Annotated in this window: 386 protein-coding genes and 12 pseudogenes (2 of these 398 running past the window's edge); 241 read left to right on the forward strand and 157 right to left on the reverse strand. The window is 71.8% G+C overall.

Annotated features, from left to right (window positions below; translation table 11 throughout):
• From AC5PYY_RS09090 to AC5PYY_RS09130, 9 genes and pseudogenes are all read left to right on the forward strand, one after another.
• Positions 1-2372: the 3' portion of a CHAT domain-containing protein gene (locus AC5PYY_RS09090; RefSeq protein ID WP_493896498.1), read on the forward strand. The gene continues 226 nt to the left of window position 1, outside the view; the window shows 2372 of its 2598 coding nt (coding positions 227-2598); its start codon lies beyond the left edge, outside the window; the stop codon is at positions 2370-2372.
• 13 nt (positions 2373-2385) lie between these two features.
• On the forward strand, positions 2386-3429 hold the full coding sequence (locus AC5PYY_RS09095; protein WP_493896499.1) for a rod shape-determining protein: 1044 nt from the start codon (positions 2386-2388) through the stop codon (positions 3427-3429).
• A 5-nt stretch (positions 3430-3434) separates the two neighbouring features.
• On the forward strand, positions 3435-4241 hold the full coding sequence (mreC, locus tag AC5PYY_RS09100) for a rod shape-determining protein MreC (protein ID WP_493896500.1): 807 nt from the start codon (positions 3435-3437) through the stop codon (positions 4239-4241).
• A complete protein-coding gene (locus AC5PYY_RS09105) occupies positions 4238-4732 on the forward strand; it encodes a rod shape-determining protein MreD (protein WP_493896501.1) in 495 nt (164 codons plus the stop codon). Before mreC ends, AC5PYY_RS09105 begins: the two co-directional genes overlap by 4 nt.
• Complete coding sequence (mrdA, locus tag AC5PYY_RS09110) at positions 4729-6792, forward strand: penicillin-binding protein 2 (protein ID WP_493896502.1); 2064 nt, start codon at positions 4729-4731, stop codon at positions 6790-6792. Before AC5PYY_RS09105 ends, mrdA begins: the two co-directional genes overlap by 4 nt.
• Before the next feature lie 54 nt (positions 6793-6846).
• Positions 6847-9639 carry a phosphoenolpyruvate carboxylase gene (gene ppc / locus AC5PYY_RS09115; RefSeq protein ID WP_493896503.1) on the forward strand — a complete coding sequence of 931 codons (2793 nt, stop codon included), beginning with the start codon at positions 6847-6849 and terminating at the stop codon, positions 9637-9639.
• 56 nt (positions 9640-9695) lie between these two features.
• Positions 9696-9851: pseudogene (locus tag AC5PYY_RS09120) on the forward strand (PepSY domain-containing protein); the annotation flags it as partial.
• Positions 9852-9893: 42 nt separating this feature from the next.
• Complete coding sequence (locus AC5PYY_RS09125) at positions 9894-10730, forward strand: Fpg/Nei family DNA glycosylase (RefSeq protein WP_493896504.1); 837 nt, start codon at positions 9894-9896, stop codon at positions 10728-10730.
• A gap of 184 nt (positions 10731-10914) precedes the next feature.
• Positions 10915-11877 carry a DUF559 domain-containing protein gene (locus AC5PYY_RS09130; protein ID WP_493896505.1) on the forward strand — a complete coding sequence of 321 codons (963 nt, stop codon included), beginning with the start codon at positions 10915-10917 and terminating at the stop codon, positions 11875-11877.
• A gap of 76 nt (positions 11878-11953) precedes the next feature.
• Here AC5PYY_RS09130 and AC5PYY_RS09135 read toward each other — a convergent pair whose 3' ends face one another.
• A complete protein-coding gene (locus tag AC5PYY_RS09135; RefSeq protein WP_493896506.1) occupies positions 11954-12673 on the reverse strand; it encodes a PIG-L deacetylase family protein in 720 nt (239 codons plus the stop codon).
• Positions 12670-13665: a DNA topoisomerase IB gene (locus tag AC5PYY_RS09140; protein WP_493896507.1), complete on the reverse strand. Its 996-nt coding sequence runs from the start codon at positions 13663-13665 to the stop codon at positions 12670-12672. The genes AC5PYY_RS09135 and AC5PYY_RS09140 overlap by 4 nt, the downstream gene beginning before the upstream one ends.
• A gap of 129 nt (positions 13666-13794) precedes the next feature.
• On the opposite strand from AC5PYY_RS09140, the gene rpsO reads away from it, so the two are divergent.
• Complete coding sequence (rpsO, locus tag AC5PYY_RS09145; protein ID WP_066637271.1) at positions 13795-14064, forward strand: 30S ribosomal protein S15; 270 nt, start codon at positions 13795-13797, stop codon at positions 14062-14064.
• A 148-nt stretch (positions 14065-14212) separates the two neighbouring features.
• Complete coding sequence (locus AC5PYY_RS09150; RefSeq protein ID WP_493896508.1) at positions 14213-16705, forward strand: polyribonucleotide nucleotidyltransferase; 2493 nt, start codon at positions 14213-14215, stop codon at positions 16703-16705.
• A gap of 91 nt (positions 16706-16796) precedes the next feature.
• On the opposite strand, the gene AC5PYY_RS09155 is transcribed toward AC5PYY_RS09150, so the two are convergent.
• The 3 genes from AC5PYY_RS09155 to AC5PYY_RS09165 all read right to left on the reverse strand — a co-directional run bounded on the left by AC5PYY_RS09155 (position 16797) and on the right by AC5PYY_RS09165 (position 18916).
• On the reverse strand, positions 16797-16946 hold the full coding sequence (locus AC5PYY_RS09155; protein WP_493896509.1) for a hypothetical protein: 150 nt from the start codon (positions 16944-16946) through the stop codon (positions 16797-16799).
• 173 nt (positions 16947-17119) lie between these two features.
• Complete coding sequence (locus AC5PYY_RS09160; RefSeq protein ID WP_493896510.1) at positions 17120-18319, reverse strand: heparan-alpha-glucosaminide N-acetyltransferase domain-containing protein; 1200 nt, start codon at positions 18317-18319, stop codon at positions 17120-17122.
• Between the two features lie 18 nt (positions 18320-18337).
• Positions 18338-18916 carry a GNAT family N-acetyltransferase gene (locus AC5PYY_RS09165; protein WP_493896511.1) on the reverse strand — a complete coding sequence of 193 codons (579 nt, stop codon included), beginning with the start codon at positions 18914-18916 and terminating at the stop codon, positions 18338-18340.
• 97 nt (positions 18917-19013) lie between these two features.
• On the opposite strand from AC5PYY_RS09165, the gene paaA reads away from it, so the two are divergent.
• The 5 genes from paaA to paaE all read left to right on the forward strand — a co-directional run bounded on the left by paaA (position 19014) and on the right by paaE (position 22945).
• Positions 19014-20075, forward strand: a complete 1062-nt coding sequence (gene paaA, locus AC5PYY_RS09170) for a 1,2-phenylacetyl-CoA epoxidase subunit PaaA (RefSeq protein WP_493896512.1) — start codon at positions 19014-19016, stop codon at positions 20073-20075.
• Complete coding sequence (gene paaB / locus AC5PYY_RS09175) at positions 20072-20368, forward strand: 1,2-phenylacetyl-CoA epoxidase subunit PaaB (protein WP_493896513.1); 297 nt, start codon at positions 20072-20074, stop codon at positions 20366-20368. Before paaA ends, paaB begins: the two co-directional genes overlap by 4 nt.
• Complete coding sequence (gene paaC / locus AC5PYY_RS09180; protein WP_493896514.1) at positions 20365-21132, forward strand: 1,2-phenylacetyl-CoA epoxidase subunit PaaC; 768 nt, start codon at positions 20365-20367, stop codon at positions 21130-21132. Before paaB ends, paaC begins: the two co-directional genes overlap by 4 nt.
• On the forward strand, positions 21129-21671 hold the full coding sequence (gene paaD / locus AC5PYY_RS09185) for a 1,2-phenylacetyl-CoA epoxidase subunit PaaD (protein ID WP_493896515.1): 543 nt from the start codon (positions 21129-21131) through the stop codon (positions 21669-21671). The genes paaC and paaD overlap by 4 nt, the downstream gene beginning before the upstream one ends.
• 152 nt (positions 21672-21823) lie before the next feature.
• Positions 21824-22945, forward strand: a complete 1122-nt coding sequence (paaE, locus tag AC5PYY_RS09190; RefSeq protein WP_493896516.1) for a 1,2-phenylacetyl-CoA epoxidase subunit PaaE — start codon at positions 21824-21826, stop codon at positions 22943-22945.
• Between the two features lie 141 nt (positions 22946-23086).
• Here the strand turns inward: paaE and AC5PYY_RS09195 are convergent, their stop codons facing one another.
• Entirely contained in the window at positions 23087-24043 is a 957-nt protein-coding gene (locus AC5PYY_RS09195; RefSeq protein WP_493896517.1) for an NAD-dependent epimerase/dehydratase family protein, read from the reverse strand.
• Positions 24044-24202: 159 nt separating this feature from the next.
• On the opposite strand from AC5PYY_RS09195, the gene AC5PYY_RS09200 reads away from it, so the two are divergent.
• Positions 24203-24748: a hypothetical protein gene (locus tag AC5PYY_RS09200; protein ID WP_493896518.1), complete on the forward strand. Its 546-nt coding sequence runs from the start codon at positions 24203-24205 to the stop codon at positions 24746-24748.
• Here the strand turns inward: AC5PYY_RS09200 and AC5PYY_RS09205 are convergent.
• Positions 24738-25361, reverse strand: coding sequence for a Maf family protein (locus tag AC5PYY_RS09205; protein ID WP_493896519.1), 624 nt, complete (start codon positions 25359-25361; stop codon positions 24738-24740). The genes AC5PYY_RS09200 and AC5PYY_RS09205 overlap by 11 nt on opposite strands.
• A gap of 84 nt (positions 25362-25445) precedes the next feature.
• Here AC5PYY_RS09205 and AC5PYY_RS09210 point away from each other — a divergent pair, with 84 nt between their 5' ends.
• The gene (locus tag AC5PYY_RS09210) at positions 25446-25982 is read left to right on the forward strand and encodes a DUF1697 domain-containing protein (protein ID WP_493896520.1); all 537 of its coding nucleotides are present in this window, start codon (positions 25446-25448) and stop codon (positions 25980-25982) included.
• A 3-nt stretch (positions 25983-25985) separates the two neighbouring features.
• Here the strand turns inward: AC5PYY_RS09210 and AC5PYY_RS09215 are convergent, their stop codons facing one another.
• Positions 25986-27677 (reverse strand): DUF885 domain-containing protein, encoded by a 1692-nt coding sequence (locus AC5PYY_RS09215; protein WP_493896521.1) that lies wholly within the window; start codon positions 27675-27677, stop codon positions 25986-25988.
• 70 nt (positions 27678-27747) lie between these two features.
• The gene (locus tag AC5PYY_RS09220) at positions 27748-27885 is read right to left on the reverse strand and encodes a hypothetical protein (RefSeq protein ID WP_493896522.1); all 138 of its coding nucleotides are present in this window, start codon (positions 27883-27885) and stop codon (positions 27748-27750) included.
• Between the two features lie 70 nt (positions 27886-27955).
• Here AC5PYY_RS09220 and AC5PYY_RS09225 point away from each other — a divergent pair, with 70 nt between their 5' ends.
• From AC5PYY_RS09225 to AC5PYY_RS09235, 3 genes are all read left to right on the forward strand, one after another.
• Positions 27956-28219: a hypothetical protein gene (locus AC5PYY_RS09225; RefSeq protein ID WP_493896523.1), complete on the forward strand. Its 264-nt coding sequence runs from the start codon at positions 27956-27958 to the stop codon at positions 28217-28219.
• Between the two features lie 45 nt (positions 28220-28264).
• Positions 28265-28390, forward strand: coding sequence for a hypothetical protein (locus tag AC5PYY_RS09230; RefSeq protein ID WP_493896524.1), 126 nt, complete (start codon positions 28265-28267; stop codon positions 28388-28390).
• Positions 28391-28490: 100 nt separating this feature from the next.
• Complete coding sequence (locus tag AC5PYY_RS09235) at positions 28491-29960, forward strand: sodium/glutamate symporter (RefSeq protein WP_493896525.1); 1470 nt, start codon at positions 28491-28493, stop codon at positions 29958-29960.
• Between the two features lie 16 nt (positions 29961-29976).
• Here AC5PYY_RS09235 and AC5PYY_RS09240 read toward each other — a convergent pair whose 3' ends face one another.
• A complete protein-coding gene (locus tag AC5PYY_RS09240; protein ID WP_493896526.1) occupies positions 29977-30201 on the reverse strand; it encodes an acyl-CoA carboxylase epsilon subunit in 225 nt (74 codons plus the stop codon).
• Complete coding sequence (locus AC5PYY_RS09245; protein ID WP_493896527.1) at positions 30198-31829, reverse strand: acyl-CoA carboxylase subunit beta; 1632 nt, start codon at positions 31827-31829, stop codon at positions 30198-30200. The genes AC5PYY_RS09240 and AC5PYY_RS09245 overlap by 4 nt, the downstream gene beginning before the upstream one ends.
• A gap of 23 nt (positions 31830-31852) precedes the next feature.
• On the opposite strand from AC5PYY_RS09245, the gene AC5PYY_RS09250 reads away from it, so the two are divergent.
• From AC5PYY_RS09250 to AC5PYY_RS09265, 4 genes are read left to right on the forward strand one after another with little or no spacing between them, the layout of a single operon-like run.
• Positions 31853-32605 (forward strand): biotin--[acetyl-CoA-carboxylase] ligase, encoded by a 753-nt coding sequence (locus AC5PYY_RS09250; RefSeq protein WP_493896528.1) that lies wholly within the window; start codon positions 31853-31855, stop codon positions 32603-32605.
• A gap of 9 nt (positions 32606-32614) precedes the next feature.
• The gene (locus AC5PYY_RS09255; protein WP_493896529.1) at positions 32615-33412 is read left to right on the forward strand and encodes an enoyl-CoA hydratase-related protein; all 798 of its coding nucleotides are present in this window, start codon (positions 32615-32617) and stop codon (positions 33410-33412) included.
• Positions 33413-33458: 46 nt separating this feature from the next.
• Entirely contained in the window at positions 33459-34184 is a 726-nt protein-coding gene (locus tag AC5PYY_RS09260; protein ID WP_493896530.1) for a response regulator transcription factor, read from the forward strand.
• An 11-nt stretch (positions 34185-34195) separates the two neighbouring features.
• A complete protein-coding gene (locus AC5PYY_RS09265; RefSeq protein ID WP_493896531.1) occupies positions 34196-35260 on the forward strand; it encodes a sensor histidine kinase in 1065 nt (354 codons plus the stop codon).
• Here the strand turns inward: AC5PYY_RS09265 and AC5PYY_RS09270 are convergent.
• The gene (locus tag AC5PYY_RS09270; protein WP_493896532.1) at positions 35233-35763 is read right to left on the reverse strand and encodes a GtrA family protein; all 531 of its coding nucleotides are present in this window, start codon (positions 35761-35763) and stop codon (positions 35233-35235) included. The two genes, AC5PYY_RS09265 and AC5PYY_RS09270, sit on opposite strands and share 28 nt — an antisense overlap.
• Positions 35764-35805: 42 nt before the next feature.
• Here AC5PYY_RS09270 and AC5PYY_RS09275 point away from each other — a divergent pair, with 42 nt between their 5' ends.
• From AC5PYY_RS09275 to AC5PYY_RS09285, 3 genes are read left to right on the forward strand one after another with little or no spacing between them, the layout of a single operon-like run.
• The gene (locus tag AC5PYY_RS09275; protein WP_493896533.1) at positions 35806-37032 is read left to right on the forward strand and encodes a 5-(carboxyamino)imidazole ribonucleotide synthase; all 1227 of its coding nucleotides are present in this window, start codon (positions 35806-35808) and stop codon (positions 37030-37032) included.
• Between the two features lie 47 nt (positions 37033-37079).
• Complete coding sequence (purE, locus tag AC5PYY_RS09280; protein WP_493899353.1) at positions 37080-37568, forward strand: 5-(carboxyamino)imidazole ribonucleotide mutase; 489 nt, start codon at positions 37080-37082, stop codon at positions 37566-37568.
• Between the two features lie 34 nt (positions 37569-37602).
• Positions 37603-38763, forward strand: coding sequence for an acyl-CoA dehydrogenase family protein (locus tag AC5PYY_RS09285; RefSeq protein ID WP_493896534.1), 1161 nt, complete (start codon positions 37603-37605; stop codon positions 38761-38763).
• Between the two features lie 21 nt (positions 38764-38784).
• On the opposite strand, the gene AC5PYY_RS09290 is transcribed toward AC5PYY_RS09285, so the two are convergent.
• Both AC5PYY_RS09290 and AC5PYY_RS09295 read right to left on the reverse strand, forming a co-directional pair.
• The gene (locus tag AC5PYY_RS09290; protein ID WP_493896535.1) at positions 38785-40461 is read right to left on the reverse strand and encodes a serine/threonine-protein kinase; all 1677 of its coding nucleotides are present in this window, start codon (positions 40459-40461) and stop codon (positions 38785-38787) included.
• Between the two features lie 40 nt (positions 40462-40501).
• Positions 40502-41713, reverse strand: coding sequence for an LCP family protein (locus tag AC5PYY_RS09295; protein ID WP_493896536.1), 1212 nt, complete (start codon positions 41711-41713; stop codon positions 40502-40504).
• Between the two features lie 79 nt (positions 41714-41792).
• On the opposite strand from AC5PYY_RS09295, the gene AC5PYY_RS09300 reads away from it, so the two are divergent.
• Complete coding sequence (locus AC5PYY_RS09300; protein ID WP_493896537.1) at positions 41793-42749, forward strand: glycosyltransferase family 2 protein; 957 nt, start codon at positions 41793-41795, stop codon at positions 42747-42749.
• Between the two features lie 21 nt (positions 42750-42770).
• On the opposite strand, the gene AC5PYY_RS09305 is transcribed toward AC5PYY_RS09300, so the two are convergent.
• The 3 genes from AC5PYY_RS09305 to AC5PYY_RS09315 are packed head-to-tail and all read right to left on the reverse strand — an operon-like array spanning position 42771 to position 45018.
• Positions 42771-43445 (reverse strand): 3-oxoacid CoA-transferase subunit B, encoded by a 675-nt coding sequence (locus tag AC5PYY_RS09305; protein ID WP_493896538.1) that lies wholly within the window; start codon positions 43443-43445, stop codon positions 42771-42773.
• A gap of 3 nt (positions 43446-43448) precedes the next feature.
• On the reverse strand, positions 43449-44261 hold the full coding sequence (locus tag AC5PYY_RS09310) for a CoA transferase subunit A (RefSeq protein ID WP_493896539.1): 813 nt from the start codon (positions 44259-44261) through the stop codon (positions 43449-43451).
• 10 nt (positions 44262-44271) lie between these two features.
• Positions 44272-45018, reverse strand: coding sequence for a TIGR03089 family protein (locus tag AC5PYY_RS09315; protein ID WP_493896540.1), 747 nt, complete (start codon positions 45016-45018; stop codon positions 44272-44274).
• 60 nt (positions 45019-45078) lie between these two features.
• Here AC5PYY_RS09315 and AC5PYY_RS09320 point away from each other — a divergent pair, with 60 nt between their 5' ends.
• Positions 45079-46014 (forward strand): DNA-3-methyladenine glycosylase family protein, encoded by a 936-nt coding sequence (locus AC5PYY_RS09320; RefSeq protein WP_493896541.1) that lies wholly within the window; start codon positions 45079-45081, stop codon positions 46012-46014.
• On the opposite strand, the gene cofE is transcribed toward AC5PYY_RS09320, so the two are convergent.
• Entirely contained in the window at positions 45992-47056 is a 1065-nt protein-coding gene (cofE, locus tag AC5PYY_RS09325) for a coenzyme F420-0:L-glutamate ligase (protein WP_493896542.1), read from the reverse strand. The genes AC5PYY_RS09320 and cofE overlap by 23 nt on opposite strands.
• Positions 47053-48063 carry a 2-phospho-L-lactate transferase gene (cofD, locus tag AC5PYY_RS09330; protein ID WP_493896543.1) on the reverse strand — a complete coding sequence of 337 codons (1011 nt, stop codon included), beginning with the start codon at positions 48061-48063 and terminating at the stop codon, positions 47053-47055. The genes cofE and cofD overlap by 4 nt, the downstream gene beginning before the upstream one ends.
• Before the next feature lie 160 nt (positions 48064-48223).
• Here cofD and AC5PYY_RS09335 point away from each other — a divergent pair, with 160 nt between their 5' ends.
• The 3 genes from AC5PYY_RS09335 (at position 48224) to AC5PYY_RS09345 (ending at position 53812) form a co-directional block, all read left to right on the forward strand.
• Positions 48224-48493, forward strand: a complete 270-nt coding sequence (locus AC5PYY_RS09335; RefSeq protein WP_493896544.1) for a WhiB family transcriptional regulator — start codon at positions 48224-48226, stop codon at positions 48491-48493.
• 28 nt (positions 48494-48521) lie between these two features.
• Positions 48522-51812 carry a hypothetical protein gene (locus tag AC5PYY_RS09340; protein ID WP_493896545.1) on the forward strand — a complete coding sequence of 1097 codons (3291 nt, stop codon included), beginning with the start codon at positions 48522-48524 and terminating at the stop codon, positions 51810-51812.
• A gap of 233 nt (positions 51813-52045) precedes the next feature.
• Positions 52046-53812 (forward strand): DUF5719 family protein, encoded by a 1767-nt coding sequence (locus AC5PYY_RS09345; protein ID WP_493896546.1) that lies wholly within the window; start codon positions 52046-52048, stop codon positions 53810-53812.
• A gap of 50 nt (positions 53813-53862) precedes the next feature.
• Here AC5PYY_RS09345 and AC5PYY_RS09350 read toward each other — a convergent pair whose 3' ends face one another.
• Entirely contained in the window at positions 53863-56169 is a 2307-nt protein-coding gene (locus AC5PYY_RS09350; RefSeq protein ID WP_493896547.1) for a hypothetical protein, read from the reverse strand.
• 622 nt (positions 56170-56791) lie between these two features.
• Complete coding sequence (locus AC5PYY_RS09355) at positions 56792-57178, reverse strand: metallopeptidase family protein (RefSeq protein WP_493896548.1); 387 nt, start codon at positions 57176-57178, stop codon at positions 56792-56794.
• An 85-nt stretch (positions 57179-57263) separates the two neighbouring features.
• On the opposite strand from AC5PYY_RS09355, the gene AC5PYY_RS09360 reads away from it, so the two are divergent.
• The 14 genes from AC5PYY_RS09360 to AC5PYY_RS09425 all read left to right on the forward strand — a co-directional run bounded on the left by AC5PYY_RS09360 (position 57264) and on the right by AC5PYY_RS09425 (position 72820).
• Positions 57264-57635 (forward strand): DUF3499 domain-containing protein, encoded by a 372-nt coding sequence (locus AC5PYY_RS09360; RefSeq protein WP_493896549.1) that lies wholly within the window; start codon positions 57264-57266, stop codon positions 57633-57635.
• A gap of 16 nt (positions 57636-57651) precedes the next feature.
• Entirely contained in the window at positions 57652-59064 is a 1413-nt protein-coding gene (locus AC5PYY_RS09365; protein ID WP_493896550.1) for a phosphomannomutase/phosphoglucomutase, read from the forward strand.
• 1 nt (position 59065) lies between these two features.
• On the forward strand, positions 59066-59278 hold the full coding sequence (locus AC5PYY_RS09370; protein WP_493896551.1) for a Trm112 family protein: 213 nt from the start codon (positions 59066-59068) through the stop codon (positions 59276-59278).
• 11 nt (positions 59279-59289) lie between these two features.
• Positions 59290-60588 carry an SIS domain-containing protein gene (locus tag AC5PYY_RS09375; RefSeq protein ID WP_493896552.1) on the forward strand — a complete coding sequence of 433 codons (1299 nt, stop codon included), beginning with the start codon at positions 59290-59292 and terminating at the stop codon, positions 60586-60588.
• Positions 60589-60654: 66 nt separating this feature from the next.
• Positions 60655-61593: a tryptophan 2,3-dioxygenase gene (locus AC5PYY_RS09380; protein WP_493896553.1), complete on the forward strand. Its 939-nt coding sequence runs from the start codon at positions 60655-60657 to the stop codon at positions 61591-61593.
• Positions 61586-62839 (forward strand): kynureninase, encoded by a 1254-nt coding sequence (locus AC5PYY_RS09385; RefSeq protein ID WP_493896554.1) that lies wholly within the window; start codon positions 61586-61588, stop codon positions 62837-62839. The genes AC5PYY_RS09380 and AC5PYY_RS09385 overlap by 8 nt, the downstream gene beginning before the upstream one ends.
• Before the next feature lie 9 nt (positions 62840-62848).
• Complete coding sequence (locus AC5PYY_RS09390) at positions 62849-64288, forward strand: mycothione reductase (RefSeq protein WP_493896555.1); 1440 nt, start codon at positions 62849-62851, stop codon at positions 64286-64288.
• A 9-nt stretch (positions 64289-64297) separates the two neighbouring features.
• Complete coding sequence (gene ahcY / locus AC5PYY_RS09395; protein ID WP_493896556.1) at positions 64298-65761, forward strand: adenosylhomocysteinase; 1464 nt, start codon at positions 64298-64300, stop codon at positions 65759-65761.
• Positions 65762-65798: 37 nt separating this feature from the next.
• The gene (gene mtrA / locus AC5PYY_RS09400; protein ID WP_493896557.1) at positions 65799-66476 is read left to right on the forward strand and encodes an MtrAB system response regulator MtrA; all 678 of its coding nucleotides are present in this window, start codon (positions 65799-65801) and stop codon (positions 66474-66476) included.
• A complete protein-coding gene (gene mtrB, locus AC5PYY_RS09405) occupies positions 66445-68139 on the forward strand; it encodes an MtrAB system histidine kinase MtrB (protein WP_493896558.1) in 1695 nt (564 codons plus the stop codon). Before mtrA ends, mtrB begins: the two co-directional genes overlap by 32 nt.
• Positions 68136-69929, forward strand: a complete 1794-nt coding sequence (locus AC5PYY_RS09410; RefSeq protein ID WP_493896559.1) for an LpqB family beta-propeller domain-containing protein — start codon at positions 68136-68138, stop codon at positions 69927-69929. The genes mtrB and AC5PYY_RS09410 overlap by 4 nt, the downstream gene beginning before the upstream one ends.
• Positions 69930-69980: 51 nt before the next feature.
• On the forward strand, positions 69981-70724 hold the full coding sequence (locus AC5PYY_RS09415; RefSeq protein WP_493896560.1) for a ComF family protein: 744 nt from the start codon (positions 69981-69983) through the stop codon (positions 70722-70724).
• Positions 70725-70834: 110 nt separating this feature from the next.
• Positions 70835-71530, forward strand: coding sequence for a ribosome hibernation-promoting factor, HPF/YfiA family (gene hpf, locus AC5PYY_RS09420; RefSeq protein WP_493896561.1), 696 nt, complete (start codon positions 70835-70837; stop codon positions 71528-71530).
• Between the two features lie 72 nt (positions 71531-71602).
• Positions 71603-72820: a winged helix-turn-helix domain-containing protein gene (locus AC5PYY_RS09425; RefSeq protein ID WP_493896562.1), complete on the forward strand. Its 1218-nt coding sequence runs from the start codon at positions 71603-71605 to the stop codon at positions 72818-72820.
• A gap of 19 nt (positions 72821-72839) precedes the next feature.
• Here AC5PYY_RS09425 and AC5PYY_RS09430 read toward each other — a convergent pair whose 3' ends face one another.
• Positions 72840-74021, reverse strand: coding sequence for a GNAT family N-acetyltransferase (locus tag AC5PYY_RS09430; protein ID WP_493896563.1), 1182 nt, complete (start codon positions 74019-74021; stop codon positions 72840-72842).
• 18 nt (positions 74022-74039) lie between these two features.
• Between AC5PYY_RS09430 and secA the strand changes: the two genes are divergently transcribed.
• On the forward strand, positions 74040-76760 hold the full coding sequence (gene secA / locus AC5PYY_RS09435) for a preprotein translocase subunit SecA (protein ID WP_493896564.1): 2721 nt from the start codon (positions 74040-74042) through the stop codon (positions 76758-76760).
• Positions 76761-76806: 46 nt separating this feature from the next.
• On the opposite strand, the gene AC5PYY_RS09440 is transcribed toward secA, so the two are convergent.
• Positions 76807-77346: an Rv3235 family protein gene (locus tag AC5PYY_RS09440; protein WP_493896565.1), complete on the reverse strand. Its 540-nt coding sequence runs from the start codon at positions 77344-77346 to the stop codon at positions 76807-76809.
• The gene (locus AC5PYY_RS09445; protein WP_493896566.1) at positions 77343-78122 is read right to left on the reverse strand and encodes a LysM peptidoglycan-binding domain-containing protein; all 780 of its coding nucleotides are present in this window, start codon (positions 78120-78122) and stop codon (positions 77343-77345) included. The genes AC5PYY_RS09440 and AC5PYY_RS09445 overlap by 4 nt, the downstream gene beginning before the upstream one ends.
• A 141-nt stretch (positions 78123-78263) precedes the next feature.
• Here AC5PYY_RS09445 and AC5PYY_RS09450 point away from each other — a divergent pair, with 141 nt between their 5' ends.
• Complete coding sequence (locus AC5PYY_RS09450; protein ID WP_493896567.1) at positions 78264-78812, forward strand: hypothetical protein; 549 nt, start codon at positions 78264-78266, stop codon at positions 78810-78812.
• 49 nt (positions 78813-78861) lie between these two features.
• On the opposite strand, the gene AC5PYY_RS09455 is transcribed toward AC5PYY_RS09450, so the two are convergent.
• On the reverse strand, positions 78862-79083 hold the full coding sequence (locus AC5PYY_RS09455; RefSeq protein ID WP_493896568.1) for a helix-turn-helix domain-containing protein: 222 nt from the start codon (positions 79081-79083) through the stop codon (positions 78862-78864).
• A gap of 145 nt (positions 79084-79228) precedes the next feature.
• Here AC5PYY_RS09455 and AC5PYY_RS09460 point away from each other — a divergent pair, with 145 nt between their 5' ends.
• The 4 genes from AC5PYY_RS09460 (at position 79229) to pruA (ending at position 83763) form a co-directional block, all read left to right on the forward strand.
• Positions 79229-79924: a hypothetical protein gene (locus tag AC5PYY_RS09460; RefSeq protein WP_493896569.1), complete on the forward strand. Its 696-nt coding sequence runs from the start codon at positions 79229-79231 to the stop codon at positions 79922-79924.
• Complete coding sequence (locus AC5PYY_RS09465) at positions 79921-81441, forward strand: CpaE/TadZ family protein (protein WP_493896570.1); 1521 nt, start codon at positions 79921-79923, stop codon at positions 81439-81441. The genes AC5PYY_RS09460 and AC5PYY_RS09465 overlap by 4 nt, the downstream gene beginning before the upstream one ends.
• Positions 81442-81547: 106 nt before the next feature.
• The gene (locus AC5PYY_RS09470; RefSeq protein WP_493896571.1) at positions 81548-82078 is read left to right on the forward strand and encodes a DUF6912 family protein; all 531 of its coding nucleotides are present in this window, start codon (positions 81548-81550) and stop codon (positions 82076-82078) included.
• 56 nt (positions 82079-82134) lie between these two features.
• Positions 82135-83763 carry an L-glutamate gamma-semialdehyde dehydrogenase gene (gene pruA / locus AC5PYY_RS09475; protein ID WP_493896572.1) on the forward strand — a complete coding sequence of 543 codons (1629 nt, stop codon included), beginning with the start codon at positions 82135-82137 and terminating at the stop codon, positions 83761-83763.
• 22 nt (positions 83764-83785) lie between these two features.
• On the opposite strand, the gene AC5PYY_RS09480 is transcribed toward pruA, so the two are convergent.
• Together AC5PYY_RS09480 and AC5PYY_RS09485 are read right to left on the reverse strand one after the other, a co-directional pair.
• The gene (locus AC5PYY_RS09480; RefSeq protein ID WP_493896573.1) at positions 83786-84313 is read right to left on the reverse strand and encodes a DUF2505 domain-containing protein; all 528 of its coding nucleotides are present in this window, start codon (positions 84311-84313) and stop codon (positions 83786-83788) included.
• Positions 84314-84317: 4 nt separating this feature from the next.
• The gene (locus AC5PYY_RS09485; RefSeq protein WP_493896574.1) at positions 84318-84818 is read right to left on the reverse strand and encodes a hypothetical protein; all 501 of its coding nucleotides are present in this window, start codon (positions 84816-84818) and stop codon (positions 84318-84320) included.
• Between the two features lie 120 nt (positions 84819-84938).
• On the opposite strand from AC5PYY_RS09485, the gene AC5PYY_RS09490 reads away from it, so the two are divergent.
• Positions 84939-89756: an NAD-glutamate dehydrogenase gene (locus AC5PYY_RS09490; protein WP_493896575.1), complete on the forward strand. Its 4818-nt coding sequence runs from the start codon at positions 84939-84941 to the stop codon at positions 89754-89756.
• 20 nt (positions 89757-89776) lie between these two features.
• Positions 89777-91273: a sensor histidine kinase gene (locus AC5PYY_RS09495; protein WP_493896576.1), complete on the forward strand. Its 1497-nt coding sequence runs from the start codon at positions 89777-89779 to the stop codon at positions 91271-91273.
• Positions 91274-91285: 12 nt separating this feature from the next.
• Here AC5PYY_RS09495 and AC5PYY_RS09500 read toward each other — a convergent pair whose 3' ends face one another.
• Positions 91286-91534: a WhiB family transcriptional regulator gene (locus AC5PYY_RS09500; RefSeq protein WP_010148753.1), complete on the reverse strand. Its 249-nt coding sequence runs from the start codon at positions 91532-91534 to the stop codon at positions 91286-91288.
• A gap of 341 nt (positions 91535-91875) precedes the next feature.
• Between AC5PYY_RS09500 and AC5PYY_RS09505 the strand changes: the two genes are divergently transcribed.
• A complete protein-coding gene (locus AC5PYY_RS09505; RefSeq protein WP_493896577.1) occupies positions 91876-93090 on the forward strand; it encodes an amidohydrolase in 1215 nt (404 codons plus the stop codon).
• Positions 93091-93154: 64 nt separating this feature from the next.
• Here the strand turns inward: AC5PYY_RS09505 and AC5PYY_RS09510 are convergent, their stop codons facing one another.
• The 4 genes from AC5PYY_RS09510 to AC5PYY_RS09525 all read right to left on the reverse strand — a co-directional run bounded on the left by AC5PYY_RS09510 (position 93155) and on the right by AC5PYY_RS09525 (position 98005).
• Positions 93155-93931, reverse strand: a complete 777-nt coding sequence (locus AC5PYY_RS09510; RefSeq protein ID WP_493896578.1) for a (2Fe-2S)-binding protein — start codon at positions 93929-93931, stop codon at positions 93155-93157.
• A gap of 66 nt (positions 93932-93997) precedes the next feature.
• Positions 93998-96691: a pyruvate, phosphate dikinase gene (gene ppdK, locus AC5PYY_RS09515; RefSeq protein ID WP_493896579.1), complete on the reverse strand. Its 2694-nt coding sequence runs from the start codon at positions 96689-96691 to the stop codon at positions 93998-94000.
• A 79-nt stretch (positions 96692-96770) separates the two neighbouring features.
• Positions 96771-97610: a pyruvate, water dikinase regulatory protein gene (locus AC5PYY_RS09520; RefSeq protein WP_493896580.1), complete on the reverse strand. Its 840-nt coding sequence runs from the start codon at positions 97608-97610 to the stop codon at positions 96771-96773.
• A 53-nt stretch (positions 97611-97663) separates the two neighbouring features.
• On the reverse strand, positions 97664-98005 hold the full coding sequence (locus AC5PYY_RS09525) for a DUF4282 domain-containing protein (protein ID WP_493896581.1): 342 nt from the start codon (positions 98003-98005) through the stop codon (positions 97664-97666).
• A 74-nt stretch (positions 98006-98079) separates the two neighbouring features.
• On the opposite strand from AC5PYY_RS09525, the gene miaA reads away from it, so the two are divergent.
• Positions 98080-99033, forward strand: a complete 954-nt coding sequence (gene miaA / locus AC5PYY_RS09530; protein WP_493896582.1) for a tRNA (adenosine(37)-N6)-dimethylallyltransferase MiaA — start codon at positions 98080-98082, stop codon at positions 99031-99033.
• 10 nt (positions 99034-99043) lie between these two features.
• A complete protein-coding gene (locus tag AC5PYY_RS09535; RefSeq protein ID WP_493896583.1) occupies positions 99044-100249 on the forward strand; it encodes a cation:proton antiporter in 1206 nt (401 codons plus the stop codon).
• Here AC5PYY_RS09535 and AC5PYY_RS09540 read toward each other — a convergent pair whose 3' ends face one another.
• Complete coding sequence (locus AC5PYY_RS09540; protein WP_493896584.1) at positions 100250-100906, reverse strand: class I SAM-dependent methyltransferase; 657 nt, start codon at positions 100904-100906, stop codon at positions 100250-100252.
• A 136-nt stretch (positions 100907-101042) separates the two neighbouring features.
• On the opposite strand from AC5PYY_RS09540, the gene hflX reads away from it, so the two are divergent.
• Positions 101043-102599, forward strand: a complete 1557-nt coding sequence (gene hflX / locus AC5PYY_RS09545) for a GTPase HflX (protein ID WP_493896585.1) — start codon at positions 101043-101045, stop codon at positions 102597-102599.
• Positions 102600-102661: 62 nt separating this feature from the next.
• Here hflX and AC5PYY_RS09550 read toward each other — a convergent pair whose 3' ends face one another.
• Positions 102662-103243: a histidine phosphatase family protein gene (locus tag AC5PYY_RS09550; protein WP_493896586.1), complete on the reverse strand. Its 582-nt coding sequence runs from the start codon at positions 103241-103243 to the stop codon at positions 102662-102664.
• Between the two features lie 27 nt (positions 103244-103270).
• A complete protein-coding gene (locus AC5PYY_RS09555) occupies positions 103271-103960 on the reverse strand; it encodes an SDR family NAD(P)-dependent oxidoreductase (protein ID WP_493896587.1) in 690 nt (229 codons plus the stop codon).
• 83 nt (positions 103961-104043) lie between these two features.
• Here AC5PYY_RS09555 and AC5PYY_RS09560 point away from each other — a divergent pair, with 83 nt between their 5' ends.
• A complete protein-coding gene (locus AC5PYY_RS09560; RefSeq protein WP_493896588.1) occupies positions 104044-106722 on the forward strand; it encodes an MGH1-like glycoside hydrolase domain-containing protein in 2679 nt (892 codons plus the stop codon).
• 155 nt (positions 106723-106877) lie between these two features.
• Here AC5PYY_RS09560 and AC5PYY_RS09565 read toward each other — a convergent pair.
• A pseudogene (locus AC5PYY_RS09565) lies at positions 106878-107153 on the reverse strand (mycothiol transferase); the annotation flags it as partial.
• Positions 107154-107206: 53 nt separating this feature from the next.
• Here AC5PYY_RS09565 and fdhD point away from each other — a divergent pair.
• The 10 genes from fdhD to AC5PYY_RS09615 all read left to right on the forward strand — a co-directional run bounded on the left by fdhD (position 107207) and on the right by AC5PYY_RS09615 (position 124115).
• Complete coding sequence (gene fdhD, locus AC5PYY_RS09570) at positions 107207-108058, forward strand: formate dehydrogenase accessory sulfurtransferase FdhD (protein ID WP_493896589.1); 852 nt, start codon at positions 107207-107209, stop codon at positions 108056-108058.
• Between the two features lie 139 nt (positions 108059-108197).
• Positions 108198-110402, forward strand: coding sequence for an ATP-dependent DNA helicase (locus AC5PYY_RS09575; protein ID WP_493896590.1), 2205 nt, complete (start codon positions 108198-108200; stop codon positions 110400-110402).
• 45 nt (positions 110403-110447) lie between these two features.
• Positions 110448-111440 (forward strand): DNA polymerase III subunit delta, encoded by a 993-nt coding sequence (gene holA, locus AC5PYY_RS09580; RefSeq protein ID WP_493896591.1) that lies wholly within the window; start codon positions 110448-110450, stop codon positions 111438-111440.
• Between the two features lie 24 nt (positions 111441-111464).
• Positions 111465-112877 carry an FAD-binding oxidoreductase gene (locus AC5PYY_RS09585; protein ID WP_493896592.1) on the forward strand — a complete coding sequence of 471 codons (1413 nt, stop codon included), beginning with the start codon at positions 111465-111467 and terminating at the stop codon, positions 112875-112877.
• Positions 112874-114151, forward strand: coding sequence for a class I SAM-dependent methyltransferase (locus AC5PYY_RS09590; RefSeq protein ID WP_493896593.1), 1278 nt, complete (start codon positions 112874-112876; stop codon positions 114149-114151). Before AC5PYY_RS09585 ends, AC5PYY_RS09590 begins: the two co-directional genes overlap by 4 nt.
• Positions 114152-114368: 217 nt before the next feature.
• On the forward strand, positions 114369-114635 hold the full coding sequence (rpsT, locus tag AC5PYY_RS09595; RefSeq protein WP_493896594.1) for a 30S ribosomal protein S20: 267 nt from the start codon (positions 114369-114371) through the stop codon (positions 114633-114635).
• A 243-nt stretch (positions 114636-114878) separates the two neighbouring features.
• Positions 114879-117818: a leucine--tRNA ligase gene (gene leuS / locus AC5PYY_RS09600; RefSeq protein ID WP_493896595.1), complete on the forward strand. Its 2940-nt coding sequence runs from the start codon at positions 114879-114881 to the stop codon at positions 117816-117818.
• A 257-nt stretch (positions 117819-118075) separates the two neighbouring features.
• A complete protein-coding gene (locus tag AC5PYY_RS09605) occupies positions 118076-122152 on the forward strand; it encodes a Pls/PosA family non-ribosomal peptide synthetase (protein ID WP_493896596.1) in 4077 nt (1358 codons plus the stop codon).
• Positions 122149-123438, forward strand: a complete 1290-nt coding sequence (locus AC5PYY_RS09610; protein WP_493896597.1) for a heparan-alpha-glucosaminide N-acetyltransferase domain-containing protein — start codon at positions 122149-122151, stop codon at positions 123436-123438. The genes AC5PYY_RS09605 and AC5PYY_RS09610 overlap by 4 nt, the downstream gene beginning before the upstream one ends.
• Entirely contained in the window at positions 123435-124115 is a 681-nt protein-coding gene (locus tag AC5PYY_RS09615; RefSeq protein WP_493896598.1) for a BPL-N domain-containing protein, read from the forward strand. The genes AC5PYY_RS09610 and AC5PYY_RS09615 overlap by 4 nt, the downstream gene beginning before the upstream one ends.
• Here the strand turns inward: AC5PYY_RS09615 and AC5PYY_RS09620 are convergent.
• Positions 124112-124858: a hypothetical protein gene (locus AC5PYY_RS09620; RefSeq protein WP_493896599.1), complete on the reverse strand. Its 747-nt coding sequence runs from the start codon at positions 124856-124858 to the stop codon at positions 124112-124114. The genes AC5PYY_RS09615 and AC5PYY_RS09620 overlap by 4 nt on opposite strands.
• 154 nt (positions 124859-125012) lie before the next feature.
• Between AC5PYY_RS09620 and AC5PYY_RS09625 the strand changes: the two genes are divergently transcribed.
• The 3 genes from AC5PYY_RS09625 (at position 125013) to AC5PYY_RS09635 (ending at position 129806) form a co-directional block, all read left to right on the forward strand.
• Complete coding sequence (locus AC5PYY_RS09625; protein WP_493896600.1) at positions 125013-125894, forward strand: DegV family protein; 882 nt, start codon at positions 125013-125015, stop codon at positions 125892-125894.
• Between the two features lie 295 nt (positions 125895-126189).
• Positions 126190-127080, forward strand: coding sequence for a helix-hairpin-helix domain-containing protein (locus AC5PYY_RS09630; protein ID WP_493896601.1), 891 nt, complete (start codon positions 126190-126192; stop codon positions 127078-127080).
• 152 nt (positions 127081-127232) lie between these two features.
• Positions 127233-129806 carry a ComEC/Rec2 family competence protein gene (locus tag AC5PYY_RS09635; protein ID WP_493896602.1) on the forward strand — a complete coding sequence of 858 codons (2574 nt, stop codon included), beginning with the start codon at positions 127233-127235 and terminating at the stop codon, positions 129804-129806.
• Positions 129807-129823: 17 nt separating this feature from the next.
• Here the strand turns inward: AC5PYY_RS09635 and AC5PYY_RS09640 are convergent, their stop codons facing one another.
• On the reverse strand, positions 129824-130774 hold the full coding sequence (locus tag AC5PYY_RS09640; protein ID WP_493896603.1) for a LysR family transcriptional regulator: 951 nt from the start codon (positions 130772-130774) through the stop codon (positions 129824-129826).
• A 173-nt stretch (positions 130775-130947) separates the two neighbouring features.
• On the opposite strand from AC5PYY_RS09640, the gene AC5PYY_RS09645 reads away from it, so the two are divergent.
• From AC5PYY_RS09645 to AC5PYY_RS09665, 5 genes are all read left to right on the forward strand, one after another.
• The gene (locus tag AC5PYY_RS09645; protein ID WP_493896604.1) at positions 130948-132252 is read left to right on the forward strand and encodes a patatin-like phospholipase family protein; all 1305 of its coding nucleotides are present in this window, start codon (positions 130948-130950) and stop codon (positions 132250-132252) included.
• A 159-nt stretch (positions 132253-132411) separates the two neighbouring features.
• A complete protein-coding gene (locus AC5PYY_RS09650) occupies positions 132412-133146 on the forward strand; it encodes a response regulator transcription factor (RefSeq protein WP_493896605.1) in 735 nt (244 codons plus the stop codon).
• Between the two features lie 2 nt (positions 133147-133148).
• Complete coding sequence (locus AC5PYY_RS09655; protein ID WP_493896606.1) at positions 133149-134675, forward strand: sensor histidine kinase; 1527 nt, start codon at positions 133149-133151, stop codon at positions 134673-134675.
• A complete protein-coding gene (locus AC5PYY_RS09660) occupies positions 134672-135583 on the forward strand; it encodes a Sir2 family NAD-dependent protein deacetylase (protein WP_493896607.1) in 912 nt (303 codons plus the stop codon). The genes AC5PYY_RS09655 and AC5PYY_RS09660 overlap by 4 nt, the downstream gene beginning before the upstream one ends.
• Positions 135584-135641: 58 nt before the next feature.
• Complete coding sequence (locus tag AC5PYY_RS09665; protein WP_493896608.1) at positions 135642-135974, forward strand: PRC-barrel domain-containing protein; 333 nt, start codon at positions 135642-135644, stop codon at positions 135972-135974.
• Between the two features lie 72 nt (positions 135975-136046).
• Here the strand turns inward: AC5PYY_RS09665 and lexA are convergent, their stop codons facing one another.
• Positions 136047-136769, reverse strand: coding sequence for a transcriptional repressor LexA (gene lexA / locus AC5PYY_RS09670; RefSeq protein WP_493896609.1), 723 nt, complete (start codon positions 136767-136769; stop codon positions 136047-136049).
• Positions 136770-137041: 272 nt separating this feature from the next.
• On the opposite strand from lexA, the gene AC5PYY_RS09675 reads away from it, so the two are divergent.
• Positions 137042-137464, forward strand: coding sequence for a LysM peptidoglycan-binding domain-containing protein (locus tag AC5PYY_RS09675; RefSeq protein ID WP_493896610.1), 423 nt, complete (start codon positions 137042-137044; stop codon positions 137462-137464).
• 31 nt (positions 137465-137495) lie between these two features.
• On the opposite strand, the gene AC5PYY_RS09680 is transcribed toward AC5PYY_RS09675, so the two are convergent.
• On the reverse strand, positions 137496-138074 hold the full coding sequence (locus tag AC5PYY_RS09680; protein ID WP_493896611.1) for a hypothetical protein: 579 nt from the start codon (positions 138072-138074) through the stop codon (positions 137496-137498).
• 94 nt (positions 138075-138168) lie between these two features.
• On the opposite strand from AC5PYY_RS09680, the gene AC5PYY_RS09685 reads away from it, so the two are divergent.
• A complete protein-coding gene (locus AC5PYY_RS09685; protein WP_493896612.1) occupies positions 138169-139104 on the forward strand; it encodes an L-lactate dehydrogenase in 936 nt (311 codons plus the stop codon).
• On the opposite strand, the gene AC5PYY_RS09690 is transcribed toward AC5PYY_RS09685, so the two are convergent.
• Complete coding sequence (locus tag AC5PYY_RS09690) at positions 139051-141648, reverse strand: glycoside hydrolase family 65 protein (RefSeq protein ID WP_493896613.1); 2598 nt, start codon at positions 141646-141648, stop codon at positions 139051-139053. The genes AC5PYY_RS09685 and AC5PYY_RS09690 overlap by 54 nt on opposite strands.
• Positions 141649-141684: 36 nt before the next feature.
• Positions 141685-142398, reverse strand: coding sequence for an HAD family hydrolase (locus AC5PYY_RS09695; protein WP_493896614.1), 714 nt, complete (start codon positions 142396-142398; stop codon positions 141685-141687).
• Positions 142399-142508: 110 nt separating this feature from the next.
• Here AC5PYY_RS09695 and AC5PYY_RS09700 point away from each other — a divergent pair, with 110 nt between their 5' ends.
• A complete protein-coding gene (locus AC5PYY_RS09700) occupies positions 142509-144716 on the forward strand; it encodes a RecQ family ATP-dependent DNA helicase (RefSeq protein ID WP_493896615.1) in 2208 nt (735 codons plus the stop codon).
• Between the two features lie 93 nt (positions 144717-144809).
• Here the strand turns inward: AC5PYY_RS09700 and AC5PYY_RS09705 are convergent, their stop codons facing one another.
• From AC5PYY_RS09705 to AC5PYY_RS09715, 3 genes are all read right to left on the reverse strand, one after another.
• Positions 144810-145658, reverse strand: a complete 849-nt coding sequence (locus AC5PYY_RS09705; protein WP_493896616.1) for a CPBP family glutamic-type intramembrane protease — start codon at positions 145656-145658, stop codon at positions 144810-144812.
• Between the two features lie 141 nt (positions 145659-145799).
• Positions 145800-146852 carry an LLM class flavin-dependent oxidoreductase gene (locus AC5PYY_RS09710; RefSeq protein ID WP_493896617.1) on the reverse strand — a complete coding sequence of 351 codons (1053 nt, stop codon included), beginning with the start codon at positions 146850-146852 and terminating at the stop codon, positions 145800-145802.
• A 182-nt stretch (positions 146853-147034) separates the two neighbouring features.
• Positions 147035-148690 carry an HNH endonuclease signature motif containing protein gene (locus AC5PYY_RS09715; protein ID WP_493896618.1) on the reverse strand — a complete coding sequence of 552 codons (1656 nt, stop codon included), beginning with the start codon at positions 148688-148690 and terminating at the stop codon, positions 147035-147037.
• Positions 148691-148792: 102 nt separating this feature from the next.
• Here AC5PYY_RS09715 and AC5PYY_RS09720 point away from each other — a divergent pair, with 102 nt between their 5' ends.
• Together AC5PYY_RS09720 and AC5PYY_RS09725 are read left to right on the forward strand one after the other, a co-directional pair.
• Positions 148793-149890, forward strand: coding sequence for a sensor histidine kinase (locus AC5PYY_RS09720; protein ID WP_493896619.1), 1098 nt, complete (start codon positions 148793-148795; stop codon positions 149888-149890).
• The gene (locus AC5PYY_RS09725) at positions 149887-150492 is read left to right on the forward strand and encodes a response regulator (RefSeq protein ID WP_493896620.1); all 606 of its coding nucleotides are present in this window, start codon (positions 149887-149889) and stop codon (positions 150490-150492) included. The genes AC5PYY_RS09720 and AC5PYY_RS09725 overlap by 4 nt, the downstream gene beginning before the upstream one ends.
• 10 nt (positions 150493-150502) lie before the next feature.
• Here AC5PYY_RS09725 and AC5PYY_RS09730 read toward each other — a convergent pair whose 3' ends face one another.
• The 3 genes from AC5PYY_RS09730 to AC5PYY_RS09740 form a co-directional block, all read right to left on the reverse strand.
• On the reverse strand, positions 150503-151339 hold the full coding sequence (locus tag AC5PYY_RS09730; protein ID WP_493896621.1) for a hypothetical protein: 837 nt from the start codon (positions 151337-151339) through the stop codon (positions 150503-150505).
• Between the two features lie 65 nt (positions 151340-151404).
• Positions 151405-152004 carry a DUF6318 family protein gene (locus tag AC5PYY_RS09735; RefSeq protein ID WP_493896622.1) on the reverse strand — a complete coding sequence of 200 codons (600 nt, stop codon included), beginning with the start codon at positions 152002-152004 and terminating at the stop codon, positions 151405-151407.
• A 127-nt stretch (positions 152005-152131) separates the two neighbouring features.
• Entirely contained in the window at positions 152132-152782 is a 651-nt protein-coding gene (locus tag AC5PYY_RS09740; protein WP_493896623.1) for a hypothetical protein, read from the reverse strand.
• A gap of 164 nt (positions 152783-152946) precedes the next feature.
• Here AC5PYY_RS09740 and AC5PYY_RS09745 point away from each other — a divergent pair, with 164 nt between their 5' ends.
• From AC5PYY_RS09745 to AC5PYY_RS09765, 5 genes are all read left to right on the forward strand, one after another.
• Complete coding sequence (locus tag AC5PYY_RS09745; protein ID WP_493896624.1) at positions 152947-154119, forward strand: thermonuclease family protein; 1173 nt, start codon at positions 152947-152949, stop codon at positions 154117-154119.
• A 328-nt stretch (positions 154120-154447) separates the two neighbouring features.
• Positions 154448-154939, forward strand: coding sequence for a transcriptional regulator NrdR (nrdR, locus tag AC5PYY_RS09750; RefSeq protein ID WP_493899354.1), 492 nt, complete (start codon positions 154448-154450; stop codon positions 154937-154939).
• An 82-nt stretch (positions 154940-155021) separates the two neighbouring features.
• Entirely contained in the window at positions 155022-157910 is a 2889-nt protein-coding gene (locus AC5PYY_RS09755) for a vitamin B12-dependent ribonucleotide reductase (RefSeq protein WP_493896625.1), read from the forward strand.
• Between the two features lie 143 nt (positions 157911-158053).
• On the forward strand, positions 158054-159985 hold the full coding sequence (locus AC5PYY_RS09760) for an ATP-binding protein (RefSeq protein ID WP_493896626.1): 1932 nt from the start codon (positions 158054-158056) through the stop codon (positions 159983-159985).
• Position 159986: 1 nt separating this feature from the next.
• Complete coding sequence (locus tag AC5PYY_RS09765) at positions 159987-161156, forward strand: PP_RS20740 family protein (RefSeq protein ID WP_493896627.1); 1170 nt, start codon at positions 159987-159989, stop codon at positions 161154-161156.
• A 191-nt stretch (positions 161157-161347) separates the two neighbouring features.
• Here AC5PYY_RS09765 and AC5PYY_RS09770 read toward each other — a convergent pair.
• Positions 161348-161764 (reverse strand): annotated as a pseudogene (locus AC5PYY_RS09770) (transposase); the annotation flags it as partial.
• 152 nt (positions 161765-161916) lie between these two features.
• Between AC5PYY_RS09770 and AC5PYY_RS09775 the strand changes: the two are divergent.
• Positions 161917-163382 (forward strand): annotated as a pseudogene (locus AC5PYY_RS09775) (IS1634 family transposase).
• Here the strand turns inward: AC5PYY_RS09775 and AC5PYY_RS09780 are convergent.
• The 4 genes and pseudogenes from AC5PYY_RS09780 to AC5PYY_RS09795 form a co-directional block, all read right to left on the reverse strand.
• Complete coding sequence (locus AC5PYY_RS09780; protein WP_493899355.1) at positions 163368-164123, reverse strand: transposase; 756 nt, start codon at positions 164121-164123, stop codon at positions 163368-163370. The pseudogene AC5PYY_RS09775 and the gene AC5PYY_RS09780 sit on opposite strands and share 15 nt — an antisense overlap.
• 387 nt (positions 164124-164510) lie before the next feature.
• Positions 164511-164948: pseudogene (locus AC5PYY_RS09785) on the reverse strand (ATP-binding protein); the annotation flags it as partial.
• A 1774-nt stretch (positions 164949-166722) separates the two neighbouring features.
• Entirely contained in the window at positions 166723-167586 is an 864-nt protein-coding gene (locus AC5PYY_RS09790) for an NgoMIV family type II restriction endonuclease (protein ID WP_493896628.1), read from the reverse strand.
• A gap of 9 nt (positions 167587-167595) precedes the next feature.
• Positions 167596-168918, reverse strand: a complete 1323-nt coding sequence (locus tag AC5PYY_RS09795; RefSeq protein ID WP_493896629.1) for a DNA cytosine methyltransferase — start codon at positions 168916-168918, stop codon at positions 167596-167598.
• Positions 168919-169028: 110 nt separating this feature from the next.
• On the opposite strand from AC5PYY_RS09795, the gene AC5PYY_RS09800 reads away from it, so the two are divergent.
• Positions 169029-169340: a hypothetical protein gene (locus tag AC5PYY_RS09800; protein ID WP_493896630.1), complete on the forward strand. Its 312-nt coding sequence runs from the start codon at positions 169029-169031 to the stop codon at positions 169338-169340.
• A gap of 131 nt (positions 169341-169471) precedes the next feature.
• Here AC5PYY_RS09800 and AC5PYY_RS09805 read toward each other — a convergent pair whose 3' ends face one another.
• From AC5PYY_RS09805 to AC5PYY_RS09815, 3 genes are all read right to left on the reverse strand, one after another.
• The gene (locus AC5PYY_RS09805) at positions 169472-170662 is read right to left on the reverse strand and encodes an ROK family protein (RefSeq protein ID WP_493899356.1); all 1191 of its coding nucleotides are present in this window, start codon (positions 170660-170662) and stop codon (positions 169472-169474) included.
• Positions 170663-170701: 39 nt separating this feature from the next.
• A complete protein-coding gene (locus AC5PYY_RS09810) occupies positions 170702-172231 on the reverse strand; it encodes a plasmid pRiA4b ORF-3 family protein (RefSeq protein ID WP_493896631.1) in 1530 nt (509 codons plus the stop codon).
• 71 nt (positions 172232-172302) lie between these two features.
• Positions 172303-173811 carry a DUF5129 domain-containing protein gene (locus tag AC5PYY_RS09815; RefSeq protein ID WP_493896632.1) on the reverse strand — a complete coding sequence of 503 codons (1509 nt, stop codon included), beginning with the start codon at positions 173809-173811 and terminating at the stop codon, positions 172303-172305.
• 298 nt (positions 173812-174109) lie between these two features.
• Between AC5PYY_RS09815 and AC5PYY_RS09820 the strand changes: the two genes are divergently transcribed.
• The 3 genes from AC5PYY_RS09820 to AC5PYY_RS09830 all read left to right on the forward strand — a co-directional run bounded on the left by AC5PYY_RS09820 (position 174110) and on the right by AC5PYY_RS09830 (position 175712).
• Complete coding sequence (locus AC5PYY_RS09820) at positions 174110-174304, forward strand: hypothetical protein (RefSeq protein ID WP_493896633.1); 195 nt, start codon at positions 174110-174112, stop codon at positions 174302-174304.
• 82 nt (positions 174305-174386) lie between these two features.
• On the forward strand, positions 174387-174860 hold the full coding sequence (locus tag AC5PYY_RS09825) for a cupin domain-containing protein (RefSeq protein ID WP_493896634.1): 474 nt from the start codon (positions 174387-174389) through the stop codon (positions 174858-174860).
• 234 nt (positions 174861-175094) lie between these two features.
• On the forward strand, positions 175095-175712 hold the full coding sequence (locus tag AC5PYY_RS09830; RefSeq protein ID WP_493896635.1) for a hypothetical protein: 618 nt from the start codon (positions 175095-175097) through the stop codon (positions 175710-175712).
• 147 nt (positions 175713-175859) lie between these two features.
• On the opposite strand, the gene AC5PYY_RS09835 is transcribed toward AC5PYY_RS09830, so the two are convergent.
• A complete protein-coding gene (locus AC5PYY_RS09835; RefSeq protein ID WP_493896636.1) occupies positions 175860-177290 on the reverse strand; it encodes a M1 family metallopeptidase in 1431 nt (476 codons plus the stop codon).
• A gap of 440 nt (positions 177291-177730) precedes the next feature.
• On the opposite strand from AC5PYY_RS09835, the gene AC5PYY_RS09840 reads away from it, so the two are divergent.
• Together AC5PYY_RS09840 and AC5PYY_RS09845 are read left to right on the forward strand one after the other, a co-directional pair.
• Positions 177731-178375, forward strand: coding sequence for an excalibur calcium-binding domain-containing protein (locus tag AC5PYY_RS09840; protein ID WP_493896637.1), 645 nt, complete (start codon positions 177731-177733; stop codon positions 178373-178375).
• Positions 178376-178615: 240 nt separating this feature from the next.
• Complete coding sequence (locus AC5PYY_RS09845; protein ID WP_493896638.1) at positions 178616-178909, forward strand: hypothetical protein; 294 nt, start codon at positions 178616-178618, stop codon at positions 178907-178909.
• A gap of 316 nt (positions 178910-179225) precedes the next feature.
• Here AC5PYY_RS09845 and AC5PYY_RS09850 read toward each other — a convergent pair whose 3' ends face one another.
• On the reverse strand, positions 179226-180251 hold the full coding sequence (locus AC5PYY_RS09850; protein WP_493896639.1) for a LacI family DNA-binding transcriptional regulator: 1026 nt from the start codon (positions 180249-180251) through the stop codon (positions 179226-179228).
• Between the two features lie 158 nt (positions 180252-180409).
• Here AC5PYY_RS09850 and AC5PYY_RS09855 point away from each other — a divergent pair.
• Together AC5PYY_RS09855 and AC5PYY_RS09860 are read left to right on the forward strand one after the other, a co-directional pair.
• A pseudogene (locus AC5PYY_RS09855) lies at positions 180410-180610 on the forward strand (Gfo/Idh/MocA family protein); the annotation flags it as partial.
• A gap of 7 nt (positions 180611-180617) precedes the next feature.
• A complete protein-coding gene (locus AC5PYY_RS09860; RefSeq protein WP_493896640.1) occupies positions 180618-181424 on the forward strand; it encodes an aldehyde dehydrogenase family protein in 807 nt (268 codons plus the stop codon).
• Positions 181425-181589: 165 nt separating this feature from the next.
• Here AC5PYY_RS09860 and AC5PYY_RS09865 read toward each other — a convergent pair whose 3' ends face one another.
• From AC5PYY_RS09865 to AC5PYY_RS09935, 15 genes are all read right to left on the reverse strand, one after another.
• Positions 181590-182426, reverse strand: a complete 837-nt coding sequence (locus AC5PYY_RS09865; RefSeq protein WP_493896641.1) for a hypothetical protein — start codon at positions 182424-182426, stop codon at positions 181590-181592.
• Positions 182427-182435: 9 nt separating this feature from the next.
• On the reverse strand, positions 182436-183353 hold the full coding sequence (locus tag AC5PYY_RS09870; protein WP_493896642.1) for a hypothetical protein: 918 nt from the start codon (positions 183351-183353) through the stop codon (positions 182436-182438).
• 51 nt (positions 183354-183404) lie between these two features.
• Positions 183405-184436: an FHA domain-containing protein gene (locus tag AC5PYY_RS09875; RefSeq protein ID WP_493896643.1), complete on the reverse strand. Its 1032-nt coding sequence runs from the start codon at positions 184434-184436 to the stop codon at positions 183405-183407.
• Complete coding sequence (locus AC5PYY_RS09880) at positions 184436-185722, reverse strand: hypothetical protein (RefSeq protein ID WP_493896644.1); 1287 nt, start codon at positions 185720-185722, stop codon at positions 184436-184438. The genes AC5PYY_RS09875 and AC5PYY_RS09880 overlap by 1 nt, the downstream gene beginning before the upstream one ends.
• Positions 185715-186935 carry a PP2C family protein-serine/threonine phosphatase gene (locus tag AC5PYY_RS09885; protein ID WP_493896645.1) on the reverse strand — a complete coding sequence of 407 codons (1221 nt, stop codon included), beginning with the start codon at positions 186933-186935 and terminating at the stop codon, positions 185715-185717. The genes AC5PYY_RS09880 and AC5PYY_RS09885 overlap by 8 nt, the downstream gene beginning before the upstream one ends.
• On the reverse strand, positions 186932-189277 hold the full coding sequence (locus AC5PYY_RS09890; RefSeq protein WP_493896646.1) for a serine/threonine-protein kinase: 2346 nt from the start codon (positions 189275-189277) through the stop codon (positions 186932-186934). The genes AC5PYY_RS09885 and AC5PYY_RS09890 overlap by 4 nt, the downstream gene beginning before the upstream one ends.
• Positions 189274-190407 (reverse strand): hypothetical protein, encoded by a 1134-nt coding sequence (locus AC5PYY_RS09895; RefSeq protein WP_493896647.1) that lies wholly within the window; start codon positions 190405-190407, stop codon positions 189274-189276. Before AC5PYY_RS09895 ends, AC5PYY_RS09890 begins: the two co-directional genes overlap by 4 nt.
• Complete coding sequence (locus AC5PYY_RS09900) at positions 190404-191891, reverse strand: hypothetical protein (protein ID WP_493896648.1); 1488 nt, start codon at positions 191889-191891, stop codon at positions 190404-190406. Before AC5PYY_RS09900 ends, AC5PYY_RS09895 begins: the two co-directional genes overlap by 4 nt.
• A complete protein-coding gene (locus AC5PYY_RS09905) occupies positions 191888-193099 on the reverse strand; it encodes a hypothetical protein (protein WP_493896649.1) in 1212 nt (403 codons plus the stop codon). Before AC5PYY_RS09905 ends, AC5PYY_RS09900 begins: the two co-directional genes overlap by 4 nt.
• On the reverse strand, positions 193096-194823 hold the full coding sequence (locus tag AC5PYY_RS09910) for an AAA family ATPase (protein ID WP_493896650.1): 1728 nt from the start codon (positions 194821-194823) through the stop codon (positions 193096-193098). The genes AC5PYY_RS09905 and AC5PYY_RS09910 overlap by 4 nt, the downstream gene beginning before the upstream one ends.
• Positions 194820-195470: a hypothetical protein gene (locus AC5PYY_RS09915; RefSeq protein WP_493896651.1), complete on the reverse strand. Its 651-nt coding sequence runs from the start codon at positions 195468-195470 to the stop codon at positions 194820-194822. The genes AC5PYY_RS09910 and AC5PYY_RS09915 overlap by 4 nt, the downstream gene beginning before the upstream one ends.
• Position 195471: 1 nt before the next feature.
• Positions 195472-196713, reverse strand: coding sequence for a toxic anion resistance protein (locus tag AC5PYY_RS09920; protein WP_493896652.1), 1242 nt, complete (start codon positions 196711-196713; stop codon positions 195472-195474).
• A gap of 278 nt (positions 196714-196991) precedes the next feature.
• Positions 196992-197387 (reverse strand): DUF1905 domain-containing protein, encoded by a 396-nt coding sequence (locus AC5PYY_RS09925; protein ID WP_493896653.1) that lies wholly within the window; start codon positions 197385-197387, stop codon positions 196992-196994.
• Between the two features lie 326 nt (positions 197388-197713).
• Positions 197714-199564, reverse strand: coding sequence for an aminotransferase class V-fold PLP-dependent enzyme (locus AC5PYY_RS09930; protein ID WP_493896654.1), 1851 nt, complete (start codon positions 199562-199564; stop codon positions 197714-197716).
• Between the two features lie 124 nt (positions 199565-199688).
• The gene (locus AC5PYY_RS09935; protein ID WP_493896655.1) at positions 199689-200318 is read right to left on the reverse strand and encodes a hypothetical protein; all 630 of its coding nucleotides are present in this window, start codon (positions 200316-200318) and stop codon (positions 199689-199691) included.
• A 90-nt stretch (positions 200319-200408) separates the two neighbouring features.
• Between AC5PYY_RS09935 and AC5PYY_RS09940 the strand changes: the two genes are divergently transcribed.
• From AC5PYY_RS09940 to AC5PYY_RS09970, 7 genes are all read left to right on the forward strand, one after another.
• The gene (locus tag AC5PYY_RS09940; protein WP_493896656.1) at positions 200409-201674 is read left to right on the forward strand and encodes a DUF445 domain-containing protein; all 1266 of its coding nucleotides are present in this window, start codon (positions 200409-200411) and stop codon (positions 201672-201674) included.
• Positions 201675-201871: 197 nt separating this feature from the next.
• Positions 201872-202306, forward strand: a complete 435-nt coding sequence (locus AC5PYY_RS09945; protein ID WP_493896657.1) for a hypothetical protein — start codon at positions 201872-201874, stop codon at positions 202304-202306.
• A 45-nt stretch (positions 202307-202351) separates the two neighbouring features.
• Positions 202352-206479, forward strand: coding sequence for an ATP-dependent RNA helicase HrpA (gene hrpA / locus AC5PYY_RS09950; RefSeq protein WP_493896658.1), 4128 nt, complete (start codon positions 202352-202354; stop codon positions 206477-206479).
• A gap of 258 nt (positions 206480-206737) precedes the next feature.
• Positions 206738-207394 (forward strand): 4a-hydroxytetrahydrobiopterin dehydratase, encoded by a 657-nt coding sequence (locus AC5PYY_RS09955; RefSeq protein ID WP_493896659.1) that lies wholly within the window; start codon positions 206738-206740, stop codon positions 207392-207394.
• Entirely contained in the window at positions 207391-207696 is a 306-nt protein-coding gene (locus tag AC5PYY_RS09960) for a hypothetical protein (RefSeq protein WP_493896660.1), read from the forward strand. Before AC5PYY_RS09955 ends, AC5PYY_RS09960 begins: the two co-directional genes overlap by 4 nt.
• Complete coding sequence (gene coaE, locus AC5PYY_RS09965; RefSeq protein ID WP_493896661.1) at positions 207696-208304, forward strand: dephospho-CoA kinase; 609 nt, start codon at positions 207696-207698, stop codon at positions 208302-208304. The genes AC5PYY_RS09960 and coaE overlap by 1 nt, the downstream gene beginning before the upstream one ends.
• A gap of 74 nt (positions 208305-208378) precedes the next feature.
• Positions 208379-208522 (forward strand): hypothetical protein, encoded by a 144-nt coding sequence (locus AC5PYY_RS09970; protein WP_493896662.1) that lies wholly within the window; start codon positions 208379-208381, stop codon positions 208520-208522.
• 27 nt (positions 208523-208549) lie between these two features.
• On the opposite strand, the gene AC5PYY_RS09975 is transcribed toward AC5PYY_RS09970, so the two are convergent.
• Positions 208550-210700: a prolyl oligopeptidase family serine peptidase gene (locus AC5PYY_RS09975; protein WP_493896663.1), complete on the reverse strand. Its 2151-nt coding sequence runs from the start codon at positions 210698-210700 to the stop codon at positions 208550-208552.
• Positions 210701-210824: 124 nt separating this feature from the next.
• On the opposite strand from AC5PYY_RS09975, the gene AC5PYY_RS09980 reads away from it, so the two are divergent.
• The 5 genes from AC5PYY_RS09980 (at position 210825) to AC5PYY_RS10000 (ending at position 216165) form a co-directional block, all read left to right on the forward strand.
• The gene (locus AC5PYY_RS09980) at positions 210825-211778 is read left to right on the forward strand and encodes a PAC2 family protein (protein WP_493896664.1); all 954 of its coding nucleotides are present in this window, start codon (positions 210825-210827) and stop codon (positions 211776-211778) included.
• A 77-nt stretch (positions 211779-211855) separates the two neighbouring features.
• A complete protein-coding gene (locus tag AC5PYY_RS09985) occupies positions 211856-212554 on the forward strand; it encodes an EcsC family protein (protein ID WP_493896665.1) in 699 nt (232 codons plus the stop codon).
• A 60-nt stretch (positions 212555-212614) separates the two neighbouring features.
• Entirely contained in the window at positions 212615-213799 is a 1185-nt protein-coding gene (locus AC5PYY_RS09990; protein ID WP_493896666.1) for a DUF4192 domain-containing protein, read from the forward strand.
• A gap of 51 nt (positions 213800-213850) precedes the next feature.
• Positions 213851-214258, forward strand: a complete 408-nt coding sequence (locus AC5PYY_RS09995) for a universal stress protein (RefSeq protein WP_493896667.1) — start codon at positions 213851-213853, stop codon at positions 214256-214258.
• A 218-nt stretch (positions 214259-214476) separates the two neighbouring features.
• Positions 214477-216165 (forward strand): RNA polymerase sigma factor, encoded by a 1689-nt coding sequence (locus AC5PYY_RS10000; protein WP_493896668.1) that lies wholly within the window; start codon positions 214477-214479, stop codon positions 216163-216165.
• Between the two features lie 91 nt (positions 216166-216256).
• Here AC5PYY_RS10000 and zwf read toward each other — a convergent pair whose 3' ends face one another.
• Genes zwf through AC5PYY_RS10020 form a run of 4 tightly spaced genes read right to left on the reverse strand, consistent with a single transcriptional unit; the run spans position 216257 to position 222306 of the window.
• Complete coding sequence (gene zwf / locus AC5PYY_RS10005) at positions 216257-217690, reverse strand: glucose-6-phosphate dehydrogenase (RefSeq protein ID WP_493896669.1); 1434 nt, start codon at positions 217688-217690, stop codon at positions 216257-216259.
• 32 nt (positions 217691-217722) lie between these two features.
• On the reverse strand, positions 217723-220047 hold the full coding sequence (locus AC5PYY_RS10010; RefSeq protein ID WP_493896670.1) for a transglutaminase TgpA family protein: 2325 nt from the start codon (positions 220045-220047) through the stop codon (positions 217723-217725).
• Positions 220044-221294 (reverse strand): DUF58 domain-containing protein, encoded by a 1251-nt coding sequence (locus AC5PYY_RS10015; protein ID WP_493896671.1) that lies wholly within the window; start codon positions 221292-221294, stop codon positions 220044-220046. Before AC5PYY_RS10015 ends, AC5PYY_RS10010 begins: the two co-directional genes overlap by 4 nt.
• 34 nt (positions 221295-221328) lie before the next feature.
• The gene (locus AC5PYY_RS10020; protein WP_493896672.1) at positions 221329-222306 is read right to left on the reverse strand and encodes an AAA family ATPase; all 978 of its coding nucleotides are present in this window, start codon (positions 222304-222306) and stop codon (positions 221329-221331) included.
• Between the two features lie 393 nt (positions 222307-222699).
• On the opposite strand from AC5PYY_RS10020, the gene mraZ reads away from it, so the two are divergent.
• From mraZ to AC5PYY_RS10135, 23 genes are all read left to right on the forward strand, one after another.
• Positions 222700-223086 (forward strand): division/cell wall cluster transcriptional repressor MraZ, encoded by a 387-nt coding sequence (gene mraZ / locus AC5PYY_RS10025; protein WP_493899357.1) that lies wholly within the window; start codon positions 222700-222702, stop codon positions 223084-223086.
• A 186-nt stretch (positions 223087-223272) separates the two neighbouring features.
• Complete coding sequence (rsmH, locus tag AC5PYY_RS10030) at positions 223273-224283, forward strand: 16S rRNA (cytosine(1402)-N(4))-methyltransferase RsmH (RefSeq protein ID WP_493896673.1); 1011 nt, start codon at positions 223273-223275, stop codon at positions 224281-224283.
• On the forward strand, positions 224280-224726 hold the full coding sequence (gene ftsL / locus AC5PYY_RS10035) for a cell division protein FtsL (RefSeq protein ID WP_493896674.1): 447 nt from the start codon (positions 224280-224282) through the stop codon (positions 224724-224726). Before rsmH ends, ftsL begins: the two co-directional genes overlap by 4 nt.
• Before the next feature lie 17 nt (positions 224727-224743).
• Complete coding sequence (locus AC5PYY_RS10040; protein ID WP_493896675.1) at positions 224744-226648, forward strand: peptidoglycan D,D-transpeptidase FtsI family protein; 1905 nt, start codon at positions 224744-224746, stop codon at positions 226646-226648.
• Positions 226645-228114, forward strand: coding sequence for a UDP-N-acetylmuramoyl-tripeptide--D-alanyl-D-alanine ligase (locus tag AC5PYY_RS10045; protein WP_493896676.1), 1470 nt, complete (start codon positions 226645-226647; stop codon positions 228112-228114). Before AC5PYY_RS10040 ends, AC5PYY_RS10045 begins: the two co-directional genes overlap by 4 nt.
• Positions 228114-229229 (forward strand): phospho-N-acetylmuramoyl-pentapeptide-transferase, encoded by a 1116-nt coding sequence (gene mraY, locus AC5PYY_RS10050; RefSeq protein WP_493896677.1) that lies wholly within the window; start codon positions 228114-228116, stop codon positions 229227-229229. Before AC5PYY_RS10045 ends, mraY begins: the two co-directional genes overlap by 1 nt.
• Positions 229226-230740 carry a UDP-N-acetylmuramoyl-L-alanine--D-glutamate ligase gene (murD, locus tag AC5PYY_RS10055; RefSeq protein ID WP_493896678.1) on the forward strand — a complete coding sequence of 505 codons (1515 nt, stop codon included), beginning with the start codon at positions 229226-229228 and terminating at the stop codon, positions 230738-230740. The genes mraY and murD overlap by 4 nt, the downstream gene beginning before the upstream one ends.
• The gene (ftsW, locus tag AC5PYY_RS10060) at positions 230737-232203 is read left to right on the forward strand and encodes a putative lipid II flippase FtsW (protein ID WP_493896679.1); all 1467 of its coding nucleotides are present in this window, start codon (positions 230737-230739) and stop codon (positions 232201-232203) included. The genes murD and ftsW overlap by 4 nt, the downstream gene beginning before the upstream one ends.
• Complete coding sequence (gene murG, locus AC5PYY_RS10065) at positions 232200-233318, forward strand: undecaprenyldiphospho-muramoylpentapeptide beta-N-acetylglucosaminyltransferase (protein ID WP_493896680.1); 1119 nt, start codon at positions 232200-232202, stop codon at positions 233316-233318. Before ftsW ends, murG begins: the two co-directional genes overlap by 4 nt.
• On the forward strand, positions 233315-234817 hold the full coding sequence (murC, locus tag AC5PYY_RS10070; protein WP_493896681.1) for a UDP-N-acetylmuramate--L-alanine ligase: 1503 nt from the start codon (positions 233315-233317) through the stop codon (positions 234815-234817). The genes murG and murC overlap by 4 nt, the downstream gene beginning before the upstream one ends.
• Positions 234814-235662 carry a cell division protein FtsQ/DivIB gene (locus tag AC5PYY_RS10075; RefSeq protein WP_493896682.1) on the forward strand — a complete coding sequence of 283 codons (849 nt, stop codon included), beginning with the start codon at positions 234814-234816 and terminating at the stop codon, positions 235660-235662. Before murC ends, AC5PYY_RS10075 begins: the two co-directional genes overlap by 4 nt.
• 198 nt (positions 235663-235860) lie before the next feature.
• On the forward strand, positions 235861-237189 hold the full coding sequence (gene ftsZ, locus AC5PYY_RS10080) for a cell division protein FtsZ (RefSeq protein WP_493896683.1): 1329 nt from the start codon (positions 235861-235863) through the stop codon (positions 237187-237189).
• 85 nt (positions 237190-237274) lie between these two features.
• Positions 237275-238039: a purine nucleoside phosphorylase YfiH/LACC1 family protein gene (locus AC5PYY_RS10085; protein ID WP_493896684.1), complete on the forward strand. Its 765-nt coding sequence runs from the start codon at positions 237275-237277 to the stop codon at positions 238037-238039.
• Between the two features lies 1 nt (position 238040).
• Positions 238041-238775 (forward strand): YggS family pyridoxal phosphate-dependent enzyme, encoded by a 735-nt coding sequence (locus tag AC5PYY_RS10090; protein ID WP_493896685.1) that lies wholly within the window; start codon positions 238041-238043, stop codon positions 238773-238775.
• 61 nt (positions 238776-238836) lie between these two features.
• A complete protein-coding gene (locus AC5PYY_RS10095) occupies positions 238837-239361 on the forward strand; it encodes a cell division protein SepF (protein ID WP_493896686.1) in 525 nt (174 codons plus the stop codon).
• A 72-nt stretch (positions 239362-239433) separates the two neighbouring features.
• On the forward strand, positions 239434-239718 hold the full coding sequence (locus AC5PYY_RS10100) for a YggT family protein (protein ID WP_493896687.1): 285 nt from the start codon (positions 239434-239436) through the stop codon (positions 239716-239718).
• Between the two features lie 141 nt (positions 239719-239859).
• A complete protein-coding gene (locus tag AC5PYY_RS10105; protein ID WP_493896688.1) occupies positions 239860-241023 on the forward strand; it encodes a DivIVA domain-containing protein in 1164 nt (387 codons plus the stop codon).
• 308 nt (positions 241024-241331) lie between these two features.
• Entirely contained in the window at positions 241332-241712 is a 381-nt protein-coding gene (locus tag AC5PYY_RS10110) for a TraR/DksA family transcriptional regulator (protein ID WP_493896689.1), read from the forward strand.
• Positions 241685-242230 carry a signal peptidase II gene (gene lspA, locus AC5PYY_RS10115; RefSeq protein WP_493896690.1) on the forward strand — a complete coding sequence of 182 codons (546 nt, stop codon included), beginning with the start codon at positions 241685-241687 and terminating at the stop codon, positions 242228-242230. Before AC5PYY_RS10110 ends, lspA begins: the two co-directional genes overlap by 28 nt.
• Complete coding sequence (locus tag AC5PYY_RS10120) at positions 242227-243156, forward strand: RluA family pseudouridine synthase (protein ID WP_493896691.1); 930 nt, start codon at positions 242227-242229, stop codon at positions 243154-243156. The genes lspA and AC5PYY_RS10120 overlap by 4 nt, the downstream gene beginning before the upstream one ends.
• A 40-nt stretch (positions 243157-243196) precedes the next feature.
• Positions 243197-243868: a hypothetical protein gene (locus tag AC5PYY_RS10125; RefSeq protein WP_493896692.1), complete on the forward strand. Its 672-nt coding sequence runs from the start codon at positions 243197-243199 to the stop codon at positions 243866-243868.
• 95 nt (positions 243869-243963) lie between these two features.
• Complete coding sequence (dnaE, locus tag AC5PYY_RS10130) at positions 243964-248904, forward strand: DNA polymerase III subunit alpha (protein ID WP_493896693.1); 4941 nt, start codon at positions 243964-243966, stop codon at positions 248902-248904.
• A 68-nt stretch (positions 248905-248972) separates the two neighbouring features.
• A complete protein-coding gene (locus AC5PYY_RS10135) occupies positions 248973-251096 on the forward strand; it encodes a S9 family peptidase (RefSeq protein WP_493896694.1) in 2124 nt (707 codons plus the stop codon).
• Here the strand turns inward: AC5PYY_RS10135 and AC5PYY_RS10140 are convergent.
• On the reverse strand, positions 251086-251403 hold the full coding sequence (locus AC5PYY_RS10140; protein WP_493896695.1) for a hypothetical protein: 318 nt from the start codon (positions 251401-251403) through the stop codon (positions 251086-251088). The two genes, AC5PYY_RS10135 and AC5PYY_RS10140, sit on opposite strands and share 11 nt — an antisense overlap.
• A 202-nt stretch (positions 251404-251605) precedes the next feature.
• On the opposite strand from AC5PYY_RS10140, the gene AC5PYY_RS10145 reads away from it, so the two are divergent.
• From AC5PYY_RS10145 to AC5PYY_RS10160, 4 genes are all read left to right on the forward strand, one after another.
• On the forward strand, positions 251606-253165 hold the full coding sequence (locus tag AC5PYY_RS10145) for an aldehyde dehydrogenase family protein (protein ID WP_493896696.1): 1560 nt from the start codon (positions 251606-251608) through the stop codon (positions 253163-253165).
• A 120-nt stretch (positions 253166-253285) separates the two neighbouring features.
• Positions 253286-254659 carry an aminotransferase class III-fold pyridoxal phosphate-dependent enzyme gene (locus AC5PYY_RS10150; protein WP_493896697.1) on the forward strand — a complete coding sequence of 458 codons (1374 nt, stop codon included), beginning with the start codon at positions 253286-253288 and terminating at the stop codon, positions 254657-254659.
• 16 nt (positions 254660-254675) lie between these two features.
• Positions 254676-256010, forward strand: coding sequence for an aminotransferase family protein (locus AC5PYY_RS10155; RefSeq protein ID WP_493896698.1), 1335 nt, complete (start codon positions 254676-254678; stop codon positions 256008-256010).
• 10 nt (positions 256011-256020) lie between these two features.
• Positions 256021-256428 (forward strand): HIT family protein, encoded by a 408-nt coding sequence (locus AC5PYY_RS10160; protein ID WP_075819490.1) that lies wholly within the window; start codon positions 256021-256023, stop codon positions 256426-256428.
• A gap of 10 nt (positions 256429-256438) precedes the next feature.
• On the opposite strand, the gene AC5PYY_RS10165 is transcribed toward AC5PYY_RS10160, so the two are convergent.
• Positions 256439-257251 (reverse strand): potassium channel family protein, encoded by an 813-nt coding sequence (locus AC5PYY_RS10165; protein WP_493896699.1) that lies wholly within the window; start codon positions 257249-257251, stop codon positions 256439-256441.
• Between the two features lie 359 nt (positions 257252-257610).
• Here AC5PYY_RS10165 and AC5PYY_RS10170 point away from each other — a divergent pair.
• The 4 genes and pseudogenes from AC5PYY_RS10170 to AC5PYY_RS10185 all read left to right on the forward strand — a co-directional run.
• A pseudogene (locus AC5PYY_RS10170) lies at positions 257611-259278 on the forward strand (TM0106 family RecB-like putative nuclease); the annotation flags it as partial.
• A gap of 89 nt (positions 259279-259367) precedes the next feature.
• Complete coding sequence (locus tag AC5PYY_RS10175) at positions 259368-260054, forward strand: AAA domain-containing protein (protein WP_493899358.1); 687 nt, start codon at positions 259368-259370, stop codon at positions 260052-260054.
• Positions 260055-260117: 63 nt separating this feature from the next.
• Positions 260118-260681, forward strand: coding sequence for a class I SAM-dependent methyltransferase (locus AC5PYY_RS10180; protein WP_493896700.1), 564 nt, complete (start codon positions 260118-260120; stop codon positions 260679-260681).
• On the forward strand, positions 260674-261624 hold the full coding sequence (locus AC5PYY_RS10185) for a prenyltransferase (protein WP_493896701.1): 951 nt from the start codon (positions 260674-260676) through the stop codon (positions 261622-261624). Before AC5PYY_RS10180 ends, AC5PYY_RS10185 begins: the two co-directional genes overlap by 8 nt.
• A 669-nt stretch (positions 261625-262293) precedes the next feature.
• On the opposite strand, the pseudogene AC5PYY_RS10190 reads toward AC5PYY_RS10185, so the two are convergent.
• The 7 genes and pseudogenes from AC5PYY_RS10190 to lipB form a co-directional block, all read right to left on the reverse strand.
• Positions 262294-263267: pseudogene (locus AC5PYY_RS10190) on the reverse strand (ATP-binding cassette domain-containing protein); the annotation flags it as partial.
• Positions 263268-263325: 58 nt separating this feature from the next.
• Positions 263326-264750 carry a type I glutamate--ammonia ligase gene (glnA, locus tag AC5PYY_RS10195; RefSeq protein WP_493896702.1) on the reverse strand — a complete coding sequence of 475 codons (1425 nt, stop codon included), beginning with the start codon at positions 264748-264750 and terminating at the stop codon, positions 263326-263328.
• Between the two features lie 313 nt (positions 264751-265063).
• A complete protein-coding gene (locus AC5PYY_RS10200) occupies positions 265064-265846 on the reverse strand; it encodes a DUF4191 domain-containing protein (protein ID WP_493896703.1) in 783 nt (260 codons plus the stop codon).
• Positions 265847-265851: 5 nt separating this feature from the next.
• Complete coding sequence (gene lipA, locus AC5PYY_RS10205) at positions 265852-266898, reverse strand: lipoyl synthase (protein ID WP_493896704.1); 1047 nt, start codon at positions 266896-266898, stop codon at positions 265852-265854.
• Positions 266899-267027: 129 nt separating this feature from the next.
• The gene (locus AC5PYY_RS10210; protein ID WP_493896705.1) at positions 267028-268008 is read right to left on the reverse strand and encodes a hypothetical protein; all 981 of its coding nucleotides are present in this window, start codon (positions 268006-268008) and stop codon (positions 267028-267030) included.
• Positions 268005-269033: an ABC transporter ATP-binding protein gene (locus tag AC5PYY_RS10215; protein ID WP_493896706.1), complete on the reverse strand. Its 1029-nt coding sequence runs from the start codon at positions 269031-269033 to the stop codon at positions 268005-268007. Before AC5PYY_RS10215 ends, AC5PYY_RS10210 begins: the two co-directional genes overlap by 4 nt.
• Positions 269034-269156: 123 nt before the next feature.
• Complete coding sequence (gene lipB / locus AC5PYY_RS10220; protein WP_493896707.1) at positions 269157-269801, reverse strand: lipoyl(octanoyl) transferase LipB; 645 nt, start codon at positions 269799-269801, stop codon at positions 269157-269159.
• 80 nt (positions 269802-269881) lie between these two features.
• Between lipB and AC5PYY_RS10225 the strand changes: the two genes are divergently transcribed.
• Entirely contained in the window at positions 269882-271573 is a 1692-nt protein-coding gene (locus AC5PYY_RS10225) for a serine/threonine-protein kinase (RefSeq protein ID WP_493896708.1), read from the forward strand.
• A gap of 95 nt (positions 271574-271668) precedes the next feature.
• Here AC5PYY_RS10225 and AC5PYY_RS10230 read toward each other — a convergent pair whose 3' ends face one another.
• Positions 271669-272622, reverse strand: a complete 954-nt coding sequence (locus tag AC5PYY_RS10230; RefSeq protein ID WP_493896709.1) for a TIGR01777 family oxidoreductase — start codon at positions 272620-272622, stop codon at positions 271669-271671.
• A 5-nt stretch (positions 272623-272627) separates the two neighbouring features.
• Positions 272628-274592: a 2-oxoglutarate dehydrogenase, E2 component, dihydrolipoamide succinyltransferase gene (sucB, locus tag AC5PYY_RS10235; RefSeq protein WP_493896710.1), complete on the reverse strand. Its 1965-nt coding sequence runs from the start codon at positions 274590-274592 to the stop codon at positions 272628-272630.
• Positions 274593-274824: 232 nt separating this feature from the next.
• Here sucB and AC5PYY_RS10240 point away from each other — a divergent pair, with 232 nt between their 5' ends.
• A complete protein-coding gene (locus tag AC5PYY_RS10240) occupies positions 274825-275001 on the forward strand; it encodes a DUF5302 domain-containing protein (protein ID WP_493896711.1) in 177 nt (58 codons plus the stop codon).
• A gap of 75 nt (positions 275002-275076) precedes the next feature.
• On the opposite strand, the gene AC5PYY_RS10245 is transcribed toward AC5PYY_RS10240, so the two are convergent.
• Positions 275077-276594, reverse strand: a complete 1518-nt coding sequence (locus AC5PYY_RS10245) for a leucyl aminopeptidase (protein WP_493896712.1) — start codon at positions 276592-276594, stop codon at positions 275077-275079.
• An 80-nt stretch (positions 276595-276674) separates the two neighbouring features.
• Between AC5PYY_RS10245 and gcvT the strand changes: the two genes are divergently transcribed.
• The gene (gene gcvT / locus AC5PYY_RS10250; RefSeq protein WP_493896713.1) at positions 276675-277781 is read left to right on the forward strand and encodes a glycine cleavage system aminomethyltransferase GcvT; all 1107 of its coding nucleotides are present in this window, start codon (positions 276675-276677) and stop codon (positions 277779-277781) included.
• Here the strand turns inward: gcvT and AC5PYY_RS10255 are convergent, their stop codons facing one another.
• From AC5PYY_RS10255 to AC5PYY_RS10265, 3 genes are all read right to left on the reverse strand, one after another.
• A complete protein-coding gene (locus tag AC5PYY_RS10255; RefSeq protein WP_493896714.1) occupies positions 277782-278336 on the reverse strand; it encodes a bifunctional adenosylcobinamide kinase/adenosylcobinamide-phosphate guanylyltransferase in 555 nt (184 codons plus the stop codon). It abuts the gene before it with no gap.
• Between the two features lie 162 nt (positions 278337-278498).
• A complete protein-coding gene (locus tag AC5PYY_RS10260; protein WP_493896715.1) occupies positions 278499-279179 on the reverse strand; it encodes a DUF937 domain-containing protein in 681 nt (226 codons plus the stop codon).
• A 79-nt stretch (positions 279180-279258) separates the two neighbouring features.
• Entirely contained in the window at positions 279259-279855 is a 597-nt protein-coding gene (locus AC5PYY_RS10265; protein ID WP_493896716.1) for a DUF3043 domain-containing protein, read from the reverse strand.
• Between the two features lie 62 nt (positions 279856-279917).
• On the opposite strand from AC5PYY_RS10265, the gene AC5PYY_RS10270 reads away from it, so the two are divergent.
• Both AC5PYY_RS10270 and AC5PYY_RS10275 read left to right on the forward strand, forming a co-directional pair.
• On the forward strand, positions 279918-281267 hold the full coding sequence (locus tag AC5PYY_RS10270; protein ID WP_493896717.1) for a dipeptidase: 1350 nt from the start codon (positions 279918-279920) through the stop codon (positions 281265-281267).
• A gap of 15 nt (positions 281268-281282) precedes the next feature.
• Entirely contained in the window at positions 281283-282254 is a 972-nt protein-coding gene (locus tag AC5PYY_RS10275) for a glutathione S-transferase family protein (protein WP_493896718.1), read from the forward strand.
• 64 nt (positions 282255-282318) lie between these two features.
• Here AC5PYY_RS10275 and AC5PYY_RS10280 read toward each other — a convergent pair whose 3' ends face one another.
• Positions 282319-282858: a hypothetical protein gene (locus AC5PYY_RS10280; protein ID WP_493896719.1), complete on the reverse strand. Its 540-nt coding sequence runs from the start codon at positions 282856-282858 to the stop codon at positions 282319-282321.
• A gap of 282 nt (positions 282859-283140) precedes the next feature.
• Here AC5PYY_RS10280 and trpS point away from each other — a divergent pair, with 282 nt between their 5' ends.
• From trpS to AC5PYY_RS10315, 7 genes are all read left to right on the forward strand, one after another.
• Positions 283141-284184: a tryptophan--tRNA ligase gene (gene trpS, locus AC5PYY_RS10285; protein WP_493899359.1), complete on the forward strand. Its 1044-nt coding sequence runs from the start codon at positions 283141-283143 to the stop codon at positions 284182-284184.
• 20 nt (positions 284185-284204) lie between these two features.
• Positions 284205-285365: a glycerate kinase gene (locus tag AC5PYY_RS10290; RefSeq protein ID WP_493896720.1), complete on the forward strand. Its 1161-nt coding sequence runs from the start codon at positions 284205-284207 to the stop codon at positions 285363-285365.
• A gap of 102 nt (positions 285366-285467) precedes the next feature.
• Positions 285468-285818 (forward strand): HesB/IscA family protein, encoded by a 351-nt coding sequence (locus AC5PYY_RS10295; protein WP_493896721.1) that lies wholly within the window; start codon positions 285468-285470, stop codon positions 285816-285818.
• A 145-nt stretch (positions 285819-285963) separates the two neighbouring features.
• A complete protein-coding gene (gene aat, locus AC5PYY_RS10300; protein ID WP_493896722.1) occupies positions 285964-286713 on the forward strand; it encodes a leucyl/phenylalanyl-tRNA--protein transferase in 750 nt (249 codons plus the stop codon).
• 87 nt (positions 286714-286800) lie between these two features.
• The gene (gene ctaC, locus AC5PYY_RS10305) at positions 286801-287619 is read left to right on the forward strand and encodes an aa3-type cytochrome oxidase subunit II (RefSeq protein ID WP_493896723.1); all 819 of its coding nucleotides are present in this window, start codon (positions 286801-286803) and stop codon (positions 287617-287619) included.
• Entirely contained in the window at positions 287619-289397 is a 1779-nt protein-coding gene (ctaD, locus tag AC5PYY_RS10310) for an aa3-type cytochrome oxidase subunit I (RefSeq protein WP_493896724.1), read from the forward strand. Before ctaC ends, ctaD begins: the two co-directional genes overlap by 1 nt.
• Positions 289397-289798, forward strand: a complete 402-nt coding sequence (locus AC5PYY_RS10315) for a cytochrome c oxidase subunit 4 (RefSeq protein ID WP_493896725.1) — start codon at positions 289397-289399, stop codon at positions 289796-289798. Before ctaD ends, AC5PYY_RS10315 begins: the two co-directional genes overlap by 1 nt.
• A gap of 112 nt (positions 289799-289910) precedes the next feature.
• On the opposite strand, the gene AC5PYY_RS10320 is transcribed toward AC5PYY_RS10315, so the two are convergent.
• The 3 genes from AC5PYY_RS10320 to AC5PYY_RS10330 are packed head-to-tail and all read right to left on the reverse strand — an operon-like array spanning position 289911 to position 292445.
• Positions 289911-290882 carry a quinone oxidoreductase family protein gene (locus AC5PYY_RS10320; RefSeq protein WP_493896726.1) on the reverse strand — a complete coding sequence of 324 codons (972 nt, stop codon included), beginning with the start codon at positions 290880-290882 and terminating at the stop codon, positions 289911-289913.
• 25 nt (positions 290883-290907) lie between these two features.
• A complete protein-coding gene (gene trpD / locus AC5PYY_RS10325; RefSeq protein WP_493899360.1) occupies positions 290908-291960 on the reverse strand; it encodes an anthranilate phosphoribosyltransferase in 1053 nt (350 codons plus the stop codon).
• A gap of 50 nt (positions 291961-292010) precedes the next feature.
• Positions 292011-292445, reverse strand: coding sequence for a response regulator transcription factor (locus tag AC5PYY_RS10330; RefSeq protein WP_493896727.1), 435 nt, complete (start codon positions 292443-292445; stop codon positions 292011-292013).
• 110 nt (positions 292446-292555) lie between these two features.
• Here AC5PYY_RS10330 and ctaE point away from each other — a divergent pair, with 110 nt between their 5' ends.
• From ctaE to AC5PYY_RS10360, 6 genes are all read left to right on the forward strand, one after another.
• Positions 292556-293233, forward strand: a complete 678-nt coding sequence (ctaE, locus tag AC5PYY_RS10335) for an aa3-type cytochrome oxidase subunit III (protein ID WP_493896728.1) — start codon at positions 292556-292558, stop codon at positions 293231-293233.
• A 65-nt stretch (positions 293234-293298) separates the two neighbouring features.
• A complete protein-coding gene (qcrC, locus tag AC5PYY_RS10340; protein ID WP_493896729.1) occupies positions 293299-294102 on the forward strand; it encodes a cytochrome bc1 complex diheme cytochrome c subunit in 804 nt (267 codons plus the stop codon).
• 1 nt (position 294103) lies between these two features.
• Positions 294104-295222 carry a cytochrome bc1 complex Rieske iron-sulfur subunit gene (qcrA, locus tag AC5PYY_RS10345; RefSeq protein ID WP_493896730.1) on the forward strand — a complete coding sequence of 373 codons (1119 nt, stop codon included), beginning with the start codon at positions 294104-294106 and terminating at the stop codon, positions 295220-295222.
• Positions 295219-297048 (forward strand): cytochrome bc1 complex cytochrome b subunit, encoded by a 1830-nt coding sequence (gene qcrB / locus AC5PYY_RS10350; protein ID WP_493896731.1) that lies wholly within the window; start codon positions 295219-295221, stop codon positions 297046-297048. The genes qcrA and qcrB overlap by 4 nt, the downstream gene beginning before the upstream one ends.
• A gap of 124 nt (positions 297049-297172) precedes the next feature.
• Positions 297173-297526: a metallopeptidase family protein gene (locus AC5PYY_RS10355; protein WP_493899361.1), complete on the forward strand. Its 354-nt coding sequence runs from the start codon at positions 297173-297175 to the stop codon at positions 297524-297526.
• Positions 297527-297585: 59 nt separating this feature from the next.
• On the forward strand, positions 297586-297867 hold the full coding sequence (locus tag AC5PYY_RS10360; protein ID WP_493896732.1) for an Lrp/AsnC family transcriptional regulator: 282 nt from the start codon (positions 297586-297588) through the stop codon (positions 297865-297867).
• A gap of 184 nt (positions 297868-298051) precedes the next feature.
• Here the strand turns inward: AC5PYY_RS10360 and AC5PYY_RS10365 are convergent, their stop codons facing one another.
• Positions 298052-299830 carry a DEDD exonuclease domain-containing protein gene (locus AC5PYY_RS10365; RefSeq protein ID WP_493896733.1) on the reverse strand — a complete coding sequence of 593 codons (1779 nt, stop codon included), beginning with the start codon at positions 299828-299830 and terminating at the stop codon, positions 298052-298054.
• Between the two features lie 269 nt (positions 299831-300099).
• Between AC5PYY_RS10365 and AC5PYY_RS10370 the strand changes: the two genes are divergently transcribed.
• On the forward strand, positions 300100-300435 hold the full coding sequence (locus AC5PYY_RS10370) for a hypothetical protein (RefSeq protein ID WP_493896734.1): 336 nt from the start codon (positions 300100-300102) through the stop codon (positions 300433-300435).
• Positions 300436-300445: 10 nt separating this feature from the next.
• On the opposite strand, the gene AC5PYY_RS10375 is transcribed toward AC5PYY_RS10370, so the two are convergent.
• Positions 300446-302236, reverse strand: a complete 1791-nt coding sequence (locus AC5PYY_RS10375; protein ID WP_493896735.1) for an AMP-dependent synthetase/ligase — start codon at positions 302234-302236, stop codon at positions 300446-300448.
• A gap of 83 nt (positions 302237-302319) precedes the next feature.
• On the opposite strand from AC5PYY_RS10375, the gene AC5PYY_RS10380 reads away from it, so the two are divergent.
• Together AC5PYY_RS10380 and AC5PYY_RS10385 are read left to right on the forward strand one after the other, a co-directional pair.
• Positions 302320-303279, forward strand: a complete 960-nt coding sequence (locus AC5PYY_RS10380) for an ROK family glucokinase (RefSeq protein ID WP_493896736.1) — start codon at positions 302320-302322, stop codon at positions 303277-303279.
• On the forward strand, positions 303276-304289 hold the full coding sequence (locus tag AC5PYY_RS10385) for an ROK family glucokinase (RefSeq protein ID WP_493896737.1): 1014 nt from the start codon (positions 303276-303278) through the stop codon (positions 304287-304289). Before AC5PYY_RS10380 ends, AC5PYY_RS10385 begins: the two co-directional genes overlap by 4 nt.
• Here AC5PYY_RS10385 and AC5PYY_RS10390 read toward each other — a convergent pair.
• Positions 304271-305664: pseudogene (locus AC5PYY_RS10390) on the reverse strand (amidase family protein); the annotation flags it as partial. The gene AC5PYY_RS10385 and the pseudogene AC5PYY_RS10390 sit on opposite strands and share 19 nt — an antisense overlap.
• Between AC5PYY_RS10390 and AC5PYY_RS10395 the strand changes: the two are divergent.
• Positions 305656-306342 (forward strand): endonuclease/exonuclease/phosphatase family protein, encoded by a 687-nt coding sequence (locus tag AC5PYY_RS10395; protein WP_493896738.1) that lies wholly within the window; start codon positions 305656-305658, stop codon positions 306340-306342. The pseudogene AC5PYY_RS10390 and the gene AC5PYY_RS10395 sit on opposite strands and share 9 nt — an antisense overlap.
• A gap of 63 nt (positions 306343-306405) precedes the next feature.
• On the opposite strand, the gene AC5PYY_RS10400 is transcribed toward AC5PYY_RS10395, so the two are convergent.
• Complete coding sequence (locus AC5PYY_RS10400; RefSeq protein ID WP_493896739.1) at positions 306406-306918, reverse strand: hypothetical protein; 513 nt, start codon at positions 306916-306918, stop codon at positions 306406-306408.
• A 181-nt stretch (positions 306919-307099) separates the two neighbouring features.
• Here AC5PYY_RS10400 and AC5PYY_RS10405 point away from each other — a divergent pair, with 181 nt between their 5' ends.
• The 4 genes from AC5PYY_RS10405 to AC5PYY_RS10420 are packed head-to-tail and all read left to right on the forward strand — an operon-like array spanning position 307100 to position 311118.
• Complete coding sequence (locus AC5PYY_RS10405) at positions 307100-307996, forward strand: 1-acyl-sn-glycerol-3-phosphate acyltransferase (protein ID WP_493896740.1); 897 nt, start codon at positions 307100-307102, stop codon at positions 307994-307996.
• Between the two features lie 38 nt (positions 307997-308034).
• Positions 308035-309411, forward strand: coding sequence for a class II 3-deoxy-7-phosphoheptulonate synthase (locus AC5PYY_RS10410; protein ID WP_493896741.1), 1377 nt, complete (start codon positions 308035-308037; stop codon positions 309409-309411).
• A gap of 40 nt (positions 309412-309451) precedes the next feature.
• On the forward strand, positions 309452-310528 hold the full coding sequence (locus tag AC5PYY_RS10415) for a threonine aldolase family protein (protein WP_493896742.1): 1077 nt from the start codon (positions 309452-309454) through the stop codon (positions 310526-310528).
• Positions 310525-311118, forward strand: coding sequence for a molybdopterin-dependent oxidoreductase (locus AC5PYY_RS10420; protein WP_493896743.1), 594 nt, complete (start codon positions 310525-310527; stop codon positions 311116-311118). Before AC5PYY_RS10415 ends, AC5PYY_RS10420 begins: the two co-directional genes overlap by 4 nt.
• A gap of 66 nt (positions 311119-311184) precedes the next feature.
• Here AC5PYY_RS10420 and pknB read toward each other — a convergent pair whose 3' ends face one another.
• Together pknB and AC5PYY_RS10430 are read right to left on the reverse strand one after the other, a co-directional pair.
• Positions 311185-313155: a Stk1 family PASTA domain-containing Ser/Thr kinase gene (pknB, locus tag AC5PYY_RS10425; RefSeq protein WP_493896744.1), complete on the reverse strand. Its 1971-nt coding sequence runs from the start codon at positions 313153-313155 to the stop codon at positions 311185-311187.
• A gap of 62 nt (positions 313156-313217) precedes the next feature.
• A complete protein-coding gene (locus AC5PYY_RS10430) occupies positions 313218-314489 on the reverse strand; it encodes a lytic transglycosylase (protein WP_493896745.1) in 1272 nt (423 codons plus the stop codon).
• Between the two features lie 189 nt (positions 314490-314678).
• Between AC5PYY_RS10430 and AC5PYY_RS10435 the strand changes: the two genes are divergently transcribed.
• Positions 314679-315017 carry an Rv2175c family DNA-binding protein gene (locus tag AC5PYY_RS10435; protein WP_493896746.1) on the forward strand — a complete coding sequence of 113 codons (339 nt, stop codon included), beginning with the start codon at positions 314679-314681 and terminating at the stop codon, positions 315015-315017.
• A 67-nt stretch (positions 315018-315084) separates the two neighbouring features.
• Here AC5PYY_RS10435 and AC5PYY_RS10440 read toward each other — a convergent pair whose 3' ends face one another.
• Positions 315085-316170, reverse strand: coding sequence for a polyprenyl synthetase family protein (locus AC5PYY_RS10440; protein WP_493896747.1), 1086 nt, complete (start codon positions 316168-316170; stop codon positions 315085-315087).
• Between the two features lie 365 nt (positions 316171-316535).
• Here AC5PYY_RS10440 and AC5PYY_RS10445 point away from each other — a divergent pair, with 365 nt between their 5' ends.
• The 7 genes from AC5PYY_RS10445 (at position 316536) to AC5PYY_RS10475 (ending at position 324831) form a co-directional block, all read left to right on the forward strand.
• Positions 316536-317000: a DUF6504 family protein gene (locus AC5PYY_RS10445; RefSeq protein ID WP_493896748.1), complete on the forward strand. Its 465-nt coding sequence runs from the start codon at positions 316536-316538 to the stop codon at positions 316998-317000.
• A 135-nt stretch (positions 317001-317135) separates the two neighbouring features.
• Positions 317136-317603, forward strand: coding sequence for an SAV_6107 family HEPN domain-containing protein (locus AC5PYY_RS10450; protein WP_493896749.1), 468 nt, complete (start codon positions 317136-317138; stop codon positions 317601-317603).
• Between the two features lie 5 nt (positions 317604-317608).
• A complete protein-coding gene (locus tag AC5PYY_RS10455; protein ID WP_493896750.1) occupies positions 317609-321673 on the forward strand; it encodes a DNA polymerase III subunit alpha in 4065 nt (1354 codons plus the stop codon).
• Positions 321667-322890, forward strand: a complete 1224-nt coding sequence (dinB, locus tag AC5PYY_RS10460; RefSeq protein WP_493896751.1) for a DNA polymerase IV — start codon at positions 321667-321669, stop codon at positions 322888-322890. The genes AC5PYY_RS10455 and dinB overlap by 7 nt, the downstream gene beginning before the upstream one ends.
• A gap of 159 nt (positions 322891-323049) precedes the next feature.
• Positions 323050-323472, forward strand: coding sequence for an SCO2097 family morphological protein (locus AC5PYY_RS10465; protein ID WP_493896752.1), 423 nt, complete (start codon positions 323050-323052; stop codon positions 323470-323472).
• On the forward strand, positions 323442-324083 hold the full coding sequence (gene sigK / locus AC5PYY_RS10470) for an ECF RNA polymerase sigma factor SigK (RefSeq protein ID WP_493896753.1): 642 nt from the start codon (positions 323442-323444) through the stop codon (positions 324081-324083). Before AC5PYY_RS10465 ends, sigK begins: the two co-directional genes overlap by 31 nt.
• Entirely contained in the window at positions 324076-324831 is a 756-nt protein-coding gene (locus AC5PYY_RS10475; RefSeq protein WP_493896754.1) for an anti-sigma factor, read from the forward strand. Before sigK ends, AC5PYY_RS10475 begins: the two co-directional genes overlap by 8 nt.
• Before the next feature lie 148 nt (positions 324832-324979).
• Here AC5PYY_RS10475 and AC5PYY_RS10480 read toward each other — a convergent pair whose 3' ends face one another.
• The 4 genes from AC5PYY_RS10480 to AC5PYY_RS10495 all read right to left on the reverse strand — a co-directional run bounded on the left by AC5PYY_RS10480 (position 324980) and on the right by AC5PYY_RS10495 (position 327456).
• Positions 324980-325780 (reverse strand): class F sortase, encoded by an 801-nt coding sequence (locus AC5PYY_RS10480; protein ID WP_493896755.1) that lies wholly within the window; start codon positions 325778-325780, stop codon positions 324980-324982.
• Between the two features lies 1 nt (position 325781).
• Positions 325782-326540 (reverse strand): CHRD domain-containing protein, encoded by a 759-nt coding sequence (locus AC5PYY_RS10485; RefSeq protein ID WP_493896756.1) that lies wholly within the window; start codon positions 326538-326540, stop codon positions 325782-325784.
• A gap of 119 nt (positions 326541-326659) precedes the next feature.
• The gene (locus AC5PYY_RS10490; protein ID WP_493896757.1) at positions 326660-327148 is read right to left on the reverse strand and encodes a DUF456 domain-containing protein; all 489 of its coding nucleotides are present in this window, start codon (positions 327146-327148) and stop codon (positions 326660-326662) included.
• Between the two features lie 92 nt (positions 327149-327240).
• Positions 327241-327456 carry a DUF7455 domain-containing protein gene (locus AC5PYY_RS10495; RefSeq protein WP_493896758.1) on the reverse strand — a complete coding sequence of 72 codons (216 nt, stop codon included), beginning with the start codon at positions 327454-327456 and terminating at the stop codon, positions 327241-327243.
• 192 nt (positions 327457-327648) lie between these two features.
• On the opposite strand from AC5PYY_RS10495, the gene AC5PYY_RS10500 reads away from it, so the two are divergent.
• The 3 genes from AC5PYY_RS10500 (at position 327649) to AC5PYY_RS10510 (ending at position 333909) form a co-directional block, all read left to right on the forward strand.
• On the forward strand, positions 327649-329763 hold the full coding sequence (locus AC5PYY_RS10500) for a DNA gyrase/topoisomerase IV subunit B (RefSeq protein WP_493896759.1): 2115 nt from the start codon (positions 327649-327651) through the stop codon (positions 329761-329763).
• A 176-nt stretch (positions 329764-329939) separates the two neighbouring features.
• Positions 329940-332330, forward strand: coding sequence for a DEAD/DEAH box helicase (locus AC5PYY_RS10505; protein ID WP_493896760.1), 2391 nt, complete (start codon positions 329940-329942; stop codon positions 332328-332330).
• A 22-nt stretch (positions 332331-332352) separates the two neighbouring features.
• Positions 332353-333909 (forward strand): phytoene desaturase family protein, encoded by a 1557-nt coding sequence (locus AC5PYY_RS10510; RefSeq protein WP_493896761.1) that lies wholly within the window; start codon positions 332353-332355, stop codon positions 333907-333909.
• A 470-nt stretch (positions 333910-334379) separates the two neighbouring features.
• Here the strand turns inward: AC5PYY_RS10510 and AC5PYY_RS10515 are convergent, their stop codons facing one another.
• The 3 genes from AC5PYY_RS10515 to aroQ are packed head-to-tail and all read right to left on the reverse strand — an operon-like array spanning position 334380 to position 336561.
• A complete protein-coding gene (locus AC5PYY_RS10515; RefSeq protein ID WP_493896762.1) occupies positions 334380-334535 on the reverse strand; it encodes a methionine/alanine import family NSS transporter small subunit in 156 nt (51 codons plus the stop codon).
• Positions 334532-336076 carry a sodium-dependent transporter gene (locus AC5PYY_RS10520; RefSeq protein ID WP_493896763.1) on the reverse strand — a complete coding sequence of 515 codons (1545 nt, stop codon included), beginning with the start codon at positions 336074-336076 and terminating at the stop codon, positions 334532-334534. Before AC5PYY_RS10520 ends, AC5PYY_RS10515 begins: the two co-directional genes overlap by 4 nt.
• A gap of 41 nt (positions 336077-336117) precedes the next feature.
• On the reverse strand, positions 336118-336561 hold the full coding sequence (aroQ, locus tag AC5PYY_RS10525) for a type II 3-dehydroquinate dehydratase (RefSeq protein WP_493896764.1): 444 nt from the start codon (positions 336559-336561) through the stop codon (positions 336118-336120).
• A gap of 56 nt (positions 336562-336617) precedes the next feature.
• Between aroQ and AC5PYY_RS10530 the strand changes: the two genes are divergently transcribed.
• From AC5PYY_RS10530 to AC5PYY_RS10560, 7 genes are all read left to right on the forward strand, one after another.
• On the forward strand, positions 336618-337316 hold the full coding sequence (locus AC5PYY_RS10530; RefSeq protein ID WP_493896765.1) for a DUF429 domain-containing protein: 699 nt from the start codon (positions 336618-336620) through the stop codon (positions 337314-337316).
• A 160-nt stretch (positions 337317-337476) separates the two neighbouring features.
• The gene (locus AC5PYY_RS10535) at positions 337477-338775 is read left to right on the forward strand and encodes an extracellular solute-binding protein (protein WP_493896766.1); all 1299 of its coding nucleotides are present in this window, start codon (positions 337477-337479) and stop codon (positions 338773-338775) included.
• A 2-nt stretch (positions 338776-338777) separates the two neighbouring features.
• On the forward strand, positions 338778-339755 hold the full coding sequence (locus AC5PYY_RS10540) for a carbohydrate ABC transporter permease (RefSeq protein WP_493896767.1): 978 nt from the start codon (positions 338778-338780) through the stop codon (positions 339753-339755).
• Positions 339752-340669, forward strand: a complete 918-nt coding sequence (locus AC5PYY_RS10545; protein WP_493896768.1) for a carbohydrate ABC transporter permease — start codon at positions 339752-339754, stop codon at positions 340667-340669. Before AC5PYY_RS10540 ends, AC5PYY_RS10545 begins: the two co-directional genes overlap by 4 nt.
• The gene (locus tag AC5PYY_RS10550) at positions 340666-342078 is read left to right on the forward strand and encodes a GH1 family beta-glucosidase (protein WP_493896769.1); all 1413 of its coding nucleotides are present in this window, start codon (positions 340666-340668) and stop codon (positions 342076-342078) included. Before AC5PYY_RS10545 ends, AC5PYY_RS10550 begins: the two co-directional genes overlap by 4 nt.
• 45 nt (positions 342079-342123) lie before the next feature.
• A complete protein-coding gene (locus AC5PYY_RS10555) occupies positions 342124-343131 on the forward strand; it encodes a LacI family DNA-binding transcriptional regulator (protein WP_493896770.1) in 1008 nt (335 codons plus the stop codon).
• 36 nt (positions 343132-343167) lie between these two features.
• Entirely contained in the window at positions 343168-344706 is a 1539-nt protein-coding gene (locus AC5PYY_RS10560) for an HNH endonuclease signature motif containing protein (RefSeq protein ID WP_493896771.1), read from the forward strand.
• Positions 344707-344776: 70 nt separating this feature from the next.
• On the opposite strand, the gene AC5PYY_RS10565 is transcribed toward AC5PYY_RS10560, so the two are convergent.
• Genes AC5PYY_RS10565 through AC5PYY_RS10575 form a run of 3 tightly spaced genes read right to left on the reverse strand, consistent with a single transcriptional unit; the run spans position 344777 to position 347890 of the window.
• Positions 344777-345607, reverse strand: a complete 831-nt coding sequence (locus AC5PYY_RS10565) for a helical backbone metal receptor (RefSeq protein ID WP_493896772.1) — start codon at positions 345605-345607, stop codon at positions 344777-344779.
• Entirely contained in the window at positions 345604-346986 is a 1383-nt protein-coding gene (locus AC5PYY_RS10570) for a UTP--glucose-1-phosphate uridylyltransferase (RefSeq protein ID WP_493896773.1), read from the reverse strand. Before AC5PYY_RS10570 ends, AC5PYY_RS10565 begins: the two co-directional genes overlap by 4 nt.
• A gap of 37 nt (positions 346987-347023) precedes the next feature.
• Positions 347024-347890: a DUF1295 domain-containing protein gene (locus AC5PYY_RS10575; protein ID WP_493896774.1), complete on the reverse strand. Its 867-nt coding sequence runs from the start codon at positions 347888-347890 to the stop codon at positions 347024-347026.
• Positions 347891-348019: 129 nt separating this feature from the next.
• Here AC5PYY_RS10575 and icmF point away from each other — a divergent pair, with 129 nt between their 5' ends.
• Entirely contained in the window at positions 348020-351376 is a 3357-nt protein-coding gene (icmF, locus tag AC5PYY_RS10580) for a fused isobutyryl-CoA mutase/GTPase IcmF (RefSeq protein ID WP_493896775.1), read from the forward strand.
• 133 nt (positions 351377-351509) lie between these two features.
• Here the strand turns inward: icmF and AC5PYY_RS10585 are convergent, their stop codons facing one another.
• On the reverse strand, positions 351510-353042 hold the full coding sequence (locus AC5PYY_RS10585) for a DEAD/DEAH box helicase (protein WP_493896776.1): 1533 nt from the start codon (positions 353040-353042) through the stop codon (positions 351510-351512).
• Between the two features lie 239 nt (positions 353043-353281).
• Between AC5PYY_RS10585 and AC5PYY_RS10590 the strand changes: the two genes are divergently transcribed.
• The 6 genes from AC5PYY_RS10590 to AC5PYY_RS10615 are packed head-to-tail and all read left to right on the forward strand — an operon-like array spanning position 353282 to position 363549.
• On the forward strand, positions 353282-354820 hold the full coding sequence (locus AC5PYY_RS10590; RefSeq protein WP_493896777.1) for an aldehyde dehydrogenase family protein: 1539 nt from the start codon (positions 353282-353284) through the stop codon (positions 354818-354820).
• On the forward strand, positions 354817-356580 hold the full coding sequence (betA, locus tag AC5PYY_RS10595) for a choline dehydrogenase (RefSeq protein WP_493896778.1): 1764 nt from the start codon (positions 354817-354819) through the stop codon (positions 356578-356580). Before AC5PYY_RS10590 ends, betA begins: the two co-directional genes overlap by 4 nt.
• Positions 356577-358610 carry a choline BCCT transporter BetT gene (gene betT / locus AC5PYY_RS10600; RefSeq protein WP_493896779.1) on the forward strand — a complete coding sequence of 678 codons (2034 nt, stop codon included), beginning with the start codon at positions 356577-356579 and terminating at the stop codon, positions 358608-358610. Before betA ends, betT begins: the two co-directional genes overlap by 4 nt.
• Positions 358607-359452: an alpha/beta fold hydrolase gene (locus AC5PYY_RS10605; protein WP_493896780.1), complete on the forward strand. Its 846-nt coding sequence runs from the start codon at positions 358607-358609 to the stop codon at positions 359450-359452. Before betT ends, AC5PYY_RS10605 begins: the two co-directional genes overlap by 4 nt.
• A gap of 60 nt (positions 359453-359512) precedes the next feature.
• Positions 359513-362824: a DEAD/DEAH box helicase gene (locus tag AC5PYY_RS10610; protein WP_493896781.1), complete on the forward strand. Its 3312-nt coding sequence runs from the start codon at positions 359513-359515 to the stop codon at positions 362822-362824.
• 5 nt (positions 362825-362829) lie between these two features.
• Complete coding sequence (locus tag AC5PYY_RS10615; protein ID WP_493896782.1) at positions 362830-363549, forward strand: VOC family protein; 720 nt, start codon at positions 362830-362832, stop codon at positions 363547-363549.
• Here the strand turns inward: AC5PYY_RS10615 and AC5PYY_RS10620 are convergent.
• The 3 genes from AC5PYY_RS10620 to AC5PYY_RS10630 are packed head-to-tail and all read right to left on the reverse strand — an operon-like array spanning position 363546 to position 366599.
• Entirely contained in the window at positions 363546-364379 is an 834-nt protein-coding gene (locus AC5PYY_RS10620) for a carbohydrate ABC transporter permease (protein WP_493896783.1), read from the reverse strand. The genes AC5PYY_RS10615 and AC5PYY_RS10620 overlap by 4 nt on opposite strands.
• A 1-nt stretch (position 364380) precedes the next feature.
• Positions 364381-365301: a carbohydrate ABC transporter permease gene (locus AC5PYY_RS10625; RefSeq protein WP_493896784.1), complete on the reverse strand. Its 921-nt coding sequence runs from the start codon at positions 365299-365301 to the stop codon at positions 364381-364383.
• Positions 365301-366599: an ABC transporter substrate-binding protein gene (locus AC5PYY_RS10630; RefSeq protein ID WP_493896785.1), complete on the reverse strand. Its 1299-nt coding sequence runs from the start codon at positions 366597-366599 to the stop codon at positions 365301-365303. The genes AC5PYY_RS10625 and AC5PYY_RS10630 overlap by 1 nt, the downstream gene beginning before the upstream one ends.
• Before the next feature lie 183 nt (positions 366600-366782).
• On the opposite strand from AC5PYY_RS10630, the gene AC5PYY_RS10635 reads away from it, so the two are divergent.
• The 3 genes from AC5PYY_RS10635 to AC5PYY_RS10645 are packed head-to-tail and all read left to right on the forward strand — an operon-like array spanning position 366783 to position 370686.
• Positions 366783-367655: a L,D-transpeptidase family protein gene (locus tag AC5PYY_RS10635; RefSeq protein ID WP_493896786.1), complete on the forward strand. Its 873-nt coding sequence runs from the start codon at positions 366783-366785 to the stop codon at positions 367653-367655.
• 13 nt (positions 367656-367668) lie between these two features.
• Positions 367669-368388 (forward strand): TMEM164-related integral membrane acyltransferase, encoded by a 720-nt coding sequence (locus tag AC5PYY_RS10640; protein WP_493896787.1) that lies wholly within the window; start codon positions 367669-367671, stop codon positions 368386-368388.
• A 9-nt stretch (positions 368389-368397) separates the two neighbouring features.
• Positions 368398-370686 carry an acyltransferase family protein gene (locus tag AC5PYY_RS10645; protein ID WP_493896788.1) on the forward strand — a complete coding sequence of 763 codons (2289 nt, stop codon included), beginning with the start codon at positions 368398-368400 and terminating at the stop codon, positions 370684-370686.
• Here the strand turns inward: AC5PYY_RS10645 and AC5PYY_RS10650 are convergent.
• Positions 370677-371864: an acyl-CoA dehydrogenase family protein gene (locus AC5PYY_RS10650; RefSeq protein ID WP_493896789.1), complete on the reverse strand. Its 1188-nt coding sequence runs from the start codon at positions 371862-371864 to the stop codon at positions 370677-370679. The genes AC5PYY_RS10645 and AC5PYY_RS10650 overlap by 10 nt on opposite strands.
• 52 nt (positions 371865-371916) lie before the next feature.
• Between AC5PYY_RS10650 and AC5PYY_RS10655 the strand changes: the two genes are divergently transcribed.
• Positions 371917-374334 (forward strand): xanthine dehydrogenase family protein molybdopterin-binding subunit, encoded by a 2418-nt coding sequence (locus tag AC5PYY_RS10655; protein ID WP_493896790.1) that lies wholly within the window; start codon positions 371917-371919, stop codon positions 374332-374334.
• A 6-nt stretch (positions 374335-374340) separates the two neighbouring features.
• Here the strand turns inward: AC5PYY_RS10655 and AC5PYY_RS10660 are convergent, their stop codons facing one another.
• The 3 genes and pseudogenes from AC5PYY_RS10660 to AC5PYY_RS10670 form a co-directional block, all read right to left on the reverse strand.
• Positions 374341-374565, reverse strand: a complete 225-nt coding sequence (locus AC5PYY_RS10660) for an amidohydrolase family protein (protein WP_493896791.1) — start codon at positions 374563-374565, stop codon at positions 374341-374343.
• Between the two features lie 31 nt (positions 374566-374596).
• Positions 374597-374845 carry an aldo/keto reductase gene (locus tag AC5PYY_RS10665; RefSeq protein WP_493896792.1) on the reverse strand — a complete coding sequence of 83 codons (249 nt, stop codon included), beginning with the start codon at positions 374843-374845 and terminating at the stop codon, positions 374597-374599.
• Between the two features lie 73 nt (positions 374846-374918).
• Positions 374919-375572 (reverse strand): annotated as a pseudogene (locus AC5PYY_RS10670) (aldo/keto reductase); the annotation flags it as partial.
• A gap of 93 nt (positions 375573-375665) precedes the next feature.
• Here AC5PYY_RS10670 and AC5PYY_RS10675 point away from each other — a divergent pair.
• From AC5PYY_RS10675 to AC5PYY_RS10685, 3 genes are read left to right on the forward strand one after another with little or no spacing between them, the layout of a single operon-like run.
• Positions 375666-376532, forward strand: a complete 867-nt coding sequence (locus tag AC5PYY_RS10675; protein ID WP_493896793.1) for an oxygenase MpaB family protein — start codon at positions 375666-375668, stop codon at positions 376530-376532.
• Positions 376529-377062 (forward strand): 2'-5' RNA ligase family protein, encoded by a 534-nt coding sequence (locus AC5PYY_RS10680; RefSeq protein ID WP_493896794.1) that lies wholly within the window; start codon positions 376529-376531, stop codon positions 377060-377062. Before AC5PYY_RS10675 ends, AC5PYY_RS10680 begins: the two co-directional genes overlap by 4 nt.
• Positions 377059-378540: a cryptochrome/photolyase family protein gene (locus AC5PYY_RS10685; RefSeq protein ID WP_493896795.1), complete on the forward strand. Its 1482-nt coding sequence runs from the start codon at positions 377059-377061 to the stop codon at positions 378538-378540. The genes AC5PYY_RS10680 and AC5PYY_RS10685 overlap by 4 nt, the downstream gene beginning before the upstream one ends.
• Before the next feature lie 136 nt (positions 378541-378676).
• On the opposite strand, the pseudogene AC5PYY_RS10690 reads toward AC5PYY_RS10685, so the two are convergent.
• Together AC5PYY_RS10690 and AC5PYY_RS10695 are read right to left on the reverse strand one after the other, a co-directional pair.
• Positions 378677-379144: pseudogene (locus AC5PYY_RS10690) on the reverse strand (PPOX class F420-dependent oxidoreductase).
• A gap of 42 nt (positions 379145-379186) precedes the next feature.
• Positions 379187-380350, reverse strand: coding sequence for a M20 family metallopeptidase (locus tag AC5PYY_RS10695; protein WP_493896796.1), 1164 nt, complete (start codon positions 380348-380350; stop codon positions 379187-379189).
• Positions 380351-380884: 534 nt separating this feature from the next.
• Between AC5PYY_RS10695 and AC5PYY_RS10700 the strand changes: the two genes are divergently transcribed.
• Entirely contained in the window at positions 380885-382114 is a 1230-nt protein-coding gene (locus AC5PYY_RS10700) for an amidohydrolase (RefSeq protein ID WP_493896797.1), read from the forward strand.
• A 3-nt stretch (positions 382115-382117) separates the two neighbouring features.
• Here the strand turns inward: AC5PYY_RS10700 and AC5PYY_RS10705 are convergent, their stop codons facing one another.
• Both AC5PYY_RS10705 and AC5PYY_RS10710 read right to left on the reverse strand, forming a co-directional pair.
• Positions 382118-383884, reverse strand: coding sequence for a DUF5671 domain-containing protein (locus tag AC5PYY_RS10705; RefSeq protein ID WP_493896798.1), 1767 nt, complete (start codon positions 383882-383884; stop codon positions 382118-382120).
• The gene (locus AC5PYY_RS10710; protein ID WP_493896799.1) at positions 383881-384333 is read right to left on the reverse strand and encodes a hypothetical protein; all 453 of its coding nucleotides are present in this window, start codon (positions 384331-384333) and stop codon (positions 383881-383883) included. Before AC5PYY_RS10710 ends, AC5PYY_RS10705 begins: the two co-directional genes overlap by 4 nt.
• Before the next feature lie 89 nt (positions 384334-384422).
• Here AC5PYY_RS10710 and AC5PYY_RS10715 point away from each other — a divergent pair, with 89 nt between their 5' ends.
• Entirely contained in the window at positions 384423-384572 is a 150-nt protein-coding gene (locus AC5PYY_RS10715; protein WP_493896800.1) for a hypothetical protein, read from the forward strand.
• A gap of 233 nt (positions 384573-384805) precedes the next feature.
• A complete protein-coding gene (locus AC5PYY_RS10720; RefSeq protein WP_493896801.1) occupies positions 384806-386023 on the forward strand; it encodes a saccharopine dehydrogenase family protein in 1218 nt (405 codons plus the stop codon).
• A gap of 87 nt (positions 386024-386110) precedes the next feature.
• Here AC5PYY_RS10720 and AC5PYY_RS10725 read toward each other — a convergent pair whose 3' ends face one another.
• Entirely contained in the window at positions 386111-386812 is a 702-nt protein-coding gene (locus AC5PYY_RS10725) for an enoyl-CoA hydratase/isomerase family protein (protein ID WP_493896802.1), read from the reverse strand.
• Between the two features lie 543 nt (positions 386813-387355).
• Here AC5PYY_RS10725 and AC5PYY_RS10730 point away from each other — a divergent pair.
• Positions 387356-388054, forward strand: coding sequence for a hypothetical protein (locus AC5PYY_RS10730; RefSeq protein WP_493896803.1), 699 nt, complete (start codon positions 387356-387358; stop codon positions 388052-388054).
• A 27-nt stretch (positions 388055-388081) separates the two neighbouring features.
• Here AC5PYY_RS10730 and AC5PYY_RS10735 read toward each other — a convergent pair whose 3' ends face one another.
• Positions 388082-389980 (reverse strand): FAD-binding monooxygenase, encoded by a 1899-nt coding sequence (locus tag AC5PYY_RS10735; protein ID WP_493896804.1) that lies wholly within the window; start codon positions 389978-389980, stop codon positions 388082-388084.
• A 97-nt stretch (positions 389981-390077) separates the two neighbouring features.
• On the opposite strand from AC5PYY_RS10735, the gene AC5PYY_RS10740 reads away from it, so the two are divergent.
• The 7 genes from AC5PYY_RS10740 to AC5PYY_RS10770 all read left to right on the forward strand — a co-directional run bounded on the left by AC5PYY_RS10740 (position 390078) and on the right by AC5PYY_RS10770 (position 398401).
• The gene (locus AC5PYY_RS10740) at positions 390078-391595 is read left to right on the forward strand and encodes a fumarylacetoacetate hydrolase family protein (RefSeq protein WP_493896805.1); all 1518 of its coding nucleotides are present in this window, start codon (positions 390078-390080) and stop codon (positions 391593-391595) included.
• On the forward strand, positions 391592-392326 hold the full coding sequence (locus AC5PYY_RS10745) for a GntR family transcriptional regulator (protein WP_493899362.1): 735 nt from the start codon (positions 391592-391594) through the stop codon (positions 392324-392326). The genes AC5PYY_RS10740 and AC5PYY_RS10745 overlap by 4 nt, the downstream gene beginning before the upstream one ends.
• On the forward strand, positions 392323-393846 hold the full coding sequence (gene hpaE, locus AC5PYY_RS10750) for a 5-carboxymethyl-2-hydroxymuconate semialdehyde dehydrogenase (protein WP_493896806.1): 1524 nt from the start codon (positions 392323-392325) through the stop codon (positions 393844-393846). The genes AC5PYY_RS10745 and hpaE overlap by 4 nt, the downstream gene beginning before the upstream one ends.
• Complete coding sequence (hpaD, locus tag AC5PYY_RS10755; protein ID WP_493896807.1) at positions 393843-395018, forward strand: 3,4-dihydroxyphenylacetate 2,3-dioxygenase; 1176 nt, start codon at positions 393843-393845, stop codon at positions 395016-395018. The genes hpaE and hpaD overlap by 4 nt, the downstream gene beginning before the upstream one ends.
• 16 nt (positions 395019-395034) lie before the next feature.
• A complete protein-coding gene (locus AC5PYY_RS10760) occupies positions 395035-395820 on the forward strand; it encodes a 2-keto-4-pentenoate hydratase (RefSeq protein ID WP_493896808.1) in 786 nt (261 codons plus the stop codon).
• The gene (locus AC5PYY_RS10765; RefSeq protein ID WP_493896809.1) at positions 395805-396605 is read left to right on the forward strand and encodes an aldolase/citrate lyase family protein; all 801 of its coding nucleotides are present in this window, start codon (positions 395805-395807) and stop codon (positions 396603-396605) included. The genes AC5PYY_RS10760 and AC5PYY_RS10765 overlap by 16 nt, the downstream gene beginning before the upstream one ends.
• Before the next feature lie 143 nt (positions 396606-396748).
• Complete coding sequence (locus AC5PYY_RS10770; protein WP_493896810.1) at positions 396749-398401, forward strand: thiamine pyrophosphate-binding protein; 1653 nt, start codon at positions 396749-396751, stop codon at positions 398399-398401.
• Between the two features lie 15 nt (positions 398402-398416).
• Here AC5PYY_RS10770 and AC5PYY_RS10775 read toward each other — a convergent pair whose 3' ends face one another.
• The 7 genes from AC5PYY_RS10775 to AC5PYY_RS10805 form a co-directional block, all read right to left on the reverse strand.
• Positions 398417-401278, reverse strand: a complete 2862-nt coding sequence (locus tag AC5PYY_RS10775; protein WP_493896811.1) for an FAD-binding and (Fe-S)-binding domain-containing protein — start codon at positions 401276-401278, stop codon at positions 398417-398419.
• Position 401279: 1 nt separating this feature from the next.
• Positions 401280-401420 (reverse strand): hypothetical protein, encoded by a 141-nt coding sequence (locus tag AC5PYY_RS10780; RefSeq protein WP_493896812.1) that lies wholly within the window; start codon positions 401418-401420, stop codon positions 401280-401282.
• A gap of 160 nt (positions 401421-401580) precedes the next feature.
• Positions 401581-402090: a DUF421 domain-containing protein gene (locus AC5PYY_RS10785; RefSeq protein ID WP_493896813.1), complete on the reverse strand. Its 510-nt coding sequence runs from the start codon at positions 402088-402090 to the stop codon at positions 401581-401583.
• A 78-nt stretch (positions 402091-402168) separates the two neighbouring features.
• Entirely contained in the window at positions 402169-403557 is a 1389-nt protein-coding gene (locus AC5PYY_RS10790) for an AI-2E family transporter (RefSeq protein ID WP_493896814.1), read from the reverse strand.
• A gap of 115 nt (positions 403558-403672) precedes the next feature.
• A complete protein-coding gene (locus tag AC5PYY_RS10795) occupies positions 403673-404620 on the reverse strand; it encodes an Lsr2 family DNA-binding protein (protein ID WP_493896815.1) in 948 nt (315 codons plus the stop codon).
• A 19-nt stretch (positions 404621-404639) separates the two neighbouring features.
• Positions 404640-405026, reverse strand: coding sequence for a type II toxin-antitoxin system VapC family toxin (locus tag AC5PYY_RS10800; protein WP_493896816.1), 387 nt, complete (start codon positions 405024-405026; stop codon positions 404640-404642).
• On the reverse strand, positions 405023-405280 hold the full coding sequence (locus AC5PYY_RS10805) for a hypothetical protein (protein WP_493896817.1): 258 nt from the start codon (positions 405278-405280) through the stop codon (positions 405023-405025). The genes AC5PYY_RS10800 and AC5PYY_RS10805 overlap by 4 nt, the downstream gene beginning before the upstream one ends.
• Before the next feature lie 366 nt (positions 405281-405646).
• Between AC5PYY_RS10805 and AC5PYY_RS10810 the strand changes: the two genes are divergently transcribed.
• Together AC5PYY_RS10810 and AC5PYY_RS10815 are read left to right on the forward strand one after the other, a co-directional pair.
• A complete protein-coding gene (locus AC5PYY_RS10810; protein WP_493896818.1) occupies positions 405647-406033 on the forward strand; it encodes a TY-Chap domain-containing protein in 387 nt (128 codons plus the stop codon).
• 142 nt (positions 406034-406175) lie between these two features.
• Positions 406176-407357, forward strand: a complete 1182-nt coding sequence (locus AC5PYY_RS10815; protein WP_493896819.1) for a zinc-dependent alcohol dehydrogenase — start codon at positions 406176-406178, stop codon at positions 407355-407357.
• On the opposite strand, the gene AC5PYY_RS10820 is transcribed toward AC5PYY_RS10815, so the two are convergent.
• The 6 genes and pseudogenes from AC5PYY_RS10820 to AC5PYY_RS10845 all read right to left on the reverse strand — a co-directional run bounded on the left by AC5PYY_RS10820 (position 407347) and on the right by AC5PYY_RS10845 (position 411510).
• Entirely contained in the window at positions 407347-408348 is a 1002-nt protein-coding gene (locus AC5PYY_RS10820) for an SDR family NAD(P)-dependent oxidoreductase (RefSeq protein WP_493896820.1), read from the reverse strand. The genes AC5PYY_RS10815 and AC5PYY_RS10820 overlap by 11 nt on opposite strands.
• Before the next feature lie 97 nt (positions 408349-408445).
• Positions 408446-408748 carry a hypothetical protein gene (locus AC5PYY_RS10825; protein ID WP_493896821.1) on the reverse strand — a complete coding sequence of 101 codons (303 nt, stop codon included), beginning with the start codon at positions 408746-408748 and terminating at the stop codon, positions 408446-408448.
• Between the two features lie 201 nt (positions 408749-408949).
• Positions 408950-409015 (reverse strand): annotated as a pseudogene (locus AC5PYY_RS10830) (hypothetical protein); the annotation flags it as partial.
• Between the two features lie 157 nt (positions 409016-409172).
• Positions 409173-410150 (reverse strand): IS5 family transposase, encoded by a 978-nt coding sequence (locus AC5PYY_RS10835; RefSeq protein WP_493896822.1) that lies wholly within the window; start codon positions 410148-410150, stop codon positions 409173-409175.
• Positions 410151-410224: 74 nt separating this feature from the next.
• Entirely contained in the window at positions 410225-410764 is a 540-nt protein-coding gene (locus AC5PYY_RS10840) for an ERCC4 domain-containing protein (RefSeq protein WP_493896823.1), read from the reverse strand.
• 422 nt (positions 410765-411186) lie between these two features.
• Complete coding sequence (locus AC5PYY_RS10845) at positions 411187-411510, reverse strand: HNH endonuclease signature motif containing protein (protein ID WP_493896824.1); 324 nt, start codon at positions 411508-411510, stop codon at positions 411187-411189.
• A 143-nt stretch (positions 411511-411653) separates the two neighbouring features.
• On the opposite strand from AC5PYY_RS10845, the gene AC5PYY_RS10850 reads away from it, so the two are divergent.
• On the forward strand, positions 411654-413060 hold the full coding sequence (locus AC5PYY_RS10850) for an IS1380 family transposase (protein WP_493896825.1): 1407 nt from the start codon (positions 411654-411656) through the stop codon (positions 413058-413060).
• Positions 413061-413184: 124 nt separating this feature from the next.
• Here the strand turns inward: AC5PYY_RS10850 and AC5PYY_RS10855 are convergent, their stop codons facing one another.
• Positions 413185-413517 (reverse strand): hypothetical protein, encoded by a 333-nt coding sequence (locus tag AC5PYY_RS10855; protein ID WP_493896826.1) that lies wholly within the window; start codon positions 413515-413517, stop codon positions 413185-413187.
• A gap of 276 nt (positions 413518-413793) precedes the next feature.
• Here AC5PYY_RS10855 and AC5PYY_RS10860 point away from each other — a divergent pair, with 276 nt between their 5' ends.
• The 12 genes from AC5PYY_RS10860 to AC5PYY_RS10915 all read left to right on the forward strand — a co-directional run bounded on the left by AC5PYY_RS10860 (position 413794) and on the right by AC5PYY_RS10915 (position 435753).
• Positions 413794-415083 carry a hypothetical protein gene (locus AC5PYY_RS10860; RefSeq protein WP_493896827.1) on the forward strand — a complete coding sequence of 430 codons (1290 nt, stop codon included), beginning with the start codon at positions 413794-413796 and terminating at the stop codon, positions 415081-415083.
• 128 nt (positions 415084-415211) lie between these two features.
• Positions 415212-420377: a DEAD/DEAH box helicase gene (locus AC5PYY_RS10865; protein ID WP_493896828.1), complete on the forward strand. Its 5166-nt coding sequence runs from the start codon at positions 415212-415214 to the stop codon at positions 420375-420377.
• Positions 420374-423241: a DUF8741 domain-containing protein gene (locus AC5PYY_RS10870; protein WP_493896829.1), complete on the forward strand. Its 2868-nt coding sequence runs from the start codon at positions 420374-420376 to the stop codon at positions 423239-423241. The genes AC5PYY_RS10865 and AC5PYY_RS10870 overlap by 4 nt, the downstream gene beginning before the upstream one ends.
• A complete protein-coding gene (locus AC5PYY_RS10875; protein ID WP_493896830.1) occupies positions 423238-426393 on the forward strand; it encodes an Eco57I restriction-modification methylase domain-containing protein in 3156 nt (1051 codons plus the stop codon). Before AC5PYY_RS10870 ends, AC5PYY_RS10875 begins: the two co-directional genes overlap by 4 nt.
• A 5-nt stretch (positions 426394-426398) precedes the next feature.
• Positions 426399-427157, forward strand: a complete 759-nt coding sequence (locus AC5PYY_RS10880) for a hypothetical protein (RefSeq protein ID WP_493896831.1) — start codon at positions 426399-426401, stop codon at positions 427155-427157.
• Positions 427158-427168: 11 nt separating this feature from the next.
• Entirely contained in the window at positions 427169-428029 is an 861-nt protein-coding gene (locus AC5PYY_RS10885) for a hypothetical protein (protein ID WP_493896832.1), read from the forward strand.
• Complete coding sequence (locus tag AC5PYY_RS10890; RefSeq protein WP_493896833.1) at positions 428026-430926, forward strand: AAA family ATPase; 2901 nt, start codon at positions 428026-428028, stop codon at positions 430924-430926. Before AC5PYY_RS10885 ends, AC5PYY_RS10890 begins: the two co-directional genes overlap by 4 nt.
• Entirely contained in the window at positions 430923-432146 is a 1224-nt protein-coding gene (locus AC5PYY_RS10895; protein WP_493896834.1) for an McrC family protein, read from the forward strand. The genes AC5PYY_RS10890 and AC5PYY_RS10895 overlap by 4 nt, the downstream gene beginning before the upstream one ends.
• A complete protein-coding gene (locus AC5PYY_RS10900; RefSeq protein ID WP_493896835.1) occupies positions 432143-432310 on the forward strand; it encodes a hypothetical protein in 168 nt (55 codons plus the stop codon). The genes AC5PYY_RS10895 and AC5PYY_RS10900 overlap by 4 nt, the downstream gene beginning before the upstream one ends.
• A 66-nt stretch (positions 432311-432376) precedes the next feature.
• On the forward strand, positions 432377-433663 hold the full coding sequence (locus AC5PYY_RS10905; protein WP_493896836.1) for an ISL3 family transposase: 1287 nt from the start codon (positions 432377-432379) through the stop codon (positions 433661-433663).
• A gap of 22 nt (positions 433664-433685) precedes the next feature.
• Positions 433686-434489, forward strand: a complete 804-nt coding sequence (locus AC5PYY_RS10910) for a restriction endonuclease (RefSeq protein WP_493896837.1) — start codon at positions 433686-433688, stop codon at positions 434487-434489.
• A 34-nt stretch (positions 434490-434523) separates the two neighbouring features.
• On the forward strand, positions 434524-435753 hold the full coding sequence (locus tag AC5PYY_RS10915) for a hypothetical protein (protein ID WP_493896838.1): 1230 nt from the start codon (positions 434524-434526) through the stop codon (positions 435751-435753).
• A gap of 606 nt (positions 435754-436359) precedes the next feature.
• Here AC5PYY_RS10915 and AC5PYY_RS10920 read toward each other — a convergent pair.
• The 5 genes from AC5PYY_RS10920 to AC5PYY_RS10940 all read right to left on the reverse strand — a co-directional run bounded on the left by AC5PYY_RS10920 (position 436360) and on the right by AC5PYY_RS10940 (position 438562).
• Positions 436360-436521 (reverse strand): hypothetical protein, encoded by a 162-nt coding sequence (locus AC5PYY_RS10920; RefSeq protein ID WP_493896839.1) that lies wholly within the window; start codon positions 436519-436521, stop codon positions 436360-436362.
• 148 nt (positions 436522-436669) lie between these two features.
• Positions 436670-437089, reverse strand: coding sequence for a type II toxin-antitoxin system VapC family toxin (locus AC5PYY_RS10925; RefSeq protein WP_493896840.1), 420 nt, complete (start codon positions 437087-437089; stop codon positions 436670-436672).
• A complete protein-coding gene (locus tag AC5PYY_RS10930; protein ID WP_493896841.1) occupies positions 437086-437319 on the reverse strand; it encodes a FitA-like ribbon-helix-helix domain-containing protein in 234 nt (77 codons plus the stop codon). Before AC5PYY_RS10930 ends, AC5PYY_RS10925 begins: the two co-directional genes overlap by 4 nt.
• 177 nt (positions 437320-437496) lie before the next feature.
• Positions 437497-437625, reverse strand: a complete 129-nt coding sequence (locus tag AC5PYY_RS10935) for a hypothetical protein (protein ID WP_493896842.1) — start codon at positions 437623-437625, stop codon at positions 437497-437499.
• Between the two features lie 160 nt (positions 437626-437785).
• Positions 437786-438562 (reverse strand): DUF4352 domain-containing protein, encoded by a 777-nt coding sequence (locus tag AC5PYY_RS10940; RefSeq protein WP_493896843.1) that lies wholly within the window; start codon positions 438560-438562, stop codon positions 437786-437788.
• A 170-nt stretch (positions 438563-438732) separates the two neighbouring features.
• Between AC5PYY_RS10940 and AC5PYY_RS10945 the strand changes: the two genes are divergently transcribed.
• The 5 genes from AC5PYY_RS10945 (at position 438733) to AC5PYY_RS10965 (ending at position 443188) form a co-directional block, all read left to right on the forward strand.
• Positions 438733-440073 carry a sensor histidine kinase gene (locus AC5PYY_RS10945; protein ID WP_493896844.1) on the forward strand — a complete coding sequence of 447 codons (1341 nt, stop codon included), beginning with the start codon at positions 438733-438735 and terminating at the stop codon, positions 440071-440073.
• Positions 440070-440765 carry a response regulator transcription factor gene (locus AC5PYY_RS10950; protein ID WP_493896845.1) on the forward strand — a complete coding sequence of 232 codons (696 nt, stop codon included), beginning with the start codon at positions 440070-440072 and terminating at the stop codon, positions 440763-440765. The genes AC5PYY_RS10945 and AC5PYY_RS10950 overlap by 4 nt, the downstream gene beginning before the upstream one ends.
• A gap of 203 nt (positions 440766-440968) precedes the next feature.
• Positions 440969-441610: a hypothetical protein gene (locus tag AC5PYY_RS10955; protein WP_493896846.1), complete on the forward strand. Its 642-nt coding sequence runs from the start codon at positions 440969-440971 to the stop codon at positions 441608-441610.
• Between the two features lie 27 nt (positions 441611-441637).
• The gene (locus AC5PYY_RS10960) at positions 441638-442690 is read left to right on the forward strand and encodes a helix-turn-helix domain-containing protein (RefSeq protein ID WP_493896847.1); all 1053 of its coding nucleotides are present in this window, start codon (positions 441638-441640) and stop codon (positions 442688-442690) included.
• Between the two features lie 282 nt (positions 442691-442972).
• Positions 442973-443188 (forward strand): hypothetical protein, encoded by a 216-nt coding sequence (locus AC5PYY_RS10965; protein WP_493896848.1) that lies wholly within the window; start codon positions 442973-442975, stop codon positions 443186-443188.
• 2 nt (positions 443189-443190) lie between these two features.
• On the opposite strand, the gene AC5PYY_RS10970 is transcribed toward AC5PYY_RS10965, so the two are convergent.
• On the reverse strand, positions 443191-443616 hold the full coding sequence (locus tag AC5PYY_RS10970; RefSeq protein WP_493896849.1) for an organic hydroperoxide resistance protein: 426 nt from the start codon (positions 443614-443616) through the stop codon (positions 443191-443193).
• Between AC5PYY_RS10970 and AC5PYY_RS10975 the strand changes: the two genes are divergently transcribed.
• Positions 443590-443922, forward strand: coding sequence for a MarR family winged helix-turn-helix transcriptional regulator (locus tag AC5PYY_RS10975; RefSeq protein ID WP_493896850.1), 333 nt, complete (start codon positions 443590-443592; stop codon positions 443920-443922). The two genes, AC5PYY_RS10970 and AC5PYY_RS10975, sit on opposite strands and share 27 nt — an antisense overlap.
• On the opposite strand, the gene AC5PYY_RS10980 is transcribed toward AC5PYY_RS10975, so the two are convergent.
• Positions 443879-445060, reverse strand: a complete 1182-nt coding sequence (locus AC5PYY_RS10980) for an NAD(P)/FAD-dependent oxidoreductase (protein WP_493896851.1) — start codon at positions 445058-445060, stop codon at positions 443879-443881. The genes AC5PYY_RS10975 and AC5PYY_RS10980 overlap by 44 nt on opposite strands.
• Before the next feature lie 39 nt (positions 445061-445099).
• Here AC5PYY_RS10980 and AC5PYY_RS10985 point away from each other — a divergent pair, with 39 nt between their 5' ends.
• On the forward strand, positions 445100-445237 hold the full coding sequence (locus AC5PYY_RS10985; RefSeq protein WP_493896852.1) for a hypothetical protein: 138 nt from the start codon (positions 445100-445102) through the stop codon (positions 445235-445237).
• An 11-nt stretch (positions 445238-445248) separates the two neighbouring features.
• Positions 445249-445590, forward strand: a complete 342-nt coding sequence (locus tag AC5PYY_RS10990) for a DUF2200 domain-containing protein (RefSeq protein WP_493896853.1) — start codon at positions 445249-445251, stop codon at positions 445588-445590.
• Here the strand turns inward: AC5PYY_RS10990 and AC5PYY_RS10995 are convergent.
• Positions 445587-446165 carry a DUF2231 domain-containing protein gene (locus AC5PYY_RS10995; RefSeq protein ID WP_493896854.1) on the reverse strand — a complete coding sequence of 193 codons (579 nt, stop codon included), beginning with the start codon at positions 446163-446165 and terminating at the stop codon, positions 445587-445589. The two genes, AC5PYY_RS10990 and AC5PYY_RS10995, sit on opposite strands and share 4 nt — an antisense overlap.
• Before the next feature lie 131 nt (positions 446166-446296).
• Between AC5PYY_RS10995 and AC5PYY_RS11000 the strand changes: the two genes are divergently transcribed.
• The 3 genes from AC5PYY_RS11000 to AC5PYY_RS11010 all read left to right on the forward strand — a co-directional run bounded on the left by AC5PYY_RS11000 (position 446297) and on the right by AC5PYY_RS11010 (position 451175).
• Positions 446297-447043: a haloacid dehalogenase type II gene (locus AC5PYY_RS11000; RefSeq protein WP_493896855.1), complete on the forward strand. Its 747-nt coding sequence runs from the start codon at positions 446297-446299 to the stop codon at positions 447041-447043.
• On the forward strand, positions 447040-449691 hold the full coding sequence (locus tag AC5PYY_RS11005) for a DEAD/DEAH box helicase (protein WP_493896856.1): 2652 nt from the start codon (positions 447040-447042) through the stop codon (positions 449689-449691). Before AC5PYY_RS11000 ends, AC5PYY_RS11005 begins: the two co-directional genes overlap by 4 nt.
• Positions 449692-449759: 68 nt before the next feature.
• Positions 449760-451175: a vWA domain-containing protein gene (locus tag AC5PYY_RS11010; RefSeq protein ID WP_493896857.1), complete on the forward strand. Its 1416-nt coding sequence runs from the start codon at positions 449760-449762 to the stop codon at positions 451173-451175.
• A 31-nt stretch (positions 451176-451206) separates the two neighbouring features.
• On the opposite strand, the gene AC5PYY_RS11015 is transcribed toward AC5PYY_RS11010, so the two are convergent.
• A complete protein-coding gene (locus tag AC5PYY_RS11015; protein ID WP_493896858.1) occupies positions 451207-451593 on the reverse strand; it encodes a thiol-disulfide oxidoreductase DCC family protein in 387 nt (128 codons plus the stop codon).
• Positions 451594-451630: 37 nt separating this feature from the next.
• Positions 451631-452026, reverse strand: a complete 396-nt coding sequence (locus tag AC5PYY_RS11020) for an SRPBCC family protein (protein ID WP_493896859.1) — start codon at positions 452024-452026, stop codon at positions 451631-451633.
• An 89-nt stretch (positions 452027-452115) separates the two neighbouring features.
• Between AC5PYY_RS11020 and AC5PYY_RS11025 the strand changes: the two genes are divergently transcribed.
• Complete coding sequence (locus AC5PYY_RS11025; RefSeq protein WP_493896860.1) at positions 452116-452580, forward strand: hypothetical protein; 465 nt, start codon at positions 452116-452118, stop codon at positions 452578-452580.
• Here AC5PYY_RS11025 and AC5PYY_RS11030 read toward each other — a convergent pair.
• Both AC5PYY_RS11030 and AC5PYY_RS11035 read right to left on the reverse strand, forming a co-directional pair.
• Positions 452508-453479 carry a DMT family transporter gene (locus tag AC5PYY_RS11030; RefSeq protein ID WP_493896861.1) on the reverse strand — a complete coding sequence of 324 codons (972 nt, stop codon included), beginning with the start codon at positions 453477-453479 and terminating at the stop codon, positions 452508-452510. The genes AC5PYY_RS11025 and AC5PYY_RS11030 overlap by 73 nt on opposite strands.
• Positions 453476-454060 carry a TetR/AcrR family transcriptional regulator gene (locus tag AC5PYY_RS11035; protein ID WP_493896862.1) on the reverse strand — a complete coding sequence of 195 codons (585 nt, stop codon included), beginning with the start codon at positions 454058-454060 and terminating at the stop codon, positions 453476-453478. Before AC5PYY_RS11035 ends, AC5PYY_RS11030 begins: the two co-directional genes overlap by 4 nt.
• A gap of 405 nt (positions 454061-454465) precedes the next feature.
• Here AC5PYY_RS11035 and AC5PYY_RS11040 point away from each other — a divergent pair, with 405 nt between their 5' ends.
• Positions 454466-455038, forward strand: a complete 573-nt coding sequence (locus AC5PYY_RS11040; RefSeq protein ID WP_493896863.1) for a hypothetical protein — start codon at positions 454466-454468, stop codon at positions 455036-455038.
• On the opposite strand, the gene ctlX is transcribed toward AC5PYY_RS11040, so the two are convergent.
• Positions 454998-456044: a citrulline utilization hydrolase CtlX gene (gene ctlX / locus AC5PYY_RS11045; RefSeq protein WP_493896864.1), complete on the reverse strand. Its 1047-nt coding sequence runs from the start codon at positions 456042-456044 to the stop codon at positions 454998-455000. The two genes, AC5PYY_RS11040 and ctlX, sit on opposite strands and share 41 nt — an antisense overlap.
• Positions 456045-456211: 167 nt before the next feature.
• Between ctlX and AC5PYY_RS11050 the strand changes: the two genes are divergently transcribed.
• The 4 genes from AC5PYY_RS11050 to AC5PYY_RS11065 all read left to right on the forward strand — a co-directional run bounded on the left by AC5PYY_RS11050 (position 456212) and on the right by AC5PYY_RS11065 (position 459550).
• Positions 456212-456565, forward strand: a complete 354-nt coding sequence (locus AC5PYY_RS11050; protein WP_493896865.1) for a YciI family protein — start codon at positions 456212-456214, stop codon at positions 456563-456565.
• Between the two features lie 29 nt (positions 456566-456594).
• Complete coding sequence (locus AC5PYY_RS11055) at positions 456595-457818, forward strand: RNA polymerase sigma factor (protein ID WP_493896866.1); 1224 nt, start codon at positions 456595-456597, stop codon at positions 457816-457818.
• A gap of 20 nt (positions 457819-457838) precedes the next feature.
• Positions 457839-459209 carry an L-serine ammonia-lyase gene (locus AC5PYY_RS11060; RefSeq protein ID WP_493896867.1) on the forward strand — a complete coding sequence of 457 codons (1371 nt, stop codon included), beginning with the start codon at positions 457839-457841 and terminating at the stop codon, positions 459207-459209.
• A gap of 215 nt (positions 459210-459424) precedes the next feature.
• Positions 459425-459550 (forward strand): hypothetical protein, encoded by a 126-nt coding sequence (locus AC5PYY_RS11065; RefSeq protein ID WP_493896868.1) that lies wholly within the window; start codon positions 459425-459427, stop codon positions 459548-459550.
• 57 nt (positions 459551-459607) lie between these two features.
• On the opposite strand, the gene AC5PYY_RS11070 is transcribed toward AC5PYY_RS11065, so the two are convergent.
• The gene (locus tag AC5PYY_RS11070) at positions 459608-460921 is read right to left on the reverse strand and encodes an anaerobic C4-dicarboxylate transporter (protein ID WP_493896869.1); all 1314 of its coding nucleotides are present in this window, start codon (positions 460919-460921) and stop codon (positions 459608-459610) included.
• Positions 460918-461373, reverse strand: partial view of an aspartate ammonia-lyase gene (aspA, locus tag AC5PYY_RS11075; protein ID WP_493896870.1) — the end only. Its footprint extends 978 nt past the window's final position; 456 of the gene's 1434 nt are visible here — the last part of the coding sequence; its start codon lies beyond the right edge, outside the window; its stop codon occupies positions 460918-460920. Before aspA ends, AC5PYY_RS11070 begins: the two co-directional genes overlap by 4 nt.

The raw sequence follows: 461373 nt of genomic DNA on the forward strand, positions 1-461373 counted from the left end.
CGCTGAGCACGGCCCTGGTGCAGCGGCGGGGTGCCGAGCCCGCGGTGGCGACGGCCGAACGCGCCCTCGCGCTGGCCCAGGACGGCGTGGTGCAGGACCCCGAGGTGCGGGCCGAGCTCGTCGCGAAGTGCCGGCTGCAACGCGCGATGATCGCCGGTCGCACGGGTCATCTCGAGGAGGCGCTGCGGCAGCTGGACCTCGCGCTGGACGCGGTCGACCACCTGGGGCCGCTGGACCGCTACCAGCTGCTGCTCTCGCGCGGTGCCGTCCGCAGCGACGGCGCCGACCCGGCCGCGGCGGAGGAGGACTTCACCCGAGCCGCCGAGCTGGCGCGCGAGCACGGGCTCACCCAGCACGAGTTCATGGCGCGGCACAACATCGCCCAGGTCGCGTTGCTGCGCGGCGACCTGCCGCGCGCCCTACGCCTGCACCGTGAGCTGGAACGGCTCGGCGTCGACGCCTCCGTGGCCGTCGCCCAGCACGGGCGAGCTATCGCGCTGCTGCGGGCTGGTCTCCTGGAGGAGGCGCTGGAGCTGCTCGGTCAGGCCGCCGCCGCAGCCACCACGAGCGGGGAGTGGCTGCTGGCCGGGGATATCCAGGTCGACATGGCCGGGGCCTACCTCGTCCTCGACCGGTCCGAGGAGGCGGCCGAGGTCGCGCGGCGGGCGCGGCGCGTGCTGGTGCGCCGCGAGGCGCCGGGGCTCTACCGGCGCGCCGAGCTGCGCGTCCTCGAGGCCCGGCTGCAGCGGGGCCACCGCCTCGCGGAGGTGGCGCGGCGGGCGCGCCGGCTCGCCGAGGGATTCTCCCTCGACGGCGACCAGGTCGCCACCGACCTGGCGCACCTGCTCGCCGCCGAGGTCGAGCTCGCCCGTGGGCAGCCGGACGCGGCGCTGGAGCAGCTGCGCCAGCTGTCCAAGCTGACCCGGGTCGGATCGCTCAGCACCCGCATGCGTGCCCGCCGCGTCCTCGCCGAGGTCGCGCGCGCCCACGGCGACGTCACCAGCGCGCGCCGGCACCTGCGGGCTGCGCTCCTCGACCTCGTCGAGACGGTCACCGCGAGCGCGAGCCTGGAGGTCCGGGCCGCCACCCACCTCTACGCCCGAGATCTCGCGGAGCTCGACCTCGACCTCGCCGCCGGCGCCCCGCGCGGCACCCTGCTGGCGCTGGAGCGGTGGCGGGAGGCGGCCAGCCGCACCCCGGCGGTGCGCCCGCCGGAGGATCCCGAGCTGGCCCGCCGTGTCACGGTGCTGCGACACCTGCACCAGCAGATCGGCGACGATCCGGGTCGCGCCACGGCGCTGCGCGGCCGGGTGCGCGAGCTGGAGCGGTCCGTCGCGGCGCTGTCCTGGTCGGCTCCCGGCAGCACGGGCGTCCGCGAGGCGGTGACCCGGCGCGGGCTGGCGCGGGCCCTCACAATGGTCGCGGCGCAGGAGGCCAGCCTCGTCTATCTCACCGAGCGCCGGGGTGCCCTGGCGGCGGTGGTGGCGCGGGAGGGCCGCTGCCAGCTCGTCGAGCTCGGGCCTACCGGCCCGATCCACGAGGCGGCGCAGCGCCTGGTCGTGGACCTGCAGACCTGCGCCCGGGCCTATGGAGGGCCGATGGAGGACCGGCTCCGGGCCTCGCTCGCCCGGTCGCTGTGGTCGCTGGACGCCCTGGTGCTCGCCCCGCTGGCGGTCGAGGGCCGCGTGCTCGTGGTGCCCACCGCAGAGCTGGTCCCGATGCCCTGGGGCGCGCTGCCGAGCAGACGCGGCCACCCCACCCCGGCCGCGGCCAGCCTGACCTCGTGGTCGGAGCGCGCCGTCGCGGTCACCCGGCCCACCGTCCGCGCTCTGTCCGGCCCGGGCCTGACCCGTGCCGACGGCGAGATCCGCGCCGTGGCGGACGTCTGGTCCGACGGCGGGAGCACGGCGTGCGCGCGAGGCGACGACCTGGCCGAGGCACTGCATACCTCGGACCTCGTGCACGTGGCCGCGCACGGGCGGCACCGCGACGACAGCCCGCTCTTCTCCTCGCTCGACCTCGCGGACGGCCCGTCCTTCCTCGCCGACCTCGAACGCTCGTCGATCCGCGCCACCCAGGTGGTGCTGTCGGCCTGCGACTCCGGCCGGGCGCGGCACCGCGGCGGCGCGGCGGCGCTCGGTCTCGCCGCCGGGTTGCTGGCGCTCGGGGTGAGCAGCGTCGTGGCGGCGCCCTGCCGCATCCCGGACGAGGTCGCGGCGGATCACATGCCGCGCTACCACCGGTTGCTGGCGGGTGGTGTGCCCGCCGACGAGGCGCTGGCCCTGGCAGCCCTCGACGCCCATCCGCTGGCCGGGGCGTTCACCGCGTGGGGCGCCCCCTGGCGCGCCGGAGGGAGCGGTCGCACCGGCTGACTACGATGCCGGGGTGAGCACCTCGCGCGCCCCGGGCGGACCCTCGCTGCTCGGCCGCGACCTCGCCATCGACCTCGGCACCGCCACCACGCAGGTGCACGTCCGTGGCCGGGGGATCGTCCTCGACGAGCCGACGCTGGTGGCCGTCGACACCGGGACCGGCCGGATGGTGGCGGCGGGCGCGGCCGCCTACGAGATGCTCGGTCGCACCCCGGAGCGGGTGCTGACGATGCGCCCGCTCGCCGACGGTGTCATCACCGATGCGGAGGTCACCGAGCAGCTGCTGCGCCACTTCGTCGAGCGGGTGCGGCCGACCCGGCTGGTGCGGCCGCGCACGGTCGTCTGCGTGCCGAGCGGCATCACCGCCGTCGAGCGCCGGGCCTTGGAGGACGCGGCGATGCGGTGCGGGTCGCGACGGGTCTACGTCGTCGAGGAGGCAATGGCGGCCGCCATCGGGGCCGGGGTGCCGGTCTCCTCGGCCACGGCGAGCCTGGTCGTCGACATCGGTGGCGGGACGACGGACGTCGCCGTGCTGTGCCTGGGCGGCGTGGTCAACGCGCGCAGCCTGCGGGTCGGGGGCGACGAGGCGGCCGAGGCGGTGGTCGAGGGGGTGACCTCGACCCACGACCTGCTGCTGGGGGAGCGCTCAGCCGAGCAGATCATCCGGCAGGTCGGGTCGGTCTGGCCGCTGGCGGAGGAGCTCATCACCCGGGTCCGCGGACGCGACCTCGCCACCGGGCTCCCGCGCACGGTCGAGCTCGGCAGCGAGGAGGTGCGCCGGATGCTCGAGCCGGTCACCGCCCAGGTCGTCGAGGTGGTCCGCTCGGTGCTCGACGTGTGCCCGCCCGAGCTGGCGGGCGACCTGCTCGACTCCGGGGTCACGCTCACCGGCGGTGGGGCGCTGCTGCGCGGCTGGGCCGAGCGGCTGCGGCACGAGCTCGGCGTGCCCGTGCGACTGGCCGACGACCCGGAGCACGCGGTCATCCGCGGGGCCGGGACGTGCGTGGACGACATGGCGGCGCTGCGGCAGGTGCTCGCGGGCGCGCCCCGGCGGTGAGCGGTATGCCGCGCCCGCTCACCGTGATCGCCGCCGGGCTCACCGCAGCCACGGCCGCGGTGCTGGTCCTCGACCTGGCCCGGCCGGCGCTCGCCGAGCCGGTCCGGGAGGGCGTGGCGACCGTCGTGGCCCCGGCCCAGCGGGTCGTGGCCGGCTGGAGCGACGGCGACCTGGCCGCCCTCACCGCCGAGCGCAACGCGCTCGCCGCGGAGGTGACGCGGCTCGAGGAGCAGCTGCGCGACACCGAGGAGCTCGGGCGGCTGGAGCGGTCGACGACCGCGGCCCGGGTGGAGCAGCGGATGCTGCCGGCGCGCGTCGTGGCCTTCTCCGCGACCACCACGCCGGTCGGTGGCCGCACGGTGACCCTCGACGTCGGGCGCGAGGACGGGGTCCGGGAGGACCTCACCGTCGTGAGCGTCGACGGGCTGGTCGGCCGCGTGCTGCGGGTCGCCCCCCGGAGCGCGGACGTCCTGCTGCTCGGCGACGCGGGTGTCGTCGTGGGGGTCCGCCACGGCCCCGAGGGAGCGCTCGGGAGCGTCTCGGCCCGACCCCAGCCCGGCCTTCCGGCGCGCGGTCACGGCGAGCTCACCCTCTCCGTGCTGGGCGACAGCGCGGTCGAGGTCGGTGACGAGGTCACGACGCTCGGGAGCCCCGACGACATCCCCTACGCCCCCGGCATCCCGCTGGGGACGGTCACGTCGGTCGACCCGGACCGCGGTCAGCTCTCGGCGACCGCCGTCGTCACGCCGCACGTGGACGCCGACACGCTGGACCTCGTCGCCGTCGTGGTGGCCGAGGGGGAGGGACCGTGAGGGGGATCGGCACGCTCCTCGGCGTGCTGGTCCGTGGCCTGCTCCTCGTGGCCGCGGTGCTCCTGCCCAGCGCGTGGCCGCCGGGACTGGCCCGCCCCGACCTCGTGCTGCTCGTCGTCGCCGCGGCCGCGCTGCTGCACCGCCCGCAGACCGGGCTCCTGGTCGGACTGGCCGGTGGGTGGCTGATCGACCTGGTCCCGCCCGGGGCCTCGCCGCTGGGTGCCAGTGCCCTCACGTATGCCGCGGTCGGCCTCGGGCTCGGGCTGGTCCGCCGCGCGTTGGTGCTCTCACCGGTGCTGCCCTGGGTCGCGACCGCCGTGGCCGCCGCCGTCGTCCTCGGCGTGCGCGGCGTCACCGCGGCGGCGGGGGTCGGGCAGGCGCTCCTCGTCGACCTGGCCTGGTCGTGGGGCATGACGCTGCTCGTCGCCGTGCTGCTCCTGCCGGTGCTCATGGGGCTCGAGCGCCGGCTCACCACTCGAGGCTGGGCATGAGCCGCGTCCGGCGGGGGCGTGGCGGCCAGGTCCGGGTGCCGAGACCGGGTCTCACCCCGCCCCGCGTCCGTCGTCGTCGCTCCACCCGCCCGTGGTGGGCCGTCGTCGCCGCGGTGCTCGTGCTCGGGGGACTGCTCGTGGGCCGGCTGGGTCAGGTGCAGCTGGGGCGGCACGACGAGCTGGCCACCGAGGCGGCGCAGGTCAGCACGCGGGAGATCACGACGCCAGCGCTGCGCGGGAGGATCCTCGCGGCGGACGGCATACCCCTGGTCACCAACGCGGCCACCTCGGTGGTCACGCTGCCGCCCGAGCTGCTCCTCGAGGACGAGGAGCAGACTCGGGAGCTGGTCGGCGCGGTGGCGCGGACCCTGCGGCTGCCCGAGGACGAGCTCCTCGGGCGCACCCGGCTGTGCGGGATCGAGGGCGCCCCGCCGGTGCCGTGGTGCTTCTCCGGCTCCCCCTACCAACCGGTCCCGATCGCCTACGACGTCGACCCGGTCACCGCCCTCGCCCTGCTCGAGCGGCCCGAGGACTTCCCCGGCGTCGAGGTGCAGACGCTCGCGGTGCGCGACTACCCCGCGCCGGAGGGGGTCAACGCCGCGCAGCTGCTCGGCTATCTCGGTCGGCCGACCCAGGCGGAGGTCGACGCCTCCGACGGCGGCGTCGACGGGCAGGCCTGGCTGGGGCGCGCGGGGCTGGAGGCGGTCTACGACGACCGGATCCGCGGCATACCCGGCCGGACGACGGTGACCGTCGACCCGCGCGGCGTCGTCACCGGGCAGCTCGGCCGCACCGATCCGCAGCAGGGGGCGGACCTGCGCACCCACCTCGACGTCGAGGTCCAGGCCGCCACCGAGACCGCGCTGGTCGAGGCGGTGCGCGCGGCCCGGCGGGCGGGTGCCCCCGCGACCAGCGGCGCGGCGGTGGTGCTGCGGCCCGACACCGGAGCGGTCCTGGCGGCGGCGAGCTTCCCGACCTACGACCCAGCGATCTGGACGCGCGGGGTGAGCGCCGCGGAGTACGAACGGTTGCTCGACGCCGATCGGGGCGCACCCCTGGTGAACCGGCTGCTGGGCGAGACGTTCCCGCCCGCGTCGACCTACAAGGTGGTCTCGCTGCCCGCGGCGCTGCAGACGGGTATCGACCCCGTGGCCGACTACGCCTGCCCGGGCGCGGTGAGCATCGCCGGGCAGCGGTTCACCAACTACGAGTCCGAGAGCTACGGACAGCTGAGCCTCGAGGAGGTCCTCGAGGTCTCCTGCGACACCACCTTCTACCGCTGGGCCTACGACCACTGGCGCGAGCAGGGCGGGCTCGCGCAGGAGTCCGACGCCGCCGACCGCTTCATCGCCGTGGCGCGCGGCTTCGGCCTGGGGCGGCAGACCGGGGTGGACCTCCCCGGTGAGGAGGCGGGCACCGTGCCCTCGCGCGCGTGGAAGCGGGACTACTGGGAGGCGACCCGCGAGGAGTCCTGCCGCCGGGCCGAGGCGGGCTATCCCGAGGAGGAGGACGAGGAGCGCCGTGACTTCCTTGAGCAGCTGGCGCAGGAGAACTGCGTCGACGGGTGGCAGTGGCGACCCGGCGACGCCGCCAACGTCGCGATCGGCCAGGGCGACGTCGCGGCGACACCGCTCCAGATGGCGGTCGTGTATGCCGCGATCGCCAACGGCGGCCGGCTGGTGACGCCGCAGGTCGCCGATGCCCTGGTCCGGCCCGACGGCACCGTCGTCGAGGAGCTGACGGCGGGCGACCAGGGGAGCGTGTCGCTGGACGCGCAGACCCTGGTGATCGTCCGGGACGGGCTGGAGCGCGTCACGACGGACGGGACCGCGGCCGCAGCCTTCGCCGGGTGGCCGCACGTCGACTACCCCGTCGCCGGCAAGACCGGCTCGGCCGAGTCCTTCGGCCAGGAGGCGACGTCGTGGTTCGCGTCCTACGGCCCCGTTGACGACCCGGAGTATGTTGTCGTCGTGGTGGTGGAGCAGGGCGGGCTCGGCGCCGACGCGGCCGCGCCGGCGGTGCGGCAGATCTGGGAGACGCTGCGCGCCGAGGCTCCCTGAGCCGTCACGAGCGCGGTTGGGAGGGGTGCGGCGGGTTGCCGTAGGGTCGACGTCGTGAGCGAGTCGACCTCTCCCGACCCCATCAGCCCTGAGCTCCGCGCCGATGTGCGCCGGGTGTCCACCATGCTGGGCCAGTCCCTCGTGCGGCACCACGGCCAGGGTCTGCTCGACGCCGTCGAGCGGGTCAGGCTCACGACGAAGTCGAGCAAGGAGGGCGACGACGGCGCGGCCGAGGAGGTGCGGCAGGTGCTGGCCGAGCTCCCGCTGGACCAGGCCACCGAGCTGGTGCGGGCGTTTTCCTCCTACTTCCACCTGGCCAACGCCGCCGAGCAGGTCCACCGGGTGCGGACCCACGCCGCGCGGGCCGAGGAGGACGGCTGGCTCACCTCGGCGGTGCGCGACGTCGTGGACGCCGGCGGCCCCGAGCTGCTGGCCAGCACCGTCGCCGAGCTCGACATGCGCCCGGTCTTCACAGCGCACCCGACCGAGGCCTCGCGGCGCAGCATCCTCACCAAGATCCGGCACCTGTCGGACCTGCTGGCCGCGCCCACCAAGCCGGAGAGCCTGGCCCGGCGTCGCCAGGACCGCGCGCTCGCCGAGCTGGTCGACCTCATCTGGCAGACCGACGAGCTGCGGCAGAACCGGCCGACGCCGCTCGACGAGGCCCGCAACGCGATGTACTACCTCGACGAGGTCCTCACCACGACGATGCCGGCCCTGCTCGGCCACCTGGGTGACCTCCTCGCCGAGCACGATGTGCGCATGGACGACGCGCGCCCCCCGCTGCGCTTCGGCAGCTGGATCGGCGGCGACCGCGACGGCAACCCCTTCGTCACCCCCGCCGTGACCCGCGACGTGCTGCGGCTGCAGGGCGGGCACGCGATCGGCGTGGCCCTGGCGCTCGTGGACGTGCTCATCTCGCAGATCTCCTCCTCGACGATCGTCGTCGAGGTGGAGGCCGAGCTCGAGGAGTCGCTGCGTCAGGACCTCGCCCACCTGCCCGGCCTGGACAAGCGGGTGCTGGAGCTCAACGCCCAGGAGCCCTACCGGCTCAAGCTCACCTGCGTGCGGGCCAAGCTGCTCAACACCCGCAAGCGCTTCGACCAGGGGACCCCGCACGAGGAGGGGCGCGACTACTCCTGCGTCGACGAGATCGTCGCCGACCTGCAGGTGGTGGCCGACTCGCTGCGGCGGCACGGGGGCGGGCTGGTCGCCGACGGCCGGCTCGCGCAGGCGACGCAGACGATCGCGGCCACCGGGCTGCACCTGGCCACCCTCGACGTGCGCGAGCACTCGGAGAAGCATCACGAGGCGCTCGCCCCGATGCTGGACGCGGCGGGGGCGACGGGTGAGGAGGGCTACGACGCCCTCGACCGCGACGCCCGGCTGGAGCTGCTCGGCGAGGAGCTCGGCTCCCGACGTCCGCTGCTGACCCGGGCGGCACCCCGGGAGCAGACCCTCGCGGTCTTCGACGAGATCCGGCAGGCGGTCGCGACCTACGGGCCGGATGTCGTCGAGACCTACATCATCTCGATGACGCAGGGCCCCGACGACGTGCTGGCGGCCGCCGTGCTCGCGCGGGAGGCGGGTCTGATCGACCTGCACGGCGACGCCAGCGGCGAGGGGGCCTTCGCCCGCGTCGGCTTCGCGCCCCTGCTGGAGACGATCGACGAGCTGCGGGGGGCTGCGGCCCTCGTCGACGCCATGCTCTCGACGCCCGCCTACCGCGAGCTGGTGCGGCTGCGCGGTGACCTGCAGGAGGTCATGCTCGGCTACTCCGACTCCAACAAGCAGGCCGGGGTGCTCACCAGCCAGTGGGGCATCCACCAGGCGCAGCGGGCCCTGCGCGACGTCGCGGCCAAGCACGGGGTGCGGCTGCGGCTCTTCCACGGGCGCGGTGGCTCCGTCGGCCGCGGTGGCGGCCCGACCTACGACGCGATCCTGGCGCAGCCCAGCGGCGTGCTCGAGGGCGAGATCAAGTTCACCGAGCAGGGCGAGGTCATCTCCGACAAGTACTCCCTGCCGGCCCTGGCCCAGGAGAACCTCGAGCTCTCGCTCGCGGCCGTCCTGCGCGCCAGCGCGCTGCACCGGGACCCGCGCACCACCGCCGAGGAGCGCGAGCGCTACGGCGCGGTGATGGACACGGCCAGCGATGCCGCCTTCGCGGCATACCGTGAGCTCATCGAGGACGAGGACCTGCCGGCCTACTTCGTCGCCGCCACCCCGGTGGACCAGCTGGGTGCGCTCAACATCGGCTCCCGGCCCAGCAAGCGGCCAGACACCGGAAAGGGGCTGGAGGGGCTGCGCGCCATCCCGTGGGTCTTCGGCTGGACCCAGACCCGGCAGATCATCCCGGGCTGGTTCGGGGTCGGCTCCGGGCTCAAGGCCGCGCGGGAGGCGGGCCACGGGGACACGCTGCGGGAGATGCTGGACCACTGGCACTTCTTCCGGTCGGTGATCTCCAACGTCGAGATGACGGTCGCCAAGACCGACCTGTCGATCGCCGCCTACTACGTCGACACCCTCGTGCCCGAGGAGCTGCGGCACATCTTCGCGACCATCCGCGAGGAGTTCGAGCTCACCCTCAGCGAGCTCAAGGCGCTCACCGGTGAGGAGCACCTGCTCGACGACCAGCCGGTGCTCAAGCGCACCCTGGCGGTTCGTGACAACTACCTCGACCCGATCTCCTACCTGCAGGTCGAGCTGCTGCGCCGGCTGCGCGAGCGCGCCGAGGGGCAGGACGGCTCGGCGACGACCGACGCTGCCGGCGACGAGGTCGACGAGCTGCAGCGGGCGCTGCTGGTGACGGTCAACGGCGTCGCGGCGGGTCTGCGCAACACCGGCTGAGCACCTGGCCGCAGATGAGAGTCGTCTCGTAAGAAGGGCCCGACACCGCTGAGGGCGAGGCGGGCGGCGCCGCGATCGAGATCGACGACAGCGACGACGACGACGGCACCTGGGAGGTCGAGGTCAGCCTCGACGCGACCGACGCGGGGGACGACGACGTGGACGTGCTGGTCGATGCGGTCAGTGGCGCGGTGCTGCAGACCGAACGCTGAGGCCGGACCAGCCGTGCGCCGGGCGCGTGAGAGCATCGGCCCATGCCTGAGGGACACACGCTGCACCGCCTGGCCCGAGCGCTCGACCGGGCCTACGGCGGCACGATTCCGCAGGTCAGCAGTCCGCAGGGGCGATTCGCCGCGGAGGCTGCGGAGCTGGACGGCAGCACCCTCGAGCGCTCCTGGGCGCACGGCAAGCTGCTCTTCGTCGACTTCGCGCAGGGGCGCACGGTCTATGTCCACCTCGGGCTGATCGGGAAGTGGTTCGTGCTTCCGGTGGAGCCGCCGGGCAGCGAGCCCGCGGCGACCGGGCAGGTGCGGCTGCGGCTGCTCTCCGAGACTCACGTCGCCGACCTGCGCGGCCCGATGGCCTGCCAGGTGGTCGACGAGGCCGAGGTCGACCGCCTGGTGCGCCGCCAGGGACCGGACCCGCTGCAGCCGGTGACGGAGGTCAACGACCCGGACGAGGCATACCGCACGATCTCGCGCTCGGGCAAGACCGTCGCCGAGCTGCTCATGGACCAGACGGTGCTCGCCGGCGTCGGCAACATCTATCGGTGCGAGCTGCTCTGGCGGCACCGGCTGCACCCGCTCAAGCCCGGGCGCTCGCTCAAGCGGTCGTCCTGGCAGCTCATCTGGGACGATCTGGTGCGGCTCATGCCCTACGGCGTCCGCACCGGCACGATCATCACCCTCGACGACGTGCTCGAGGACACCGCAGCGGCGCTCGGGCGGGGCGAGGTGCCCGACGTCCCGCGCGAGTTCGCGGTCTACCAGCGCACCGGCCTGCCCTGCCTGCGCTGCGGCGCGACCGTCCGGCACAAGACCATCGCGGGCCGCAACCTCTTCTGGTGCGGCGGCTGCCAGCGCCGCACGTAGGGCACAGGTCATCCCCACCCATACCTCGGCCTCAACGCCAGCCTGCACATGAGCAGTCGAAAGTGCCTCGCGCAGGGGTTCTGGCTCACGCTTGAGGCATCTTCGACTGCTCATGCGCCGCGCCGCTGCGGGGCCTGTGGATAAGGTCGGCGGCCGGACCACGCCTCCGGCCACACTGGCGCGCATGGATGCCACGACGAGGGAGCGGGTCGTCCGGCGGCTGCTGGACGCGCACGGGTCGGTGCTGGCGGCGTCGGCTCTGCGGCGCGCGGGGTTGAGCTCCAAGGACGTGCGTGCGGTGGTCGCGGAAGGGCTGCTCATCCGGCTGCGCCGAGACGTGCTGGTGGAGCAGCAGACCTGGGAGGCCAGTGCGCCCTGGGAGCGACACGCTCTCCGTGCCCGAGCCTGGGCAGGGGCGATGCCGACAGCGGACCTGCAGCCCGGGGGCGTAGCGCTCAGCCACCAGAGCACCTTGGCGCTGCATGACGTCGCCGTGTTCGCCGTCGACGACCTCGTCCACGCCAGCCGACTGCAGCACGGGCGGGGCCACCGGAGCGACGGGTTGTGGGTGCACTCCCCGGTGCCGTTGGAGCACGCGACGCTGCTCGACGGTATGCCGGTGGTGCCTCCGGCGCTCGCGTGCCTGCAGGTGGCGGCGCAGCACGGGGTGGAGTCGGGCCTGGTCGCGGCGGATTGCGCCGTCCGGACCGGCCAGGCCACCGTCGGTGCGATGAAGGCGCTGCTCCCGCTGGCCTGCCTCAAGCCCGGGCGGCCGCAGGCGCGTCGCGTCGTGGAGCTGGTCGATGGGCGGCGGGAGAGCGCGGGTGAGTCCCGAACGGCCTGGCTGCTGCACTGCCTCGATCTCCCGCGAGCGATCCCGCAGGTCGAGGTGCGAGACCCGAGCGGGGTGCTGGTGGCGCGGGCCGACTTCGTCCTCGACGGCACCAGGGTCGTGGTCGAGTTCGACGGGCGGCTGAAGTATCACGACCACGCCGCCCTGGTCGCCGAGAAGCTCCGGGAGGACCGGCTACGGGAACTCGGCTACGAGGTGGTCCGGCTCACCTGGGAGGACCTGGATCACCCGGGCCGGGTGCGGGCCAAGATCCTGGCAGCTCTGGCCCGGTCACAGACCCGGCCGGCCAGCTGAGCGTCATGAGCAGCGCAAGGTGCCTCATGCACGGGATCGGGCCCACGCACGAGGACTCTTCGACTGCTCAGGCGCCTTATCGCTCCCAGACCTGGGCGCGCCAGACGTAGCGGGGAGGACTGGCGTCGCCGTCGCGCAGGATCATCGTCAGCAGGTCGCGCGGGGAGGGGTAGTCCGCACCCAGGGCCGCGAGGTACTCCCGGTGGGCCTCCAGCGAGGCGACCCCGCGGTCGAAGCTGTCGGTGACGTCCAACTCGTGCGTCGGGGTGTGCCCCGCGGAGGAGGCGATCCAGCGCACGCCGTCCCACGGCTCGTGCTCCTGCTCCACGAGCTCGGGGAAGATCCACCGGTTGCCGGCGGCGGCCACCGCGTCGATGACGCTCAGCCCCACGGCCCGGTGGTCGGCCTGGTTGAGCCCGCCGTTCGGGAAGGTCTCGGCGTGCGAGATCGTGGTCACCACCTCGGGCCGCACGTCGCGGATGACCCGCGCCAGCTCGCGGCGCAGCCGCAGATCGGCCTCCACGACGCCGTCGGAGAAGCCCTCGAGGAAGCGCACGTCCTCCACGCCCACCTCCCGGGCCCCGTCGCGCTCCTCCTGCTCACGCAGCGGGCCCGCCTGCTCCGGCGACATCGTGCTGATGCCAGCCTCGCCGCGGGTCACGAGCAGGTAGGTCACCTCCTTGCCCTCGTCGGTCCAGCGAGCGACGGCCGCCGCCGTGCCGTACTCCAGGTCGTCGGGGTGCGCCACGATGGCCAGCGCACGATGCCAGTCGGTCGGGAAGGTCTCCAGGCTCATGCCAGCATCTCTAGCACGGCTGCCTCCAGGTCGCGCGTGCGCGCCGCGGGCGAGCGGTGCCGCTTGCGGGCCACCTCGCCGATCGTCGTGCCGTCCTCGTAGAGATCGATGACCCGGGGGTCGATGTAGGAGCCCTTGGCAATGGTCGGGGTGTTGCCGAGGTATGCCGCCACCTCCTCGACCGCCGCCTTCACCGCCCTCTTCCGGGAGGCCTTGGTGTCGCCCGCCTCCGCGGTCAGCGCCAGCGAGGTCGCCGCCAGGACCGTCGCGTGCCAGGTCCGGAAGTCCTTGGCGGTGAGCTCACCACCCAGCAGGTCGTGGAGGTAGAGGTTGACCGCCGCCGCGTCCAGGTCAACCCACCGCCGGCCCTCCTGGTAGGCGAGCAGCCGGTCGCCGGAGCGCCGGCGCCGCATCCGGTCCAGCGCGGCGATGACGTCGGCGTCGTCGATCTCGATGGTGTGCTCCACGCCGGACTTGCCGACGAAGCGGAAGACGAGCACCGGCCCCCGGGCCCGCACGTGCCGACGCTCCAGCGTCGTCAGCCCGAAGCTGCCGTTCGCGTCGGTGTAGGCGTCGCTGCCGATCCGGAAGTAGCCCAGGTCCAGCAGCCGCACCGCGACCGCCTCGGCGCGCTCGAGCGGCATACCCTCCTGCTCCAGGTCGTGGGCGACCCGGCGCCGGGCGGTCGGGAGCTGCGCCGCCGCGGCCAGCACGCGGTCGAACTTCGCGCGGTCCCGTTGTTCGCGCCACCGGGGGTGGTAGAGGTACTGCCGACGTCCGGCGGCGTCGGTCCCGACCGCCTGAATGTGCCCGCGGGGATGCGGGCAGATCCAGACGTCCTGCCAGGCGGGTGGGATGGCCAGCGCCTTGATCCGCCCCACCTCCTCGTCCGGCAGGCGCTCCCCGGCGGCGTCGAGGTAGGTGAAACCGCGCCCGGCCCGGCGCCGGGTCCAGCCGGGGGAGGAGGGGGAGACGGTGCGCAGCCGCGGCATGGCCCAAGATTAGGGCGGATGTCGCGGCGCTGATACTCTGAACGACGCCGTCAGAACGGCCGCGGATCGAGAGTGCCCCGGTGAACAGGCCCGGGTTGGCGCCGCGCAACGCATACGAAGGAGTCGCCCATGGCGATCGACACTGCCGCCAAGCAGGACATCATCAAGGAATACGCCACGACCGAGGGCGACACCGGTTCGCCCGAGGTCCAGGTCGCGCTGCTGACCGCCCGCATCAAGGAGCTCACCGAGCACGCCCGCGAGCACAAGCACGACCACCACAGCCGCCGCGGCCTGCTGCTGCTGGTCGGCAAGCGCAAGCGTCTGCTGCGCTACCTCGAGGAGATCGACATCGAGCGCTACCGGTCGCTGATCAAGCGACTCGGCCTGCGCCGCTGACACTTCGCAGGGGAGCGGTTCCCGTCACGGGAACCGCTCCTTTGCGTATGAGGTGGGGGGCCGACGCGCGTCCCTCACCTGCAGGACCGGCCGGGCACAACGATGATGCCCCGCGCCGTGAGCAGAGTTGAGCAGAAAAGGAGGGCCCATGGAGGGTCCAGAGATCACCTTCGCCGAAGCCGCCATCGACAACGGCTCCTTCGGCACCCGCACCGTCCGGTTCGAGACCGGGCGCCTGGCCAAGCAGGCCGGCGGCTCCGTCACCGCCTACCTCGACGACGACACCATGCTGCTGTCGACCACCACCGCCAGCAAGCACCCCAAGGACCACTTCGACTTCTTCCCGCTGACGGTGGACGTCGAGGAGAAGATGTATGCCCTCGGCAAGATCCCGGGCAGCTTCTTCCGCCGGGAGGGTCGCCCGTCCACAGACGCGATCCTCACCTGCCGGCTGATCGACCGCCCGCTGCGCCCGACCTTCGCCAAGGGCCTGCGCAACGAGGTCCAGGTCGTCATCACCGTGTTGTCCCTCAACCCCGAGCACCAGTACGACGTGCTCGCGATCAACGCGGCCTCCGCGTCCACCCAGATCTCCGGCCTGCCCTTCAGCGGCCCGATCGGCGCGACGCGGATCTCCCTCATCGACGGGCAGTGGGTGGCCTTCCCGAACTTCTCCGACGCCGAGCGCTCGACCTTCGACATGGTCGTCGCCGGTCGCGTGGTCGAGGGCGGTGACGTCGCGATCATGATGGTCGAGGCCGAGTCCACCGAGGCCACCTGGGACCTGGTCAACTCCGAGGGCAAGCAGGCCCCGACCGAGGCGGTCGTGGCCCAGGGCCTCGAGGAGTCCAAGAAGTTCATCAAGGTCCTGTGCGAGGCGCAGGCCGAGCTCGCGGCCAACTCCGCGAAGGAGGTCCAGGAGTTCCCGCGCTTCCTCGACTACGAGGACGACGCCTACTCCGCCGTCGAGGAGGCCGTCTCCAGCGACCTGGCGCAGGCGCTGCAGATCGCCGGCAAGGCCGAGCGCGAGGCCCGCCTCGACGAGATCAAGATCGCGATGAAGAGCAAGCTCCTCGGGCTGCACTGGGACGCCGCCGGCGACTCCGACACCTCAGAGGACGCGCCGTTCCACGGCCGCGACAAGGAGCTCGACGCGGCCTACCGCGCGGTGCAGAAGAAGCTCATCCGCGAGCGCATCCTGCGCGACGAGGTGCGCATCGACGGCCGTGGCCTCAAGGACATCCGCGCGCTGTCCGCCGAGGTCGAGGTCATCCCGCGGGCCCACGGCTCGGCGATCTTCGAGCGTGGCGAGACCCAGATCATGGGCGTGACCACGCTCAACATGCTGCGCATGGAGCAGCAGCTGGACACGCTGTCGCCGGTCTCGCGCAAGCGCTACATGCACAACTACAACTTCCCGCCCTACTCGACCGGTGAGACCGGTCGGGTCGGCTCGCCCAAGCGTCGCGAGATCGGCCACGGCGCGCTCGCCGAGCGGGCGCTCATGCCGGTGCTGCCGACGCGCGAGGAGTTCCCCTACGCGATCCGTCAGGTGTCCGAGGCGCTGGGCTCCAACGGCTCGACCTCGATGGGCTCGGTCTGCGCGTCCACGATGTCACTGCTCAACGCGGGTGTGCCGCTGCGCGCGCCGGTCGCGGGCATCGCGATGGGTCTGGTGTCGGCGGAGGTCGACGGTTCCACGCAGTATGCCGCGCTGACCGACATCCTCGGCGCCGAAGACGCCTTCGGTGACATGGACTTCAAGGTGGCCGGCACGACCGAGTTCGTCACCGCGATCCAGCTGGACACCAAGCTCGACGGCATCCCCGCCGACGTGCTGGCCGGTGCCCTGACCCAGGCCCGTGACGCGCGCCTGCACATCCTGGACGTCATGAACGAGGCGATCGACGCCCCGGACGAGATGAGCCCCTACGCCCCGCGCGTCATCTCGGTGCGGGTCCCGGTCGACAAGATCGGCGAGGTCATCGGCCCGAAGGGCAAGATGATCAACCAGATCCAGGAGGACACCGGCGCCGACATCTCCATCGAGGACGACGGTACGGTCTACATCGGCGCGACCGACGGCCCCTCGGCCGAGGCGGCGCGGGCCGCGGTCAACGCGATCGCCAACCCGCAGATGCCGGAGATCGGTGAGCGCTTCCTGGGCACCGTGGTCAAGGCCACGACCTTCGGCGCGTTCATCTCGCTGCTCCCGGGCAAGGACGGGCTGCTGCACATCTCCGAGATCCGCAGGCTCGTCGGTGGCAAGCGCATCGACGCGGTCGAGGACGTGCTCTCGGTGGGCCAGAAGGTCCAGGTCGAGCTCAAGGAGATCGACCCCCGCGGCAAGCTCTCGCTGGCCGCGGTCGTCGACGGTGAGCAGGCGGCCGCCGAGGCCCCGAGCCAGGGCGGCGACGCTCCGGCGGCGGAGCCGCAGGAGGCCCCCGCGAGCAGCCGGGCCGACGAGGCCGAGGCCCCCGCCGAGCCGGTGGCCGCGCAGGGCAGCGACGCCGACTCCGAGGAGGGCTCCCGCGAGGAGGGTGACCGTCCGCGGCGGCAGCGTCGTCGGCGCGGTGGCCGTGGCCGTGGTGGCAACGGCGGCGACCAGGGTGGTCAGCAGGACGGCTCCGACGAGGGCTGAGCCGTTGGTCAGACACTGACCCGCACAGCACGAGGGCGGGCCCGGATGATCCGGGCCCGCCCTCGGCGTGTCTGCGGTGTCGGCGTGGAGGTCAGGCGGCCGCCTTGCGGCGGATGCGGGGTGCCGGGGTGCCGACGTGCCAGCGCATCTCCATCTGGGTATGCCCCGTCGCATCGGTCACGGGGACCCAGGTGAGGATTCGGGTGGGGCGCTTCTGCGGCAGCGAGCGGACTGTGGTCATGGGGGCCACCTCCCTGGTGGAGTCAAGTTGTTAACTTTCTGTTCACCTAAGGTACACGAATCCGCCGCCTTGCGGTAGTGAAGCGGAGGTGCGGCGTGTCATGTCGGTGCAGGTCTGCGGGCCGCAGCGGTGGGGAGATGAACGAAAGGTGAACGCCACGGGGCGTGGCGGCGTCAGCGAGGGGGGTGGGTGGTGCCCTGAGGTTCGGTGCTGCTCGACGCCGGGGGACCGGCCGTCCGCGCGAGCGCCGAGAGGCCCGACTCCAGCGGGCCCCGGAGTCCGAGGGCGCTCACCAGTGCGCCGAGTGTCACGGTGAGCCCCGCCTGCAGCGGGAAGCCGGTGGCGGTGTCACGCGCCAGCAACCCCTCGTCGCCCAGCGGGCTCGCCATGAGCAGGACGTGCGCGGTGTAGAAGGTGAGCGTCATCCGTCCGGCACCGGAGAGGATCGCCCAGGGCACGGTGGGGATGAGTCGGACCGCGGCCAGGCAGAACCCCAGGGTGAGCACAGCGGTGCCGGTGGTGTGGGCCAGGTCCACGATGCTCCCGGTATGCGGGCTCCAGACCCCCAGCCACCACCACGAGTCCGCGGGGTGGGTGCCGTGCAGCCCCTCGCGCAACTCCCGCGCGAGCGCCGACCAGGAGCCCAGCGGCATACCGGTCAGCAGCGCCTCCCGGACGCCGGGCGCACGGGTTACGAGCGCGGACACGGCGAGCGCGACCGTGGCCAACCAGGCGCCGACGAGCAGCAGGGTGCGGATGAGGCGCCACCGGGTGCCCTGCGACTGCAGGGCCCGCCCCACGGCGAGGCCGGCGAAGAGGTAGGTCGCCCAGGTGAGGACGGGGTAGTAGCCGGTCACGAGCAGCTCGGTGGCCGTCTCCACCGGCGCGAGCAGCAGCGTGGCGAAGGACGGCACCGCGAGGGTGGGCTCCGGAAGCCACCCGCGCAGCAGGAGACTGACGATCGGGCTGAGCAGTCCCCACCCGATCGCGAGCCAGGTCAGGCGCCGCGCACCCCAGCCGAGCACGGGCAGCGCGCAGCAGAAGAGGACGCCGTAGTAGACCAGGATCACCGCGATGCCGGAGCTGAACATGCCCAGGAACAGGCCGATGAAGGCGACGCCCGCGGCTCTCAGGAGGAGGTGGCGTCGGAACGGCCCCGGGTCGCGCCGGGTCGCCGCCAGCGGGCTGACGAAGGCGAGGCTGACTCCCGCCAGCACGGCGAACAGTGCCGAGGACCGGCCGGCCACGAGCTGGAAGAGCGCGTCGACGTCACCGGGCCCGGGGCCGTTCTCGTCCACCAGGTGCGCGGCGAACATCCCGAGGAGCGCGAGCAGGCGAGCCAGGTCGACCCCGATCACCCGCGCGCTCGGCATACCCACCCCACTATTGGCTCACGAGGAGGTGTCGGCCACCAGCCGGACCTCTCTGGCGGTGCGACCGTCCTCGGCCACGACCCGCTCGCGCCAGGCGCCGTCCGGCTCGAAGCCGGCGGCACGGAGGAAGCCCCGCGTGCCCTCGGCGTCGGCCAGCACCCAGGTCGCGACCGCCTCGAGCCCGACGCGCGGCTGGGCGGCGCGCAGGGTGTCGACCGCGGCGTTGAGCAGCCGGGAGCCGTGCCCGGCCCCCCGGGCCTCGGGGTGGACTCCGCCGTCGAGGATGACGCCGGCGGAGTCACCGTCCAGGCCCGGCTCGTCCTCCGCCGGGCCGACCGCAACATACCCGGTGACCTGCGGTCCTGCGCACGCGACGAGGAGGCGGTGGCGGGGAGAGGGGGGATGCTCCAGCGACTGGCGCCAGACCGTCGCGAAGCGCGGGCCGGTCAGCTGCTCCAGGACGTCGGGGTCGAGGATCGCGGCGTACTCCTCCTGCCAGACGAAGGCCTGCACGAGGCCGACGGCCGGGGCGTCGTTGGGGCGCGCCGTCCGGACGCTCGCGTCGGCCTGGGGCGGCTGCTCGTGCGGGTGGCTCACCGCGCCAGTCTCGCATCCTGGGCATCTGTGACACTTCATACGTCGAATGACGCATCCAGCGTTATACAACGGAGCGCATCTCTGGCACACTGGTGTCATGTACGGCAACGACTTCGCGCAGGGAGACGATGCGGACACGGCGGCCTCGGCACAGGTGCCGACGCCGCTGAACGCCGCCGAGACCGAGGACTACACCGAGGCGCTCGCCGAACACCTCGCGTACTTCGACCGCCTGGTGCAGGACGATCAACGGATCGAGCCTCGAGACGCCATGCCCGAGGCCTACCGCGCGACCCTCATCCGGCAGATCGCGCAGCACGCGCACTCCGAGATCATCGGGATGCAGCCTGAGGGCAACTGGATCAGCCGGGCGCCGAGCCTGCGCCGCAAGGCCATCCTCATGGCCAAGGTCCAGGACGAGGCCGGGCACGGGCTCTACCTCTACTCCGCCGCGGAGACCCTCGGGGTGGACCGTTCCGAGTTGCTGGACAAGCTGCACGCGGGGAAGCAGAAGTACTCCTCGATCTTCAACTACCCCACGCTGACCTGGGCGGACGTGGGCGCGATCGGCTGGCTCGTCGACGGCGCCGCGATCATGAACCAGGTGCCGCTGTGCCGCTGCTCCTACGGCCCCTACGCCCGCGCGATGATCCGCGTGTGCAAGGAGGAGTCCTTCCACCAGCGGCAGGGCTTCGAGATCCTGTGGGTCCTCGCCCGGGGCACCGAGGAGCAGAAGGCGATGGCGCAGGACGCGGCGGACCGCTGGTGGTGGCCGGCGCTGATGATGTTCGGCCCACCGGACTCGGGCGAGGCCGCCAGCAACGGGCATACCGCGCAGAGCATGGCGTGGGGCATCAAGCGCTTCTCCAACGACGACCTGCGGCAGAAGTTCATCGACATGACCGTGCCCCAGGCCCAGAAGCTCGGGCTCACCCTGCCGGACCCGGACCTGCGGTGGAACGAGGAGCGCGGCCACTGGGACTTCGGCGCGATCGACTGGGACGAGTTCTGGCGCGTGCTCAAGGGCGACGGGCCCTGCAACGAGCAGCGGATCCGCACCCGGGTCGCCGCGCACGAGGAGGGCGCGTGGGTGCGCGAGGCCGCCGCCGCGTATGCCGCGAAGCACGCCGCCGGCACCGGCGCCGAGGAGGTCGCGTGAGCGGGGAGAACGCGCAGGGCTGGCCGCTCTGGGAGGTCTTCGTCCGGGCCAAGCGCGGGTTGGCGCACGTGCACGCCGGCTCGCTGCACGCCCCGGACGAGGAGATGGCGCTGCGTAACGCGCGCGACCTCTACACCCGGCGGCAGGAGGGCGTCTCGCTCTGGGTCGTCGCCTCCGAGGCCATCACCGCGTCCAGCCCGGACGAGCGGGACAGCTTCTTCGACCCGGCCGCGGACAAGGTCTACCGCCACCCGACCTTCTACGACGTGCCGGAGGACGTGGAGTACCTGTGAGCGAGCATCATGCCCACTACCTGCTCGGCCTCGGTGACGATGCGCTCATCTACGCCCAGCGGCTGGGGGAGTGGCTGACCCACGCCCCGCAGATCGAGGAGGACATGGCCCTCGGCAACGTCGGCCTCGACCTCATCGGTCAGGCGCGTGCGCTGCTCACCCACGCCGGCGAGGTGGAGGGTGCGACGCCGGTGCGCGACGAGGACGACCTCGCGATGCTGCGCGACGAGCGCGAGTTCCGCAACGTCCAGCTGGTCGAGCAGCCGCGCGGCGACTTCGCGCACGAGATGGCGCGGCTGCTGTGGTTCTCCAGCTATCAGTGCGAGCTGTATGCGCGTCTGGTGCGCCTGCCCTCGGCGGACGACACCCTCCTCGCCGTCGCGCAGAAGGCCGTCAAGGAGGTCGACTACCACCGTGACCACGCGACCCAGTGGGTGCTACGGCTCGGTGACGGCACCGAGGAGAGCCACGCCCGGATGCAGGCCGCGCTGGAGGCGGTGCACCCCTATGTCGCCGAGCTGGGCGAGGACCACGACGCCGCCCGCTGGGCCAGCGAGCAGGGGATCGGCGTGCTGCCCTCCAGCCTCACCGGGGCCGTCAACGACCACGTCGCGGGCGTGCTCGCCCAGGCGACGCTGACGATGCCCGACCCGCCCCGCTGGCACGCGCGCGGCGGGCGTGAGGGCCTCCACTCCGAGACGATGGGCTACCTGCTCGCCGAGATGCAGCACATCCACCGCAGCCACCCGGGCGCGACGTGGTGAGCGCCTCGCTGACCGGCGCCGATCTGGTCAGCCGGGAGGAGCGCGTCGAGCGCGCCGTGCGGGAGGTCCCCGACCCCGAGATCCCGGTCATCACGATCGACGACCTGGGCGTGATCCGGGAGACCGAGTGGGTCGATCGCGCTGACGGGCGGTCAGGACGCCACCTCCGGGTGACGATCACGCCGACCTACTCGGGGTGCCCGGCGATGCACGCCATGGCCGAGGGCGTCGTCGAGGCCGGGCGGCGCCACGGCATACCCGTGGAGGTCGTGACCCAGCTCTCCCCGGCCTGGACCACGGACTGGATGAGCGAGGCGGGCCGCGACAAGCTGCGCCGCTTCGGGATCGCCCCGCCGACCGGCGAGCGGGCGCATACCTCTGGTCCGGTCGGGCTGACCCTGCAGCAGCGCGTGGTGGCCTGCCCGCAGTGCGGCTCCGACGACACCGAGGAGGTCGCGCGCTTCGGCTCCACCGCGTGCAAGGCGCTGCGCCGCTGCCGGTCCTGCCGCGAGCCGTTCGACGAGTTCAAGACGATCTGATCGCCCGGGGGCTCCGCCCCCGGGTCCCCCCGCAGCTGGGGCTCCGCCCCAGACCCCGACCGACCCGACCACCTGTTCCCCGTGGCTGGGGCTCCGCCCCCATCCACCCCCGCAGCTGGGGCTCCGCCCCAGACCCCGACAGGAGCGATTCGTTGAGCCTGATTCAGCAGCCGACCCGCCGCCGGGCGACCTTCCACGACCTCACCGTGAGCCGGGTGGACCGGTTGACCGACGAGGCGGTCGCCATCAGCTTCGCCGTGCCGGAGGAGCTGCGCGAGGAGTTCCGGTTCGAGCCGGGCCAGCACCTCACGTTGCGGGCGACCATCGACGGTGAGGACGCCCGCCGGTCCTACTCGTGCTGCATCTCCCGCGGGCAGTCGCAGGAGTCCGGCGAGGTCCGGGTCGCCTCGGCGCACGTGCCCGGAGGCGTGATGTCGAGCTGGCTGCAGGAGCACGTCAGTGCCGGCGACACCCTGCAGGTCATGACCCCGATGGGCTCCTTCACCTGCCCCACCGACCCCACCGCCACGAAGCACCACGTCGGGGTCGCCGCCGGGTCCGGCATCACGCCGGTGCTCTCGCTGCTGACGACCGTCCTGGAGGAGGAGCCGGGCTCCCGGGTGACGTTGGTCTTCGGCAACCGCCGGACCGACAGCATCATGTTTCTCGAGGAGCTGATGGACCTCAAGAACCGCTTCCCCGGTCGGTTCACCCTCCTCAACGTGCTCTCGCGCGAGGCGCAGGACGCCGCGCTGCTCACCGGCCGCATCGACCGGGACAAGTTCGAGGAGCTGCTCGCGACCTTCATCCCGGAGGACGAGGTCGACGAGTGGTACCTATGCGGTCCGCTGGGCCTGGTCGAGACTGCCCAGCAGGTGCTCGCCGAGCGCGGAGCCGACCCGGAGCACGTGCACCACGAGGTCTTCCACGTCGACGACGCCGGCGCACCGGTCGCCGACTCCGACGCCGCGCCTCGCGACCCCGGTGCGCCACCAGAGGCAGTCGCGACCGTGACCCTCGACGGCCGGACGACGACGGTGCCGATGCCGACCCGGGCCGAGACGATCCTCGCGGCCACCCTGCGTGAGCGCCCCGATGCGCCCTTCTCCTGCACCGGCGGCGTGTGCGGCACCTGCCGCGCCAAGGTCGTCGACGGTGAGGTCCGGATGGAGCGCAACTACGCGCTCGAGCCGGACGAGGTCGAGCGCGGCTACCGGCTCATGTGCCAGTCGCACCCGGTGAGCGAGCAGGTCACCATCGACTACGACGCCTGAGGGACGAGCGACGCCACCCGGCGTGTCGTGCACAGGGCAGAGGTGCTCTGCGGCGTGTCGCACGCCCAGACGTGCAGCGCGCAGCACGTATCAGGCAGCACGCATTCAGTATCACGAAGCGACACCGAGCACACCTCGGTCTCAGGCCCGGCCGCGCTGGCGCAGCACCCACTCGACCTCCATCCACGCCGTCTCGGCGAAGGTGGGCAGCGCGACGCCCAGGTCGAACACGGCGGCCGTGTCCAGGACCATCGGCACCCGCCAGGGCAGGGCGACAGACTGCCGCAGCGAGGATGAGCCCGCCGTGCCCGAGGGTGCCGCCACCACACGGGGGACGGGAGAGACGCCGGCGGCACGCCATACCTCCTGGGCCAGCTCGCCCGCTGGACGCGGGCCGGCGTCGGCGACGTTGAGGACCCGCTGGCCCGGCGCGGTGGCGCAGGCGAGCACGGTCCGGGCCAGCACCTCCGCCGAGGTCGTGGACTCGAGGATCTCGGGCCGGTCGACCACGACCTCCTTCGGTGGCGGGCCCGGCGCGACGAGGTCGAGCACCGGTGGCGTCCGGAGCTGTCGGACCCAGGGCCCGTGGATCTTGCTGGGGCGGAGCACGCTCACCCGCTCGCCGCGCTCGAGCAGGACACGCTCGGACTCCGCCTTGCCCGCGCCGTAGCCCGCGGCCGAGCGCACCCCCTGGCCGGACCAGCCCATCGTGGGGGTGGACTCCGGGACCGGTCCGGGGAGGTCGATGCCCGCGGGAGAGTTGAGGTGGTGGCCCCGGGCGTCGACATAGACCGCCTTGGCCGAGAGGTATGCCGTGCCGCCGCACCGGCGGGACAGCTCGGCCAGTCCACGGGCCTGGTGGGGGCGGTAACCCTGGCCGTCCACCAGCAGGTCGACACCGTCTCTCACCAACCGCGCGGTCGCGGCTGCGTCGTCCCGGTCGACGGCGGCGAACCGGATGCCGAACTCCGCTGCGCTCGGGGGCAGGTGGGCCGGGTCCCGTCCGGTCACGGTCACCGACCACCCGGTGCGGGCCAGGTGCAGGGCGGCGAGCCACAGGCTCCCGGTGCCACCGAGGACGAGGGCGTGGGCGGGCATGGGGGCACGCTAGGCCATCGCCCACGCGGGAGCAGCGGCCCACCTGTGGACGACGGTCGTGGCCGCCTCCGGGCGCCTAGGCTCGGTGTCGCGGCACCGACCCGCCCCGGGTGGACGGCAGCGCTGCCGCAGACGGGAGCGCGCGAGGGAGGGGAGCGGATGACGAGGGCGTACGGCGGGCGCAGGATCGCGGACGTGGTGAGCTGGCCGGTGGGCAGGGTCGGGCTGTGGCGTCGGCTCACGGCGCTGTCGGAGCTCGCCTGGGACGTCGACTCCGGGCTCGACGGCGTGTGGATGCCGGGAGACTGGTGGGGGCTGGCGCGGCTGCGCGTGCCGCGCCGACCCGGCGCCCGGATGACCGTGCCTCCGGCGGTCCTGACGACCCTGGAGGAGGACGACTCCTGGGACGTGCTGACTTTCGCGGACCGGCTGGAGCTGGTGCCCGGTCGCAGCCTGCGGGAGCAGCTGGGCGGAGCCCCGGCCGGCCCCTCCGTGCCAGGCGCGGTCCTGGCGCAGTGGCGGGTCGTCGACGCACGCAGAGGCGGGCCGCTGCCGGGTCGCAGGCGGAGCAGGGATCCGCTGGCGCGCTGGTCGCTGGAGCTGCAGGGCCCACCCGGCCAGCCGAGTCTCCGGCTGCAGGGCCGGTGGGTGACCCTGGCGTGGATCGGCCACCTGTGCGGCTGGCCGGACCCGGTCAGTCGGTGAGGTCGTGCCAGTGCAGGTCGAGCTGGCCGAGCAGGTTTCGCAGCAGCGGCAGGCTGAGGCCGACGACCGCGTGGTAGTCGCCCTCGATGCCCGTCACGTAGGGACCGCCGAGGCCGTCGACGGTGAAGGCCCCGGCGACGTGCAGCGGCTCTCCGGTCGCGACGTAGTGCGCGATCTCGGCGTCGGAGAGGTCGGCGAAGTGGACCACCGTCGAGGCGGTCGCCCCGAGGGTGGCGGCGCTGCCGCTCACCCGGTCGTCGATGAGCCAGTGACCGGTATGCAGCGTGCCGCTGCGCCCGCGCATGCGCTGCCACCGCTCGATGGCGGTCTGGGAGCAGTGCGGCTTGCCGTGGATCTCGCCGTCCAGCTCGAGGACGGAGTCGCACCCGAGCACCAGGGCGTCGAGGTCGTGGTCGCGGCTGACCTGCTCCGCCTTGGCCCGGGCCAGGGTGAGCGCGACATCGGCGGCGTCGAGCTCGCCGTGCTGCTCCTGGGCCGCGTCGATGACGGCGTCCTCGTCGACCCCGGAGACGAGCACCTCGGGATGCACGCCGGCCCTGGTCAGCGTCGTGTGGCGGGCCGGGGACGCGGAGGCGAGGACCAGAGGGATCACGGGGCTCAGCCTAGTGGCCCGGGATCGGCGGTGCCCGGGCGCAGACCGTGCGGCCGGTCGGCGTGAGGTGGCAGGATCGGGCGGGTGACGGCATACCTCGCCTTCCTCCGCGCGATCAACCTCGGCGCCCGGCGGAAGTTCGGCAAGGACGACATCGTGCGGGTGACCACCGCGGCCGGCTGCACCGACGTCGCCACGCACATCAACACCGGCAACGTGCGCCTGCAGACGCGCCTGCGCTCGCGGCGGCGCCTCGAGGGGGTGCTCGAGTCCGCCTACCTCGCCGACCGGGGTTTCGCGGTGCCGACGATCACGTATGCCGTCCCGGAGTTCCTGGATCTCGTGGCCGACGTCGACGAGCTCGGCGCGGGGCACTCCGGCCAGCACCACGTCTGCCTGCTCAAGACCGAGGTGTCGGCGCAGCAGCGGGCCGATGCCGAGCGCCTCGGCGACGGCGGAGAGCGTCTGGTCATCCGTGGTCGCGCGGCCCACCTGCTCATCGGCGACACCTTTCACGGCGCGTCGCTGAGCAACGATGCGGTCGAGAAGGTCCTGGGGGGCACCGTGGCCACGACGCGCAACGCCCGGGTGATCCGGGCGATCGCGCAGCAGTGGTGCTGAGGCTCAGAGCTCGCCCAGCACCGCCGCCCGGAGCGTGTCCAGCCCGACGCCCCCGATGTCCAGCGCCCGCCGGTGGAAGGCGGTGAGGTCGAAGTCCTCACCCTCCCGGCGGCGGCACTCCTCGCGCAGCTCCAGCCACAGGCGCTCGCCGATCTTGTAGCTCGGCGCCTGCCCCGGCCAGCCGAGGTAGCGGTCCAGTTCGAAGCGCAGCGACTCCTCGTTCTCGTGCGCGTGGGTGGTGAGGAACTGCCACGCCTTGTCGTAGGTCCACATCCCTCCACCGACCTCGGCCGGCGCCTCGAAACCGCAGTGCACGCCGATGTCGATGACCACGCGGGCCGCCCGCAGCGACTGGCCGCCGAGCAGGCCCATCCGGTTGCCCGGGTCGTCCATGTAGCCCAGGTCCGCCATGAGCCACTCGGCATACAGCGCCCATCCCTCGCCGTGCCCGGAGGTCCACGACGCCAGCCGCCGCCAGCGGTTGAGCAGCTCGGAGCGGTAGACCGTCTGTCCGATCTGCAGGTGGTGCCCGGGCACGCCCTCGTGGTAGACCGTCGTCAGCTCCCGCCAGGTGGAGAAGCGCGTGACGCCCTTGGGCACCGACCACCACATCCGGCCCGGGCGGGAGAAGTCCTCGCTCGGTCCGGTGTAGTAGATGCCCCCGGTCTGGCTCGGCGCGATCATGCACTCGATCCGCCGGACCGGCTCCGGCACGTCGAACTGCGTGTCGGTCAGCTCCGCGACCGCGGCGTCGGCCCGCTCCTGCATCCACTCGCGGAGCGCGTCGGTGCCCTCCAGCACATAGCGCGGATCCTCGTCGAGGATCGCGACGGCCTCCTTGACGCTGGCACCCGGCCGGATCTGCTCGGCCGTCTGTTCCATCATCGCGGTGATCCGCGCCAGCTCCTCCTGGCCCCAGCGGTAGGTCTCCTCCAGGTCGATGTCGGCGCCGAGGAAGCTGCGCGAGTGCAGCCGGTAACGCTCCTGGCCGCAGGCGTCCGACTCCGGCGCCTGTGGCGCGAGCTCGTCGGTCAGGTATGCCGCGAGCGCACCGAAGGCGCGCTTGGCACCGTCCACGGCGCTCGCGAGGTGGGTGCGGATCGGCTCCGGCTGACCGGCGCTCTCGTCGGTCAGCGCATCGAAGCTGCTCGCCTCCTCCCCGGACTGGTCACGGCACTGCTCGGCGACCGCGCGGACCTGGCGCAGCGGCGCCACCTGGCCCTGGCCGGCGGACCAGCGCAGCGCGGAGAGGTACTGCTCGATCGCCGTCGGCACGGCCTCCAGCCGCGCGATGAGGGTCTCCCAGTGCGCCTCGGTGTCCTTGGCCATGAGGTCGAAGATGTCGCGGACCGCCTGCGGCGCCGAGGCGATGACGTTGAGCTCCACCGGTGCCTCCCCGGCGAGCACGAGATCGAGCGACTCCACCTCGAGCCCGAGCCGCTCGCGCAGCGCCGCCGCGGTGACCCGGTCGGTGTCGTCGACCGGCGAGGCCCCGTCCAGCAGCTGGAGTGTCTCTGCGGCCAGGTCACGACTCGCCCGCAGCCCCTCGATGGACAGGTCGTCGATGGCGTGGTCCTGCCCGGCGACGCCGAGGTAGGTCGCCTCCAGCGGGCTCAGGGCCACCGCGGCGTCCAGATGCGCCTCGGCGATGCGGTCGATGTCGGTCAGGTCACGGCTGCTCGCGCTGGTGGTCACCAGAGCAACGTACCGAACGCTTCGGGGATGGTGGCGGCATGACCGCCGCCGACACCTGGGACCCCGCGCACTACACCCGGTATGCCGCGGAGCGGGACCGCCGGAGGCGGACGCCGAGGTCACCGATCTCGTCGCATGGGCCCGGGACGACGACGATCCAGTCGACCTCGGCGTCACCACGGCCACGCTCCAGTGGGTGGCGGGGCACCTGACGCTGCTGGCGGATCTCGTCGCCCGCATCAGGCCCGGTGGCGTGCTCGCGATGACCGTGCCCGGGAATGTCGACGAGCCGAGCCACACGCTGCGGCGCGAGCCGGCGGGTCGCGCCCCCTACGCCGCCCATCTCGAAGGGATCGCCAGCCCAGCCTCGCACGACCCGGCCGGCGCTCCAGGCGCTGCCGGACGACCTGCGGCAAGACTTCGCCGAGGAGTTCCGGGCGGCGCTGCGCGCGGCCTACCCCCGCACCGACGCCGGCGTGGTGCTCCCCTTCCGCCGGGTCTTCGCGGTGGCGCTTCGGCATACCGGGACACTGGGGTCATGACCGCCCACGATCGCGCTGGATCCCGCCCCGGGGCACGGGGTCACCATGCGGACCGCGTTCGCCGCCGCGATGGGCGACATGGCCGCCGCGGAGCAGGTGGTCGCGGCCCGGTGCCTTCCGGCGCGCTTCCACGACCCCCTGGCCCGGCGGCTGGAGCGGCAGCGCGCCTGAGCCACGCGGCGCCAGGGACAGGAGCCCAGGAACGCTGCCATGGCGCCCGCTGCCCCTGTGTGCCAGGGTGTGCGGATCACGTCGCGTGGGGAGGCATCTGATGTCACCGGACCAGATCGGGTTCGCACTCATCATCCTGGGACTGTTCCTGCTGCTGGGCAAGGTCATCCGGGTCAAGGTCGGGTGGGTGCAGAAGCTCTTCCTCCCGAGCTCGATCATCGGCGGCTTCCTGCTGCTCCTGCTCGGGCCGCAGGTGCTCGGCCGGATCGGCGCGGTCCCGGAGAACGGCCTGTTCACGGGATCGATGCTCGAGGTCTGGGGAGCCCTGCCCGGCCTGCTCATCAGCGTCGTCTTCGCCACGATGTTCCTGGGCCAGGACCTCCCGACACCGAAACGGGCCGGCAAGCTCGTCGGGCCGCAGCTGGCCCTCGGCGTGGCGATGGGCTCCGGGCAGTATGTCGTGGGACTGCTCCTCGCGGCGCTGGTGCTCGTGCCCCTCTTCGCCGCCGAGCCGATGGCGGGGGCGCTCATCGAGATGGGCTTCGAGGGTGGCCACGGCACCGCGGCCGGCATGCGGCCGGTGCTGGAGGAGATCGGCTACGAGGAGGGCGCCGACCTGGCGGTGGGCATCGCCACGATCGGGATCGTGGCCGGCATCGTCATTGGCATCGCCCTCATCAACTGGGGGGTCCGCACCGGACGCACCGAGATCCTCACCGGTGACGTCAAGGCGTCGGTCGAGGAGCAGAAGGGCCTGTTCCGCAAGGACGAGCACTACCCGGCCGGCACGATGACCAGCCGCCCCTCCTCGGTGGAGCCGCTCTCGCTGCACATGGCCCTGGTGTCGGTCGCGATCCTGCTGGGCTGGTGCGTGCTGGAGGGCCTACGCTGGATCGAGGCGCAGACCTACGGCACCATCCTGCTCAACGACGAGACGCCGCTGGAGATCTTCGCCTACGTGCCGCTCTTCCCGTTGGCGCTGCTCGGCGGTGTGCTCATCCAGGCCGTGGCGGCCCGGGCCGGGGTGGACCACCTCATCGACCACCAGATCATGCTGCGGATCCAGGGATGGGCGCTGGACTTCCTCATCGTCGCGGCCATCGCCACCCTCTCGCTGGAGGCCATCGGCGCCAACATCTGGTCCTTCCTGCTGCTGGCGGTCTGCGGCATCGCGCTCAACGTCGGGCTGTTCCTCTGGTTCGCCCCCCGCATCATCGGCCGCTACTGGTTCGAGCGCGGCATCGGCGACTTCGGGCAGTCGATGGGGGTCACGGCGACCGGTCTCATCCTCATGCGGATCACCGACCCGGACGCCGAGAGCCCCGCCTTCGAGGCGTTCGGCTACAAGCAGCTGGTCTTCGAGCCGTTCTTCGGCGGCGGGCTGGTCACCGCCCTGGCGGTGCCGATCATCTTCCTCTCCGGCCCCTGGCCGTTCTTCTCCGTCATGCTCGTGCTCTTCCTCGTCGCCCTCGCCGCCGGGTGGTTCATCTTCCGGCCGCGCGCGACCGCCGAGCGCGAAGAGCTGCGCCGCCAGGGTGAGGAGGGCGCGGACGCCGTCACCACCGGCTGACGCCGGCGCGGCTGCGTCAGCGCGGCAGCGCGGAGGCGCGCCAGCCGTCCGGCCCCACGGCCGGCCGGGGCCGGGCGAAGCGGGCCCGGGCGGTCCACAGGGTGCTGGGGCGCCGCGCGCCGTCACCGGACGCGGCCGCCTCACCGTCCGAGGCCGCGGCCAGCACAGCGGTGAGGGCCGCCACCTGCTCGGGCGTGGGGTTGCCGCGCACCACGCGCACCACCGGCTGGTCGCCGCTCACAGCGGGATGTTCCCGTGCTTGCGCGGAGCCCGGTTGGACCGCTTCGAGCGCAGGTGCCGCAGTGCCCGCGCCACCTCGACCCGGGTGTGCGAGGGCTCGATCACCGCATCCACGTAGCCACGCTCGGCGGCGATGTAGGGGTTGGCGAGCGTGTCTTCATACTCCTGGATCCGCTTCGCGCGCTCGGCCTCGACGTCGCCTCCGGCGTTCGCGACCTCCTGCAGCTGCTTGCGGTAGAGGATGTTGGCCGCGCCCTGCGCGCCCATGACGGCGATCTGCGCGGTGGGCCAGGCCAGGTTGATGTCGGCCCCGAGGTGCTTGGACCCCATGACGTCGTAGGCGCCGCCGTAGGCCTTGCGGGTGATGACCGTGACCAGCGGCACGGTGGCCTCGGCGTAGGCGTAGAGCAGCTTGGCGCCACGGCGGATGATGCCGCCGAACTCCTGGTCCGTGCCCGGCAGGAAGCCCGGGACGTCGACGAAGGTGAGGATCGGGATGTTGAAGGCGTCGCAGGTGCGCACGAAGCGCGCGGCCTTCTCGGAGGCGTCGATGTCGAGCGTGCCCGCCAGCTGCATCGGCTGGTTGGCCACCACGCCGACCGAGCGCCCCTCGACCCGGCCGAAGCCGACGCAGATGTTGGGGGCGAAGAGCTCCTGCACCTCGAGGAACTCGCCGTCGTCGAGCACGGTCGTGATCGCGGTCTTGATGTCGTAGGGCACCCCTGCGGAGTCCGGGACCAGCGTGCTGAGCTTCTCGTCGTCGGCGCCGACCTCCTCGTCCGGCTCCTCGTCGTAGGCGGGCGCGTCCTCGAGGTTGTTCTGCGGCAGGTAGCCCAGGAGCTCCTTGACGTAGTCGATCGCGTCGTCCTCGTCGCTGCCCATGTAGTGCGCCACGCCAGAGGTGGAGTTGTGGGTGCGCGCCCCGCCGAGCTCCTCGAAGGTCACGTCCTCGCCGGTCACCGTCTTGATGACGTCCGGGCCGGTGATGAACATGTGCGAGGTCTGGTCGACCATGACGACGAAGTCAGTGATCGCGGGGGAGTAGACCGCACCACCCGCGCACGGGCCGAGGACCAGGGAGATCTGCGGGATGACGCCGGAGGCGTGCACGTTGCGCTTGAAGATCTCGGCGTAGAGACCGAGCGCGACCACGCCCTCCTGGATCCGCGCACCGCCGGAGTCGTTGATGCCGACCACCGGGCAGCCGATCTTCATCGCCAGATCCATGACCTTGACGATCTTCTCGCCGAAGACCTCGCCGAGCGAGCCGCCGAAGACGGTGAAGTCCTGGGCGAAGACCGCGATCGGGCGACCGTCGACGGTGCCGTAGCCGGTGACGACCCCGTCGCCGTAGGGCCGGTTCTTCTCCTGGCCGAAGGCGGTGGACCGGTGCCTCGCGAAGGCGTCGAGCTCGGTGAAGCTCCCCTCGTCGAGCAGGGCCTCGATCCGCTCCCGGGCGGTCATCTTGCCCTTGGCGTGCTGCTTCTCGACGGCCTTGGCCGAGCCGGCGTGGACGGCGTCGTCCACCCGGGCGCGGTAGTCCTCGAGCCGCCCCGACGTGGTGCGCAGGTCGGGCCCGGGCGCGTCGTGATCGTCGGCGCCGGCGCTGACGGTGTCGCTGTCGGTCATGCACACAACTTAGCCTTGACGGCATGCGACGTCAGCCCTGGGCCACGCCGGAGTGGCACGACAGCCTCGGCTCGACCAACACCGAGGCGCTGGCCGATCCGCGCCCGGGTCGGGTGGTCGTCGCCGAGCACCAGTCGGCCGGGCTCGGGCGTCGTGGCCGGGTCTGGGAGTCCCCTCCCGGCACCGGTATGGCGATCAGCGCGGTCCTCCCGCCCGTCCCGTCGGTCGTGGCCGGCTGGGTCCCGCTCGCCGCGGGCCTGGCGGTCCGGTCGGCGCTCGCCGACAGCCGCTGGCCGGTCAGCGCCGTGCTCAAGTGGCCCAACGACGTGCTGCTGGAGTCCGGTCCGCGCCCCGGCAAGATCTGCGGCATCCTCACCCAGGTCGCCGCCACGGGGGCGGTGGTCGTCGGTGCCGGGGTCAACGTCGACCACGAGGCCGACCAGCTTCCGGTGCCCACGGCGACCTCGTGGCGGCTGGCGCGCGGGGGCGCGGTGCTGCCCGACGGCGCGCGTGAGGCCTTCCTCGAGGACTACCTGCGCCACCTCGCGACCTGGCACGCCGGTCTCGAGCAGGAGGACCGCGAACCGGTGCGGACGGCATACCTCGACGCCTGCAGCACGCTGGGGCGGCGCGTCGCCGTGCTCCGCCCGGACGGCGGCCGCACCGAGGGGCGGGCGGTGTCGGTCGACGAGGACGGCGCCCTCGTGGTCGAGGGATCCCAGGGTGGACGTGGCGTCCACCATGCGGGCGACGTCGAGCACGTGCGCCCCCAGTAGCCTGCCCTCATGGACGCACGGACGATGCTGCAGCTGACCCGTCACCCCGGCGCCGAGGGGCACGTGGTGGAGCTGACCCTGGACCGGCCGGCGGCGATGAACGCCGTCTCCACGGCCTTCGCCGAGGAGATCACCGCCGCGACCGCCGAGCTGGCGGCCGACGCCACCGTCCGCGCGGTGGTGCTCACGAGCAGCCACGAGCGGGCCTTCTGCGTCGGCGCCGACCTCAAGGAGCGCAACGGTTTCACCGACGCCCAGATGATGGACCACCGGCTTATCTCCAAGCTCGCCTACCGCGGCGTCCTGGACCTGCCGGTCCCCGCGATCGCCGCCGTCGAGGGCTTCGCCCTCGGGGGAGGTATGGAGCTCGCCCTGTCCTGCGACCTGGTGGTCGCGGGCGAGGGGGCGACGTTCGCGCTGCCCGAGGTCGGCGTCGGCGTCATCCCCGGCGGTGGGGGCACCCAGCTGCTGACCCGGCGGGTCGGCTGGTCCCGGGCGGCGTCGATGATCTTCACCGCCCGGCGGCTCGCGGCCCCGGAGGCCCACGACCTGGGGGTCGTCGACGAGCTGGTCGGGCCCGGCACAGCGCGCGAGCGGGCTCTGGAGCTCGCCGCGACCATCGCCGGCAACAGCCCGGTCGCGGTGCGCAACGCCAAGCGCGCGATGCGGATGGGCATGGGCACCGACCTGGCCGCCGGCCTGGAGATCGAGGACGGCGCCTGGCGGGCGACGGCCTTCAGCGGCGACCGCGCGGAAGGAGTCGCCGCCTTCGCCGAGAAGCGCGCACCGCAGTGGCCGGGGCGTTGACACACGCCGCATACTGGCCACCCCGGGTGCGGGAGGAGGAGACGCCGTGACCAGAGTCCTGCTCGCCGAGGACGACCCCACGATCTCGGAGCCGCTCGCCCGCGCCCTGCGCAGGGAGGGCTACGAGGTGACCCTGGCCCCCGACGGGCGTGCCGCGCTGTCGGAGGCGGTCGGGGAGCCCGGCCACGACCTGCTCGTCCTCGACCTGGGGCTGCCCCTGCTCGACGGCGTGGAGGTCTGCCGGTCGCTGCGCGACGCGGGCGTGCGCATGCCGGTGCTCATGCTCACCGCGCGCACCGAGGAGGTGGACACCGTCGTGGGCCTGGACGCCGGCGCGGACGACTACGTCACCAAGCCCTTCCGGCTCGGGGAGCTGCTGGCGCGGGTCCGCGCTCTCCTGCGCCGCGGCCCCGGCGCGGCCCCGAGGCCGTCCGGCGCCTCGCTGCGAATGGACATCCAGGCGCGTCGGGTCTTCGTCCACGACCGCGAGGTCCGGCTCACCACCAAGGAGTTCGACCTGCTGCGGGTGCTCATGCGCGAGGAGGGCCGCGTCGTCTCCCGCGAGGTCCTCATGCGGGAGGTCTGGGACACGTGGTTCGGCTCCACCAAGACGCTGGACATGCACGTCTCGGTGCTGCGCCGCAAGATCGGTGACGACGCGCACAACCCGCGCCACATCGTCACCGTCCGGGGCGTCGGCTTCCGCTTCCAGAACGACCCCGGGAGCGACGACGACCGTGAGGGTCCCGACGACGCCTCCACCGAGGCCTAGGGACGCGCGCCATGCGGTCCGTGCTCCGCGAGCTGTCGGTGCGCATCGTGCTCACCCTGGCGGGCCTGGCCCTGCTCCTCGGCGGTCTGGCCGCCTGGGTGCTGCGGGAGGTGCAGGCCGCCCGCTGGGACGCCGGCGGTGGCGCGCTGCCCGACTGGGTGCTGCTGCTCGTGCTGCTCGTCACCGCGGCGCTCGTGGCGCTCATCGGGGTGCCCACGGCGCGGTCCCTGGCCGACCGGGCCTCGGAGCGGGTCGCCGGGCCGCTGCGGCTGCTCGCGCACCGGACCGACGAGCTCGCCTCCGGCGGTTTCGCGCTCGACCCCGAGGCGCGACCGGGGCGCCTGGTCGAGCCCGAGCCGTGGAAGGCCGGGATCGCCGAGATCGACGCGGTCGCCCGCGAGGTCGACCGGCACCACAGCACCTTCGCCCGGGCGCTGGTCTTCGAGCGGTCCTTCGCCGCGGACGCCTCGCACCAGCTGAGGACCCCGCTCGCGGCGCTGCTGCTGCGGCTGGAGGAGATCGCCCAGTCCGACGACGCCGCCGTGGCCCGCACGGAGGCCGAGATCGCCATCGGCCAGGTCGAGCGGCTCACCGGGGTGGTCGACGAGCTGCTGCAGCGCACCCGCGCCGGGCACGCCTCGGGCGGGGCCGTCAGCGCGGCGGACGCGGTGCTCGCCGGGCTGGACGAGGAGTGGACGCCGGCCTTCGAGGAGGCCGCCCGGTCGATCGAGCTGACCTGCGAGCGCGGCGTCATCGTCGAGGCCAGCGCCTCGGCGCTGTCGCAGGTGCTCAACACCTTGGTCGAGAACGCCCTGGTGCACGGGCACGGGCGGGTGCGGGTCCACGTCGCCCGCTCCGGCCCGTCCGCCGTCTTCACGGTGGGCGACGAGGGCCCGGGTATCCCGCGCGACCTGGCGCGCACCATCTTCGACCGCGGTCAGACGACGGGGCAGGGCACCGGGCTGGGGCTGGCCGTCGCCCGGGAGACGGCCGAGTCGCTCGGCGGTCGGCTGGAGCTGGTGGAGTCCACGCCCCCGGTCTTCGCCTGCTACCTGCCCCTCGCGACGACGCCGTGACCGCGCCGCGGCCGGCCGTCCAGCTCCAGCTCGCCGCGGAAGACGAAGCGGCGGTAGGCCCAGAACCGGAAGAGCGTGCCGAGGACCAGGCCGACGCCGTTGCCGGCGATGTTGTCGGCGAGCTGGCTCTCCAGCCCGAGGACGTAGCGGGAGAAGCCGAGACAGGCGAGCGCGATGCCCAGCCCGATGACGTTGAAGACGACGAAGAGGCCGAACTCGTGGGCCACCGGCTCGCTGCGCCGGTGGCGGAAGGTCCACAGCCGGTTGCCGAGCCAGGAGAAGATGGTGGCCCCCGAGGTCGCGACGGTCTTGCCCCACAGCGGCGAGCCGTCCATCGGTCCCTCGAGCAGGCCCGGGACGCCGAAGACGAGGATGTTGTAGAGCGCCGTGTCGAGGACGAAGGCCAGGGCACCCACGGTGCCGAACTTCGCGAGCTCGGCCACGAGGACCTGGTAGGTCGCCCGGGCACGGGCGATCAGACCGGCGCTCGGAGGGGTTCCCACAGGGCGGCAGTCTAGGCCGCGCCCCTGGGTAGGCTTGCGCGGGTGACCGCAGCGATCCCCTCCACCCCGACCCGCGCCGAAGGAGGCTTCCCCGTCGTCGGCATCGTCGGCGGCGGCCAGCTCGCCCGGATGTGCCAGCCGCCTGCGGTGGGCCTGGCGATCACGCTCTCGGTCCTCTCGGAGTCGGAGACGGCCAGCGCAGCGCTCGTCGTTCCGCACAGCCCGGTGGGCGAGCACACCGACCTGGCGGCGGTGCGGGAGTTCGCCGCCGCCTGTGACGTCGTCACCTTCGACCACGAGCACGTCCCGCAGGAGGTGCTGCTGGCGCTGCAGGAGGAGGGTGTGCAGCTCCACCCGAGCCCCCAGGCCCTGGTCTTCGCGCAGGACAAGCTCGCCATGCGCCGCCGCCTCACCGAGCTCGGCCTGCCCTGCCCGCGCTGGGCGCAGGCGCGCACCGCGGCGGACGTGGAGGCCTTCGCGGAGCAGGTGGGGTGGCCCCTGGTCGCCAAGGCTCCCCGCGGCGGCTACGACGGCAAGGGAGTCCTGGTATGCCGCTCGCTCGCCGACGTGCAGCCGTGGCTGACCGAGGTCGGCACCGGTGGTCTCGCCGACGGCGTGCTGCTGGAGGAGGCCGTGGACTTCTCCCGTGAGCTGTCGATCATGGTGGGCCGCAGCCCGTCGGGGCAGGCGGCGACCTGGCCGGTCGTGGAGACCGTGCAGGCCGGCGGGATCAACACCGAGGTCCTCGCCCCGGCCCCCGGCCTGGACGACGACCTGGCCGCCGCGCTCGCGGAGGGCGCCCTGCGCATCGCCGGTGAGCTGGGCGTGACCGGGGTCATGGCGGTCGAGGTCTTCGAGGTGACGGATCCGACGACGGGTGCTGCTGCATACCTCGTCAACGAGCTCGCGATGCGCCCGCACAACAGCGGCCACTGGAGCATCGACGGCGCGGTGACCAGCCAGTTCGAGCAGCACCTGCGGGCCGTGCTCGACCTGCCGCTCGGCGACCCCTCGGCCCGGGCCCGGTGGACCGCCTCGGCCAACGTGCTCGGTGGCGACTTCCCCGAGCTCTACGGCACCTACAAGCACCTCATGGCCCGCGACCCCGGGCTGAAGATCCACCTCTACGGCAAGGGCGTGCGCCCGGGCCGCAAGCTCGGGCACGTCACCGTGTGCAGCACAGATGACGCGGGCGACGACCAGTTGGCCGCTCTGCGCGAGCGCGCGACCCATGCCGCCGACTACCTCCAAGGAGTGGTGACCGAGTGAGCACGCAGCCGCAGCAGGGTGCCGACCGGCCGCTCGTCGGCCTGGTCATGGGCAGCGACAGCGACTGGCCGGTCATGGAGGCGGCCGCGCTCGCGCTGGAGGAGTTCGGCGTGCCCTACGAGGCCGACGTCGTCTCGGCGCACCGGATGCCGACCGAGATGATCGACTACGGCCGCTCCGCCGCCGACCGCGGACTGCGGGTCGTCATCGCCGGCGCCGGGGGAGCGGCGCACCTGCCGGGCATGCTCGCCTCGGTGACCGTGCTGCCGGTCATCGGCGTCCCCGTGCCGCTGAAGCACCTGGACGGCATGGACTCGCTGCTCTCGATCGTGCAGATGCCCGCGGGCATCCCGGTGGCCACGGTCTCGGTGGCGGGGGCCCGCAACGCCGGGCTGCTCGCGGTGCGGATGCTCGCCGCGGGGGAGGGTGACCGGGCCGCCCGGTGGCGCGAGCAGCTGGCGACCTTCGCCGACGACCTGCGCGAGCAGGCCCACGCCAAGGGCGAGAAGCTGCGGGAGCGCCGGGCGACGGACTGACCCCTCCGGTTGACGCGCGCGTTAGGCTTCCGCCATGAGCGAGTTCGACCTGTTCCGGATCAACGAGGACCACGAGGCCCTGCGCGAGGCCGTCCGTGAGGTGGCCGACGAGCAGATCGCGCCGCACGCCGCGGCGGTCGACGAGGAGAGCCGCTTCCCGGACGAGGCGTTGAAGGCCCTCGTCGCGACCGACTTCCACGCCCCCCACATCGCCGAGGACTACGACGGCGTCGGCGCCGACGCGCTCGCGACCTGCATCGTCATCGAGGAGGTCGCGCGGGCCTGCGCCAGCAGCTCGCTCATCCCGGCGGTCAACAAGCTCGGCACCATGCCGCTCATCCTCGCCGCGAGCGAGGAGGTCAAGTCCCGCTACCTGCCCGCGGTGGCCCGGGGCGAGGCGATGTTCTCCTACGGCCTCTCCGAGGCGGGGGCGGGCTCGGACACCGCCGGGATGTCGTGCAAGGCCGAGGAGCAGGGCGACGGGTCGTTCGTCCTCAACGGGCAGAAGTCGTGGATCACCAACGCCGGCGTGAGCGAGTTCTACACCGTCATGGCCGTCACCGACCTGGATGGCCCGCGGGGGCGCAACGTCACCGCCTTCGTGGTCGAGAAGGAGGACGAGGGCTTCACGTTCGGCGCGCCGGAGAAGAAGCTCGGCATCAAGGGCAGCCCCACCCGCGAGCTGCACTTCGACCACTGCACCATCCCCGGTGACCGCATGGTCGGTGGCCGAGGGGAGGGCCTGAAGATCGCCCTGCGCACCCTCGACCACACCCGCGTGACGATCGGCGCCCAGGCCGTGGGCATCGCCCAGGGGGCGCTGGACTTCGCCCTCGGCTACGTCAAGGAGCGGCAGCAGTTCGGCAAGGCGATCGCCGACTTCCAGGGCGTGCAGTTCATGCTCGCCGACATGGGGATGAAGCTCGAGGCCGCCCGGCAGATGGTCTACGTCGCCGCGGCCAAGTCCGAGCGCGGCGACGCCGACCTGCCGTTCTTCGGCGCGGCCGCCAAATGCTTCGCCTCGGACGTGGCGATGGAGGTCACCACCGACGCGGTCCAGCTGCTCGGCGGCTACGGCTACACCAAGGACTTCCCGGTCGAGCGCATGATGCGCGACGCCAAGATCACCCAGATCTACGAGGGCACCAACCAGATCCAGCGCCTCGTCATGGGCCGGCAGCTGCTCCAGGGCTGACCCGGCCGTCGCCGGGCCGGCTCAGCCGTCCTCGGAGGCGGCGTCGTCGTCACCCTGGTCGTCGCCGTCGTCACCGCTGTCGTCGGTCCCGCCCTCCCGGGGGATCGCCTCGCGGCTGACGATGAGCAGGCCGCCGTCCTCGGCGCGGGCGACACCCAGTGTCTCGTCCTGGGTGATGACCGAGCCGTAGGCGTAGCTCACGACCGCGCTCACCTGCGCGGTGCCGTCGCCCGACTCGGTGGCCTGCACCTCGCTGACGCTCACGTCGCCCAGGCCCTCGGCGATGTCGCTCGCGAGCCAGGCGTCCGCGCTCATGCTCTCCCGGGCGGCGGCATACCCGTCGCTCTCGAGGGTGGCGTAGAAGTCCTCGACGAATTGCTCCGCCTCGGCGGCGCCCACCGGGCTGGTGTCGACCTGCCCGCTGTCCTGGCTCGCGTCGTCGCCTCCGCCGAGGCCGGGGCCCGAGCCGGTCGCGATCGTCCACACGAGCCAGCCGAGCAGGGCGAGCAGCGGGATCGCCGCGAGCCACCCGAGCCAGGTCCCGCGGCGCGGTGCCGCACGACGCGGCCGGTCGGTGGCGGCGTAGGAGCGGCGCGACGGTGCCTCGCCCGCCGGCCTCGCCCCTGCGGGCGACGCGCCCGGCGGCGGCGCCGCAGGTGGCGGCTGGGCGCTTCCCCGAGTGCGCGCGAAGGTGCGGGTGGGGTCGGCCTGCGGCACCTGCTCGGTATGCGCCTCGGCCCCGCTCGCCACGCCTCCGGCCACGGCGGTGGGCCCGCCGCCGCGCGGTGCGGCAGCGGTGTCGCTGTCGCCACCCCGCGCGACCGAGTCCAGTTCGCGGGCCGCGTGGGCGGCGTCCCAGCGGGCCCGGGGGTCCGGATCCATCATGCCGGCGAGCACGGGCTCCAGGGCCCCGGCGTGCTGGGGCGGGCGGACCTGCCCGCCCGCGATGGTGTGCAGCTGGGCGACGGCGTTGGGGCGCTCGGGGAAGGGGCGTTCGCCCTCGACCGCGGCATAGAGGGTCGCGCCCAGGGCCCACACGTCGGAGGCGGTGCTCGGGTCCTCACCGCGCGCGAGCTCGGGGGAGAAGTAGACCGCGGTGCCGGAGACGAAGCCGGTGCGGGTGAGCTGCGGGTCCTCGTCGGCGCGGGCGATGCCGAAATCCGTGAGCTTGGCGTCGCGACCCGACTCACCGGCGAGCAGCACGTTGGCCGGCTTGACGTCGCGGTGCAGGATGCCGGCCCGGTGCGCGGCGGCCAGGGCGGTGGCGAGCTGCGCGCCGATCGAGGCGACCTGCGCCACGGGGAGCCGCGCGCCGTCCGCGATGAGCTCGGCGAGGGAGTGCCCGTCGACGTACTCCATGACGATCCACGGCGACCCCTCGTGCTCGAAGGCGTCGTAGACCCGGACGACGTGCTGGTGCGCCAGCGTCGCGCTGGTGCGTGCCTCGCGAAACCCGCGGTTGAGCAGGACCTCGGCGTCGGTCTCACCCGCGACCCGCTTGAGCGCGACCTGGCGGCCGAGGTTCTCGTCGGTCGCGAGCCAGACCTGACCCCCGCCACCACGACCCAGCGTGCGCACGATGCGATAGCGCCCGGCGACCAGCGTGGGGTCCTCACCCACGGGCGTCTCCCGCGTGGTCTCGGGCTCTCCGGGGGAGCCGGAGTCCCGGCGGGTCTCGTCGCTGTGGCTGTCGGGCATGGTCACCTCCGTGGGCACAGGGTAGTCGGCGGGCGGCCGACTACGGCTCGACCGTGATGGCCTGACCCTGGCGCAACGCCGTGAAGAGCTGGGTGGCGCCCTGCTCGTCCCACAGCACCGCGCTGCCCACCCCGGTCTGGTAGTTGGCGTCGGCCACCGGGACGGTCACCGAGTTGCCGGAGCCGGAGGCCACGGCCCGCATCGCCCAGGCCAGCCGCCCGGCCTCGACCATCGAGGTGTCCTCGCCCAGGCGGATCGCACCCCCGGTGGCCGTGCCTACGTCGTAGAGCCGCCACGGCACGAAGACCGTCTGCGGCGTGGCCATGCGGTCCACGAGGGCGGAGAGGAACTCGCGCTGGCGCTCGACCCGCCCGATGTCGCCCCGCGGGTCGCTGTAGCGCATCCGCACGTAGCCCAGGGCCTCCTCGCCGCCGAGCTCCTGGCACCCGGCGGGGAGGTCGATGTGCGCCCGGTCGTCCTGGATCGCCTCGTCCAGGCACATCTCTACCCCGCCCACGCCGTCGACCACGTCGACGAAGCCGCCGAAGCCGATCTCCATGTAGCCGTCGATCGGGAGCCCGGTGGCCCGCTCCACGGTGTCGACGAGGAGCTCGGGCCCGCCGGAGGAGTGCGCGGAGTTGAGCTTGTCCCAGCCCTGGTCACGGATCTCGACGTAGCTGTCGCGCGGGAGGCTCACGAGCGTCGGGTCGCCGAGGGTGGGGACGTTGAGCAGCATGACGGTGTCGGCCCGATGGCCCTCGGTGAAGCCGGTGCCGAAGTCGCTCTGCTGCTGCTCGGTCAACTCCTCGCGGCTGTCCGTCCCGACGAGGAGGTAGGTGTCGCCGCTGGCCGCGGAGGGGCGGTCGGAGGCGTCCGGGGTGGCGTCGACGCGGTTGATGCTGCCCCACACCAGTGCGACGACGACGATCATCGACACGAGGTAGGCCACGACGAGGAAGGCGAGGAAGGCGACGACGCGGCGGATGCCGTAGCGCGGTCGGCGAGGTCGGGGCGGGCGACCCCGCCCCCCGCCACGCGGCGCGGGCCGGTAGTCGCCGCGATCGTCATACCCGCCGCTGTCGCCATAGCCCCGCTCGTCGTCGTACCCGCCGCGGACGTCGTAGCCCTGCTCGTCGGCATACCTGCGCCCGCCCTGCGGGACGTGCTGGGTCGGCTCGCTGCCCGACCCGCGACCCTCGCGCGGGGTGCGGGGCAGGGGGCGGGTCCAGTCGTCCTCGGGGTGGTTCGGCACGATCAGACAGCCTACGGCCTCGACCTTGCCGAGCCCTGGGAGGCTCGTCGGGGTGCCGCGGGCGGGTAGCCTCGCCCGGGTGGACTACCCGCCCGTCTCCGTGATCATGCCGATCCTCAACGAGGAGCAGCACCTGGAGGGGGCGGTGCGCTCGGTGCTCGCCCAGACCTACCCCGGCGGCCTCGAGGTGGTGCTCGCGGTCGGACCGAGCCGCGACCGGACCCGCGAGGTCGCCGACCGGCTGGCCGCGGCGGACCCGCGCGTCGTCGTCGTCGACAACCCGACCGGCCGCACCCCCGACGGGCTCAACGCCGCGATCGCCGCGAGCGCGCACGACGTCGTCGTCCGGATGGACGGGCACGGCGAGCTGAGCGAGGGCTACATCCGGCGCGCGGTCGAGCTGCTGGAGGAGACCGGTGCCGCCAACGTCGGCGGCATCATGCTCGCCGAGGGGACCGGCGACATGCAGGAGGCGGTGGCCCTCGCCATGCGCTCGCCGCTGGGCATGGGCAGCGAGCGGTTCCACACCGGCGGCGAGGCCGGACCGGCCGACACCGTCTTCCTCGGGGTCTTCCGCCGCGACTGGCTGGAGCGGGTCGGCGGCTACGACCCGGCCTACACCCGGGCCCAGGACTGGGAGATGAACCACCGCATCCGGGCGGCCGGAGGCACGGTCTGGTTCACCCCGGAGCTCACGGTGAGCTATCGGCCGCGCTCGACCTTCCGCGACCTGGCGCGCCAGTTCTACGGCAGCGGGCAGTGGCGCCGTCAGGTGGTGCGGGCGCACCCGGAGTCGGTCAACGCGCGCTATCTCGCGCCGCCGGTCGCCGTGGCGCTCATCGCGGCAGGGGCCGTGGGCGGGCTCGCCTGGCGGCCGCTGTGGGTGCTGCCGCTGGGGTATGCCGCCGCCGTCACCGTCGGCGGCGCCTGGGTCGCCCGCGGCCGGGCTGCGGGTGTCGTGGCGCGGATGCCCGCGGTGCTCGCGACCATGCACCTGACCTGGGGTGTGGGTTTTCTGCGCGGGCCGTCCCGCTGAGCGCGCGGGGGAGCGGCCGGCTCAGCCCTCGGTGGGGGCCTGGGGCTCGGGAGTGGGCTCGTCGACGGCGACCGTCAGCGGCGGCTGCGTCTTCTCGACGACCTCCTCGACGCTGACGCCCGGGGCCACCTCCCGGAGCACCAGGCCCTCCGGCGTGATGTCGATGACCGCCAGGTCGGTGATGATGCGCTGCACGACCTGGAGGCCGGTGATCGGCAGGTCGCACTCGTCGACGATCTTGAAGGAGCCGTCCTTGGCGACGTGGTCCATGAGGACCACGACCTTCTTGGCGCCCATGACGAGGTCCATGGCGCCGCCCATGCCCTTGACCATCTTGCCGGGGATCATCCAGTTGGCGATGTCGCCCGCGGCGGACACCTGCATGGCCCCGAGGATGGCAGCGTCGACCTTGCCGCCGCGGATCATGCCGAAGCTGGTGGCCGAGTCGAAGAAGCTCGCGCCGGGCCGGACCGTCACGGTCTCCTTGCCGGCGTTGATGAGGTCGGCCTCCTCCTCGCCGTCGAAGGGGTAGGGGCCGACGCCGAGGATGCCGTTCTCGGACTGCAGGACCAGCTCGACGTCGTCCGGGACGTAGTTCGGCACGAGCGTGGGCATCCCGATGCCCAGGTTGACGTAGTCGCCGTCGTGCAGTTCCGCGGCGGCGCGCGCCGCCATCTCCTCACGGGTCAGTGCCATGGCTCAGGCCTCCTGGGTGGCGTCGGCTGCGGGCTGTCCGGCGGGCCGAGCCCCCCGGGTGGTGCGCTTCTCGATGTCCTTGGCGGCGGCCTGCTCCGGGCTGAGCGCCAGGACCCGCTGGACGTAGATGCCGGGCAGGTGCACCTCGTCGGGGTCGATCTCGCCGGGCTCGACCAGCTCCTCGACCTCGGCGACCGCGACGCCCGCGCTCATCGCGCAGAGCGGGTTGAAGTTGCGGGCGGACTGGTTGAAGACGAGGTTGCCGTGCCGGTCGCCCTTCGCGGCGCGGACGAGGCCGAAGTCGGCGAAGATCGAGTGCTCAAGCACGTAGTCGCGGGTCTGGTCCCGGACGGTGAACTCGCGCGTCTCCTTCGCCGGCGACTCCTTCACCACCGCGCCCTCGCTGTCGTAGCGCCACGGCATACCCCCCTCGGACACCTGGGAACCGACGCCGGTGGGGGTGAAGAAGGCCGGGATGCCCGCGCCACCGGCGCGCATCTTCTCCGCGAGGGTGCCCTGCGGGGTGAGCTCGACCTCGAGCTCGCCGGAGAGGTACTGCCGGGCGAACTCCTTGTTCTCCCCGACGTAGGAGGCGATGACCCGGCGGATGCGCCCGGCGCCGAGCAGCAGGCCCAGCCCGGCGCCGTCCACGCCGCAGTTGTTGGAGACGACCTCGAGCTCGGCGGTGCCCTTCTCCAGGACCTGCTCGATGAGGACCGTGGGGATACCGGCGAGCCCGAACCCGCCCACGGTGACGGTCATGCCGTCGGTAAGCCCCTCGAGCGCCTCGGCTGCGGAAGTGACGACCTTGTCCATGCCGGTGAGGTTACCGGCCTGCGGTGGAGGCCTCCCCTGCGGCCCCCGGGCGGTGGTCGACCCCCTCGGCGACCAGCCGCGAGTCGTCCGTCGCCGGAGCTGGTCCCCGCACGAGGACCGCGGAACCGCCGGTGGCCAGCACCTGGAGGACCTGGCGTACGAAGAGGCCCGGGTCGGTGCTGGTGAGCAGCGTGCGGGCTCCCTCCGGCAGGGGGGCGAGGCCGTCGAGCAGGGCCTCGTAGTCCACGCGGTCGCCCTGGGTCACGAGGGCCACGTCGGCGCCCTCGACCTCGTCCCAGGCGGTGAAGTCGTCGGCGAAGCTGGACAGCTCGGCGGCCTCGTCCATGACCCCTGAGCGCAGCTCGCCCTCGAAGACCCGGGCCAGACCCGGGAGCGCCACGGCGACGACCTCGTCGCAGTCGTCGGCGATCTCGCTGTCGGGGTCGGCGGTGACGAGCACGTCCGCGCCCTCGTGGGCGTCGACGGTGAGGGTCGCCCCGACGGACCAGACGGCCAACGCCCAGTAGGCCAGCCGCCAGTGCGGCGCGGGCAGGTCGACGAGCACCACCGATCCGGGCTGGACGTCCAGCCCCTCCTGGAGCGCGTTGGCGGCCTTGGCGGTCCAGGTCCGGAGCACCTTGCGGGAGATCTCGATGCGCTCCCCGGCGGACCCGGAGGTGTCGTCGTAGTAGGTCAGGGCCGGTCGCGTCGGGTCGGCGGCGACGGCCGCGACCAGGACCTCGGAGGGGAGCTGCACGGACCCACGCTAACGGGTCGTGTTGCGGCCGGAGCAGTGACCGGGGCAGGCTGGGCTGCCGTGGGAGTGCTCCAGCGTCGCGTATGGCGACCGGGCTACCCGGTGGACGTGGGGGCGACCTGGGGGACCCTGCGCCGGGGTGCCGGCGACCCCTGCTGGTCGGTCGTGGCGGGGGCGCTGTGGCGGGGGTTGCGGACCCCCGCAGGCGAGGCGACCCTGCGGCTGCCGCGTCGTCCCGCGGACGACGCCGTCGTCGCCGAGGCCTGGGGACCCGGGGCGGAGTGGGCGCTGGAGCGGCTGCCGGTCATGCTGGGCGCCGACGACGACCCCTCCGGCTTCGTGCCCCGGCACCCGCGGGTGGCCGAGGCGTGGCGCCGCCACCCCGGGTGGCGCGTGCCCCGCACCGGGCTGGTGCTGGAGGCACTGGTCCCCGCGGTCGTGGAGCAGAAGGTCACCGGCCAGGAGGCCTTCTCGGGGTGGCGTCGGGTCGTGCGGCGGTACGGCACCGAGGCGCCCGGACCCGGCGGGGCGCTGGGGCTGCGGGTGCCTCCGTCGCCGGAGGTGCTGCGCGGCATACCGTCCTGGGAGTGGTTGCGGGCCGGGGTCAGCCCGCAGCGCGCCGACACGGTCGCGCGCGTGGTCCGCGTCGCCCACCGGATGGAGGAGGCGTCGGGTATGCCCCCTGCCGCCGCCCGCGCGCGCCTCACGAGCATCGCCGGGGTCGGGGTCTGGACCGCGGCGGAGACGGCGCAGCGTGCGCTCGGCGACCCCGATGCGGTGAGCTTCGGCGACTACCACGTCGCCGCCAACATCGGCTGGGCGCTCACGGGGGAGCCCGTCGACGACCACGGGCTGGTCGAGCTGCTGGCGCCCTACCGCGGGCACCGCTACCGCGTGCAGCGGCTGCTGGAGCTCTCCGGTGCGATGCGCCCGCGGCGGGGCCCGCGTATGGCTCCGCGGGCGCACCTGCCGATCAGCCGATTCGGTGGTCGCTGACCGGGCTCTCGACCTCGGGTATGCGGTCGCCCACCTCGACCTCGCAGACGAGGTCCTCGCCCGCGAGCGCGATCTCCAGCCGGGCGGCGACCCGACCGGCGAGCACCGGGTCGGGGGCGTGGACGATGAAGCCCGTGTCGGGCGACCCGGTCAGGGCGGCGTCCTCGTGCCCCAGGAGCGCCAGCCGGAGCGCGCGGCCCGCGCGGTCCGCCACGGCGTCGGGGCCGACGGGGGCGATGCCGACCCGGTCCGCGGCATCGCTGCCAGGAGGGGCACCCAGGGCGGCCCGCACCGCCTCCCGGTGGCCGAGCGCGAACCAGTCTCCGGGGCCGGTGCGCACCAACGACGCCGCGCCGAAGAGGTCCTGCGGATCGTCGAGGTCCAGGCCGCGCAGGAGGGCGGCCCCGATCCCGGTGGACTTGCCCTTGACCAGATCCGCGGCAGCGGCGATCTCGTCCGCGACCGCCCGGGCCGTGACCGCCAGCGGACGCCCGTCGGCGTCGGTCCCGCCGCGGAGGTCGTCGAGGGCGCGGACGCCGTGGGCGCCGAGCGCGAAATCGGTCTGCCCTTGGCGCCACGGCCGGCCAGCGGTGTCGCTCAGCACCACCCCGAAGCGTGCCGAGGAGCGTGCCTGCAGGGCCTCGTGCACCGACCGGGCGGCCGCGTCGGGGTCGTCCGGCAGCAGCAGCACCCCGCCGGCATCCCCGGTGTTGGAGGCGTCGACGCCCGCGGCGGCCAGGACCGGTCCGGCGACGGACTCCACGATCTGAGTGAGCCCCCCGGGGCTGCGCCGTTCGGCGACCACGCGGACGGTCTGGTCGCGGACGGCCCGCTCACGCAGAGACTGATCGGGGAGCTCTGGATCGAGCCCGGCCCGGCGCAGCCCGTGCGCCTTGGAGACGAGCTTGCTCGACACCACGACCACGTCGCCGTCCTGCAGCCCCCCGTGCTCGGTCAGGGCGTCCAGGAGCAGCGCGGCGAGGTCGGCACCGGCCGTGATCTCCGGAAGCCCGGTGAGCGGCCACACGTGCAGGCCGCTCACCGGGCGTGCCCGTCCCCCGCGCCGAGCTCGGCAGCGAGGTCGAGAGCGGCGGCGGCGATGCGCGCCGCGCCCGTCTCGTCGCGCATGAGCAGGTCGAGGGAGCGCAGCCGCAGGCGGGAGGGGTAGCCAGCGCGGGCCCCGTCCGGGGCGTCGGCGTCGTCCACGAGCCACCCGTCGAGCAGGTCGGCGTAGAGCCCGGCGACACCGGCGGCGCTGACCTCGACCCCGAGGGGGGCGAGGCAGGCTTCGGCGTGGCCGCGCACCGGGCGACCGGACAGGATGGGGCTCACCCCGACCACCGGCGCGCGGGTGCCGCGGACCGCCTCGCGGAGCCCGGGCACGCCGAGGATGATCCCGATGGAGACGACGGGGTTGCTCGGGGGGAGCAGCACGACATCCGCCGCGCGGATCGCGTCGAGAACGCCCGGGGCCGGAGCGGCCGCCGCCAGGCCGGCGACCGTGAACCGGTGCGCCGGCAGACGGGCACCGTGGCGCACCCACCACTCCTGGAAGTGGATGGCGCGCTCACCGTCCCCGCCGTCCCCGTCGGCCACGACGACGTGGGTCTCGATCGGGTCGTCGGTGGCGGGCAGCAGCCGGACGCCGCGCTCGGGGAGCCCCCACCGAGCCGCGATCCGGGAGGTGACCTCGGAGAGCGGCACCCCTCTGGAGAGCCACTGGGTCCGGGCCAGGTGCGTCCCGAGGTCGCGGTCGCCCAGCCCGAACCATCCCGGACCCACCTCCAGCGCCGCCAGCTCTCCCATGACGGCGTGCGTGTCGCTCTCGCGCCCCCAGCCCTGGCCCTCGTCGACCCCACCGCCGAGCGTGTAGACGACGGTGTCGAGGTCGGGGCAGACGCGGAGCCCGAAGAGCGTGATGTCGTCGCCGGTGTTGCCTACCACGGTCACGGTCGAGTCGGCGAGGGCGGGGTCCGCCCGAAGGTGGTGCACGAGTCCACGGGTGAACCGGGCGCCCCCGACACCCCCGGCCAGAACGGTGATCTGCATGGCCCCCATTGTGGGTGCTGGGGGGCGTCTAGCAGATCTGGGGTTGACTATGGCGGATGACACGCGTGTAATTCAGGTGTTGTGACCTTGCGTCGAGGGCAGTCGGGCGGTCGGGTCGCAGCCGGCGAGACACGTGTAGGCGAGAGGTCGAGGAGGAGCCATGCACGAGCTGGAGCTGATGTCGTTGATGCACGGGATCGACGAGGTCGAGGAGATGTCCTGGCAGGAGCGCGCCCTGTGCGCGCAGACCGATCCGGAGGCGTTCTTCCCGGAGAAGGGTGGATCGACCCGCGAGGCCAAGAAGGTCTGCGTCGGGTGCGAGGTGCGCGCCGAATGCCTGGAGTATGCCCTGGGCAACGACGAGCGCTTCGGCATCTGGGGCGGTCTGTCCGAGCGCGAGCGACGCAAGCTGAAGAAGCGCGCTGTCTGAGCGGGCGCCGCACCACGCGCCTGCATCCATGACGACGCCCGGACCTGAGAGCTCAGGCGCCGGCGCCGCCCCTTCCGGGCGCGCCGCCGTCGACGACGTCACCGCCGTCATCCTCCTCCCTGCGGTCGACGACGCCGACCCGCCCGACGCTGCACCGTGCAGCACGACGACCGAGCTCACGGAGTCGGTGGAGGCCCTGCTCGCGGCGCTCGCTGGCCAGGCCCGGCGGCCGCAGCGTGTCGTGGTGGTCGGCCCCGACCCGGAGGGTGCCCTCGGGAGCCACCGCGGCGATCGGAGTGCCTCCGAGGCAGCGGTCCCCGTGGTGGCCCGGGAGTGCGGGCGCTCACGCCGCGAGCAGGTGGAGGCCGCTCGCGAGGCGGCACCGCGGCACGACGGACACTGGTTCTGGTTCCTCGCTCCCGATTCGCGGCCGGATGCCGGCGCCCTGGCAGCGCTGGTCGCAGCTGTCCGACGCAGCAGCCGCGTCGGTGTCGTCGGGCCCAAGCTCGTGCGCGCCGACGAGCCCCGCCTGCTGCGCTCGCTCGGGCACCACCTCACGCCAGCCGGCCGGATCGCCGATCCGACCGGGGCGGCCCTCGTCGACCAGGGGCAGCTCGACCTGCGCCAGGACGTGCTGGGCGTCCCCCTGCCGGGCGCGCTGGTGGGCGGCGCGACGCTCGAGCACATAGAGGGTCTCGACCAGGCCTTCGAGGCTGACGGGGTGGAGGGGCTGGACCTCAGCTGGCGCACCCACCTCGCCGGGCGGCGCGTCGTCGTCGCGCCCGACGCGGTCGTGCGTCAGGGGGAGGAGGGCCTGGGCGTCGTCGACCCGACGCGCACCCGCGTGCGGGTCCGGCAGCTCGCGCTCGCCCGCTGCTCGGCCTGGGCCGCGCCCTGGCGTGCGCTCGGGGTCGCGGTGACCAGCCTGCTCGCCGCCGCGCTCCTCCTGTTGGTGAAGCGCCCGCGGGAGGCGGCTCAGGAGTGGGCCGACGTCCGGGCCGTCCTGAGCCCGGCCCGGGGCTGGGGCGCCCGCCGACGCTTCGCGCGTCGGCGAGAGGTGAACCCGCGTGACCTCGTGGGCCTGCATGCTCCGGCGGCCACCGGGTGGCGGGACACGCTCGACGCGGTGGGGGAGGCGCTGGACCCGCGCGCGCGGCGTACCAGCCAGGAGCCGGGACGGCCGCGCGGTGGCCTTCGCGGCGGCCTGGAGAGCGGCCCCGTTTCGGACGAGTTCGCGCAGCTCGACGGTGAGACGTCCCGCCGGCGCCGGTGGAGCTGGCCTCTCGCGCTGGCCGTGCTCTCGGCCGCACTCCTGACCGGCTGGCTCGGGCGGGACCTGTGGGGAGGGTTGCGGCCCTCCGGGCTCGGGGTCGTCGGGCCCGAGCTGGGCCCGGCCACGACCGACGCCGCCGGCCTGTGGGCGTCCGCCACCCAGGGCTGGCGTGGGGGTGGTCTGGGCGAGAGCTCGGTCCCCGAGAGCTGGCTGGCGCCCGCCGCGGCGCTCACGGCCGTGCTCGGTCTGCTGCCTGGTTCCGCCGCGACGGCGGCCGGCCCGACCCTGACCTGGATGCTCGGGCTCGCGGCTCCGCTGAGCGTCGTGACGGCATACCTCGCCCTCCGCCGGAGCACCCACCGCCGCTGGCTGCGCGCGGGTCTCGCCCTGGGGTGGGGCGCCGCCGCCCCGCTCTCGGTCGCGGTCGGCCAGGGACGCGTCGGCCCGGCGGTGGTCCACGTCCTCGCCCCGCTGCTGCTGGCCGGGCTCGTGGTGCTGGCCGGGCGACAGGGAGGCGTGCGCCGCACGGCCGCGACCTTCGCCACCGTGCTGGGGGTGGCGATCGCCGCGCAGTGGGTCCCGGGGGTGCTCGTCGTGGCGAGCCTGGCGGGGCTGGCCCTGATGCTGCTCGGCCGGGGCGGCGCGCGGTGGCGGGGCGTGGTGCTGGCCACGCTGCCGTGGGCAATGCTGCTCCCGTGGCTCCCGGCGCTGGCCGACCCGCTGCGCCTGCTCGGCGGTGCGGGCGCCACCTCCGCGACCGCGCTCCTGCCGTCGGTGGCCCAGCCCTGGCAGCTGATGCTGCTGCATCCTGGAGGCGGCCTGGACGCGACGACCTGGGCGGCCACCCCGCTCTGGCTGACGGTGCCGCTGTGGCTGGCGGCGCTCGGTGCCCTGCTCCTGCCCGGCCCGGCCGGACGCCGTGCCGGGGTGCTGCTGGCTGCCGCCCTCGTCTGCCTCGGCGGCGCGCAGCTGCTCGTGCGCACCTCGCTGGGGGTGCTTCCCGAGGATCATCCCGAGGCTGGCCTGTCCGTCGTGGCCTGGCCGGGCACGCTGCTGTCCCTAGCCGGTGCGGCACTGCTCCTGGCCGCGGCCCTGACGCTGGACCACCTGGTGCAGCGTGCCGATCGCGGGCCGCACACTCGCGCGCAGGGCGACACTCCCACCGAGGGGGGCCAGGAGCCCACGGCACCGCGGCGGCGACTCCTGCCGGTCGCCCTGGCTGTCGCGGTCGTGCTCCCGTGGCTCCTCACCGCCGCATGGCTCCTGGCTCCCGCGGCCGACGACCACGCGCTGCAGCCGGCCACCAACCCACTCCCGGCCGTGGCGGCCGAGCAGGCGCGTGGACCGGGGGCGCTGCGCACCGTGACTCTGGACGCGACCGCGGACGGCAGTGGTGTGCTCGTCGATCTGCAGGGCGCCGAGCCGGAGCCCGCGCGCATCCTGCGCGACCGCACCATCGAGCTGGTCGGCACCTCTGCGGAGACGGGGCCCGTGGAGGAGGCGGTGTCGGAGCTGGTCGCCGGTGCCGGTCCCGATGAGGTCAGTCGTGCGCTGGTCGACCTGGGCGTGGGCTACGTCGAGCTGCGGGCCGGCGAGGACCACCCGGTCGCCTCTGATCTGGATCGTGTCTCCGGACTGACCCGGGTCTCCAGCCCGGCAGGATCGGTGCTCTGGCGGATGGCCGAGGGTGACCCGGCGCGGACCCGGGTGGTCGGTCCGGACGGTGCGACGATCGACCGGATCGACGCGACCGGCCCGCACGGCGCGGCCCAGGCGGACCTCACCGGGCTGCCGGAGGGGTCGCGGCTCGCGGTGGCCGAGGGGGAGGGGTGGGCCGCCGAGGCGGTGGTCCGGATCGACGGCGACGAGGTCGCTCTCGAGGGGACGAGGGACACCACGCTCCCCGCCGGTGAGCACGAGATCACCGTCGACGTGCGGAGCCGATGGCTGCCCTGGCACCTGGTCGCGCTCGCCGTCGCGGCGGTGACGGGCTTCCTGGCCCTGCCCTTCGGGCGGGCGGAGACCGACCCCGAGGAGGAGCCATGAGTGGCGGGCGACCGGAGCCTGGCCCTGTCGAGCGGCCCGAGGAGGAGGTGCCCGGCGATCTGGATGGTGCGGACGCGAGCGGGGTCGCCCCCGCGACCGGTGAGACGGAGGGTCCGCCTGCCGAGACAGCTGGTGCTTCCGTCGCGCCCGCAGCGGCTTCTTCGGTCGGCCCTCGGGCTCGTCGCGAGGGTGCCCCCTCGCGGGCGGCGCTCGTTCGGCTGGGCCTTGCTGCGGTGGCCGCGGCTGGGCTGATCTGGTGGAGCACGACGGGCTCGGCCTGGGGTCCCTTTCCCGACGACAGCACGTCGTCGGAGGGCCAGGACGGGATCGCGGAGGCAGCCGACCGGGACGCTTTGGTCCGGAGTGCGGCCCTGGCCTGCCCGGGCAAGCCCGACGGTCCTGCCGCGCAGGTCGAGGCGCGCGCCGCCGTGACACCCGGTGTGCTCGTCGAGGGACTGGCCGAGGGCTCCGAGGGCTCCGACGACGGGTCGACCGCGATCCTGCGCGTCCGCGCGGATGGCTCGGCGACCGGGGACGGCAGCGTGGCCCGCGATGACGGCGTCCGGGACCTGGAGCTGGTCTCCGGCGAGGGGGTCGTGCTCGTGGCCGGTGCGACGACGGCGCCGGGCCTCACGGCGTCCCAGGTGGCTGTCGGGACGGAGCCAGGCGGACGCGGCGCCGCGCTCACGAGCTGCGCGGAGCCACAGGACTCCCAGTGGCTGCTCGCCGGGGGCTCGGGGGGTGGACGGGCCGAGGAACTCGTCCTCACCAACCCGGGCTCCGACCCGGTGCAGGTCGACCTCGACGTGCGCGGCGTCGACGGGCCGGTCGACCTCACCGGCGGCGCCGGGATCGTCGTGCCTCCGCAGGCCCAGGTCGTCCAGCTCCTGGATGCCCTGGCCCCGGGAGTGGAGGCACCCGCCGTCCAGGTCACGTCCACCGGAGGCCCCGTCGCGGCGCACCTCACAGATCGCTACCGGGACGGGACCACGGACCTCGGTCTCGATGTCACGAGTGCCGCGGCCAGGCCGGCCCGCGACCTCATCGTGCCGGGGCTTCCCCGCAGCGAGGCCGGAGGTGAGCACCGCCGGACGCTCCGGGTCGTGGCCCCGGAGGCGGAGGCCCTGGTCGAGCTGCGCGCCCTGACCACCACGGGGGCCGTCGTGCCTCCGACCCCCGCCTTGCGGGTGCCGTCGGGTGCCACGGTGGAGCTCTCGCTCGACGACCTTCCGGACGAGGCGGTGGCCCTACGGCTACGTTCCGACCAGCCGGTCACGGCGGCCGCATCGCTGGCGGTGCTTCCGTCCGGCGACGAACCGATCGTGAGCGACGATGCCTCCGCCACCACCGCACCTCCCAGGAGCACCGAGGACGCTGGAGCCACGAGCACCCCCGACAGTGATGGCTCGACCGCCGCGCCGGGCGACGGCGACTCCGGTGGCTCGACCGCAGCGCCCGGCGACGACGCTGCCAGCACTGGTGGCACCGGCGATCCGACCGCCACCACCCAGGGGGCGGGTGAGGACACGTCCAGTGGCGGCACAGACGCCGCATCAGAGCCGTTGGTGCGTCCCGCAGGTGACCTCGCCTGGGTCCCTGCGGTCCAGCTGGGGAGCGCTCCGATCGCCCTTCCCTTCCCCGACCCCGACGCGGTCCCCGACGCCGACGCGGTCCCCGACGCCGACGCGGTCCCTGGTGGGCGGCGCTCCCTCGTGGTGTCCGCCGTGGACGCCACGACTGCCCAGCTCATCTGGCTGGATCAGGCTGGGGGGACCGACGTCGAGGACCTCGAGCTGGAGAACGACACGAGTCGTCAGGTGGAGGTTCCCGCAGGTGCCGTCGCCGTGTGGCTGCGGCCGCTCGATCCGGAGGACCCGGGTGTCGTCGCAGCGGCGCATCTCACGGGAGCGGACTCCCTGGGGCCGTACGTCTCGGCCACCTCCCTGCCGACGGTTCCGTGGACCCGTGCGATCACCGGGATCGTCCCCGTCCGGCCGTAGCCACTGATCGACGTGATGGGTCGCCGCCAAGGTCGCGACCTCGCTGACGGTCAGAAGGGGGGTGTGTCGTCGGTGCGGTTCTGCCAGGGCGGCGTCGGTCGCTGGTCGGGCTGGGTGGTGCCCTGTGAGTGTGAAGGTGTGGTGTCCGTGGTCGCGTCGGGGTTGATCGGTGCTTCGGTGTCAGGACCAGCGGTCGCAGCTGGATGGTCGGGGGTGGGGAAGCCGAGGAGGCGTGCGACGGAGGCGTGGTGTTCGGGTGGGCCGTGCTGGCGTTGCCCGGTGGTGGAGCGGTGGGTGAGGGTGATCCAGCCGTGCAGGCGTGGGTGGTGTTCAGTGGCGCCGTGTTCGTCGTCGTGGTCGAGCAGGGCGGTGCCGGGGTCGCGGTGGGCGAGGGCGGCGTAGAGGGCGCGGCAGGCGAGGTCGAGCTCGTCGTCCGGGTCGGGGTAGGTGACCGGGTCGGGCGTGTGGTCGTGGTGCCCTGCTGCGTGGTCGGGACCGTCGGCTGCGGAGTCGGGAATGCTGAGGCTGTCGGGCGCCAGGTGTTCGGTGGTGACGGCGCGTCGCAGGTATTGCCGGTAGTCGTGGCAGCGGGTGGTTTCGGTCTGGCCGAGGAGGGTTTCCCAGCGGACGTCGCGGTTGGGGGCGAGGGCGCTGTGCCACCAGGCGGCGGTCTTGAGTTGGTGGCGGGCGATGTCTTTGAGGTCGAGGTTGGTCTCGGTGGTGGTCCCGTCGCCGGGGTGGGTCCAGGGGGTTTCGTGGTCGATCTCGCAGGAGGTGGCGGGGGTGCGGGAGCCGGGGGAGCGGGAGGTGAGGTCGGCGGCGACGATCTGGCGGCGCATCGCCGCGTCGGGTCGGTAGGTGGTGATGCTGCGTTCGATGAGGCGCCCGTCGGCGGGGTCGATCAGGAGCCGGGACAGGGTGGTGCCCGGGGTCAGGGCGAGCTCGCGGGCCTGCCCGGGGGTCAGGAACGCGGGGTGCCGCCCGAGGATCTCCGCGGCCCACTGGCGCGGTGGTCCCGACGCTGGCCCGTGCACTGGTGCCCCGGGTGGACGGGGCGATCCGGGTGCGTGGGATCCGGGTGGGGGTGCGGGGTCTGGGTCAGGTCGCGGGGTGGAGGCAGCGTGCTGCGCGCCTTGGGGTTCTCGGCAGGAGCAGGCTGGTGCCCCGGTCAGGGCGTCCCAGGGCACGACGACCTGGAGGTGGACGGCTGGTCGGGCGGTGATGATCTGCGCGATCCGGTCCGCGTCCTGCGGTGTGAGGAGGGGGTCTGGCCCCGGATCGTCCGGCCCAGACCGGTCACGTCCACGGTCAGCCTCTCCCGAGTCGTCTGGCCCAGACGGGTCCTGGCCACGGTCGGCCTGTCCCGAGTCGTCTGGCCCGGACTGGTCCTGGCCACGGTCGGCCTGTCCCGAGTCGTCTGGCCCGGACTGGTCCTGTCCGGAGTCGTCTGGCCCGGACTGGTCCTGTCCGGAGTCGTCTGGCCCGGACTGGTCCTGTTCCGGGTCGTCCTGCATCGGGTTGTCCTGCTGTGCGGTGTGTGGGTTGGCGGGGCCGGGGCTGGGTGAGGCCTCGGCCGTCTCGAGGGTGTGGGGCAGGTGGGGTATGCCGTGCAGGAGGAGGGTTTGGGCGATGTCGCTGCGGAGTTGGGCCAGGGTGCGTGCGTCGCCGCTCTTGCGCAGGGTGCGGGCGGAGCCGTCAAGGCGTTGGCTGATCGCGACCAGAGTGGTGAGGGGTCCGTTGATGAACAGGGTGGCGGTGGAGTCGTCGTCCACGCGGAGCCGGATGTGTCGTTTGTCCCGGGCGGTGCGTCGGCGTTGCCGTTCGTCATCGACGTCCTGCCCTTCGACGCGGACGGCTTCGCGTTCCAGGGCGGCCCAGTATTCCGCGGCGTGCCAGGGCCGGTCCAGCAGGGTCCCGTCCGGGGCGAGACGCTCGGTCACGGCGGTGTCGGAGTCTTGCCCGAACAGGCCGTGCGCGACCTGGGTCGCGTCGTCGGCGGCCAGGGAGCCGCACCGTTGCCAGTATCCGCGGACCATGGACCAGGTGACGATCCCGGCCCTCAGGCCCTGCTCGACTGCGTCGGCTCCCGGGGCGCACGCGACGCCGACGAGGTGTCGGGATTCCATGACGCCGACGCCGAGCTTCACGCGGAGCTCTTCGCAGGTCAGTCGTTTGGTCTCGGCGCGCCACTGGCGCCGTTGCCCGGCGGACAGGTCGTCCACCGCGGTGAAGCCCTTGTCCGCCAGCAGTGCCCGGCCCACGTGCGCGGCGAGGTCACGAGTCGCGACCAACAGCTCAGCCTCCAGCCCTGCCCGCCGAGCCGCGACCTGCGCCACCCGCACCAACGGATCAGCCACCTCAGGCCCCTCGCCCGGGCAGGGGGGACCGGCCGAATCGGCCGGGTCATGCTTGTCGGCGGGGGCGGGGGCCACGTCGCCCCCGTTGGTTACGTCGCGCCCATTGGCTACGTCGGGGCCGCTGGCCACGTCGCCGCCGCCTGGCGCGGCCGAGGCTGGGGCGGCGGGGAGGTCGATCCAGATCGGTCGGGGCGGCAACGGCAGGATCGTGACCGGTGATCGCGGCGCCAGCAGGGCACGGGCCATCACCCTCTCGGCCGGCGACTGCTCCCACCGGGCCCGCAGCCGCCCAGGCCCCAGATGCCGCGCCCCCAGGCACTGGCCCTCGAGACGTGCTCCCCCCATCCGCCGTGGTCCGACGTGTCGTGTCTTCATGACTGCTGCCCCCTCCCCAGGTGTCCGTCTGCCCACCACTATAGAACACATGTTCGAACAACGCAATCCTCTCCATCCCCCGGGTCGCGACCTCCCCCTGGGCGAGCACGCGGCATACCGAAGAACGCGGGCTCCTCGCTGGCCCGGCGATGCCGCGCAGAGATCGTGCGCGGCTCGACGTGACCACGTCCCGACACGACGAGGTGATCTCGTCCGGCAGACAGAGGCGCGCCTGCCTCGGAGTCAGTCAGAGCAGGTCGTCCGGGTCCTTGCCCAGCATCCGGGCGACCTGCTCGGTCACGACCTCGGAGACGAGTGCGGCCAGTTCGTCGTCGTCGGCGGCGCGGTGGACGAGCGGTCGGCGATAGACCACCAGCCGCGCGCTCACGCCACGTTCGGCCGGGAAGAGCCTCCCGAGTGCGACGCCGTGCTCCCACGGCGCCGGGTCGGACGGGGGCACCTCCTCCACGGCCAGCTCCAGCCCCAGCGGCTTGCCCAGGCGCTCCTCGAGGCGTTCGGCGGCCTCGAGGACGAGGTCGTCGAATCGCTCCTGACGGCTCGTCATGACCGGCACGGCGGGCCACGCCAGCGGGCCCCGGAGCCCCCTGCCGCGACGGTCCCTGCGCGTGCTCATGGAGGGGACCCTAGACGACGGCCGAGTCCCCGTCCGGCGGGGTGGCACCCACGGATCGTCGGTGTGGGCGCCTACAGTGTCCGGTGTGACCCTGACTCGCCAGTGCTCGAAGACGGCGTGCGTCCGCCCCGCCACGTCGACGCTCACCTACGTCTACGCGGAGCAGACCGCCGTGCTGGGGCCACTGGCGACGTATGCCGAGCCACACAGTTACGACCTGTGCGAGGAGCACGCCACCCGGCTCACCGCGCCTCGCGGCTGGGACGTCGTGCGACTCGAGCTCCCCGAGGGAGAGCCCCGGCCCCCCGTGGACGACCTCGCCGCCCTCGCCGACGCCGTCCGCGAGCATCGCGGCACGATGGTGCGCGTCGAGCCGTCGCGCTCGGGCGAGCCGGAGGGCGCCACGGTGACCGAGATCGCGCGCCGCGGACACCTGCGCGTGCTGCGTGACCGCTGAGCCGTCCGGAGGAGCCGTGCGACTCGCTGACGTCGTGAAGGCCTACGACATCCGGGGTCTGGTCCCCGAGCAGCTCGACCCGACCGTCGCGTGGGCCCTCGGTTCGGCCTTCGCCCAGGTCGTCGCCGGTCCCGAGGGGGAGGACGGTGTGGTGATCGGATGGGACATGCGCGACTCCTCGCCCGACCTCGCACGGGCCTTCGGCGACGGTGTCCGCCAGCACGGCATCGACGTCACGCTCATCGGGCTGTGCTCCACCGACGGGCTCTACTACGCGAGCGGGGCGCGGCAGCAGGCCGGTGCCATGGTCACCGCCAGCCACAACCCGGCCGGCTACAACGGCATCAAGCTCTGCCGACGCGGTGCGCGACCCGTCGGCCAGGACTCCGGCCTGCCCGAGATCCGGGACCTCGCTCAGTGGCTCCTCGACCGCGGCTCGATGCACGACCTGCCCACGGCGGCGGAGCCCGGGGCCGTGGCGGAGACCGATCTCCTCGCGGACTATGCCGCGCACCTGCACTCCCTCGTCAACCTGGAGGGGATTCGACCCCTGCGCATCGTCATCGACGCGGGCAACGGCATGGCCGGGCATACCGCGCCCGCCGTCCTGGGTCTGGAGGGCCTCCCGCTCGACGTGCGCCCGCTCTACTTCGAGCTGGACGGCACCTTCCCGCACCACGAGGCCAACCCGCTCGACCCGGCGAACCTGCGCGACCTGCAGCAGACGGTGGTCGACCAGGGGGCTGACCTGGGCCTGGCCTTCGACGGTGACGCCGACCGGGTCTTCGTCGTCGACGAGCGCGGTCGCGCCGTGCCCGCCGGCGCGATCACCTCCCTCATCGCCGAGCGCGAGATCGCCCGCGAGCTCGCCTCCGGGAGAGCCGCGCAGGACGTCGCCGTGGTGCACGGCTCCATCACCTCGCGCAGCGTCATCGACACGATCATCCGCCTCGGGGCGCGCCCGGTTCGCTCGCGCGTCGGTCACTCCTTCGTCAAGGCGGTCATGGCCGAGCACGAGGCGGTCTTCGGCGGTGAGCACTCGGCCCACTACTACTTCCGTGACTTCTGGTATGCCGACACGGGCATGCTCGCGGCGCTGCACGTCCTCGCGGCGCTGGGGGAGCAGCAGGCGCCGTTGTCGGCGCTCGTCGCCGAGCACGACCGGTACGTCTCGTCGGGGGAGCTGAACTCCCGGGTGCAGGACGTCGCGGCCACGACGGACCGCGTCCGCGCCTGGGGTGCCGAACGTGGTGCCGTCCCAGACGATTTCGACGGCCTCATCCTCGTGCACGAGGCAGCGGGCTGGTGGCTCTCGCTGCGACCGAGCAACACCGAGCCGCTGCTGCGGCTCACCGTCGAGGCGGACGACACTGAGACCATGGAGCAGGTCCGGGACGACGTCCTGGGCCTGGTGAGGCAGGAGGCCTGAGATGGCGCGACCCGACTACGACCCCTGGGTGCGGGAGATCCTGCGCTGCCCCGTCGGGCTGCACCCGCTCGTCGACGGCGAGGACGAGGACGGCGCGGCCTACCTCGAGTGCGCCGAGGACTGCGGCGCTCCTGGTCAGCGGCGCCGCTATCCCGTCCGTGACGGCATACCCGTCCTGCTCGCCGACGACGCCGTCGTCGTCCCCTCCGCCTGAGCGAGCCTGCGATGCCCTACATCGACGAGGCCCTGCTGGACGACGAGGGAGAGCTCGCCCGCAAGGACTCCCAGGACACCCTCCGCGCGCTGGCCTCCGCCGGAGCGCAGGTGCGCGAGGCCATCACCCTGGCCGAGGAGGCGGGGATCCACCGGCTGGCCGACCTCGAGCGGCCTCGCTCCGTGCTCGTCGCGGCGGTGGGTGGCTCTTCGATCGTGGCCGACGTGCTCGAGCTGCTGGCCGAGCCGGGCTCGCCGGTGCCGGTCCAGGCCCGTCGCAACCTCCCGCTGCCGGGCTGGGTCGGGCCCCTCGACCTGGTCGTCGCGGTCTCCCTGTCGGGCCGGGCTCCCGGGCCGCTCGCCGTGGCCGCCGAGGCCGCGCGCCGGGGCGCCATGCTGCTCACCGTCGGCGCGGACGACTCACCCCTCGCCGAGGTATGCCGTCGCGCCCGCGGCGTGCACGTCGGCGCCGGCATGGGGCGGGCGAGCTCGCGCACCGCGCTGTGGACCCTCCTCGCTCCGGTGCTGCAGGGGGCCGACCGGCTGGGGCTGCTCGAGGCCCCCGACGCGGTGCTGCACGCCGTCGCCGACCGCCTCGACACCCGGGCCGAGCAGATGCGGCCCTCCTCGGACGCCTTCGTCAACCCGGCCAAGGTGCTGGCCGTGCAGCTGGCCGAGACCGTGCCGGTGGTGCTCGGCGACGGGCCGCTCGGTGGCGTCGCCGCCGCCCGCGCCGCCTCGATGCTCGCGCGCACCGCGCGGATCCCTGCGACCTTCGGCGAGCTGCCGGATGCCGCCAGCGGCATCGTGGCCTGCTTCGACGGTCCCTACACCCCGATCGGCGGCCGGCGCCCCGGCACCTACGACGACGCCCGCATCCGGCTGGGTGACATCGACACCTCCGACTGGGAGCCGCACCACTTCTCCGAGCCCGAGGGCGACCTCATGGAGCGGCGGTCCGGCCCCGAGGGCCGGTCCAGGCCGCAGGACGACGTCTTCGCCGACCCCTACCTCGACGGTCCGGCCCCACCCCGGCTCGGGCTGCTCATGCTGCGCGACGCGCCCCCGGAGCCGGGCGGCGTCGACGAGGAGGCCGCCCGGGCGGAGGCGCTGACCGATGCGGTGCTCACGACGGCCCGCGAGGCCGGGGTGCGCGTCATCGAGGTGCGCGCCGAGGCGGGCGAGCCGATCGTCCGGCTCGCCGACCACGTGGCGGCCGTCGACTTCGCCGCCACCTATCTCGCGATCGGTCTCGGCCTGGACCCGTCGGTCTCCCCGCACGTCGCCGACCTGCGCGACCGCACGCGGTAGGACCCCGCGGGGCGGCGTCGGACCGCATACCCCTCCGACCTCCGAGGGACGTGGCACACTCGGCGCGTGAGCAGCGAGGCCCCAGCGCACGACCCGGACCCGATCGAACGGCATACCCGATCGCGCCGGGAGCGAGACCTGGAGGCGGGGATCGAGCGGGACTTCGGGCAGAACCTGTCCTACGGCGACTACCTCGACCTGCCGACCCTGCTGTCGGCCCAGCACCCCCTTGCGAAGCCACCGCAGCACGACGAGCTGCTCTTCATCATCCAGCACCAGACGACCGAGCTGTGGCTGCGCCTGGTCATCCACGAGCTGACCAGCGCGCGGGCCCTGCTCGCCGCCGACGACCACCGCCAGGCGCTCAAGCGGATCGCCCGGGTCAAGCACATCCAGGCCTCGATGACCGAGCAGTGGTCCGTGCTGGCGACGCTCACCCCGAGTGAGTACGCCACCTTCCGCGCCTTCCTCGCCACCGGCTCGGGGTTCCAGAGCTGGCAGTACCGCGCGGTGGAGTTCATGCTCGGCAACAAGAACGCCTCGATGCTCCAGGTCTTCGCGCACGACGAGAGCCAGCACACGGAGCTGGAGCGGCTGCTGCACGAGCCGAGCCTCTACGACGAGGTGCTCGCCTGGCTGGACCGGCGCGGGCACGGCATACCTCAGGAGGTGCTGGAGCGCGACGTCTCGCAGCCCTACCAGGCCCACCCGGGCGTGGTCGACGCGTTGAGCCGGATCTACGCCGACCCGCAGCAGCACTGGGCGGAGTACGAGACCGCGGAGGAGCTGGTCGACCTGGAGGACAACTTCCAGGTATGGCGTTTCCGGCACCTGAAGACGGTGGAGCGGGTCATCGGCAGCAAGCGTGGGACCGGCGGCTCCAGCGGCACGCCCTTCCTGCGACGCGCGCTCGACCTGACCTTCTTCCCCGAGCTGTATGACGTGCGCTCGGCCATCCAGGACCTCACCCCTGAGGGGTACCACGGGGGTGACGGTCGTGGCTGACCCGATCCCGGCCCCCACCCGCGCCGGCGCCCTCGCGCTGGACGAGCAGGACCCGCTCGCGTCCTACGCGGCACGCTTCGAGCCCGCCGACGGCGTCGTCGCCTACTTCGACGGCAACTCGCTGGGTCGACCGGTGGCCGGTGCCCCCGAGGCGATGGCGGCCTTCGTGCGGGGGGAGTGGGGCAGCCGTCTCATCCGCTCCTGGGACGAGGGCTGGATGACCTGGCCCGAGCAGGTGGGCGACCTGGTCGGGTCCGCGGCCCTGGGTGCCGCCCCGGGGCAGACCGTCGTCGCCGACTCCACGACGGTGCTGCTCTACAAGACGCTCCGCGCCCTGGTCGACCATCAGCTCACGCTCGACCCTGGACGCACCGAGCTGGTCCTCGACACCGACAACTTCCCGACCGACCGCTACGTCGCCGAGGGCATCGCCGCCGAGCGCGGCCTGACCCTGCGCTGGATCGAGGTGGACACCGCGACCGGGGTGCACCCCGAGCAGGTGGCGGAGGTCGTGGGCGAGCACACCGGGGTGGTCCTGGTCTCCCACGTGGCCTACCGCTCCGGTTTCGTCGCCGAGGCGGAGCAGATCACGCGGATCGTCCACGACGCCGGCGCCCTCGTGCTGTGGGACACCTGCCACTCGGCCGGGTCGGTGCCGGTGCTCGCCGACGCCTGGGGCTGGGACGCCGCGGTCGGGTGCAACTACAAGTACCTCAATGGTGGACCGGGCGCTCCCGCGCACGTCTACCTCGCGCGCCGGCACCACGACCTGCCCTCGTTGCGGCAACCCGTGCAGGGCTGGATGGGGCGCCGGGACCCGTTCCTCATGGAGCAGGGCTATCAGCCGGCGGCCGGGATCCGCTCCTTCGTCAGCGGCACCCCGCCCATCGTCGGGATGCTGCCGGTGCGCCTCGGGGCCGAGCTGCTCGCCGCGGCCGGGATCGAGCAGGTGCGCGGGAAGTCGCTGCGGCTCACCGACTTCGCCTGGGAAGTCGTCGCCTCCTGGCCCGACGACCTCGGCGTGGTCGTCGCCAGCCCCCGCGAGCACGCGCGTCGGGGCGGGCACCTCACCCTGCGGCACCCTGCCTTCGAGCAGATCTACCCCCGCCTCTGGGAGGCGGGCGTCATCCCCGACTTCCGGTCGCCGGACGGGCTGCGGCTCGGCCTCTCGCCACTGTCGACCCGGTATGCCGAGGTGTGGGACGGGCTGGAGGCCGTCCGCGCCGAGCTGGAGGCGGCCACCTAGGCTGAGTGGGTGAGCGACAGCACCCACTACGACCTGATCGTCATCGGCAGCGGTTCGGGCAACTTCCTGGTCACCGAGCACTTCGAGGGCCGGCGCACCGCCGTCGTGGAGGACCGCTTCTTCGGCGGCACCTGCCTCAACGTCGGCTGCATCCCCACCAAGATGTTCGTGTATGCCGCCGAGGTCGCCACCACGATCCGGGACGCCGGCCGGTTCGGCATCGACGCCACCCTGGACCAGGTCCGGTGGACCGACATCCGGGATCGGATCTTCGGCCGGATCGACCCGATCGCGCAGGCGGGGCAGGACTACCGCGTCGAGGCGGAGCACACCGAGGCCTACCTGGGCCGGGCGCGCTTCGTGGGGGAGCGCGAGCTGGAGGTCGACATCACCCGCGAGGGCGGGCACCACCCGGTCGGCTCGACGCAGCGGATCACCGGAGACCAGGTCGTCATCGCCACCGGCGCCCACCCGGTCGTGCCGGACATCGTGCGCGACTCCGGAGTCGAGTTCCTCACGTCCGACACGATCATGCGGATCGAGCAGCTGCCCGCGAGCCTGGTGATCCTGGGCGGCGGGGTCATCGCCTCGGAGTTCGCGCACGTCTTCTCCGCGCTGGGGGTCGAGGTGAGCGTGGTGACCCGGGGGGAGCGGTTGCTGCGGGCCCTGGACCGGGAGGTCTCCGCGGTCTTCACGGACCTGGCGCGGGCGCAGTGGGACGTGCGCACCGGGGTAGAGGTGACCACCGTGCGGGGCACGGAGTCGGGCGTGCAGCTCGGACTGTCGGACGGCACCGTCGCCGGCGGCGAGGTGCTCCTCGTCGCGACCGGGCGGCACCCGAACACCGAGGACCTCGGGTTGGATCTCACGGGCGTCCGGACCCACGACGACGGAAGGGTCGTGGTCGACGAGCACGGTCGCACGACCTGTCCCGGCGTGTGGTCGCTGGGTGACGCCAGCTCGCCGCACCAGCTCAAGCACGTGGCCAACCAGGAGGCCCGGGTGGTGGCGCACAACCTGGTCCACCCCGACGACCCGTGGTCCTTCGACCACGAGGCGGTGCCGGCCGCGGTCTTCACCCATCCGCAGGTCGCGACGGTCGGCCTGACCGAGGACGAGGCGCGAGAGGCCGGGCGCGAGGTGAGCACGAAGGTCCAGCGCTACGGCGACACCGCCTACGGCTGGGCGATGGAGGACTCGACCGGGCTGCTCAAGGTGGTCGGCGACGCCGCGACCGGCGAGCTGCTGGGCGCCCACGTCCTCGGACCCCACGCCAGCACCCTCATCCAGCCCGCGATCCAGGCGTTGGCGCTCGGGCCACAGGTGAGCGCGCACGAGCTGGCGCGGGGGCAGTACTGGATCCACCCGGCCCTGTCCGAGGTGCTGGAGAACGCACTGCTGGGACTGGAGGTGCCGCAGGCGCGCGAGGACGCACGGGACGCGACGTAGCATGAGGTCATGCCCGACACGACCACCGTGACGACGACGTCGGCCGACCACCAGGTCGCCGACCTCAGCCTGGCCGAGCAGGGCCGGCACCAGATCCGCCTCGCCGAGCACGAGATGCCCGGCCTCATGGCGCTGCGGGAGCGCTTCGCCTCCGAGCAGCCGCTCGCCGGGGCCCGCATCGCGGGGTCGCTGCACATGACGGTGCAGACGGCCGTCCTCATCGAGACGCTGGTCGCCCTCGGCGCCGACGTGCGCTGGGCCTCGTGCAACATCTTCTCGACCCAGGACGAGGCCGCGGCCGCCGTGGTCGTGGGCCCCGACGGCAGCGCGGACGACCCGCGGGGTGTCCCGGTCTTCGCCTGGAAGGGCGAGACCCTCGAGGACTACTGGTGGTGCACCACCCAGATCATGCTCTGGCCGGGGGAGACCGGGCCCAACCTCATCCTCGACGACGGGGGAGACGCGACCCTGCTCGTCCTCAAGGGCCGGGAGTGGGAGCGGCAGGGAGCGGTGCCGAGCCCGGAGGAGGAGGACCCCGAGGAGTGGCGGGTCATCCTCGAGACGGTGCGCTCCGGCCTCGCGGAGCACCCGGACCGCTGGACCCGGATCGCCGACGGCGTGCGCGGGGTCTCCGAGGAGACCACCACCGGGGTGCACCGGCTCTACCAGCTGCACGAGGCCGGGGAGCTGATCTTTCCGGCGATCAACGTCAACGACTCGGTGACCAAGAGCAAGTTCGACAACACCTACGGCTGCCGCCACAGCCTCATCGACGGCATCAACCGGGCCACCGACGTGCTCATCGGCGGCAAGGTCGCGGTCGTGTGCGGATACGGCGACGTCGGCAAGGGCTGCGCCGAGGCCCTGCGCGGCCAGGGGGCCCGCGTGATCGTCACCGAGATCGACCCGATCTGCGCGCTCCAGGCGGCCATGGACGGCTTCCAGGTGGCCCGGCTGGACGACGTCATCGGCACCGCCGACTTCGTCGTCACGGCGACCGGGTGCAAGGACGTCGTGACCGTCGAGCACATGCAGGCGATGAAGGACAAGGCGATCCTGGGCAACATCGGTCACTTCGACAACGAGATCGACATGGCCGGCCTGGCGCGGGTGCCCGACGTGCGGCGCACCGAGATCAAGCCGCAGGTCCACGAGTGGACGTTCGGCGACGGGTCCTCCATCATCGTGCTGTCGGAGGGTCGGCTGCTCAACCTGGGCAACGCCACCGGTCATCCGAGTTTCGTGATGTCGACCAGCTTCGCCAACCAGGTGCTGGCCCAGATCGAGCTGCACACCCGTCCCGCTGCCTATCCGCTGGGGGTCCACACCCTGCGCAAGGAGCTGGACGAGGAGGTGGCGCGGCTGCACCTGGGCTCGGTCGGTGCCGACCTCACCGAGCTGAGCAAGGAGCAGGCGAGCTATCTCGGGGTCGACGTGGCCGGCCCCTACAAGTCCGAGCACTACCGCTACTGAGCCGGGACGGACACCGGCGGATGAGCAGGAGGAACCCGTGACCGCGCGCGTACTCGTCGTCGACGACGATCAGGCCCTGGCCGAGATGCTGGGCATCGTGCTGCGCAAGGAGGGCTACGAGGTCGCCACCTGCGGTGACGGGGGCCGCGCGATGCCGATGTTCCGCGAGTTCCGACCCGACCTGGTGCTGCTCGACGTCATGCTTCCGTCCAAGGACGGCATCGAGGTATGCCGTGAGCTGCGGGCGGAGTCCGGCGTGCCGGTGGTGATGCTCACCGCCCGCACCGACACCAAGGACGTCGTCGCCGGGCTCGAGGCCGGTGCCGACGACTACGTCGTCAAGCCGTTCAAGCCGCAGGAGCTCCTCGCCCGCATCCGGGCCCGGCTGCGCCGCACCGACTCCGGGGACGACGCGCGGCTGCAGGTCGGCGACGTCCTCATCGACGTCGCCGGTCACGAGGTGACCCGGGAGGGCGAGCAGATCCCGCTCACCCCGCTGGAGTTCGACCTGCTCGTGGCGCTCGCCAGCAAGCCGACCCAGGTCTTCGACCGTGAGTCGCTGCTGGAGCAGGTGTGGGGCTACCGGCACGCCGGCGACACGCGGCTGGTCAACGTCCACGTCCAGCGGCTCCGGAGCAAGATCGAGAAGGACCCGGAGAACCCCCAGATCGTGGTGACCGTGCGTGGCGTGGGATACAAGGCCGGCCATCCCTGAGGCTGACGGCCAGGGGTCGCGCCTGCTGCGGTGGTGGCGCGGGTCGCTGCGCGTCCGCGTCATCACCTCGACCGTCCTCCTGGGCACCCTGCTGGCCCTGCTGCTCGGCAGCGCGATCTACCAGCAGGTGGCCGCCGGGCTCGTCGAGCAGGCCGTCGACTCGGCCGAGCGGGACGCCTCGCAGCAGGTCGCCCGGGCCCAGCAGGCCTTCGACTCCACCGACCGGCGCGACGACAGCGGGCTGCGGGAGCTGGCCTACGAGCAGACCGTGACGACGGCCGGCCCGGATCAGGACGACGGCCGGTGGGTGCTGCTCACCCCGGCCCTGCTCAACGAGGGTGACGCCATCGTGGAGTCGATGGCCACACCAGGGCTCGACGCGGGGGACATCCCTCGGTCGGTCACGGAGGCGATCGACGCCGACCCGGAGAACCAGCAGGTCATGGTCGTCCCGGTGGGCCTGGGAGAGGGGCAGGAGCCGCAGACCTCGGTCGTGGTCGGCTCCCGGGTCTCCCTGCTGCGGGCCGGGGCCTACGACCTCGTCCTCGTCTATCCGCTCATCCGCGAGCAGGAGACGCTCGACCTGGTCCGCCAGCTCTTCCTCCTCGGCGGCCTGGGGCTGGTCGGCCTCGTGGCCGGGCTCGCGTTCCTCGCGACCCGGATGGTGACCCAGCCCGTGGAGACGGTGGCGCAGGCCTCGCACGAGCTGGCGCTGGGACACCTCGACGAGCGGCTCCCCGTCGTCGGCACGGACGAGATCGCGCAGCTGGCGACGTCCTTCAACACGATGGCCGACTCCATCCAGCACCAGATCCGCGAGCTGCGCTCGCTCTCCCAGCTGCAGCAGCGCTTCGTCTCCGACGTCTCGCACGAGCTGCGCACGCCGCTCACCACGATGCGGATGGCGGGCGATGTGCTCCACGCCTCCCGGGAGGACTTCAGCGCGCCGGTGGCCCGCTCCGCCGAGCTCCTGGACCAGGAGCTCAACCGCTTCGAGGACCTGCTCGCCGAGCTGCTGGAGATCAGCCGGTTCGACTCCGGGGCCGCGACGGTCGAGCGGCACGAGGAGGACATCGTCCCCCTCGTCCGGGCCGCCGTGGACGGGGTCGAGGCGCTGGCGGCCCGCCTGGGCTCGAGCGTCGTCGTCACGGCCCCCCCGCAGCGGGTCGAGGTCTGCATGGACGGGCGCCGCATCTCACGCGTGCTGCGCAACCTGCTCACCAATGCCCTGGAGCACGGCGAGGGTCGGCCGGTCGAGGTGACGGTCGCGGCCTCGGCGGAGGTCGCGTCCGTCTCCGTCCGCGACCACGGCATCGGGCTGACCGAGGACCAGCAGCGTCAGGTCTTCGACCGCTTCTGGCGGGCCGATCCGGCGCGGACCCGGACGACGGGAGGGACCGGGCTGGGCCTGGCCATCGCGCTGGAGGACGCCCGCGTCCACGGCGGCTGGCTCCAGGTCGGGAGCAAGCCCGGGCAGGGGGCCTGCTTCCGGCTCGTGCTCCCGCGGTCGCACACCCACGTCATCGCCGAGCAGCCCGGGCCGGTGCCCAGCCCGGGCGCACCGGCCGACGCGCCCTCGGGCGATGGGGAGGCGCGGACCGGCCGGGACCGCGCCGTCCCGCCCGTCGTGCTCGCGCTCGCCACCAGGGAGGACCCCGCATGACGATCCGTCTCCGACGCACGACTGCCGCCGCCGCGGGCGCGCTGCTGGTGGTCACGGGGTGCTCCGGCGAGCTCCCCACGACCCAGACCCCCCGCGCCGGCCTGCCCGTGTCGGTGCAGACCGAGCAGGACGTCGACCGCTTCCTCGTCCCCGCACGGGAGGACGCCGAGGTCGACGAGATCGTCGAGGGCTTCCTGCGGGCCAACGTCGGCTTCGACGGGGAGAACGTCGGCACCGATGGGGAGAACGACGTCGCCCGCACCTTCCTCACCTCCGACCTCGCCAGCCGGTGGGTGCCGACCGCCAGTGTCCTCGTCTTCGAGGGGTCTCCCCAGGTGCAGGCGACCGCTGTCGACGAGGCGACGGTGGAGGTCGAGGTCGTCGGGCGCATCGATGCCGAGGGACGCCTGACCGAGCAGGCCGCCCGGACGAGGACCGAGACCTTCCGGCTCAGCATGGTCGGCGGCGAGTGGCGGATCAGCGAGTTCCCGGAGGGCTTCGGCCTGTGGCTCTCGCGCACCGAGCTTGAGCGCGCCTTCCAGCCGAGCACCGTGTCCTACCTCAACCCGCAGCGCGGCTATTTCGTGCCCGAGGTGCGCTGGCTGGCGGACGGCGTCGGTCTGCCGACGGCGCTCGCCCGGGCCCAGCTGGCGCCGCTTCCCGAGCACCTCGAGGGTGCGGTCCGCACCGCGGTGACGGACGGGCTGCGCCTCGCCAGCCCCTCGGTGCCTGTGGACGACGCGCGCGTCGCGACGGTCAACCTCCGGGGGGCGACCATCGCCCAGGAGGAGTCGGTGGCCGAGGACCTGCAGAGCCAGCTCGCCCACTCCCTGCTCACCCTCCCCGCCGTGAGCGGCGTCCAGGTGGAGATCGCGGGCCAGCCGCTGCCGCTGCCCGATGCCGAGGGCCCGGTGACCGCGACCACCGAGCTGCCCTACAGCGAGCTGCAGCGCGACGTCGACCGGGCCCTGCTGCGGGTGGGGGAGGAGCTGATCCTGGTCGACCCGACGCAGTTCCGGCTGAGCAACCTCGCGGCGGAGGAGTCCGAGGGCCTGGATCTCCCCGAGGTGGGGCTCTCGTGGACCGGGCTGGCCGTGTCCGACGACCTCGGCGACGTCGCTGCGGTCAACCTCGACGGGTCGGCGCTGCGCCGGTGGCGCGGCGGTGAGACCCACACCAACGAGGGCATCGGCGACGGCCTGACAGCGCCGGCGGTGGACGCGCAGGGGGCCTTCTGGCTCGCCGGAGTCCACCGCAGCAGCGAGACCCCCCGGGTGTGGGTCGTCGACAGCGAGGAGCTGGACTCCGTCGCCCGCCCGGTGGAGGCCGACTGGCTCCGCGACGACGACCGCGTGCACTCGCTGTCCGTCTCACCGGACGGCAGCCGGATGCTGGTGGTCCTGGGCGAGACGGAGGACACCGACCACCGGGTGCTGCTGACCGGGATCATTCGCGACGCCAGCGGCGAGCCACTGGGCCTGACCTCTCCCACCGACGTCGCGCCGAGCCTGGTCGACGTGACCGTCGCCCGGTGGGCGTCCATGGGCGAGATCGTCCTCGTCGGTCAGCGGCCCGGCGACGCCCAGCCACGCGCCTTCAGCCTGCGCCTCGGCGAGTGGCTGCAACCCCTGGGTGAGCTGCCGGGGCTGGTGGACGTCCTGCCGCTGCCGCGGTCGCTCGGGGCCCGGGTCATCGCGCGGACCGAGGACGGCGGGATCTTCTACCCCGAGGGGCAGCGCGGGTGGTTCCCCGCCCGCAACGGCGACGCCCTGGTGGTGCCGGGCGGCTGAGCCAGCCTGTGGACGTCCGTCCGCAGGTGAGCGGACGTGCCAGGCTCAGGTATGCCGTGGCGCCCCCTCGCCGATCTGCGTTCCCTGCTGGAGCTGGCCGCCCCGAGCGGATGCGGCGGGTGCGGCGTCTCCGGCACCCGCTGGTGCGACGCCTGCGCCACGACCCTGAGCGACACCCCTCCCCGGAGGTGGCGTCCGACGCCCTGCCCGCCGGGCATGCCACCCACGTGGGCCGGGCCGGCCTACGACGGCGTCGTCCGCGCCGCGGTCGTGGCGTGGAAGGAGCAGGACAGGGTGGACCTCGGACGGCCGCTCGCGGCGGCCCTGCTCCGCTCGGTCGAGGCCGCGCTGGGCGGCTCGCCCGCGCACCTGGCGGCCCTCGGGGCCGGGGAGCCCGTGGCAGTGCTGCCGGCGCCGTCGGCCCGGCGCAGCACCCGGGCGAGGGGTCGGGCCCCCGTCCTGGAGCTCGCGGTCGACGCCGTCGGGCGTGAGGCGGTGGTGGACCTGCTGCACCTCACCCGCACGGTGCGCGACCAGGCGGGGCTCGGCGCGGCCGCCCGTGCGGCCAATCTCGCCGGCGCGGTACGCCTCCGACCCGGCGCCGAGGGCCGGATCCGGCACCTGCCCTGCGTCGTGGTCGACGACGTCGTGACCACGGGAGCCACCCTCGCCGAGTGCGCGCGGGCGCTGCACACGGCCGGCGCGGGGCCCGTCGTCGCGGCCACGGTGGCGGCCACGGCCCGCCGGGCGACGCGCCGGTCGACCCCTCTACCGCCGGCGGAGGGGGCCGACTAGTGTGTGTCCATGGAGCACCTCGCGAGCACCGGCGGGGGGTGAGGCCGCACGGCACCAGGCGCCAGTGACGCCATACCCGACCCACCCCACGTCCCGCCATGGAGGACTTGATGGAACTGACCGTGACCGGCCGCAAGAAGGACGTCCCCGAACGTTTCCGCCGCCACATCGAGGACAAGCTCGACAAGATCCCGCAACTCGCGCCGAAGGTGCGCCGCGCCGAGGTCGTGCTCACCCACGAGGCGAACCCGCGCCAGGCCAAGGAGGCCGAGCGCTGCGAGATCACCTGCTACGTGCACCGCACCGTGGTGCGCGCCGAGGCCGCCGCTGACGACGAGTACGCCGCGCTCGACCTCGCCATGGGCAAGCTGACCGAGCGGCTGCGCCGCATCGGCGACAAGAAGCGGGTCAGCCACACCGGCAAGCACCGCCTGCCCTCGGTTGCGGAGGCCACCTTCGGCCTGCCCACCGAGCCGTTGGCCGGGGAGTCTGCCGAGGCCCCCGAGGAGTCCAAGAGCCCTGAGGAGAAGGTCGACGAGGCGCTGCAGACGCAGGGCAACAGCCCCATCGAGGTGCGTGAGAAGGTGCACGCCTCGGCGCCGATGACCGTGGGCGAGGCGCTGTCGCAGATGGAGCTGGTCGGGCACGAGTTCTTCCTGTTCCACGACAGCGAGGCCGACCGGCCCAGCGTCGTCTACCGCCGCCGCGGCTGGTCCTACGGCGTGCTGCGCCTCGACCTCGACGACACCGAGGGTGAGGGCGCCACGGCTGGCGAGCAGCCGGCGGCCGAGCCCGCCGCCTCCTGACCTGACCACCCCCGGCACCCCGGACCGCCGCTCAGGCGCCGGGGTGTCGGTGCGTCGTGGCAGGGTGTGCCCGTGACCACGTTGACGCAGGCCCAGGCCGTCCGGATCGCCCTCGCCGCCCAGGGTTTCGGTCGTCCCGGACGGGCGTCCACGAGCCCTGGCACCCGTGCCCTGCAGTCGGTCGTCGAGCGGCTCCGGGTGATCCAGATCGACAGCGTCAACGTGCTGACCCGCAGCCACTACCTGCCCTTCTTCTCCCGCCTCGGTCCCTACGACCGGGCGCTGCTGGACCGGCTCCGCGACGGCGCCGGAGTCCGCGGCGGGGCGCGCGCCGGGCGCGTCCTGGTCGAGCAGTGGGCGCACGAGGCCTCCCTCATCCCGCTCCAGACGTGGCCGCTGCTCGGGTTCCGGATGTCGCGACCGCGCACCCTCGCGTGGCGTGCGTCCCTGGAGGAGCAGCACCCCGGGCTGCTGGAGGCTGTCGCCGACGTCGTCGCCGGGCACGGGCCGCTCACGGCCCGTGAGGTCGAGGCTCACCTGCCGCACGGTGCGGGTCGCCGCCGCGACCATTGGGGGTGGAACTGGTCCGCGGTCAAGACCTCGCTGGAGTGCCTCTTCGAGACCGGGGAGCTCACCTCGGCCGCGCGGACGCAGCAGTTCGAGCGCCTGTATGCCGTGCCCGAGCGGGTGCTGCCGCCCAAGGTGCTGGCGCGGGGCCCGGGTCGGCCCGACGCCCCGGGAGAGCTGGAGTCGGTGACCGAGCTGCTGCGCCAGGCCGTCCGGGCGCACGGGATCGGGAGCCAGCGCTGCCTCGCCGACTACTTCCGCGTCCGCGGGCCCGTCGTCGGTGAGGCCCTGGCCCGGTTGGAGGCCGCCGGTGAGGTCGAGCAGGTGAGCGTCGCGGGCTGGAACCGCCCGGTCTACCTGGATCCCGCGGCCCGGCGGCCCCGACGGATCGAGGGCGCGGCCCTGCTCAGCCCGTTCGACTCCCTCGTGTGGCAGCGCGAGCGGGTCGAGCAGCTCTGGGACTTCCACTACCGCCTGGAGATCTACGTGCCGGCGCAGCGTAGGGTCCACGGCTACTACGTGCTGCCCTTCCTCCTCGACGAGCGTCTCGTCGGGCGGGTCGACCTCAAGGCCGCCCGCGAGGCCGGGGTGCTGCGGGCGCATGCCGTGCACTGGGAGCAGGGCGTCGACGTCGCCGCCGCCGGGCCGAGGCTGCTGGACGAGCTGGAGCAGATGGCCGGGTGGCTGGGCCTCGGGCGGGTCGATCTGCCCACCCGCGGCTGAGGGGCGGTCCCGCGGCGCCTCAGCCGCCGCCCCGCACCTCGGCAGCGGAGAGGAGCTCGAAGAGGACCGTGTCGTGGCGCGGGCCACCCGCCTCGTAGACGCAGGACTGCGCCTCGGTCCCCACGCGGCGGAAGCCGGCGCGCAGCAGGGCCCGCCTTGAGGCGGTGTTGCGCGCGTCGGTGGCCGCGCTCACCCGGTGGAGGCCCAGCGCCGTGAAGGCGTGGTCCGTCGCGAGCCGCAGCGCCGCCGTGACCGCACCCCGGCCACGGCCCCACGGCAGCAGCCAGTAGCCGACCTCAGCGCACCCGCGGGCGAAGGGATCGAGCAGGTCGAAGACGGAGATGAACCCGAGCGGGGCGTCGTCGCGGGCGTCGGCGATGCACCACGACACGCTCCGTCCGATCGCCATGCCGTGCCGCCGCTCCGTCACCCAGGCGGCGATCTGCTCCGGGTCCTGGGACGGCAGGACCGGTCCGACATAGGTCCGGGCCACCTCGTCGGTTCTGGCCAGCGCGGCGGCGTCCCGGGCGTCGTCACGCCACGGACGGAGCCGGATCTCGCCGTCCGTGAGCTCGGTCGCCTCCAGCCAGGGATGCGCCGGACGTCGCGGATCCTGCGGCGCGAGCGCCGAGATCCAGCCGTCCCGGGGGCCCTGGGCGCCATCCCGCCCCGGCAGCAGGCCGCGCACCGTCTGCGGCGCGGGAAAGCCGACGCGCCACGCCGTGCGCCGCGAGGCCCAGTTGCCGACCTCGGCGCGCCACCGCACCAGCTCCAGTCCGTCGAGCTCGAAGGCGTGGTCCAGCGCGAGCCGCAGCGCGGCGGTCGCGAGGCCGCGTGCGCGGAAGGCGGGGTGCACGGCATACCCCACCTCTCCGCCGCCGTGGCCGTCGCGACGGCACTCCATGAGGCCGGCGGCGGTCCAGGTGGCGCCCTCCGTGGCCGCGTCGCGTACCTCGACGACCCACTGGCGCGGGCTCGAGTCGGACGGGACACGCCAGCGGCGACCGGCGACGACGGCCCACGCCCGGGCGGCGGCATCGGTGTCGGTGTCGGTCCCCTCGCCCCAGCGGCGGTAGGCCGGATCCCGGCCCAGCTGGACGAGCATGGGGACGTGCTCGGTCGTCGGCGGGACCAGCCGGACCCCCTGACCGGTCCGGACCGGACTCTCGCAGCCGCCCTGCCCGGAGCCGTCGGTGGACATGACCGTTAGCCTAGATGGGTGCCGAATCTGTTCGAGAGAGTCCTGCGCGCCGGCGAGAAGTCCGCCCTGCGCCGGCTGGAAACCATCGCCAAGCAGGTCAACGCCCTGGAGGAGGACTTCGCCGGGCTGTCCGACGCGGAGCTGCGCGAGGAGACCGAGAAGTTCAAGGCCCGGCTCGCCGACGGCCAGACCCTCGACCAGTTGCTGCCGGAGGCGTTCGCCGCGGTCCGTGAGGCGAGCAAGCGCACCATCGGCAAGCGGCACTTCGACGTCCAGCTCATGGGCGGGGCCGCGATGCACCAGGGCAACGTCGCCGAGATGCGCACCGGTGAGGGCAAGACCCTGGTGGCGACGCTGCCGTCCTATCTCAACGCGCTCACCGGCCGGGGTGTGCACGTCATCACGACCAACGACTACCTGGCGCAGTACCAGTCCGAGCTCATGGGGCGCGTCCACCGTGCCCTCGGGCTGGAGACCGGCTGCATCCTGTCGTCGATGACGCCGGCCCAGCGGCGCGAGCAGTACGCCATGGACATCACCTACGGCACCAACAACGAGTTCGGCTTCGACTACCTGCGCGACAACATGGCGAGCAACCTCAAGGACCTCGTCCAGCGCGACCACTCCTTCGCGATCGTCGACGAGGTCGACTCCATCCTCATCGACGAGGCCCGCACGCCGCTCATCATCTCCGGCCCCGCGGACCAGGCGACCAAGTGGTACACCGAGTTCTCCAAGGTCGTGCGCCGGCTGGAGCGCGGTGAGGCCGGCGACCCGCTGCGCGGGATCGAGCCGAAGGGCGACTACGAGGTCGACGAGAAGAAGAAGACCGTCGGCGTGCTCGAGCGCGGGATCGAGAAGGTCGAGGACTACCTCGGCATCGACAACCTCTACGAGTCCGCCAACACCCCGCTCATCGGCTACCTCAACAACGCGATCAAGGCCAAGGAGCTCTTCACCCGCGACAAGGACTACGTCGTCATCGACGGGCAGGTCAACATCGTCGACGAGCACACCGGACGCATGCTGCCCGGACGCCGCTACAACGAGGGCATGCACCAGGCGATCGAGGCCAAGGAGGGGGTCGACATCAAGAACGAGAACCAGACCCTGGCCACCGTGACCCTGCAGAACTACTTCCGCATGTACGACAAGCTGGCCGGCATGACGGGGACCGCCCAGACCGAGGCGGCCGAGCTGCACCAGATCTACAAGGTCGGCGTGCTCTCGATCCCCACGAACCGGCCGATGATCCGGCAGGACATGGCCGACCTGGTCTACCGCACCGAGGAGGCCAAGTTCGACGCCGTCGTCGATGACATCGTGGGTCGTCACGAGGTGGGCCAGCCCGTCCTCGTCGGCACCACCTCGGTCGCCAAGTCCGAGTACCTCTCCGAGCAGCTGCGTCGGCGCGGGATCCCGCACGAGGTGCTCAACGCCAAGCACCACGAGCGGGAGGCCGCGATCATCGCCGAGGCGGGGCGCAAGGGCGCCGTGACCGTCTCGACCAACATGGCCGGGCGAGGCACCGACATCATGCTCGGCGGCAACCCCGAGTTCCGGGCGGTGGCGACGATGCACGCCCGGGGCCTCGACCCGCACGAGACCCCGGAGGAGTATGAAGCGGCCTGGGACGGCACGCTGGCGGAGGCCGAGTCCTCGGTCCAGGCCGAGCACGACGAGGTCACCGAGATCGGCGGGCTCTACGTCCTGGGCACCGAGCGGCACGAGTCGCGCCGGATCGACAACCAGCTGCGCGGACGTGCCGGGCGCCAGGGCGACCCGGGCGAGTCGCGCTTCTACCTGTCCCTGCAGGACGACCTCATGCGGATGTTCAACGCCCCCATGGTGGACCGGGTCATGGCCACCTCGGGGATGAAGGACGACGTGCCGATCGAGTCCAAGATGGTCTCCCGGTCCATCGCCAGCGCCCAGTCGCAGGTGGAGGCCCAGCACTTCGAGACCCGGAAGAACGTCCTGAAGTACGACGACGTCATGAACCGCCAGCGTGAGGTGATCTACGCCGAGCGGCGCCGCGTGCTGGAGGGGGAGGACCTGCAGGAGCAGGTGCGCCACTTCATCAACGACGTGGTCGCCGAGTACGTCCTCAGCGCGGGGGGTGCCGGTCTGGCCGACGGCATCGACCTGGAGGCGCTGTGGCTGGACCTGCGCACGGTCTACCCCGTCGGCGTGGCCATCGAGGAGGTCGTGCAGCAGGCCGGCAACCGGGCCGCCGTGACGACCCAGATGCTGGTCGAGCAGCTCACCAGTGACGCGCAGCACGCCTACGACGAGCGTGAGGCCGAGCTCGGCGAGCAGACCATGCGCGACGTGGAGCGGCGCATCGTGCTGCAGGTCCTCGACCGCAAGTGGCGCGAGCACCTCTACGAGATGGACTACCTCAAGGAGGGCATCGGCCTGCGCGCGATGGCCCAGCGGGAGCCGCTCGTGGAGTACCAGCGCGAGGGCTACCAGCTCTTCCAGGCGGTGATGGAGTCGATCAAGGAGGAGTCGGTCCGCTACCTCTTCCACGCCGAGGTCACGCCGGCCGAGCAGCCGGCGGAGCAGACCCCGAAGCAGCAGCTCACCTTCGTCGCCCCCGGCGAGGGGGGCGAGGCGCAGGCCCGCCGGGTCCGCGCCGACGGCAGCCACCCCGAGGGGGCCTCGGGTGCGGCTCCGGCGGCCGCGTCGGGGGGCAACCGGGCAGAGCGCCGCAAGGCGCGCCGCTCCCGCGCCTGAGGGCGCCCCTCCGGACCGGAGGGTGGCGCTCCGGACCGAGCGAGGTTCAGCCCAGGTCGAGGGCCGTGACGAGCCAGCGGCCGTCGACCCCGCTCATCCGCAGCGCGAGGGCCCGGATCCGCCCCTGGGCGCGCACGACGGCGGAGATCTCGCAGACCCCGTCGTCCGGATGACACACCAGCAGCGCCCGCACCAGCGGCGGCGGGTGCCGGCGGCCGCCCCGTCGCCGGGCCAGCTGTCCCCGTCGCGCCACCCGCTCGTGGACCTCGGGCGCCAACCAGCGACCGAGCTGCTCCGCGGGGCGGCTGCCGTCGCAGGCCTCCAGCATGGCCAGGATCATCCGGCGCGCCCAGGCCTGCGCCTCCGGGAGGTCGGCGGTCGTCGTAGCCTGTGGGCCGAAGTAGCTGTCGTAGGCCTCGCGCCTGAAGTCGACGGCCAGCGACCCCTGGACGTAGTCGCTGTCCGAGGCGTCGGCGTCTCCGGGTCGGTCCTGCCAGTCAGGTCCCACGGCGACGGGGTCGGTCGGTCGGGCCGGGGAGAGTCGCAGGACCCTGGGCGCGGGGCCGCCACGACCGTCGACGCTCATCGCTCGCCCTCGGCGAGCCGTGGCACGACGAGCTCCTGACCGGGGCGGATGAGATCGGGATCCGTCCCGATGAGGTCGCGGTTGGCGGCATACCACCGGGGCCACTCCTGCGCGATGTCGACATCCGTGGCCCCCGGGCCGAGGTGCCGCGCGGCGATCTCCCACAAGGTGTCGCCGCGGTGCACGACCACGGGCTCGGAGCTGGCCGATCCGTCACTGCCACCGCTGCTCACCAGGTCGACCGCGCCCGGGCTCGCGGGCACGGTCGCCGATGCGCCACGGGTGGGGGTCCACCCCGGGGTGGGTATGCCCTCGTGCCCCTCGTCCGGCGTCGCCCCGGCGGAGGTGTGGTCGTCGGCGGGTGCGAGCTGGGGCTCCAGCGGTGCGGAGACCGCGGGAGATGCCGCGGGGGATGGCGCGGCCGTCGCGGCCATCGGCACGCCGGCGCCCGCCAGGGCGATGAGTGCAGCACTGACGAGGCGCACCGGGCGGGTCGTGACCCGGGCACGAGCCCGCGCCCGCGGCGCGACCTCGAGGGTGGCGGCCGCCAGCACGGCCGTCGCCCACGCCGCGAGCAGCGTCGCGGGCGGCAGCAGGGCGGCCAGGAGGGCCTCGTCGGGAGCGACCCGGCCCAGTCCGGGCCAGGCCTGCACCGTGGCACGGGCCAGGCCGAGCGTCGTCGCGCCCAGGAACAGCGTCCCGGCGGCGCCGAGCCCTGCGGGTCGCCAGCGCCGCCACCGGCCCGGTCCACCTCTACGGACGATCCCCACGGTCATCGATCTCCCCACCTATGTGTCTGTTTACGTCTGTTTGCGTTCGTTTGACGCGATGATGGAGACGTTACGTCGGTCGCGACGACGTCGTCAAGCGGCTGTGGAACTGCGCACCGGCCCCTGCGCTCCTGGCACGATGGCGGGATGCGATGGCAGCAGCTGTTTGACGACCTGGCGGCCCAGCAGGAGGCGTGGGAGCGGGCCGAACAGGCCACCGAGATCGCCGAGCACACCCGGGCCGAACGCGGGCAGGTGGAGCTCGCCGACCGCCTCGCGGCAGCCGCGGGAGGGGTCGTGCGAGTGCGCGTCCGCGGGACGGGCTGGCTGGAGGGCGCTGTCGGGGACGTGGGTCAGAACTGGGTCCTGCTCGAGGGCGGCGCCGAGGTGGTGACCGGACGTGAGGTGCTGCTTGTGCTGACGGCCGTCCTCGCGGTGGACGGGCTCACGGTCCGTGCCGACCGTCGGCCGCGACGTCTCGACCTGCGGCATGCGCTGCGTGGCGTGAGCCGGGACCGCGCCAGGGTGCGGGTGCACCTCGACGACGGTGACCACCTCAGTGGCACCGTCGACCGGGTCCTTGCCGATCACCTCGACCTGACGCGCCACGCCGATGACGAGCCGCGCCGCGCCGGCGCGGTGCGCGGGGTGGTGTCCGTGCCCTATCACGCACTCGCGGTGATCCGTCGCCTGTGACGAGAAGAGGGCTGTGCGCGGGTAGGGGAGACGATGCCGCGGCGACGACCTACGTCAGGTCGCTGCTGCCCTGCTGGATGGATTCGCGGGTCTGGGCGTACATCCGCTGGATGTAGGCCTCGAGCTCGGAGTTCTCGACCCGCCACACGCCGCGGCCGCCCAGCTTGACCCCGGCCAGCTCGCCGGACCGCACCAGGGCCTTGACCTGGGACAGCGAGACGTTGAGCGTCTCCGCGACGTCGGTCAGCGTCAGGAAGCGTGGTCCGCTCACGGGCACATCCTTTCTTCGCCCACGTGGTGACCACGATGGTACGGAATCACGGGGGCCGCGATGAGCAGGTTGTGGACAGGATGCGCGCAGACGTGCCCGCGAGGGATACCGTGCCGTGGGAAAGAACGATCCGGGAGGGGACCACATGGGTGACACGACGTCGGCTGCGCCGGGTGAGGAGCCCCGCCGCGCGGTGCGCCGACTGGAGCGACCCGGCTGGCGGGACCTGCGCCTCGTGATCGGGGTGCTGCTCGTGCTCCTGTCGGTGGCGGGCGGGGCTCGGCTCGTCGCGGGCCTGGACGACTCCACACCGGTCTACGCGGCGGCCCACGACCTGCTGCCCGGCCAGCCGGTCGAGGAGGCGGACGTCGTGGTGGTCACCGTGCCCACCCGGATGGGCGAGTCGCTCACGCACTACGTCGACGCGTCGCAACCGCTCAGCGAGGACACCTACCTCGTCCGGACGATCAGGGCCGGAGAGCTCGTGCCCGCCTCGGCCCTCGGCACCGAGCGCCAGGCGTTGGACAAGACGGTGACCGTGCCGGTCGACGCGTCGGCGCTGGGCGGGTTGTCCAGCGGCTCGGTGGTCGACCTGTGGGTCAGCCAGCGCGACGACGACGCGGTCGGCGAGGCCTACCTCGACCCGGAGCTCCTGCTCGCGGGAGCGGTCGTCGACGACGTGCCGGAGCAGGGAGGCGCCCTGGGCACCTCCCTGGGCCGCGCCTCGGTGGCCGTCGTCGTGCCGGCCGACCGGGTGGGCGAGGTCATCGCAGCGGTGGACCAGGGCGCGCGCATCACCCTGGTGCCGGCGCCCCGGTCCGCGGAGGGGTCCGGTCGGTGACCCGCTCGCTCGCCACCGCCGTGGCACCGCGGTGGGAGGGGGCTGCCGCCACCCTGGTGGCGGGCTCGACCCAAGCCCACCTGGTGCGGCGCTGCGCCGACGTCGCCGAGCTGGTCGGGGTGGTCCGGGCCGGGCTTGCCGACCTGGTCCTCGTGTCCTCGGATCTGCGCGGGCTGGAGCGCGACGTCGTCGATGCCGTGCGTGAGGCAGGGGCCAGCGTGCTGGCCCTGCACCCCGCCGCGGACGGCGACCCGGACCGGGCGCGGGCGTTGCGCCGCTGGGGCGTGCGGACCGTCCTGGACACCGACGCCACGCCGGCGGACCTGGACCAGGCTGTCGCCGGGCTGTCGCTCGACCAGGACGCGGACGGCGGTCACGTCCGCCACGACGACGTCCCCGGGCGCGGCGGCCACGAGGGAGACGAGAGGGACTCGTCGGCCCCGCCGTCCGACGTGCTGCCCGGCGGGTCACCGGGCCGGCGACCGCTCATGGCGGTCGTCGGGACGCGGGCCGATGCGGAGTCCGGCGCCCTCCGCAGGGACGCCGACGGTGGGGACGACACCGACACCTCCGAGAGCGCCGACCTCCCCGACGGGGACTCTGTCGGCGACGGCGGCGTCGGCGACGGAGTCCCGGAGGACCCGCAGCGTCCGCCAGGCGTCGCGGAGGCCACGGTCGTGGTGGTGTGGGGTCCCTACGGCAGCCCGGGGCGCACGACGGTGGCGGTGAACCTGGCGGCCGAGCTGGCGACGCCGCTGCAGCCCACGATCCTCGTCGACGCCGACACCTACGGCGCGTCCGTGGCACAGTCGCTCGCCGTGCTGGACGAGGCCCCCGGGATCGCGGCGGCCGCGCGGGCCGCGGACCAGGACGCCCTGGACGACGAGGCGGTGCAGCGCCTCGCCCCGGAGCTGCGCCCCGGGCTCCGGGTCCTCACCGGGCTGCCCCGGCCGGACCGGTGGCCGGAGCTGCGGGACGCCTCGCTCGCCGACGTCCTCGACCGCTGCCGCCGCACAGCACGCTGGGTCGTCGTCGACGTCGCACCCCTGGTGGAGCAGGACGAGGAGCTGTCCTTCGACACCGCGGCACCGCGCCGCAACGGCGCGACGCTCACCGCGCTCGACGCGGCAGACGTCGTGCTCGTGGTCGGGGCCGGCGACCCCGTCGGGTTGCAGCGGCTGGTCCGGGCGCTGGACCGGCTGCCCGAGCTCACGGCCGCGCGCCGCGAGGTCGTCGTGACCCGGGTCCGCCCCGGCCCGGTGGGCCCGGAGCCGAAGCGCCGGATCCGCGAGACGCTCGACCGGTTCGCGGGGATCCGCCGCGTCCACGTCGTCCCGGACGACCGGGACGGTCTGGACGCCGCGATCCTGCATGGTCGGCTGCTGTCCGAGGTCCGCCCCGGCAGTGCGGCGCGCAGCGCGCTGGTCGACCTGGCCGAGGAGCTCGGTGGTGACGGGGGCTCCCGGACCTCTCGCCGGGCCCGCCGGGTGCGCTGGCGAGAGCGTGCCCGACGCTGACCCTGCCCGCCCACCCTGCCGCCCGAGCAGTCCCGCGCCACCCCGCCCGGCCCTCGGCGCCCGGGTCTGCGACCATGACCGGTATGCCCGGAGCGGACGAGTCGACATGGAGGTCCTGGTGACGACGGTGCGCTGCTACCTGCCGCTGGCCCCCGGGCAGCTGGCGCTGCTCCGCGACGACCGCCGGCTCCCCGGCCCGCTGCCAGCGACGGCGGTGACCGAGGAGCTGCGGTCGCTGGATCCGGGGGCGGACCAGGAGGAGGGGGAGTATGCCGCGGCCCAGGAGGCCGCCGGACGGTTGCGCGACGGGGGGTCGCCGGTGATCGTGGCCGCCGTGGATCTCGACGGCGCCGACGTGGCCACCCGGTCCGGCGCCTGGGTCGACGTCGCGGGGGTGGACCTGCCCCGGGTCGCCGCGCTCCACGTCGGCGACGACGTCGTCACCGGCGACCCCACGGCGCTGCCGGCTGCGGGGGAGGAGCTCGAGCTGTCGTGGTTCGACACCACGGAGCTGGCGCACGTCATCGACCTCGTGGAGGCGGTCCCGGCGCGCGACGACGGTCGCGGCCACGACCGGCACGACCGCCGCGAGACCGGAGCATCCGACGATCCGGACGATCACGAGCATGAGGCCTGACCCCGAGCCCCGGACCCACCCCTGACCGACGCCCCGCGACACGGAAGCGAGCTGACATGGACGCCATCGTCGACGTACCCACCCCCCTCAACGAGCCGGTGCTGGACTACGCGCCCGGCAGCCCGGAGCGCGGCGCCCTGGAGGCTGCGCTCGCCGAGATCGCCGCGACGCCGGTCGACCTCCCTCACGTCATCGGCGGCCAGGAGGTCATCGGCGACGGCAAGGCCATCGACGTCGTGCAGCCGCATGCGCACGCCGAGGTGCTGGGCACGTTGCGCGACGGCACCACGAAGGACGCGGCCGCCGCCGTCGACGCCGCGCTCGCCGCCGGGGCCGCGTGGCGCGCGATGCCCTTCGACGAGCGGGCCTCGATCTTCCTCAAGGCGGCCGACCTGCTGACCGGCCCGTGGCGGGCGCGGATGAACGCCGCGACCATGCTCGGTCAGAGCAAGACGCCACTCCAGGCGGAGATCGAGGCGGCCTGCGAGCTCGCCGACTTCTGGCGCTTCAACGTGCACTTCGGCCGGCAGCTGCTCACCGAGCAGCCGTTGCGCAACCCGCGGGGCTCCTGGAACCGGATCGACCAGCGGCCGCTCGAAGGCTTCGTCTACGCCGTCACGCCGTTCAACTTCACCGCCATCGCCGGCAACCTGCCCACCGCTCCGGCGCTCATGGGCGGTACCGTGGTGTGGAAGCCCGCGACCACCCAGCAACGCGCCGCGAGCCTCATCATGGAGCTGCTGGGCGAGGCCGGGCTCCCGGACGGCGTGGTCAACATGGTGACCGGCACCGGGCCGGCGATCTCCGAGGTCACGCTGGCTCACCCGGATCTGGCCGGCGTCCACTTCACCGGCTCGACGGCCGTCTTCAACTCCTTCTGGCACCAGATCGGGAGCAACCTGTCGACCTACCGCTCCTACCCGCGGATCGTGGGTGAGACCGGCGGCAAGGACTTCATCGTGGCGCACCCGAGCGCCGACGTCGACGTGCTGCGCACCGCCATGGTCCGCGGTGCCTTCGAGTTCCAGGGCCAGAAGTGCTCGGCCGCCTCCCGCGCCTACGTCCCGGCCTCCGTGTGGTCCCGGCTGCGCGACGACCTGGTGCAGACCACCGAGGGCATCCCGATGGGCGACGTGCGGGACCTGTCGGTCTTCATGGGCGCCGTCATCGACGACAAGGCGTTCGCCAAGCACAAGGACGTGATCGACCGGGCGCACGCCGACGACGGCATAGAGGTCATCGCGGGAGGTTCCTACGACGACTCCGTGGGCTACTTCGTGCGGCCGACGATCGCGGTCGTGGACGACCCGACCCACGAGATGATGACGACCGAGTACTTCGGTCCTATCCTCGCCGTCCACGTCTATCCCGACGACCAGTGGGACGCGATGCTCGACCAGATGGAGTCGGCGACGCCGTACGCGCTCACCGGCGCCGTCATCGCCCAGGACCGGGCAGCGGTGGGCGAGGCGGTCAGCCGGCTGCGCTTCGCCGCCGGCAACTTCTACATCAACGACAAGCCCACCGGGGCCGTCGTGGGCCAGCAGCCCTTCGGCGGGGCCAGGGCCTCCGGCACCAACGACAAGGCCGGGTCGGCGGCGAACCTGCAGCGCTGGGTCAACACCCGGGTCATCAAGGAGACCTTCGTCCCGCCGACCGACTACCGCTACCCGCACATGGGCTGATCGGGGCGTGCCCGGCTCCGGCTCAGTGACCGGGGCCGGGGCGCTGCTCCTGCAGCCACTCGGTGCCCACCTGCTCCTCGAGGCGCACGATCTCGCTGATCTGGACCGCGACGAGCTCCTCGATCCGGCGGCCGAGGAAGGGGATGGACGCCTCCAGGTCGCCGTCCACGACGTGGTCGGTGACGCCTTGGGGGTCGGTGGCGCCGCGACGCAGGTGCACGCCGCCGGTGAAGGTGACCGGCAGGCCGGGGAGCTCCAGGCTCATCGCGCCCTCGCGCTCACCGTCGGCGTCGGGGGATCCCCAGCGGACCGTCTCGACGACGAGTAGCTGCGGCCCGACGACGGCGCGGGCGATGTCGGGGACGCCGTCGCTGGGCAGGTGGCGTTGGGTGGTGACGGTGGTGCTGCCGTCCTGACCCCGGTCCACCGTGATGGTCTGGTCCAGTGCCCCGGAGCGCTGGCAGCGCAGCTCCTGGTAGCCGGCATCGGTCAGCATCTCGAAGGTGCGCTGCGGGTCGGCGGGGTGCGAGACCGTCTCGGTGATCCTCATGGGATCACGGTACGGCCCCCGGCACCTGCCTCGCCCGCAGGGCGCGCTGCATCGCGTGCAGGCGCCGCAGCACGACCCCCTTGTCGCTGGCCCTGATCCGATCCCGCCGGGTCCGGTCGGCGACCTGGTCGAGGAGGTCGCCGAGCTGCACCATCGTCTCGCCCGCCTGGCGTTCCCACTCGGTATGCCGTGCCGTGAGCAGCGGCGCCGTCGCGCGGAGCCGGGCGGCGACGGCGCGGCAGGAGGCGTGGTCCGGGGTGTGATCGGCACCGCCGATCGCGCCGACGACGAGGGGGAGCTCGGTCGGCTGCTCCTGGCCCGACGCCGCGTCGGCGAGGCGGTGGGCGAGCTGGTCCAGGAGGGCCTCGACGACCGTGGTGGCCTCGCCCCAGCCGAGGTCTGGGGTGAGGCCCGCGACCTCGTCGACAGCCTGCAGCAGCCGTGCTGTCGCGGCCGGCGCACCCTGCGCGGGCAGGGCGTCGACGTGCCGCGGCGGCCGGGTCATGGCCCCACTCTAGGCCGGACGAGGTCCGCCCGTCCGCGTCGTCCCCAGGCGGGTACGCTGGCTCGTGGCGCACGCCGTGGTGCGCCCGCGCCGGATCGACCCGAGGAGTGCATGTCCGTCATGTCGTCCACCGACACGCTGAACGACCGCTTCTACCAGCACCTGGCTCCGGCCGAGTTGAGCGGTCGCGATCCTGACCAGCGCACGGCGATCTCGCGCTCGGTCGCCGACCTCTCGGCGGCCCGTCCCTCCGGCGAGGCGGCCGTGCAGGTCGTCAACCCCACCGTCGACGACCAGGGCTGGACCAGTCGGCAGACGGTCGTCCAGGTGGTCACCGACGACATGCCCTTCCTCGTCGACTCCGTGCTCGGCGAGGTGTCCCGGCACGGTCTGGGCGTCCACCAGCTGCTGCACCCCCAGCTCGTGGTCGACACGTCCACCGGCGAGGTCGTGGACGCGGCCCCGCAGGACGCCGGTGCGGGTCAGCGCGTCGAGTCGTGGATCCACGTCGAGATCGACCGGGTGCCCGAGCAGGAGGACCGCGACGCCTTGCTGGCGGGACTGGAGCGGGTGCTCGCCGATGTCCGCCGGGCCTTCGAGGACTGGGGCAAGATGCGCCAGCGCGCCCGCGCGATCATCGCCGAGCTGGAGATCGGTCCTCCCCGGACGGTCGACCAGGAGACCATCAAGCCCACCGTCGACTTCCTCACCTGGATCGACGACCACCACTTCACCTACCTGGGTTACCGCGCCTACGACCTCGTGGAGAGCGACGACGGCGCCGCCCTCCAGGCGGTCGAGGGCAGCGGCCTGGGCATCCTGCGTGCGACCACGGACAAGAAGATGCCCCTGAGCGAGCTGCGCCCCGAGGCCGCCCGGACCGCTCGGGAGCCCCGGCTGCTCACGGTCACCAAGGCCAACACCCGGGCCACCGTGCACCGCTCGGTCCCGCTCGACTACATCGGGGTGCGCCGCTTCGACGACCAGGGCACGGTCATCGGTGAGCACCGGTTCCTCGGACTGTTCACGCAGAGCGCCTACGCCGAGTCCACGACCCGGCTGCCGATCGTGGGCGCCAAGGTCCAGAAGGTGCTGGAGGAGTCCGGCTTCGCCGCGGACAGCCACTCGGGCAAGGACCTGCTCAGCGTGCTGGAGGCCTATCCGCGCGACGAGCTCTTCCAGGCGCCGGTGGACCAGCTGGCACGGACGGCGGGCGACGTGGTCCGGCTGCTCGAGCGCCCGACGGCCAAGGCCTACGTCCGGCAGGACGAGTTCGGGCGCTTCGTCAGTGCCCTGGTCTACCTCCCGCGCGACCGCTACAACACGACCAACCGCAAGCGGGTCCAGGCCCTGCTCGAAGAGCTCTACGACGGCGAGCTCGCCGACTACGCCACCCGCGTCGGTGACGGCCCGCTGGCGCAGCTGCACTTCGTCATCCGCCTGCCCCAAGGCACGCAGGTCCCCCAGGTCGACGAGGAGGAGCTGCAGGAGCGGCTCTCCGCGGCGACCCGGACCTGGGTGGAGGGGCTCACCGACGCCGTGGCCGAGCACGTCGACGACGAGGGTGCCGCCGGAGACCTCGTCGCGCGCTACGCCGACGCCTTCCCCGAGGCCTACAAGGAGGACTTCGACGGGCGGACGGCATACCTCGACCTGCAGCGCCTCGGGCAGCTGCAGGAGGCCGGGGGGACGGTGCGCCCGCTCGTCTACCGCGCCGAGGGTGACGCGCCGCAGGAGCGCCGGCTCAAGGTCTATCGTCGCGAGGAGATGTCGTTGACCGACGTCCTGCCCGTCTTCGCCCACCTCGGGCTCGAGGTGACGGTGCAGCGACCCTACGAACTGCAGAGCGCCGGCTCGACCGCACACATCTACGACTTCGGCCTGCGCGCGCGGGACGCCTCCGTGTGGGAGGGGGACGAGCACCGGACCGAGGAGGAGGTCGCCGCGGCCTTCGAGGACGCCTTCACCGCGATCTGGGGCGGCGCCGCCGAGTCGGACTCGCTCAACTCGCTGGTCCTCACCGCGGGCCTCGACTGGCGCCGCGTGGTCATCCTCCGGACGCTGGTGCGCTACCTGCGCCAGGTGGGGACCTTCAGCCTCGACTACCTCGAGGAGGCGCTGGTCGCCAACCCGGGCATCGCCTGGCAGCTCATCGAGCTCTTCCAGGCGCGCTTCGACCCGGACGAGGAGTCGGGCGACGACGAGGAGGCCCGTGCCGCGCAGGAGGCCGACGTCGCCGACGACCTGGCGCGCTCCCTCGACGAGGTGGCGAGCCTGGACCAGGACCGCATCCTGCGCGGCCTGGGCGAGGTGGTGCAGGCGACGCTGCGCACCAACTTCTACCAGCGGGACGAGGACGGCGAGCCCAAGGCGTGGGTCAGCCTCAAGCTGCTGCCGCGCAAGCTCGAGCTGCTCCCGGAGCCGCGACCCGCCTTCGAGATCTGGGTCTACGCCCCGCGCGTGGAGGGGAGCCACCTGCGCTTCGGCTCGGTCGCCCGCGGCGGGCTGCGCTGGAGCGACCGGCGCGAGGACTTCCGCACCGAGGTGCTGGGCCTGGTCAAGGCGCAGATGGTCAAGAACGCCGTCATCGTCCCCACCGGGTCGAAGGGGGCCTTCTTCCCCAAGCAGCTGCCCGACCCGGCGCAGGACCGTGAGGCCTGGGTGGAGGAGGGCACCGCCGCCTACCGCACCTTCATCAGCGGCATGCTGGACGTGACCGACAACCGGGTGGGCGGGGAGATCGTCCCGCCGGAGCGGGTGGTGCGCCACGACGAGGACGACCCCTACCTGGTCGTCGCCGCCGACAAGGGCACGGCGACCTTCTCCGACATCGCCAACGCTGTGGCCCGCGACTACGGCTTCTGGCTGGACGACGCCTTCGCCTCGGGCGGCTCGGCCGGCTACGACCACAAGGGCATGGGCATCACGGCCCGCGGCGCCTGGGAGTCGGTGAAGCGGCACTTCCGCGAGCTCGGGCTAGACACCCAGAGCGAGGAGTTCACCGTCGTCGGCGTCGGTGACATGAGCGGCGACGTCTTCGGCAACGGCATGCTGCTCTCCGAGCACATCCGGCTGGTGGGTGCCTTCGACCACCGGCACATCTTCCTCGACCCCGACCCCGACGCCGCGACGTCGTATGCCGAGCGGCAGCGGCTCTTCGAGCTGCCCCGGTCCAGCTGGGCGGACTACGACACCTCGCTCATCAGCGAGGGCGGCGGGGTCTACCCGCGGAGCCAGAAGTCGATCCCGATCACCCCGCAGGTGCGCGAGCGGCTCGGCCTCGACGACGACGTCGAGTCGATGACCCCGCACCAGCTGCTCCGGGCCATCCTGCTGGCGCCGGTCGACCTGCTCTGGAACGGCGGCATCGGGACCTACGTCAAGGCCTCCACCGAGACGGACCTGCAGATCGGGGACCGCGCCAACGACCCCATCCGGGTCGACGGTGCCGACCTGCGCGTCCGGGTCGTCGGTGAGGGCGGCAACCTGGGGCTCTCCCAGCGTGGGCGGATCGAGGCGGCCCGGCACGGCGTGCACGTCAACACCGACGCGATCGACAACTCGGCCGGAGTGGACACCTCCGACCACGAGGTCAACATCAAGATCGCCCTCACCCCGCTGGTCCAGGACGAGGAGCTCTCGCTGGAGGACCGCGACGAGCTGCTGGCCTCGATGACCGAGGAGGTCGCGCAAAAGGTGCTGCGGCACAACTACGACCAGAACGTCCTCATCGGCAACGGCCGCCACCAGCGCGGCGTCATGGCGACCGTGCACCAGCGCCTCATCCGGTACCTCGGCGAGCACGCCGGGCTGGACCCCGAGCTGGAGTTCCTGCCCGACGAGTCCGAGTGGGCCCGCCGGGACGAGGAGGGCACCGGGCTGACCAGCCCCGAGTTCTCGGTCCTCGTCGCCTACGCCAAGCTCGGCCTCAAGGCCGAGCTCATCGAGACCGAGCTGCCGGACGACCCGGCCCTGCTCGACTCGCTGATCACCTATTTCCCCGAGCCGCTGCGCGAGCGGGCGCGCGAGCAGATCCTCGAGCACCCGCTGCGGCGCCAGATCGTCGTCAACGAGATCGCCAACGCCATGGTCAACCGGGGCGGGGTGTCCTTCGCCTTCCGCGCCGAGGAGGAGACGGGCGCGACGCCGGCGCAGATCGCCCGCGCCTTCCACGTGGTGCGCTCGGTCTTCGGGCTCGGGGAGTTCACCGCCGCGGTCGAGGCGCTCGACAACCAGGTGCCGACCGATGTCCAGACCGAGCTCTACCTCGAGGTGCGGCGCCTGCTCGACCGCGCGTCCCGGTGGTTCCTCTCCAACCGGTCGCTGTCCACCGGCATGGACGAGGAGATCGAGCGCTTCGCGGAGCCGGTGCAGGAGCTGGTGCCGCAGCTCGGCACGCTGATGCAGGGCGAGGAGCGCGAGCGCTGGGCCGAGCGTGTCGCCTGGGCGACCGAGCGGGGCATACCGGACGAGCTGGCGCAGGCGTATGCCTCGCTGCTGGACAGCTACTCCCTGCTCGACGTCGTCGAGCTCGCGCGGGAGCTGGAGCGCGAGGTCACCGAGGTCGCGCAGGTCTACTTCGGTGTCTCGGAGGCCTTCAAGATCGACGACCTGCTCACCCACGTCTCGCACCTGCCCCGCGAGGACCGGTGGTCCTCGCTGGCGCGGGGCGCGCTGCGCGACGACCTCTACGGCGTCATGCGCGGCCTCACCCGCACGGTCGTGGACCGGACGGACTCCTCCGACAGCACCGAGGACGTCGATGCCGAGGAGTCCCTGGGCCGCGTCCTCGACTGGATGACCGAGAACAGGGAGGCGCTGGTCCGCACCAGCCAGGTGCTGCGGACCGTCAGCGAGATGAAGCAGCCGGGGCTCGCGCCCCTGTCGGTCGCCCTGCGGACCCTCCGCGGACTGGTGCGGCAGGGCTCCGCAGACTGAGCCCTGCGACAATCGTCCGCGTGGCTTTTCTGCGGGAGACCTTGTCGCGCTCGTCGATGTCCGGTGCGGACGTGGACTGGGTGCACCGTCTGGTCGGCGACTGGCAGATGCTGGCCGACCTGTCCTTCGCCGACCTCACGCTCTGGCTGCCGGTGCAGCGCGACGACGACGTCGACCCGCACGTGTCGTCGTGGTTCCTCGCGGCGCACGCGCGACCCTCGACCGGGCCGAACTTCTACCACGACGACGTCATCGGGCAGACCCCCAGCCCGGAGCGCGAGCGCTGGCTCACCGAGGTGATGCGGACCGGGCGCGCCGTGACGCCGGAGGAGGTGGGGTTCGTCCGCGAGCAGTACGTCCCGGTCGTGCGGACCGGCCGCCCGATCGCGGTGCTGGTGCGGCATACCGATCTGCAGAACATGCGCCAGCAGGGGGGACTGGAGGTCAACTACCTCCAGATCAGCCAGCAGCTGTTCGGCATGATCGCCGAGGGCGCCTTCCCCATGGACCACGTGGCCACGGGCGTCGGTCGCGGGACGCCACGGGTCGGGGACGGCGTGGTGCGGCTCACGGCGGACGGGATCATCGACTACGCCAGCCCCAACGCGGTGTCCGCGCTGCGGCGGCTCGGACACACCGACCACGTCAACGGTGCCGACCTCTCCGAGATCGTCACCGACCGGCTGGTCGACGGCACCAGTGTCGACGAGACGGTGCCGCTCGTCCTCACCGGGCGCGCTCCCTGGGGCACCGAGATCGAGACGGGTGTCATCAACCTCACCCTGCGCTCGGTGCCGCTGACCCGGGCCGGAGCCCGCGTCGGGGCGCTGCTGCTGCTGCGCGACGTCAGTGAGATCCGTCGCCGGGAGCGCGAGCTGCTGAGCAAGGAAGCGACGATCCGGGAGATCCACCACCGGGTCAAGAACAACCTCCAGACCGTGGCCGCCCTGCTCCGACTGCAGTCGCGCCGGCTGGACGACCCGAAGGCGCAGGAGGCGCTCGCCGAGGCCGGGCGCCGCCTCGCCACCGTGGCGCTGGTGCACGACACCTTGAGCCAGGGCTTCTCCGAGCGGGTCGACTTCGACGACGTGGCGCGCAGCATCCTGCGGGCGACGGTCGAGGTCGCCTCGACCCAGGTCGTCGTCGGGACGACGCTGGAGGGGACCTTCGGGTGGCTGCGCCCCGAGGACGCCACGCACCTGGCGATGATCCTCGCTGAGCTGGTGCACAACGCCGTCGAGCACGGTTTCGAGGAGGGGGAGGCCGCCGAGGAGCCGGCCCGGCTGGTCGTGACGGCACGGCGCGACCGGCAGCACGGCCAGGAGCAGCTGCAGGTCACCGTGGCCGACAACGGTCGCGGCTACTCGCCGTCCCAGACCGGGCGCGCCGGCCTCGGGACGCAGATCGTCGAGGCGCTCATCACCGACCTGCGGGGACGCATCGGCTGGGAGACGACGCAGCCGCACGGGACCGTCGTGCGGTTCACCGTGCGGCTGCGGGGGTCGGGTTCCGGCTAGGCGCCGGAGGGGTCAGCTCGCGCGTCGGGCGCGGGCCTTGCGTCGCTTGAGGGCGCGGCGCTCGTCCTCGGAGAGGCCGCCCCAGACGCCGGCGTCCTGGCCGGTCTCGAGCGCCCACTTGAGGCAGGTGTCGATGACCGGGCAGGTGCGGCAGACGGCCTTGGCCTCCTCGATCTGCTGCAGCGCCGGACCGGTGTTGCCGATCGGGAAGAAGAGCTCGGGGTCTTCCTCCAGGCACGCCGCGCGGTTGCGCCAGTCCATCAGATGTTGCTCCTTGGTCTCGGCCCCGGGGGGGCGATGTTCGGTTCTCGTCCGCCGACGGCTACGCTGAAGTCACGTCGTGCGACGAGCCTCGTTGTCTTCGTCTGCTGCGAAAGATGCCCCGACAGGGAGGTCGGCACCGTCGTCTACTGCCTGTGCCAACGCCACGGCCAAGCGCAGTGTTCCCATCCTCCCATCGCGACACGCCGTAGCACAAGGGTGTCCCTCGCCGGACTTCGCCTAAGTGGGTGAGGCATCAGTCACAGTGACGCGACGTGATGCGTAGGGTGGTCGGGTCCGTCCAGCCCAGATCCCCACCCTCCCCACACACAGGAGTCGGTATGCCGCGTCCCACCCCGTCCTCGTCGTTCGCCGTCGTCGGTGCCCGCGTCGTCCCGATCGACGGTGACCCGGTCGACGACGGCGTCGTGCTGGTGCGTGAGGGCCGCATCGCCGCCGTGGGGGTGCGCGCCGAGGTCGAGGTGCCGGACGACGTCGAGGTCGTCGACGGCGCCGGCCGCTGGGTGCTGCCGGGCCTCGTCGACGCGCACGTCCACCTCGGCGTCTGGGAGGAGGGCGAGGGCTGGGCCGGCCTGGACGGCAACGAGACGACCGACCCGGTCATGGCTGCGGCGCGGGCGGTCGACGCGATCAACCCGCGGGAGCAGGGGTTCGACGACGCGATCGGCGCGGGCATCACGACCGTCAACGTCAACCCCGGGTCGGCGAACCCCATCGGCGGTCAGGCGGTCGCCCTCAAGACCTACGGAGGCGTCGTGGACGAGATGGTGCTGCGCAACCCCTCCGGCATCAAGGCGGCGCTCGGTGAGAACCCGAAGCGGGTCTACGGCGAGCAGAAGAAGACCCCGGCGACCCGCCTGGGTGTGGCGCTGGTGATCCGGAAGGCCTTCGCCGCCGCCCGGTCCTACCAGAGCAAGGTCGCCGCCGCGGGTGAGGACCCGGTCGAGGTCGACCTCGTGAGCGAGGCCCTGGCTCGCGTGCTGGACCGGGAGATCCCGTGGCGGCAGCACTGCCACCGGGCCGACGACATCGCCACGGCCATCCGGCTGGCCGACGAGTTCGGCTACCGGCTCGTGCTCGACCACGGCACCGAGTCCTACCTCGTCGCCGACCTGGTGGCGGAGAAGCAGATCCCGGTCCTCTACGGCCCCATGATCGTGAGCCGCTCCAAGGTGGAGGTGCGGCACCGCAGCCCCAAGGCGCCGGGCATCCTGGACCGGGCGGGCGTCGAGGTGTCGATCATCACCGACCATCCGGTCGTGCCCATCGAGTTCCTCATCACCCAGGCCGCACTCGCCGTGCGCGAGGGCATGGACCGGGACGCCGCGCTGCGGGCGGTGACGCTCCACCCGGCGCGCGTGCTCGGGCTGGAGGACCGGGTGGGGTCGCTCACCGTGGGCAAGGACGCCGACCTGGCGCTGTGGTCCGGCGACCCGCTCGATGTCCAGTCGCGCGTGCTGCGCACCTGGATCGACGGTGAGCAGGTCTACGCCTACGACGAGCAGACCCGCTCCGGCCAGGTCCGCCCCCGCTGACCAGCGCCACCGGGCGTCGCGAATGGTTGCTACGTGACCCACCGGGCGTCGCGCATGGTTGCTCTCAGTGTCCCGGAGTGACCAGGTGCGGCTGTCTCTCGGCCCGCACGCAGTCCGGGCACAGCCCGTGTCCGGGTATGCGGTCGAACAGGCAGCAGCCGATCCGCATGAAGGCCTCGCGCGGCTCTTCCATGGCGCCCCCGACCCCGTCCGGCAGCTCGGCGCGCGCCCGACGGCGGCCGCCGGTGCGCAGGGCCGGGTCCTCCAGGAGGGTGCGGGCGAGCTCCCAGGCCGCCGGGCCTGACCGCGGACGGGCGCGCGCGAGCACCCTCGCCGCCCCGACCAGGCTCGACGCAGAGTTGCTGCGCAGCACCTGCGGCGAGACCCGGCCGACCCGCGCACAGGCGGCGTCGAGATCGGCGAGGCTGCCGCGGACGACGACCTCCACCAGCCGGGCGGCGGCACCCGAGACGTCGGGGACGGCATACCCGCGCTCCCCGTCTGCCAGAGCCAACGGCACGGTGCCGCGGTGGACCGGTGAGCCGAGCAGGTTCGCCGACCCCAGGTCCGGCACCCAGGAGTGGAACATCGCGCTGGCGACGCCGACCGACCACAGCCGCGAGGCGAGCCCGATCTGCAGTGCCGACATGGCGACCTTGGGGTCGACGGCGTCTGTGGCCTGTCCGGTGCTCGAGGCCAGCGCCGCGCGCACCTGTGCCAGCCGCAGGCTGAGCGGCTCCTCGGACAGCATCTCGGCCCAGGGGACCGCGTCGGTGCCCCCGGGATCGGCCAGGGCGAAGAAGCCACCCAGCTCGCCGAGCTCGCCCAGCCGGTCAGTCATGGGTGCGCTCGCTCCTCAAGGAGGCGTGCAGACCAGGCTGCCGGAGCGTGCAGACCAGGCTGCCGGTCAGGAGGAGGCACCACCTTCGGCGGCGGCGTCGCGCCGGGCCAGGACGGCCCGGGCGGCGGCGAAGCGCGCGATGGGGACGCGGTAGGGGGAGCAGGAGACGTAGGTCAGGCCCAGCTCCTCGAAGAGCGCGATCGAGGCGGGATCACCGCCGTGCTCGCCGCAGACACCCAGCTTGAGGTCAGGCTTGGTGCTGCGACCGCGCTCGGCTCCGATGCCGACCAGCCCCCCGACGCCGTCGCGGTCGATCGACTCGAACGGATTGCTGGGGATGACCTCGTCGGCGACGTAGGCCGACAGGAAGCCGCCCTCGGCGTCGTCCCGCGAGATCCCCACCCCCGTCTGGGTGAGGTCGTTGGTGCCGAAGGAGAAGAAGTCGGCGTGCTCGGCGATCTGGTCGGCCACGATCGCCGCCCGGGGGAGCTCGATCATGGTGCCGACGGTGACGTCCAGACGCTCACCGGCAGACTCCAGCTCCCCGGCGACGGTCCGCTCGACGACCTCGCGCTGCGCCTTGAGCTCGGAGGCGTAGGCCACCAGCGGGATCATGATCTCCACGCCCGACGTCTCACCCTCGCGCTCGCGCACGGCCAGCGCCGCCCTGATGATGGCCCGGGTCTGCATCTCCGGGATCTCGGGGTAGAGCATCGCCAGGCGGCAGCCGCGGGTGCCGAGCATGGGGTTCTGCTCGTGCAGCCGCTTGACCTGGCTGAGCAGCGCACGGGCGGACGAGAGCTCCTCGGCGTCGCCGCCGGTCAGCTCCAGCCGCTGCACCAGCAACGACTGCTCCACCAGGTCGGGGAGGAACTCGTGCAGCGGGGGGTCGAGCAGGCGCACCGTGACCGGCAGGCCCTTCATCGCGGCAAAGATGCCTTCGAAGTCCTGCTGCTGCATCGGCAGGATCTGCTCCAACGCGGCGGCGCGGTCCTCCTCGGTCTCGGCAAGGATCATCTGGCGCACGGCGGGGAGCCGGTCGGGCGCCATGAACATGTGCTCGGTCCGGCACAACCCGATGCCCTCGGCGCCCAGCTCGCGCGCCTTGGCGGCGTCGTCGCCGGTGTCGGCGTTGGCGCGCACCCCCAGGCGGCGCACGTCGTCGGCCCAGTCGACGATCGCCTGGAAGTCCTCGTTGATCTGCGGCGGGACCAGATCCAGCGCGCCGGCGTAGACCTCACCGGTGGAGCCGTCGAGGGTGATCTGGTCACCCTCGGAGAAGACGGTGTCGCCGACGGTGAGGGTCCGCTCGGCCGTGTTGATGCGGATGCCGCTCGCTCCCGCGACGCACGGCTTGCCCATGCCGCGCGCGACGACCGCCGCGTGTGACGTCATACCTCCATGGGCGGTGAGCACCCCCTGGGCGACGATGACGCCGTGGATGTCGTCCGGCGTCGTCTCGTAGCGCACGAGGACCACCGGCTCGCCGGCCCCTCCATTATCGGCGGCGGTGTCGGCGTCGAAGACCACCTCGCCCACGGCGGCGCCGGGGGAGGCGGGCAGGCCCTTGGCGACCGGCGTCTTGCCGTGGTCGGGGTCGATCGCGGGGTGCAGCAACTGGTCCAGCTGGCCCGGGGCGACGCGCTGCAGCGCCTCCTCGCGGGAGAGGACACCCTCCTCGACCATGTCGCGGGCGACCCTGAGCGCGGCGGCTGCGGTGCGCTTGCCGTCCCGGGTCTGGAGCAGGTAGAGCGTGCCGTCCTCGACGGTGAACTCGATGTCCTGCATGTCCTTGTAGTGGGCCTCGAGGTCCGCCATGGTCTGCAGCAGCTGACGGTAGGCGTCGGGCAGGACCTCCTCCATCTCGCCGAGCGTCTTCGGGGTCCGGATGCCGGCGACGACGTCCTCACCCTGGGCGTTGACGAGGAACTCGCCGTAGAGCTCCTTGGCGCCGGTCGAGGGGTTGCGGGTGAAGCACACGCCGGTCGCGGAGGTGTCGCCGCGGTTGCCGAAGACCATCTGCATCACGTTGACGGCCGTCCCGAGGTCGTCGGAGATGTCGTTGGCGCGGCGGTAGACGCGGGCGCGGGGGGTGTCCCAGGAGTCGAAGACCGCGCCGACGGCCCGCTTGAGCTGCTCCCGCGGATCGGTGGGCAGGTCGCGGCCGAGCTCGCGGCGGGAGACGTCCTTGAAGGTGCGCACCAGCTCCTGCAGGTCCTCGGTGGTCAGGTCCGTGTCCTGCTCCACGCCGCGGCGGGCCTTGAGCGCGGTGAGCTCGTCCTCGTAGGCGTGGGGTGCGACGCCCTCGACCACCTCGCCGTACATCTGCAGGAAGCGCCGGTAGGAGTCCCAGGCGAAGCGAGGGTTGTCGGACTCGGCGCCCAGGGCGTCGACCGTGTCGTCGCCGACTCCGAGGTTGAGGATGGTGTCCATCATGCCGGGCATGGAGACCACGGCTCCGGAGCGCACGGACAGCAGCAGGGGGTTCTTCCCCTCGGCGTCGCCACCCAGGGTGCGGCCGGTGCGCTCCTCCAACCGCTGCAGCGAGGCCAGGATGTCGTCCCACAGCGACGAGGGCCACTCACCGCCCGCCTCCATGGTCGCGATGCAGGCCGCGGTGCTCACGGTGAAGCCGTCCGGGACGGGGATCCCGAGGCGCTTCATCTCGGCGAGGTTCGCCCCTTTGCCCCCCAACTGTGGGCGCATCGAGGCGTCGCCCTCGGCCATGTCGTACAGATAACGGGCGGACTCCACAGACATCGTGACTGCGCTCCTCGCGTGGTTCGCGGGGCGCCGCTGCCCCGCACGGTGATGGTGCCTCGAGCCTACCGCTGCCCGGTCACCTGCCCTGCGCCGCCTCCCACCGCTTCTGGACCAGCTCGATGACCCGCCCCGCGGCCTCCTCCAGGGCCAGGTCGGTCGTGTCGATGACGGGGCATCCGAGGCTGCGCTGGATGCGCGAGACCTCGTCGAGCTCGTCGAAGATCCGCACCAGCTCGGTGTAGCCGTCGCGGTGCACCCCCGCGCTGCCCATCGCGCGCACCCGACGTCCGCGGATCTGCTGCAGCCGCTCCGGGTCGAGGGTCAGACCGACGATCTTCCACCGGTGCACCTCCCGCAGCTCCGGCGGCGGGTCGATCCCCGGGACGAGCGGGACGTTGGCGGTCTTGTAGCCCAGATAGCCGAGGTACATCGACAGCGGCGTCTTCCCGGTGCGGCTCACCCCGATGAGGACGATGTCGGCCTCCCGCAGGTGGTTGGACAGGTTGCCGTCGTCGTTGGCGATGGCGAACTCCATCGCGGAGACCCGCTTGAAGTAGTCGTCCCCCACCCCCACGGGGCGCACCACCCGCTCCGGGGCCTGCCCGGTGACCGCGCTGAGCGCCGTCACCGCCGGCTCGAGCAGGTCGGCGTGCGCCAGGCCACGCTCGGTGCACAGCTGGTCCACCCGCTGCCGCAGCTCCTCGTCGACGACGGTCGAGAAGACGACGGTACGCACTCGGTCCGGGTGCATGCGGGAGAACGAGTCGTCCAGGCCCTCCAGGCTGGACTGCCGTGGGTGCCGCATGATGCGGACGTCGTGGTCGGCATACTGCGCTGCGGCCGCCCGGGCCACGCGCGCGGCGGTGTCGCCGGTCGAGTCGGCGATGATGTGGACCTCGATCGGTGGGCGCGCCATGGACCTGAGGGTATGCCGGTCGGCCGGCTCGGTGCAGGCCGCTCAGCGAGGCGTCAGAGCCGTCCGCGTCCGTGGACGTCCTCGGAGAGCCGGATGACGGCGTAGTAGAGCTCCAGGCTCATGCGGACGAAGGCGAGGTAGACCAGGCCGATGATCGGGGAGGCGATGATGAGCAGGAGGCCGAGCAGGGCCGCCCCGCCGCCCTCAAACATGGTCGTGAGTCCCGAGATCGCGATGCCGATGGTCATCAGGCCCACGAGCACGGTCGCGATGACGTAGACGATCTTGACGATGCTCGGCGTGACGAAGGTGTCGAAGTTGAAGTCGAAGAGCGCCATGAGGCCGCCCTGCTTCGGGCGGGGGGCACTCTGGTCTCCGGGCTGCTGTGTGGTCATGGAGACCACGCTAGTGGGTCAGGGTCGCGCGAGCGCTGACCCCGGGCCCGGCTCGTGCGTGCCACACTGCCCGGGTGCCTGATCCCACGCCACCGGAAGCCCCCGTCGTCGCGGTGGTCGGCCCGACGGCGACCGGCAAGTCCGAGCTGGGTGTCCGCCTCGCCCAGGCGCTCGCGGGAGAGGTGGTGGGGGCCGACGCCTCCCAGTTCTACCGGGGTATGGACATCGGAACCGCCAAGCTCAGTCCCGCTGCGCGACAAGGGATCCCGCACCATCAGCTGGATGTCCTGGACGTGCGCGACGAGGCGAGCGTGGCGGCATACCAGCAGGCAGCGCGCGCCGACCTCGCCGCGATCCGGACGCGCGGGAGGGTGCCGGTGGTGGTGGGCGGCTCCGGGCTCTACGTCCGGGCGCTGCTGGACCGGCTCGAGATCCCGCCGACCGACCCGGCCGTGCGGGACCGCTGGGAGGTGGAGCTGGGACGGGTGGGTGCCGAGGCGCTGCACGACCTGCTGCGCGAGCGCGATCCTGTGGCGGCTGACCGCATCGAGCGGCGCAACGGGCGCCGCGTGGTGCGCGCCCTGGAGGTGATCGAGTTGACCGGTCGCCCGTTCAGCGCGACCCTGCCCACCCGCGACCTGGTCGAGCCGACGGTGCTGCTGGGGCTGCGCGCCGACCGGGAGGTCCTGGACGCCAGGATCGACCGGCGCGCGGCGCGGATGTGGGAGCAGGGACTGCTCGACGAGGTGCGAGGGCTGGAGGCGCTCGGGATGCGCGAGGGGCGCACCGCCTCCCGCGCCGTGGGGTATGCGCAGGCGCTGCGCCAGCTGGACGGCGAGCTGAGCGAGCGCGAAGCGGTGGAGGACACGGCCGCGGCGACGCGGCGCCTGGCCCGCAGGCAGCAGTCGTGGTTCGGGCCTGACCCGCGCATCCGGTGGCTCGAGCACGACGCGCCCGACCTGCTGGAGCAGGCGCTGGCGGCCGTGGCCGCCGGCCCACGTGGCGACGGCGCGGACGCGCGCGGGTGAGACTGGGGGCGTGGACCTCGCCTCGCTGATCCGCGCCGCCTCCTCCGAGGAGCTGGACGCAGCTCTGCTCTGGCTCTTCTGGATCGCGAGCGCGCTCGTCGTCTCGCCCGTGGTCGTGCGGGCCACCCGAGGTCTGGTACCGGACGTCGTCGTGCTGCTCGTCCTGGGGTGCCTCATCGGCCCCAGCGTGCTCGCGGTCGCCGAGGTCGGCGCCGGGGTCGAGCTGGTCCGCGAGCTCGGGCTGGGCCTGCTCTTCCTGCTCGCCGGCACCGAGATCGACCCGGCGACGCTGCGTGCCCGCCAGGGCCGCCAGGCGATCCTCACCTGGCTGCTCTGCCTGGGGCTCGCGCTCGCGGTGGCGTGGGCGTTCATCCCGGACGCCACCTTCTCTGCGGCGGCGGTGCTCGCCATCGCGGTGACCTCGACCGCGCTGGGAGCGCTGCTGCCGATCCTCAAGGAGCGGGGCCAGCTGGAGACGCCGCTGGGCACGGCCGTGCTCACCCACGGGGCCGTGGGGGAGCTCATGCCGATCATGGCCATGGCCTTGCTGCTCTCCACCCGCAGCACCTGGGTGTCGGCGGGCGTGCTGCTCGCCTTCTTCGCGCTCGCCGTCGCCGTCGCGGTGGTGCCGCGACGACTCGTCATGCGGGTCCCCGGCATCCGGGCGGCACTGGTCGAGGGCGTCGACACGACCGCGCAGACCGCGATGCGGGTCATCTTCTGGCTGCTGCTGACGCTCATGGCCGCGGCGAGCGTCTTCGAGCTCGACGTGGTGCTCGGTGCCTTCGCCGCGGGATTCATCCTGCGGGCGGTGCGCCCGGAGGGCTTCCACGCGCTCGAGGAACGGCTGGAGGCCACCGCCTACGGGTTCTTCATCCCGGTCTTCTTCGTCACCTCGGGCATGAACGTCGACGTGGCCTCGGTGGCGCAGGCTCCGGTCCTGCTGCTGTCGTTCATCGTCATGATCCTGGTCCTGCGCGGTGGGGTGGTGTGGCTGCGCGAACGCGTCTCCCGCACCGGGTCCGGGCTCACCGACCCCGGCGACCGGCGCCGGCTCGCGCTCTATGCCGCGACCGGGCTGCCGATCATCGTCGCCGTCACCGAGCTGGGGGTCTCGCGCGAGCTCATGCCCGAGGACATCGCCGGCGTCCTCGTCGCCGCCGGCGCGCTCACGGTGCTCATCTTCCCGTTCCTGGCGCGGCCTCCGCGGGCCTGATCAGGCGCGGGTGATCCGCAGCACCCGGAAGCCCTTGCTGCTGGCCTCGCGGGTCACCCGGACCGGCCCCATGTGCCCGGGCAGGGTCTCCCCGAGCCAGCGCTGCAACGAGTCGGCGCCGAGGTTCTTGGACGCGACGAGGTATGCCGCCGCCTCACCATGGTCCGCGAGGCGTGGCAGCCACGTCAGCAGGAGCTCGTGCAGCGCGGCCTTGCCGACCCGGATCGGGGGGTTGGACCAGATGAGGTCGAAGCGCGTGTCGGCGGGGACGTCGTCGGGGCGGCTGACCCGGACACCGGTGCAGCCGAGCTGCTCGGCGTTGCGGCGGGTGAGGTCGAGGGCGCGCTCGTTGGCGTCGACGGCATAGACCGTGGCCGCCGGGGACTCCAGGGCCTGGGTGAGCGCCAGCGGGCCCCAGCCGCACCCGAGATCCAGGAAGGTGCCGCGCGGCGGCGGGGGAGGCGTCTGCTGCAGCAGGATCCTCGTGCCCTTGTCGATGCCGTCGGGGGAGAAGATCCCGGCCGCCGTCGTGACCTCGACCGACCGGCCGGCGAGGCGCACGCTCATCGGCCGCAGCGTGTCCGCCGACGCCGGCTGGGCCGAGAAGTAGTGATCGGCCGGTGGCGTCGGGTCGGGGGCCGGGGGGTGCTCGCTCATCGCCTTTAGTCTCGCACCTGGATCTCCTCCCGGCGGCGTCCGCCGGGCATGAAACCGGTGGCCCCAGGCGTTGAGGTGGTGAGAGGCTGGCGAGAGCCAGCGCACGGCATACCTCGTGCCGAACCCGAAGGAGACCATGGCTGCACCACGCTCACACACCCCGGACCCGACCGGCACCGACGGCGGGCGCGTGCTCGACCGCCGCGCCGCGTCGCTCATCGACGACGACGCCATCGACCTGCGCGAGTCCGACTGGGGCTCCTGGGGCGAGGGCGACCAGGACGCCCGCGAGGGGGCACCCGAGCGCACGCGCGACGGCGACCAGCTGGACCGCGAGGAGCGCGCGGCGCTGCGCCGCGTGGCGGGTCTGTCCACCGAGCTCGAGGACGTCACCGAGGTCGAGTACCGCCAGCTGCGGCTGGAGCGCGTCGTGCTCGCCTCGGTCTGGGAGGACAACGGCCAGACGACGCTCGAGGACGCCGAGAACTCCCTGCGCGAGCTGGCCGCGCTCGCCGAGACCGCTGGATCCACGGTGCTCGACGGCGTGATCCAGCGCCGCCAGAAGCCGGACCCGGCGACCTACCTGGGGTCGGGCAAGGCCGCCGAGCTGCGCGAGATCGTGGCCGCGGAGGGCGCCGACACCGTTGTCTGCGACAACGAGCTGGGCCCGTCGCAGCGTCGCGCCCTGGAGGACATCGTCAAGGTCAAGGTCATCGACCGGACCGCGCTCATCCTTGACATCTTCGCCCAGCACGCCAAGAGCAAGGAGGGTCGCGCCCAGGTCGAGCTGGCCCAGCTGCAGTACCTCCTGCCACGGCTGCGCGGCTGGGGCGAGTCGATGTCTCGCCAGGCCGGTGGCCGGGTTGCCGGCGGTGAGGGCATCGGCTCGCGCGGCCCCGGTGAGACCAAGATCGAGCTGGACCGCCGGCGGATCAACACCCGCATCGCCCGGCTGCGTCGCGAGATCGCCGGCATGAAGACCATGCGCGACACCAAGCGCTCGTCCCGCCGGGACCAGCGGGTGCCGAGCGTGGCGATCGTCGGCTACACCAATGCCGGCAAGTCCTCGCTGCTCAACCGGCTGACCGGCGCCGGCGTGCTCGTGCAGAACCAGCTCTTCGCCACCCTCGACCCGACGGTGCGGCGCACCGAGAGCGAGGAGGGGCGCACCTATACCCTCTCCGACACGGTCGGCTTCGTGAAGCGGCTCCCGCACCAGCTGGTCGAGGCCTTCCGCTCCACGCTCGAGGAGGCGGCCGAGGCCGACGTGCTGCTCCACGTCGTCGACGGGTCGCACCCCGATCCCGAGGGACAGGTGGACGCGGTGCACGCGGTGCTGGCGGAGATCGACGACGGCGTGGCGCTGAAGCTGCCTGAGGTCATCGCGGTCAACAAGGCCGACCTCGCCGACGCCGAGGTGCTGGACCGGCTGCGCGCGGCCTACCCGCGCGTCGTCATCTGCTCGGCGAAGACCGGCGAGGGCGTCCAGGAACTGCTGGAGACGGTCGAGGACGCGCTCCCGCGGCCGGAGATCCTCGTGGACGTGCTGCTGCCCTACGACCGGGGTGATCTCGTCGCGCGGCTGCACGACGAGGCGGAGATCCTGCGCGAGGAGCACACCGGCGCCGGCACCCGGCTGGAGGCCAAGGTCAACCCCGACCTGCACGGCCAGCTGGGTGCCTACGCCGTCTGACCGACACATTCGACCACCGGTTGTCGTGCCATGGTGCGAGGACCGGTGGTCGAATTCTGCGGTCAGGCGGGTCCGGTATGCCGCCAGCCGTCGCCGTCGCGCTCCAGGATCACCCCGGCGCAGGGCTCGAGGTCGGTGGCGAGGTCGGGCCGGCCCCAGGTCGCGAGGGTGGCCAGCAGCGCCCCGCCGTGGCTCACCACGACGACAGTCTCGCCGCGGTGCTGGTCGGCGAGGTCGTCGAGCACCGCACCGACCCGGCTGGCGATCTGCCGGGCGCTCTCGCCGCCCTCCCACGAGGCGTCCAGGTCGCCCCTGGCCCAGGCCCGCATGGTGGGTCCGGCCCAGCCCGAGTCGTGCCGGCTCCCACGGTGAATCCCCGGGTCGAACTCCTGGAGCCCCTCACGAGCGGTCGCGTCGACGCCCAACCGCGCGGCGATCACTTCCGCCGTCTGCACGGCGCGGGCGAGCATGGAGGCGTAGCCGTGGGCGACCCGCTCGTGGGCCAGTCGGTCGGCCGCGGCCCGGGCCTGCTGACGACCCTGGTGCGTCAGCGTGCCGCCCGAGCCGGTCGTGACCTCGGCCTCGTAGGTCGCCTCGCCGTGCCGGAGCAGCACGATCCGGGCGGGGCACTGCAGGTCGCTCACCGAGCCATCCTCGGGCCGACCCGCGCCTCAGTCGCCGAAGGAGTCCGACGCGAGCTCGGACTCCCCGTCGGCGATCGCGGTCACGATCCGGGCCGCGACGTCGTCGGGGTCCAGCCCGGTCGGCAGGCGCGGGGCGTCGCCGTGGACCGGGCGGTCGGCGAGGCCGGTCTCGGTATGCGGCGGCCGGACGTCCAGGACGCTCACCCGGGCGCGGCGCAGCTCCGTGCGCAGGGCGGCGTCGAGCGCCGTCAGGGCGGCCTTGCTCGCCGAGTAGGCGCCCATGCCGGGCATCGGCCGCTCAGCGAGGACGGCGCTCAGCTGGACCACGAAGCCCTCGGCCTCGGTCAGCAGCGGCAGGACCCGACGCAGCAGGAAGGCGGGGCCGACGACGTTGGTCGTGAAGACCTCCTCGATCACCTCGTCCGGGGTCTCGCTCAGTGGCCCGAACGCGGCGATCCCGGCCGCGTTGATGAGGCCGTCGAGCCCGCCGAACTCGGTGCGGGCGGTCTCGGCGAGCCGGTCGCCGGTCGTCGCGTCACCGAGGTCGCCCACGACGACCGGAGCCTCCAGGCCCAGGTCACGCAGCCGCTGCTCGTCCCGCCCGACGAGCACCAGCCTCACCCCCTGCTCGGCGAGGCGACGGGCGATGCGCGACCCGAGGGCGCCACTGGCACCCACGACGGCGACGCGCTGGTCGGACAGCTCTCGGTGCGGCATACCGCTACGCTAGACGCCGCGAGCGACGGCGTCCTGCCGGAGGGCGACGCGGTGGGCACCGGCGGTGTGACACCCTGACCGCCGTGACCACCGCAGAGCACGAGCGCCTCGCCGACTCCGACGACTCGCGCGCCGCCTGGCGCCACTGGGGGCCCTACGTCTCCGCCCGACAGTGGGGGACGGTCCGGGAGGACTACTCCGCAGACGGCAACGCCTGGGCCTCCTTCCCCTTCGACCACGCCCACCTGCGCGCCTACCGCTGGGGCGAGGACGGTCTGGCCGGCCTCTGCGACCTGGACGGCTACCTCAACCTCGGGCTCGCGGTCTGGAACGGTCGCGACGACCGGCTCAAGGAGCGGCTCTTCGGGCTGACCAACCCTCAGGGCAACCACGGAGAGGACGTGAAGGAGTACTGGTGGGCCCTCGAGGGCACCCCCACGCACTCGTACGCCTCCTGGCTCTACCGCTACCCCCAGGCGGCCTTCCCCTACGAGGAGCTGCTGCGGGTCAACGGCGAGCGCGGTGTCGGGGACGAGGAGTACGAGCTCGCGGACACCGGGGTGCTCGACGGGGACCGCTTCTTCGACGTCCAGGTCACGCACGCCAAGGCCAGCCCCAGCGACCTGTGCGTCGAGATCACGGCGACCAACCACGGGCCGGATCCCGCTGCGCTGCACCTGGTCCCGCAGCTGTGGTTCCGCAACACGTGGAGCTGGGGGCTCGACGAACGTCGTCCGCGGCTGTGGGCCGGCGACCCGCGCGAGGGGTATGACGTCGCGATCGTCGGCGAGCACCACGAGCTGGGTCGGGTGCGGCTCTCGGGGTCGGCGGGCCCGGGCGCCGAGGGTGCGCAGGCCCGACTTCTCTTCTGCGACAACGAGACCAACGTCGCCGCGCTCTACGGCGAGGGCGCCGTCCGGGAGGGGACGACGGCCTACCCCAAGGACGCGATCAACCGGGCCGTCGTCCACGGGCAGGCCGACGCCGCCAACCCGGACCAGGAGGGCACCAAGGCGGCCCTGTGGTGGGCTTTCGAGCAGGTCGCGCCGGGTGCGAGCGTGACGGTCCGGCTGCGGCTGACCGATCTGGACGGGGAGCCTTCTCCCGCAGCGGGATTCGAGGACGTCCTCGCCGCTCGCCGCCGGGAGTGCGACGCGTTCTACGCCGCGGTGATCCCCGCCGGCACGAGCGAGGAAGACACCCTGATCGCGCGCAGAGCGTTCGCGGGGCTGCAGTGGTGCAAGCAGCTCTACCTCTACGACCTGCGGCGCTGGATCGAGGGAGACCCGGCGCAACCGCCGCCCCCACCGCAGCGGCATACCCGACAGTTGGGCCGCAACACCCGCTGGCGGCACGTCAACCTCGCCGAGGTCATCTCGATGCCCGACGAGTGGGAGTACCCCTGGTTCGCCACCTGGGACCTCGCCTTCCACTGCGTCGCCCTCGCCCACGTCGACCCGTTCTTCGCCAAGTGGCAGCTGCTGCTCATGTGCCGCGAGTGGGTGATGCACCCCAACGGTCAGCTGGCGGCCTACGAGTGGAACTTTGCCGACGTGAACCCGCCCGTGCACCCCTGGGCCGCGTGGCAGGTCTACAGCATCGACGGCGGGCGCGACCGCGACTTTCTGCAGCGGATCGTGCTCAAGATGCTGCTCAACTTCCCGTGGTGGGTGAACCGCAAGGACTCCGAGGGCTCCAACGTCTTCGAGGGCGGCTTCCTCGGCATGGACAACGTCGGGCTGTTCGACCGCAGCGAGGCGCTGCCGGGCGGGCAGCGGCTGGAGCAGGCCGACGCCACGGCCTGGATGGGGATGTTCTGCCTCAAGATGCTGCGGATGTCGGCCGAGTTGGCGCGCGAGGACGACGCGTGGGACGAGGTGTCCACCAAGTTCCTCGTCCACTTCCTCGCGATCGCCGAGGCGCTGGACGACTTCGGGACGCACCACACCTCGCTGTGGGACGCCGAGGACGAGTTCTTCCACGACGTGCTCGTCGCTGACGACGGCACCGCGCACCGGATGCCAGTGCGGTCGATGGTCGGGCTGCTCCCGCTCACCGGCATCTCGATCGTGCCGGACTGGGTGGCGACCGAGCTGCCGGACCTCACCGACTTCTTCCAGGGGTGGACCGAGCGGCGCCCCGAGCTCGCCGACGCCCTCATCCACACCAACCACCAGGGGTATGCCCTGCGCACCCTCTCCCTCATCTCCCGCGACCAGTGGCAGGCGCTGCTGCGGCCGCTGCTCGACGAGGGGGAGTTCCTTGCACCGCACGGGATCCGGTCGCTCTCGGCGGCGCACCGGGACGGCGTGCAGGTCACCGTCGACGGTGCCCACCTGTCGCTGCGCTACATCCCCGGCGAGTCCGACTCGGGGATGTTCGGCGGCAACTCCAACTGGCGGGGGCCGATCTGGCTGCCGGTCAACGCGCTGCTGCTGGACGCGCTGCGGATCTACGGCCGGGGTGCCGGGGCCGGGGTGCAGGTGGAGTATCCCACCGGCTCGGGACGGCTGCTGGGGATGCCCGAGGTGGCGCACGAGGTCGAGGAGCGGCTGATCTCGCTCTTCCGCACGGGGCCCGACGGGCGGCGGCCGAGCACGCCCAGGCACCATCCGTCGGGGCCGCTGTGGGATGTCCACCCCACCTTCAGCGAGTACTTCCACGGCGACGACGGGACCGGGCTGGGCGCGTCGCACCAGACCGGCTGGACCGCGCTGGTGGCGCACTTCATCTGCGCGCCGGACGGCATACCGAACCGGTAGGGGGGCCAGAGGGGCACTGACAGGGACTTCCTGACCGCGCTCCGCCCCTCCTAGCGTGGGGTCCATGCACACACGAACGCTGGGGCAGGGTCTGCAGGTGTCCGCGATCGGCCTGGGGGCCACGGGGATGTCGATGAGATAAGGCCCCAACCCCGGGAGTCGGGCTCGGGGAAGGGGCGGTCGAAGCACGCGCCGAAGTAGCCGACATCGACCCAGGCCAGGTGGGTGACGATCCCGAGCATGCTGGTGCCGGTGGAGGTCAGCGGGCGCCGCGCGTCGTGCTCGCTCAGCCCCTCGACCTTCCAGAGCACCGCGTCCCGCCCGACCTGCAGGTAGCGGTGCAGGGTCTGCTTGCCGTCGTCCATGGGTCCGAACCTAGCGGTCGGCGCGAGCGGCTGACCGCGGAATTCGACCACGCCCTTGCGCGCCATGGCAGCAGAAGCCGTGGTCGAGATCGGGGTGATGCCGGGATAGCGTGCCCGGTATGGCGAGAGTCACCCAGCGCGCGCGGGTCACCCGGCTCCGGGCCGACGGGTCGGTGCGCGAACGGGCCGACGTGCTCGCGGGGGAGGAGCCGCTGGAGATCCGGGTGAACGGCCGGTCCTTCTCGGTCACCATGCGGACTCCGGGCGACGACTTCGACCTCGCGGTCGGCTTCCTGCACGGCGAAGGGATCGTCAGCTCCTGGGCCGACGTCGCCCAGATCGACTACCGCTCCGGCATCGGCGCCGACGGGATGCGCGACTACAACGTCCTCGACGTCCGGCTGGCCGAGGGCGTCGCGCCGCCGGACCCCTCGCTGCAGCGGTACGTCTACACCTCGTCCTCGTGCGGGGTGTGCGGCACCGCCTCGATCGACGCGGTGCGCCGGTCCGGCGCGCACGACCTGCGGGCCGACCGAACGGCATACCTGCTGGCAGAGGTGTTGGCGCTGCCCGACCGGTTGCGCGCTGCGCAGGCGCTCTTCGACCGGACCGGCGGCGTCCACGCGGCTGGGCTCTTCGTGCCGGGCGACACCGGGGAGGGCCTGGTGCTGGAGTGCCTGCGCGAGGACGTCGGGCGGCACAACGCGGTGGACAAGGTCGTCGGCTGGGCGCTGCGGGAACGGGGTATGCCGCTGCACGGCTCCGTGCTGCAGGTGTCCGGTCGAGCGTCCTTCGAGCTCGTGCAGAAGGCGGCGCTCGCAGGGATCCCGGTGCTCTCGGCCGTGTCGGCCCCGTCGTCGCTGGCGGTGGAGCTGGCCGAGCAGGTCGGCCTGACCCTGGTCGGCTTCAACCGGGGGGAGAGCCTCAACGTCTACACCGGCGGCGACCGGATCCAGTCGGGCTCTGCCTGAGCAGACGAGGCTGCCGGAGCGAGCAGGCGAGGCTGCTGGAGCGGACACACGGGGCTCTCGGAGTGAGCAGGCGAGGCTGCTGGTCGGTGGTTGTGGACGGCGTCGGCGGACGCGGGCGACACGGCATACCCTGAGGTCCATGCCCGCCGATGCCGCTCTCGACGACCTGCTGGCCGCCGCTGTCGGGGGAGTGGGCGGGGTCGACCGCCCCGGCCAGGCGCAGATGGCCCGGGCCGTCGAGCGCGCGGTGGAGCGGGAGGAGCACCTGCTGGTCCAGGCCGGCACCGGCACCGGCAAGTCCCTCGCCTATCTCGTGCCCGCGATCGCGCACGCGGTGCGCACCGGCAAGCCGGCCGTCATCGCCACCGCCACCCTGGCCCTGCAGGCGCAGATCGTCGACCGCGACCTGCCGCGGATCGCCGACGCGCTGGCGCCGCTGCTCGGCCGCCGCCCCACGTTCGCGCTGGTCAAGGGGCGGTCCAACTACCTCTGCGAGCACAAGCTCGTCGGCGGCTTCCCCGACGAGGACGAAGACGCGCTGCTCGCGATGGGGCAGGTCGACCGGGAGCGCTCGCGGCTGGGCGACGAGGTCACCCGGCTGCGCGCGTGGGCCGAGATCACCGAGTCCGGCGACCGGGACGAGCTCGTGCCGGGCGTGAGCAACCGGGCCTGGCGCCAGGTCTCCGTCACGTCGCACGAGTGCCTGGGCAGCCGCTGCCCGGTCGTCGGCGACTGCTACGTCGAGCGCTCTCGTGCGGCCGCGACCGAGGTGGACGTCATCGTCACCAACCACAGCTTCATGGCCATCGACGCCTTCGAGGGCCGCTTCATGCTGCCCGAGCACGACCTGCTCGTCATCGACGAGGCACACGAGCTCACCGACCGGGTGACCTCGACGATCACCGATGAGCTGACCGGGAGCACCGTGTCGGTCGCCGCCCGCCGAGCCGGCAAGGGCGAGGAGGCGCAGCGCCTGGCCGAGACGACCGACCTGCTCACCGAGACGCTCGAGGCGCTGCCCGAGGGCAAGGTCACCTCGCTGCCCGAGCGCCTCGTGAGCACCTTGCAGCTGGTCCGTGACGCCGCCCGCGCCACGCTGTCGGAGATCAAGCCGGACAAGGGCGCCGAGCCCGACGGCGGCACCCAGGTGGCTATCGCCGCCGTGCAGGACGTCTTCGACACCAGCGAGCGGGTGCTCAAGGAGGACGAGCTCGACGTCGTCTGGATCACGCACGAGCAGCGGCGCGGCAGCGTGCTGCGGGTGGCGCCCATGAGCGTGGCGATGCTCGTGCGCGACAAGATCTTCGACGAGCGCACCGTGGTGCTCACCTCGGCCACCCTCGAGCTCGGCGGCACCTTCGACGCCGTCGCGGGGACCCTCGGACTGCGTGGCGCAGGGTCCCCCGCCTGGGAGGGGCTCGACGTCGGCAGCCCGTTCGACTACCCGCAGCAGGCGATCGCGTATGTCGCAGCGCAGCTCCCGCCTCCCGGCCGGGACGGCGCGGGCACGGTCGTCTTCGACGAGATCGAGGAGCTGGTGCGGGCAGCCGGGGGCCGGACCCTCGGGCTCTTCAGCTCCCGGCGGGCTGCCGAGGCGGCGGCGGAGGAGATGCGGGCGCGGCTCGCCGACACCGGCATCACGGTGCGCTGCCAGGGGGAGGACCAGATGCCGACGCTGGTGCGTGAGTTCGCCTCCGACGCGACGACCTGCCTGTTCGGCACACTCTCGCTGTGGCAGGGCGTCGACGTGCCCGGGTCCGCGTGCCAGCTGGTCATCATCGACCGGATCCCCTTCCCGCGGCCGGACGACCCGCTCACCTCCGCCCGCACCGAGGCCATCGGGCGGATGGGCGGCAACGGCTTCATGGCCGTGTCCGCCACGCACGCCGCGCTGCGGCTGGCGCAGGGGGCGGGCCGGCTCATCCGGCGCGGCGACGACCGGGGCGTCGTCGCCTTCCTGGACTCGCGGATGATGTCGGCGCGCTACGCCGGCTTCCTGCAGCGCTCGCTGCCGCCCTTCTGGCCGACCTCGGACCGTGACCTCGTGCTCGGTGCGCTGCGGCGTCTCGACGAGACCGCGCCGGACCCGTTGCCCGTCGCCCACCCCGGGGCGCGCGGGATCGGTGGCGCGCCGCTGCCGACGACGGGTGAGCCCGTGCCGGTCGCCCGGTCGCCGCGCACCGCGGTGACCGGTGGCCACGCCTGGACCGATGAGCAGGACGATGAGCTGCGCGACGGCGTGCAGTCGGGGATCGACCTCGTCCAGCTCGCCGAGCATCTCGACCTGGCGCCCGACCTGGTCACCGCGCGCCTGGGGCAGCTCGGCCTGGAGCTGCCGGCATGAGGCGCGTGGCAGGCTGGACAGCCCGCGCCACCCGAAGGAGCACCTGTGAGCCCTGATCCCAGCGGGTCGGCCGTGCCCACCCTGGCGCTGGTCTCCGGGCCCGAACAGCTGCTCGCCGAGCGCGCCGTCGACTCCCTCGTGCAGCTGGTGCGGGCCGGTGAGCCGGACGCCGAGACCGTCCAGGTGCACGCAAGCAGCTACCAGGCAGGTGAGCTGCTGCTCCACGCGAGCCCGAGCCTCTTCGGCGGGTGGACCATCATCGTGGTCCACGACCTCGACGAGGCCGACGACGCCCTGGTGGAGGACCTGACGAGCTATCTGGAGCAGCCCGCCGACGCGGTCACCCTCGTGGTCCGGCACAAGACCGGCAACCGCGGCAAGAGAGTCCTGGACCGGCTCAAGAAGGACGGTGCCCGGGTCCTGGACGCCAAGGCGGTCAAGACCGAGCGCGACAAGCACGACTTCGTCACCGGAGAGTTCCGGAGCGCCCGGCGCAAGATCGCCCCGGAGGCCGTCGCGGCGCTGGTGCTGGCCGTCGGCAAGGACCTGCGCGAGCTGGCCTCGGCCTGCGAGCAGCTCATCCGCGACGTCGAGGGCCTGGTCGAGACCGAGGACGTCACCACCTACTACGGCGAGAAGGTCGAGACGACCGGCTTCCGCGTGGCCGAGGCGGCGCTCGTCGGCGACCAGGCCCGGGCGATGAGCCTGTTGCGGCACGCCATGCTGGGCGGCCTCGACCCGGTCCCGATTGTCGCGGTGCTCGCCATGCAGCTGCGACAGGTCGGCAAGGTCGCCTCCGCCGGCCGGGGTGGCTCCGCCCAGCTCGCGCGTGATCTCGGCATGGCCCCCTGGCAGGTCGACGCCGCCCGCCGAGTGAGTCAGAACTGGGACGGCGATCGCCTCGGCGCGGCGATCCAGGTGGTCGCCCGGGCCGACGTCGACGTCAAGGGCGGCATCCGCACCGCGGCGGCCGTCCGCAGCCCGGAGCACGCGGTGGAGCGTGCGGTGCTCGAGGTGTGTCGCCTGGCCCAGGGCTGAGGTCTGCGTGCAGGATGGGGTGGCATGGAGCGGCCACCGGGGTACCTCGCCGCCGTCGGACAGGCGCAGGAGCGGTATGCCGCGCTGCCCGCCGACCGGCCGGTGCGCCTGGCCAAGCGCACCAGCAACCTCTTCCGCCGGCGGACCGGTGAGGCGTCCCGGCTGGACCTGGGCGCCTTCACCGGCGTCCTCACGCGCCGAGCAGGGTCGCCCTCCGAGCCCGCCGCGGCCCTCGTCGGGGGCCTGACGACCTACGAGCAGCTCACCGCCGAGCTCCTCGGCGACCCGGCCATGCCTGCCATCCCCCTCGTCGTCCCGCAGCTGCGCACCATCACCCTCGGCGGAGCCGTGGTGGGTCTCGGCATCGAGTCCACCTCCTTCCGCTCCGGTCTGCCGCACGAGTCCGTGCTCGAGGCCGACATCCTCACCGGCGCCGGCGAGGTCGTCACCGCGCGGCCGGACGGCGAGCACGCCGACCTGTTCCGCGCCCTGGCCAACTCCTACGGCACCCTCGGCTACTGCCTCGGCCTCGTGGTCGAGCTCGAGCCGGCGCGGCCGTTCGTCGCCCTGCGTCACGAGCGCTTCACCGACCTCGACACGGCGATGGACGCGGTGCGCGAGATCATGTCCACCGGCACGCGCGCGGGGGAGCGGGTGGACTTCCTCGACGGGATCGTCTTCTCGGGCATGGAGAGCTATCTCACGCTGGGGCGCTGGGTGGACGCCGAGGAGGCGCGCGCCGCCGGTCTGGGCAGCCCCAGCGACTACACCAGCCAGCAGATCTACTACCGCTCGGTGCAGCACCGCCGCGAGGACCTGCTCACCGCCGCCGACTACCTGTGGCGGTGGGACACCGACTGGTTCTGGTGCTCCCGGGCCTTCGGCGCGCAGCACCCCGCGGTCCGTCGCGTCTGGCCGGCCCGCTGGCGGCGCAGCGACGTCTACTGGCGCCTCATCGGCCTGGAGCAGCGGTATGCCCCGCAGGCCCGGCTCCGGCGGGTGCGCGGGCTGCCGGCTCAGGAGCGGGTGGTGCAGGACGTCGAGATCCCGCTGGAGCGCACCGCGGAGTTCCTGCGCTGGTTCCTCGAGACCGTGCCCATCGAGCCGCTCTGGCTCTGCCCGGTCCGCCTCCGCGACACCTCGGCGGCGCGCCCGTGGCCGCTCTACCCGATGGAGGCCGGCCGCGACTACGTCAACGTCGGCTTCTGGTCGGCCGTCGACATCGCCCCCGGCGGGCGGGACGGCGACGTCAACCGGGCCATCGAGGCGAAGGTCACCGAGCTCGGCGGGCACAAGGGCCTCTACTCCACGGCGACCTACGACCGGGAGACCTTCGACGAGCTCTACGGCGGCCCGACCCACGCCGAGGTCAAGGCGCACTACGACCCCGACGGCCGGCTCCCGACTCTCTACGACAAGGCGGTGGGATCACGATGAGCACCCTCTCCGGCGCCCAGATCTTCGAGGCGCTCGTCGGGCCGGTCGCCGGCCTGGCGGTGGCGGCCTGGGACGGCTCGCGCGGCGGTGACCCCGAGGGCCGGGTGCTCCACCTGGACTCGCCCCGGGCGCTGGAGCACCTCGTCACCTCGCCCAGCAGCGAGCTCGGCCTGGCCCGCGCCTACCTCACCGGAGACCTGCGCATCGAAGGGATGGTCGAGGGCGACCCCTACCCCGAGATGGTGCTGCTGCGCGACCTGGTCACGACCAAGCGGCGCTCCGTGCGTGACCTGCCGCACGTCGCCCGCGCCCTCGGGCAGCTGCGGCCCCGCCCACCCGCGCTGCCCCCGGAGGAGACACCCACCCGGGCCCGCCGCCTCGCGGACGGGCTCCGGCACGGCCGTCGCCGCGACGCCGTCGCCATCGCGCACCACTACGACGTCTCCAACCGGTTCTACGAGCTGGTGCTCGGCCCGTCGATGACCTACACGTGCGCGGCATACCCCGGTGACGACGCGACCCTCGAGGAGGCGCAGGCGCACAAGCACGACCTGGTCTGCCGCAAGCTGGGGCTGGCGCCGGGCATGCGCCTGCTCGACGTCGGCTGCGGCTGGGGCCAGATGGTGCGGCACGCGGTGGAGCACTACGGCGTCACGGCGCTGGGTGTCACCCTGTCGCGGCAGCAGGCCGCCTGGGGCCAGCAGATGCTGGAGCGGCGCGGGTTCGCCGGCCGGGCAGAGATCCGGCACAGCGACTACCGCGACGTGACCGAGCGGGGCTTCGACGCGGTCTCCTCGATCGGGCTCACCGAGCACATCGGGGTGCGGCGCTACCCCGCCTACTTCGCCTTCCTGCGTGACCGGCTGCGCGACGAGGGCCGGCTGCTCAACCACTGCATCACCTGGGCCGACAACCAGCGGGCGCCGATGGCGCGGCAGGCCTTCGTCGAGCGCTACGTCTTCCCCGACGGCGAGCTCGCCGGATCCGGCACCATCGTGTCGCGCATCGAGGACGTCGGCCTCGAGGTGCGCCATCAGGAGAACCTGCGCGAGCACTACGCCCGCACCTGCGGCGCCTGGTGCGCGAACCTCGCCGCGCACTGGGACGAGTGCGTCGCCGAGGCCGGGCTCGGGCGGGCGCGGGTTTGGGGGCTCTACCTCGCCGGGTCGCGGATGAACTTCGAGCGCCGCGGTATGGAGCTGCACCAGGTGCTCGCGGTCCGCACCTCCGATGCCGGTCGCTCCGGGATAGGGCTGGGCCGGGTGCAGGTCTGACCCGGGACACCGGCGTCACGAGCGCAGACCACGACTTGGGCGAGTCGCCGCGGCGCTGCTACCGTTGCTCTTTGCGTGCGCGCTCGGTCGTGCGCGCATGCGCAGCAGCACCCCGCGCGTCGGAACTCGCCAGGGCATCCCCACGCCTCGTTCGTCCGGCCGCGCGGTCGTCGCCCTCAACGACACCAGAACCAACGACTGAAGCAGGAAGAGCTACGTGGCAAACATCAAGAGCCAGATCAAGCGCGTCAAGACCAACGCCGCGCGCACCGAGCGCAACCGCGCCTACAAGTCGGAGCTGCGGACCTTCATCCGCAAGTTCCGCGAGGCCGCGGACAGCGGCGAGCGCGGTAAGGCCGAGTCGGCCCTGCAGGCCGCCTCGCGCAAGCTGGACAAGGCCGTCACCAAGGGCGTGATCCACAAGAACCAGGCCGCCAACAAGAAGTCGGCGATGGCCAAGCGGTTCAACTCGATCGGCGCCTGAGGCCGCGCGATCGACCACGGCCCCTCTCCCGCTCCGCCGGGTGAGGGGCCGTCGTCGTTCGTGGCGCTGCGCTACCATGGGCGCACCATGGCGACCCGTCCCGAGCTTCTTCTTACCAGGCCGCGCTAGCAGAACGCATACCTGCGAGCGCGGCCAGCCCCTCCCACGTGAGGGGCTTTTGTGTGCACGCTGCACGACGACCTGGAACCGGCGGACCGCGACGAGAACGGACGAGAGCGACAGATGAGCGAGCGAACCCCCCAGCACCGCTACACCGCCGAGCTGGCGAACCAGATCGAGCGGCGCTGGCAGGACCGGTGGGAGGAGCAGGACACCTTCTCCTCCGCCAACCCGGCCGGGCCGTGGGCGGCCCCCGACGACCCTCGCCTCGCCCCCGACCGGGAGCACCGCGTCGTCATGGACATGTTCCCCTACCCCTCGGGCGCCGGGATGCACGTCGGGCACCCGCTGGGCTACGTCGCCACCGACGTCTACACCCGCTTCCTGCGCACCACCGGCACCAACGTCATGTATGCCATGGGGTTCGACGCCTTCGGCCTGCCCGCCGAGCACTACGCCGTGCAGACCGGGCAGCACCCGCGGGTGACGACCGAGGAGGCGATGGCGACCTACCGGCGGCAGATGCGGATGATCGGGCTGTCGCACGAGCCGCGGCGCACCTTCGCCACGATCGACCCCGACTACGTCCGCTGGACGCAGTGGATCTTCCAGCGCATCTACGACGCGTGGTACGACCCCGAGGCCGCCCCACGGGAGGGCTCCGGTCAGCGTGGTCCGGGCCGCGCGCGGCCGATCGCCGAGCTGGTGGAGGAGTTCGCCTCGGGCCGGCGTCCGACTCCGGGCGGGACTCCCTGGGCGCAGCTGTCCGGGCCCGAGCGGGCGCAGCTGCTCGATCACTTCCGGCTGGCCTACGTCTCCTCCGCCCCGGTCAACTGGTGCCCCGGTCTGGGCACGGTGCTGGCCAACGAGGAGGTCATCGACGGCAGGTCCGAGCGCGGGGACTTCCCGGTCTTCAAGCGCAACCTGTCGCAGTGGATGATGCGGATCACGGCGTATGCCGATCGCCTCACCGACGACCTGGACCGCCTGGACTGGCCGGAGAAGGTCCGGCTCATGCAGCGGCACTGGATCGGGCGCTCGACGGGCGCGGAGGTCGACTTCGCCGCGCCCACGACCGACGGAGGGACGGCGTGGCTCACCGTCTTCACGACCCGGCCGGACACCGTCTTCGGCACGACCTTCATGGTGCTGGCTCCCGAGCACCCGCTGGTCGATCGCCTCGTGCCGGAGTCCTGGCCCGAGGGCACCGCCGAGGCCTGGACGGGGTCACCCACCGGCGCAGCGACGCCGGGGGAGGCGGTGACGGCCTACCAGCGACACGCCTTGAGCAAGAGCGACGTGGAGCGGCAGACCGAGGGGAAGACCAAGACGGGTGTCTTCACCGGGGCGTTCGCGACCAACCCTGCGACCGGGGCGGCGATCCCCGTCTTCGTCGCCGACTACGTGCTCATGGGCTACGGCACGGGCGCGGTGATGGGCGTGCCGGGGCAGGACCAGCGCGACTGGGACTTCGCGACCACCTTCGGGCTGCCGATCGTCCGGACCGTGCAGCCGACACCGGACCACCCCGAGGACGAGGCCTACGGCGGCGACGGTCCGGCGATCAACTCGGCCAACGACCAGATCAGCCTTGACGGGATGGGGGTCGAGGAGGCCACGGCGGCGATCATCGCGTGGCTGGAGGAGCAGGGCAGCGGCCGGGCCACCGTGACCTACCGGCTGCGCGACTGGTTGTTCAGCCGGCAGCGCTACTGGGGTGAGCCGTTCCCCGTCGTCTGGGACGCCGACGGCGTGGCTCACCTGGTGCCCGACGACCAGCTGCCCGTGACGCTGCCGGAGGTGCCGGACTACACGCCGCGGACCTTCGCGCCGGACGACGCCGACAGCCAGCCGGAGGCGCCGCTGGCGCGCGCCGGTGACTGGGTGCACACGACGATGGACCTCGGCGACGGACGAGGCCCGGTGCCGGTGCGCCGCGAGACCAACACGATGCCCAACTGGGCGGGGTCGTGCTGGTACTACTTGCGCTACCTCGACCCCGCCAACACCGAGCTGCCGGTCGACCCGGAGGTGGAGGACTACTGGATCGGGCCGCGCGAGCATCCGGTGGCGGGCGCTCCGGAGGGCGCGGTCGACCCCGGTGGCGTCGACCTCTACGTGGGTGGTGTCGAGCACGCCGTGCTGCACCTGCTCTACGCCCGTTTCTGGCACAAGGTGCTCTTCGACCTGGGCTTCGTCAACTCGGAGGAGCCGTTCCGGCGGCTCATCAACCAGGGCATGATCGAGGCCTCCGTCTATCGCGACGCCCGCGGTTTCCCCGTGCCGGCGGCGGAGGTGGAAGAGCACGTTGAGCACGGGTCGGCGGCCCCGACCTACACGTGGAACGGCCAGCCGGTCACGCAGGAGCACGGCAAGATGGGCAAGTCGCTCAAGAACGTCGTGACCCCGGACGAGATGGTCGCCGACTACGGCGCCGACACCTTCCGCGTCTACGAGATGTCGATGGGCCCCCTGGAGCAGTACCGCCCCTGGGAGACCCGGGCGGTCGTGGGCAGCCAGCGGTTTCTGCAGCGGCTCTGGCGCAACATCATCGACGAGGAGACCGGCGAGGTCACCGTGACCGACGACGGTGACGCCCTCACCCCCGAGCTGGAGAGGGCGCTGCACCGGACCATCGACACCGTCCGCTCGGACTACGCCGCGCTGCGGACCAACACCGCGATCGCCCGGATGATCGAGCTCAACAACCTGCTGACCAAGCAGGACCGGGTGCCGCGGGCTGCCGTGGAGCCGCTGGTGCAGCTGGTCGGCCCGGTCGCTCCGCACGTCGCGTCCGAGCTCTGGGAGCGGCTGGGGCACGAGGACCTGGACTACACGCCCTTCCCGGAGGCCGACCCGGCGCTGCTGGTCGACGACACCGTCACTGCGGTCGTCCAGGTCAAGGGCAAGGTCCGCGACCGCCTGGAGGTGCCGGCCGACATCGATGCGGCCGACCTGGAGGCGCGCGCGCTCGCGAGCGAGCGGGTGCAGGGCTTCCTCGACGGCGCCACCGTGCGCAAGGTCATCGTGCGTGCCCCGACGCTGATCAACATCGTCGTCTGATCCGAGGTATGGCGCTCGCGCCTCACCCCCATGGGTGAGGCCGAGGCGGTTCCTGTGGATTCCCTGGGCCGGAGCGGCTACGCTGGGTCGGATACGTGACGCGAATGCGCCGCTGGCCTGAGGTAGACGGGTCAGTTGCGGTTCGGGGTGCAGCACCGGCAGTGGGAGCCGATGCGCACCTCGCTAATAGAACACCGGCACTTGCAGGGGTGCCGTCTGGGTGCTGTCCGTGCAGCACCGCAGGGGAAGGACAGGGTGTGACGACCCATCTCGAGGCCGCCGCGCCTGCCGTCGACGTCGATCCGACCGGACACGTCCATGGCGAGGCGCAGTCGTTGTCGCCGACCGCTCAGCTCACCCTGAGCGGCATCCGCCCCGAGCTTCAGGAGCGGATGCACCACTACTTCGAGGCCAGCTGCGACCGTACCCCGTGGGCGCGCGCCCTGGAGTGGGAGGGCGGGGCCCTCACCTACGCGGAGCTGGACCGGAGAGCCAACGCGATGGCCCACCACCTCATCGCTCTCGGTGCCCGCCGGGGCGGTCGCATCGGTCTGCTGCTGCCGCGGTGCACCGAGCTCTACGTCGCCCTGCTCGGCATCATGAAGGCCGGATCGGCCTTCGTGCCGATCGACCCCTCGTCCCCGGCCGACCGGGTCGCCTTCGTCGCCGGCGACAGCGAGCTCGACCTCGTGGTGTCTTGCGTGGAGCTCGAGGACTCCCTGCGCGAGATCACCGTGCCGACGGTGCTGGCCGACTCCCAGGACACCCGGGTGGCGCTGGCCCGGCGTCCGGGCGACCGACCGGCACCGGAGGAGCCCGGCGACGACCCGACCGCCTACGTCATCTACACCTCCGGCTCCAGCGGCCGGCCCAAGGGCGTCGACGTCGCGCAGCACAGCATCTGCAACTTCATCCACGTCATCAGCGAGGTCTACGACGTCCGCGCCGAGGACCGCGTCTACCAGGGCATGACCATCGCCTTCGACTTCGCGATCGAGGAGGTGTGGCCGACCTGGGCGATGGGCGCCACCCTCGTGGTGGGTCCCACCGACAGCCGCCGGGTGGGCCCTGGGCTCACCGAGTTCCTGGAGCAGCACCGGATCACCCTGCTCTACTGCGTGCCGACCGTGCTGTCCACGGTCACCCGCACGATCGACTCGATCCGGGCGGTCATGGTGGGCGGCGAGGCCTGCCCCGCCGAGCTGGTCGAGCGCTGGGCGCCCGGGCGCCGCATGCTCAACACCTACGGCCCCACCGAGGCGACCGTGACCTGCGTGTGGAGCGTCCTGCTCCCGAACCGGCCGGTGACGATCGGGATCCCGGTGCCCAGCTACACGGCATACATCCTGGACGAGCAGCGCCGCCCGGTCCCCGCGGGCGAGGTCGGCGAGCTGTGCATCGGTGGTCCCGGCGTGGCCCGGGGATACCTCGGCCGCCCGGACCTCACGGAGGACCGCTTCATCCAGCACCCGCACGACCCGGGCCAGGGGCGCATCTACCGGACCGGTGACCTGGCGCGGGTCCAGGCCGACGGCGAGATCGTCTATCTCGGACGAGCCGACGCCGAGGTCAAGGTCCGCGGGCACCGCGTCGACCTCGGGGAGATCGAGAGCGTCATGATGCGCGACCCGCGCGTCCCGACCGCCGCGGTCACCCAGCTGCCGGGGGACTCCGGCGGTGATCTGGCCGCCTACGTCACCACCGCCACCGCCGTGGCACCGGAGGACGAGCGCGCCTTCGTGCGCGAGCTGTGGAACGACATGCGCACCACGCTGCCGGGCTACATGATCCCCTCGTTCGTCGAGGTGGTCGACGAGATCCCGATGCTGCCGAGCGGCAAGGTCGACCGCAACCGGCTGCCCGCCCCGATCAGCACCCGTCTCATCGGCGGCAGTGGCGACCATGTCGCGGCCGAGGGTGAGATCGAGGAGTGGATGGTCGGCGTCTGGGCGCAGGCGCTCGAGGTCACCCCGGACCAGGTGTCCGTCACCGCCGACTTCTTCGACGACCTCGGCGGGCACTCGCTCTTCGCCGCGACGCTCGTCTCGGCGCTGCGCAGCGACCCGCGCGGCGCCTCGCTGTCGGTCATGGACCTGTATGCCGCGCCTACCGTCCGGCAGCTCGCCGCCCGGGCGGAGGAGCTGGGCGCCGGCGTCGTGCCGGAGGCGGGTGCGGTGGACCGACCCGCTCCCGCGTCGATGGTGCGGATCTGGGGCTTCGGGGTGGCGCAGATCGTGGCGATCCTCGGCACCGTGACCGTCGGTCTGAGCCCCATCGCGCTGGCGTACTGGTGGTTCGCGGGCGTGCCCACGGCGCAGACGCTGCAGCTGCTGGTCTTCCTCTTCCCGCTGTCCTACCTGCTGGAGCGCTGGGTCGGACCGCTGATCGTGGCCCGGCTCTTCGGGCACCGGCTGGCACCGGGGGAATACCCCCTCTACGGCTGGACCCACCTGCGGGTCTGGCTCGTGGGCAAGGCGATGAGCTTCTCGCCGCTGACGACGCTGGCTGGGTCGGCCTACGCCGCGCCCTACCTGCGATGGGCCGGCGCCGACGTACACGACGAGGCCCACCTGGGGACCGCCCACGTCAACCTGCCCTCGCTGCTGCACCTGGGCCCAGGTGCCACCGTCGGCTACGGCACCCACCTGGAGGGCTGGTCGATCGCGGACGGGCGCCTGCGGATCGGTGAGGTACGGCTGCACAAGGACGCCACCGTCGCCGCCAACTGCGTGCTCACCGGCCCCTGCTCGGTGGGTGAGGAGACCATCCTGCAGGAGCAGTCGTCGTTGGCGCCGGGGACGCACCTGGGCGCCCGCGAGCTCTGGCGCGGTGCCCCGGCGCGGCCGCTGGAGCGGCTGGAGGACCCGATCTTCGCCCTCATGGCGCGCTGCCGCCAGGCCCCCACCACGTGGGCGCCGGCGCAGCGGGCCAACTTCCTCGTCGGCATCCTGGCCCTGGAGCTGCTGCCCCTCGCGGCGCTGCTGCCGGTCGTGGCCCTGGTCTGGTGGGTGCTGCTGGCCAGCGGCGTCGGCTGGGCGCTGGCGGCGACGACCTTCACCGGTCCGGTCTTCGTCGTGACCTGCTGCGCCCTCATCCTGCTCATGCGCTCGTTCGGGCTGCCGCGCACCCCGGTCGGGGTGCACCACCTGCGCTCGCAGCTCGGGGTGGAGAAGTGGTTCGCCGACAAGCTGCTGGACTCCAGCCTGTCCCTGACCAACAGCCTCTACTCGACCCTCTACACGCCGCACTGGCTCCGCCTGCTCGGGGCCCGCGTGGGAGCCCGCGCCGAGGTGTCGACGATCTCCAACATCGACCCCGACCTGCTGACCCTGGGGGCCGAGTCGTTCGTCGCCGACATGGCCTCGGTGGGCAGCGCGACCTACTGCCACCACCACGTGGCCTTCCGCCCGACCCGGGTGGAGGAGCGCGCCTTCGTCGGCAACGCGTCCTACCTGCCCTCCGGGGCACGGCTGGGCCGCGACAGCCTGCTGGGGGTCGCCTCGACACCGCAGACCGGGCAGGTGCCGGACGGCACCTCCTGGCTCGGCTCGCCCGCCTTCTTCCTGCCGCGCCGGGAGATCTACGAGGGCTTCGGCGAGGAGCAGACCTTCGCGCCACCGCGCTCCGCCGTCGTCGCGCGCTACGTCATGGAGTTCTTCCGCATCGTGGTGCCGGCCTCCCTCCTCGCCATCTCCACCTTCGCGACCCTGCAGGGCGCGTCGTGGATGGCCCGCGCGGGCCTGTCGTGGTGGGTCATGCTGCTCGGTCTGCCCGTGATCGCCCTGGCCTGCGCGCTGGGTGTGGTGCTCCTCGTGGCGCTCCTGAAGTGGGTCCTCATGGGCCGCTACCGGCCGCGGGTGGAGCCGCTGTGGAGCAGCTTCGTCCGGCGCAGCGAGCTGGTCACCGGCATCTACGAGGCGGCGGCCGTGCCGGTGCTCCTGGACCCCCTGCGCGGCACCCCCTGGCTCGGGCCGCTGCTGCGGCTCTTCGGCGTCCGGGTGGGCCGGCGGGCCCTGGTGGAGACGACCTACGTGACCGAGTTCGACCTGGTCCGCATCGGGCCGGGCAGCCACGTCGGGCCGGCCGTATCGCTGCAGACCCATCTCTTCGAGGACCGGGTGATGAAGATGGATCACGTCACCGTCCGGCAGCATGTGTCGCTCGGCACGCGCAGCGTCGTGCTCTACGGCAGCGACGTGGCCGACGACGTGCACCTCGAGCCGCTCTCGCTCGTGATGAAGGGCGAGAGCATCCCGGCTGCCACCCGCTGGGCAGGCATCCCGGCCCAGCCGGCACACGAGGCCGGTCTCGCGCACGAGGAGGTCGCCGTATGAGCACCGTCACCACCGGCCCCGACCGCGAGGCCGAGCTCGTCCTCCAGCGGGGCGAGGAGCTCACCGACATCCCCCACGCCTGCGAGCCCGAGGAAGGCGACGAGGGCGCGGACGAGCTGGGCGGTGCCCGGCGTCAGCGGCTCATCGGCATCGACGCGGCGCGAGGGCTGGCGCTGCTCGGCATGGTTGCGGTCCACGTCTACACCGCCGACGCCGGCAACGGGTCGGTGAGTGTCCCCTGGCTCATCAGCTCCGGCGCCTCGTCGGCGACCTTCGCGGTGCTGGGCGGCATCGGCCTGGCTTTCATGAGCGGGCGCACGTCCCCGGAGCGTGCCCCCGTGCGCATCAGCGCGATCCGCATCGCCGTCCGGGCGGCCCTCATCCTCGCGATCGGGCTGCTGCTCGGTCTGGTCGTCCCCGTCGACACCGCGGGCGTGATCCTGCCCTACCTGGGGCTGCTCTTCCTCATGGCCGTGCCGGTCATCCGGTTGCGCCCGCGCACGCTCTTCCTGCTCGCCGCGGGCTGGCTCCTGCTCTCTCCGGTGCTGAGCCACCTGCTCCGGCAGAGCACGCCTGCCTTCGAGCGGCTCAACCTGTCGCCGGGGGACCTGGTCACGGACCCCGCCGGCTCCGTGCTCGCCCTCGCCGTCACGGGGCTCTACCCCGCCCTCACGTGGTTCACCTACATCCTGCTGGGACTGGGCCTGGGCCGGCTGGCGCTCGACGCCCGACGGTATGCCGTGGTGTTCGCGGTCGCCGGCGGCGCCCTCTCGCTCGGCGCGGTCCTCCTCTCCACACTGCTCCTCGGGCCGGTCGGCGGGCTCGACCGGCTGGCGCGCGGGGTCGAGGGCACGATGACGCTCGATGAGTTCACCTCCCTGCTCACCTGGGGCAGCGACGGGACCCTCCCGGCGACCTCCTGGTGGTGGATGGCCTCCGACGCACCGCATACCGGCACACCGCTCGACCTGCTGCGCACCTGCGGCATCGCGCTGCTGGTCCTCGGGGTCTGCCTCATGGCCGCCTCCGCGCTGCCGCGTGGGCTGCGGCTGCTCGCCGCACCAGGCAGCATGACCCTGACGCTGTACTCGGGCCATCTGCTGCTCCTGCTGCTCCCGCTCGGCGGGCTGCCCGAGCACCTGCAGTTCCTCTTCCACGTCGCGGTCCTCACCTCCTTCGGGGTCGTGTGGCAACGCCACCGCAGCCGCGGCCCGCTGGAGGCCTTCGTCGCCTCCGCGTGCCGCCGCGCCGCACCGACACCGGGTCGGCACCGCATCCCGCGGTGACCGGCCTGCTCCGGCGCCGCCGTCCCTGGGCCGCGATCTACCGCGGGTCCGCGGCCGTGCCGGGATGCGCCGAGGTATGGCGCCCGCTGCTGCGCGAGCAGGGGCTCCGGACCACCTGGGTCGGCCCGGGCGAGCGGCGGCAGCTCGGGGCGGCGCTGCGGGAGGGGCCCGCCCTGCTGGTCCATCCCGGCGGCGGGAGCCTGGAGGCGGAGTGGGAGCGGGTCGCGACCGATGCCGAGGCGGTGCGCGCCTACGTCCGAGGAGGGGGCCGCTACCTGGGCATCTGCCTCGGCGGCTATCTCGCCGGCTCCGACCCCGGCTACGCCCTGCTCCCGGGTGAGGTGGACCGCTGGGACCAGTCGGGTCAGGGCGTCGCGCTGCGCAGCGCGGTGGAGGACGTCGCCTGGCGTGAGGAGCGGCGGCAGATCTACGTCGAGGACCCGCCGGCCTTCGCCGTGACGAGCCGGGCCCGGGGCGACGTCGACGTCGTGGCGCGCTATCCGGACGGGGCGGTCGCCGCGCTCGCCGCGCCGCACGGTGACGGCCGGGTGGTCGTGTGCGGTCCGCACCCGGAGGCGGGGGCCGACTGGTTCGTCGACGACAGGTTGCCGGTCCCGGCTCCGACACAGGACCTGGCGCGCGAGCTGGTGGGTCTGGCCCTGCCCCGACCTGACTAGCGCCCGGTGGAGGTCGCGCTGTCGTCGACCACGGCGGGTGGGTCGCCGACGAGCGTGCGGGTGCGCAGCGAACCGCTGAAGGTCGAGATCAGCCAGCGGTCACCCTCGGGCGTGAGGGTGAAGGTGAGGGGCCGCACGACGATCACCTCGTAGGGCACGCGGTCCTCCTCCAGCCGGATCCGCGCCCGGTGCACGAGCGACACCTGCAACGGGGGGGTGGGCCCAGACGTGGCGGTCGCGCCGTCCGTCGCCGTCGCCGCATCGGTGTCCGTGGCCTGGTCGGCGAGGGACACCTCACCGCCGGAGACGCTCTGCTCGGCCACCACCTCGCCGGTGCGCGGCCGGGTGGCGTCGGTCGTGTCGAGGTCGTAGAAGCGCAGCAGGTTGACTACCTCCACGGCCTCGGCGTCGCCCGCAAGGGCGTCATCGACGTCGCTGCGCCACTCCGTGGCCGCGGTCTCGGTCATGGCCTCGACCAGCCCGGTCGTGAGGTCGTCCGCACCCGGGGGAGCCGCCTCGGGGTCGAGCAGGATCTCCGGGGTGGAGTACTCCAGCAGCAGGTCGCTCACCTGCTCGTAGGCGGCCTCGGCCCGATCGCCGTAGAGATCGCGCGCCTCGTCGGACACCACGGGTGGGTCGGCGAAGAGCTCGGGTCGCACGTCGTCCTGGAAGAGCGTGGTGCAGCCCGAGACGAGGGTGAGCAGCGCGGCCACGACGACGTGACCGCAGCGGATGTGGACCACGGGAAGTCTCCCTTCTCCGTCTGCGTGCGCCGACCCCCTGCATGAGCCAGCCACCTCACGATAGTTGAAACGGAGCGCAAGAGCAGGCCGACGTCCGGCAGCGGGCCGGACGCCGAGTGGAGATCACGGGTCCTGCCGGGGCATCGTGGGGGCCATGGATGTCGCCCTGGTCACCGACAGCTCCGCCTGCCTGCCACCCGAGACGGCGGCGCAGCACGGGGTGAGGGTGCTGCCCCTGCATGTGTTCGTCGGTGACCGGGGCGCAGCAGGGACGCGCGAGGAGACCACGCCCGAGGAGATCGTGGACCTGCTGCGGCACGGGCGCGAGCGGGTGTCCACCAGCCGCGTCTCTCCGGGCGAGCTGGAGACGGCATACCTCGGGCTGCGGCGGACGACGGGGTGCCGCGGCATCGTGTCGACGCACCTCTCGGCGGGCGTAAGCGGCACCGTCGAGGCGGCACGGCTGGCGGCCGAGGCGGTCCGTGACGAGGTCGAGGTGACGGTGATCGACTCGCGCTCGGTGGGTATGGCGCTGGGCTGGGCGGTGCTGGACGGCGCCGCGCGGGCCGCCGACGGCGGGGACCTGCGGTCGGTGGCGGATCTGGTGCGGGAGCGGCTGGCCGCGACGCGGGCGTGGTTCTACGTCGACTCCCTGGAGCACCTGCGGCGCGGTGGGCGGCTGGGGCGCGCCCAGGCGCTGCTGGGTTCGGCGCTGTCGATCAAGCCTCTGCTCACCATCGAGGGCGGGCAGGTCGCGGCGGCCGAGAAGGTCCGGACCCGCGCCAAGGCGCTGGCGCGGCTCGTCGACCTTGCCGCCGAGGAGTGCGCCCGGGTGGCGGACGGGGGCAGGGCGCCCCGGCTGGCGGTGCACGAGCTGGACGCGGCCGCGGCGGCGCAGGAGCTGGCGGACGTCCTGCGGGAGCGGACGGGGCTCGACGTCGAGGTCGTCGCGCTGGACCTCAGCGTCGGGGTGCACACCGGCCCTGGGACCCTCGGTGTCATCGTCGGGGCGCGGGGCCCGGACGGCGAGGGGTAGGCCGCGCGGACGGGAGACCTGAGGCTGCCGGCGTCCCTGTCCACATCCCTGGACCACACCCTCGCCTCGTCCACAGATGGGGAGGCGGGTCTGGAAGCCGCCCGAGAGGGTGCCTAGCGTCGCCTCTATGGGGATCGAGGGGGAGTCCGGCGCTCGGCACGAGGGAAGGCATCGCCCCGGACGCGTTCGTTCGGAGGCGCGGGAGCCTGAGCCCGGGCCAGAGGTCGAGTCGACCGGGTTCGGGTCCACGCTCGGGTCCACGTCCGGGCCCGAGCCCCACACCGTGGCAGGGCCCATGCCCAGCCCCGGGCCTAGCTCGGAACCCGTCCGGCTGGTCACCGTCCCGGACCGGATCCGCTCGGCCGACCTGGCGGTCGGGGTGCGGCCGGTCCGGGGCGTGCTCGTCCTGCTCGCGCTCGCGGCCTGTGTCCTCGGGGCGCGGTGGTGGTGGGTCGAGCAGGAGGCAGCCGCCGTCCCGGTGGGCGAGGCGGCGGTGGAGCACGCGGTGTCCGACCCGGGCCAGGGCGGGGGCGCCGACGGGTCGACACCGGCGACCGAGGCAGGAGACGGAGGAGAGGGTGTCGCCGAGGGCGGCGGGGGCGCGACCGATGGGCAGGGCGCGACGGGGCAGGGCGCGACGGGGCCGGGCGTGACGGGACAGGCCGGCGGGCAGACGGACGGGCAGGTCGACGGCGAACCCGGCACGGCGGTCTGGGTGCACGTCGTGGGCCAGGTCCGTGAGCCGGGGGTGGTCGAGCTACCGGCCGGGGCGCGGGTGGTCGATGCGGTCGAGGCGGCCGGAGGGTTCACCGACGAGGCCGAGGTCGGGTCGGTCAACCTCGCCCGCCCCGTGGTGGACGGTGAGCAGATCTGGGTGGCTGCGCCGGGCGAGGAGCCACCGCCAGGGCTGGCTGCCGGGACCGGAGGTGCCGTCGGAGGGCCCGCCGCCCAGGACGCCGCAGTTCCGGGTGCTCCTGCCTCAGGATCGGCTCCCCTGGACCTGAACTCCGCGACCCAGCAGGAGCTCGAGACACTCCCCGGGATCGGGCCGGTCACGGCGGGCAAGATCCTCACCTGGCGGGAGGAGCACGGGCGGTTCTCGGCGGTGAGCGAGCTGCTGGAGGTGAGCGGTATCGGCGAGCGGACCCTGGAGGAGCTCGAGCCGTGGGTGCAGGTCAGGGGGTGAGGAGGCCGCGGGACGGAGATGTCCGTGAGTGGCCTGCGCCGGCGGAGGGGCGACTCACACGGCTGCGGGCAGAGGGGGCTCGACAGGGCCAGGGAGGGGGCGAGCACGACCGGGTCGACGCCGACGGAGCGGGCCTGGACCTTCGCCTGCTGGTGCCCGCGCTCGCGGCCTGGGGCGTGTCCGTGGCGGTGCTGCCCCGCGGCGCGGGCACGGCGGCGGTCGTCGCAGGCCTCGCCGGGGCTCTCGCGCTGAGCGTGCTGGTGCAGGCGGCTCGACGGCAGGGCGGCGCGGAGGACGCCCGGCGACCCGGCGGTTCGGGGAAGGCCCGGCGACGCGGCGCAACGGAGGGCGCCCCGGGACCCGGCGGCCTGGGGATGGCAGGTGTTGCCGGGGTGGTCCGGGGTCAGCTCGCGCTCTGCGGTGCCGCAGTGGCTCTGGTCACCGGCACCGCGTCCCTGCACCTGGCGACGGCGAGCGCGGGGCCGGTCGCCGGCTGGGCGGCCGAGCGGGCGGTCACCGAGGTGCGGCTGGTCGTGACCACGGAGCCTCGGGTCGTGGAGCGCACGGAGGGGCGGCCCTCGCTGGTGGTCCTGGAGGGCCGGGTCGTCGAGGCGACCTCCCGGGGCGTGACGACCCGCCCCCGGACTCCTGTCGTGGTGCTCGCCACCTCGGGTCAGGGTTGGGAGGACGTGGCCTGGCGCAGCGAGGTCGAGGCGACGGGGAGGTGGGGCCTGCCGGACCAGGCGGGCCGACCGGTCGCGGTCCTCACCCCGCGAGGCCGGCCGGTCGACGTCCGCGCGCCGCCCTCGCTGCTGCGGGGCGTGGACCACGTGCGGGAGCGCTTCCGGCAGGCGGTGCAACCGGTGCCCGCGGACCCCCGAGGGCTGGTGCCGGGGCTGGTCATCGGCGACACCTCGCTCACCCCGCCCGACCTCAACCAGGCCATGCGCGACACCGGCATGACCCATCTCAGCGCGGTCAGTGGGAGCAACGTCGCGATCGTCGTCGGCGGGATCGCGCTGCTGGCCTCCCGATGCGGGCTGCCCCGTCGGTGGCGACTCCCGGTCGTCCTGCTCGGGCTGGCGGGGTTCGTGCTGCTGTGCCGGCCCGAGCCCTCCGTGCTGCGGGCGGGGGTGATGGGGGTGGTGGGCCTGCTCGCGCTCACTGGCGGTCGCCGACGTGCCAGCCTGCCGGCTCTGGCGGTCGCCGTGCTGGGGCTGCTGTGTCTCGACCCGTGGCTCGCCCGGTCCTACGGCTTCGCCCTCTCCACCCTCGCCACCCTGGGGCTGGTCCTCTTCGCCCGGCCGTGGGGGATGGCGATGGCCGGTCGCCTGCCCCGGTGGGCCGAGCTGCCGGCCCGGGCCGCGGCCGTCCCGTTGGCCGCGCAGGTCGTCTGTGCGCCGGTCATCGTGCTGCTGCAGGGGAGCATCACGACAGTGGCGGTGCTGGCCAACCTGCTCGCCGCACCACTCGTCGCGCCCACGACCATCCTGGGGGTGGTGGCCGCGCTCGTGGCCCCGCTGTGGCTGCCGGGCGCGAGCACGGTGGCCTGGCTGGCCGCGCTCCCGGCGTGGCTCATCGCCCGCGTCGCCCGGGTCTGTGCGCGGCTGCCGCTGGGGACGGTCGACTGGATGGACGGCCCGGCCGGTGCCTGGACCCTGGCGGGGCTGACGGTAGCCCTGTTGCTCACCGGACGCTGGTGGTGGGCCCAGCTCGTGCGTCGGCCACTGCGGTCCTGGGCCGTGATCGGGGCCGTGATCTGGACCGCGGCCCTGGTGTGGGTGCCCCTGCCGGGCCTGCGCTCGTGGCCACCGCCCGGGTGGGTGGTCGTCGGTTGCGACGTCGGGCAGGGCGATGCCTTCGTCCTCCGCAGCGGGGCGTCGTCAGCGGTCGTCGTCGACACAGGGCCAGACCCCGAGGCGGTCAGCACGTGCCTTCGCGCGCTCGGCGTGCAGCGGGTGCCGCTGCTCGTGCTCACCCACTTCCACGCCGACCACATCGACGGGCTCGAGGGCGTGCTGCGCGCCGCCCGGGTCGACGAGGCGCTCGTGAGCCCCGTGCGGCAGCCCGCCGACGGCGCCGCCGAGGCGATCAGCCTGCTGGAGCAGGCCGGGGTCCCGGTGACGGTGGCCCAGCCGGGCGACCTCGGCGCGGTCGGGGAGGCCCAGGTCCGCGTCCTCGGCCCGTCCGGCAGGCTCGCCACCCCCGACGCGACAGAACCGCAGGATGACCACCTCCCCGGGAAGGGGACTCACGGCGGGGAGGAGGGAGGGGCCGCCAACGACGCGAGCGTCGTCGTCCACGTCACGGTGCGCGAAACGCGGGTGCTGCTGGTGGGAGACGTGGAGTCGGCGGGTGCCCGTGCGCTGCGCGTGGCGCTCGACCAGCGCGCGGGGCCGGCCCAGCCCACGGCGTCCGGTGCCGGTGGTGGAGCCGCAGGCACCGGCGGCATGGAGGCCGGCCCGGGTGTCGGCGAGGTGGACGTGCTCAAGGTGGCCCATCACGGCTCGGCCGACCAGGACGAGGCGCTGTTGCACCTGCTCGACCCCGAGGTGGCGCTCATCGGCGTCGGGGCGGACAACACCTTCGGGCACCCGGCGCCCTCGACGCTCGGCCTGCTGGCGCAGGTGGGGGCGGTGGTGCTGCGCACCGACCTGCACGGTGACGTGGCCGTGGTGCGGGACGAGCGCGGGCGGCTGGCCACGGTGACCCGCGACGGTCGCTGAGCCGTGGGACGTGGGTGCTATCCCGCACCCGTCGCGACCGGGTGCGTGCAGGGGTCGCCGCCGAGCTCGCGGGCGCTCTCGCAGAGCGCGTCGAGGGTCGCGGCCACGGCAGGCACCCGCTGCAGGTCGGGGGTCGTCACCACCTGCACCATCCGACGTGACGGCGGCGACACCGGGCGGATCACGACATCAGGGTGGGAGACCGTGGTCAGGATCAGCTGGGGCACGAGGGCGACGCCCAGCCCGGCGGCCACGAGGCCGAGCACGGCCACGTAGTCCTCGGTTTCGAAGGTCACGTCCGGGTCGAAGCCGGCGCCGTGCGCCAGGGTGAGCAGGTGGCCCCGGCAGCGTGGGCAGCCCGCGATCCACCGGTCGGCCGAGAGGTCGGCCAGGTCGACCTCGTCCTGCGCGGCCAGCTCGTGGCCGCGGGGCAGCACCAGCATGACGGGGTCGTCCAGGACGTCCATGACGACGAGGCCGGCGAGGTCGTCCTCGCCGCGGCCGGCGTCCGTGCCCTCGTAGGAGAAGGCCACCGCCAGGTCCACCGCACCGGCGCGCACCGCCGCCAACGACTCCGGCGGCTCGGCCTCGCTGAACTGCACGGTCACCGCCGGGTGGCTCTGCCGCAGCCGGGCCAGCGCCCGGGGCACCAGGGTGGCCGACGACGACGGGAACGCCATGAGGCGCACCCGACCCGCCTGCAGACCCGCGATCGCGACCACCTCGGCCTCGGCCTCGTCGATCCGGTCCAGGATCTCCCGGGCCCGCACGGCGAGCAGCTGCCCCGCCTCCGTCAGCCGGACGCTGCGCCCGATCCGCTCCACCAGGGCGGTGCCGGCGCGCTGCTCCAGCCGGCGCACCATCTGTGACACCGCGGGTTGGGTGTAGCCCAGCGAGTTCGCGGCCGCAGTGAAGGAGCCCTCCTCCGCGATGGCACGCATGACCCGCAACCCTGCCGCGTCGAACATGCCCCAGAGCATACGGGGGCGGCCGCCTGCCGTCGCCGGTCCCTGCCCGCCTCGGCGACCTGTTCGTCACGTCCCCGCCCCCGACACCCGGGACGACGTTCACGTCGTCGTCACCTGCGGGGGCTGGAGTCGGAGGCGTGCTCCAGTCGCACCACGTCCCTCCGCCGCACGGTGTGACCGGCGACCCCGCCCTCGCCCAGCTCGAGGCCGCGCGGGCGACCGCCCACCACGGGCCCTCCGCCCGACGACCACGCCACGGTGCTGCGCTGTGCCTGTCCGGCGGGGGCTTCCGGGCGGCGCTCTTCCACCTCGGTGCGGTCCGCCGGCTCAACGAGCTGGGGGCGCTGGGCCGGCTGCGCACCATCAGCGCCGTCTCCGGCGGCGCGATCGTCGCCTCCCTCCTCATGCATCCCGACCTGGAGTGGCCCGAAGCGCAGGGGGATCCGGCTCCGGTCGGGGGGCTGGACGAGCTGGTGGCCGAGCCGCTGGCCCGGCTGTGCGGCCGCAACCTGCGCACCCCCGCGCTGCTGTCCCGCCTCCGGCCCAGCGGCTGGGCCCGCGCCGACGCCAGCGTCGGCGTGCTCGCCGACGAGCTGGAGCGCGTCGTCCCCTGGTGGGGCACCGACCTGCGCGAGCACCGCCGCGGCGGTCCGGCGATCCTCACCGGTGCCACCGAGATCGGGTATGGCGTGTCCTGGCTCTTCGCCGATCCCCGCTCGGTCGGTCCGCGGGGGCGGGTGGGCGACCACCGCCTCGGCTACGCGGCGCCGCCACCCGGGCTGCGCATCGTCGACGCCGTCGCCGCCTCCTGCGCCTACCCACCGTTCTTCGCGCCGCTGGAGCTCGACGGCGCCACGCTGGGCCTGGTGGGCGGCGTGCCCGACCCGGACGAGCCGGAGCCGGTCCAGGCCTCGCTCGGCCGGCGCATCCAGCTCGCTGACGGCGGCGTCTACGACAACCTCGGACTGGAGCCCGTCTGGTCCGACCACCAGACGGTGCTCGTGAGCGACGGTGGCGCCGTCTTCCGCAGCCGACCGGCCGGATCGGTGCTGGGCCGGCTGGGGCACCTGCTGGCCATCGCCTCCAGCGGCGGCCAGACGGCCCGGCTGCGCTGGTTGCGGGCCAGCTTCGCCGGGGGGCTGCTGGACGGGGCGACCTGGTCGTTGGAGGCGCCGGGGGCGGTGTCCCGGGTGCCGGGCCACGGGCCGGGTGGAGAGGTCCGCGGGGGTTACTCCGCCGACGTGGTCTCCACCATCAACCGGGTGCGCACCGACCTGGACGCCTTCAGCCGCGGCGAGCAGATGGTCCTTGAGCGTCACGGTTATCTCGTCGCGGACGACTCCGTGCACCGACACAGCCCGGCGACCGTCGCGCTGCAGGCCCCGCTCGACCCGCCCCACCCGGAGGTAGCCGGTCCGAAGGAGGCCGTGGCGATGCTGCGTGGCTCGGCCCGGATCACCGCGCTCGGGCGTCGCTGAGACCCGTCCGCGCCCCTTCCGACCGAGAGCCTCGTCTGATCACTCCGGCAGCCTGATCTGTCCGGTTCGGCAGCCTGGTCGATCCTCCGGGCGGGCACGCACAGGAAGCGCACAGCAGACGCACACGGACCGCACGGGGTGGCAGGATGGACTACACCCATGACGCCGACGACCTCTCCCCAGCTCACCCGCCTCGACGGCAGCCCCGTCCGCGTGCTCGTGGTCGACGACGAGCCGCAGCTCACCGAGCTGCTGTCGATGGCGCTGCGCTACGAGGGGTGGCAGGTCCAGACTGCCGGGACCGGGATGGACGCCGTGCGCGCGGCCCGCGAGTTCGCCCCCGACGCGGTGGTCCTCGACATGATGCTCCCGGACGTCGACGGCATGGAGGTGCTGCGCCGGATGCGGGCGCACGAGCCGGACGTGCCCGTGCTCTTCCTCACCGCGAAGGATGCCGTCGAGGACCGCGTCGCCGGCCTCACCGCCGGAGGAGACGACTACGTCACCAAGCCGTTCAGCCTGGAGGAGGTCGTCGCCCGGGTCCGTGCCCTCATGCGCCGCACCGTCGTCGTCGCCGAGGAGTCGAGCTCGGTCCTCGTCGTCGGTGACCTCACGCTCGACGAGGACAGCCACGAGGTGTCCCGCGCCGGCGTCGAGATCTCCCTGACCGCGACCGAGTTCGAGCTGCTGCGCTTCCTCATGCGCAACCCGCGCCGGGTGCTCTCCAAGGCCCAGATCCTGGACCGCGTCTGGCACTACGACTTCGGCGGCCAGGCCAACATCGTCGAGCTCTACATCTCCTACCTGCGCAAGAAGATCGAGCAGGGCCACGACCCGATGATCCACACCATGCGCGGCGCGGGCTACGTCCTCAAGCCTGCCGCGGGTTCCTGACCTTGGCGGCGACCCGTCGGGCCCGCTCGCTGCGGGCCAAGATCGTGACCTCGGTCGTCGCGATCTTCGCCTGCGTCCTGCTCCTGTCCGGCCTGGTCACGACCGTGGCGCTACGCCAGCAGCTCGTGGGCCAGCTCGACGACGACCTGCGGCTGTCGGCCGAGCGGACCAGCGGCGGGTTCGGCGACGGCGGTCCGCCTGCGGACCGTGACGACGAGGAGCCGGGCGGTATGCCGCAGCTCGGCCCTCGTCCTCCGGGCGGCGGCGACCGGTCGCTCACGGTGGTCGTCGAGGACGTGAGCAGCGATGTCCCCACCGTCTCGGTCAACTCGGTCGTGACGACGGACAACGAGTTCGCCGCCCTCGACGAGGAGCAGCTCGACGTCCTCGTCGCCGCCGTGGAGGACGAGCAGGGCGACGCGGGCCAGGAGGGTGACGTCGGCCCCTTCTCGGTGGACCTCGGCGCCGCGGTCGGCGACTACCGCATCCTGGCGACGCGCTCGGAGGGAGCAGGGGACTCCTTGGTCGTGACCGGGCTCCCGCTCGCCGGGGTGAGCGGCACCGTCCAGCGGGCCGTCATCATCCTGCTGCCGATGGCGCTGCTGTCGCTGCTCGCCGCCGGCGCGGGATCGGCATACCTGGTGCGGCGCAACCTCGCCCCCCTGGACCGGGTCGCCGCCACCGCTCGGTCCGTGTCCGAGCAACGCCTGGAGCGTGGCGCGGTCGTCGTGAGCGACCGCGTGCCTCAGGGCGCCACCGACCCGGACACCGAGGTCGGCCAGGTCGGGCAGGCGCTCAACGACCTGCTCGACACGATGGAGTCGGCGCTCTCGGTCCGGCACGACAGCGAGCAGCGGGTCCGGCAGTTCGTCGCCGACGCCTCGCACGAGCTGCGCACCCCGCTCGCATCGATCCGGGGGTATGCCGAGCTGTCCCGCCGCGAGACCGAGCCGGTGCCCGTCTCGGTCCAGCACGCGCTGCGCCGGGTCGAGTCCGAGTCGCTGCGCATGCAGGGGCTGGTGGAGGACCTGCTGCTGCTGGCCCGGCTCGACGCCGGCCGACCGCTCGAACGCGAGCCGGTCGACCTCACCCTCGTCTGCCTCGACGCCGTCAGCGACGCCCAGGTAGCCGGGCCCGACCACGCGTGGGCGCTGGACCTGCCGCAGGAGCCGGTCGAGCTGGTCGGCGACGAGGGGCGGCTCCGGCAGGTCCTGACCAACCTGCTCGCCAACGCCCGCACCCACACGCCGCCCGGGACCACCGTGACGACCCGGCTGCGGGTGCGCGGCGACCTCGTGGAGGTCGTCGTGGCCGACGACGGCCCCGGCATCCCCGAGGCGCTGCAGTCGACCATCTTCGAGCGCTTCACCCGGGGTGACGACTCGCGCTCGCGGGCCGCCGGGAGCACCGGCCTGGGGCTGTCGATCGTGGCGGCGGTCGCGCGGGCCCACGGTGGGCAGGTGCGCCTGGAGTCGGAGCCTGGGCGGACCGAGTTCGTGGTCAGCCTGCCGGTAGGTGAGCGCCCGTGACGCAGGCCTCGACCGACGCCAGTCCACCCGACCCCGCGCAGACCGTGCCCCCGGCGCGGCTCGTCGAGGAGTCCGGGTATGCCGAACTGCGGCGACTCGTCGGTGCCGGTGGCGTCGTGGCGCTCACCGGCGCGGGCATGTCCACCGCCAGCGGCATCCCCGACTACCGAGGACCGGACGGCACCCGTCGGGTGCAACCGATGCAGCACGGGGAGTTCGTGACCTCCGCGGAGGCCCGGCAGCGCTACTGGGCGCGGGCCTACGCCGGCTGGCAGCGGTTCGCCGCCGCGGCACCGAACCCGGCGCACGAGGCGGTCGCCGACCTCGAGCGCAGGGGTCTGCTGGACCAGGTGATCACCCAGAACGTCGACGGGCTCCATCAGCGGGCGGGCAGCCGGCGGGTGCTGGAGCTGCACGGCACGCTGGCGCGCGTCGAGTGCCTCGACTGTGGCGAGCCGGTGGTGCGCGAGCAGGTGCAGCGCTGGCTCGGCGAGGCGAACCCGGGCTTCCTCGACCACGTGCGCACCGACGGGCGGGTGCGGCCCGACGGCGACATCGCGCTGCCGGAGGAGCTGGTGGGTGGGTTCCGGGCCCCACGCTGCCTCGTATGCGGTGGCGACCGGCTCAAGCCGGACGTCGTCTTCTTCGGCGGGTCCGTCGCCAAGGAAGTGGTGGCACAGGCCTTCGACCACGTCGGGCGGGCGCGCACGCTGCTCGTGCTCGGCTCCTCGCTGCGGGTGATGAGCGGCTACCGGTTCGTGCGGAGGGCGGCGCGCGACGACATACCGGTGGCGGTGCTCACGCGAGGGGAGACGCGGGGCGACGCGGAGGCGACGCTGCGGGTGGATGCGCTCGTCGGTGACGTGCTGCCCCGCCTGGTGCGGGATCTGTCGGGCGGGCCGTCATAGTCTGGTCGTAGTCTGGTCGCAGCGGTCCGGCCCGGGCCGAGAAGGAGGTCAGGTCACGGTGATCACCTACGAGAAGCTGGGTGAGATGTACGACGCGGAGGTCGTCGACCAGGACGGCCACAAGGTCGGCGGGCTCGATCAGGTCTATCTCGACAACAGCACCGGCAACCCGGCCTGGATCTCGGTGCGGACCGGCTGGTGGGGCGGACGGCGGATCTTCTGCCCGGTGTCCAACGCGGTGGTCGACGGCGGCCACATCCGCGTGCCCTACTCGGTCGCCATGATCAAGGAGGCCCCGGAGATCCCCTGCGACGGGCACCTGACCGAGGACGAGGAGGAGCAGCTCTACGACTACTACGCCGTCGACCAAGGCCCGGCACCCTCGGCCTGAGGGTGCGGCGCCTGCCCCCGGTGAGGATGGAGGGGGCCGGGGGAGGCGCCGCGGTCGGTGGGGGTGACGCAGTCAGATGCGGCGCAGGACGGCGGTCACCTTGCCGAGGATGACGGCGTGGTCGCCGTCGATCGGCTCGTAGGACGGGTTGTGCGGGATGAGCCACACCTTGCCGTCGCGGTTGCGGTAGGTCTTGACCGTCGCCTCGTTGTCGAGCATGGCGGCCACGATCTCGCCGTTGACCGCCGTAGGCTGGCGGCGGACCACGACCCAGTCGCCGTCGCAGATCGCGGCGTCGACCATGGAGTCGCCGACCACCTTGAGCAGGAAGAGCTCTCCGTCGCCGACGATCTGCCGGGGGAGGGGGAAGACGTCCTCGACGGCCTCCTCGGCCAGGATCGGCCCGCCCGCAGCGATGCGGCCCACGAGCGGCACGTAGGAGGGGCGCGGGTGGGCGTCGTTGATCCCCGTCTCGTCGATCGTCTCGCTGGAGACCGGCCCGGGATCGGTGTCGCCACGCCGGTAGCCGGGCCCCTCGTCGCCGGGGTGGACCACCTCGATGGCGCGGGGCCGGTTGGGGTCGCGGCGCAGGTAGCCCTTGCGCTCGAGCGTCTTGAGCTGGTGGGCCACCGAGCTCGGTGACGTGAGCCCGACGGCGTCACCGATCTCGCGCAGGCTCGGCGGGTAGCCCCGGTGGTCGACCGAGTCGCGGATGACGTCGAGCACGCGGCGCTGCCGGTTGGTCAGCTCCGCCGCGCCGCCGTCGCGGTCCGGCATCTCGTGGATCGTGGCCATGGTCTCCATCCCCTCATCCGGGCCCCACCCTCTGCGCTCGCCGCCCGGCTGCGGCGCCGGGAGTGCATCATGCCTGGTCAGAAGGTATGTCAGTGGTGGGTGGTTGAGTTCCTGACATGAGCACAGCGTACGCCGGTAGCACGCCGCGGGCAAACATGTGTTCGGTCAGCGTGTCGACATCGTCGCACGCGTGTGCTATCAATAGGACAGACGTGCTATCGGAGATGTGTCCGAAGAGCACCTCGAGAAGGAACACGAGGAAGGTGATCCGCATGAGCACGGCCATCGCGCATGACATCTCGATCCCGCTGCCCGCTCCCAGGCGTCGGAGGGTCGCCCCGGGGCGACGTGGTCACCTGCGCCTCGTCGGTGCCGGGGAGCCAGCCCTGCCTCAGGCGCAGCGCGCGTCGACCCGGCCGACGACGCTGCGGCTGACGCGTCGCGGTCGGCTGGCGCTCACGACGACCGCCGCGCTGGTCGTGGCGCTCGTCGCGGTGTCGATGATCGGCCTGCTCGGACCCGCGGGGGCGACCACGTCGGTCGTCGTCGAGCCGGGAAGCACCCTGTCGCAGATCGCGGCGGAGCAGCTGCCGGACATGCCGCTGAGCCAGGCCATCACGGACATCCAGCGGGCCAACCGGCTGAGCACCACTTCGGTGGCGGCCGGTCAGGAGTTGATCATCCCCGGTCGCTGACCGTGCGGGAGCGAAGCGCCCTGGTTCTGGGTCAGGACGCCCGGCGCAGGGCGTCCCACACCACGGGCATCTGCTCGCAGGGGATGAAGTACCCGATGAGATGCGGGTCGAACATCAGCCCGGTCACGTCGGCCGACTGGTAGGCCTCGGCGGCGTCCACGACCTCCTCCGGGGGCAGAGCTATAGCGCGCAGGTCCTCGTCGGGGGCGACCATGCCGTTCTGGACGGCGAAGTGGCGGGCCCGCTCGGCGCTGGTGAAGGTGAGCAGCATCAACTGGCCCTCGATCTGGGCCGCGGCGGGGGATTCCGCGCCGGGGTCGCCGACCGCGATGAACCACCAGTGCGGCAGGTCCATCGTGGCGCGCCAGAGCGCGGTCATGCCCTCGTGGTCCTCGGGGCCGCTGACGCGGGCCGCCAGCCGGTCGGTCTCGGTCTCCTCCGGCTCGGCCAGCTGCCCGAGATCGGTGGTGCCGCGGCCGGGACCAGTGGCCGCTGGGGGCTGGTCGGGGGACGCGGGGGAGACTGGTCGCTGACCCTCGTGGACGGAGTCCGCCGCCACGTCGTCGGCCGAGGAATCCTCCTGGAACGGCATGTGGGTCGGGTCACTCATATCCTCTATCCGACCACAGGGAGCCGCCGGGGCCAAGCCGGGAGCGGCAGGGGGAGTGTGCGCGCGGGGCCGGCGGTCGCGCCATGATGGACCCATGACAGCCACCAGAGGAGTCAGCAGGGTCGCCGTCGTCGGAGCCGGGTCGGTCGGCGCCACCCTCGCCTACGCCATGCTCATGCGCGGGTCGGCGCGGTCCGTGGTGCTCCACGACGTCGACGCCGCCAAGGTCCGTGCCCAGACGCTCGACCTGCGACAGGGCCTGCAGTTCATGCCGGAGGCGCGGGTCGAGGGGTCCGACGACGTCGCCGTGTGTGCCGGGGCCGACGTCATCGCCGTGACCGCGGGCGCCAAGCAGCAGCCCGGACAGTCCCGGCTGGACCTCGCGGCCTCCACGGCCCGGCTGATGCAGACCCTCATGCCGCGCCTGGCCGAGGTCGCGCCGGACGCGGTCTACGTCATGGTTACCAACCCGGTCGACGTCGTCACCTACGTCGCGCAGCAGGTCACCGGCCTCCCGCAGGCGCGGCTGTTCGGGTCCGGCACGGTGCTCGACTCCGCCCGGCTGCGAGCCCTGGTCGCCCAGCACTGCGGGGTGGCGGTGCAGAACGTCCATGCCTACGTCATCGGGGAGCACGGGGACAGCGAGATCCCGCTGTGGAGCACGGCGACGGTCGGCGCGGTGCCCGTCACCAGGCTCACGACGCGCGAGGAGCGGGACCGGATGGCGCACGACGTCGTCCACGCCGCCTACGAGATCATCCAGGGCAAGGGCGCCACGAACTTCGCCATCGGTGCCTCCGCGAGCCGGATCGTGGAGGCCGTGCTGCGCGACGAGGGCCAGGTGCTGCCCGTGTCCACCCGGGTCGACGGCTACGCCGGCCTCGAGGACGTCTGCCTCTCCGTGCCGACCGTCGTCGGTGCCGGCGGCGCGGAGCGCCAGCTCGCGCCCACGCTCGACGACACCGAGACCGAGGGGCTACGCGCCAGCGCTGCCTCCATCCGTTCGGCGGCGCGCTCGCTCGGCTTCTGAGGCCGAGACCACGGCCACCGGACCCGTCGTGTCGTCCAGGTCGATGCTGTGCGGCACCACGCCACCCGGGCGCGCCGGCTGGCCGTCGCGCCGGTCCGTGGGGGTGCTCGCCGCCGAGGCCTGCGAGGTGGGCGCGCCGCGCAGGCGGGGACCCTGACCGTCGAGGGGGACGACGACCTCGTCGGCGCCGACGTCGACCGGCTCGCCGCGCACCACGAGGGTGACCCGGTCACCGACCTCGACCGCCAGCCGGACGGACTCCTGCTCCACGGTGATCCGCACCCGGGAGCCGTGCCACCGCATACGCCACGTGATCCTGGCCCACCCCTCCGGCAGGCGCGGGTCCAGCGTCAGCTCACCGCCGTGGTCGCGCATCCCGCCGAAGCCCGCGACGAGCGCGCTCCACACACCGCCGGTCGAGGCGACGTGCACCCCGTCCGCGGCATTGCCGTGCCGGTCGTCGAGATCGACGAAGAGCCCGGCGTAGAAGTAGCGCAGCGCGAGGTCGTGGTAGCCGACCTCGGCCGCGACGATCGACTGGACCACGGCCGACAGCGTCGAGTCCCCGGTGGTGATCGGGTCGTAGTAGTCGAAGTCGGCGAGCTTCTCCTCCGGCGTGAAGGCGTCCCCGGCGAGGTAGAGCGCCAGCACCACGTCCGCCTGCTTGAGCACCTGGTAGCGGTAGATGACGAGCGGGTGGTAATGGAGCAGCAGCGGCCGCTTGTCCTCGGGCGTCGCGTCCAGGTCCCAGACCTCGCGCTCCAAGAAGTGGCTGTCCTGCGGGTGCACCTGCGCCTGCGGCTCGAAGGGGATGTACATCCCCTCCGCCGCGCGCTCCCACTCCTCGACCTCGGCGTCCACGAGTGCCAGCCGCCGGCGGGCCCGGGCGAACTGCGCCGGGTCGGTCTCGCGCAGCTCGCGGACCGCCTCCACGGCCGACCGCAGGTTGAGCTGGGCCATGACGTTGGTGAAGAGGTTGTCGTTGACGATGGTGGTGTATTCGTCCGGTCCGGTCACCGCGTGGATGTGGAACTGCTCGGTGCCGTTGGACTGCCAGAAGCCGAGGTCGGCCCACAGCCGCGCCGTCTCGACCAGGATGTCGACGCCCTGGTCGAGCAAGAACTGCCGGTCGCCGGTGGCGCGGGCGTACTTCATGAGGGCGTAGGCCACGTCCGCGTTGATGTGGTACTGCGCCGTGCCGGCCGCGAAGTAGGCCGAGGCCTCCTCGCCGTTGATGGTGCGCCACGGGAAGAGGGCGCCGTACTGCGCCATCTCGGCGGCCCGCTGACGAGCGGCCTCGAGCATCCCGTGCCGGAAGCGCAGCGCGTTGCGCGCCGCCTGCGGGTGGGTGTAGACGAGGAAGGGCAGGACGTAGCACTCGGTGTCCCAGAAGTAGTGCCCGCCGTAGCCCGAGCCGGTGAGCCCCTTCGCCGGGATGCCGTGCGACCCGGCGCGCAGCGAGGCCTGACCCAGCTGGAAGAGGTTCCACCGCACGGCCTGCTGCAGGTGCGGCTGGTCCGGGATCTCGACGTCGGACTCGAGCCAGAAGCGTTCCCAGGTCTGCGCCTGCTCGCGCAGCAGCTCGGGGACCCCGCGCACGACGGCGCGATCGAGGGTGCGGGCGCAGCGGTCGGCGAGCTCATGCGGCGGCACACCCCGGGAGGTATGCACCGCGATCAGCTTGTCGATCCGCACCGGGCGTCCCTCGCGCGCCTCGACCCGGAAGACGTGCTTGGCCAGGTCCGGGTCGACGTAGGTCCGCTCGGTCCAGACGTTGTCGGTGTCGATGTGGTGCTGGGCCATCGTCGCGATGGTCATGCCCGAGTTGTGGCAGCGGTAGCCCAGCAGCAGCCGCTCGTCGCGGACCTCGTGGAGCACTGGGTCGAGCACCCTGTGCTCGAAGGACTCGGCCTTGCGCGGGTCCACGCCCTCACCCATCGCGGCGCTGCGCACGTGATACTCGTCCGAGCCGTCCTGACGGTTGAGGATCTGGCTGGAGATGTCGAGCGCGGCGTTGCCGTCGAGCATCTCGACCTCGAAGGTCATGACCGCCAGGTGCCGCTCGACCACGCCGGCCATCCGGGTCGTGGTGATCCTCACCCGCTTCCCGGCGCTGGTGCGCCAGACCAGAGACCGCCGGAGCAGCCCCGCGCGGAAGTCGAGCTCGCGCTCGTAGTGGTCCAGGTCGGCCGTCGAGAGCAGCAGCGGCTCGTCGTCGACGTAGAGCTTGATGGTCTTCGGGTCCGGGACGTTGACGATCGTCTGTCCGACGCGCGCCAGCCCGAAGGCCTCTTCCGCGTGCCGGATCGGCCAGGTCTCGTGAAAGCCGTTGACGAAGGTGCCGTGCGCGTGGGTGTCGCGGCCCTCCTCGACGTTGCCGCGCAGCCCGAGGTAGCCGTTGGAGACCGCGAAGAGGGTCTCGGTCACGCCGAGGTCGGCGGTCTCGTAGGCCGTCTCGACCAGGCGCCACGGCTCCAGCGGGAAGCGGGTGCGGTCCAGCGGGTCGACCGGGGCGGGCGGGCGGTGGTGGGAGGTGGCGGCCACGGTGCTCCTTGGTCGGACGTCGTCGAACGAGTCAGGTCAGATGAGATCGGCCAGATCGGCCACGACCTCGTCCGCGCCGGCCTCCATCAGTGTCGCGCGACCGGCGCCGCGGTCGACACCGATGACCCGGGCGAAGCCCCCGGCCGCCCCGGCCTCGACGCCGGACACCGCGTCCTCGACGACGACGCAGCTGGCGGGTTCTTGGCCGAGCTGCTCGGCGGCATACCAGAAGGTGTCGGGGCGCGGCTTCCCGGCGAGCAGCTCGTGCGCGGCGACGGTCCCGTCGACGACGACCGGGAAGCGATCGGCGAGGCCCGCGGTGCGCAGCACCGACGGGGCGTTCTTGGAGGAGGAGACCACGGCCATGGCGATCCCGCGGCGCTGCAGCGCGTCGAGCAGGGCCACCGAGCCGGGATAGGCGCGGATGCCCTCGGCCTGCAGCACCTCGTTGAAGAGCTCGTTCTTGCGGTTGCCGAGGCCGCACACCGTCTGCAGCTCGGGCGGGTCGGTGGGCGTGCCGGGGGGCAGGTCGATGCCGCGCGCGTCGAGGAAGGACTGCACGCCCTCGTAGCGCGGCTTGCCGTCGATGTAGGCGTAGTAGTCGGCGTCGGTGTAGGGCGCCATCGAGGTGGGTTGCTGGTCGAGCACGCGGGTGAACATCACCTCCCAGGCGCGCATGTGGACGTCGGCTGTGGGGGTCAGCACACCGTCGAGGTCGAAGAGGACAGCTGTCACGGAGTCCCAGTTCACGCAGGCCAGCCTAGGGGACGGGGTAGGTCGGGGCGTCAGCGATGGCGTGTGCCGGGCGAGCCTGTGGACGGCCGGGTGGGCTGTCGGGGGTGGCGGTTACGGTCGGGGGTATGCAGCAGGTGGAGCAGCAGCAGGTGGATCGCCAGGAGCTGGCCGGGGCGGCGCGCGCGGCGTTGCGGCGGTTGGTCGGCCGGGACGACGCGGACTTCCGGGATGGGCAGCTGGAGGCGGTGCGTGCGCTGGTGGAGGAGCGCGCGCGGGTGCTCGTGGTGCAGCGGACCGGGTGGGGCAAGTCGGCGGTCTACTTCGTGGCCACGTCGCTGCGGCGCGCCGAGGGGGCCGGGCCGACGATCATCGTCTCGCCGCTGCTGGCGCTGATGCGTGACCAGATCGCTGCCGCGGCGCGGGCGGGGGTGCGCGCGGTGACGATGAACTCCGCCAACGCCGCCGAGTGGGACGAGGTGCGCGCCGCCCTCGCCGCCGACGAGGTGGACGTGCTGCTCGTGAGCCCGGAGCGGCTCAACAACCCGCGCTTCCGGGAGGAGCAGCTGCCCGACCTCGCGGCCCGGTGCGGCCTGCTCGTCGTCGACGAGGCGCACTGCATCAGCGACTGGGGGCACGACTTCCGGCCCGACTACCGACGGATCCGGACCCTGCTGGACGGGCTGCCCGACGGCACCCCGGTGCTGGCGACGACGGCGACGGCCAACGAGCGTGTCGTCGGAGACGTGGTCGAGCAGCTGGGTGTGGGTGGGCGCGAGGTCCGCACCATCCGCGGGCCGCTGGCGCGAGCCTCGCTGCGGCTGGGGGTGCTGCCGCGGCTGAGCGCCGAGCAGCGGCTGGGCTGGTTGCTGGCGCACCTGGGCTCGCTGCCCGGCAGCGGCATCATCTACTGCCTCACCGTGTCGGCGGCCGAGGACGTCGCGGAGGCGTTGCGCGGAGCCGGGCACGAGGTGGCCTCCTACACGGGGCGCACCGACCCGGAGGACCGCGAGCGGCTGGAGGGGGCGCTGCGGGACAACCAGGTCAAGGTGCTGGTGGCCACGAGTGCGCTCGGGATGGGCTTCGACAAGCCGGATCTGGGGTTCGTGGTGCACCTGGGGGCGCCGAGCTCGCCGGTCGCCTACTACCAGCAGGTCGGGCGCGCCGGGCGCGCGACGGAGCGCGCCGACGTGCTGCTGCTGCCGGGCTCGGAGGATCGCGACATCTGGAACTACTTCGCCACGGTCTCGATGCCGCGTCAGGACCAGGCCGACGCCGTGCTCACGGCGCTGGCGGAGGCGCAGCGGCCACTGTCGACGCCGGCGCTGGAGACGATCGTGGACGTGCGGCGGACCCGCCTGGAGCTGCTGCTCAAGGTCCTGGACGTGGACGGGGCGGTGGAGAAGGTCCAGGGCGGCTGGGTCGCGACAGGGGAGCCGTGGGTCTACGACCGTGAGCGCTACACGCGGGTGGCCGAGGCTCGGGTGCGCGAGGCCGAGCTCATGCTCGCCTATCAGCAGACCGACGGCTGCCGGATGGCCTTCCTGCAGGAGTGCCTCGACGACGCGAGCGCGGCGCCCTGCGGGCGGTGTGACCGGTGCGCGGGGCCGTGGTTCCCCAGCGACGTCCCCGAGGGGGCCGTGGGCTCCGCGCGAGAGCGGCTGGGTGGCGTGGGCGTGCCGGTCGCGCCGCGGTCGCAGTGGCCCTCGGGGATGCCGCGGCTCGGCGTCGAGGTGAAGGGCAAGATCCCGCCGGCGGAGCAGGCGCTGGAAGGGCGTGCCCTGGCCAGGCTGTCGGACCTGGGGTGGGGGCAACGGCTGCGGGCGGTGCTCGAGCGCGGGCGCTCGGTCGCGGCCGAACCAGAGGGGCCCGAGGATCCCGATGAGCCCGTCGAGACCCGCGGGGCACCTGCGCCGGGGGAGCCGGTGCCCGAGTCGGTGACCCGCGCCGTGGTGGAGGTGCTCGCGGGCTGGGACTGGGCGCAGCGGCCGGTCGGCGTGGTGGCCATGCCCTCGCGCGGGCGGCCCGCCGTCGTCGGATCGCTGGCCGAGCAGATCAGCCAGATCGGGAGGCTGCCGCTGCTCGGGACGCTCGATCTGGCCCACGGCGGTCCGGTCGGAGAGTCGGGCGGCAACAGCGCCTTCCGGCTGGCGAACGTGTGGGACCGGATCGTCGTGGGTGCCGAGCTGCGGGAGACGCTGGCGGGCGTGCGTGGTCCGGTGCTCCTGGTGGACGACGTCGTGGACTCGCGATGGACCCTCACCGTCGCCGCCCGTGCCCTGCGGCTCGCGGGGGCGGACGGCGTGCTGCCGCTGGTGCTGGCGATCGAGGGATGAGGTCGGGAGGACCAGAGCTCGGCAGCGGTGAGGCCGACGGGTGCTCTGGCCACGCGCCGGGCCGGCTCTCAGCGGGGGTGGTGGGCCTGACGATCAGTAGAGGAAGAAGGGGAAGATGCTCGGGTCGTGGGCGTGCACGATCGCGAGGAAGACGACCGCGTCGAAGAGCAGGTGGATGAGCACGACATACGTGAGCGACTTCGTGCGGGTGAAGATATAGCCCTGCAGCAGCGCGAAGGGGATGGTGAGCAGCGGCCCCCAGGAGCGGTAGCCGAGCTCCCACAGGAAGGACACGAAGATCGTGGCCTGCAGGATGTTGGCGGTCCACAGCGGGAAGTGCCGCCGCAGCAGCGCGAAACAGATGCAGATGAAGAAGAGCTCGTCCCACAGGCCGACCGCGTTGACGCCGACGAAGAATCGCCCGAACTCGCTCGCCGTCTGGATGGGCGGCCAGTTCTGATAGCTGCCCGAGCGGATGAAGTAGACCGGCAGGATGAGGTAGCCGAGGACCGGGACGGCGATCACGTAGGCCCACTGGAGGCGTGTCCAGCGGCGGCCGGTGATCCAGGGGAACCTGATGGCCTGTCGCTGGTAGATCAGGCGGTCGACGAGGACGGGCGTGGCCACGGCAGCCGTCAGGACGAAGCCCAGCAGGAAGAACATGTCCCAGCTGATGTCGGCCTCCACCGAGGTGGTGGAGACGATCGCGATGCCCAGTGCGATGAGCAGCAGGTCGCGGAAGAGCTCCCGGTGCAGCAGGAAGGCCGCCACGAGGCTGGCGACGAGCAGCGCATAGCCGGCCCAGGGCAGGTGGATGCCGAAGAGCAGCAACGCGGACAGCGACACGCCGGCGGCGGGCAGGAGCGTGCGCAGACCCGGCACGGCGTCGGCGTCGGCGGGCGCGGCCTGGTCGGCGGTGCGGTCGGCGTCGGCGGAGGTCACGCACCCATTGTGACGGTGCGGCTCAGCCGTCCGCGCGGGGAGCAGGAGTCACGCTGGATCGCGTTGTCGTCCCCGACGGTCAGGTCAGCTCGATGGCCTTACCCCACCGACGGCGAGCGGCGGTCCCGTGGGGCTTCGGCGTCAGGAACTGACCGCGATCAGGGTGGAAGACGGCTTACCAGACGGCGCCTCCAGGCCCCACGCCTCGGCGAGCATGCGATAGCTCCGGCGCCGCATCTCGGGATCGAAGGTGTAGGTCGTGACGATGAGCTCGTCGAGCTTGTGCTGTGCGGCGAAGCTCTCGAGCTTGTCGACGACCACGTCGGGGGTGCCGACCATGCGGACCGACTGGTGCGCGTTGGCGAGCGGCAGCAGCTCGGCCGGGACCACGGCGGCGAGGCTCTCGACCGGCGGATCGAGCGGTGCCGGCTGGCCGGAGCGGATCCGGATGGCCATGAGCTGGGCGGTGGTGAAGAGATGCTCGGCCTCCTCCTGCGTCGGTGCCACGAGCACGTTGACCCCGGCCATCGTCGTGGGTCGGTCCACCTCGGCGGTGTCGGCGTCGGCCCGGAAGCGGTCGCGGTAGAGGCTCAGCGCCTCCCGCAGCTGGTCCGGCGCGAAGTGGGACGCGAAGGAGAAGGGCAGGCCAAGGGCGGCGGCGACCTGCGCGCCCCCCGTGGACGAGCCGAGCATCCACAGCGGGACCTTGGTGCCCTCGCCGGGGAGCGACCGGACGCGGGCACCGGGCCGCGGATCGCCGAGATAGCCCTGCAGGTCACGGACCTCAGCGGCGAAGTCGGGGAGATGCCCGCTGGAGCGGGAGAGCGCGGCGGCGGTCATCGGGTCGGTGCCAGGCGCGCGCCCGAGCCCGAGGTCGAAGCGGTCGCCGTGGATCGTGGCGAGGGTGCCGTAGTACTCCGCCACCATGAGCGGGGAGTGGTTGGGCAGCATGACGCCGCCGGAGCCGAGGCGGATGCGCTCGGTGGCATGAGCGACGTGGCCCAGGAGCAGAGAGGTGGCTGAGGACATGAAGGCCTCGGAGCCGTGGTGCTCGGCCATCCAGAAGCGGTGGTAGCCGAGCTGGTCGACCTCTCGGGCCAGGGCCACGGACTCCTCGATCGCGGTCGCCGGCGTCATGCCCTGCGAACGGGGCACGAGGTCGAGCACGGACAGCGGGACGCGCGGTGATGACATGTCTGGGTCAACGCGAACGGATGGCCAGGTATGCCGTGCCGGCGTCACCGGTGGGCCTGCCAGCGACCGGACGCGAGGTATGCGGTGCCGGCGTCACCTTCGCGCACAGGTATGCCGTGGCGGCGTCACCTTCGGGCAGGCCTACGAGCCGGCCCGTGCGGGCCGGCGTCGGGGCGGGGTGGTCAGAGGTGCCAGGTGACGGTGCCGCCGTGGAGGGTGGCGGTGAGGTCGTGGTGGTGGACGTGAGTGTGGTGCCGCCCGCAGAGCAGGGCGAGGTTGGTGGTGTCGGTGGGCCCGCCGCGGGCCCAGTGGGTGAGGTGGTGGGAGTCGCACCACTGGGGTGGCGCCGAGCACCCGGGGTAGGTGCACCCGCCATCCCGGACGGCGAGGGCCTTCCACTGGGCCGGACTGGCGAACCGTGCGGTGCGGCCGAGGGTGAGGGGTTCCCCGTCGGGGTTGACCCAGACGGGTGTCACATCGGCGGTGCAGGCGGCCTGGGCGGCGGCGGCCGGGGACACGTAGTCCCCGGTGGCCGTGGTCGCCGGCCCGGTTTGGGTGCCGGTGGCGGGGTCGACCGGGATGGTGAGGATGACCGCGGCGCGTGCGGTGGAGGGTGGCGCGCCGGGGTGGCCCAGGCCACGGTTGACGACGGTCATGAGGGCGTCGAAGCGGCGTTGGGTTGGGGTCCGGTCATCGGTGCTGGTGACGTGCCCGCGGGAGTCTTTGGTCGGGGCGGGCGCGGCGAGGGCGGAGGTGAGGATCCCGGTGATCGCGGCGGCGGCCCCGTCGGGGGCGTCGATCGTGAACCGGGTCAACCCGCGCCCGACCTTGCGGGTCGTGACCGACCGCAGTGCGTGCGCGGCACGCTCCCGCTCTTTCGGCATTTTCTCGTTCAGGAGTTGCTCGATCAGGGCGTGGCACACCTTCGCGAGCTCGGGGTCGGTCAGGTCTTTCCGGGCGGCGGCGTTGGTCGCGATGGTGGCGTAGGCCTCCTGCTCGTCGGGGTACAACGAGGAGGCGAGGCGTTTCATGGTGCGGGCGACGAGCGCGGCTCGGTGCAGCGGGATCTGCCCGGCTGCGACACCGTCGGCTAGTTGCGCCGTCGCGGGCGATTGGGAGGCGGTCACGACGTCTTTGATGTGGGCGGCGTCCGTGACCGACAGGAAGGGGCAGCGGACTCGGAGCCAGTCCACCAACGACAGGGCCGAGGCGGTGTGCAGGCCTCTGGCTGCGGCTTCTCGGGCCAGGGTGAACCCGAACGCGCCGAGCTGGGTGTGCAACGTGCCGAACGCGTCGATCGCGGTGGTCAGGTCGCTGTCCTGGACGGTGACCGTGTCCTCGGCGGTCAGGGTGGCCCGGGCCAGGCCGCGGCGGGCGCCGTCCACGCCTCGGGACAGCTCTTCGGTCGGGAACCAGTGCGGCCCACCGTCCAGGGCCAGGGCGACCTCGTCCATCAACGCGGTATAGGCGGACGGGTCCAGGTCATCGGTCGTGACGACCGCGTTGAACGCCGCGTCCTCCTCGGACCAGTCGACCTCCGAGACCCCGCCACCAGCGCCGCCGTGATCGCCCGAGCCGCTGTCGTGACCCGAGGCACGGTCGCGGCCCGAGCCACAGCCGCAGCCGTGTCCCGAGCCGCAGCCGCAGCCGTGGCCTGAGGCGCAGTCGTGGTCCGTGGCTGGCCGCGGGTCCCGGCCAGCGACCTCGGTGACATAGGCCCGGATGTCGGCCTCCACCTCCAGGGGCGCGGCATCCCACGCCGAACCACCCCAGGAAGCCCGCCCCGACGGCGCCCACACGTCCGCCCCCGGCTGGCTCCCTCCCCCTGATTGCTGCATACCCACACTCAAACACCCACCACTGACAAACCCCCTGACGTGCAACGATGCCGGTGACACCTGTCATCGCTCGGCGGTCGCGAGGGGTGGCAGAGTGGAGGCATGGGAAAGACGAGCCAGCGTGACGCCGCCTGGGCACGCTGGGGCTGGCTCTTCGGCGCGATCTGGTTGGGCTTCTTCGCCTTCCCGCTGCTGTTCATCTGGGGTGGCGACCGCGCTCTCCTCTGGCAGCTCGGGTCAACGGCGGTAATCGCCGGGTTCATCGTCGGCTACGTCGTCACGGTGCGGCGGACCACGCACCAGGTGGTGGACGGGGACTTCGCGGCGGCGCAGCGCGACGGGCTGATCGGTCTGGCTGCGTTGCTGCTGCTCGCGGTGGTGCTCGCGCTGCTCGTCGGCCCCAACGCGCTCACGGCGCTGCCCTTCGTCGTGAGCATCTCGGTGTTCTTCCTGCCGTGGCGCCTCATCTGGTTCACCTCCATCCCGATCTTCGTCGTCGGCCTCGTGGCGAGCGCCCTGACGTGGGGAGTCTGGCCGTCGGGGATGTACTGGGGCATCTCTCTGCTCGTGCTCGCCATCTCGGTGCTGAGCCGCTATCTGGAGGAGCAGCAGGAGGCCGCGACCGAGACCGAGGGTCAGCTCGCGCTCACGGCGGAGCGTGAGCGCGTCGCGCGCGACGTCCACGACGTCCTCGGGCACTCGCTCACCGTGGTGACGATCAAGACCGAGCTCGCCCGCCGCCTCGTCGACGCCGACCCGGAGCGCGCCAAGGAGGAGCTCGCGCAGATCCAGGACCTCACCCGCCAGGCGCTGGCCGAGATCCGCGCGACGGTCGGCGGGCTGCGGGTCGTGCGGCTGGCCGAGGAGGTCGACTCCGCGCGGATGGCGCTCGAGGACGCCGGGATCGACGCCGAGCTGCCGGTCAACCTCACCGTCGTCGACCCGCGGCACCGCATCACGCTCGCCTGGGTGCTGCGCGAGGCGGTCACCAACGTCATCCGGCACAGCCAGGCCGGGGTATGCGCGGTCGAGCTGGGGGAGAGCACCCTCCAGGTGCGGGATGACGGGCGTGGCGTTGGGGGCCAGGGTGAGGGGAACGGCATACGCGGGCTGAGGGAGCGGGTCGAGCAGGCCGGCGGCAGGTTGGAGATCGGACCGGGGCCCGACGGTGTCGGGACCCTGCTGGAGGTGAAGCTGTGATCAAGCTGCTGCTCGCGGACGACCAGGCGCTCGTGCGGGGCGCGCTGGCCGCGCTGCTCGATCTCGAGCGCGACATGGAGGTCGTCGCGCAGGTCGGGAGCGGCGACCGGGTGGTCGACGCGGTGCGCGACGCCGCGCCCGACGTCTGCCTGCTCGACATCGAGATGCCCGGCGCCGACGGGATCGCCGTGGTCGAGGCGCTGCGCGAGGCAGGTATGCAGACGCGGTGCCTCATGGTGACGACGTTCGGCAGACCGGGGTATCTGCGTCGGGCGATGGATGCCGGGGCGAGCGGTTTCGTCGTCAAGGACACTCCGGCGCCGGAGCTGGCCGAGGCGGTGCGGCGCGTGCACGCCGGGTTGCGGGTGGTCGACCCGACGCTGGCGACCGAGTCGCTCATCGGCGGGCCGAACCCGCTGACCGAGCGCGAGCGAGAGGTGCTGCGCGAGGCGCTGGACGGCGCGCCGGTGGCGACGATCGCGACCCGGCTCTACCTGTCGCCCGGCACGGTGCGCAACTATCTGTCGTCGGCGATCGGCAAGACCGGCTCCGCGACGAGGGTCGAGGCGGCGAAGTTCGCGGAGGACCGGGGCTGGTTGTAGCGCCGGTGCGTCAGTTGTCGTAGAGGCGGTTACGGGAGGTGAGGACCTCCAGCGGTGCGGCGGGCCCATCGATGACGGCGCTGCTCGGGATGGTGTTCCAGTCGCCGCCGTCGACGCTGACCTCGCCGCCGTACTCCACCGAGATGTAGGGCGCAACGTCCGCCGCGTCGGCGTATTCGTGCGTGATGTCGCCGTCGGGATAGGGGCCGCCCAGGCTCTTGGTCGGGCCGATGCTCGTGCCGTCGCCGGTCAGGTATGTCGCACCGATGAGGGTCGGGCGGATGCGCACCTCGTGGCCCACGATCGTCGTGGTGTCGATCTCGGAAGGCTCGAACCCGTCCTCCGGCCAGGCGAGTTGGAAGTAGACGGGCAGGTTGACCAGGGTTCGGCCGTCCGGAGGCTCGAGAATCGCCTGGGGGAGCGCGAAATCGGTGCGGTGGAACTGCTCGACGATCATCGCCTCGGTGAGCTCCTGGGCGGGCTCGCCGGAGCGGGCCGGCACGGCGTCAGTGAAGCAGGTGGGCGCCACCTCCTCCCAGCCGCCGGTCGGGCCGGAGGCATCGGCGGTGCGGCGATAGATCCAGGACCGCGGACCGGAGGACTCGGGGACGTTGTCCTCGCAGAAGGAGACCGCGAAGCCGCAGATCTCGAGACGGGGCTGCTCGGGGCTGTTCGGTGGCCGGCAGTCGATGACGGCGACGTAGTCGTACCAGGAGGTGGGGTTCTCAGAGTTACTCCCCGACGGCCACTCATCGGCCTTGTAGGCGACCTCTTCCCGCGTCAGGCCAATCTCTGCGCCGCCCCCAGTATTCTCGCATTCGAAGCCTCCGCAAGGAGGGTCGTCCACGGGAGAGGCAGGCATCAGTGCCGCCGCCAGGACGGAGCCGATCTGTAGGGCTTGGGCAGCGGCGGTCATTGCTCGATGGTTATCTCATCTATCAGCCAGCCGTCCTGCCATGACGTTCGAAAAATGAGGGTCGCGGCTTCGCTCTCCAATTCTCGGTCTGTGGGTTCGCCATCGCGGAGGTAAGGCTGCGCAATCTGCTCTAGCTCGATCGCTACTCGGGCCGAGTCCTCCATAAACATCGACTCGATCGGTCCAACAATGAAGGTGTCCTGAGCGAGGGACTGATTATTCTCTACGCCGTAAGTGACCGATTGCTCACGGTTGGCGCATGACTGGCAGCTGTCGGAGGCGAACTTCTCCAAGAGCCCGGCTTGGGGCTGCCGTCCTGTGAAGTTGACGAGCTCGATGTAGTGCTCGACGAACGCCTCCGCCCCTTCCTCCGTCTGCTCCATCGCCTCTGCTGGCATCTCGGGCGGCCCGGCGGCGGGGGCCTCGGTGCTCGCCTTCGCCTCAGTCGTCGCAGCCTCCTCCTCGGCCGGCGCCTGCGTCGCGGTCGTCAGCGCTTCCTCGGACGTGGGCGGTGGCGCCGGTTCGGCCGACCCGTCGCACCCGGCGACGACGACACCCGCCAGCATGACGGCAGCAACGATCACGGTGCGTCTCACGACATACCCCTCCTGAATCAGCCGGCCACGGGTCGACCGCGGCCGTCGGACCCTGCCAGTCTGCAACATGATCGAGAGCCTGCACCGTTGTCCACAGTAAAAGTTCGGTAAGGATCCACCCGGCGACTCACTCGACGAAGCCGACCTCCTGGACCAGCCACACGCCGTCCCATCGCAGCGTGAGGGCCATCTCCGCGGGCGCGCCGTCGTCCGCCAGTCGCTCGACGGACGCGTCGACCTGTGCCGTTGCGCCGGTGACCGCCGCCGAGATATCCGTCGTCCGGACGAAGCCCTCCGGCCGCCCCATCGCCCGCGCGGCGTCCTCGAGCCCGGCGCAGGTCCAGCAATCGTCGGTGCGCAGGCTGGCGGCGTAGGGGACGTAGCTGGTCTGGAACGCCCAACCCAGAGCGTCGAGGTAGTGCTCGGCGAACGCCGCGGCACCGGCTTCGGTCTGCTGCACCGCGACGTCGTGCATCTCGGGCGGCTCGCCGACCGGAAGGGGTATGTCGTCTGCTTCCTCAGTCGCGAGCGCCAGGTCTCCCGTTGCCGCCGCGGTCGTCGCGGTCTCCGGCGCCTGCGTCGCCGCCGCAGCTTCCGTCGCCCCCGCCTCCGTCGTGGCCGCGACCTCCGTCGTCGCGACGCCCTCCTCGATCGCGGCATCTCCCGTCCCGAGCGCGGCCTCCGACCCGGGCGGCGCGGCCGGGCGAGGGGAGTCGTCGCACCCCATCAGCGCAGCCGACCCCACGACGGCAGCGGCGACCCACGCGACTCTCCTCACGGCATACCCTCCCCGGACCGATCCCCGACGGACCGGGCCAGTCTGCACCATCCCCTCCGGTCGGCCGCGACGACGCCACCCCGGGGAGCCCTGGCACTGACCCACCAGTAAGGTCCTCCCGGGCGACCGTGACCCGCCCAGCCGCACTCCCGTGAGGATCCCTGATGCCCTCAGCCAGCTCCATCGTCGCCACGACTATCGCCGCGACGGTCCTCGTCGCCGGCACCGGCGTCGCCTACTCCGCCTTCGGCGGCGACACCCCGACCCGAGGTCAGGTCATCCGCGTCATCGATGGCGACACGGTCGACGTCCGCTACGGCGGCGACGACCACCGCATCCGCCTGCTCAACGTCGACGCCCCCGAGACGAAGCACCCGGACGAGGTCGTCGAGTGCCTCGGGCCGGAGGCCACGGACTTCCTCACCGAGCGCCTGCAACCGGGTGACGAGGTGCGGCTCGAGTTCGACGAGGAGCTGCTCGATCGCTACGGCCGCGAGCTCGCCGGCGTCTTCGAGGGCGGGGATCTGATCAACGCCGAAGTCGCGCGTGCCGGGCTCGGGGTGCCCGTGCTCTTCGAGCCGAACGAACGGTTCTACGACGAGGTCGTCGCGGCCTTCGAGGAGGCGCGGGAGAGCGAGGTCGGGATGTTCTCTCCGGACGCCGCGTGCACGCTGGAGGCTCGCGCCGAGCGGTATGCCGACTCTGTCACCTCGCTGGAGGGTCAGGCGGGGGAGCCGACTCCTGAGAACGTGGACGCGGCCGCTGCGGCCGCCGACGAGGGCACCGAGCTGCTCGCCCTCATCGACGCCGCCGAGCCGGGGTCGTTGGCCGCAGCCGGTATGCCGCGCGACAGCGTTTCCGAGCTGCGCTCGCGGGTGGCCGAGCTCCGCGACCGTGCCGCTGCGGTGGTCGAGGAGCGTCAGGCTGAGGTCGCCCGGATCGCCGAGGAGGCGCGTGAGAAGGCGGCTGCGAAGAAGGCGCGTGAAGAGGCGGAGGCCGAGCGCAAGGCTGAGGAGAAGGCTCGTAAGGAGGAGCAGGCCCGGCGGGCGGCAGAGCAGGCGGCGGCAGAGCAGGCCGCTGCCGAGGCAGCAGCCGCGGAGGAGGCCCGGCGCGCGGAGGCAGCGCCGCAGCAGCAGCCGGCACCCCAGCAGCCAGCGGCCCCCAACCCCGCTCCGGCGCCCGACCCGCAGCCGGCCCCGAGCCCGGAGCCGCCCGCGGCCCGCCCGGGTGCCGGCTACACCGGCTGCCGCGCTTACGTCGGCGGCCCCTACATCGACGACCAGGGCCGCGCCTACACCCCGATCGACTGCGAGACGAAGCAGCCGATCAACCCCTGATGGGTCGCGGGCCGGGGTGGCCCGCGCTGGCCGGTCCGACCCCGAAATCCGCGTCGTTCCGCGGCCGCTGAAGACGACCCGCGGCGGCGACACGCCACCCCTTGCATCTAGTAGCCCCCTCGCCTACGATCACCATATCTAGTAGTTACAAGCCTGTGGTTCGTCCACATCTTGTGCACAACCGGAGGGCGTGAAACCACACGTCATCCACAGACCGTCCCCAGATCCACCCACAGGGCGCCTGCCACGCAGGGGCTCGCACCGCGCTGCTGTCGGCACCACCGAGGGCAGCCACGACCGGCCGGTGACCGACCGAGAGGAGCGTGACATGCACTGCCCGTTCTGCCGTCACACCGACTCCAAGGTCGTCGACAGCCGCGTCCAGGAGGAGGGCACGGTCATCCGCCGGCGCCGGCAGTGCCCCGAGTGCGGGCGCCGCTTCGGCACCGTCGAGACGGCGACCCTCTCGGTCATCAAGCGCTCCGGCGCGACCGAGCCGTTCAGCCGCGACAAGGTCATCTCCGGCGCCCGCAAGGCCTGCCAGGGCCGCCCGGTCACCGATGCCCAGCTGCAGCTGCTCGCGCAGCAGGTCGAGGAGTCGATCCGCCAGCTCGGGCAGGCCGAGGTCGACGCGCACGAGGTCGGCCTGGCCATCCTCACGCCGCTCAAGGACCTCGACGAGGTCGCGTTCCTCCGGTTCGCGTCGGTCTACCAGGCCTTCGACAACCTCGACGACTTCGAGTCGGCGATCACGTTGCTGCGCGCCGAGCGCGACGCGACCTCAGACACACACCCCGCCTCACCAGCACAAACCACCTAACAAGCCAGGTATGTCAGTGCCGGGTGCTGCACTGCATACAGGACATGAATCCACCGCACGTCCCCACCAAGGAGAGCTAGTCATGACCGAGACGACCGGGTCGAAGACGCGCACGCGCAAGAGCGGCAAGGGCCTGACGATCGAGCGCATCTTCACCACGCCGGGTGTCCACCCCTACGACCAGGTCACCTGGGAGAAGCGAGACGTCGTCCAGACCAACTGGAAGACCGGCGACACCATCTTCGAGCAGCGCGGCGTGGAGTTTCCGGACTTCTGGTCGGCCAACGCCTCCACCATCGTCACGACAAAGTACTTCCGCGGCGCCGTGGGCACCGAGGCCCGCGAGACCGGCCTCAAGCAGCTGGTCGACCGCGTCGTGCTCACCTACACCCAGGCGGGCAAGGAGCACGGCTACTTCGCGACCGACGAGGACGCCGAGATCTTCGAGCATGAGCTGACGTATGCGCTCGTGCACCAGATCTTCTCCTTCAACTCTCCCGTGTGGTTCAACGTCGGCACCGCCAGCCCGCAGCAGGTCAGCGCCTGCTTCATCCTGTCGGTGGACGACTCGATGGACTCGATCCTCAACTGGTACAAGGAGGAGGGCTTCATCTTCAAGGGCGGCTCTGGTGCCGGCCTCAACCTCTCCCGCATCCGCTCCTCCAAGGAGTTGCTGTCTTCCGGCGGCACCGCCTCCGGCCCGGTCTCCTTCATGCGCGGTGCGGACGCCTCCGCGGGCACCATCAAGTCCGGTGGCGCGACCCGCCGCGCGGCCAAGATGGTCGTGCTCGACGTCGACCACCCCGACATCGAGGAGTTCATCGACACGAAGGCACGCGAGGAGGACAAGATCCGTGCGCTTCGCGACGCCGGCTTCGACATGGACCTCGGCGGCAACGACATCGTCTCGGTGCAGTATCAGAACGCCAACAACTCGGTGCGCGTCTCCGACGAGTTCATGCGCGCCGTGGAGGAGGGCACGGAGTTCGGCCTGACCTCCCGCAAGGACGGCTCGGTCATCTCCACCGTCGACGCCCAGGAGCTCTTCACCAAGATGGCGCAGGCGGCGTGGGAGTGCGCCGACCCGGGCATCCAGTACGACGGCACGATCAACGACTGGCACACCAATCCCGAGACCGGCCGGATCACCGCGTCCAACCCCTGCTCGGAATACATGTCGCTCGACAACTCCAGCTGCAACCTCGCCTCGCTCAACCTGCTGAAGTTCCTACGCGACGACGACACCTTCGACGTCGAGACCTACCAGAAGGTGGCCGAGCTGGTCATCACCGCGATGGACATCTCCATCTGCTTCGCGGACTTCCCGACCGACCCGATCGGTGAGACGACGCGCAACTACCGGCAGCTCGGCATCGGATACGCCAACCTCGGCGCGCTGCTCATGGCCACCGGCCACGGCTACGACTCCGAGGGCGGCCGCGCCCTCGCCGCGGCGCTCACCTCGCTGCTCACCGGCGCCGCCTACAAGCGCTCCGCCGAGCTCGCCGGTGTCGTCGGCGCCTACAACGGGTATGCCCGCAACGCCGACGCGCACAAGCGCGTCATGCGCAAGCACCAGGCGGCGAACGACGAGATCCGCACGCTGCACTCCATGGATGCCGCCGTGCACAAGGCTGCGACCAAGGCCTGGGACGCCGTCGTCAAGACGGGGGAGAAGCACGGCTACCGCAACGCGCAGGCCTCGGTGCTCGCCCCCACCGGCACCATCGGCTTCATGATGGACTGCGACACCACCGGCATCGAGCCCGACTTCTCGCTCGTGAAGTTCAAGAAGCTCGTCGGTGGCGGCTCGATGCAGATCGTCAACCAGACGATCCCTCGCGCCCTGAACCGCCTGGGGTATGCCGAGGAGACCATCGAGGCGATCGTCGAGTTCATCGCCGAGAACGGTCACGTCATCGACGCCCCCGGTCTCAAGCCCGAGCACTATGAGGTCTTCGACTGCGCCATGGGCGCGCGTGCGATCGCGCCGATGGGCCACGTGCGGATGATGGCGGCGACGCAGCCGTTCCTCTCCGGCGCGATCTCCAAGACGGTCAACCTGCCCGAGTCGGCCACCGTCGAGGAGATCGCCGAGGTCTACCTGCAGGGCTGGAAGCTCGGGCTCAAGGCGCTCGCGGTCTACCGCGACAACTGCAAGGTCGGCCAGCCGCTGTCCGACGGCAAGAAGGACAAGGACAAGAAGGCGGACGAGGTCGAGGCGCCGGTGGAGAAGGTGGTCGAGTACCGCCCCGTTCGCAAGCGGCTGCCGAAGCGCCGGACCAGCCAGACCACGAGCTTCGCCGTGGGCGGAGCGGAGGGCTACCTCACCGCCGGCACCTACGAGAGCGGTGACCTGGGCGAGCTGTTCCTCAAGTTCGGCAAGCAGGGCTCGACCCTCGCCGGCGTCATGGACGCCTTCTCGATCGCCGTCTCGATCGGGCTGCAGTATGGCGTGCCCCTGGAGACCTTCGTCGAGAAGTTCACCAACCTGCGCTTCGAGCCGGCAGGTATGACGGACGACCCGGACGTGCGTATGGCGCAGTCGATCATGGACTACGTCTTCCGCCGCCTGGCGCTGGACTACCTGGACTTCGAGACCCGGTCGTTCATGGGCATCCACACCGCGGAGGAGCGGGCCCGCCAGCTCGAGACCGGCTCCTACGCTCCGCTCGAGCCGTCGAACGACGACGACGACTACGAAGACGAGCTGGAGAACTACAGCCAGACCGCCGCCACCACGCCGGCCAAGAAGGCCGACAAGGTGGAGAAGGTCGCCGACCAGTCAGGTGCCGGCGCCGCTGACGCCCGCAAGGTCGACGCGGAGATCCACTCCTCGGCCGAGCTGCTCGAGCAGTTCCAGGGCAAGGTCGCCGACGCGCCGATCTGCATGACGTGTGGCACCAAGATGCGTCCGGCTGGGTCGTGCTACGTGTGTGAGGGTTGCGGGAGCACCAGCGGCTGCAGCTGAACAGCAGCCGTCGGCGGCCCGGGTCTGGTGGGACAGCCCGGGCCGTTGCCCGCTGGAAATCTCGATCGCCGAAACCAGCCATTCTTGAACGGGCTCCATGCGCGATCGGCTACGCTGAGCCGGAATCGAGACTCAGGGGTGCCATGAGTGGGACACAGAACACGCAGCGGTTGCAGCAGCAGCAAGTAGACAGGCTTCGAGCGAGCTCCGGCGCTACGCAGCACGTTGAAGACGTGTTGCGTACTAGTGACAAGGTCATTGCTAGGGTCACGGACGGAATATATCGGCAACCGGGATCCGCACTGCGCGAACTAATTGCCAACTCTTATGATGCGGATGCTACCTGGGTTCAGGTGCGTACCGATGCACCGCAATTCGATCGTGTGTCGGTGGAAGACAACGGGAATGGCATGACTCCCGAGGTTCTGATTGACGTCCTCCACAACATTGGAGGAAGCTCTAAACGAACGGAGCGAGGAAAGGCGTTAGGGGTATCCTCGTCAGTAAACGCTGACTACAGCCCCGGCGGGCGAAGGCTTATTGGCAAGCTTGGAATTGGGATATTTAGCGTATCCCAACTCTCCAGCAGTTTTCAAATCATCACAAAGACTGCTGGTGAAACGCATCAGACGGTTGCTAGAATTCAATTGCACCAGTACTCAGACACACGAATGGTTGAGGGAGAGGAACAAATAGAGGCCGGTCGTTTTCGAATCTGGCGCGAGCCAAGCTCCGATGCGGAAATCCATGGCACCACAATTTCCCTAACATCAATTCGGCCCCAGGCTCGCGAGACTCTGTCGTCGCGGTCAGTGTGGGCGGCAGTTGACGCGCCACCGGACCCAGATGCACCCAGAGCTGCAGTGAAAGCCCCCAAGTATCACATAGGTCGACTTGTTGGTGAGGGGCTCTACCATGGGCAGAAAGAGGCCGATCGATCATTGCCTTGGAGTGGGGAGGAGCTTAGGGACGGTCGGGCCATGATGTCGATGGTTCAAGGCTTAATGGACGAGGGTCGGAGCACATCGAATGTCCGTCTCTCGGAGATGTTTGACACATACCTTCAAACAATATGGAACCTTGGCCTGGCCCTGCCCCTCGAATACGTTGGTGGCTCACTGTACGACAAGACCGTGGGCGACTGGGGGCAATTCTTCCATTTGTCCAATAGTCGGCTTGGGACTGCCGAGCCGTTTAGTGAGATTACTTACGGAAAGACTCTCCGAGAGGTCGATCAGGTCCCCGATGTGGGGGGAGGTGACGAATTTCGAGTCACGTTTGACGGCGTCAGGATCGAACGACCGATCATCTTCCAGGGGATGCCCCGCACTCAGCATGTACTGCAGCAGCCTCTGATTTTTACTGGGCGAATGCGCGAAGAATTCATCGGTTTTGCGCATGAAGTAAGCGCTGGGCCACTAGAGTTCCACGCCTATCTGTGCTGGCATCCAAGGGTAGTCCCAGCGGATCACCAGGGGGCCCTCATCCGAATCTACGGCGCGAGCGGAACGCTGTTCGACTCAAGTTTTATGTCCTACAAGGTCGCTGAATTGACTCGACTAAGGCAGATATCTTGTGAGATATTTGTTACAGAAGGATTGGAGGGTGCCCTAAATATCGATCGGGAAAGCTTCAATAATGCTCACCCTCATACAATCGTCTTGACGCGGTGGCTACACAGCGCCTTGCGTCAGGTGGCCACTACCCAAAAGCGTCTAGCCGCGGAAGCACGCAGAATGCGAAAGGCAACAGACCTCGGCGCACAGCAAGATGCCTACGACAAAGTTATGCGACGAGCTGCGGAAATGGCTTCAGGTGGCGCCGCGGAGTGGTCTCGGGTTCAGCTTCGCAGCGAGTCGGAGGCGCCAGGCCAAGCTAGTGACGGAGTAGAAGTGATGTCGTACTCGCCACAGGCAGCCGTTGTCGAGGACGCGGGGACGCCTTCTGCTCGATCGCTGGCTCGTGCAGAGAGAGTGGTTTCGGTTCTTGAAGTGTACGGCGTTCTCGACGGCATGGGGTCGGCGCAACGTTCCGCCTTGTTTGGATCGCTGGTCGCCATTCTGGAGGAAATCTGAGATGACGCCTCTGGATGGTCCTTCGCAATCTGAAGAACTTCAAAGCCTTATCGGCTTAGGTCCAGCTGATATGGCTGTCCCCATAGACAGGCAATTCGCGCCTTGGCACCGTCCTCGCAAGCAGTACGTGCGAAGCGTGCAATGGGAGCGCGAGATCCGAGACTTTGTTAGGAACAATGTTAACCAGGGTTCAACGCTACATTATCTGGGATTACCAGGACCTGACTACATGGATTTGCATCACCTCTCGCAAGGGCTTGGCGAAGAGTATGGACTGACGATCCGTTATTTTGGTGTGTCAACGGAAGCCAATCCTAGGGCCTCGAATTACGCGCAGCTGAGTTCCACTGAGTTCACCCTGAAGCGACACCATCGGATCTCAAATGATTCCATGACGCATGGAGGGGACCTGCGCGACATTTATCACCTGAAGTCCGAACTGTCTGTGAAACTGAAGGACTGGGGCACATTCCATGTCGTCAATCTTGACCTATGTACGGCATTGAGCTCAACTTTCAATGGGGTCAATTACTTTAACGCGATTCAGTCGATAGTTGATCATCAATTGCAGGCCGACCATAGCCAGGTCTTTTTCGTGACCGCCCGCTTCGATGAAGATGCTGTGTCTGGAGAAGTGGCAGATAAGTTTGTCGAGCTTTCAGCGGAAAAGATCGGCCTGGAGGGAGGAGCGCTGCTTTCACAAGATGAACTAGTGAGTGAAATTGACGGCCGTTCCCAGATCCATGTTGCAGGCTTTCTTTCCTGGCTGGAGAATCGAGCCATCGAGCGCGGCTTCCAGGTGGCTTTAAGGCCAATATTCTGTTTTCGAACGGGCTCGGATTGGGGGAAGGCGGACATGTATTCAATAGCTGTCAAACTGAAACGTGTTGCTCGTGGGGTTTCGGACCCTGACGGATTGTCAAATATGGTCGTCCGAGAGAACACGGTTATCTCGACGGAAGCGTTCGCGGCGCGTATGGCAGGCGTGGAGAACGTTGATTGCCGAATGGCGGCGTCACTAGCTAGCATCAAGCGCAACGTAGACGACTCGGTTGCGCTTCTGTCAATGTTGGGGTACGACGTAAGTTCCTACACTGATTGGCTGCTTCGGGAGCATGTGAAATACCCCCTGGTTTGGAGCGGGTTTGACACGCGTGAGAAGAGCAATTGACTGTGGTGGTTGTCCATCCGTGGGGTGGACAAGCTGGTCACGGCGTTGAGCGGCTCTTCCCAGTTGTGCTGGGTGTCATAGGTTGATTCCCCCGCCGATGAGGTGCATTCGCAATGTGTAGTTGGACCGGTTCTGAGCCCCGGGCGAGTAGGCGGTGCAGTTCGATGAGGCCGTTGAATTTCCTATGTTTGTCAAGCAGCTTGTTCGGTGGCCGCAAGTGTCGACGGCGCGGCGTTCAGGTGTCGGTAGATCTGGCGGGCGAGGTAGCGCTTGAGCGATCGGCGGATCTCGCGGGTGGTGCGTCCCTGGGCGGTGCGCTTCTCGACGTATGCGCGGGTCTCGGGGTCCATCCGCATGCGGGTCACGACGGCCATGTGCAGCGCGCGGTTGAGCCGGCGGTCGCCGCCGCGGTTGATGCGGTGACGCACGGTGTTGCCGGATGAGGCGGGGATGGGGTTGACGCCGGCGAGGCTCGCGAACGCTGCCTCGGAACGGACGCGGCCTGGGTGTGACCACGCGGCGTAGGCGATGGCAGCGGTGACGGGCCCGATGCCGGGTTGATCGACCAGGGCCGCGGCCGGACTCGCTTCGATGAGCGAGGTCATCTGGCCTGACTTCGGCCACGTTGCGGAGCTTGCGAGGCCGCCAGGTCCGTGACGTGCAGGTTCAGGGCGTGGCAGCGTGGAAGTTGTGCACTAAGCAGGGTCACTAGAGTGTCGCGGTGGCCTACGTCCGGACGGTGAAGACGGCTTCCGGCAAGATGGCGGTCCAGATTGTGTGGTCGTCGACGAAGGGCTCGAGGCAGATCGAGCACTTGGGCTCGGCAGCCACGGACGCGGAGGTCGAGCTGCTCAAGGCTGCGGGCCGGCAGAAGCTGCTCGCGGGGCAGGGCGAGCTGGACCTGGGGATCCAGCCGCCGCCGGAGGCCGGTGGGCCGTTGCACATCACGGCGTCGCGGATGGGCCACCTGTGGGACTCGCTATCGATGGCTTACGACGCGCTCGGGTTCGACGCCGCGGTCGGCGATGAGGTCTTCCGGCAGCTAGTGCTCGCTCGGATCATCGAGCCCACCTCCAAGGCGGATGCTCCGCGTGTGATCGCCGAGGCCGGCATCGTCCCGGCTTCGGACCGCACGATCACCCGCCGGTTGCGGCTGTACTCGGCGATCGGGTTCCGTGAGCAGCTCGCCGAGGCGTGTGCCGCGCAGGTCAACCTGGGTCCGGCGACGCTGGTGCTGTACGACGTCACCACGCTGTACTTCGAGACCGATGAGGGCGACGGGTTCCGCGAACCGGGGTTCAGCAAGGAACGGCGCCTGGACCCACAGATCACCGTCGGCCTGCTGTCCGATGCCAACGGATTCCCGTTATGGTGCACGCCTTCGAGGGCAACAAGGCCGAAACGAAGACGATGCTCCCCACGTTGCGGGCGTTCATGGAGACCCACGGCCTGCACGACGTGGTGATCGTCGCCGACGCCGGGATGGTCTCCGAGGCGAACATGGACGCGATCGAGGCTGCGGGGTTGTCCTACATTCTGGGCGCGAAGATGCCCCGCGTCCCGTATGTGATCGACCAGTGGCGCAAGGACCACCCCGGGAAGGAGGTGCCCGACGGGCTCACGCTGACCGCCCGCTGGCCGGGCGGGCCGTCCACCAAGGGTCGGGACGTGACGACGTTCTACTCCTACGCCCACGACCGGGGCCGGCGCACGATCAAGGGCATCGAGACCCAGGTCGCCAAGGCCGAGGCAGCCGTGGCCGGCAAGGCGTCGGTGAAGCGCAACCGATTCGTCCAGCTCTCCGGTGGGACCCGCTCGGTGAACCGGGAGCTGGAGGAGAAGGCCAAGTCGTTAGCCGGTTGGAAGGCCTACGTGACCAACCTGCCCGACCCCGACGCCGACATGGTCATCGGGTCCTACCGGCGGCTGTTCCAGATCGAGCGGTCCTTCCGGATGGCCAAGTCCGACCTGCGCGCCCGCCCGATCTACCACCGCAAGCAGGACTCGATCGAGGCCCACCTGACCATCGTCTTCGCCGCCATGACCGTCGCTCACTGGATTGAGCAGACGACCAGCTGGTCCATCAAGCGCTTCGTCAAGACCGCCCGTCGATACCGAACAGTCAGCATCGCCGCGGGCGAGCACACGATCACCGCCGTCGACCCCGTCCCCGAGGATCTCGCCGAGGCCCTCGACGCCATCAAGGACCAGTCAAGCACGCACTAAATTGGCCGAACTCAGGACGTATGCGCGGGTCTCGGGGTCCATCCGCATGCGGGTCACGACGGCCATGTGCAGCGCGCGGTTGAGCCGGCGGTCGCCGCCGCGGTTGATGCGGTGACGCACGGTGTTGCCGGATGAGGCGGGGATGGGGTTGACGCCGGCGAGGCTCGCGAACGCTGCCTCGGAACGGACGCGGCCTGGGTGTGACCACGCGGCGTAGGCGATGGCAGCGGTGACGGGCCCGATGCCGGGTTGATCGACCAGGGCCCCGGCCGGACTCGCTTCGATGAGCGAGGTCATCTGGCGTGTGAGCTCGCCCAGTTCCTTGTCGGCCGCGCGGACACGCTTGGCGAGTCGGACGGCCTCGGCGCGTGCCACGCGGATCGAGACTTCCTCGGCACGGGCGCGCCACGCGGTGATCTCGCTGACCTGAGTGGTGCTGAGGGTGCCGCGGGCGTCGATGCCGAGGTCGACGATCCTCAGCAGCGCGAGCAGCGCGTTGATGGATGCGGTGCGCTCGTTGGTGATGTGCTCGCGCGCGGCGATGAGGATCCGCAACGCGGCCCGTTCGCCCTCGTCGTGGCGCGGCAGACGCAGTTGAGTGTCGTTCAACGGCACGGCCGCTTGGGCGATGCGACGTGCGTCAAGGGTGTCGGACTTACCGATTCCCCGGTTGGCGCGGGCGCTCATCCGCGGCGCCTCGACCACGGTGTAACCGGCCTGGGCCGCGCTGGAGCAGGTCAGGCACCTGTTCGGTGAACGTCGGTACCGGGCAGCCGTCCTCGCGGCACCGGCAGCGGCGCTTGCGGCACCGCAGCACGACCGGGGTGTCGAAGTAGGGCGCGTCGACCAGGCGGACCGCGATGGCTGTTCGCTTCAGCCACCGTCCCGCAGCCCGGAACCCTGTCGCGACTGGGACTCACTCGATGGTCACGGTGACTAGCACGATTTCATGCCGGACGGCGGTGACATGCAGGCCTCTCGAGTCCGACGAGAAGGTCGCAGTTGTGGCAGTACGCGCCTTTGGTGCCCAGGGCACGGCAGCGCGACGTAGGCTCAGACACGTCGAAGTCCTTGGTGCCGACGGCGCTCGAAAACTGGACGGTTTCGGCGGTCGAAGAGTGGACGGTCTCAGTCTAGGGATTCTTGTTCGGCCTTGATGCTGGGCAGGGTCTCGACGCCGCGGTCGCGTAGCCGGTAGGAGGCGCCTTTAAGGGCGATGACGTCGGCGTGGTGGACGATGCGGTCGATCATCGCGGCCGCGACGACCTGGTCACCGAAGACGCCTGCCCAGGAGCTGAATGGCAGGTTCGACGTCAGGATCAGGGAGGCGTGCTCGTAGCGGGATGAGACGAGTTGGAAGAAGAGGTTCGCGGCGTCCTGTTCGCAGGGTAGGTAGCCGACCTCGTCGATGATGATTTGCCCGTAGCGGCGTAGCCGGGTCAGCTCGGCGGTGAGGCGGCCGCGGTCGTGGGCCTCGGTCAGGCGGGTGACCCAGTCGGTGGCGGTCGCGAACAAGACCCGGTGCCGTTGCCGGGCGGCGGCGACACCGAGGGCGGTGGCCAGGATGCTTCTATGTCTGTCAAGCGGCGCGAGAGAACTCCCGTCCGACCGCCACTTGGGACTCGAGATGCCCAACCTCCTGGCGATCCTGGCCTTCGGCACACCGTCGGCGGCCAGCCTCCTGATCAGCGCCCAGTCCTCCATGGTGATCACACTCCAATCGTTGGCGGAGTGTCCACTTTTCGAGCGCCGCTACTGTCTATTTTTCAAGCGCCGCCGGCACTTGGCGATCGGGAGAAGGAGAAGTCCCCTGATCATTGACGACCTCGACCCCGTCCCCGCCCAGCGCATCGGCGCCGCGCCCTCACCCCACCCTCGAACACGAAGAGCCTGCATAGGCAAGACATTCGCGCTGTTGCACCTTTCTCGACAACGATCACTCTCTCCATTGCGTCGCAGCGCGGAAAAGTCGAAGAGCTCTACTGAGTCAACAGAGAACTCTAGGACGACGCCTCGACCGCGAGCCCGTGCCCTCGCGACGTCTGCGAGAAGATTGTTAGTACCCTGGTCCCACAGAATCAATTTGACATGAAGCCAAATCTCGGTATCTGTGGCCGAGGCGTGAGAACGAATGCTGAAGTTCTCGATAGCCCTCATCGATGGAAGGCGGCGGGAAAATTCCGTAAGCGCTCAGGGGAGTACTGGATCCGAGCCAAGACAGAGCCACGTCAAGAGGGATCCGGAATGCTAGGTAGTGCAACCTCTCGGCATCGTATTCCTGGGCGCGAATCAGGAGTCCATGTTGCATGTGGGGGCGGATATATTGAGATGGAACGCACTTCCGAAGGTCTATGAGTAGCCCATTCTTGTAGGTTCTGAGGCCTCTCAACTCCGTCCCGTTCTCTAAGACGTTGTTGCCATTTCCGCGAAGACCAACCGCGATTACGTAAACGTAATCATGATCGTTCCGAATTGGCCCGTGGTCGGGCATTCTGCCTAGGTCAGCCCTAACGCAGTGGAAGAACCGCTTGCTCCAGCGTAGATCATGACAGGCGAACCAAAGGGCAACCCATATGTTATCCACAACGTCAATCCACGTTGTGGCCCAACCGTAATGCTGGAGCAGAGGTTCCGCAGCGTAGCGCGGCACCCCCTTTGGCAATAATCTCTCCGAATGTCGTCGCGAGACACTAGGCGATCTGCCGACCTTGCCCGGATGTGGTGCCCATTCTCCTGCAGCTGAAACATGCTTCGCCACAGTTTCGGGGCGAAGTCCTGCTGGCTGACCAGGTCTTGGGCGAAAGGCAGCCGCCGGAATGCTCGTGCCGTACAGCTCAGACTGTCCACGTAGGAAAAAGTCGAACGGGTCCCGATCGGAATCGGAGTAGATGGCCTTCAGGTAGCCAACGCATCGGGTTAGCCACGCGATGTCGCGGACCTCTATGACTTCGACGCGGTCTCCGCCCCGGAACCTTACATATTCTGAACGAAGCTCAGTCGCGCTCGCAGTGGACTGATTCCTGGCAGCCTGTAGAACGGTTTGAATGGAGGTGGATGATATCCAAGTCATGTCTCAGCGTACCCCATCCTCGCCGACTTCATCCTCGGGACGTATCCGGCCCGATTTCCCGCTCCTAACTGCTATGTGAAGAATTCTAGGCGAGGCCGAGGCGAGTGCCATACCTCAAACGTTCTGCCACGACGAAGCCTAGCCCTTTCCCGAAACCAGTACGCGATTCCTCGGCAACCGCACCTGTCTGGTGACGGTCATGCTGGGACGCCGGTCGGGTGGAGGTTGGCAGAGCGACTCTCGTGTAGCGCCCTGGTGGGCGCGGAAACGCTAAACAGTAAGATCAAGTGGCAAATCGGAGATGTCGCGTAGCCGATTACCGCTGACCAAAGTCTCGAGCATGGTGATTGCCTCATCATTGCCACTGAATAATACAGCTTCTTCAAGTTCGGGGAGTGCAAAGTGATACACCATGTCGACGTCGCCAGTGCCCAAGGCGAGAGAGGCCAAGCGCGAAGGGGTCGGTTCTCCTGTGACGACCGAGATATGCGGGGTCCGTCCCTTGCGGTTCCTGATCATGTTCAGCGCTTCGCTGCGTGCGTTCTGGGCACGATCCGAGCGGAGGGTCCACTTGCATGAGACCACGGCGTGGATGATGCCAAAGCTCTGATTGGCATCGCGGATGATGGTCCGTCGGGCGCTCACTTCGTCGACGAGGCGCCGTTCCGCGTTGATGTGGTTATCCGGCTCTGGTTGTCGGACGACAAGCACGTCGGGGGAGATCTCATAACTATTGCCCAGCACTGAAGCCAACTCCCGCTGACGCTGCACCGCCGCTGCGAGGTCGTCCAGGTGCCGATATGGCTCGTACTGGGCTATGTGGTTGATGGCACGCTGGTTGCCCACCTGCTCAACTGACCACACGCCGGGACGGAGCATAGGAAAATCGCGAATTGTTGAGTCCAGGAAGGAGCGGACTGCCTGCTCAAACTGGGTTCCTGCCCTTTGTCCATCAAGCTTCTTGGCGACCGTTGGCGCGTCGAGCGCAGCGGCGATGTGGGCTGCAATGAATCGGCTGGTTGCTTGGGAGCCGTCGGCGTTGGAGGCGACTCCTGCCTCGTTGAGGCACAACGTATGTCGCTCAGTGAGCACTCGATGGAAGGCATTGCGGGTTTCCGTTAAATAAGCGGTCACGTCCGAAACCTAGCTGACGCGCGAGCGCGCCGAGGGGTCAGTGAAGGCGGCATGCCGATCGTGCGTAGCCTGACCAACGAATGCACGAAATCCGTTAAGCCTGTAGGCCGGACCTTCTGGTAGTTGAACGACATCCATCTCAAAATCTGACGATAGATGGTCGAGGCTCCGCTGGATGTCTCGGGCCGAGGCATTCGCTCCTATCAGGTCTACCAAGTCACTCACCGAGAGGGGGCGGTCACTGTCCCGCAAGGCTCGATAGATCGGATCCTGGACGGATACCAATGTTGGCCCCTGAGACACGGAGGTGGTGTGCCGGAGCGCGTGCAAGATGGACTGGCCGAGACGCTGGGCTAGCGGCGGAGGAAATGCGTTGCCGATCTGACGGTATTGAGCAGTCTTGCGCCCCGCGAAGCCCCACTTGTCCTGCGCTTCCCATCCCTGCAGGCGGGACACCATCGTTGTGGTTAGGCGGGGAGGCTGCGCGCGAAAGTGGGGAGCCGACGTCGAGGGTGCCTCGTCTGCGACTCCGCGACCGTCTACGTGAAGGAGACTCCAAGCCTTGCGTGCTCGTGTGGGGCCTAGGTCCGCGCCACCGTGCTTCTTGCTGCCTCCGACAATGGTCGGTCCAACGCCGTTGGCGGCCTCGGCCCATTCATGGGCGTGCGCCCAACCGTTTTCGCCCATGAGTTCGCGGAGGGTGTCACCAACTGTCGCCTGACAGTCGGTAGGCACAGGCCAATGGAAGTACGCGGAGTCCTCGGGCTTCAGGGCAACCAAGATGAAGCGCGGACGGAGCTGCGGAAGACCGAAATCGGAAGCTTGGAGCAGTCGCCAATCGGCGACGTAACCGAGCTCAGCAAGTCGATCGAGGACGGCCTGTCGGTACGCGGCGAAGCGAGGTAGGGATAGGCCTCGGACATTCTCGAGCATGAGAGCGCGTGGTCTCATCTCGGCGGCCAGCTCGACGGCCCAGGCGAAGAGATCGCGCTCGTCCCCAGTTCCTAGCTGCTTGCCAGCGACTGAGAAGGGCGGGCATGGCACTCCGCCCGCGAGAAGGTCCATCCCATGGAAGTCCGACGGGTTCCATACCGACCTGTCGGCAACGTCGCCCTGTCGAACGTCCCAGTGTGGCCGGTTGCTGCGGAGTGTCTGCGTGGGCCAGTGATCAAGTTCCACAGCGAGCTTGTGCTCGAAGCCGGCCTTTTCGAAACCGAGCGCCTGGCCGCCCGCACCCGCGCAGATTTCGACAACCGTCTCGCTCACGTTGCTCCTGCTCACTGGTCCTGCTGGCTCGATGCCTGGAAGGGTCTCCCCCTGATTGTGCCGCATGTTTCCTCCCTCATGATGCTGCCACACCGTGACAAGGTGTCGCACGTGTGTTCGATTACGCGAGCCAAGCGCAGTGCTCTGACACACCTCTGCGTGACAGGCTGGGGAGCATGGCGGACCATCTCAGCGCCGTGGGCAGGTCGCGGAACATGGCAGCCATCCGCGGTCGTGACACCAAGCCCGAGCTGGAGATGCGGCGACTTCTTCGCGCCGCCGGGGCGACGGGGTATCGGCTGCATCGCAAGGACTTGCCTGGTCGGCCCGACCTTGCGTTTCTCCGTTGGCGAGTGGCTGTCTTCGTCGATGGTGCCTATCGGCACGGTCATCCGGATGTGTGGCCGAAGGAGCGCGTGGCGAGCGATACTGGACGGAGAAGATCGCCCGCAACCGGCGCCGGGATGAGCGTGCGACTTCGGACTTAGAGGCGGGTGGCTGGGCAGTCGTGCGGGTCTGGGACCTCGACTTGCGGGCTGATCCCGATGGCTCGGTTGCGCGAGTCACCGAGGCCCTGCGTCGACGCGGATGGCAACCGCAGAGCGGTTAGCCTGTTTCGTCAAGCCACGCCGAGGCTGGCTGCCTCGATCGCCTCGGGGGAGAGCACGTGCTCGGCTGCCATGGTGGCAGCGCCCAGCACGCCAGCCTGCGCCCCCGCTTTGGAGGCTACGATCCGCAGGTGCTCGGTCGCCAACGGCAAGGACCGCTGGTAGACGACTTCCCGGATCCCCGCGAGCAGGTGCTCGCCGGCATCCGCCAGGCGTCCGCCGATCACCACGGCAGAGGGGTTCATGAGGTTGACCATGGTGGCGAGCACCTCGCCGATGTCACGCCCGGCCCGCCGCACCTCGTGCACGGCCGCGGCGTTCCCTGCGCGCACCAGCTCGACCACCCCTGCCGTCGAGTCGACCCCCACGCCTCCCGCCGCCAGGGCAGCAGCCAGCGCCGGCCCAGCCGCGATGGCCTCGAGGCACCCCTCGTTGCCACACCGGCACATGACGCTCTTGCCGCTGCTGACCCGCACGTGCCCCAGGTCCCCCGCCGTGCCCTGCGCGCCCCGCTGCAGCCGTGAGCCTGAAATGATCCCGGCGTCGATGCCGGTCGCGACCTTGACGAAGATCAGGTCGTCCACGTCCGGCAGGTAGGCGCCCCGCTCGTCCAGCGCCATGACGGTGACGTCGTTGTCGACGAGCACGGGCACGGCATACGTCCGCTGCAGGTGAGCGGGCACGTCATACCTGTCCCACCCCGGCATGATCGGCGGGTTGATCGGCCGACCGGAGGAGTGCTCGACCGGGCCGGGCAGCCCGATGCCGACCGCCGCCAGGTCGCAGACCGGGCGCCGCGCCTCCTCCAGCAGCTCACCGATCACCGTCGTCACCCAGCCGAGCACGACCTCCGGCCCCTCAGCCACGTCCAGGGTGGCCCGCCGCTCGCCGAGCACCTTCCCGCCCAGGTCGGTCAGCGCCGCCACGGCGTGCGTCGCGCCGACGTCGACCCCCGCCACGACGCGCGCCGCCGGGATCAGCGCGATGAGCGCCGGCGGCCGCCCGCCGGTCGACCGCGCCCCGCCCACCGGCGCCACCAGCCCCATCCGCAGCAGCACGTCGACGCGCGCCGCGATCGTCAACCGGGCCATCCCGGTCTCCTCCGCGAGCTGGGCGGGGGCTGAAGTGCGCCGGCCCCCATCCCCTGATCCGCTCTGGCGCCCCGAGTCGGATCGAACGCCTCTCGCCGAGGTCGCGCTCAGGGACGTCCTCCGAGCCAGTCGAGGTGCAGCGCAGGGGCTTCAGCCCTCTCCCTCACTCCACAACGCGAGTCTCGCCAGGCCAGCCACCCGACGCTGGCTCTGCTCATCGGGCGCATCGCGGAGCCGCCGAAGCCCGGAGGCGTCCGACAGCGCGCGCCACACCGGGCGGCACCACTCGAGCGCGTGATCTGGGTCGACCCCTAGTGGAGTTGTGCGCAGCCCGCAACGCGTCATGAGATCCGCCACTGGCACCTGGTGGTCATAGCTGGCTTCACCGTCCCGCGCACTCACGAGCGCGAAGAGCGCCCGGGCAGCCGTCACCAGGTCGTTCTTGTCCTGGAGGAGGCGTCCGGCGACGTGGCGCGCCACTTCCTCGTCGCTGCGCAGCCGACGCGCAGCAGCGGTGCGAAGCAACCGACCCTTGTGCTTACGCAGCAGCCCGACCTGCTGACAGCGTTCCCGAAGGTCCGCGACGGGCGGCGTCAGGTCCTCGCGGTTGCCCTTGCCGATCCAGTCGTTCGCGAACCCGAGGCCGCAAAAAATCTGCTCCACGGCAGCGGGCTTCATCCACCCCGCCTGAGTCAGAGGTATGCCGTCATCGCCAGCCAGCTCGATCAGGTAGCGGTAGGGCCGGGCAAGGGCGGCGAAGTCCTCGGCGGTGAGCTCGCCGTGCAGGGTCGCGTCCTGCGCGGAGCGGCACAGCGTCGCCAGCTCGCTCAGCACATCAGGCAGCGCTAGGTCTAGCAAGGGCTCCAAGGCGACTGGCCACTCGACCCTCTCGTCTCCCGACTCCAGTTCCGCCATCAGCTCGGCTTGCGTCATCCCCACGAGCCGGAGCCGCTCGTTGACCGACGCGGGGTCCTCATCGAACGGGTCCCAGCCCGGCGGCACCCACTCCCGCAGGTCGGGGTCCAGGGCCGCGAGCCCTCCGGCGCGGAAGGCATCCACCAACTCCTGGTGGCCGGGTGGGCCGCCGCAATCTTCGAGCGGCCCCGCCATCCGCGCCGCTGTGCAGACGGCGCTCGGTGCGTCGTCGTCCGTGTCCAGCGGCTGGACCTGTTCCACCTTGAGGGTGCAGGTCCAGTCGTCACCGAAGTCGTAGGTGTAGAACAGCCGGTCCCCGGGCGTCCGGAGGAGCTGATCGAGACGGACCTCGTCCTCGGGTTGCATCCCCTCGTCGTCCGGCTCGATCTCGTCCATCGGCGTCGTGAAGAACGGTCCGGTCCAGACCTGCTTGGCCGGGCCCGGCCAGAAGCGGTGCAGGTGCCCATCCAGCCAACCGAAGGCTGCCTGCAGGATCTCGTGCACCTCGTCCAACATGAGGTCGCCGCGCAGCTCGAGGCGACGCCATACCGGAGGCTTGACGTCGTCCACATCAACTCTCACGGTGATGACGGTGTCGATCTCGGGTGGTGCCGGAAGCGTCACCGGCTCCACTCTCGGTCGGGAGAAGAGACCGCCTCCCAGAGCCCCACCCGCGCCGACGACTCCGGCGAGCAGCCGCTGTAGCTCCCCCGGGGTCATCGAGGCGACGGCTCGCCGCATGTCGTCCGGCAGGTGGTCACTCACACTCGCTCCTCACGCTCGGTCACCCGGAGCCTACGGGAGCCGGACCACCGTCACGGATCTGCGGCCACACCTCAGAAGCTGGACGAACTCCCCGCGCCGCTGAATCCACCGCTGCTGTAACTCGCCGACCCACCGCTGCTGGCCTGCGTGATCTCGGTGGTGCCGTTCGACATACCGCTGCCGAAGGCAACCACGGGATAGAAGCCCCACGCCGGATAGGCCGTGCCGATGATCGAGGGCGCGGCCCGATAACCGGCACGCTCCTTGGACATCGCCGCGCGCAGCGTCTGGCGCTCGTCGTCGCTGCTCCCGACGGTCTCCACGACCCGGTCCGCCAGCGTCTCGAGGTGCTCGGTCAGCTCGTCCCGCGTGGCGCGTAGCCCGTCGAGGCCGTCGTCCGGCGAGAGCTGCGCGCTGCCCAACCGAACGCCGATCTCGTCCAGCCGGGCCAGCGCCGTCGCGGCGAACTCCCGCAAGGCATACGCCTCCGGCAGCTCGCGCACCTCGTCCTGCGCCTCCTCGGTCAGCAGCGGCTCAACCTTCTCCAGGTCCTCCCGCAGCGGCGAGACCTGACGCTCCCACGCGTCCGGCCACGACGTTTCCCGGTTGAGCAGGATCGCCGTGTCGGCGATCGCATCGTCCAGGTGGTCCAGCTCCCGCGCCTTGTCACGGTATGCCGTGAGCTGAGTCAGGACGTCCCTCCGGTTGTGCTTCGCCGGAGGCACCGCCTCGGCCTCGGCCCCGAGCTGGTCCAGCTCGCGCACCCCGCGCCGGTAGTCGTCCAGCCGACGGAGCACCTGGAAGCCGTAGCGCGACTCCTCGGGGATGCCAAAGGCATACCGCTCCGTCGCCGCCGCCTCCGCGTCGATGCTGGCCCGCCGCTCGCGCGCCTCGTCCATCATGGCGCGGCTCTTCCGCGACCGGTTGGCGCCGACGCCCCACCAGGTGCCGAAGCCGGCCAGCGCGGCGAGACCCGCCATGACCGGCAGCACGATGCCGCCCGCGGTGCGCATGAAGGGGGCGTTCATCCGCCCGGCCGCCTCCTCGACACCCGCGATGGCGCCTTCGCTCCACTCACCGGCGCGCAGGTCGTCCTTGGTCGCCTCCTGGATGTCTTCCTGGCTTCCCTCGCCCACCTCGCGGTTCTCGCCGAAGTAGGTGCCGACCAGCCGGCCCTCGGGGTCCACGGCGAAGAGGTAGAGGTCGTCGGCCCAGGTCTGACCGTCAGCGCTGAGCCACTCGGGCCGCGTCTCGCGGGCATGCGCCAGCGCTGCGTCGTTGAGCGCGTTCTCGTTGTTGTCGTCGGCATCACCGGCCACCGTCAGCACGGCCACGTCGGTCGGCTCGTAGAAGTCCACGTCCTCGACCGATGCCTCCACGGCAGCGACGTCGAGGATCCCCGCCTCGTCGTCGATCGTGATCGAGGTCGGTGCCAGCTCGGCCGGCTGCGAGGCGGTGTAGAGCGCCACGCTGCCACCCGCCACGGCGAGCAGTGCAACGCCTCCGATCGCTGCCCGCACGGCGTTGGGCACGCCACGGGAGGACGCGGTGGTCGTCGTGGCCTCTGGTGTGAACGTCATACCTCCACTGTGCCGAGAGGTGCGGGGACGCGCATCGGCCAGGCGAGGGATCTGGGTCCGTCGCGTGGCCGAGATCGTGGTGCACTGCCCCGACCGAGGCTCGCCGACGCGGGTTTGGTGCCCGCCACGACGGTGCCTACAGTGTCGCTCATGAGTGAGACCGGGGGAACACCTCAACCTGATGCGCCTCGTGAGCCGGCGAACCCGTGGGGGCCACCGCCCGAAGCTGCGCCGCGTCAGCCGCAGCGGCAGCCGGTCTACCCGGGCCAGGCGCCGGCGCCCTCGGGCGGAGGGTGTCGTGGGGCCGCAAGGGTGGTCGCTGGTGGTCCTCGGCGGGCTGTTCGTGGTGTTTGCGCTGATCCGGCTCGTGGCCGTGTTCGCGACGCCCGGGGGCGACATGGGCTACCGCATCGGGTATGCCTTCGGTCCCGCGCTGCTGGGTGCCGTTCCCCTCGTGGTGGGGTGGCTTCTGCTGCGCCGGCCCCGACGCTGAGCCGATCGCCCGTCCGGGTGCCGTCGCCCGGCCCACGACCTAGGTTGGGAGCGCACGGCATACCCGGATGAAAGGACGACGCATGGTCACCGACAACGGCCCCGAGCCGAACGCCTTCGACATCGAGACCGAGACGAGGGACAACTCCGCCTACCGCTCCGTGGCGTGGACGGGGAAGTACCTCCAGGTCACGCTCATGTCGATCCCGCCCGGCCAGTCCATCGGCCTCGAGGCACACCCGGAGACCGACCAGTTCCTGCGGCTCGACGCGGGGCAGGGCCGCTGCGTCATGGGCCCGGCCGAGGACGACCTGAGCTTCGAGCAGGACGTCTCGGACGGCTGGTCGATCCAGGTCCCCGCCGGCACGTGGCACGACGTCATCAACACCGGGGACGACGACATGCGTCTGTATGCCGTCTACGCGCCGACGCACCACGCCAAGGGTCTCGTGCAGGAGACCTTCGAGGACGCCGAGCGCGATGAGGAGTCCGGCAAGGACGTCCCGCCGGAGTGGACGGTGCAGCCCGGGTCGGGCGAGGAGGACCAGAAGGCCTGAGCCCGCTCGCGAGGGGCGTGGTAACTGTGTGTGGTCGTGGTAAGGCCGTGTCGCTATGACGGCACAGACTTACCACGACCTCACAGGGTTACCACGCCCTCGGGTGTGATCGGGAGCGGTCACCTGTCAGGGCGGGGTGGACCGTGCCGAGCGGGGTCGTGCGCCCGGACGATGTATCTGCAGCAGCCGGGGGGCCTCTCACTCCCGACCCGTGACCCTACCCTGGAGGCCCTCATGTCCTCGACCACGCCATACCGCCCGATCCGCCGACTCCACCTCGCGCGCGTCCTGGCGGCGTCAGCGCTGGTGGCCCTCAGCGCGTGCGGCGGCGAGTCCGCAGACTCCGGCACGTCGGACCCGGCCGCTGACGCCACCACCCCCGAGGCCGTCGAGACCGCCATGGAGGCCGTGGCCACCGCGACCTCTGACGAGGAGGTCGCCGCTGCCGCGGATGAGATGGCCGAGGAGATGGCGGCCGACCTCGAGGAGGCCCAGGAGGCCCGCGGCGGGGGCGGGGCGACCCTCACCGTCGGCGACGAGAGCTGGACCTTCGACTCCGTCCTGTGCGCGCTCGGCGAGGAGGAGACCGGGCAGGAGGGTGCGGAGTTCGTGCTCACGGGGATCCAGGACGGCGTGCAGCTCTACGTCACGATCGACGACTGGGGGCACTCGATCACGCTGGACGACATCGAGAACTTCGAGGAACCGACGGTCGCGCTGCGCTCGGCCGACGAGGGGGAGTTCCTCCAGCTGGACGGCACGCAGGTCAGCGCCGAGATGGCCATGATCGACTCCGAGTCCTTCGACCCGGCCGATGCCGTCGACGGCACGCTGGAGGGCAGCTGTCCTTGACCTCTGCCGCCGCGGCAGACCGTTGACCTGCAGCTCAGAGCCGCACTAGCCTCGGAGTGATCGTGCCTGACGCCCCGCGCGGGACCGCGGGGTGAGGGGAAGGGGAACGGCCGACCCCCGCACCGTGACGCGGGGGCCGGCCATCCCTCACCAGGTGGTCGGCTTCTCCGGCGTGTCAAGCCAGACCTCGAAGAAGGTGTCGAGGTCCTGGCCGGAGATGTCCGCGGCGAGCTGGCGATACTCCTGCGTCGAGATGTCTTCACCCGCGTAGTCGTCGATCACGGTGCGGGTCAGCTCCCAGAACGCCTCGTCGCCGATCTCGGCACGCAGCGCGTGCAGCATGGCCGCGGAGCGGCTGTAGATCGCCGGGTGGAAGAGGTTGAGCGGGCCGGGGTCGCTGAGCTGGAGGTCCCAGAACGAGCTGCCGGCCGGGGTCGACATGACGCCGTCAAAGCGCTGCTGCGCGGTGCGGCCGCCCTGCTCCTCCTCCCAGAGCCAGCTGCCGTAGGTCGCCCACCCCTCGTTGTGCCAGATGTCGGCCCAGCGGTTGACCGACACGTCGTCGCCGATCCACTGGTGCACGAGCTCGTGGGCCACCGTGGACTCGTTGGCACGGCGGGAGAAGAACGAGCGGGTCTGCGTCTCGAGGGCATACCCGACCGTGTCGTCGTCGACGATCGCGCCGTAGGCGACGAACGGGTAGTCGCCGAAGAGTCCCTCGAAGAAGGTCATCATCTCGCCGGTGAGCGCGAGGTTCTCCGAGGCCGACGGCGCCAGGTCGGCGTCGACGGCGTCGATGATCCGCACCCGGCTGGGCGTGCGGTACTCGTTGAGCACGTAGTTGCCGACCGACGCCGTCGCGAGGTAGGCCGCCATCGGGTCCGGCGCCTTCCAGGTCCAGGTGGTCCAGCCGTCCTTCGTGCGGTCGCGCACGAGCCGTCCGTTCGCGACCGCGACCAGGCCCTCGGGCACCGTGATGTCGAAGTCGTAGGTCGCCTTGTCGGTCGGGTGGTCGCTGGTCGGGAACCACGTCGCCGCGCCGTCCGGCTGGCTCACGACCATGGCGCCGTCCCGGGTGGTGACCCAGCCGTAGAGCGCGCCCTCGAGGTCGGTCGGCCGGCCGGTCGTGCCGCCGTACTCGACGATGACGCGCACCGAGCGGTTCTCGCGCAGGCCCGCGGCCGGCCGGATGGTGAGCTCGTTGCCGCCGTCCTGGGAGAAGTCCGCCTCTCGCCCCGCCACCTCGACGCGGGTCGCGGTGAGGCCGCGCAGGTCGAGGTTGAAGGTCTTGAGGTCCTGGGTCGCCTCCAGGAAGATCGTCGCCGTGCCCTCCAGCTCACCCGCCAGGGGTGCCGGAGCCGGCCCGGGCGGTTGGTAGCGCAGCTCCAGGTCGTAGTGCCTGATGTCGATGCCCCCGTTGCCCGCCTGCGGGAGATAGGGGTCACCCGCGCCGTCGGCACCCTCGACGAAGCCGGGATCAGCCTGGCGGTCGGGGGCTGCGGTAGCGGCGCTCGTCGCCAGGGGCGTGGCGAGCAGGGCGCTCGCGGCCAGGGCGGAGGTCAGCGTGCGGCGATGCATAGGGGCTCCTCAGACTCGGGAGGGCCAGCCTTCCCCGTCGCCGGGGCTGCGTCAAGAGGTCTTTCCTCGGTATGCCGCCCGCTCACCTCAGGCGCTGGCCGCCGGGTTGCGCGCTGGCTCGCGGGGGTGGCATGTCAGCCCTGGCCCCACGGTTGCCTGCCGCCCCACGGTCCAGGCGAAGTCCCCACTGTTTGAGCAGTGGTGGAAGCCAGCAACCGTGGGGCGAGCCGATCCCCGTGGGGCCATCTCAGCTCGGTACACCCGCCTGCGCGACTGCTGAGTCCCCACGGTTGCCTGCTAGCCCCACTGTTGCGCGGAGTCCCTACTGCTGGAGCCGTGGGGGCGCCGAGGAAGCGTGGGGTCCCTGGCGAACCGGAGGGACAGGAGCACAGGCATACCTCAGGATGAAGGTCCCGCGCCGACTCGTCCCCGGAGGCCCCATGAGGTTCAACCCACCGCCCACCTGGCCCGCGCCACCAGAGGGCTGGTTGCCCGACCGGTCCTGGTCTCCCGACCCCGAGTGGGGCCCAGCGCCTGAGGGCTGGTCCTTCTGGGTCGGCGACGACGGCTACCCGACGACCGGCCCGGCCGGCCACTACGGCGCCCCGGGCCGCAGGATCAAGCGCAAGGTCATCGGGGGAGCGGCCGCCGCCTTCATCGCCGGCCTGGTCCTGGCACCCGGCGGCACAACCGCCACCGACGCCGCGAGCACCGTCACCAGCACGGTCACCGCCACCGGCACCACCGAGACGGTGACGATCGAGCCTGAGCCTGCCGCCCCCACCACGGTCACGATCACCGAGCAGGCGGCCGCCGAGACCGTCGTCGAGACGGAGACGGCCACGGAGACGGTGGAGGTCACGCATACCGAGACGGTCGTGGAGTATGTCGAGGCCGAGGGAGGTGCCGGGGGCAGCGTCGGCTTCTACGACAGCGGCAATGGGAGTGGTGACAGTGGTGGCAGCGTCTACTACCAGAACTGCGATGCCGCCCGGGCCGCAGGTGCCGCGCCCGTGCGCGTCGGTGATCCCGGATATGGCAGCCACCTCGACCGCGATGGCGACGGGGTCGGCTGCGAGTGGTGATGCGGTCTCGGCCCCACGGTTCGGCTGAGTCCCCACGGTTCCGCTGAGTCCCCCCGGGGAGGTGCTGGCCCCACAGTTCAGCTGACTCCCCACTGCTACAACCGTGGGGGGCGGCCACCAACCGTGGGGCGCGCTGAGTTCCGTGGGGCACATAGCCCCTGTCCTAGCGTCTGCCCCTCCCCGTGATCGGTGAACCCTGTGCTGGCCGGGAGGGAGCGCCGGTGGCCGTAGGGTGCCGCCATGACCAGTCCCGAGGGCCCTCGCCCCCACAACGAGCGCGCGGCTGAGGACGCACGTCCCCGCCGTGGCGTGGCCCGGACGATCGGCGGCTGGCTCATGGTGGTCGTGGGCGCCCTGGTCATCGGCCAGGCGGTGCTGCAGGTGATGTCCGCGATCGTGGGCGGGGGAGAGGGCTTCGGCGGCCGGCTGGCCCTCGCGCTGGGACCGGCGATGTTCGGGATCATCTTCCTCGGCTTCGGGCTGGTGCTGCTGCGCCGGCCGACGCGGCGCCGGCCCGCCCCCACTGCGGAGTGACCTCGGTCTAGCACGACCTTCATCGGGAAAGACGCCGATGCAGGTCGTGCTATCCCGTGGTCACTCCCAGAGGAGGGGCCCGAGGGTGCCGAGGAGGACATGGAGGGCGAGGAGCCTCGCACCAGGTGTCCTGCGTCAGTGCCCGTGTGAACGATGACGGCGGTGGTATGAGCGCTCAGAGGGACAACGCTATCCGATGCGGTGCCCCGTGGGTATGCCGTCACGCGCGTCGCGTCGTCCAGGTTGCGGGAGTGGACGGGCGAGGCTGCTGGAGTGGGCAGGCGAGGCTGCTGGAGTGGACGGACGAGGCTGCTGGTCAGCGGGGTGGGGTGCTCTCGCGGAGCTCGACGACGCCCTCGACCCGGTGCACGCGGGGGGTGTCGGCCGGCTCCTCGACAGCCATCGCCATCGCGGCCCGGCCGATCTCCTCCAGCGGCAGCCGCACCGTGGTGAGCGCGGGGCTGACGTCGCGCAGCGTCGGGATGTCGTCGAAGCCGCAGATCGCCATGTCGTCCGGCAGGGTCAACCCGCCGTCCCGGCAGGCGGCCATCGCCCCCATAGCCATGACGTCGTTGACCGCGAAGACGCATTCCGGTCGGTCTCCGCCGGCGAGCACCTCCTGCATCGCGGCATAGCCGCCGTCCCGGGTGAAGGCGCCGTGGACGGTCCGGGGCTCCGCGCCACCGGCCGCGACGAAACCGCTCGCGAAGCCCTCCGTGCGGTCGACCGCGGTGAGCAGGCCCTCCGGCCCCGCGAGGACCGCCGCCTGCCGATAACCCTGCCCGGCCACCGCGGTCGCCAGCGCCTGGGCGCCGCCCCGGTTGTCGAGCACGACCGTGTCGACCTCGAGCCCCTCCTGGGTGATGCCCACGACCCGGGCACCGCTGTCGACGGTGCGGGCGATCTCGGTCTCCAGCTGGTCCTGATCCGGGCCGCCCTGCGACCGGCTGCCGGCGAGGATCACGGCCCGGGCCCGCTGCCCGCGCAGCACGGTGAGGAAGTCGATCTCCCGCTCGGGGTCGCGCCCGCTGGCGCACAGCGAGACGAGCAGCCGGTGGGCATCCGCCTCGGTCGCCACTCCCGCGGCGATGCTGGAGAAGTAGGGGTCGGAGATGTCGGAGACGACCAACCCGACCACGTCGGTGCGCCCCCGCGCCATCGCCTGCGCCTGGGCGTTGGGGGAGTAGTTGAGTCGCGCCGCCGCCTCGCGGACGGCCTGGGCCAGGTCGGGGCGCACGGTGCGGGTGCTGCCGTTGAGCGCACGGCTGGCGGTGGCGATCGACACCCCGGCCTCGGCGGCGACATCGACCAGCGTCGGTCCACGCTGCTTGCGAGCGCGCATGGGCGGGTCCTTCCAGGCGGTCACGGGCGTCCTGCGCAGTCTACGTCGCGCCGCCGCGCGCGGCGGCGGTCGACGGCATACCGACCCCCAGAGTGTTCCCTCGAAAGCCCCGTGCGGTAGGCGGCGAAAAACGGTTACCGACTCGAAGGAGAGAAACCATGGCGACGCGCACCCTGCGGATCGCGATGAATGGCGTGACGGGCCGGATGGGCTACCGTCAGCACCTCGTCCGGTCCATCCTGCCCATCCGTGACCAGGGCGGGGTCGTCCTCCCGGGCGGTGAGCGCGTCACCGTCGAGCCGGTGCTCGTCGGCCGCAACGAGGACAAGCTGCGCGCCCTGGCCGAGCAGCACGACGTACGCGGAGATGAGCTCGGTCAACCCCGTCGTCGTGCTCGCGGGAGCGCTCGCGGGTGAGGGCGACCCGGAGACCCTCGCCACGGCATACCTCGCCTCCGCGACCGGGTCGGCCGGTCAGCTGTGCACCGCCCCAGGCCTGCTCTTCCTGCCCGAGGGCGACGCCGGCGATGCCTTCGTCACGGCCCTCGCGGAGCAGGCGGGGGAGGCGGAGGGACAGCCGATGCTCACCGAGGGTATCGCCGGTGCGTGCAGCTCTGGCGCCACCGCCCTGGCGCAGCATCCCGGGGTGGTCGAGCTGGGCTCCGGGACGCCCGGCGACGGCGCGAACGCCCCGGCTCCCGCGTTCTACGCCACCGATCTCGCGACCTTCTCCCGCCGTGAGGAGCTCGGCGCGGAGGTCTTCGGCCCGGTCTCCCTCGTCGTGCGGTATGCCGACACCGCGGCGCTCGAAGACACCCTCGCCGGGCTCGAGGGTCAGCTCACCGCGACCCCGCACCTGGACGAGACCGCGGAGGAGGACCTGGGCGCGGCCCGCCAGCTGTCCCCGTGCTGGAGGAGTGGGCTCGTCGGCGGGTGGCCGACCGGTGTGGACGTAGGTCACACCACGATGCACGGCGGGCCGTTCCCGGCGACCTCGGACCCGGCAACGACCTCGGTGGGCACGCTCGCCATCGATGGCTTCCTGCGCCCGGTCGCCTACCAGAACCTGCCCGACGCGCTGCTGCCCGAGCCGGTGCGCGACGACAACCCGTGGGGCCTCACCCGGCTCGTCGACGGACGCCTCGAGCCGGGTGCGGCGCACACCAGGCACTGAGCCGCTGGGCGTGTCTACCTCACGGGCGTCCACCCAGCACCGGACGTGCGTTCGCCACCGACCCGATGAGCAGCGTCACGAACGCGCGTCCGGTGCGTCACGAACGGGCGTCCGGTGCGGGACGAACGCGCGTCCGGTGCAGAAGAGGAAGGGAGAGGGGCTGGCTCAGCCGCGCTCGTCGTCGCGCCGCGGGGGCGGCGGGGCGGAGTAGGGCTGGTCGGGGTCACCCTGCGGCTGCCCGTAGCCTTGGCCCTGGCCCTGGCCGTAGCCCTGGCCCTGGCTCTGTGACCCCGGCGGCGGGGGAGCGGAGCCGCCGCCCCAGCCCTGCTGCGGCGCGTCCTCGGGTGCTCGGCCGTACTCCTGGTCCGGCTGGCCGTAACCCTGCTGCGGCTGGCCGTAACCCTGCTGCGGGTAGGCGTGGTCGGTGCCGTAACCGTAGCCCCCGGCCGGAGCGGCCGCCGCGCGGTTGTCGCGACCGCGCCCGACGAGCCAGAGGATGAGGCCGATGATGGTCAGCAGGCCCAGCGGGAAGAGGCCGAGGATGGCGATGGCCCCGACGCCGGCGCCGATCATGGCGCTGAAGTCGAGGTTGGGTGTCAGGGCCGGGGAACCCCCGTCACAGCTGAAGGTGTGGTCGCCGGACGTGGTGGCCTGATAGGTCCCCACGATCGTCACGCCCTCGGTGCCACCCTCCAGGGACGAGTCGGCGGCCAGCTGACCCTGGCTCCCGTCGGGCAGCGTCACGGTGCACGTCGTGCTCGACCCGCCCGTCTCGTCGAGGACCAGGCGCAGGTCCCCCTCCTCCATCGGCACCGTGGCCTCGCCTCCCTGCAGGCTGGTCGCGTCGCTGCTGAAGTCGTCGACCATCCCCGCCGCGCGGCTGAACCCCCAGATCGCCACCCCTGCGGTGATGATCGAGAGCACCAGACCGACGATGAACATCCACTTGCCCGCGGTGGTCATCCCGCTGCGCCGTTTCACCGGCTGATTCCCATAGCTCATGGCCCGAGCCTAGCCTCCGGGACGCCCCGAGGCGTCGATCTCGTCCTGGTCCTGTCCATCCGGCTCGCCGTCGACCCACACCAGATCGCCGGACCGGACCAACTCGTCGATCTGCTCGGGGGTCAGTGAGGCGAGCTCCTCGTCGGTGAGCTCGATGTAGTCGCTGTCCGCCGGCGGTTGCCCTTCGTCGTGGTCGGGCGACCCAGATCCGGTCAGCTCGCCTTCCGCGCCGTCGTCACCGTCGCGGGCCTCGTCCTCCCACCACTCGTCGGCGCCCTCGGCCGGCGGTGCCGCGTCGTCGAGGGCGGCGTCGTCGAACTCCTCGTCACCACCGCCGCGCACGACGAGCAGCAGCACTCCGCCGATGAGGAGCATCGAGAGCCCCACGAAGGATCCGAGGGTGCCCAGCACGAGTCCACCGAGCCGCAGCAGGGCGTTGGCCGGCCCGACCTCAGGGGCGACGACGACGCCGCGCCCGGCGCACTCGATGTCGTGCTCACCGCTCTGTGCCGCCTGGAACGAGCCGACGACCTGGAAGCGCGCCAGCGCTGTGTCGAGGCCCACGCGGCGGCCCTGGTCTGCGAGCGACTCGAAGGGCAGCTCGCCGCCGGGACCGGTGATGGTGCAGGTGATCTGCTCGACCGGGGTGGGGGCGATGTCGCCCGGTGCGATGAGGCCGCCGGTGACGTAGAGGGTGCGGTCGTCGCCCTCGCTGAGCGAGACCGTGGCAACGCCGTCGAGCAGCTCGGCCGAGTTGCTCTGCAGGTGGTCCAGCAGCGAGCGGGTCGCCCACCCTCCGAGGAGGGTGACGACCAGCGAGACCACGGCCAGCAGCCCGCCCAGGCGCACCAGGTGGCGCCCCGAGCGCCGCAGCCGGGCTCGGCTGCGGCTGGGACGGTCCGGTGCATCGGGGGCGTCGGGGGACATGGGGAGAACTCTAGGCGGCACGGTCGACCTGACGTCGGGTACGGCGCGCCGTCAGCCCTGGCCGCGCTGCTCGGACTCCGTCGCCTGGCGCAGCACCAACCGGGTCCACGCCCCGACGTAGATCCGGTCGTCGCGGTCGATCTCGACGCGCTGGCCGGGCGAGAGCGGCGTGGTCGGCACCGGCTCTCCCACGACCCCGACGAAGGTGCCGTTGCTGCTGCCGAGATCCTCGATCCACCACCGCCGCCCGTCGCTGGTCAGCTGCGCGTGCCGGCGCGAGACGGCGCTGTCGGCGCCGGCGTCGACGTCCGGCCGGGCCCCGAGGCTGCTGGACGGGCGCCCGATGAGCGCGACTGAGCGCCGCACGACGACGACGTCGGGCACGCCGGCGCTCGGGCACGCCTCCTCGGTCTGCTGCACGGCATACCAGTCCGGGTCGATCCACACCTCCACCACCCAGGTGTCGGCCAGGTCGCGCGAGGGAGGGGTATGCCGTGGCCGCGCGTGCGACGCCGTCGGTGCCGGGTCGGGGGCCTGCTGCTCGAGGCCCTCCGGCCGGTCCTCCGGCTCAGGGGCGGGCGCCGGCTCGAGCTCTGGCTCGGGCTGGGGCTCCTTCTCGGCAGCAGGCTCGGGGGCCGCATCAGGTGTGGCCTCGGTCTCCGCCTCCTCCTCGCGCTCGAGCCCCGGCTCGGCCTCGGGCTCGGGCGCTGTGACAGGCTCGTGCTCCGTCACGGTCTCCCGCACAGGCGCCGGGTCGACGACGGGCTCCGGCTCGGTCTCCGGCTCGGCGTCCAGGGGCAGCGCGCCGGTGGTGAAGTCGTAGCCACAGCTCTCGCAGAACAGCGCGTCGGCGACGTTGAGGGCACCGCAGTGCGGGCAGGTCTGTGTCGGGGCGGTGGCCGGCGGCCCCAGGTCGAGCACCGAGCCCGCCGCGCCGTCACCGTCGGCTCCGGACATCTCACCCGGCACCGGCGGGGCCGTGGCCGGCGTGGCGGCCCGCAGCGGCGCCGCGCCGATGGGCGTCCCGCAGACGTCGCAGTAGTCGGTGGCCTCGGTGTCATGGCCCTCGGGGCAGACGACCATCAGCCGGGCCGGACGCGCGTCGTCTTGGTCGAGGCCGTGTCGAGCTCCATCTCGTCGAGCCGGTCCACGTGCCGCCGCAGCCGCACCCGGCCGGTGGCGGCGTCCTCGATGTCCACGACCCGGGACAGCCGCGAGGTGGCCGCCTCGTCACCGGTCTGCCGGGCCAGCTGCACCGCCCGCCCGAGCCGCGAGGTAGCAGTGACGTCGTCGCCCATGGCCTTGGCCTTGAGGCCGTCCTGGATCGCCGAGGCGAGCTCGGTCTGGCCGGTGTAGTGCGCGACCTCGGGGCTGATCTGGGCGGTGAGGACGTCGTCGGCGGACCACGCGGCCTTGACCAGACCCTGGGCCCGGACCTCACCGCCCACCACGAGCTGCACGCGGGAGGCCAGCTGCTCCTGCCCGACCGCCTTGGGCGCCAACCGGACCGCCACGTGGTAGTCACGCGTCTCGTCGCCCCAGGCACCGGTGTCGTAGCCGCCGGTCAGCGCGTTGACCTCCGTGCGTCGACCGGAGAGATCCTCCAGCGTGGGGCTCACCTGCTTGACGAAGAGCACCTCCGCCCCCTGCGGCGCCCAGACCCGCAGCTCGGCATCGCTGATGCCCTTGCCCATCGAGCTGGCCATGAGCGTCGCGAAGTCGTCGCTCAGCCCGTCCCAGGTGCGGATGAGCTCGACCCCACCCATGAGGGCCTCCGCGATGCGCCGGACCTCCGCGACCTGCCAGGCCGCCCCCAGGCCACGGCAGTCCGCCTGGAACCGGCCCCGGACCTGCTCCAGCGCCCAGCTCAGCTCCTGCGGGGTCTCGTGCTGGTTGGCGCCGTCGGTCAGCAGGATCGCGTGCTTCTTGGACAGCGCGGGCACGGTGCCGAAGAGCTGGGCCGCCGCGAGCAGCCAGCGCCCCATCGCCGTCCCTCCGCCGGGCTGCAGCCGCTGCAGCGACCGCTTGGCCTCGAGCCGGGTGAGATCCGACATCCGCGCCATCGCCGCGGACGTGCCGTTGGGATAGCACAGGGCCGCCTCGTGGTTGCCCGCCACGATGGCGAACCACACGCCGTCGACGATCTGGTCCAGGGCGGCGGACGCGGCATACGCCGCCGCCTGGACACCCTGGACGTCCATCGAGCCGGACACGTCGACGATGATGATCTCCCCGGCCTCGCCGGAGGAGCTGCTCATCGGCGCCACTGTCCCGGCGCCGCTGCACGTCACCGACACGATGGCGTGCACGTCGGTCCCGCCGTCGGGCAGGAACTCGTTCTGGTGCACGGTCGAGGTGAACTCAGCCATGGGCACCATCCTGCCTGTCGCCCTCACGGCGGGCGAGGGCGACCGTCACGTTGTCCGCACCACCGCGACCGTTGGCCCAGCCGACCAGCGCCTCCGCCAGCGCCAGCGGGTCGTCAGCCCGCTGCGCCTCGGCCCGCACGACGGCGGCCAGGTCTGCCGGCTCCGACGCGTAGTTCCACAACCCGTCGCTGCACAGGAGCACCCAGCCGGGCGCCGAGACGTCCTGCGTCGCGAGTCGGGGCCGGTGGTCGGGGGAGTCCGGCCCGAGCCAGCGGGTGATCGTGTGCCCGAGCGGCCCGGCCTCCGCCTCGGCGCGGTCCATCCCCGCCTGGATCTGCTCCTCGGCCATGGAGTCGTCGGTCGTGAGCCGCACCGGCTCTCCGTCGTCCGGGATCCAGTAGGCGCGGCTGTCGCCGACCGATCCCACGGTGAGCTCGGCGCCCTCGACGACTCCCGCCACGAAGGTGCACGAGGGTCCGCCGTCGGGAAGGTCGGTCGCGCCGGCCACCTCGGCCACGGCGGCCGCGGCAGCGTCTGTCGCACGCACCAGGCGCTCGCTGGCCGAGCCTTCCGCCTCCGTGAGCGCCGCCAGGGCGGCGTCTGCAGCAGCCAGGCTCGCCTCGTCGGAGCGGGGCGCGCTGGAGACGCCGTCGCAGACCACCAGAGCGGCGCGATCAGGTCGGCCGGGCGCACCGGTCTCGGCCCACACGGCCATGGCGTCCTCGTTGGAGGTATGCCGTAGGCCTCGGTCGCACACCGCCGCCACGCGAGAGCTCGGGGCCGCGCTGAAGTGGTGCCGTGGGTCGGGGCGCCGCTCGCCGCACTGAGTGCACCAGCCGTCGGCGTCGTAGGCGCCGCCGCAGGCCGCGCAGGTGCCGTGATCCTCGGGCTCCGGCGCCGGTGTCGGAGCCGGATCCGGGGGCAGATCACCACCGAGCACGAGCATCGGCTCGGGCAGCGGCGGCGGTCCCTCGCTGAACGGCTCGGGCTCCGGCACGTCTCCATCTGGGTGGGGGCCGTCCGGTGCGACGGGCTCCTCGGGCGCGACCGGGTCCGGCGGGTCGAGCGGGCGCACCTCTGGCTCGGCCGACCCCGGTGCGGCCTCTCCGGCCTCCGGCGTGCGGCCCGGGGCCGGGAGCGGCATCGTCGGGTCGTCGGGGAGCGCCTGCCCGGCCCCGTCGTCGGTCGCTCCGGATCGCTGCTGCTCGGTCATGTCCAGCTCCAGGGCCGGACCGCGTTGGCGCGGTCGATGAGCCCGGCCCGCTCCTGCGGGTCGGGGGTGTAGTCGGCGAGCACGTGGTACTCCTTCTCCAGCGCGCGCTGGAGCGCGTCCCGGGTCACGGGCACGTCCCCGAGGCGCCAGTCCGGCTTCTCGCCGTGCTGCGTGACCTCGGCGAGCGCCTGCTCGAAGATGGTGGCGTTGAACTGCGCCCGCTGCCGCGGGTCGAGGGTGAGGCGGCGCACCGACAGCATCGACTCGCGCAGGTCGGCCAGGCTGCCGCGGTGGCGCAGCAGCTCGGCCCGCAGCCATCGCGCCCGGGGGTGGGCGCGGCTGCTGGCCGGCACCGAGTCCAGCGCCTCGATCGCCCCGGGCACGTCGTCGCGGCCGAGTCGGACCCGGTGCAGACCGAAGGCGGCGGGAGCGACATACCCCGCGTCTGTCCGCCAGGCGCGCTGGTAGTCGAGCTCGGCCGCCTTGCTGTAGCCCCCGAGCTCGGTCGCCAGGGCGAGGGCGAGGCGCGGCGCGATCTCGCCCGGGAGGGCGTCGCGGACCGCCGCGAAGTGCCCGGCGGCCTCCTGGGCGCGGGCGGCGGCGTCCTCGCCCTCGGCCTGCGAGACGCCCCACAGACCCTGGACCCACGAGGCTCGCCAGTCCCAGGGATCCTCGGCGAGCAGCCCGCGCACCGCGTCGTCCACCCAGGTCCGCTGCCCCATCCGCACCCCGGCCCGGGCCCGGGCGAGGAAGACCTCGGGCGTCTCCTCGGGGGCGCGGCTCAGCGCCTCGTAGGACGCCATCGGGTCGCTGGTGGACTGGCCGGAGATCCAGTCCAGCATCGGGTCCGTGTCGTCCCGCTTGAGCTCGGGCAGCTCCCACCAGGCCAGCTGCTCCCCGGTCGAGACGGGCGGCTCGAAGGCCGGGCTGTGCGCCGAGAGCGTCGCCGGGCGGCCCTCGCCCTGGGCGGAGACGACCTGGCGCAGCACCCCGATCATCTGGGTCCGCAGCTCCTCCACCGTGAGGAAGCGGTCGTTCGGGTCGGGGGCGCAGCAGCGGGCGACGAGGCGGTAGAACGCGTCGTGCTCGGTGAACGCCGGCACCTGCGACATCGGGGGGAGGGAGTCGACGTAGTCGCCCTGGTAGCCGCGGAACTCGAAGGTCAGCACGCACAGCGTGCGGCCGATCGTGTAGATGTCGGAGGCGACCGACGGTCCCACCTCGGCGACCTCGGGTGCCTGGTAGCCGACCGTGCCGTAGATCGGGGACTCCAGGTCGTCCTGGCGGCGCACCCCGCCGAGGTCGATGAGCTTGATCCCGTCGCCCTCGTGGATGAGGTTGTCCGGCTTGAAGTCGCAGTAGAGCAGGCCCAGGTCGTGCAGGTGGGTGAAGGCCGGCAGCGCTTCGATGACGTAGGCGAGCGCCTGGTCGACGGGGAACGGCGTGTAGCGCCCGGCCTCGCGCATCCGGTCCTGCAGCAGCTGCTTGAGCGAGCGCCCGCCGACGAGCTCCATCACCGTGTAGGCGTCGCCCTCGTGCTGGACGGTGTTGTAGATCTCGACGATGAGCGGATGCTTGACCTGGGCGAGGAACTGCTGCTCGGCCACCGCCGCGTCGAGCGCGTCGTCGTCGCCGGTGTTGAGCAGCCCCTTGAGCACCACCCACCGGTCCGAGACGTTCTTGTCGCGGCCGAGGTAGATCCAGCCCATGCCGCCGTGCGCCAAGGCCCCGACCACCTCGTACTGCCCCGCCACCAGGTCGCCGGGGGAGAGCTTGGGGGTGAAGGAGTAGGGGGCGCGGCACTGCGGGCAGAAGCCCTGCTGCCGCCCCTGGGCCTCCCCGGCGCCGCGGCCCACGTCGGCACCGCAGACCGGGCAGACGCGTCGGTCCTCGGGCACCTGCGGGTCGTCCATGACCTTCTCGGTCGGGTCGGTCACCGGCACGTCGGGAACGTCGGTGAGGCCGAGCCCGAGGCGCGAGCGGCGCACCGCCGCGGTGGCGCGCTGCCGCCGGACCCGGGCGGCCCGCACCGCCTGCCGGGTCTGGCCGGGGGCGGGGGTCGCCGCGCCCTGCGCGGAGTCGGCCGTCGGGTCGGCCGCGCCGCCGGCCGCGTCACCGGCGTCACCGGTCGGCGCGCCCGTGCCCTCCTCGCCGTCCCTGTCCTGGGCCGCGCCGGAGCCCGGTGCCGGGGTGGGTCCCGGCTCGCCGGATGCCGAGGTGGACGCCGCACCGGCGACGGGCGTGGCCGCGACCGGGGTATGCGTGGGCTCCGGCGAGCCGCAGACGTTGCACCAGCCGTCCTCGTAGGAACCGGGGCACCCGGGTTCGAGACAGGGGTTCACAGCCGCACTCCCATCGTCCGCGCGAAGGCTTCCTGAGCCTGCACCAGCGCCTCGAGCCGGGTCAGGTCGGTGGGCCGGTCGGCGAGCAGTGCCGCGGACTGCTCGGCCAGGCTGCCGATGGCGGTCGCCGCCGCCTCGTCACCCGCCAGCGCCGCCCGCACCGCCGCCGCGCGCTCGGCGAGGTCGTCACGGCGACCCAGCGCAGCGGCATACTCCGACTGCGCCATGGTCAGGGCGCGCTCGACGCGCTCGAGCCGGCCGAGGTATGCCGTGAGCTCGGTCGGGTCCCCCGGCACCGGTCCGAGGGCGCTCGCGTCGGGGATGCCGAGGGTGGGCGCGGGCGCGACCGACTGTCGGGCGCGCCCGGCAAGGGCCCGGACGGCCTGCCCCCGGGCGGTGAGCTCGGCGACCTCACGGGTCGCCTGGGCGTGGTCGGCCTTGGCGTGGGCGCGGGCGGAGGCCGCGACGATGAGGTCGCGCTCCACGGTCGCGGCCTGTGACTCCAGCGGCCCGAGCAGACCGCCGACGTCGGCGCCGCGGCGCGCCCGCTCGGTGATGTCGTCGAGCCGGTCGTCGAGGCCGCGATAGGCCTCCTCCGCGGACTGACGGCGTGATCCGGGGATGAGGCGCACCTGGTCGGCGATCCGCTCGAGCTGCTGGCGCAGCCCGCGCAGCCGACCGGTGAGGTCGGGGTCGGAGCCGTCGAGCCGCAGCCGGGAGCGCAGCGAGGAGGCGAGCGAGTCGGATAGGCGGCACGCCTCGGGCAGCGAGACGGCCAGCGCCTGGGTGCCGCGGGAGCCCGGCTGCTCAAGGGTGCCCCAGACGAGGGTGGTGATCCGGCGCCGCTCGCTCTCGCCGACGCGGCCGCTGTCCCAGGTCGCCTGGATGAGCGCCAGCCGGTCGGCGACCGCCTGCCAGAGGGTCATCGACAGCGTGACGTCCGGGGTCACCCGCACCCGGTCGCCGGGGTCGTCGAGGTCGAGGGCGGCCTCATCCAGGGCCGCGAGCTCGGTGCGGCGCTGGTCCTTCCAGCGCAGCATCGCGTCGAGATAGGCCAGCAGCTCCCGGTCCGCGACGTCGGCCCCGAGCGAGCCCGGAGCGACCGGTGCGACGGCATACTGGCCGCTCATGCCGCACCCTCCCGGCGACGACGCAGGACCTCCAGACCGACCCCAGCGAGGGGGACGAGCCCCGCCAGGGAGAGCGCAACCCAGGTGCCGCCCGAGGCGTCGCGCGCACTGGCGGCCACGACCGCGTCGCGCGCCTGCAGCACCGACACCAGGGCATCGGCGTGGACGGCCTCCGTCTCATCCACCAGGCGCAGCGCCACCTCGGTGACCTCCTCCGGCGCGCCTGAATCCATCGCCTCCCCGAGCGCGGTGCGTGTCTGCACGAGAGCCACCTCCGGTGGCGCGTCGCCGAGCGGGCTCCACTCCGGGGACCAGTACCTTCCGTCCTCGAGCTCCCAGGCGTCGAGCGCATCGATGCCGAGCACCACCTCCAGGTCCCGGCCGGTGCTGTCGACCACCTCGTCGCGGCGATCCTGCGCCTCGTCGTGGCGTGCCGAGGCGTCGGCGAGGGTGCGGTCCACGGGGGGTGCCATGACGGCCACCAGCACGGCCGGGATGAGCGCTACCGCACTCACCGTCGCGGCCAGGCGGGCGCCCCGGCGGGCCAGCACGAGGGCGACTCCGCCGAGCAGCAGCACGCCGCCGACGAGCAGCACCGTGCTCCACGTGCTCGAGGTGTCCAGCGCCTCGCGGGCCCGTTCCACGTCGGTGCCGGAGACGGCATACCCCAGCCCTTGACGGGTCTCCTCCCAGCTGGTGGCCAGCTGGACCGGTCCGGCGTCGGGGTTCTCCAGCACCTGCGACGCCGTCTGCTCCACGTCGTCGAGCACGTAGCCGGGGAAGGCGTCGGCGAGCTCGGCCGCCTGCCGCGTCAGGCTGAGGCTGACGAGCTCACCACCGTCGCCGCGCGGCAGCTCCCGGTCTGCCTCGTGCAGGAGCACCTCGCGGTCCAGGGCGATGACCGCGTCGGCGGTGAGGACGTGGGCCCGGTCCTCGGAGGTGAAGGCCCGGACCGCGCTCGCGGGTGCCTCGCGCTCGGCCACGGCGCTGCCCGCGGCGAGACTGCCGGTGGCCAGGGCGAGCAGGGTCAGGGCCGTGCCGAGCGCCGGCACCCGCCGGCTGTTGATCTCGCGCGCCCCGGAGAGCAGGCGGCTGCGGCTCGACCGGGATGGCGTGGTCGAGCCGACGGACACCCGCTCCACCGTGCCGCCCTGACCGAGCTGGCTGGCACGACGGCGCAGCCGTCGCTCGGTCCGGACCAGCTCCCGCTCCGCGTCGTCGATCTGCCGCTGCCGCTGGGCGAGCTCCTCCTCGGCACGGCGGCGTTCCTGCGCGAGGCGCTCCTGGGCCCGCTGCTGCTCCCGCCGGGTGTCTTCGCGCAGCCGCGCCCGCGACTGCTCCAGCCCGGCCTTGAGCCGGGCCAGCTCCTCGGGGGTGGTGTCCTCGACGTCGGGGTGGTCCTCGCCCAGCACGAGCATCGGGGGCAGGTCGGGTGCTCCGCCGTCGCGCCCCGCGTCGTCGTCGTGGCGGGTGGGCCCGCTCATCGATAGTCCTGCAGCCGCCGGGAGATGCCGGTCCAGGCCAGCACCGAGGCCACGAGCCCGAGCAGCAACGCCGCTCCGGCGGTCACCAGCGCAGGCGCCCCGACCTCGGAGGAGACCGCGGACAGCTGCGTGTCGAGCTGCTCCTCCAGGGCGCCGGTGAGCTGCTCGAAGTCGGCCTCGCTCTCGGTCAGACCCGTGGAGTCCGCGCTCGCCGACGCGACAGATTCCCAACGCTCCGCGAGCACGGGGTCGCCGACGGCCCCCAGCGCCTCGCCCGCCTCCGCGGCCTCGGACTGCCAGGCGCTGTCGGTGCCGAGTGACTCGGCATACTGCGCGGCCCGGGCGTCGTGGATCTCCTGCAGCGCGGTCGCGGTGGCACCGGTCTCCTGCAGCTGCTCGTCGTAGCTGAGCGGGAGGGCCGCCGGGTTGGCCGACACGTAGGTCAGCCCTGCCGTGATGAGGGTGGCGACCAGGAGGGGGACGTTGACGATGCGCCTCGTGCGCAGCGCGAGGACCGCCATGATCGCGACGAGGACCACGGTGGACGCCGTGCCGACGGTCGTGGTGAGCATCGAGCCCGACCCCGCGCCGAGGTCGTCGACGTGGCGCTGAGCCGTCTGGGAGACGTCGTCGCGCACCGCGTCGGCTCCCGTGGACGCGGCCAGGTAGTCCTGCGCAGCGCTGCTGGCGCCGGTGCCCGCGCCGGTCGCGGCGCGCTCCGCCTCGACGACGAAGGTGGACCAGGCCTCACCTGCGATGCTCGCGTCCTCGCCCAGGGAGCCGAGATCCCGCCCGGCGGCGGCGACGGCCTCGTCGAAAGCGTCGCGGGCCTCCTCGGGGTCGGCGTCCGCCACCCGGGCCGCGCCGAGCTGCTCGGCCTCGGCGACCAGCACCACGGCGCGCTCGGCCGACACCCAGTCGCCCACGACCACGTTGGGCGCGGCCTCGACCCCGTCGGTCGAGAAGCTGCCGGTGGCGACCAGGCCCGTGAGCAGCGCCGCGGCCGCGGCCGCCGCCCGGGCGAAGCGCAGCAGCCGGGGCGTGGTCGACTGCAGCCGCTGGTCCCCGGCCGCACGCTGCGCGACCACCGGCCTGGCCGCGGCGGCCTGCTGCTGCGGTGCGCCCGCCTGCGGCGACGAAGGTGCGCCGGTCTGCGCGGCCGGTCGACCGGCCGTGCTGCCGGGCTGCTGGGTGGGCTGTCCGGTCACGGATCCTCCCGCTCGCCGCGTTCGGCGTCCTGACCGTCCGGCGCGTCCGGCTCGGTCGGCTCCCCGGCCCCCTCGCTGTCACCGGTGGCGCCCTCGACCGAGAGATCCACGGCGTCCCGGTCGTCCATGTCCTCCACCGTCAGGGTGCGGAGCATCGCCAGGTCGATCTCGGCCTCGTCCTCGCTGTCGCCGAGGTCGCGCAGCCGCCACGCGTGCCGGCCGATCGCGGCCTCGAGCAGGTTGCGGGCGAAGCGTCCGTTGCCGAAGCTGGGCCCGCGCGGGGTCGCGGCCAGGATCTCCCGGAAGCGCTCCAGCGCAGCGTCGTCCAGCTCGTAGTCCATCCCGCCGGCGAGGTGCTCGAGGATGGCGGTGAGCTCGTCGTCGCTGTAGTCGTCGAACTCGATGATCGTGCGGAAGCGGCTCTCCAACCCGGGGTTGGTCGCGATGAACTCCGCCATCGGCTCCGGGTAGCCGGCCACGATGACGACGAGGTCCTCGCGGTGGTCCTCCATCTCCTTGACGAGGGTGTCGACGGCCTCCTTGCCGTACTGGTCACCGCCCAGGCTGTAGGCCTCGTCGATGAAGAGCACGCCCCCGAGCGCGCTCGCGGCGACCTCGGAGGTCTTGACCGCGGTCTGCCCGAGGTAGCCGGCCACGAGCTCGCTGCGGTCGACCTCGACCAGCTGGCCGGTCGACAGCAGGCCCAGGGCGCGATAGATCCCGCCCACCAGCCGGGCGACGGTGGTCTTGCCGGTGCCGGGGTTGCCGACGAAGACGAGGTGCCGGGTCAGGGTGGCGACCTTGAGCCCGGCCTGCTGCCGCCGCGCGTCCATCTTGAGCAGCGCCACCTGGCGGTGGATCTCGCGCTTGACGGTGTCGAGGCCGATGAGCTCGTCCAGCTCGGCGAGCAGCTCCTCGACCGAGCGCTCCGGCTCGCCTCCCTCGTCGTCACCGGGCGTCGCGTGTGGTTGCTCAGGCACCCCACCGGGCGTCGCCTGCGGTTGCTCAGGCACCCCACCGGGCGTCGCGTGTGGTTGCTCAGGCACCCCACCGGGCGTCGCGTGTGGTTGCTCCGGAAGGGCCCCGGTCGCTCCGGGGGGCGCCGGCGGGACGGCCGGGTCCGGATGGAAGGTCTGGCTGCCCGCCGAGAGGTTCGTGAGCATGTCGCGCACCTGCTGCGACTGCTGCTGCGCCCGACGCAACAGATCCGCGCTCCAGGTATGCAGTGCGCCGGGGTCGGACGACATACCTGAGTTCGGCTGCGGCGCAGGGGGATCCGTGCTCGGTGGGGTGAGTCCGGCGGTCGGCGATCCCGGCGCGTGCGCGGGGGCCACCCCGGCGGCGGCGAGCTGAGGTCGGGCGTGCGAGAGCGCGCTCCCCACCGCGGTGGACCCGACGCCCGGCAGCGAGGCCGCCGCGGTCGCGACGTCCGCCAGCGCCTGGGCGTAGCCCGCCGCGCGCGGGCTGCGCTCGGCGACGAGCGTGGAGAGCAGCGGGGTCGGGATCGAGGCATACCGGCGGCCCTTGGGCACCGCCCCGAAGAAGTCGCTCGGGGGAAGGTCGAAGGCCTCGGCCCAGACCCGGTGGTTGGCGTTGGCCTCGCTGCTGTTCTCCAGCACGGCCGCGGCGAGGTAGCGGCCCTCGGTGCGGACCGCCTGCTCGTCCAGCCCGGCCTCGCGGCCGACCCGGGCGAGCAGGTCGACGGCGTCGGTCAGCTCACTCATCCGTGCCCTCCCTGCGGTGGTGCCAGCGGGTCGATGCCCGCCTCGTCTGTCTCGTCGGCCTGATCGGCGCCGTCGGCGTCCTCGGCACGCCCGTCCGCCGGTGGCTGCGGCACCGGGGCGTGGTCCTCCTCGGTCACCCGCAGCGCACCGCCCGCCCCGGGGGAGCCGAACTTCTCGGCGATGAACCGGCCCTGCGCCACCAGCTCCTGGGCATCCTGGCGATAGACCGCGTCGAAGACCCGGTCCATCGTCAGCCCCAGGAGGTCGAGCTGGTCGACCAGCACCATGAGCGAGGTCTTGGCGCCGTCCACGGGGCGGGTGTCGGCATACCGGCGGGGGAGGCGCTGGTAGGACCCGATGGCCTCGGGCAGGTAGTCGGTGGCGGTCGCGACGACGGTGTAGCCCAGGTCGCTGCCGCTGACCTTCTCCAACCGGGGCACGGTGTCGCGGACGGTGTCGATCACCCGCGCACCGCGGGCGACGACCACCGACGGCAGCGCCGCGGAGGAGAGCAGCTCCTCGGTCTGGTCGAGCGCGGCATACACGTCCTGCGCCGTGGGTGGCGGGGGCAGCGTGAGCCGGTCCGCCTCGCCCGCGCTGCTGGGTGCCCGACCCAGCATGCGGTCGAGCAGGTCGGAGAAGCCCACGTCAGCGGCCCTGGTTCAGTCCGCTGCCGCCGTCGAGATCCAGCTGGCCGCCGGCGAGCCGGGCGTCCGTGCGGCGGGCACGGTCGAGGTAGGTCCGCGACTTCTCCACCTCGCCCTCCAGCACGCCGATGGTCTGCGACATGCCGTCCAGCGCCTGCACGCGGAACTCGTCGATCGCGTCCATGGTCGCGTAGATGTTGGTGAAGGCCGCCTGCAGCTGGTCCAGCCCCAGGGTCGAGGAGGCGGCCTGCTCCTGGATCGCGACGGAGTTGTCGCGCAGCAGCTCGCTGGTGCTCTGGATCATCTGGGAAGTGGTCTGGTTGAGCGCGGTGATCTGGTCGAGCACCAGCTTCTGGTTGTTGAGCGCCTGCGCGACGAGGACGGCGGTGCGCAGCGCCGACACGGTCGTGGTGGAGGCGCGGTCGACGCCCTTGATGAGCTCGATGTTGTTCTTCATCACGATGTCGATGGCCAGGTAGTTCTGGATCGACACGGCGAGCTGGGTGAGCAGGTCCTGGTGCTTCTGCCGGACGTAGAACAGGACGTCCTCCCGGAGCGCCTTGGCGCGCTCGGGGTCGCTGCTGTCCATCTCGGCGATGGTGGCGGCGACCTTGGCGTCCAGCTGCTCGGCGATGTAGACGTACTGGTTGAGTCGGCCCATGGAGTCCCAGAGCTGCTGCTTCTCCATGTTCAGCGCCGCGTTGTCCTTGGACAGCTCGTCCTGGCCGCTGCGCAGGGCGTGCAGGATCGCGTCGAGGTGCTTCTCGGCGGACTCGTACTTCTGGAAGTACTTCGTCAGCCGGTCGGAGAAGGGCAGTCGCTCGAACCACTTCTTGACGCCGGTCGCCTGCGCCGGGTCGAGGTCCTCGACGGTATGCCGCAGCTCGGTCAGCGTCTGCGCGACCTTCGACTCCTTGGAGACGCCGCCCTGCTGGATGGCGCGGACCGGCGACTTGAGCAGCCGGTTGGACGTCTCGGCGGCGGCGCGGATGTCGGCGTCGCCCATGGTGCGGACGTCCGCGGCACGCTGCGCGAACTCCGGGCTCTTGGTCTCGGTCTGGGTCAGGCCCTGCAGGAACGTGTCGACCTTGGCATCCAGCGCGGGCATCGCCTCGGGGTCGACCTGGGGCGCCATCTTCGGCGCCGAGGTCTCGGCCACCGGCTCGGTGGCGGCCGGGGCGGTGAGCACCAACGGCTCTGCCGTGGGCTCCGGGGCGGCGAGCGGCTGCGGCTGGTCGGTCATCGTCTCTCCTCGAGGGCGCTGGGCGCGGGTCTGTCGTCGGCACCGGCCACGTCCCCCTGCAGGTCGTGCGGCACGCGAAGCCACGGTGTGACGCGCCCATTGTGTCGTGGGTTCCAGCCTCGCACATGGGGGCTACCTCCCGGCGTGGCATCTGTCACCCACCGGGCGTCGCGAAAGGTTGCTGTCGACCCCACCGGGCGTCGCGAAAGGTTGCTGCCGACCCGACCGGGCGTCGCGAGTGGTTGCTGCCGACCCGGCCGGGCGTCGCGAGTGGTTGCTCAGCTGGTCCGGATCGTGAGCGAGACGGTCACGGAGTCGCCGAGCTCGATGCGACCGGCCTGCCGCACCGCGTCCTTGAGCGGCACGTAGAAGGAGCCTTTCTGCGGCCAGAGCCAGGTCGTGAACGCCGTCTGGCCGACGCGTCCGGTCACCGGCACCATGCCCCAGCCGTAGGTCACCGCGCGCATCACCTGGGTCAGCCAGACGGACTCCTCCTCAGGCACGACGAGGAAGTGGAAGGGCGCCGGGCCGCGCCATTCGATCACCTCGCCGGTGAAGCGCAGGTCGACCGGACGCTCGTCGGCCTCGTCCCGCGCGTCCGGCTCGTGCGTGAGGTCGCCGTCGAGCCTGCCCTCCGGGGTATGCGCACCGCCGGCAGGTCGTCGTCGTCCCACTCGAAATCCGGCCGGGTGCGGTGGTCCGTCATGAGCGGCAGGCTAGCGCCGGCGCGGGACAGATGGTGTCCGCGCCAGGACGCCCAGGTGAAGACCCGTCGGTGGGGGAGGGCAGGTCGAGGACGCTAAGCCCCACGCTCGGAGGGTGGCCTCACGCTTGGAGGGTGGCCCCACGGTGAGGCGAGGCCCCCACTGCTGCGACCGTAGGGCGACCCAGGACGTGTGGGGGTCGCCACGAACCGTGGGGCGGGCCAGGAACTCATGGGGCCGCCCGCCCGGGAAGTGTGGGGCTATCCGACAACCGTGGGGCCACCCCACCCCGTTGCTCAGGCCCGAGGGTCGACCCTGACCGACGCCGGCAGGTCGAACCACCGCAGCGCCTCGACGTCCTCGCTGAGTCCCGGGTGCTCGCCAGCCCCAGGGCCCTCAGCACCCTCGACAGCACCAGACGCACCCCCGGCGCCACCTGACTCCACGTCATACCGTGCGACGCCTGCACCACCAGCACCAGCGTCACCATCACCAGCCTCACGCCCGGCACCTGCTGCGGCGAGGATCTGCCGCGCCTGGTCCAGGTGCTGCGCCAGCAACTCCTCCCCACCCGTCGGCCCGGGCTCCGGCAGGGTCACCGACCCGTCCGCGCCGAAGGCGATGTCGGGCAGCCGCACCGGGGGCTCGACGACCCCGTCACGGTGCCGCCACAGACCGGTGTCGGGGTCGAAGCCGTAGTCGTCGAGCAACCGCCAGCCGTCGCGGGCCACCATCCGCACGGCCTCGATGACGTAGTCGGCCACCGCATCGGAGATGAAGTAGTTGAAGTTGACCCGCACCCACCCCGGCTTGATCCCCTCGCAGCCGCCGCTGATCTCCCGCTCGAAGGCGTGCGAGCGCTCCAGGTCGATGCCGAGCAGCCGGTGGCCGTAGGGCCCGGCGCACGAGCACCCGCCGCGCGCCTGGATCCCGAAGAGGTCGTTGAGCACGGCGACGACGAAGTTGTGGTGCAGGTAGGACCGGTCCCGCCCGCGCACCACGAAGGACAAGATGGACAGGCGCTCGGCGTCGAGGTTGCCGAGGATCTCCAGCCCGGGTTCGGCCTGCCAGGCCGCCACCGCCCGCCGCAGGAACTCGTCCTCCCGCGCGCGGATCGTGTCCACCCCCACCGCCTCCTTGAGCCGGAAGACGAGCCCGGCCCGCACCGCCTCCACGATGGCGGGCGTGCCGCCCTCCTCACGCTGCGCCGGGTCGGCGAGGTAGGAATGCTCGGCCGGGTTGACGTAGGCCACGGTCCCGCCGCCGGGCACGTCGGGCACGCGGTTGGTGAAGAGCTCTCGTCGCGCCGCCAGCACCCCGGGCGTCGAGGGGCCGCCGATAAACTTGTGCGGGGAGAGGAAGACCGCGTCCTTGTATGCCGTGGGCCGGCCCGGAGGGTTCATCTCGACGTCCACGTAGGGTCCGGCGGCGGCGAAGTCCCAGAAGGCCAGCGCCCCGTGCTCGTGCAGGAGCTCGGTGATCGCGTGCGTGTCCGAGATGATGCCCGTGACGTTGGACGCGGCGGAGAACGACCCGATGACGAGGGGACGGTCGGCATACCGCTCGAGCTGGGACCGCAGGTCCTCGACGCAGACGTGTCCGTCGGCGTTCATCGCCACCTCGACGACGTCGGCGATGCTCTCCCGCCACGGGATCTCGTTGCTGTGGTGCTCGAAGGGGCCGATGAGCACGACCGGGCGCTGCTTCGCCGGGATGTGTCGGGACAGCTGGTGCGCGTCCTCGAGCGCCGAGGGGATGCGCAGGCCCAGGACACCGACGACCTTGGCGATGGCTCCGGTGCACCCCGAGCCGGTGAAGATGACGACGGTGTCGTCGTCACCGCCGACCGCGTGGTGGATCGCGGCGCGGGCGTCCTCGCGCAGCCGGGTGGTCTGCAGCCCGGTGCCGCTGGACTCGGTATGCGTGTTGGCGTAGCTCGGCAGCACGACGTCACGGATCGCGTCCTCGATGAAGGTGAGGGCGCGTCCGGACGCGGTGTAGTCGGCATACGTGACGCGGCGCCGTCCGTAAGGGGTGGTCATGACGTGGTCCTCGCCGATGACCGACTCCCGGATGCGGCGCAGGAGCGGGTGGTCGCCCGCGCTGCGGCCCGGTGCAGCGGAGGGCTGGCTTGACGTCTGCGTCATGCATCCCAGCGTGGCGGATCAGTCGCCGGGGCACAACGGGCTCATGGCCGCGTGATGCATAACGGCGCGCAATACCCCCAGGTCAGAGACCGCCCAGGCAGTGCCGGCGGCGCGGCGCCGGCCCTCAGCGATCGTCTCCTGGGGGTCGGAACGTGAGTCCCCGGACACGTGGCCGCTCGGTGCCCGGCGCGGGAGGGATCACGTCGCTGCCCCGGTGGTGGGTTGTCGCCCCCGGCCCCGGCCCGGTGGACGACGACTCCTCGCGTCGGCGCGACACCAGCCCGACGCCGATGAGGGCGACTCCGGCGGCGGCGCCCCCGCCGAACCACCACGCTGCCACCTCGTGCGCGGGATGCGGCTCGACCGATCCGGTCGTCAGCGCCAGGTAGGCATCGTCAGGAGTGCAGTCGACCGTCGTGGACCCGATCCACGGGGGCACGTCATAGCGTCCGATGCGACGCAACTCCTCTTCCCGGAGGCTCAGCACCGGGCCAGGCTCCAGGTCGCCGCGCAGGGTGCCTCCGGCGTCGTCGGTGACGGTGCAGCTGACGTCGAGATCGAGATCCGCCCCCGAGCCGGAGACTTGCCAGACGAGCAGCTCGCCGTCCGAGGACGGGCCGACGGTCGTCCCCTCGGCCTCGACCTCGACCGCCGAGGCCAGGGCCCGGGATGGACTCGTGGCCGCGGTCGTCGCGGCCACGGAGACCGGCAGGCAGGCCGCGACCAGCACCACCCCCAGCCGGACCCATCTCATCCTGCGACCCTACTCGGAATAGGGTGACGGGGCCGGGAGGTTTCATGTCGTGGGTGGCCCGCGCCACCGGCATACCCGCAGGAGGGATCCGTGGAAGGCACCGTGACGAAGGAGCGCACCGCGATGCGTCTGGACGACGCGAGCCGGCGCGCCGGGCTGCAACGGATGCGGATGGTCGCGACGGGCCTGCTGGTGCTCATGGCGGTGATCTACGTCCTCACCCACGACAGGGACGGGTTCTGGGGCTATGTCAACGCCGGCTCCGAGGCAGGCATGATCGGGGCGATCGCCGACTGGTTCGCGGTGACGGCGCTCTTCCGGCACCCGCTGGGCCTGCCGATCCCGCACACCGCTCTCGTGCCGCGCCGCAAGGACGACCTCGGCACCAGCCTGGAGCAGTTCGTCACCGACAACTTCCTCACGCCGGCGGTGCTGCGGGAGAAGATCCTCGACGCCCAGGTCGTACGGCGCCTCGGGGAGTGGCTGGTCGAGCCCGAGCACGCCGAGCGCGTGGTGTCGGAGGCGGCACCCTTCCTGCGACGGGCGGTCGAGCGGCTCGACGAGGAGGAGATCCGGGCCTTCGTCGACGACGTCATCCTGCCGCGGGTGCGGAGCGAGCCGCTCTCGCCGGTGGCAGGACACCTGCTGCAGAAGGTCGTCGAGGACGGCTCCCACCACGGGCTGGTCGACCTCGTGGCCCGCGAGCTGCACGCCTGGCTCGCCCTGCACCAGGATGAGGTGGAGTCGATCGTCCGGTCCCGTGCCCCCGTCTGGGCACCTACCTGGGTCAACGACCAGGTGACCCGTCGCGTCTACACCGAGGTGCTGCGGTGGGCCCGTGACGTCAAGGACGACCCGGACCACACCGTGCGGCACGCCGTCGACTCCTACCTCGCGGACCTCGGCCGGGACCTGCAGGAGGACGAACGCACCCGGGCGCGCTTCGAGACGCTCAAGGAACGGATGCTGGACCACCCACAGGTCAGTGCTACCGGTGTCGCGCTCGGGGAGACGTTGCGCACCTCGGTGCTCGACGCCCTCGACGACCCGCAGGGTCCGCTACGCACCCGCATGGCGGACGGCCTCGAGACCCTGGGTCGCCAGCTCGTGCGGGACGAGCGGCTGCGGGCGCGCCTCGACGCGTGGACCGCGGACACGGTGGTCAGCCTCGTGGAGAGGTACGGCCCGGAGATCACGTCGGTCATCTCGGGCACGATCCAGCGTTGGGACGCCCGGGAGGCGTCGGAGAAGATCGAGCTGCACGTCGGGCGGGACCTGCAGTTCATCCGGCTCAACGGCACCATCGTCGGCGCGCTCGTCGGGCTGGTCATCCACGCGGTCTCGCAGCTGCTCTGAGCCGTCACCGGCGCCGGGCGGCAACCACGCGCGACGCTTGGTGGGGTGCTGAACAACCATTTGCGACGCTTGGTGGGGTGCGGGGCAACCCTTCCCGAAGCCCGGTGGGGCGCAGAGCAACCACGCGCGACGCCCGGTGGAGAAGGGGTTGTGGATAACTTCTGCGCGGCGGGAGCGATGCTTGGCAGGCTCGGGGCATGAGCTTCGAAGACCTACCTTCTAACTGGCCGATCCGGCCGCTGCGCGATCCCGAGCTGGGCGCCGACGTCGTCGATCTCGTCGTCCGCGACGCCGACCGAGCCGAGGGGGCGATCGCCTTCCTGCTGTGCCGGGCCGACGGCACCCTGGCCCAGCCTCTCGTCGTCGGGGACCTCGAGGGGGAGGACCCGGCCCAGGTCGTGATCCACATGATGACGGTGCTGGCGCACCTTCCCGACACCACCGGATTCGTCCTGGCGCTCGCCCGGCCCCACGGCCTGGTCTCGGACGCCGATCGGCGGCTGCACCAGCTGACCTTGGAGCTGTGCGACGAGCACGGGCTGGTGCTCGTCGGCACCTACCTCGCCACGCACGCCGGCGTCACCCACCTCCCGGTGGCGGGCGGGCTGCAGGTGCGGCACGGGGCCGCCTGACGCACGGGCGATATTCGGTGGGCCCCGCTGGTTACAGTGGAAGGCGTGCCCGAGCCAGACCGACGTCGCGGGCGACCGCGCCGTCAGGGCGCCTCCGGTCGCCGCCGCGAGCACCCGCATACCACCCCGTCCAGCGAGCAGCGGGCGCGGGAGCCGAGGCAGCGCGACCCGCAGCGGCGTGCGCAGCAGCACCGCGCCCGCGAGGCCGCCGTCGCGGCCCGCCGGGCCGCCCTCCCGGCACCCGAGGCCCTGCACTACCCGCCGGAGCTGCCCGTCAGCGAGCGGCGGGCCGAGATCCGGGACGCGATCCGCGACCACCAGGTCGTGGTCGTAGCAGGGGAGACCGGCTCGGGCAAGACCACGCAGCTGCCGAAGATCTGCCTCGAGCTCGGCCGGGGCGTCGAGGGGATGATCGGGCACACCCAGCCTCGCCGGATCGCCGCCCGGTCGGTGGCCGAGCGGGTCAGCGAGGAGCTCGGGGTCGAGCTCGGCAGCCTCGTGGGCTATCAGGTGCGCTTCACCGACCGGTCCCGCCAGGACACCCTGCTCAAGGTCATGACCGACGGCATCCTGCTCTCCGAGCTGCAGCGCGACCGGCAGCTGCGCCGCTACGACACCCTCATCATCGACGAGGCGCACGAGCGCAGCCTCAACATCGACTTCATCCTCGGCTACCTCAGGCAGCTCCTGCCGCAGCGCCCCGACCTCAAGGTGATCATCACCTCGGCCACGATCGACGTGGATCGCTTCGCCGCGTTCTTCGCCGATGCCCAGGGCCGCCCCGCGCCGGTGGTCGAGGTCTCAGGACGTACCTACCCCGTCGAGATCCGTTACCGTCCGCTGACCCGGGAGGTCCCGGGCTCCGGATCGGACGGGGCCCCCACCGAGGTCGAGGTCGACCAGGTCACCGGCGTCGTCGAGGCCGTCGAGGAGCTGTGGACCGAGGCCTCCGGCCGGGACGGCAAGGGCGAGGACGTCCTGGTCTTCTGCTCCGGTGAGCGGGAGATCCGGGACGTCGTCGACGCGCTCGAGGGGCTGGACCTGCCGAGCACCGAGGTGCTGCCGCTCTACGGCCGGCTCTCCGCAGCCGAGCAGCACCGGGTCTTCGCCCGGCACGGAGGGCGGCGGATCGTCGTGTCCACCAACGTCGCCGAGACCTCGCTCACGGTGCCGGGGATCCGGTATGTCGTGGACACCGGCACCGCGCGCATCAGTCGCTACAGCCAGCGACTCAAGGTCCAGCGGCTGCCGATCGAGCCGATCAGCCAGGCGTCGGCCAACCAGCGGGCCGGCCGGTGCGGTCGCCTCGCCGACGGGATCGCGATCCGCCTCTACTCCGAGGAGGACTTCGAGGACCGCCCGGAGTTCACCGACCCCGAGATCCTGCGGACCAACCTGGCCAGCGTCATCCTCCAGATGACCAGTCTGGGGCTGGGCGACATCGAGAAGTTCGGCTTCCTGGAGCCGCCGGACTCCCGCCAGGTCGCAGACGGCGTCCGGCTGCTCACCGAGCTGCAGGCGATCGACCCGACCGCTCCCGCGCACCTGCCTCGCAAACGGCTGACCCCCTACGGTCGCGCCATCGTCGGCCTGCCCGTCGATCCCCGGCTGGCCCGCATGCTCATCGAGGCCGAGCGGCAGGGAGCCCTCAAGGAGGTGCTCGTCATCGTCGCGGCGCTGTCGATCCAGGACGTGCGCGAGCGGCCCGCCGACCACCAGCAGCAGGCCGACCAGGCGCACGCCCGCTTCCGGCGCGCCGGGGGTGTCGCATCGCAGGACGGCCAGGGCGACACGAACCGCGAGGGCGGCCAGGGCAGCAAGGGCGGCAAGGACGCCAAGGACGCCAAGGACGTCGTCGACAGCGACTTCCTCGTCGTCCTCAACCTGTGGCGCTACCTGCAGCAGCAGCAGAAGCAGCTCTCCAACAGCGCCTTCCGGCGCCGCTGCAAGGCCGAGTTCCTGCACTACCTGCGGGTCCGCGAGTGGCAGGACCTGCACACCCAGCTGCGGCGGGCGGTGAAGCAGCTCGGGATGGAGCTCAACCAGCACCCGGCGAACGCCACCCAGGTGCACGAGTCCCTCCTCACCGGGCTGCTTTCCAACGTGGGGATGTGGGAGCGCGAGGCCCGCGCCTACCTGGGTGCCCGCAACGCCCGCTTCGTGCTCCAGCCCGGCTCGGTCCTGCACCGCACCAACCCTGACTGGGTCATGAGCGCCGAGCTGGTCGAGACCACCCGCCTCTGGGCCCGCACCAACGCGGTCATCGACCCCGCCTGGGTGGAGCGTGCTGCGGCGCACCTGGTCAAGCGTTCCTACAGCGAGCCGCGCTGGTCCCGCTCGGCCGGCTCCGCGGTGGCGGACGAGCGGGTGACGCTCTACGGCATACCCCTCGTCGCGGGGCGCACCGTGCCACTCGCGCGCACCGACCCCGAGACCGCCCGCGACCTGTTCATCCGGCAGGGCCTGGTCGAGGAGGACTGGGAGACGCGCCACGAGTTCTTCCACGCCAACCGCCGGCTGGTGCGTGAGCTCGGTCAGCTCGAGGCCCGCGCCCGGCGCCGCGACATCCTCGTCGACGACGAGACGCTGGTGGAGTTCTACGACGCGCGCATCCCCGCGGAGGTGGTCTCCGGCGCGCACTTCGACACGTGGTGGAAGACCGCGCGTCGGCAGGACCCGCAGCTGCTCACCTTCACCGAGGAGCTGCTCGTCGGGGACGCGGGCGAGCACGTCAGCCAGGACGACTTCCCGACGCAGTGGCGTCAGGACGAGCTGACGTTCGGGTTGACCTACCAGTTCGAGCCGGGTGCCGACGCCGACGGCGTCACCGTGCACCTGCCGGTCGAGGTGCTCAACCAGATGAGCGGGGAGGGTCTGGACTGGCTCGTCCCCGGCATGCACGAGGAGCTGGTGACGGCGCTGGTCAAGGCGCTGCCCAAAGACCTGCGGCGCAACTTCGTCCCCGCCCCCGACCATGCGCGGGCGGCGCTGCGCGGTATGCAGGAGGCCGGCGTGGTGGGGACGGTGCCGGTGCGGGAGGCGGTCGCCGCGGAGCTCACTCGGCGGGGCCTGGCGCGGGTGAGGCCTGAGGACATGGCCTGGGAGCGCGTGCCGGACCACCTGCGGATGACCTTCCGCGTCGAGCGCGCGGTGCGGCCCTCGGGGCAGAAAGGACGCAACCGTCGGCGGGGCCGGGTGGAGGTGCTCGGCGAGGGCAAGGACCTCGCCGACCTGCAGGAGCAGCTCGCCGGTCAGGTGCGCACGACCATGGCGGCCGCCGCCTCTGGGGTCGAGCGCTCGGGGCTGACGGGGTGGCCGGCTGACCTCGACCCCCTGCCGGAGACCTTCAGCAGACAGGTCGGACCGCGGGAGGTGCAGGGCTACCCGGCGCTGGTCGACACCGGCGAGGCGGTGGACGTCCGGGTGCTCGCGACGCGCTCGGAGGCCGAGCGCGAGACCCGCCGGGGTGTGCGCCGGCTGCTGCTGCTCGGCACGACGCCGCCGTGGAAGCGGCTGCTCGCCCTGCTGTCCAACAGTCAGAAGCTCAGCCTCGGCCACAACCCGCACGGCTCGGTGCCCGCCCTGCTCGAGGACGCGCTGGCCGCGGCCGTCGACTCGGTCGTCGCCGAGCAGCCCGGCGCCACCGTGCGGACCCCGGAGCAGTTCGAGGCGGCGCTGGTCGGCGTGCGCCAGCAGACCGTGCCCCGGGTGCTGGAGATCGTCGAGTCGTTGGTGCCGATCCTCGACACGGCGCGCGAGGTGTCGCTGCGCCTGCAGCGGCTGGACGCCCCCGCCGCGGCGGACCTGGCGACCGATCTACGGCGGCAGCTGGATGCCTTGGTGAAGCCTGGCTTCGTGGCCGAGGTCGGCCACGCACGGCTGCCCCGGATGGTGGTCTGGCTGCGGGCGATGGCCGAACGTCTCGACAAGGGCGTGCAGGACCTGACCCGCGACCGCGAACGGATGGAGGACGTGCAGATCGTGCAGGAGGAGATCGACTCCTTCCTCGCCGGACTGCCGCCGCACCGCCGCCAGGACCCCGACGTCCTCGACATCGTCTGGTCCCTGCAGGAGCTCCGGGTCTCGCTCTTCGCACAGCGCCTGGGCACCCCGGCCCCGGTCTCGCCGAAGCGGATCTACGCCGCCATGGACCGCGCCGAGGCCGCCGGCTGACCGCACACCCCCGACTGGCCGCGCGATCTGTTGTGACTGGCCGCGCAATTTGTTGTGACTGGCCGCGCGATGTGTTGTGACTGGGCGCGCGGTGTGCTGTGACTGGCCGCGCGGTATGCGTCCGGTGCGTGCGGAACGTGCGTCCGGTGCGTGCCGAACGTGCGTCCGGTGCGTGTGGAACGTGCGTCCGGTGCGTGCCGAACGTGCGTCCGGTGTATGCAGTGCGTGCGGCTGGTCCGGATCTGGCAGAGTCGAGGTATGGCCTTCGAGACGCTGACCGCCCAGGTGCTGTCCGACGACCCCGAGCTCGCCGACTGGCGGGTCATGCTGGGGCGGCTGCACACGCGCTACCGCACTCCCGACTTCTCGGCGGGGGCGCGCTTCGTCTCGCGGATCGCCGAAGCCGCCGACGAGCTCGACCACCATCCCGACCTCGACCTGCGCTACCCGCACGTGACGATCTCCACGGTCAGCCACGACGTCGGCGAGCTCACCACACGGGATCGGGCCCTCGCGTCGGCGGTGAGCGCCATCGCGCGGGACTTGGAGCTGACGGCGGTCCCGGAGGAGGTCTCCGTGCTGGAGATCGCTCTGGATGTCATGGATGCGCCGTCGGTGGAGCCGTTCTGGGCCGCCGTGCTCGGTCACGACGAGACCGGTGAGCACCAGCTCGAGGATGGGGCCGGGCGCCTCGCGCCGATGTGGTTCCAGCAGATGGAGCAGGCACGCACCGAGCGAGGGCGCTTCCACCTCGACGTCAACGTCCCCCACGACCAGGCCGAGGCGCGGATCTCCGCGGCGCTCGCCGCCGGCGGGCGGCTGGTCACCGATGAGTTCGCTCCCTCCTGGTGGGTCCTCGCCGACGCCGAGGGCAACGAGGCCTGCGTCTGCACCCGGCAGGGCCGCGACGGATGAGGCTGCGGCGCTCCCAGGTGCTCGCGCTCGTGGCGGCGCTCATGGCGATCCTGACCTCGCTCGTCTTCGCCCTCACCACCAGCCTCGATCGGCTGTCCTTCCTCTGGTTGTGCGCCCTCATGGCCTGCCCACTCGTCGTCGCGGCACGACCCGTGCTGTCGGTGGCGATCACCGCGCTGATCGTGATGGTCGCCCTGGCCCTGCTGTCGATCGCCAGCGTGGGGTTCTTCTTCGTGCCGGCCGTGCTGTGCCTCGGGCTCGCGCTGTCCGTGGTGCGACGCGAGCAGCTGGATTTCGCCTGATGACTCGGGTGGGGCTGACCGGAGGCATCGGCTCCGGCAAGTCGACCGTCGCGGCCCGACTGGGGGTCCTCGGCGCGGTGGTGGTGGACGCCGACGCGGTGGCGCGCGAGGTCGTGGCTCCGGGCACCCCCGGTCTGGCCGAGATCGGGGCGCGTTTCGGACCGGACGTGATCGCGGCGGACGGGTCGCTGGACCGGGCGGGGTTGGCCGCCGTGGTCTTCGACGACGCTCAGGCGCGGCGCGACCTCGAGGCGATCACCCACCCGCGCATCCGGGCTCGCTCGGCCGAGCTCATGGCGTCCGCACCCCCGGGATCCGTGGTCGTGCACGACATCCCGCTACTCGTCGAGATGGGGCTGGCGCCCGACTACGACCTCGTAGTCGTGGTGGACGTGCCTGCTGCCGAACGCGTCCGTCGTCTCGTGGAGCTACGGGGAATGTCGGAGGAGGCCGCCCGTGCCAGGGTCGCGGCCCAGGCGACCGATGCCCAGCGGGCGAAGGTCGCCGACGTGCTGCTGGACAACTCGGGCACTCTCGCTGAACTGCACCGTGCGGTCGACCACCTCTGGGAGCAGTGGCTCCGCCCTGCCGCCCAGGGCACCTCCTGAGGGGGCCACCTCGCGACCCACTACACCTGCTGCTCGCGAACAACGGGCTGGTCGTCGACCAGCTTGAGGGGCAGATGCGTCAGCTGTCGCCCCGCTCCACCGCCGGCGAGATCCCGCCCGTGCTGCTGTGGTGGATGAAGGGCAGCATCGTCGCCTCGCACGTCGGCTGGTGGACCGCGGTGGTGGTCGGGATGGTGACGATGCTGCAGCGGCGCTGAGCGCGGCCGCTGCCCCCTACTTCGGAGTCAGTCGTCCGACGGAGCGGCGAGACCCAGGTGCGCCGCCGCCGCGGGCGGCTCCTGGCCCAGCACGTGCTCGGCGAGGAAGCCGCTGACGACGGCATACCAGACCTGGGCGTGCTGCGGCGCGAGGATCCAGTGGTTCTCGTGAGGGAAGTAGAGGAAGCGGTGCACGGTGGAGCCGTCCTCGGCAGCCGGTGCCCCGGAGCGTGAGAGCAGCTCGTACCACAGCCGGAGCCCCTCGCCGATCGGGACGCGGTAGTCCTTGTCGCCGTGGATGACGAGCATCGGCGTCACGATGCGGTCGACGAACTGGTGCGGCGAGTGCGCCTCGCTCATCTCCGGAGTCATCTCGCGCTGCCAGTAGAACGCGGCGTCCGTCGTGGGGCCGAAGCCCTCCAGCGCCCAGAGGGACGCGTGGGTGACGATGGCGCGGAACCGATCGGTATGCCCCGCCACCCAGTTGGCCATGTACCCGCCGAAGGAGCCGCCCATGGCGGCGGTGCGCGCCTCGTCGATGTCGTCGCGGCGCGCGATGGTGTCGGTGATCGCCATGAGGTCGGTGTAAGGCGCGTCGCCCCACGCTCCCCAGCCGCGCTGGATGAAGTCCTGGCCGTAGCCGGTGGAGAGGGCCGGATCGGGCAGCAGCACGGCATACCCCTGCGCGGTCATCAGCCAGGGGTTCCACCGCCAGGTCCAGGCGTTCCACGAGCCGAGCGGGCCGCCGTGGATCCACAGCAGCAGCGGGTGTCCGGACTCCGGGGCAGCGTCCTCGGGCAGGGCCAACCAGGCACGGACCCGGGTGCCGTCATCGGTGGTCGTCTCGACCTCCTCCAGGCGTCCCGGGATGCGGGGGCGCTCCGTGGGGCCGGGCAGCGGGGTCACCTCGCCGGTCGTGAGGTCGAGGCGCGCCACCTCGGGCGGGAAGAGGTAGGAGCTGCGCACGCCGTAGGCCACCTCGCCGTCCGGGGCCACGACGAGTTCGCTCCACGCGGCGTCGTCGTGCGTGAGCTGGGTGACCGCACCGGAGTCCACGTCGATGCGGAAGACCGGGCGCCGACCGTCGCTGTCGGCGAGCACGAGCACCGCCAGACCGTCCGGGGTCCACGCGACGGGTTCGCCCCAGTGGTCCCACTCGTGCGCCAGCGGGGTGGTGCGGCCGGTGGCCGTGTCGAGCAGGTGCAGCCGCGGGCGTGGAGGATCGGAGGGCGTGGTGACCCGGTCGATGACGATCACGGCACGGGCGCCGTCCGGGCTCACCGGGCCGGCGTACGCCTCGTGCCCCTCGAGGTCGACGAGCGGTCGGAGCTCGCCGCTCTCGAGGTCGATCCGCGCGATCCCTTCGCGCAGCTCGGCACGCGGGCCCGGCAGCGTCATCCCCACGAGCGCGAACGAGCCGTCCGGGGCCACCACGGGGCTGGGCTCGTGCAGCGGAGCCCGCAGGTCGCCGGTGAGCAGCCGCAGGTGCCGGTCCGGTGCCTGGTCGACCGTGCCGGGACGAAGAGCGGCCGCGGCGTCCTCGTCGGCGCCGCCGCCGCGGTCGGGGCGCGGCTCCTCGGGTGCGCCCTGCGGGTCCGGGCCCTGCTCGAGGGCGAAGACCTGCGGCTGCTCCGGGCCGAGGTCGTGGTCCCAGTAGCGGACGGGGTAGGACGAGTGCAGGATCGCGTCGACCCCGGCGTCCTTGCGGGCACGCGCCAGCCTCGCGTGCTCCCGCTCCGACCGGGCGCCCGGCAGGCGACCCGCGACCAGGAGCACCCGATCGGCCCCGCGCGCGCAGGTCACGCCGCCCACGCCGCCGGGGCGCCGCAACACCACACGGGCCTCCCCGCCGTGGGCGGGCAGGTGCCAGAGCGCCGTCTCGGGCTCGTCGTCGTCACTGTCGGGATCGGGGCGTGCCGAGGTGAAGTAGAGGTCGCCGGCGACGCCGAAGGCGGCTCCGGCCTCGCCCTTGGCGCTGCGGGTCAGTCGGTGCGCCGGACGCTCACCTGCGGGGTCGATCTGCCAGAGCGCCGTGGCATAGCCGGTGCCCTTCCGGTTGAGCGTGGCGACCGTGGTGACGAGTCGGCTGCCGTTGGGGCTCAGCGCGAGCCCCGAGACCCGGGGGAGGGCCACGTAGTGCGCGAGGTCGTGGAACGCTGAGGTAGGCGCCGTCGTCATACCCCTGTCCTATCACCCGGCACCGACTGACCACGGTCCGGACGCGCCCTCGCAGGTATGTCGTCGGTCGGCGGAATCCTGGGCGTCACCGCGACGTTGTAGCAGCAGACCGAGAGGAGACCACGTGACGACGCATTCGCCACTGTTCCGGCTGGAGGCCGACGCCGCCCGCCAGCCCCAACCCGCCCCGCTGCTGCTCGTCTCGTTGGACGGCTTCCTCGACGCAGGCCAGGTGCGCTCGAGCGTCGCGGACCACCTGCTCGACACGCTCGAGCACGAGGTGGTGGCGACCTTCGACACCGACGAGCTGGTGGACTACCGCTCGCGCCGTCCGCTCATGACCTTCGACAGCGATCACTACGCGGACTACGACGACCCCTCGCTCGTGCTCTACCGCATGATCGACGCGGCCGGGGAGCCGTTCCTGCTGCTGCACGGCGTGGAGCCGGACTACCGCTGGGAGGGCTTCGTCGAGGCGGTACGTCAGCTCAGCCTCGCCTTCGGGGTGCGCCGGATGCTCAGCGCCCACGGCATCCCGATGGCGGTGCCGCACACGCGGCCGGTGGGGTCCACGCGCTTCGCCAGCGACCCGTCCGTCCTCGGTGACTACACGCCGATCTTCGGTCAGGTCCGGGTCCCCTCAAGCGCCGACTCCCTGCTGCACCTGCGGCTCGCGGAGGCTGGCCTGCTCACCATGGGCGTGGCAGTGCACGTGCCGCACTACCTCGCCGAGACGCAGTTCGGGGACGCGGCGGTCGCCGCGGCCGATGCGCTCATGGACCTCAGCGGCCTGGTGCTGCCGACGGCCGACCTCATCGCGATGGCGGGGCTGACCCGCGGCCGGATCGAGGAGGAGCTGGCCGGCAACGAGGAGGCCAAGGAGGTCGTCGAGGGGTTGGAGCGCCGCTACGACCACTTCCTGGAGGGGCAGCGGCGCAAGAGCCTGCTCGCCGCGGAGGTGGCCAACCTGCCCAGCGCCGAGGAGATCGGTGCCCAGCTGGAAGAGTTCCTGCGCGACCCCGAGGCCGCCGAGGAGGCGGAAGACGGAGACGGAGCGCCGCCCCCGGACGCGCGGTGACGTCATACCCTCCGCTCCCCGACCGCCCGTGCCAGGATGGCACGGCATCCTGACCCCCACTCCTGAGGAGAGAAGACGTGGCTGAACCTGGATCCGAGACGGTGAAGGTGAACACCCCCGAGGCGGCGGAGGACGGGCCGCTGGACTCGCTCGCCAACGCCTTCGTGGGCAAGCTGCTGGACTTCGGCGTCGACGGGATCGGCCCGGTGGACTCCTCGGCCGAGGTCGTCGCCAAGGCCCGGTCCAAGCACGGCGCCGACGTCGAGAAGGCGATCGACGACATCGCCGGCGACCACATCAAGAAGGCGGCTGTCGGCGGCTTCGTCACCGGCGTGGGCGGCATCTTCACGATGCCGGTCGCCCTGCCCGCCAACGTGCTCGAGTTCTATACCCTCGCCACCCGCATGGTGGCCGGGATCGCCGAGCTCCGAGGGTATGACGTCACCACCAAGGCAGCTCGCGCGGCGGTCGTGCTCTCGCTGGTGGGGGCGGATGCCGACGAGCTCATGCGCAAGGCAGGCGTCACCACGGCCGCCGGGCTCAGCGGGTCGGGTCGACTGGCCACCCTGGCGATGTCCCGCCTCCCCAAGGCAGCGGCGATGATGGTCAACAAGGCCGTCGGTTTCCGCCTGCTCACCGCTGTCGGCGGCAAGGCACTGGGCCGGATCATCCGGTTCGTGCCGGTCGCCGGGGGTGTCATCGGCGCCGGTCTGGACGGCTACCTCATGAAGCGCATCGCCGATCACGCCCGCGCGGAGTTCGCCCCGCAGGACTGAGTTATCCACAGATCGCGAGCGGGCCCGTCACGACGGGCCCGCTCGCGGCAGTCTGGAGGCATGACTCTGCAGGAGCGCGGGGGGCGCTCGAACCCTCCCACCGACCATGACCCGTCCGTCCGCCTCGGGGGGATCCACCAGTTGCTGGCCGTGCTGCCGCACCTGATGGGCTACCGACCGGACCACTCGATCGTCCTCGTCGTCACCCGCCCGGCCGGCTCACCCCGCCCAGGGACGTCGGGTCTGGCCGTGGTGTGCACCGCCCGACTCGACCTACCCCCCGTCGAGCACCTCGGCACGGGGGTGGTCGACGCCCTCCTGCCGGCACTGAGCCAGGTCGCGGATGAGGGGCCCACGCTCCTGCACCTCTTCGGCTACGACCTGCCGGAGTCGGGGACCGGCGCGGACCGGGACGTCAGCGACGAGGCCGAGCGCGGGCTGGCACGGGTGGGGCGCGAGCTGGCGCGTCGCTCCGGATCGGTCCTGCACGACCTGGTGCTGCTGCGCGACGAGTCGCGGAGCCTGCGCGAGGTCGTGGCGTCCGGCGAGCCCGTCCTCCAGGGACACTGGATCGAGGCACCCGTCGCGGCTGACGTGCCCGCGACGGCCGACCTCGTCCTGCGCGGCCGATCGGCTGTCGGCTCCCGCAGCGACGTGGTCCGCCAGGTGCGCCACCTCGACGAGGGCGCCGTCTCCGAGACCGACCTGGCCATCTCGGTCCTGAGCCTGGCCCCTGAGCGGCTCGACGACGCCGAGGCGCTACGGGCACTCGCCGGCTGGGTCCTCGACGGCCGTGCGCCCTCGGCACGGCAACGGGCGTGGATCACCCTCGTCCTGCACGACACCCTCCTGCGCGACGCGGTCCTCGCCCGCTGGGCTCCCGCGGTCTTCCGGCTGGAGGACCTGCTCGACGCGGCGCAGAAGGAGGACTTCTGCAGATGGGTCCCCGCCTGGGAATCCTCGGTGACCACCCACGCGGGACTGGAGCGGCTGCTGGTGCTCGTCTCCCAGGTGCCGCGCAGTCTCGCGGCGCCGCTGCTCACGCTGACCGGGTTGATCTCCTGGGCGCGGGGGGAGGGGACCATCGCCAACGAGACGTGCGATCTCGCGCTCGAGGTCGATCCTGACTACAGCATGGCGACGCTCCTGCGCCGGGCTCTGTCGGGCGGGCTGCGGCCGCCCCGGCCGGGGGAGGCGAGCGGGCGCGACGGTGCAGGTCACCCCGGCAGGCGGCCCGCAGCCTGAGGTGTACCCTCGCCCGGAAGAGCAGTCACCGCAAGGAGGATGTCCAGGCCCATGTCGATCATCGTTGGCTACATTCCCACCCGCGAGGGCCGCGCCGCCCTGGCCGCCGCTCGCGCCGAGGCGCTGCTGCGCAAGGCCAAGCTCATCGTGGTGAACTCCCACCGGGGCGGACGAGACTTCGACGCGGGGGAGGCACGTCGGTTCGAGGAGGAGTTGGACTCCGTCCGCAGCGATCTCGACGGCGCAGGTATCGAGCACGAGGTGCGCGCTCTGGCCCGCGGCAACGAGCCCGCCGAAGATCTCATCGAGGTCGCGGGCGAGTCCGAGGGTGACCTCATCGTCATCGGGCTGCGTCGCCGGACACCGATCGGCAAGCTGATCCTCGGATCCAACGCGCAGCGGATCCTGCTCGAGGCGCAGTGCGCGGTCCTGGCGGTCAAGGCCGGCGAGAGCGACTGAGCCGGCTCGGGGGCCCCTGACCACGGACACGGGCCCGGCGTCGAGCCGCGTGTCAGGGCCGCGGGAAGGGGCCCGTGTCGGGTCCCGAACGGCGCGCCCTGGCGCGCTCGTCGGGGGCGCGGAATGCCCCACGGCCGCGTGGGGTCTTATAATGGTGGGTGTTGGGTGCCGCCACAGCACCGCACACCACTTCTTCATCACCGTCCGGGCAGTTCGTCATGCCCCGGCGACGCCGTTCCTGCATCGTCAGAAAAGAGTTGGTTCACCCCGTGACCGCCAGGACCTCCCGCACCAGCACGACCGAGCTGCCCGCGGCCTTCGAGCACGATGCCCTCAAGTCCCTCCTCGCGGTGGGCACCGAGAAGGGTTTCGTCGAGGCCGACCAGGTCAAGTCGGCCCTCGAGGCCGCCGACGTCACGGCGGCCGCCACCCAGAAAAAGGTGCTGCGCGTCTTCAGCGACCAGGCCATCGAGGTCCGCGGCGCTGAGCCGGCTCCGGCTCGCAAGCGGTCCACGACGCGCAAGAGCCCGGCGGCCAAGAAGGCGTCCCCTGCCGGCACGGCCACGAAGAGCTCGCGGTCGGGATCGTCCGCGAACACGGCCGACGGCGAGGCCGAGACCACCGGCGCGGCGACGGCAAAGAAGTCGACGGCCAGCAAGACCACCGCCGCCAAGAAGGCCTCCTCGAGGACCCGCGCGGCCGCCGACACGGCCGCCGGCGGAAGCACCCGCGCGAAGCGGACCACGGCCAAGGGCGCCAAGACCGCGGCCAAGGGCGAGGCCGCCGCGGAGGCCGACGCGTCGACGACGGACGAGGACGCAGAGCCCGACGAGGCCGATCTCGCCGACGGTGAGGAGTCGGGCAAGAACACCGACAACGTCGTCTCTCCGCCGTCCCCGGCGGCCAAGCAGAAGGCCCCCGGCAAGGACGACGACAGTTTCGTCGTCTCCACCGCCGACGACGACGACGCGCCTGCCCAGCAGGTGGTCACCGCCGGGGCGACCGCCGACCCGGTCAAGGACTACCTCAAGCAGATCGGCAAGGTGGCGCTCCTCAACGCCGAGCAGGAGGTCGAGCTCGCCAAGCGGATCGAGGCCGGCCTGTTCGCCGAGGACAAGCTCAACTCGGGCGAGAAGTTCGAGGCCAAGCTCAAGCGTGAGCTGTGGTGGATCGCCAACGACGGCAAGAACGCCAAGAACCACCTGCTCGAGGCCAACCTGCGCCTCGTCGTCTCGCTCGCCAAGCGCTACACCGGTCGCGGGATGCTCTTCCTGGACCTCATCCAGGAGGGCAACCTCGGCCTGATCCGCGCCGTCGAGAAGTTCGACTACACCAAGGGCTACAAGTTCTCCACCTACGCCACCTGGTGGATCCGGCAGGCGATCACCCGCGCCATGGCCGACCAGGCACGCACCATCCGCATCCCGGTCCACATGGTCGAGGTCATCAACAAGCTGGCCCGGGTCCAGCGTCAGATGCTCCAGGACCTCGGCCGCGAGCCGACCCCGGAGGAGCTGGCCGCCGAGCTGGACATGACGCCGGAGAAGGTGGTCGAGGTCCAGAAGTACGGCCGGGAGCCGATCTCACTGCATACCCCCCTCGGCGAGGACGGGGACAGCGAGTTCGGTGACCTCATCGAGGACTCCGAGGCGGTCGTGCCGGCCGACGCCGTCTCCTTCACGCTGCTCCAGGAGCAGCTGCACTCGGTCCTCGACACCCTGTCCGAGCGTGAGGCGGGCGTGGTCTCCATGCGCTTCGGCCTGTCCGACGGGCAGCCGAAGACGCTGGACGAGATCGGCAAGGTCTACGGCGTCACCCGCGAGCGGATCCGTCAGATCGAGTCCAAGACGATGTCCAAGCTGCGCCACCCCTCGCGTTCACAGGTCCTGCGCGACTACCTGGACTGAGCGCCGCCGCATATCGCGCGGCCGGTCACGGCATATCGCGCGGGCGGTCACGGCATACCGCGCGGGCGGTCACGGCATATGGCGCGGCCGGTCACTTCTCCGGCTTCTCGCGCCAGGGGCGCTCGAAGGGCAGCCGCCAGGTGAACGGCGTGATGAGCTGGTGGATCTGGTTGGGCCCCCAGGTGCCCTTCTGGTACGGCCGGACCACGGGCGGGTTCTCGATGAGCGGCTGGGAGATCTCCCAGAGCCGCTCGATGCCCTTGGCGGACACGAAGAGGGTCCGGTCGCCGCGGGCGGCGTCGTAGATAAGTCGCTCGTAGGCCTCCAGCACCGAGCCGGCCCAGTCGGTGTCCTGCATCGAGAACTGCATCGACAGCTTGTCCAGCTTCATCCCCGGGCCGGGGCGCTTGCCGTAGAAGCTCAGGGACATCCGCGCGCGGTCGGCCAGGTCGAAGGTGAGGTGGTCGGGGCCGTGGTCGCCGACCCCTGACCCGGGCGGGAACATCGACTGCGGCGGCTCCCGGAAGGCGATCGAGATGATCCGCGCCCCCTCCGCCATCTGCTTCCCCGTGCGCAGGTAGAACGGCACCCCGGCCCAGCGCCAGTTGTCGACGAAGCACTTGAGCGCCACGAAGGTCTCGGTCTGGGAGTCCTCCGACACCCCCTGCTCGTCGCGGTAGCCGACGTACTGCCCGCGGACGACGTCGCCAGGATCCAGAGGCAGCATCGAGCGGAAGACCTTGCTCTTCTCCCGGCTGATCGCGGCCGGCTCCAACGAGGTGGGCGGCTCCATCGCGGTGAACGCGAGGATCTGGAAGAGGTGCGTGACGATCATGTCCCGGTAGGCGCCGGTCTGCTCGTAGAAGGTGCCCCGCTGGGACAGGCCCAGGGTCTCCGGGACATCGATCTGGATGTGGTCGATGTGGTTGCGGTGCCAGATCGGCTCGAAGAGGCCGTTGGCGAAGCGGAAGGCCAGGATGTTCTGCGCCGGCTCCTTGCCCAGGAAGTGGTCGATCCGGAAGATCTGCTCCTCGTCGAAGACCTCGTGCAGCTGACGGTTGAGGTCCACCGCCGAGGCGTAGTCCGTCCCGAACGGCTTCTCCATGATGATTCGGCTGCGCTCGACCAGGTTGGCAGCCGCGATGGTCCCGACGGCCTTGAGCGCGGCGCGCGGCGGCACCGAGAGATAGTGCAGGCGGAGCAGGTCCTCACCCTCCAGCTCCTCTTCGCAGCGCTCCACAGCCGCGCTAAGCGCCTCGGGCCCCGCCGACCCGGGCACGTAGTCGAGGCGCTGAGCGAAGGCCCGCAGCGACTCGTCGTCGCACTCACGGACGCTGAACTCCGTGGCCGCGTCGGCGGCCAGCTCCCGGAACTCCTCGACCGACATGTCGTCGAGGGAGGTGCCCACGACCCGCAGGTCGTCGACGAGCCCGGAGAGGAAGAGGTGCAGCAGCCCCGGGATGAGCTTGCGACGGGAGAGGTCACCGGTGGCGCCGAAGAGGACGACGGTCAGGGGTGCAGTCATGACTCCACCCTCTACCCCGAGGGCGGTTCGCGCTACCTGCGGAGCACCCGGCGCAGCCCCTCGCGGAGTCCGTCCAGCCCGCTGCGGGGGATGAGCGCGGCGTTCGCCCGCTGGTTCCACGCGGTGGTATGACGTACCTCGTCCACCACTGTCCGCACGTCCTCACCCATGCGCTCGGCCTCGGCGTCGCTCAGGGCGGTCGACGCGGCATACCGTGACCGCTCCAGGGTGGCCGTCACCCGACCGAGGGCTTCCTCGCCACCGCCGTCCATCGCCGTCCCCCGCGTGTAGTAGCGCCGCATGTCGCGCGGACTGCGGGCGGGTGGCTCCTCGACGCCGAGGTCCTGCAAGGAGCGGGTGAGGAGCTGCCACTGCCCCTCGATGCGCTCGCCGGGTGTGCTCGCCGACCGGACGCCCGCCTCGCGGTAGCGCCGCCCCGCCCACGGCACGAGCATCATGAGCACGGCCAGCCCGAGCACCGCGAGCAGCAGCCGCCCGAGGGTCGGGAGCCAGTCGCCCAGGTCGTCGACCCAGGTGCGCTCCGCCGGGGCCGGCTCGGGTGTGGGCTCGGCGGTGGGGGTGACCTGCTGGGTGACCGTCGAGGTGAGCGCCTCGGAGTCGCCGGCGTCGTCCGTCGTGCGGGCGTAGGCCGGGGGCGTGCCGGCGCGCACCCCGGGGGTGGGCTCGAAGCGGGTCCACCCCATCCCGTCGATCCACAGCTCGGGCCAGGTGTGCGCGTCCGAGGCGACGACCTGTCGGGTGCCGTCGCTCTGCGTGGTGCCCGGCAAGAAGCCCACCGCCATCCGGGCCGGGATGCCCTCGTCGCGGGCCATCATCACCATCGCGGTGGCGAACTGGACGCAGTAGCCCTGACGCGTCTGGAGGAAGCCGCCGATCGGGTCGCCGGCGTCGGCCTGGGCGGCGGGCTCCAGCTCCAGGGAGTACTCGTAGCCGCCCTCGGTCCGCAGGTGGCTCTGGATGAGGACGGCCGCCTGCAAGGCGTTGGCCTCGTCGCCGACGACCTCGTCGGTCAGCTCACCGATCGCGTCCGCGGAGACCGGGTCGAGCTCGAGCAGCTCGGGGTCGAACTGCCCCGGGTCGACGGCGGCGTCGCCGATCCCGCCCGGCAGCTCACCGCCGGAGGCCAGCGTCAGGTAGGTCGCGTCGTAGGAGGTCGCGCGGCCCTGGAGCACCACCGTCGCGTCCTGCGGGTCGAAGCGGTAGCCGGCTCCGTCCAGCGCGAGGTACGTCAGCGGGCTCGGCGCGGCCAGGTGCGGGGGCTGCAGCTCGTTGCCGAGCACCTGGAAGTTGGACTCGTCGACCGGGACGTCCTCGCCCAGCCCGTCGGGGGCGGGCAGCGCCGCATCGGCCGGGAGCAGCTCGGAGGTCAGACGCTCGGGCGCCTCCCACCGACCGTCCTCGAAGCGCTGCGCGGCCGTGACCCGCAGCGGCTGCACGCTGACGGCGTTGGTGCGGTAGGTGAGCACGGGCGCCTGCGACTGGTTGCGCAGGTCCTGGGCGGGGTCCATGGTCTCGGTGAAAGAGACGTCGCCCGCGTCCGAGTCGACGCTGCGGGCGTCCGGGTTGCGGGCCAGCCCGCTGCCGAAGAACGTCGGCGGGAGGTGGGGGAGCATCGCGGCTCCGACCACGGCGGCGACGAGCGCCAGCACCGACGCGATCTGGGCCAGCCCGCGGTGGCCCCGCGGACCGTGCGACACGTCGGCGCCGCCCTGGCTCTCCTGCCGGTTGGCGGACGGCCAGGCGACGGTCAGTCGGCGGCCCTGCTGCACGATCATGAGCAGCCACATCACCGCCACCGCGACGAAGTACCACGGCTCCATCGCCTGCCCGGTGTTGGACACCGAGACGAGGAACCCGGCCACGAGCGGTATGCCGGCGCTCGCCGGTGCCCGCCCCGTGACGCCCATCGAGTCGACGGAGACGGCGGTGAGGGTGAGCACCGAGACCACGAGGAAGGAGACGCCTTCGGTGGTGGGTGCGGGCGCGGCATACGTCTGCAGCACGGTGCCCGCCTGTCGCAGCAGCGCCCCGACGGTCTCCAGGGTCTCCGCGGTCGGCAGCACCCCGCGCCACAGCGAGTCGCGCAGGAAGGTCACGGCGATGCCGGCCAGCCCCACCACGAGCTGGCCGAGGGCCACCACGGTCGGTGGCGCGTCGATGGTGCGCAGGACGGCGCCGGTGATCGCGACCAGCGCGACCATCGTGATCGCCGGGAACAGCCAGGTGTCCTCGCGCAGCAGGTCCGTCAGGGGCCAGGCCACCGACAGCGAGGCGAGCGCGGCGACCAGCGCCTCGGGCCACATCCCGCGCACGAAGGCGTCGTTGTCGAGCCTCACGCCGACCTCCCCGCCATGCTGCTGCCCGCGCCGGCGCCGATCGCGACCCACGCGTGCGCGATCTCGGTATGCGGTCCGCACACCACGGTGCGCCAGCCCGCGTCCGCGAGGGTCCGGGTGGCGCCCTCGGAGGTGCCGCCCTCCGCCCCGAAGCGTGCCGGGTCGAGCACGAACGCGAGGGCGCGCGACCCGGGCTGCCGGACCGCCGCGAGGTCACGCAGCCCCTCCTCGTCGTGCGCGACGACCGCCGCGACGACGAGGGCGCCGCCCGCGGTGAAGGGTGAGGCCGCGCCGGCCAGCCGATCCAGCCGGGAATCCTCCTCGGGCTGGACCCGCGCCAGCGAGTCCAGCACCGTGTCGAGGTCGATCTGGTGGTCGGCGGTGCCCTCGCGCATGGTCGCGTCGGTGAGCAGATGCACGACGAACCCGTCGGCCACGAGGTGCCGGGCGACCGAGGCGATGGCCGAGACGGCCCACTCGTAGGACGCCCGCGTGCCTGTGCCCGGATGCGCCGACGCGCGGGAGTCGAGCAGCAGCAGAGCGCGGCGCCGGGCCGGGCGGTCCTCCTGGCGCACCATGAGCTCGCCGCGGTGGGCCGTCGCGGGCCAGTGGACCCGCCGCAGCTCGTCGCCGTCGCGATAGGTGCGGATGCTCACGTCGTCCTCACCGTGGAGCGCGACCATCTGCGGCATCTCGCCCTCGCTGCCGCGGGAGGCGCCCCGCATCCGGTCGGCCCCCAGGGGGTGGATTCGGGGGAGCACCAGGACCTCGGAGCGGGAGGAGAGCTGCAGGGTGCGGAAGGTCAGGCCGAAGGGGTCGCGCTGGCGCAGCACGATCGGCCCGAGCGAGAAGGCCCCGCGATGCCGCGAGCGCACGGTGTAGCGCAACCGGCGCTCCTCGCCGCGGTCCATGCGCGGGAGGATGAAGCGCGGTCGGTCGCCGAGCTGGTAGTCCAGGTGCTCCTCGGCCAGGTAGACCGGCGTACGGCTGCCGACGTTGGCGAAGCGGACCTCGACCGCACCACGCTCGTCGGGCACGAGCCGGTCTGGGTCCGCCTCCCGGCGCACGCTCATCTGCGGGGTCCGCCGCGGCATGAGCAGCAGCATGAGGATCGGGAGCGCGACGAGCACGAGCCCGACGCGGGTGATGTCCTCGTAGCCGAGCAGCATCCCGGCGGCACCGAGCAGGCCGCCGACGACGAGGAAGATCCTGCCTCGGCTGGTGAGGACGCCCCACGGCGACGTCATCGGTGGTCCCTGCCCGGTCCGGTGGCGGTCCGGCTCAGCGGCCCGACGGCACCGAGGTGCGCTCGACCAGGTCGCGGACGATGTCCTGGGTGGTGTGGTGCCCGAGCGAGGCCTCGCCGGTGGGGAGCACCCGGTGCGCCAGCACCGGCACCGACATGGCCTGGACGTCCTCGGGGAGCACGTGGTCCCGGCCGGCGAGCGCGGCGTGCGCCCGGGCGGCGCGCAGCAGTTGCAGTCCGGCGCGGGGCGAGGCGCCCAGCCGGAGCATCCGGTGGGCTCGGGACGCGGCCATGAGCTCGACCACGTAGTGCCGCAGGGCCGGGGCAATGTGCAGGCTGCGGATGCTCTCGATCTGGGCCTGCACCTCCTCGGCCGTGGTCACGGCCGACAGGCCGTCCAGCGGGCTCACCTCGCCGTGCGACTCCAGCATGGCGATCTCCGAGCGGGCGGCGGGGTAGCCCATCGAGATCCGCGCCATGAAGCGGTCACGCTGCGCCTCGGGGAGGGGATAGGTGCCCTCCATCTCGATGGGGTTCTGGGTCGCCATGACGAGGAAGGGACGTGGCAGCTCGTAGGTCTCGCCGTCCACGGTGACCTGGCGCTCCTCCATCGACTCCAGCAGCGCCGACTGGGTCTTGGGGGAGGCGCGGTTGATCTCGTCGCCGACGACGACGTTGGCGAAGATCGCGCCGCGCCGGAATTCGAAGCTGCGGGTGTCCTGGTTGAAGACGCTCACCCCGGTGATGTCGCTGGGGAGCAGGTCGGGGGTGAACTGCACCCGGCTGACCCGGCAGTCGATGGCGCGGGCCAGCGCCTTGGCGAGCATCGTCTTGCCCACGCCGGGCACGTCCTCGAGCAGCAGGTGCCCCTCGGCCAGCAGCACCGTGACCGCGGTCGACACCACCTCGTCCTTGCCCTCGATCACGGTGGCGATGGCCCGGTGCACCGAGCCGGCCACGCGCCGCACGGCCTCGAGGTCGACCGCATCGGAGGCGGGGGAGATCGCAGACATGGACCGATCTTGCCAAACCGGGCGGTTCCGCGCGGCACGTGGTGCCGCCACGTCTCCCCACTGTCCTCCACCTGGGTGCGCGTCTCCGCTCCACTCGGGCGACGGCATACCTCCTGACCTGCGGGTATGCCGTATCGCCCGCGGCGCGGACCGGGCCAGGTCCGCGCCGCCCCTCCCGACGGTGGCATGCCCCCTCCACTGTCCACCACCGAGCTTGACCTGCATCTTTGTGGAGAATCGGCAGTCAAGAAGAGCGTTTCGATGGTCATGGTGGGGGAAAGTGGAGTAGTGTGGGGGCATCTGGAGGCGCAGCGACCTATCGAGCGAGTGAAGGGGGTGGTGCGAGTGCTCTTCCTCGGCACCCACACGCCCAAGCTCGACGACAAGGGCCGGATGATCCTGCCGGCGAAGTACCGCGACCGGCTCGCGGGCGGGCTGATCATCACCCGCGGCCAGGACCGCTGCCTCTACGTCTACGTCCCCTCGGACTTCCAGGACGTCGTCGCCAGCTGGCAGTCCAGCCCGACCTCGAACCGCAGCGTGCGGGACTTCCAACGCGTCTTCCTCTCCGGCGCGTCCGACGAGATCCCCGACAAGCAGGGGCGCATCACGATCCCACCGCTGCTGCGGGACTACGCCGGCCTCTCGTCCGCGTGCACCGTCATCGGTGCCGGCAACCGGCTCGAGGTCTGGGACAGCCAGGCCTGGGCGGACTACCTCGCGACCCAGGAGCAGGCCTTCGCCGAGCAGTCGGAGGAGGTGATCCCGGGGCTGATGTGAGTGTCCTGCCGACCACCCGACACCCGGCCTCCCCCCGTCCACCACGCCGCCCCGGCTCCTCTTCCCCGGAGCCGGGCCGCGCACCCGCTCCCGACCCGTCTTCCCCCGGGCCGGGCGCCCCGGTGGACGGTGGGGGACCAGGGGTCGGGACCCGGCAGCAGAGCACTCCGCGCACGGGGACACCTCATGGACACCGACGAGACCCTCCGCACGCAGGACCGGCACGTGCCGGTCCTGCTGCAGCGCTGCGTGGACCTGCTCGCCCCCGCGCTCCAGGACGACGGTGCGGTGCTCGTCGACGGCACCCTCGGGATGGGCGGTCACACCGAGGCGCTGCTCTCGGCCTGTCCCCGGGCCCGGGCGGTCGGGATCGACCGGGACCCGCAGGCGCTGGAGCTGGCGACCGAGCGGCTGGCCCCCTTCGGCGACCGCTTCACGCCGGTCCACTCGGTGAGCGACGACCTGCCGACCACGCTTGCCGAGCTGGGCCTGGCCCGCGCGCACGCCGTGCTCTACGACCTCGGCGTCTCCTCGCTGCAGCTGGACGAGCTGGACCGGGGCTTCGCCTACCGGGCAGACGCGCCGCTGGACATGCGGATGGACCAGAGCACCGGCCTCACCGCCGCCGACGTCCTCAACGACTACGACCCGCGTGACTTGGTGCGGATCCTGCGCGACTACGGCGAGGAGCGCTTCGCCCGGCCGATCGTCAAGGCGCTCGTGCGCCGCCGGGAGCAGGAGCCCTTCACCACCTCCGGCCCGTTGGTGCAGCTGCTCCACGACGTCGTGCCCGCGGCGTCCCAGCGCTCCGGGGGCCACCCGGCCAAGAGGACCTTTCAGGCGCTGCGGATCGAGGTCAACGCCGAGCTCTCGGTCTGGCGCAGCGGCCTCGAGGCGGCGCTGCGGGCCCTGTCGGTCGGCGGGCGGATCGCTGTCCTGTCCTACCACTCCCTCGAGGACCGCATCACCAAGCGCGGGCTCGCGGCGGGCGCCACCAGCTCGGCACCGCCGGACCTGCCCGTCGAGCTGCCCGAGCACCAGCCCTGGCTGCGGCTCCTCACCCGCGGTGCCGAGCGCGCCGAGGAGGCCGAGCGCACCGCCAACCCCCGCTCCGCCTCGGTGCGCCTGCGCGCCGCCGAGCGCACCCGGCATACCCCCGACCAAGCACCCGACCCCACCACCGAGGAGCCTGCATGAGCCAGATGACCGTCTCCGCGAAGCTCGGACGCGCCGCGCTGCGCGCCCCCCGGGTCGGTGCGCGGGTGGTGGACGCCTCGCCGACGTCGGGTGCCCACGGCTTCCTGCTGTTGTGCGCCCTCATCGTCGCCCTGACGTTCACCGGGGTGCTGCTCCTCAACACCGTCCGGGCCGAGGGCTCCTACGTCCTCAGCCGGCTGGAGGTGGAGTCGACCGCGCTGCACGACCAGAAGGTGACGCTGGCCGAGGAGCTCGCCGACCAGGAGTCGTCGGAGTCGTTGGCCAAGGCCGCGACGAAGCTCAAGATGGTGCCCTCGACCTCCACCGCGACCCTCCGGCTGTCCGACGGGTCCATCACCGGCGTGGCGTCCAAGGTCGACGGTGCGCGGACCCTTACCGTGGATCTGCCCTCGACGGGCACCGCTCCGCCGAAGGACGACTGATCGCAAGGGGTGACACCGTGGCAGCAGCGCGCACCGGGCACCGCCCTCGCTCCTCGCGGGCGATCGCGGCCGGGGTGGCCCACCCCGCCCGCCGGATGCGGGTCCTGCTCCTGGGGGTCCTCGTCGTCCTGAGCCTCTTCGCCGCCCAGCTGGTGCGCCTGCAGGGCCTGGACGCCGCGAGCGTCTCGGCCGCCGCGGTCGGTGAGCGCCTCGAGGTCAGGGTCATCCCCGCGGCCCGCGGCAGCATCACGGACGTCGACGGGGCCGAGCTCGCTGTGAGCGTGGAGCGGCGGCGCATCATCGCCGACCCGACCCTGGTCGTGGATTACGAGCGGCGCGAGGAGGGTCCGGACGGGCAGAGCCGGGTCGTGGGTGAGGGCTTCTCCGCCGCGGCCGACGTCGTCGCCGAGATCACGGGGGAGGACCGCGCCGACATCCTCGAGCGCCTCACCGACCCGCTCGGCGAGCAGTATGCCGTGCTCGTCGAGGACGCCTCGCCGCAGCAGTGGCAGGAGATCCTCGCGGCCGGCGTGCGCGGGGTGTCCTCCGAGGAGGTGATGCGGCGCGACTACCCGCTGGGTGAGGCGGCCGCGCCCCTCGTCGGCTGGATGGGGGCCGGCGAGATGCCGGCCGGCGGGCTGGAGCTCATCAAGGACGAGCAGCTCACCGGCGAGCCCGGGGAACTGGTCTACGAAGAGGGCAGCAACGGCGAGGTCATCAGCACCGGCCTCTACGAGGAGGACCCCGCCGTGCCGGGGCAGGACTACCGGCTGAGCATCGACGCCGACCTGCAGTGGAAGGCCTACGACGCGGTGCGGACCCGGGTCAAGGAGGCCGACGCGCTGTCCGGCTACGCCGCCGTGATGGAGGTGGAGACCGGGCGGCTCGTGGCCCTGACGAGCTATCCGAGCTTCGACCCGTCCGACACGACCCAGGACGCCGAGGAGATGCGCAACGCCTCGATCGAGGACGTCTACGAGCCCGGCTCCACCTCCAAGCTCATCACCGCGGCGGCGGCGTTGGAGGAGGGGATCATGGAGCCCGACACCCCCATCGAGGTCCCCGTGACGATGACGCGGGCGGGCTCGCGGTTCAAGGACTCCGAGCAGCACCCGGTGCAGCACCTCACCTTCTCCGGCGTGCTCGCCAAGTCGTCCAACATGGGCACGATCCTCTACGGCGAGAAGCTCTCCGACGAGCATCTCTACGACTGGGTGCGCGCGTTCGGGATCGGCGACACCTCGGGTCTGGGGCTGCCGGGCGAGTCCGCGGGGCTGGTGCCCGAGCCGTCCACCTGGAGCGCCACCACGCGCTACACCTTCATGTTCGGCCAGGGGCTGTCGAGCACCCTGCTGCAGCAGCTCAGCGTCTTCCAGACCGTCGCCAACGGCGGCGTCCGCGTCCCGCCTTCGATCGTCGCGGGCACGGTCGACGAGGAGGGGCGCTACACCGAGGAGCCGGTGCCCGAGGGCACCCGCGTCATCACCGAGGAGACGGCGACCACGCTGACCGACATCATGCAGTCGGTCCCGTCCAGCCAGGGCACCGCGCCGCTGGCCGCGGTCGACGGCTACCACGTGGCGGGCAAGACGAGCACCGCGACCCGGGTCGACCCCGACACGGGTCGCTACACCGGAGGCGTGACGTCGAGCTTCATGGGCTACGCCCCGGCCGACGATCCGAAGTATGTCGTCGCGGTCGTCATCCAGCGGCCGCGGCAGATCAGCGAGTACGGCGGCATCATCGCCGGACCGGTCTTCGCCGACCTCATGCGCTACACCCTCCAGCAGGAGGGGATCGCCCCGGCGACCACCGCGCCGGTGCAGGTCGAGCTCGAGTACGACCCCGAGGACCCCGCACCGGGTCGGGCGGGTGAGACACTGGGGGACATCGCCATCAAGGACGAAAGGACTGATGGGTGATCCCCCTGACCCTGGATGAGATCGCGCGCGTGACCGGCGGTCTCGTGCATCCGGCTGTCCCCTCCGACGCACCCCGCGTCACCGGGCCCGTCGTGACCGACTCCCGCGAGATCGGCCCCGGCGGGCTCTACGTCGCGCGCCGGGGTGAGGTCGCGGACGGCCACGACTTCGTCTCCGGCGCCGCCGAGCGCGGTGCCGTCGCGGCGCTGACCAACCGGATCGTCGACGACGCCGCGGGCCTGCCCTGCATCGTCGTGGAGGAGGACCCGCAGCGGCTCTCCGAACGCCCCGACCGGCCGCCCTACGACGCGGTGACCCGCGCCTTCGCCGCTCTGGGGCGCGAGGTCGTCGACCGGTGCACCGCCGCGGGCGGGCTGCGGATCGTCGCGATCACGGGGTCGTCGGGCAAGACCTCCACCAAGGACCTCATGGCCCAGGTGCTGGAGCGGCTCGGCCCGACCCTCGCGCCCGAGGCCTCCTACAACTCCGAGGTCGGGGTGCCGCTCACCGTGTGCCGGCTCACCGAGGAGACCGCCTACCTCGTGGCGGAGATGGGCGCCTCCGGCCCGGGGCACATCGCGCACCTCACCGCGATCGCGCCCCCGTCGGTCTCCGTGGTGCTCAACGTCGGGAGCGCCCACCTCGGTGAGTTCGGCTCCCGGGAGGCCATCGGCCGGGCCAAGTCCGAGCTCGTCCAGGGCCTCACCGAGGGCGGACTGGCGGTGCTCAACGCCGACGACGCCGTCGTCTCCGCCATGCGCAGCCACGCCGACGCCGTGGGCGCCCGCACCCTGCTCGTGGGCCGCTCCGAGGAGGCGGACGTCCGCGCGAGCCAGGTCGCACTCGACGGGAGTGGCCGCGCGACCTTCACGCTCACCGCACCGGACGCCCGCGACGGGGTCCGGGTGGAGTTGCGGGTCGTCGGTGAGCATCACGTCGGCAACGCCCTCGCGGTGGCGGCGGTCGCCCACGAGTGGGGTATGCCGTGGCCCGAGGTGGCGGAGGCCCTGAGCGACGCGCTGCCGCGGTCGCCGGGGCGGATGCAGGTCACCGAGCGTCCCGACGGGGTCACCGTCGTCAACGACGCCTACAACGCCAACCCCGACTCCCTGCGCGCCGCGCTGCAGACCCTGGCCGCGATGCGCCGCCCCGACGGGCGGACCGTGGCCGTCGTCGGCGGCATGCTCGAGCTCGGCGCCGAGAGCGATGCCGAGCACGCCGGGGTGGGGACGCTTGCGGCCCAGGTCGGCATCGACCATCTGGTCACGGTGGGTGACCTCGCCGAGCCGGCGGGCACGGCATACCGCGAGGGTGGGGGAGCCGCGACGACGCACGTCGCGGACCGCCACGCGGCGCGCACCCTCCTCGACGACCTGCTCACCGTGGGTGACGTCGTGCTGCTCAAGAGCAGCCGCGACTCCGGGCTCCGCCTCCTCGGGGACGACCTGGCGGAGGGTGGCCGCTGATGGTCAACGTCCTGCTCGCCGGCGGTGTGGCGATGATCTGCGCGCTCTTCGGCACCCCGCTGTTCATCCGGTTCCTCGTGCACCGCCGCTACGGCCAGTTCGTCCGCGACGACGGCCCGACCTCGCACCACACCAAGCGCGGCACACCCACGATGGGCGGTGCCGTCATCATCGGCGCGACGCTCCTGGGCTACCTCGTCTCGCACCTGCTGCTCATCCTGCTCGACGTCACCGGAGTGCTCGAGGTCACGCACTCGCGCTTCAGCCTGAGCGCCCTGCTCGTGCTCTTCCTCATCACCGGCCTGGGCTTCATCGGCTTCCTCGACGACTACACCAAGATCTCCAAGCAGCGCAGCCTGGGGCTCACCTCGGTCGAGAAGCTCACCGGCCAGACGATCGTGGCCATCGTCTTCGCCCTGCTGGCGCTGCTGGTGCACGGCGACAGCAGCCGGTCGCCGGCCTCGACCGCCATCTCCTTCGTCCGCGACACCTCGATCGACCTGGCCTTCGCCGGGCCGGTCCTCGGGGTGCTGCTCTTCATCCTCTGGGCCAACATCCTCATCGCCGGCGCCTCCAACGGCGTCAACCTCACCGACGGACTGGACGGGCTGGCGACGGGGGCCTCGGTCATGGTCTTCGGCGCCTACTCCGTCATCGGCATCTGGCAGTACAACCAGAACTGCCAGCTGGCGCCCGGGCCCAACTGCTACGACGTCCGTGACGCGCTGGACCTCGCCGTCGTCGCCTGCTCGGTCGCGGGAGCCTGCTTCGGCTTCCTCTGGTGGAACGCCTCACCGGCCAAGATCTTCATGGGGGACACCGGCTCGCTGGCGCTGGGCGGCGGCCTGGCCGGCCTGGCCATCACCACCCGCACCGAGCTGCTGCTCGCGGTGCTCGGCGGGCTCTTCGTCATCATCACCCTGTCGGTGATCATCCAGGTGACGTCGTTCAAGCTGACCCGTAGACGGGTCTTCCGGATGGCGCCCCTGCAGCACCACTTCGAGCTGCTCGGGTGGGCCGAGGTGACGATCGTCATCCGCTTCTGGATCATCGCCGGCATCTGCGTCGCGGTGGGCCTCGGCCTGTTCTACGGAGAGTGGGTGGCGAACCTGTGAGCGACCGGCTCGACCACCTCACCCACCGTGACGCCGACTGGGCCGGGCTGCGCGTGCTCGTCACCGGCCTCGGCGTGACCGGCTTCGCCGCCGCCGACGCGCTGCTGCAGCACGAGGCCCGGGTCGTCGTCCTCGACGCAGGCAACGGCGGCGAGACCCAGCAGACGCAGGCAGGCATCCTCGGCATCCTCGGAGCCGACGTGCGGCTCGGCCCCGAGCACGTGTCGGCGTGGCCGCTGCCGGAGACCGAGATCGACGTCGTCGTGACCTCGCCGGGCTGGCGCCCCGACCACCCGATCCTCGCCGCAGCGACCGAGCGCGGCATACCGGTCTGGAGCGAGATCGAGCTCGCCTGGCGGTTGCGGCCCCGCGTCGGCGCCGCCCCCTGGCTCGTGGTCACCGGCACCAACGGCAAGACCACCACCGTGCGGCTGCTGGAGTCGATGCTGCGCGCGGCCGGGCTGCGCGCCCTCGCGACCGGCAACGTCGGCACCCCGGTCCTGGACGCCGTGCAGCACCCCGACCCCTACGACGTCATCGCCGTCGAGCTGTCGAGCTTCCAGCTGCACTTCACCCACTCCATCAGCCCCCTCGCCTCCTGCGTGCTCAACCTCGCTCCCGACCACGTCGACTGGCACGGGTCCTTCGACGCCTACGCCGCGGCCAAGGCCACGATCTACGCCCGCACCCAGATCGCCTGCGTCTACAACGTGCAGGACCAGCGCACCGAGACCATGGTCGAGGAGGCGGAGGTGGTCGAGGGGTGCCGGGCGATCGGTTTCACCCTGGGGACCCCGGGCCGCTCGATGTTCGGGCTCGTCGACGACGTCCTGGCCGACCGGGCGTTCGTCGAGGAGCGGGCGACCTCGGCCGCGGAGATCGGCACGCTGGCCGACCTGGCGCGGGCCTCCGGCGGGGACGGCACCGCCGCTCCGCCACCGCACCTGGTCGCCAACGCGCTCGCGGCCGCCGCGCTCGGTCGCGCGGCCGGCATCACCCCGGCCGCCGTCCGCGACGGGTTGCGGGCCTTCCGCACCGAGGCGCACCGGACCACCGTGGTCGCCGAGCGCGACGGCATCACCTGGATCGACGACTCCAAGGCCACCAACCCGCACGCCGCGCTGGCCGCGCTGCGGGCCTACCCCGACATCGTCTGGGTCGCCGGCGGTCAGCTCAAGGGGGCCGAGGTGGACGAGCTGGTGGCCGAGGTGGCACCCCGGCTGCGCGGCGTGGTGCTGCTCGGCAGCGACCGCGAGCAGATCGCCGAGGCGCTGGCCCGACACGCGCCCGATCTCCCGGTCGAGGACGTCGGCGTCGCCGACCATGGAGACATGGCTGCGCTGCAGGGGTTGATGGATGACGTCGTGGCCCGCAGCGCTGCCCTCGCGCGGCCCGGCGACGTGGTGCTGCTGTCCCCGGCCGCGGCCTCCCTCGACATGTTCCCGAGCTACGGCAGTCGCGGAGACACCTTCGCCGACGCCGTGCAGCGGCATCTCGGGGAGGGCTCGTGACCGCCACCGTCACCGGTCGGCAGAACTCCCGAGCGGGTGCCCGTCCGGGCGCAGGACCCGGGCCGGCGCGGACCGGCTGGACCGTCGAGTCCGTGGGCGAGTGGCTGCGCTCGCCCGTGGCGCCCTACTACCTCGCGCTGGTGTCCGCCTCGGTGCTGACCGGGCTGGGGCTGGTCATGGTGCTGTCCGCCTCGAGCGTCGGGTCCTACCGCGCCACCGGCAACTCCTACGGCGTCTTCCTCGACCAGCTCGCCTTCGCCGTCGGCGGCGTCGTGCTGGCTGTCATCGGGTCCCGCCTGCCGGTGCGGGTGTGGCGCTGGCTCGCCTGGCCCGGCATCTTCCTCGCGGTCGCGCTGCAGCTCGCGGTCTTCTCCCCGCTCGGCGCCGACGCCTTCCAGGGCAACCGCAACTGGATCCAGGTCGGTCCTTTCGGCGGGCAGCCCTCGGAGTTCGGCAAGGTCGCCCTCGTCGTCTTCGGTGCGGCGGTGCTCGCCACCAAGCGCAAGGTCATGCACCGTCCGCTGCACGCGGCGGTGCCGTTGGTCTTCCCCTTCGGCCTGCTGCTCCTCGGCCTCGTGCTGCAGGGTCACGACCTCGGCACCGGCATGATCATGCTGGGCATCATCGTCGGTCTGCTCTGGGCGGCCGGCCTTCCGGCCCGGTGGTTCGTCGGGCTCGGCACGGTCGCGGCGGTCGGCGTCGGGGTGCTCGCCGCCGGGAGCGCCAACCGGATGCAGCGCATCCAGACCTGGATCGGGGGGATCTGCGACGACCCACAGGTCGCCGGCTGCTACCAGAAGGTGCACGCGGAGTATGCCCTGGCCGACGGCGGGTGGTGGGGCATCGGGCTCGGGGAGTCGCGGGAGAAGTGGGGGCGCCTGCCCGAGCCGCACAACGACTTCATCCTGGCGATCATCGGGGAGGAGCTGGGCCTGCCGGGGACGCTCGCCGTGCTCGGCCTCTTCGCGGTGTTCGCCTATGCCTGCTTCCGGATCGTGACACAGGCCGAGGACCCCTTCACCCGGCTCGCGGCGGCGGGGGTCATGGTGTGGTTCCTCGGCCAGGCCCTGGTCAACATCGGATCGGTCATCGGCATGCTGCCGATCATCGGCGTGCCGTTGCCGCTCGTGTCGTCCGGTGGATCGGCGCTCATCGCCGCCCTCATCGGGGTCGGGCTCCTGCTCGCGCTCGCCCGTTCGCTGCCCGGCGCCCAGGAGCGCATGGGCCAGCGCACCTCGACCCTGCGGCGCACGTTGGCGGCCCTCCCCGCCGGGCCCTCGGTCACCGCGGGCTCGCGCCCCGCCGGTGCCGGCTCGCGGCGGAGCCGGTCCGGAGCCAGCCGCGGCACCGCCGGTCGCACCCGCGCGGGCGGGACCCGCACGCGGGCATCTGGGGCATCGTCGGGCGGGGCCGGCGCCACCCGCCCGACACGGGGGAGCGGACGCAGGGGCGGACGCCGGTGACCGAGGATCACGTGCGCCCGCCTGCCGTCGTCCTCGCAGGGGGCGGGTCGGCCGGTCACGTCAACCCCTTGCTCGCGACCGCCGACGCGCTGCGGCGGCGGCGGCCCGACGTCGTGATCAACGTCCTCGGCACGGCCGAGGGCCTGGAGGCGCGGCTGGTGCCCGAGCGTGGCTACGAGCTCACCGTCGTCCCCAAAGTGCCCTTCCCGCGGCGTCCCGGCCCTGCCGTGGTGCGGTTCCCGGGCGCGCTGCGGCGTGCCGTCGGCACCGCTCTCGGGGCCGTGCGGGCGATCGACGCCGACGTGGTCGTCGGCTTCGGCGGCTACGTCGCGACGCCCGCCTACCTCGCGGCCCGGCGGGCCGGCATCCCGATCGTCATCCACGAGCAGAACGCCCGGCCCGGGCTGGCCAACCGGCTCGGGGCCCGCTTCACCGAGCAGGTCGCCACCACCTTCGAGACCACCGAGCTGCCGCACGCCACCCGCGTCGGGCTGCCGTTGCGCGAGGAGATCCGCAGCCTCGACCCGCGCGATGAGCAGGTGCAGGCGCAGGCTCGTGCCGAGTTCGGCCTGGACGCCGACCGGCCGACGCTGCTCGTGTTCGGCGGGTCCCTCGGTGCCCAGCGCCTCAACCAGGCCTTCGAGGCGGCGGCCGACGACGTGCTCGCGGCGGGGGTCCAGGTGCTGCACCTCACCGGGGCGGGCAAGGACATCGACGTGCCGCCGGACCGCGCCGGGGGCCCGCGCTACGTCGCGCTTCCCTACACCGACCGGATGGATCTCGCCTATGCCGTCGCCGATCTCGCGGTATGCCGCTCCGGTGCCGGCACCGTGTGCGAGCTGGCCGCCGTCGGCGTGCCGGCCATCTACGTGCCGCTCCCGGTCGGCAACGGCGAGCAGCGGCTCAACGCCGCCGACGTCGTCGCGGCCGGGGGTGGTCGCCTGGTGGACGACACCAAGGTGACCCCCGACTGGGTGAGGAGCACGGTCATACCTCTGGTCACGGACGCCGGCGAGATCTCACGGATGGCGACCGCCGCGGCCGAGCACGGGCAGCGCGACGCCGCCGACCAGCTGGCCGATCTCATCCTCGAGGCCGCGGGGCGCACCGCATGAGGACGGGGCGGTTCGACTTCACCGAGCCCGTGCCGCCCGCCGACGAGCTGGGGCCGGTGCACTTCGTCGCGATCGGCGGGTCGGGCGTGTCCGGTGTGGCGCGCATGTTCCTGGCCCGGGGGATCGCGGTCTCCGGATCCGACCGTGCAGACAGCCCGACCCTGCGGGCGCTGGAGTCGGCCGGTGCCCGGGTGCACGTCGGTCATGACGCCGCCCACCTGGGGCAGGCCCGCACGGTCGTCATCTCCGGGGCCATTCCCGAGGACAACCCGGAGCTCGCTGCCGCACGGGCCGCGGGGCTGCGCGTGCTGCACCGAGCCCAGGGAATCGCGGCCCTGCTCCGCGGTCGGCCCGCCGTGGCGATCGCGGGGGCGAACGGCAAGACGACGACGAGTGCGATGACGACGGCCGCGCTCGAGGCGGCCGGGGCCGAGCCCGGCTACGTCATCGGAGCCCCGCTGGCCGGCTCGGGCAGCAACGCCGCACCCGGCGCGCCCAGCGCACCACTCGTGGTCGAGGCGGACGAGAGCGACGGCAGCTTCCTCACGTATCGCCCCCAGGTGGCGGTCGTGACCAACGTGCAGCCAGACCACCTCGACTTCTACGGCGACGTGGCGGCCGTGGAGCAGGCCTACCGCGACTTCGCCGACACCCTCGCCGTGGACGGTCTGCTCATCACCTCCGCCGACGACCCCGGGGCCGCACGGCTCGCGGCGGAGGTCGCGGGCTCTGCGGTGCGGGTCGTGACCTGGGGCGAGTTCGCCGAGGCCGACGTCGTCGTCTCCGACGTGGGCACGGCAGGGATGACGGCGACCGGCACCGTGACCTGGCCCGACGACCTGGGCTCCGTGCCGGCGGGCACGTCGCTGCAGCTGCGGCTGCCGGTGCCCGGCACGCACAACGTGCACAACGCCGTCGCGGCCCTGCTCGTCGCCACCGCAGGCTTCGACCTGCCGCTGGACCGGGCGGTGGACGGGCTGGAGCGCTTCGCCGGCGCCCACCGCCGCTTCGAGCTGGTCGGTCGGCGTGCCGGGGTCGAGGTGGTCGACGACTACGCCCACAACGCGCCCAAGGTCGCCGCGGTGGTGCAGGCCGCCCGGAGCGCCGCCGCAGGGCGCAGGGTCGTGGTGGCCTTCCAGCCGCACATGTTCTCCCGGGTGCAGGAGTTCGCCGACGGGTTCGTCGAGGGGCTCGCGGCAGCCGACGTCGTGCTGCTGCTGCCGGTGTATGCCGCGCGCGAGCGGCAGGAGGACTTCCCTGGGATCACCTCGGCGCTGCTCGCCGACGGGCTGCGGCGGCATACCGCAGCGCCGGAGGTGCACGAGGTCGGCTCTGTCGCGGACGCCGCCCCCCGTCTGGCGGCGCTGGTCGGCCTTCAGGAGGCTCTGGTCGTCACGGTGGGAGCGGGGGACGTGACGCGGGTCGGGCCCGAGCTGCTGGAGCTGCTCGCAGACGCCCCGGACGAGACGGGGCGGGCCGCGCCGGAGGTGACGACGTGAGCCCCTCGTCCCAGGGCACGCGGCACCGGTCCACCGGCGCACGCACGGAGAGCTCCTCGCGCGCGACCTCGGAGGGACCAGGGCGGCGTGGGGTGCTCGCGCGTCTCGGTGGTGGCTTCGGCCGACTGCGCCGGCGCACCCTGCTGCTGTGGTTCGCCCTCGTGCTCGCGCTGGCTCTCGGGCTCGTCGTGCTCTTCTACTGGTCGTCCGCCTTCACGGTGCAGGAGGTCGAGGTCACCGGGGCCCGGGAGGAGGTCGCCGAGAGCGTCCTGGAGCGCGCGCAGATCCCGGTGGGCCGACCGCTGGCGCGTGTCTCGGAGAGCCGGATCCACGAGCGTGTGGTGGAGGACCAGCGGGTCCTCGGGGTCGAGGTCGAGCGTGAGTGGCCCTCGGGTGTGACGTTGGTGGTGACCGAGCGCGAACCTGCCATGGCGCTGCAGGGAGGGGGATCGACCTGGCTGGCGGATGGTGCCGGCGAGGTCTACGAGCAGGTCGAGGACCCGAGCAACAAGCTGCCCCTCATCGAGCTCCGCACGGATCCGCAGGACCTCGATCGGGCGACGGTGACCGGGCTGGCCGAGCTGTGGCGGCTGCGCCCCGACCCGGCCGAGCTGGAGGGCGACCTCACGCCGCCCTCGGTCGACCGGGACGGCGAGATCGAGATGGAGGTCGGTCAGGTGACCCTGGTGTGGGGGCCACCGACCGACAACGAGCTGAAGTGGAGCGTGGTGACCGCGCTCATCGGCCAGGAGACCATCGATCCGGAGGGTGGGCTGCCGATCACCATCGACGTGCGCATCCCGGGCACGCCTGTCGTCGACGGCCTTCCCGAATCGACCGACTGACCTACTCACGTTCTGGACAGAGGAATCTGGGGCCCGTTCCCCAGATTCCTCTGTCCAGAACCTCGAGCCTCGACCTTCGACCTGAAGTTGAGATTGACGCTCATCGGGGCTCACGACGTCGCGGCGTATGCTCGCGCTCAGGCACGCTCCGCATCGTCGTCGCCCATCGCACATCGCACCCGTTCCGAAAGGTCCACCGTGTCCGCAGCGCAGAACTACTTGGCCGTCATCAAGGTGGTCGGGATCGGTGGTGGCGGCGTCAATGCCATCAACCGGATGATCGAGGTCGGCCTCAAGGGGGTCGAGTTCATCGCCATCAACACCGACGCCCAGGCCCTCCTCATGAGCGACGCCGACGTCAAGCTCGACGTGGGTCGGGAGCTCACGCGCGGTCTCGGCGCGGGCGCCGACCCCGAGGTCGGCCGACGGGCGGCAGAGGACCACACCGAGGAGATCGAGGAGGCCCTGCGCGGTGCCGACATGGTCTTCGTCACCGCCGGTGAGGGTGGCGGCACGGGCACCGGTGGCGCCCCGGTCGTCGCGAAGATCGCCAAGTCGCTGGGTGCCCTGACGATCGGTGTCGTGACCCGTCCCTTCACGTTCGAGGGACGCCGCCGCGCCAACCAGGCCGAGTCCGGCATCGCGACGCTGCGTGAGGAGGTCGACACCCTCATCGTCATCCCCAACGACCGGCTGCTGTCCATCTCGGACCGCACCGTCTCGATGCTCGACGCCTTCCGCAGCGCCGACCAGGTGCTGCTCTCCGGTGTGCAGGGCATCACGGACCTCATCACGACACCGGGCCTGATCAACCTCGACTTCGCGGACGTCAAGTCCGTCATGCAGGGTGCCGGGTCCGCGCTCATGGGCATCGGCTCCGCGCGCGGAGAAGATCGCGCGGTGCAGGCCGCCGAGCTGGCGATCTCCTCGCCGCTGCTGGAGGCGAGCATCGAGGGCGCCCACGGCGTGCTGCTCTCCGTGCAGGGCGGCTCGGACCTGGGGCTCTTCGAGATCAACGAGGCCGCCCGCCTGGTCCAGGAGGCCGCGCACCCCGAGGCCAACATCATCTTCGGCGCCGTCATCGACGACTCGCTCGGTGACGAGGTGCGGGTCACCGTCATCGCGGCCGGCTTCGACGGGGGAGCGCCGCAGACGCGCAGCGAGGGCAACGAGCGCGCGCTCGGGCAGGTCCAGGCCGGGGGCGCCAACCGGCAGCAGCCCGGCCAGCCGCAGCAGGAGCGCCCGGCCAGCGCGCAGCAGGGTGCGGGCGCCGGTCAGGGAGCAACGGTCGGCCAGCGGCAGCCTCAGCAGGCAGCCCCCGCCCAGGGTGCGCCGCAGCAGCGGCGGAGCGACGGCGGCGAGGGGCAGCAGCAGCAGGACCGCCCCGCAGCAGCGCCGAAGGAGGGCGAGCGGGCTGAGGCGGGTCGGGAGGCCCAGCCGCAGCAGCAGCGCCCGGTGCAGCAGCCGCCGCGCCAGGTGACCTTCGAGGACTCCGACGACCTCGACGTGCCCGACTTCCTCAAGTGACGCTGCGCCGCTGAGGTCGCAGGTGCCCACGCCATTGCGAGGGCTGGCGGCACTGACGGCCTGCCCGCCCCGTTAACCTGCTCCCGTGTTCACCTGGCGAGAGCGGATCGAGCCCAGCGGTGACCGCTACGGCGTCGAGTGGGCGGTCACCGACCGGCTCGGTGGCTCCAGCCAGGGGGAGTATGCCGAGCTCAACCTCGGCGGTCACGTCGGCGATCTCCCGGAGGCGGTCGAGGCCAACCGGCACCGGTTCGCCCACGAGCTGGGGCTGCGGCTCGCCGACCTGCGCTTCATGGACCAGCAGCACGGGTGCGACGTCGCCCTCACGGCGGGGACCCGCGGTGAGGGGAAGGCCGACACGCCGCCGGCCGTCGACGCCCTCGTGAGCGACCGCACCGACGAGGCGCTCGTCGTGCTCGTCGCCGACTGCGTGCCGCTGCTCCTGGTCGACCGCACCGAGGGCCTGGTCGCCGCCGTGCACTCCGGACGGCCCGGCCTGCTCTCCGGCGTGGTGCCCGCCGCGCTCGCGGCGCTGCGCGACCTGGGGGCCGAGCAGCTCGAGGCCGTCGTCGGGCCCTCGGTCTGCGCCAGGTGCTACGAGGTGCCTGCGCAGATGCGGGACGAGGCGGCACGCAGCGTGCAGGCGGCGGTCGGCGTCTCGTGGACCGGCACCCCGGCGATCGATGTCGCGGCCGGGGTGGTCTCCCAGCTGGCGGAGGCGGGCGTGCCCGTGCGCTGGCTGCCGGGCTGCACCCGTGAGCGGGACGGCCTCTACTCCTACCGCAGGGACGGTGCGACCGGCCGGTTCGCCGGGGTCGTGCGGCTGCTGCCGCCGGAGCGGGTGGCCTGATATGACGCGCGTCGACGAGCTGCGTGAGCGGCTGCATACCGTGGAGGAACGGATCGGGAGCGCCTGCGCCGCCGCGGATCGAGCGCGGAGCGACGTCAGACTCATCGCGGTGACCAAGTACTTCCCCGGCGCGGACGTCGAGACGCTCGCGGGTCTGGGCGTCAGCGACATCGGCGAGAGCCGGGACCAGGAGGCGGGGGAGAAGGTCGCCGGTCTCCCTCGGGGCATCCGGGACGGGCTCACCGTCCACTTCGTCGGGCAGTTGCAGACCAACAAGGCCAAGCGCGTCGCGCGGTATGCCGATGTCGTCCAGTCCGTCGACCGGGCGCGGCTGGTGCGTGCGCTCGACACCGGGCGGGGGAGCGCCGTGGAGGACGGCGATGCGGCCGGGCCGCTCGACGTCCTTCTCCAGGTGGACCTCGGGGAGGGGGAGCAGGCCGGTCGCGGGGGCGTGCTACCGGACGGGCTCGGCGACCTGGCCGAGACCGTGGCCGAGGCCGACCACCTGCGGCTGCGGGGCGTGATGGCCATCGCGCCGCTCGACCTCGACCAGGACGGCACGCGGGCGGCCTTCGACCGCCTCGCCTCCCTCGGCGGCCGGCTGCGGCAGGCGCACCCGGACGCGGCCTGGGTGTCCGCCGGGATGAGTGGCGATCTGGAGCTCGCCGTGGCGGCCGGAGCGACACACCTGCGTGTCGGGACCGCAATCCTCGGATCACGCCCGTCCCACCGGTAGCGTCGGTCACGTCCGATCCACCCCACGGGAGTCACCCGTACGCACCAAGGAGCTCGCACAGATGGCCGGGGCACTGCGCAAGACCATGGAGTACCTCGGACTCGCCGAGTCCGACGAGCGCTTCGACGACTACGACTCGTACGACGAGGAGCCGACCGCGCGCTCCGGCGGGGCGACGGTGCACCCCTTGCACGAGGATCAGGACTCCCGCGAGCAGCCGGGCGCGGCTGCGGCACCCGCGCGGCAGGCCGCGCGCACCCCGGTCTCCCAGGTCGTCCGTCAGCCGGAGGTCGGCGAGTTGAACCGCATCACCACGATCCACCCGCGCACCTACAACGAGGCCAAGGTCATCGGTGAGGCCTTCCGTGACGGTGTGCCCGTCATCATGAACCTCACCGACATGGACGACGCCGACGCCAAGCGTCTCGTCGACTTCGCCGCCGGCCTGGCCTTCGGCCTGCACGGCTCCATCGAGCGCGTGACGAGCAAGGTCTTCCTCCTGAGCCCCTCCTACGTCGAGGTCGACGGGGGGGCGGCGAGCGAGGCTCCGCGGCCGACCCAGCAGGGGCCGTTCAACCAGAGCTGAGCAGCCGCCGACGCGTCGGCGCCCACACCCGGCTGAGAACGATGCTCAGACTGCTGACGTAGGCTGCTTCCCATGGTTGGCGATATTCTCGCGCTGCTCCTCCAGCTCTACATCTTCGTGCTCATCGCGCGGCTGATCTTCGACTGGGTGCAGGTCTTCGCACGGGACTGGCGCCCGCGAGGGCCCATCCTGGTCCTGGCCAACGGCATCTACTCGCTGACGGACCCGCCCCTGCGGGCGCTGCGCCGGGTCATCCCGCCGCTGCGCATCGGCGGCATCGCCCTGGACCTGGGGTTTATCGTCCTCATCATCGCGGTGGGGATCGCCCGGGGTGTGGCTGCGTCGCTGCCCTTCTGAGCCACCGGACGTCCTGGTCGCGCGGCTGACCTGGGCGTGAGGGTGCGTTAGAGTGAGCCTGGAAAACGTGCGACCGCACGTCGTCGTGCCTGCCCCAAGTCGTGACGGGCGGGATCGGTGACCCCCTGACAGAGGTGAAACATGGCGCTGTCCCCCGAGGACGTGATCAAGAAGAGCTTCAGCGCGACGCATCTGCGTCGCGGCTACGACGAGACGCAGGTCGACGACTTCCTCGATGAGGTCGTGGTCGAGCTCCGCCGTCTGGTGGCGGAGAACGATGGCCTCCGCGCGGACCTCGAGGACTGCCGCGCCAGCCGCGGGCTGGGCGGCGACGACACCCAGTCCTACCGGGCCGTCGGTGGCGGGGACGGCGGTGCCTCTGCCGCGGAGCTGGAGGACCTGCGGCGACAGCTGTCGGAGTGCCAGCGCTCCCGCTCCGAGCTCCAGGAGCGGGTCCAGGCCGCCGAGGAGCGCGCCGCCAAGGCTGCGGACTCCAGCGGTGACGAGGCCGCCGCGGCCGAGCTCGAGGAGTTGCGGACCCGCGTGGCCGCCGCCGACGCCAAGAGCCAGGAGGCCGAGCAGAAGCTCACCGTCGCCGAGCAGCGTGCGTCGCAGGCCGAGCAGGAGGCCGAGGCCGCCAAGCAGCGCGCGGACGAGGCGCAGGAGGCGTCCTCGGGCAACGACGAGCGCCTCGCCGAGGCCGAGAAGCGCGCCGCCGCCGCGGAGCGCAAGGCCGCCGAGCTCGAGAGCTCGCAGGCCAACGCCGCCGCCTCCTCGTCGGGCGAGGACCCCAGTTCGATCATCACCCTGGCGCAGCGCCTGCACGACCAGCACGTCGCGGAGGGTGAGACGACCAAGGCCAGGCTCATCGAGGAGGGCGACGGCTACAAGGCGTCCGTCGTCGCCGAGGCCGACCAGCACCGGACCCAGCTCCAGCAGGCCGGTCAGCAGGAGCACGACCGTCTCGTCGGCGAGGGGCAGTCCCGGCACGACGAGCTGGTGCGGACCGGTCAGGAGACGCACGACCGTCTCGTGGGCGAGGGCCAGACCAAGCACGACGAGCTGGTGCACACCGGTGAGACCACGCGTGACCAGCTCATCGGCGAGGGCCAGAGCAGCCGCGACCATATGGTCGGGGAGGCCGAGCAGAAGCGGGCCAGCATCCTCGACGACCTCAACAACCAGCAGACCTCGCTGAGCTCGAAGATCCAGGCCCTGCAGACCCAGGAGGTCGACCTGCGCGACCGGCTCCGGACCTTCCTCACCGACCAGATGGAGAAGCTGGACGGCGACCGCTCCTCGTAGGTCGCGAACGCCATACCGACGACGTCCCCGGCACCAGGTGCCGGGGGCGTCGCTGCGTGTCCCGCGTCCCCGCTCCTGCTCCCCGGCGCCGGGACACGCGAGGGCCGGGCACGTCGGCGTTGTCTTCGTGGCGTCGCTGATCTATCCTGCCGCCACCAACGCCGCCGCGGCCAGGCACTGGCCACGGGGGCGCAGCCCACGAACGAAGGACAACCGTGGCTACTACCGCGAAGCAGGGGGGCGCGGCCACGCGCTCGAAGGCACGATCCACGACGGGGAAGAAGGGTGGTCAGCACAAGGCGTTGAGCGTGCGGGACGGGGAGGACCCCTGGACCGCAGCCGAGCTCGCCGAGGTCCGCGAGGAGCTCGAGGGTGAGATCAGCCGGCTCCGGGCCGAGGTCGAGGAGGCCGAGCAGGACCTCGTCGACCTGAAGCGGAGCTTCGGCGACGGCGCCGGCGACGACCAGGCCGACGCCGGCGCGGCGACCTGGGAGAGGGAGCACGAGCTCTCCGTGACCAACAACGCCCGCGACCTGCTCGACCAGAACACCCAGGCGCTGGCCCGCATCGAGGCCGGGACCTACGGCGACTGCGAGTCGTGCGGCACCGCCATCGGCAAGATGCGGCTCCAGGCCTTCCCCCGTGCGAGGCTATGCATGACATGCAAGCAGAAGCAGGAACGCCGCTGACCGACCGGCCCCGCCGCCGCACCGGGCTCGTGCTGGCCGCGGCAGCGCTGTGGCTGGCGCTCGACCAGCTCACCAAGTACTGGGCCGAGCGTTCGCTCACCCGGGGTGAGTCGGTGCCCGTCGTCGGCGAGCTGCTCCAGTGGCACCTGACCTACAACTCCGGTGCCGCGTTCTCGCTCGGCACCAGCTGGACCGGGATCGTCACCACCGTGGCGAGCCTGGTGTCGATCGGAATCATCTGGCAGGCCTTCCGCACCCGCAGCCTGCCCTGGGCCCTCACCCTCGGGCTGCTGCTCGGCGGTGCCCTCGGCAACCTCGCCGACCGCTACCTGCGCCCGCCCTCGGTGGGGCTGGGTCACGTCGTCGACTTCATCCGGCTGCCGAACTTCCCCGTCTTCAACGTCGCCGACATCGGGGTGACCACCGCGGCCGGCCTCATCATCCTGCTCTCGCTGCGCGGCATCCGGGCCGACGGCACCCGGGAAGGGCAGGACGGTCCGGTCGAGGTCGCCTCATGAGTGAGGCGCGCGCCTTCAGCGTGCCCGAGGGCCTCGAGGGTGAGCGGGTCGACGCCGCGTTGGCCCGTCTCCTCGGGCTGTCCCGCTCCAAGGCGGCCGCCCTCGCCGCCGACGGTCAGGTCCAGGTCGGCGGACGTCTCGTCGGCAAGTCCGACCGGGTCAGCTCCGGCGACTGGCTCGAGGTGGAGCTGCCCCCCGTCGCGCCTCCGGCCGGCCTGGAGGTCATCGCAGAGCCGGTCGAGGGGATGCGGATCGTCCACGACGACCCCGAGATCGTCGTCGTCGACAAACCGGCCTTCGTGGCCGCACACCCGAGCGTCGGATGGACCGGTCCCACGGTCGTCGGCGGACTCGCGGCAGCGGGCTACCGGATCTCGACCTCAGGGGCACCCGAGCGGCAGGGCATCGTGCAGCGGCTCGACGTGGGCACCAGCGGACTCATGGTGGTCGCGAAGTCCGAACGGGCCTACACCGTGCTCAAGCAGGCCTTCCGTGAGCGGGTGGTGGAGAAGACCTACCACGCCCTCGTCCAGGGCCTCCCGGACCCGCACGAGGGCACCATCGACGCGCCCATCGGCAGGCACCCCGGGCACGACTACCGCTTCGCCGTGATGACGGGCGGCCGGCCCAGCATCACCCACTACGAGTTGCTCGAGGCGCACCGGCGGGCCAGCCTGCTGCAGATCCACCTGGAGACTGGGAGGACCCACCAGATCCGGGTGCACTTCTCCGCCCTGCGGCACCCCTGCTGCGGCGATCTCACGTATGGCGCCGACCCGACCCTCGCGCGCACCCTCGGGCTGGACCGGCAGTGGCTGCACGCCACCGCGCTGGCCTTCGAGCACCCCGGCAGCGGGGAGCGCGTCGAGTTCGCCTCCGCCTATCCCGAGGACCTCGACGTCGCGATGGAGCGCATCCGCGGCTGACCTGCCTGCCGCGGGTGGGGGGCTCGGGTAGCGTCGGTGCATGGGCCTTCTCGACCGCATCTTCGGCAGCTCACCGGCTCGGGGCAGGCAGTCCCGTTCCACCGGCGGGCGCGAGCCCGACCTCATCGCTGGCATGGATCGGCGGCCGATGCCCTCCGTGGACGACGCGGTCGCGGCCGAGGACGAGCGCGCCCTGGCCCGCTACCGCTACCTGCTGCGCACGGCTCCGCCGGAGCAGATCGAGCAGGCGCACGCCGAGGCCTACGCCCAACTGTCCGAGCAGCAGCGACAGAAGCTGCTCGCACAGCTCAGCCACGATCTCCCGCCCGGCGAGGCGCCGCGCACCGACCGACCCGACGAGCTGGCGCGGGCCGCGACCAGAGCGGAGCTGCGCAACCCCGGCTACCTCACCGGCCCCTCCTTCGCCGGACACGGCACGCTCTTCGCCGGCAACATGATGAGCACCATCGCCGGCGTCGTCATCGGGACCACGATCGCGCAGAGCTCCCTCACCGATCACGGTGCCGACTATGCGCAGTCGCCCGAGGCGGTCGAGTCAGGGGACCAGCAGGGTGAGCCTGCGGACGGCCCGTGGGAGCTAGAGGGCACGGGTGGCTCCGGGCAGGATGGGGTCGGTCCCGGTGGTGACCAGGGCGGCTGGGACGGCGGTGGCTTCGGCGACGGCGAAGGCTTCGACGTCGGGGGCTTCTGAGGCCGACACGCCGAGCGCGGCCCTGAGCAGCGACGGCGGCAGACGGGCGGGCGCCACGGCATACCTGTCGGTGGGGCGAACTAGGATCGGCGGTGATGTCAGCACCAAGCAGCCCCGTCCGTCGTGAAGACAACTTCGTCCACCTGCACAACCACACCGAGTACTCCATGCTCGATGGTGCAGCGCGGATCTCCGACATGTTCGAGAAGGCGTCCGAGCTCGGGATGCCGGCCATCGCGACGACCGACCACGGCTTCATCTTCGGGGCCTACGAGTTCTGGAAGACGGCGCAGCAGCACGACGTCAAGCCGATCATCGGGCTCGAGGCCTACGTCACGCCCGGCACCCACCGCACCGACAAGACGCGGGTGAAGTACGGCGACGGTGGGAGAGACGACGTCTCCGGTGGTGGCGCCTACACCCACATGACGCTGCTGGCGCGCAACAACAACGGTATGCACAACCTCTTCCGGATGGCCTCGCTGGCCTCGATGGAGGGCTACTACTTCAAGCCGCGCATGGACCGCGAGCTGCTGGAGACCTACGGCCAGGGGCTCATCGCGACCACCGGGTGTCCTTCCGGGGAGATCCAGACTCGGCTGCGGCTGGGGCAGTGGGACGAAGCCGTCCGCTACGCCTCGGACATGAAGGACATCTTCGGGGAGGACAACTACTTCCTCGAGCTCATGGACCACGGCATCCAGATCGAGCGGGTCGTGCGCCAGGACCTGCTCAAGCTCGCCAAGGAGCTGTCGCTGCCGCTGCTGGCGACCAACGACCTGCACTACACCCATCAGGAGGACGCCAAGGCGCACTCGGCGCTGCTGTGCGTCCAGTCGGGGTCGACGATGCAGGACCCGAACCGCTTCCAGTTCAACGGCGACGGCTACTACCTCAAGACCGCGGCGGAGATGCGCGAGGTATGGCGTGAGCTCCCCGAGGCCTGCGACAACACCCTCCTCGTGGCGGACCGGTGCGACATCTCGTTCACCGAGGGGGAGGGGCGCTACATGCCGCGCTTCCCCGTGCCCGAGGGCGAGGACGAGACCAGCTGGTTCATCAAGGAGGTCGAGGCCGGGCTGCACCGCCGCTACCCGGAGGGGGTCCCGGACTACGCCCGGAAGCAGGCGGAGTACGAGACCGAGGTCATCGTCGGAAAAGGTTATCCGGGGTATTTCTTGGTCGTCGCGGACTTCATCAACTGGGCCAAGAACAACGGGATCAAGGTGGGCCCGGGCCGTGGATCCGGCGCGGGCTCCATGTGCGCCTACGCCATGGGCATCACCGACCTCGACCCGATCCCGCACGGCCTGATCTTCGAGCGCTTCCTCAACCCCGAGCGCAAGTCGATGCCCGACTTTGACGTGGACTTCGACGACCGGCGCCGCTCCGAGGTGATCCGCTACGTCACCGAGAAGTACGGCGACGAGCGGGTCGCGATGATCGTCACCTACGGCACGATCAAGGCCAAGCAGGCGCTCAAGGACGCCTCCCGCGTCATGGGTTTCCCCTTCGCCATGGGGGAGAAGCTCACCAAGGCCATGCCGCCGAGCGTCATGGGCAAGGACATCTCCCTCGCCGGGATCCAGGACCCTCAGGACAAGAGGTATGCCGAGGCCGGCGAGTTCCGCGAGCTGCTCGCCGACGACGAGCACGCCGCGGAGGTCTACGACACCGCGACCGGGCTGGAGGGGCTGAAGCGGCAGTGGGGCGTGCACGCGGCGGGCGTCATCATGTCCAGCGAGCCGCTGCTCGACGTCATCCCGATCATGCGCCGCGACCAGGACGGCCAGATCATCACCCAGTTCGACTACCCGACGTGCGAGTCGCTCGGGCTGGTCAAGATGGACTTCCTGGGGCTGCGCAACCTCACCGTCCTCGACGACGCGATCCACAACATCAAGGACAACCGGGGCCAGGAGATCGACCTCGACGCGTTGTCCAAGGACATGACGGACGAGGCGACCTACCGGCTGCTCGGCCGCGGCGACACCCTGGGTGTCTTCCAGCTCGACGGCAACGGCATGCGCCAGCTGCTGCGGCTCATGCAGCCGGACACCTTCGAGGACATCTCCGCGGCGCTCGCGCTCTATCGCCCCGGCCCGATGGGCGTCAACGCACACACCAATTTCGCCCTGCGCAAGAACGGCAAGCAGGAGAACACCCCACTCGATCCGGAGCTCAAGGGAAAGCTTCAACCTGAGATGGAAGAAGCGCTGGCGCCCATCCTGGGCAACACCTACGGCCTGTGCGTCGCAGGCGACACGCCCATCCTCGACGCCGACTCCGGGGAGCGAGTTCCGATCGATCAGCTCGAGGAGAAGGTGAAGGAGGGCTTCTTCACCTTCGGGGTGGACGAGCGGGGCAAGGTCGTGCGTCGGCAGGTCACTCACTGGTGGCAGATGCCGGACAAGCCGGTGTTGACGGTCACGACCAACTCCGGTCAGCAGTTGCGCCTCTCCGCAGACCACCCGTTGCTGACGACCCGTGGCTGGATCAAGGCGGGAGAGCTCCGGCCAGGGCAGGACCGGATCGCTCGCCCCCGCGACGCTTTCGAGTTCACGACACCGTCATCCGTGACCCCGGACGAGGCGGCGCTCCTGGGATACCTCGTCTCGGACGGCTACCTCACGCTGTATGAGAACTCATTCATCAGCGCGAGCGCAGATCTGCGCGCCGAGGTATCCAGGTTGTGCGGGCGGCTGTTCGACGACACCTACCCAGTCGAGGACTGCCCCGACCGTCCGGCCCCCCGGATCCGCTGTGCGGCCGCTCGGGCGGGTTCGGGCAAGGGAGGGCACCCGCATCGAGGTCGGTTCAGCACCATCGGGATCAACACCTGGCTCCAGAGACTTGGGTACACCCAGAAGACGACATCCGCATACACGTTCGTGCCCGAGGTGATGAAGAGGGGCAGCCTGCTCGCGCGGCGCCGTCTGCTGGCAGCACTGTGGGATGGAGACGGCCATGTCGGGGCGAAGTTCGCCTTCTACAAGACGATCAGCGAGCGTCTGGCCAACGATGTCACCGAGGTGCTTGCCAGCGTCGGGATCCCGGCACGACTGCACCGCGCGGAGGAGTACGAGTCGACGAGGTCTGGCACTCAACAGGTGTGGATGGTGCATGTCTACGACGACCGCTTCTGGAGTCTCGTCACGCCACTCATGGTCGAGCAGCGCAAGGTCTCGGCGCGTGCCCGGCGACACATCGCGTCGCGCAGCCTGGGTCTCAACCGGCAGCGGATGCTCGAGCATGCGGCTGACGTGCTCCGCGAGGATGCGGCGCTGCCGACTCGGACGCGGAACGCCAGGGGTTGGGGTCCGGCCTCACTGTCGGGACTCCACCGGTATCTGTGGAAGCAAGGCCTCGTGGCTGAGCAGAAGACCAGCCACCCAGCCGACGGCGGGGGAGGCTTCTACCCCCTCAACGCCACGGCCGAGGCGTACCTCAGATCCATGGGTACCCCAGAGGATCGGTTCTACGCGTCCATGGACTGGACCAAGGTGACCGACGTGTCGGTGGGAGCGGCCGAGCCGGTCTTCGACATCACGGTGGACGACGTCCACAACTTCATCTCGAGCGGGATGGTCCTGTCGAACTGCATCTACCAGGAGCAGGTCATGGAGATCGCCCAGAAGCTCGCGGGCTACACCCTGGGCAATGCCGATCTGCTCCGGCGCGCGATGGGCAAGAAGAAGAAGTCGGTGCTCGACGCGGAGTACGTCCCGTTCTCGGAGGGGATGAAGGCCAACGGCTACACCGAGGAGTCGGTGGCCGCCCTGTGGGGCGTCCTGGTGCCGTTCTCGGACTACGCCTTCAACAAGGCGCACACCGCCGCCTACGGCGTCATCTCCTACTGGACCGGCTACCTCAAGGCCAACTACCCGGCCGAGTACATGGCGGCCCTGCTCACCAGCGTCGGCGACGACAAGGACAAGACGGCGCTCTACCTCGCCGAGTGCCGCCGCCTGCGCATCCCCGTGCTCCCACCGGACGTCAACGAGTCGATCGGCACCTTCGCCGCCGTCGGCGACGACATCCGCTTCGGCCTGCAGGCCATCCGCAACGTCGGGGCGAACGTCGTCGACGCGATCGTGCGCACCCGCGAGGAGAAGGGTGCCTTCACCTCCTTCGAGGACTTCCTGCGCAAGTGCCCCGCGGTGGTGTGCAACAAGCGCACCATCGAGTCGCTGTGCAAGGCCGGGGCCTTCGACGGTCTGGGGCACACCCGTCAGGGCCTGGTCACCGTCCACGAAAGGTATGTCGATGCTCTCGTCGACGAGAAGAAGCACGAGGCGATCGGGCAGGACAGCCTCTTCTCCGGCTTCGGGTTCGGGGACGACGCGGAGGGCGGGGAGCCGATGCAGATCGTCACCCTGCCGCCGGTGCCGGCGATCGAGTGGGACAAGACCGCCAAGCTCGCCTTCGAGCGGGAGATGCTCGGCCTCTACGTCTCCGACCACCCGCTCAACGGCATCGAGCACATCCTGTCCCAGCACGCCAGCGCCTCGATCCTGCAGCTCGTCGGTGAGGACGGCGCCAAGGACGGCGACTTCGTCACCGTCGCGGGTCTCATCACCAACCTGCAGCTCAAGCGCACCAAGAACGGCGATCCCTACGCCCGCGCGTCGGTCGAGGACCTCGCCGGGTCGCTCGACGTCGTCTTCTGGCCCAAGACCTACATGACCATCTCGACGATGCTCGCCGAGGACACCGTCGTCGTGGTCAAGGGCCGGCTCAAGAAGGACGACTCCACCGAGCTGCTGGCCAACGAGATGACGCTGCCCGACATCAAGACCGGCCCCCGCGGGCCGGTTGTCCTGACCCTCACGCCGACGCGGGTCAACGACGTGCTGGCGCACCAGCTCAAGGGAGTGCTCGCCAACCACCCCGGGGCCACCGATGTGCACGTCAAACTGCAGCAGCCGGGTCGCACGGTGCTCATCAAGCTCGACGAGGGCCTGCGCGTGACCGCGACGCCCGAGCTCTTCGGCGACCTCAAGGCGCTGCTCGGACCGGCCAGCGTCGGCAACTGAGACCCGCCGTCCCGGCGGCGACGGATGGGAGGCGGCGGCGAAGGCATACCCGGGGTAGCGTGGACCGAGTGACTGCTCGACCCGTTCCGCCCGCCGCCGCCCACGTGGACGTCCTCCGCTCCCACCACGGGGAGGACGTGGTCGATCCCTTCGAGTGGCTCCGGGACAAGAGCGATCCCGACGTGATCGCGCACCTCGAGGCGGAGAACGCCTACACCGAGGCGCGGACCGCGCATCTCGAGCCGCTGCGCGACCGCATCTTCGGCGAGATCAAGGGCCGGGTGCAGCAGACCGATCTGTCTGTCCCGGTGCGGCACCGCGACTGGTGGTACTACACCCGCACGATCGAGGGCGAGCAGTACGCCGTGCACGGCCGCATCGGCGTGGGTGAGTCGCCGGATCGTCCCGAGCTGGACCCGGGCTCGGCGCCCGACGGTGAGGAGGTGCTGCTGGACGGCAACGCGGAGGCGCAGGGGGAGGAGTTCTTCAGCCTGGGTGCCTTCGACGTGACCGCGTCCGGCGACCGGCTCGCCTACGCCGTCGACACCACCGGCGACGAGCGCTTCGACCTGCGGATCAAGGATCTGGGCACGGGGGAGATCATCGACGACGCGGTGCGCGGCATCGGCTACGGCACGGCCTGGTCGGCGACGGGCGACTACCTGTTCTACACCCGGGTGGACGACGCCTGGCGTCCCCACCAGGTCTGGCGACACCAGGTGGGGCGCCCAGCCGACGAGGACGTCCTGGTGCACCAGGAGGACGACGAGCGCTTCTGGATGGGCATCGGCACGTCGCGGGACGACCGGCACGTCATCATCGCGCTGGGGAGCAAGAACACCTCCGAGTTCCGGCTGCTCCTGGCCGAGGATCCGACGGGGGAGTTCGGCGTCGTCGCCCCGCGGGAGGAGGGGGTCGAGTATGACGTGGAGCCCGCCGGCGACAACCTCTGGATCGTGCACAACCGGGGGCACCGCGACTTCGAGCTCGCGGTCGCGCCGGTGGGCGCCACCTCCGCGCAGGAGTGGACGACGGTGCTGCCGGGTCAGGACGGCGTCCGGGTCAGTGGCGTGGATGCCTTCTCCGGACACCTGGTGCTGTCGCTGCGCCGCGACGGGCTGACCCAGGTGCAGGTGCTCCCGCTGTCGGTCGGAGGACGCCCGGTGGGGGAGGGCTACCAGGTCCCGGTCGAGGAGGAGGTCTACACCATCGAACCCGGCACCAACCCGACCTACGACTCCGACACCCTGCAGGTGCTCATCGAGTCGCTGGTGACCCCGCGCAGCGTCTACGACCTCGATCTCGCCAGCGGTGAGCTGGACCTCGTGAAGCGGCAGCCGGTCCTCGGCGGGTTCGACCCAGACGACTACCAGCAGCAGCGGCTGTGGGCGAGCGCCTCGGACGGCACGCGCATCCCGATCTCGCTCGTGGCCCGCCGCGACCTCCTCCCCGACGGCACCCACCCGGGACTGCTCTACGGCTACGGCTCCTACGAGATCTCGATCGACCCGGCCTTCTCGGTCTCCCGCCTGTCCTACCTGGACCGCGGGGTCGTCTTCGCGGTCGCGCACGTCCGCGGCGGTGGCGAGATGGGGCGGGGGTGGTACGAAGACGGCCGCATGGAGCATAAGGCCAACACCTTCACCGACTTCGTCGCCTGCGCGGAGCACCTGGTGGACAGCGGCTGGGTGGACCCGGACCGGCTCGGCGCCGAGGGGCGCTCCGCGGGGGGTCTGCTCATGGGGGCTGTCCTCAACCTGGCGCCCGAGCGGTTCCGCGTCGTCCACGCCGGTGTAGCTTTCGTCGACGCCCTCACGACGATCCTCAACCCGGCGCTACCGCTGACGGTCGGGGAGTGGGAGGAGTGGGGCAACCCCGTCGAGTCGGCGGAGATCTACCGACTCATGCGCACCTACACGCCCTACGAGAACATCCGCCCGGTCGACTACCCGGCGATCCTCGCGACCACCGGACTCAACGACACGCGGGTGTTCTACGTCGAGCCGGCCAAGTGGGTGGCGCGGTTGCGGGAGACCGTGACCAGCGACCCGCAGGCGCGCCCGATCCTGCTCAAGACCGAGATGGTCGCTGGGCACGGTGGCAAGACGGGCCGGTATGACGCGTGGAAAGAGACCGCCTTCGAGATCGCCTTCGTGCTCGACCAGCTCGGGGCGGCGGAGATCAGCGGCTGAGGGTGCAGGAGGGGGAGCCCTCGAGGGCGTCGACGGCGTCGCCCGCGCTGGAGCCCTCGGTGTCGGTGTAGGCGTCCTTCGCGGCGGTGAACCGCTCCATGTCGGCGGGACCCGCCGCCTTGTTCTCGGCCCAGGGCTCCTGAGCCTCCTGGAACGTGATGTCGCCCGCGTCGATGAGCAGTTGCTGGCCGAACCAGATGAGCGCGGCGGCGACGACCGCACCGATGACGGCGACCCAGGCCAGGCGTGGGCCAGCACCGGCTGCTTCTGGGGAGGAATGGCGTCCCGTGATGCCGGATGCTGCCATGTTTCGGTCGTGACTAGGGCATCGCGGCGGTTCGGCGACCCGCCACCCCCTCCCCAGACGCGCTGTCCTGCGCTACCATCGGCAGGGTCAACAACCGTAGATTTTCCGGTGGATTGCTAGTCAGGCAGTGAATCATCCTGCAAATCTGGCAGACTGCCGGATGAAGTCACCGACGAGCCGCACAGTGTGAGGAGACACCGCCGTGTCCGAACCGTTCAAGGTCACCTACGCCACCCTGACCGCCGACAACGAGGACCTGCACCGCGCCTACGAGGCCGGGGTGGAGACGGCGCGCGGCTGGCTCGGCGCGGAGATCCAGGCGCCGGGCGACCCCGACCCGGGTGAGCCGGTCGAGGTCCACAGCCCCGCGGACCCCTCCATCCTCATCGCCCGGGTCCGGGCCGCCTCGCCCCAGGCGATCGAGACCGCGGTCGCCGACGCACGCGCCGCCGGTCAGGAGTGGGCGGCCATCCCCTGGCAGGAGCGCCTCCCCGTGCTGCGTGCCGCGGCAGACCTCATCAGCGAGCGGGCCCATGAGCTGGCGGCGCTGATGACCATGGAGGTCGGCAAGAACCGGCTCGAGGCGATCGGCGACGTCGAGGAGTCGGCGGTCTTCTTCCGCTACTACTGCGACCAGGTGGAGGGCAACGGCGGGTTCGAGGCCGCCATGGAGCAGCTGTCCGACACCGAGGTGACGCGCTCCGTCCTGCGCCCGCACGGCGTCTGGGGAGTGATCAGCCCGTTCAACTTCCCCATGGCCCTGGCGGCCGGTCCGGCGGCCGCAGCCCTCGTGGCAGGCAACGCCGTCGTCCTCAAGCCCTCGGTCCAGGGGACCCATGTGGCCTGGAAGCTCTACGAGATCCTGCTGGAGGCCGGGCTCCCGGAGGGGCTCATGCAGTTCCTGCCCGGTGGGGACGAGGTCGGCAAGGCGGTCGTCGGTCACAGCGGCATCGACGGTCTCACCTTCACCGGCTCCTACGCGGGCGGGATGTCGGTCATCGACGCCTTCCGCAGCGACTACCCGAAGCCGGTCATCACCGAGATGGGCGGCAAGAATCCGACGATCGTCACCGCGAGCGCCGACCTGGGGAAGGCGGCGCAGGGCATCACCCGCTCGATCGCCGGCGCGTCCGGGCAGAAGTGCTCGGCGTGCTCCCGCGTCTACGTGGATCGGGCGGCGCACGACGACCTGGTGCAGGCCCTGGGGTCGGCGCTCGAGGACGTCGTCGTCGGTGACCCGTTGGACCGGGCCACCTTCACCGGCCCGGTCATCGACGCCGACGCCGTGGAGCGGTTCCGCGCCGCGGTCGCCCACGCGCGCGAGGCCGGGGGCACGATCGTGGCCGGCGGGGAGGTGCTGCAGGGCGCCGACGGGCTGCCCGGCTACTACGTCCAGCCGACCCTCATCACGGGGCTGCCCGCGGACGACGAGCTCTTCGAGACCGAGCTGTTCGTCCCGCTCGCCGTCGTCGCGCCGGTCGACTCGCTCGACGAGGCGCTGGAGCGGGCCAACGAGACGATCTTCGGCCTCACCGCCGGCCTCTTCGCGGGCGAGCAGGACGAGATCGACCGGTTCCTGGCCCAGATCGAGGCCGGGGTCGTCTACGTCAATCGCCCGGCGGGGGCGACGACCGGGGCCTGGCCGGGAGTGCAGCCCTTCGGCGGCTGGAAGGGCTCGGGCAGCTCCGGCAAGGCCGGTGGCGGGCTGCACTACGTGCAACTCTTCATGCGCGAGCAGTCCCAGACCGTCGTCGGGGCCTGACCCGACCGCACCGCCGGGCGACGCCACGGCCGCCCGCGCCGACACGACACCACACCCACCCGACCGGACCGACGGTCGAGCCACACCGCATACCCACGACTGTCGAGAAGAGAGCACACGATGACCGACACCGCTGTCGCCGAGCCGACCACCGCGTCCGACACCCCCGCCTGGGACGACCCGCAGCGCCCGGTCCCGGACCTGCGCACCGAGCTGCCCGGGCCGCGCACCCAGGAGGTGGTGGCGGGCGATCAGGCCGTGACCAGCCCCTCGCTGCCCCGCGCCTATCCGTTCGCGCCGCGCCGCGCCCGCGGGTGCCGCATCGAGGACGTCGACGGCAACCTCTTCCTCGACTTCAACGCGGGCATCGCGGTGAACTCCACCGGCCACGCCCACCCCGAGGTGGTGCGCGCGGTGCAGGAGCAGGCCGCGGACCTGCTGCACTACTCCGCGAGCGACTTCTTCCTGCCCGTCTACTCGCAGATGTGCCGGGCGCTCGCGCAGACCGCGCCCATGTCGGAGCCGGTCCGCGTCTTCCTCACCAACTCCGGTGCCGAGGCGGTCGAGGGCGCCCTCAAGCTGGCGCGCTACGCGACCGGGCGGCCTTACGTCATCAGCTTCTACGGCGCCTTCCACGGCCGGACCATGGGCGCGGTCTCGCTGACCAGCTCCAAGCCGAAGTACCACAAGGGCTTCGGGCCGCTGCTCCCCGGCGTCGTCCACGTGCCCTACGCCGACCCGGCGAAGGTGGCGGCTGGTGCCGATGCCGAGGACACGGCGACGTTCGACGCGCTGGAGACGATCTTCCGCCACGACGTGGATCCGCGAGAGGTCGCCGCGATCTTCGTCGAGCCGATCCAGGGCGAGGGCGGCTACATCGTGCCCGGCGAGGGCTGGATGCGGCGGTTGCGCGAGCTGTGCGACGAGCACGGGATCCTGCTCGTCGCCGACGAGGTGCAGTGCGGCATGGGGCGCACCGGCACCATGTGGGCGATCGAGCAGACGGGCGTGGAGCCGGACATGCTGCTGTCGGCCAAGGGCATCGCCTCCGGTCTGCCGCTGGGCGCCTTCATGGCCAAGGCCTCGCTCATGGAGAGCTGGGGCGTCGGCACCCACGGGTCGACCTACGGTGGGAGCCCGGTGCCGTGCGCGGCGGGCCTGGCGACGCTGCGCGTCATCGAGTCCGAGGGGCTGCTGGAGCACGCACGGACCGTCGGCGACCGGCTGCTGGCCGGACTGCGCGAGCTGCAGGCTCAGCATCCGCAGGCGATCACGGACGTGCGCGGCGTCGGTCTCATGATCGGCGTGGAGTTCGCCGACAGCGCGCTCTCCGCCGCGGTGCAGCAGGCCGCCTTCGAGCGCGGCCTGCTCGTGCTCGAGGCGGGCGAGACCGTCGTGCGGATGTCGCCGCCGCTCGTCGTGACCGCCGAGGAGGTCGAGACCGGTCTGCGCCTGTTCGGCGAGGCGGTCGCCGCGGCCGCCTCAGACCGGTGACGAGGATGATCCGCGGGTGAGCGCCCGCCACGTCTTCAGCCGCGGCGGTGCCGACCGCGTCGCCATCGACCACGGCGAGGGCGCGTGGCTGATCGACGTCGAAGGGCGCCGCTACCTCGACGCCGCGGGCGGCGCCGTCGTCGTGGGCATCGGTCACGGCGTCACCGAGGTGGTCGAGGCGGCCGCCGCCCAGGCATCCCGGGTCGCCTACGTCCACGGCTCGGCGTTCTCGACGCCCGCGCTGGAGGAGTATGCCGAGGCGCTCGCTCCGCTGCTGCCGATAGACGGGGCGCGGATCTACCCGGTTTCCGGGGGCAGCGAGGCGGTGGAGTCGGCGCTGAAGATGGTCCGCTCCTACCACCTCGCCCGTGGTGAGGACCGGGACGTCGTCATCGGTCGGAAGGGTTCCTACCACGGCAACACCCGGGGTGCGCTCGACGTGTCCGGGCGGCCGGGCCTCCGGGCGCCCTACGAGCCCTGGCTGTCCGTCGCCCGGCACACCACGACGCCGTACGAGTACCGCTGCGCCTACCCCGAGGACCACCCCGACGGCTGCTCGACGCGGCACGCTCTGGCGCTGGAGGCGCTGGTTGAGCAGATCGGGCCCTGCAGGGTCGCGGCCTTCGTTGCGGAGCCGATCTCGGGCGCGGGCCTGGGGGCGTGCGTGCCGCCAGCGGACTACTGGGCGCGGATCGTGGAGGTATGCCGTCGCCACGGGATCCTCGTCGTCGCCGACGAGGTGATGACCGGGTTCGGGCGGACGGGGGCGTGGTTCGCCAGCGAGCACTTCGGGCTGCGGCCCGACGTCCTGGTGGCCGGCAAGGGGACCGCCTCGGGCTACTGGCCCCTGGGTCTGGCGGTCGCCAGCGGTGCGGTGCACGACACGTTGCGCGAGGGCGGCTTCGTCCACGGCTACACCTACTCCCACCACGTCGTCGGCGCCGCCACCGGGCTGGCGGTGCTGCGGGTCCTGCAGCGTGAGGGCCTGGTCGAGGCCTCCGCCCGGCAGGGGGAGCGGCTGCACGCGGCGCTGCGCCGGGAGCTCGCCGACGTGCGCGTGGTCGGGGACGTGCGGGGCCGCGGCCTGCTGCAGGCGGTGGAGCTGGTCGCCGACCCGGCGACCCGGGAGCCCTTCGAGCGCAGCGAACGCGTCACCGAACGCGTGCTGGAGGCCTGCCGGGAGCAGGGGGTGCTCGTCTACCCGGGCACCGGCTGTGCCGACGGACGGCGTGGTGACCTGCTGCTGCTCGGCCCGCCGCTGGTGGTCACCGACGACGAGGTGGACCGGATCGCCGCCGGGGTGGCGCAGGGCATACGTGACGTGCTCGGCGATGTCGGTGCCGGCGGCTAGCGTTCGGTCCATGTCCTGCCTGTTCTGCCGCATCGTCGCCGGTGAGGAGCCCGCGCACGTGGTCCTGGACCGTGAGCACGTGGTGGGTTTCCTCGACGTCCGTCCGGTCTTCAAGGGCCACGTGCTCCTCGTCCCGCGCGAGCACGTCGACACCCTGACCGAGCTGCCGGACGCCCTGGTCGAGCCGTTCTTCGCCACGGTGCGCGAGGTCGCCGCGGTCGTGCGCGACGAGCTCGGCGCGCAGGGCACCTTCGTCGCGATGAACAACACCGTCAGTCAGTCGGTGCCGCACCTGCATGCGCACGTGGTGCCGCGGACGAAGGGGGATGGTCTCCGGGGCTTCTTCTGGCCTCGGGTGAGGTATGCCGACGGTGAGGCCGCGCGGTATGCCGAGGAGCTGAGGGCGGCTCTGAGCTGAGGCGGCGCGGTCAGGGTCCCTCCTCCCCGCGCAGGGCCGCGACCTCGGCCCGCAGCTCGCGCACCTGCTCGGTGAGCTCGGTCACGTCGGCGGCCGTGGCGGGCTGACGCGTGGGGTCGGGCTCCTCGATCCGCTCGATCAGCCAGGACGCCAAGCTGGCGGTGACGACGCCCAGCAGGGCGATCCCACACAGCATCAGGCCGACGGCGAAGAGGCGGCCCTCCGTGGTGACCGGGGCGAAATCGCCGTAGCCGACGGTCGTCACGGTCACCATCGACCACCACACGGCGTCCGGCCAGGTGGTGATGCTCGCGCCCGCGGCGTCCCTCTCGGCCTTGAGCACGGCGAGGGAGGAGATGAAGACGACCATGCCGCTGGCGGCGACGACGTAGAGCACCACGTGCCCCCGGAGGCGGTCCCCGGCGGCCTGGTGCAGCAGGGACAGGGCGGCGATCAGGCGCAGCGGACGCAGCGCGGGCAGGGCGACGGCGGCGAGGTCGATCGGGTGCTTGCGGACGAAACCCCACCGGTCCGGCGCGACGAGGAGCCGGTAGCCGTAGTCGACGAGGAAGGCGACCCACACCGCGTCCTGGACGATGACGCAGGTGCGGCGCACCCCCACCGGCAGGCTCGGGTCGATGATCGGGACGGCGAAGGCCACCAGGAAGACGAAGGCGAGCACGAGCATCGGCGTCTGGGTCCGCGACTCCCACCGTTCCAGCCGGTTCATGCCGCCATCCTCCCAGGCGCGCGCCCGGGGCACGGAGCGCGGCCGGGGCGCCGCCTCCTGCGCCCGGCCCGGCCGCGGGTCCGTCGGTGCCATCGGGGAGGGTAGGGCCATGTTCGCGCTCGACGGTCGTCGGCTGGTGTGGAGCCCGTCCGACCTCGGGGCAGCGCTGGACTGTGAGTTCTCCTTCCTCCGCGGTCTCGACGCGCAGCTCGGGTGGGCCGAGCCGCCCGCCACCGCACCCGATCCCATGGGGGAGCACCTGGCCGCGCTCGGGCAGCGGCACGAGGACGAGCTGCTCGCGGCCTACCGGGAGCAGGGCGAGGTGCTCGAGCTGGCGCGACCGCCGTGGCCCCCCGACGCTCGACGGGCTGCGGGAGTCGGCACAGGCCACCGTCCGGGCGCTGCAGGGCCCGGCCCGGACGCTGTCCCAGGCCTGCGTGTTCGACGGGGAGATGCTCGGCTTCGCCGACGTCGTGGAGCGGGCCGAGGACGGCTGGCGGGTGTGCGACGCCAAGCTGGCCCGCTCGGCATCGGCCCGGGCGCTGGTCCAGCTGGGTGCCTACGCCGAGCAGCTGCGCGGGCTGGGTGTGTGGACCTCGGTCACGGTCAGCCTGCTGCTGGGTTCGGGGGAGCGGCTCGACGTCGCGACCGCCGACGTCGCCGGGGTGCACGGCAGGCAGCGGGAGCAGCTGCGCGCCACCGGGCTGCGCACCGTCGCCGACCTCGCCCGGGCGACCGAGCGGCCGCCGGACATGCCTGCGGAGACCTTCGAGCGGCTGCGGGCCCAGGCGGCGCTGCAGGCGGGCACCCCACCCGGGGAGGCGGCATACGCCCTGCTCGGGACGGCCTCGTCGACCCTGGCCCTGCTGCCGGCACCCAGCGAGGGCGACCTCTTCTTCGACTTCGAGGGCGACCCGCACCACCACGAGGGGGACCGCTCCCGGACCGGGTTGCAGTACCTCTGGGGGACGACCGACACGGCGGGCAGCTACACCGCGGTGTCGGCGCACTCGTTCGCCGAGGAGCGTGCGGCCTTCGTGGCGTTCGTGGACGACCTGGGTGCACGCCGTCTACGGTGGCCGGACCTGCACGTCTACCACTACGCGCCGTACGAGACGTCCGCGCTCAAGGCGATGGCCATGCGCTACCAGGTGCGTGAGGAGGAGCTCGACATCCTGCTGCGCGCGGAGGTCTTCGTCGACCTGTATGCCGTCGTCCGCGGCTCGGTGATGACCTCGGCGCCGTCCTACAGCATCAAGGCGCTGGAGCCGCTCTACATGGGTGCCGAGCTGCGGTCCGAGGACGGCGTGGTCAGCGGCGACGCGTCCATCCTGGCCTACCACGAGTTCCGGCTCTGGGCGCAGGAGGACCCGGAGCGGGCCATGGAGCGGCTGGACGCGCTCGCCGACTACAACGCCTACGACTGCCGGTCGACCCTGGGGCTGCGCGACTGGCTGCTGGAGCGGGCGCAGGTGGCTGGTGTCCGTCACCTCGTCGTGCCGCGCGCCCTCGACGACGAGCCCCGGGAGGCGGCGCAGGAGCAGGACGCCCTCATGGCGGCGCTGACCGCGCGCTCCGGGCCCGACCTCCCGGCCGCACCCGCCCTCGATCTGCTGGCCCGTCGGCCGCCGCGGCTGCTCGGGCGGGAGGCGCTGCCGCACTCGGGTGACGTGGTCGAGGACGTCGTGTCGGCGCTGCTCGCGCTGGACCGCAGCTACCTCGCCATCCAGGGTCCGCCCGGCACCGGCAAGACCTACACCGGCTCGCTGGTGATCCGACGGCTCGTCGAGGAGCACGGCTGGCGGGTCGGGGTCGTGGCGCAGTCGCACGCGGTGGTGGAGAACGTCCTCGGCGGCGTCGTGGACGCCGGCCTGGACCCCGAGCCGGTCGGCAAGTCGAAGAACGAGACGCCCGACCGTCCCTGGGTCGACGTGACGGACACCGTCGGTGGCCGGGCGGCCTTCCTGGAGGACCACCGCGGGACCGGGTGCGTGCTCGGCGGGACGGCCTGGACGTTCTCCCACCTCGACCTGGTCCAGCCGGGTGGGCTGGACCTGCTCGTCGTGGACGAGGCCGGGCAGTTCGCCCTCGCGCCGACCATCGCGGTGGGCGCTGCGGCAGCCCGTCTGCTGCTGCTCGGCGACCCGCAGCAGCTGCCGCAGGTCAGCCAGGGCACGCACGCGGAGCCGGTGGACGAGTCGGCGCTGGGATGGCTGATGCACGGCGAGCCCACGCTGGACCCGGCGCACGGGTACTTCCTCGAGCAGACCTACCGCATGCACCCGGCGGTCACCGCGACCGTGTCGGAGCTGGCGTATGCCGGTCAGCTCGGGTCGGCGGCGCCGGCCGCTGCCCGGTCGCTCGACGGGGTGGAGCCCGGGCTGGAGGTCGTGCGGGTGGCTCACGCAGGCAACCGCAGTCGCCGGAGGAGGCCGCCGAGGTCGTCCGCCAGGTGCGGGCCTACCTCGGCGCGGCCTGGGAGGACCCGGCAGACCCCACCACGCCCCGGCCGCTCGGTCCCGCTGACGTGCTGGTCGTGGCGCCCTACAACGCTCAGGTGGTGCTCATCCGCGGCGCGCTCGAGGAGGCCGGGCTCGACGGGGTCCGGGTCGGCACGGTCGACGGGTTCCAGGGCCAGGAGGCGGTGGTCGCGATCCTGTCGATGACCGCGTCCTCGGCCGCCGACGTGCCGCGCGGCATGGGCTTCCTCCTCAGCCGCAACCGGCTCAACGTGGCGATCTCCCGCGCGCGGTGGAGGGCGGTGCTCATCCGCTCCGAGGCCCTCACCGCCCACCTGCCCTCGAGCGCCGACGCGCTGCTGCATCTCGGTGCCTTCGTCGCCCTGTGCGACGCCGGTGCCTCGCGCGCTGACGGCGACGGCGGGCGGGCCGGGTGAGCGTAGGGCGCTACGGACCCCTGACCGCGCGCGCCTATGACCTGCTGTCCGGTGAGCCGGTCTATGTCGTGGGCCGACGCCTCGCGATCCCCGCGCTGGGGCTGCGGCCGGGGGAGCGCGTGCTGGACGTCGGCTGCGGGACCGGGCTCAACCTGTCTGCCCTTATGCACGACGTTGGGTCCGACCGGGCTCGTGGTGGGGCTGGACCGCAGCGCCGCGATGCTCGGGCGCGCCGGCCGGCGTCGGACCGGGAGCCACGATGGTCGCCTGCGCCTCGTGGAGGGCGATATGACAGACCCGAGGGCGCTGGTGGAGGCGGCCGCAGGACACGCGTTCGACGCCGTGCTCTTCACCTACTCGCTGTCGCTCGCCCCCGACGCCGGCCAGGCGTGGCGCGCCGTCCGCGACGTGCTGCGGTCGGGGGCACGCGTCGGCGTGGTCGACATGGCCCGTCCCACGGGGAACGCGGCCTGGGCCTCGCCGCTCGCCCAGGCCGCGTGCTGGCTCGGCGGCGCCGACATCGACGCCCACCCGTGGACCGTCGTCGAGCCCGACTTGAGTGGCACGAGGTCCTGGAGCCGCTGGGGCGGGCACGTCCGGGTCTGCGTCGGGACCTGGGGTGGGTGAGGGGCGACGCCGTCGGCCGTGGGCCGGGCGCGGTGCCGCCGCGTTCCGGCTGAGCCGACCGGACCAGGTGCTGCTCGTCCTCGTGGTCGCGGCGGTCGGCTGGCTGGCCGGATCGAGGGGTGCGTCGACCGAGCAGGGATCGACGCTGGCCGGGTGGCTGGCCGGGGCCGGCGGTGCGCCCTGTGGTGCCGGGTTGGCGCCTCTCGGCGTCCTGATGGCGGCTGCCTGTGTGCTCGCCGTGGCGGTGAGCGTGCATGCCGTCAACGAGTTCGCGGACGCCGCCACCGACGCCCGCACCGTGCGGACACGCTTCTCCGGGGGCAGCGGCGCGCTCGCGGACCACGGGCTGCCCGCGGTCTTCGCCCTGCGGGTCGCTCTGGCTGCGGGCGGTGCCGCGGTGGTCGAGGTCGGGGTGGGGCTGGTGACCGGGTGGGTGAGCGGGCTCGTCGCGGTGCTCCTTCTCGTCGGGCTCGTCGGGGGATGGACCTACTCGGTGGGGCCCTGGCCCTGGTCGCGGCACGGCTGGGGCGAGGTGGTCAACGCGGTGCTCGGCGGCCTGCTGCTTCCGGCGACCGGGGCCGTGGTCGCCGGGGCGCCGCTCGGCTGGTCCGTGCTGGTCTTCGTGCCCTTCGCGCTGCTGACCTTCGTCAACCTGCTCGAGACCCAGTGGCCGGACCGCGAGGCCGACTGGTCCGTCGGCAAGCACACTCTCGCCTCGAGGCTGTCCGCGCCGGTGCTGCGACGCGCCGGCGCAGTGGCGATCGTCGCGGCATACCTGGTGAGCGTGGTCGTGCACCCCTGGCCGGTGGCAGCCGCCGGCCTGCTCGTCGCGCCGCTGTCGGTGTATGCCGTCGCCCGCCTCGGGCACGGCGCGCCCGGCCCGTCGGTCGCGGCCATGGTGCTCTTCCTGCTGCTGCACGGTGCCGCCTGGGTGCTCGCCTGAGCTCCCCCCGACGGCTCCGTTGCCGGGCGGACGCGTCGTCTGGACTGGTCTTGCGACACGCAGCACGCTCGGCGCGAACTCGAGGTCGGGTGGCGCCAACTGAGGTTCGCTGATCGGGCGGCGTCCCCGGGGCAGGGGAGTCCGCGCGGGGCCTCCCCGGTTGCGGGCGCCGCTCCCCGGTCTCAATCTTCCCGGGTCCATCACCCACCCACGTGAATCCCCGTTCCCTGAGGTGGGAGAACCAACCTGGCGGCCCTCGTGGCCTGGGAGCCCGGACAGCTCAATCGGATGACGTGAGGCCCCCGATGTTCGCACCGGGCGGTTGCCTTGCAGTCCGCTCACGCAACCACCTAGTGGTGCCAGCAGCCATGCCCCGCGACTTGGGCGTCTGGTGCACGGGGACCACGATCAGCGAAGCCTCACCCTCCAGGGACCACTTGATGGCGTGATAGACCGCTGACAGCGATTCGGTGCTGTCCACGGCGACCAGCCCAGGCGCCACAAGCCGAGCCTCGTGCCACGGCCCCTCCAGGTCAGGCAGCTCCTCCGAGGTCCACGCGAGATACACAGTCATGCCTTCATCTTTCATGACGTGTACGGATTCTTCTTGGCGTGATGCCTTCGCGCCCGCGCGGCAGCCTGACGGCACACCGGCCGCCCGCACCCAGCTCATGTCCGCTCGAGCCGCCGCGAGAGGTAGGGAGCGGTCGCGCTGCCCTCGGCCCTCGCGATGTCGGCCGGCATGCCGGTCGCGACAACCCGACCGCCGGCATCTCCTCCGCCCGGACCGAGATCGATGACCCAGTCCGCGGTGAGCGCGCTGGAGCTCGGTGGCGAGCTTGATGCGCTGTGCCTCCCCGCCGCTGAGCTCGGTCGCCGGCTGTCCAAGTCGCAGGTAGCCCAGACCCACCTCGCGAAGCGTCTGGAGGCTGCGTGCGGCGGCCGGTACGTCGGCCAGGAACGTGGCGGCGTCGTCGACGGACAGGTCGAGGACCTCCGCGATGCTCTTGCCGCGGTAGGTGATCTGGAGCGTCTCGGGGTTGTAGCGATCGCCGTGGCACGTTGGGCAGGAGCGTAGGTGCCAGGCAGAAACAGTAGCTCGACGGAGACGAATCCCTCGCCCTGACAGGTCTCGCAGTGGCCCCCGGCGACGTTGAAGGAGAAGCGGCCGGCGCCGTAACCGCGGGCCCGGGCCGCGTCCGTGGCGGCGTACACCTTCCGCACGGCATCGAACATCCCTGTGTACGTCGCGAGGTTGGACCGCGGCGTCCGGCCGATCGGGCGCTGATCGACCAATACCAGTCGGTCGAACGACTCACGAGCAGTCGGGTCCTCGGCCAGGACTTGGGTGACCAGGGTCGACTTGCCGGACCCGGACACCCCGGTGACGGCGCTCAGCACGCACAGCGGGATATCGACAGACAGGTCGCGCAGGTTGTGGCGATGTACGCCGGTCAGTCGCAGCCAGCCCTGCGGGGCCCGCGCATCGTGCACGAGCCGCTCAGCGCGACCGAACAGGTAGGCGCTGGTGACCGACTCAGTCACGTCCTCCAGCCCGCGACAGGGCCGCTGTGAAGCACTCGACCTCCGACCTCGCCCGCACCCGGGCCGATATCGACGACCCAATCTGCTCGCGCGGACACTTTCGTGGAAACATAAAGGCCCTGACCAGCGTTTGTGCTGGTCAGGGCCTCTCTTCGATCAGATGTCGAAGTACAGCTCGAACTCGTGCGGGTGCGGCCGCAGGCGCACCGGCTGGATCTCGTGGGCCCGCTTGTAGTCGACCCAGGCGCCGAGCAGGTCCTCGGTGAAGACCTCGCCCTCGGTGAGGAAGGCGTGGTCGTCCTCGAGCGCCTCCAGCACCTCAGGCAGCGAGGTCGGGAGCTGGGCGATGTCGGCCATCTCCTCCGGCGGCAGCTCGTAGAGGTCCTTGTCCACCGGCTCCGGCGGCTCGATCCGGTTCTTGATGCCGTCCAGGCCGGCCATGAGCTGCGCCGAGAAGCACAGGTAGGGGTTCGCCGACGGGTCCGGCACTCGGTACTCCACACGCTTGGCCTTCGCCGAGGCCCCGGTGATCGGGATGCGCACGCAGGCCGAGCGGTTGCGGGCGGAGTAGACCAGGTTGATCGGCGCCTCGAAGCCGGGGACCAGGCGGTGGTAGGAGTTCAGCGACGGGTTGGTGAAGGCCAGCAGCGCGGGGCCGTGGGCCAGCAGACCACCGATGTACCACCGGGCGATGTCGGACAGGCCGCCGTACCCGTTCTCGTCGTAGAAGAGCGGCTCGCCGTCCTTCCAGAGGCTCTGGTGCGTGTGCATCCCCGAACCGTTGTCGCCGAAGAGCGGCTTGGGCATGAAGGTCGCGGTCTTCCCCGCGGCCCAGGCGGCGTTCTTGATGACGTACTTGAACTTCATCAGGTCGTCGCCGGAGTGGAGCAGTGTGTTGAACTTGTAGTTGATCTCCTGCTGGCCGGCGGTGCCCACCTCGTGGTGCGCCCGCTCCACGTCCAGCCCGACCTGCGCGAGGTCCAGCACCATCCTGTCCCGGATGTCGGCGAAGTGGTCGACGGGAGGCACCGGGAAGTACCCGCCCTTGAACCGAGGCTTGTAACCGCGGTTGCCGCCCTCCTCGGAGCGCCCGGTGTTCCACGCCGCCTCGATGGAGTCGATGTGGTAGTAGCCACCGCTCGGGCCGGTCGCGAACCGCACGTCGTCGAAGACGTAGAACTCCGCCTCCGCACCGAAGTAGGCGGTGTCCGCGATGCCCGTGGACCGCAGGTGCTCCTCGGCGCGCCGCGCGATCTGTCGCGGGTCGCGCTCGTAGGGCTCGTCGGTGAAGGGGTCCACGATCGAGAAGTTCATGATGAGCGTCTTCTCGGCGCGGAAGGGGTCCAGGTATGCCGTCTGCGGGTCCGGGATGAGCTTCATGTCGGACTCGTGGATCGACTTGAAGCCTCGGATCGAGGACCCGTCGAACATCTGGCCGGTGTCGAAGGCATCCTGGTCGAACGACTCCGCCGGGACGTTGAAGTGCTGCATGACACCGGGCAGGTCACAGAACCTGATATCGATGAACTTGACGTCCTCATCCTTGATGAAGGCGAGCACCTCGTCGGCATTGCTGAACATTCCAGTTCCTCCTGTCGCGGACCAGGCGATGACTCGGGGTTTCGGGGTCCGGTAGCCACCAACCTACAAAGACGCGGTTTCCGCAGGGTCACTCGGGTGTTACGCCCGTGTTACACCCCGGTATGCCTGTGCGTGCGCTCGTTCGTCAGCGCCCGTTCCTTTCTGGCCGCTTCCTGCTCGCGCCCGGTGCGGGCGGCACTACGTGCCGGTGGGACCGTGCGCTCGTGCGTCAGCGCCCGTTCCTTTCTGGCCGCTTCCTCCTCGCGCGCCGCGTGGGCGGCACTGCGTGCCGGTGGGACCGTGCGCTCGTGCGTCAGCGCCCGCGAAGCGCGCGGCGGCTCGCACGCGGCGGCCGCGTGGGGTCCATGCCCGCCGGGATCGCGGGCTTGTTGCGGCTGCCGAGCGCCTTCATCCGCTGCTGCACGACGAGCGCCTCGTCGTTGCTCAGCGCCTTGGGATACTTCCGGATCGTCTTGACCACCTGGCTGAGCTGCGTCTGACCCTCGCCCTTGCCCACGACGATGGTGTGCACCGGGACCTCCTCGCCGACGACCCGGCCGACCTTGCGCGACTCCGCCTTGGCCAGCCGCTGGGCCGAGCCCCTCGGTCCTTCGGCGATGAGCACGACACCGGGCCGACCAACGGCCCGGAAGACCATCGCCGCGTTGTGCAGGTCCCGCATACCCCGCACCTGACCACCGGACTCGGCCGCGACCGGCTCCTGGTCGTAGTACCACCCGCGGCGCAGCTGCTGCAGGATCGCCGCAGAGGCACCGGGCTGTCCCTCGATCTGGGAGAAGGCGGCTCGCTCGGCCCGCCGGCCCAGGATGATGACCGCCGCCAGGAGCGCCAGCGGCACGCCGATGATGAGGCAGTAGACCACCTGGTCCAGCCACAGGCCCACGAGCACGGCCGCCACGAGCACCGCGAGCGCGGCCAGGGCCATCCACCACACCGCGGCCGGGTCGGCCTTGCGGGTCATGGAGAAGACCTGGCGCACCTGGGCGATCCGCCCGGGGTTGTTCGGATCCTTCGGCTTGCGGTTGCGGCCGAAGCGACGCTTCTTCGGCTCGGGCGCGGTGGTGGTGCTCGACATGGCGATCAGGATACGCGGGCGGTGGCCAGCTTCTGCTCCGCCGCGGCGACGAGCGAGGCCGCCTCCTGCCGCGCCGGGACGTCGGCCTCGGCCTGCTGCCGCAGGTGGGACAGGTGCTCGGGCACCTCCCGACCCCAGCGGCGCATCGCCTGGGCGTAGAGCTTGCCCGCGCGGTAGGAACTCCGCACCAACGGGCCGGCCATGACTCCCTTGAAGCCGATCTCCTCGGCGCGGTCGGACCAGTGCACGAACTCCTGCGGCTTGACCCACCGATCGATGGGGTGGTGCAGCTTGGAGGGCCGGAGATACTGCGTGATCGTGAGGATGTCGCAGCCGGCGTCGTGCAGGTCCCGCATCGCCTGGTCGATCTCCTCCTCCGTCTCACCCATGCCGAGGATGAGGTTGGACTTGGTGACCAGCTCGTTGTCGCGCGCCATCGACAGGACACGCAGCGACTTGTCGTAGGTGAAGGCAGGACGGATCTTCTTGAAGATGCGCGGGACGGTCTCCAGGTTGTGCGCGAAGACCTCGGGGCGGGCGTCGAACACCTGCTGCACCAGCTCGGGCACCGCGCCGAAGTCCGGGGGCAGGATCTCCACGCCGGTGGTCGGGTTGAGCTCGTGCACCTTGCGGATCACCTCGGCATACAGCCAGGCGGCGCCGTCCTTCTGGTCGTCGCGGGCGACGCCGGTGATGGTGGCGTAGCGCAGCTCCATGGTGCGGATCGACTCGGCGACCTTGCGCGGCTCCTCCAGGTCGAGCGGCAGCGGCCGACCGGTGGAGATGTCGCAGAAGTCGCAGCGGCGGGTGCAGATGTCACCGCCGATGAGGAAGGTCGCCTCGCGGTCCTCCCAGCACTCGAAGATGTTGGGGCAGCCGGCCTCCTGGCACACCGTGTGCAGGCCGCCGCTCTTGACCATCGAGTGCAGCTCCTGATACTCCGGCCCCATCTTCGCGGTGGTCCGGATCCACGACGGCTTGCGCTCGATGGGGGTCTCGGCGTTGCGCGCCTCGACGCGCAGCAGACGGCGTCCCTCGGGTGCGACGGTCACTGGTGCTCCCTCTTGATCGGTTGGTTGCCTGGTGGGGCAACGCTGCACACCCTCAGGGTATGCCCGTGCCCCGGTCGCGCGGACCGCGGCCCGTTCAGGCCTGAGGCGTCGCGCTTTGGTGCCCGGCGGTCAGTCGACGTCGGAACGCACGAACCGCCACAGCGCGAGGATGACGAAGATGCCGACGATGACGCTCAGGGTGAGCAGCCCGTCCTCGAAGCTGAGCGACTGCTGCACATCGCGACACTCTCCGTTGGGCGGGCACACCCAGGTGGTCCACTCGGTGCCGTCGCCGACCACGGCCATGACGTTGCGGCCGAGAGTCCATCGGGAGAAGGTCGGCAGCAGGCCTGCGGCCATGCCCTCGATCGTGACGGCGTAGGCCAGGACGAGGCCGACGACGGCGGCGCTGTGCCGCACGAGGAAGCCCAGTGCGGCGCCGAAGACTCCGGCGACGCCCCCGAGCAGCAGCACGCGCACCGCCGTCCAGACGATCGCGCCCCAGCCGATGTCGCTGACGTTGTCGTCGATGCCGTGCCAGCGGAAGACCGCCGGCACCCCGATGAGCACGAGCGTGACGCCGAGGGCCACGATCGGGAGCGCGGCCAGACCGGCCGAGAGGACCTTCGAGGCATACACCTGGAGCCGCCGCGGCACGAAGGTGAGCCAGGAGCCCATCGTGCGGTGGCTGAACTCCGCCGCCACGTGGGTCGACCCGAGGACGAGCACGACCAGCAGCAGGGGGACGGCGATGACCTCGAGGAGCTGCTCGTACTGCGCCTGGAGCGAGGGCAGCACGCCGTAGAAGTTCTCCGGCGTGGGCTCCTCCATGTATTCGCAGCCGAAGTCGATCTCCTCCCCGGTGCGCCGGCGCTCCGCCTCCTCGTCCTGCAGGCACATGGCCAGGTCGGCCTCGCCGTTCTCCTCCCAGTAGCGGACCTGCTCGTTGAAGATCGCGTCGGCACCGGCGCGGGCCCGCTCCAGCTGGGCCGCCTGCTGGTTGACGAACCACACGGCGGCCAGGCTGATGAGGGCCGCACCGATGAGGGCGAGCAGGAGGACCCGCCGCGAGCGCAGGCGCTGCAGCTCGACCCGGAGCAGGCGCATCATGCCGCATCACCGGGCAGCGGCCCGATCTGGCTCGGCAGGGCGTCGTCCTGGGTGAGCTCGAGGAAGATCTGCTCCAGCCCTCGTCGGCTGGGCACCAGACGCTCGACCCACAGTCCATGCCCGGCCAGGAGCCGGGTGATCTCGGCCGGCTCGGCGCCCGTCACCGTGAGCAGCCCCGACTGCTCGGCGGCGTCGGCCTCCTGCAGGGCGTCGGCGGCGTCGGTGCCCTGGGGCCGGGCCATCCAGTCGACGGTGAACCCTTCCTCGCGCAGGACCCGGGCCGCGGCGCCAGGGTGCGCGACGCCGACCTCGACGGTCTCGCCGCCGGCGCCGATGAGGGCCGCCACCGATCCGTGGGCCAGCACCCGCCCGCGACCGATGATCGAGACGGTGTCCGCGATCTGCTCGACCTCGGACAGGATGTGGCTGCTCATGAGGACGGTCCGTCCGTCGTCGGCGAGGCGCCGCATCGTGCGTCGGATCTCGTGGATGCCGGCCGGGTCCAGGCCGTTCGTGGGCTCGTCGAAGATGAGCAGGTCGGGCGACTTCAGGAGGGTGGCGGCGATCGCCAGACGCTGCTTCATCCCGAGCGAGTAGGACCGGAAGGTGTCCTTGCCCCGCGTGCCGAGCCCGACCTCCTCGAGGACCTCGCCGACGCGCGAGCGTGGGGTGCCGATCGCCTCGGCGAGCAGCACGAGGTTGCGCTCGCCGGTGAAGGAGGGGAAGAACTTCGGCGACTCGACGATCGCGCCCACCCGGTCGACCACCTGGGGGAGCCGCCCCGGCACCGGCGTGCCGAAGATCTGCATCGTGCCGGCGTCGGCGCGGATGAGCCCGAGCAGCATGCGGATCGTCGTGGTCTTGCCCGACCCGTTGGGGCCCAGAAAACCGTGGACCCCTCCTGCGGGCACGTCCAGGTCCAGCCCGTGCACCGCCACGCGGCGGCCGCGGACGGTGCGGTAGGTCTTGCGGAGTCCACGCGTGCTGACGGCCAGCCCCTCGTCAGCGACGACCTGGTCGCTCATCCTGCTCCTGTCTGCCGACCTCCGGTGGGCGGCCCCTGTCGCAGGGACCAGTCAAGCGTGGCTATGTCGCGAGCAGCGGAAGTGTTGCAGCGTGTCCCGAGATCGTCGGTGTGCGGGTGGGCCTCAGCGCGCCGCCGCGGGCGCCAGGAGCTGCTCCAGGTATGCCGTCGCGAGCGGGAGCGCCTCGGCGACCGTGACGTCGCGGCCCAGCTCCGCGGACAGCGAGGTCACCCCGGCGTCCGCGATGCCACAGGGGATGATCGCGTCCGCCCACCCGAGGTCGCAGTCGCAGTTGAGGGCGAAGCCGTGCATCGTCACGTCCTGGCTGACTCGGATCCCGATGGCGCCGATCTTGCGCTCCGGGCGACGGTCGTCGGCCGGCAGCCACACCCCCGAGCGCCCCTCGACCCGGACGGTGTCGACCCCGAGGTCACGGCATACCCCCATCATGACGTCCTCCAGACGCCGCACGTGAGCCACGACGTCGACGGGGGAGGGCAGCCGCACGATCGGGTAGCCCACGAGCTGCCCCGGCCCGTGCCAGGTGATCTTGCCGCCGCGATCCACGTCGATGACCGGTGTGCCGTCCAGCGGCCGCTCGTGCGCCTCGGTGCGCTTGCCCGCGGTGTAGACCGCGGTGTGCTCGAGCAGCAGGACCGTGTCCGGCAACTCGCCGGCCACGACCCGGGCATGGACGTCGCGTTGGTGCTCCCACGCCCGCAGGTAGTCGACCGTGTCGGGGGCGAGGCCGAGGTGCTCGAAGCGCATGGAGACACTGTAGTCGCCGCCCCTGGGTGACCTGTGGACAACTTCTGCGGGCCGACGCCGGATCGCGGGAGGCTGGCCGCATGGACGCTCCCGAGCTGCCCGGATACGACATCCTCGGCCCGTTGGGCGTCGGCGGCAGCGCCGAGGTCTGGCGGGCCCGACGACGCGCGGACGGGCTGGCGGTCGCGCTCAAGGTCGTGCATCCGGCACGCGGCGACGTCGAGGCAGCCCTCGCGGAGGCGGGTCTGCTGGCCGGCGTGCGGCATCCGCACGTGGTGCACCTCTACGACGTGCTGCCGCTGCCCGACCCCGAGCACGGTCGCGCCCGGCAGGTCGCGCTGGTCACCCAGCTCGCAGCCGGTGGCTCGCTGGCCCAGGTGCTGGCCCACCGGCACCTGCTGTCGCCGGGCGAGGTCGTCACGGTGCTGCACCCGGTCGCGTCCGCGCTGGCCGAGCTGCACCGGTGCGGTGTGGTCCACGGCGACCTGTCGACCGGCAACATCGTCTTCCGCAGCGACGGTATGCCGTTGCTCGCCGATCTCGGCGCGGCCCGGGTGGTCGGCGAGGAGGCGCTGCGCGGCGTCGGCACCGGGGCCGCCGACGGCATGGTCGCACCGGAGGTGGTCGAGGGCTTTCCCGCGACCCGGGAGTCCGACGTCTACCAGGTCGGGGCGCTGGCCTGGCTCTGCCTCGTCGGTGCGCATCCGGGGCCCGGCTTCGACCGGCGGCCGCTGGCCGAGGTGGCCCCCGACCTGTCACCGGTGGTGGTGGACCTGGTGCAGCGCTGCGTGGCACCCCAGCCGGAGGACCGCCCGGACGTCGACGAGGTCGGTGCCGCCCTGCTGGAGGTGGCGGCGCCCGAGCCGGTGGAGGTGGCGCCCGACGCCGACCCGGCCCACGGCGTCACCCAGCGCCTGCGCCAGGTCGCGCTGTCCGACGACGCGGAGCAGCCGCCGCGACGCAGGTGGTGGCAGCGCTCTCGCCGCGATCCCGTGCCCCAGGAGGAGCGGGCTCGGGAGAGGCGCCCTCGGGGTGCCCACCGGGCGCGGCGGGGAGAGGCCTCATCGACAGCGCGAGACGGCCGCGCGGCCACGGAGAGGGCCGAGGGCGGCGAGGCCGAGGTCGGGCGGCCCCTCGTCGTACGTGGGGTGACCGGGGCGATGGCGCTCGCTGCGGTCACCATGCTGGCGGTCGTGCTGTGGCCCACGGCCGACCCCGCCCCTGCCCCTCCTGCACGGACCGCCCCGTCGGTCGTCGAGCCTGACGCCGGGGCGGATGACGCCGAGGGGTCGCGCGACGCGGCGGGGGCGACGGGCGGCGAGGCAGAGCAGGACCTCACCTCCGCGTCCTCCTCGGACGTGGCGGCGGCACAGACCCCTGACGCATCCGCGAGCGACGGCGACGACACGGTGCTGGGAGTTCAGGTGCAGGCGCTGCTCGACCGTCGCGCGGCCGCCTGGCGAGCCTCCGACCCCACGCTGCTCGAGGGGGTGGTGGCTGCCGGCTCGGAGGCCGAGTCGAGCGAGACAGCCCAGCTGGAGGCTGCCGCTGCGACGGGAACGACCTACGGCGAGGTCACCTTCGACCTGGTCGAGCTGGAGGTGCTGCAGGAGCACCGGGACGCGCTGGAGGTGGAGGCGGTGATCGAGCGGTCGCCGGTGGACGTCAGCCGCGGGGGAGAGGTGGTGCTGGAGCAGCCGGCGCACACCGACCGCGTCCGGCTCGAGCTCGCCCGCTCCGACGACGGCTGGCTGCTCTCCGCCTGGGGATAGCCCTTCCACCGGGCACCGCTCGTGGTTGCCCCAGACCCGACCGGGCGTCGCGCGTGGTTGCCCTACATACGCCGGGCGTCGCGCGTGGAGGGTCGTCAGGCCGCGTCGGCCTGATCGACGACCCACCGTGCGGCATCCGTGAGCTCGGCGTGGTCGAAGGAGAAGCCGGCGCCGGTGAGCACGGTGGGCAGCACGTGCGCCGACGCGAGGATCTCGCTGGCCATCTCGCCGAGCACGAGCCGCAGGGCCAGCTCCGGCGCGGGCACGAATGCGGGCCGACCCAGCTGGCCCGCCAGCGCGCGGGTCACCTCGATCTGGGTCGCCGGGTGCGGCCCGGTGAGGTTGGCCGGACCGGTGAGCTCGGGGTGCTCCAGGAGGAATATGAGGGATCGCACGTGGTCGTGCAGCGTGATCCACGCCCAGACGGCGTCACCCCCGGCCAACGGGCCGGCCAGGCCCAGCCGGGCGAGCGGCAGCAGCCGCCCGAGGGCGCCACCACCGGGGGCGAGGACGATCCCCGTGCGCACGTGGGCGACGGAGGTCCCCGCTTCCTCAGCAGGGGCGGTGCTCTGCTCCCACTCCTGGCACAGCCGGGCCAGGAAGCCCTCTCCCGGCGCGCTCTCCTCGGTGAGGATCTCGTCACCGCGGTCGCCGTAGTAGCCGATGGCCGACCCGGACACCAGTCGCGGGGCGTCCTCGCCCAGCGCCGCGAGGGCCCGGGCGATCGTGCCGGTGCCGTCCAGCCGCGACGACACCAGCTCCTGCTTGCGACTGGCGGTCCACCGCTTGTCGCCGATCCCGGCACCGGCCAGGTGCACGACACCGTCGACGTCGGCGAGCACGTCAGGGTCGAGGTCGTCGACCGGTGACCAGCGCACCTCCGTCACGCCGTCCGGAAGCTCTCCGGTATGCCGCGGGGCGCGGCGCACCAGGTGGGTCACCTGGTCGCCGCGCCCGCGCAGCGCCTCGGAGAGGGCGGAGCCGATCAACCCGCTCGCGCCGGTGATAGCGACCCGGCGGGGGCCGGTGGGGTCGTCGTGTCCGCTCATCGTCCTCAGACCTCGAAGTTGCCGTCCTCGAGCCGCTGCTTCATCGTCGCGAGGAAGCGCGCGGCGTCGGCACCGTCGACGACCCGGTGGTCGTAGCTGATCGCCAGGTAGACCATGTCGCGGATCGCGATGGTCTCCATCCCGTCCTCGTCGGCCACGACGACCGGTCGCTTGACGACCGCGCCGGTGCCGAGGATGCCCACGTTGGGCTGGTTGATGATCGGCGTGTCGAAGAGCGCTCCGCGCGACCCCGTGTTGGTCAGCGTGAAGGTGCCGCCCGACAGCTCGTCCGGAGTCACCTTGTTGTCGCGGGTCCGTGCCGCCAGGTCGGCGATCTTGCGGGCCAGCCCGGCGATGTTGAGGTCCCCGGCGTCCTTGATGACGGGCACCAGCAGACCGCGCGGGGTGTCGACGGCGACGCCCAGGTGCTCGGCCGCGTGGTAGACGATCGTGTCGTCCTCGACGCTGGCGTTGACGATCGGGTGCTCCTTGAGCGCCTCGATCGCCGCCATCGCGAAGAACGGCATGAACGACAGCTTGGTGCCCTCACGCTGCAGGAACTCGTCCTTGACCCGCTTGCGCAGCCGGGAGATCTTGGTGACGTCGACCTCGATGACGGTCGTGAGCTGAGCGCTGGTCTGCAGCGACTCGACCATCCGCGTCGCGATGACCTTGCGCAACCGCGACATCTTCTCGGTCGTGCCGCGCTTGGCCTCGCTCTCGGCGCTCGCGCCGGAGGCGGGCGCCCCGCCACCGGACTCCGCAGGCGCGGAGGCGGGCTCGTCGGCCGGCTGCGCCGGGGTGTCATCCGCCTCGGCGGCCTTCGCGGCGTCGAGGACGTCCTGCTTGCGGATGCGGCCGCCGACCCCGGTGCCCTCGAGCGAGGCGAGGTCGACGCCGTGCTGCGCCGCGAGCTTGCGGACCAGAGGGGTGACGTAGGCGCTGACGTCCTGCCCGGAGGGCGCGCTCGACTGCGGCTGCTGCTGGGCGTCGGGCGTGCCGTCACCATCGGCGTCCTTGTGCGAGGTGGTGCCCTTCTCGGCCCCGGTGCCCACACCGACGGCCACGCCCTGGTCGTCGGCCTCGTCGCCCGAGGCGCCCGAGCCCTTCTCCGCCGACTCCTGCTCGGCCTGCTCCCGCTTGCGCTGCTCGTCGCCGAGGTCCTCGTCGTCCGCCGTGTCGGCCTCGCCACTCGAGGCAGCCTCGTCCGAGGAGTCCGACTCTGCGGAGTCCTGCGACTCCTCGGCCTGGGGCCGGTCGGCGGACCCGCCGCCGGAGCCCCCGTCCCCGCTGCCGCCGATGACGGCCAGCTCGCCGCCGACCTCGACGGTCTCGTCCTCGCCCGCGATGATCTTGGTGAGCACGCCAGCGGCCGGGGAGGGGATCTCGGTGTCGACCTTGTCGGTCGAGACCTCGAGCAGCGGCTCGTCGACCTCGACCTCATCGCCCTCGGACTTCAGCCACCGGGTCACGGTGCCCTCCGTGACCGACTCGCCCAGCGCCGGCATCGTCACGGTCTCCCCGTCGCCGGATCCGCCACCCGACGATTCGCCCGAGCTCTGCCCGCTGTCGGAGTCAGCGGACGAGCTCTCGTCGCCGGAGGACTGCGCCGCCTCGCTCTCCTCGGAGTCGTCCTCGGAGTCGTCGGAGCCCGCGTCATCGCCCCCGGACTCCTCGGCCCCGTCCTGCGCCGGCTCCTCATCACCCGAGCTCTCCTCGGAGCCGCCCCCGTCACCGTCGCCGATGACGCACAGGTCGGCACCCACCTCGACGGTCTCGTCCTCCTCGGCGAGGATCTCCTGGAGCGTGCCCGCCACCGGGGAGGGGATCTCGGTGTCGACCTTGTCCGTCGACACCTCGAGCAGCGGCTCGTCGACCTCGACGCTGTCGCCGACGCTCTTCAACCACTGGGTGACGGTTCCTTCGGTGACGGACTCACCGAGGGCGGGCATCGATACGCGTTCCGACATGTCTGTGACTCTCCTCGTCCGGGGCTTTGCAGTCTACGGGTGATCCTGCCGCTGGGTCAGGCGTGGTGCCACCGCGTCCGGCGGGGGCACGGCCGCCCCTCGATCAGCAGCTCGTCCGCTGGTCGTCGGCCATGGTCGTCATCCTGCCACCCGAGCCGAAATGTGGTGGCAGGCGGGCAGCGTGGCGTGTGAGGGTGGGGGCACATGTCCCCGACAGACAAGGAGGTGGCCGATGAACGACAAGCCGGTGTCGGACGACGTCAAGGCCAAGTTCCGTGAGGCGCTGGAGAAGAAGCAGGCCCACGGAGGGACGGACGTCTCGGACCACTCCGAGCACGGCAAGGTCGCGGAGGCCCGCGACGCCAAGACCTCGGGGAGTCAGCAGATGTTCCGCCGCAAGAGCGGCTGACGTCCGCCCGACGGACGGACGCGAGGGGCACTTCCGGCTCGGAGGTGCCCCTCGGCGCGTCTGGGAGGCGGTGGCTCAGGCGTAGGACCGCGCCAGGGCGACCAGGGAGCGGACCCCGGCCCCGGTGCCGCCCTTGGGGTAGTAGCCCCAGGCTGACTTCTCGTTGTAGGCCGGTCCGGCGATGTCCAGGTGGGCCCACGGGATCCGGGCGGCCTCCTCGCCCTCGCCACGGGTGCCCACGAACTCCTGCAGGAAGGTCGCCGCGACCATGGCCCCGGCCGAGCGCTCGCCGGTGTGCTTGAGGTCGGCAACCGGTGTGTCCAGGGTGGGGCGGATCTCCTCCGGCATGGGCAACGCCCAGGCCGTGTCGCCCGCCTCGGTGCCGAGCCGCACCACGGTGTCGCGCAGCTCGTCGTCGTTACCCATGACGCCGATCGTGCGCTCGCCGAGGGCGATGATGCAGGCCCCGGTGAGGGTGGCGACGTCGACGATGACGTCCGGCTGCTGCTCGGTCGCCAGCGCCAGACCGTCTGCCATGACGAGGCGTCCTTCGGCGTCGGTGTTGATGATCTCGACGGTGCGCCCGCCGCGCATCGTGACGACGTCGCCGGGACGCTGCGCCAGGTCCCCGGTCATGTTCTCCGCCAGACAGAGGTATGCCGTCACCTGGACCGGGAGTCCCAGCTCGGCGATGGCGAGGGTCGCCGCGGCGCAGGCCGCGGCACCGCCCATGTCCATCTTCATCGTCACCATCGACGCGCCCGGCTTGAGGCACAGACCGCCGGAGTCGAAGGTGATGCCCTTGCCGACCAGGCCGATGTGGCGCTGGGCGCCCTCGGGGGAGTAGCGCAGCGTGACCAGGCGCGGTCCGCGGCCGGAGCCCTGCCCGACGCCGAGGATCCCGCCGCAGCCCTCGGCAGCCAGCGTCTCCGGGTCCCAGACCTCGACCTCGACGGCGGTCTCGGCGGCCTGCTCGGTCACGGACGCGGCGAAGCTCTCCGGATAGAGCACGTTGGGCGGGGTGTTGACGAGGTCCCGGGCGTAGCAGACAGCCGTGACGAGGGCGTCCACCTCGGCGGCCGCGGCCTCGGCCTCGTCGCCCGCGAGACCGGTGACCGTGACCGACGCCAGGCCGGGCTTGGCGGACTCGGCCTTGCCGACGCCGTGGTGCTCGGCATACGTGTAGGCACCCAGCGCCGCGCCCTCGGCGACGGCGCGCGCCTCGTCGGGCCCGCTCTGACCGAGCGCGAGCACGGCGGAGGAGCGGCCGGCGAGCGAGCGGGCTGCCACCCCCGCAGCGCGGCGCAGCTGCTCCGTGCGCGGTGCCGGCCCGGAGGAGGTCACTCCGACCACGAGCACGAGGGGGGCGCTCACGCCGTCGACCCCGGCGAGCCGGGTGACCTCGTCGGCACCGCCCTCGGCGCCCAGCGCCGCCAGAGCATCGGTGACGGCAGCGGCGGCGGTCTCGTCGAGCCCGTGCCCGTCGAGCAGGTCCGCGCCTCCGCCCTGCTTACGGGCGCCGAGGACCAAGGCGTCCGCCTCGATCCCGCCGGGTGCGGTGTCGGTGAAGGTCACGGTGGTGCGCTGCGGCATGGCACGTCCTTGTCTGCGTCCTCGGGGACAGGTATGGGTCCCGAGACTAGGCCACCGGTCGGGGACTAGGCTGACCGGCCATGAGCGACCCCGCGACGAAGACGTCCCCGCTGCACGACCGGCATGTCGCACTCGGTGCGAAGATGGCCGACTTCAGTGGCTGGTCCATGCCGATCGAGTATCCCGGCGGCGGTGTCGTCGCCGAGCACACCGCCGTCCGCGAACGGGTGGGGGTGTTCGACGTGTCACACCTGGGCAACGCCCTCGTCACCGGCTCCGGAGCCAAGGACTTCCTCAACTCCTGCCTCGCGAACGATCTGAACCGGATCGAGCCGGGCAAGGCGCAGTACACCCTGTGCTGCCGGGAGGACGGCGGGGTCGTCGACGACCTCATCGCCTATCTGCGCAGCGACGACGAGGTCTTCCTCATCCCCAACGCGGCCAACACGGGCGAGGTGGTGCGGCTGCTCCAGGAGGCGGCACCGGAGGGCGTGACGGTCGAGAACCAGCACGAGGACTACGCCATCCTCGCGCTGCAGGGGCCGGCGGTGGACGAGGCGATGCAGACCCTGGGTCTGCCGACGGGTCACGACTACATGAGCTTCGTCGAGGCGGACCGGCAGGGTGTCCCGGTGACGGTCTGCCGCACCGGCTACACCGGCGAGCGCGGCTACGAGCTCGTCTGCCGCAGCGGCGACGTGCCGGCGCTGTGGGACGACATCATCGCGGCCATGGAGCCGCTCGGGGGCCTGCCGTGCGGACTCGGGGCGCGCGACACGCTGCGCACCGAGATGGGCTATGCCCTCCACGGCAACGAGCTCTCCGAGGAGATCACGCCGGTCATGGGGCGCACCGGGTGGGCGGTCGGCTGGGGCAAGGACACCTTCTGGGGCAAGGACGCGCTGGTGGCCCAGAAGGAGGCCAAGGAGTCTCGCCTGTCCCGCGGGCTGCTCGTGACCGGTCGTGGCATCCCACGCGCCGGGTGCCAGGTCCAGGACGTCGAGGGCCAGGGGGTCGGGGTCGTCACCTCCGGGACCTTCAGCCCGACGCTCAAGCAGGGCATCGCCCTGGCGCTCCTGGACCGCGGCATCGACGAGGGCACGCCGCTCGTGGTCGACGTCCGTGGACGCCAGGTCGAGGTGAAGGTCAGCAAGCCGCCCTTCGTGCAGGGCGGCGCCGCCGGCTGATCAGCGGGCGACCAGCGGCGCGTCGGAGAGGTCGATGACCCGGCCGACGATCACGGCGTGCACCCGCTGGCAGGTCGCCGACAACCGCTGGTTGGCGTGAGCGAGGAGCTCGACGACCAGTCGATCCTTCGGTGCCCCCGGGGCGGCGTCCCAGGTGGGCTCCTGGGTGACGATGACGGTGTCGAAGGGAAGCGCCCGGATGGCCACGGTGAGCTCGTCGAGCAGGTCCTCGATGTGGTCCATGGCCCGCTGCGGGTCCTCCCACAGGTCGTTCTCGTCCAGCTGACCCCACAGCCAGTCCGCGACGCTGTCGACCAGTACGGGGTGCCGGGAGCCCAGCAGCGCCTTGGTGAGGTCCCGGCTCTCCACGGTGGTCCAGGACGCGGGGCGGCGGGAGCGATGCCGCTGGATGCGGGCCGTCATGTCGGGGTCGTCGGTGTGCAGCGGTCGGTAGCGCGTGGCGACGAAGGTGACCTGGTCGTGCTCTCGCAGCAGCGACTCCGCGTGCCGCGACTTCCCGCTGCGGGTGCCGCCAAGGACCAGGGTGGAAGTCATCGGGCGCTGGGCTCCTCACGGGTGTGCAACGAAAGAGCCGCCCAGGGTCGGCGGCGCTGCCAGCATACAAGTGTGGGCCGCTCCGGTCGCGTTATGGGCCGGAGCGATCCTGTGGCGGCGGAGAACCGGAGCGCTCCTGGTGCCGCGGGGGGCGCGGGCGCGTCAGCGTCGACCGCTGAGGATGCTCCCGAGGACGTCGGTGAGGATGCTGCCGCTGGAGGAGCGGCCCTGCTGCCCGGTGGCGCCGCCCAGCGCCGAGCCGAGCACGTCCTGGAGCACCGAGGTGAGGTCGGTGCCACCCTGCTGCTGCGGGGCGCGGTCCCGGGCGTCGCTCTCGATCTGCTCGCTGCGCCCCTGGCCCAGGGGGCCGTCGGGCTGGCGCACGCTGTCCTCTCCGCCACGCGTGTCGGGCTGGCGAACACCGCCGGCGCCGCCCCCACCCTGCATCGCCCCACCGACCTGCTTGGCCAGCCAGGACAGCACGATCGGGGCGAGGATCGGCAGCAGCTTGCGCACGATCGACGACGTCTGGGAGCCGCTCATCCCACCGAGCCGGTTGACGACGTCGTCGGTGTTGCCACCGAAGACGTGCCCGACGATCTTCTCGCCGTCCTGCACGTCGATCCGGTCCAGCGTGGCCCCGCCATCGGCCAGACCGTCGTCGTGCCGGCCGAGGGCCTGGAGCAGGGACTGGGCGCCGTCGCGGCTCTCCGCGTTGGCGGTGAGCCCGCCGAGCAGCGCGGGAAGGGTCGCCTCCACGGCCTGACGGGTGGCGGCAGGGTCCTCGCCGATGGACTGCGCGATCTGGTCGGTCGGGATGGCGCGCATCAGCTGGTCGATCATCGGGTGCTCCCTTCGCCCCGGCCCCCGGGTGGAGCCGGTCTCGGGCCCGAGCCTAGGGCACCCGGCCCGGTCCGGCAGGTCAGCGGCGGACGAGCTCGTCGCCGCGGGAGACGGCGGGGCGGGGGATGCGGCTGCCACGCATCTGGAAGGCGCGGAGCACGACATACCAGGCAGATCCCTTGCCCGGCTCCTCGCCGAAGGCCTGCGTGAAGCGGGCCTTGGTGCGGCGCCACAGCAGCCAGCAGTCGATGATGCCGAAGAGCATGAGCGCGTAGGCGACGAGGAAGGTGCCCCCGCGGGCCCACGCGAAGGGCAGCAGGGAGACCGCCAGGACCGCGATCATCGCGGGGAGCAGGATCTCGCCGATGTTCCACCGCCGGTCGACCGCGTCGCGCAGGAAGCGTCGCTCTGGCCCCCGGTCGCGGGCGGGCAGGTAGCGCTCCTCGCCGTTGAGCATGGCCTCGCGGACCTTCGCGCGGTCGGCGCGGACCTTCGCCTTCTGCTCGGCGCTCATCGCCTTCTTGTCGACGACCAGGGGGCGCCGGTTGGCGCGCTCGGCGTCGCGCCGCTTCGGGGTGGGACGTCCCTTGCCGCCGGGGCGGGCAGGGTCGACCGGCTCCTGGGATGTCTCGAGGTTCGCCTCGGTCAGCTCGGTCGACTTCTTCCCGAAAATCACGCGGCTCAGTCTACTCGGAGCCGTGGGTGCGCCCGGTCGCACCGCTGGGTAGCCTTCGCCGGATGGACCACACCACCGGCCGCACCGCCGAGCTCACCGCCCGTGTCCGTGACCTGATGCCCGGGGTCCGCTCCGACCTGGAGGCGCTCACCCGGATCCCGTCGGTGTCCCTCGACTCGTTCGACCAGCGCCACGTGGACGACAGCGCCGCAGTGACCGCCGACCTGCTGCGCGGCGAGGGGCTGCAGGTCGAGATCGTGCGTGAGGGCGGGCGCCCGGCCGTCATCGGCCGCCTCCCGGCGCCCGAGGGAGCACCGACGGTCCTGCTCTATGCCCACCACGACGTGCAGCCGCCCGGGGACGACGCCGACTGGGACACCCCGGTCTTCGAGCCGACCCAGGTGGGGGATCGGCTGTATGCCCGCGGTGTCGCGGACGACAAGGCTGGCGTCATGGCGCACGTGGCGGCGCTGCGGGCGCACGGTGGCCGTCCGCCGGTCGGGGTGACCGTCTTCGTCGAGGGGGAGGAGGAGGTCGGCTCCGACTCGCTGCCGACGATCTTGGACAAGCATGGTGCGGCACTCCGGGCGGACGCGATCGTCCTCGCCGACTCGCACAACTGGAAGATCGGGGTGCCGGCCCTCACGACCACGTTGCGCGGCATGGTGCGCGTGACCGTCGAGGTGCGGGCGCTGGAGCACGGGCTGCACAGCGGGCTCTATGGCGGGGCCGTGCCGGACGGGCTCACCGCGCTGTGCCGCCTCATGGCGACGCTGCACGACGAGGTGGGCGACGTGGCAGTGGCAGGGCTGCGGACCTCCGAGGCGAGTGACCTGCCCTTCACCGAGGAGGAGCTGCGCGCCGACGCCGGCCTCCCCGAGGGGGTGCAGCCGATCGGCAGCGGCTCGCTGCTGTCGCGGATGTGGACGAAGCCGTCGGTCACGGTCATCGGCATCGACGCGCCGTCGGTCGACACCGCGGCCAACCTGCTCACACCGGTGGGGCGGGCGAAGGTCTCCATGCGGATCCACCCCGAGGAGGATCCGGACACGGCATACCAGGCGCTGGAGAGGCACCTGCTCGACCACGCCCCGTGGGGGTGCGCGGTGACGGTGACGCGGGTCGATGACGGGAGGGGCTTCGCCGCGGACGCGGACGGACCGGTGTATGACGTCGCCCGCTCGGCCTTCCGCGACGCCTGGGACGGGGTGGAGGCGGTCGACATCGGAGTCGGGGGTTCGATCCCCTTCGTCGCCGCCTTCGCGGAGCGCTTCCCGGACGCGGCCATCCTGGTGACGGGTGTGGAGGATCCGGACACCCGCGCGCACGCCCCCAACGAGAGCCTGCACCTGGGGGAGTTCGAGCGGGTGTGCGTCGCGGAAGCGCTTCTGCTGGAACGACTGGCCGAATAGGGCCATGATGAGGTCATGACGAATGAAGGTTCAACTAACGGGGCGGACTCGGGGGGCTCGTCGGGATACGTGAGCGACGGGAGCTACGAGCGCAGCGCACGCTACATCCCCGAGCGGATCACCCGCGACGGTCGCGACGGGTTCCCGGTCGAGCCGGGCCGCTACCGGCTAATCGTGTCGCGCGCCTGCCCGTGGGCGCACCGGATGATCTTGACCCGCAAGCTGCTCGGCCTGGAGGACGTCATCTCCATGGGCGTCTGCGGGCCGGTCCACGACGAGGACTCGTGGACCTTCGACCTCGACCCCGGCGGCGTCGACCCGGTGCTCGGCATCCCCAAGCTCAAGGACGCCTATGACGCCCGGCCCGGTGGCTACCCCGAGTCCGGGGTCACCGTGCCCGCCTTCGTCGACACCACGACCGGGCAGGTGGTCACCAACGACTTCCACCAGATGGTCAAGGACCTGGTGACCCAGTGGGGCGAGCACCACCGGGCCGACGCCCCCGACCTGTGGCCCGAGGCGCTGCGCGACGAGATCGAGGAGGTCTCCGACCTCGTCTACGAGGACGTCAACAACGGTGTCTACCGGTGCGGCTTCGCCGGCAGTCAGGAGGCCTACGAGGAGGCCTACGACCAGCTCTTCTCCCGGCTCGACTGGCTCAGCGAGCGGCTCGCCGGCCAGCGCTACCTCGTCGGCGACCAGCTGACGCTCGCCGACGTGCGGCTCTGGCCGACGCTGGCGCGCTTCGACGCGGCCTACCACGGGCACTTCAAGTGCAACCGGAGCAAGCTCACCGAGATGCCGGTGCTCTGGGCCTACGCCCGCGACCTGTGGCAGACCTGGGACTTCGGGTCGACGGTGAACTTCGAGCACGTCAAGGCGCACTACTACGCCACGCATCGGGACATCAATCCCACCGGCGTGGTGCCGAAGGGGCCGGACAGCAGTGGCTGGGACGAGCCGCACGGGCGCGGGTCCTTGGTCTAGTTGTCCCACGAAGTAGGCCCCGACCGGAATCCGGTCGGGGCCCCTTCGGTGGCTGAGGCAACCCCTAGCCACCAACCTCGATGTCGCAGTCGTCGCACGGCGGCAGTTCGAGTTCGAGCGTGCAAATCTGCTCGTCGACGGACTGCAACTCACCAGAACCGTTGTCGTACTGGTAGCTGTAGTCCAAGCACGCAATTCCGTTAGCAGAATTCCCGCTGCCGAGCACGAAGATGTACTTGCAGACTGTGGTGTTAGCCGGAACCGTGACTGTGGGGTAGTACGTCGGAGGAGTGTTGGTGCGGTTTGCGGCACTGATCGAATCGATCGAGACCACGATCTCTTGATCCGAGGTGTTCTGGAAGCAGAAGGTGTAGCGGTACGCCTTCTTGAACTCTCCTGAGTCACAACTGCCTCCGGAGAACTTGCAGGCCTGACCCTCCGCCGGGGGAATAACGGTGATCGGGTTGCACTCGGGTGATGTGTTGTTCGGCGAGCAGACGACATCATCGGCGCGAGCCTGGCTGCCGACAGCCACGACAGGAACGCTCCAGGCGGCTCCCTTGACGATTGTGCGGCGGGACGGGCCGCTGGAGGTGGTGCTCATGAAGTCTCCCCTAAGGATGGTTGATCGTTTGGCGCACACGGAGAAATACGCCAGCACGGGCATGCGGGTTGAACAATACCCACGCGAGGGTGTATGTCAAGCCAGTACGCCACGGTTTCCGCAGGTCGCGGCCGACGGAAACGCGCTCGTCGTACCCCGGCACCACGAGCGATACGATCGACCACCGTGACCGACCAGACCCAGCAGCCCGAGGCCGCCAACGAGACCGCAGGTCAGGACCTCGCCGACTCCACCTCCGACGCTTCCCTGCAGCGCAGCGTCATGCGCTCCGAGCAGATCGCGGCCGACCTCGAGACGAGTCCGAATCGTTATCGCATGCTCACCGGCGACCGGCCCACCGGGCACCTGCACCTCGGTCACTACTTCGGCAGCCTGCGCAACCGGGTCGCCCTGCAGGACAAGGGCGTCGACACCTGGGTGCTCATCGCCGACTACCAGGTCATCACCGACCGCGACACGGTCGACTCGATCCAGGAGCGGGTCTACTCCCTGCTCACCGACTACCTCTCGATCGGCATCGACCCCTCGCGCACCACGATCTTCGCCCACTCCCAGGTGCCGGCGCTTAACCAGCTGCTGCTGCCCTTCCTGTCGCTGGTCACCGACAGCGAGCTCCGGCGCAACCCCACGGTCAAGGCCGAGCAGGACGCCACCGGCGGCCGCCCCATGACCGGCCTCATGCTGACCTACCCGGTGCACCAGGCCGCCGACATCCTCTTCTGCAAGGCCAACGTCGTGCCGGTCGGCAAGGACCAGCTGCCCCACCTGGAGCAGACCCGCGTCGTCGCCCGCCGCTTCGACGAGCGCTACGGCCGGGCCGTTGACGGCAGCCAGCCCGTCTTCCCCGCCCCCGACGCCCTGCTCTCCGAGGTGCCCAACCTCCTCGGCACCGACGGGCAGAAGATGAGCAAGTCGAGGGGTAACGTGATCGAGCTGCGCATGAGTGCCGACGAGACGGCGAAGGCGATCAAGAAGGCGGTGACCGACGCCGACCGGCACATCACCTACGACCCCGTCGGGCGTCCGGAGGTCTCCAACCTCGTCCTGCTCGCCGCGCTCATCACCGGCCGCGACCCGCACGCCATCGCCCAGGAGATCGGTGACGGCGGCTCCGGCACCCTCAAGAAGGTCGTCACCGAGGCCGTCAACGAGCACTTCGCGCCGATCCGGGCCCGCCGCGCCGAGCTGGAGGCCGACCCGGGCGAGCTGCGTCGGGTGCTCACCGCCGGCAACGCGCACGCCAACGAGGTCGCCGACGCGACGCTTTCGGAGGTCCGCGAGGCGATGCAGATGGTCTACGCCTGAGGCCAGGGTCGGTGCCCGGTATGCCGCCCGCTCCCCGCGTCGTCGTCCTCGCCGACGCCTCCGGTGACCGTCTGCCCGTCGCCGCCGCGCGCGAGGTGGTCGACGGCTGGGCCTGCGCCGCACCACACGCCCGCGTCGAGGCGCACGCCTCCCACGACGGTGGCGCCGGCTTCGCGGCCCTGGTGGCCCGCGTCGCCACCGCCGCGGGCGCCCAGGTCGCCAGCCACCCGGTCGTCGTCACCGACCCCGCCGGGCGCGAGGTGCCGGCCGGCATCGTCGCGGTGGAGGGCGGCTGCAGCGACGGTGAGGGCGGCGCTGAGGGCGGCGCGACGGCATACCTCGACAGCGCCGAGGTCGCCGGACGCCACCTGGTCGACGACGCCGCGCTCGCCGATCCCGCCGGGCTGAGCAGCGCCGGCCTGGGAGAGCTGCTCACGCTCGCCCGTGGGCTGGGCGTGCCGCGCATCGTCGTCGGGGTGGGCGACCTGGCCTGCCACGACGCAGGCGTGGGGCTGCTCCGTCACCTCGGCGCGGGGGACGACCTCCGCGACCTGCCCGCCGTCCGGCGCGACTGGTCGACGACCCAGCTCGTCCTCGCCACGACCACCGAGTCCTCCCTCCTGGGTTTCCACGGCGCGAGTGCCACGCTCGCCGAGCACGGCGTCGCCCCGGACGTGACCCAGCGGCTGGAGACCGAGCTGGGCGAGCTGACCGACCGCGTCAACGCCGTGCTCCCGCCGCAGCGCGACCTGCTGACCGGCCTGCCCCGCCGCCCCGAAAGAGTGGCGGGCTCCGGTGCCGGAGGGGGAGTCGGCTACGCCCTGCAGCTCCTGGGCGCCCGCACCGACACCGGCGCCCGGCTTCTGCTCGACGAGCTCGGCGTCCGCCCGCGGCTGGCGGGGGCGCTGGTCGTGCTCGTCACGGACGCCTACGACTACACGACCGTCCACGACGGCGTCGTCGCCGACACCGCCAGGGCGGCGCTGGAGGTCGCGGCCCCCAGCATCGTGCTGGCCCGCGAGGTCTCGGTGGGTCGTCGGGAGGGGATGTCGCTGGGGATCAGCGGCTCCTACGCGCCGCGCGGCGAGGAGGGGCTGCGTGAGTTGGCCGCCCGGGTGGCGCGCACGTGGACCCCGGCTCCGACACCGCCGCCGGCCCCACCGTGGGCACCCCCGGCGTGACGTACCCTGGACCTGTCGGGAACAACCTCGCCACCGGGCGACGTTTCCACCCGTGAGGACCTGCCCGACGACGACTTTTCCCTCCTGAGAGGATTCGAGCGCATGACCGAGACGCAGACCACGAAGACGCACGGCGTGACCCTGAGCGACGTGGCCGCCGGCAAGGTGAAGAGCCTGCTGGAGCAAGAGGGCCGCGACGACCTGCGGCTGCGCATCGGTGTGCAGCCGGGCGGGTGCTCGGGCCTGATCTACCAGCTCTACTTCGACGAGCGCACCCTCGACGGTGACCTCGTCGCCGACTTCGACGGGGTCGAGGTGGTCGTCGACCGGATGAGCGCCCCCTACCTCGACGGCGCGTCCATCGACTTCGCCGACACCATCGAGAAGCAGGGCTTCACCATCGACAACCCCAACGCGGGGAGTTCCTGCGCCTGCGGCGACAGCTTCTCCTGAGTCATCACGCCGCTCGCGAACGCGAGCCCGCGGAACGCGAGCGCAGCGAGCTTGTTTCCGCGGAACAGGCGGAGTCGGGCGAGCGTAGCGAGCACCAGGCAGTCCCGGAGGCGGCGCGCAGCGCTGACGGGGGAAGATAGTCGCCATGCCGGTCGAGCCAGCCCCGTCGGTCTGGGACCTGACCTGCGCCGGGGCCGAACCGGGGGAGGAGCTCGTCGGCGTCGGCGCGGACCTGGAGCCGGGCACCATCCTCGCGGCCTACCGGGCCGGTCTCTTCCCCATGGGCCTGGGGGAGGGCGGCGGCGAGCCGATCGGCTGGTGGTCGCCTGACCCCCGTGGCGTGCTGCTGCCGGGCGATCTGCACGTGAGCCGATCCCTGCGGCGCTCCCGGCGCGGCCTGGAGACGAGCGTCGACCGCGACTTCGAAGGGGTGGTGGCTGGTTGCGCCGACACCCGCCGCGACGGAGGATGGATCACCCCGAGGATCGCGAGGGCATACCTCGGGCTGCACGAACTCGGCTGGGCGCATTCGATCGAGGTGTGGCGTGACGCTCGCCTCGTCGGCGGGCTCTACGGGCTGGCCATCGGCCGCCTCTTCGCGGGCGAGTCGATGTTCCATCGCGAGACCGACGCCTCCAAGGTGGCGCTCGCCGCACTCGTGGACGTGCTGGACGAGGACGGGGAGACCTGGGTGCTCGACGTGCAGTGGCAGACACCACACCTGCAGACCCTCGGGGTGCGTACGGTGGACCGCCTGAGCTACCTCGGGCTGGCACGCGCCGCAGTCGCCGCGGACCTGCCCTCCCGGTGGCGCGGCACACCCGGCGCGGAGGTCACCCACGTGAGACGATCGGAACGTGGTGGAGGTATGGTTTCACCACGGCACAACCGGTAGTTCCAACACGTGTGAGGTGGATCAGTGCAACGGCTTGAAGAGACTGAACCTCCGCCCCGTGGACGGTGGCGGATCGTCGCGGGTGCCGTGGCCGTCTCGTTGCTCCTGTCCGGGTGTGGAGAGGCGCTGACGCGGGGCTACCTGCCGGAGCCGGCGACCGAGGTCGGCCCGGACGTCATCGGCTTCTGGAACGCCACCTGGATCGCGGCCCTGGCAGTCGGCGTCCTGGTGTGGTTCCTCATCCTGTGGTCCGTCTTCGCCTACCGGCGCAAGCGTGATGACGAGGTCCCCACGCAGTTCCGCTACCACGTCCCGTTCGAGATCCTCTACACCATCGTCCCGATCCTCATGGTGGCCGCGATGTTCGGCCAGACCGTGAATCTCCAGAACAAGCTGCTCGACACCGAGCAGGAGCCCGACGTCGTGGTCAACGTCGCGGGCAAGAAGTGGAGCTGGGACTTCAACTACGTCAACGAGGACGTCTACGTCACCGGCGAGCAGGCACGTGAGCTCAATCTCGGCGAGGAGGGTCTCCCCGAGACGCTGCCGCGTCTGGTGCTGCCGGTCGACAGCCGCGTCGAGTTCGTGCTCACCTCACGCGATGTCATCCACTCCTTCTGGGTCGTCAACTTCCTCCAGAAGCTGGACATGGTGCCTGGCCGGGTCAACATCCTCCAGGTGACCACCACCGAGGAGGGCACCTTCGCCGGCAAGTGCGCCGAGCTCTGCGGCGCCTACCACTCGGAGATGCTCTTCGAGGTCGACGTCGTCTCCCAGGAGGACTACGACGCCTTCATCGCCGGCCTCGAGGAGGCTGGCAACACCGGGCAGCTGGGCCAGGATCTCGACCAATACGAACTGCAGCCGGATCAGCAGGACAAGCTGCCGCAGGGAGCTGACAACTGATGGCCATCACGACGCGTGAGACGCGCACCCGCCCCAGCCAGACGCCGACCGCGCTGCCCCAGCGCAGCTCCTTCGTCCGCAACGCGGTGAAGGTCCTGACGACGACCGACCACAAGGTCATCGGCAACCTCTACTTCGTGGCCACGATGGTGTGGTTCATCCTCGGCGGGCTCATGGCGCTGGTCATCCGCGCCGAGCTCTTCGTCCCCGGTCTGCAGGTCGTGGACAACCCTGAGATCTACAACCAGATGTTCACCATGCACGGCACGGTGATGCTGCTGATGTTCGCCACCCCGCTCTTCGCAGGCTTCGCCAACGCGCTGGTCCCGCTGCAGATCGGCGCTCCCGACGTCGCCTTCCCGCGGCTCAACATGCTGGCCTTCTGGATGTTCCTCTTCGGCAGCCTGATCGCCGTGGGGGGCTTCCTCACCCCGAGCGGCGCGGCGAGCTTCGGCTGGTTCGCCTACCAGCCGTTGGCCGGCCCGACCCACAGCCCCGGCCTGGGCGGCGACCTGTGGGTCATCGGCCTCGCGGTCAGCGGTTTCGCGACGATCTTCGGCGCGGTCAACTTCATCACCACGATCGTCTGCATGCGGGCGCCGGGGATGACGATGTTCCGGATGCCGATCTTCACCTGGACCGTGCTCGTGACCTCGATCCTCGTGCTCGTGGTCTTCCCGGTGCTCGCGGCGGCGTTCTTCGGCATGGCGGCCGATCGAGTCTTCGGCTGGAACATCTTCGATCCTGAGCACGGTGGCGCCATGCTGTGGCAGCACCTGTTCTGGTTCTTCGGTCACCCCGAGGTCTACATCATCGCGCTGCCGTTCTTCGGCATCATCTCCGAGGTCATCCCGGTCTTCTCGCGCAAGCCGCTCTTCGGCTACAAGACGCTGGTCATGGCCACGATGGCCATCGCCGCTCTGTCGGTCTCGGTGTGGGCGCACCACATGTATGCCACCGGCGCGATCCTGCTCGAGTTCTTCACCATCATGACGATGCTCATCGCAGTCCCCACCGGCGTGAAGTTCTTCAACTGGATCGGCACCATGTGGAAGGGGTCCATCAAGATGGACACCCCCATGCTGTGGGCGGTCGGATTCCTCGTGACCTTCCTCTTCGGCGGGCTCACCGGCGTCATCCTGGCCAGCCCGGCGCTGGACTTCCACGTCTCGGACACCTACTTCGTGGTGGCGCACTTCCACTACGTCGTCTTCGGCACCGTGGTCTTCGCGATGTTCGCCGGCTACTACTTCTGGTGGCCCAAGCTCACCGGGCACATGCTCGACGAGACGCTGGGCAAGGTGCACTTCTGGTTGCTGTTCGTGGGCTTTCACGGCACCTTCCTCATCCAGCACTGGCTCGGCGTCGAGGGGATGCCCCGGCGCTACGCCGACTACATGCCCGAGGATGGCTTCACCTGGATGAACCAGTTGTCGACCGTCTCCTCCTTCCTGCTCGCCGCCTCGATGCTGCCCTTCTTCTACGCCGTCTGGAAGAGCTTCAAGACGCCGAAGGTGACCGTCGACGACCCGTGGGGTTGGGGCATGTCGCTGGAGTGGGCGACGTCCTGCCCGCCGCCGCGGCACAACTTCGACCGGCTGCCGCGGATCCGCTCCGAGCGGGCTGCCTTCGACCTGCACCACCCGGAGATCGGCACCCTGGAGTCGGCCGAGCCGGACAAGGGCGTGGCCGAGCAGCTGCTCGGTGGCCCGGACACCGACCCTGACGGCCAGGTCGGCACCACCACCGGCGGCTACACCGGGAAGGACCACTCCTGATGCGCGCCGAGGTCAAGGTCTTCGCCGTCCTCGTCCCGTTCTTCGCCGTCGTGACGGTGATCTATGCCTACTTCACCGACCTCGGGGAGTGGGTCGGGATCATCGGGCTGCTGCTCTCGATGCTTTTCTCGGCCTGGATCGCGGCCTACCTCTGGCTGGCCGGGCGCAAGACCGACGACCGTCCCGAGGACAACCTCGATGGTGAGATCGCCGAGGCCGCCGGCGACTACGGCCACTTCGCGCCCTACTCCTGGTGGCCGCTGTGGCTGGGCCTGTCCGTCTCGGCGGTCGCGCTGGGCCTCGTGGTCGGGTGGTGGCTGTTCATCTGCACCGCACCCTTCCTCGTGGTCTGCATCCTCGGCTGGACCTTCGAGTTCTTCCGGGGCGAGAAGGCCGTCTGAGGTCTCCACTTCGACCGCGCGCACGGTTCAGCGCGAGCCTTCCGCACCGCACACACGCGTCCTGCGACCGCTCGCGCGTCCTGCGCGACCGGCCGCGCGGTCTGCCGTGCCGTCAGGGCAGCAGGATGAGCTTGCCCGTCGTGCCCCCGGCCTCGAGGTCCTCGTGCGCCCGCCGCGCGTCGGCGAGCGGGTAGCGGCCGCCCACGCGGACCTCCAGCTCGCCCTTGGCGATCGCGTGGAAGAGGTCGTCCGTGCGGGCCTGCAGCTCGGCCCGGTCGGCGACGTAGTGCGCGAGGGTCGGTCGGGTGAGGAAGAGTGAGCCCTCGCGGTTGAGGACCTGCGGGTCCACCGGTGGCACGGGTCCGCTCGCGGCCCCGAAGAGCACCATCATCCCCCGCGGTCGCAGCAACGAGAGTCCGGCGTCGAAGGTGTCCTTGCCCACGCCGTCGTAGACCACGTGGGCCCCCTCGCCGTCAGTGAGGCGACGCACCTCGTCGGCGAGCGAGACCTCCCGGTAGAGCACCGCCTCATCCGCGCCGGCTGCGCGCGCCAGGTCGGCCTTCGCCTCGCTCCCCACGGTGCCGATGACCCGCACCCCCGTGCGATGCAGCAGCTGGCAGAGCAGGAGGCCGACGCCCCCGGCCGCAGCCGTGACCAGGGCGGTGTGACCCGGCGCGGCCGGGAAGGTGCTGTGGGCGAGGTAGTGGGCGGTCAGGCCCTGCAGCATGACGGCAGCCGCGACCTCCAGGTCGAGGTCGTCCGGCACCCGGACCGCCTTCTTCGCGGGCAGCAGCACCTGCTCGGCGTAGCCGGTCCCAGGTGTCATGGCCCAGGCCACCCGGTCACCCACCTGGTGATCGTCGACGTCCTCGCCGACGCCCGACACGACGCCGGCCCCCTCGCTGCCGACGACGAACGGGGTCGGCAGCGGGTACGCCCCGGAGCGGTGGTAGATGTCGATGAAGTTGACCCCCGATGCGGCGACGTCGACGCGGATCTCGCCCGGTCCCGGCTCCGGCGTCTCGCGCTCGACGAGGGTCAAGGCCTCTGGGCCGCCGGTCTGCTCGACGATGATCGCTCGCATGGGAGCGACGCTATCGCGGCATGGCTCAGCGGGTCGCCTCGACCCACCGGTCCACGACCGCGGACGCGGAGCCGTCGTCGATGGCGGTGGCCGCACGCTGCATACCCTCGCCCACCAGGTCGTGCAGCTCGTCCTCGGAGGTCGGATGACGGCCACCCTCCCCGGCCTCGAGCAGGGCGAGCGCCGAGCCCGCGTTGAGCAGCACGGCGTCCCGCACGGCACCCTGGTCACCGGCCAGCAGCCGACGCGTGACCTCGGCGTTGTGCTCGGCGTCGCCGCCGCGCAGCGCATCGACAGGGTGCGTCGGCAGACCCAGCCGGGTGGGGTCGAGAGTCCAGTGCCGGACGTCGGCGCCGGCTCCCGCCCACCAGACCTGGCTGGTGGTCGCCGGGGTGACCTCGTCGAGGCCGTCGTCGCCGCGGAAGACCAGCGCCTGGGTTCCACGCCGACCGAAGACGTCGGCGAGCAGCGGGGCCATGCGCAGGTCGGCGCAGCCCACCGCGGCATAGCGCGGCTGCGCCGGGTTGGTGAGGGGACCGAGAAAGTTGAAGGCGGTGCCGATCCCGAGCTCGCGCCGCACCGCACCGGCATACCGCATGGACGGATGGAAGGTGAGCGCGAAGCAGAAGGTGATCCCGCAGCGTTCGGCGACCTGGGCGACCTCGTCGGGGGTGAGGTCGAGGCGCACGCCCAGCGCCTCGAGCATGTCGGCGGAGCCGGAGCGGCTGCTCGCGGCCCGGTTGCCGTGCTTGATCACCTTGGCGCCGGCGCCGGCCATGACGATGGCCGACATCGAGGAGATGTTGACCGTCATCGAGCGGTCGCCGCCGGTGCCGACGATGTCGATCGTCGGGCCCCCGGCGGTGAAGCGGTGGGCGTGCTCGAGCATCATGCTGGACAGGCCCGACATCTCGGCGGCGGTCTCGCCCTTGGCCCGCAACGCCGTGAGGAAGCCCGCGAGCTGCGCGTCGGTGGCCGTGCCGGACATCACCTGGTCCATGACCCAGCTCGCGGTGCGGGCCGGCAGGTCCTCGCCGCGGGTCAGGGCGGTGAGGACGTCGGGCCAGGTATGCGGCATGGCGGGGCTGGCGGTCGCGGCGGAGCTGGCGGCGTCCTCGACCGCTGGGGTCACCGGCGGGCCAGGTCGGCGACGGCGGCGGTCAGCCGCGCCTCGTCCAGCGGCCGGGAGAGCGCCGCGTCGGCCTGGGACCACGTGGCGAGCCAGCCGTCGCCCGGACGCCCGGTGAGCACGAGGATCGGCGGGCAGTCGAACAACTCGTTCTTGAGCTGGCGGCAGATGCCCATCCCGCCGTAGGGCTGGGACTCGCCATCGAGGATCAGCAGGTCGAACCCGCCCTTCTCGGCCTCGATGAGAGTCACCTCGGGGGTCGCGCACTCGACCCACCGCTCGATCGCGACGTCGTCGGCGGGGGAGTCGCCGACCGCGACCCGGACGGCGTCGCGCACGGAGCGGTCGTTGCTGTAGAGCAGGATCGACACCGACCGGCCACCCATCGGCGCGTCGGTGTCGGGCGACTGCGAGGGGGCAGCGGGAGTGGTCATGGCTCGATCCTACCGACGGTGCCGGGGCGGGACGAGTGTGGCCGCGCCGACGTCGACACGGGTGAGGCCCGGCAGGCACCACGACGGGTCGTAGGCGTAGACTGACGATCGTGGCGACGACACCTGCAGCAACGATCGATGACGCGCACGCGTTCCACGCGACGGCGCACGGCCCGGCCACCCGACCAAACATGGTGGCCGTGGGCACGATGGTGTGGCTGGGCAGCGAGATCATGTTCTTCGCCGGCCTCTTCGCGATGTACTTCACGATCCGCTCCGTCTCCCCGGAGCTGTGGGCCGAGCGGACCGAGTACCTCGACGTCGTCTTCGCCTCGATCAACACGATGATCCTGGTCATCTCCTCCGTCTGGTGCCAGTTCGGCGTGTGGAAGGCAGAGCGCGGCATCCCGCACCGGACCGGCAGCATCTTCCACATCGGCAACCCCCTCGGCGACACCGGCTGGGGCATGCGTGAGTGGTACACCCTCACCTACCTCTTCGGCGCGACCTTCATCGCCGGACAGGTCTGGGAGTACGCCACGCTCACCAGCGAGGGGCTCACCCCGACCGCCGATCCGTACGGCTCGGTGTTCTTCATCACCACCGGCTTCCACGGCCTGCACGTGACCGGTGGTCTCATCGCCTTCCTGCTCATCATCGGCCGCAGCTTCACCGCGAAGCGCTACACCCACGCGCAGGCGACGGGTGCGGTCGTGACCTCCTACTACTGGCACTTCGTCGACGTCGTGTGGATCGCGCTGTTCGCCGTGATCTACCTCCTGCGGTGAGGCTCGTGGCACATCGCGATGCAGCCGAACCCGCCCCCATCACCCGACCCCGGAAGGACCGCCGAGTGAGATCCCTCGCCGCCCGTCGCCGCAGCCCGCTGGCGCTGCTGGTGCTGCTGATCCTGGGCCTCGCCTTCACCGGCACCGCGTATGCCGCGCTGCAGCCGAGCGCTCCTCCCGGGACCGCCAGCACGACCGCCTCGGCGGACGACATCGAGGCGGGCGAGCAGCTCTTCCTCGGCAACTGCGCCAGCTGCCACGGCACCAACGCGGGCGGCAACGGCGAGGCTGGACCGTCCCTCTATGGCGTCGGTGCCGCCGCGGTCGACTTCCAGGTCGCCACGGGGCGTATGCCGCTTCCTCGCCCGGATGTGCAGGCTGCCCGCAACATCTCGCAGGTGAAGTTCTCCGAGGAGGAGATCGCCCAGCTCGCCGCCTACGTCGACTCCCTCGCGCCCGGCCCGGACGTGCCGGAGGCGGAGTGGTTGGACGCCTCCGAGGGCGACGCCGCCAACGGCGGTGCGGTCTATCGCACGAACTGCGCCATGTGTCACAACTCCAGCGGCACCGGCGGTGCGCTGACCCGCGGCAAGTACGCCCCGACCCTGATGGGCGTCTCCGAGCAGCACATCTACGAGGCGATGCTGACCGGCCCGCAGTCGATGCCGGTCTTCAACGACCAGAACATCACTCCGGAGGAGAAGCGGGACGTGATCGCCTTCCTCAAGAGCATCGAGGAGGGCGGCAACGACGAGGGTGGCCACACGCTCGGCAGCCTCGGCCCGGCCGGTGACGCGCTCTTCGCGTGGACGATCGGCATCCTGCTCTTCATCGGCGCTGCCGTGTGGCTCGGACGGAAGGCGGCCTGACATGACGACCCCCCACGACGACCACGGCACGGGCGACAACGCCCCCGCCGTCCGCGACGCCCACAGCGGCACCGACGGCATCGCGACCCAGGACCGCTTCGAGAACCCGGGTCTGCCCCCGCACGTGCCCCGGCGGGCCGACGAGGACCCCAAGGCCGCCAAGCGCGCCGAGGTCCAGGTGGTCACCCTCTTCACGATCTCGGCGGTCGCCTCGATCCTCTTCGTGGTGGCCTACTACGCGATCGACCCCCAGCTGAAGGGCTACGTCCTCGGCATCGGCGAGATGAACCTCTTCCACGCCGCGCTCGGCGTCACGATGGGGCTCTCGCTGCTGGGCATCGGCCTCGGCGCGATCCACTGGGCCAAGACCCTCATGCCGGACGAGGAGGTCATCGAGGAGCGGCACCCGCAGGAGTCGCCCGAGGACGACCGCCAGGCCGTCGCCACGATGCTCTCCCACGGCTGGCGCGGCTCCCAGCTCAACCGGCGCAGCGCCATCCTCGGCTCTGCCGGTGGCGCGCTCGGGCTCTTCGCCCTGCCGCTGGTGCTGCCCGTCGTCGCCGGGCTCGGCCCTCGGCCGCGCGAGGAGCTCTACACGACCAACTGGGTCGAGGGCATGCGGCTCATCATCGATCCGTCGGGCGCGCCGATCCGCGCGGCCGACGTCACCCAGGGGTCGGTCTTCCACGTCATGCCCGACGGCTGGGTGGGACACAGCGCGATGGAGGAGTACGGCGCCGAGGCGGTCATGACGGCCAAGGCCCAGGACCAGGTCATCCTGGTCCGCCTCGACCCGGCCAAGATCCAGAGTCAGAAGCAACGCGAGTGGGGTATCGACGGCATCGTCGCCTACTCCAAGGTCTGCACCCACGTCGGGTGCCCGGTGGCGCTCTACGAGCAGCAGACGCACCACCTACTCTGCCCGTGTCACCAGTCGACGTTCGACATGACGGACGACTGCAAGGTGATCTTCGGTCCGGCGAAGCGGGCTCTGCCGCAGTTGCCGATCACCGTCGACGGGGAGGGCTACATCGTGGCCGCCGACAGCTTCCGCGAGCCGGTCGGTCCGAGCTTCTGGGAGCGCGAGCGCCCAGGTCTGTTGGGAGTTGACGAGTCATGACGACACATGTGCCCCAGGGGGCCGGCCACCTGCGTGGCGGCGGATCCCCGTCCACCGAGGCGGCGGCGCCGCCCTCGCCGAGCTCGGCGCACCAGGAGTCCCCGGACGCCCGCTTCCCGAAGGCCCTGAACTGGGCCGACGAACGGGTCGGCGCGGCGAAGGGTCTGCGCTTCGGCCTCAAAAAGGTCTTCCCCGACCACTGGAGTTTCCTGCTCGGTGAGGTCGCGATGTACTCGATGATCATCGCGCTCATCACCGGCACCTTCCTCACGTTGTGGTTCGTGCCGAGCATGGGCCACGTGACCTATGACGGCGACTACGTCCCGCTCAAGGGCGTGGGGATGTCCGAGGCCTACGCCTCGACCCTCGACATCAGCTTCGAGGTCAAGGGCGGGCTGCTCATCCGCCAGCTGCACCACTGGTCGGCGCTGTTCTTCATCGTCGGGATCGCGCTGCACGCGGCGCGCGTCTTCTTCACCGGTGCCTTCCGCAAGCCCCGCGAGATCAACTGGGTCATCGGCGTGGTCCTCTCGCTGCTGGCCTGCATCGAGGGCTTCGCCGGCTACTCCCTCCCCGACGACCTGCTCTCCGGCACCGGCATCCGGGCCATGAACGGCTTCATGATGTCCGCACCCGTCATCGGCACCTGGATGACCTTCTTCGTCTTCGGCGGCGAGTTCCCGGGCGAGTCGATCATCCCGCGCCTCTACATCGCCCACGTGCTGCTGCTCCCGGCGATCATCGTCGGTCTCTTCGTGCTGCACCTGGCCCTCGTCGTCATCCACAAGCACACGCAGTACCCCGGTCCTGGGCGGACCAACAACAACGTCGTGGGCTTCCCGGTCATGCCGGTGTATGCCGCGAAGGCCGGCGGGTTCTTCTTCGTCGTCTTCGGCATCACGGCGCTGGTCTCGGCACTGGTGCAGATCAACGGCGTGTGGGTCTATGGCCCCTACGACCCGACCCAGGTCACGGCTGGTAGCCAGCCGGACTTCTACATGTGGTTCTCCGACGGAGCGCTGCGGCTCCTCCCAGGCTGGCTGGAGTTCACGCTCTTCGGCACCGTGTGGAGCTTCAACATCTTCCTCGGGTCCTTGGTGCTCCTGCCGCTCGTCTGGGCCGTCATGGGTGCCTATCCCTTCATCGAGGCCTGGGTCACCGGCGACAAGCGGGAGCACCACCTGCTGCAGCGCCCGCGCAATGCGCCGGTCCGCACCGCCATCGGCGCCGCGGCCATCTCGATGTACCTCGTGCTGGCGCTGGCCTGTGTCAACGACATCCTGGCGATCAAGCTGGGGTTGTCGATCAACGACCTGACGATCCTCTTCCGGACCATGTTCTTCGTGCTCCCGGTGATCGTCTTCTTCGTGACCAAGCGGCTCTGTCTCTCGCTGCAGCAGCACGACCGCGAGCGGGTCCTCCACGGCGAGGAGTCCGGTCGGATCGTCCGCACCCCGGAGGGCAGCTTCTTCGAGGTCCACGAGCCGATGGACCCCTACGAGAGGTGGACGCTCGTCGACTACGACGCGCATCAGCCGCTGGCCCTCACCGAGGGTGCCTCGGAGGACGAGCGCGGCGTCGCCCGGCGTCGGGCGCCGTTGGTCGGGGTGCGCAACGCCCTGTCGAGCTTCTTCTACAAGGACACCGTCACCCCGGTGACCCCTGCCGAGCTGGCTGCCGCCCATCACCACGGCGAGCACGACGCCCTGGAGCCCGGCACGAGCACTGTGCCTCAGCTGGGTGTGCCAGTCAACGACAGCAGCGGCGACGCCGACTTCGAGGACGAGCACGGCTCGGCCGTCCAGGCGCCGTCCCGCCATCACTGAGCACCAGCCGGAGGAGTTGCGCCCCGCCCCCCACGAGGAGGGCGGGGCGCAGCCGCGTCCATCTGCCGGAGATGCTGGCGTCGCCGGCCTCGACGTGCCAGGGCACCGGCACGGCCGACCGGAGATCGAGGAGACCCTGCTCCTGTCGCCCTCGGAGTTCGAGGAGGCGGTCGGGGACTCGCTCGACCTCGTCCCGCAGGAGCTCATGGACCAGCTCGACAACGTGGTCTTCCTCGTGGAGGACGAGCCACCGCCGGAGGACCCCGACCTGCTCGGGCTCTACGACGGAATCCCCCTGACCGAGCGCGACTGGGGCACCCACCTGCCCGATCGGATCTTCGTCTACCGCGGGCCGATGCTGCGGATGTGCCAGGACCGTGAGGAGCTGCTCGACGAGATCGCCATCACCGTCGTGCACGAGATCGCCCACCACTTCGGGATCGACGACGAGCGGCTGCACGACCTCGGCTGGGGCTGACCCACTCGCCCACCGGGCGTCGCGAATGGTGGTTCGGGACTGACCTATAGAGTGGTGGTGTGATTTCCGCCATCGTCTTGATCAAGGCCGAAGTGGGCCGCATCCCCGAAGCCGCGCAGCAGATCGCCGAGATCGACGGCATCAGCGAGGTCTACTCCGTGACGGGCGACGTGGACCTCATCGCGGTCGCGAGGGTGAACCGGCACGAGGACTTCGCGGATGTCATCGCCGACCAGCTCAACAAGGTCGAGGGTGTGCTCGAGACGAATACCCACATCTCCTTCCGCACCTACTCCTCGGCGGACCTGGAGGCCGGTTTTTCCCTCGGTCTGGATCAGTAAGACCCCCGGGCAACCATTCGCGACGCTCGGTAGATCTTTCAGCAACCCTTCGCGACGCCCAGTAGGTCTTTTAGCAACCCTTCGCGACGCCCAGTAGGTCTTTCACCAACGATTCGCGACGCCCGGTCGGGCTTGGGGCAACCATTCGCGACGCCCGGTCGGGAAAGAGGGGGTGGTGTCGTCGTCAGGCGGGGAGGGCGCCCACGGGCCGGTCGTGCGGCCGCTGCGGTGCCGGGTCCAGGACGTCGACCGAGCTCCACCCCTTGGCCTGCGGCTCCAGCGCCGCGCGGCTGGCTCCGGCGCCGCCGACCGGGCAGGTCCACTCGCCGTCCAGGTCCACGAGCCGGGTGCCGGGGGACTCCAGCCACCGCAGGATCAGCTCGGTCTCCTCGGGCAGCGCCCGCGGGGGAAGACCCGAGGAGTCGGGGATCTGCACCTCGGCGGTCTCACGCAACGCCGAGACATAGGGCATCGGGTCAGCGCCACGAGGGCTGACGCTGGTGCCGGCCAGCCGGCCGTGCCGCACGCAGATGAGCTCCCAGCCTCCCGCGTCACGACGGCGGGCCGCGATGAGCTCGGTGGCCTGGGTGAGCGGACGCAGGCGTTGGGCCCGGGCCGCCGCGCGCACCAGGGCCATCATCCGGTCCCGCAGCGTGCTTGCCTCCTCGAAGCGCTCTTGCTCGGCCAGGTCGTCAAGCCGCTCACGCAGGGCAGTGACCACCTCCTGGGCATTGCCGGCGAGCGCCTGCGCCGCCTGCGCGGCCACCTGCGCGTAGGCGTCGGAGGACTGAGCCCCGATGCACGGGCCACCGCATCGCCCGAGATCGAGCAGGACGCACGCCGACCCCGTCGGCGTCCGGGGGGACAGTCGGGTGGTGCACTGGCGCAACGGGACGACCTCGTGCAGCGCGGTGACGGCGGCCTCGGCGGAGCGCCGGGACCCGAACGGTCCGGCGTAGTGCGCGCCGTCGTCAGCGGCCTTCTTCACGACCGACAGCCGGGGGAACACCTCCTCGGTCAGCTTCACCCAGACCGACTTCTCCGGGTGCCTGGACCGGCGGTTGTAGCGCGGCTTGTGCTCGGCGATGAGTCGCAGCTCCCGGACGGATGCCTCTAGCGGTGTCGCGCACACGATGGGGGTGATCGACTCGGCCAGGCCCACCATCTCGGTCATCCGGCGGCGGGTCTCCGAGGCCGTGAAGTAGGTCAACGTGCGCCGCCGCAGGTCGGTCGCGGTGCCGACGTAGAGCGGCTGACCGTGGCCGTCGCGGAAGACGTAGACCCCCGGTGCCGAGGGCATCGCCTCGGCGAGGAAACGCTTGCGTCGCTGCGCCGTGCTCACCCGGGAGCTGTAGGACTGCAGCTCCTCCAAGGTGTGCACCCCGAGGTTGCCGACCCGCTCGATCAGGCCGTGGAGGACGTCGACGGTCGCGCGCGCGTCGTGCAGGGCCCGGTGGTCCGGCGTGGTCGTCGCGCCGAAGAGAAGGGCCAGGCTGGCGAGCTTGTGGTTGGGTGCCTCGTCCTTGTGCACCAGCTGGCGGGCCAGACGGACCGTGTCGAGCACGGCATACCCCGGCCAGGGGTGGCCGGTCTCGTGCGCCGCTGCCTTGAGGAAGGACACGTCGAAGCCAGCGTTGTGGGCGACGAGCACGCTGCCTGTCGCGAACTCGAGGAACTGCGGCAGCACGGTGGCGATGGGCGGCGCGTCGCCGACCATGCCGTTGGTGATGCCCGTCAGCACGCTGATGAACGGAGGGATCGGGGTGCTGGGTCGGACCAGCGTCTGGAACTCGCCCAGCACTGCGCCGCCGCGGACCTTGACCGCGCCGACCTCGGTGATCTGCGAGCCCGCAGGCGACCCGCCGGTGGTCTCGAGGTCCACGACGACGAAGGTGACGTCGGCCAGGGCGGTGCCCAGGTCGGCGAACGTCTCCTGCAAGAACGTCTCCTGCGCCAGCTGCATACGGACGAAGGTAGACGCGGCCTCCGACAGACCCGGGCAGGCAGGCCGCGATAGGTGCGGCACGAGGCCAGAAGGTGCCGCGGCGGAGGGGGAAGAGACAAGGGTGGGGCGAGGACGAGCATGAGCAGCGCGGAGGGCGGTGGCGCGAGGGCGGGCGTGAGCAGCGCGGATGCGGTGGCGCGAGGGCCGGCAGACGCAGCGGAAGGGACCGATGCGGCAGGTCTGTCGGTGGGCTCTCCTAACGTCGGTAGGCAGAAGGAGGTAGACCCATGACAACGTCATCGACGAACCCATCCACCGACGGCGGCTCGACCACCGTCATCGACTGCCGGACCTGTCCGGTGCGCGGCCGCCTGTGCGGAGACTGCTTCGTCCCGGTCCTGGGGCGGATGTGGCTGGAGGACCCGGCTCCCCGCCCTGAGGAGGTGCCCGACCGCTCGGCGCAGCGACAGCCCGGCGTCACCGACCACCCCGGTCCGGGACTGGCACCGCTGGACTCCGACGAGCTGGCGGCCGTCAGCGCTTTCGTCCGGGCCGAGCTCATCGCGCCGGAGGAGGCCCGAGGCGTCGGCGCACAGGTGACGCGGCGCTCGGCCGCGGGCTAGCGGCTGGCTGCTACCGGGAGCGGTAGATCTGCTCGATCTCCTCACCGAGCAGCTCGGTGATGCGGGCGCGCTTGAGCTTCATCGACGGCGTCAGCAGACCGCCCTCGACGGTGAAGTCCTCCTCGAGCACCGTGAAGGTGCGGATCGACTCCGCGCGGCTGACCGCCTCGTTGGCCTGGTCGACGGCGGACTGCAGCTCGGCGCGCAGCGTGGCGTCCTGCCGCAGCTCGGTGGGATCAAGGTGCGCCAGGCCCTGGCGCTGGACCCAGGAGGGGAGCATCTCCTCGTCGAGCGTGAGCAGGGCGGCGACGAAGGGCCGACCCTCGCCGACCACCATGCACTGGCTGATGAGGGGGTGCGCCCGCAGCCGGTCCTCCAGGGGGCCGGGGGAGACGTTCTTGCCGCCCGCAGTGACGATGAGCTCCTTGCTGCGACCGGTGATGCGCAAGAACCCCTCGGCATCCAGCTCGCCGAGGTCGCCGGTCCGGAACCACCCGTCCTGCAGCACCTCGGCGCTGGTCCCGGGATCGTCGTGGTAGCCGCGCATGACGCCGACACCGCGGACCTGCACCTCGCCGGCCTCGTCGACCCGCACCGCGACTCCCGGGAGCGGACGGCCCACGGTGCCGATCCGGATCATGTCCGGGGCGTTGACCGTCGCGGGCGCCGTGGTCTCGGTGAGACCGTAGCCCTCCAGCACCACCAGCCCGATCCCGCGGTAGAAGTGCCCGAGCCGCTCACCGAGGGCTGCGCCGCCGGAGATGGCGAACTGCACCCGACCCCCCATCGCCTGCCGCAGCTTGGCGAAGACCAGCCGGTCGGCGACGGCGTGCTGCGTGCGCAGGGCGATCCCGACCGTGCCTCCGTCGAGGGCGCGGCTGTAGCGGTCGGCGACGCGGGCGGCCCAGCGGAAGATGCGGCCCCGCCCGGCCGCCTCGGCCTTCTGCTCACCGGAGTTGTAGATCTTCTCGAAGACCCGCGGCACCGCGAGCAGGAAGGTGGGACCGAACCCGGCCAGGTCGTCCAGGATGGTCTTCGGGTCGGGGGTGTGGCCCATCCGCACGCCGCTCTGGACGCACAGGACCTCGATGAAGCGGGCGAAGACGTGGGCCAGCGGCAGGAAGATGAGGTTGGACGCTCCTGGAGCCACCACCACCGACAACCGCTCGGCGGCGTTCTCGGCCAGCGCCATGAAGTTGTCGTGCGTCAGCTCGCACCCCTTGGGGCGGCCCGTGGTGCCGGAGGTGTAGATGATCGTGGCGAGGTCGGAGCGTCCCAGCCCGGCCCGTCGCTCCGCGACCGCCTCCTCGGGGACGTCCGCACCGGCGGCGGCGAGCTCGTCCAGCGAGCCAGACTCGATCTGCCACACGTCGCGCAGCACCTCGGCGCCGTCGCGGGCCCGGGCGACGGTGCTCATCATGGCGGCGTCCTCGACGATGATGGCCACCGCCCGGGAGTCCTGGCAGATCCACCGGACCTGCTCCTCCGAGCTGGTCTCGTAGACCGGCACCGGCACCGCCCCGATGCTCCAGAGCGCAAAGTCGGCCAGCGTCCACTCCACCCGGGTGCGGCTCATGATCGCGACCCGGTCGCCGACCTCGATCCCCGCGGCCAGGAAGCCCTTGGCGAGCGCGACGACCTGCTCCTGGAGCTCTGCGGCGGTGACGTCCTCCCAGCTCCCGTCCCGCTGCACGGCGACCATGACCCGCCCTGGCTCGCGCTCGGCCCACCACGCGGGGTAGTCCCCGAGACTGCCGGTGCCGGTCGGGGGCACGAGCGGCGGGACGGACACCTCGGTCACGGGACCTCCAGGATCGGTGGCTGATGGTTCTGCACGGGTTCCCCAACCCTACCCGCCTCCCTGCTGGACGTAGGGTGGAGCGCGTGAGCATCTGCGTCGGCGTGGACATCGGTGGGACCAAGATCGCGGCGAGCGCGGTCTCCGACCATGGGACGATCCTGCACCAGGCCCTGCGGGAGACCCCGGCCCAGAGTCCCGACGACATCGTCACTGCGGTGGCCGGTGTCGTCGGGGACCTGCAGAACCAGCTCGGCGAGGACCGCCCGGTGCAGGCCGTGGGCGTCGCCTGCGCCGGCTTCATCGACCGCGCCGGTGACGTGGTGGTCTTCGCTCCCAACCTGGCCTGGCGGGACGAGCCGCTCCGGGCGCGGCTGGAGGAGGCCACCGGTCTGCCGGTCGTCCTCGCCAACGACGCCAACGCCGCCGCCTGGGGCGAGTTCCGCTTCGGCGCCGCGCGCGACGTCGAGGAGATGCTGCTCATCACCCTCGGCACCGGGGTCGGCGGCGGCATCGTCGCCGATGGGGAGCTGCTCGTCGGTTCGCACGGCATGGGTGCCGAGGTGGGCCACATGCGGATGGTGCCGGACGGCCACCGGTGCGGCTGCGGCAACAAAGGGTGCTGGGAGGTGTATGCCTCCGGCAGCGCCCTCGTGCGCGAGGCCCGGGAGCTCGTGTCCGGCGGCAGCCCGCACGCGGGTGCGCTGGCCGACAGCTGCGGCGGGGACCCCACCAAGCTCACCGGCGTCATGGTGACCGAGGTCGCGCAGGCCGGTGACCCGGCCGCGCGCGAGCTGCTCGAGGACATCGGCCGGTGGGCCGGGGAGGGTCTGGCCAGCCTCGCGGCGATCCTCGACCCGGCGCTGCTGGTCATCGGGGGCGGCGTGGGGGCGGCCGGCGACCTCGTGCTGGACCCGGCGCGCGCCGCCTTCGCGCGCCACCTCACCGGTCGCGGACACCGCGAGGTGACGCCGATCGTCCTGGCCGAGCTGGGCAACGAGGCGGGGATGATCGGGGCGGCCGATCTGGCGTCCCGCCGGGCGTGAACCGCACCCCGCTCGCGATCGGCATCGACGTCGGCGGGACCCGCGTCAAGGCCGGGCTGGTGGACGCCGCCGGGCGGGTGGTCGCGACCAGCGCACGGCAGACGCCGGGGCGCACCGCGGTGGCCGCCACGGTGGAGGACCTCGTGGTCGAGGTCGCCGAGGAGCTGCTGGCCGCGGCCGAGAGGTCCGGGCAGAACGTCGGCGCCGTCGGTGTGGGGGCTGCGGGCTTCGTCGACGCGCGTCGTGGCCACGTGGTCTTCGCGCCGCACCTGTCGTGGCGCGACGAGCCCCTGCAGGACCGGCTGGCCGCGCGCCTGGATCGCCCCGTCCTGGTCGACAACGACGCCCACGCGGCCGCTTGGGCCGAGCACCGCTTCGGTGCCGGCCGCGGGGAGTCGCACCTGGTGATGATCACGCTCGGCACGGGCATCGGAGGCGCCATCCTCACCGACGGGCGACTGCAGCGGGGCAAGCACGGGCTGGCCGGCGAGTTCGGGCATCAGCAGGTCGTGCCCGGTGGTCGCCGCTGCGAGTGCGGCAACCGAGGCTGCTGGGAGCAGTATGCGTCCGGCTCGGTGCTGCGGCGGGAGGGCCGCGAGATCGTGCGTGCCGGCGGTGACCACGCCGCCGCGCTGCGCGAGCTGTGCGAGGGCGACCCGGAGCGCCTGGAGGGTGAGCACGTCACCCGGGCGGCGCGGTCCGGGGACGCGGCCAGCGTGGAGGTGCTGGGCGAGGTGGGGCGCTGGCTGGGCCGGGGCATCGCCGGTGTCGTCGCGGCGCTGGACCCGGGCACCGTCGTCGTCGGCGGCGGCGTGAGCGAAGCCGGTGACCTCCTGCTCGGGCCGGCCCGCGCGGCGCTGAGCCGCCACCTCGTGGCCCGCGGGCACCGACCCGACCCCGCCGTCGTGCCCGCGACGCTCGGGGTCCGTGCCGGCATGGTGGGCGCGGCCGACCTCGCCGGACACCCGATCGCCGACACGATCGAGCACGAGCGCATCCAGTCGACGTAGGTGGTCATCTTCTGGCCCGCCACCTCGTGCGGCCAACGCCACTCCACCGGGAAGGGCAGCACCTGCGAGGTCGGGGCGAGCAGCACGTCGTGCTCGCCGAACCACGCCCGGACCCGCTCGCCCAGCCGCGCCCGGGCCAGCCGGGCCGACAGGACCCGGTCGGCGTCCAGGGCCAGGCCCCGCTCGACGTTCCACACGACCTCGGGCTTCACCAGCCCGTCACCCCGATGGGTCCGGACCACCTCGCGCAACCGCAGCGCCATGTCGAGCGCCCGTTGGGTGTCGAAGACCTCGTCGGCGTCGCCCAGATCCGGGGCCGCCTGCTCGACCCGCGCGCCTGCGCCGGCGAGCGCGTGCGACATACCCTCCACCGCCGCGACGACCGGAGCCTGGACCGGCAGGGCCAGACCGAGGTCGCTGCTCACCCCGACCCGCAGGCCACGCAGCGTCGCGTCGACCTCGGGTGGCGCGGCCAGCAGCGCCGCCAGCGCCGCACCGTCCGCGGGGCAGGGGAGCGGCACCCGCGGGTCGGGCCCGACCACGGCCGAGAGCATGAGCACGACGTCGTCCACGGTGCGCGCCATCGGGCCGGTCACCCCCAGCCAGGACCACGGGTCGAGGGTGGGCGCCACGGGGATCAGGCCGGCGCTCGGCCGGAGCCCGACGACACCGCAGAAGGACACCGGGTTGCGCAGGCTGCCGCCCATGTCGGAGCCGTCGGCGAGGGCCTGGATCCCGGTGGCCAGCGCCGCGGCGGCACCGCCCGAGGAGCCGCCCGCCGAGCGCGTGGGGTCGTGCGGGTTGCCGGTCGCGCCGAAGACCTCGTTGAAGCTGTGCGACCCGGCGGCGAACTCGGGCACGTTGTTCTTCCCGGTCGTGACCACCCCCGCCCGCTGCAGCCGTGCGACGATCAGGCCGGTCTCGGTGGGGACGTGGTCGGCGAGCAGCGGCGAGCCGAGGTGGTGCGCAGGCCGGCGGTGGCGTGGGTGTCCTTGTGCGTCATGGGTATGCCGTGCAGCGGCGGCAGCGGGCGCCCCTCGCGGGTGGCGCGCACCGCCTCCTCGTCGGCCGCCTTGGCGGCTGCGGCGGCCCGCTCCGCGTCGAGCGTCACGACCGCGTTGACCTGCGGGTTCACCGCGTCGATGCGGGCGAGGTGCTCCCCGAGGACCTCCCGCGCCGACCGGCGCCCGGAGCGCAGGTCGGCCGCGAGCTGCACGGCGGTGGGGGTGTCCGGGGAGGCGAGCAACGGCATACCGCACAGCCTGCTGCCTGCCGCGACGAGACGCCACCGCGACGGCGGCGGCTCGGCCGGCACGGGGGTGGCCCCCGCGCGTGCGCGGCGAGCAGGTGGGAGAGGATATGCGCCATGCCTCATCTGCGCGTCGCGAGTTACAACCTGCGTGGTCTCAAGGACGACGCCGACGCGGCGGCCCGGGTGGTGCGCGCCCTGGCCCCGGACGTGCTGCTGCTGCAGGAGGTGCCGCGCTACCCGGCCTCGAGCTATGCGATCGCCGCCTTCGCCCGCCGCTGCGACCTGCTCTGGTCCGGGCGGACCCGGCTGGTCAGCGGCACGGGGATGATGACCGGGCTGCGTGTCACCGCGACCGATTCCCAGGACCGACCGCTGGCCGTGGGGCTGCGCGAGAACCCGCGCAGCTACACCGTCGCCCGGGTCCGGCTCCCCGAGGGGCCGACGGCCACCGTCGTCTCGATCCACCTGCCGCTCGTGCAGGAGCAGCGGGTGCGGCACACCCGCACCGTGCTGGCCGAGATCACGGCCGACCCGACGCTGCCGCCGGACGAGCCGCTGGTGGTCGGCGGCGACCTCAACGAAGGTCGCGACGGCACCGCCTGGGGCACCCTCGCGGCGGAACTCTCCGAGGTGAGCGACGACCGGCCCACCTTCCCGGCGCACCAGGCGCACCGGCACATCGACGCGATCTTCGCGCGGGGCCACCGCGACGCGACGCCGGGTGATCCCGTCCTGCTCGAGGGTATGCCGCTCGCCGAGGCGAGCGACCACCTGCCGGTCTGGGTGGATCTGGAGGTCTGAGCACCTCCGGGCGGGAATGGCCACGCCCCGGCCCGGGCCAGCCACGCGCGGAGCGTGCTGCGGTCAGACGCGCGCGCCGTCGTCGCCGTCGGAGGGGTGCCGCCGCCGCGGCTGGCGCAGCACGAGGAGCACGAAGCCGGCCACGGTGAGCACGAGCCCGACGCTGGCCCACAGCGGGTCCAGCAGGGGGATGATCGCCGAGAGCACGACGAGCAGCGGCCCGAGCGCCAACCCGACGACGATCGCCCAGAAGTGCAGGTCACCGGCCGGCAGCGGCGGGGGAGGCGGGGGGACGAAGTGGTCGTCCTCCTCGGGAGGCTCGTAGGAGCGGTGGTCCGTGGCCATCCCGTCAGGGGTGGCGGGGCCCAGATGCCGTGTCGGTGGGCGCGGCTCTGCGGGCTCGCGCGGCTCGGCAGGCTCGTTGCGGACCTCGTCGCCTGCCGGGATCCAGGGCGGGTTGACCCTGCCGGTCTGCCCTGCCGCGCCGTCGCTGCGCAGCCCGGCCACGATCTCGTTGAAGGCGCGGTCGACGTCGGCGTCCCCCGGGCCGTCCTCCGGATGGCGGGGGGTGGTCACGGCCGGCCCTGCCCGGGAGCGGAGGCACGAGCGCCGGGACGCGGGGTCCGTGGCTGGCTGTTCAAGGCTCCAGTGTGGCACGCGCCCCGTCGCGCCGCGGTGGCGGTCGGCCTGCGCAGCGGTAGAGTCAGCGGGCATTCAGCCCCCTTGGCGGCGCCTCGGCGCAGGAGGAACCGACCCGATGATCTACTGGATCCTCAAGCACCTCTTCGTCGGTCCCCCGATGCGCGCCGTCTTCCGCCCGTGGATCGAGGGCAAGCACCACATCCCGGGGGAGGGCGCTGCCATCCTGGCCAGCAACCACCTGTCCTTCTCCGACTCGATCTTCCTCCCGCTCCTCGTCGACCGCCGGATCACCTTCCCGGCGAAGATGGAGTACTTCACCGGGACCGGCGTGAAGGGGTGGCTCACCCGGCTCTTCTTCACCTCCACCGGGCAGATCCCCATCGACCGGACCGGGGGCCAGGCCTCGATGGTCGCCCTCGAGCAGGGGCTGGCCGTCCTGCACCGGGGCGACCTCTTCGGGATCTATCCCGAGGGCACCCGCAGCCACGACGGCAGGCTCTATCGCGGCAAGACCGGTATGGCCCGGCTCGCCCTGGAGGCGGACGTCCCGATCGTGCCGTGCGCCATGATCGACACCGACAAGGCGCAGCCCACCGGGCAGAAGATCCCCAACGTCGTCCAGGTCGGTGTCCGCGTCGGTCGCCCCATCCATCACCCGGAGTGGGCCGGGCGCACGGAGGACCGCGACGTGCTGCGCCAGCTCACCGACGAGGTGATGGCCGAGCTGCAGCGGCTGTCCGGCCAGGAGTACGTCGACGAGTACGCCGCCACCGTCAAGGAGCGGGTCGCGGCCCGGGCCAAGGAGGCGCGCGAAGGTCTCGAGCACGCCCGGGACCGCGCCAAGGAGGGCATCGGGCACGCCCGTGAGCAGGCCCGGGAGGGCATCGTCGAGGCGACGGGCAAGGCCAAGGAGGGGATCGCCGGAGCCACCGGGCGCGCCAAGGACGAGATCGAGCAGCGCCGGGCGCGACGGCATACCGACGGCGAGACGCGGGCCCAGCCCGAGGAGTGAGCGGGGCAGGGATCACCCGCCCCGCCACGTCTCCTACCATGGGTCCGGTGAGCACCGACCTGACCGGCCTGGCCACCAGCGGTGGCCACGACATCGACTGGCCCGACCTGCCCGCGCGGCAGCAGCCGACCTGGGACGACCCCGCGGCCCTGGCCCAGACCCTCTCGGTGCTCTCCACCTATCCGCCGCTCGTCTTCGCCGGCGAGTGCGACCAGCTGCGCCAGCGCATGGCGTCGGTCGCCGCCGGTCAGGCGTTCACGCTGCAGGGTGGCGACTGCGCCGAGACCCTGGCCGACGTCACCGGCCCCAACATCCGCGACCGCATCAAGACCATCCTCCAGATGGCGGTCGTGCTGACCTACGGCGCCGGGATGCCGATCGTCAAGATCGGCCGCATGGCGGGGCAGTTCGCCAAGCCGCGCAGCTCGGACTCCGAGACCCGCGACGGCGTGACGCTGCCGGCCTACCGCGGCGACATGGTCAACGGCTTCGAGTTCACGCCCGAGGCGCGCCGCCCCGACCCCGAGCGGCTGCTGCGCTGCTACCACGCCAGCTCGGCGACCCTCAACCTCGTGCGCGGCTTCACCAGCGGCGGCTTCGCCGACCTGCGCAGCGTGCACGCCTGGAACAGAGGCTTCCTCGCCGGCCCGGCGCAGAAGCGCTACGAGCAGATGGCGGGCCAGATCGACCGGGCGCTGCGCTTCCTCGAGGCCTCGGGCGTCGCCGACGCCGAGGAGATCCGCCGGGTCGAGTTCTTCTCCGCGCACGAGGCGCTGGTGCTCGACTACGAACGCCCCATGGTCCGGCGCGACCACCGCACCGGCCTGCTCTACGACACCTCCAGCCACCTCGTCTGGGTGGGGGAGCGCACCCGCGACCTCGACGGGGCGCACATCGACTTCGTCTCCCGGATCCAGAACCCCGTCGCCGTCAAGCTCGGCCCAGGGGCAGACCGCGACACGGTGCTGGCCCTCATGGACCGGATCGACCCCGAGCGGACCCCTGGACGGCTGACCTTCATCACCCGCATGGGTGCGGGCCAGATCCGCGACGTCCTCCCGGCGCTGCTCACCTCGCTGGGCGACGACGCGCGGCACGTGGCCTGGGTCTGCGACCCGATGCACGGCAACACCTTCACCTCGCCGAGCGGGCACAAGACCCGGCGCTTCGAGGACGTCGTGGAGGAGGTCCGTGGCTTCTTCGACTCGCACGCGGAGGCGGGCACGCACCCGGGTGGCATCCACGTCGAGCTCACCGGCAACGACGTGACCGAGTGCGTCGGCGGGACGACGCCGGTCGACCTCGACGACCTGGGCCTGCGCTACGAGACCCTCTGCGACCCGCGGCTCAACCACCAGCAGAGCCTGGAGCTGGCCTTCCTCGTCGCCGAGATGCTCGAGCGGGGCGGGCACTGACGTGCCGGTGGCGGGGGCGGACAGCGCGGAGGAGCACCAGGTGCGGCCGAGCGGGTGCAGGCCCGTCGCCGACCTGCGCTCGGACACCCTGACCCGCCCCACGGCACCCATGCGGGAGGCCATGGTCTCGGCGCCGGTCGGCGACGACGTCTACGCCGAGGACCCGACCGTCGCCGCCCTGGAGCAGGAGCTCGCCGCGCTGCTCGGCCACGAGGCGGCGCTCTTCATGCCCACCGGGTCGATGTCCAACCAGGTGGCGCTGCGGCTGCACGCCGAGCCCGGGCAGGAGGTGATCACCGACCACCTGGCCCACGTCCTGCGGGCCGAGCTCGGGGCGGCCGGCGCCCTGTCCGGCATCACGACCCGCAGCTGGGTCGCCCACCGCGGGCTGCTCGACGTCGACACCGCGCTACAGGTCATGGTGCCCGACGGCGGCCCCTACCAGGTCAGCACCGCGTGCGTCGTGGTCGAGAACACCCACAACTTCGGCGGAGGCACGGTCCAGCCCCTGGACCGCATGCGACGGCTGCGCGAGGCCACTCAAGGCGTGGGCGTCGGCGTGCACCTCGACGGCGCGCGGCTGTGGAACGCGCACGTCGCCACCGGAGTCCCGCTGGCCGACTACGGCGCCTGCGCCGACACCGTCTCGCTCTGCCTGTCCAAGGGTCTCGGAGCGCCGGTCGGGTCGGTCCTCGTCGGCTCCGGCGCCCTCCTCGAGCGGGCCCGCGTCGTCCGCAAGCGGATGGGCGGAGGGATGCGCCAGGTGGGGATCCTCGCCGCGGCCGGGAGGTATGCCGTGCAGCACCAGCTCGCGCGCCTCGCCGACGACCACGCGCGGACCGCGCGCGTCGCGCTCGCGGTCGGGGCGGCATACCCGGACGTGGTGGACCCCAGTCAGGTCGAGACCAACATCCTGGTCCTGGACGTCGGGGCCGCCGGCTGGGCGGCGGCCGACTTCATCGCGGCGGCCGGGCAGGCCGGGGTCCACGGCTACCCGACCGACGGGCGGCACGCGCGCTTCGTGTGGCACCTCGACGTCGACGACACGATGACCGAGCACGCCGCCTCGGTGCTGCTCGACCTGCTGCGGGCGCGAGGGGCCGGCGCGGGATCGTGACCGGGGGAGAGGCAGGAGCACCGGCGGCGCTGCCGCCGGGCCAGCGGGTGACGCGCACCTGGCGCCCCTCCCACTACGGCCGGGTGCCGCACCTCGACGCCGACCGCTGGAATCTGAGCGTGGCCGGTGCCACGCGGGACGGCGGGATCACGCTGCTGGACTGGGAGGCGCTCGGCGAGCTCGACGACGTCGAGGTCGGTGCCGGGTTGCACTGCGTGGACCGGCACAGCGTGCCCGACCTGGTCTGGGGCGGGGTGCGGATGCGCGACGTCCTCGAGCTCGCCCCGCCCGAGGACGGCGTGGAGCACGTCGTGCTGGCGGCGGTCCGTGGCTACTCCTCCGCGGTGCTCCTCGAGGACCTGCGCCATCCCGACGCCCTGCTCGCCTATCGCGTCGACGGGGAGCCGCTGACTCCTGAGCACGGCTGGCCGGCGCGCGTCGTGCTCCCGCACCTCTACGGCTTCAAGGGGCCCAAGTGGGTCGTCGAGCTGGCCTACCACCACCGCGCCCAGCAAGGCTGGTGGGAGTCGCACGGCTACCACCCCCGCGGGCGGGTCGAGCAGGAGGAGCGCTGGGCGCACCAGGACTGAGGTGCTGCCCGCCGGTGCGTCCGCGCCGCGTGGGCCAGGCACCTGCCTGCTCCGGGACGGACCCGGTCAGACGACCGCCAGCACGATCTCGGTGCCGACCGGCACCTCCTCACCGGGCTCGACCGACTGCTCCCGTACGGTGCCGAAGAAGCCGCCGCGGACGTCCTCCCGGGTGACCGTCAGCCCCAGCTCGGTGAGCTCCTCCTCCGCAGCAGAGAACTGCCGGCCCACCACCTGGGGCACGGTCACCAGCTCGGGACCCTTCGACACCGTGAGGGTGACCGTGCTGCCCCGCTCCACGGCGCCCGATCTGGGCGACTGGCGCACCACGTCGCCGGCCGGCACCTCGTCGTCGAAGACCTCGTCGGGTGCCACCGTCACCGTGAGGCCGGCCTCGCGCAGGGTCTGCGTGGCCTCCTGCTCGGACCGGCCGGTCACGTCCGGCACCTCGACCGGGGCCGGGCCGTCGCTGAGGACGACGTCGACCGTCCCGCCCGGGGGCAGCGGCTCGCCGGCCTCGGGGGTGGTGCGCAGCACCCGCCCCTCGGGCTCGGACTCGTGGTGCTCGCGCGTCTGGTCGCCGAGCGCGAGGTTGACGCTCGCGAGCGCCTCCTGCGCCGACTCCAGCGGGAGCCCCGAGAGGGGCGGAACGGCATACCGCTCGGGGCCCTGGGACACGACGAGGGCGACGTCGGTGCCGTGCCGCAGCGTCGCGCCCGGCTCCTGGTCGGAGGAGATCACGACGCCACGCGCGACGTCCTCGGAGTAGGCGTAGCTCACCACGGGGTCCAGCTCCTCGGTCTCGAGGGACTGGCGGGCCTCCTCCTCGGTCAGGTCGGCGACGACAGGCATCGGCGAGTGCACGCCGGGGCCGGCCACGGCCCACCACACGGCGTAGCCGCCCCCGCCGAGCAGCGCGAGGAGCAGCACGGTGAGCAGGACCCGCCCACCGCGGCGTCGTCGCGGCGGCGACGCCGCCGGTCCGCCGGCCGGACGGCTGCCCGACGGGCGGTTACCGGTGGTCCGGGCGTAGTGGCCGTCGCCCGAGGGCGGTGACACGGGGATCGCTCGGGTGGAGCCTCCGCCGGCGCCGACCAGCTGCGTCTCATCGCCTCCCCGGGCCACCTCCTGGGTGCGCTCGGAGTCCGGCGGCGCCGGAACGGCGTCGAGCTCCTCGGGGTCGACGTCGCGCAGCAGGGCCCGCATCTCGGAGAGCAGCTGTCCGGCGTCGCCGGGGCGGTCCGAGGGGTCGGTCGCGGCGGCGCGCCGCAGCAGGTCGTCGACCGCCACCGGCACGGTCGGCACCGCCTGGCGCGCGCTCGGGACGCTGCCGTGCACGTGCTCGTAGGCGACCCGGAGCGGGTCCCCGCCGGGGAAGGCCTTGCCACCCGTGAGCAGCTCGAAGAGGAGCAGACCCACGGCATACACGTCGGTGCGGGTGTCGACGTGGCTCGAGTCGCGCTCGACCTGCTCCGGCGCGAGGTAGGCCGCCGTCCCCCAGAGCATCTCGGCGCTCGCCTGCTGGCCGGCTGCGGAGATCGCGCGGGCGAGGCCGAAGTCGGCGACCTTGACCCCGGTGCGGCGGCCGCCGGCGAGCAGGACGTTCTCCGGCTTGATGTCGCGGTGCACGAGGCCGCGGCGGTGCGCCTCGGTGAGGGCCTCGACGACCGGCAGCAGCAGCTCCAGGGCGGAGCGCGCCGACATGGGCGCCCGCGCCCGGATGACCTCGCGCAGCGTCGGCCCCTCGACGAGCTCCATGGCCAGGAAGACGACCTCCTCGTCCTCGCCCTGGTCGTAGACGTTGACGACGTGCGGATGCTGCAGCCGGGCCGCGGCGCGCGCCTCCTGGACGAAGCGGCGCACGAAGGAGTCGTCGTCAGCGAGGTCGGCGCGCATGACCTTGAGCGCCACGGGCCGGTCCAGTCGCAGGTCACGCGCCCGGTAGACCGTCGCCATCCCCCCGCGGGCGATCTCGGCCTCCACCTGGTAACGACCGTCGATGACGCGGTCGTACACGGTCGGGGGCGCCTCACTCACGTCCTGATTCTACGGAGCGGGCTCGCCGCCCCGTGGGAGGTGAAGGGGCTCGGTATGCCGTCTCAGAGGGTCGTCATGAAGTGCGTGATGTTGCGCACGTACTGCCGGGTGTCCGCGAAGAGGCCGTACTGCCGCACGCTCCCCAGGCCCTGGTAGTAACCGCCGATGGCGTGGTCGGTGGACCCTGCCGACCGCAGCAGGGTGCGCATGATGACCACGCCGGCCGTGACGTTGTCCTCGGGGTCGAGCAGGTTGAGCTCGCGCCCGATGATCGAGGAGGCCCAGTCGCCCGAACTCGGGATGACCTGCATCGCGCCGATCGCGTTGGCGGGGGAGACGGCCCGGTGGTTCCAGCCCGACTCCTGGTAGGACACGGCGACCATGAGGTCGGGGTCGACGCCGTGGCGCTCGCTGGTGCGGACGATGAGCTCGCGCATGGCGGCGCGGCTGGGCACGTCGACGGACGCGAGGTAGTCGCGGTTGGCCGCGGCCGAGCGGGCGACGCCGTCGCTGTAGCGGTAGTGCAGGAAGGTGTTCGGCACAGACTCGCCGACTTTGAGGTCGCCGATGGTGCTCTCGTCGTAGGGGCGGTTCAGCGGGGTGGGGGCCTCCGACGAAGACGAGCCGGAGGAGGACCCGGATGATCCAGGCAGGCGCAGCTTCTGGCCGGGGTAGATGAGGCGGGTGTTGCTGATGCTGTTGGTGCGGGCGAGCGCGGAGACGGTGGTGCCGTGCCGGGCGGCGATGCCGGAGAGGGTGTCGCCGGCACGGACGGTGACGGTGCCGCCGGAGGAGCGGCTGGAGGAGGACCCCGAGGAGGACCCGGACGAAGACGAGCCGGAGGAGGACCCGGATGATCCGGGCAGGCGCAGCTTCTGGCCGGGGTAGATGAGGCGGGTGTTGCTGATGCTGTTGGTGCGGGCGAGCGCGGAGACGGTGGTGCCGTGCCGGGCGGCGATGCCGGAGAGGGTGTCGCCGGCGCGGACGGTGACGGTGCCGCCCGAGGAGCTGCTCGAGGAACTGGCCGAGGAAGAACCGCCCGCGGAGCGACCGGGCTCCGGGGCGGCCGTGGTGCCTCCCTCGCCCGGGATGACCAGCCGGGCCCCGGGCAGGATCCACCGGCCGCCCTGGGGAAGGGAGTTGGCGCGCACGATCGCCTGGGGACTGACGTCGTAGCGGGCGGCGATGCCGTAGACGGTCTCGCCGGAGGAGACGGTGTGGGTGCGCTCGGACGGTGCGGTCACCAGGGTCGCGGTCGCGTGCACGCCGGTCGGGGCGACGTAGGCGTGCGAGGGCAGATCGCCGGGGGGCAGGGCGGCGAAGAGGGGACTCACGTCTTTTCCTCCAGTGACGGTGACGAGCGTGGGTGATGGCACAGGCGTGACTCGCGGGACACACGTGGGACAGGGGGGACAGCGTGGCCGGTGAGACACCAGGGACAGTACCCTCTCTCCGCAGGTCACGCCACCCTTCCGGCGTGTCTTCACACGTGATTGGATAGGACTGTGCTAGATGACACCAATGTGATTCCCGAGTGGCTGCCGGTCCCCGACGTCATGGACCGGACCGGCGCTTCGCTGCAACAGGTGAAGCGGTGGCTCCAGGAACGCGAGCTGGTCGGGCAACGGCGGGGTGAGCACCACGCGGTCATGGTGCCCAGCACCTTCCTCGTCGCCGACGGGCCGCTGCCCTCCCTGCGCGGCACGATCACCGTGCTGGCCGACGGGGGTCTCAGCGACGAGGAGATCATCGAGTGGCTGCATACCCCCGACGAGACGCTCTCGGGCGGAAGCGCCATCGCCTCCCTGCACGCGGGGGCCAAGACCGAGGTCCGGCGCCGGGCGCAGGAGCACGCCTTCTAGGGACTCCCGCTCTGCGGCGGGCGCGACCGGGTCGGCGTCAGCAGGGCGACCGTCCCGTCCGACCTCGTCAGGTCGCGCGGTCGGTGCAGATCGCGACGAGCTCGGTGAGGGCGCCGCGCCCTTCCTCGGTGAGCCCGTCGGTGGCCGCCAGGGCGTCGAGGGCCTCCTGCGCTCCGGCCGAGATCATCTCCTCGGTATGCCGCAGCGCACCGGACGCGACGAGCACCTGTCGGCAGGCATCCACGGTGGCGTCGTCGAGGTCGGGGTCGCCCAGGCTGGCCTCGACGAGGGCGGCGCCCGCGGCGTCGGCGTGCTCGAGCGCCTGGGCCACGAGCACGGTGTGCTTGCCCTCCCGCAGGTCGTCGCCGGCTGGTTTTCCGGTCTCGGCGGGGTCGCCGAACACGCCGAGCACGTCGTCCCGGAGCTGGAAGGCCTCGCCGAGCGCGGCGCCATAGGTGGCGAAGCGGCGGAGCGTCTGGGGTGACGCACCCGCCGCGAGCGCGCCGATGAGCAGCGGCTGCTCGACGGAGTAGCGGGCGCTCTTGTAGCGGATGACCGTGCGGGATCGCTCGATCCGGTCGGTGTGGTCGAGATCGAGCCAGCCCCGGGCTCCCTCGAGCATGTCGAGGAACTGGCCGCCCATGAGCTGGGTGCGCATCCGGTCGAACTCCGGTCGCGCGCGGTCGAGCGCCTCGGCGGGCAGGCCGCTGGTGCTGAAGGCCTCGTCGGTCCAGTTGAGGCACAGGTCGCCGGCGAGGATCGCGGCGGCGTGCCCGAAGCGCTCGGGGTCGCCGGTCCACCCGCGCTCCCGATGCAGCGTGGAGAAGGCGCGGTGCGCCGTCGGCCGTCCGCGTCGCAGGTCGCTGTTGTCCATGACGTCGTCGTGCAGGAGCGCCGCGGCCTGGAAGATCTCCATCGAGCTGGCGGCCCGGACGACGGCGTCGTCGTCGGGTCCGCCGAGCGCCCTCCAGCCCCAGTAGAGGAAGGCGGCCCGCAGTCGCTTGCCGCCGACGAGCAGGTCGGAGACGGCGTCGACGAGCGGCCCCATGGGGTCGCCGAGGTCGGTGAGCACCTCGCGCTGGTGCTGGAGGTGTGAGTCCAGCGCCCGCTGCACCCGCGGGCGCAGGTCGACGCCGTCCAGCGCGTGCGTCACGGATCCTCCTGGCGGATGGTGGTGCTGCGGACGGTGGTGCTCCGGGTGGTGGCGCTGCCGGCGATGCTGCACGGGCGGCATCCGGCACCGCGTCGACGCCGCCCGGTCGGGTGAGTCCCTGAGGTCGAGCCTAGACGGTATGGGGTGGATGGCCCGGGCCGCCCCCTCCCGCGGCCCGGGCCGTGGGTCCATGGTGCGGGGTCGCGACCAGGGGGGTGGGAGTTGTCCACAGGAAGGGTCGATCCTGGCCTGGGGGTTGAGTCTGTCGGCGCCGAGTCGTACATTTGTCGCACATCGAACACAAGTTCGATTCGATCTCGGTCCGGAAGGGCTGTGGTGCCCGGACGACAGGTGAGGAGAGCGTCATGAGCAGGAGGTATGACGAGCAGATCGAGGTCCGGTGGGGCGCGGCGGGTGAGCACGGGGTGCGGCTGGAGGGTGCCCTGCCGGGCGGTGCGCGCAGCACCGTCGAGGTCCCCACGCTCTTCCTGTGGCGCGGGCGGGTGCACGTGGTCCGCGCGGTGCTGGCCCGGTGGACTCAGCGGGTGCCGTGGTGGCGCATCGATCCCGACGCCGAGGTCGGGGCCGGCACCGAGGTCGACACCGAGGTCAGGGCCATGGCCGAGGTCAGGGCCAGGGCCGAGGTCAGGGCCGGGGTCGAGCAGATCGCGGTCGAGGGCAGGGCCGACGTCGATCGCGACCGGGCGACGAGACCCGAGCTGGAGCGGGTCGTCTGGCGGGTGGAGGCCGGCGCCGGCCGGTCCAGCGGCACCGGGGTCTACGACCTGGTGCAGGGGGAGCGGTGGCGCCTGGACCGCGTGACCGACTGAGACCCAGCACGACGGGCGGACGGCGCAGCACGACAGCACAGGCAGACAGCACGACAGGCGGACGGCGCAGCACGAGACAGGCAGCGGCGCGAGACAGATGGCGCAGCACGAGGACACGCGAGCGAGCAGAGAGGGATGAGCGAGATGACGATCACCGACGCGCGGCAGGAGGTGGCGGACCTGGTGCCCGGAGCCACCGCCGGTGCCGTTCTGGACCTGCTGGAGCGCTCCCGCGGGGTGCTCCTGCAGGCCTGCCACAGCAGCACGGCCGCCGAGCGCTACACCTACGCCCACCTGGCGGCGCTGCGGGCCGGGGCGGCCCTGCTCGCGGCCCGCACCGTCCCCACGCGGCGCAGCCGCCCGCGCAGCGTCTGGGAGATGCTCCCGACGGTGGCGCCCGAGCTGGCCGAGTGGGCCGTCTTCTTCGCCGACTCCGGCCGGCGGAGACTGGCGCTGGAGCGGGGTGCCGACGCCGTGACCGCCCGCGATGCCGACGACCTGGTGCGCTCCGGGGAGCACTTCCTGGAGCTGGTGCGGGCCGCGCTGCACCTGCCCTGCGAGATCCCGCTGCCCGACGAGCTGTCCCCGCTGGGTCACGGGTGAGCCCGGTGGGCAGCACCGACGACTTCGTCCATCTGCACGTCGCCTCCAGCGCGTCCATGCGCTACGGCGCCTCCCACCCGGTGGACCTGGTCGCCCGGGCGGCCGAGCTGGGGCAGCCCGCGCTCGGTCTGACCGACCGGGACGGGCTCTACGGCGCGGTGCGTTTCGTCCGTGCCTGCGGCGAGGCCGGGATCGCCCCGGTGCTGGGCGTGGACCTGGCGCTGGGCTCCTCACCGGCGCTCGACGGCCCGGGGTCAGGGGCGGGGTCGGGATCGGTGTCGGGCCGGGCGACGGCGTCGACGGCCCACGTGACCGGGCTCCGGTCCGGATGGGGTGCACCGGACAGGCGAGGTGACGGGGAGGGGTGGGGCACGCGCGGCGGCGACCGGATCGCCCCTGGTCGCGGCTGGGGAGAGACCGGGCCCGATGCGGGTCCGGAGCGGCGCGCGCCACGCAGCAGTCCCGTGAAGGGCGGTGCCTTGGTCGACGATCAGCAGCCGCGCGTGGTGCTGCTGGCCCGGGGGCAGCGGTCGGGCCTGGAGCCCGGGGTGGGGTGGGCCCGGTTGTGCCGGCTGGTCACCCACACCCACCTGGCGGGGGAGCGGTCGGTGCCGCGCACCACCCCCGAGCTCATCTCCCGCGCCGCGGCCGCGGTCTGCGGTGCGGCGCCGGTCGTCCTGCTCCTCGGACCCGACTCCGACGTGGGGAGGGCGGTGCTCGCCCGGCGTCGTGACCTGGCCCGGCGCCTGCTGCAGCGGTGGGTAGAGCTGGTGCCGCGGGGCGGGGTGCGGGTCGAGGTGGTCTGCCACGGGGGGCCCGAGGGCAGTCCCGGCAGTCTGGGCCACGCCAGTGCGCTCTGGGCACTCGCACGGGAGGTGGGGATCCCGGCGGTGCTCACCGCTGCGGTCCGGCACGCGCTGCCGGAGCAGGCGCGGGTGGTGGACGTCCTCGACGCCGCCCGACGCATGGTGGCGCTGGACGAGCGCCACCTCGATCGCGTGAGCAGCGCCGGCCATCTCGCGGGCACCGCCGCCATGCATGCCCTGGCCCGGCAGCTCGAGGTCGCCGGCGGTCCCGGCGCCCGGGCCGAGGTGCTGCTGCGCGACACCCTGTCGCTGGCGCTCGAGTGCCACCAGGACCAGCGTTCCGACCTCGGGATCGGTGCCGTCCACCTGCCGGAGCCCGAGATCCTCGGGGTGTCCGGGGTCGGTCAGGCGCACCAGGTGCTCACCGAGCGGTGCGCCCAGGCGGTCGCGACGCGCTATCCCGGGTCGACGACGGCATACCTGCGTCAGGTCCGGGACCGGCTCGACGACGAGCTGGGCGTCATCGCCGGGCTGGGCTACCCCACCTACTTCCTCACCGTGGCCCAGGTCTGCGACCTGATCCGCGACCAGGGCGTCCGGGTGGCGGCGCGGGGCTCGGGCGCCGGCAGTCTGGTGACCTTCCTGCTCGGCATCAGCGGGGTCGACCCGATGGAGCACGGGCTGCTCATGGAGCGCTTCTGCTCACCGCTGCGCGCCCAGTTGCCCGACATCGACATCGACGTGGAGTCGGCGCGGCGCACCGAGCTCTACGAGCTCATCCTCGAGCACTTCGGGTCCGAGCGGGTGACGTGCGTGTCGATGGCTGAGACCTACCGGGTGCGGCACGCGGTCCGGGATGTCGCGGCGACGCTGGGACTGCCGCCGGGAGAGATCGACGTCATCGCCAAGGCCTTCCCGCACATCCGGGCGCGCGACGCCCGCGCCGCCATCCGCGACCTGCCCGAGCTGCGACGGCAGGGTCTGGATGCCCCTCGGATGCAGCAGCTGCTGGAGCTGGTGGAGTCGCTCGACGGGCTGCCCCGGCACCTCGCGATGCACCCGTGCGGGGTGATCCTCTCCAACACCGGGCTGCTCGACCGCACCCCGGTCGAGGCGAGCTGGCTGGGCTTCCCGATGAGCCAGTTCGACAAGGACGACGTCGAGGAGCTGGGGCTGCTCAAGCTGGACGTGCTGGGCATCCGGATGCAGTCGTCGATGGCGCACGCGATCGAGGAGGTCGAACGCGTCGACGGGGTGCGCGTCGATCTGGACGACCGGACGCAGGTGCCCTTCGACGACCCGGACACCTTTGCCCTCATCCAGTCCACCCGCACCCTCGGCTGCTTCCAGATCGAGTCGCCAGGTCAGCGCGAGCTGGTCGGCAAGTTCGCCCCCGAGACCTTCGCCGACATCATCATCGACATCTCTCTCTTCCGCCCCGGGCCGGTGAAGTCGGACATGATCCGGCCCTTCCTGCACGCCCGGCAGGGGTGGGGCCGGCCGGAGTACCTCCACCCCAGCCTGGTGCCCTATCTGAAGCAGACCTGCGGGGTGGTGGTCTTCCACGAGCAGGTGCTGCAGATCGTCGCCGAGACGACCGGGGTGTCGCTGGCCCAGGCCGACGAGGTCCGGCGGGCGATGGGCAGCCCGTCGGGGCAGGACGAGGTCGAGGTGTGGTGGCGCGCCGCCGCGACCGCGCGCGGATACTCCGCCGCCGACGCGGACCGAATCTGGGAGGTGCTGGCTGCCTTCGCCTCGTTCGGCTTCTGCAAGGCCCACGCCGCGGCCTTCGCGCTGCCGACCTACCAGTCGGCCTGGTTGAAGACGCACCATACCGCCGCCTTCCTGGCCGGGGTGCTGACCCATGACCCCGGGATGTATCCCAAACGGCTCATCCTCGACGAGGCGCGCACCATGGGGGTCCACGTGCTGGGGCTGGACGTCAACGCCTCCGGGGCGACCTACCGGGTGGAACGGGTGGACGAAGCCTCCACGACGGTCGGGTGGGAGGCCGCGCCACCCCCGGGAGGACTGCGGCGCACACCCGACCGGGTGGACGCGACGATGGCGCAGATCGAGCGGCGGGCCGGGGGCTATGGCATCCGGCTCTCCCTCGCCGACGTCAAGGGGATCACCGACGACGAGATCGGTCGGATCGTCGCCGGTCAGCCCTACGACTCGCTGGCCGACCTGTGGCACCGGGCCCGCCCCAGCCGGCCGACGACGGAGCGCCTGGTGCTGGCCGGGGGTCTGGACACGCTCCACCGCGTCGGACGCCGGGCGCCGGGCAGGGGAGCGGGGCCTTCTGCGCCGGCCTCAGGGTCTGGCCGAGGGGCCCTCACCCGTCGGGACCTGCTGCTGCACGTGCGTGACCTGGAGCAGTGGTCCAGGCATGCGGCGACCGGGGCCGGCCGGAGCCGGGCTGGCCGGCGCCGCCCGGCCCCGACCATCGAGGCCGCGGCCGGGGAGATCGCCTCCCGCGCCGGTGCCCAGGCGCAGGGCCGCCGCGGCTGGCATGCCGCGCCCGGCGCGTCCTCCACCACCCAGCTGACCCTGGAGCTCGGCGACGATCCCGCCCCGCTCACGGGCAGCGGGCTCCCCGAGATGAGCGAGTCCGAGCAGCTGCGGGCCGAGCTGGAGGTGCTGGGCATGGACGTCAGCCAGCACGTGGTGGCCGGTTTCGGCCCCCTGCTGGCCGAGCTCGGGGTGATCCGGTCCCGCGACCTGCTGTCCCGCCGCGGCGGCGCCGAGGTGCTGGTGGCAGGAGCCAAGGTCGCCACCCAGACCCCGCCGGTGCGCTCCGGCCGCCGGGTCGTCTTCCTCACCCTCGACGACGGCACCGGCCTGTCGGACGCGACCTTCTTCGAGGACGTCCAGGGTCCGTATGCCGCGACCGTCTTCCACTCCTGGCTGCTGCTGGTGCGCGGGGTGGTGCGGCGCACCGGGCCGCGCGGCCTGTCGATCCGCGCGACCGCTGCGTGGGAGCTGGGCTCGTTGGCGCAGGCATGGGAGACCGGTGGGGTGGAGGCCGCCCGGACGCAGATGGCGCAGGCGGAGGAGACCGCCCGCCTGCTCGCCGCCCAGGCCGAGGCCGCCGCGCGCACCGAGGCCGAGGCGGCTGGCGCCCCGGCCGGACGCCGGGTGCTCGTCCACGCCTCCGGCTTCGCCCAGTCGCCCTACGCCGACATCAAGCCGGCCGGAGAGGCGACCCGGCAGCCGGGCAGCAAACTGTGGCACTCCAGCCCCGGGAGCCCCGGATGGTGAGGCCCGCCGCGACCACCTCCGATGCCGCGAGCTCGTCCGACGGGCCACGCGGTTGGGTCCTCCACGTCGACATGGACGCCTTCTACGCCGCGGTGTCGCTGCTCGCCGAGCCCCACCTGCGCGGGCAGCCGGTCGTGGTCGGCGGGGGGTGGCGCAGCGTCGTGCTGGCCGCGACCTACGAGGCCCGGGCCTACGGCGTCCGCTCGGGGATGCCGATGGCCACCGCGCGACGGCTGTGTCCCCCGGTCGTCGTCGTTCGCCCGGACTACGACCGATACACCCGGGTCTCCGAGGCGGTTATGGCCGTCTTCGCCGAGGTCACGCCCCGGGTGGAGCCGGTCTCGATGGAGGAAGCCTTCCTCGACGTCGCGACCGCAGGCCGTCAGTGGGGCAGCCCGGAGCAGATCGGGCGGTGGATCCGGGACACCGTCGCCGACGAGCAGGGCATCACCTGCTCGGTCGGCGGCGCCCCGTCCAAGGCGGTCGCCAAGATGGCCTCGCGGGCCGCCAAGCCCGACGGGATGAGGCTGGTCTCCCGCGGTGAGGTGGTGCCCTTCCTGCACCCGCTTCCCGTGGGTGCCCTGTGGGGCGTCGGTGAGTCGACCGAGGCCGAGCTGCACCGTCTCGGACTGCATACCGTCGCTCAGCTGGCGCACGTGCCGCTGGTGACGTTGCGGCGCGCCTTCGGGGAGCAGTCCGCGGCCCGATTGCACGCCCTGGCGTGGGGCATCGACGACGATCCGGTGGTGCCGTCCCGCCGGGAGCGCAGCGTCGGCTCCTCCGAGACCTTCAGCCACGACGTCGACGACCCCGACCAGATCCGGCGTCAGCTGCTCCACCTCGCCGAACGGACCGCCAGCCGGATGCGGCACGGCGGGGTGCTGGGCCGGACGGTCGTCCTCACCGTCCGCTTCTCCGACTTCACCACCATCACCCGCTCCCGGACGGTCACCGTCCCCACCGACGTCACCCGGGAGGTGCACACCACCGCGTGCGCCCTGTATGCCGCTCTCGGCCTGCAACGTGCCCGCATCCGCATGCTTGGGGTCCGGGTGGAGGGGATCACCGAGGCGGACCAGACGCTGGTGCAGGGTCGCCTGGACGAGCCGGAGCGCGGCTGGCGCGAGGCTGAGCGGGCCGCCGACCGGGCCGCCGCGCGATTCGGCCAGCACGCGGTCCGCCCCGCCAGTCTGCTGGCCGGAGGGCGGGCCGGGTGACCGGCGTGGACGCCCTGGCCCTATCGTCGTGGCCTGCGTGGACGCGGCGGCGGGAACTCTGGCTAGTGCTCCGCACGTTCACGGCATATCCTTGAAGAAAGACACCCTGGCGCCGGTGAGCGTGCCGCCGGGCCATGATTCGCACCACCGGAGGTGACCGTGCCGCTCTCAGAGCACGAACAGCGTGTTCTCGAGCAGATGGAGCAGGCGCTCTACGCCGAGGACCCTCGTCTGGCCAGCCAGCTCAAGCGTCCGGCCGCCGGCGGGGGCGCTGCCGGCCTCGACCGTCGTCGTCTCGCGCTGGGCGTCCTCGTCGCCCTCGCCGGCCTGGCCCTCGTCGTCGTGGGCGTGATGTCCTCGATGATCTGGGTCGGAGTCCTGGGCTTCCTCGCCATGGTCATGGGTGGGGCCTGGGCCGCTTCGCCCGCCCGCTCAGGCCGCTCCCGGCTGCGCGTCGTCGACCAGAACGGCTCGGCCGCAGCCCCGACCAGCCCTAAGAAGCCCCGTCAGGGCAAGAGTCCTGGCGGCTTCATGGAGCGCATGGAGCAGCAGTGGGACCGGCGACGGGAGCAGGGTCCCTGAGTTCCCCTCACCTCTCCGACGACCCGGGCCCTGCCCGGGTCGTCCACATTTCCGGCTCCGCCCCCGATCTGGGTGACCTGCTGCGCGCCGTCGCCGACGACGACCAGGACGCCTTCGCCACCCTCTTCGACCAGGTGGCGCCCCGCGTCCTCGGCCTGGTCCTGCGCATCGTCCGCAACCGGGCGGTGGCCGAGGAGGTCACCCAGGAGGTCATGCTCCAGGTATGGCGCCAGGCTGACCGCTTCGATCCCGGGCGCGGCTCCCCGCTGGCCTGGGTCCTCACCCTGGCCCACCGCCGGGCCGTCGACCGGGTCCGCGCCGAGCAGTCGCAATCCGATCGGTTGCACCGCTACGAATCCCAGCAGACGCCTGCCTACGACGCCACTGCGGAGGAAGCCGTCGGTCGCGTCGAAGCAGGGGCTGTGCATCGCGCCCTCGCCCAGGTGGGCGAGCCGCACCGCACGACCCTCGAGCTCGCCTACTTCGGCGGACTGACCCACCGCGAGGTGGCGCAGCGGTTGGACATCCCGCTCGGGACCGCGAAGACGCGGATCCGGGACGGGCTGCGAAAGTTGAGGACCAGCATGGGTGGAGGTGAGCAGGATGAGTGACGACGCACGGCGCGAGCCGTCAGACGAGCAGGCCACGGGCGGCGCCCCCGACCACGGGGACCCGCACGCGATGTGTGACCTCGCGGCGGCCTATGCCGTGGACGCGGTCGATGAGCAGGAGCGCGCGGCGGTCGAGGCGCACCTCCCCACCTGTGCAGCCTGCCGCGCGGTGGTCGACGAGCTCACCGACGACGCCGCTGCGCTCTCCGAGGGTCTGGAGGTTCAGCCCTCGGCCGAACTGCGCGCCCGTGTCCTGGACCAGGTCGCGGCCGAACCCCCTCGCGTCGGACGCCGTCGGACCCGGACCGCACGGCTCCCGGCCTCCCGATGGCTCGCCGTGGCCGCGGCAGCCGCTCTCATCGGCGTGGGCGCGTGGGGGGTCAACCGGACGCTGGAGCCCGACCCGGTCGATCAGGTGATCAGCGCCGAAGACGCGACGGAGCACACGGGAGACGCGGAGGTCGGCGAGGTCGTCGTCATCACGTCGGAGGACACCAACGGTGCCGTCCTCCTGCTGCCCGAGAGGCTCGCCGCCCCTGACGAGGGCAGCGTCTACCAGGCGTGGTTCGTGGGCGACGACGGCAGCGCCCGTTCGGCCGGCGTGCTCACCGAGAACGTGCTGGAGGAGGGCGAAGGCCGCCTGGAGGGAGCTCCGGAGGGCGCCGCTGCCGTCGGCCTCAGCGTCGAGCCGGAGGGCGGGTCGGACCAGCCGACCACCGAACCCTTCGCCGTCGTGCCGCTCGGCTGAGGCGCACGGCATACCGTGTCCTCCTGCGGCTGCGGCCCCGACGCAGCGTCCCCACGCGTAGCGAGGGAGCCCTGGCACGGGACGTCTCCGGCGCTCCTCCCCCTGCGAGGAACGCCGGAGACGCGTCTGTGGGCCGTGCGCGCGCGGCTCAGCTGGTGACCATCCGGGCGTAGACCACCGTGTTGTCCACGTGGTGCCCGGTCGAGTCGTCGAACTCGCCACCGCAGGTGATGAGCCGCAGCTCGGGGCCGGCGGTGGGTCCGTAGACGTCCACGGTGGGAAAGTCGGCCTTGGCGAACTGGTCCACGCGGTAGACCTCGTAGCTGACGGTCCGGCCGTCCTCGAGCTCCACCTCGGCGCGGTCACCCGGCGCCAACGCAGCCAGCTCGAAGAACACCGAGGCACGTCCACCCACCCCGGTGACGTGTCCCTCGATCACGGTCGGTCCCACCTCGCCCGGCGTGGGGGAGCCGTCGTACCACGCCGCTTCGTCGAGGCGCTCGCCGGAGGGCACTTCCAGCGTGCCGTCGGGCGCCAACCCGAGCGGGTGGAGCGGGCTGCTCACGCCGATCCGCGGTATGCGCACCGCGATCGGCTCCGACGGCGGCAGTGCCTCGACGGTGGAGTCGGCGTTCGGCGACGTCGCGGTCGCGGTCTCCGATGGCTCGATGCCGGCCGTCGGGACGTCCGTCTGCCGTCCGCGCGCGGTGTCCACCGGGCCGGGTGAGGCCTGGGCCGTGGTCGCGTCGTCGTCCGACGCGGCCATCGTGACCTCCGGGCTCGCGGAGGTCACGGCTGCCGCGTCGAGGGACTGCGTCGCCAGGTCTGGTGGCTCAGGACGCTGGCCGAGGAGGCCGGTGCCGAGGGCACCCACACCCACGACGACGGCCAGGCCGGCCAGGGCGGCGGCGATGCCGCTGCCGCCCTGGCCGGCTGGTGCCGGCGACACCTCAGGAGTCGGTGCGCCGACGCCGGTCGAGCGCGAGAGCGCCCGCTCCAGCGGTCAGAAGGACGGCGCCTGCCGCGATCAGGCCGCCGTGCTCCAGACCCGTCGGGTCGCCGCCCCCGGTCTGGACACCGCCCTCGGGCGCAGCCATCTGGCCGGCCTCGAAGGCCCCGCACAGCGCGGGGTCGGTGGCCTCGGACGGCAGGCTGTCGTCGAGGTCGGACATCTGCTCGCCGTCGTAGGCACCGGAGCCGTTGTGGTCGACGCCGTGGACGACCACGACGCCGTCACCGGCCGCGAGGCTCGCCGCGACGTCGTCCGGCACCTCGACGGTCCGCTCGTAGGTGTAGGTGCCCTCGGTCGGGAAGTTGGCCACGTCGAGGGCAGCCTCCGGGCCGGTGGCCGCATCGTTGCCGGTCAGCGAGACCGCGACCATGCCGTAGCTGTCGATCGCGTCGGTGACCCGGATGGCGCCGTCTACGCCGGTGCCCTCCATGCCGGGGTCGGGGCAGCTGTTGGTGCCTCCGATGTGGATGTGCTGGGCGTGCGGACTGCCCTCCAGCAGGCCGCTCACCTCGAGCTTGAGCCACACCTCGTTGCCGTCGACCTTCGCCCAGGCGGTTCCAGAGCCACCGGAGTCGTTGAGCTCGCCGAGGGTGCTCATGAGCTCGACCGGCGTGTGGTCGTCGGCTGCCGCTGGCGCGGCAGACATCCCGATCAGGGCGGGGATCGCCAGGGCGGCGGCTAGGGTCGTGCGCTTCATCGGACTACTCCTCCAGGTCGCGGACGCCGCCGCGGGTGCGGTGGCGTGTGAGGAGGGGTTCGGCACGGCTCGCCGAGCGGATGGGACATGTGAGGTGGATCACACGACCCACGGCGGGCTCAGGCTCGGTCGAGCACCACGGTGGTGACGACGAACAGCCCGATGAGGGCGAAGGCGGTGAGCAGCTCGATGAGGATGTTGGTGCCGACCGCGTGCAACGCGTGCCTCGTCGCCACCCAGGCCTCGGAACGGTCCCGGGTGCGGGCGAGCGACACGAGGAAGATGCCGAGCGGGAAGCCGAGGAAGAGCCCCACCACGGGGAGCACGAAGCCGAGGACGAGCGCGCACGCGACGCCGACCAGGAGGGTCGAGGTGCGCACCCCGGCGCGCTTCATCCGCTTGCCGGGGACGGCATACTGCAGCACCACGCCACTGACGTAGACCAGGACCGAGAGGCCGAGCAGGACCCAGCCCAGGGTGGACTGCTCGAGCAGTGCCCAGATGAGGACCGCGGCGAGCACGATGAGCAGCCCGGGCAGGATCGGGATCACGACGCCGACCACGCCCACGGCCATGAGCACGAGCAGCAGGATCTCGACGGGCTCCATACCGCTGATTCTGCCTCAGGTGCCGGCCGCGGACGAGACGACGCCCGCCCTCGTCGCGACGAGAACGGGCGTGGGGTAAGTCAGGGGTTGCGTCAGAGCGCCGGGGTCACCTCCGCGTCGAGACGGTGGGTCTCGTCGAGGATGTGGACGTCGTCCACGAGGCGCAGCTTGTCGAGGTGCTCCCGCCCATGGTGCGCGCAGAAGTGCAGCTCGAGGCCGTCCCCGATGCGGGCACGGACGTAGGCCTGGGCCCCGCAGCGGTCGCAGCGGTCGGAGGCGGTCAGCTCGGGGGTCAGAGTGGCGTTCACGGCGGTCTCCTCTCCATGTCCGGCCGCTTCGGGAACGACCGGAGATCACAGTCAAGCACGTCAACGTCGCGCTGCCGCGTCTTTGTGCCCGGGGCGAGGGGCGTTTCGCTCTGCGCGTAAGTCGAATCCGGGTCACGCGTCGGTCGCCGCGCCTGACCGGGCCTGTCGGTGCGGCGCGCTAGCCTGCCGGACGTGACCACCCAGGACTACTCCGCGCGGCACCTGCAGGTCCTCGAGGGACTGGAGGCGGTGCGCAAACGTCCCGGCATGTATGTCGGGTCGACCGACTCGCGCGGTCTGATGCACTGCCTGTGGGAGATCATCGACAACGCGGTCGACGAGGCCCTCGGTGGTCATGGTGATCGGATCGAGGTCGTCCTGCACCGGGACGGCTCCGTGGAGGTGCGTGACCGCGCCCGGGGCATCCCGGTGGACATCGAGCCCCGCACCGGGCTCTCCGGGGTGGAGGTGGTCTTCACCAAGCTCCACGCGGGAGGCAAGTTCGGCGGCGGGTCGTACGCCGCGTCCGGCGGTCTCCACGGCGTGGGTGCGTCCGTCGTCAACGCGCTGTCCTCCCGGCTGGACGTGGAGGTCGACCGGGCCGGCAAGACCTACGGCATGAGCTTTCGGCGCGGTGAGCCCGGCACGTTCGACGACGCACGGGCCGGGGCGCCCGACCCGGAGGCGCCCTTCAGCCCGTTCGAGCGCAGCAGCGAGCTGGCCGTGGTCGGCAAGGCAAAGCGCGGCGTGACCGGCACCCGGGTCCGCTACTGGGCCGATCCGCAGATCTTCCTGGCGAAGGCCGAGTTCGCCTACGACGAGCTGGCGGCCCGGGCTCGGCAGACCGCCTTCCTCGTCCCCGGGCTCACGATGGTGATCCGCGACGAGCGGCGGCTCCCGGGCACGCCCGGCGCCGACGGTCCGCACGAGGAGTCCTTCGCCTACTCCGGCGGGATCGCGGAGTATGTCGAGTACCTCGCCGCGGACCCCGCGGTCACCGACGTATGGCGGCTGCAGGGAGCCGGCACCTTCACCGAGACCGTGCCGATGCTCGACGAGCTCGGGCACATGGTCTCCCGAGAGACCGAGCGCGAGTGCGAGGTGGACGTGGCGCTGCGGTGGGGCACCGGCTACGACACGACGGTCCGCAGCTTCGTCAACATCATCACCACCCCGAAGGGCGGCACCCATGTCGCCGGGTTCGAGCAGGCGTTGACCAAGGTCTTCCGTAAACAGCTGGAGCTCAACGCGCGCAAGCTCAAGGTCGGCAGCGACAAGGTGGAGAAGGACGACATCCTCGCGGGGCTCACCGCCGTGGTGACGGTCCGTCTGCCCGAGCCGCAGTTCGAGGGCCAGACCAAGGAGGTCCTCGGCACCAGCGCGGTCCGCTCGATCGTGTCGCGGACGGTCGAGCAGGCGCTCACCGAGCGGCTCACGAGCAAGCACCGGGGCGACAAGGCGCAGGCGTCGCTGCTGCTGGAGAAGGTCGTCTCGGAGATGAAGTCGCGCATCTCGGCGCGGCTGCACAAGGAGACCCAACGGCGCAAGAACGCCCTGGAGTCCTCCTCGCTGCCCTCCAAGCTGGCGGACTGCCGCAGCAACGACACCGACCGGTCCGAGCTGTTCATCGTGGAGGGCGACAGCGCGCTCGGCACGGCCAAGCTGGCCCGCAGCAGCGACTACCAGGCGCTGCTGCCGATCCGGGGCAAGATCCTCAACGTCCAGAAGGCCTCGGTCCAGGACATGCTGTCCAACGCCGAGTGCGCCGCGATCATCCAGGTCATCGGCGCCGGCTCCGGCCGCTCCTTCGACGCCGACCTGGTGCGCTACGGCAAGGTCATCATCATGACCGACGCCGATGTCGACGGCGCGCACATCCGGACCCTGCTGCTCACCCTCTTCTTCCGCTACATGCGGCCTCTGGTCGAGGCGGGGCGGGTGTATGCCGCGATGCCACCGCTGCACCGCATCGAGGTCGCCGGGGGCCGCGGCAGGGGGCGGGAGCGCGAGTTCATCTACACCTACACCGAGGCCGAGATGCGGCGCACGGTCGCCTCCCTGGAGAAGAAGGGCCGCACGGTCAAGCAACCCATGCAGCGCTACAAGGGCCTGGGTGAGATGGACGCCGACCAGCTGGCAGAGACGACCATGGACCCGCGTCACCGCACGCTGCGGCGGATCACCCTGGCCGACGCCGCCCGCGCCGACGAGGTCTTCGAGCTGCTCATGGGCTCCTCGGTGGCACCCCGCAAGGACTTCATCGTCGACTCCGCCCACGACCTGGACCGCGACCGGATCGACGCCTGATCGTCCGGTAGACTGAGGGGTCGCCGTCGCGGCAGCGACGGCATCCCTTGGGACAATCCGATCCTGAGGACGATCTCGGGCGCCGCGACGCGCGCCTGGAGGTAGGTCCGGTCACGCCCCACGGCGTCGAGGCGAGCACCCACCTCGACCACCACCCGTGAAGAGGTGAGCCATCCGTGGCCCAGAACCCCCGTGCCGGCGCGTCCGGCAAGAAGAAGCCCCGCCACACCGCAGCCCAGAAGAAGGCTGCCCGCCAGGCACGTGAGAAGGCGGCCCGCGCCCAGCTCAAGGGTGGGCGCGGCGACCGTCGCAACTCCTCGCGGGACACCGGCGCCGGTCGCGACAGCAAGGGTCGCTGGCGGGACCGCGACGAGCGGGACCCGCGCGGCCGCGGCGACCGCGCCGAGCGGCGCGGCGGCAGCGGCGACGGCGAGGGCCGCGGCGGGTACCGGCGCGACGACCGCCCGGAGCGGCGGGGCGATCGCGGCGGCTACCGGCGTGAGGACCGGGACGGTCAGCGACGGGACGACCGCGGCGGCTACCGGCGTGAGGACCGGGACGGTTACCGCGGGGACCGCCGTGGCTACGGTGACCGCGCTGACGACCGCGGCGGCTACCGGCGGGATGACCGCAGCGGACATCGGCGGGACGACCGCGGCGGCTACCGACGCGAGGACCTAAACGGCTACCGCCGGAACGATCGCGGCGAGAGCGACCGCGGCGGCTACCGGCGTGCGGACCGGGACGGCTACCGCGGGGAGCCGCGTGACTACGGCGACCGGCGCGATGGCGCCCGTCGTGACCGCGGTGATCGCCGGGGCTACGAAGAGCACACGTGGCGGGCGCACCGCGAGGAGCGTGAGGGGCGACCCGCCCGCGGCCGGCACGAGGGACGCAGCTGGGACGAGGACCGCCGCCGCGCGCCGCGCGACGACCGGGGCGGGGATCGTCGCCACGCCGCTCGCGACGACCGCCCGCAGCAGCGCGGGCCACGGCCGGAGCAGCGGCGCGACCGCTGGGAGGATCGCAGCGCGGGCCGTGGCGGGCGCGGTTGGGACCACGACCGCCCCACCGACCAGGACGCTTTCGCCGAGGCGGAGGCCGAGCGGGACGCGGCGGATGCGGCATACCAGGATCGGCGCAGCGCGGTCGCTGCCGAGGACGCCTCGGCCCTGGTCGCAGAGGACAACGGCTTCGCCCAGATGGGACTGCGCGAGGAGCTGGTGAGCGCGCTGGCCCGGGTGGGCATCACGACACCGTTCCCCATCCAGGCCGCGACGATCCCCGATGCCATGGACGGTCGCGACCTGCTCGGCCGGGGCCAGACCGGGTCGGGCAAGACGATGGCCTTCGGGCTGCCGCTGCTGGACCGGCTGGCCGGTCGCCCCCGCGCCGTGCCGCACCGGCCCCGCGCGGTGATCCTCACCCCGACCCGCGAGCTGGCAATGCAGATCGTCGACGCGCTCGCGCCGCTGCTGCGTGCCGTGGACCGGCGGTTCGTGCTCGTCGCGGGGGGCATGTCCTACACCCCCCAGCTCAAGGCGCTCGAGAAGGGCGTCGACGTGCTCGTGGCCACCCCCGGCCGGCTCATCGACCTCATCGACCGCTCGGCGGCCGACCTGTCGGAGGTCGAGGTCATGGTGCTCGACGAGGCCGACCACATGGCGGAGATGGGTTTCGTCGAGGCGATCCGGCAGATCCTGGACCTCACGCCTCCCGATGGGCAGCGGCTGCTCTTCTCGGCGACGCTGGACCACGGCGTGGACCAGGTGGCGCAGACGTACCTGTCCGACCCGGTGACGCACTCGACCGACGACGCCACGGCCAGCGTCACCACGATGGACCACCACGTCTTCCTCGTGCATCCGCACCACAAGAAGCCGATCACGGCCGCGATCGCGAACCGTCCCGGCCGCACGGTGGTCTTCTGCCGCACCAAGCTCGGCGCCGACCGGGTCGCGACCCAGCTGCGCGAGAGCGGTGTCTTCGCTGCGGCGCTGCACGGTGGTCTCAACCAGGCGCAGCGCACCCGCGTGCTGGACGCCTTCAAGTCCGGGACCCTGCCGGTGCTCGTGGCGACCGACGTCGCGGCCCGCGGCATCCACGTCGACGACGTGTCGCTGGTGCTCCAGGTCGACCCGCCCGCCGACCACAAGGACTACCTGCACCGCTCCGGGCGCACCGCCCGCGCCGGTGAGGACGGCGTCGTCGTGACGCTGGCGCTGCCGCACCAGAAGAAGCAGGTCCGCCGCCTCCTCGACGCCGCAGGCGTCGAGGCCGACCCGCGCGCGGTCGCGCCGGAGGACCACGCGGTCATCGAGACCGCCGGGGGCTCCGTCCCGGAGGAGGGTCCGATCCCGCAGAGCCGGCTCGACGAGATCATGCGACCCAAGCGGCCCGCGGGTCGGCGCGGAGGCCCGGGCCGCGGCCCGGGCGGTCGACGGGGTGGCCCGCAGGCCGGGCGGGGCCACGGCGGCCAGGGTCGAGGCCCTCGCCAGGGCGGCGCCGGCCGCTCCTCGCGCGGCCGGTCCGACGGCGGGCGACAGGACTGGCGACCCCGCGGCTGACGCACGGCCTACGATCGACCTCATGGACCACGACGTCGTGGTGGTCGGTGGCGGCCACAACGGGCTGACCGCCGCTGCCTATCTCGCCCGTGCGGGCCGCTCGGTGCTGCTGCTCGAGCGGTCGCCGCAGGTGGGCGGCGCGACCGTGTCGGCGGAGGCCTTCCCCGGGATGGGGGCGCGGCTGTCCCGCTACTCCTACCTGGTGAGCCTGCTGCCGCAGCAGGTCGTCGACGATCTCGGTCTTCGGCTGCGGCTGGCGCGGCGCCGCTACTCCTCTTACACGCCGGTGCCGGGTGGGGACGCCGGCCTGCTCATCGACCATGGCGACGCCGAGGCCACCGCGCGCTCGTTCGCCGCGATCGGCGCCCTGGCCGACGCGCCGCGGTGGGATCAGTTCTACGACCGCGTCGGTCAGCTCGCCCGGTCCATCTGGCCGACCATGACCGAGCCGCTGATGCACCGGCGGGCGATGGCGCACCGGGTCGGCGACCCGGGGCTCGTCCGCGACTTCCTCGAGCGGCCGTTGGGCGAGGTCATCGAGGCCAGCATCGCGGACGACCTGGTGCGCGGCGTCGTGCTCACCGACGGCCTCATCAGCACCTTCGCGGAGGCCCACTCCGCGCACCTGCGGCACAACATCTGCTTCCTCTACCACGTCGTCGGCGGCGGCACCGGTGACTGGGACGTCCCGATCGGGGGCATGGGGCAGGTGTCCGGGCAGCTCGCGGATGTAGCCCGGGGCGCCGGGGCGCGCCTGCAGACGGATGCCACGGCGACGCGGGTCGACGACGGTGGCGTGACCTGGATCGACAGCGAGGGCTCCCAGCACCGCAGCGGCGCCGGGACGGTGCTCTGGGCCGCGGCGCCGGCGGTGCTCGACGAGGTCACGGGTGGGGCGTCCCTCGACCGGGAGCGGGTCGAGGGTGCGCAGGTCAAGGTCAACCTCCTGCTCTCCCGGCTCCCGCGGCTGCGCGACGCCTCGGTCGCTCCCGAGGCGGCGTTCGGCGGCACCTTCCACATCAACGAGACCTACGCCCAGCTGCAGCGGGCGCACGACGGCGCGCTGGAGGGGCAGGTCCCGGACCCGATGCCCGCGGAGATCTACTGCCACTCACTGACCGACCCGAGCATCCTCGCCCCGGACCTGCGGGCCAGCGGTGCGCACACTCTCACCGTCTTCACCCTCCAGACCCCGGACCGCCTGCTGGACGACGACCGCCGGAGCGCGCCGACCCGCGAGCAACTCGAGCGGTCGGTCCTCGATTCGCTCTCCTCGGTGCTGGCCGAGCCGATCGACGACGTGATCCTGCGCGACCGCGATGGCCGTCCCTGCGTCGAGACGAAGACCACCCGCGACCTGCAGGAGTCACTGGCCATGCCTGGGGGCAACATCTTCCACGCCCCGCTGGAGTGGCCTTGGGCCGACGACGACACCCCGCTGGAGACGCCGGCGCAGCGCTGGGGCGTGGACACGGCATACCCCGGTGTGCTGCTCGCGGGCGCCGGATCCCGGCGTGGCGGTGGCGTGAGCGGGCTCGGCGGCTACCACGCCGCCCGCGCCCTGCTCGAGCAGGACTGACACCCACCCCTGACCGGCAGCCTCGCCTGTCCGCTCCAAGAGCCTGCTCTGCTCACTCCGAGAGCCTGCTCTGTTCACACCGAGAGCCTCGTCTGCTCAGTCCGGAAGCCACGGACGCTGGAGCCCACGTCGACTCGCCGCGTCCGACCAGGTATGACGTCGGCTCAGTGTCCGAGGCGGGCGACGGCATACCTCGATGTGGCCGTCGTCGTGCGGGTGGCTGGGTGCGCGCCCACCGACGTGAGCCGATCGACCGCAACACCCATGGCGGGATGGAGCGGCTCGACCCGGCCACCGTCATCTTCGCCGACGACCGCGGACTCGCGAGGATGTCCGCCGGTCCGGGGCGGGCCTGGGCCTGGCCGACGGGTGCGACTGAGGCACTCAGACGGAGCAGGCGAGGCTGCCGGAGTGGGCAGGCGAGGCTGCCGGACTGAGCAGGCGGGGCTGCCGGTCACGGAAGGAGGGCGCTAGGAGTCGAGGGTTTCGGCGTCGCGCGCGTCGGGGTCGGGCAGGGCGGCGTCGTCGACCTCCGGGCGGCTGCGCAGGAAGAGCACGCTGGCCACGAGGCCACCCCACACGACCAGCATCGCGACGATCATCATGAGCACGGCGGACGTGGTCATCGTGCCTCCTCCTCGAACTCGGGCCAGGCGTGGAAGTCGGCATCGTCCCGGCCCCGCCACGGGATCGCCGTAAGGACCACGGCGCCGACGACGATGACAGCGATGGTGCCCCATCCGAAGGCGGTGAGATACCACGTCGGGTAGCCCTCGTAGCCCTCCCGCAGGAGCGTCCGGATCCGTTCGTAGAGCATGTAGCTCAGGAGCAGCGGCACGAGGACGCCGATGAGGGCATACCAGTAGCGACCCACGCGGAAGGTCGACACCGCGTTGAGGTGCGCCCGCAGCACCGGCGCCTTCCGGAAGACCCAGACGACGAGGATCGTCATGACAATCGCCGACACGACGATCCCGACGTTGTTGGCCCACTGGTCGACGGTGTCCAGGGCGATGAGACCGGAGGTGGTCGAGAAGAGCGCGATCGAGATCACCGCGCAGACCAGGCACACGGCGAGCGACGAGGCCTTCTGCCCCAGCCCGAACTTCTCCTGCACCGAGGCCGCCACGCCCAGCAGGATCGAGACGATCGAGGTGAATCCGGCCAGCACGAGCGCGCCGAAGAAGACGGCGCCGAAGACGTTGCCGCCCGGCATCTCGCTGATCACCGCGGGGAAGGTGACGAAGGACAGGATCGGTCCGGAGAGGCCCTCGAGCTCCCCGATGGTCGTCGACTGCTGGTGCGCGAAGAAGCCGAGCGTGGCGAAGACGCCGATCCCGGCGAGGATCTCGAAGCTGGAGTTGGCGAAGGCGACGACCAGGCCCGAGCTCGTCATGTTGGCCTTGCGCCGCTGGTAGGAGGCGTAGGTCACCATGATGCCGAAGGCGATGGAGAGGCTGAAGAAGATCTGGCTGTAGGCCGCGATCCACACCCCTGGATCACCCAGCGCAGCCCAGTCCGGGGTGAACAGGGCGTTGAGCCCGTCCGTCGCGCCCGGGAGCGTGAGCGCCCGCACGACCAGGCCCAGGAAGGCCAGCACGAGGAGCGGGATGAACAGGACGTTGACCCGTTGCACGCCCTTCGTGACGCCGAGCGCGATGATCGCCATGACGACTACCCACACGAGCACGAGCGGGATCGCGACCCCGGACACGATCGTCGTCGAGACCTCGGGATCGCCGACCTGGAGGTACTCACCCACGAAGAACCCGGCGGTGTCCTCGCCCCAGCGCAGGTCGAAGGCGAAGACGAAGTAGCTCAGGGACCAGGCGATGACCGCCGCGTAGTAGACCGCGATGACGAAACTCAGCACGATCTGGAACCACCCCAGCGCCTCGGCGGGGCGCGCCATGCGGCGGTAGGCCAGCGGCGCCGCGGCGCGGTAGCGGTGCCCGATGGCGTAGTCGAGGAAGAGGATCGGGATGCCGGCGGTGAGCAGCGCCACGAGGTAGGGGATGAGGAAGGCCCCGCCGCCGCTCTCGTAGGCGACGCCCGGGAAGCGCCAGATGTTGCCGAGGCCGACCGCGGACCCGACCGCGGCCAGGATGAAGCCGGTGGAGCTGGTCCAGGTCTCCCGCGGTGCGGTCGCCGCGCTGCGTCCGGTCATGTGATGGGTCCCCTCGTGTCGGACTGGTGGGTGAGTGCGGATCAGCCGGCGGTGCCGGCGAGGTGGTCGATCGCGTAGCCGTATCCCGCGACGCCCAGCCCGGCGATGACGCCGATCGCGACGGGGGACACGTAGGAGGTGTGGCGGTAGTGCTCGCGCGCGTGCGGGTTGGAGATGTGCACCTCGACGACGCGCACGGAGGTCGCCGTGATCGCGTCGAGCAGCGCCAGCGAGGTATGCGTGTAGGCGGCCGCGTTGAGCACGACACCGATGACGTCCTGGTCGGCGCCGGCCTCCTGGAGGGCGTCGACCAGATCCCCCTCGTGGTTGCTCTGCCGGCAGCTGACCTCGAGCCCGTGGGCCGCGGCCCGCTCGGCGCACATCGACTCCACGTCGGCGAGGGTCGTGGTGCCGTAGATCTCCGGCTCGCGAGTGCCCAGCAGGTTGAGGTTGGGCCCGTTGAGGACCATGATGCGGCGCGCCATGGGGCTAGATTCTCACATCGGAACGCTCCGGTATGCCGTGTGGCTACGCTCCCGGCATGGGTCCTGATCTCCGCCTGCCCGTGCTGGGGGTGGACGCCTGCCGGGCAGGCTGGGTGGGTGCCCTGCTCGCGGCCTCGGGCCACGGGACGCCGCACCTGGTGGTGGGGCCGACCGTGGCCGATCTGCTGCGCCATGTGGGAGAGCTGGCAGTGGTCGCCATCGACATCCCCATCGGGCTGCCCGACGACTCGCGCCGCGAGGCGGATGTGCAGACCCGCCGCTTCGTCGGCGGCGCCAAGGCCTCCTCGGTCTTCACCACGCCGGTCCGGGCGGCGGTCTACGCCCCGACCTACGCCGAGGCCAACGCGGTGAGCCGCGAGCGGGTCGGGATCGGCCTGTCCCGACAGGCGTTCGCGCTGCGGCGCAGCATCCAGGAGGTGGACGGGTGGTGGCGTACGGGCCCGCCCGCCCACGTCGTCGAGGTGCACCCTGAGGCCAGCTTCGCGATGATCACGGGCGCCGCCCTGACCTCCCGCAAGCGCACCGCGGCCGGTGCCGCCGAGCGGCGGGCCGCGCTCGCCTCGGTCGGGATCGGGGTGCCCGGTGTCGTCCCCCGGGGTGCGGCCGCCGACGACGTCCTCGACGCCTGCGCCGCGGCCTGGACCGCGCACCGCGTCGCGCAGGGGCGCGCCCGCACCTTCCCGGACGAGCCCGAGGTGTTCAGCGACGGCATACCCGCCGCGGTCCATGTATGACGTCCCCGCGGCGGCGCGGTGAGGTGAGGGTCGAACGCGGGTCACGGGCAGATCTCAATTCGGTCACGATCCCTTGACACCCCCGGGCCTGACCTGCAGTCTGTGTGAGAGCGCTCTCACCGATCGTCGGGAAGGGCGACCCACCACCAAGGGAGTTGGCATGCACAGCACGCGACGCAGGATGCTCCTCGCCACCACGGCCGCCGCCACCCTGGCGCTCGGCGCGTGCGGCGGAGGCAGTGACGACGGCGACGACACCGCCAGCAGCGCGGGCGGAGGTGAGGGTGGTGACATCACCCTCTCGGTCGCGACGTTCAACGAGTTCGGCTACGAGGACCTCCTCACCGAGTACGAGGAGCTCAACCCGGGCATCACGGTCCAGCACGTCAAGGCGGACACCGCCGACAACGCGCGCGCCGCGCTCCGCAACAGCCTGGGCGCGGACTCGGGTGCGGCCGATGTCGAGGCGATCGAGGTCGACTGGGTCACCGAGTTCAAGCAGTACCCCGACAAGTTCACCGACCTCAGCTCCTCCGAGGTGGAGGGACGCTGGCTCGACTGGAAGACCGAGGCGGTCACCCTCGAGGACGGCATGCTCCTCGGCTACGGCACCGACATCGGCCCGGAGGCGGTCTGCTACCGCGCCGACCTCTTCGAGCAGGCCGGCCTGCCGAGCGACCGTGAGGAGGTGGCGGCGCTGCTCGAGGGCGACTGGAAGAACTACTTCGAGGTCGGACGTGACTTCGTCGCCGAGACCGACATCGCGTGGTACGACTCGGCCGGCGCGCTGTGGCAGGGCATGATCAACCAGATCGAGCAGCCCTACGAGACGCCCGAGGGCGAGATCATCGCCGTCGACAACCCCGAGGTCCGCGAGCTCTACGACCAGGTGCTCGCCGCCTCGGTCGACGACGGGCTGTCCGCCGGACTCGGGCAGTGGAGCGCGGACTGGCAGTCCGCCTTCCAGGGCGATGAGTTCGCCACCATGCTCTGCCCCGCCTGGATGCTGGGCGTCATCGAGGGCAACGCCGCCGACGTGGAGGGCTGGGACGTCGCGAACGTCTTCCCCGGTGGTGGCGGCAACTGGGGCGGCTCCTACCTCACGGTCCCCGCGCAGGGCGACCACATCGAGGAGGCCACGGCGCTCGCTGCCTGGCTGACCGCTCCCGAGCAGCAGATCAAGGCCTTCGAGTCCAAGGGCACCTTCCCGAGCCAGACCGAAGCGCTGGACTCGGACACGCTCGCGGAGAGCAGCAACGCCTTCTTCAACGAGGCTCCGACCGGTGAGATCTTCGCCGACCGGGCCGAGGCGGTGACGGTCACACCGTTCAAGGGCCCGAAGTACTTCGAGATCAACACCGCCATGCAGGACGCCATCAGCCGCGTCGACGTGGACAAGACGGACGACCCCGACAGCAGCTGGGACAAGTTCGCCGCGGCCGTGGGCGACCTGCGCTGAGCATGACCGTCTCCACCTCCGCGCAGGCCCCGGCGCCGGCACCCGAGGGTGCCGGCCGCCGGGGCCGGGGAGGGTCCGGCCCCGGGCGTCTCGGGCGCCTGGACCACACCGTCTCGCCCTACGTCTACATCGCGCCCTTCTTCATCCTCTTCTTCGTCACGGGGCTCTTCCCGCTCGTCTACACCGGCTGGGTCGCTCTCCACGACTGGGACCAGATCATGGGGCAGGGCGCGTTCGTGGGCGGGCAGAACTTCGTCGACGTGCTCGCGGGAGACGACTTCTGGAAGGCGCTGGTCAACACGGTCAGCATCTTCCTGCTCTCCTCCGTGCCCCAGGTGCTGGCGGCACTGGCCGTCGCCGGCCTCCTCGACCACCGGCTGCGCGCCGCGACCTTCTGGCGGATGGGCGTGCTGCTGCCGTACGTCGTGGCGCCGGTCGCCGTCGCCCTCATCTTCTCCAACCTCTTCGCCGACCGCTTCGGGCTCATCAACACCCTGCTCGAGACCGTCGGGGTCGAGCCGGTGCGCTGGCACTCCGACCGGCTGGCCAGCCACATCGCGATCGCCACCATGGTCAACTTCCGCTGGACCGGCTACAACGCGCTCATCCTCCTGGCCGCCATGCAGGCCATCCCGCGCGATCTCTACGAGGCGGCGGCCATCGACGGCGCGAGCGGGCTGCGCCGATTCGTCTCCATCACCATCCCGATGCTGCGGCCCACGATGATCTTCGTCATCATCACCTCGACGATCGGCGGGCTGCAGATCTTCGACGAACCCAAGATGTACGACCAGTTCGGGCGCGGAGGCTCGGACGGGCAGTGGCAGACGCTCACCCTCTACCTCTACGAGCTGGGGTGGACCCGTGCCGACTTCGGCCGGGCCAGCGCGGTGGCGGTCCTGCTGTTCCTGCTCATCGTGGCGATCGGCCTGATCAACTTCGCCTTCAGCCGGCGCATCGCGAGCGAGGAGAGCCGATGAGCACCACGCCCGTGCCGGTCCCCGTCGACGGGGACGGCGACGTCGATGCCGTCGGGCAGTCGCGCCGCACCCGACGGCGCAACGGCGCGCGACGCCGCGCCGAGCGGCCCAGCTGGATCGTCTACGGCCTGCTGGCGGCGGTCGTCGCCGGGAGCATGTTCCCGCTGTGGTGGTCCTACCTCGTCGCCAGCCACGACTCGACCGTGCTGTCGCGCACCTCGTTCCCGCTCCTGCCCGGCGGCAACTTCCTCGAGAACGCCGCGACCGTCTTCGACACCGTGGAGTTCTGGAAGGCCACGGTCAACTCGATCATCGTCTCGACGACGGTGTCCGCGTCCGTGGTCTTCTTCTCGACCCTCGCGGGGTATGCCTTCGCCAAGCTGCGCTTCCGCGGCTCCGGTCCGCTGCTCGTCTTCGTCATCGCCACCATGGCGGTGCCGACACAGCTCGGCGTCGTGCCGCTCTACCAGGTCATGGCCGAGCTCGGCTGGACCGGCGAGCTCAGCGCTGTGATCGTGCCGGGTCTGGTGACCGCCTTCGGGGTCTTCTGGATGACGCAGTACCTGCGGCAGGCGGTCCCGACCGAGCTCATCGAGGCGGCCCGGGTCGACGGGGCGAGCATGTTCCGGACCTTCTGGCACGTCGGCGTCCCCGCGGCCCGACCCGCCGCCGCGATGCTCGGGCTCTTCACGTTCGTCGCCACGTGGACCAACTTCTTCTGGCCCTTCATCGTGCTGGGCCCGGCCAACCCGACCCTGCCCGTCGCCCTGCAGCAGCTGCAGGCGGCCCACTTCGTGGACTACTCGTTGGTCCTGGCCGGTGCCGTGCTCGCCACGATCCCGCTCATCATCCTGTTCGTCGTCGCCGGTCGCCAGCTCGTGTCCGGCATCATGCAAGGAGCCGTCAAACAATGACCACGCCCATCACCTTCCCCCACGGCTTCCTCTTCGGATCCGCGACCGCCGCCTACCAGATCGAAGGCGCGGTGTACGAAGACGGCCGGGCCGACTGCATCTGGGGGCCCTTCTCGGCGACCCCGGGAAAGGTGGTCGAAGGGCACACGGGCGCCGTCGCGTGCGACCATTACCACCGGATGCCCGACGACGTCGCACTGATGCGTTCGCTGGACCTGGACGCCTACCGCTTCTCGGTCTCGTGGGCGCGCGTCTGCCCCGACGGACGCAGCGTCAACGAGCAGGGGCTGGACTTCTACTCCCGGCTCGTCGACCAGCTGCTGGAGGCGGACATCCTGCCCTGGGTGACGCTCTACCACTGGGACATGCCGCAGGCGCTCGAGGAGAGGGGAGGATGGCCGGACCGCGGCGTCGTGGACCGCTTCGTGGACTACGCGCTCGCCGTGCACGAGCGCCTCGGCGACCGGGTGCGTCACCTGACCACCCTCAACGAGCCCTGGTGCTCCGCCTTCCTCGGGTATGCCGCCGGGATCCACGCCCCTGGCCGCACCGAACCGCAGGACGGGCTGCGCGCCGCCCACCACCTGCTGCTCTCGCACGGGGCGGCGGTCCGTGCCCTGCGCGAGCGGGATCCTGAGCTGGAGCTGGGCCTGACCCTCAACTTCACCGACGTGCAGCCCCAGGACCCGGAGTCCGCGGCCGACCGGGACGCCGCACGACGCCTGGACGGGATGTCCAACCGGTTCTTCATCGAGCCCCTCGTTCACGGCGCCTACCCGGCCGACGTCCTGGAGGACCTGGCGGAGCTGTGGCCCGACGACCTCGTGCAGGAGGGTGACCTGGAGACCATCGCGACGCCGATCGACGTGCTCGGGGTCAACTTCTACACCGGATCCATGGTCACCGGGGCGGCCCCGGAGGCGGCCGCGGCGGCGGCGCGGCAGGCGCGGGCGCACGACGGCCCCTCGCCCAACGTCGGGTCCGAGCACGTCGCCGTGGTGCGACGCGGCATACCGGTGACCGACATGGGGTGGGAGATCCAGCCGGACGCGCTGCGCGCCCTGCTGGTGCGGCTGCAGCGCGACTACACCGGACCGGCCGGGATCCGGCTCTACGTCACCGAGAACGGCGCGGCGATGCCGGACCAGCCCGACGGGGAGGGGTTCGTCGACGACCAGGACCGCATCGCCTACCTCGACGGGCATCTGCGGGCGGTGCACGAGGCCATCGAGGAGGGCGCCGACATCCGGGGCTACTTCGTGTGGTCGCTGCTGGACAACTACGAGTGGGCCTACGGCTACACCAAGCGCTTCGGCATCGTCCGGGTCGACTACGACACGCAGCAGCGGACGCCCAAGGCCAGCGCGCGCTGGTTCGCCGACGTGGCAGGATCTGGGGCGATCGCCTAGAGAGGGACACATGCCTGCACCGGCATCGCCGCGAGGACGCGGCTCGTGAAGGGTCGACGGCCGCCCACGCTGGAGGATGTGGCCGCTCGGGCGGGGGTCTCCCGCGCCACCGCGTCACGGGTGGTCAACCTCGACCCGCGGGTGCGGGAGGGGGCTCGCGAGGCGGTCACCGCAGCGGTCGCCGAGCTGGGCTACCGGCCGAACCGGGCGGCCCGATCACTCGTGGTGCGCGAGCCGGACTCGGTGGCCGTCGTGGTGCCCGAGAGCGACCAGCGGGTCTTCTCCGACCCGGTCATCATGAGCCTGTTGCGCGGCATCAGCACGGGCCTGGAGGAGTCGCCGCTGCAGATGGTGCTGGTCCTCGCCCGCTCGGATCGTGACACGGACCGTCTCGAGACCTGGCTGCGCGGTGGCCACACCGACGGGGCCATCGTGCTCAGCGCGCACCTGGACGACCGGGTGACCGCCGTCCTCAGAGCCCTCAGGCTGCCCACGGTCGTCATCGGCCGGCCACCCGGGGGCGACGGGCGGCTGCCCTACGTCGACCTCGACAACGTGAGTGGGGGACGCCTCGCGACCGAGCGATTGCTGGAGCGCGGCTGCCGCCGGATCGGCACCGTAGCCGGGCCGACCGACATGGCGGCCAGTCGCGACCGTCTCGCCGGATGGCGCTCCGCGCTGGCCGCGGCGGGCCGGCCGGACGACGCGGTCGAGCACGGCGACTTCTCGTCCGAGAGCGGACGGGTGGCGATGCGCCGGCTGCTGGCGGCCCACCCCGACCTGGACGGTGTCTTCGTCGCCTCCGACCTGATGGCCGCGGCCGGTGTGAGCGAGTTGCAGTCCTCGGGCCGATCGGTGCCGGGCGACATCGCCGTCGTCGGCTACGACGACTCCCCGGCGGCCCAGCTCACGCATCCCCGGCTGACCACGGTCGCGAACCCGGGCGACCGGCTCGCGGTCGAGGCCACGCGGATGCTGCGCGACCTCCTCGCCGGCGAGGAGGTCGCCTCACGGGTCCTCCCGACCCATCTCGTCGAGGGAGGGACGGCCTAGCGTGACCTGATCCGTCCTTCGCTCAACCCCGGCCGGGTGGCAACGCCGCAGGTCAGCGGGTATGTCAGTGCCTGGTGGTTGAGTCTTCTCATGGAGGCGATGGGCGGGCAGGAGCGGAACGGGCAGGACGTCTGGTGCCCTGAGACCGCGGTCGCCGAGCCCGTCGTCGAGGCCGGGGTGGATGGCGATGTCGTCGTGGATGGCGATGCCGACGTGGGTGAGCCGTTCGGTGGGGATCCGTGGGCGGGGTATGTGGATGTGGGGGCGTTGGGGCCGGGGGCGTATCGGGCGTTGATGGATGAGGTCGCCGCGTCCTACGAGGCGGGGCATGACCGGCCGGAGCAGGAACTCTCGGGTGGGGTGATCGCGGCGCGGCGGGGCCTGGGCCGGGCCTGGCTCACCCGGGATGAGGCGGTCACGGTCCTGGAGGAGGACCTGGTCGCCTCGGTCGAGGCGTTGGGTGAGGTGTCGACCCAGCTGGGTGCGGTGACGTTCACGATGGTCCGCGAAGCCCACGCACGGGGTGTGCACACGGCGTTGTCGTTGTCGTTGGTGGACTGGCTGCGGGCGAGGTGCCCGTGGACGTCGGTCCAGGAGGCGTCCCAGATCGCGGCGGTCGTGAAAGCGTCGACGAACCCGGCGATGGCCGCGATCGGGGACGCGGTCGCGGCGGGCACGGTCCCGGTGTACCGGGCCGCGCTGGTGGCCCGCACCATGACCCGACTGACGACGTCGCTGCAGGTCGATGAGTTGGGGGAGTACACGGCGATCGCGACCGCTGCGGCGGCGAACCGGGGCGTGTCGGACCGGGACCTGGCGAAGGTGTGCCACCGGCTGATCGAAGACCTGCTGGAGGGCAAGGCCCCGGGCGAGGCAGAGCGCACCGCGCACGAGCTGCGCCGCGTGTCGACCCGGACGATCGGGCGGGGGTCAGCGAGCTTGACGAGGTTCACGATCGACGCCCCCGCGGGGGCGGCGGCCACGATCACCGGGGTCCTGACTTCCGCGTTGGCGGCACCGGTGCCGGTCACTGACGGCCACGGGCACGTCGTGGAGGTGGATACCCGGTCGGCGGGGCAACGCCGCTTCGACGCGCTGGTCACGGTGATCGACCGGGGCCTGTCCAACCCGGGCGCTGGCCCCTCGACCGCCAGGGCGTCTGTGATGCTGCTGATCCCGTTCGACCCCCAAAAGGGTGCCCAGGGTGGGGGCCCGGCGTTCACCGCTGGAGGGGACTACGTCCCACCCCGCGCCGCCGCCCAGGCCGCGTGCACCGGGGACGTCACACCGGTATGGGTCTCGCCCGACGGGGAGCCGCTCGCGTTGGGGCGCACAGCGAGGTTCGCGTCCCCGGCGCAGTGGAAAGCCCTGACGGTGCGCGATGGTGGGTGCACGTTCCCCGGGTGCTCCGCGCTGCCGCAGTGGTGCGACTCCCACCACATCACCCATTGGGCCCGCGGCGGCGCCACGGACCTGACCAACCTCGCCCTCCTGTGCGGCAGGCACCACACCCACGTCCACCTGCACGACCTCACCGCGACCATCACCGGCGGCACCGTCACCTGGCACCTATGACCACCACGCCCCGAAGCCGACCCCACAGGGCCGGCCCCGCGGCACGCCCAGAGACGGTGTCAAGGAGGAGTTATCCGGACGTGAGGTCGGCCCGAATGCGGTCGAACAACTCGCCGGCCTCGAGCATGGCGGGGCCGTACCACGTGAGCAGCCGCCCGCTCACGAGCAACGTCGGGGTGCGGGTGAAGGCCTCGGGTCCGTCGTCGGGCGTGAAGGCATAGGGCTCATCCGGGAGCAGCACCAGGTCCGCTCCCGCGGCGTCCAGGTCGCTCAGCTCGACCTTCGGGTAGCGCTCCGGATGCTGCTCGTAGACGTTGGTCAGGCCCGCCCGGGCGAGCAGGTCGCCGGTGTAGGTCGCCGACCCGATCACCATCCACGGGTCGCGCCAGATCGGCACTGCGACCGTGCGGACGGGCGGCGCAGACCGCGGCGGGAAGGGGCGCAGACCGTCCGCCCCCTCGGGGCCGCCGCCGTCGAGGGGGATCAACCATCGGCCCTCGACCTCGTCGAGCCAGCCGGGTGCCTCCCAGCCGAGCACCTCGGTGAGGAGGGTGCGCAGCACGCGCAACGCGTCGTCCACGGACTCGATCACGCCGACCCAGACGGGTATGCCGTCGGCTCGCAGGCGCTGGACGTCGAGCTCGCGGTTCTCCTCCTGCACGCAGACGACGAGCTCCGGAGACAGGGACGCGATCGCGGAGCGGTTCGGGTTCTTGGTACCGCGCACGCGTGGGACGTCGAGGTCCGGCGGGTGGGTGCACCAGTCGGTGGCCCCCACGATCGCCTCGCGCCGGGTCGCCGCCAGCGCCTCGGTGAGCGAGGGCACCAGCGAGACGACCCGGGTGACCGGACCGTCCGGGAGGACGATCTCGTCGCCGAGATCGTCACGGATCCGCCTCATGCGGAGCCCAGCGTGGCCCCGTCCTCGACGCGGCCGCCCTCGTCGCCGAGGTGCGCCGCCCCGTCGACCACGACGTCGGCACCGAAGACCCAGTCGCCCTCGACCTGCAGCCGGGTCGCGCGCTCCAGCGAGGGGACGCCGGCCGGGAAGCGCGCGTCGAAGTCGCCGATCATGCCGTAGTGCGCCTTGGTGAGGTCCACGATCGGCGCGGGATCCACCGTCCGGCGCAGGCGGTAGGTCGTGTCGTCCACGGCATACACGTCCGAGCGCAGCAGGAGCAGCTCGTTGGTGGTCTTGACCGGCACGAAGCGCTCCCGCGTCACGCCGATGGCCACGGCGTCGTCGAAGAGCTCGATGGCCCCGCCCATCGCCGACTCGATCTGGATGACGGCGGTGGAGGCCTTGTCGGTGGGGTCCACGGTCTTGGCGTTGCGGATCAGGGGCAGCTCGAGCACCCCGTCGCGCTCGGCCAGCATGGCGCGCAGCCGCTCGAGGTCGAACCAGAGATTGTTGGTGTTGACGTAGGGGTGCTTGTCGGCGTCCATGAAGTGGACCATCTCCTCCTCCGCCGTCTGCGCGGTGTCGCGCAGGACGAGACGGCCGTCGGCGGTGCGGCGCACCAGGTGGCCACCCTTCTTGTCCATCTCGGTCCGGGGACAGACCTCGGCGGCGTAACCCGCGCCGCTCGCCGCGAACCACGCCGCCAGCCGCCCGTCCGGCACCGCGCCCAGGTTGTCCACGTTGGAGATGAAGGCATACCGGAAGCCGTGCTCCAGTAGCTGGTCGAGCAGCCCGCTGGCCAGCAGCGACGGGTAGAGGTCACCGTGGCCCGGGGGGCACCACTCCAGTCGGGGGTCGGCCTCCCACGTCACCGGGGCGAGGTCGTCGGCGCGCAGCTTGGGCTCCTGGCTCTGCAGGAAGTCCAGCGGGAGCTCGCCGACGGGCAGCTCGGGATAGCGCTCGAGCACCTCGAGGGTCGCGTCCTGGGTGGAGAAGCTGTCCATGAAGACGAGCGGGAGGCGCACGGCATACCGCTCCCGCAGCGCCAGCACCTGGCGCACCGTGATGTCCAGGAAGGTCAGGTCGTCACGCACGGGCAACAGGGACTTCGGCCCCGCGAGGCCCATCGAGGTGCCGAGCCCCCCGTTGAGCGTGATGACCGCGGTCCGGTCCAGCGCCGCACGCGCCTCCTCCTCGGAGACCTCGACGTCCTCGAGGAGGACGGCGGGGAGGGCGGGTTCGACGTCCGCCTCCGCGATGAGCCCCGTCGCTCCCGCGGCGAGGTTGTCGTAGTGCCGGGCGAAGGTGTCCCGGGCGGGCTGGCTCACGCCGGCCTGCTGCATACGGTCGAGGGCCTGCTCACGTCCCCTGGAGGTCATGGACCCAACCTATCGAGAGCAGCGCACCCTCGGGACATCAGCCGGTCCGGCCGGGCACCGGGAAGAGCACGGGCGTGGAGCGCTTGTAGGCCTCGTAGTCCTCCTGTCCGCCCCACCGCTCGTCGGCGCGGCGCTCCAGGGCTGGGACCCCGCTCGCGAAGCGGAGCTGGAGGTAGATGAGGACGGGGGAGAGGAGCAGGGCGCACTGCCACCCGGAGAGGACGGGGGCCGCGACGAGCGCGACGCCCAGCCACAGCAGGATCTCGCCCACGTAGTTGGGGTGGCGCGACCAGGACCACAGACCGGTGGAGATGAAGTCGCCCTCGTGAGCCGGGTCGGCCCGGAAGGCAGCCTTCTGCCCGTCCGCCACCGCCTCGACCGCGAACCCGGCGACCCACACGACGATGCCGATCACGCCGACGACGCCCAGCCCCTGCTTCGTGGTCGAGGTGATGGCGGCGTAGGCGGCCCCCGCGGTGAAGGTGACCCACAGCGCCTGCATCGTCCACACGAGCAGGAAGCGCGACCAGCTCTGCTTGAGCTCGTCGAAGCGGCCGTCCTTGCCGGCCCGCAGGATCCGGCGGAAGAGGAAGTTGCCGAGGCGCAGCGCCCAGAGCAGCACCATCGCGCCGAGGATCCAGGTCCGGGCGTCCCGGTCGTCGGTGAGAGCCAGCGCGAGCACCGTGAGCAGGCAGAAGGTGATGGACCCGGTGAGGTCGAAGAAGCGCTCGGTCTGCGCCAAGTAGGACGGCACGTAGACCGCCCAGTTGAGCACGTAGGCCACGAGGAGGAGCAGGACCATGAGCGGCATACCAGCCGCGAGGCGCTGGCCGCCGTCGGACCCGGCCAGGGCCAGCAAGGCACCAGCGAAGGCGACGGCCAGGACGAGGAGACAGCTCTTCACCGCGACGAGCCTACGGACGACCACGGGTGCGTGTGCGGTGGAGGTGCCCCGTTGACGGGCGCGTCAACCTCACCCGGGAAGTCCACTACCATCGGGAGAGAGCCCAGCCACTCGACGAGGAGACGCACGGTGAAGAACGACGCGGACCGAGCCCAGGACCCTGCCACCTCCGCCGACACCCGGAGCGAGAAGCCGGCGCTGCGCACCCCCAAGCACCCGGTCCGGATCGTCACCGCGGCCAGCCTCTTCGACGGCCACGACGCCTCGATCAACATCATGCGCCGGATCATGCAGAGCCAGGGGGCCGAGGTCGTGCACCTGGGTCACAACCGCTCGGTGGCCGAGGTCGTCGACGCCGTGCTCGACGAGGACGCCAGCGGGGTGGCGGTGTCGTCCTACCAGGGCGGCCACGTGGAGTACTTCGAGTACCTCGTCGACCAGCTGCGCGAGGCGGGTGCCGGGCACGTCGCGGTCGTCGGTGGTGGCGGTGGCGTCATCGTCGAGGAGGAGATCGCCCGGCTGCGCGAGGCCGGCGTCACGATCTTCTCCCCGGAGGACGGACAACGGCTGGGCCTCCCGGGGATGATCAACCAGGTCATCATGGAGTGCGACCAGGACCTGTGGGAGGTCGCCCCGGCGCAGGTGGACGACGTGCTCGCAGGGGAGCGGACCGCGATCTCCCGCGCCATCACCGGCGCCGAGCTCGGCTCGCTGCCCGAGGCGGACCGCCAGCGGTATGCCGAGGCGGCGCGGGAGCGCGGCGCGAGCACCCCCGTGCTCGGGATCACCGGCACGGGTGGGTCGGGCAAGAGCTCGCTCACCGACGAGCTGGTGCGTCGGATCAGGGTCGACCAGGGCGACCGGCTGCGGGTGGCGGTCGTGGCGATCGACCCCACGCGGCGCAAGGGCGGCGGCGCCCTCCTCGGTGACCGGATCCGGATGAACTCCCTCGGCCAGGGGCCGGGAGGCGCCGGCCAGGACGGGGACGGATCCGGGGGTGCACGGGGCGCGGAGACCCCCGTGGGTGTGCTGTTCCGGTCCATGGCCACCCGCGGCGACAAGGAGGTGCCGGAGGCGCTCCCGGTCGCCCTCGACATCCTCAAGGCGGCCGGCTTCGACCTCATCGTCGTCGAGACGCCCGGTATCGGGCAGGGTGACGCCGGGATCGTGCCCTACGTCGACACCTCGCTCTACGTCATGACCCCGGAGTTCGGCGCCGCGAGCCAGCTGGAGAAGATCGACATGCTCGACTTCGCGGACGTCGTGGCGATCAACAAGTTCGAGCGCCGCGGCGCCATGGATGCGCTGCGCGACGTCGGTCGCCAGCTGGTGCGCAACAGGGAGGCCTTCGGCAAGAAGCCGGAGGACATGCCGGTCTTCGGCACCTCGGCCGCGACCTTCAACGACGACGGGGTGACGGCGCTCTACCAGCACCTGCGAGACCTGCTGCGGGAGAAGGGACTTCAGGTCGAGGAAGGCACGCTGCCCGCGGTCGACGTGCAGCACAGCTCGATGATCCGGCAGGTCGTGCCGCCGAAGCGTGTCCGCTACCTCGCCGAGATCGCCGACACCATCCGGGGCTACCACGACGACACCGAGAGGTATGCCCTCGCCGCCCGCCGAGTCGAACGCCTCGCTGCCGTCGACGACGAGTTGGCAGCAGCCGGGAAGACCGACCACGGCGTGGACGAGCTCCTCGCCGCGGCCCGCAAGGACGTGCCCACCGAGGTCGAGGAGCTCATCGAGGGCTGGCCCGCGCGGGTGGAGGCGTACTCCGGCGACGAGCAGGTGGTCACGGTGCGGGATCGAGAGATCCACACGACCCTGACCAAGGAGTCGCTGAGCGGGAACCGCATACCCCGGGTGGCGCTGCCGACCTATGACGAGGTCGGTGCGCTGGTCCGCTTCTGGCGCGGGGAAAACCTCCCTGGCTTCTTCCCCTACACCGCCGGCGTCTTCCCCTTCAAGCGGGACAACGAGGACCCGGCGCGAATGTTCGCCGGCGAGGGAGACCCGTTCCGGACCAACCGACGGTTCAAGCTGCTCTCCGAGGGCCAGCCCGCGACGCGCCTGTCCACCGCCTTCGACTCGGTGACGCTCTACGGCCAGGACCCGGCGCAGCGCCCGGACATCTACGGCAAGGTCGGCACCTCCGGTGTCTCCATCGCCACCCTCGACGACATGAAGGCGCTCTACGACGGCTTCGACCTCGTCGACCCGACGACGTCGGTGTCGATGACGATCAACGGCCCCGCCCCCACCGTCCTGGCCTTCTTCCTCAACACCGCTATCGACCAGCAGCTCGAAGCCTTCCGGCAGCGCGAGGGGCGGGAGCCGTCCGGTGCCGAGGAGGAGGAGCTGCGGGCCTATGCGCTGCAGAACGTCCGCGGCACGGTGCAGGCTGACATCCTCAAGGAGGACCAGGGCCAGAACACCTGCCTGTTCACCACCGAGTTCTCGCTACGCATGATGGGCGACATCCAGCAGTGGTTCATCGACGAGGGCGTCCGCAACTTCTACTCGGTGTCCATCTCCGGCTATCACATCGCCGAGGCCGGCGCGAACCCCATCAGCCAGCTGGCTTTCACCCTGGCCAACGGCTTCACCTATGTCGAGTCCTATCTCGCCCGCGGGATGGACATCAACGCGTTCGCGCCCAACCTGTCCTTCTTCTTCTCCAACGGGATGGACGTCGAGTACTCCGTCATCGGACGCGTCGCGCGGCGCATCTGGGCGGTCGCCATGCGGGAGAAGTACGGCGCCAACGAGCGCAGCCAGAAGCTGAAGTACCACGTCCAGACCTCGGGCCGCTCGCTGCACGCGCAGGAGATGGACTTCAACGACATCCGGACCACGCTGCAGGCGCTCATCGCGATCTACGACAACGCGAACTCACTGCATACCAACGCCTACGACGAGGCCGTCACCACGCCGAGCGGTGAGTCGGTGCGCCGGGCCCTGGCGATCCAGCTCATCATCAACAAGGAGTGGGGCCTGGCGATGAACGAGAACCCCAACCAGGGGTCGTTCATCATCGAGCAGCTCACCGACCTCGTCGAGGAGGCGGTGCTCGCGGAGTTCGACCGGATCAGCGAGCGCGGCGGTGTGCTGGGCGCCATGGAGACTGGCTACCAGCGCGGCAAGATCCAGGACGAGTCGTTGCTCTACGAGCACCGCAAGCACGACGGGTCGCTGCCGATCATCGGGGTCAACACCTTCCGCCGGCCCGAGGAGGAGCGGGAGGACGTCGAGGTGGAGCTGGCGCGCGCGACGGAGAGCGAGAAGCAGTCGCAGCTGGAGAGGGTGCAGGCCTACCAGGAGGCGCACGCCGACGAGGCGCAGGAGGCGCTGGCCCGGCTCAAGGAGGCCGCGATGGCCGACACCAACGTCTTCGAGGTCCTCATGGAGGCCGCGCGGGTGTGCTCGCTCGGCCAGATCACCGAGGCGTTCTTCGAGGTGGGCGGGCAGTACCGCCGCAACGTCTGACGCCCTCTCACCGTCCACGGTGGGAGGGTGGGTCGCGGGTATGCCGTGCCCGCCGGCGTGCACAACGGCCCGTGCGATGCGTTTCCGTGCAGGTCGGGCGGCGATGTGCACGCCGGTAGGTCCGGCTGGACCCTCAGCGGCGCCGGCCGGAGCCGCTGGAGGTGCTGAAGGCCACGATCGAGCCGCCGGACGAGGCGCCCCCGCGCGAGCCGCCCTGGGAGCGTCGCCCCTGCCCCTGGCCGCGGGACTGACCGCCCTGGCCCCGGGACTGGCCGCCCTGGGAACGGCCCTGGCCGCCCTGGCCGACCTGGCCCTGGGACCGGCCCCGGCCGCCCTGGGAACGGGACTGCCCGCCCTGACGCTGACCCGAGCCGCGACCGGACCCACCCTGACCGGAGCGGCCCTGGCTGTTGCGCTGCTGGCCGCCGCCCTGGCCCTGGCCGCCCTGGCCCTGCTGCTGACCAGGGGCGGTGAGCACCAGGCCGCCCGGCACGAGCGTGCGCTCGCCGGGCGCGAGCTCGGCCAGGATCGGGTGCGAGGCGTGCGCCTTGGTGGTCCGGGGCTTGATCCCGGCGGCGCGGGTGAGGGAGCGCACGTCGCGGACCTGCTCGTCGGTCATGAGGGTCACGACGGTCCCGGCGGCACCGGCGCGGGCGGTGCGGCCCGAGCGGTGCAGGTAGGCCTTGTGCTCGACCGGAGGGTCTGCGTGCACGACGAGCGCGACGTCGTCGACGTGAATGCCGCGGGCCGCGATGTCGGTGGCGACGAGAGTGCTCGCGCGACCGGAGTGGAAGGCGTCGAGGTTGCGGGTCCGGGCGTTCTGCGCCAGGTTGCCGTGCAGCTCCACGGCGGGCACGCCTTCGCGGTTGAGCTGCTTGGCGAGCTTCTTGGCACCGTGCTTGGTGCGGGTGAAGACGACCTTGCGCCCCGGCGCGGACCCGAGGTCGGCCAGCACCGCGAGCCGGTCGGCGGCGTCGATGTGCAGCACGTGGTGCTCCATCGCGGCGACCGGCGACTGCGCCGAGTCGGCGTGGTGCGTCACGGGGTCGTGCAGGTAGCGCTTGGCGATGACGTCGACGCCGGAGTCGAGGGTGGCCGAGAAGAGCATCTTCTGCCCCCGCCGCGGCGTGCGGTCCAGGAGCCGCTTGACGACCGGCAGGAAGCCGAGGTCGGCCATGTGGTCGGCCTCGTCGAGCACGGTGACCTCCGCCTGCGAGAGATCGGCGTGGCCCTGGCCCAGGAGGTCTTCCAGGCGGCCGGGGCAGGCGACGAGCACGTCGACGCCCTGCTGCAGCGCCCGCACCTGCGGGTTCTGCCCGACGCCGCCGAAGACGGTGACGTGGGACAGCCCGGCCGCGGCCGCGAGCGGCTCGAGCGAAGCGGCGATCTGGCCGGCGAGCTCACGCGTCGGGGCCAGGATGAGGGCCCGGGGCGCACGCCCGCGGCGCCGCGCGGCGGCCGGGTCCGCCAGGAGGCGGGTCACCAGCGGCAGCAGGAAGGCGTAGGTCTTGCCCGAGCCGGTGCGGCCCCGGCCGAGGACGTCGCGTCCTGCGAGCGAGTCCGGAAGGGTGGCGGCCTGGATCGGGGTGGGGAAGGTGATGCCGCGCTCGGCGAGCACGGCGGTCAGGACGGTGGGCACGCCGAGGTCGGCGAAGGAAGAGGTCACAGAGTTCTTTCGAGACGTATGCGGTGTCTCACCCGGCGCGCTGGCGTCATGGGCGGCGCGACCTTGGTCGGGGGCAGCTCACGAGGTGCGGGCTGCGGGGGAACGGACGGTCCGAGGTGAGACGGTGCGGAACGCCGTGGGTCTCAGTCTACCCGATCCGGTCACGCGTCGGTTCCTGACCTGCGGCGTCGATCCTCGCTAGGGTGGGCGCACCCCGGACCCGCGATGCGAGGAGACCCATGCGCAGCCTCTACGTCGACGGCACCTGGCGGGACTCCGCCTCGAGCCGCACCCGAGAGATCACCTGCCCCGCGGACCGGGAGGTCGTCGCCACGGTCGCCGAGGCCGACGCCACCGACGCCGAGGCCGCGATCGCCGCCGCCCGGGCGGCCTTCGACGCGGGGCCCTGGCCGCATACCTCGACCCCGGAGCGTGCCGCCGTCGTCCGCGGCGTGGCGGACCTGCTCGAGGCCGAGCTGGAGGACGTCGCCCGGCTGGAGTCGCTCGACACCGGCAAGCGGATCGCCGAGTCCCGGATCGACATGCAGGACGTCATCGCCGTCTTCCGCCACTTCGCCGACGTCGTGCAGGGCGAGGCCGGGCGGGTCGTGGACACCGGCACCCCGACGGTCTCCTCGCGCGTCGTCCACGAGCCCGTCGGGGTCTGCTCCCTCATCACGCCGTGGAACTTCCCGCTCCTGCAGACCTCCTGGAAGGTCGCCCCGGCGCTCGCGGCGGGCAACACCTTCGTGCTCAAGCCGAGCGAGCTCACCCCCCAGACCGCGATCTGGCTCCTGGGCGCGCTCGAGCGGGTCGGACTCCCGGCCGGCGTCGGCAACCTCGTCACCGGCACGGGCGCCGACGTCGGCCCCACCCTCACCAGCCACCCGGACGTCGACCTCGTGTCCTTCACCGGGGGCGTGGTCACCGGCCGCACGATCATGGCGGCCGCCGCGCCCACCGTGAAGCGCGTCGCGCTGGAGCTCGGCGGCAAGAACCCCAACGTCGTCTTCGCCGACGCCGACCTGCCCGCGGCGATCGACAACGCGCTCACCGCGATCTTCCTGGACTCGGGCCAGGTCTGCTCCGCCGGTGCCCGGCTCGTCGTCGAGGAGAGCGTGCACGACGAGGTGGTCGACGAGCTGGTCCGGCGCGCCGAGCAGATCCGGATGGGCGGGCCGTTCGACGAGCGCGCCGAGACCGGGCCGCTCATCAGCGACGCACACCGCGCCAAGGTCGAGGCCTACGTCGCGGCCGCCGTCGAGGAGGGCGCCGTCCTGCGCTGCGGGGGCCAGGTCCCCGGCGGCCCGCTCGCGGTCGGGTGCTACTACCCGCCGACGATCCTCGACGACTGCTCCACGGGTATGACGTGCGTCCAGGACGAGTCCTTCGGCCCGGTGCTCACGGTGGAGACGTTCGCGGGGGAGACGCGGGACGCCGCCGAGGACGCCGCGGTGGCGATCGCCAACGACACGATCTACGGGCTGGCCGGCGCCGTCTGGACGCAGCACGCCGGCCGGGCCGAGCGGGTGGCGCGGCGGCTGCGGCACGGCACCATCTGGATCAACGATTACCACCCCTACGTGCCGCAGGCCGAGTGGGGCGGGATGAAGCAGTCCGGCATCGGCCGCGAGCTGGGCCGGGCGGGCCTGCACGAATACGTCGAGACCAAGCACATCTGGCACAACACCCGCCCCGCCCCCGCGGCGTGGTTCGGCGACGAACCCGGCAGCCCCGACGCCGCCGACACCCCGGACACCCCCGAGGAGCAGCGATGAGGACACGCTACGACTACGTCATCGTGGGCGGTGGCTCGGCGGGCTCGGCGCTGGCCAACCGGCTCTCCGCCGACGCGTCCACGACCGTCCTCGTCCTCGAGGCGGGGCGGGCGGACGTCCTGCTCGACCCGCTCATCCATATGCCCGCGGCACTGATGTTCCCCTCCGGCAACCCGCTCTACGACTGGGCCTACCAGACCGACCCGGAGCCGCACATGGACGGTCGCCGGGTGCCGCACGCCCGCGGCAAGGTGCTCGGCGGCTCCTCCTCGATCAACGGCATGATCTTCCAGCGGGGGAACGCCGGTGACTACGAGACCTGGGCCGGATTCGAGGGCATGGAGCACTGGGACTACGCCCACTGCCTGCCCTACTTCAAGCGGATGGAGACCTGCCTGGCCGGGTCCGACGCCTGGCGCGGCGGCTCCGGTCCCCTCAAGCTCGAGCGCGGGCCGGCCTCCAGCCCGCTCTTCCAGGCCTTCTTCGAGGCCACGACCCAGGCGGGCTACACGCGCACCGACGACGTCAACGGCTACCGCCAGGAGGGCTTCGCGCCCTTCGACCGCAACGTCTTCCGCGGGAGTCGGCTGTCCGCGTCCCGGGCCTACCTCCGCCCCGTGCGCGACCGCCCCAACCTCGACATCACCACGCTCGCGATGGTCACCGGGCTGCGGTGGCAGGGCACCCGGGTGACGGGGGTGGACTTCGCCCGCGCGCCGGGGCGGCGACGGCATACCGTCGAGGCGGGCGAGGTGATCCTGTGCGGTGGCGCCTTCAACAGCCCGCAGCTGCTGCAGCTGTCCGGCGTCGGCGACCCCGAGGTGCTGCGCGCCGCCGGGGTGGAGCCGCGGGTCGCCCTGCCCGGGGTGGGGGAGAACCTGCAGGATCACCTCGAGGTCTACCTGCAGCACACCAGCCTGCAACCGGTCTCGATCGCGCCGTGGCTGAAGAAGTGGAAGGCACCCTGGATCGGCGCGCAGTGGCTCTTCCTCGACAGCGGTGTCGGGGCGAGCAACCACTTCGAGGCCGGCGGCTTCATCCGCACCAACGACGAGGTCGCCTACCCCAACCTCATGTTCCACTTCCTGCCCATCGCGGTGCGCTACGACGGCACCGCTCCGGAGGGCAAGCACGGCTACCAGGTGCACATCGGTCCGATGAACTCCGACGTGCGCGGCCGGGTCCGGATCACCGACGCCGACCCCTTCCACCACCCGTCCATCCTCTTCAACTACCTCTCCACCGAGCGTGACCGGCGGGAGTGGGTGGAGGTGATCCGGGCCGCCCGGCACATCCTCGCCCAGCCCGCCTTCGCCGCCTTCGACGGCGGGGAGATCTCGCCCGGGCCGGGTGTCGAGACCGACGAGGAGATCATCGACTGGGTGGCGCAGGACGCCGAGACCGCGCTGCACCCGTCGTGCTCGGCGCGGATGGGCAGCGCGCGCGACGAGCTGGCCGTCGTCGACCCCTCCTCGATGCGGGTGCACGGCACCGAGGGGCTGCGCGTCGTGGACGCCTCGGTCTTCCCGACGATCACCAACGGCAACATCTACGCCCCCGTGATGATGGTGGCTGAGAAGGCCGCCGACCTCATCGCGGGCAACACCCCGCTGGCGCCCGAGCACCCGCCCGTCTTCCGGGCCGGTGCCGGTATGCCGCTCTACCCGCCGGGCGATCCCCGCAACGAGGCGTGGGACACCCGGGAGGAGGTGCCGAGCGCCCAGCGCGCGATGGCGCCGCACGAGGAGGATCTGTCATGAGCGCCACGCCCGCCGCCTCCGACTCCGCCGAGGAGACGGTCCGCCCGCCCTCCGAGCCGCGCACCAAGTGGACCGTGCTGGCGGTCTCCGGCGCCATCACCGTCGCCGTGGCGCTGTGGGCGCTCATCGCGCCGGAGCAGTCGGCCTCCGCGCTCGGCGTGGTCGTCGGCTGGACCTCGGAGTGGTTCGGGTGGTTCTACATCGCGCTGGCCACGGCCATCCTCGTCTTCGTCCTCTACCTCGGGGTCCGCCACTCCCGGGTCCGGCTCGGTCAGGACGACGACCGACCGGAGTTCTCCACCTTCGCCTGGGCCTCCATGCTCTTCGCGGCGGGGATCGGCACCGACGTCATGTTCTATGCCGTCGCGGAGCCGGCCTCGCAGTACCTCTACCCGCCCCAGGGCGAGGGCGGCACCGTCGAGGCCGCGCGCGAGGCAACGGTGTGGACGCTGTTCCACTACGGCATCACCGGCTGGGGGATGTATGCCCTCATGGGCATCGCGCTCGGCTACTACGCCCACCGGCTGGGCCTGCCGCTGGCGGTGCGCTCAACCCTGTACCCCCTCATCGGCAAGCGGGTGAAGGGTCCGATCGGTGACGCCGTGGACGTGGCGACGGTCATCGGCACCATCTTCGGCGTCGCCACCTCGCTGGGCATCGGCGTCGTCATGCTCAACGTCGGGCTGGGCGTGCTCTTCGGGGTGCCCCAGGGCATACCCGCGCAGATCGGCCTGGTCGTCCTGGCGATCGTCGTCGCCACCGTCTCTGCGACCACCGGGGTCGACCGCGGCATCCGCATCCTCAGCCAGCTCAACGTGCTGCTCGCCATCGCCCTCGCCGGCTGGGTGCTCATCACCGGCGAGACCGCCTTCCTGCTGCGCGGCATGATGATGAACGTCGGCGACTTCGTCTCGATGTTCCCCGGGATGACCCTGGACACGATGGCCTTCGACTACCCGGCCGAGTGGATGGGCTTCTGGACCCTCTTCTTCTGGGCCTGGTGGATCGCCTGGGCTTCCTTCGTCGGGATGTTCCTGGCCCGCATCTCCAAGGGACGGACCATCGGCCAGTTCGTCCTCGGCACGATGACCATCCCGTTCAGCTACATCGTCATGTGGGTCACGATCTTCGGCAACAGCGCGGTGAAGCAGATCGCGGACGGCGACACGGCCTTCGGCGAGGCGGCGGTCAACACGCCGGAGGAGGGCTTCTTCGCGCTGCTGCAGCAGTATCCGCTGGCCCTGGCCGTGGTGGCCCTCGCGACCTTCGTGGGGCTCCTCTTCTACGTCACCTCGGCGGACTCCGGCGCGCTGGTCATGGCCAACCTCTCCTCCGAGCTGCCACACGGCGACGACGACGCCCGGCCCTGGCTGCGGATCCTGTGGTCGGTCGCCACGGGTGTCCTCACGATCGCGATGCTCCTCGTCGGCGGGATCCCGGCGCTGCAGAGCGCAACGATCATCATGGGCCTGCCCTTCGCCTTCGTCATCATCGCCGTCATGGTCGGGTTGCACCGCGCGCTGGAGTCGGAGCGGGCACGCGAGGGCGCCCTGCAGAGCTCGCTGACCTCCTCGCTGGTCGGCCGGGAGTCCTCCGGGGTGCCGTGGCGGCTGCGCCTGGCCCGGACCTTCGGCACCGTCTCGGTCCAGCAGGCGCAGGAGCGGATGCGGCAGGTGGTGGTGCCCGCGCTGGAGTCGGTCCGGGAGGCCCTCGCCGAGCAGGACGTGGTCGCCGAGGTCGAGCTCGGCGAGCCCGACACCGGGTCCCGGATCGTGCAGACGGCGACGCTGCGGGTCGCCTCCGACGCCGGGGACTTCCGCTATCCGGTCCAGATCCGGCGCGCCCCGGCGCCGGCCTTCGGCACTCGGCGGCTGGATGCGCAGGATCTCACCACGCGCCTCGAGGTGGCTCAACCGATCGCTGGTGGCTACGACCTCATGGGCTACGACGTCGACGACGTGTGCCACGACGTCCTCGACCACTACGAGCGCTGGGCCGCGAGCTCGGCGATCGTCGCGGACGGGCGGTGAGCGGCGGCGGGGTCGTCCGGGTCGAGCGTGCCGGGCTCACCTTCGGGGCGTTCGCCGGGGGCAGGAGCGACGGGCCTCCGGTCGTGCTGCTGCACGGCTTCCCGCAGGACGCGAGCGCCTGGCACCGCGTCGCCCCGCTGCTGCACGAGCAGGGCCTGCGCACCTACGCCCTCCAGCAGCGGGGGTATGCCGACGGCGCCCGCCCGCAGGAGGTGGCGGCATACCGGATGGGCGAGCTGGTCGGCGACGTGCTCGCGCTGCTGGACCACCTCGGGCTGGACCGGGCGCACGTTGTCGGGCACGACTGGGGTGGAGCCGTCGCCTGGGCGGTCGCGGCCTGGCACCCGGACCGGGTCGCTGCGCTCACCGTGCTGTCCACGCCGCACCCGGCGGCGCTGCGGCACGCGGTCCGGCACGGTGACCAGGGCCGGCGCAGCTGGTACGTCGGGGCCTTCCAGCTGCCCGTCCTTCCCGAGGTCGCGATGGCCCGGATGCTGCGTCGCGGCGGGCTGACGCGCACCGGTCTGCGGCGCCAGGACGCGGATCGGTATGCCCGTCGCCTCGGCTCACGGGAGCGGTTGCGAGGTCCGATCCACTGGTACCGCGCCGCCGCCCGACCCGGCGACACCCCGCCGGTCGGCACGGTGCGCGTCCCCACGACCTACGTGTGGGGGAGCCGCGACCCGTTCCTGGGTCGGGACGCCGCCGAACGCACCGGTGAGCACGTGCGCGCCGAGGCCGGCGCGGGCGAGGGCTACCGCTTCGTCGAGCTGGCGGCCGGGCACTGGCTCCCCGAGAAGCGACCGGTCGAGGTGGCCGAGGAGATCATCCGCCGCAGCTGAGATGCGACGGGCTGTGGACGGGGCGGCAGGCCTGTCGGTCCGCCCGCCTACGCTCGACCCATGAGCACGCCGAACCTCTCGCCCGCGGACTGGGTGCTCCGCGTCGAGGACCGCGAGCTGCGGGCGGACGTCGGCGAGATGACCTTCCGCCGCGCACAGGGGTATGCCGACGGCGGCCGGGTGCGGACGCTGGTCACCGGTCCGGACGGGGCGGCTCTGGTGGGCACGGTGGTCGGCGGCGGGGGCAAGGTCTATCAGACCGTGGTGCGGGTGCGGGACCGGTCGATCGCCGTCTGGGCCGGGCAGTGCAGCTGCCCGGTGGGCGAGGACTGCAAGCACGCCGTGGCCGTGCTGCTCGTGGCGCGGGCCCGGCTGCGCGATGCGGCACCGCGGCGCTCCGGCTGGGAGGACGTGCTCGGCCCGCTCGTGCAGACCCCGGCGCAGCCACCGGGCGCGCGGCACCCGCTCGGGTTGCGGGTGTCGCTCACGCAGGGCCCGGGAGGCCGCGACGAGAGCGTCCGGCTCGGGCTGGCGCCGGTGCGGCCGGGGAAGAGCAAACCGTGGGTCGGGCAGGGCGTCGGGTGGGACGACCTCACCAACCGGTGGTCGCGGGTGGAGGTCGACCCGCGGCACCGGGCGCTGCTGACCCAGCTCGCCACCCTCGGCAAGAGCTCCGGCTTCGGCTACTTCTACTCCGGCGCCAAGGAGCTGCCGCTGGGTGAGATCGGCGCCGTGGCCTGGAGCGTGCTCCACCAGGTCGTGGCGGCGGGTGTGCCCCTCGTGCCCGGCCAGGGCGTGGAGGGGGTGCGCCTCGGTGCCGGGTCGGCGGCGGTCGGTCTCGACCTCGCGCGACGGGAGGACGGAGGCCTCGTGCTGCGTCCGGAGATCGACGTCGAGCGGGTCGACTCCTCCGCGCCCCGGTCGGGCCTGTTTCTCGTGGGTCGTCCGGCGCACGGGCTGGGTTGGCTCGACGACGCCGGCCTGTTGACGCTGTGGCCCCTGACAGGGGTGGTCCCGCCCGCCGTGGTGGGCCTCGTCGAGGCCGACCGCACGCTCGAGGTGCCGCCCGAGGAGGTGGATCGCTTCCTCGCGACCTACTACCCGGCCCTGGCCCGGCAGGTCGGGCTCACCTCGGCCGACGGGACCGTCGTCACCCCCAGCGACGACCCGCCGCGGCTGCGCCTGGAGATCACGCCCGAGCGCGGCCACGTGCTCCACCTGCGATGGACCTTCGCCTACGCCCTGCCGACGGTGAGCGGCGAGCCGCGCACCGTCGTTGTCTCGCTGGCGGAGGGGCCGGGCGATCCGCCGCGCGACGCCACCGCCGAGCGGAAGGCGCTCGACGTGGCCCTGGGGCTGGTGCAGGACGTCCCGTCGCTCGTGACGAGGGGCCGCGACGGAGCGCGGGCGCTCCGTCCGGTCGCCACCACGACCGAGCTCGCGACCGCGACCTTCGCCGCCGACGTCCTGCCGCGGCTGGAGGCGAGCGACCTCGTCGACGTGGTGCTGCACGGTGATCTCGCGACCTACGAGGAGGCCGGCGAGGCGCCGGTCGTGCACCTCGACACGACGCAGGCGCAGGAGGGTGACTGGTTCGACCTGCACGTGAGCGTCACGGTCGGTGACCAGCAGGTCCCGTTCGAGGAGCTCTTCGCCGCGCTGGCCCAGGGGCAGGAGATCTTGCTGCTGGACTCGGGGCTGTGGCTCCGCCTCGACCAGCCTGAGCTGCATGCCCTGCGGCGGCTCATCGAGGAGGCTCGTGAGCTCGTCGACGCGGGCGACGGACCGGCGGCGCCGGGTCAGGGCGCCGTCCGGCTCACCCCCTACCAGGCGGGGCTCTGGGAGGAGCTGGTCGAGCTGCGGGTGGTGGAGGAGCAGCACGGGCAGTGGCGGGAGCGGCTCGATGCGCTCCTGGCCCTGGGGGACGGCGACCGGGGGCACGTCGTGCCTCCACCGGAGCTGGAGGCGACGCTGCGGCCCTACCAGCTCGAGGGCTACCGGTGGCTCACCGGCCTGTGGGACGCCGGGCTGGGCGGGATCCTGGCCGACGACATGGGGCTGGGCAAGACGCTCCAGGCGCTCGCGATGGTGGTCCGCGCCGAGCACCGCGCCGACCTCGCGGAGGGGCCGGTGCTGGTCGTGGCGCCCACGAGCGTGGTGGGGGCGTGGGCGGAGCAGGCCGAGCGCTTCGCCCCGCACCTCGCCACCGCGACGATCACCGCGACCCGGCGCCGCCGCGACGGCGACGGGGACCTGGCGACCGCGATCGGGGCGGCCGACCTCGTCATCACCTCCTACACCCTGCTGCGGCTGGAGGCGGACGACTACGAGGCGCTGCCGTGGAGCGGGGTCATCCTCGACGAGGCGCAGTTCGTCAAGAACCGCCGTTCGGCGACCTACCACGCCGTGCGCCGGCTGGGTGCGACACGCACCTTCGCGATGACCGGGACCCCGCTGGAGAACACCCTCATGGACCTGTGGTCGATGACCTCGCTCGCGGCTCCGGGGCTCTTCCCCCGACCGGAGGCCTTCACCGAGCGCTACCGCAAACCCATCGAGTCGGGGGCGGCACCCGAGGAGCTGGAGCGGCTGCGCCGTCGGATCCGGCCGTTCATGCTGCGGCGTACCAAGGGGGAGGTCGCGGCCGACCTGCCGGACAAGATCGAGCAGTCGTTGTCGATCGACCTCCACCCCGCGCACCGGCGGATCTACGATCAGCACCTGCAACGCGAGCGGCAGCGCGTGCTCGGGCTGCTGGAGGACATGGACAAGAACCGCGTCCAGATCTTCCGCGCCCTCACCGTGCTGCGGCAGCTGGCCCTGGATCCCTCGCTCGTGCACCAGGAGCACGCGGGCCTGGCGACCTCGGCCAAGATCGCGGCGCTGGTCGAGCGCATCGTCGCGCTGGCCGCGGAGGGGCACCGAGCCCTGGTCTTCTCCACCTTCACGAGCTATCTGGCGCTCGTCCGGGAGGCGTTGGAGCGAGCCGGGCTCGACCACTCCTACCTCGACGGCAGCACCCGTGACCGGCCGGCGCGGATCGCCGAGTTCCGGGAGGGCGACCAGCCGGTCTTCCTCATCTCGCTCAAGGCTGGGGGCGTCGGGCTCACGCTCACCGAGGCGGACTACGTCTTCGTGCTGGATCCCTGGTGGAACCCCGCGGCCGAGGCGCAGGCGGTCGACCGGACCCACCGGATCGGACAGCAACGCACCGTCAACGTCTACCGCCTGGTCTCGACCGACACCATCGAGGAGAAGGTCGTCGCCCTGCAGGAGCGCAAGCGCCGTCTCTTCGCCTCGGTGGTCGACTCCGGTGAGTTCCGCTCCGGCGCGGTGACGGCCGCGGACATCCGGACGCTGCTCGAGGGATGAGGGAGATGCGCCGCAGGGCAGCGAACGCGCCCGACCCCGGCACGGTGGCCGGGCCGGGCGTCGCGAGCCAGCTCGACCACCTGGTGCTGGCGGTGCCGGACCTCGACGCAGGAATCGCCTGGTTGCGCCAGCTGACCGGTGTCGAGGCACGTCCCGGTGGCGCCCACCCCGGGATGGGCACCCGCAACGCGCTGGTCGCCCTGCGCGACGGCGTGGGTGGTGCGGCCTACCTGGAGCTGCTCGGCCCTGATCCGGACCAGTCGGGTGTGGCCGCCGACGACACCATGCTGGGTTTCGGTCACCTCGTCGGCGACGACGAGAGTACGCCCGACTTCGTGCCGAGGCTGCACGCGTGGGCGGTGCGGCCGGACGACCTCGACGCGACCGTGGCACAGGCCACGGCGGCGGGGATCGAGGTCGGTGTGCCCGCTGGGGCCTCCCGTCGCACGACGGCGGGCACCCTGCTGCGCTGGCGGCTGGCGGTGCCTCGCCCGCTCGGACTCGGGGGAGTCCAGCCCTTCCTCATCGACTGGGGCGGTGGCGCCCACCCCACCGACGACGACCTGCCCACGCTCACCCTCACGGGCCTGGAGCTGGTGCACCCCGACACCGAGCGGTCGGGCCAGACCCTGGCACTGCTGGGCGTCGACCGGCCCGTCGCCCCCGGTCCGGTCCCGCGGCTACGGGCCACGGTGGACGGCCCGGCCGGGCCGGCGCGGCTCTAGTCGTTGAGGCCGGTGCGCTCGACGCCTTGCACGATCCACCGCTGCAGCAGCAGAAACATCAGCAGCAGCGGCAGGATCGCGACGAGCGCGGCCATGAAGAGCTGACTGATCTGCGAGGTCTGGGCGGTGAGGTAGGTCGAGAGGGCGACCTGCACGGTCCACGCGTCAGGCGTCCGCCCGATGACCAACGGCCACAGGAAGGCGTTCCAGCTGCCGATGAAGGTGATGGTGCCGATGGCTGCCGCGAAACCCCAGGAGTTCGGGACGACCACCCGCCAGAAGGTGCCCCACCACGACAACCCGTCCAGGGCCGCGGCCTCCTCCAGCTCGCGAGGGAAGGACAGGAAGAACTGGCGGAAGAGGAAGGTGGCGAGGGCCTGGAAGAGCCCGGGCACGATGAGCCCGCGCAGCGTGGAGATCCAGCCCAGCGAGGACACGAGGACGAAGCTCGGCACGAAGGTCACCGCAGCCGGGATGAGCAGGGTCGCGGTGATCAGCCAGAAGACGACCCCGGACCAGCGGTAGGGGATCCGGGCCAGCCCGTAGCCGGCCATGCCCGAGAGCACCAGCACGCCGACGGTCTGGCTCACGGCGATCACGGTGCTGTTGAGCAGGGCCCGACCCATCGGGAGCGTGGTGTTCTGGAAGACCGCGACGAGATTGCCCCACTCCCACGTCGGCGGCAGCCAGTGCCACGTCGCCGAGGCGAGGTCCGCCTCCGTGCTCACCGCTCCGCGCACCAGGAGGTAGAAGGGGACGAGGAAGAGCACCGCACCCAGCACCAGGAGGACCCAGCGGGCGACGACATACCGGCGAGGTTCGTGCAGCATCTCAGTCCCTCCCGCCGAGCCGCAGCACCCGGGTCTGCAGCAGCGCGACCGCCGCGATGAGGACGGTGAGGATGACGGCACCGGCGCTGCCGTCGCCGAAGTTCTGCCCCGACCCCAGCGCGGTGTAGTAGAGGTAGACCAGCGGGGGACGGGCGTAGGGCGGATACGTGCCGAAGGTGGACAGGATCGTGTAGAACTCGTCGAACGCCTGGAAGGCGTTGATGAGCAGGAGCAGCAGCACCGCCGTCGAGGCGGGGAGCAGCTGGGGCCAGGTGAGGTGCCGGAAGACCTGCCATCCCTGCGCCCCGTCGATCGCCGCCGCCTCGTAGAGGTTGGTCGGGATCCGTTGCAGCGCGGCGAGGAAGAGGATCATGTAGAACCCCACCTGGAGCCACAGCCGGGCCGAGACGATGACGAGCCAGTACCACGGCGGGTCCGTCACCGACAGCCACGGGATGGGTGCCGCCTCGACGCCGAGGACGCCCAGCCCGGCGTTGGCGGCGCCGGAGCGCATCCCGGAGAAGATCGACATCTTCCAGATGAGCGCCGCCACGACGTAGGAGCAGGCGGTGGGCAGGAAGAAGACGGAGCGGAAGAACGCCTGCATCACCCGGGTCCGGGCCACGAGCAGCGCAGTGAGCAGGGAGGCCGCGAAGGTAATCGGCACGATGAAGGCCGCGAAGACCACGAAGGTGAGCAGCGAGCTGCGGAAGGCGCGGTCGCCCAGCATGTCGCGGTAGTTCGCCAGGCCGACGAACTCGGTGGGCGTCACCGTGTTGTAGGCCTCGAAGAAGGACAGGTAGATGCTCCAGCCGATGGGCACGTAGATGAAGAGGACGAGCCCGGCGACGAACGGGCCGACGAAGACCCAGAACCAGAAGGTGGCGCCGGCGGGCTGGCGACCGCGCAGCCGCGGCCGCATCAGGCGGTGACCCGCTCCAGCTCGGCCTCGACGATCGGCACCAGCTGGTCGAGCTCGGCCTGCGCGTCGGCACCGTCACGCACGATGCGATTCATTATGTCGCCCCAGGCGGTGGCGCACCTCGGCGTCCACAGCAGCGGCGTCTGGGCGTGGCCGAACTCCTGCACGTAGCTCGCCGCGTCGGCGGCCGGCCCCGAGGCGAGCACGTCGGCCTCGGGCACCAGGCTCAACCGGGACGGGACGTGGAAGCCGTAGGACGTGGCGAAGTCGAGCTGCTTGTCGGTCTGGTCCACCCACAGCCAGGCGGCGAAAGCTCGGGCGGCGTCGACGTCGGCGGAGCGGGTGGAGACGCAGCTGCCGTAGGCGCCGACCGGCACCGACGGGGCGCCGCCCTCCATGGTCGGCCAGGGGATCGCGCCGAAGTCGTCGCCCAGGGCGTCGGCGATCACCGGGAAGGTCCACAACCCGGTCCACTGCATCGCGGCGCGACCGGAGATGAAGGCCTCGGGGTCGAACCAGTCCTTGGCCTCGCCGAGCAGCAGCGACTCATCCGTCCACAGCGTCCGGAGCACGGTGAGGGCCTCGGCCGCACCCGCGGAGTCGAAGCCGACCTGGTCGTCATCGAGGTAGTCGAGCCCGGCGGACCAGAGCATGGGGCCGCCCATGAGCCCGGCGCCACCGTCGTTGCCGAGGAACAGGCCGGTGACGTCGTCCCGGGTCAGCTCCCGCGCCGCCGCCACCAGATCGGCGATCTGCTGCGGTGCCTCGATGCCGGCCCCTTCTAGCAGGCTGCGCCGGTAGACGAGCACCTGCATGTCGAGCACCTGCGGGATGGCCCAGATCTTGCCGTCGTAGGTCATCCGCTCGATGAGCGAGGGCGTGAAGTCGGCGAGGGCGTCGCCGAAGACGTCGCTCATGTCGGCGACCTGGCCGCCCTTGATCATGTCGATGGTCGGTCCGTTGCCGTACTCGAAGACGTCCGGACCGGCGTCGGTGAGCAGCGAGGCCGCCGTCGACTGGTCGTAGTCACCCGGCTTCCACGAGACGGTGACGTCCGCGTCGGCGTACGCGGCGGCATACCTCTCGACGGCCTGCTGGGTGCCCTCCTCGCCGTACTGGTGGTACCACTGAGCCAGGCTGGCGCGCCCTCCGCCGGTGCTGCCGCCCGCGTCGCCCGTGGGCGCGTCGGACCGGCCGGTGTTGTCGCCGCACGCGGCCAGGGCGGCGGTGAGCGCGGACGTGCCGCCGAGGGTGAGCAGGGTGCGACGACTCGGTCGGGGGCTCGGGCGTCGGGGCATCGCGTTCTCCGTGGGGCTGAGGGGGCTGACTCGTGCCAGCAGCATATGTCGCGGCCCGCTCTCGTGCGCGGGGTGACGTGCGGGGCGCCTGAGGTCACGATTTCGCAACAACGGCGAGCCGCAGGCAACACCCAGGGGGCCGGCAGCGTCTACTAGAGGACGACGCTGACGAAGGGGAGCTCGATGCGGCACCTGCGGTATGCCTTCGCGGCGCCACGAGCGTGGCGACCGCGCCTCGACGACGTGCCGCGCCGCGCGGTGGTCAAGGGCGGTATCGGTCTGGTGGCCGGTGCGGTCATCGGCGGCCTGGACGACACCTACGACCGGTTCGCCCTGGCCGAGCCCGAGCCCGAACCACAGCCCGAACCCGAACCCGAGACGTCGACGCCGGAGCAGGACACCGAGGCGCCCGAGCCCGAGGCGGAGCCGGAGCCGGTCGAGGAGCCCGAGCCCGAGGTGCCCGCCGAGCTGGCGCGCGGCAGCAGCGGCCCCGCGGTGACGGCGCTGCAGCAGCAGCTGGCCGCGAGCGGCTACTGGTGCGGTGCCGCCGACGGGGGATTCGGACACCTGACCCAGCAGGCGGTCTGGGCGCTGCAGAAGGCGCACGGCCTGTCCCGGGACGGCCTCGTCGGCCCCAACACCCGTGCCGCGCTCGAGACGGGCTACCGCCCGGCGCCGGCCTACGGTGGCGACCACGTCGAGGTGCACCTATCCAGCCAGCTCATCCTCGTCGTGCGCGGCGGCGCGACCTCGATGATCCTCAACACCTCCACCGGCGACGGGGAGCCCTACGAGTTCAGGGGCAACGACTACATCGCGCACACGCCGACCGGCGACTTCTCCGTGTGGCTGATGCACAGCAACGGCTGGCGCGACGGCGAGCTCGGTGAGATGTACCGGCCGATGTTCTACTACGGCGACTACGCCATCCACGGCTCCGCCTCCATCCCGCCCTGGCCCGCCTCGCACGGGTGCGCGCGGGTGTCGGTCGCGGCGATGGAGATGATCTGGGCGCAGGGCATGATGAGCATGGGGAGCCGCGTCGTCGTCGTCTGAGACGCTCCCGTCCGTGGCCGGCTTCCTCGACCCCGATCCGGGCTGGATCGTCATCGGCGGTCCGGACCACCTCACCTACGCCGTGCTGTTCGTGCTCCTCGCAGCCGGGCTGGTGCTGCTGCGTGATCCGGCGCGTCGGCACGCGCTCGCGGTGCGCCGGGCTCTCGCCGGCGTCGTCGTGCTCCAGCAGGTGACGCTCTACGGCTTCTACCTCGCCACCGGCTGGGATGCGGCGGAGTCCCTGCCGCTGCACATCTCCCGGGTGTCGGCCCTGCTCGGGCTGGCCTACCTGCTCACCGGTCACCGGCGCGTCATGGACGTCCTCTTCTTCTTCGGGCTGTGGGCCTGGGCGAGCTTCTCCTACCCCCAGCAGGTGCAACCGGCCGACCACGTCCTCGGCTGGAGCTTCTTCGTCAACCACGCGGTGACCCTCCTGCTGCCGGCCTTCGCCTGGGTCACGACCGACTGGCGTCCGACGGTGAGCGGGCTGCGGCGCGCCTTCGGCTGGTTCCTGCTCTACGTCGTGGTGGCGCAGACCGCCAACGCCCTGACCGGCGGCAACTACTTCTACCAACGCGAGCGTCCGCTGCTCCCCGGCGTGGAGCAGCCGTGGTACCTCCTGCTGTCGGTGCTCGCGACCTTCGCGCTCTTCTGGCTGGGGTATGCCGTGAGCCGGCTGATCCCGGAGCAGGAGACGCCCGAGGAGATGAAACGGCCGGGCCCAGTTTCGTAGAATTCCCGGATGAGCAGTTCCGGCGGACGTCACCTCCCCGCCGGTTACCGACCCGATATCGAGGGCATGCGAGCCCTCGCGGTGCTGCTGGTGATGCTCTACCACGCGGGGGTGCCCTGGCTGCCCGGCGGCTACTCCGGCGTCGACGTCTTCTTCGTCATCTCGGGCTACGTCATCACCGGCGTGCTGGCCACCGAGGTGCGGCGCACCGGCACCGTCCGCCTGACGCGGTTCTGGGCCCGCCGGGCTCGCCGCCTGCTGCCCGCCGCCGCGCTGGTGCTGGTGACGACCGCGCTGCTGAGCCTGTGGGTGATGCCGCAGGTGCGCTGGCGCGAGATCGGGTGGGACGTCGTCACCTCTGCGTTCTACGTCGTGAACTGGCGGCTCGCCGACCGCTCCGTGGACTACCTCGCCGAGGACTCCCTGGCCTCGCCCGTGCAGCACTACTGGTCGTTGGCGGTGGAGGAGCAGTTCTACCTGCTGTGGCCCCTGCTCATCCTGCTCGCGGTGGTCCTCGCCCGGCGACGCCGATGGCCGGTGATCCCCACCACCGGGGTGCTGCTGGCGCTCCTGGTTGTGCTGCCGTCGTTCGTGTGGGCGGTGCACCTGAGCCAGGCCAGCCCGCAGGAGGCCTACTTCGTCACCACCACCCGGTTGTGGCAGCTCGGGCTCGGAGCCCTCGTCGCGCTCGCGGGGGCCTGGTGGCAGCGGGTGCCGGTGCCGGTCGCCACCCTGCTCGCCTGGGCGGGCCCGGTCGCCGTGCTCCTCGGCGGGCTGCTCCTCGGCCCCCAGACGGCCTGGCCGGGATGGGCCGCCCTGGTGCCGTCCCTCGGGGCCGTCGCCATGCTCGTCGGCGGGGTCCGTGCCTCGCGCGACGCCGGCCCCACGTGGCTCCACGAGCTGCCCGCGCTGCAGTGGACGGGTGCCTTGTCCTACTCGCTCTACCTCTGGCACTGGCCGCTCCTCGTGCTCGCCGGCGCCGCCTGGGGTGGCCTCACGGTGACGCAGGGGCTGCTCATGGTCGCCTTCTCCTTCCTGCCGGCGGCAGCCGGTCACGTGCTGATCGAGCAACCCGTGCGGTATGCCCGTGGTCTCGCCGCGGCCCCCGCGGCCGGGATCGCGGTGGCGCTGGTGTGCACCGCTGGCGGCGCGGCGGCCGGGGGCTACCTGGTGGAGGAGGTCGACCGCCGGATCCAGGCCAACCAGTCCGACGAGAACGGTGGGGCACAAAGGCGTGGGGCGCTCGCGCTCACCGACGACGCAGCAGTGACCAGCGCGCCCGGGGACCCCGGTGCGGAGACCGGCTCACCGTCCGCACCGACGGCGCTGGAGGAGTCCGGGACGGCCGTCGGGGCCGAGGTCGGCACCGGGCGCGTCTTGGTGCCACCGGACGGGACCGCCGGGGCGCCCGGTCCGGCCATCGACTCCCTCGACCTCCAGCCGGCGTCGATCACGCCCGACCCGCTCGAGGCCACCCGCGACGTCCCCCAGCTCTACGAGGACGAGTGTGACGCGACCGGCGACGAGGTGGTGCGCTGCAGCTACGGCGACCCTGACGGCGAGGTCGTCATCGCCGTCGTCGGAGACTCCAAGATCGCCCAGTGGGTGGGCGCCCTCGACGTCGCGGGCCAGGACCGCGGGTGGCAGATCCTGCTGTACTACCGCTCGGCCTGCCCGTGGAGCGCGGCACCGGTGCCGTACGACGAGGAGGGTCGCGCCGAGGACTGCCAGGACTGGGGAGACGAGGTCGCCAGCCGTCTCATCGAGTCGGACCGGCCGGATGTCGTGCTCACCTCCTCGGTCAAGTCCCGGGGCATCGGCCCCGCCGGCGAGCTGAGCGTCGAGGCACTCTCTGACGGGATGGCGCAGCGGTGGTCACGGGTCGCCGACGCCGGGATCGAGGTCGTGGCGGTGGCCGACACGCCCCAGCCAGGGGGGATCCAGGTCTACGAGTGCGTGGCGGAGAACCGCGACGACCTGGAGACCTGCCAGATCAGGTTCAACCCGGGCAGCGGCACGCCGGCCCTGCTCGGGGCGGTCGCCCAGGTGCCGACCTCGACCTTCGTGACGATGAACGACTGGGTGTGCCCCGGGCGTGACGTCTGCCCTCCGGTGGTCGGCGACGTGCTGGTCTACCGGCAAGGCAGCCACATCACCGAGACCTACGCGTCCTCGCTGTCGGAGGTGCTCGCCGACCGGCTCGAGGCCGCGTTCGGCGAGCTCGCCATCGCGGGGCCCGGTCTCGACGGGGACGACACCAGCGGCTCCACGCGCGAGCGGGCCGAGACTCAACGGTAGGCAGCCTCGCCGGTGAGGGCCTGGCCGACGATGAGGGTGTGCATCTCCTCGGTGCCCTCGTAGGTCAGCACCGACTCCAGGTTGTTGGCGTGCCGCATGACTGGATACTCGCCCGAGATGCCGTTGGCCCCCAGGACGGTGCGCGCCGTCCGGCAGATCGCGATCGCCTGGGAGACGTTGTTGAGCTTGCCGACGCTGACCTGCTCGGGGCGCAGCCCGGGCCCGTCCTTGAGCCGGCCCAGGTGGAGCGCGAGCAAAGTGCCCTTGGCCAGCTCGCCGTGCATCTGCACCAGCTTGGCCTGGGTCAGCTGGAACCCCGCGATCGGACGCCCGAACTGCTCGCGGGTGAGGGCATACCCCAGCGCCGTCTCCAGAGCCGTGCGCGCCGCGCCCATGGCGCCCCAGACGATGCCGTAGCGGGCCTCGGAGAGGCAGGACAGCGGTCCCTTGAGGCCGGCCACACCCGGCAGCACGGCATCGCCGGGGAGCCGGACGTCCTCCAGCACGAGCTCGCTGGTCACCGAGGCGCGCAGCGACATCTTGTGGTGGATGCGGTGCGCGGTGAATCCGGGTGCGTCGGTCGGCACCACGAAGCCGCGGATCCCGCGGCCGCCGGTCTGGTCATCGGTCTGCGCCCACACGATCGCCACGTCGGCGACCGACCCGTTCGTGATCCACGTCTTGCCGCCGGACAGCACCCAGTCCTCGCCGTCGCGTCGGGCGCGCGTCGCCATCGACGCCGGGTCCGAGCCGTGGTCGGGCTCGGTGAGGCCGAAGCACCCGATCGCCTCCCCGGACGCCATCGGCGGCAGCCACCGCTGCTTCTGCTCCTCGCTGCCGAAGCGCCACAGCGCGAACATCGCCAGCGACCCCTGCACCGAGACGAGGGACCGGATGCCGGAGTCGGCCGCCTCCAGCTCGAGGCAGGCCAGCCCGTAGTCGACCGCGCTCATCCCGGCGCACCCGTAGCCGCTCAGGTGCATCCCCAGCAGGCCGAGCCGTCCGAACTCGAGGGCCAGCTCGCGCACCTGCGGCAGCTCTCCGGACTCGTACCACCCCTGGACGTGGGGGAGGACGTGCTCGGCGCAGGCCCGGCGCACGCTGTCGCGGACGGCGAGCTCGTCCGGCGAGAGCAGCGTGTCGAGGTCGAGCAGGTCGGTGCGCGGCGGGATGGGCATACCTCCATCATGCCGGTCGACCCGACGCTCCGGGGAGAGGCAGGATGAGGTCATGACCACACCCGAACGCGGCACCTCGATCCTGGGCACCGAGGTGCGTCGCGTCGAGGATCCCGACCTCCTGCGCGGGCGTGGCGACTTCGTCGCCGACGTCGAGGCCACCGACCCCGAGGTGCTGCACGCCGTCTTCGTCCGCAGCCCCGTCGCGCACGCCCGGTTGACCGCGGTCGACGTGACCGCGGCGCGCGAGGCCCCGGGGGTCGCCGGCGTGTTCACCGCCGACGACCTGGGGACCGACCCGGTGCCCCTCTTCGCCCAGATCCACGACCGGGTGCCCCGGACGGCGCTCGCCAGCGGGCGGGTCCGCTACGTCGGCGATCCCGTGGCGCTCGTCCTCGCCGAGACCCGGGCCGCCGCCGTGGACGCCTCGGAGCTGGTCAACGTCGACTACGAGGACCTCGAGGCCGTCGTCGACATGGAGGCCGCGCTCGCGCCGGACGCGCCGCAGCAGTTCCCCGAGTTGGGCACGAACGTCGTCGTCGTGGCACGCGACGACGCCGACGACGAGGTGGACGTGCTCGGGGGAGCCGACCTGGTGGCCCGGGTGCGGATGGAGAACAACCGGATGGCGGCGAGCCCGATCGAGGGGCACGGGATCCTGGTGCGGCCGCTCGTCGAGGACGGGGGGGAGTCGGATGGTGGGGAGCGCGTGGGGGCTGGGGAGGTCGTCGGCCTCGACGTCGTGCTCGCGACCCAGCACCCGCACACCGCGCAGCGCCTGCTGCGCCGGTGGACCGGGCTGCCGGCCGAGGCGATTCGGGTCCGCGCGCCGCACGTCGGCGGAGCCTTCGGCGGCAAGGCGGGGATCATCCCGGAGCACGCCGCGGTGGTGCGGGCGGCGACGCAGCTGCGCCGACCGGTCCGCTGGGTGGAGACCCGCTCGGAGTCGATGCTGTCGATGAGCAGTCGGGGGCAGGTGCAGTACGTCGAGGTCGGCCTCACCGCAGCTGGACTCATCACCGGGCTGCGCGCGCGAGTGGTCGGCGACTGCGGCGCCTACGCCGGCTTCGGCGGATCCTTCGCCAGCGGCTCGACCCGCACCATGTCCGAGGGGCCGTATGCCGTGCCGCGGCTGCGCTACGACGCGGTCTCGGTCCTCACCAACACCGCGCCGACGGGCGCCTTCCGCGGCGCCGGACGCCCCGAGGCGGCGGCCATGCTGGAGCGGGCGATGGACCACGCCGCCCGGGAGTGCGGGCTGGCTCCCGAGGAGTTTCGCCGCCGCAACTTCCTGCGCCCCGGCGACTTCCCCCACGACACGAAGTTCGGTGCTCACTACGACACGGGCGAGTATGCCGCCGCGCTCGACACCGCCCTCGCGGCGGTGGACGCCGACGAGGTCCGCGGCGAGCAGGAGCGCCGCCGTCGCGAGGGCGCCGGCTGGCAGATCGGGCTCGGCATCGCCAGCTACGTCGAGATCACCGGTTTCGGCGGCTCCGAGTATGCCGGGATCCGGGTGGCGGACGACGGCTCGCTCACCGTGATGGCGGGGACCTCGGCCCACGGTCAGGGGCACGCGACGGCGTTCTCGATGCTGGTGGCGGACCAGCTGGGGCTGCCGCTGGAGCGGATCTCCTACCTGCAGTCCGACACCGCCCAGGTGCGCTCCGGAGGCGGCACGGGCGGGGCCCGGTCGCTCCAGCTCGGTGGGAGCGCGGTGCTCGGCGCCGCGGTGGAGCTCCGCGACCGGGTCACCCGACTGGCGGCCGACGCGCTGGAGGTGGCCGAGGCCGACGTCGTGCTCGAGGACGGCCGGCTCGGGGTGCGGGGTGTGCCGGGCGCCGGGCTCTCGTGGGAGGAGCTGGTCTCCCGGGCGCACGCCGACGGGGAGGACCTGTCGGTCGACCACGACTTCCGGCAGGACGGCTCGACCTTTCCCTTCGGCACCCACGTGAGCGTGGTCGAGGTGGACGTCGAGACCGGAGCGGTCCGGCTGCTGCGGCACGTGGCGGTCGACGACTGCGGGACCGTGCTCAACCCCCTGCTGGTCCGGGGGCAGCAGCACGGCGGGTGCGTCCAGGGCATCTCCCAGGCGCTGTGGGAGCAGTTCTGCTACGACGAGGCCGGCAACCCGGTGACCGCCAGCTTCGCGGACTACTCGCTGCCGACGGCGGCCGACCTGGTGCAGCTCGAGACCTCGCTCACCCAGACCCCGACGGACCGGAACCCGCTCGGGGCCAAGGGGATCGGGGAGGCGGCCACGGTCGGCTCGACCCCCGCGGTGCAGAACGCCGTGATCGACGCCGTGGCCCACCTCGGGGTGCGGCACGTCGACATCCCCTGCACCCCCGAGCGCGTGCTCCGCGCGATCGACGAGGCACGGCGGGGCGAGCACGAGCCCTGGCGCGAGCCGCCGGCGATCTTCGCTGACCTGCCCGACCTGGACCGCATCGACGACGTCGACGTCTGAGCGGGGTCAGGACAGCAGAGGTGCGCCGGCGCGCCATACCTGCAGGACCGTGAGGTCGGCATCGAGGGCGACCATGTCGGCGCCGGCCCCGGCCTCGAGTCGCCCGGAGCCCAGCCCCATGGCGCGCGCCGGGATTGCGGTGGCGGAGGCGAGCGCCGCAGCCAGCGGCACCCCGGCGCGGACGGCGCCCCGGAGGGCACGGTCGAGCGTGAGGGCACGCCACTGCCGCACGGCAGCTGCCGCGCGCCTGAGCGGAGAGGGCTCAGAAGCCGGCGGAGGCCTCGTCGAGCTCGGTGACGTCGTCGGTAGAGAGCGCCAGGCTGGTCGCGGCGAGCAACGGCTCCAGCTGCTCGGGCCGGGACGCCGAGGCGATCGGGGCGGTGATCCCGTGCGCCAGCAACCAGGCCACGGCGACCGTCGCCGGCTGCACGTCGTGTCGCTCGGCGGATCCGCACGAGCGCGTCCACGACGCCCAGGCCGCCGGCGTCGGCATACCGTCGGGCGGCGCCACCGCGGGCGTTGCCCTCGAAGTCGGCGTCGGTGCGGTACTTCCCGGTGAGGAACCCGGACGCCAGCGCGGGGAAGCAGAACACCGCGAGGCCCAGCTCGGCCGCGAGGGGTCCCAGCTCGGCCTCGTAGACCTCGCGGGAGACGAGCGAGTAGCGGGGCTGGATCGCCGCGGGCAGGGTCATGCCGTGCTCGCGCGCGGTGTCGACCCACTCCCGGAGCCGTGCCGGCGCGTAGTTGGACAGGCCGATCGCCTGCACCTGCCCGGAGCGGACCAGCTCGTCGAAGGTCGCGACCTGGTCTGCGATCGCGACGGACTCGTCGTCGGCGTGCGCGTAGTAGAGATCGACGTGGTCGGTCTGCAGGCGCGTCAGGGACTCCTCGAGCGCGGCCCGCACCGTGTCGCGGGCCAGGCCCTGGCGCGTCGGGAGCTTGCCGACCTTGGTGGCGACGAGGACGTCGTCGCGCTCCCGGCCGGCCAGCCAGCGACCGATGATCGCCTCCGACTCGCCCCCCTCGTGGCCGTCGGCCCAGACGGAGTAGGCGTCGGCCGTGTCGATGAGGTTGCCGCCGCCGGCGGTGAACGCGTCGAGGACGGCGTGGCTCGCCTCCTCGTCGGCGGTCCAGCCGAACGGGTTGCCGCCGAGGTTGAGCGGGAAGATCTCCAGGGTGCTACCGGGCAGGGTGGCGATGGCGGTCTCCTTGATCCGAGGGTGGGGTCTGCTCCGCACTGTACGTCGGGATGCCGGAGCGCGCGCGTCGTGGGATAGTGGAGGTTGTCCAGGCTCTGTCCAAGGTATGTCGTATCTCGCCCAGGAGGTCTCGTGCCCTCTCCTCTCGCCCGGCTGCAGCAGGCGGCGGGGTCCGCGCTGCGCACCCGGGTCGCGGGGGAGGAGGCGCCGGAACGGGCGGCGGTGATCTGGGAGACCCCCGGGCCGCGATGGTTCGACGAGACCGACCCGGTGTGGCGGGTCCACGCCGACGCGGCGATGTTCCCCGGCGGCGTGGCGGCACTGCTGCTGCAGATGCTCCACCCCCTGGCGATGGCCGGGGTGGCGGGCCACTCGGGCTACCGCGGGGACCCCTGGGGACGGCTGCAGCGGACCAGTAGCTACCTCGCCACCACGACCTTCGGCACCGTCGAGCTGGCCCTGGAGACGATCGGACGGGTCCGCGACATCCACGAGCGGGTCCGCGGCAAGGCCGCCGACGGGCGGCCCTACCGCGCCTCCGACCCGCACCTGCTGCGCTGGGTCCACGTCGCCGAGGTCACGAGTTTCCTCGCCGGCTACCAGGCCTACGCCGGCACACCCCTGACCCCCGATGAGGCGGACCGCTACGTCGCCCAGGCCGGCGTGCCCGCGGCGCACCTCGGCGTGCTTGACCCACCGCGGTCGGTCGCCGAGCTGGACGCGGCGCTCGCGGCATACCGGCCCGAGCTCGAGGCCAGCGAGGCGGCCCGCGACGCCGCCCGCTTCCTGCTGCTCGAGCCGCCGCTCCCGCTCGTCTCGCGCCCGGGCTACTGGGCGATCGCGGCCGGGGGCGTCGCCCTGCTGCCGGAGTGGGCGCGGGCCGAGCTGCGGCTGCCGCGGTCGCCGGTGCTCGCCGGTGCGGTGCTGCGACCGCTGGGGCGGGTGAGCGCTGGCACGGTGCGGTGGGCCATGGCGGGCGTCTCCCGGGAGGCGGCGTGAGCCGGCAGCACGCGCTGGAGCTCGTCCTCGCGGACGAGGGCGACGCCGCGGTGCGGGCGCGCTGGGACCAGCTGGAGCAGGCCGGGCTGCCCTCGTTGGCGCGACACCGCGGCACCACCCACCGGCCGCACCTCACCGTGGTCTCCAGCAGTGAGCCGCCGCCCCCCGACGTCCTGGAGCTGGCCCAGCGCCGGTTCGGCGCGCTGCTGCCGGTGCGGTGCACGGCCGACGGGCTGGTCCTGCTCGGCGGACGCCGACGGGTCGTCGCCGAGCTCCTCGGCATCAGCACCGCAGCCCGCGCGGCCCAGGCCGAGTTGGTCCACGCCTGGCCCGGTGCGGACGAGCGCCCCTGGCTGCCGCACGTCTCGCTCACGAGGCGGGTGGACCGTGCGGAGGCGGGGGCCGCCGTGGAGCTGTTGGCGGGCGACGACGCTCAGGGCCCCGGACTCCGGGTCCGCACGCTGAGCGCCCTGCGATGGTGGAACCCCGACCGCGAGGTCGTCTCCCTCGTCGCCGGGATCGCGGCGTGAGCCGCGAGGTCCGGCTGGTCTACCCGCACCAGCTGCACCGGGCTCAGCTGCAGGTCGATCCCGGGACGCGGCTCGTCGTGGTCGAGGACGACCTGCTCTACCGGCAGCTGCCCTTCCACGCGCACAAGATCGTGCTGCACCACGCCTCGGTCCGGCGTTTCGTCGACCGCGCCCGCGACGAGGGGTACGACGTGGACCTGGTCGAGTCCTCACCCGACCGATCGTCCGGGGAGGCGCTGGTGCAGCTCGTCGAGCGTCTTGCGCCCAGCCGGGTCACGGTGCTCGACGTCGCGGACGACTGGCTGGGCCGCGACTGCCGCGACCAGCTGCGCGAGGGCGGCTACGAGCTGCGCCGCGAGGACGTCCTGGACACTCCGGCCTTCCTCACGACCCGGGAGCAGGTGCACGAGCAGCTGGGCGGTGGGGGTGCCCGCATGCAGCACTTCTACGCCTGGCAGCGACGCCGGCTCGAGGTCCTCATGGACGGCGACCAGCCGGTCGGTGGCCGCTGGTCCTACGACACCGAGAACCGCAAGAAGCTGCCCCGCGACCACCCCGTGCCGGACCCGTCCCTGGGCCCGGCACGACGGCATACCCGGGTCGAGGAGGCGATCGACGCGGTCCGTGAGGCCTTCCCCGACGCCCCCGGTGACCCGGAGACGTTCTGCTGGCCCACGTCGCCGGGGGAGGCAGACGCCGCCCTGCGCCGCTTCCTGGACGAGCGGTTCGCGCAGTTCGGGCCCTACGAGGACGCCATCAGCGTCGACCACCCGGTGGTCTTCCACGCCGCGCTCACCCCCGCGCTCAACTGTGGCCTCATCGACCCCGACCAGGTGCTCCAGCGCGCGCTGACCGCTGCGGACGAGCACGACGTCGACCTGCCGAGCCTGGAGGGCTTCGTGCGGCAGCTCATCGGGTGGCGGGAGTACATGCGCGCGACCTATCGGCTCTGGGGGCGGCGGATGCGGACCAGCAACGTCCTGGAGCACGGGCGCACGATGCCGGAGGGGTGGTGGACCGGGGAGACCGGGCTCGAGCCGGTCGACCTCGTCATCCGCCGCGCGCTGGAGCGGGGCTGGGTGCACCACATCGAACGGCTCATGGTGCTCGGCAACGCCCTGTGCCTGCTCCGCGTGCACCCGGACGAGGTGTGGCGCTGGTTCATGTGCCTCTTCGTCGACGCCTATGACTGGGTGATGGTGCCGAACGTCTACGCCATGAGCCAGTTCGCGGCCGGGGAGGCGATCACGACCAAGCCCTACGTGTCGGGCAGCAACTACCTCCGCAAGATGTCCGACCTGCCGCCGGGGGAGTGGCGTGAGGCCTGGGACGGGCTCTACTGGACCTTCGTGCAGGACCACAGGGAGGTCTTCGAGGCCAACAGCCGATCCGGCTTCGCCGTGCGCACCTGGGACGGCATGGACGAGGCGAAGCGAGAGGCGCACCGCGCGGCCGCGGCGCCCTGGCTCGGCCGCTGAGGACACCCTGAGGCTCGCAAGCGTCACCGTGCCGACGGCGTCGGGGTCGCTGACCTGACTGTCTGGACAGAAAAATCTGGGGAACGGGCCCCAGATTCCTCTGTCCAGATCTTCGGGGCCCCAGGGGTATGCCGCGTCAGCCGTTGGCGAGGCGCGCGGGGAAGCCCCCGGTGGCGATCGGCGACCACCGGGTGGGCGGGATCCGCAGCAATGACGTGCCCTGATCCCGCATCGCCTGGCGGTACTCCTCCCAGTCCGGGTGCTACCCGGAGATGCAGCGGAAGTAGTCGACGAGCGGCTCGATCGCGTCCTCGCCGTCGAGGACCTCGCACGCGCCGTCGACCTGCACCCGGGCGTCGCCGAAGTCGTCGGAGAGCACGAGCACGCTGACCCGCGGGTCGCGCCGGACGTTCTTCGTCTTGACCCGCTCGGGATAGGTGAAGACGACGATGCGCCCCTGCTCGTCGACACCGCCGGTGACCGGCGAGGCCTGCGGCATCCCGTCCTGGCGCTGCGTGATGACGACCAGCTGGTGCCGGGGGCGGACGAAGTCCAGCAGCTCGTCGAGGTCGACCCACGTGTTCGTCGCCATGGCGCGTGCCATGGCACCCAGTCTGCCAAGTCGCCTCCGCGGCGCCACCCGGGCTCAGCGACCGGCGAGCTGCTCCACGATCCCGGCCAGCAGCGCGGTCTGCCGAGGGATGCCGCTCACGAGCACGTGCTCGTGCCGGGCGTGCGGCCCGGCGCCGATGCCACCGAGCCCGTCGAGGACCGGCAGCCCGAGCGCCGCCACGAAGTTGCCGTCACTGGCGCCGCCCACCGGCTGCTCGCCCACCTCGACGCCGAGGTCGGCGCCCGCCGCGCGCACCAGGTCCAGCAGGTATGCCGTGTGCTTGGTCGGGTTCATCGGGGGGCGGTTGCGGTCGATCTCGACCTCGAGCCGGCAGCCCGGATCGGTGGGTCGCAGCGCCTCGAGCGCGACGACGACCCGGTCCTCCTCGGCCGGGTCCTGGATGCGGACGTCGACCTCGCAGCTGGCCGTCCCCGCGATCACGTTGCGCCCGGTGCCTCCCTGGATCGTCCCGACGTTGACGGTCGTCTCCCGGCCGCGGTCGGCGAGGGCCACGACCTGCGGCACGAGGCGGGCCAGCTCGTGCACCGCGCTCGCGCCAGCGTCGGGGTCGAGGCCCGCGTGGGCCTCGATGCCGTGGACCGTGAGGTCGGCGAAGACCATCCCCTTGCGCCGGACCTTGACATCGCCGCCAGCGCTCGGCTCGGTGATGAGCGTCGCCAGTGACTCCCGTGCCGCGCGTTCCAGGTGCGGCCGGCCCGCCCGCGACCCGATCTCCTCGTCGGCCGTGAGCAGCAGCCGCACCGCGGGGTGCGGGACCCCCAGCTCGCGCAGGGCGCGCACCATCCACACGGTCTGCACGATGCCGAGCTTCATGTCGAGCACGCCCGGGCCGGTGAGCCGGTCGCCGTCGCGGGTCAGCGGCCAGCCCGCGAGGGTCCCCTCGGGCCAGACCGTGTCGTAGTGCGCCAGCGACAGCACGGTGCCCTCGACCCCGTCGCTGCCGGACCAGGTCAGGTCGAGCACGTCGCCGTAGCTCCCGCCGTCGTGGCGCTCGCGGGCGACGGGCTCACCGAGACGCCCGACCAGGTGATGCTCGAGCCGCGGCAGAGCCAGCTGCAGCAGGTCGCGCCGCCGGCTCGGGGTCTCCCACGAGACGAGGAGCTCGACGTCGGCGAGCACCTCAGCCAGGTGCGCCTCGACGACGTCGCGGACCAGCGCGGCGTGGGTGCTCGTCATACTGCCACGGTATGCCGTCCCGTCCCACGGTTGGCGTGGTGCCCCATGGTTGGCGCCTCGCCCCACTGGTGCAGCCGTAGGGCTGGCCATGAACCGTAGGCCCCGAGGTGAACCGTGGGGCCAGCCAAGAACCGTGGGGTCGGGCTGGGCACGCCCCACGGTTGGCGTGGTGCCCCATGGTTGGCGCCTCGCCCCACTGGTGCAGCCGTAGGGCTGGCCATGAACCGTAGGCCCCGAGGCGAACCGTGGGGCCAGCCAAGAACCGTGGGGTCGGGCTGGGCACGCCCCACGGTTTGGCGTGGTGCCCCAGGGTTGGCGCCTCGCCCCACTGGTGCAGCCGTAGGGCTCGCCACGAACCGTGGGGCTGGCCCCAAGACCCGTAGGGCTGGCCCCAAGACCCGTGGGGCCGGCCACGAACCGTGGGGTCTCGCCCGGCCGCTACCCCCTCTGCCGACCTGGGCACGGCTCTGCACCGGTTGCGCCTCTCTCGACCTCGCATTGCGTGCACATCCGTGCCCAGGTAGACAGTCCCGCGTGGTGACACTCCCGAGAAGTCTGGCCGACCACCCCGAGCTGCAGAAGAGCCTGCACGACCTCTATCGACACCTGCACGCCCACCCTGAGCTGTCGATGCAGGAGCACGAGACGGCGGCGCTGGTGGAGGAGCGCCTGCGCGAGCTCGGGTATGACGTGTTCCGGTGCGGCGGGACCGGCGTCGTCGCGGTGCTGCGCAACGGCGAGGGGCCGGTCGTGGCCTTCCGCGCGGACATCGACGCGCTGCCGCTGGCCGAGGAGACCGGCCTCGAGCACGCCTCCCGGGCCCGGGGGACGCTGCCCGACGGCACCGAGGTGCCCGTGATGCACGCCTGCGGCCACGACACGCACATCACCTGCGCGATCGGGGCGGCCGCCCTGCTGGCGCACGACCGCGAGGGGTGGGCGGGCACCGTCGTGGTGATCTTCCAACCGGGCGAGGAGACCGCAGCGGGTGCGGCCGCGATGCTCTCCGACGGACTGTGGGACCGGGCTCCGCGCCCCGAGGTGGTCTACGGCCAGCACGTGTGGCCCGGGCTGACGGGCACGATCGACATCTCCTCCGGACCGGCGATGAGCTTCTCCGACGCCTGGAAGATCACCGTGCACGGGCGCGGTGGCCACGGCTCGCAGCCGGAGGCCACGATCGACCCGGTCGTCCTCGCTGCCCACATGGTGGTGCGGATCCAGAGCCTCGTGAGCCGCGAGGTCCCACCCCAGCAGCCCGCCGTGATCACCGTCGCGACCTTCCACGCCGGGCTCAAGGAGAACATCATCCCCAGCCGGGCCGAGTTCACGATCAACGTGCGCACGCTGGATGAGCAGGTGCGCGAGCACCTCCTGGCCGCGCTGCGTCGGGTGCTCGGGGCGGAGGCGGCCGCGAGCGGTGCACGCGCGCCCGACATCGAGGAGCTCTACACCTTCCCGCTGCTGACCAACGACCCCGACGAGACCGCCCGGGTCGTCGAGGTGCTGCGCGCCACGCTCGGCGACGGGCAGGTGAGCGAGAAGCCGGCGGTCATGGGCAGCGAGGACTTCGGGGCGCTGCCCGACGCCCTCGGCGTGCCCGGCGTCTACTGGTTCTTCGGGGGTATGCCGCAGGAGGTCGTCGACGCGGACGACACCCCGAGCAACCACTCGCCGCTCTTCGCCCCGGTTCTCGAGCCCACGCTCTCGACCGGGGTCGAGGCGGCATACCGCGTCCTGCTCGCCCGCCTCGTGCGGAGCTAGCGCTCAGCGCCGCACCGGGATGACCCGGATCCCCTCCGCCTCGGACAGGACGACGACGTCCTGATCCCGCACGCCGTCGGCGGCGAGCGCGCTCAGCAGCACCTCGGCGTCCCAGGCCGGGGTGTCGGTGTCGGTGCGCTCGACCACCTGCGTGCTGGCCCCGGTGTGCTGCGCGATCGTGTCCGCGATGGCCGGGTCGGCGGCACCGACCAGGAGGATGTGCGCGCGACGCGCCGGGCGGGCGGCTGCCGCCTCCGGTTCCGGCGCCTCCGCCCGGTCCTGGCGGAAGACCGACCAGTGGTAGGTCGCCAGCACCGAGGTGGTGGCGAGCACGCCCAGGGCGAACCGCGTGCGGCGTAGGGACTCCGGGCCGAGCGTCCCGGCGAGCGCGTCCTCGAGCACGAGGAAGACGAGGACGAGCGTGGCGACGACCGACGCCACGGTCGCGACCCCAAAGAGCAGCAACAGGTAGGTGCGCCGCGACGGCGACCCCAGCTCTGCGCCGGGGTCCTGCGCCCGCGCCCGCTGCGCCTGCGCCCAGTGCCGCCACCAGACGGGCAGCCCGACGGCGAGCAGCACGAGGGCGGCGATGAGGGCGTTGACCGCGCTCCCGCCGACCAGCAGGTCCGAGCGTCCGGTGGCCGCCTCGACGACGGTGACGATGACCATCGTCAGGCCGGCCGCGCCGGCGATCAGGCCGATGCCGGACAGGAGGTACTCGTAGACCCGGCGCACCTCGGTGCGGGTCTCGCTGCCCTCTCCGAGCAGGTCCTGGTGATACCACCAGACCGTCAGCCCGACCACGACCAGGCCGAGCTGGGCCGGCGCGGGGTCGAAGTGGACCGTGGCCGACCCCGCTACCGGGTCGCCGACCAGCCACACGAGCACGTCGTAGAGCAGCAGGCTGGAGCCGACGACCGCGGTGACCAGGCCGCCACCCACCCCGACCAGGAGCACGATCATCAGCCAGGCCGGGTCGCGCGGGCCCCGCACGGCCCGGGCGGCCCAGTGGACCACCCAGACCACCCCGCCGACGAGGGAGATCACGCCTGCCCGGAGCAGGTCGTCCAGCGGCGGGGTGACCATCGACCCGACCGGGCCGAGTAGCGCGCGACCGGAGGCCGCGGTGAGCTGGATCAGCCCCACCGCCCCGGTGACCAGGCCGATGAGCGAGCCGAGCAGGTCCAGGGGCCGCACCGCGAGCGAGGGGCCACCCGCCTGCCGCAGCGCGACCAGGCGGTGGGTCAGCCAGACGGAGGTCCACACCAGCGCGAGCGCGATCTCCTGCCCGTCGAGGTCGCCGTAGGTCTGGACGCCCAGGAGGCCCGTCAGCGTCCCCTGCCACCCCCCCATCGCGGTGACGAGCGAGACCAGCCCGACGATGAGCAGGTAGGCCGACCACCCCACCGAGCTGCGCTCGGCAGGGTCGTGGCGCAGCCGCTCGCGGGTCCACCAGGCCAGCACGAACCACAACGGGAGGGCGATGAGGGTGAGGGTCAGCTGGAGAGCCAGGGTGGTGTCGTCACGGATGAGGGTGTCTCCGCCCGACGGCAGGACGTCGTCCAGGGCCCTGCCGAGCAGGCCGGTCACCCCGGAGGCGGCGCCCATCAGCAGGCCGAGGAGCAGGAGGTACTGGAAGAAGCGGCGCACGGAGGAGCCCGAGGGCGGGGCCCCGGGGGCTCCCCCCGCCGACCGACGGCGCGCGAGGGTCGTGGCCAGACCTCCCAGGACCACGAGGAGGGCGACGACGACCAGGAGGCCGAGGATCACGGCGACTCACCGTCCCCGGTGCACCGGTGCAGCGGCCACGGTAGTCCGGTCAGCACCCAGCCGTCGACACTGCGGCGCAGCCGGAACGTCTCCTCCTCGGACCATTCGTCCACGGCGACCGGCCCGCTGTCGGCATGGACGAGCTCGATCCGGACGGTGGCCTCGTCGCCGTCGACCCGGGTGTCTCGCAGGACGACGCGCGCATCCCCGTCGACCCAGAGCACGTCGAGGTCCTCGGTCGTGCATCCCTCGTCCGGGTCGAGGTAGGACGTCGCGGTGTCGAGGTCGTCGTCGTAGAGCGCCTGGACGTAGTCCTGGACCGCGCGTTCTGGCGATCCTTCCGGGAGCTCGGCCGCGGGGCGCACGGCGGAGAACACCCCCGCGCCGACCGCGAGCAGCACCAGGCCCGCGACGACACCCACCAGCACCCGCAAACCCCTGCTCTGCATGCCTCAGTCTCCCATCGTGGTGCTGACCGGCTCGACGGCGCGCCGGGAGCGCGTAGCGTGGGCGCGGACCGACAACGCATGTAGGTGTCGTGCGGCGCGACGATGACGCGGACCAGTCCACTGGCGGTCCTGCGGGCCGGGTGCTCGTCCTCACCAACCCGGGTGGGGGCTCGGCGGAGGAGGATCAGGTCGAGCGGGTGCTTCGGACCTTGGAGCAGCACGCCGCGTCGCGCGGGTGAGGTTCGCCCTCGACCTGCGGCAAGGGACGGCATACCGAGCGCGAGGACGTCACCCTCACCCGCGGGCGCGAGATCGTCGTCGAGGGCGACGAGCGCAAGGACGCTTCCGGGTCGACACCGACGGCGAGGTCGCGGACGACCGGATCCACCGGCGCGTCTGGCGCATGCACGAGCACGAGTGGAGCCTGCGACTCGCGCGCGCGGAGTGAGGCCCCGGATGTGAGGATGGGCGGATGCCTCGCGACCTCGACATCACCCTCTTCGGAGCGACCGGTTTCGTCGGCCGCCTCGTCGCCGAGCACCTGGCGCGGACCGCGCCCGATGGCGTCGTGGTCGCCCTGGCCGGACGCTCGGAGGAGAAGCTGCGCGGCGTCCGGGCCGACCTGGGCGCCGTCGCGGCGCACTGGCCGATCGTCGTCGCCGACTCCGGTGACGAGCAGAGCCTGCGCGCGCTCGCCGCACGCAGCCGCGTCGTGGTCAGCACGGTCGGCCCCTACCTGCGCCACGGCATACCGCTGGTGGAGGCGTGCGCGCAGGAGGGGACCGACTACGCCGACCTCACCGGCGAGGTGCTCTTCGTGCGCGAGGCGATCGAGCGGTGTCACGAGACCGCGCGGGAGACGGGCGCACGGATCGTGGTGTCCTGCGGCTTCGACTCGGTGCCCTCAGACCTCGGGGTGCACCTGCTCCACCGCGCGGCCGAGGCGGACGGCGCCGGCGGCCTCACCGACACGACGATGTGGCTGCGGCACGCGAGCGGCGGCTTCAGCGGCGGCACGGTCGACTCGTTCCGGACCCAGCTGCAGCAGGTCGCCGGCGACGCCCAGCTCCGCCGGGTGATCGCCGACCCGTTCGCGCTCAGCGGCGGACGGTCCGGCGCCCCGGGCCAGCGCGACGTCTGGCGACCGTTCGTCGAGCAGACCTCGGGCTCGTGGGCCGCGCCGTTCTTCATGGCGCCCTACAACACGCGGGTGGTGCGGCGCTCGGATGCGTTGCTCGACGGTGGCTATGGTCCGCGGTTCCGCTACCGCGAGCTCGTCGCGACCGGCCGGGGGTGGCGGGGTGCGGCCAGGGCGCGCGCGGTCGTCGCCGCCGTCGGCGGGCTGATGGCCTCGCTCTCGACCCCGGGGCTGCGCGTCGTCGCCGATCGGTTGCTGCCCTCGCCGGGTGAGGGCCCGACCAGGGAGCGTCGGGAGGCGGGCTCCTTCCGGACCGAGACGATCACCACCACCGAGGACGGCAGCAGGTATGCCGCGACCGTCGCCGCCCAGGGTGATCCCGGGTATGCCGCCACTTCGGTCGAGCTGGGTCAGGCCGCCCTGGTGCTGCTCGCCACCCGCGGTGAGCCGGATCGCGAGGGCGGCGTCCTGACGCCCGCGGTGGCGATGGGGGACGAGCTCGTCGCCGCGCTGCGCGAGCAGGGCTTCACCCTGGAGGTCGAGCGCCGGTAGCCGGCCCCTGGCCGCGGAGTCCCGAGGGCTCCCACTCTGCGCCCGACGGCCACGGGGTCACCACACCGCCCGTGACGGGCCGGCCCGTCATTCCGGCGGCGACAACGCTGCCAGCATGGGCGCCGCCGCTCGTCTGACCGCAGCCTCGAGAGCTTCGCCCGGCCGGAGGTAGGTGTCGGCAGGAGGCCCGGGAGGCGGGACCGGGCTTCGGCCTCCGGGGCCCTTTGTCGTCAGCGCGTCGAGCAGACCCAGCCTGAGCGCTTCGTCGGCGGCGACCACGTGGCGGCCGTCGACGAGCCGCTCTGCTGCGTCCTCGCCGACCAGCCGGCCCAGTCGCCAGCGGGTGAAGCCGTCGACCACCATGCCGTGCTGGCCGAAGGGGAAGACCAGGGCCGGTGCGCCCACGCCGACGCGGGCGTCGCAGGCGGCCATGATCTCCACGCCGCCGCCGGCTGCCCCGCCCTCCACCAGCGCGACGACCCGTCGGGGCACGGTATGCAGCGTCAGCAGCGCAGCGACGACCGCGTCGACGAAGTCCGTGGCCCGCTCCGGCGCGGACCGGGCCCACGCGAGGGTCGCCAGATCGGCCCCGGAGCAGAAGTAGCCGCTCGCGCCGACGACATACAGGGGAGCGGAGGTGTCGCCACCCTCCTCGGCGACCACCGACGCCAGCTGTCGCCACATCGACAGCGTGAGGGCGTTCCTGCGCCTCGGGCGGTCGAGCTGCACGGCGGTGCCACGAGGGTGCTCCACCAGCCGCACCACACCGTCGTCAGCGTCCTCGACCATGGCGCCCACTCTAGGGACCGCCACGTCCCAGACATCCCCCATCGTGCGCGGGCAGGAAGGACTACCGCCTGACCGTCGAGGGCCGGGTGCGGCTCGACGAGGGGCTCGCCGCCTGGCGTGAGCTCACGGACACCCTGGACCCGGACGACGAGAGGTGAGGGTGATGGAGGAGCGAGACGGGCTCGCGGAGGGCAGGCCGCACGAGAACAACGGGGCCACCACCGGTGCCTGCGCCGAGGGGGGCGCCCGGTGACTCGCTGCCGTATGCCGGTCAGCCCTACTTCTGCAGCGAGTACGGCGGGATCTGGTGGGTGCCCCAGTCGGCGCGTTCCGACGCGGACGCGACCCAGGACGCGGGTGAGTCGTGGGGCTGTGGCGACCGGGTGCGCGACCAGGAGGAGTTCTACGCCCGCGCCGGGGGGCTCACCCGCGTGCTCGACCGCGATCCGCTGATGTCCGGCTACTGCTACACCCAGCTCACCGACGTCTTCCAGGAGAAGAACGGGAGCCTGAGCGAGCGCACGTCCGTTGAGAGTTCAGCGTATGGGGTCTGTCGAGCTGGGCACGCACGTAGCGGACCGGGTCGCCTACGTCCTGCGCGTGGTGCTGGCCCTGTGCGGCATCGTCGTCGTGACCGGGATCGCTGCTGTCGTCGGGTTTGTCGGGGGCGTCTTCCTCGATCTCGGTGAGGCCAGCGACGCCGCCGAGCGTCGGCGCGCCGAGACCGAGGCGGCGCTCGAGGCGCTTCCTGGGGTGGTCGAGAGCGAGGCGAGGACGACCAGCCTGGGCAAGGGATGGGACCATGACGCGAGGGCGACGCTCGCCCCGGACCTGGGAGACGCCGAGCGGGGCGAGCTCAGCGCGGGGCTGGGGGAGGTGCCCTTCGGCGGGTCGGTGGACCTGACCATCGAGGATCATCGGTCGGAGCTGACCGGGCGCTTTGCCCCCACCCCGGAGGTCGTGGACTGGTGGTATGCCCTCGCCACGGAGCTGGAGCAGGGCGAGGGCACCGGTTGGGTCCGGTGCGTCGCGGACTGGGAGGAACTGACCTGCCAGGTGGACTACTCCACCGAGGAGGACGTGGCGACGGCGGTGTCAGGCGTGGGGACGGGTCAGCTGGAGCAGTGGGCGGCGGCCCGGTCCGACAGCGGCGTCGAGCCGGAGATCGCGATCGTCATCGGTCTCGGCAGCGATCGGGTGCTGCTGCGCTCGCTGGAGGAGCTGCGCGCCTTCTGCTGCTGAGACGTCGCCGGGCGCTGCTGTTGGGCGTCAGCCCTGCTCGAGCATCAGCCCGTCGAAGTAGGCCGCGAGCTCGTCGTGCGCGGTGAGCGGGAGGATCGCCGAGACGTACTGGTCGGGGCGGACCACGACGACGACCCCGTCACGGGACAGCGAGCGCTCCTCGAAGATGTCGACGTCGGTCCACGCGCTCGGCGGGGCCGCGAAGACCTTCTCCCAGTCCATGAGCCCCAGCGACCCGCTGCGCGGCCGGAAGACCTCGGGGACCCGTGTGATGTCGACGTCCTCGTAGGGCTGCTGGTAGACCACCTTGACGTCGAAGACGGCGTCGGCGTCGGCCCCGGCCGGGGTGTACCGGCTCATCGGTGACGCGGGGGAGGAGGCCCACTCCGCCCACTCGGCGAGCGCCGAGGGCTCACCCGCAGCCGGGGCGTCGGCGAAGGCATACACCCGCCAGCGACCATCGGCCCGCGCGTGGTGACCGAGGTGGACGGCGTTGCCGTCGCAGACCCGCACGACCTCGACGGACTTGAAGCGCTTGCCCAGCGGGAAGCCCTCGGCGAGGCCCTGGTGCTCGCCGTCCGCGACCAGGTCGGAGGCGGCGTACTGCGTCATGAAGCCGGAGGGGAACTCGGCGGTGCCGAGGTAGAACGTCGCGAGCTCGGAGGGGTCGGTGATGTCCTCCGGCTTGCGGGCCATGAGCGAGGACCACTCGCGGTCGAAGTCGATGAGCTGCTGGGCGACCGGCTGCCGCTCCGCCGAGTAGGTCGTCAACAGCGACTCGGAGCTGAGCCCGGTGAGCACGTGGCCGAGCTTCCACCCGAGGTTGAAGCCGTCCTGCATCGAGACGTTCATGCCCTGGCCGGCCTTGGCGCTGTGCGTGTGGCAGGCGTCCCCGGTGAGGAAGACCCGGGCGGTCCGGCTGTCCTCCTCGCCCTCGGGCACGTCGTCGAACTTGTCGGTCACGCGGTGACCGACCTCGTAGACGCTGTGCCAGGCGACCTCCTGCACGTCGATGGAGTAGGGGTGCAGGATCTCGTTGGCCCGGACGATGATCTCCTCGACCGGGGTCCTGCGGATGCTGCGGTCGGCGTCCTCGGGCGACTCGCCGAGGTCGATGTACATCCGGGACAGGTAGCCGCCCTCGCGCGGGATGTGCAGGATGTTGCCGGCGGCGGCGTTGATCGCGCACTTGGTCCGCCAGTCCGGGAAGTCGGTGTTGACCAGCACGTCCATGACGCCCCACGCGTGCCGCGCCAGCTCCCCGACGTGCCGGCGGCCGATCGCCTCGCGCACCCCGCTGCGCGCGCCGTCGCACCCGGCGACGTACTTCGCGCGGACGGTAACCTCCTCGCCCTCGCGCTCCCCGGCGACGTGCCGCAGCGTGACCTCGACCGGGTGCTCGCCCTCGTCGTGGACGGTGAGCCCGACGAACTCGACACCGTAGTCCGGCACGATCCGGCCGGGGCCACGGGCGGCGGCCTCGGCGAAGTAGTCGAGCACGCGCGCCTGGTTGACGATGAGGTGCGGGAACTCGCTGATCTTGAAGCCGTAGTCCTCGGTCCGCGCGGTCCGCACGATGCGGGTCGGGTCGTCGGGGTCGGGTCCCCAGAAGTTCATGTAGGCGATGTTGTAGGCCTCCGCGACGATGCGCTCCGCGAACCCGAAGGCCTGGAAGGTCTCCACGCTGCGCGGCTGGATGCCGTCCGCCTGACCCAGCGGCAGGCGGCCCTCCCGCCGCTCGATGATCCGAGTCGATACCTGAGGGAACTGCGAGAGCTGCGCCGCCAGCAGCATCCCCGCCGGTCCGGAGCCCACGATGAGCACGTCGCACTCTGGCGGCAGGTCAGCGGGCCGGTCGACCCCCGTGCCCGCCGCCTCCTCGACGCGCGGGTCGCCCGAGACGTAGCCGTGGTGGTGGAACTGCATGGGCTGACTCCTTCGTCGACCGTGCGGGAGACTGGTCCCGCCCTGCGCGTGCCGCCGATCATATACAATCCCGGCACCTGCAACAGTGAGAGGGCCGATGACGACCGACGCAGCGCACCCCCGTGACGACGACCCGCGGTTCGCCGGGCTCCCGTGCCGCCCCGGCAAGATCATCGCCGTCCACCTGAGTTACGGCTCGCGCGCCGACCAGCGGGGCCGCCGGCCCGAGCACCCCTCCTACTTCCTCAAGCCCGCCAGCTCGGTCACCGCCTCCGGCAGCACCGTCGAGCGCCCGGCCGGCACCGAGCTGCTCGCCTTCGAGGGCGAGATCGCGCTGGTCATCGGCACCCCCGCCCACCACGTCACGGCGGAGGAGGCGTGGTCGCACGTCGGCTGGGTCACAGCCGCCAACGACCTCGGGGTCTACGACCTGCGCGCCAACGACAAGGGCTCCAACGTCCGCTCCAAGGGCCGCGACGGGTATACCCCGGTCGGCCCCTCGCTCATCGACGCTGCCGCGGTCCACCCCGACGCGCTGCGCGTGCGGACCTGGGTCAACGGCGACCTGGTGCAGGTCGACACCACGGCCGGGCTCATCTTCCCGCTCGCCCAGATCGTGGCCGACCTGGCCCAGCACCTCACCTTGGAGCGGGGCGACGTCATCCTGACCGGGACCCCGGCCGGCTCCTCGGTCATCGAGCCCGGCGACGTGGTCGAGGTCGAGGTCGACGCGCCCTCCTCGCCGGACAGCCCGACGAGCGGGCGCCTGGTCACCACGGTCGTGGCCGGGGAGCAGGACTTCGACGCCGACCTCGGGTCGCTGCCCTCGGTCGACGACACCCAGCGCGCCGAGGCCTGGGGGTCGCGGGAGGCGGCCGGGCTTCCTGCCGACGACGCTGGGCAGGAGACCTCCGGCTCCACCCTCGACCCCGAGCTGCGCGCCAAGCTCCTGGAGGCACCGACCGCCGGGCTGTCCCAGCAGCTGCGTCAGCGGGGCCTGGACGACGTCACCATCGACGGCGTGCGGCCGATGCACCCGGGCGCCAAGCTCGTCGGCGTGGCCCGCACCCTGCGCTTCGTCCCGCACCGCCCGGACCTCTTCGCCAGCCACGGGGGCGGCTACAACGCGCAGAAGCGCGCCTTCGACGCCGTCGGCGAGGGGGAGGTCATCGTCATCGAGGCCCGGGGCGAGGCCGGCTCGGGCACGCTCGGCGACATCCTCGCGATCCGCGCGCACGCGGCCGGGGCGGCCGGCATCGTCACCGACGGCGGGGTCCGCGACCACGACGCCGTCGCCGCCGTGGGGATCCCGGTCTACTGCGCCGGGGCCCACCCGGCGGTCCTCGGCCGCAAGCACGTCCCCTGGGACGTCGACCTGACCATCGCCTGTGGCGGCACCACCGTCCAGCCCGGCGACATCCTCGTCGGTGACGCCGACGGCGTGCTCGTCATCCCGCCCGGCCTGGCGGCGGAGGTCGCCGACGCCGCGCTCGCCAAGGAGGCCGAGGACGCCTGGATCGCCGAGCGGGTCGCCGAGGGGCACCCGGTGGACGGCCTCTTCCCGATGAACGCGGAGTGGAGAGCGAGGTACGACGCGTGGCGGCAGCAGGGCTGAGCGAGGTCGAGCCCGCCGGGCTGAGCAAGTCGCAGCGGGCATACCAGTGGATCAAGGGCGGGATCGCCCGGCAGGAGCTGGCCCCGGGCTACCGTCTCGTGCTCGCCTCGATCGCGACCGAGCTCGACATGAGCGTCGTGCCGGTGCGCGAGGCGCTGCGCCAGCTCGAGGCGGAGGGGCTGGTGACCTTCGAGCGCAACGTCGGGGCCCGGGTCTCGATGGTCGACGACTCCGGCTACCGCCACAGCATGGCGGCGCTCGCGGTGCTCGAGGGCGCGGCGACCGCGCTGGCGGCGCCGCACGTGAGTGCGACGGACGTCCGCGCCGCGCGTGACGTCAACGCCCTGATGATCCGCACCCTGGAGGACTTCGACCCGCGCGTCTTCACCCGGCTCAACGAGGAGTTCCACGCCACCCTGTATGCCCGGTGCCCCAACCCGCGGCTCGTCGAGCTCGTCGCGGGCGAGTGGGCCCGGCTGGGCCACCTGCGCGACTCCACCTTCAGCTTCGTGCCCGGCCGGGCCCAGGAGTCCGTCGCCGAGCACGAGCAGCTGCTCGCGCTGATCGAACGGCAGGCCCCGGCGGCGGAGATCGAGACCGCCGCACGGCGGCACCGGTGCAACACGCTGGAGGCCTACCTCGAGACCTGTCCCGACCCCGACCACCCGGGCGAGGCCCCCGCCTCGCTTCACCTCGACGGCACCGTGCCCACCAGGAGGACTGAGCGATGACCGAGACCGCCACCAGCGGGGCGACCCGGCACCGGCCGGACGACCTGCCCGACCGCATCCAGCACTACATCGACGGCGAGCTCGTCGACTCCGTGGACGGCGCGACCTTCGAGGTGCTCGACCCCGTCTCGAACGAGACGTACCTCAGCGCGGCGGCCGGCAAGCAGGCGGACGTCGACCGTGCGGTCGCCGCCGCCCGACGGGCGTTCACCGAGGGCCCGTGGCCGGGGATGCTGCCGCGCGAGCGCAGCCGGGTGCTGCACCGGATCGCCGACCTCGTGGAGTCGCGCGACGCCCGGCTCGCCGAGCTGGAGTCCTTCGACTCCGGCCTGCCGATCACCCAGGCGCTGGGCCAGGCGCGGCGGGCGGCGGAGAACTTTCGCTTCTTCGCCGACCTCGTCGTCGCCCAGGCCGACGACACCTACAAGGTGCCCGGCCGGCAGATGAACTACGTCAACCGCAAGCCGATCGGTGTCGCCGGTCTCATCACGCCGTGGAACACGCCGTTCATGCTCGAGTCGTGGAAGCTCGCGCCGGCGCTGGCCACCGGCAACACCGTGGTGCTCAAGCCGGCCGAGTTCACCCCGCTGTCGGCCTCGCTGTGGGCCGGGATATTCGAGGAGGCGGGCCTGCCGCAGGGGGTCTTCAACCTGGTCAACGGGCTGGGGGAGCAGGCCGGCGATGCCCTGGTCAAGCACCCGGACGTGCCGCTCATCTCGTTCACCGGCGAGAGCAGCACCGGGGAGCTGATCTTCGCCAACGCCGCGCCCTTCCTCAAGGGGCTGTCGATGGAGCTCGGCGGCAAGTCGCCCGCGGTCGTCTTCGCCGACGCCGACCTGGAGGCCGCGGTCGACGCGACGATCTTCGGCGTCTTCTCCCTCAACGGCGAGCGCTGCACCGCCGGCAGCCGCATCCTGGTGCAGCGGGAGATCTACGACGAGTTCGTGGAGCGGTATGCCGCGCAGGCGCAACGGGTGGTGGTCGGTTACCCGCACGAGGAGAGCACCGAGGTCGGGGCGCTGGTCCACCCCGAGCACTTCGACAAGGTCATGAGCTACGTCGAGATCGGCAAGGGTGAGGGCCGCCTGGTCGCCGGTGGCGACCGCCCCGAGGGCTTCGAGACCGGCAACTTCGTGGCGCCGACCGTCTTCGTCGACGTGCCGTCGGACGCCCGGATCTTCCAGGAGGAGATCTTCGGCCCGGTCGTGGCCATCACCCCCTTCGACACCGAGGAGGAGGCGCTCGAGCTGGCGAACGGGGTGAGGTACGGCCTGGCCGCCTACATCTGGACCAACGACCTGCGCCGCGCGCACACCTTCGCCCAGTCCGTGGAGGCGGGCATGGTGTGGCTCAACTCCAACAACGTGCGCGACCTTCGCACCCCCTTCGGCGGCGTCAAGGCCTCCGGCCTCGGGCACGAGGGCGGCTACCGGTCCATCGACTTCTACACCGACCAGCAGGCCGTGCACATCACCCTGGGCGCGGCGCACCACCCCACCTTCGGGAAGGCGCAGCGATGACCAGCGACCAGACCGGCAGCACCGACCGGGTCCGCACCTCCTCGGGCTACTACGTCTCCCAGGAGGCGCCGATCCGGACCGACGACCCCATCCCCACGCCCTCGGCGCCGCCGCCGGACATCCTGCGCTGCGCCTACATGGAGATCGTCGTCACCGACCTCGCCGCCTCCCGCGCGTTCTACGTCGACGTCCTCGGGCTCACGGTGACCGAGGAGGACGAGCGATGTGTCTACCTGCGCTCCATCGAGGAGTTCATCCACCACAACCTCGTGCTGCGTCAGGGGCCGGTCGCCGCGGTCGCCGCCTTCTCCTACCGGGTGCGCAGCCCGCAGGAGCTGGACCGGGCGGTCGACTTCTACACCGAGCTCGGGTGCCGGGTCGAGCGCCGGGCCGAGGGCTTCACCAAGGGCATCGGCGACTCGGTCCGGGTCACCGACCCGCTGGGCTTCCCCTACGAGTTCTTCTACGACGTCGAGCACGTGGAGCGCCTGGCCTGGCGCTACGACCTCTACACCCCCGGTGCACTGGTGCGCCTGGACCATTTCAACCAGGTGACGCCCGACGTGCCCCGGGCCACGAAGTTCATGCAGGACCTGGGCTTCCGCGTCACCGAGGACATCCAGGACGACGCGGGCACGGTGTATGCCGCGTGGATGCGTCGCAAGCCGACCGTCCACGACACCGCGATGACCGGCGGCAACGGCCCGCGGATGCACCACGTCGCCTTCTCCACGCACGAGAAGCACAACATCCTGGCGATCTGCGACAAGCTCGGGGCGCTGCGCCGCTCGGACGCCATCGAGCGCGGCCCGGGCCGGCACGGGGTGTCCAACGCCTTCTACCTCTACCTGCGCGACCCGGACGGGCACCGGGTCGAGATCTACACCCAGGACTACTACACCGGTGACCCGGACAACCCCGTCATCACCTGGGACGTCCACGACAACCAGCGCCGGGACTGGTGGGGCAACCCGGTGGTGCCGTCGTGGTACACCGAGGCCTCCCTCGTGCTCGACCTCGACGGCAACCCGCAGCCGGTGGTCGAGCGCACCGACGACTCCGAGATGGGCGTCACCATCGGTGCCGACGGCTTCTCCTACACCCGCCGGGACGAGGACGAGGAGATGCCCGAGTGGAAGAAGGGCGAGTACAAGCTGGGGCACCAGTTGTGACGAGGGAGGACCACGGATGCTGACACCCGAGCAGATCGCCACGATCGCCGAGGAGCTGGCCGAGGCGGACCGCACGCACTCGGTCGTCCCGCGCATCACGGCACGCTACCCCGAGGCGACCATCGAGGACTCCTACGCCATCCAGGGCGTGTGGCGTGACCAGAACCTCGCCGCCGGTCGCCGGCTGGTGGGCCGCAAGATCGGGTTGACCTCCAAGGCGATGCAGCAGGCCACAGGGATCACCGAGCCGGACTACGGCGTGATGTTCGACGACACCGTGCACGCCTCGGGCGCCGAGATCCCGGTCGACCACTTCTCCAATGTCCGCATCGAGGTCGAGCTCGCCTTCGTGCTGGCTCGGCCGCTGTCCGGGCCGGACTGCACCCTCGAGCAGGCCCTGGACGCCATCGACTACGCCGTCCCGGCGCTGGAGGTCCTCAACTCGCACATCGAGCTCGAGGGCCGCACCATCGTCGACACCATCAGCGACAACGCCGCCTACGGCGCGATGGTGCTCGGTGACGAGCGCCGGCGCCCGGACGAGATCGACCTGCGCTGGGTCCCCGGGGTGCTGTCCCGCAACGGGGAGGTCGAGGAGACCGGCGTGGCCGCGGGTGTCCTCGGGCACCCCGCGACCGGGGTGGCCTGGCTGGCCGACAAGTTCCACCAGCACGGCGCCCGGCTGGACGCCGGCGAGATCATCCTGGCCGGGTCGTTCACCCGGCCGATGTGGGTGTCCCGCGGGGACGACGTGCACTGCGACTACCGCGAGATGGGGACCGTCACGTGCCGCTTCGTCTGACGCCGACCTTCCGCGACGTGCTGGCCTCCCAGGACCGGCCGATGGTCGGCATGTGGGTCAGCTCGGGCTCACCGCTGGTCGCCGAGATCGCCGCCGGCTCCGGTCTGGACTGGCTGCTCATCGACATGGAGCACGCCCCCAACGGCCTGGAGTCGGTGCTCGCGCAGCTGCAAGCGGTGGCGGCATACCCCGTCGTGCCGGTCGTCCGCGTCCCCTCCGCCGACCCGGTCCTCCTCAAGCAGGTGCTCGACCTCGGCGCGCAGACCATCCTCGTGCCCATGGTCGACAGCGCGCAGGAGGCCGCCGACGCCGTCGCGGCGGTCCGCTACCCGCCCCGCGGCAGGCGGGGCGTGGGCTCGGCCCTCGGCCGCTCGGCGCGGTGGAACCGCGTCGAGGGCTACCTCCAGCAGGCGCAGGAGCACGTCTCGCTGCTCGTGCAGATCGAGTCCGAGGCCGCCGTCGAGGCGGCGGCCGAGATCGGGGCGGTCGACGGCGTCGACGCGGTGTTCGTCGGGCCCAGCGACCTGGCGGCGTCCATGGGCGTGCTGGGGCAGCAGACGCACCCGGACGTGCGGGCCGCCGTGCTCCGGACCTTCGACGCGGTGCGGGCGGCGGGGACCCCCGTGGGCGTCAACGCCTTCGACCCCGCCGTGGCGGACGCCTACCTCGAGCAGGGTGCCTCCTTCGTCCTGGTCGGTGCCGACGTGGCGCTGCTCGCCCGCGGGTCGGAGGCGCTCGCGGCGCGCTTCATCGGCTCCGGCGGGGAGGACATCGACCGGTCCTGACGGCCCGCCCCCCGCCAGCACCTATAGTCGAGGGGTCCGGTGCCGCTGCGCGCCGGTGCTCGAAAAAGGAGCACGGAGCCGCGCCCGGCGCGGGAGACACATACGACCTCGATCCCGTCATGTCTCCAGCAGAGGGAGCTCGTATGCCCAGCGTCTCCGCCCACGTCGCCCACACCCTGGCCCGCCACGTCGACCACGTCTTCGGGGTCATGGGCAACGGCAACGCGCACGTCCTCGACGCCCTTGAGCGCTCGAGCGACGTGCAGTTCACCGCGGTCCGCCACGAGGCCGGGGGAGTCGTGGCGGCGGACGCCCACCAGCGTGCCAGCGGGCGGATCGCGGCTGCGACCTCGACCTACGGCGCCGGCTTCACCAACACGCTCACGGCGCTGGCCGAGGCGGTGCAGGCCAAGGTGCCGCTCGTCCTCGTCGTCGGCGACGGCCCGACCTCCGGCCCCCGCCCCTGGGACGTCGACCAGATCGCGCTGGCCTCCGCGGTGGGCGCCCGCACCTACACGGTCGGGCGGACCGACGCCGCGGCGACCACGGTCATCGCCATCGAGCACGCCCTGACCTACCGGGTGCCCACCGTGCTGGCGGTGCCCTACGACGTCGCCCGCCTCGAGGCCGGGCCGGTGCCCGAGGTGCCCGCCCCGCTGACGCCGGCGCCCCGTGAGCCCGTCGGCGACTTCGCCGCCGGCTCCATCACGGAGATCGCCACCGCCCTGGCCGGGGCGCAGCGGCCGCTGCTGCTCGCCGGGCGTGGGGCGTGGCTGGCCGGCGCGGGGGAGGCGTTGGGGGACCTCGCCGACGCCACCGGCGCGGTGACCGCCACCACCTCGCTGGGGCGCAACATCTTCCCCCGGGCGGAGTACGACCTGGGGGTGGCCGGCGGTTGGGGTGCCGAGGGGGCGATGGGCCTCGTCCGCGAGGCCGACGTCGCGGTCGTCTTCGGCGCCTCGCTCAACCAGTTCACGATGCGCTTCGGGGCGCTGCTGGCGCCCGGCACCCGCATCTTCCAGGTCGACGTCGCGCCGGCGGCCACCCACCCTCACGTCGGGGGCTACGTTCAGGGTGATGCGGCCATCGTGGCCGGGGCGGTCACCGCGCAGCTCGGCGAGCTCGGCCACGCGCCCGGCGCCTGGCGCGAGTCCGTGCCCGTCGCCGAGCTGCGCGCCTACCACCCCGGGGAGGACCTCGCGCCCGACGGCCGGTTGGACCCGCGGTCGGTCGCCGTCCGGATCGGCGAGCTGCTGCCGCAGGACCGGGTCGTCGTCTCCGACGGTGGGCACTTCATCGGGTGGGCGAACATGTACTGGCCGGTGGCGGCGCCCGACCGGATGATCATGGTGGGCACCGCCTTCCAGTCGATCGGCCTGGGCTGGCCCTCGGTGCTCGGCGCCGCGCTGGCACGCCCGAATGCGACGGTCGTGCTCACCACCGGGGACGGCGGCGGGCTCATGGCCCTGGCCGACCTGGAGTCGGCGGTGCGCGTCGCCGGCGGGTCCGGGATGGCCGTGGTGTGGAACGACGGGGCCTACGGCGCCGAGGTCAACCTCTACGGGCTGCAGGGGCTGGCGCTCGCGCCGATGCTCATCCCGGAGGTCGACTTCGCCGCGCTGGCCTCCGGTGTGGGCGCCAGAGGCGTCGTCGTGCGGAGCCTGGCCGACCTCGACCAGCTCGCCGACTGGGCGGCGCAGCCGGCCGACGATCGCTCGTTCCTCGTCCTCGACTGCCGGGTGTCCCGCGACGTCGTCGCGCCCTACCAGGAGGAGATCATCCGGGTGAACAGCTGACACCACGGATGTCGCTCACAGGCGGCTCGCCTCCTCGAGCAGCTCGAGCACGTGCCGGTAAGGCTGGCCGGTGGCCCGGGTCATGCCGATCTCGCAGGTGCGGTTGCACGAGACGAAACCCGGCTTTCGAGAGGTGTCCCGGGCCACGACGAGGGCGACCTCGGCGGCCTCCGCCGCGGTGGCCGAGGCGGTGAGCTCGGGGTGCAGCAGACCGCGGTCCCCGGCGAAGGCACAGCAGCCCCAGGACACCGGCACCACCACGTCGGTCGAGACCGCACGAGCCAGCGCCACCAGGGCCTCGGTGCTGCCGGACCGCTCGGAGGAGCAGGTGGGGTGCACGACGACGGTGCGGTCGCCGCGACGTACGGCGAGCCGGGGGAGCACGGTGTCCCGGACGAAGTCGACGGCGTCCACCACCCGCAGCTCCGGCGCGCGCTCGGCGAGCATCACGACGAGGCCCTCGGCGCAGGAGGACGCCTCGACCACCACCGGCAGCCGGCCACCCTCGGTGGCCTCCCGCAGGGCCGGGACGACCCGGTCGACCATGACGGCATACCCGTCGTCCAGCCCCTTGGACTTCCATGGGGTGCCGCAGCACAGGTCGCGGATGCCGGCCGGCGTGCGCAGCGGGACGTCGGCGCGCACGCACAGGTCGACGAGTGCACCGGTCGCCCCGGAGGCCAGGTCGCCGCGGTGGCCGCCCGGCTCGGTCCCGAACATCTCGCCGATGCAGGTGCTGAAGAGCACGGCGGCGGGGGAGGCGGGGTCGAGCTCACGGCGACGCCGGCCGCCGCGCGGCAGGCGCGGGTCGTAGAGCGGCACGGCGTCGGCGCCGGCCACCGCGCGCACCACCCGCGTGGCAGCCACCGGGACGCCGGAGGGCACCAGGCGGGCCGCACTCAGCGCCAGCCCGCCCAGCGGCGCGACCGTGCCCCAGGCCCGCGCCGCCCCTGCCCAGGCCGCCTGCGCCGTGCGGGTGGCGGACTCCCTGCGCAGCCTCCGGGTGAGAGCACCCGTGTCGATGCGGACCGGGCACGCGCTCTGGCACATCCCGTCGACGGCGCAGGTCTGGTTGCCGTCGTAGTCGTAGTCGCGCTCGAGGGAGTCGGCGAGCGCGTGGTCACCGGCGGCGCGCGCGGTCTGGATGTCGCGGCGCACCACGATGCGCTGGCGCGGGGTGAGCGTGAGGTCCTTGGACGGGCAGACCGGCTCGCAGTAGCCGCACTCGACGCACCGGTCGACCTCCTCCTCGACCGGCGGCGCGGTCTTGAGGTCCTGCAGGTATGACGTGGGCTCGTCGGAGAGGACGGCCGCCGGGTTGAGCAGTCCACGTGGGTCGACGAGCCGCTTGAGCTGCCACATGACGTCGTAGAGCTCGTCGCCGTACTGCCGCCGGACGAAGGGGGCCATGATGCGGCCGGTCCCGTGCTCGGCCTTGAGCGAGCCGCCCTGGCCCAGCACCAGGTCGACCATGTCCTCGGTGAAGGCGGCGTAGCGGCGCATCGCATCGGGGTCGTCGAAGCGCTCGTTGAGCAGGAAGTGGACGTTGCCGTCGCGGGCGTGCCCGAAGATGACCGACTGCTCGTAGCGGTGCGTGTCGAACAGCTCGGTCAGCGCGACGCAGGTCTCCCCGAGCACGTCGACGCCGACGACGACATCCTCGAGCAGCGCGTTGGTGCCGGCGGGGCGGGCCTCGGCGACGGCGGAGAACAGCCCCTTGCGGACCCTCCACAGCGCGGCGCGTTCCCGGGCGTCCCGGGTGAGCCGGGCAGGCTCGGTCAGTGCCAGCCCGTCGAGGGTGGCGGCCGCCGACGCCAACGTGGCGTCCAGCTCGGCGGGGGTGTCGCCCTGCCACTCGACCAGCAGCGCGGCGTGCTCCTCGATGGCGAGGGAGGCGATCTGGGGCGGGCAGGCCGGGTCCTGCTGGGCCACCCGCAGCGACGCGGCGTCGAGCAGCTCGGCGGTGGCGACGTCGGTCCCGGCCAGCGCGGGGACTGCGCCGGTGGCCTCGGCGATGGTGTCGAGGACGAGGAGACCGGTGGCTACCTCGGGGTGGACGGGCACGGTCGCCAGGACGGCGGAGGCGACGAAGCCGAGCGTGCCCTCGCTGCCCACCATGAGGTGCACGAGCATGTCGAGCGGCCGCTCGTAGTCGAGCAGCGCATTGATGCCGTAGCCCATGGTGTTCTTCATCGAGAACAGCCGCCGGATGGTCGCGACCGAGTCCGGGTCGGCGAGCACCTGCCGGCGCAGGGCCAGCAGCCCGGCGACCAGCTCGGGCTCCCTGGCCGCCAGCTCCGCCTCGGCGTCCGGGGCGCCCGAGTCGATGACGGTGCCCGAGGGCAGCACGAAGGTCAGCGACTCGAGCGTGGCGTAGGTGTTGAGCTCGGTGCCGCAGTGCATGCCGCTCGAGTTGTTGGCGATGACGCCGCCGAGCGTGCAGGCGCCCTCGCTGGCCGGATCCGGCCCGAGCTTGCGGTGGTAGGGCGCGAGCCGGGCGTTCACCGCACGCACCGTCACCCCCGGCTGGACCCGGACACGGGCCCCGCCGTCGAGCACCTCGACATCGGTGAAGTGCCGGCGGGTGTCGACCAGCACCGCGTCGGTGACGGACTGCCCGGAGAGGCTGGTGCCGCCGGAACGGAAGGTGATGGGCGCGCCCACGCGGTCGCAGGCGGCCATCACCGCGGCCACCTGGCTCGCGGAAGTGGGGCGGACGAGCAGCTCGGGCGTCAGCAGGTAGTGCGACGCGTCGTGCGCGAGCGCATGCAGGTCCAGCGGCCGCCGGCTGACCGCGCCGTCTCCCAGCTGCTCGCCGAGCGCGCTCTCGAGCCGGCTCCAGGGGATCTCCAGGGTCGTCCGCGGCACGCCCGTCATCCTAGACCGGCACCGCCCCCCGGCGCCTCACGGTGCGCAGGAAGTCCAGGTGCGCCTCGTAGGCGTCGAGACAGTCGTGGATGACCTGCGCGCGGATGAACTCCATGACGTCGTCGTCCTGCCCGCCGTCGGCGAGGTGCACCTCGAGCCTGACCGAGCAGGGGCGCGAGCTGTATGTCGCGACCGTCGGCACCGGGGACACATCGGTCTGGGTGCAGGGCCGCATCCACGGAAACGAGCCCTACGGCCTCGACTCCTCGCTGACCGTGCTCAAGCCTCTGGCCACGCCGCCTAAGGGTGGCTCAGCCGGTCGCGCGTCGCAGCACGCTGATCGAGCCGCCGGACTCGAGCACCGCGAGGTGCACCTCGTCGACCCGGGTGAGGCCCGAGGCCCGGAGGTGCTGGTCGAGGATGGCGTGCGAGACGCGCGCGCGACGCATCGGGCGCTCGAGGACCTGGCCGTCCTGCACGAGCACCACCGGGTCGTTGTCCGCCACGTCCCGCGCCGCGCGGGAGCGTGCGGCCGCGCTGGACACGGCATACTGCAGCACCACGAGGACGACGAGACCGACGGTCGCCTCGACCATCCGGTCGCTGAGGATGGCGCTGGCGACGAGCGAGCCGGCGGCGACGTTGGTGAGGAAGTCGTAGGTGGTGAAGGAGGCGAAGGTGCGCGTGCCGAACAGGCGCGCCAGCAGCACGATCGCCAGGAACATCACCACGGTCGTCAGCACGGTGCGCAGCAACAGCTCGGCGCTCCAACCGGTCTCGGGGGTCACCATGTCGCGTGCGGCGTCGAGGAGCGTCTCCATCGCACCAGCGTGACAGCCGATCCGCCGCGTCGCCATGCCGGTCGGTCCCCGTCGCAGGACGGGACCGCCGAGGCGGGGTCAGTGCCGGCCGAAGAGCCAGGAGAGCAGGCCCGGACGGGCGGGCTGCGCAGGTGCCGTGTCGTCGCGCGAGCCGGCGCGCTCGGACCGCTCGACCTCGCCGAGGTACTGCGTCCGCGCCCCGGCGACGCGCCCCTCCGGCGTCGCGAAGGCGACGTGCTCGACGTCGATGTCACCGCTGCGCAGGTCGACCTGCTCGCTGAGGTAGCGCAGCAGCACCACGAAGGTGGCGGCGAAGGGGACGGCCAGGAAGGCGCCGATGACTCCGAAGAGGGTGCTGCCGCCGGCGACCGCGAGCAGGATGATGCCGGGGTGCATCTGCATGCTGCGGCCCTGGAGGGCCGGTTGCAGGACGTTGCCCTCGATCTGCTGCACCGCGATGACGATCGCCAGCACGATCAGCGCCTGGGTCGGCCCCTGCGTCACCAGCGCCACCAGCACGGCGATGCCGCCCGCGACGACCGCGCCCACGATGGGGATGAAGCCGCCGAAGAAGGTGAGCACGGCCAGGGTGAGGGCGAGCGGCACCTGAAGGATGAGCAGGCCGATGCCGATGAGCACGGCGTCCACGGCACTGACGATCGCCTGGGTGCGGATGAAGCCGCCGAGGGTCGTCCACATGCGGGTGAGCACCTCGGTGAGGTGGCGGCCGGTGCTGCGGCCGGTGGTGCGTCGCAGCCAGGGCAGGAAGCTCGGCCCGTCCTTGAGGAAGAAGAACAGCAGCACGACCATGAGACCGAGGGTCACCAGGGCGGAGCCGACGACGCCCAGACCGGAGGCGACTGCACCGGCGGCCACGCTGCTGCGCTCCTGCAGCCAGGTGATGGCGGTGCCCAGGTATTCGTCGATCTGCGCGTTGTCGAGGTTGAGCGGCGGCCCGCTGATCCAGGCTCGCACCTCGTCGACCCCGCCTCTGGCCTGCTCGAAGATCTCGCGGGACTGCGAGGTGATCGACGGGGCGAGGGCGCCGAAGACGCCCACCAACAGACCCACGGACAGCAGGAGCGTGAGGACCGTCGCGAGCGTGGGGTGCAGCCCGATCCGTCGGCCGAGGGCGACCACGGGGGAGAGCAGGGTCGCGACGATGAGCGCGAGCAGGATCGGGAGGACGCCGAACCAGACACGGTCCAGGATCCACCAGGCGAGCCAGAGCGCGCCCGCGACGATGATGCCGCGGAGTGCCCACGCGGTGACGAAGGTGAAGCCGTCGCCGATGACCCGCATCCGGTCGGTGCCGACGTTGGTGGTCGGCTCGGGCGTGCCCGAGGGGCGGGTGGAGGCGCCGGGAACGGTCGGAGGTCGATGCCCGGGCTGGTCCGCGGGCGCTTCGGGGGTGACCCGGAGCGCGGCGACCGCGCGCGCCTCGTCGGGCAGGTCGTGGTTGGGCATGGTGCTCCTGTCGTGTCGAGATGCCGTCGTGGCCGGTCTGTGTTCGCGTCTCCGGCCCCTGGTGCAGCCGCCTCCGCAGCATAGGCGCCGCGGCACCGGGGACGGGCGTGCCGTCCTACCGCCGTGCGTCGAATGCCTCGCGGATCTCGCGTGGGATGCGCCCGCGGTCGGCGAGGGCATACCCCTGGGCGCGTGCCCACTCCCGGATCTGCGCCGCGCTGGCCGGTCGCCCCGAGGTGAGCGGAGCGGCCTCGGTCTCGACGTGGGTCTCCTCGCCGGCGTGGGCGAGCGCGGCGGCGAGGAAGCGGTAGGTCCACTCCTGGGCGAGGGCCCGGGTCTCGCAGAAGATGATCGGGACGGTGGGGAAGCGGGCCTGGCACTCGCCGAGCGCGTCGGCGACGACCGCGGGGCGGAGGTGCTCAAGCTTGAAGACCGCGGAGTAGCGGTCCTCGACGACGACGGCCGCGGTAGGGAGTGATGAGAGGTCGGCGAGCAGGTAGCGCATCTTGCCGGTGGTCAGGGTGGAGACGAGGTCGACGAGGCTCTTGCGCTCGACCGAGGCGAGCACCCGGCCGGCGACCTCGATCGCGTAGTCGCCCGCCGGCAGCCCCTCGCGGCGGGTGGTGACCTGCTGGTGGTCGAAGGACCAGGCATACCGCTCGTGGCTGTCGACGACGATCTCGAGGGTGGGTATGCCCGAGCCGCGCGCCGTGGGGAGGCTCACCGCGGGGCGGGCCTGCTTGGCGGTGCGCGCGGTCTGCCAGAAGACCGCCTCGCGGCCGCGGACGCGGGTGAGGACGAACTGGGAGCGGTTCTCCCGGCCCCGGTCGAGGACGAGGTCGATGCTGGCGCCGCGGCGGACGCAGGATCGGGTGGGCACGGTCTCGACCAGGTCCGGGTCGGCGGGCCAGCCGGTGGCGCGGTGGCAGTAGACCTTCCCGGTCCGCGGCCAGGTCTCCCTTGCCTTGAGCACGACGCCCTCCGGCCCGAGGGGGATGCGCAGCAGGTACGGCAGTCGCGAGCCGTCCTCAGGGTTGTGGGCGATGAGGAAGTCGTCCGGCACGGCTTCAGGGTATGCCGTTTCAGGCGCGTGCCTCTGGTACCTGGACCTGGACGCCGTGTCTGCGCGCGGTGCGTGCCGCGCGCGCATCGCGCGTGATCCAGGTGCCTGCGTGGCGCAGTGCCATGGCGGCATACCAGGCATCGGTGATGGACATGCTGTCGCGCCAGCCCCATGCGCGACGCACGTCGGCGGGGTCGTGCTCGACGGCGAAGCCAGCCCGTAGGTGGTGCTCCACCAGATGTCTGGCGACATCGGCGGGGAGCGCACGACGTTGCTCGATGGCGCGAAGAGCGCCTACGACCTCGGCGTCGAAGTGAGGTGGCACCACGACGTCGTCGGCCGGCTCGAAGGGCGGGACCAGTCCGGTCACCATGTCCACCCAGGCGGAGGCGTCGAGCACGATCACGACAGGCCCATCTCCTCGCGTGCCTGAGCCACCGCCGCCGCGGTGTCTTCCGCTGTGAGGCCGACGATGGGGGGATTGGCTCTGATCTCGGCGAAGAGGCGTTCCCGCCGGGCAGTGATGCTGTTTGCCTGGAGGTCCTTCTCGATGAGTTCCTTGAGGTAGTCGGACAGGCTCAACCGACGGCGTGCGGCCTCGGCCTTCGCCGCCGCAGCAAGGGCCTCGTCCACGGAGCGGATCTGCAGGTTCGTGCTCACACTCATCAGAGTACAGCTCCTGCATGCGATTGCATGCGTCCAATCGTCTCGGCGGACATCTCAGCGAGCGCCCACCTCGGCCAACGCACTTGTCCGGTCGGCGTGCATGCCCGCCGTGCCGGCCGCCGGCACCAGCGCCGGGAGCAGACCGGTTGGCCCGCGCTGGAGCCGCTGATGTCGCGCAGCGCGCCACCGGCGTCCTCGATCCGCCCGCCCGTGCGGTGCAGGGCGCGCGAACCCTCCGTCATCTCCTGCGGATCTCCCCCCGACGAAGCCAGACATCCCTCTCCTCGTGCTCTCGCTCTCGGTCGGCCTCACAGGACAGGCGGACCCCGGGCGGCTCCCACGTCGTGCCACGCTGAGGCGATGGACGACATCGCCTGGACCCGCACGCGCGAGGAGCTGACCGCCGAGATCGGAGCGCTCGGCGACGACGAGAGCCTGCTGCTGGCCGAGCCCGACCCGCCGGGTGCCATCGGGCGCTACGTCCAGGTCTCCCGGCTCGGTGACGACCTGCTCTGCGAGTGCGTCTCCGCCGCGTATGCCGACCTCTCACCGGAGCAGACCGCTGCCCTGCAGCGCGCCGGGTGGTCCGACCCCGCCCGGCAGCCGCGCGGCGCGACCAGCGAGAACCACGTCTTCTGGGGTCGGGTGGAGGATGCCGCGGCGAGCGCCCACATGCTGGTCGCGGCGCTGCAGACCCTGGGCACGGGCATACCGGACGACGGGTGGACCTGGCAGCGGGTCAGCTGACCGTCGCCCACGCCGGACCGCGATCGGCTGCAGGAGGCGGTCGAGGTCATGGCGCCGGCCACGGTCGCCGATCAGGACGCGGCTTTTCACCCCCGGGTCGGCTCACCGCGCGAGCGCCTCGGCGCGCTCTTAGCGTGGAGGGATGCGAGCACTCACATGGCAAGGACTCCAGGACGTCTCCGTCCGGTCAGTCCCCGACCCCGTCCTGCAGGACCCGACCGACGCGATCGTGCGCGTCACCTCGACCGCGATCTGCGGCTCCGACCTGCACCTCTACAACGTGCTGGCGGCCTACCTGCACCCCGGTGACATCCTCGGGCACGAGTTCATGGGCGTCGTCGAGCAGGTGGGTAGCGCCGTCGACACGCTGGAGGTCGGCGACAAGGTCATCGTCCCGTTCAACGTCAGCTGCGGGAAGTGCTGGATGTGCGAGCGCGGCCTCTTCGCCCAGTGCGAGACCACGCAGAACGTCGACCAGGGCACGGGCGCGAGCCTCTTCGGCTACACCGACCTCTACGGATCGGTGCCCGGCGGGCAGGCCGAGCTGGTGCGGGTGCCGCACGCCGACTTCCTGCCGGTGCGGGTCGACCCCGCGCTGGCCGACGAGCGCGTGCTCTACCTCACCGACATCCTGCCCACGGCGTGGCAGGGCATCGAGTATGCCGACGTCGAGGAGGGCGGCACCCTCGCCGTCATGGGTCTGGGCCCGGTCGGGCAGCTGGCCGTCCGCGCGGCCCGGCACCGTGGCCTGCGGGTCATCGGCGTCGACCGGATCCCGGAGCGCAACGCGCTGGCGGCCGAGTGGGGCGCCGAGGTCGTGGACCTGGACTCGACGAAGAACGTCGGCGACGCGATCCGTGACCTGACCGACGGGCGGGGCGCCGACGGCGTCCTCGATGCGGTCGGCATGGAGGCGCACGGCAGCCCGGTGCTCGGTGCCGCGGTGGCGGCGGCCAAGCGCCTGCCCAAGCCCCTCGCCCGGGCCGCCATCGAGACGGCCGGTGTGGACCGGCTGGCAGCGCTGCACAGCTCCATCGACGCGGTGCGCCGCGGCGGCACGGTGTCGATCAGCGGCGTCTACGGCGGCATGGCCGACCCGATGCCGATGATGGAGCTCTTCGACAAGGGCGTGCAGATGCGCATGGGGCAGTGCCACGTTCGCCGGTGGACCGACGAGCTCTACGACCTCGTCAGCGGTGCCGAGGACGTGCTCGGGCTGGAGGACCTGGCCACGCACCGGGTGCCGCTGGAGCAGGCGCCGGAGATGTACAAGACGTTCAACGACAAGCAGGACAACTGCCTGAAGGTCGTGCTCACGCCGTAGGGGCCGAGCCCGGGCCGCGCTGGTTGAAGCGCTCCGCGGCCCGGCGGCCCAGGGTGGTGAGCCGGCTCACCACGCCGGATCCCAGCTGCTGCGCCGCGGTCCGCCCGCTCACCGGGCGGGCCGCGTCGCGGTCTGCGGGGGCGCTCGGCAGCAGCCGCGAGGTCAGGCCCATGACGCGGATGGTGGTGGCGGGCAGGAGGCCGTGCACCCGCATACCGATCTTGGCCAGCGGGGTGAGGACGACCATGGGGCGGCCGGCCAGGACCCCGTCGACCATCCGGTGCGCCGCACGCTCGGCGTCCATCGACAGCAGGGGGAGCGAGGCGGCCGGGGCGAACCAGGCATACTCCGCGGCGCGGTCTCCGGTGAACTGCGCGTTCTCGTGCGAGCCGGTGCGCATGAGGCCGGGCACGATCGTCGTGGCGGTGACCCCGGTGCCGGCCAGCTCGCTGGCCAGGCCCTGGGTGAGGCCCGTGGCGCCGAACTTGGCGGTGGAGTAGGGCAGCAGGTGCGGCGGGGCGACGACGCCGCCGATGCTGGAGACCACCCCGAGCCGGCCGTGGCCGCGCTCGCGCATGCCGGGCAGCACCGACCAGAGGGTGTTGAGCGGGCCCATGAGCATGGTGCCGAGGGCCTGGTCGAAGTGGTGGAAGGTCATCGTCTCGGCCGGGCCGACCTGGATGATGCCGGCGACGTGGATGGCGACCTCGACCGGCCCCAGGTCGCTCTCGACCTGCGCCACCCAGGCCTGGACGGCCTCCCGGTCAGCGACGTCGCACTCGTAGGCGTGGACGCGGCCGGCTTCCGCCCCGGCCTCCTCCCGGGCGCGGGACTCGGCGATCTCGGCGCCGCGGCGCGTCTCCTCGAGGTGGCGGGCGCAGACGGCGACGTCGTAGCCGCGCTCTGCGAGCTCCTGGGCGACCAAGAGCCCGAGGCCGCGGGAGCCTCCCGCGACGAGGGAGACGGGGCGGGGGGTGACGGGGGTGCTCATCACCTCAGGCTAGGAGGAGGTGAGGTATGCCGCTGGCTGAGACGACGGGGGCCGGGTCCGACTCGGCGCCCTCCGCCCAGCGTGGTGGACGGTGCCTTCAGCTAATGATCCCGTGGCGCATGTTCCAGGAGCGCGCGGTGGCGTACCCGTCATAGATGGAGAAGGCCCACGCAGCCAGCCACACAGGAATCAACAGCCATCCGATGAAAGGGATCAACATGGCGATGCCGAAGAAGGCGACCGTGCACAGAATGAGTATTCCTCGGCCGACGCGACCACCCAGCATCGTGCCGAGGCCCGCGATGAGGGCGGACGCCAAGGCGTACAAGACGGGGTTACGAGATTGCACCTGCAGGGGGTAGTGCATTCCGGGCGGCGGCCCCCAGGCCTGCTGCTGCACGGCGGGCGGCTGTGCTGCCGGTGACTGCGGTTGGTGTGGGTCGGCCCACTGGCCCTGCGGTCCGGTTGTTTCGTCCGGTACATGTGGATATGACATTCCCCTGGTCCTCTCCAAGAATGTCCCGTCGGCGTCATGGATTCCGACGGCGGACAAGGGAAGAGTAGCGAGGAATGTCTACGCTGGGAAGGCCTCGGCGCTGCTCTACAGCCGTGCGTCGAAGGCCGCGCGGATCTCGCGTGGGATGCGCCCGCGGTCGGCGAGGGCATACCCCTAGGGAATCGATGATCTGGAGGCTTCTGCGGGTGTGAGGGGGTCGGAGGCCTCGCTGGGGGTGTGCTGGCCGCTGGGCTGGGGTCGTTGACTGGCCCTGTGCCCCTTGGCTCGGGGCTCCGGGACTGGTTTGGGGCAGGCTGGCGCCTGGCCCTCACCCGGTCAGGGCGAGGGCACGAGCGCGCATCAGCCAGTTCGCCGACGCGAACAGCACGTGCAGGTGGTTCAGGTTCTTCGCGATGCCCCGGTACCGGGTCTTGGCGAACCCGAAGTCACGCTTGACGATCAGGAACGGGTGCTCGACCTTGGCCCGCACCGAAGCCTGGGCCGAAGCGATGACCCGGTCCTGGACAGGCATTCCCCGCAGCGCGCCCTTGCGGGGCGCGATCCGCCACGCGACCCCGGACAGGCCAGCCTCGGCCACCTCCGGTCGCGCGTGCGCGCCCTGGTACCCCGCGTCGGCGTACACGACCTCATCATCAGCCCGGACCAGGTGGACCACCTGGTCCAGGTCATGCACGTTCGCGCCCGTGCAGGCCACCGAGTGCACGTACCCGGTACCCGCGTCGACCCCGATGTGCGCCTTCATCCCGAAGTACCACTGGTTGCCCTTCTTCGTCTGCCGCATCTGCGGGTCCCGGGCCCCGGAGGCGTTCTTCGTCGACGACGGCGCCGCGACGATCGTGGCGTCCACGATCGACCCGCCCCGCATCACCCACCCCTGGGCCTGAAAGATCTCGCCCTGCTCGGCCAGCAGCTTCTCGCCGAGGTCGTGCTCCTCCAGCAGGTGCCGGAAGTGCAGCAACGTCGTCGCGTCCGGGACCTGGGCGGTGGCGAAGTCCAGACCCATGAACTGGCGCATCGCGTAGGAGTCGTAGATCGCTTCCTCCACACCCTCATCCGAGAGGGAGAACCAGACCTGCAGCAGGTACATCCGCAGCATCCGCTCCAACGGCACCGGCTTACCGCCCCGCTGCCCGGCCCGGTCCCGGTAGTAGTGCGGCTCGATCACCGCGACCCACGCCCGCCACGGGATCGTCGCCTCCATCTGCGCCAGGAACTTCTCCCGGCGAGAGACCCGCCGCCGGTTGCCGTACTCAAGATCGGTGAAAGAGGGCTGCTCGTTGACCACACCCCCCATCATCCCGCCCAACCACCCACCCCACGCCGACGCCACCCCGACCCCGCCAATAGATCAGCGCTTCCCTAGGCGCGTGCCCACTTCCGGATCTGCGCCGCGCTGGCCGGTCGCCCCGAGGTGAGAGGTGTGGCCTCGGCCTCGACGTGGGTCTCCTCGCCGGCGTGGGCGAGGGCGGCGGCGAGGAAGCGGTAGGTCCACTCCTGGGCGAGCGCGCGGGTCTCGCAGAAGACGATCGGGACGGTGGGGAAGCGGGCCTGGCACTCGCCGAGCGCGTCGGCGACGACGGCGGGGCGGACCCGGTCGAGCTTGAAGACGGCGGAGTAGCGGTCCTCGACGACGACGGCCGCGGTGGGCAGGGAGGAGAGGTCGGCGAGCAGGTAGCGCATCTTGCCGGTGGTCAGGGTGGAGACGAGGTCGGCGAGGCTTTTGCGCTCGACGGAGGCGAGCACCCGGCCGGCGACCTCGATCGCGTAGTCGCCCGCCGGCAGCCCCTCGCGGCGGGTGGTGACCTGCTGGTGGTCGAAGGACCAGGCATACCGCTCGTGGCTGTCGACGACGATCTCGAGGGTGGGTATGCCCGAGCCGCGCGCCGTGGGGAGACTCACCGCCGGTCGCGCCTGCTTGGCGGTGCGCGCGGTCTGCCAGAAGACCGCCTCGCGGCCGCGGACGCGGGTCAGGACGAACTGCGAGCGGTTCTCCCGGCCGCGGTCGAGGACGAGGTCGATGCTGGCGCCGCGCCGGACGCAGGATCGGGTCGGGACGGTCTCGATGAGGTCCGGGTCGGCGGGCCAGCCGGTGGCGCGGTGGCAGTAGACCTTTCCGGTGCGCGGCCACGTCTCCTTGGCCTTGAAAACGATCCCGTCCGGCCCGAGGGGGATGCGCAGCAGGTACGGCAGCCGCTAGCCGTCCTCAGGGTTGTGGGCGATGAGGAAGTCGTCCGGCACGAGGTCAGGGTATGGCGTCCCGCATTATCGACCGGGCGCAGGCCGGTGGCCCGGCCCCTCCAGGGGCCGGGTGTGGGGCGGGGTCATCGCAGTCTCCACCGGACACCGGTGGTGTCGACGTCGGCGGTGGTGTCGTGCTGGTGGACCCAGGTGTGGTGGCGGGGGCAGAGGAGGGCGTAGTTGCCGAGGTCCGAGGGGCCGCCGCGGGCCCAGTGCACGACGTGGTGCGCGTCGCACCAGGTCGCGGGCACGTGGCACCCGGGGAAGGTGCACCCGCCGTCGCGGTGAGACAGCGCTCGCCGCTGACCCGGGGTGACGAGTGTCTTGGCCCGGCGCAGGTCGAGGATCTGCCCCTGGGTGCCGAGCACGGCGGAGATGATGTCGGCCTCGCACGCCAGCTGACGCACCTGGTGCGCCGGGCTCCTTAGCCTGGATCCACCGATGGGGTGAGGGCTAAAGACGGCGTGGGGAAGTGAGAATGCCCCTCTGACTTGGGAAGATACGACTTGTCTAGAGCACGTATCACCCAACCCGGAAGGGCATCTCGTAGATGCAACTCTCTCATACCCTGCCCGTGGCCTCCGCGACGTTCGATGACCCCAACCTCGTGTCGGCCGCTGGGCTGGTCCCGGTCATGGCGCTGGCCGAAGAAGCCGGTCTGCGCGCCCTGGGTGATGAGCACCTGAGTCTGCCGACCGACAAGGGCGCCAACGCCGGGGCGAAACTGGCCGCCCTGGTGGCCGGGATGGCCGCCGGCGCGGACAGTATCGAGGACTTGGGGCTGTTGCGCCACGGCGCGATGGGCAAGGTCTTCGACCGGCCCTACGCTCCCTCCACGCTCGGTTCGTTCCTGCGCGCCTTCACCTTCGGACACGTCCGCCAGGGCGACGCGGTCGCCTCCCGCTTCACCCTGGCCCTGGCCGAACAGAGCGGGTTGCTCGGTAAGGCCGGCGACACCGGGACGGTACTGCTCGATATGGACGACACCATCGTGGAGGTCCACGGCTACGCCAAGCAGGGCGCCGGGTTCGGGTACACCGGGGTCCGAGGCCTGAACGCGCTGCTGGCCACCGTGACCACCGACCAAGCCGCCCCGGTCATCGCCGCCCAACGCCTGCGCAAGGGCTCCGTCGGCTCCTCCCGCGGAGCGCTCCGGCTCGCGACCGACGCCCTGGCGCTGGTCCGGCGCAGCCACCTGGCCGCACGACCCGTGCTGCTGCGGGCCGACTCCGCGTTCTACTCCGCCACCTTGGTGGGCGCCGCCATCAAGGCCGGGGCGCAGGTCTCGATCACCGTCCGGCTGGACCCCGCGGTCAAACGTGCCATCGCCAGCATCGACGACGACGCCTGGACCACGATCAGGTACACCGACGCGATCTACGACGAGACCACCAAGACCTGGGTCTCCCGGGCAGAAGTCGCCGAGGTGCCCTACACCGCGTTCACCTCGGCCAAGAAGGCCCAGCAGGTCACCGGCCGGCTGGTGGTGCGCCGCATCCCCGACCTGAACCACAAGGCCAAGGACGGGCAGGCTTCCCTGTTCGACACCTTCCGCTTCCACGCCTTCTTCACCACCACCCCGGTCACCGAACGAGGCACCGTGGCCGCCGACCAGGTCCACCGGGGTCACGCGATCATCGAGAACGTGCACGCCGACCTGAAAGCCTCCGCCCTGGCGCACCTGCCCTCGGGCACGTTCACCGCCAACGCCATCTGGCTCATCGCCGCGACCATGGCCTTCAACCTCACCCGCGCCGCGGCCACCCTCACCGGCAGCACCCAGCTGGCCAGGGCCACGACCCCGACGATCCGGCGCAAGCTGATCAACCTGCCCGCCCGCATCGCCTCCTCCGCCCGACGACTGCACCTGCACTTGCCCCGCGACTGGCCATGGCAGGACGCGTGGACGGCGCTCTACGCCGCCCTCCTGCCCAACCCGGCGCCCGCACCGACCTGAGCACCAGCCCTCAGTCCCTACCAGCAGGAACCCCAGTGGAAAAGCCGGGCAGACCGGCAGCTCCCACCTGCCCTCACCGACACCCAAGCCTCCGTCGTCCTCCGGGCCGTCTACGCAGCCAGTCTCACCAGCTCATCGGTGGATCGAGGCTTAGGTAGTCGCGGAACTGGCTGCGGTCCTGTCCGCTGAACATCCGTGCCGGGCGCGCGGCATCGGGGGTCGCCATGTCACGCAGGTCCGCGATGCCCAGGTTGGTCGCGTTGTGCAGGTATGCCGTGCCGGCCAGCTCGTGCTCGTCCTCGGCCAGCGTGACGACGAAGTCGGTGAGGTAGTCGCAGTAGCCCCGCACCTGCTCGAGCGGGTGTAGGGCGGGGTGGTTGCCGTAGCAGTCGATCCGCACGAGCACGTCGCTGTTCTCTAAGCGCTCCGCCTCGCCCCACTGCTTGAGCTCGACCACGAGGTATGACGCGCGTCCGGTCTCCGGGTGCTGCGCGGCGAGGACGACGGCGCGCTTGCTGGTGAGCGGCAGCTGCTAGTCGACGAGGATCTTAACGTCGCCAAGTCCCGCATCGATGAGGTCGGCGCGCAGCCGGGGGAGGGGGGCTGCGCGCCAGCACGTCCTCTCGGCCCACGCCCGTGGCGGCCCGTCAGATAAACCGACCCGCGCGAGACCAGCACTGTTGCCCCCGGCCACACGACGGATGGACGGAGACGGATCTGAGAGGCTTGCGCCATGGGCCGCATATTGAGCGTCTGGCCAGACGATGACGAACTGGATCTTCTCCGGGATGTCGAGCGCCGCGAGGTAAGGCTCGCTCTGCGTCGTCCGCGGGGCGACGTGTCGAAGGTGAAAGCCGCGATTTTCTGGCATGACGACCACGCGATGGTGATCGCCCGAGCGGAGCCGTCAGGGACCACGGGTGACTTGGACTACCTGTTTCGATTCTCTGAGGCTGTGTCCGTTCAGGGTTGGACCACGGACGATGTCAGTTCCGGAATGACGACGGCTCAACTGGCGCCTTTCAAGTCCAAGGGGGGTGTCCTGGGTGAGGCGGCCACCCGCCGGGTCCTGCATGCACTGACAGATTGGCCAGAGTCGCAGCGCGCTCTGGACAGATGGCTGCGGGAAAGTGACACAAGGACTGCATGGGCCGACTCCGGATGGCTCCCGGAACAAAGAGAAGGCACACTCCTTGCGCTGAAGAGCGCAAAGATGGACGCGGGTGAGTTGATGGAGGAGGAGCGGTGGGGTGTGGAATCTGTTAACGGCGTTTTTCTCCCACCAGCGCCGCGCGAGGATCCAATCATCGACCATGAATTGCGAGTTTTTCTCGGCGCTAAGCGACGAAAAGAAAATGGCATTGGATTCGCCGAATTCGAAGACGACCAAGGTCGCACGCTTCGCGTGTACAATGTCAATCGGACGCGAGTCGAGGGCGAGGTTGGGGCGGATCTCGTGTATGTGAACTTGGAGCGCAAGAGCGCGGTGCTCGTGCAGTACAAGCGAATGCAGAAGGAGGGCGAGGATTGGATTTACCGCCCGGACGAACAGTACGAGAAGCAAGCCTTGCTCTTTCGCCAATTCGAAAGAGCGATAAGGCGGGTTCCGGTGTCGGAACCAAGTTCCTTCCGCCTCAGCAATTCCAGTTGTTTTTTTAAATTTTGTCGCGCACACACGTACGACGTTGACGACTATAACTTGGTTCCCGGTTCGTATGCGGCGAACGACTACGTGGACCTTCATCAACAGGCCGATTCGTCATATGGGCCGCAAGGGGGTCGTAGGGTTCTTGCAGATAGTTTTGGATCCGGTCTGACCAACACTCTGTTTGCTGACTGTGTGGCGTACGGTCTGATCGGAACACCTGCACTCAGCATGACTCAGCTGGAGACGCTTGTGCGAAAAGCGACCCGAGCATCCAGTGCGACGGTCCTGGCGTTGTATAACGACCCGGTTGGTCACAGACCGGGGCTAGACCGGAAGGTCTCTAGAACGTCCGCAGTGCCTGATGCCCTTTTCTAGAGACCGAAGGTACCGGATGAGGTGTTCCAGTTGCTTCCTGGAGCGGCCCTGTCTCACCCCTCTAGTGCGCCCGCATGGAACGCTACGTATGCTCACGTGGAGCCACTACAACGAGGTGAGGGGAATGAGTGGACGCGTTTGAGGTGCATCGGCAGCTCATCCAGGACTACAAGTCCTTCACCGAGGGGTTCGTCGACATCCGTGACGAGCGGATCCGCGAGCGCGTCGAACTCGAGAGCGCCGGTGGAGCCCAGTGGCCAGACCCCTGGCTGTCCCTCAACCCGAGTTTTCAGCCGGGCGGCAACGTCAGCGACCTCGTTGCGGAAGGTCTCCTCCACGCGGACTGCACCGCCATCTTCGCCGACAAGCGAAGCGGTCGACCCGTGTCGTTCTCCCTCTACAAGCACCAGCGAGAGGCCATCGGCGCCGCACGCACGGGAGCGTCCTACGTGCTCACGACCGGTACCGGTTCCGGGAAGTCCCTCAGCTACATCGTGCCCATTGTCGACCGGGTGCTGAGGTCGCGGAGCGGTCAGGGCATCAGAGCCATCGTCGTCTACCCGATGAACGCCCTGGCGAACAGCCAGCGAGAGGAGCTCGACAAGTTCCTGCTGGATGGCTTCGACAAGCCGTCTGTTACCTACCGGCGCTATACGGGCCAGGAGTCCCAGGAAGAACGGGACGCCATCCTGAAGGACCCCCCGGACGTCCTTCTCACCAACTACGTGATGCTCGAGCTGATGCTGACCCGGCCGGACGAGCGCGAGCTCTTGCGCAGGCACGCAAGGGGCTTGGAGTTCCTGGTTCTCGACGAGTTGCACACCTACCGCGGTCGTCAGGGCGCCGATGTGGCGATGCTCGTCCGGCGTCTGCGTGACCTGTGTCAGGCCCACGAGACCCTGCAGTGCGTCGGTACCTCGGCGACCATGTCGAGCGGCACCACGACGCGTGAGCAGCAGGAGGACGTCGCGAAGGTTGCCTCAAGGATCTTCGGGACGCAGGTCAGGCCGGACACCGTCATCGTGGAGACGTTGGAGCGGGCCACCCACGGTGACCCGCATGACACAGACGCGCTGGCGCGTGCCGTCGAGGCCCGCGGCATCGCCGAGCTGTCCTGGACTCCCACATACACCGCCCTTCGCGAGGACGCCCTGGCGTCATGGATCGAAGACTCGTTCGGTATCCAGGCGGAGCCGGGCAGTGATCGGCTGGTGAGACGTCCACCGACGACCGTAGAGCGGGCGTCCACGGATCTGGCTGAGCTCACCGGTCTACCAGCCACTACCTGCGCCATAGCGCTGAGAGCAACTCTCCTCGCGGGGTCGCGTGCCCGCAGCAGCGAGACCCACCGCCCCCTCTTCGCCTTCCGGCTGCACCAGTTTCTCTCCAAGGGAAGCTCGATCTTCACGACCGTCGAGCCACCGGAGCAGCGGGAGATCAACTCCGACTACGCCACGGTGACCGGGAATCACGAGGAGAAGCGCCTCTACCCACTGGCCTTCTGCCGTGAGTGCGGCCAGGAATACCTGATGGCGGTGCTCAAGAAGGATCGTGGTGAGCGGTTCGAGGCCCGCCACCAGCTGCGACCCGGTCAGGAGGGTGAGGGCTACCTCTTCGTCAGCGACGAACGGCCGTGGCCCTTCGACCCCATCGTCGAAGACAGGCTGCCTGCGTCGTGGCTGGGAGGTGCCCGTGGCAACACGGTCATCGACTCCCGGCGCAAGGACGTGCCGGTCAGGTATGTGATAACACCTCAAGGAGACGCGACCCGGGCGAGTAGTAACGCTCCCGCACCCGAGGGATCCACGGTCGCCGCCTGGATCCCGGGGACCTTCCGCTTCTGCCTGCAGTGCGGCGTGACCTACGAGGGCCTGCGCTCCAGCGACTACGGCAAGCTGGCGACCCTGGACCAGGAGGGCCGCAGCAGCGCGATGAGCGTGATCGCCACCAGCATCCTGCGCGCCCTGCAGGGTGTGCCTGAGCAGGAGCTTCCAAAGGACGCCCGAAAGCTGCTGACGTTCGTCGACAACCGCCAGGACGCCTCCTTGCAGGCGGGTCACTTCAACGACTTCGCTCAGGTCGTGCAGCTGCGCGCCGGTCTCTACAAGGCACTTGTCGCCAGCGGCGAGGACGGACTGGACCCGGTGGACGAGCTGGGTCGCGCCATCTCCAAGGCACTCGACCTCAGGCCCGAGGAGTATGCCGTCGCCCCCCAGGCGCTGGATCTAGAGCCCGCTCGGCGGGCCCTTCGACTGGTCCTCGAGCACCGTGCCTTGCGCGACCTTCAGAAGGGGCTGCGGGTCACGCTCCCCAATCTGGAGCAGACGGGGCTGCTTCGGATCGCTTACCCGACGGTCGAGATTCTCGCGGGTCGGACTGACCTGTGGGAGGACGCGCACCCCCGCGTGCGAGACCTCGCCCCTGGTCAACGCCGCGAGCTGATGAGTGTCCTCCTTGACGAGTTCCGTCGCGTCCTCGCCATCGATGCCGAAGGCCTCATGCAGGACCGGATGGACTCCCTCGTCCGCCTCAGCTCGGCCCATCTGACGGGAGTTCTCGCGTTCATCGAGACCGAGATGGTGCCCATCGGGCTCGCGGTCGCGGAGTCCGGGCAGAAGGGACAGGTTCGGCACGTCCTGACCCTGACCGGTCGAGGAGCCTACGGGCGGTGGTTGCGGCGCAACGAGTCGCTGCCCGGGATGACCGTCGCAGAGGCCGATGATGTCATTCATTCCCTCCTGGACATCCTCGAGCGGCACGGCCTGATCACCAGAGCGCTCGAGCGCGGACTCAAGGGATACCGGTTGAGCGTCGGGACCATGAGGCTCTTCGCAGAAGACGGCAAAGCCGGAGCGCCGGATCCTCTTCGTCGCACCTTCGGGGCGGAGCAGGCACCGCGGGTCGTGGGGTTCTTCCGCGATCTCTACCGGGACGCGGGGACCGAGCTCGGCGGGCTGCAGGCCCGGGAGCACACTGCCCAAGTGAGGGCCGACGTGCGTGAGGAGCGGGAGAAGGAGTTCCGCGCCGGAGACCTCAAGCTGCTGTTCTGCTCACCCACGATGGAGCTTGGAGTCGACATCGCCTCGCTCAACGTGGTCGGACTGCGGAACGTCCCTCCGACGCCGGCCAACTATGCCCAGCGCAGCGGTCGGGCCGGACGCAGCGGGCAGCCAGCGCTTGTGGTCACGTACTGCGCCTCGGGGAACAGTCACGACACCTACTACTTTGAGCGCTCCGACCGGATGGTCGCCGGCAAGGTCGACCCGCCGCGGTTGGACCTGGCGAACGAAGACCTTCTGCGTTCGCACGTTCAGGCGATCTGGCTCGGCGAAGCCCTGTCGGCGACCGAGTCGGGGCTGAGCAGGTCCATGGCCGAGGTCGTCGACGTCACCCTCGACGACTACCCGCTGCATGCCGAGCTTGCCGGTGTCCTCGCCGACCCCGACGCCCGGAAGCGGGCACGGGTAACCGCACGAGGCGTTCTGCGCCCGCTTGAGAAAGAACTGGCGGAGTCGTCGTGGTGGGAGCCGGAGTGGGTCGACCGCGTGGTGGATAGTGCGCCGGCCCAGTTCGACGCCGCCTGTGACCGTTGGCGCGACCTCTTCCGTGTGGCTGAAGGGGAGTTGCAGGCCGCCCACCAGCTGATCTCGGACTTCTCCAAGGACAAGGACGAGCGCGATCAGGCGGAGCGCCGCTACCGCGAGGCGCGACAGCGGATGGAGCTCCTGCGCAACGAGTCCGATACCCGCGGTCAGTCGGACTTCTACACCTACCGGTACCTCGCGTCTGAGGGCTTCCTCCCTGGCTACTCCTTCCCTCGCTTGCCTCTTGCCGCTTTCATCCCCGGCCGGCGAGGGGACCGCGGCAGCTGGCTGCAACGCGGCCGGTTCCTCGCCATCTCGGAGTTCGGACCCAACTCGCTGATCTACCACGAGGGCTCTCGCTACCAGGTGACGAACATCAGCCTGCCCCGAGCGGCAAACAGCTCCGGCGACGCCGAGGTCGTCCGGACCTCTCTCAAGGTCTGCGAGGCGTGCGGCTACCACCACACCGAGCTGCTGCTCGAGATGTGCGAAAACTGTGGTGAGCCACTGCGGCACAAGTGGAATGAGCTTCTGCAGCTGCAGACCGTCATGACCCGGCGGCGGGAGCGCATCAGCGCGGATGAGGAGGAGCGCAACCGCGTCGGCTTCGAGCTGCGGACCACCTACCGCTTCACGCCCAGGGGCTCACACCCCGGTCGCGCCACGGCGCGGATCCTCTCATCGCAAGGTGAGGCAGTTGCGGTCGTTGACTACGGGGACGGAGCAGAACTCCGAGTCACGAACCTGGGCCGACGCCGTCGCGCGCACGATGATGTGCACGGCTTCTACCTCGACCTGGTCAAGGGCCAGTGGCTCGCTGAGACGAAGGCAGGGGAGCAGCGCGAGCTCGACGAGGACGGGTTGCAGGCGCAGCAGGACGTGAAGACCAAGGTTCGTGTCGTGCCTTACGTGGAGGACCGGCGCAACGTCCTCATTCTGCGGTGGACCGAGCGGCGCAGCCAGACCGAGGCCGTCACCCTCCAGTTCGCGCTGGAGCGTGGCATCGAGGTGGGCTTCCAGCTCGAGGACTCCGAGCTCTCCAGCGAACAGCTCCCTGACGCGGACGAGCGGGGCCGCATCCTCCTGGTCGAGGCCGCAGAGGGCGGGGCCGGCGTCCTGCGACGTCTCCAGGCCGAGCCCGGCGCACTTGCCACCGTGGCTCGGGAGGCGCTGAAGCTCCTGCATGTGGATCCCCACACAGGAGAGGAGACGCGAGACGCGTGCGTGCGTGGCTGCTACAGGTGCCTCCTCTCCTACGGCAACCAGCTGTGGCACGAGCAGATCGACAGAAGATCCGCGGTGCCACCGCTGATGGCGCTCGCTTCCGGGGCGACGCACCCGGACGATGAGCCGGAGAGGGCCGAAAACTCGGGTGGCGATGAGCATCTCCCCCTGGGGGGACGAGCCGGTGCACTGGCGTCGCTGCTCCGCTTGCACAGACTGCGCCTCCCCTCGTCGAGCGCAGTCGAACGGGAAGGCGTCCGGATCGACATGTTGTATGACGGGGCGATCCCGACCGCGGTGATCCTCGAGAGTGATGACGTCAGCCCGCCCAAGCAGACAGCGGCGCTGGAGTTTGCCGGCTACAACGTGCTCCGGATCGGTACGCACGATGACCTCGCAAAGGTGATCCGGGCCAACCCCGGCGTGTTCGGGGTGCCCGAGCGGCCGATCGAGGACGATGCCCGCCCCGAAGGAGCGAACAGGTGAACACCGCGACAGCACACAGGTATGGAGCCGGCACCCTGGTGCGGGCGAGGGGCCGCGACTGGGTGGTCCTGCCGGAGAGCGACGCCGAGATGCTGGTGCTGCGTCCGCTCGGTGGAGGTGTCGACGACGTCGCCGCCGTCCTGCCCGCCCTCGAGAGAGTGCTCCTCGCCTCCTTCGACGCGCCTGACCCCACCGACCTCGGCGACGACCGCAGTGCCCGCCTCCTGCGTGACGCCCTGCGCATCGGGTTTCGGTCCACCGGTGGCCCGTTCCGGAGCCTGGCCTCACTAGCCGTCACTCCGCGCCCCTATCAGCTGGTGCCGCTGCTCCTGGCGCTACGGCAGGAGACGGTGAGGCTTCTGATCGCCGACGACGTCGGGATCGGGAAGACCGTCGAGGCGGGTCTGGTCGCCGCCGAGCTCATCGCGCAGGGCAGCGCCCGAGGGCTCAGCGTTCTGTGCCCACCCAGCCTCGCCACCCAGTGGATGGGTGAGCTGGAGGAGAAGTTCGGCATGCAGCCCGAGCTGGTGCTGCCCGGAACGGTGCGACGCCTCGAACGTGGGCTGTCCCACGGAGAGTCGATTTTCGAGCGTCACCCTGTGACCGTCGTCTCCACCGACTTCATCAAGGGCGAGCGGCGCCGGGACGAGTTCCTGCGCTCAGCGCCGGAACTCATCATTGTGGACGAGGCCCACTCGTCGGTCAACGACGACACCGGCGCCGGCGGCTCTGGACGCACGCAGCGCTACCGGTTGGTCCGCGACCTCGCCGACCGGGCCGACCGTCATCTGATCCTCGTGACAGCGACACCGCACAGCGGCAACGAGGGTGCCTTCCGCAACCTCATCGCCCTGCTCGACGAAGAGCTCAAGACGGCCGATCTCGGCACCGAGGCTGGTCGCCGGGCCCTCGCCGACCACATGGTGCAACGCCGTCGGGCAGACATCCGTGGCTACCTGCAGCAGGACACGAAGTTCCCCTCCGACCGACAGGTCCTCGAGCTCGCCTACACCCTCAGCCCGCGCCACCGCGACCTCTTCGACGACGTCCTCGCTTACGTCAGGGGCCAGGTGCAGGACCAGAGCGGGACACGTCTCCAGCAGCGCGTGCGGTGGTGGTCGGCGTTGTCCCTTCTTCGGTCGGCGGCGTCCTCCCCTGCGGCGGCTGCAGCCACCCTCGAGACCCGGGCCGCGTCGATGAAGGCCGAGGACGTGAAGGCCGCCGACCGGCTCGGCAGCGCCGAGGTCCTGGACCAGGCCGAGGACGACGCCCTGGACTCCGCAGACGCCACCCCCGGGGCCATCACCGTCGACGAGACCGGGTCGGCGGAGCGGAGACGCCTGCGTCAGATGCAGGAGCGGGCCGAGACTCTCGTCGCGGACTGGCAGGACGACGCCAAGCTCGCACTGCTGACCAAGCACCTCCGCAAGCTCATCGCGGACGGCTACCACCCAATCGTCTTCTGCCGGTTCATCCGCACCGCCCACTACGTCACCGACGCGCTGCGCTCGTCCCTGCCCAGGACGGTCGAGGTCGAGGTCGTCACGGGTGAGCTGGCGGCCGAGGAGCGTTCCGGTCGGGTCGCCGACCTGTCCCAGCGCGCAGGCGACGGTGCGAAGGTCCTGGTCGCCACGGACTGCCTGTCCGAGGGTGTCAACCTGCAGGAGGACTACCAGGCCGTCGTCCACTACGACCTGGCCTGGAACCCGACCCGCCACGAGCAGCGGGAGGGACGGGTCGACCGTTTCGGCCAGCCCGCCGACGTCGTCCGGGCCACCCTGCTCTACGGCGAGGACAACGGCATCGACGGCATCGTGCTCGACGTGCTGCTCCGCAAGCACGAGGCCATCCGCAAGGCGCTCGGCATCTCAGTCCCTGTGCCGCCTCAGAGTGACCAGGTGCTCGCGGCACTCCTCGAGGGTGTGCTCCTGAGGGGTGGTCAGGGGGAGCTCGCGCTCGACTTCGGCGATGAGTCCAAGGCGGCCGTGCTCGAGGAGGAGTGGCGGAGCACCGCGCACGCCGAGAAGGCCAGCCGCACTCGGTTTGCCCAGTCGAGCATTCACCCGGACGAGGTGCAGGCCGCCCTAGAGGCCGGCCGGTCGGCGCTCGGCGACCCTGACGACGTCGTCGGTTTCACCGACACCGCCCTGCAAGAGCTGGGTTCGACGGTTACCGCTCGTGACGCGACCGGGTTCACCGCTGACCTGCGAGAGCTTCCCGTCGCCCTGCGTGACTCCATACCGGGCACTGCCGGGCTGCGGACGTTCGCGACCGATCTCCCCGCGCCCAAGGGAGCGGCGGTCCTGCAGCGCACGGACCCCACCGTCGGGGCGATCGCACGACACGTGTTGGACGGGGCCCTCGACCCCGCTCTGCCCGATCGCGACCGCCCCGCCCGCCGCTGCGGCGTGGTCGTGTCTACGGATGTCTCAGCCGCCGCGGTCTTGCTCCTTCTCCGGGTCCGCACCCACGTCACCCTTCCTGGCAAGGACGAGGCCTCCACCCAGGTGGCCGAGGAAGCCCGGGTGGTCGCGTTCCGCGGGACGCCCGCCGACCCCAAGTGGTTGCCGTCGGACGAGGTCGAGGAGTTGTTGAGCACCAGACCGTCGGCCAACGTGCCGCCCGACACCGCGGCCAACGTCCTGCGGGGAGCGATCGACGCCTTGCCCACACTGCAGGCGGAGCTGGACCGGATCGGTCACGACGTGGCCGAGGACCTCAGGTCGGCCCACGCGACGGTCCGTCGCGCTGCGCGTGGTGACCGGGCTGGTGCGCTGTCACTCCGAGGTCTCCAGGTCGAGCCGCAGCTCCCGGTCGACGTGCTGGGCGTATACGTCTACCGCCCGGCAGGAGGAGCGCGATGAGTGCGGTGCAGTCGCTGTCGTTGGTGGGCGGTGTCGTTCCGCCGTCGCTGGTCGACCGGATCATCGCGGGGGAGGTGTCTGACCGTTCGAGTCTGTCGGCGCGTTCGTATCACCTGGTAGGCACGGAGACGGTGCGCGACGCGGCGTCGCGTGCGTGGGGCTATCTGCGTGGTGCATGGGTAGCGTGGCGCGAGCACGATGCCGCGCAGCGGGTGGGGGCGGGGACTGGGCCTGCGCGTGAGCGCTGGTTGTTGCCGTTGCTTCGGGAGCTGGGCTACGGCCAGGTGCCCGCCCTGCCATCTGGGTTGTCGGTGGAGGGTTCGGACTACCCGGTGTCCCACCGGTGGGAGCACGTGCCGATCCACCTGCTGGGGCCGGGGGTCGACCTGGACCGTCGTAACCCTGGGGTGTCCGGTGCCGCCCGGGCGCCGCAGTCGATGCTGCAGGAGCTGCTCAACCGTAGCGACGAGCACCTCTGGGGCCTGCTGAGCAACGGGTTGCGCCTGCGACTCCTGCGAGACTCCACCTCTCTGGCCGGGTCGGCCTACGTGGAGTTCGACCTGGAGGCCATCTTCGACGGGGAGCTGTATGCCGAGTGGCTGCTGCTCTTCCAGCTGTGCCACGAGTCCCGGGTCGAGAAGCGCGGCGGGGCCGAGGCGTCGCCAGCGGACTGCTGGCTGGAGTCGTGGCGCGGCGAGGCCGTCGACGCCGGCGGTCGGGCGCTGGAAAAGCTTCGTTGGGGTGTCGAACTTGCGCTCGACGCGCTGGGTGAGGGTTTCCTGTCGCACCGCGACAACCGGTGGCTCGTGGTGGCGCTGCGCTCCGGCGAGCTCAGTGATCGTGATCTTCATCGTGCGCTGCTGCGGCTGGTGTACCGGATGTTGTTCGTCTTCGTGGCCGAGGACCGTGACCTGCTGCTGGTCCCCGGGGAGGCTGAGGGGCGGGACCGGTACGAGCGGTTCTTCTCCACCTCCAGGTTGCGTCACGTCGCCCGGGTCCGGGCGGGGGGTCCGCATGCTGACATGTGGCAGGCGCAGCGGCTGGTCCTGGCCGGGCTGGGCGGTGACGGGGTTCCGCAGCTGGCACTGCCAGCACTCGGTGGGGTCTTCGACCCCGACTGGCGCGCGGTCGTGCCGGCGGCGGCGCCGGACCAGCAGGACCTGCTCCTGGGGGCCGAACTGTCCAACCAGCACTTCCTGACGGCGGTCCGGGCACTGGCCTGGGTGTCGGGTGCTGATGGGCGGCTGCAGCGGGTCGACTACCGCAACCTGGGGGCGGAGGAGCTCGGCGGCGTCTACGAGTCGTTGCTGGAGCTGGTGCCGAGCGTGGATCTGGATGAGCGCTCGTTCACACTGACACACCTGGCGGGCAACGAGCGCAAGACGACCGGATCCTACTACACGCCACCGGGCCTGGTGTCGGCGCTGCTGGACACCGCGCTGGACCCGGTGCTCGACGACGCTGTGCGAGGGGTGATCGACCCAGCGGAGGCCGAGCGCCGGTTGCTGGCGCTGACGGTGTGCGACCCGGCCTGCGGCTCAGGTGGTTTCCTGGTGGCTGCGGCGCGGCGGATCGCGCAGCGGCTGGCGCGTGTGCGCTGCGGGGATGACGAGCCGACCCCGGCGCAGGTGCATCACGCGATGCGGGACGTGGTCGGACGCTGCATCTACGGCGTGGACCTGAACGACCTGGCTGCGGAGCTGGCCAAGGTGTCGCTGTGGCTGGAGGCGATGGAGCCGGGCAAGCCGCTGGGATTCCTCGACGCTCGGATCCGGGTCGGCAACGCGCTGCTGGGGACGACGCCGGCGCTGCTGGCCGGTGGTGTCCCGGAGGTGGCGTTCAAGGAGCTCCTGGGCGATGACAAGACCTACGCCACCCAGATCCGCAAGCGCAACCGTGCCGAGGGCGGTGGGCAGGACCTGCTGTTCTCCGGGACTGGCGGGGGGACCGCTGAGCTGGCTGCGGAACGGCGGCGTCTCATCGTCACGACCGATGACATCGACGCCAGCCGGCGGCAGGCGCAAGCGTGGGCGGAGTACGAGCAGTCGGCCAACGTGCGGCACGCGCGGCTGCACGCCGACGCCTGGTGCGCCGCGTTCGTCTGGCCCCTCGAGCCCGGTGCCGCCCTTGCCCCGACGAACGCCGTGCTGCGCCAGCTCGAGCACGACCCGTCAGACCCGGGCCTGGCGGACACCGTCGCCCAGGTCGAGGACCTGACCCACCAGTACCAGTTCTTCCACTGGCACCTCGAGTTCCCCGAGGTCTTCGGCGACCCCACCAGCCCGGCGCCCCACGGCCCAGAAGGCTGGTCCGGCGGCTTCTCCTGCGTGCTCGGCAACCCGCCCTGGGAGCGAGTCAAGTTGCAGGAGCAGGAGTTCTTCGCGGCACGTGACCCCCAGATCGCCAAGGCCCCGAATGCTGCCGCCCGAGGCCGACTCATCAAGGCACTAGAGGAAGAGGATCCGTCCGTCTTCGAGGCGTTCACGGAAGCGAAGCGCTATGCGGAAGGGCAGAGCGCCTTCCTGCGCCTGTCGGGGCGATACCCGCTCAACGGCCGCGGTGACGTCAACACCTACGCCGTCTTCACCGAGCTGTTCCGCAGCCTCACGGGCGCGCAGGGACAGGCCGGCGTTATCGCGCCGACGGGGATCGCCACGGACGCCACCACGCAGTACTTCTTCAAAGACCTCGTGACCACGTCGTCATTGGTGGCGCTCTATGACTTCGAGAACGCACGTCCGATCTTCGACGGCGTGCACCGAAGCTTCAAGTTCTGCCTCCTCACGATGAGTGGCCGATCGGCAGCGACTCCTGCTGCCTCCTTCGCCTTCTTCCTCCACGATCCGGGAGACATCCCGAGTTCGGAGTTCGAGCTGACCCCCGACGAAATCACCCTCCTCAACCCCAACACCGGGACGTGCCCCATCTTCCGTACCCGTCGCGATGCCGAGATCACTCTCGGCATCTACCGCAGAGTGCCCGTCCTCATCAACGAAGGGGATCCGGACGGCAACCCGTGGGGCATCTCGTTCATGACTATGTTCCACATGTCCAACGACTCCCACCTCTTCCACACGCGCGATGAGCTCGAGGACGACGGCTGGGAGCTCGACGGCAACGTCTTCGTCAAGAACGCTGGGGGGGGGGGCTGACTCGGATGCTGCCCCTGCTTGAGGCCAAGATGCTGCACCACTACGACACGCGCTGGGCCACCTACCAGCCGGACGGCTCGACACGCACCGTTACTCCGGCGGAGAAGGCCGACGACGCCTTCCACATCATGCCGAGGTACTGGGTGGCCGAGACCGAGGTCGACCGCAAGCTCGACGGTCGGTGGGACAAGACCTGGCTGCTCGGTTGGCGCGACATCTGCCGCGCGACCGACGCCCGGACCGTGATCACCACCGCGATGCCGCGAACCGCTCTTCCGCACAAGATCCTCCTGGCGCTGCCTGGACGGGGACGGACAGAGCACCAGGCCCTGTGGTCCTCTTTCGCGTTCGACTACGTGGCCCGCCAGAAGTTGGGTGGGACGTCGATGGCGTACTTCACGTTCATGCAGCTGCCTATGCCCTCCCCGCTGCAGATCGAGAACTGCGCGGTCACTCTGGACCTTCCCGCCAACGACTGGATCAGCCAGCGGGTGGACCGTCTGAACGCACGGCCCACGATCACCAACGCCGAAGAGCGAGCCCTCTGGCGGGCTGAGCTCGATGCGTTGGTCTGTCACCTGTACGGGCTCGACCGCGACGAGGTCGACTACATCCTGGAGACCTTCCCCATCGTGCGGCGCCAAGACGAAGGGGCCCACGGTGAGTACCGCACCAAGCGCCTAATCCTGGCCGTCTACGACGCCATGGACCAGGCCCGTCGCACCGGGCAGCCCTACACCTCGATCACCGTGGAGGCACAATGACCGTCCAGCGCATGCTCCCGCTGTACGAAGCCAAGATGGTCCACCACTACGACCACCGCTGGGCGACCTACGAACGCAACGGTCAGGTGCGAGATGTGCTCCCCGCCGAGAAGATGGATCCCACATTCGCCGCACTCCCGCGCTACTGGGTCCGGCAGGAAGTCGTAGAGGGTCGCCTGACAGATAGGTGGAGCAGCTCTTGGCTGTTCGGATGGCGTGACATCTGTCGTTCAACTGATGAGCGCACTGCGATCTCGAGTATGGAACCAGAGGGCGCCTCGCCTGAGGGTGGGACTCTGCTGTGCTTACCCAAAGAGACTCCGGCTCTCAGCGGGACGGTCCTTACCGCGAATTTCAACGCCTTTGTGTTTGACTTCGTTGCACGGCAGAAAGTGGGGGGGACGCATCTTAAGTACTTCACGATGCGCCAACTGCCGACTCTGTCTCCAGAGATCGTGAGAGGCCCCGTGCCTTGGGGCACAGGGCGCCTCGACGACTGGATCGTCGACCGAGTCATCGAACTTGTCTTCACCGCCCACGATATGCGCGCCCTCGCCGAAGAGCTAGGTGATGACGGGGAACCGTTCATGTGGGGCCCCGAGCGTCGGTTCTGGCTGCGCGCGGAACTCGATGCGGCGTTCTTCCACCTGTACGGCGTCGACCGCGAGGACGTCGACTACATCATGGAGACCTTCCCCATCGTGAAGCGGAAGGACATCGCTGCGCACGGTTCCTTCCGCACGAAGGAAGCAATCCTGTCTATTTACGACGCGATGGCAGACGCCATCGAGGCGGGTACGGAGTACGAGACGGTGCTCTCACCACCGCCCGGTGAGGGTGCACGTCACGCGGCGAAGGAGCAGGCCTCATGAGCGACGCGCAGTGGGAGGAGTTCGTCCGTTGGGGAACGCTGGTCGCTCAGCACGTCGATCTGGAAGCCGAGGAGCATTCATCAAAGCGCGGGATCGCCGGCGACCTGGCCGCTGCAAGGGAGCAGCTGCTTCACGGTGACGACGTCTGGAGCGAGTCCCTGTTCGGTGCCCTCAAGGGCAGCAACCTCATCCACTGGATGTCCGTATCGCGCATGCAGCGCGGGGCCGAGGCCGCGCCCGAACTCTTCGCGGACGCTGTCCGCGTCCTGTGGGCGGATGAACCGACTGCGTTGGGCCTCACCGAGTTCGAGAAACGTATCCGTCGGGCGATGGAACTGAGCCCCGGCAACGTCACGGCGCTCGGCGCCCTGCTGCTGATGACTCGGGATCCGGAGAGCTACCCGCCCTACCGGCCCACGCCGGTTGAGCGCTGGCTCGAGGTCGTCGATGGAGGAGGGCACGCCTCTGCACCGGTCGACCGCTACCAGCAGCTGCTCGACCTCTGCGACGAGCTCCTGCGCCGTGGGCAGGGCAAACTGCCGATCCGGACCCGGTTGGAAGCCCAGGGTCTGGCCTGGACCCTGCTGAAGTGGGACGTCGACCAGATGACGCTTCCCGAGCGCGACGCGGCTGCGCTCGCTGCGTGGCGAGGGGACACATTGTCCGACACTCAGGTCGATCGAGGCGCCGGCTCGGCCCCCGAGCTCGAGTCAGCCGCGTGGATCGTGCTCTCGGCGGGTCTGAAAGGCGAACCATCTCCACTCACCGGCGCTTCGACGGCATGGACGTTCAGAGCGGCTGCGGACCTGCACGAGCGGCTGCAGCACGACCCCGGCACCGGTGGTTTCATTGACAAGCTGACAGTGCAGGTCACTGACGCCCCGGCCGACACGGTCCTCCTGGCCGCCGAGCTGGTATACCTGCAGTGCGTCGCGCTGTTCGACCTCAAGCCGGAGACGAAGGCAGCCCGCGTCCAGGCCGTGCTCGACCTCCTGCCCGAGAAGCCGGTCCTGCCTCCCGCTCTGCGCGAGCCCCTGAACGCGGGCGGCGCCTTCGCCGGGGGGCAGGGGTGGCACGCACAGATCGCACGTCACATCGAGTGGCTGACCGAGTTCGTGCAGGAGTGGCTCGACCTGGACCCCAGCCAGCGGTCCGCGGCCTTGGCGGACCCGATCCACTTCGCCGAGGTGACCAGCCGGGTTTCCCCGGGGGCGACAGTGTCGATGGAGCCCGCGCTGAACTACCTGGCCTGGCCCGGACACCACTACCCCGTCGTCAGCAGCATCCACCGCCGGAAGATTCGCGACGCCTTCGCCCACCGGATCGGCGGGCCCAGCGGCAAAGAACCACTGGACATCACCCGAGACCTCGTCAAGATCCGGCACGTCCACGAGCAAGAGACCGGCACGTTCGCGGAGTGGTACTCCACGCCATACGTCGAGGAGTGGAACCCGACCAGCGAGGTAGCGCGTCGTGCCTGGCTGGTGCGCCCGCACCCGGGGGACCGTCCGCTGGTGCAGCGTTGGCTGACAGGCGGGTACGTCTCGCTCAAGGGCGAGCACCTGGGCAAGGTGCCGGGCGGTGCGGACCAAGCGACGGTCCAGGCTGCGGTGGACGCGGGCTACCAGCACATCGACTACTCGCAGCGCAAGCAGCTGACGTCGGAGTACCACGCGTTCCTGACCTCGATGCGCGAGGAGGACGTGGTCGTCACGGTCATCGAGGGCAGCGTCTACGTGGGCACGATCGTGGACGAGCCGGTCTACCGACCAGACCCGACGGGCCGCGTGCAGCGTGGAGTGCAGTGGAACAAGCGGGGGTTCTCGCTCGAGGGTCTTGGAGGCCTGCGAGGCAAGCAGGGCACGGTGGTCGACGTCACTGACTCCCTCTCCCAGCTGCTGCCGCTGCTGGAGAGCGCCGGCCCCGAGGAGGTCGACGACGGGGCGGTGGCAGAGGCCGGTGTGCCGGAGCTCCCACCCGTGAGCGACGAGCTGGCAGCCGATCTGCACATGCCGGTCGCCGCGCTGCAGGAGATCGTCGACGTCCTGCAAGACCGGCAGCAGATCGTGCTCTTCGGGCCGCCGGGTACGGGGAAGACCTACCTCGCTAAGAAGCTGGCCGACTTCTTCGTCGGGCAGGACGACACCAGCCGCGCTCGGCTGGTGCAGTTCCACCCGTCCTACAGCTACGAGGACTTCTTCGAGGGCTACCGTCCCGGCGTCTCCGCGCATGGACAGGCGGTCTTCAACCTCACCCCGGGCCCGCTACGCGAGCTTGCGTCACTCGCCGAACAGCCGGAGAACCAGTCCCAGCCGTTCGTCCTCATCGTCGATGAGATGAACCGCGCCAACCTGGCGAAGGTCTTCGGCGAGCTCTACTTCCTGCTGGAGTACCGCGGAGAGGCGGTCCGTCCGCAGTACAGCGACCGGCCTTTTCGCCTGCCTCGCAACCTGTTCATCATCGGCACGATGAACACGGCCGACCGCTCCATCGCCCTGATCGACGCCGCGATCCGTCGCCGCTTCGCCTTCCTCGAGATGCACCCGGCCGAAGAGCCCGTGCGGAGCGTGCTCACGGCATACCTGACCGCCCGAAACCTCTCCACCGACCGCGCCGAGCTTCTCGACGCGCTGAACAGCGAGATCGGAGAGGACGAACGGGACCTGCAGATCGGTCCCAGCTACCTGATGCGTTCCGCCGCGGCCACCGAGGAAGGGCTCCGCCGGATCTGGCGCTTCGACATCCTGCCGCTCCTGGAAGAGCACTACTACGGGCGGCTGAACCGCTCGGGGGTGCACACGCGGTTCGGACTGGACGCTTTGCGGGCACCGGCGAAGGGTCAGGAGCCGGTCGCGGAGGCCCCGCAGGAACCGCCGTCGGAGGTGCCTGAGCCATGAGCACCTGGCCGGTGACACTCGACGAGCTGGACCGTGAGGGTGTCGTGCGCTCCCTCTCCCACGTCGAGGCCGCCGCGCTGGCCGGGGCGAAGCTGGTCGAGGTGCGCCCGGAAGGTGGACAGACCTGGAGGCTTCTGCCGGCGGGCAACGTGGGAGCGACCCGCGTGGGGGACAAGCAGGTCCAGGTCCTGCCGAAGGGGCGGGTGGGGGTCGCTCATCTTCTCTTCCTGTTGGGCTACGCGAAGAACCCCAGCTTCCGCGAGGAAGACGTGCTGGGGGTGCAGGACGATGACCTGTGGCCCGCATTGGCCGAGTCTCTGGCCCGGCAGACAGAGCGCGCACTCAGCCACGGCGTGCTGCAGGGCTATCGCACGACCGACGACAGCCTCCGCACGGTCCGTGGACGGATCCGGATCGGGGACCAGCTCGCCCTGCGGCAGGGGCAGCTGCTGCCCCTCGAAGTGACCTACGACGAGTTCACCGTCGACACCGTCGAGAACCGGCTCCTCCGCGGGGCGCTGCGACGGATGCTCGCCGTCCCGCGTGTTGACCGGGAGGTACGACGACGACTCGTCCATCTTGACGCGAGGCTGGAAGGTGTGGCGTTCCTGCTTGCTGGGGAACGCGTCCCGAGATGGACCCCTACCCGTCAGAACGCCCGCTATCAGCCGGCGCTGCATCTCGCAGAGATCGTGCTGCGCAACGTGTCGGCGTCGGCTGGGCAAGGAGAGCTGCCTGTCGCGTCCTTCGTCGTGCCAATGGCGAAGGTGTACGAGGACTTTGTCACGACCGCGCTCACGGAGGCGTTGCGGGGGATTCCCGGTCGAACGGAGGCACAGTACCGGGGCTGGCTGGACGAGCCGGCTGTCGGGCGCCGTCATGGGGCCATCCGGATGGACGTCGACATCGTGCACCTCGATCGTGCGGGACGGCCGCAGGTCGTCTACGACGCGAAGTACAAGGCGGCGAGTCCCAAGGGGGAGTACCCGAACGCCGACCACTACCAGATGCTGGCCTACTGCACCGCGCTGCAGGTGCCGGTTGCGTGGTTGGTCTACGCCCAAGGCGTGGCGGCCCCCGCGCGTCGCAGGGTGCGGCATACCGGCATCAGCGTCGTCGAGTACCCGCTGGACCTGTCGGCGCGGCCGCGTGCGCTCCTGGAGCAGGTGGCTGAGCTGGCCACGGTGAGCACCACTATCCAGGAGACGAAGACCGCATGACGATCCCGGACTTCCAGACCATGATGCGACCGGTGCTTGCCCACCTCGCCGACGGCGACGTGCGGCACTCGAGGCGGGTCAAGGAAGACATGGCCGAGGCGTACAGCCTTACCCAGGAGGAGCGGGAACGCGGCTCTTCGACTTTGAGTGTGGTGGGGCCCTGACGTAGGGCTCGCGGCCCTGCGCCAGCATGGGTGTTGTCTAGGCATCCAAGAGCGAGGACCGCGAGCGTGCACCAGCGTACGTTCGACGTCGATGCGGCGTCGATCTTGTTCAATCTGTCCGGGTACCGAGTCGTGAGCGCCGGCCCTGCTGTCGGCGACCAACCGAGGCAGGTGGTGATCGAGACCGTCGTCTGCGAGCGTGCCTGCCCGTCCTGCGGGGTGCTGTCCTCGCGGGTCCAGGCGCGCCCGACCCAGCACGTGAAGGACGTGACCTGCGGCGGGCAGCCGCTGGATGTGGTCGTGCGCAAGCGGCGGTACGTCTGCCGTGAGGCGCTGTGCCCGCGGCGCTCGTTCACCGAGGAGACCGAGCAGCTGCCGGCGCGGGCACGGGTGACGACGCGGCTGGCCGAGCAGGTGATCTCCGCCTGCCGGGCCGAGCCCCGCGCGGTGTCCCGCGTCGCGGACGAAGCGGCCTTGTCGTGGCCGACGGTGATGCGGATGCTGACCACCACCGTGGACCTGGACACCGGCGTGGACCGCCGGCACGTGGCGCGCCTGGGGATCGATGAGCACCGGTTCCGCACCGTGCGCTACCTGCGCGACCCCGACACCCAGACGGTGAAGCGGGTCGAGCCGTGGTCGATCGTGTTCACCGACCTCGATGACGGCGCGATCTTGGACGTCGTCGACGGCCGCCGCGGCGCGACGGTCAAGGCGTGGTTGGGTGCCCGGCCCCGGTGGTGGCGCCGGCGGGTGCAGGTCGTCGCACTGGACATGTCCAGTGAGTTCCGTGCCGCCGTCCGCAAGGCGCTGCCCCGGGCGAGGGTCAGCGTCGACCACTGGCACGTGGTGCGCCTGGCGAACGAGATGGTCACCAAAGTGAGGCGGCGCCGGGTGTGGGAGTTGCACGAGCGCCGTGGCAGGGCGTGCGATACCCCGTGGAAGTACCGCAAGCTGCTCACCTGCGCTGGCGACCGGCTCACCGTCCGTCAGCGGACGAAGCTGCAGCAGATCCTGGCCGAGGACGTCGAGCTTGCCGTCGCGTGGGGCATCAAGGAGCACGTCCGCCAGGTCCTCACCGCCCGGGACACTCCCTCGTTCCAGCGGCATTGGGCCGCCCTCGAACGCGCCGTCCGAGCCACCCACCTGCCCGAGCCGGTCGCACTGTTCCGCACCCTGAAGGCCTGGCGTCGCGAGCTCCTCACCTTCTGCCGGACCAGGATCACGAACGCGAGAACGGAGGCGGCGAACCTGACCGCCAAGACGATCAAGAGAGTCGGCCGCGGCTACCGCAACCACGACAACTACCGATGCCGCATCATTGGCTACGCGCCCCGACCCATCGCGGCGTGAACACCCGGCACCACGCTCAAAGTTGAAGAGCCGGGAACGCCTGCTACCCAGCGGCAAGCAGCGGGTCATGGACAACAGGGTGAGCTGGGCCCTCAGCTACCTGGTGCAGGCCGGCCTCGTCGAGCGACCGCAGCGGGGCCAAGTGCGGATCACCCAGCTCGGCACGGATGCCTTGGCCGCCAACCCCGAGCGGATCGACATGAAGACGATGGAGGCATACCCGGGGTACAGAGCGTTCAAGGAGAGGACGAGAACTGTCCTGCCGGCGGAGTCGCCCGACCCGCAGACGGTCGCGGAACAGACATCAACACCACTGGAGCAGATCGAGACGGCGGTCGCGCAGAGCCGCTCCGCTCTGGAGACGGAGGTGCTGCAACGTGCGCTGGGACTGAGCCCCACCGGCTTCGAGGACCTCGTGATGGCCCTGCTCGAGGAGATGGGATATGGCCGCCTGGGCACGATCGAGCGGACCAGTGCTTCCGGGGATGCGGGTGTGGACGGCATCATCAGTCAGGACCCGCTTGGGCTGGACCGGATCTACGTACAGGCCAAGAGGTATGCGGCGGACCGGTCGGTGGACCGTCCGAAGATCCATGAGTTCGCCGGTGCGCTGCTGGGCAAGCAGGGTGACCGAGGCGTCTTCAACACCACGTCGAGCTTCACCGCCGGGGCCCGCCTGGAGGCCGAGCGAATCAACGCGCGGATCGAGCTGATCGACGGGTCGCGCCTGGCGGGGCTGCTGGTGCGCTACGGCGTCGGAGTCCAGGTGCAGCAGACGATCCTGCTGCACAGGATGGATGAGGACTTCTTCGAAGGGCTCGGGTAACCAGATGAGCACGGGGTCCGTCTACGATCCCTCCATGACGGGTGTGGGTCAGGCAATAGAGGTATTCGACGCGGGTGACGGGTTGCTTCTCTTCGGAAGCGAGAGCGCAATCGAAGTCTTCGATGCTGGGGCGGGGGTGCAGTCCAGGCCGATCTCGCCCAAGGATCTGGCTCGGGTGAGCGGACACGCTGGGGCAGCCGCAGGCAAGCTGATGGAGCAGGGCGGGCGCTGGGTCAAGCTGACCGCCGACTCCGCGAGAGACGCGAAGGCTCTCGGTGGGGTCGAGAAGCTGACGTCCGGCGTGCTGCGTGGAGACAAGGGCCGCATCGTCAAGCACCTCAATTTCGAGAACCTCGGGCGTGGCGCTGTCCTCACGCCGGCGGCCCCGGCCGTCCTCGGAGCGATGGCAACCCAGTACGCGCTGGAGGCGGCGCTGGACGACATCACCGCATACCTCGAGGTGATCGACCGCAAACTCGACCAGCTGCTGAAGCAGCGCAAGACGGAGACGCTGGGTGAGATCGGTGGTGTCACCCTGGCGATCGACGAGGCGGCGGCCATCTACTCCCACACCGGGATCGTCTCTGGCGTGACGTGGTCGAAGGTAGAGGGCCTCGCCTTCACTCTTCAGCGGATGCAGTGGGAGGCAGTCGAGCAGCTGCACGAGGTGGCGAAGAACGTGCAGTCCTCGGCCGGAGACGCGGACAAGTCGGCGAAGTCTCTCGCACAGGCGCAGGAGGACGCCGAGTTCTGGCTGGGCGTGCTGGCGCGCGCCATCGCTTTGCAGGACCGCTACTACGTGCTCGAGCTGGCGCGCGTGGCGGAAGAGGACGTCATGCAGCTGGAGGCCCACCGGCAGGGGATCGCGGTGGCTCGCGCTGAACGCGTCCGACGCATCACCCGCGGTCTGCAAGCTGTGTCCAGCGCCGTCATCTCAGCCGCTGCCCTCACCAACGTCGCCAAGGTCGCCAACCCGATCGCCGCGCCGAAGGTGGCGCGACACGCGAACGGTCTCAGCGTGGATATATCGTCCTTCGCCCAGCACGCAAACCTTGATCTTGGCGTGTTGGGCGTCGTCGACGAGACCCGGTGGGCCGCCGCCGCGCGTGAACTCGCGGGCGAGGCGACCGCCGCCCTCGGCGCGGCTGGATCGGGGGTTGCCGCACGCGCACGAGCCGCAGGCCAGTCCCTCGGGTCGCGGCGTGACGAGCGGATCCTTCGCCGCGCGCGGAGGATTGAGGAGAAGCGCGGCCACAGGGAATAGCCCCTGCCCTGTTGGCGCGCCGCTAGAGTCGTTGTATCCCCGCACGAGGTGCACCCTTGATGTTGGAACCCAGCCAGCATCCAGTGACGACATCACTGCTGTGCTGAGCCACCAGACTGAGGAGACGTGCCCGAATCTGAGTCGCTGAAGCGCCTAGGTTCACGGTTGCGACGCGCAGTCTATGTCCTTGAATGACTGCGGTGACATCGATGTCCGGTGTGCCTTCCGTCCGGGGATACAGCAGCAGACCATCGACGGAACCAGCCACACCGTTACGTCCCTCCTGCGTTCGGATGGATGCGTAAATTTGGTACAGATGGGCCGACTTGAAGTTGCACTGAGGCCCTCGGAGCGACGAGTCGTCGTCCGGTCGCTCCTCCATGAAGCCGTAGGGATACCAACTCTGTCCGGCGGCGGTCGGCGCAAGCCACCGCAGACCCTCGACGTCCAGCCGCTTGGCGAGAGCGCGCATGTCGGCGGGGGACTGGGTGCGCCCGTGCAACGCGAGCACGGCGACCGGCGCGTCCTCCTCGCCCCAGCACTCCGCGCCCGCGGCGAGGTTCGGGTTCTCGGCGGGTCGCGGTCGTGCCGGGGCCGCGGAGCTGGTCACACCTCGATCGGTTCGAGCTGGCCCATGATGTGGCTGCGCTCGGACTCGAACTGCGGCGGCAGCATGAACGCCTGGCCGAGCTCCTCGGGAGACTCGTCGCAGTCCCAGCCACCCTCGTCATGGGTGACGGCCAGCTCGAAGATGGCGCCACCAGGCATACGGACGTAGTGGGACGTGAAGTAGGTGCGGTCCTTCAGCTCGGAGATGTCGGTGTAGTCCGGCGCCCTCGATGTCTACCTTGACCTGCTCCTGGTTCTCCAGGACGCAGTGGCGACCCGCCCGACGGCCGTCGCGGTGCGCGGATGCTCAGGCGACCCAAGGATCGACGAGCTGGATGCCGGTCAGCTCGAAGTCCCTGGTGTTGCGCGTCGCGCAGGTCGCGGCGTGCGCTCGACAGATCGCCGCGATCTGCGCATTAGCGGTGCTGATCGGCAACCCCGCCTGTTCTCGTGCCGCGAGCACATCTGCGTAGTGATCTGCGGCTACATCATCGAAGGCCAGGACGGCGCGGGTCCCTCGGTAGGGCCGGATCGCATGCTCGAGTTGGCTGCCCAGCACCGTCTTGCGCCGGCCATCCGGCAGGCGGCGCACGCCCGCGAGCAACTCAGCAAGAGTGATCGACGTGATGGCAACCTCTCCCGTGATCGTCTGCAACCACGCCAGGACACGTCCGTCAGGCTGCGGCCGGAGCGCCTCGGAGAGGACGTTGGTGTCGAGGACGATCACCCGAAATCTGCCGCTCGGGCGCGGTCGGTTCGTTCAGGGACGGGGAGGTCCCCGAAGCCGCCGACCTCCCGCGCGGCCGAAAACAGTGCGAGCCCGATGTTGGGGGGTTGCGTGCCTGCCGTGAGGATGTGACGGGCTTCGGCCTCCATCGACCGGCCGTGCTCCCTCGCCTGAGCAGCCAGCCGCTCCTTCACGGACTGGTCGAGGCCCCGGATGACGATGGATGCCATGGCGCTCTCCTCTCGTGGATATCATCAACGATATCATCGGGATGGATCGGAGGCTGGACCCCACGGGCACCGACCCCTGGACCGGCTGTGGACGGCATGCCTGGGGAGGCAGGGCTGATCGACCTGTGTCACAGCCGGAGCTGAGCGGGTCGTGGGCACCTTTCTCTAGAAGATCGATCAGCGGCCCGCCGCCACGGCGCTGAAACCTAGGCGCCGGATCGCCTCCGCGAGCCGTTCGTCATAGGTCACCACGCCGAGCAGGTCGTCCTCGAGCATCAGCGCGGCCGCCAGATGGAGTGCGTCCACCGAGCGGAGCGCGGGTGGATCGAGGCGGCCTGCCTAGCACTTCTGATCTGCCGTCCCCGGGCCTTGCCTTGCTATGGGTCGTGTCTACGCCCGGCGGTGGGCGCGGCAGGTCCGGGCTCGGCCGCACCCTGCACGGCCGAGCCCGGACGGCATACCTGCCTCAGCCGTCGAGCGACACCCGCACCGGTGAGCTGAAGAAGCCGCCCTCCAGGTCGATCGAGGTCGGCACGGCGTCCTCGGGGATGTCGTAGAGCAGCACCCCCTCGACCCGGTTGCCGGGGTTGATCTCGGTGAGGAAGAGGCTCTCCTCGTCGAGCAGCCACGACGAGGACGAGGTCGAGTGCTGGCGGTCGGAGTCGTCGATGAGCTTCTGCTCGCTGTCGAGGAAGTATTCCGCCGAGTCGCCGGTGTTCTCCACCGTCACCATGACCTTGACGAACTGGCCCTGCGCCTCCTCGCCGAACATGTCGTCGCCGATCTGCGCCAGGCCGCCCTCGACGTCGGTGACGCTGACCTCGAAGTCGCCGATCTGCACGAGTTCACCCAGCTGCGGGTCGTCGCTCGCCCCCTCGGCCGGCTCCTCAACCGGCTCATCCTCGGCCGCGTCCTGGGTGTCCTCCTCGTCGGCGGCCGACTCCTCCTCGGCCGCCTCTTCCTCGGCAGCGGGCTCGTCGGCCGTCGATCCCGACGAGCTGGCCGACGAGCCCGTGCCTTCCTCGGCCGAGTCGCTGCTCGATGCCGAAGGCTGTGCGGCGACGTCGGCGAAGTCCCCTCCGCCGCCGATCACGCCGATGGTGACGAAGATCCCGAGCGCGGCGAGGATGCCGGTGATGATCTTGTGCCGGGCGAACCAGCTGCGCTTCGGTCGGTCTGGGGCAGCCGACGGCGTCTGCGACGGGTCGGTGCCGGGCTGTGGGGTCTGGTCTGGGGTGCTCATGGGAGCCTCCTTGGTGCTCGCGGGATGGACGTCGTCCAGTCCATCCGTGGGCGGCGGATCTCTCATCGTCCGATCGGTCATACCTCGCCGGCCGATCGGGCAGGGATGCCGCGGCGAGACCGACCGACCGGGTGAGGGGTATGTCGGCGCCCACCCCTAGCGTGGGCGCCATGGATCAGGGGAGCCTCGGACGACCGGCGTCGCGGGACCGTGGTGTGCGCTACTGGCTGCGCACGGTGGCGCTGATGTTCGCCGCGCTGATGGTCACCGTGCTGTCGGTCGCGTCCGCCGAGGAGCGCAACCGGCTCTGGGACTGGACCGGGGTGATCGGGGGAGCCGCGGACGCGGTGCAGGTGCTGTCGACGCTGGTCGCGCTCGGTGCCCCGCTCCTGCTGCTGATGCGCCGCAAGGACCTCGCCAACACCGCCTGGGCCCTGGGGTTCCTGCAGCTGGTCTTTCCCATCGGTCCGGTGATGGCCCTGGTGCTGCCGCAGGTGATCATCCGGGAGAAGAACCGTAACGAGGCCGAGACGCTGGCCTTCCTGCACGTGCTGGGCGGCACCATCTGGTTCATCCGCGACTCGCTCGGGCCGACGCCCGACTCCTCGCTCGTCCGGTTCCTGTCGGCCCCGTCGGGCGTCACCACCGATCCGGTGTCGTTCAACGTGTATGCCGCGAGCGTCGTCTACCTCATCGTCATCGTGCTGCCGGTGGCCGTGGGGTTCTGGTTGCGGGCCCGGCACGAGATCGACGACACCCGGCAGGAGGTCGAGGTGGAGCGGGCGACGGCGGGTGCGCTGTCGGCCGAGTTGTCCCGCCAGGGGGAGCGCGAGCTCATCGCCCGCGAGGTGCATGACGTCATCGGGCATCGGCTCTCGCTGCTCGTGCTGCACGCCGGGGGGATCGAGGTCGCGGCCGGCGACGATCCGGAGTTGCGGGAGAGCGCCCGCGCCGTCCGCGACAACGCCCAGCGCGCGATGGACGACCTGCGCTCGCTGGTCGGGGTGCTGCGCGACCCGGGCTCCGGCGCCGGCGAGGTGCCGCTGTCGCCGGTGTCGGTCCGCTCGCTCTCGCAGCTGTCGTCCGTCATCGACGACATGGCCGATGCCGGGGTGCCGGTCTCGTCCACGGTGTTCCTGCACTCGGCCGACGAGGCCGATCCCGTGCTCGCGCACTCGGTCTACCGCATCGTCCAGGAGCTGCTCACCAACGCCCGCAAGCACGCGCCCAACGAGCTGGTCCGGCTGCGGGTCACCGGTGGGCCGGGGGAGGGTATCCGCATCGAGTCGACCAACGTGGTCGACAGGGCCGTCGCGGTCGGGGGACCGGGGTCTGGTGCGCCGGGAATCGAGACCTACGCGTCTGGGCCGCCAGGGTTTGATGGGCCCGGGTCTGGGCTGCGGGGCATCGATGAGCGGGTGCAGATCCTCGGCGGCACGAGCGAGGTCAGCACTGACGGTGGTCGCTTCCACGTGACCGTGACCCTGCCCTGGTCGGGGGATGCGACATGACGGCGCAGGAGAGTCTCGACCATCAGGCGGGGGAGCGCCCCGTGCGAGTGCTGCTGGTCGACGACGACCCGATGGTCTGCTCCGGGCTGCAGATGATCCTGACCCGCGGCAGCCAGGGGCGCATCGACGTGGTCGGCACGGCCTCGGACGGCGACGAGGCGGTGGGTGCGGTCGAGCGGCATCGGCCCGACGTCGTGCTCATGGACGTGCGGATGCAGCGGCTCGATGGGCTGACCGCCACCGCGCGGGTCCGTGCGCTGCCCCGCCCTCCCGAGGTCATCGTGCTGACGACCTTCGACAGCGACGACGAGCCCTTCAGGGCGGCCGCCGCCGGTGCCAGCGGCTTCCTGCTCAAGACGGAGTCACCGGACGACCTGGTCGCGCACGTGCTCGCCGTCGCCGCCGGGGAGGGCGCGGTCTCCAAGCGCACGGCGCGACAGTTCATGCAGCACCTGCACACCGTGTCCTCCTCCCCGGAGTGCGTCGAGGCCCGCCAGGGGCTCGCACGGTTGACCGACGGCGAGCGCGAGGTGGCGACCCTGGTCTCGCAGGGGCTGTCCAACGCCGAGCTCGCCCAGCGAAGGCACGTCAGCGAGAGCACCGTCAAGACCCAGCTCTCCTCGATCCAGACCAAGCTGGGCGTCGACAACCGCATCCAGGTGGCCGTGCTGGTGGCGCTCGCCTCCGTCTGAGATAGAGCTATCCCAGATTCCTGGGATGGTGCAGCGTGACACGGGGTGTCAGGGTCGATCTCAGAGCCGCGGCGACGCGGCACGGGGATGACGACCGACACCCAGGAGGCTCAATGGACCCCAGAGCGAGGCGAGGCACGCCTCAACCCACGTCCAGACCGGGCCGACCGGCCCTACGCCGGGCCGGTCCGACCGTGAGCGCGATGCTGCTTCTGGCCGCGTGCTCCGGGGGTGGCGACGAGGCAGCCTCGGAGCCGGTCGACGACGAGACCGTCGCCGCAAGCAGCGCCGCGGACGCGACTGGGGAGGAGTCTGCCGGCGAGGGCGAAGGAGGCGCGCAGGATGACGCCGCGTCGGACTCGTCCGGCGGCACGGAGGAGGACGGTTCCGGGTCGGGGGAGCTGGAGGCCGCCGACCCCGGTGAGGACATGCTGAGAGTGCTCCTAGATGACCCGCAGGCCTTGTGCGACACGCTCGACGAGGCCGAGCTGCGCTCGGTCGTGGGTGACTTCGTGGAGCTGCGCCCCGACGAGGTCACCGAGGTCGACAGCCTCTGCTCGATGAGGGACGACCGTCGCGAGGTGGGCCGGGTCTGGATCCAGGCGGACTGGAGCGAGCTTGAGTTCCTGCACAGCATGGCGGTCGACCCCTACGAGCCGTGCCAGGTCGGTGACTACGACGCCGTCTGCCAGACCGACACCGGCAACCCCGAGATGGCGAACGGGTGGCCCCACGTGGCGATCCGGGTCGGCAGCATGGGAGTCGAGACGCAGGCGCCAGACCCGGAGACGGCGCGGCAGCTGGCCGAGGCCGTCATGGAAGACGTACTGGCCCAGGGTGGGTAGGTCTCAGTAGGCTGAGGCATGGCCCGGATGCCCAGAGCGAGCCCGAATCTCGTGCGGCGCCAGCTCGCGGGGTATGCCTCGGACGAGCTGACGTGGGCGGACTTCGCGGCGGCCGCCGGCGAGGCGCTCTCGCGGGCGGTGCCGGTCGACGCCTCGGTCTTCTCTCTGATGGACCCGCAGAGCGGGATGCTCACCCACACCGTCCGCTCCGGGATCGACGACTCCCAGGACGAGCTGTTCATCCGCCTCGAGCTCACCCAGGCTGACCCGATCAGCCTGCTGTCCTTGGCCCGCAGCACCGACGGTGTCGGTGTCCTCGCCGATCATGTCGGACGCGACCCGCAGCGCAGTCTGCGGGTGAGCGAGCTGCTCGCGCCGCACTTCGACCTCGAGCACGAGATGCGGTCGGTCGTCCGCTCCGGCGGGGGTCTCGTGGCCGCCTGCGGCTTCTACCGCGCCCCGGGGAGGTCGGGCTTCACCCCGGACGAAGCCGCGCTACTCTCCTCCGTCGAGGACCTGCTCGCTGCTGGCGTCCGCGCCGCGGCGGCCCGCGGGCCCGCTCGGGGATGCGACCTCGCAGAGTCAGGCGCTGCCGTCGTGGTGCTGGGCCCCGAGGGGCAGCTGTGGGAGTCGACCGCCAGGGCCGCGGCATACCTCGACGAGCTCCGCTGCGGTCCGGGCCAGCACGGGCCTGTGCTGGTCCGGATGGTGGCTGAGGCGTGCCGGCTGCGGAGCGAGGGCTATGACGTCCTGCCCTCGGCCCGGGTCCGCACGTCCGCCGGCCGGTGGTTGCTGGTCAGCGCCGCGGAGCTGCGCGGTGGCCCCGGTCCGGCGCGGATGGCTGTCACCTTCGAGCCTGCGGACATGAGGCATACCCTCGACCTCGCGCTGGACCTGTATGACGTCACCGAGCGCGAACGGGTCGTCGCGCGGCAGGTGGTGGAGGGCGCCAGCACGGCGACCATCGCTGCCAGCCTGTCCATCAGCGCCTACACCGTGCAGGACCACCTGAAGTCGATCTTCACCAAGGTGGGGGTCAGCAGCCGTCGCGAGCTGGTCCGCGTACTGACCCGGTGCTGAGGTGTCCTCGCCACCCTGAGGGCGCCGACCCACGCGCACGCCGCGACAGTTCATGCAGCCCATGCACACGGACTTCTCCTCCCAGACCGAGCTGGGCGTCGGCCTCGCGGCCGACACGCTGAGCTCGCGGTCAGGTACGTCGACAGCACCGGGGTGAGGTGGAGACTGCGACGACCCCGCCCCCGCACCCGACCCCACAGGGGCCGGGCCACTGGGCTGCGTCATCGGTCGATAGTTCGGCCTTGACAGGACAGCACCAGCACAACGCGTAGATTTGGGGCCATGACCGACAACTCCGACCAGGGCGGCACCCTCTCCGAGGGTGGCTCTGGCTCCCTCAACGACGAGACGATCCGCGGTGGCGCCGACGCCGTGCCCGAGACCCCGGACACCAACGACACCGGTGCCGACGACGCCACGGCCGAGGACGACCACAACCCTGAGGGCGACGACGCGAGCTCCGGCCGAGGCCGGCAGAGCGCCACCGAGGAGGACTGAGGTCAGGCGACGGTGAGGGTGACCTCGATGTTGCCCCGGGTGGCGTTGGAGTAGGGGCACACCTGGTGGGCCTGCTCGACGAGCGTCTCGGCCTCCGCGCGCTCGACCTGAGGGAGCGTGACCTCCAGACCGACGGCCAGGCCGAAGCCACCGTCACCGTTCGGGCCGATGGAGACATCCGCCACGACTTCGGAGTCGGTCACGTCTGCTCCAGCACGCTTGGCGACACTACGCAAGGCGGAGTGGAAGCAGGCGGCATACCCGGCGGCGAAGAGCTGCTCGGGGTTGGTGGCGCCCCCGGCGCCGCCCATCTCCTTGGGTGCGCGGACGTCGGCGGACAGGATGCCGTCGCTGGACTCGACGTGGCCGTTGCGGCCATCACCGGTGGCGAGCCGCCGAGCGTGCGCGACCTCGGCTCCCGGCTGCACCTCGACTCCGGCACCCTCACCCCGCTGCTCAAGCGGATGGAGACGTCCGGTCTCGTCCGGCGGGTGCGCGACACCAGGGACGAGCGACGGGTCCTGGTCTCGGTGACCGACCGCGGGTGGGCGCTGCGCGACGAGGTCGCGGACGTGCCCGCCCGGCTGGCCGAGGGGATGGACATGACCGAGGAGCAGGGGCGGACCCTGCGGTCGCTGCTCGACCAGGTCATCGGCGCGCTGGAGGACGACCGGCCGCAGCGGCCCGGCATCACGGGATCGAGCGACCCCGCAGCAGGGCGCGGAAGTAGATGACCGGCTCGACGTAGCGGTCGAAGGCCCACAACGCGCGGGACGGCTTCGTCAGGTCCACGACGCGGGTCGTCGGCGCCGGCCGACCCGCCCGGTCGAACTCGGCGAGCAGCAGCCGGCGGCGGTCCACGGTGATCGGGATGATCGTGTAGCCGTCGTAGCGACGCAGCGGCTCTCCGAGCCTGGCCGCCCGGATGTTGTCGGCGAGCACCTCGACCTGACGTCGCAGGGCGCCCCCGGACGGCCGCGTGGCCAGCGCGGCCGCGTCGCCCAGACTCCACACCCGCGGTGCGGACCGGTGCGCCAGCGTCTCGGGGTCGACGTCGATCTGCCCGGCAGAGCGCTCCGAGGCCAGCGACTCGAGCCAGGCGGCGCCACGGTACGGAGGCACCACGGCGGCGAGGGACACCTCTTTCAGCACGGTCCCGGTCTTGTCACCGAGGGTGAGCGTCTGGGCCAGGTGGTCCACGGCCGCGACGGTGGTGCCGCGGTGCACACTCACCCCCAGGCGCTCCAGCCGGACGCGGAGCTCGGGGTCGACGAAGGGCACGTCGAGCACGTCGGAGTAGGGCGTCACCAGGTGGATGTCGAGGGCCGGGAGCACGCCGCGCTCGCGCCAGAGGTCGGCGGCCAGGAAGAGCGGCTTCAGGCCGGTTCCGCCGCACGGCGAGGGCTCCGGCGGGAGGGCGAAGACGACCCGGCCGCGCGACATACCGTCGATCGCCGTCCACAGTGCCGTCGCCTGCGACTCCAGGTGCGCGGTGACCGCCCAGCCTGCGGACATGGCCTCGGCCAGCCCGGGGACCGCGTCGAGGTCCTCCTCGAGCCCCGGCGCCAGCACGAGGTCGCCGTAGCCGACCCGATCACCGCCCGCCAGCTCCACCTCGCGGTCCTCGGGGTGCACGGCCACGGCGCGTTGGCGAATCCACGTGCACCCGGACGGTATGACGGACCCCGTCTCCCGGGTCAGCTCGCCCAACGAGGCCTGGCCGCCGGCGACGTAGTTGAGCAGCGGGCGGAAGAGGTGCGGCCGGTCGTCGCAGACCACGGCGACGTCGCGGGCGCCGATCCGCCGCAGCCGCGCCGCCACCGCGATGCCCGCGTTGCCGCCACCGACGACGACGACGTCGTGCCAGGCCATGGGTGCTCCCTTCCCGGGGCGCGCGCCCTCGGTAGGCGCATGGGTGCTGCGGCCATCGTCTCCCGGCGGCTCGCGCAGCGCACCCCGAAGTCGGCGACAGATGTCGGACCCCAGGACTACATTGACCTCGTGAGGCAGGACGACCACGACCCCGGCGCCGGCCGCGCCGCCCACTGAGGTATCGACCTATGCACCGCATCTTCACGACCAGCGTCGCCTCGGTCTACCCGCACTACGTCACCAAGGTCGAGCGCAAGGGACGCAGCGAGGCCGAGGTGCGCGAGGTGATCGAGTGGCTGACGGGCTTCGACGACGCCGAGCTGACCCGGCACCTCCAGGACGGGTCGACGTTCGAGGAGTTCTTCGACTCCGCCGAGCTCAACCCCCGGGTCGACCAGATCACCGGCTCCGTCTGCGGGGTGAAGGTGCAGGAGGTGGAGGACCCGCTCATGCGCCGCATCCGCTACCTCGACAAGCTCGTGGACGAGCTGGCCAAGGGCCGGCCGATGGAGAAGGTGTTGCGCTCCTAGGCGACGACCTGCGCCGGGTCGTCGAAGGTGGGGTGCTTGCTCCCGACGTCGCGGGCGACTGCCAGGTGGCCGCCGAGGTAGGCCGCCGCCCCCGATGCCCCGGCCCCGCCGATCGCCAGGACGGCACCGAGCCGGTGGTGGCCGGCGCGCCGGGCCAGCCAGGACGCGGTGTAGGCGGTCGCGGCCAGACCGTTGCCGGCCGCGTGCACCAGCCCGACCCGCTTGTCCCGGGGGCCGGTCTCCGACCACTCCGCCCACCCCGACCAGGCGGTCGGTGCTGCGGTGAGCAGCCCGAGGCCCACCAGGCGCTGCGCGGCCGGGGCGGCAGCCGGGCCACCCACGAGGTCGAGGACCGTCGCCGAGGTCCAGGACCCCATCGTGAGGTCGGTCAGCAGGGGGTGCAGCGCATGGCCGAGCCACTCGCCGCGCAGCACGCTGCCGACGGTGCCCGACCCGAAGACGGAGGCGATCTTGGGCTCGATGACCTGCACCGGGCCGTCCAGCGCCTCGGTCTGCTCCAGCTGCTTGGTCCACCGGACGATCGGCGGCATGGGATGGGACTGAATCTGCTCCATCACCACATCGTCCGTCCGCTCGCGTCCGGGCGCACCCTGAGACCGCTTCCGAGGGGACGCACTCCGAAGGGCGGCACCCTCTACGACGGCTCCATCTCCACCCTCGCGCGGGTGCTGGCACGATGGGGCGGGTGAGCGACACCACCGCGACCCCGACCGACGCACCGGCGCGGCTACGCCCCCGACTGCTCGTCTTCGACGTCAACGAGACGTGGTCCGACATGAGCCCCCTCGCCGCCCGGTTCGAGCAGATCGGCGCGCCGGGCAGCCTCGCGGCCACGTGGTTCGCCTCGCTGCTGCGAGACGGCTTCGCGCTCACCGTCACCGGTGACAACCCCGCCTTCGCCGACCTGGGCCGCAGCGTGCTCCGCGGCATGCTCGCCGGTCCGGTGCCCGAGCACGAGCTCGGCGCCGCGGTGGAGCACGTCATGGCGGGCTTCGGACAGCTGGAGCTGCACCCCGACGTCGCGCCGGGGCTGCGGGCGATCGCCGAGCTGGGGGTGCCGATGGTCACCCTGAGCAACGGGTCGCCCACCGTCGCGCAGGCACTGCTCGAGCGCGCCGAGGTGCGCGACTGCGTCGACCACCTGTTGTCGGTCGAGGACGCGGCGCGGTGGAAGCCGGCCCCCGAGGCCTACGCCCACGCCCTGGAGGTATGCCGTACCCCACCCGGTGAGGCGATGCTCGTCGCCGTGCACCCCTGGGATCTGCACGGGGCGAGCGGGGCGGGTCTGCGGACGGCGTGGATCGAGCGGGGCGGCGCGGCCTACCCGGGCCACATGGCGCCGCCGGAGCTCACCGCCACCGGGATCGACGACCTGGCCCGGGTGCTCGCCGAGTTGCCTGTCCAAGACGGGGCGACCCAGCCGTCGCGATGACGGCGCTGGGCCGGGACGAGCGGCGGCGGCTGCGCGAGTCGGTCGGCGAGGCGGAGCGCCTCGGCCCCGTCGCCCCCGTGGTCCGTCAGCACCGCGCCACGGTGCGGGCCGACGCCGAGCGAGCGGCGGCCATCCTCCGCGCGCGGCACGTGAGGCTCCGCTGGCGCGGTCGTGGCGGCCCGGGTTGGGCCGTCCTCGCCCTCGGCCCTGACGACAGCGAGCTGCTCGGCCGGGTCGGTGCCGCAGCATCCCTGACCGGTCTGGGCCCCGGGGAGGAGCAGCTCCTGGACGACCTCGCCGTCCGGGCACCGGAGGCCGCGCGCGAGACCAGGGTCTTGCTGGGGCTGCGGCGGTTCGTCAGCTCCGCCGACCGCAGGCGACGAGCGGTCGATGAGGCCCGCTGGCTCATCGAGGCCCACCAGCGATGGGGGCAGGAAGGCGTCCCCGCCTGGCTCGGTCGGCTCGAGGCGGAGAGCCGCGAGCCCGCCCTGCCCGTGCCGCCCTCCGCGGCGCTGCACCCGGAGGTGGGTCTGCGCGATGACCTGGGCCCGGCCGCCCCGCACCAGGAGGTCGTCCCCGTGGACCACCTGGCCTCGCTGCCGGACACCCTGCCCGGCCTGGCCACCGTGATCACCCGGTCCGAGGAGGCCCGGGCGCAGACGGTCACCGCCGGTGAGCAGGTGCGCGCCACCGCGGTGCGAGACCTGTTGGCGCAGATGCCCGTCGACCGGCTGCGCGAGGCCACCGGGGAGCGGCTGCGCATCACCGCGCTCACGGAGGCCGGGGTCACCACCGTCCAGCAGGTCCTCGACCGAGGCCCCACCCTCGACTCCATCCCCGGCGTCGGGCCGGTCACCGCCCAGCGGATGCGCGGCGCGGCGCACACCCTGCGCACCCTCGCCGTCGAGGACGCCCCGATCCGCCTCGACCCCGACGACCGGTCCCCGGAGGCGTCCCGGCTGCTGGAGCGGCTGCATACCTGGGAGGTGCTGCGGCAGAGCGCCAAGGCGGCCGACGTCGTGGCGCTCGCGCAGGCGGTGCTGCCGCTGGCCGACCGGATGGTGCCTGGAACAACCCACCTCGCCGTGCTCGGGGAGCAGCCGGTCGCCGCCCTGGTCGAGCTGCTCGAGGACGTCCAGGCGCAGGCCACCGGCCTCGAGGAGACCCTGCACCAGATCGCCCGGGCCGACCCGTGGGCCGACTTCGCCGCCCGGCCCGCTGCCTACTTCGCGCTGCTCTCCGAGCTGGGGCTGGTGGAGGAGACCGGCACCTACGGCGACCTGCCCGACGACGTCGTCGAGGCCGTCCGCGCCCAGGAGCTCGACACCTCTCTCCTGCGGGTGTCCCTGCGCGGCTACCAGAGCTTCGGCGCACGCTTCGCCCTCGTCCAGCGCAAGGTGGTCATCGGCGATGAGATGGGCCTCGGCAAGACGATCGAGGCACTCGCCGTCCTGACCCACCGCGCCACGGAGGGGGCGCGCTGGTTCCTCGTGGTCTGTCCGGCCGCGGTGATCAGCAACTGGATCCGCGAGGTCGACGCCAAGACCGACCTCGTGCCGCGTCGGCTCCACGGCCCCGCCCGGGAGCAGGAGCTGCGCCGCTGGCAGACCGAGGGGGGAGTGGCGGTGACGACCTACGGCACGCTCGGCGCCGTCTGGGCCGACCTCGACGGCTTCGAGACCGACGCCCTCGTCGTCGACGAGGCGCACTACGTCAAGAACCCCGAGGCCCAGCGCTCGCGGCGGGTCTCGGCTCTCATCCGGCGCACCCAGCACGTCATGCTGCTCACCGGCACCCCGATGGAGAACCGGCTCTCCGAGTTCACGACCCTCGTCGACTACCTGCAGCCGGACCTGCTGGAGGGTGCCGGTCGTTCTCCGGTCGAGTTCCGCCACCGCGTCGCCCCTGTCTACCTGCGCCGCAACACCGAGGACGTCCTCGTCGAGCTGCCGGAGCTGATCGAGGTGGACGAGTGGCTGGAGCTCACCCACGCGGACGAGTCGGCCTACCGCGAGGCCGTGGCGTCCGGCAACTTCATGGCGATGCGGCGCGCGGCGTTCGACGCGGGTATGGCGTCGGCCAAGCTCGCGCACCTCCTCGAGATCGTGGGGGAGGCGGAGGACAACGGTCGCCGGGTCCTCGTGTTCTCCTTCTTCCGCGACGTGCTCGACCGGGTCGGGTCGCTGCTGCCCGGGCGGGTCTTCGGGCCGCTCACCGGATCGGTGCCGCCGACCGAGCGGCAGCGGGTGGTCGATGAGTTCTCCCGCGCCGAGGGCGGTGCCGTCCTGGTCGCGCAGATCCAGGCCGTCGGTGTCGGGCTCAACATCCAGGCTGCCTCCGTCGTCGTCATCTGCGAGCCGCAGCTCAAGCCCACCACCGAGTGGCAGGCCATCGCCCGGGCTCGCCGGATGGGCCAGCTGCAGTCGGTCCAGGTCCACCGGCTGCTGGCCGAGGACAGCGTGGACGAGCGGATCGTCGAGTTGCTCGCCACCAAGACCTCCACCTTCGACACCTTCGCCCGAGTCAGCGAGACCGCGGAGAGTGCGCCGGAGGCCTTCGATATCAGCGAGGCCGACCTGGCCCGGCAGGTCGTGGCGGCAGAGCGGGCGCGGCTCTTCCCGGAGATGGCGGGGGAGGCGCCAGCATGAAACCATCGTGCGGGCGCGCCCGTCGGAGAGGGTGCACGTGCTTCGCAATACCAAGGGGATGAGACAGCATGGGGACACGTCAGTCGATCGCGGTCCTGACGGCGGCGCTCCTCGTGACCGCCTGCAGCGGTCAGGGAGAGTCTGAGCAGGCGGCGCAGGACGCGCCGGAAGACAGCACAGCGACGTCGGCGTCGACGGCTGAGCCCGAGGCGGGCGCCACCTCGGCCCCTCCCGCGGCGGGAGCATCGCAGCTGGTGCCGATCGAGTGGCCGGACGCGCCGCGCGACCTGACCGACGTCGAGCAGGAGTTCATGTACGAGCCCGGCCCGTTCGCCGGCGACGCCTACGACGAGGGCGCGGCCTACGAGGCCGTGCTGGCCAGCGGGGCGGAGACCACGCAGGAGTGGCAGGAGGCGATCCAGGCGCAGGTGCAGGGTGACTACGCCGACGACGTCAAGGCGGCGATCCTCTTCGACCCCTCCCTCAGCGAAGGCTCGGCCGAGCCCACCGAGGGTGATGGCCCGGAGCCCGAGGAGGAGCAGGTGGGCACCAACCACTTCGCGATCGTCCTCGATGCCAGCGGGTCGATGGCGGCGCAGGCCACCGACGGGACCAGGATGGAGGAGGCCACCGCGGCGGTCGGCGACTTCGCCGAGCAGCTCCCGAGCGGATCCACGGTCAGCCTGCGCATCTACGGTCACGAGGGAGACAACAGCGACGCAGGCAAGCAGGAGTCCTGCGCCTCCAGCGAGGTGGTCTTCGAGGGCGAGGCCGACGACGACGCGCTGGGCGACGTCCTGGCCGAGGTCAGCCCGGTCGGGTGGACCCCGCTGGCGATGGCCGTCGAGGACGCGGCCGACGACATACCGGACGATGCGACCGACGGCATCGTCTACGTCGTCACCGACGGGCTGGAATCGTGCGGGGGCGACCCGGTCGAGGCCGCGGGGGACCTCGCGGCGACCGGAATCGAGCCCATCGTCAACGTCATCGGCTTCCAGGTGGGCGACGCCGACCAGGAGGCGCTGCGCTCCATGGCCGAGGCCGGTGGTGGCGAGTTCACCGCTGTGGGCTCCGGTGCGGAGCTGGAGGAGTACTGGACCGAGGAGTACTCCCGGATGATGGACGCCTGGAGCGCCTGGAGGCGGGCCGAGCTCGACCGCATCACCGCCGAGGGAAGGGCCAATATGACGGAGGCCACCGACGTCGGCCGGCGACTCATGGACGGTGCCACCGAGGAGGGCCGACGGGCTCAGGATCTGGCCAACCGGCTCAAGCGCGAGGACGCAGTCGACTACGACACGGGCAACGCCGTGTGGATGTGGGCCTATGACCGCAAGAACGCCATGTGGAACTGGGCCTACGAGCGCAAGAACTCCAACTGGTCGGCGGCCTACGACGAGAAGAACACGAGCTGGACAGAGGCCTATAACCTCGGAAACAGCAAGTGGTCCGAGTACTACGAGAAGAAGTACGACAACTGAGTATTCACGGGTCTGCCCGAGCTGCGCACAGTCACTGCGGTGGCAGGGCGCACTGCACAGTCCCACCGGGAAGCCGATGCCGATGGGTGGCGACCCAGTGGTAGATCGCCGCCGCGGGCTCCTCGAGTAGCCGGGAGTCCAGCACCTGCCCGAGCAGTGGCAGCGGCGGCGTGCTGCGCCGCAGGATCTCGGCCCAGGCGTGGTGTCCCCACGCGATCCGGCCGCCGGGGAGCAGCACCGGCATCTCGACGACCGACCGGTGCTCGTCCACGCCCAACGCGGCGAGGTCCTGCGCCTGCAGCGAGGAGACGTCGACGTCGGCGCCCAGTCGCGGGATCCACCGCGAGCACAACGTGCAGAACCCGCAGTCGGCGTCGTACAACGCCAGCGCGCGGGTGAGGACTGGTGTCGAGGTCATGCTCCAGTATCACCGCACGCACCTGCGCGCTGCGCACTCATGGCGACACGAGCCGGCGCAGGGCGATCTGCGCCACGACGCGATAGGCCAGCACGACGGGAGCCCGGCCCTCGATCACCAGGCCCGCCCGCGTGCCGCCGTCGCTCGTCGGCGCGACCGTGTGGTGCAGGCGCAAGCGCACGCCCGGGGGTCGGACGACCCACGACCAGGCGCCCGACGCCGCATCCACCTCGGTGACGGTGAAGCGCACCGGCATACCCAGCACCGCGGTGACGGTGCCGCGGAGGCCCGCGCGCAAGGGCGTGGACCCATGACCCTCGGTCTCGACCCGGCGGATCTGCGGCGCCCATGTCGCCCAGGCCTGCGGATCCGCATACCGTGCCCAGACCACCCTGGGGGAGGCCCGTCCAGTGACGGTGATGCTCACCTGCACGGGCCACACTCTCCGTCGTCGCGCACCATCGACCCACGATCCCACGTCCTGGTCGCGCCACCGAGCGCTAGGCTCGTGTCACAGGAGGTATGCCGTTGCTCATCCGACTCCTGGTGCTCGCGCTCCTGGTGCTGGCCGTCGTGCTGGTGCTGAGGAAGCTCTCGCCCGCACCTCCCGTCACCCGTGCTGTGCTCGAGCCGGAGCCGCCCCCTGCCGATCGGCACGTGGAGGCGGTCGCGGCGGCCCGGGAGGCGGTCCAGCACGCCGAGGCGGCGCACGCCCGCGCCGTGGCCACGGCGCAGCGGCGTCTCGACGAGGCGCAGGCGCTCCCCGAGTCGGACGCGCGCGCGAGCCAGATCGTCCAGGCCGAGCAGGACCTCGCCCGCGCACAGGCCGACACCGAGGAGCTCGACCGGGCCCGGATGACCCTGGAGGACCTCGAAGGAGCCGGCCCCCTGCGCCGGGATCTGCCCTCCGCGCCTCAGGAGACGGACGACCGGGCCGGTGAAGAGGTGGACGACGACGGCGACGGCGAGACGGAGGGGCCCCGCTGAGGTCGGGCCGCTGACCGCGCCGACAACGCGGCACCCTGCAGCACCAGCCCTGCGAGCAGCATCCCGACACCCAGGGTGCTGACGACACCGAGACGCTCCCCGAGCACGAGCACGCCCAGGCCGGTCGCGATCACCGGCTCCGCGAGCATCAGCGTCGTCACAGGCCCGGCGGGCAGGCGCGCCAGGCCGCGGACGAACAGCAGATAGGCCGCGGTCGTCGTGAGCAGTCCCAGATAGAGCGCGAGGGCGATCCCGGGGGCTGCCGCCAGCCAGCCGAGCGGCTGGGTGAGGAGCACCGGCAGCAGCAGCACCCCGCCCAGCCCGAACGCCGACGCCATGACGGTTGACGGCTCCTCACCCGCGTTCAGCTGCCGTTTCGCGATGACCGTGTATCCGGCATACCCCAGCCCGGCCAGCAGCGCGAGCAGCACGCCAAGCGAATCCACCGGGGCCGACGTCCCGCCTCCGGCCACGAGCACGGCGAGGCCCAGCAGGCACAGGCCGGTGGAGAGGCCCCAGGCCCGGGTGGGGCGTTCGCCGAGCAGCAGCAGCGCCAGCAGCCCGGCGAGCACGGGGCCGCTGCCGATCGTCACCAGGGTGCCGACCGCGACCCCGGTCTGGCTGACAGCCGCGAAGAAGCACACCTGGTATGCCGCGGTGCAGGCCCCCGCCATCAGCCCGGCTCGCGTCCGCCACAGTCGCCCTACGTCCGACCATCGGCCCCCGACGAGGGGGAGAAGGGCGACCAGCCCGGCGCCACCGACGACCAACCGGGTCGCACCCACCGCCAGGGGACTCGTGCCGGAGGGGCCCAGCGCCTGAGCGGTGCCGGTGGTCCCGAAGAGCACGGCCGCCAGGAGGACCACGGCGACCGGCATCCACGGGGTCGCCGGTCTCACCCGCCCACCAGCCGCGTCGCCAGCTGCGTCGCGTGCGCCAGCCGGGTCGGCTCCCGCTCCAGCCCGGCCCGCGCCATCGCCCCCTCGAGCAGGAAGCTCAGGTGCTCGGCCAGGCTCGGGACGTCCTCGACGGTGTCGATCTCCCGAAGGTGGCCGGCCAGGATCTCCTCGACCTGCTGCTTGTGCGCGCGCACCACAGCGCGTCCCGGGTGGTTCGACGGCAGCTCGGCGGCGGCATTAAGCAGCCCGCACCCGCGGAAGCCGGCCTGGTAGGCCGTGGCCGCGTGGTCGCCGTAGGCGTCGAAGACAGCCAGCACCCGCTCGGTTGGCGTGGTCGCCGTCGCCAGCCGGAAGGCATACAGCTCTAGCCACTCTGCGTGGCGGCGCTCGAGGTATGCCTCGATCAGCTCGTCCTTGGAGGCGAAGTTGTTGTAGAGGCTCATCTTCGCGACGCCGGCCTCGCGGGTGATGGTGTCGACGCCGGTCGCGGTCACGCCGTCGGCGTAGAAGCGTGCCGAGGCCGCCTCCAGCAGGCGGTGACGCGCTGACGCGCGAGCCGCATCCCACGTCCGCTGAGCCATGACTCCTCCTCTAGATAGACCGATCTGTCTATCTCATGGTGCCACAGCCTGTAGGAAGTCGAAAGCCCGGCCGGACATCGTCTCCTCGACAGCCCCTCACGACAGGAGAAGGATCGATGAACTCGACCACGGCAAACCTCACGCGCTGTTGCACCGGAGGCGTACTCGCCGCGACCCTGGCCACCGCCGCCCTTTCACACGCTGCACGCCTGGGTCTGGCAGGGCAACCCCGCAGGCGTGTTCTCCCCGACGAACCCCGACGTCAGCTGCGAGTAGCTGCAGTCGCGGCCTGTGGCACGAGCTCGATTCGCCTGCGCACGCGGGTCTGCCTCGTTGTCCACAGATGTGGATTCGTCCCTCAACTGGACGCCCTCGCCGGTGCAGTGTTGGAGGATGGTGAGGGAGATGTGGACCGCTGTTCTTTCCGGCCTGGTGGGTGCAGGCACCAGCGCCCTCGCAGTCTTCGCTCTGGACGGGATCCTGGGTGCTCGTGCTCTCCGGCTGGCGGGCCACTGGCGTGGTCAAGCCACCCTCCTCGACGATGGCGACCCAGCCGTCGCGAGCTTCAATCACTACGCGCGCACGTATGAGGCGATCGCAGCTTCCCGAGAAGTGATCGGCGCCCCGGGGTTCGGCTACGCGACGGTATTTCCGGCCGGTGTGTTGGCTGTCGTCTTTACGCTCTCCCGATCAATGATGGACGGTGCGTCGTGGGACGGGGTGGGGCTGGCATCTTTGGCCCTCCTGCTGGGCGCCGGCGCGTTCGTGACCGGAGTTCTCGTCCACGTCGCGCGCGAGAATGTCCGCCGCCGCTACGAGTTCCGGACCAGTTTCATGGTGAGTCGGGTGGGATCCGACTCGTTGAGCGTCTTCTGGTGCGCGCTCGTGGCGGGCCTCATCGGTGCTGGGGCGCTGGTCTTCATGGCAGTCACGGTCGTCAGCCCGTGGGGCCGGAACCTTTACCAGGAGCGGGGTTGACCTGACCGTCGGCGGTGACCGGGTGCTCGTCGATCGCCTCGGCGGTCGCTCCGGGTGCCGGTGCCTGGTGCGGGCGCGGGTCGAGGTGGATCCCGGCGATCATGCACCGCACCGACCCTCCGGCGAGCTCGATCGTCGGGATGTCGACGGCCACGATCTCGCAGGAGCGCTCGATGGCCTCGGTCTGCTCGGGCGTCAAGCTGCGCCGGGCGCGACCCGACATCGCCATGACATGACGCTTGCGCCCGTCCGCGGTCCGCCCGCACAGCTCCACGGCGTTGCCGGCGAACTCGCGCACCTGCTCCTCGGAGATCTCGACGACCTCGCGCCCGTTGACCGCGAGCCGGGCGCGTACCTCCTCGCGCCGCTGTGCGTCCGGGATCATGCCCAGCGCGATGAGCGCCACCTCGGTGCCGATGCAGGCGATCACGTTCGTGTGATAAACCCGCACCCCGTCGGCGTCGACCGCCTCGAACGGCATCGGCTCGTAGTTGAAGTCGCTGCAGAAGCGCTCAAGCACATGGGTGTCCGCGCGGTGGCTGACGGCGGTGTAGGCGACCCGGGAGACGTGGTCGAGCACCATCGCCCCCGTGCCCTCGAGGAAGATGCCGTCCGGCTCCAGCCCGGAGTAGTCCACGATCGTCTGCAGCCGGTAGTCCGCCTTGAGCATCTCCAGGATGTCGCCGCGCCGCTCGTGCCGCCGGTTCGAGGCATACATCGGGTAGACCGCGACGTAGCCGCCCGGGTGCGTGGACAGCCAGTTGTTGGGGAAGACGCTGTCGGGCCGGGCGTGGTCCTCGTCGGTGAACACGTGCACCCGCACCCCGGCGTTCCGCAGGGCCTGCGCCACCGCGTCCATCTCCGCCAGAGCCTGCGCCGACGTGGCCGCGTCCGACTGCCCCTGGGGCACGTCGTGCTGGAAGGCGTTGTCGGCCGCCGTCGCGGGATTCGGCACGAACTTCTCGGCACGGATAAGGATGACTGCGGAAGGGGCCTGGGCGCTCACGGCCGCAATGTAGACGATGACGGTCGACCTCGGCACCTCGCCCCCGGGCCGCCGCCCCGTCGCGCCAACGGAGATTTCCTCGCCCGGTGTCGATCGGCACGCCTCTCGTCCGACATGCCGGTGAGGTTGCGACCGCGGCCTGCCACCTGAGAGGAAAGTGAGCGACGATGAAGTATCTGGTGCTGCTGATGGGTTACGGCGACATGCCGAGCTGGGAGGACCTGTCCGGGGAGGAGCAGGCGGCCGGCATGGCGCAGTTCGAGGCGTTCGACGCGGCCTGCGAGGAGCGTGACGGAGTCGAGATCCTAGCGGGCGAGTCCCTGGCGGAGGGGGACACGACGACGACCGTGCGCACTCGCGGAGGCCAGCGCACGGTGACCGACGGGCCGTTCGCCGAGGCCGTGGAGCACCTGGGTGGGTTCTATCTCCTCGAGGCGCCCGACCTCGACACGGTCCTGGAGATGATCGCCGTCCTCCCCGACTTCGACATGCAGATCTCCCCGGTCGTCGACCCGTCCTGACGTCGCTCGTGTCGGACACGCTCGACCGTGTGGTGCGCGAGGAGTGGGGGCGCCTGGTCGCCCTCCTCCTCGCGCGCCACCGGCGCCTGGACCTGGTCGAGGACGCCCTCGGCGACGCCGTCGAGGCCGCTGCGCGCCAGTGGCCCCGGGACGGTGACCCGGAGAACCCCGGCGCCTGGCTGTATGCCGTGGCTCGACGTCGCGTCCTGGACCGGGTCCGCGCCGAGGCGATGGCGCGGCGTAAGCATGCGCTCATCGCCACCGATCTTGACCGTCGGGGAGCGCCCGCCCAGGTAGGCGCGGCGATGGCGGACCCCGGCGACCTGGTCGAGGACGACCTGCTGCGTCTGGTCCTCATGTGCGCCCACCCCGCGCTCGCCCCCGAGGCCGCCAGCGCCCTCAGCCTCCGTCTTGTGCTGGGGGTCAGCACACATGACGTGGCTCGGCTCTTCCTCGTGCCCGAGCCCACCATGGCCGCCCGCCTCACCCGCGCGAAGAAGAAGATCGTCGCGGCCGGCATCCCCTTGGCCGTGCCCGGCACCGACGCCCTCCCCGAGCGGCTGGCCACGGTCGCCCAGACCGCCTATCTCGCCTTCACCGCCGGGTATGCCCCGGGCAGCGGCCCCGATCCCGTCCGGGTCGAGCTCGCGGGCGAGGCGGTGCGCCTGGTCCGGATCGTCCGCGCCCTCCGGCCGGACGACGCAACCCTCACCGCGCTCCTCGCGCTGGTGCTGCTCCAGCACTCCCGGCGCGACGCCCGCATCGAGGACGGGGACCTCGTGCTGCTCGCCGACCAGGACCGCTCTCGGTGGCGTCGGGAGGAGATCGAGGAGGCCAGATCGCTCCTCACCGCGCCCCAGCTGGCGGCACCGCTCCCGGTCCAGGCGGCCTCCTACCTCCTCCAGGCCCACATCGCGCTGGAGCACGCGATGAGGGCGCGGGCGCAGGACACCCGCTGGGACCGGATCGTCGCCCACTACGACGTCCTGCTGCAGGTCGATCCGACCCCCGCCGCCCGGCTGGCCCGGGCGGTCGCCGTTGCCGAGGCGCAGGGCCCGCGGGCCGGCTTGGTCGCCCTGGACGGCCTCGACCTCCCCGGCAGCCACCGGCTCGCGGCCATCCGCGCCGAGCTGCTCGCCCGAGCGGGGGAGCAGGCCGCGTCCGCCGCCGCCTTCGACGACGCGATCTTGTTGTGCCGCAACGACTCTGAGCGACTCCACCTGCACCGACGACGCGCTGCCCTGGACATCTGAGCGAGCGCTAGGCTTTATCCGTGGCCCTGAGCGTGCTGGATCTCTTCACCGTCGGCATCGGCCCCTCGTCCTCGCACACCGTCGGGCCGATGCGGGCCGCCGCGCAGTTCGCCCAGGGGCTGGCTGACGACGGGCTGCTCGGCTCGATCACGCGGGTCCGCGCCGAGCTCTTCGGCTCGCTCGGAGCCACCGGTCACGGCCATGGCTCGGACCGCGCCGTGATCCTCGGCCTGCTGGGCGAGGACCCGGAGACCGTCGACACCGCATCCGTGCCCGACCGGGTCGCGGCGGTGCGCGCGACGGGACGGCTGCGTCTGCTCGGCGGGCCGGAGGTGGCGCTCGCCGAGGACGACCTGATCCTGCACCGGAGGCAGGCGCTGCCCGGCCACCCCAACGGGATGCGGTTCGAGGCCTTCGACGCCGCGGGCACTCTGCTGCGGCGGGGCACCTACTACAGCGTGGGCGGTGGCTTCGTCGTGGACGAGTCCGCCGTCGGCGCCGACCGGATCGTCGATGACGACACGCCGCTGCCCCACGCCTTCAACACCGGCCGGGAGCTGCTGGCGCAGTGCGCTGCCGCAGGGGTGGGCGTCGCCGAGCTCGTGCGCCGCAACGAGTCAGCCTTCCGGCCGTGGGAGCAGACCCGCACCCAGCTGCTGCACCTGTGGGCGGTCATGCAGGAGTGCGTGGCCACCGGCATCCGGCAGGAGGGCGTGCTGCCCGGCGGGCTCAAGGTGCGCCGCCGAGCGCCCTTGCTCCACGCCCGGTTGCAGCAGGAGGGCTCGCCCGACGACCCCTGGCACGCCATGGACTGGATCGACCTGTGGGCGATGGCGGTCAACGAGAAGAACGCCTCCGGCGGTCGCGTCGTCACCGCCCCCACCAACGGGGCGGCCGGGATCATCCCCGCCGTCCTCCACTACTACCGGCACCTCGTCCCGGGTGCGGACGACGACGGCGTCGTCGACTTCCTCCTCGCCGCCGGCGCGATCGGCATCATCATCAAGGAGAACGCCTCGATCTCCGGGGCCGAGGTCGGCTGCCAGGGCGAGGTCGGGTCCGCGTCCGCGATGGCGGCCGCCGGTCTCACCCAGGTGCTGGGCGGCACCCCCGAGCAGGTCGAGAGCGCCGCCGAGATCGGCGTCGAGCACCACCTCGGCCTCACCTGCGACCCGGTCGGTGGGCTCGTCCAGATCCCCTGCATCGAGCGCAACGCTGTCGGCGCGGTCAAGGCGGTCCATGCCGCGCGGCTCGCCCGCCACGGTGACGGCACGCATACCGTCTCCCTCGATCAGGCGGTGAAGACGATGCGGCAGACCGGTAAGGACATGAAGGTGAAATACAAGGAGACCTCGCGCGGCGGCCTGGCCGTCAACGTCATCGAGTGCTGAGGTGCGCCAAAGACAAGGCTTCGGCAAAGAAAATGGACTGAACTCTTCCCTGCCCGTGCCTCCGCCTAGCGTCCGAGCATGCAGCCCGCTCGCCGCAGCCTGATGGCCGCGCTCGTCGACGCCGACTGACCACGACAGGTGCTGCCGGCCGCGGAGGGGTCGGCGACCCGGGCGAGCTCGTCGCCCGGGTCGAGGAAGTCGTCGCCCTGAGCACGGTGGTCAAGGCCAGCGACGAGGACCTGGACCTGCTCTACCCGGGCGTCCCGCCCGACGAGGTGCTCCGCCGGTGGTGGGACGACCTCGGCTCGGCCATCCCTCGGGGACCTGCGAGAGAGCCCTAGCAGTCAGCGGTGACGGCCGGGCCCTCCCAGCCCGGTCGCCACCTCTCCCACCCGGGTCTACAGCAGGGCACCCCCGATGAGGAAGCCGATCGCCACGGAGAAGCTGATGGCGAGCACACCCGGCAGCAGGAAGGGGTGGTTGAAGACGAACCGCCCGATCCGGGTGCTGCCGGTGTCGTCCATCTCCACCGCCGCGAGCAGCGTCGGGTAGGTGGGCAGGACGAACAGCGCCGAGACCGCCGGGAAGGCCGCGACCGCTGCGACCGGCGCCACCCCGAGGCCGAGCGCGGTCGGCATGAGCGCCTTGGTCGTCGCGGCCTGCGAGTAGAGCAGCGCCGCGGCGAAGAAGAGCACGACGGCCAGCAGCCACGGCTGGTCGCGCAGCAACCCACCAGCGAAGTCTTCGATCTCGGCCTGGTGCGCCGCGACGAAGGTCGTGCCGAGCCAGGCGACGCCGAGCACGCAGATGCTCGCGCTCATCCCCGACTTGAAGGTCGACGCTGAGAGGATGTCGCTGGGGTGGACCGCGCACGCCAGGACGATCGCGGCCGCGATGCCGAGCATGAAGGCGATGATCGCCTGGTCCCGGCTCATCACCGGCTCGCTGATCAGGCCCACCTTGTCGCTGATCGCGGTGGCGTAGGCCATCACCGCCACCAGCCCGAGGAGGAAGATCAGCACGGAGCGCTTCGCCGCCGGCTTGATCTCACGAGCAGACGCGCCACGCTGGGCGATGACACCGCGCTCGAGCCGCTCCCGGTAGACCGGGTCATGCTCGAGGGCGCTGTGGGGGTTGGCCCGGTCGATTGCCAGCATCACCAGCGCCGTGAGCATGCACGCGACGAAGGTCGACGGGACCGCCACGGCGAGCAGCTCGAGGTAGCCGACGCCCTTCGGCTCGAGGACGGAGGAGAAGAAGACGACCGCCGCCGAGATCGGGCTGGCGGTGATCGCGATCTGCGAGGCCACCACGGCCACCGACAGCGGCCGGCTGGGGCGGATGTTGTTCTCCTTGGCCACCTCGGTGATGACCGGCATGGTGGAGAAGGCGGTGTGCCCGGTCCCGGCCATGAAGGTCATGAGGTAGGTGATGAGTGGTGCGAGGAAGGTCAGGTGCTTGGGGTTGCGCCGCAGCACCCGCTCTGCCAGACCGACGAGGTAGTCCATCCCGCCGGCCACCTGCATGGCGGCGATGGCGCAGATGACCGCCATGATGATCGAGATGACATCCAGCGGCATGTCGCCGGGGGTGACGCCGAGCAGGGCGAGGACGAGCACACCGAGCCCGCCGGCGAAGCCGATGGCGATGCTGCCGAGCCGGGCCCCGAGGAAGATCGCGGCAAGGACGACGAGGAGCTGTACCCAGATCATCGCGCCGCCTTCGGGTCGTCGACGTCGTCGAGCGTGAGGGGCTTCATGAGGTTGTCCAGGGAGAGGATCGAGTCGAGCTCGGCCTCGCTCATCAGGCCCCTCTCGAGGACGATCTCGCGCACCCCACGCCCGCTCCGGGCAGCCTCGCGACCGATCTCGTCGCCGGCCTCGTGACCGATGACGTCGTTGAGATAGGTGACCACACCGATCGAGCTCGTGACGTAGCCGAGGCAGACGTCACGGTTCGCGGTGATCCCGTCTACGCAGGTCTGCGCGAGTACCGTGCAGGCATTCGTGAGCAGGGTGATGGACTCGAAGAGGGCCTGACCGATGACCGGCTCCATGACGTTGAGCTGGAGCTGACCGCCCTCGGCGGCCATCCCGATGCAGGTGTCGTTGCCGATGACCTTGAAGCACACCTGGTTGACCACCTCGGGGATGACCGGGTTGAC

This window comes from Serinicoccus sp. JS2-9 (genome assembly GCF_059025165.1).

Bases quoted from the DNA above. Each gene is read 5' to 3' on its own strand.
- mreC (WP_493896500.1), top strand. From the start codon at position 3,435: ATGCCGCGCCCGCTCACCGTGATCGCCGCCGGGCTCACCGCAGCCACG.
- mrdA (WP_493896502.1), top strand. From the start codon at position 4,729: ATGAGCCGCGTCCGGCGGGGGCGTGGCGGCCAGGTCCGGGTGCCGAGA.
- AC5PYY_RS09125 (WP_493896504.1), top strand. From the start codon at position 9,894: ATGCCTGAGGGACACACGCTGCACCGCCTGGCCCGAGCGCTCGACCGG.
- AC5PYY_RS09130 (WP_493896505.1), top strand. From the start codon at position 10,915: ATGGATGCCACGACGAGGGAGCGGGTCGTCCGGCGGCTGCTGGACGCG.
- AC5PYY_RS09135 (WP_493896506.1), bottom strand. From the start codon at position 12,673: ATGAGCCTGGAGACCTTCCCGACCGACTGGCATCGTGCGCTGGCCATC.
- AC5PYY_RS09140 (WP_493896507.1), bottom strand. From the start codon at position 13,665: ATGCCGCGGCTGCGCACCGTCTCCCCCTCCTCCCCCGGCTGGACCCGG.
- rpsO (WP_066637271.1), top strand. From the start codon at position 13,795: ATGGCGATCGACACTGCCGCCAAGCAGGACATCATCAAGGAATACGCC.
- AC5PYY_RS09150 (WP_493896508.1), top strand. From the start codon at position 14,213: ATGGAGGGTCCAGAGATCACCTTCGCCGAAGCCGCCATCGACAACGGC.
- AC5PYY_RS09155 (WP_493896509.1), bottom strand. From the start codon at position 16,946: ATGACCACAGTCCGCTCGCTGCCGCAGAAGCGCCCCACCCGAATCCTC.
- AC5PYY_RS09160 (WP_493896510.1), bottom strand. From the start codon at position 18,319: ATGCCGAGCGCGCGGGTGATCGGGGTCGACCTGGCTCGCCTGCTCGCG.
- paaA (WP_493896512.1), top strand. From the start codon at position 19,014: ATGTACGGCAACGACTTCGCGCAGGGAGACGATGCGGACACGGCGGCC.
- AC5PYY_RS09195 (WP_493896517.1), bottom strand. From the start codon at position 24,043: ATGCCCGCCCACGCCCTCGTCCTCGGTGGCACCGGGAGCCTGTGGCTC.
- AC5PYY_RS09200 (WP_493896518.1), top strand. From the start codon at position 24,203: ATGACGAGGGCGTACGGCGGGCGCAGGATCGCGGACGTGGTGAGCTGG.
- AC5PYY_RS09225 (WP_493896523.1), top strand. From the start codon at position 27,956: ATGTCGACGAGCCGAGCCACACGCTGCGGCGCGAGCCGGCGGGTCGCG.
- AC5PYY_RS09230 (WP_493896524.1), top strand. From the start codon at position 28,265: ATGCGGACCGCGTTCGCCGCCGCGATGGGCGACATGGCCGCCGCGGAG.
- AC5PYY_RS09235 (WP_493896525.1), top strand. From the start codon at position 28,491: ATGTCACCGGACCAGATCGGGTTCGCACTCATCATCCTGGGACTGTTC.
- AC5PYY_RS09245 (WP_493896527.1), bottom strand. From the start codon at position 31,829: ATGACCGACAGCGACACCGTCAGCGCCGGCGCCGACGATCACGACGCG.
- AC5PYY_RS09250 (WP_493896528.1), top strand. From the start codon at position 31,853: ATGCGACGTCAGCCCTGGGCCACGCCGGAGTGGCACGACAGCCTCGGC.
- AC5PYY_RS09255 (WP_493896529.1), top strand. From the start codon at position 32,615: ATGGACGCACGGACGATGCTGCAGCTGACCCGTCACCCCGGCGCCGAG.
- AC5PYY_RS09265 (WP_493896531.1), top strand. From the start codon at position 34,196: ATGCGGTCCGTGCTCCGCGAGCTGTCGGTGCGCATCGTGCTCACCCTG.
- purE (WP_493899353.1), top strand. From the start codon at position 37,080: ATGGGCAGCGACAGCGACTGGCCGGTCATGGAGGCGGCCGCGCTCGCG.
- AC5PYY_RS09285 (WP_493896534.1), top strand. From the start codon at position 37,603: ATGAGCGAGTTCGACCTGTTCCGGATCAACGAGGACCACGAGGCCCTG.
- AC5PYY_RS09290 (WP_493896535.1), bottom strand. From the start codon at position 40,461: ATGCCCGACAGCCACAGCGACGAGACCCGCCGGGACTCCGGCTCCCCC.
- AC5PYY_RS09305 (WP_493896538.1), bottom strand. From the start codon at position 43,445: ATGGCACTGACCCGTGAGGAGATGGCGGCGCGCGCCGCCGCGGAACTG.
- AC5PYY_RS09310 (WP_493896539.1), bottom strand. From the start codon at position 44,261: ATGGACAAGGTCGTCACTTCCGCAGCCGAGGCGCTCGAGGGGCTTACC.
- cofD (WP_493896543.1), bottom strand. From the start codon at position 48,063: ATGCAGATCACCGTTCTGGCCGGGGGTGTCGGGGGCGCCCGGTTCACC.
- AC5PYY_RS09335 (WP_493896544.1), top strand. From the start codon at position 48,224: ATGCACGAGCTGGAGCTGATGTCGTTGATGCACGGGATCGACGAGGTC.
- AC5PYY_RS09340 (WP_493896545.1), top strand. From the start codon at position 48,522: ATGACGACGCCCGGACCTGAGAGCTCAGGCGCCGGCGCCGCCCCTTCC.
- AC5PYY_RS09355 (WP_493896548.1), bottom strand. From the start codon at position 57,178: ATGAGCACGCGCAGGGACCGTCGCGGCAGGGGGCTCCGGGGCCCGCTG.
- AC5PYY_RS09370 (WP_493896551.1), top strand. From the start codon at position 59,066: ATGGCGCGACCCGACTACGACCCCTGGGTGCGGGAGATCCTGCGCTGC.
- AC5PYY_RS09375 (WP_493896552.1), top strand. From the start codon at position 59,290: ATGCCCTACATCGACGAGGCCCTGCTGGACGACGAGGGAGAGCTCGCC.
- ahcY (WP_493896556.1), top strand. From the start codon at position 64,298: ATGCCCGACACGACCACCGTGACGACGACGTCGGCCGACCACCAGGTC.
- AC5PYY_RS09410 (WP_493896559.1), top strand. From the start codon at position 68,136: ATGACGATCCGTCTCCGACGCACGACTGCCGCCGCCGCGGGCGCGCTG.
- AC5PYY_RS09415 (WP_493896560.1), top strand. From the start codon at position 69,981: ATGCCGTGGCGCCCCCTCGCCGATCTGCGTTCCCTGCTGGAGCTGGCC.
- hpf (WP_493896561.1), top strand. From the start codon at position 70,835: ATGGAACTGACCGTGACCGGCCGCAAGAAGGACGTCCCCGAACGTTTC.
- AC5PYY_RS09430 (WP_493896563.1), bottom strand. From the start codon at position 74,021: ATGTCCACCGACGGCTCCGGGCAGGGCGGCTGCGAGAGTCCGGTCCGG.
- AC5PYY_RS09440 (WP_493896565.1), bottom strand. From the start codon at position 77,346: ATGAGCGTCGACGGTCGTGGCGGCCCCGCGCCCAGGGTCCTGCGACTC.
- AC5PYY_RS09445 (WP_493896566.1), bottom strand. From the start codon at position 78,122: ATGACCGTGGGGATCGTCCGTAGAGGTGGACCGGGCCGGTGGCGGCGC.
- AC5PYY_RS09450 (WP_493896567.1), top strand. From the start codon at position 78,264: ATGCGATGGCAGCAGCTGTTTGACGACCTGGCGGCCCAGCAGGAGGCG.
- AC5PYY_RS09460 (WP_493896569.1), top strand. From the start codon at position 79,229: ATGGGTGACACGACGTCGGCTGCGCCGGGTGAGGAGCCCCGCCGCGCG.
- AC5PYY_RS09470 (WP_493896571.1), top strand. From the start codon at position 81,548: ATGGAGGTCCTGGTGACGACGGTGCGCTGCTACCTGCCGCTGGCCCCC.
- pruA (WP_493896572.1), top strand. From the start codon at position 82,135: ATGGACGCCATCGTCGACGTACCCACCCCCCTCAACGAGCCGGTGCTG.
- AC5PYY_RS09480 (WP_493896573.1), bottom strand. From the start codon at position 84,313: ATGAGGATCACCGAGACGGTCTCGCACCCCGCCGACCCGCAGCGCACC.
- AC5PYY_RS09485 (WP_493896574.1), bottom strand. From the start codon at position 84,818: ATGACCCGGCCGCCGCGGCACGTCGACGCCCTGCCCGCGCAGGGTGCG.
- AC5PYY_RS09490 (WP_493896575.1), top strand. From the start codon at position 84,939: ATGTCGTCCACCGACACGCTGAACGACCGCTTCTACCAGCACCTGGCT.
- AC5PYY_RS09500 (WP_010148753.1), bottom strand. From the start codon at position 91,534: ATGGACTGGCGCAACCGCGCGGCGTGCCTGGAGGAAGACCCCGAGCTC.
- AC5PYY_RS09505 (WP_493896577.1), top strand. From the start codon at position 91,876: ATGCCGCGTCCCACCCCGTCCTCGTCGTTCGCCGTCGTCGGTGCCCGC.
- AC5PYY_RS09510 (WP_493896578.1), bottom strand. From the start codon at position 93,931: ATGACTGACCGGCTGGGCGAGCTCGGCGAGCTGGGTGGCTTCTTCGCC.
- ppdK (WP_493896579.1), bottom strand. From the start codon at position 96,691: ATGTCTGTGGAGTCCGCCCGTTATCTGTACGACATGGCCGAGGGCGAC.
- AC5PYY_RS09520 (WP_493896580.1), bottom strand. From the start codon at position 97,610: ATGGCGCGCCCACCGATCGAGGTCCACATCATCGCCGACTCGACCGGC.
- AC5PYY_RS09525 (WP_493896581.1), bottom strand. From the start codon at position 98,005: ATGACCACACAGCAGCCCGGAGACCAGAGTGCCCCCCGCCCGAAGCAG.
- AC5PYY_RS09540 (WP_493896584.1), bottom strand. From the start codon at position 100,906: ATGAGCGAGCACCCCCCGGCCCCCGACCCGACGCCACCGGCCGATCAC.
- hflX (WP_493896585.1), top strand. From the start codon at position 101,043: ATGGCTGCACCACGCTCACACACCCCGGACCCGACCGGCACCGACGGC.
- AC5PYY_RS09555 (WP_493896587.1), bottom strand. From the start codon at position 103,960: ATGCCGCACCGAGAGCTGTCCGACCAGCGCGTCGCCGTCGTGGGTGCC.
- fdhD (WP_493896589.1), top strand. From the start codon at position 107,207: ATGGCGAGAGTCACCCAGCGCGCGCGGGTCACCCGGCTCCGGGCCGAC.
- AC5PYY_RS09575 (WP_493896590.1), top strand. From the start codon at position 108,198: ATGCCCGCCGATGCCGCTCTCGACGACCTGCTGGCCGCCGCTGTCGGG.
- AC5PYY_RS09585 (WP_493896592.1), top strand. From the start codon at position 111,465: ATGGAGCGGCCACCGGGGTACCTCGCCGCCGTCGGACAGGCGCAGGAG.
- AC5PYY_RS09590 (WP_493896593.1), top strand. From the start codon at position 112,874: ATGAGCACCCTCTCCGGCGCCCAGATCTTCGAGGCGCTCGTCGGGCCG.
- leuS (WP_493896595.1), top strand. From the start codon at position 114,879: ATGAGCGAGCGAACCCCCCAGCACCGCTACACCGCCGAGCTGGCGAAC.
- AC5PYY_RS09610 (WP_493896597.1), top strand. From the start codon at position 122,149: ATGAGCACCGTCACCACCGGCCCCGACCGCGAGGCCGAGCTCGTCCTC.
- AC5PYY_RS09625 (WP_493896600.1), top strand. From the start codon at position 125,013: ATGGATGTCGCCCTGGTCACCGACAGCTCCGCCTGCCTGCCACCCGAG.
- AC5PYY_RS09630 (WP_493896601.1), top strand. From the start codon at position 126,190: ATGCCCAGCCCCGGGCCTAGCTCGGAACCCGTCCGGCTGGTCACCGTC.
- AC5PYY_RS09640 (WP_493896603.1), bottom strand. From the start codon at position 130,774: ATGTTCGACGCGGCAGGGTTGCGGGTCATGCGTGCCATCGCGGAGGAG.
- AC5PYY_RS09650 (WP_493896605.1), top strand. From the start codon at position 132,412: ATGACGCCGACGACCTCTCCCCAGCTCACCCGCCTCGACGGCAGCCCC.
- lexA (WP_493896609.1), bottom strand. From the start codon at position 136,769: ATGGCCACGATCCACGAGATGCCGGACCGCGACGGCGGCGCGGCGGAG.
- AC5PYY_RS09675 (WP_493896610.1), top strand. From the start codon at position 137,042: ATGAGCACGGCCATCGCGCATGACATCTCGATCCCGCTGCCCGCTCCC.
- AC5PYY_RS09680 (WP_493896611.1), bottom strand. From the start codon at position 138,074: ATGAGTGACCCGACCCACATGCCGTTCCAGGAGGATTCCTCGGCCGAC.
- AC5PYY_RS09685 (WP_493896612.1), top strand. From the start codon at position 138,169: ATGACAGCCACCAGAGGAGTCAGCAGGGTCGCCGTCGTCGGAGCCGGG.
- AC5PYY_RS09700 (WP_493896615.1), top strand. From the start codon at position 142,509: ATGCAGCAGGTGGAGCAGCAGCAGGTGGATCGCCAGGAGCTGGCCGGG.
- AC5PYY_RS09710 (WP_493896617.1), bottom strand. From the start codon at position 146,852: ATGTCATCACCGCGCGTCCCGCTGTCCGTGCTCGACCTCGTGCCCCGT.
- AC5PYY_RS09715 (WP_493896618.1), bottom strand. From the start codon at position 148,690: ATGCAGCAATCAGGGGGAGGGAGCCAGCCGGGGGCGGACGTGTGGGCG.
- AC5PYY_RS09720 (WP_493896619.1), top strand. From the start codon at position 148,793: ATGGGAAAGACGAGCCAGCGTGACGCCGCCTGGGCACGCTGGGGCTGG.
- AC5PYY_RS09745 (WP_493896624.1), top strand. From the start codon at position 152,947: ATGCCCTCAGCCAGCTCCATCGTCGCCACGACTATCGCCGCGACGGTC.
- nrdR (WP_493899354.1), top strand. From the start codon at position 154,448: ATGCACTGCCCGTTCTGCCGTCACACCGACTCCAAGGTCGTCGACAGC.
- AC5PYY_RS09755 (WP_493896625.1), top strand. From the start codon at position 155,022: ATGACCGAGACGACCGGGTCGAAGACGCGCACGCGCAAGAGCGGCAAG.
- AC5PYY_RS09760 (WP_493896626.1), top strand. From the start codon at position 158,054: ATGAGTGGGACACAGAACACGCAGCGGTTGCAGCAGCAGCAAGTAGAC.
- AC5PYY_RS09765 (WP_493896627.1), top strand. From the start codon at position 159,987: ATGACGCCTCTGGATGGTCCTTCGCAATCTGAAGAACTTCAAAGCCTT.
- AC5PYY_RS09795 (WP_493896629.1), bottom strand. From the start codon at position 168,918: ATGCGGCACAATCAGGGGGAGACCCTTCCAGGCATCGAGCCAGCAGGA.
- AC5PYY_RS09800 (WP_493896630.1), top strand. From the start codon at position 169,029: ATGGCGGACCATCTCAGCGCCGTGGGCAGGTCGCGGAACATGGCAGCC.
- AC5PYY_RS09815 (WP_493896632.1), bottom strand. From the start codon at position 173,811: ATGACGTTCACACCAGAGGCCACGACGACCACCGCGTCCTCCCGTGGC.
- AC5PYY_RS09825 (WP_493896634.1), top strand. From the start codon at position 174,387: ATGGTCACCGACAACGGCCCCGAGCCGAACGCCTTCGACATCGAGACC.
- AC5PYY_RS09830 (WP_493896635.1), top strand. From the start codon at position 175,095: ATGTCCTCGACCACGCCATACCGCCCGATCCGCCGACTCCACCTCGCG.
- AC5PYY_RS09835 (WP_493896636.1), bottom strand. From the start codon at position 177,290: ATGCATCGCCGCACGCTGACCTCCGCCCTGGCCGCGAGCGCCCTGCTC.
- AC5PYY_RS09840 (WP_493896637.1), top strand. From the start codon at position 177,731: ATGAGGTTCAACCCACCGCCCACCTGGCCCGCGCCACCAGAGGGCTGG.
- AC5PYY_RS09845 (WP_493896638.1), top strand. From the start codon at position 178,616: ATGACCAGTCCCGAGGGCCCTCGCCCCCACAACGAGCGCGCGGCTGAG.
- AC5PYY_RS09850 (WP_493896639.1), bottom strand. From the start codon at position 180,251: ATGCGCGCTCGCAAGCAGCGTGGACCGACGCTGGTCGATGTCGCCGCC.
- AC5PYY_RS09860 (WP_493896640.1), top strand. From the start codon at position 180,618: ATGAGCTCGGTCAACCCCGTCGTCGTGCTCGCGGGAGCGCTCGCGGGT.
- AC5PYY_RS09865 (WP_493896641.1), bottom strand. From the start codon at position 182,426: ATGAGCTATGGGAATCAGCCGGTGAAACGGCGCAGCGGGATGACCACC.
- AC5PYY_RS09870 (WP_493896642.1), bottom strand. From the start codon at position 183,353: ATGTCCCCCGACGCCCCCGATGCACCGGACCGTCCCAGCCGCAGCCGA.
- AC5PYY_RS09875 (WP_493896643.1), bottom strand. From the start codon at position 184,436: ATGGTCGTCTGCCCCGAGGGCCATGACACCGAGGCCACCGACTACTGC.
- AC5PYY_RS09880 (WP_493896644.1), bottom strand. From the start codon at position 185,722: ATGGCTGAGTTCACCTCGACCGTGCACCAGAACGAGTTCCTGCCCGAC.
- AC5PYY_RS09885 (WP_493896645.1), bottom strand. From the start codon at position 186,935: ATGACCGAGCAGCAGCGATCCGGAGCGACCGACGACGGGGCCGGGCAG.
- AC5PYY_RS09895 (WP_493896647.1), bottom strand. From the start codon at position 190,407: ATGAGCGGCCAGTATGCCGTCGCACCGGTCGCTCCGGGCTCGCTCGGG.
- AC5PYY_RS09900 (WP_493896648.1), bottom strand. From the start codon at position 191,891: ATGAGCGGGCCCACCCGCCACGACGACGACGCGGGGCGCGACGGCGGA.
- AC5PYY_RS09910 (WP_493896650.1), bottom strand. From the start codon at position 194,823: ATGAGTGAGCTGACCGACGCCGTCGACCTGCTCGCCCGGGTCGGCCGC.
- AC5PYY_RS09920 (WP_493896652.1), bottom strand. From the start codon at position 196,713: ATGACCGACCAGCCGCAGCCGCTCGCCGCCCCGGAGCCCACGGCAGAG.
- AC5PYY_RS09930 (WP_493896654.1), bottom strand. From the start codon at position 199,564: ATGACGCAGACGTCAAGCCAGCCCTCCGCTGCACCGGGCCGCAGCGCG.
- AC5PYY_RS09935 (WP_493896655.1), bottom strand. From the start codon at position 200,318: ATGAGATGGGTCCGGCTGGGGGTGGTGCTGGTCGCGGCCTGCCTGCCG.
- AC5PYY_RS09945 (WP_493896657.1), top strand. From the start codon at position 201,872: ATGAGCTTCGAAGACCTACCTTCTAACTGGCCGATCCGGCCGCTGCGC.
- AC5PYY_RS09955 (WP_493896659.1), top strand. From the start codon at position 206,738: ATGGCCTTCGAGACGCTGACCGCCCAGGTGCTGTCCGACGACCCCGAG.
- AC5PYY_RS09960 (WP_493896660.1), top strand. From the start codon at position 207,391: ATGAGGCTGCGGCGCTCCCAGGTGCTCGCGCTCGTGGCGGCGCTCATG.
- coaE (WP_493896661.1), top strand. From the start codon at position 207,696: ATGACTCGGGTGGGGCTGACCGGAGGCATCGGCTCCGGCAAGTCGACC.
- AC5PYY_RS09970 (WP_493896662.1), top strand. From the start codon at position 208,379: ATGCGTCAGCTGTCGCCCCGCTCCACCGCCGGCGAGATCCCGCCCGTG.
- AC5PYY_RS09975 (WP_493896663.1), bottom strand. From the start codon at position 210,700: ATGACGACGGCGCCTACCTCAGCGTTCCACGACCTCGCGCACTACGTG.
- AC5PYY_RS09990 (WP_493896666.1), top strand. From the start codon at position 212,615: ATGACTCTGCAGGAGCGCGGGGGGCGCTCGAACCCTCCCACCGACCAT.
- AC5PYY_RS09995 (WP_493896667.1), top strand. From the start codon at position 213,851: ATGTCGATCATCGTTGGCTACATTCCCACCCGCGAGGGCCGCGCCGCC.
- AC5PYY_RS10000 (WP_493896668.1), top strand. From the start codon at position 214,477: ATGCCCCGGCGACGCCGTTCCTGCATCGTCAGAAAAGAGTTGGTTCAC.
- zwf (WP_493896669.1), bottom strand. From the start codon at position 217,690: ATGACTGCACCCCTGACCGTCGTCCTCTTCGGCGCCACCGGTGACCTC.
- AC5PYY_RS10015 (WP_493896671.1), bottom strand. From the start codon at position 221,294: ATGACGTCGCCGTGGGGCGTCCTCACCAGCCGAGGCAGGATCTTCCTC.
- AC5PYY_RS10020 (WP_493896672.1), bottom strand. From the start codon at position 222,306: ATGTCTGCGATCTCCCCCGCCTCCGATGCGGTCGACCTCGAGGCCGTG.
- mraZ (WP_493899357.1), top strand. From the start codon at position 222,700: ATGATCCTGCCGGCGAAGTACCGCGACCGGCTCGCGGGCGGGCTGATC.
- rsmH (WP_493896673.1), top strand. From the start codon at position 223,273: ATGGACACCGACGAGACCCTCCGCACGCAGGACCGGCACGTGCCGGTC.
- ftsL (WP_493896674.1), top strand. From the start codon at position 224,280: ATGAGCCAGATGACCGTCTCCGCGAAGCTCGGACGCGCCGCGCTGCGC.
- mraY (WP_493896677.1), top strand. From the start codon at position 228,114: ATGGTCAACGTCCTGCTCGCCGGCGGTGTGGCGATGATCTGCGCGCTC.
- murC (WP_493896681.1), top strand. From the start codon at position 233,315: ATGAGGACGGGGCGGTTCGACTTCACCGAGCCCGTGCCGCCCGCCGAC.
- AC5PYY_RS10090 (WP_493896685.1), top strand. From the start codon at position 238,041: ATGACGCGCGTCGACGAGCTGCGTGAGCGGCTGCATACCGTGGAGGAA.
- AC5PYY_RS10095 (WP_493896686.1), top strand. From the start codon at position 238,837: ATGGCCGGGGCACTGCGCAAGACCATGGAGTACCTCGGACTCGCCGAG.
- AC5PYY_RS10100 (WP_493896687.1), top strand. From the start codon at position 239,434: ATGGTTGGCGATATTCTCGCGCTGCTCCTCCAGCTCTACATCTTCGTG.
- AC5PYY_RS10105 (WP_493896688.1), top strand. From the start codon at position 239,860: ATGGCGCTGTCCCCCGAGGACGTGATCAAGAAGAGCTTCAGCGCGACG.
- lspA (WP_493896690.1), top strand. From the start codon at position 241,685: ATGCAAGCAGAAGCAGGAACGCCGCTGACCGACCGGCCCCGCCGCCGC.
- AC5PYY_RS10120 (WP_493896691.1), top strand. From the start codon at position 242,227: ATGAGTGAGGCGCGCGCCTTCAGCGTGCCCGAGGGCCTCGAGGGTGAG.
- AC5PYY_RS10125 (WP_493896692.1), top strand. From the start codon at position 243,197: ATGGGCCTTCTCGACCGCATCTTCGGCAGCTCACCGGCTCGGGGCAGG.
- dnaE (WP_493896693.1), top strand. From the start codon at position 243,964: ATGTCAGCACCAAGCAGCCCCGTCCGTCGTGAAGACAACTTCGTCCAC.
- AC5PYY_RS10140 (WP_493896695.1), bottom strand. From the start codon at position 251,403: ATGGCAGCATCCGGCATCACGGGACGCCATTCCTCCCCAGAAGCAGCC.
- AC5PYY_RS10150 (WP_493896697.1), top strand. From the start codon at position 253,286: ATGACCGACACCGCTGTCGCCGAGCCGACCACCGCGTCCGACACCCCC.
- AC5PYY_RS10160 (WP_075819490.1), top strand. From the start codon at position 256,021: ATGTCCTGCCTGTTCTGCCGCATCGTCGCCGGTGAGGAGCCCGCGCAC.
- AC5PYY_RS10165 (WP_493896699.1), bottom strand. From the start codon at position 257,251: ATGGCACCGACGGACCCGCGGCCGGGCCGGGCGCAGGAGGCGGCGCCC.
- AC5PYY_RS10175 (WP_493899358.1), top strand. From the start codon at position 259,368: ATGGCTGATGCACGGCGAGCCCACGCTGGACCCGGCGCACGGGTACTT.
- AC5PYY_RS10180 (WP_493896700.1), top strand. From the start codon at position 260,118: ATGTCGTGGGCCGACGCCTCGCGATCCCCGCGCTGGGGCTGCGGCCGG.
- glnA (WP_493896702.1), bottom strand. From the start codon at position 264,750: ATGTTCAGCAATGCCGACGAGGTGCTCGCCTTCATCAAGGATGAGGAC.
- AC5PYY_RS10200 (WP_493896703.1), bottom strand. From the start codon at position 265,846: ATGTCGAGCACCACCACCGCGCCCGAGCCGAAGAAGCGTCGCTTCGGC.
- AC5PYY_RS10210 (WP_493896705.1), bottom strand. From the start codon at position 268,008: ATGATGCGCCTGCTCCGGGTCGAGCTGCAGCGCCTGCGCTCGCGGCGG.
- AC5PYY_RS10215 (WP_493896706.1), bottom strand. From the start codon at position 269,033: ATGAGCGACCAGGTCGTCGCTGACGAGGGGCTGGCCGTCAGCACGCGT.
- lipB (WP_493896707.1), bottom strand. From the start codon at position 269,801: ATGCGCTTCGAGCACCTCGGCCTCGCCCCCGACACGGTCGACTACCTG.
- AC5PYY_RS10225 (WP_493896708.1), top strand. From the start codon at position 269,882: ATGGACGCTCCCGAGCTGCCCGGATACGACATCCTCGGCCCGTTGGGC.
- AC5PYY_RS10230 (WP_493896709.1), bottom strand. From the start codon at position 272,622: ATGAGCGGACACGACGACCCCACCGGCCCCCGCCGGGTCGCTATCACC.
- sucB (WP_493896710.1), bottom strand. From the start codon at position 274,592: ATGTCGGAACGCGTATCGATGCCCGCCCTCGGTGAGTCCGTCACCGAA.
- AC5PYY_RS10240 (WP_493896711.1), top strand. From the start codon at position 274,825: ATGAACGACAAGCCGGTGTCGGACGACGTCAAGGCCAAGTTCCGTGAG.
- AC5PYY_RS10245 (WP_493896712.1), bottom strand. From the start codon at position 276,594: ATGCCGCAGCGCACCACCGTGACCTTCACCGACACCGCACCCGGCGGG.
- gcvT (WP_493896713.1), top strand. From the start codon at position 276,675: ATGAGCGACCCCGCGACGAAGACGTCCCCGCTGCACGACCGGCATGTC.
- AC5PYY_RS10255 (WP_493896714.1), bottom strand. From the start codon at position 278,336: ATGACTTCCACCCTGGTCCTTGGCGGCACCCGCAGCGGGAAGTCGCGG.
- AC5PYY_RS10260 (WP_493896715.1), bottom strand. From the start codon at position 279,179: ATGATCGACCAGCTGATGCGCGCCATCCCGACCGACCAGATCGCGCAG.
- AC5PYY_RS10270 (WP_493896717.1), top strand. From the start codon at position 279,918: ATGGACCACACCACCGGCCGCACCGCCGAGCTCACCGCCCGTGTCCGT.
- AC5PYY_RS10275 (WP_493896718.1), top strand. From the start codon at position 281,283: ATGACGAATGAAGGTTCAACTAACGGGGCGGACTCGGGGGGCTCGTCG.
- AC5PYY_RS10280 (WP_493896719.1), bottom strand. From the start codon at position 282,858: ATGAGCACCACCTCCAGCGGCCCGTCCCGCCGCACAATCGTCAAGGGA.
- trpS (WP_493899359.1), top strand. From the start codon at position 283,141: ATGCGCTCCGAGCAGATCGCGGCCGACCTCGAGACGAGTCCGAATCGT.
- AC5PYY_RS10290 (WP_493896720.1), top strand. From the start codon at position 284,205: ATGCCGCCCGCTCCCCGCGTCGTCGTCCTCGCCGACGCCTCCGGTGAC.
- AC5PYY_RS10295 (WP_493896721.1), top strand. From the start codon at position 285,468: ATGACCGAGACGCAGACCACGAAGACGCACGGCGTGACCCTGAGCGAC.
- aat (WP_493896722.1), top strand. From the start codon at position 285,964: ATGCCGGTCGAGCCAGCCCCGTCGGTCTGGGACCTGACCTGCGCCGGG.
- ctaD (WP_493896724.1), top strand. From the start codon at position 287,619: ATGGCCATCACGACGCGTGAGACGCGCACCCGCCCCAGCCAGACGCCG.
- AC5PYY_RS10315 (WP_493896725.1), top strand. From the start codon at position 289,397: ATGCGCGCCGAGGTCAAGGTCTTCGCCGTCCTCGTCCCGTTCTTCGCC.
- AC5PYY_RS10320 (WP_493896726.1), bottom strand. From the start codon at position 290,882: ATGCGAGCGATCATCGTCGAGCAGACCGGCGGCCCAGAGGCCTTGACC.
- trpD (WP_493899360.1), bottom strand. From the start codon at position 291,960: ATGCCGCATACCTGGCCCGACGTCCTCACCGCCCTGACCCGCGGCGAG.
- AC5PYY_RS10330 (WP_493896727.1), bottom strand. From the start codon at position 292,445: ATGACCACTCCCGCTGCCCCCTCGCAGTCGCCCGACACCGACGCGCCG.
- qcrA (WP_493896730.1), top strand. From the start codon at position 294,104: ATGACGACCCCCCACGACGACCACGGCACGGGCGACAACGCCCCCGCC.
- qcrB (WP_493896731.1), top strand. From the start codon at position 295,219: ATGACGACACATGTGCCCCAGGGGGCCGGCCACCTGCGTGGCGGCGGA.
- AC5PYY_RS10365 (WP_493896733.1), bottom strand. From the start codon at position 299,830: ATGCAGCTGGCGCAGGAGACGTTCTTGCAGGAGACGTTCGCCGACCTG.
- AC5PYY_RS10370 (WP_493896734.1), top strand. From the start codon at position 300,100: ATGACAACGTCATCGACGAACCCATCCACCGACGGCGGCTCGACCACC.
- AC5PYY_RS10395 (WP_493896738.1), top strand. From the start codon at position 305,656: ATGCCTCATCTGCGCGTCGCGAGTTACAACCTGCGTGGTCTCAAGGAC.
- AC5PYY_RS10405 (WP_493896740.1), top strand. From the start codon at position 307,100: ATGATCTACTGGATCCTCAAGCACCTCTTCGTCGGTCCCCCGATGCGC.
- AC5PYY_RS10410 (WP_493896741.1), top strand. From the start codon at position 308,035: ATGGGTCCGGTGAGCACCGACCTGACCGGCCTGGCCACCAGCGGTGGC.
- AC5PYY_RS10445 (WP_493896748.1), top strand. From the start codon at position 316,536: ATGAGCAGGAGGTATGACGAGCAGATCGAGGTCCGGTGGGGCGCGGCG.
- AC5PYY_RS10450 (WP_493896749.1), top strand. From the start codon at position 317,136: ATGAGCGAGATGACGATCACCGACGCGCGGCAGGAGGTGGCGGACCTG.
- dinB (WP_493896751.1), top strand. From the start codon at position 321,667: ATGGTGAGGCCCGCCGCGACCACCTCCGATGCCGCGAGCTCGTCCGAC.
- AC5PYY_RS10475 (WP_493896754.1), top strand. From the start codon at position 324,076: ATGAGTGACGACGCACGGCGCGAGCCGTCAGACGAGCAGGCCACGGGC.
- AC5PYY_RS10485 (WP_493896756.1), bottom strand. From the start codon at position 326,540: ATGAAGCGCACGACCCTAGCCGCCGCCCTGGCGATCCCCGCCCTGATC.
- AC5PYY_RS10490 (WP_493896757.1), bottom strand. From the start codon at position 327,148: ATGGAGCCCGTCGAGATCCTGCTGCTCGTGCTCATGGCCGTGGGCGTG.
- AC5PYY_RS10510 (WP_493896761.1), top strand. From the start codon at position 332,353: ATGGACCACGACGTCGTGGTGGTCGGTGGCGGCCACAACGGGCTGACC.
- AC5PYY_RS10515 (WP_493896762.1), bottom strand. From the start codon at position 334,535: ATGACCACGTCCGCCGTGCTCATGATGATCGTCGCGATGCTGGTCGTG.
- AC5PYY_RS10520 (WP_493896763.1), bottom strand. From the start codon at position 336,076: ATGACCGGACGCAGCGCGGCGACCGCACCGCGGGAGACCTGGACCAGC.
- aroQ (WP_493896764.1), bottom strand. From the start codon at position 336,561: ATGGCGCGCCGCATCATGGTCCTCAACGGGCCCAACCTCAACCTGCTG.
- AC5PYY_RS10530 (WP_493896765.1), top strand. From the start codon at position 336,618: ATGGGTCCTGATCTCCGCCTGCCCGTGCTGGGGGTGGACGCCTGCCGG.
- AC5PYY_RS10535 (WP_493896766.1), top strand. From the start codon at position 337,477: ATGCACAGCACGCGACGCAGGATGCTCCTCGCCACCACGGCCGCCGCC.
- AC5PYY_RS10540 (WP_493896767.1), top strand. From the start codon at position 338,778: ATGACCGTCTCCACCTCCGCGCAGGCCCCGGCGCCGGCACCCGAGGGT.
- AC5PYY_RS10545 (WP_493896768.1), top strand. From the start codon at position 339,752: ATGAGCACCACGCCCGTGCCGGTCCCCGTCGACGGGGACGGCGACGTC.
- AC5PYY_RS10550 (WP_493896769.1), top strand. From the start codon at position 340,666: ATGACCACGCCCATCACCTTCCCCCACGGCTTCCTCTTCGGATCCGCG.
- AC5PYY_RS10565 (WP_493896772.1), bottom strand. From the start codon at position 345,607: ATGAGGCGGATCCGTGACGATCTCGGCGACGAGATCGTCCTCCCGGAC.
- AC5PYY_RS10570 (WP_493896773.1), bottom strand. From the start codon at position 346,986: ATGACCTCCAGGGGACGTGAGCAGGCCCTCGACCGTATGCAGCAGGCC.
- AC5PYY_RS10590 (WP_493896777.1), top strand. From the start codon at position 353,282: ATGCGCAGCCTCTACGTCGACGGCACCTGGCGGGACTCCGCCTCGAGC.
- betA (WP_493896778.1), top strand. From the start codon at position 354,817: ATGAGGACACGCTACGACTACGTCATCGTGGGCGGTGGCTCGGCGGGC.
- betT (WP_493896779.1), top strand. From the start codon at position 356,577: ATGAGCGCCACGCCCGCCGCCTCCGACTCCGCCGAGGAGACGGTCCGC.
- AC5PYY_RS10610 (WP_493896781.1), top strand. From the start codon at position 359,513: ATGAGCACGCCGAACCTCTCGCCCGCGGACTGGGTGCTCCGCGTCGAG.
- AC5PYY_RS10615 (WP_493896782.1), top strand. From the start codon at position 362,830: ATGCGCCGCAGGGCAGCGAACGCGCCCGACCCCGGCACGGTGGCCGGG.
- AC5PYY_RS10620 (WP_493896783.1), bottom strand. From the start codon at position 364,379: ATGCTGCACGAACCTCGCCGGTATGTCGTCGCCCGCTGGGTCCTCCTG.
- AC5PYY_RS10625 (WP_493896784.1), bottom strand. From the start codon at position 365,301: ATGCGGCCGCGGCTGCGCGGTCGCCAGCCCGCCGGCGCCACCTTCTGG.
- AC5PYY_RS10630 (WP_493896785.1), bottom strand. From the start codon at position 366,599: ATGCCCCGACGCCCGAGCCCCCGACCGAGTCGTCGCACCCTGCTCACC.
- AC5PYY_RS10635 (WP_493896786.1), top strand. From the start codon at position 366,783: ATGCGGCACCTGCGGTATGCCTTCGCGGCGCCACGAGCGTGGCGACCG.
- AC5PYY_RS10645 (WP_493896788.1), top strand. From the start codon at position 368,398: ATGAGCAGTTCCGGCGGACGTCACCTCCCCGCCGGTTACCGACCCGAT.
- AC5PYY_RS10650 (WP_493896789.1), bottom strand. From the start codon at position 371,864: ATGCCCATCCCGCCGCGCACCGACCTGCTCGACCTCGACACGCTGCTC.
- AC5PYY_RS10655 (WP_493896790.1), top strand. From the start codon at position 371,917: ATGACCACACCCGAACGCGGCACCTCGATCCTGGGCACCGAGGTGCGT.
- AC5PYY_RS10695 (WP_493896796.1), bottom strand. From the start codon at position 380,350: ATGACGAGCACCCACGCCGCGCTGGTCCGCGACGTCGTCGAGGCGCAC.
- AC5PYY_RS10710 (WP_493896799.1), bottom strand. From the start codon at position 384,333: ATGCAGAGCAGGGGTTTGCGGGTGCTGGTGGGTGTCGTCGCGGGCCTG.
- AC5PYY_RS10720 (WP_493896801.1), top strand. From the start codon at position 384,806: ATGCCTCGCGACCTCGACATCACCCTCTTCGGAGCGACCGGTTTCGTC.
- AC5PYY_RS10725 (WP_493896802.1), bottom strand. From the start codon at position 386,812: ATGGTCGAGGACGCTGACGACGGTGTGGTGCGGCTGGTGGAGCACCCT.
- AC5PYY_RS10730 (WP_493896803.1), top strand. From the start codon at position 387,356: ATGGGGTCTGTCGAGCTGGGCACGCACGTAGCGGACCGGGTCGCCTAC.
- AC5PYY_RS10735 (WP_493896804.1), bottom strand. From the start codon at position 389,980: ATGCAGTTCCACCACCACGGCTACGTCTCGGGCGACCCGCGCGTCGAG.
- AC5PYY_RS10740 (WP_493896805.1), top strand. From the start codon at position 390,078: ATGACGACCGACGCAGCGCACCCCCGTGACGACGACCCGCGGTTCGCC.
- hpaE (WP_493896806.1), top strand. From the start codon at position 392,323: ATGACCGAGACCGCCACCAGCGGGGCGACCCGGCACCGGCCGGACGAC.
- hpaD (WP_493896807.1), top strand. From the start codon at position 393,843: ATGACCAGCGACCAGACCGGCAGCACCGACCGGGTCCGCACCTCCTCG.
- AC5PYY_RS10760 (WP_493896808.1), top strand. From the start codon at position 395,035: ATGCTGACACCCGAGCAGATCGCCACGATCGCCGAGGAGCTGGCCGAG.
- AC5PYY_RS10770 (WP_493896810.1), top strand. From the start codon at position 396,749: ATGCCCAGCGTCTCCGCCCACGTCGCCCACACCCTGGCCCGCCACGTC.
- AC5PYY_RS10775 (WP_493896811.1), bottom strand. From the start codon at position 401,278: ATGACGGGCGTGCCGCGGACGACCCTGGAGATCCCCTGGAGCCGGCTC.
- AC5PYY_RS10785 (WP_493896813.1), bottom strand. From the start codon at position 402,090: ATGGAGACGCTCCTCGACGCCGCACGCGACATGGTGACCCCCGAGACC.
- AC5PYY_RS10790 (WP_493896814.1), bottom strand. From the start codon at position 403,557: ATGCCCAACCACGACCTGCCCGACGAGGCGCGCGCGGTCGCCGCGCTC.
- AC5PYY_RS10810 (WP_493896818.1), top strand. From the start codon at position 405,647: ATGGACGACATCGCCTGGACCCGCACGCGCGAGGAGCTGACCGCCGAG.
- AC5PYY_RS10815 (WP_493896819.1), top strand. From the start codon at position 406,176: ATGCGAGCACTCACATGGCAAGGACTCCAGGACGTCTCCGTCCGGTCA.
- AC5PYY_RS10820 (WP_493896820.1), bottom strand. From the start codon at position 408,348: ATGAGCACCCCCGTCACCCCCCGCCCCGTCTCCCTCGTCGCGGGAGGC.
- AC5PYY_RS10850 (WP_493896825.1), top strand. From the start codon at position 411,654: ATGCAACTCTCTCATACCCTGCCCGTGGCCTCCGCGACGTTCGATGAC.
- AC5PYY_RS10860 (WP_493896827.1), top strand. From the start codon at position 413,794: ATGGGCCGCATATTGAGCGTCTGGCCAGACGATGACGAACTGGATCTT.
- AC5PYY_RS10875 (WP_493896830.1), top strand. From the start codon at position 423,238: ATGAGTGCGGTGCAGTCGCTGTCGTTGGTGGGCGGTGTCGTTCCGCCG.
- AC5PYY_RS10880 (WP_493896831.1), top strand. From the start codon at position 426,399: ATGCTGCCCCTGCTTGAGGCCAAGATGCTGCACCACTACGACACGCGC.
- AC5PYY_RS10885 (WP_493896832.1), top strand. From the start codon at position 427,169: ATGCTCCCGCTGTACGAAGCCAAGATGGTCCACCACTACGACCACCGC.
- AC5PYY_RS10890 (WP_493896833.1), top strand. From the start codon at position 428,026: ATGAGCGACGCGCAGTGGGAGGAGTTCGTCCGTTGGGGAACGCTGGTC.
- AC5PYY_RS10895 (WP_493896834.1), top strand. From the start codon at position 430,923: ATGAGCACCTGGCCGGTGACACTCGACGAGCTGGACCGTGAGGGTGTC.
- AC5PYY_RS10900 (WP_493896835.1), top strand. From the start codon at position 432,143: ATGACGATCCCGGACTTCCAGACCATGATGCGACCGGTGCTTGCCCAC.
- AC5PYY_RS10915 (WP_493896838.1), top strand. From the start codon at position 434,524: ATGACGGGTGTGGGTCAGGCAATAGAGGTATTCGACGCGGGTGACGGG.
- AC5PYY_RS10920 (WP_493896839.1), bottom strand. From the start codon at position 436,521: ATGCCTGGTGGCGCCATCTTCGAGCTGGCCGTCACCCATGACGAGGGT.
- AC5PYY_RS10930 (WP_493896841.1), bottom strand. From the start codon at position 437,319: ATGGCATCCATCGTCATCCGGGGCCTCGACCAGTCCGTGAAGGAGCGG.
- AC5PYY_RS10940 (WP_493896843.1), bottom strand. From the start codon at position 438,562: ATGAGCACCCCAGACCAGACCCCACAGCCCGGCACCGACCCGTCGCAG.
- AC5PYY_RS10945 (WP_493896844.1), top strand. From the start codon at position 438,733: ATGGATCAGGGGAGCCTCGGACGACCGGCGTCGCGGGACCGTGGTGTG.
- AC5PYY_RS10950 (WP_493896845.1), top strand. From the start codon at position 440,070: ATGACGGCGCAGGAGAGTCTCGACCATCAGGCGGGGGAGCGCCCCGTG.
- AC5PYY_RS10955 (WP_493896846.1), top strand. From the start codon at position 440,969: ATGCTGCTTCTGGCCGCGTGCTCCGGGGGTGGCGACGAGGCAGCCTCG.
- AC5PYY_RS10960 (WP_493896847.1), top strand. From the start codon at position 441,638: ATGCCCAGAGCGAGCCCGAATCTCGTGCGGCGCCAGCTCGCGGGGTAT.
- AC5PYY_RS10965 (WP_493896848.1), top strand. From the start codon at position 442,973: ATGACCGACAACTCCGACCAGGGCGGCACCCTCTCCGAGGGTGGCTCT.
- AC5PYY_RS10980 (WP_493896851.1), bottom strand. From the start codon at position 445,060: ATGGCCTGGCACGACGTCGTCGTCGTCGGTGGCGGCAACGCGGGCATC.
- AC5PYY_RS10985 (WP_493896852.1), top strand. From the start codon at position 445,100: ATGGGTGCTGCGGCCATCGTCTCCCGGCGGCTCGCGCAGCGCACCCCG.
- AC5PYY_RS10990 (WP_493896853.1), top strand. From the start codon at position 445,249: ATGCACCGCATCTTCACGACCAGCGTCGCCTCGGTCTACCCGCACTAC.
- AC5PYY_RS10995 (WP_493896854.1), bottom strand. From the start codon at position 446,165: ATGGAGCAGATTCAGTCCCATCCCATGCCGCCGATCGTCCGGTGGACC.
- AC5PYY_RS11005 (WP_493896856.1), top strand. From the start codon at position 447,040: ATGACGGCGCTGGGCCGGGACGAGCGGCGGCGGCTGCGCGAGTCGGTC.
- AC5PYY_RS11010 (WP_493896857.1), top strand. From the start codon at position 449,760: ATGGGGACACGTCAGTCGATCGCGGTCCTGACGGCGGCGCTCCTCGTG.
- AC5PYY_RS11015 (WP_493896858.1), bottom strand. From the start codon at position 451,593: ATGACCTCGACACCAGTCCTCACCCGCGCGCTGGCGTTGTACGACGCC.
- AC5PYY_RS11025 (WP_493896860.1), top strand. From the start codon at position 452,116: ATGCCGTTGCTCATCCGACTCCTGGTGCTCGCGCTCCTGGTGCTGGCC.
- AC5PYY_RS11035 (WP_493896862.1), bottom strand. From the start codon at position 454,060: ATGGCTCAGCGGACGTGGGATGCGGCTCGCGCGTCAGCGCGTCACCGC.
- AC5PYY_RS11040 (WP_493896863.1), top strand. From the start codon at position 454,466: ATGTGGACCGCTGTTCTTTCCGGCCTGGTGGGTGCAGGCACCAGCGCC.
- AC5PYY_RS11050 (WP_493896865.1), top strand. From the start codon at position 456,212: ATGAAGTATCTGGTGCTGCTGATGGGTTACGGCGACATGCCGAGCTGG.
- AC5PYY_RS11070 (WP_493896869.1), bottom strand. From the start codon at position 460,921: ATGATCTGGGTACAGCTCCTCGTCGTCCTTGCCGCGATCTTCCTCGGG.